351 protein-coding genes, 2 tRNA genes, 1 other RNA gene, 1 pseudogene and 1 riboswitch are annotated in these 383,327 nt (G+C 64.1%); of the genes and pseudogenes, 180 read left to right on the top strand and 175 right to left on the bottom strand.

The window, feature by feature from the left end; all coding sequences use genetic code 11:
* Positions 1–240: 240 nt before the first annotated feature.
* Entirely contained in the window at positions 241–1,440 is a 1,200-nt protein-coding gene (gene tyrS, locus AACY13_RS16605) for a tyrosine--tRNA ligase (protein ID WP_339462682.1), read from the bottom strand.
* Between the two features lie 213 nt (positions 1,441–1,653).
* Between tyrS and AACY13_RS16600 the strand changes: the two genes are divergently transcribed.
* Both AACY13_RS16600 and AACY13_RS16595 read left to right on the top strand, forming a co-directional pair.
* Positions 1,654–3,069 (top strand): peptidoglycan DD-metalloendopeptidase family protein, encoded by a 1,416-nt coding sequence (locus AACY13_RS16600; RefSeq protein ID WP_339462681.1) that lies wholly within the window; start codon positions 1,654–1,656, stop codon positions 3,067–3,069.
* Positions 3,070–3,074: 5 nt separating this feature from the next.
* Positions 3,075–4,166 (top strand): anhydro-N-acetylmuramic acid kinase, encoded by a 1,092-nt coding sequence (locus AACY13_RS16595; protein WP_339462680.1) that lies wholly within the window; start codon positions 3,075–3,077, stop codon positions 4,164–4,166.
* A 58-nt stretch (positions 4,167–4,224) separates the two neighbouring features.
* On the opposite strand, the gene erpA is transcribed toward AACY13_RS16595, so the two are convergent.
* From erpA to argC, 4 genes are all read right to left on the bottom strand, one after another.
* Positions 4,225–4,575 carry an iron-sulfur cluster insertion protein ErpA gene (gene erpA, locus AACY13_RS16590; protein ID WP_325503296.1) on the bottom strand — a complete coding sequence of 117 codons (351 nt, stop codon included), beginning with the start codon at positions 4,573–4,575 and terminating at the stop codon, positions 4,225–4,227.
* A 76-nt stretch (positions 4,576–4,651) separates the two neighbouring features.
* Positions 4,652–5,062, bottom strand: coding sequence for a bactofilin family protein (locus tag AACY13_RS16585; protein ID WP_339462679.1), 411 nt, complete (start codon positions 5,060–5,062; stop codon positions 4,652–4,654).
* Positions 5,063–5,071: 9 nt separating this feature from the next.
* The gene (locus AACY13_RS16580; protein WP_339462678.1) at positions 5,072–5,803 is read right to left on the bottom strand and encodes a DUF6776 family protein; all 732 of its coding nucleotides are present in this window, start codon (positions 5,801–5,803) and stop codon (positions 5,072–5,074) included.
* Positions 5,803–6,837, bottom strand: a complete 1,035-nt coding sequence (argC, locus tag AACY13_RS16575) for an N-acetyl-gamma-glutamyl-phosphate reductase (RefSeq protein ID WP_339462677.1) — start codon at positions 6,835–6,837, stop codon at positions 5,803–5,805. The genes AACY13_RS16580 and argC overlap by 1 nt, the downstream gene beginning before the upstream one ends.
* A 296-nt stretch (positions 6,838–7,133) precedes the next feature.
* On the opposite strand from argC, the gene hemJ reads away from it, so the two are divergent.
* The 3 genes from hemJ to AACY13_RS16560 all read left to right on the top strand — a co-directional run bounded on the left by hemJ (position 7,134) and on the right by AACY13_RS16560 (position 9,724).
* A complete protein-coding gene (gene hemJ / locus AACY13_RS16570) occupies positions 7,134–7,562 on the top strand; it encodes a protoporphyrinogen oxidase HemJ (protein WP_339462676.1) in 429 nt (142 codons plus the stop codon).
* 68 nt (positions 7,563–7,630) lie between these two features.
* A complete protein-coding gene (locus AACY13_RS16565) occupies positions 7,631–8,593 on the top strand; it encodes an NAD(P)H-dependent flavin oxidoreductase (protein WP_339462675.1) in 963 nt (320 codons plus the stop codon).
* Positions 8,594–8,773: 180 nt separating this feature from the next.
* Entirely contained in the window at positions 8,774–9,724 is a 951-nt protein-coding gene (locus AACY13_RS16560; RefSeq protein WP_339462674.1) for a DUF805 domain-containing protein, read from the top strand.
* 116 nt (positions 9,725–9,840) lie between these two features.
* Here the strand turns inward: AACY13_RS16560 and AACY13_RS16555 are convergent, their stop codons facing one another.
* Complete coding sequence (locus AACY13_RS16555; RefSeq protein WP_339462673.1) at positions 9,841–11,322, bottom strand: AAA family ATPase; 1,482 nt, start codon at positions 11,320–11,322, stop codon at positions 9,841–9,843.
* A gap of 79 nt (positions 11,323–11,401) precedes the next feature.
* Between AACY13_RS16555 and AACY13_RS16550 the strand changes: the two genes are divergently transcribed.
* The 3 genes from AACY13_RS16550 to coq7 all read left to right on the top strand — a co-directional run bounded on the left by AACY13_RS16550 (position 11,402) and on the right by coq7 (position 13,265).
* Positions 11,402–11,740, top strand: coding sequence for a histidine triad nucleotide-binding protein (locus AACY13_RS16550; protein ID WP_339462672.1), 339 nt, complete (start codon positions 11,402–11,404; stop codon positions 11,738–11,740).
* Positions 11,740–12,552, top strand: coding sequence for a formylglycine-generating enzyme family protein (locus tag AACY13_RS16545; RefSeq protein WP_339462671.1), 813 nt, complete (start codon positions 11,740–11,742; stop codon positions 12,550–12,552). The genes AACY13_RS16550 and AACY13_RS16545 overlap by 1 nt, the downstream gene beginning before the upstream one ends.
* Before the next feature lie 65 nt (positions 12,553–12,617).
* On the top strand, positions 12,618–13,265 hold the full coding sequence (gene coq7, locus AACY13_RS16540; RefSeq protein ID WP_339462670.1) for a 2-polyprenyl-3-methyl-6-methoxy-1,4-benzoquinone monooxygenase: 648 nt from the start codon (positions 12,618–12,620) through the stop codon (positions 13,263–13,265).
* A 71-nt stretch (positions 13,266–13,336) separates the two neighbouring features.
* On the opposite strand, the gene AACY13_RS16535 is transcribed toward coq7, so the two are convergent.
* The gene (locus AACY13_RS16535) at positions 13,337–13,762 is read right to left on the bottom strand and encodes an OsmC family protein (protein ID WP_339462669.1); all 426 of its coding nucleotides are present in this window, start codon (positions 13,760–13,762) and stop codon (positions 13,337–13,339) included.
* 234 nt (positions 13,763–13,996) lie between these two features.
* Here AACY13_RS16535 and crp point away from each other — a divergent pair, with 234 nt between their 5' ends.
* A complete protein-coding gene (crp, locus tag AACY13_RS16530; protein ID WP_136664372.1) occupies positions 13,997–14,641 on the top strand; it encodes a cAMP-activated global transcriptional regulator CRP in 645 nt (214 codons plus the stop codon).
* A gap of 131 nt (positions 14,642–14,772) precedes the next feature.
* Here the strand turns inward: crp and trpC are convergent, their stop codons facing one another.
* The 6 genes from trpC to rpe all read right to left on the bottom strand — a co-directional run bounded on the left by trpC (position 14,773) and on the right by rpe (position 20,383).
* Positions 14,773–15,609: an indole-3-glycerol phosphate synthase TrpC gene (trpC, locus tag AACY13_RS16525; protein WP_339462668.1), complete on the bottom strand. Its 837-nt coding sequence runs from the start codon at positions 15,607–15,609 to the stop codon at positions 14,773–14,775.
* Entirely contained in the window at positions 15,606–16,652 is a 1,047-nt protein-coding gene (gene trpD / locus AACY13_RS16520) for an anthranilate phosphoribosyltransferase (RefSeq protein WP_339462667.1), read from the bottom strand. The genes trpC and trpD overlap by 4 nt, the downstream gene beginning before the upstream one ends.
* Positions 16,649–17,245: an aminodeoxychorismate/anthranilate synthase component II gene (locus tag AACY13_RS16515; RefSeq protein WP_339462666.1), complete on the bottom strand. Its 597-nt coding sequence runs from the start codon at positions 17,243–17,245 to the stop codon at positions 16,649–16,651. Before AACY13_RS16515 ends, trpD begins: the two co-directional genes overlap by 4 nt.
* Positions 17,246–17,256: 11 nt before the next feature.
* Positions 17,257–18,750, bottom strand: a complete 1,494-nt coding sequence (gene trpE / locus AACY13_RS16510; protein ID WP_339462665.1) for an anthranilate synthase component I — start codon at positions 18,748–18,750, stop codon at positions 17,257–17,259.
* Between the two features lie 248 nt (positions 18,751–18,998).
* Positions 18,999–19,712 (bottom strand): phosphoglycolate phosphatase, encoded by a 714-nt coding sequence (locus tag AACY13_RS16505; RefSeq protein ID WP_445262585.1) that lies wholly within the window; start codon positions 19,710–19,712, stop codon positions 18,999–19,001.
* Positions 19,709–20,383, bottom strand: a complete 675-nt coding sequence (gene rpe / locus AACY13_RS16500; RefSeq protein ID WP_339462664.1) for a ribulose-phosphate 3-epimerase — start codon at positions 20,381–20,383, stop codon at positions 19,709–19,711. Before rpe ends, AACY13_RS16505 begins: the two co-directional genes overlap by 4 nt.
* A 317-nt stretch (positions 20,384–20,700) precedes the next feature.
* Here rpe and AACY13_RS16495 point away from each other — a divergent pair, with 317 nt between their 5' ends.
* Positions 20,701–21,699, top strand: a complete 999-nt coding sequence (locus tag AACY13_RS16495; RefSeq protein WP_339462663.1) for an alpha/beta hydrolase family protein — start codon at positions 20,701–20,703, stop codon at positions 21,697–21,699.
* A 94-nt stretch (positions 21,700–21,793) separates the two neighbouring features.
* Here the strand turns inward: AACY13_RS16495 and AACY13_RS16490 are convergent, their stop codons facing one another.
* Genes AACY13_RS16490 through AACY13_RS16480 form a run of 3 tightly spaced genes read right to left on the bottom strand, consistent with a single transcriptional unit; the run spans position 21,794 to position 24,250 of the window.
* Positions 21,794–22,555, bottom strand: a complete 762-nt coding sequence (locus AACY13_RS16490; RefSeq protein WP_339462662.1) for a DnaJ domain-containing protein — start codon at positions 22,553–22,555, stop codon at positions 21,794–21,796.
* A 1-nt stretch (position 22,556) separates the two neighbouring features.
* Positions 22,557–23,228 carry an N-acetylmuramate alpha-1-phosphate uridylyltransferase MurU gene (gene murU / locus AACY13_RS16485; protein ID WP_339462661.1) on the bottom strand — a complete coding sequence of 224 codons (672 nt, stop codon included), beginning with the start codon at positions 23,226–23,228 and terminating at the stop codon, positions 22,557–22,559.
* A complete protein-coding gene (locus AACY13_RS16480) occupies positions 23,225–24,250 on the bottom strand; it encodes an aminoglycoside phosphotransferase family protein (RefSeq protein ID WP_339462660.1) in 1,026 nt (341 codons plus the stop codon). The genes murU and AACY13_RS16480 overlap by 4 nt, the downstream gene beginning before the upstream one ends.
* Before the next feature lie 126 nt (positions 24,251–24,376).
* Between AACY13_RS16480 and AACY13_RS16475 the strand changes: the two genes are divergently transcribed.
* The 12 genes from AACY13_RS16475 to AACY13_RS16420 all read left to right on the top strand — a co-directional run bounded on the left by AACY13_RS16475 (position 24,377) and on the right by AACY13_RS16420 (position 39,175).
* On the top strand, positions 24,377–27,130 hold the full coding sequence (locus tag AACY13_RS16475; protein WP_339462659.1) for an LPS-assembly protein LptD: 2,754 nt from the start codon (positions 24,377–24,379) through the stop codon (positions 27,128–27,130).
* A 4-nt stretch (positions 27,131–27,134) separates the two neighbouring features.
* Positions 27,135–28,403 (top strand): peptidylprolyl isomerase, encoded by a 1,269-nt coding sequence (locus AACY13_RS16470; protein ID WP_445262587.1) that lies wholly within the window; start codon positions 27,135–27,137, stop codon positions 28,401–28,403.
* A gap of 138 nt (positions 28,404–28,541) precedes the next feature.
* Positions 28,542–29,534 (top strand): 4-hydroxythreonine-4-phosphate dehydrogenase PdxA, encoded by a 993-nt coding sequence (gene pdxA / locus AACY13_RS16465; protein ID WP_339462657.1) that lies wholly within the window; start codon positions 28,542–28,544, stop codon positions 29,532–29,534.
* A gap of 97 nt (positions 29,535–29,631) precedes the next feature.
* Entirely contained in the window at positions 29,632–30,435 is an 804-nt protein-coding gene (rsmA, locus tag AACY13_RS16460; RefSeq protein WP_339462656.1) for a 16S rRNA (adenine(1518)-N(6)/adenine(1519)-N(6))-dimethyltransferase RsmA, read from the top strand.
* Positions 30,436–30,475: 40 nt separating this feature from the next.
* Positions 30,476–30,856, top strand: a complete 381-nt coding sequence (apaG, locus tag AACY13_RS16455) for a Co2+/Mg2+ efflux protein ApaG (RefSeq protein ID WP_339462655.1) — start codon at positions 30,476–30,478, stop codon at positions 30,854–30,856.
* A complete protein-coding gene (locus AACY13_RS16450; protein WP_339462654.1) occupies positions 30,856–31,677 on the top strand; it encodes a symmetrical bis(5'-nucleosyl)-tetraphosphatase in 822 nt (273 codons plus the stop codon). The genes apaG and AACY13_RS16450 overlap by 1 nt, the downstream gene beginning before the upstream one ends.
* Positions 31,674–32,003: a thiosulfate sulfurtransferase GlpE gene (gene glpE / locus AACY13_RS16445; protein WP_339462653.1), complete on the top strand. Its 330-nt coding sequence runs from the start codon at positions 31,674–31,676 to the stop codon at positions 32,001–32,003. The genes AACY13_RS16450 and glpE overlap by 4 nt, the downstream gene beginning before the upstream one ends.
* 353 nt (positions 32,004–32,356) lie before the next feature.
* Positions 32,357–34,279: a PrkA family serine protein kinase gene (locus tag AACY13_RS16440; RefSeq protein ID WP_339462652.1), complete on the top strand. Its 1,923-nt coding sequence runs from the start codon at positions 32,357–32,359 to the stop codon at positions 34,277–34,279.
* Positions 34,280–34,381: 102 nt separating this feature from the next.
* Positions 34,382–35,653 (top strand): YeaH/YhbH family protein, encoded by a 1,272-nt coding sequence (locus AACY13_RS16435; protein WP_339462651.1) that lies wholly within the window; start codon positions 34,382–34,384, stop codon positions 35,651–35,653.
* A 10-nt stretch (positions 35,654–35,663) separates the two neighbouring features.
* On the top strand, positions 35,664–37,229 hold the full coding sequence (locus AACY13_RS16430) for a SpoVR family protein (RefSeq protein WP_339462650.1): 1,566 nt from the start codon (positions 35,664–35,666) through the stop codon (positions 37,227–37,229).
* A 61-nt stretch (positions 37,230–37,290) separates the two neighbouring features.
* The gene (locus tag AACY13_RS16425) at positions 37,291–37,803 is read left to right on the top strand and encodes a hypothetical protein (protein WP_339462649.1); all 513 of its coding nucleotides are present in this window, start codon (positions 37,291–37,293) and stop codon (positions 37,801–37,803) included.
* A gap of 142 nt (positions 37,804–37,945) precedes the next feature.
* Entirely contained in the window at positions 37,946–39,175 is a 1,230-nt protein-coding gene (locus AACY13_RS16420; RefSeq protein ID WP_339462648.1) for a multifunctional CCA addition/repair protein, read from the top strand.
* Between the two features lie 17 nt (positions 39,176–39,192).
* Here the strand turns inward: AACY13_RS16420 and folK are convergent, their stop codons facing one another.
* Positions 39,193–39,729, bottom strand: a complete 537-nt coding sequence (gene folK, locus AACY13_RS16415) for a 2-amino-4-hydroxy-6-hydroxymethyldihydropteridine diphosphokinase (protein ID WP_339462647.1) — start codon at positions 39,727–39,729, stop codon at positions 39,193–39,195.
* The gene (folB, locus tag AACY13_RS16410) at positions 39,720–40,076 is read right to left on the bottom strand and encodes a dihydroneopterin aldolase (protein WP_339462646.1); all 357 of its coding nucleotides are present in this window, start codon (positions 40,074–40,076) and stop codon (positions 39,720–39,722) included. The genes folK and folB overlap by 10 nt, the downstream gene beginning before the upstream one ends.
* 74 nt (positions 40,077–40,150) lie before the next feature.
* Between folB and plsY the strand changes: the two genes are divergently transcribed.
* Positions 40,151–40,720: a glycerol-3-phosphate 1-O-acyltransferase PlsY gene (plsY, locus tag AACY13_RS16405; protein ID WP_339462645.1), complete on the top strand. Its 570-nt coding sequence runs from the start codon at positions 40,151–40,153 to the stop codon at positions 40,718–40,720.
* Between the two features lie 15 nt (positions 40,721–40,735).
* On the opposite strand, the gene tsaD is transcribed toward plsY, so the two are convergent.
* The gene (gene tsaD / locus AACY13_RS16400; protein WP_339462644.1) at positions 40,736–41,761 is read right to left on the bottom strand and encodes a tRNA (adenosine(37)-N6)-threonylcarbamoyltransferase complex transferase subunit TsaD; all 1,026 of its coding nucleotides are present in this window, start codon (positions 41,759–41,761) and stop codon (positions 40,736–40,738) included.
* 206 nt (positions 41,762–41,967) lie between these two features.
* Here tsaD and rpsU point away from each other — a divergent pair, with 206 nt between their 5' ends.
* From rpsU to AACY13_RS16345, 11 genes are all read left to right on the top strand, one after another.
* Entirely contained in the window at positions 41,968–42,183 is a 216-nt protein-coding gene (rpsU, locus tag AACY13_RS16395; RefSeq protein WP_003296736.1) for a 30S ribosomal protein S21, read from the top strand.
* Between the two features lie 165 nt (positions 42,184–42,348).
* Complete coding sequence (gene dnaG, locus AACY13_RS16390) at positions 42,349–44,334, top strand: DNA primase (RefSeq protein WP_339462643.1); 1,986 nt, start codon at positions 42,349–42,351, stop codon at positions 44,332–44,334.
* A 67-nt stretch (positions 44,335–44,401) separates the two neighbouring features.
* Positions 44,402–46,249, top strand: a complete 1,848-nt coding sequence (gene rpoD / locus AACY13_RS16385; RefSeq protein WP_339462642.1) for an RNA polymerase sigma factor RpoD — start codon at positions 44,402–44,404, stop codon at positions 46,247–46,249.
* A gap of 108 nt (positions 46,250–46,357) precedes the next feature.
* On the top strand, positions 46,358–50,101 hold the full coding sequence (locus AACY13_RS16380) for an EAL domain-containing protein (RefSeq protein ID WP_339462641.1): 3,744 nt from the start codon (positions 46,358–46,360) through the stop codon (positions 50,099–50,101).
* Between the two features lie 14 nt (positions 50,102–50,115).
* A tRNA-Ile gene (locus AACY13_RS16375) sits at positions 50,116–50,192 on the top strand.
* Between the two features lie 316 nt (positions 50,193–50,508).
* The gene (locus AACY13_RS16370) at positions 50,509–52,851 is read left to right on the top strand and encodes a tetratricopeptide repeat protein (protein ID WP_339462640.1); all 2,343 of its coding nucleotides are present in this window, start codon (positions 50,509–50,511) and stop codon (positions 52,849–52,851) included.
* Between the two features lie 734 nt (positions 52,852–53,585).
* Complete coding sequence (locus tag AACY13_RS16365) at positions 53,586–55,955, top strand: arylsulfatase (protein WP_339462639.1); 2,370 nt, start codon at positions 53,586–53,588, stop codon at positions 55,953–55,955.
* Positions 55,956–55,958: 3 nt separating this feature from the next.
* Positions 55,959–56,057 (top strand) — tRNA-OTHER (locus tag AACY13_RS16360).
* Positions 56,058–56,239: 182 nt separating this feature from the next.
* Positions 56,240–56,458 (top strand): hypothetical protein, encoded by a 219-nt coding sequence (locus AACY13_RS16355; protein WP_339462638.1) that lies wholly within the window; start codon positions 56,240–56,242, stop codon positions 56,456–56,458.
* A 232-nt stretch (positions 56,459–56,690) separates the two neighbouring features.
* Entirely contained in the window at positions 56,691–57,695 is a 1,005-nt protein-coding gene (locus AACY13_RS16350; RefSeq protein WP_339462637.1) for a sodium:calcium antiporter, read from the top strand.
* A gap of 90 nt (positions 57,696–57,785) precedes the next feature.
* Positions 57,786–58,532: a glutaredoxin family protein gene (locus AACY13_RS16345; protein ID WP_339462636.1), complete on the top strand. Its 747-nt coding sequence runs from the start codon at positions 57,786–57,788 to the stop codon at positions 58,530–58,532.
* A gap of 80 nt (positions 58,533–58,612) precedes the next feature.
* Here the strand turns inward: AACY13_RS16345 and AACY13_RS16340 are convergent, their stop codons facing one another.
* Positions 58,613–60,499, bottom strand: coding sequence for an acetyl-CoA hydrolase/transferase C-terminal domain-containing protein (locus AACY13_RS16340; RefSeq protein ID WP_339462635.1), 1,887 nt, complete (start codon positions 60,497–60,499; stop codon positions 58,613–58,615).
* A gap of 437 nt (positions 60,500–60,936) precedes the next feature.
* Between AACY13_RS16340 and AACY13_RS16335 the strand changes: the two genes are divergently transcribed.
* Positions 60,937–62,838: an SLC13 family permease gene (locus AACY13_RS16335; RefSeq protein ID WP_339462634.1), complete on the top strand. Its 1,902-nt coding sequence runs from the start codon at positions 60,937–60,939 to the stop codon at positions 62,836–62,838.
* A 152-nt stretch (positions 62,839–62,990) separates the two neighbouring features.
* Here AACY13_RS16335 and AACY13_RS16330 read toward each other — a convergent pair whose 3' ends face one another.
* Positions 62,991–63,227: a TolC family protein gene (locus AACY13_RS16330; RefSeq protein WP_339462693.1), complete on the bottom strand. Its 237-nt coding sequence runs from the start codon at positions 63,225–63,227 to the stop codon at positions 62,991–62,993.
* Positions 63,228–63,435: 208 nt separating this feature from the next.
* A complete protein-coding gene (gene soxR, locus AACY13_RS16325) occupies positions 63,436–63,903 on the bottom strand; it encodes a redox-sensitive transcriptional activator SoxR (protein ID WP_339462633.1) in 468 nt (155 codons plus the stop codon).
* Positions 63,904–63,990: 87 nt separating this feature from the next.
* Between soxR and AACY13_RS16320 the strand changes: the two genes are divergently transcribed.
* From AACY13_RS16320 to AACY13_RS16305, 4 genes and pseudogenes are all read left to right on the top strand, one after another.
* Positions 63,991–64,437 (top strand): RidA family protein, encoded by a 447-nt coding sequence (locus AACY13_RS16320; protein WP_339462632.1) that lies wholly within the window; start codon positions 63,991–63,993, stop codon positions 64,435–64,437.
* A complete protein-coding gene (locus AACY13_RS16315; RefSeq protein WP_339462631.1) occupies positions 64,434–65,654 on the top strand; it encodes an MFS transporter in 1,221 nt (406 codons plus the stop codon). The genes AACY13_RS16320 and AACY13_RS16315 overlap by 4 nt, the downstream gene beginning before the upstream one ends.
* Positions 65,655–66,162: 508 nt before the next feature.
* Positions 66,163–66,618 (top strand): annotated as a pseudogene (locus AACY13_RS16310) (nuclease-related domain-containing protein); the annotation flags it as partial.
* Positions 66,619–66,782: 164 nt separating this feature from the next.
* A complete protein-coding gene (locus AACY13_RS16305) occupies positions 66,783–69,431 on the top strand; it encodes an STAND family AAA ATPase (RefSeq protein WP_339462630.1) in 2,649 nt (882 codons plus the stop codon).
* A gap of 451 nt (positions 69,432–69,882) precedes the next feature.
* Here AACY13_RS16305 and AACY13_RS16300 read toward each other — a convergent pair whose 3' ends face one another.
* Complete coding sequence (locus tag AACY13_RS16300) at positions 69,883–70,968, bottom strand: GGDEF domain-containing protein (RefSeq protein ID WP_339462629.1); 1,086 nt, start codon at positions 70,966–70,968, stop codon at positions 69,883–69,885.
* A gap of 219 nt (positions 70,969–71,187) precedes the next feature.
* Between AACY13_RS16300 and AACY13_RS16295 the strand changes: the two genes are divergently transcribed.
* The 3 genes from AACY13_RS16295 to AACY13_RS16285 all read left to right on the top strand — a co-directional run bounded on the left by AACY13_RS16295 (position 71,188) and on the right by AACY13_RS16285 (position 76,236).
* The gene (locus AACY13_RS16295) at positions 71,188–72,645 is read left to right on the top strand and encodes a sigma-54 interaction domain-containing protein (RefSeq protein WP_339462628.1); all 1,458 of its coding nucleotides are present in this window, start codon (positions 71,188–71,190) and stop codon (positions 72,643–72,645) included.
* 413 nt (positions 72,646–73,058) lie between these two features.
* Complete coding sequence (locus AACY13_RS16290) at positions 73,059–74,444, top strand: GntP family permease (RefSeq protein ID WP_339462627.1); 1,386 nt, start codon at positions 73,059–73,061, stop codon at positions 74,442–74,444.
* A 232-nt stretch (positions 74,445–74,676) separates the two neighbouring features.
* Entirely contained in the window at positions 74,677–76,236 is a 1,560-nt protein-coding gene (locus AACY13_RS16285; protein ID WP_339462626.1) for an acyl CoA:acetate/3-ketoacid CoA transferase, read from the top strand.
* A 96-nt stretch (positions 76,237–76,332) separates the two neighbouring features.
* On the opposite strand, the gene speB is transcribed toward AACY13_RS16285, so the two are convergent.
* Positions 76,333–77,301: an agmatinase gene (gene speB / locus AACY13_RS16280; RefSeq protein WP_339462625.1), complete on the bottom strand. Its 969-nt coding sequence runs from the start codon at positions 77,299–77,301 to the stop codon at positions 76,333–76,335.
* 10 nt (positions 77,302–77,311) lie between these two features.
* Positions 77,312–78,391, bottom strand: coding sequence for a polyamine ABC transporter substrate-binding protein (locus AACY13_RS16275; RefSeq protein ID WP_339462624.1), 1,080 nt, complete (start codon positions 78,389–78,391; stop codon positions 77,312–77,314).
* Between the two features lie 176 nt (positions 78,392–78,567).
* On the opposite strand from AACY13_RS16275, the gene AACY13_RS16270 reads away from it, so the two are divergent.
* Positions 78,568–79,497: an ion channel gene (locus AACY13_RS16270; protein WP_339462623.1), complete on the top strand. Its 930-nt coding sequence runs from the start codon at positions 78,568–78,570 to the stop codon at positions 79,495–79,497.
* Here AACY13_RS16270 and AACY13_RS16265 read toward each other — a convergent pair.
* Positions 79,494–80,327, bottom strand: coding sequence for an AraC family transcriptional regulator (locus AACY13_RS16265; RefSeq protein WP_339462622.1), 834 nt, complete (start codon positions 80,325–80,327; stop codon positions 79,494–79,496). The two genes, AACY13_RS16270 and AACY13_RS16265, sit on opposite strands and share 4 nt — an antisense overlap.
* A 210-nt stretch (positions 80,328–80,537) precedes the next feature.
* Here AACY13_RS16265 and AACY13_RS16260 point away from each other — a divergent pair, with 210 nt between their 5' ends.
* Positions 80,538–81,434 (top strand): LysR family transcriptional regulator, encoded by an 897-nt coding sequence (locus AACY13_RS16260; protein ID WP_339462621.1) that lies wholly within the window; start codon positions 80,538–80,540, stop codon positions 81,432–81,434.
* Between the two features lie 79 nt (positions 81,435–81,513).
* Complete coding sequence (locus tag AACY13_RS16255) at positions 81,514–82,068, top strand: NADPH-dependent FMN reductase (protein WP_339462620.1); 555 nt, start codon at positions 81,514–81,516, stop codon at positions 82,066–82,068.
* Between the two features lie 11 nt (positions 82,069–82,079).
* Here the strand turns inward: AACY13_RS16255 and AACY13_RS16250 are convergent, their stop codons facing one another.
* The 3 genes from AACY13_RS16250 to AACY13_RS16240 form a co-directional block, all read right to left on the bottom strand.
* On the bottom strand, positions 82,080–82,271 hold the full coding sequence (locus tag AACY13_RS16250; RefSeq protein WP_339462619.1) for a hypothetical protein: 192 nt from the start codon (positions 82,269–82,271) through the stop codon (positions 82,080–82,082).
* A gap of 204 nt (positions 82,272–82,475) precedes the next feature.
* The gene (locus AACY13_RS16245) at positions 82,476–84,413 is read right to left on the bottom strand and encodes a M48 family metallopeptidase (protein WP_339462618.1); all 1,938 of its coding nucleotides are present in this window, start codon (positions 84,411–84,413) and stop codon (positions 82,476–82,478) included.
* A 48-nt stretch (positions 84,414–84,461) separates the two neighbouring features.
* A complete protein-coding gene (locus AACY13_RS16240; RefSeq protein WP_339462617.1) occupies positions 84,462–85,058 on the bottom strand; it encodes a LemA family protein in 597 nt (198 codons plus the stop codon).
* Between the two features lie 238 nt (positions 85,059–85,296).
* Here AACY13_RS16240 and AACY13_RS16235 point away from each other — a divergent pair, with 238 nt between their 5' ends.
* The 4 genes from AACY13_RS16235 to AACY13_RS16220 all read left to right on the top strand — a co-directional run bounded on the left by AACY13_RS16235 (position 85,297) and on the right by AACY13_RS16220 (position 88,337).
* On the top strand, positions 85,297–85,887 hold the full coding sequence (locus AACY13_RS16235; RefSeq protein ID WP_339462616.1) for a TetR/AcrR family transcriptional regulator: 591 nt from the start codon (positions 85,297–85,299) through the stop codon (positions 85,885–85,887).
* On the top strand, positions 85,884–86,765 hold the full coding sequence (locus tag AACY13_RS16230; protein ID WP_339462615.1) for an alpha/beta hydrolase family protein: 882 nt from the start codon (positions 85,884–85,886) through the stop codon (positions 86,763–86,765). Before AACY13_RS16235 ends, AACY13_RS16230 begins: the two co-directional genes overlap by 4 nt.
* A gap of 71 nt (positions 86,766–86,836) precedes the next feature.
* Complete coding sequence (locus tag AACY13_RS16225) at positions 86,837–87,244, top strand: PaaI family thioesterase (RefSeq protein WP_339462614.1); 408 nt, start codon at positions 86,837–86,839, stop codon at positions 87,242–87,244.
* 436 nt (positions 87,245–87,680) lie between these two features.
* A complete protein-coding gene (locus AACY13_RS16220; RefSeq protein ID WP_339462613.1) occupies positions 87,681–88,337 on the top strand; it encodes an endonuclease I family protein in 657 nt (218 codons plus the stop codon).
* A gap of 4 nt (positions 88,338–88,341) precedes the next feature.
* Here AACY13_RS16220 and hutC read toward each other — a convergent pair whose 3' ends face one another.
* The 6 genes from hutC to hutI all read right to left on the bottom strand — a co-directional run bounded on the left by hutC (position 88,342) and on the right by hutI (position 96,006).
* The gene (hutC, locus tag AACY13_RS16215; RefSeq protein WP_339462612.1) at positions 88,342–89,055 is read right to left on the bottom strand and encodes a histidine utilization repressor; all 714 of its coding nucleotides are present in this window, start codon (positions 89,053–89,055) and stop codon (positions 88,342–88,344) included.
* Between the two features lie 90 nt (positions 89,056–89,145).
* Complete coding sequence (locus tag AACY13_RS16210) at positions 89,146–90,486, bottom strand: Na+/H+ antiporter family protein (protein WP_339462611.1); 1,341 nt, start codon at positions 90,484–90,486, stop codon at positions 89,146–89,148.
* Positions 90,487–90,580: 94 nt separating this feature from the next.
* Positions 90,581–92,116: a histidine ammonia-lyase gene (gene hutH / locus AACY13_RS16205; protein ID WP_339462610.1), complete on the bottom strand. Its 1,536-nt coding sequence runs from the start codon at positions 92,114–92,116 to the stop codon at positions 90,581–90,583.
* Positions 92,113–93,795, bottom strand: a complete 1,683-nt coding sequence (hutU, locus tag AACY13_RS16200) for a urocanate hydratase (protein ID WP_339462609.1) — start codon at positions 93,793–93,795, stop codon at positions 92,113–92,115. Before hutU ends, hutH begins: the two co-directional genes overlap by 4 nt.
* A gap of 32 nt (positions 93,796–93,827) precedes the next feature.
* Positions 93,828–94,781 (bottom strand): formimidoylglutamase, encoded by a 954-nt coding sequence (gene hutG / locus AACY13_RS16195; protein WP_339462608.1) that lies wholly within the window; start codon positions 94,779–94,781, stop codon positions 93,828–93,830.
* Entirely contained in the window at positions 94,771–96,006 is a 1,236-nt protein-coding gene (gene hutI, locus AACY13_RS16190; protein WP_339462607.1) for an imidazolonepropionase, read from the bottom strand. Before hutI ends, hutG begins: the two co-directional genes overlap by 11 nt.
* Positions 96,007–96,274: 268 nt before the next feature.
* Here hutI and AACY13_RS16185 point away from each other — a divergent pair, with 268 nt between their 5' ends.
* The gene (locus AACY13_RS16185) at positions 96,275–96,871 is read left to right on the top strand and encodes a HutD/Ves family protein (protein ID WP_339462606.1); all 597 of its coding nucleotides are present in this window, start codon (positions 96,275–96,277) and stop codon (positions 96,869–96,871) included.
* Positions 96,872–97,027: 156 nt separating this feature from the next.
* On the opposite strand, the gene AACY13_RS16180 is transcribed toward AACY13_RS16185, so the two are convergent.
* The 10 genes from AACY13_RS16180 to bioB all read right to left on the bottom strand — a co-directional run bounded on the left by AACY13_RS16180 (position 97,028) and on the right by bioB (position 109,013).
* Entirely contained in the window at positions 97,028–98,806 is a 1,779-nt protein-coding gene (locus AACY13_RS16180) for an acyl-CoA dehydrogenase C-terminal domain-containing protein (RefSeq protein ID WP_339462605.1), read from the bottom strand.
* Between the two features lie 183 nt (positions 98,807–98,989).
* Positions 98,990–100,786, bottom strand: coding sequence for an acyl-CoA dehydrogenase C-terminal domain-containing protein (locus tag AACY13_RS16175; protein ID WP_339462604.1), 1,797 nt, complete (start codon positions 100,784–100,786; stop codon positions 98,990–98,992).
* A 337-nt stretch (positions 100,787–101,123) separates the two neighbouring features.
* A complete protein-coding gene (locus tag AACY13_RS16170; protein ID WP_339462603.1) occupies positions 101,124–102,929 on the bottom strand; it encodes a phenylacyl-CoA dehydrogenase in 1,806 nt (601 codons plus the stop codon).
* A 166-nt stretch (positions 102,930–103,095) separates the two neighbouring features.
* Positions 103,096–103,851 carry a putative metalloprotease CJM1_0395 family protein gene (locus AACY13_RS16165; RefSeq protein WP_339462602.1) on the bottom strand — a complete coding sequence of 252 codons (756 nt, stop codon included), beginning with the start codon at positions 103,849–103,851 and terminating at the stop codon, positions 103,096–103,098.
* A 63-nt stretch (positions 103,852–103,914) separates the two neighbouring features.
* A complete protein-coding gene (locus AACY13_RS16160) occupies positions 103,915–104,214 on the bottom strand; it encodes a hypothetical protein (protein ID WP_339462601.1) in 300 nt (99 codons plus the stop codon).
* A gap of 96 nt (positions 104,215–104,310) precedes the next feature.
* On the bottom strand, positions 104,311–105,000 hold the full coding sequence (gene bioD, locus AACY13_RS16155; RefSeq protein ID WP_339462600.1) for a dethiobiotin synthase: 690 nt from the start codon (positions 104,998–105,000) through the stop codon (positions 104,311–104,313).
* Between the two features lie 79 nt (positions 105,001–105,079).
* Positions 105,080–105,889: a malonyl-ACP O-methyltransferase BioC gene (gene bioC, locus AACY13_RS16150; RefSeq protein ID WP_339462599.1), complete on the bottom strand. Its 810-nt coding sequence runs from the start codon at positions 105,887–105,889 to the stop codon at positions 105,080–105,082.
* Between the two features lie 77 nt (positions 105,890–105,966).
* Entirely contained in the window at positions 105,967–106,698 is a 732-nt protein-coding gene (locus AACY13_RS16145) for an alpha/beta fold hydrolase (RefSeq protein ID WP_339462598.1), read from the bottom strand.
* Positions 106,691–107,872, bottom strand: coding sequence for an 8-amino-7-oxononanoate synthase (gene bioF, locus AACY13_RS16140; protein WP_339462597.1), 1,182 nt, complete (start codon positions 107,870–107,872; stop codon positions 106,691–106,693). Before bioF ends, AACY13_RS16145 begins: the two co-directional genes overlap by 8 nt.
* 82 nt (positions 107,873–107,954) lie before the next feature.
* On the bottom strand, positions 107,955–109,013 hold the full coding sequence (gene bioB, locus AACY13_RS16135) for a biotin synthase BioB (protein WP_339462596.1): 1,059 nt from the start codon (positions 109,011–109,013) through the stop codon (positions 107,955–107,957).
* 80 nt (positions 109,014–109,093) lie between these two features.
* Between bioB and AACY13_RS16130 the strand changes: the two genes are divergently transcribed.
* The 3 genes from AACY13_RS16130 to rarD all read left to right on the top strand — a co-directional run bounded on the left by AACY13_RS16130 (position 109,094) and on the right by rarD (position 112,000).
* Complete coding sequence (locus AACY13_RS16130) at positions 109,094–109,828, top strand: ComF family protein (protein WP_339462595.1); 735 nt, start codon at positions 109,094–109,096, stop codon at positions 109,826–109,828.
* Positions 109,829–109,943: 115 nt separating this feature from the next.
* Positions 109,944–110,918, top strand: coding sequence for a serine/threonine protein kinase (locus AACY13_RS16125; protein WP_339462594.1), 975 nt, complete (start codon positions 109,944–109,946; stop codon positions 110,916–110,918).
* Positions 110,919–111,106: 188 nt separating this feature from the next.
* Positions 111,107–112,000, top strand: a complete 894-nt coding sequence (rarD, locus tag AACY13_RS16120; protein WP_339462593.1) for an EamA family transporter RarD — start codon at positions 111,107–111,109, stop codon at positions 111,998–112,000.
* Positions 112,001–112,386: 386 nt separating this feature from the next.
* Here the strand turns inward: rarD and AACY13_RS16115 are convergent, their stop codons facing one another.
* Together AACY13_RS16115 and AACY13_RS16110 are read right to left on the bottom strand one after the other, a co-directional pair.
* Positions 112,387–112,905, bottom strand: coding sequence for a glycine cleavage system protein R (locus AACY13_RS16115; RefSeq protein WP_339462592.1), 519 nt, complete (start codon positions 112,903–112,905; stop codon positions 112,387–112,389).
* Between the two features lie 25 nt (positions 112,906–112,930).
* Complete coding sequence (locus AACY13_RS16110; RefSeq protein WP_339462591.1) at positions 112,931–113,377, bottom strand: GNAT family N-acetyltransferase; 447 nt, start codon at positions 113,375–113,377, stop codon at positions 112,931–112,933.
* Positions 113,378–113,673: 296 nt separating this feature from the next.
* On the opposite strand from AACY13_RS16110, the gene AACY13_RS16105 reads away from it, so the two are divergent.
* The 3 genes from AACY13_RS16105 to AACY13_RS16095 all read left to right on the top strand — a co-directional run bounded on the left by AACY13_RS16105 (position 113,674) and on the right by AACY13_RS16095 (position 118,722).
* Positions 113,674–115,851: a malate synthase G gene (locus AACY13_RS16105; RefSeq protein ID WP_339462590.1), complete on the top strand. Its 2,178-nt coding sequence runs from the start codon at positions 113,674–113,676 to the stop codon at positions 115,849–115,851.
* Positions 115,852–116,089: 238 nt separating this feature from the next.
* The gene (locus AACY13_RS16100; protein ID WP_339462589.1) at positions 116,090–118,021 is read left to right on the top strand and encodes a putative nucleotidyltransferase substrate binding domain-containing protein; all 1,932 of its coding nucleotides are present in this window, start codon (positions 116,090–116,092) and stop codon (positions 118,019–118,021) included.
* Positions 118,018–118,722 carry a 3'-5' exonuclease gene (locus tag AACY13_RS16095; protein WP_339462588.1) on the top strand — a complete coding sequence of 235 codons (705 nt, stop codon included), beginning with the start codon at positions 118,018–118,020 and terminating at the stop codon, positions 118,720–118,722. Before AACY13_RS16100 ends, AACY13_RS16095 begins: the two co-directional genes overlap by 4 nt.
* A gap of 270 nt (positions 118,723–118,992) precedes the next feature.
* Here the strand turns inward: AACY13_RS16095 and trhP are convergent, their stop codons facing one another.
* The 4 genes from trhP to AACY13_RS16075 all read right to left on the bottom strand — a co-directional run bounded on the left by trhP (position 118,993) and on the right by AACY13_RS16075 (position 123,129).
* Positions 118,993–120,324, bottom strand: a complete 1,332-nt coding sequence (gene trhP / locus AACY13_RS16090) for a prephenate-dependent tRNA uridine(34) hydroxylase TrhP (protein WP_339462587.1) — start codon at positions 120,322–120,324, stop codon at positions 118,993–118,995.
* A gap of 182 nt (positions 120,325–120,506) precedes the next feature.
* On the bottom strand, positions 120,507–121,013 hold the full coding sequence (locus AACY13_RS16085) for a hypothetical protein (RefSeq protein WP_339462586.1): 507 nt from the start codon (positions 121,011–121,013) through the stop codon (positions 120,507–120,509).
* Between the two features lie 82 nt (positions 121,014–121,095).
* Complete coding sequence (locus AACY13_RS16080; protein WP_339462585.1) at positions 121,096–122,865, bottom strand: sodium:solute symporter family protein; 1,770 nt, start codon at positions 122,863–122,865, stop codon at positions 121,096–121,098.
* Positions 122,866–122,868: 3 nt separating this feature from the next.
* Entirely contained in the window at positions 122,869–123,129 is a 261-nt protein-coding gene (locus AACY13_RS16075) for a DUF4212 domain-containing protein (RefSeq protein WP_339462584.1), read from the bottom strand.
* 258 nt (positions 123,130–123,387) lie between these two features.
* On the opposite strand from AACY13_RS16075, the gene AACY13_RS16070 reads away from it, so the two are divergent.
* Positions 123,388–125,514, top strand: coding sequence for a TonB-dependent siderophore receptor (locus tag AACY13_RS16070; RefSeq protein WP_339462583.1), 2,127 nt, complete (start codon positions 123,388–123,390; stop codon positions 125,512–125,514).
* Positions 125,515–125,748: 234 nt separating this feature from the next.
* Positions 125,749–128,856, top strand: a complete 3,108-nt coding sequence (gene pulA, locus AACY13_RS16065; protein ID WP_339462582.1) for a pullulanase-type alpha-1,6-glucosidase — start codon at positions 125,749–125,751, stop codon at positions 128,854–128,856.
* Positions 128,857–129,063: 207 nt separating this feature from the next.
* Here the strand turns inward: pulA and AACY13_RS16060 are convergent, their stop codons facing one another.
* Together AACY13_RS16060 and creD are read right to left on the bottom strand one after the other, a co-directional pair.
* Positions 129,064–129,369, bottom strand: coding sequence for a hypothetical protein (locus AACY13_RS16060; protein ID WP_339462581.1), 306 nt, complete (start codon positions 129,367–129,369; stop codon positions 129,064–129,066).
* A gap of 56 nt (positions 129,370–129,425) precedes the next feature.
* Positions 129,426–130,784: a cell envelope integrity protein CreD gene (creD, locus tag AACY13_RS16055; RefSeq protein WP_339462580.1), complete on the bottom strand. Its 1,359-nt coding sequence runs from the start codon at positions 130,782–130,784 to the stop codon at positions 129,426–129,428.
* A gap of 185 nt (positions 130,785–130,969) precedes the next feature.
* Between creD and AACY13_RS16050 the strand changes: the two genes are divergently transcribed.
* Positions 130,970–131,410: a DUF2628 domain-containing protein gene (locus AACY13_RS16050; RefSeq protein ID WP_339462579.1), complete on the top strand. Its 441-nt coding sequence runs from the start codon at positions 130,970–130,972 to the stop codon at positions 131,408–131,410.
* Positions 131,411–131,498: 88 nt separating this feature from the next.
* Positions 131,499–132,176, top strand: coding sequence for a transcriptional regulator BetI (betI, locus tag AACY13_RS16045; protein WP_339462578.1), 678 nt, complete (start codon positions 131,499–131,501; stop codon positions 132,174–132,176).
* Here betI and AACY13_RS16040 read toward each other — a convergent pair.
* Together AACY13_RS16040 and AACY13_RS16035 are read right to left on the bottom strand one after the other, a co-directional pair.
* Positions 132,086–132,460 carry a hypothetical protein gene (locus AACY13_RS16040; RefSeq protein WP_339462577.1) on the bottom strand — a complete coding sequence of 125 codons (375 nt, stop codon included), beginning with the start codon at positions 132,458–132,460 and terminating at the stop codon, positions 132,086–132,088. The genes betI and AACY13_RS16040 overlap by 91 nt on opposite strands.
* Entirely contained in the window at positions 132,432–132,614 is a 183-nt protein-coding gene (locus AACY13_RS16035; protein WP_339462576.1) for a hypothetical protein, read from the bottom strand. The genes AACY13_RS16040 and AACY13_RS16035 overlap by 29 nt, the downstream gene beginning before the upstream one ends.
* Positions 132,615–132,920: 306 nt before the next feature.
* On the opposite strand from AACY13_RS16035, the gene betB reads away from it, so the two are divergent.
* The 4 genes from betB to AACY13_RS16015 all read left to right on the top strand — a co-directional run bounded on the left by betB (position 132,921) and on the right by AACY13_RS16015 (position 138,965).
* Positions 132,921–134,393 (top strand): betaine-aldehyde dehydrogenase, encoded by a 1,473-nt coding sequence (gene betB, locus AACY13_RS16030; RefSeq protein WP_339462575.1) that lies wholly within the window; start codon positions 132,921–132,923, stop codon positions 134,391–134,393.
* A 97-nt stretch (positions 134,394–134,490) separates the two neighbouring features.
* On the top strand, positions 134,491–136,179 hold the full coding sequence (gene betA, locus AACY13_RS16025; protein WP_339462574.1) for a choline dehydrogenase: 1,689 nt from the start codon (positions 134,491–134,493) through the stop codon (positions 136,177–136,179).
* A 122-nt stretch (positions 136,180–136,301) separates the two neighbouring features.
* On the top strand, positions 136,302–137,681 hold the full coding sequence (gene dbpA / locus AACY13_RS16020) for an ATP-dependent RNA helicase DbpA (protein WP_339462573.1): 1,380 nt from the start codon (positions 136,302–136,304) through the stop codon (positions 137,679–137,681).
* Positions 137,682–137,729: 48 nt separating this feature from the next.
* The gene (locus tag AACY13_RS16015) at positions 137,730–138,965 is read left to right on the top strand and encodes a diguanylate cyclase domain-containing protein (protein ID WP_339462572.1); all 1,236 of its coding nucleotides are present in this window, start codon (positions 137,730–137,732) and stop codon (positions 138,963–138,965) included.
* A 194-nt stretch (positions 138,966–139,159) separates the two neighbouring features.
* Here the strand turns inward: AACY13_RS16015 and AACY13_RS16010 are convergent, their stop codons facing one another.
* On the bottom strand, positions 139,160–139,309 hold the full coding sequence (locus AACY13_RS16010) for a DUF3096 domain-containing protein (RefSeq protein ID WP_325503544.1): 150 nt from the start codon (positions 139,307–139,309) through the stop codon (positions 139,160–139,162).
* 203 nt (positions 139,310–139,512) lie between these two features.
* On the opposite strand from AACY13_RS16010, the gene AACY13_RS16005 reads away from it, so the two are divergent.
* Positions 139,513–140,697 carry an NAD(P)/FAD-dependent oxidoreductase gene (locus AACY13_RS16005; RefSeq protein ID WP_339462571.1) on the top strand — a complete coding sequence of 395 codons (1,185 nt, stop codon included), beginning with the start codon at positions 139,513–139,515 and terminating at the stop codon, positions 140,695–140,697.
* Positions 140,698–140,886: 189 nt separating this feature from the next.
* Complete coding sequence (locus AACY13_RS16000; protein ID WP_339462570.1) at positions 140,887–141,918, top strand: hypothetical protein; 1,032 nt, start codon at positions 140,887–140,889, stop codon at positions 141,916–141,918.
* 10 nt (positions 141,919–141,928) lie between these two features.
* On the opposite strand, the gene AACY13_RS15995 is transcribed toward AACY13_RS16000, so the two are convergent.
* The 5 genes from AACY13_RS15995 to AACY13_RS15975 form a co-directional block, all read right to left on the bottom strand.
* Positions 141,929–142,792 (bottom strand): type 1 glutamine amidotransferase domain-containing protein, encoded by an 864-nt coding sequence (locus AACY13_RS15995; protein WP_339462569.1) that lies wholly within the window; start codon positions 142,790–142,792, stop codon positions 141,929–141,931.
* 131 nt (positions 142,793–142,923) lie between these two features.
* On the bottom strand, positions 142,924–143,697 hold the full coding sequence (locus AACY13_RS15990; protein ID WP_339462568.1) for a substrate-binding periplasmic protein: 774 nt from the start codon (positions 143,695–143,697) through the stop codon (positions 142,924–142,926).
* Positions 143,698–143,768: 71 nt separating this feature from the next.
* Positions 143,769–144,416, bottom strand: coding sequence for a protocatechuate 3,4-dioxygenase (locus tag AACY13_RS15985; protein WP_339462567.1), 648 nt, complete (start codon positions 144,414–144,416; stop codon positions 143,769–143,771).
* Between the two features lie 130 nt (positions 144,417–144,546).
* On the bottom strand, positions 144,547–145,314 hold the full coding sequence (locus AACY13_RS15980) for an aspartate/glutamate racemase family protein (protein WP_339462566.1): 768 nt from the start codon (positions 145,312–145,314) through the stop codon (positions 144,547–144,549).
* A gap of 8 nt (positions 145,315–145,322) precedes the next feature.
* Complete coding sequence (locus tag AACY13_RS15975; RefSeq protein WP_339462565.1) at positions 145,323–146,012, bottom strand: GntR family transcriptional regulator; 690 nt, start codon at positions 146,010–146,012, stop codon at positions 145,323–145,325.
* 141 nt (positions 146,013–146,153) lie between these two features.
* Between AACY13_RS15975 and AACY13_RS15970 the strand changes: the two genes are divergently transcribed.
* The 7 genes from AACY13_RS15970 to AACY13_RS15940 all read left to right on the top strand — a co-directional run bounded on the left by AACY13_RS15970 (position 146,154) and on the right by AACY13_RS15940 (position 153,556).
* Positions 146,154–147,242 carry an ABC transporter ATP-binding protein gene (locus tag AACY13_RS15970; RefSeq protein WP_339462564.1) on the top strand — a complete coding sequence of 363 codons (1,089 nt, stop codon included), beginning with the start codon at positions 146,154–146,156 and terminating at the stop codon, positions 147,240–147,242.
* A 1-nt stretch (position 147,243) separates the two neighbouring features.
* Positions 147,244–148,158, top strand: coding sequence for an ABC transporter permease (locus tag AACY13_RS15965; protein ID WP_339462563.1), 915 nt, complete (start codon positions 147,244–147,246; stop codon positions 148,156–148,158).
* Positions 148,158–148,949, top strand: coding sequence for an ABC transporter permease (locus AACY13_RS15960; protein WP_339462562.1), 792 nt, complete (start codon positions 148,158–148,160; stop codon positions 148,947–148,949). The genes AACY13_RS15965 and AACY13_RS15960 overlap by 1 nt, the downstream gene beginning before the upstream one ends.
* Before the next feature lie 50 nt (positions 148,950–148,999).
* Positions 149,000–150,052 (top strand): extracellular solute-binding protein, encoded by a 1,053-nt coding sequence (locus AACY13_RS15955; RefSeq protein WP_339462561.1) that lies wholly within the window; start codon positions 149,000–149,002, stop codon positions 150,050–150,052.
* Between the two features lie 129 nt (positions 150,053–150,181).
* Positions 150,182–151,378 carry an amidohydrolase family protein gene (locus tag AACY13_RS15950; RefSeq protein ID WP_339462560.1) on the top strand — a complete coding sequence of 399 codons (1,197 nt, stop codon included), beginning with the start codon at positions 150,182–150,184 and terminating at the stop codon, positions 151,376–151,378.
* Positions 151,375–152,877, top strand: a complete 1,503-nt coding sequence (locus AACY13_RS15945; RefSeq protein ID WP_339462559.1) for an amidohydrolase family protein — start codon at positions 151,375–151,377, stop codon at positions 152,875–152,877. Before AACY13_RS15950 ends, AACY13_RS15945 begins: the two co-directional genes overlap by 4 nt.
* A gap of 13 nt (positions 152,878–152,890) precedes the next feature.
* Positions 152,891–153,556 carry a flavin reductase family protein gene (locus AACY13_RS15940; RefSeq protein WP_339462558.1) on the top strand — a complete coding sequence of 222 codons (666 nt, stop codon included), beginning with the start codon at positions 152,891–152,893 and terminating at the stop codon, positions 153,554–153,556.
* A 43-nt stretch (positions 153,557–153,599) separates the two neighbouring features.
* On the opposite strand, the gene ald is transcribed toward AACY13_RS15940, so the two are convergent.
* The 3 genes from ald to AACY13_RS15925 form a co-directional block, all read right to left on the bottom strand.
* On the bottom strand, positions 153,600–154,721 hold the full coding sequence (gene ald / locus AACY13_RS15935) for an alanine dehydrogenase (RefSeq protein ID WP_339462557.1): 1,122 nt from the start codon (positions 154,719–154,721) through the stop codon (positions 153,600–153,602).
* A gap of 246 nt (positions 154,722–154,967) precedes the next feature.
* Complete coding sequence (locus AACY13_RS15930) at positions 154,968–155,720, bottom strand: slipin family protein (RefSeq protein ID WP_339462556.1); 753 nt, start codon at positions 155,718–155,720, stop codon at positions 154,968–154,970.
* 2 nt (positions 155,721–155,722) lie between these two features.
* Complete coding sequence (locus AACY13_RS15925) at positions 155,723–157,105, bottom strand: NfeD family protein (RefSeq protein WP_445262584.1); 1,383 nt, start codon at positions 157,103–157,105, stop codon at positions 155,723–155,725.
* A gap of 178 nt (positions 157,106–157,283) precedes the next feature.
* Between AACY13_RS15925 and yccS the strand changes: the two genes are divergently transcribed.
* The 3 genes from yccS to AACY13_RS15910 all read left to right on the top strand — a co-directional run bounded on the left by yccS (position 157,284) and on the right by AACY13_RS15910 (position 160,489).
* The gene (yccS, locus tag AACY13_RS15920; RefSeq protein ID WP_339462555.1) at positions 157,284–159,458 is read left to right on the top strand and encodes a YccS family putative transporter; all 2,175 of its coding nucleotides are present in this window, start codon (positions 157,284–157,286) and stop codon (positions 159,456–159,458) included.
* A gap of 91 nt (positions 159,459–159,549) precedes the next feature.
* The gene (locus AACY13_RS15915; protein ID WP_339462554.1) at positions 159,550–160,041 is read left to right on the top strand and encodes a GreA/GreB family elongation factor; all 492 of its coding nucleotides are present in this window, start codon (positions 159,550–159,552) and stop codon (positions 160,039–160,041) included.
* Positions 160,042–160,255: 214 nt separating this feature from the next.
* Positions 160,256–160,489, top strand: coding sequence for a DUF2789 domain-containing protein (locus AACY13_RS15910; RefSeq protein ID WP_339462553.1), 234 nt, complete (start codon positions 160,256–160,258; stop codon positions 160,487–160,489).
* A gap of 160 nt (positions 160,490–160,649) precedes the next feature.
* Here AACY13_RS15910 and AACY13_RS15905 read toward each other — a convergent pair whose 3' ends face one another.
* The 4 genes from AACY13_RS15905 to AACY13_RS15890 all read right to left on the bottom strand — a co-directional run bounded on the left by AACY13_RS15905 (position 160,650) and on the right by AACY13_RS15890 (position 163,336).
* A complete protein-coding gene (locus tag AACY13_RS15905) occupies positions 160,650–161,141 on the bottom strand; it encodes a M48 family metallopeptidase (protein WP_339462552.1) in 492 nt (163 codons plus the stop codon).
* Positions 161,142–161,211: 70 nt separating this feature from the next.
* Positions 161,212–161,658, bottom strand: coding sequence for a hypothetical protein (locus AACY13_RS15900; RefSeq protein ID WP_339462551.1), 447 nt, complete (start codon positions 161,656–161,658; stop codon positions 161,212–161,214).
* A gap of 90 nt (positions 161,659–161,748) precedes the next feature.
* Entirely contained in the window at positions 161,749–162,846 is a 1,098-nt protein-coding gene (locus AACY13_RS15895) for a PQQ-dependent sugar dehydrogenase (RefSeq protein ID WP_339462550.1), read from the bottom strand.
* A 13-nt stretch (positions 162,847–162,859) separates the two neighbouring features.
* Positions 162,860–163,336, bottom strand: a complete 477-nt coding sequence (locus AACY13_RS15890; protein ID WP_339462549.1) for a hypothetical protein — start codon at positions 163,334–163,336, stop codon at positions 162,860–162,862.
* Positions 163,337–163,746: 410 nt separating this feature from the next.
* On the opposite strand from AACY13_RS15890, the gene AACY13_RS15885 reads away from it, so the two are divergent.
* On the top strand, positions 163,747–164,430 hold the full coding sequence (locus AACY13_RS15885) for a polysaccharide lyase family 7 protein (RefSeq protein ID WP_339462548.1): 684 nt from the start codon (positions 163,747–163,749) through the stop codon (positions 164,428–164,430).
* Between the two features lie 118 nt (positions 164,431–164,548).
* Here AACY13_RS15885 and fba read toward each other — a convergent pair whose 3' ends face one another.
* The 5 genes from fba to tkt form a co-directional block, all read right to left on the bottom strand.
* Positions 164,549–165,613: a class II fructose-bisphosphate aldolase gene (gene fba, locus AACY13_RS15880; protein WP_339462547.1), complete on the bottom strand. Its 1,065-nt coding sequence runs from the start codon at positions 165,611–165,613 to the stop codon at positions 164,549–164,551.
* Positions 165,614–165,723: 110 nt separating this feature from the next.
* Positions 165,724–166,044 (bottom strand): MliC family protein, encoded by a 321-nt coding sequence (locus AACY13_RS15875; protein ID WP_339462546.1) that lies wholly within the window; start codon positions 166,042–166,044, stop codon positions 165,724–165,726.
* A 25-nt stretch (positions 166,045–166,069) separates the two neighbouring features.
* The gene (locus AACY13_RS15870) at positions 166,070–167,233 is read right to left on the bottom strand and encodes a phosphoglycerate kinase (protein WP_339462545.1); all 1,164 of its coding nucleotides are present in this window, start codon (positions 167,231–167,233) and stop codon (positions 166,070–166,072) included.
* A 4-nt stretch (positions 167,234–167,237) separates the two neighbouring features.
* On the bottom strand, positions 167,238–168,305 hold the full coding sequence (epd, locus tag AACY13_RS15865; protein WP_339462544.1) for an erythrose-4-phosphate dehydrogenase: 1,068 nt from the start codon (positions 168,303–168,305) through the stop codon (positions 167,238–167,240).
* A 66-nt stretch (positions 168,306–168,371) separates the two neighbouring features.
* Entirely contained in the window at positions 168,372–170,372 is a 2,001-nt protein-coding gene (gene tkt / locus AACY13_RS15860) for a transketolase (RefSeq protein WP_339462543.1), read from the bottom strand.
* 197 nt (positions 170,373–170,569) lie between these two features.
* Between tkt and AACY13_RS15855 the strand changes: the two genes are divergently transcribed.
* The 3 genes from AACY13_RS15855 to ligB all read left to right on the top strand — a co-directional run bounded on the left by AACY13_RS15855 (position 170,570) and on the right by ligB (position 174,566).
* Positions 170,570–171,586, top strand: coding sequence for an ArsR/SmtB family transcription factor (locus AACY13_RS15855; RefSeq protein ID WP_339462542.1), 1,017 nt, complete (start codon positions 170,570–170,572; stop codon positions 171,584–171,586).
* A 12-nt stretch (positions 171,587–171,598) separates the two neighbouring features.
* Positions 171,599–172,789 (top strand): methionine adenosyltransferase, encoded by a 1,191-nt coding sequence (gene metK, locus AACY13_RS15850; RefSeq protein ID WP_339462541.1) that lies wholly within the window; start codon positions 171,599–171,601, stop codon positions 172,787–172,789.
* A gap of 118 nt (positions 172,790–172,907) precedes the next feature.
* The gene (gene ligB, locus AACY13_RS15845; RefSeq protein WP_339462540.1) at positions 172,908–174,566 is read left to right on the top strand and encodes an NAD-dependent DNA ligase LigB; all 1,659 of its coding nucleotides are present in this window, start codon (positions 172,908–172,910) and stop codon (positions 174,564–174,566) included.
* Between the two features lie 7 nt (positions 174,567–174,573).
* Here the strand turns inward: ligB and AACY13_RS15840 are convergent, their stop codons facing one another.
* The 5 genes from AACY13_RS15840 to AACY13_RS15820 all read right to left on the bottom strand — a co-directional run bounded on the left by AACY13_RS15840 (position 174,574) and on the right by AACY13_RS15820 (position 178,911).
* Positions 174,574–175,023, bottom strand: a complete 450-nt coding sequence (locus AACY13_RS15840; RefSeq protein WP_339462539.1) for a c-type cytochrome — start codon at positions 175,021–175,023, stop codon at positions 174,574–174,576.
* Between the two features lie 123 nt (positions 175,024–175,146).
* Complete coding sequence (locus AACY13_RS15835; RefSeq protein WP_339462538.1) at positions 175,147–175,533, bottom strand: MAPEG family protein; 387 nt, start codon at positions 175,531–175,533, stop codon at positions 175,147–175,149.
* A gap of 97 nt (positions 175,534–175,630) precedes the next feature.
* Positions 175,631–176,914 (bottom strand): Zn-dependent hydrolase, encoded by a 1,284-nt coding sequence (locus tag AACY13_RS15830; RefSeq protein ID WP_339462537.1) that lies wholly within the window; start codon positions 176,912–176,914, stop codon positions 175,631–175,633.
* Positions 176,915–176,967: 53 nt separating this feature from the next.
* Complete coding sequence (locus AACY13_RS15825) at positions 176,968–178,458, bottom strand: NCS1 family nucleobase:cation symporter-1 (protein WP_339462536.1); 1,491 nt, start codon at positions 178,456–178,458, stop codon at positions 176,968–176,970.
* A gap of 228 nt (positions 178,459–178,686) precedes the next feature.
* Positions 178,687–178,911, bottom strand: coding sequence for a hypothetical protein (locus AACY13_RS15820; RefSeq protein ID WP_339462535.1), 225 nt, complete (start codon positions 178,909–178,911; stop codon positions 178,687–178,689).
* A 184-nt stretch (positions 178,912–179,095) separates the two neighbouring features.
* Here AACY13_RS15820 and hydA point away from each other — a divergent pair, with 184 nt between their 5' ends.
* From hydA to preA, 3 genes are all read left to right on the top strand, one after another.
* Positions 179,096–180,535, top strand: a complete 1,440-nt coding sequence (gene hydA, locus AACY13_RS15815; RefSeq protein WP_339462534.1) for a dihydropyrimidinase — start codon at positions 179,096–179,098, stop codon at positions 180,533–180,535.
* A 216-nt stretch (positions 180,536–180,751) separates the two neighbouring features.
* Positions 180,752–182,119, top strand: coding sequence for an NAD(P)-dependent oxidoreductase (locus tag AACY13_RS15810; protein ID WP_339462533.1), 1,368 nt, complete (start codon positions 180,752–180,754; stop codon positions 182,117–182,119).
* On the top strand, positions 182,120–183,394 hold the full coding sequence (gene preA / locus AACY13_RS15805) for an NAD-dependent dihydropyrimidine dehydrogenase subunit PreA (protein ID WP_339462532.1): 1,275 nt from the start codon (positions 182,120–182,122) through the stop codon (positions 183,392–183,394). It begins immediately after the preceding gene.
* An 89-nt stretch (positions 183,395–183,483) separates the two neighbouring features.
* Here the strand turns inward: preA and AACY13_RS15800 are convergent, their stop codons facing one another.
* Entirely contained in the window at positions 183,484–184,104 is a 621-nt protein-coding gene (locus AACY13_RS15800) for a TetR/AcrR family transcriptional regulator (RefSeq protein WP_339462531.1), read from the bottom strand.
* A 140-nt stretch (positions 184,105–184,244) separates the two neighbouring features.
* Positions 184,245–184,395: riboswitch (S-adenosyl-L-homocysteine riboswitch) on the top strand.
* Between the two features lie 23 nt (positions 184,396–184,418).
* Between AACY13_RS15800 and ahcY the strand changes: the two genes are divergently transcribed.
* The 4 genes from ahcY (at position 184,419) to AACY13_RS15780 (ending at position 190,473) form a co-directional block, all read left to right on the top strand.
* On the top strand, positions 184,419–185,825 hold the full coding sequence (ahcY, locus tag AACY13_RS15795; RefSeq protein ID WP_339462530.1) for an adenosylhomocysteinase: 1,407 nt from the start codon (positions 184,419–184,421) through the stop codon (positions 185,823–185,825).
* Between the two features lie 99 nt (positions 185,826–185,924).
* The gene (metF, locus tag AACY13_RS15790) at positions 185,925–186,770 is read left to right on the top strand and encodes a methylenetetrahydrofolate reductase [NAD(P)H] (protein WP_339462529.1); all 846 of its coding nucleotides are present in this window, start codon (positions 185,925–185,927) and stop codon (positions 186,768–186,770) included.
* Positions 186,771–186,982: 212 nt separating this feature from the next.
* Positions 186,983–188,356, top strand: coding sequence for a nucleotide 5'-monophosphate nucleosidase PpnN (gene ppnN, locus AACY13_RS15785; protein WP_339462528.1), 1,374 nt, complete (start codon positions 186,983–186,985; stop codon positions 188,354–188,356).
* A gap of 236 nt (positions 188,357–188,592) precedes the next feature.
* Positions 188,593–190,473 (top strand): DEAD/DEAH box helicase, encoded by a 1,881-nt coding sequence (locus AACY13_RS15780; RefSeq protein WP_339462527.1) that lies wholly within the window; start codon positions 188,593–188,595, stop codon positions 190,471–190,473.
* Between the two features lie 114 nt (positions 190,474–190,587).
* Here AACY13_RS15780 and AACY13_RS15775 read toward each other — a convergent pair whose 3' ends face one another.
* The gene (locus AACY13_RS15775) at positions 190,588–191,166 is read right to left on the bottom strand and encodes a YceI family protein (RefSeq protein WP_339462526.1); all 579 of its coding nucleotides are present in this window, start codon (positions 191,164–191,166) and stop codon (positions 190,588–190,590) included.
* A gap of 71 nt (positions 191,167–191,237) precedes the next feature.
* The gene (locus AACY13_RS15770) at positions 191,238–191,783 is read right to left on the bottom strand and encodes a cytochrome b (RefSeq protein ID WP_339462525.1); all 546 of its coding nucleotides are present in this window, start codon (positions 191,781–191,783) and stop codon (positions 191,238–191,240) included.
* A gap of 308 nt (positions 191,784–192,091) precedes the next feature.
* Between AACY13_RS15770 and AACY13_RS15765 the strand changes: the two genes are divergently transcribed.
* Together AACY13_RS15765 and AACY13_RS15760 are read left to right on the top strand one after the other, a co-directional pair.
* Positions 192,092–193,498: an adenosylmethionine--8-amino-7-oxononanoate transaminase gene (locus AACY13_RS15765; protein WP_339462524.1), complete on the top strand. Its 1,407-nt coding sequence runs from the start codon at positions 192,092–192,094 to the stop codon at positions 193,496–193,498.
* Positions 193,499–193,650: 152 nt separating this feature from the next.
* On the top strand, positions 193,651–194,370 hold the full coding sequence (locus tag AACY13_RS15760) for a 16S rRNA (uracil(1498)-N(3))-methyltransferase (protein ID WP_339462523.1): 720 nt from the start codon (positions 193,651–193,653) through the stop codon (positions 194,368–194,370).
* Between the two features lie 85 nt (positions 194,371–194,455).
* Here AACY13_RS15760 and AACY13_RS15755 read toward each other — a convergent pair whose 3' ends face one another.
* From AACY13_RS15755 to pilG, 8 genes are all read right to left on the bottom strand, one after another.
* Positions 194,456–194,926 (bottom strand): chemotaxis protein CheW, encoded by a 471-nt coding sequence (locus AACY13_RS15755; protein ID WP_339462522.1) that lies wholly within the window; start codon positions 194,924–194,926, stop codon positions 194,456–194,458.
* Positions 194,927–194,957: 31 nt separating this feature from the next.
* Positions 194,958–195,977 (bottom strand): chemotaxis protein CheB, encoded by a 1,020-nt coding sequence (locus AACY13_RS15750; RefSeq protein WP_339462521.1) that lies wholly within the window; start codon positions 195,975–195,977, stop codon positions 194,958–194,960.
* On the bottom strand, positions 195,974–203,293 hold the full coding sequence (locus AACY13_RS15745; RefSeq protein ID WP_339462520.1) for an Hpt domain-containing protein: 7,320 nt from the start codon (positions 203,291–203,293) through the stop codon (positions 195,974–195,976). Before AACY13_RS15745 ends, AACY13_RS15750 begins: the two co-directional genes overlap by 4 nt.
* Positions 203,294–203,467: 174 nt before the next feature.
* Complete coding sequence (locus AACY13_RS15740) at positions 203,468–204,325, bottom strand: protein-glutamate O-methyltransferase (RefSeq protein ID WP_339462519.1); 858 nt, start codon at positions 204,323–204,325, stop codon at positions 203,468–203,470.
* A 68-nt stretch (positions 204,326–204,393) separates the two neighbouring features.
* Entirely contained in the window at positions 204,394–206,439 is a 2,046-nt protein-coding gene (locus AACY13_RS15735; RefSeq protein WP_339462518.1) for a methyl-accepting chemotaxis protein, read from the bottom strand.
* Between the two features lie 84 nt (positions 206,440–206,523).
* Positions 206,524–207,060, bottom strand: coding sequence for a chemotaxis protein CheW (locus AACY13_RS15730; protein ID WP_325503629.1), 537 nt, complete (start codon positions 207,058–207,060; stop codon positions 206,524–206,526).
* 45 nt (positions 207,061–207,105) lie between these two features.
* Positions 207,106–207,471, bottom strand: coding sequence for a twitching motility response regulator PilH (pilH, locus tag AACY13_RS15725; protein WP_296131446.1), 366 nt, complete (start codon positions 207,469–207,471; stop codon positions 207,106–207,108).
* Positions 207,472–207,519: 48 nt separating this feature from the next.
* On the bottom strand, positions 207,520–207,927 hold the full coding sequence (gene pilG / locus AACY13_RS15720) for a twitching motility response regulator PilG (RefSeq protein WP_090446514.1): 408 nt from the start codon (positions 207,925–207,927) through the stop codon (positions 207,520–207,522).
* A gap of 228 nt (positions 207,928–208,155) precedes the next feature.
* On the opposite strand from pilG, the gene gshB reads away from it, so the two are divergent.
* From gshB to AACY13_RS15685, 7 genes are all read left to right on the top strand, one after another.
* Positions 208,156–209,118, top strand: a complete 963-nt coding sequence (gshB, locus tag AACY13_RS15715) for a glutathione synthase (RefSeq protein WP_339462517.1) — start codon at positions 208,156–208,158, stop codon at positions 209,116–209,118.
* 85 nt (positions 209,119–209,203) lie between these two features.
* Entirely contained in the window at positions 209,204–210,100 is an 897-nt protein-coding gene (locus AACY13_RS15710; RefSeq protein ID WP_325503637.1) for an energy transducer TonB, read from the top strand.
* Positions 210,101–210,328: 228 nt separating this feature from the next.
* On the top strand, positions 210,329–210,898 hold the full coding sequence (locus tag AACY13_RS15705; RefSeq protein ID WP_339462516.1) for a YqgE/AlgH family protein: 570 nt from the start codon (positions 210,329–210,331) through the stop codon (positions 210,896–210,898).
* Positions 210,898–211,335: a Holliday junction resolvase RuvX gene (gene ruvX, locus AACY13_RS15700; RefSeq protein WP_339462515.1), complete on the top strand. Its 438-nt coding sequence runs from the start codon at positions 210,898–210,900 to the stop codon at positions 211,333–211,335. Before AACY13_RS15705 ends, ruvX begins: the two co-directional genes overlap by 1 nt.
* A gap of 31 nt (positions 211,336–211,366) precedes the next feature.
* The gene (gene pyrR / locus AACY13_RS15695; RefSeq protein WP_339462513.1) at positions 211,367–211,873 is read left to right on the top strand and encodes a bifunctional pyr operon transcriptional regulator/uracil phosphoribosyltransferase PyrR; all 507 of its coding nucleotides are present in this window, start codon (positions 211,367–211,369) and stop codon (positions 211,871–211,873) included.
* 11 nt (positions 211,874–211,884) lie between these two features.
* Complete coding sequence (locus tag AACY13_RS15690; protein WP_339462691.1) at positions 211,885–212,889, top strand: aspartate carbamoyltransferase catalytic subunit; 1,005 nt, start codon at positions 211,885–211,887, stop codon at positions 212,887–212,889.
* Positions 212,889–214,160: a dihydroorotase gene (locus tag AACY13_RS15685; RefSeq protein WP_339462512.1), complete on the top strand. Its 1,272-nt coding sequence runs from the start codon at positions 212,889–212,891 to the stop codon at positions 214,158–214,160. The genes AACY13_RS15690 and AACY13_RS15685 overlap by 1 nt, the downstream gene beginning before the upstream one ends.
* Before the next feature lie 278 nt (positions 214,161–214,438).
* On the opposite strand, the gene AACY13_RS15680 is transcribed toward AACY13_RS15685, so the two are convergent.
* The 3 genes from AACY13_RS15680 to AACY13_RS15670 form a co-directional block, all read right to left on the bottom strand.
* The gene (locus AACY13_RS15680) at positions 214,439–214,840 is read right to left on the bottom strand and encodes a TM2 domain-containing protein (RefSeq protein ID WP_339462511.1); all 402 of its coding nucleotides are present in this window, start codon (positions 214,838–214,840) and stop codon (positions 214,439–214,441) included.
* Between the two features lie 102 nt (positions 214,841–214,942).
* A complete protein-coding gene (locus AACY13_RS15675) occupies positions 214,943–216,088 on the bottom strand; it encodes a PilT/PilU family type 4a pilus ATPase (RefSeq protein ID WP_339462510.1) in 1,146 nt (381 codons plus the stop codon).
* A 111-nt stretch (positions 216,089–216,199) separates the two neighbouring features.
* Complete coding sequence (locus tag AACY13_RS15670; RefSeq protein WP_339462509.1) at positions 216,200–217,234, bottom strand: type IV pilus twitching motility protein PilT; 1,035 nt, start codon at positions 217,232–217,234, stop codon at positions 216,200–216,202.
* Between the two features lie 54 nt (positions 217,235–217,288).
* On the opposite strand from AACY13_RS15670, the gene AACY13_RS15665 reads away from it, so the two are divergent.
* The 11 genes from AACY13_RS15665 to AACY13_RS15615 all read left to right on the top strand — a co-directional run bounded on the left by AACY13_RS15665 (position 217,289) and on the right by AACY13_RS15615 (position 226,389).
* Positions 217,289–217,975 carry a YggS family pyridoxal phosphate-dependent enzyme gene (locus tag AACY13_RS15665; protein ID WP_339462508.1) on the top strand — a complete coding sequence of 229 codons (687 nt, stop codon included), beginning with the start codon at positions 217,289–217,291 and terminating at the stop codon, positions 217,973–217,975.
* 35 nt (positions 217,976–218,010) lie between these two features.
* Complete coding sequence (gene proC / locus AACY13_RS15660) at positions 218,011–218,829, top strand: pyrroline-5-carboxylate reductase (RefSeq protein WP_339462507.1); 819 nt, start codon at positions 218,011–218,013, stop codon at positions 218,827–218,829.
* A gap of 9 nt (positions 218,830–218,838) precedes the next feature.
* A complete protein-coding gene (locus AACY13_RS15655) occupies positions 218,839–219,429 on the top strand; it encodes a YggT family protein (RefSeq protein ID WP_339462506.1) in 591 nt (196 codons plus the stop codon).
* On the top strand, positions 219,429–219,725 hold the full coding sequence (locus tag AACY13_RS15650) for a DUF167 family protein (protein ID WP_339462505.1): 297 nt from the start codon (positions 219,429–219,431) through the stop codon (positions 219,723–219,725). The genes AACY13_RS15655 and AACY13_RS15650 overlap by 1 nt, the downstream gene beginning before the upstream one ends.
* A gap of 207 nt (positions 219,726–219,932) precedes the next feature.
* Positions 219,933–221,915, top strand: coding sequence for a dynamin-like GTPase family protein (locus AACY13_RS15645; RefSeq protein WP_339462504.1), 1,983 nt, complete (start codon positions 219,933–219,935; stop codon positions 221,913–221,915).
* Positions 221,916–222,007: 92 nt separating this feature from the next.
* Positions 222,008–223,147 carry a homoserine O-succinyltransferase MetX gene (metX, locus tag AACY13_RS15640; protein ID WP_339462503.1) on the top strand — a complete coding sequence of 380 codons (1,140 nt, stop codon included), beginning with the start codon at positions 222,008–222,010 and terminating at the stop codon, positions 223,145–223,147.
* A gap of 2 nt (positions 223,148–223,149) precedes the next feature.
* Complete coding sequence (metW, locus tag AACY13_RS15635; protein WP_339462502.1) at positions 223,150–223,770, top strand: methionine biosynthesis protein MetW; 621 nt, start codon at positions 223,150–223,152, stop codon at positions 223,768–223,770.
* Positions 223,771–223,812: 42 nt separating this feature from the next.
* The gene (locus AACY13_RS15630) at positions 223,813–224,232 is read left to right on the top strand and encodes a DUF4426 domain-containing protein (RefSeq protein WP_339462501.1); all 420 of its coding nucleotides are present in this window, start codon (positions 223,813–223,815) and stop codon (positions 224,230–224,232) included.
* Positions 224,229–224,825: an RdgB/HAM1 family non-canonical purine NTP pyrophosphatase gene (rdgB, locus tag AACY13_RS15625; protein WP_339462500.1), complete on the top strand. Its 597-nt coding sequence runs from the start codon at positions 224,229–224,231 to the stop codon at positions 224,823–224,825. The genes AACY13_RS15630 and rdgB overlap by 4 nt, the downstream gene beginning before the upstream one ends.
* Entirely contained in the window at positions 224,822–226,033 is a 1,212-nt protein-coding gene (gene hemW / locus AACY13_RS15620) for a radical SAM family heme chaperone HemW (protein WP_445262583.1), read from the top strand. The genes rdgB and hemW overlap by 4 nt, the downstream gene beginning before the upstream one ends.
* A gap of 32 nt (positions 226,034–226,065) precedes the next feature.
* Entirely contained in the window at positions 226,066–226,389 is a 324-nt protein-coding gene (locus tag AACY13_RS15615; protein WP_339462499.1) for a DUF3392 domain-containing protein, read from the top strand.
* A 213-nt stretch (positions 226,390–226,602) separates the two neighbouring features.
* Here the strand turns inward: AACY13_RS15615 and AACY13_RS15610 are convergent, their stop codons facing one another.
* The 5 genes from AACY13_RS15610 to AACY13_RS15590 all read right to left on the bottom strand — a co-directional run bounded on the left by AACY13_RS15610 (position 226,603) and on the right by AACY13_RS15590 (position 230,769).
* A complete protein-coding gene (locus tag AACY13_RS15610) occupies positions 226,603–227,931 on the bottom strand; it encodes a DUF1329 domain-containing protein (RefSeq protein WP_445262582.1) in 1,329 nt (442 codons plus the stop codon).
* A gap of 187 nt (positions 227,932–228,118) precedes the next feature.
* Positions 228,119–228,790, bottom strand: coding sequence for a tRNA (guanosine(46)-N7)-methyltransferase TrmB (gene trmB / locus AACY13_RS15605; RefSeq protein WP_339462688.1), 672 nt, complete (start codon positions 228,788–228,790; stop codon positions 228,119–228,121).
* 441 nt (positions 228,791–229,231) lie between these two features.
* Positions 229,232–230,026 carry a thiazole synthase gene (locus AACY13_RS15600; RefSeq protein WP_339462498.1) on the bottom strand — a complete coding sequence of 265 codons (795 nt, stop codon included), beginning with the start codon at positions 230,024–230,026 and terminating at the stop codon, positions 229,232–229,234.
* 52 nt (positions 230,027–230,078) lie between these two features.
* A complete protein-coding gene (thiS, locus tag AACY13_RS15595) occupies positions 230,079–230,279 on the bottom strand; it encodes a sulfur carrier protein ThiS (protein WP_339462497.1) in 201 nt (66 codons plus the stop codon).
* Positions 230,280–230,382: 103 nt separating this feature from the next.
* On the bottom strand, positions 230,383–230,769 hold the full coding sequence (locus AACY13_RS15590; RefSeq protein WP_339462496.1) for a DUF423 domain-containing protein: 387 nt from the start codon (positions 230,767–230,769) through the stop codon (positions 230,383–230,385).
* Positions 230,770–230,836: 67 nt separating this feature from the next.
* Between AACY13_RS15590 and mtgA the strand changes: the two genes are divergently transcribed.
* Positions 230,837–231,586 (top strand): monofunctional biosynthetic peptidoglycan transglycosylase, encoded by a 750-nt coding sequence (gene mtgA, locus AACY13_RS15585; RefSeq protein WP_339462495.1) that lies wholly within the window; start codon positions 230,837–230,839, stop codon positions 231,584–231,586.
* On the opposite strand, the gene AACY13_RS15580 is transcribed toward mtgA, so the two are convergent.
* From AACY13_RS15580 to AACY13_RS15540, 9 genes are all read right to left on the bottom strand, one after another.
* The gene (locus AACY13_RS15580; protein ID WP_339462494.1) at positions 231,583–232,194 is read right to left on the bottom strand and encodes a hypothetical protein; all 612 of its coding nucleotides are present in this window, start codon (positions 232,192–232,194) and stop codon (positions 231,583–231,585) included. The genes mtgA and AACY13_RS15580 overlap by 4 nt on opposite strands.
* 209 nt (positions 232,195–232,403) lie before the next feature.
* Positions 232,404–233,258, bottom strand: coding sequence for an RNA polymerase sigma factor RpoH (rpoH, locus tag AACY13_RS15575; protein WP_339462493.1), 855 nt, complete (start codon positions 233,256–233,258; stop codon positions 232,404–232,406).
* Between the two features lie 108 nt (positions 233,259–233,366).
* The gene (ftsX, locus tag AACY13_RS15570) at positions 233,367–234,383 is read right to left on the bottom strand and encodes a permease-like cell division protein FtsX (protein WP_339462492.1); all 1,017 of its coding nucleotides are present in this window, start codon (positions 234,381–234,383) and stop codon (positions 233,367–233,369) included.
* Positions 234,380–235,048, bottom strand: coding sequence for a cell division ATP-binding protein FtsE (gene ftsE / locus AACY13_RS15565; protein WP_339462491.1), 669 nt, complete (start codon positions 235,046–235,048; stop codon positions 234,380–234,382). Before ftsE ends, ftsX begins: the two co-directional genes overlap by 4 nt.
* 2 nt (positions 235,049–235,050) lie before the next feature.
* On the bottom strand, positions 235,051–236,436 hold the full coding sequence (gene ftsY, locus AACY13_RS15560; protein WP_339462490.1) for a signal recognition particle-docking protein FtsY: 1,386 nt from the start codon (positions 236,434–236,436) through the stop codon (positions 235,051–235,053).
* A 337-nt stretch (positions 236,437–236,773) separates the two neighbouring features.
* Positions 236,774–238,012 (bottom strand): 3-(3-hydroxy-phenyl)propionate transporter MhpT, encoded by a 1,239-nt coding sequence (gene mhpT, locus AACY13_RS15555; protein ID WP_339462489.1) that lies wholly within the window; start codon positions 238,010–238,012, stop codon positions 236,774–236,776.
* Between the two features lie 92 nt (positions 238,013–238,104).
* Positions 238,105–239,190: a polyamine ABC transporter substrate-binding protein gene (locus AACY13_RS15550; protein ID WP_445262586.1), complete on the bottom strand. Its 1,086-nt coding sequence runs from the start codon at positions 239,188–239,190 to the stop codon at positions 238,105–238,107.
* 32 nt (positions 239,191–239,222) lie between these two features.
* Positions 239,223–239,969: a TorF family putative porin gene (locus AACY13_RS15545; RefSeq protein ID WP_339462487.1), complete on the bottom strand. Its 747-nt coding sequence runs from the start codon at positions 239,967–239,969 to the stop codon at positions 239,223–239,225.
* A 121-nt stretch (positions 239,970–240,090) separates the two neighbouring features.
* On the bottom strand, positions 240,091–241,857 hold the full coding sequence (locus AACY13_RS15540; RefSeq protein ID WP_339462486.1) for an amidohydrolase: 1,767 nt from the start codon (positions 241,855–241,857) through the stop codon (positions 240,091–240,093).
* Between the two features lie 107 nt (positions 241,858–241,964).
* Here AACY13_RS15540 and AACY13_RS15535 point away from each other — a divergent pair, with 107 nt between their 5' ends.
* The 5 genes from AACY13_RS15535 (at position 241,965) to AACY13_RS15515 (ending at position 247,532) form a co-directional block, all read left to right on the top strand.
* Positions 241,965–242,912: a LysR family transcriptional regulator gene (locus tag AACY13_RS15535; protein WP_339462485.1), complete on the top strand. Its 948-nt coding sequence runs from the start codon at positions 241,965–241,967 to the stop codon at positions 242,910–242,912.
* 168 nt (positions 242,913–243,080) lie between these two features.
* Positions 243,081–244,436, top strand: a complete 1,356-nt coding sequence (locus tag AACY13_RS15530; protein ID WP_339462484.1) for a M16 family metallopeptidase — start codon at positions 243,081–243,083, stop codon at positions 244,434–244,436.
* Positions 244,429–245,913, top strand: a complete 1,485-nt coding sequence (locus AACY13_RS15525; protein ID WP_339462483.1) for a M16 family metallopeptidase — start codon at positions 244,429–244,431, stop codon at positions 245,911–245,913. Before AACY13_RS15530 ends, AACY13_RS15525 begins: the two co-directional genes overlap by 8 nt.
* A complete protein-coding gene (gene rsmD / locus AACY13_RS15520; RefSeq protein WP_339462482.1) occupies positions 245,913–246,515 on the top strand; it encodes a 16S rRNA (guanine(966)-N(2))-methyltransferase RsmD in 603 nt (200 codons plus the stop codon). The genes AACY13_RS15525 and rsmD overlap by 1 nt, the downstream gene beginning before the upstream one ends.
* Positions 246,516–246,536: 21 nt before the next feature.
* On the top strand, positions 246,537–247,532 hold the full coding sequence (locus AACY13_RS15515) for a hydrolase (RefSeq protein WP_339462481.1): 996 nt from the start codon (positions 246,537–246,539) through the stop codon (positions 247,530–247,532).
* Positions 247,533–247,602: 70 nt separating this feature from the next.
* Here the strand turns inward: AACY13_RS15515 and AACY13_RS15510 are convergent, their stop codons facing one another.
* Entirely contained in the window at positions 247,603–248,259 is a 657-nt protein-coding gene (locus AACY13_RS15510) for a TetR/AcrR family transcriptional regulator (RefSeq protein WP_339462480.1), read from the bottom strand.
* 237 nt (positions 248,260–248,496) lie between these two features.
* Between AACY13_RS15510 and AACY13_RS15505 the strand changes: the two genes are divergently transcribed.
* The 6 genes from AACY13_RS15505 to ggt all read left to right on the top strand — a co-directional run bounded on the left by AACY13_RS15505 (position 248,497) and on the right by ggt (position 254,964).
* A complete protein-coding gene (locus AACY13_RS15505) occupies positions 248,497–249,939 on the top strand; it encodes a coniferyl aldehyde dehydrogenase (protein WP_339462479.1) in 1,443 nt (480 codons plus the stop codon).
* A 54-nt stretch (positions 249,940–249,993) separates the two neighbouring features.
* The gene (locus AACY13_RS15500) at positions 249,994–250,539 is read left to right on the top strand and encodes a twin-arginine translocation pathway signal protein (protein WP_339462478.1); all 546 of its coding nucleotides are present in this window, start codon (positions 249,994–249,996) and stop codon (positions 250,537–250,539) included.
* Positions 250,540–250,692: 153 nt separating this feature from the next.
* Positions 250,693–252,288 carry a GMC family oxidoreductase gene (locus AACY13_RS15495; RefSeq protein ID WP_339462477.1) on the top strand — a complete coding sequence of 532 codons (1,596 nt, stop codon included), beginning with the start codon at positions 250,693–250,695 and terminating at the stop codon, positions 252,286–252,288.
* Between the two features lie 122 nt (positions 252,289–252,410).
* The gene (gene coaD / locus AACY13_RS15490) at positions 252,411–252,890 is read left to right on the top strand and encodes a pantetheine-phosphate adenylyltransferase (RefSeq protein WP_339462476.1); all 480 of its coding nucleotides are present in this window, start codon (positions 252,411–252,413) and stop codon (positions 252,888–252,890) included.
* 113 nt (positions 252,891–253,003) lie between these two features.
* Entirely contained in the window at positions 253,004–253,255 is a 252-nt protein-coding gene (locus tag AACY13_RS15485; protein ID WP_090250215.1) for a YfhL family 4Fe-4S dicluster ferredoxin, read from the top strand.
* Positions 253,252–254,964, top strand: coding sequence for a gamma-glutamyltransferase (ggt, locus tag AACY13_RS15480; protein ID WP_339462475.1), 1,713 nt, complete (start codon positions 253,252–253,254; stop codon positions 254,962–254,964). Before AACY13_RS15485 ends, ggt begins: the two co-directional genes overlap by 4 nt.
* Positions 254,965–254,976: 12 nt before the next feature.
* On the opposite strand, the gene AACY13_RS15475 is transcribed toward ggt, so the two are convergent.
* The 5 genes from AACY13_RS15475 to AACY13_RS15455 all read right to left on the bottom strand — a co-directional run bounded on the left by AACY13_RS15475 (position 254,977) and on the right by AACY13_RS15455 (position 259,834).
* Positions 254,977–256,830 carry a Na/Pi cotransporter family protein gene (locus AACY13_RS15475; protein ID WP_339462474.1) on the bottom strand — a complete coding sequence of 618 codons (1,854 nt, stop codon included), beginning with the start codon at positions 256,828–256,830 and terminating at the stop codon, positions 254,977–254,979.
* Positions 256,831–256,850: 20 nt separating this feature from the next.
* Entirely contained in the window at positions 256,851–257,183 is a 333-nt protein-coding gene (locus tag AACY13_RS15470) for a multidrug transporter (protein ID WP_339462473.1), read from the bottom strand.
* Between the two features lie 76 nt (positions 257,184–257,259).
* Complete coding sequence (locus tag AACY13_RS15465) at positions 257,260–257,838, bottom strand: lysophospholipid acyltransferase family protein (RefSeq protein WP_339462687.1); 579 nt, start codon at positions 257,836–257,838, stop codon at positions 257,260–257,262.
* 284 nt (positions 257,839–258,122) lie between these two features.
* On the bottom strand, positions 258,123–258,935 hold the full coding sequence (gene mutM, locus AACY13_RS15460) for a bifunctional DNA-formamidopyrimidine glycosylase/DNA-(apurinic or apyrimidinic site) lyase (RefSeq protein ID WP_339462472.1): 813 nt from the start codon (positions 258,933–258,935) through the stop codon (positions 258,123–258,125).
* A gap of 86 nt (positions 258,936–259,021) precedes the next feature.
* Positions 259,022–259,834, bottom strand: coding sequence for an HDOD domain-containing protein (locus tag AACY13_RS15455; RefSeq protein ID WP_339462686.1), 813 nt, complete (start codon positions 259,832–259,834; stop codon positions 259,022–259,024).
* Between the two features lie 244 nt (positions 259,835–260,078).
* Between AACY13_RS15455 and AACY13_RS15450 the strand changes: the two genes are divergently transcribed.
* From AACY13_RS15450 to ilvD, 6 genes are all read left to right on the top strand, one after another.
* Positions 260,079–261,275 carry a class I SAM-dependent rRNA methyltransferase gene (locus tag AACY13_RS15450; RefSeq protein WP_339462471.1) on the top strand — a complete coding sequence of 399 codons (1,197 nt, stop codon included), beginning with the start codon at positions 260,079–260,081 and terminating at the stop codon, positions 261,273–261,275.
* 461 nt (positions 261,276–261,736) lie between these two features.
* Positions 261,737–262,852: an ABC transporter ATP-binding protein gene (locus AACY13_RS15445; RefSeq protein WP_339462470.1), complete on the top strand. Its 1,116-nt coding sequence runs from the start codon at positions 261,737–261,739 to the stop codon at positions 262,850–262,852.
* A gap of 30 nt (positions 262,853–262,882) precedes the next feature.
* The gene (locus tag AACY13_RS15440) at positions 262,883–263,956 is read left to right on the top strand and encodes an ABC transporter substrate-binding protein (protein WP_339462469.1); all 1,074 of its coding nucleotides are present in this window, start codon (positions 262,883–262,885) and stop codon (positions 263,954–263,956) included.
* Between the two features lie 221 nt (positions 263,957–264,177).
* On the top strand, positions 264,178–265,410 hold the full coding sequence (locus tag AACY13_RS15435) for an ABC transporter permease (protein WP_339462468.1): 1,233 nt from the start codon (positions 264,178–264,180) through the stop codon (positions 265,408–265,410).
* Between the two features lie 9 nt (positions 265,411–265,419).
* Positions 265,420–266,277 (top strand): ABC transporter permease, encoded by an 858-nt coding sequence (locus tag AACY13_RS15430; RefSeq protein WP_339462467.1) that lies wholly within the window; start codon positions 265,420–265,422, stop codon positions 266,275–266,277.
* Positions 266,278–266,513: 236 nt separating this feature from the next.
* Positions 266,514–268,361, top strand: a complete 1,848-nt coding sequence (gene ilvD, locus AACY13_RS15425; protein ID WP_339462466.1) for a dihydroxy-acid dehydratase — start codon at positions 266,514–266,516, stop codon at positions 268,359–268,361.
* Positions 268,362–268,462: 101 nt separating this feature from the next.
* Here the strand turns inward: ilvD and AACY13_RS15420 are convergent, their stop codons facing one another.
* Complete coding sequence (locus AACY13_RS15420; protein ID WP_339462465.1) at positions 268,463–269,110, bottom strand: YitT family protein; 648 nt, start codon at positions 269,108–269,110, stop codon at positions 268,463–268,465.
* 182 nt (positions 269,111–269,292) lie between these two features.
* Positions 269,293–269,817: a dihydrofolate reductase gene (locus tag AACY13_RS15415; RefSeq protein ID WP_339462464.1), complete on the bottom strand. Its 525-nt coding sequence runs from the start codon at positions 269,815–269,817 to the stop codon at positions 269,293–269,295.
* 153 nt (positions 269,818–269,970) lie between these two features.
* Here AACY13_RS15415 and AACY13_RS15410 point away from each other — a divergent pair, with 153 nt between their 5' ends.
* The 3 genes from AACY13_RS15410 to AACY13_RS15400 all read left to right on the top strand — a co-directional run bounded on the left by AACY13_RS15410 (position 269,971) and on the right by AACY13_RS15400 (position 274,083).
* Complete coding sequence (locus AACY13_RS15410) at positions 269,971–271,116, top strand: glycerophosphodiester phosphodiesterase (RefSeq protein WP_339462463.1); 1,146 nt, start codon at positions 269,971–269,973, stop codon at positions 271,114–271,116.
* Between the two features lie 60 nt (positions 271,117–271,176).
* Entirely contained in the window at positions 271,177–272,577 is a 1,401-nt protein-coding gene (locus AACY13_RS15405; RefSeq protein ID WP_339462462.1) for a DUF2868 domain-containing protein, read from the top strand.
* Positions 272,578–272,706: 129 nt separating this feature from the next.
* Positions 272,707–274,083, top strand: coding sequence for a GTPase/DUF3482 domain-containing protein (locus AACY13_RS15400; protein WP_339462461.1), 1,377 nt, complete (start codon positions 272,707–272,709; stop codon positions 274,081–274,083).
* 68 nt (positions 274,084–274,151) lie between these two features.
* Here the strand turns inward: AACY13_RS15400 and AACY13_RS15395 are convergent, their stop codons facing one another.
* The 4 genes from AACY13_RS15395 to AACY13_RS15380 all read right to left on the bottom strand — a co-directional run bounded on the left by AACY13_RS15395 (position 274,152) and on the right by AACY13_RS15380 (position 277,765).
* The gene (locus AACY13_RS15395; protein WP_339462460.1) at positions 274,152–275,219 is read right to left on the bottom strand and encodes a transporter substrate-binding domain-containing protein; all 1,068 of its coding nucleotides are present in this window, start codon (positions 275,217–275,219) and stop codon (positions 274,152–274,154) included.
* Between the two features lie 158 nt (positions 275,220–275,377).
* Positions 275,378–276,172 carry a thymidylate synthase gene (locus AACY13_RS15390; RefSeq protein WP_339462459.1) on the bottom strand — a complete coding sequence of 265 codons (795 nt, stop codon included), beginning with the start codon at positions 276,170–276,172 and terminating at the stop codon, positions 275,378–275,380.
* Positions 276,169–276,972 (bottom strand): prolipoprotein diacylglyceryl transferase, encoded by an 804-nt coding sequence (gene lgt / locus AACY13_RS15385; RefSeq protein ID WP_339462458.1) that lies wholly within the window; start codon positions 276,970–276,972, stop codon positions 276,169–276,171. Before lgt ends, AACY13_RS15390 begins: the two co-directional genes overlap by 4 nt.
* Positions 276,973–276,982: 10 nt before the next feature.
* The gene (locus AACY13_RS15380; RefSeq protein WP_339462457.1) at positions 276,983–277,765 is read right to left on the bottom strand and encodes a sulfite exporter TauE/SafE family protein; all 783 of its coding nucleotides are present in this window, start codon (positions 277,763–277,765) and stop codon (positions 276,983–276,985) included.
* Positions 277,766–277,886: 121 nt separating this feature from the next.
* On the opposite strand from AACY13_RS15380, the gene AACY13_RS15375 reads away from it, so the two are divergent.
* Both AACY13_RS15375 and AACY13_RS15370 read left to right on the top strand, forming a co-directional pair.
* Complete coding sequence (locus tag AACY13_RS15375; RefSeq protein WP_339462456.1) at positions 277,887–278,255, top strand: hypothetical protein; 369 nt, start codon at positions 277,887–277,889, stop codon at positions 278,253–278,255.
* A gap of 3 nt (positions 278,256–278,258) precedes the next feature.
* Complete coding sequence (locus AACY13_RS15370) at positions 278,259–279,011, top strand: NRDE family protein (protein ID WP_339462455.1); 753 nt, start codon at positions 278,259–278,261, stop codon at positions 279,009–279,011.
* A gap of 183 nt (positions 279,012–279,194) precedes the next feature.
* On the opposite strand, the gene ptsP is transcribed toward AACY13_RS15370, so the two are convergent.
* Positions 279,195–281,474: a phosphoenolpyruvate--protein phosphotransferase gene (gene ptsP / locus AACY13_RS15365; protein ID WP_339462454.1), complete on the bottom strand. Its 2,280-nt coding sequence runs from the start codon at positions 281,472–281,474 to the stop codon at positions 279,195–279,197.
* A 19-nt stretch (positions 281,475–281,493) separates the two neighbouring features.
* On the bottom strand, positions 281,494–281,973 hold the full coding sequence (locus AACY13_RS15360) for an RNA pyrophosphohydrolase (protein WP_325503768.1): 480 nt from the start codon (positions 281,971–281,973) through the stop codon (positions 281,494–281,496).
* Between the two features lie 167 nt (positions 281,974–282,140).
* Between AACY13_RS15360 and AACY13_RS15355 the strand changes: the two genes are divergently transcribed.
* Positions 282,141–282,794, top strand: coding sequence for an HAD family hydrolase (locus AACY13_RS15355; RefSeq protein WP_339462453.1), 654 nt, complete (start codon positions 282,141–282,143; stop codon positions 282,792–282,794).
* 59 nt (positions 282,795–282,853) lie between these two features.
* On the opposite strand, the gene AACY13_RS15350 is transcribed toward AACY13_RS15355, so the two are convergent.
* Both AACY13_RS15350 and ilvA read right to left on the bottom strand, forming a co-directional pair.
* Positions 282,854–283,294 carry a DUF2269 family protein gene (locus tag AACY13_RS15350; protein ID WP_339462452.1) on the bottom strand — a complete coding sequence of 147 codons (441 nt, stop codon included), beginning with the start codon at positions 283,292–283,294 and terminating at the stop codon, positions 282,854–282,856.
* Between the two features lie 161 nt (positions 283,295–283,455).
* Positions 283,456–285,036 carry a threonine ammonia-lyase, biosynthetic gene (gene ilvA / locus AACY13_RS15345; RefSeq protein ID WP_339462451.1) on the bottom strand — a complete coding sequence of 527 codons (1,581 nt, stop codon included), beginning with the start codon at positions 285,034–285,036 and terminating at the stop codon, positions 283,456–283,458.
* A gap of 202 nt (positions 285,037–285,238) precedes the next feature.
* Between ilvA and rpiA the strand changes: the two genes are divergently transcribed.
* Both rpiA and AACY13_RS15335 read left to right on the top strand, forming a co-directional pair.
* Positions 285,239–285,913, top strand: coding sequence for a ribose-5-phosphate isomerase RpiA (gene rpiA / locus AACY13_RS15340; RefSeq protein ID WP_339462450.1), 675 nt, complete (start codon positions 285,239–285,241; stop codon positions 285,911–285,913).
* A 143-nt stretch (positions 285,914–286,056) separates the two neighbouring features.
* Positions 286,057–287,841: a GspE/PulE family protein gene (locus AACY13_RS15335; RefSeq protein ID WP_339462449.1), complete on the top strand. Its 1,785-nt coding sequence runs from the start codon at positions 286,057–286,059 to the stop codon at positions 287,839–287,841.
* Positions 287,842–287,975: 134 nt separating this feature from the next.
* Here AACY13_RS15335 and AACY13_RS15330 read toward each other — a convergent pair whose 3' ends face one another.
* The gene (locus tag AACY13_RS15330; protein ID WP_339462448.1) at positions 287,976–288,686 is read right to left on the bottom strand and encodes a murein L,D-transpeptidase catalytic domain family protein; all 711 of its coding nucleotides are present in this window, start codon (positions 288,684–288,686) and stop codon (positions 287,976–287,978) included.
* Positions 288,687–288,818: 132 nt separating this feature from the next.
* Here AACY13_RS15330 and AACY13_RS15325 point away from each other — a divergent pair, with 132 nt between their 5' ends.
* The 5 genes from AACY13_RS15325 (at position 288,819) to AACY13_RS15305 (ending at position 292,935) form a co-directional block, all read left to right on the top strand.
* Complete coding sequence (locus AACY13_RS15325; RefSeq protein ID WP_339462447.1) at positions 288,819–290,414, top strand: L,D-transpeptidase family protein; 1,596 nt, start codon at positions 288,819–288,821, stop codon at positions 290,412–290,414.
* A 144-nt stretch (positions 290,415–290,558) separates the two neighbouring features.
* Entirely contained in the window at positions 290,559–291,482 is a 924-nt protein-coding gene (locus AACY13_RS15320; protein ID WP_339462446.1) for an SPFH domain-containing protein, read from the top strand.
* Positions 291,483–291,485: 3 nt separating this feature from the next.
* Positions 291,486–291,935 (top strand): NfeD family protein, encoded by a 450-nt coding sequence (locus AACY13_RS15315; protein WP_339462445.1) that lies wholly within the window; start codon positions 291,486–291,488, stop codon positions 291,933–291,935.
* On the top strand, positions 291,932–292,555 hold the full coding sequence (locus AACY13_RS15310; protein ID WP_339462444.1) for a GNAT family N-acetyltransferase: 624 nt from the start codon (positions 291,932–291,934) through the stop codon (positions 292,553–292,555). Before AACY13_RS15315 ends, AACY13_RS15310 begins: the two co-directional genes overlap by 4 nt.
* An 80-nt stretch (positions 292,556–292,635) precedes the next feature.
* Positions 292,636–292,935 carry a DUF2388 domain-containing protein gene (locus AACY13_RS15305; RefSeq protein WP_339462443.1) on the top strand — a complete coding sequence of 100 codons (300 nt, stop codon included), beginning with the start codon at positions 292,636–292,638 and terminating at the stop codon, positions 292,933–292,935.
* A gap of 159 nt (positions 292,936–293,094) precedes the next feature.
* Here AACY13_RS15305 and gcvH read toward each other — a convergent pair whose 3' ends face one another.
* The 8 genes from gcvH to AACY13_RS15265 form a co-directional block, all read right to left on the bottom strand.
* Entirely contained in the window at positions 293,095–293,484 is a 390-nt protein-coding gene (gene gcvH, locus AACY13_RS15300) for a glycine cleavage system protein GcvH (protein WP_339462442.1), read from the bottom strand.
* 320 nt (positions 293,485–293,804) lie between these two features.
* Complete coding sequence (gcvT, locus tag AACY13_RS15295) at positions 293,805–294,887, bottom strand: glycine cleavage system aminomethyltransferase GcvT (protein ID WP_339462441.1); 1,083 nt, start codon at positions 294,885–294,887, stop codon at positions 293,805–293,807.
* Between the two features lie 225 nt (positions 294,888–295,112).
* On the bottom strand, positions 295,113–296,729 hold the full coding sequence (locus AACY13_RS15290; protein ID WP_339462440.1) for an ABC transporter permease: 1,617 nt from the start codon (positions 296,727–296,729) through the stop codon (positions 295,113–295,115).
* A gap of 151 nt (positions 296,730–296,880) precedes the next feature.
* Positions 296,881–297,882: an extracellular solute-binding protein gene (locus AACY13_RS15285; protein ID WP_339462439.1), complete on the bottom strand. Its 1,002-nt coding sequence runs from the start codon at positions 297,880–297,882 to the stop codon at positions 296,881–296,883.
* 223 nt (positions 297,883–298,105) lie between these two features.
* Positions 298,106–299,323, bottom strand: a complete 1,218-nt coding sequence (locus AACY13_RS15280; protein ID WP_339462438.1) for a 2-octaprenyl-3-methyl-6-methoxy-1,4-benzoquinol hydroxylase — start codon at positions 299,321–299,323, stop codon at positions 298,106–298,108.
* Between the two features lie 29 nt (positions 299,324–299,352).
* A complete protein-coding gene (gene ubiH, locus AACY13_RS15275) occupies positions 299,353–300,537 on the bottom strand; it encodes a 2-octaprenyl-6-methoxyphenyl hydroxylase (RefSeq protein ID WP_339462437.1) in 1,185 nt (394 codons plus the stop codon).
* 3 nt (positions 300,538–300,540) lie between these two features.
* Complete coding sequence (gene pepP / locus AACY13_RS15270) at positions 300,541–301,875, bottom strand: Xaa-Pro aminopeptidase (RefSeq protein ID WP_339462436.1); 1,335 nt, start codon at positions 301,873–301,875, stop codon at positions 300,541–300,543.
* A 49-nt stretch (positions 301,876–301,924) separates the two neighbouring features.
* Entirely contained in the window at positions 301,925–302,479 is a 555-nt protein-coding gene (locus AACY13_RS15265; RefSeq protein WP_339462435.1) for a YecA/YgfB family protein, read from the bottom strand.
* Positions 302,480–302,894: 415 nt separating this feature from the next.
* Between AACY13_RS15265 and AACY13_RS15260 the strand changes: the two genes are divergently transcribed.
* The 6 genes from AACY13_RS15260 to AACY13_RS15235 all read left to right on the top strand — a co-directional run bounded on the left by AACY13_RS15260 (position 302,895) and on the right by AACY13_RS15235 (position 306,181).
* Complete coding sequence (locus AACY13_RS15260; RefSeq protein WP_339462434.1) at positions 302,895–304,022, top strand: DNA cytosine methyltransferase; 1,128 nt, start codon at positions 302,895–302,897, stop codon at positions 304,020–304,022.
* Complete coding sequence (locus AACY13_RS15255) at positions 304,019–304,750, top strand: GIY-YIG nuclease family protein (protein WP_339462433.1); 732 nt, start codon at positions 304,019–304,021, stop codon at positions 304,748–304,750. Before AACY13_RS15260 ends, AACY13_RS15255 begins: the two co-directional genes overlap by 4 nt.
* Before the next feature lie 55 nt (positions 304,751–304,805).
* On the top strand, positions 304,806–305,012 hold the full coding sequence (locus tag AACY13_RS15250; protein WP_325503817.1) for a TIGR02449 family protein: 207 nt from the start codon (positions 304,806–304,808) through the stop codon (positions 305,010–305,012).
* Complete coding sequence (locus AACY13_RS15245; RefSeq protein ID WP_339462432.1) at positions 305,012–305,326, top strand: cell division protein ZapA; 315 nt, start codon at positions 305,012–305,014, stop codon at positions 305,324–305,326. The genes AACY13_RS15250 and AACY13_RS15245 overlap by 1 nt, the downstream gene beginning before the upstream one ends.
* Before the next feature lie 30 nt (positions 305,327–305,356).
* Positions 305,357–305,535: non-coding RNA, 6S RNA (gene ssrS / locus AACY13_RS15240), on the top strand.
* Positions 305,536–305,584: 49 nt separating this feature from the next.
* On the top strand, positions 305,585–306,181 hold the full coding sequence (locus tag AACY13_RS15235; RefSeq protein WP_339462431.1) for a 5-formyltetrahydrofolate cyclo-ligase: 597 nt from the start codon (positions 305,585–305,587) through the stop codon (positions 306,179–306,181).
* A 40-nt stretch (positions 306,182–306,221) separates the two neighbouring features.
* Here AACY13_RS15235 and AACY13_RS15230 read toward each other — a convergent pair whose 3' ends face one another.
* Positions 306,222–306,356, bottom strand: a complete 135-nt coding sequence (locus tag AACY13_RS15230; protein ID WP_339462430.1) for a hypothetical protein — start codon at positions 306,354–306,356, stop codon at positions 306,222–306,224.
* Positions 306,357–306,535: 179 nt separating this feature from the next.
* Between AACY13_RS15230 and AACY13_RS15225 the strand changes: the two genes are divergently transcribed.
* Positions 306,536–306,985: an EVE domain-containing protein gene (locus AACY13_RS15225; protein ID WP_339462429.1), complete on the top strand. Its 450-nt coding sequence runs from the start codon at positions 306,536–306,538 to the stop codon at positions 306,983–306,985.
* Positions 306,986–307,029: 44 nt separating this feature from the next.
* Entirely contained in the window at positions 307,030–308,883 is a 1,854-nt protein-coding gene (locus tag AACY13_RS15220) for a sensor domain-containing diguanylate cyclase (RefSeq protein ID WP_339462428.1), read from the top strand.
* Here the strand turns inward: AACY13_RS15220 and AACY13_RS15215 are convergent.
* Positions 308,873–309,283, bottom strand: coding sequence for a flagellar basal body-associated protein FliL (locus tag AACY13_RS15215; protein WP_339462427.1), 411 nt, complete (start codon positions 309,281–309,283; stop codon positions 308,873–308,875). The genes AACY13_RS15220 and AACY13_RS15215 overlap by 11 nt on opposite strands.
* A gap of 232 nt (positions 309,284–309,515) precedes the next feature.
* On the opposite strand from AACY13_RS15215, the gene AACY13_RS15210 reads away from it, so the two are divergent.
* Positions 309,516–310,493, top strand: coding sequence for an NADPH:quinone oxidoreductase family protein (locus AACY13_RS15210; RefSeq protein ID WP_339462426.1), 978 nt, complete (start codon positions 309,516–309,518; stop codon positions 310,491–310,493).
* Between the two features lie 105 nt (positions 310,494–310,598).
* Here AACY13_RS15210 and AACY13_RS15205 read toward each other — a convergent pair whose 3' ends face one another.
* From AACY13_RS15205 to AACY13_RS15185, 5 genes are all read right to left on the bottom strand, one after another.
* Complete coding sequence (locus AACY13_RS15205) at positions 310,599–311,567, bottom strand: CDP-6-deoxy-delta-3,4-glucoseen reductase (protein ID WP_339462425.1); 969 nt, start codon at positions 311,565–311,567, stop codon at positions 310,599–310,601.
* A complete protein-coding gene (gene ubiD / locus AACY13_RS15200) occupies positions 311,567–313,033 on the bottom strand; it encodes a 4-hydroxy-3-polyprenylbenzoate decarboxylase (protein ID WP_339462424.1) in 1,467 nt (488 codons plus the stop codon). The genes AACY13_RS15205 and ubiD overlap by 1 nt, the downstream gene beginning before the upstream one ends.
* A 131-nt stretch (positions 313,034–313,164) precedes the next feature.
* Positions 313,165–314,424: a transcription termination factor Rho gene (rho, locus tag AACY13_RS15195; protein ID WP_339462423.1), complete on the bottom strand. Its 1,260-nt coding sequence runs from the start codon at positions 314,422–314,424 to the stop codon at positions 313,165–313,167.
* 415 nt (positions 314,425–314,839) lie between these two features.
* Positions 314,840–315,166, bottom strand: a complete 327-nt coding sequence (gene trxA / locus AACY13_RS15190) for a thioredoxin TrxA (RefSeq protein WP_079203790.1) — start codon at positions 315,164–315,166, stop codon at positions 314,840–314,842.
* 117 nt (positions 315,167–315,283) lie between these two features.
* Positions 315,284–315,991, bottom strand: coding sequence for a FadR/GntR family transcriptional regulator (locus AACY13_RS15185; RefSeq protein ID WP_339462422.1), 708 nt, complete (start codon positions 315,989–315,991; stop codon positions 315,284–315,286).
* Positions 315,992–316,274: 283 nt separating this feature from the next.
* Between AACY13_RS15185 and AACY13_RS15180 the strand changes: the two genes are divergently transcribed.
* The 5 genes from AACY13_RS15180 (at position 316,275) to ppx (ending at position 320,825) form a co-directional block, all read left to right on the top strand.
* Positions 316,275–317,060, top strand: a complete 786-nt coding sequence (locus tag AACY13_RS15180) for a transporter substrate-binding domain-containing protein (RefSeq protein ID WP_339462421.1) — start codon at positions 316,275–316,277, stop codon at positions 317,058–317,060.
* Positions 317,061–317,084: 24 nt separating this feature from the next.
* On the top strand, positions 317,085–317,750 hold the full coding sequence (locus tag AACY13_RS15175) for an amino acid ABC transporter permease (protein ID WP_339462420.1): 666 nt from the start codon (positions 317,085–317,087) through the stop codon (positions 317,748–317,750).
* The gene (locus AACY13_RS15170; RefSeq protein ID WP_339462685.1) at positions 317,747–318,397 is read left to right on the top strand and encodes an amino acid ABC transporter permease; all 651 of its coding nucleotides are present in this window, start codon (positions 317,747–317,749) and stop codon (positions 318,395–318,397) included. The genes AACY13_RS15175 and AACY13_RS15170 overlap by 4 nt, the downstream gene beginning before the upstream one ends.
* Positions 318,384–319,115 (top strand): amino acid ABC transporter ATP-binding protein, encoded by a 732-nt coding sequence (locus tag AACY13_RS15165; protein WP_339462419.1) that lies wholly within the window; start codon positions 318,384–318,386, stop codon positions 319,113–319,115. The genes AACY13_RS15170 and AACY13_RS15165 overlap by 14 nt, the downstream gene beginning before the upstream one ends.
* A gap of 207 nt (positions 319,116–319,322) precedes the next feature.
* A complete protein-coding gene (gene ppx / locus AACY13_RS15160; protein WP_339462418.1) occupies positions 319,323–320,825 on the top strand; it encodes an exopolyphosphatase in 1,503 nt (500 codons plus the stop codon).
* 145 nt (positions 320,826–320,970) lie between these two features.
* Here the strand turns inward: ppx and ppk1 are convergent, their stop codons facing one another.
* The 3 genes from ppk1 to AACY13_RS15145 form a co-directional block, all read right to left on the bottom strand.
* On the bottom strand, positions 320,971–323,193 hold the full coding sequence (gene ppk1, locus AACY13_RS15155) for a polyphosphate kinase 1 (protein ID WP_339462417.1): 2,223 nt from the start codon (positions 323,191–323,193) through the stop codon (positions 320,971–320,973).
* A 19-nt stretch (positions 323,194–323,212) separates the two neighbouring features.
* Entirely contained in the window at positions 323,213–324,226 is a 1,014-nt protein-coding gene (gene hemB, locus AACY13_RS15150) for a porphobilinogen synthase (RefSeq protein ID WP_339462416.1), read from the bottom strand.
* A 250-nt stretch (positions 324,227–324,476) separates the two neighbouring features.
* Positions 324,477–325,712: a sterol desaturase family protein gene (locus AACY13_RS15145; protein WP_339462415.1), complete on the bottom strand. Its 1,236-nt coding sequence runs from the start codon at positions 325,710–325,712 to the stop codon at positions 324,477–324,479.
* Positions 325,713–325,868: 156 nt separating this feature from the next.
* Here AACY13_RS15145 and elbB point away from each other — a divergent pair, with 156 nt between their 5' ends.
* Positions 325,869–326,531: an isoprenoid biosynthesis glyoxalase ElbB gene (gene elbB, locus AACY13_RS15140; RefSeq protein ID WP_339462414.1), complete on the top strand. Its 663-nt coding sequence runs from the start codon at positions 325,869–325,871 to the stop codon at positions 326,529–326,531.
* A 237-nt stretch (positions 326,532–326,768) separates the two neighbouring features.
* On the top strand, positions 326,769–327,239 hold the full coding sequence (locus AACY13_RS15135) for a thioesterase family protein (RefSeq protein WP_339462413.1): 471 nt from the start codon (positions 326,769–326,771) through the stop codon (positions 327,237–327,239).
* A 3-nt stretch (positions 327,240–327,242) separates the two neighbouring features.
* Here AACY13_RS15135 and AACY13_RS15130 read toward each other — a convergent pair whose 3' ends face one another.
* The 5 genes from AACY13_RS15130 to AACY13_RS15110 all read right to left on the bottom strand — a co-directional run bounded on the left by AACY13_RS15130 (position 327,243) and on the right by AACY13_RS15110 (position 331,708).
* A complete protein-coding gene (locus tag AACY13_RS15130; protein ID WP_339462412.1) occupies positions 327,243–327,704 on the bottom strand; it encodes a YaiI/YqxD family protein in 462 nt (153 codons plus the stop codon).
* Between the two features lie 30 nt (positions 327,705–327,734).
* Positions 327,735–328,364, bottom strand: a complete 630-nt coding sequence (gene rhtB / locus AACY13_RS15125; RefSeq protein ID WP_339462411.1) for a homoserine/homoserine lactone efflux protein — start codon at positions 328,362–328,364, stop codon at positions 327,735–327,737.
* Positions 328,365–328,443: 79 nt separating this feature from the next.
* Positions 328,444–329,208: a TerC family protein gene (locus AACY13_RS15120; protein WP_339462684.1), complete on the bottom strand. Its 765-nt coding sequence runs from the start codon at positions 329,206–329,208 to the stop codon at positions 328,444–328,446.
* Between the two features lie 5 nt (positions 329,209–329,213).
* Positions 329,214–329,801 carry a mechanosensitive ion channel family protein gene (locus AACY13_RS15115; protein WP_339462410.1) on the bottom strand — a complete coding sequence of 196 codons (588 nt, stop codon included), beginning with the start codon at positions 329,799–329,801 and terminating at the stop codon, positions 329,214–329,216.
* Positions 329,798–331,708: an ATP-binding cassette domain-containing protein gene (locus AACY13_RS15110; RefSeq protein WP_339462409.1), complete on the bottom strand. Its 1,911-nt coding sequence runs from the start codon at positions 331,706–331,708 to the stop codon at positions 329,798–329,800. The genes AACY13_RS15115 and AACY13_RS15110 overlap by 4 nt, the downstream gene beginning before the upstream one ends.
* Before the next feature lie 50 nt (positions 331,709–331,758).
* On the opposite strand from AACY13_RS15110, the gene AACY13_RS15105 reads away from it, so the two are divergent.
* Entirely contained in the window at positions 331,759–332,214 is a 456-nt protein-coding gene (locus AACY13_RS15105) for a TIGR02444 family protein (protein ID WP_339462408.1), read from the top strand.
* A 1-nt stretch (position 332,215) separates the two neighbouring features.
* On the opposite strand, the gene AACY13_RS15100 is transcribed toward AACY13_RS15105, so the two are convergent.
* Entirely contained in the window at positions 332,216–333,223 is a 1,008-nt protein-coding gene (locus tag AACY13_RS15100; protein ID WP_339462407.1) for an AlgP family protein, read from the bottom strand.
* 117 nt (positions 333,224–333,340) lie between these two features.
* On the opposite strand from AACY13_RS15100, the gene AACY13_RS15095 reads away from it, so the two are divergent.
* Complete coding sequence (locus AACY13_RS15095; protein WP_445262581.1) at positions 333,341–333,985, top strand: FKBP-type peptidyl-prolyl cis-trans isomerase; 645 nt, start codon at positions 333,341–333,343, stop codon at positions 333,983–333,985.
* A gap of 74 nt (positions 333,986–334,059) precedes the next feature.
* Here the strand turns inward: AACY13_RS15095 and rsd are convergent, their stop codons facing one another.
* The 7 genes from rsd to AACY13_RS15060 form a co-directional block, all read right to left on the bottom strand.
* Positions 334,060–334,533, bottom strand: coding sequence for a sigma D regulator (gene rsd, locus AACY13_RS15090; RefSeq protein ID WP_339462405.1), 474 nt, complete (start codon positions 334,531–334,533; stop codon positions 334,060–334,062).
* Positions 334,534–334,964: 431 nt separating this feature from the next.
* Positions 334,965–336,185: a heme biosynthesis HemY N-terminal domain-containing protein gene (locus AACY13_RS15085; protein WP_339462404.1), complete on the bottom strand. Its 1,221-nt coding sequence runs from the start codon at positions 336,183–336,185 to the stop codon at positions 334,965–334,967.
* Positions 336,182–337,357, bottom strand: a complete 1,176-nt coding sequence (locus AACY13_RS15080) for a uroporphyrinogen-III C-methyltransferase (RefSeq protein WP_339462403.1) — start codon at positions 337,355–337,357, stop codon at positions 336,182–336,184. Before AACY13_RS15080 ends, AACY13_RS15085 begins: the two co-directional genes overlap by 4 nt.
* 16 nt (positions 337,358–337,373) lie before the next feature.
* Positions 337,374–338,135, bottom strand: a complete 762-nt coding sequence (locus AACY13_RS15075; protein ID WP_339462402.1) for a uroporphyrinogen-III synthase — start codon at positions 338,133–338,135, stop codon at positions 337,374–337,376.
* Positions 338,132–339,070 (bottom strand): hydroxymethylbilane synthase, encoded by a 939-nt coding sequence (gene hemC / locus AACY13_RS15070; RefSeq protein ID WP_339462401.1) that lies wholly within the window; start codon positions 339,068–339,070, stop codon positions 338,132–338,134. The genes AACY13_RS15075 and hemC overlap by 4 nt, the downstream gene beginning before the upstream one ends.
* A 92-nt stretch (positions 339,071–339,162) precedes the next feature.
* Complete coding sequence (locus AACY13_RS15065; RefSeq protein ID WP_339462400.1) at positions 339,163–339,909, bottom strand: LytR/AlgR family response regulator transcription factor; 747 nt, start codon at positions 339,907–339,909, stop codon at positions 339,163–339,165.
* Positions 339,906–340,982, bottom strand: coding sequence for a sensor histidine kinase (locus AACY13_RS15060; protein ID WP_339462399.1), 1,077 nt, complete (start codon positions 340,980–340,982; stop codon positions 339,906–339,908). Before AACY13_RS15060 ends, AACY13_RS15065 begins: the two co-directional genes overlap by 4 nt.
* Positions 340,983–341,254: 272 nt before the next feature.
* On the opposite strand from AACY13_RS15060, the gene argH reads away from it, so the two are divergent.
* The 5 genes from argH to AACY13_RS15035 all read left to right on the top strand — a co-directional run bounded on the left by argH (position 341,255) and on the right by AACY13_RS15035 (position 347,328).
* Positions 341,255–342,649, top strand: a complete 1,395-nt coding sequence (gene argH / locus AACY13_RS15055) for an argininosuccinate lyase (protein ID WP_339462398.1) — start codon at positions 341,255–341,257, stop codon at positions 342,647–342,649.
* Between the two features lie 66 nt (positions 342,650–342,715).
* Positions 342,716–343,522 (top strand): substrate-binding periplasmic protein, encoded by an 807-nt coding sequence (locus AACY13_RS15050; protein ID WP_339462397.1) that lies wholly within the window; start codon positions 342,716–342,718, stop codon positions 343,520–343,522.
* Positions 343,500–343,808 carry a hypothetical protein gene (locus tag AACY13_RS15045; protein ID WP_339462396.1) on the top strand — a complete coding sequence of 103 codons (309 nt, stop codon included), beginning with the start codon at positions 343,500–343,502 and terminating at the stop codon, positions 343,806–343,808. The genes AACY13_RS15050 and AACY13_RS15045 overlap by 23 nt, the downstream gene beginning before the upstream one ends.
* 246 nt (positions 343,809–344,054) lie before the next feature.
* The gene (locus tag AACY13_RS15040; protein ID WP_339462395.1) at positions 344,055–344,300 is read left to right on the top strand and encodes a TIGR02647 family protein; all 246 of its coding nucleotides are present in this window, start codon (positions 344,055–344,057) and stop codon (positions 344,298–344,300) included.
* Positions 344,301–344,409: 109 nt separating this feature from the next.
* Complete coding sequence (locus AACY13_RS15035) at positions 344,410–347,328, top strand: class I adenylate cyclase (protein ID WP_339462394.1); 2,919 nt, start codon at positions 344,410–344,412, stop codon at positions 347,326–347,328.
* Positions 347,329–347,441: 113 nt separating this feature from the next.
* Here AACY13_RS15035 and AACY13_RS15030 read toward each other — a convergent pair whose 3' ends face one another.
* From AACY13_RS15030 to AACY13_RS15010, 5 genes are all read right to left on the bottom strand, one after another.
* A complete protein-coding gene (locus AACY13_RS15030) occupies positions 347,442–347,717 on the bottom strand; it encodes a hypothetical protein (RefSeq protein ID WP_339462393.1) in 276 nt (91 codons plus the stop codon).
* 70 nt (positions 347,718–347,787) lie between these two features.
* Entirely contained in the window at positions 347,788–348,195 is a 408-nt protein-coding gene (gene rnk, locus AACY13_RS15025) for a nucleoside diphosphate kinase regulator (RefSeq protein WP_339462392.1), read from the bottom strand.
* Positions 348,196–348,368: 173 nt separating this feature from the next.
* Positions 348,369–348,581 carry a DUF1289 domain-containing protein gene (locus AACY13_RS15020; protein WP_339462391.1) on the bottom strand — a complete coding sequence of 71 codons (213 nt, stop codon included), beginning with the start codon at positions 348,579–348,581 and terminating at the stop codon, positions 348,369–348,371.
* On the bottom strand, positions 348,562–348,894 hold the full coding sequence (gene cyaY / locus AACY13_RS15015; RefSeq protein WP_339462390.1) for an iron donor protein CyaY: 333 nt from the start codon (positions 348,892–348,894) through the stop codon (positions 348,562–348,564). The genes AACY13_RS15020 and cyaY overlap by 20 nt, the downstream gene beginning before the upstream one ends.
* Before the next feature lie 165 nt (positions 348,895–349,059).
* Positions 349,060–350,094: an AraC family transcriptional regulator gene (locus tag AACY13_RS15010; RefSeq protein WP_339462389.1), complete on the bottom strand. Its 1,035-nt coding sequence runs from the start codon at positions 350,092–350,094 to the stop codon at positions 349,060–349,062.
* Between the two features lie 148 nt (positions 350,095–350,242).
* Between AACY13_RS15010 and lptM the strand changes: the two genes are divergently transcribed.
* The 6 genes from lptM to AACY13_RS14980 all read left to right on the top strand — a co-directional run bounded on the left by lptM (position 350,243) and on the right by AACY13_RS14980 (position 354,970).
* Positions 350,243–350,368, top strand: coding sequence for an LPS translocon maturation chaperone LptM (lptM, locus tag AACY13_RS15005; protein WP_325503902.1), 126 nt, complete (start codon positions 350,243–350,245; stop codon positions 350,366–350,368).
* Positions 350,369–350,378: 10 nt separating this feature from the next.
* The gene (gene lysA / locus AACY13_RS15000; RefSeq protein ID WP_339462388.1) at positions 350,379–351,632 is read left to right on the top strand and encodes a diaminopimelate decarboxylase; all 1,254 of its coding nucleotides are present in this window, start codon (positions 350,379–350,381) and stop codon (positions 351,630–351,632) included.
* A gap of 10 nt (positions 351,633–351,642) precedes the next feature.
* Positions 351,643–352,473, top strand: coding sequence for a diaminopimelate epimerase (dapF, locus tag AACY13_RS14995; protein ID WP_339462387.1), 831 nt, complete (start codon positions 351,643–351,645; stop codon positions 352,471–352,473).
* Positions 352,470–353,165, top strand: a complete 696-nt coding sequence (locus AACY13_RS14990) for a DUF484 family protein (protein ID WP_339462386.1) — start codon at positions 352,470–352,472, stop codon at positions 353,163–353,165. Before dapF ends, AACY13_RS14990 begins: the two co-directional genes overlap by 4 nt.
* A 216-nt stretch (positions 353,166–353,381) precedes the next feature.
* Complete coding sequence (xerC, locus tag AACY13_RS14985; protein ID WP_339462385.1) at positions 353,382–354,278, top strand: tyrosine recombinase XerC; 897 nt, start codon at positions 353,382–353,384, stop codon at positions 354,276–354,278.
* Positions 354,275–354,970: an HAD family hydrolase gene (locus AACY13_RS14980; protein WP_339462384.1), complete on the top strand. Its 696-nt coding sequence runs from the start codon at positions 354,275–354,277 to the stop codon at positions 354,968–354,970. The genes xerC and AACY13_RS14980 overlap by 4 nt, the downstream gene beginning before the upstream one ends.
* Positions 354,971–355,230: 260 nt before the next feature.
* On the opposite strand, the gene sutA is transcribed toward AACY13_RS14980, so the two are convergent.
* From sutA to glnK, 4 genes are all read right to left on the bottom strand, one after another.
* Positions 355,231–355,560: a transcriptional regulator SutA gene (gene sutA, locus AACY13_RS14975; RefSeq protein ID WP_339462383.1), complete on the bottom strand. Its 330-nt coding sequence runs from the start codon at positions 355,558–355,560 to the stop codon at positions 355,231–355,233.
* A 258-nt stretch (positions 355,561–355,818) separates the two neighbouring features.
* Positions 355,819–357,069, bottom strand: a complete 1,251-nt coding sequence (locus AACY13_RS14970; protein WP_339462382.1) for an ammonium transporter — start codon at positions 357,067–357,069, stop codon at positions 355,819–355,821.
* Between the two features lie 78 nt (positions 357,070–357,147).
* Positions 357,148–358,461 carry an ammonium transporter gene (locus AACY13_RS14965; protein ID WP_339462381.1) on the bottom strand — a complete coding sequence of 438 codons (1,314 nt, stop codon included), beginning with the start codon at positions 358,459–358,461 and terminating at the stop codon, positions 357,148–357,150.
* A 37-nt stretch (positions 358,462–358,498) separates the two neighbouring features.
* Positions 358,499–358,837 carry a P-II family nitrogen regulator gene (gene glnK, locus AACY13_RS14960; protein WP_003096476.1) on the bottom strand — a complete coding sequence of 113 codons (339 nt, stop codon included), beginning with the start codon at positions 358,835–358,837 and terminating at the stop codon, positions 358,499–358,501.
* Between the two features lie 429 nt (positions 358,838–359,266).
* On the opposite strand from glnK, the gene AACY13_RS14955 reads away from it, so the two are divergent.
* Together AACY13_RS14955 and AACY13_RS14950 are read left to right on the top strand one after the other, a co-directional pair.
* Positions 359,267–359,545 carry an accessory factor UbiK family protein gene (locus tag AACY13_RS14955; protein ID WP_339462380.1) on the top strand — a complete coding sequence of 93 codons (279 nt, stop codon included), beginning with the start codon at positions 359,267–359,269 and terminating at the stop codon, positions 359,543–359,545.
* Positions 359,546–359,584: 39 nt separating this feature from the next.
* Complete coding sequence (locus AACY13_RS14950; RefSeq protein ID WP_339462379.1) at positions 359,585–361,084, top strand: YifB family Mg chelatase-like AAA ATPase; 1,500 nt, start codon at positions 359,585–359,587, stop codon at positions 361,082–361,084.
* Between the two features lie 328 nt (positions 361,085–361,412).
* Here AACY13_RS14950 and AACY13_RS14945 read toward each other — a convergent pair whose 3' ends face one another.
* Entirely contained in the window at positions 361,413–362,201 is a 789-nt protein-coding gene (locus tag AACY13_RS14945; RefSeq protein WP_339462378.1) for a gamma-glutamyl-gamma-aminobutyrate hydrolase family protein, read from the bottom strand.
* 341 nt (positions 362,202–362,542) lie between these two features.
* Positions 362,543–363,472, bottom strand: coding sequence for a LysR substrate-binding domain-containing protein (locus tag AACY13_RS14940; RefSeq protein ID WP_339462377.1), 930 nt, complete (start codon positions 363,470–363,472; stop codon positions 362,543–362,545).
* Between the two features lie 138 nt (positions 363,473–363,610).
* Here AACY13_RS14940 and AACY13_RS14935 point away from each other — a divergent pair, with 138 nt between their 5' ends.
* Positions 363,611–365,002, top strand: coding sequence for a NorM family multidrug efflux MATE transporter (locus AACY13_RS14935; RefSeq protein WP_339462376.1), 1,392 nt, complete (start codon positions 363,611–363,613; stop codon positions 365,000–365,002).
* On the opposite strand, the gene AACY13_RS14930 is transcribed toward AACY13_RS14935, so the two are convergent.
* From AACY13_RS14930 to AACY13_RS14910, 5 genes are all read right to left on the bottom strand, one after another.
* Positions 364,971–365,903, bottom strand: a complete 933-nt coding sequence (locus tag AACY13_RS14930) for an SdiA-regulated domain-containing protein (RefSeq protein ID WP_339462375.1) — start codon at positions 365,901–365,903, stop codon at positions 364,971–364,973. The genes AACY13_RS14935 and AACY13_RS14930 overlap by 32 nt on opposite strands.
* Before the next feature lie 88 nt (positions 365,904–365,991).
* On the bottom strand, positions 365,992–366,339 hold the full coding sequence (locus AACY13_RS14925) for a NirD/YgiW/YdeI family stress tolerance protein (protein ID WP_339462374.1): 348 nt from the start codon (positions 366,337–366,339) through the stop codon (positions 365,992–365,994).
* An 85-nt stretch (positions 366,340–366,424) separates the two neighbouring features.
* The gene (locus AACY13_RS14920; protein WP_445262580.1) at positions 366,425–367,354 is read right to left on the bottom strand and encodes an SdiA-regulated domain-containing protein; all 930 of its coding nucleotides are present in this window, start codon (positions 367,352–367,354) and stop codon (positions 366,425–366,427) included.
* A 103-nt stretch (positions 367,355–367,457) separates the two neighbouring features.
* The gene (locus AACY13_RS14915) at positions 367,458–368,123 is read right to left on the bottom strand and encodes a fumarylacetoacetate hydrolase family protein (protein ID WP_339462373.1); all 666 of its coding nucleotides are present in this window, start codon (positions 368,121–368,123) and stop codon (positions 367,458–367,460) included.
* A 258-nt stretch (positions 368,124–368,381) separates the two neighbouring features.
* Positions 368,382–369,776, bottom strand: a complete 1,395-nt coding sequence (locus AACY13_RS14910; RefSeq protein WP_339462372.1) for an FAD-binding oxidoreductase — start codon at positions 369,774–369,776, stop codon at positions 368,382–368,384.
* A 187-nt stretch (positions 369,777–369,963) separates the two neighbouring features.
* Here AACY13_RS14910 and serA point away from each other — a divergent pair, with 187 nt between their 5' ends.
* Positions 369,964–371,193, top strand: a complete 1,230-nt coding sequence (gene serA, locus AACY13_RS14905; protein WP_339462371.1) for a phosphoglycerate dehydrogenase — start codon at positions 369,964–369,966, stop codon at positions 371,191–371,193.
* Positions 371,194–371,407: 214 nt separating this feature from the next.
* Here the strand turns inward: serA and AACY13_RS14900 are convergent, their stop codons facing one another.
* Complete coding sequence (locus AACY13_RS14900) at positions 371,408–371,905, bottom strand: DUF523 domain-containing protein (protein ID WP_339462370.1); 498 nt, start codon at positions 371,903–371,905, stop codon at positions 371,408–371,410.
* A gap of 234 nt (positions 371,906–372,139) precedes the next feature.
* On the opposite strand from AACY13_RS14900, the gene AACY13_RS14895 reads away from it, so the two are divergent.
* The gene (locus tag AACY13_RS14895; protein ID WP_339462369.1) at positions 372,140–372,700 is read left to right on the top strand and encodes a DUF6160 family protein; all 561 of its coding nucleotides are present in this window, start codon (positions 372,140–372,142) and stop codon (positions 372,698–372,700) included.
* 181 nt (positions 372,701–372,881) lie between these two features.
* On the opposite strand, the gene AACY13_RS14890 is transcribed toward AACY13_RS14895, so the two are convergent.
* The gene (locus tag AACY13_RS14890; protein WP_339462368.1) at positions 372,882–373,514 is read right to left on the bottom strand and encodes a 2OG-Fe(II) oxygenase; all 633 of its coding nucleotides are present in this window, start codon (positions 373,512–373,514) and stop codon (positions 372,882–372,884) included.
* 123 nt (positions 373,515–373,637) lie between these two features.
* Between AACY13_RS14890 and AACY13_RS14885 the strand changes: the two genes are divergently transcribed.
* The gene (locus AACY13_RS14885; protein ID WP_339462367.1) at positions 373,638–374,405 is read left to right on the top strand and encodes a DUF2059 domain-containing protein; all 768 of its coding nucleotides are present in this window, start codon (positions 373,638–373,640) and stop codon (positions 374,403–374,405) included.
* A gap of 152 nt (positions 374,406–374,557) precedes the next feature.
* Here AACY13_RS14885 and AACY13_RS14880 read toward each other — a convergent pair whose 3' ends face one another.
* Positions 374,558–375,490 carry an alpha/beta hydrolase gene (locus AACY13_RS14880; protein ID WP_339462366.1) on the bottom strand — a complete coding sequence of 311 codons (933 nt, stop codon included), beginning with the start codon at positions 375,488–375,490 and terminating at the stop codon, positions 374,558–374,560.
* 120 nt (positions 375,491–375,610) lie between these two features.
* Between AACY13_RS14880 and AACY13_RS14875 the strand changes: the two genes are divergently transcribed.
* Complete coding sequence (locus AACY13_RS14875; RefSeq protein ID WP_339462365.1) at positions 375,611–376,177, top strand: DUF6436 domain-containing protein; 567 nt, start codon at positions 375,611–375,613, stop codon at positions 376,175–376,177.
* A 199-nt stretch (positions 376,178–376,376) separates the two neighbouring features.
* Here AACY13_RS14875 and AACY13_RS14870 read toward each other — a convergent pair whose 3' ends face one another.
* Positions 376,377–377,456 (bottom strand): AraC family transcriptional regulator, encoded by a 1,080-nt coding sequence (locus AACY13_RS14870; protein ID WP_339462364.1) that lies wholly within the window; start codon positions 377,454–377,456, stop codon positions 376,377–376,379.
* Between the two features lie 117 nt (positions 377,457–377,573).
* Here AACY13_RS14870 and AACY13_RS14865 point away from each other — a divergent pair, with 117 nt between their 5' ends.
* The 3 genes from AACY13_RS14865 to AACY13_RS14855 all read left to right on the top strand — a co-directional run bounded on the left by AACY13_RS14865 (position 377,574) and on the right by AACY13_RS14855 (position 380,392).
* Positions 377,574–379,958, top strand: a complete 2,385-nt coding sequence (locus AACY13_RS14865; RefSeq protein ID WP_339462363.1) for a penicillin acylase family protein — start codon at positions 377,574–377,576, stop codon at positions 379,956–379,958.
* A gap of 125 nt (positions 379,959–380,083) precedes the next feature.
* The gene (locus AACY13_RS14860; RefSeq protein ID WP_339462362.1) at positions 380,084–380,245 is read left to right on the top strand and encodes a hypothetical protein; all 162 of its coding nucleotides are present in this window, start codon (positions 380,084–380,086) and stop codon (positions 380,243–380,245) included.
* A gap of 15 nt (positions 380,246–380,260) precedes the next feature.
* Entirely contained in the window at positions 380,261–380,392 is a 132-nt protein-coding gene (locus AACY13_RS14855) for a hypothetical protein (protein ID WP_339462361.1), read from the top strand.
* Positions 380,393–380,415: 23 nt separating this feature from the next.
* Here AACY13_RS14855 and AACY13_RS14850 read toward each other — a convergent pair whose 3' ends face one another.
* The gene (locus tag AACY13_RS14850; protein ID WP_339462360.1) at positions 380,416–381,381 is read right to left on the bottom strand and encodes an integron integrase; all 966 of its coding nucleotides are present in this window, start codon (positions 381,379–381,381) and stop codon (positions 380,416–380,418) included.
* A 151-nt stretch (positions 381,382–381,532) separates the two neighbouring features.
* Between AACY13_RS14850 and AACY13_RS14845 the strand changes: the two genes are divergently transcribed.
* From AACY13_RS14845 to AACY13_RS14835, 3 genes are all read left to right on the top strand, one after another.
* Positions 381,533–382,264, top strand: coding sequence for a hypothetical protein (locus AACY13_RS14845; protein ID WP_339462359.1), 732 nt, complete (start codon positions 381,533–381,535; stop codon positions 382,262–382,264).
* Positions 382,265–382,348: 84 nt separating this feature from the next.
* Complete coding sequence (locus tag AACY13_RS14840; RefSeq protein ID WP_339462358.1) at positions 382,349–382,696, top strand: hypothetical protein; 348 nt, start codon at positions 382,349–382,351, stop codon at positions 382,694–382,696.
* Between the two features lie 90 nt (positions 382,697–382,786).
* On the top strand, positions 382,787–383,071 hold the full coding sequence (locus tag AACY13_RS14835) for an excalibur calcium-binding domain-containing protein (RefSeq protein WP_339462357.1): 285 nt from the start codon (positions 382,787–382,789) through the stop codon (positions 383,069–383,071).
* Positions 383,072–383,327: the final 256 nt, after the last annotated feature.

Genomic DNA, 383,327 nt, shown 5'->3' with positions numbered 1-383,327 from the left:
CAGCGTTTCAAACCGCTGTCAACCACCTCTTCAACCGCCGCCGATCGACCTGATCGAAGCCACCAACAGGATCAAACCACCACCCTGCCAGCCCGGCGCATTCTACACAGCTTTCGCTGCTTTGCAATCTCTCTTTTAAAGCTAACTTATTGTTTTAGAATAAGTTTTCCGAGAGATCTACGCCGGAAGAGGTGCGCATTATAGGGGCATTCGGAGCCAGGTCAAGGCTTATCAGATGCATTACTCCGATTTCAACGTAATACGCGCAAAAGCCTTCTTCCCGGCCTGACAGACATGGGTTGCACCCAGCCGACATATAAAGGAACGATCCACCACCCCACCATCGACACGCACACCACCCGACCCCAGCAGATCGCGCGCCATAGCGGCATTCTTCACCAGCCCGGCCTTATTGAGCAGCGCGGCTATGGGCATATCCTCAGCCGCAACCACTTCAATCTCCGGCAGATCCTCCGGCAGCTCACCTTCCTTCATACGGTTACCTGCCAAGCGATGAGCATTGGCCGCGGCCTCACCGCCATGGAAACGCGCCACTATCTCCTCCGCCAACTTGATCTTGATATCTCGCGGATTGGCCCCCTGCTCGACATCGCGCTTGAACTGCTCGATCTCATCCATGCTGCGGAAGCTGAGCAGTTCGAAATAGCGCCACATCAACACATCGGGAATAGACACCAGCTTGCCGTACATCACGCCAGGTGCCTCCTGGATACCGACGTAGTTGCCCAGCGACTTGGACATCTTCTTCACGCCATCCAGCCCTTCGAGCAACGGCATGGTGACAATGCACTGAGACGGCTGACCGTAGGAACGCTGCAGCTCGCGCCCCATCAACAGGTTGAATTTCTGATCGGTTCCGCCGAGCTCGACGTCGGCCCACAGCGCCACGGAGTCATAGCCCTGAATCAGCGGATAGAGGAATTCATGGATAGCAATTGGCTGATTGGTCGAATAGCGTTTGCTGAAGTCATCGCGCTCGAGCATGCGCGCAACCGTGTACTGCGAAGTCAAGCGAATGAAATCAGCAGGCCCCATCTTGTCCATCCAGGTGGAGTTAAAGGCCACCTCGGTTTTCGCCGGATCGAGGATCTTGAACACCTGCGCCTTGTAGGTCTCGGCATTCTCCAGCACCTGCTCGCGAGTCAGGGGCGGACGAGTCGCGCTCTTGCCACTGGGGTCACCGATCATCCCGGTAAAATCGCCGATCAGGAAGATCACCTGATGCCCCAGCTCCTGGAACTGCCGCAGCTTATTAATAAGGACGGTATGCCCCAGGTGCAAATCAGGAGCCGTCGGATCAAAGCCTGCCTTGATACGCAGCGGCTGACCACGCTTGAGCTTCTCAACCAGTTCGGCCTCAACCAGAACCTCTTCCGCACCGCGCTTGATCAGCGCCAACTGCTCTTCAACCGACTTCATGACAGGACTCACGACCACTCAAAAACAAAAGGGAACCAACCATACAAGATCGCAGACAAATCACAAGTTCTGCCCGCCGAGCACACAGCTTAAGCGCACTCAGCGACAACCGGGGTTGCCTAGCACACGATTTGGTTATATTTTATACAGTTACTGCATATTCATCATTTTCTTTATCTATTTCTTCTCATTTTTTAAAGTCAAAAGCCACCTATGACCCATACGACCAAAGCCCCTCCGCTTTACCCCAAGAGCCATATCCTGGCCGCCAGCGGTGTCGCCGCACTGCTCAGTCTGGCCCTGCTGGTGTTCCCCTCCCGCGAAGTAGAAGCCCAAAAAACCTTTATCAATCTGGAGCTGGAGACCGGCTCCGAGTTCAGCGAACAGTCGGACGACGCCCAATCCAGCGACAGTTTGTCTTCCAAGCAGAACGAATCCCCCTTCAACACAGCAGACACAGCCCCCCAACAGACCGAAACGGCACAGGAACAGCCACAGCAGATCGAGCCTGTTGCCGAGACAGATCCACTGCAGCGCAGCATCCAGGTCAGCCAGGGCGATACTCTGTCCACCATTTTTGCCAAGGTAGGCCTGCCTGCAACCGCCGTGCACCAGGTACTGAGCAGCAGCAAAGAGGCCAAGCAGTTCACCCGCCTGAAAGTAGGCCAGCAACTGGACTTTCAGCTGGATGCCGAAGGGCAGCTTGAGCGCCTTAACAGCAAGCTCAGCGACCTGGAAAGCATCGCCCTAGCGAAAACCGAGAAGGGTTACAGCTTCGAGCGCGAACTGGTCAAACCCGAGGTTCAGAGCACCTACGCACACGGTGTCATCCGCAGCTCCCTATTCCTCTCGGCCAAGCGCGCGGGCCTGTCCCACGCCCTGACCATGGAACTGGCCAACGTCTTCGGCTATGACATCGACTTTGCGATGGATATTCGCGAAGGCGACGAATTCGAGCTGATCTACGAAGAAAAAGTGGTCAACGACAAGCGGGTCGGCACCGGCGATATCCTGTCCGCCCGTTTTACCAATCGCGGCAAGACCTATACCGCCGTGCGCTATACCAGCAAGCAGGGCACTACCAGCTACTACAGCGCCAATGGCGAGAGCATGCGCAAGGCCTTTATCCGCACACCGGTGGACTTCGCCCGCATCAGCTCGCGCTTCTCCACTGGCCGTCGCCACCCCGTGCTGAACAAGATCCGCGCACACAAGGGGGTCGACTACGCAGCGCCACGCGGCACGCCGATCAAGGCCGCAGGCGATGGCCGGATCACCCTGGCAGGCCGTCATGGCGGCTATGGCAATGCCGTGATCATTCAGCACGGCCAACGCTACCGCACCCTCTATGCGCACATGCAAGGCTTCGCCAAAGGCATTCGCAACGGTTCGAACGTCAAGCAGGGGCAGATCATTGGCTATATCGGCACGACCGGACTGTCTACCGGGCCGCACCTGCACTATGAGTTCCAGATCAATGGCGTTCATGTCGACCCGCTGAGCCAGAAACTGCCGATGGCCGACCCCATTGCCAGCAGCGAGAAGGCTCGCTTTATGCAGCAGAGCAAACCCTTGATGGCCCAGATGGACAAGGAAAAATCCACAGTGCTCGCCCTCAACCAACGCTGAACACAATGCCCCTCTACCTTGGTGTGATGTCCGGAACCAGCCTGGACGGCCTGGACATAGCCCTGATCCGACAAGACCGCAGCACCACGCTGCTCGGCACCCGCTATCTGCCGATGCCGACAGCGCTGCGCAACGAACTGCTGGCCCTGTGCAGCCCTGGGCCCGACGAGCTGGCACGAGCTGCCCTCGCCGAGCAGCAGTGGGCGCGACTCGCCGCACAAGGCATCGCCGACCTGCTGCAACAGCATGAGCTCGCACCGCAAGCCATACGGGCGATCGGCAGCCACGGCCAGACCGTTCGCCACGAACCTACCCGGGGCTTCACCATTCAGATAAGCAATGCGGCCCTGCTGGCCGAGCTGACGGGTATCTGTGTGGTCAGCGACTTCCGCCGCCGCGATCTGGCTGCCGGCGGTCAAGGCGCACCGCTGGTACCGGCTTTCCATGAGGCTCTGTTCACTCGCGCGCAGAGCCGTCGGGCAATTCTCAATATCGGCGGCTTCAGCAACCTGAGCCTGCTCGAGACCGATAAGCCGCTCCACGGTTTCGATTGTGGCCCAGGCAATGCGCTGCTGGATGCCTGGATTCAACGCCACAAGGGCGCAGACTACGACCAGGACGGCCAGTGGGCGGCAACCGGCCAGGTACAGGCGGCGTTATTGCAAGCCCTGCTCGGCGATGATTTTTTCCAGACCCGGGGCCCCAAAAGCACCGGCCGCGAGCTATTCAATCTGGCCTGGCTGGACCTGCACCTGGCCCCCCTTCCCCGCTACGCCCCCGAAGATGTCCAGGCGACCCTGCTCGAACTGACCGCCAAAAGCATTGTCGCGGCGCTACAAGCCGCCCAGGAGCACACCGACGAGCTACTGGTATGCGGTGGCGGTGCACGCAACCTGACCCTGATGCAGCGCTTGTCCGCCCTGCTACCGGAGAGTCGCGTCAGCAGCACCGACGCCCACGGCGTACCCGCAGACTGGGTGGAAGCCATGGCCTTTGCCTGGCTGGCGCATTGCTGCCTGGAAGGCATCCCGGCCAACCGCCCCAGCGTCACGGGCGCGCAAGGCCTGCGCATTCTCGGTGCCATCTACCCCGCCTGAACGCAGAAACAACAACGCCGTGCACAGGGCACGGCGTTGTAATAAAACCCAATCCCGATCAGATCGAAAACGAGGACCCACAACCGCAGGTGGTGGCGGCATTCGGGTTCTTGATCACGAAACGCGAGCCTTCCAGACCTTCCTGATAATCGACTTCGGCACCGGCCAGGTACTGGAAGCTCATCGGATCAACCACCAGGCTCACGCCTTCGCGCTCGACTATGGTGTCGTCCTCGGCCACTTCCTCATCGAAGGTAAAACCGTACTGGAACCCAGAACAGCCGCCCCCCGTGACGAATACGCGCAATTTCAGGCGCGGATTGCCTTCTTCATCGACCAGGTTCTTCACCTTGTTCGCCGCGCCCTGAGTGAATACCAAGGCCGTAGGGGTGAAGGTTTCGACGCTCATGCTGAATAACTCCCGGCGCTAAGCGCCATACTGCGTTGTGGCTGGCATTATCCGCTTACCTGAGAAAAGCGGTCAACTATTCTACCAAATCGAGGTTTTCCGGTAACTCCAGCGGTCGCACCTCGTCGCGCAAGTGACAGAGCCGCCCTTCGATCTGCGCGCCCATGGCCATTTCCATCAGTCCGTAATACAGATTACCGCGCACTCGAGCTCGAGCGCCCAGCTCCAGATGGGTGCTGGCATGGACATCGCCGATCACCTCGCCGTCGATCAGTACATGGGGGGCGCGGACCTCGCCTTCAACCTGCCCCTGCACACTGACCCGCACCATGCCTTCGCTGGCCAGCAGGTTGCCACTGACCTTGCCATCGACCTGCACCGCGCCCTGAAACCGCAGGTTACCCTGCAGCTCGGCCCCCACGGCAATCAGGCTGGTCTTGCCGTTAAAGCGCTGCAGATCGGTCTTGCTCTTGTCTTTATTCCACATCAGGAAGAATCACTCCTCTTCGCCCCATTTGAATGTACGCAGCAGCGGCTTCTCACCCTGCACCTCGGCCGCCACCTTGACCTCACGCGGAACAAAACCATCGGGCAGTCTCAGCTCGGCAAAACGGCCCGCCTCGGGAATCGCCTGAAAGTGCTTGAACGCGAAAGGGATCGCCTGGCCGGGTAAAGCATCGACCAGGCCCTCGGTCAAGGTGGCCAGCTCGAGAGCAACCTCTTTACCTGCACGCTGCCCTGCCACGGTGACCCGCAGCTTCCCCTCTAGAGGCTTGTCGCTTTTGCCTACCCGACTCAGCAGTATCTTGTAGCGGAAAAGCCCGGGGCTGTCCGTGGCCTGCACCTCAAAGGTCCTGATGCGCAGCCCTTCGCGACGAGTGGCAGGGGCGAGGACGCCTTTATAGAAGGCCAGGTCCTGCTGCTGCTTGTAGATCTGCTCTTCCAGCAGTTTGATGGTCAGGCGGCTCTGCTCGTTGGCCTGCTGGGCAACCTTTTCCCCGCTGCTGATGACAGTCAGGCGCTGACGCAGCGCCTCCAGCTCCTGCTCCTGCTCGAGCACCTGCGCCTGCAAGGGCTGCTGGCCGTCGACCAGCCCCTGGGTCGTCCGCGCCTGCCACCAGCTACCGCCATAGAACGCCAGCGGCACGGCCAGCAGCAACAGCCACCAGGCCAGACGCGCACGCCTGGCCCGCGCCGGATTGCTGGGGCGGACCTCCCACCCCGCCATCAGGGCAACATGGCCGCATGGGACAGACCGAGGCGCTCATCCACGCCGAAGAGAATGTTCATATTCTGTACTGCCTGTCCCGAAGCCCCCTTGACCAGGTTATCGATCACCGACAGCACCACCACCAGATCGCCGTCCTGGGGACGGTGCACGGCAATCCGGCAGACGTTGGCACCGCGCACACTGCGGGTTTCCGGATGGCTGCCGGCCGGCATCACATCGACGAAGGGCTCGTCGGCATAACGCTGCTCATACAGGGCCTGCAGATCCACCGAGCGATCCACCACAGCGGCATAGAGGGTGGCATGGATACCGCGGATCATCGGCGTCAGGTGCGGCACAAAGGTCAAGCCCACGTCGCCGCCGGCGGCGCGGCGCAGGCCCTGGCGAATCTCCGGCAGATGGCGATGGCCCTTGACGCCGTAGGCCTTCATGCTTTCCCCCGCCTCGCTGAACAGCGAAGCCACGCTGGCACCACGTCCGGCACCACTGACCCCGGATTTGCAGTCGGCAATCAGGCTCGATGCATCGGCCAGACCGGCTTCCAGCAGCGGGATCAAGCCCAGCTGCGCAGCGGTCGGGTAGCAACCGGGCACGGCGATCAGGCGCGCCTGCTTGATCGCTTCGCGGTTGACTTCCGGCAGGCCGTATACCGCTTCCGGCAGCAGGTCCGGCGCGCCATGGGGCTGGCCATACCAGCGGGCCCACTCCTCGGCATCCTGCAGGCGGAAGTCGGCGGACAGGTCGATCACCTTGGTGCCCGCCGCCAGCAGCTCACCCGCCAGAGCATGGGCAACGCCATGGGGGGTGGCGAAGAACACCACATCACACGCCCCCAGGGTCGCCACGTCCGGCACGCTGAAGGCCAGGCCGTCGTAATGACCGCGCAGGTTCGGGTACATCTCATCGACGCGCATGCCTGCCTCGGAGCGCGAGGTAATCACCTGCACCTGTGCCTGCGGATGTTGCGCCAGCAGACGCAACAGCTCGACCCCGGTATAACCCGTGCCGCCGACGATTCCGACCTTGATCATCACTTGCCCCTCGCAAAACGTCATTGGAAAGCTGCCGATGATAAGGCCGCTTCGGCCAGGGGCCAACACTTGGCAGCCTGTCGAGCTTAACGCTGTTCTACTGCGGAGAAGGCGGACTTGGCCATTTTTGTCGATCACCCTCGTTAAATAGCGCGTTATTCGCCTCGCGCGCTCGACAAAACCGACTCAATCCGACTTCCCCTCGCTACGAACGGTAAAGCCCAACAGGCTGCCAGGATGACGGATAGTGCAGTGAGCACTACTATCGGGGCACTTTATTTCCCCAGGATCGGACAATGCTCTATCTGTGGCTCAAAGCCCTGCACATTATCGCCATGGTCTGCTGGTTCGCCGGGCTGTTCTACCTGCCACGGCTGTTCGTCTACCACGCCATGAGCGAAGACCCTGCCAGCCGCGAACGCTTCTGCATCATGGAGCGCAAGCTGTACCGCGGCATCATGTGGCCCTCGATGATCGCCACCATCGGCCTGGGCCTGTGGCTGCTCAGTCTCAATTCCGCGTACTACTTCAGCCAGAGCTGGATGCACGCCAAGCTCAGCCTGGTGCTCGTGCTAGTGGCTTATCAACTGATGTGCGGTGCCCAGCTCAAGGCCTTCGCCCGCGGCGAGAACCGCCGCAGCCATGTGTTCTACCGCTGGTTCAACGAAGCCCCGGTCCTGGCACTGCTGGCCATCGTTATCCTGGTGGTGGTCAAGCCCTTCTGACGGCCTGTCGCGCTCTGCACGCAGCGCGACTTTCGCCCCAACCACTACCCTGCCCAGAGGAAACGCCCATGTCCCTACCTGCCCTGCTCGAACAACGTCTGCGCCTGCCAGTGGTCGCCGCGCCGATGTTTCTGGTATCCAACCCGCAACTGGTGCTCGCCTGTTGCCGCGGCGGCATAGTCGGCAGCTTCCCAGCCCTCAACCAGCATGAAAGCAGCGGCTTCAAGGCCTGGCTGGAAGAGATCGAGGTTGGCCTGGATGCGCAGTGCGCGCCCTATGCGGTCAACCTGATCGTGCATGGCAGCAATCCTCGGCTGCAAGCGGACCTGGCCATCTGCGTCGAACACCGCGTGCCTATCGTCATCACCAGTCTGGGTGCGGCGAAAGAGGTGGTGGATGCGGTGCACAGCTATGGCGGCCTGGTGTTTCACGATGTCACCACCCGCCGCCATGCCGAAAAAGCCGCAGCCGCCGGGGTCGACGGCCTGATCGCCGTGGCCGCCGGCGCAGGCGGACATGCCGGCACCTGGAGCCCCTTCGCTCTGATCGCCGAAATCCGCCAGTTCTTCGACAAGACCCTGCTGCTGGCCGGCTGCCTCAACCGGGGCCACGAGGTACTCGCCGCGCAACTGCTGGGGGTGGATCTGGCCTACCTTGGTACCCGGTTGATCGCCACCCAGGAAAATGCCGCCTCGCCGGCCTACAAGCAGATGGTTCTCGACGCCCAGGCCGCTGACATCATCCATACCCCGGCCGTCTCCGGGGTGCCGGCAAGCTTTATGCGCCAAAGCCTGGAACTGGCCGGCTACGATCTCAAGCAGCTGCAGAACAAGGGCGAACTCAACTACGGCGAGAAGCTGAAACCGGTAGACGAGGAAGCCAAGGCCTGGAAAACCGTGTGGTCCGCCGGCCAGGGCGTTGGCGCGATCGGCGATCTGCCGAGCGTCGAAACCCTGATCGCGCGCCTGGACAGCGAATACCGCGCGGCCTGCGAGCAGGCTCAGCAACTGCAGCGGCGCTGGCCGCGATAAGGCCGCTGCGCCAACGGTGCCCATGGCAGAGACTCGCCGCCCCTGCCGGCCAATGGCCGGTTTGGCGGCGCGGACAGAGTGTGATGGATGCCCACATTTGCAGCTCAGGCAGCTTGTTCACTGGCCTGCAGGCCAGCTAGTCTGTAGCGACCCCTCCCAGGCACCGACAAGGAAGCCGATATGAATCAAGCCCGTTTCAAGATTGTCTTCAGCGGCGAGCTGATGCCTGACGTGGCCCTGGAAACCGCCAAGGACAACCTGACGCGTCTGTTCAAAAGCGACGGCGCACGCATCAATGCGCTCTTTAGCGGCAGCGCCATCGAGATCAAACGCAACCTGAGCGAAAGCGAGGCCGATCAGTATCTCAGCGCCTTGCAGCGCGCCGGTGCCAAGGTGCGCAAGGAACAGGACCTGGCGGCCGGCCTGAGCCTGGTGGACAGCGATGACCACCCGCACGCCAGCAGCACGCCAGCGGCCATACCCACGACCGAGATGACCTGCCCCAAATGCGGCCACCAGCAGGCCAAGTCGGCCGAATGCAGTGCCTGCGGCATCATCATCGAGAAATTTATCGCCCGCCAGGCCATGTTCGGCGACAGCGCAGCGGCCGATACCGGCCCCGCCACGACGCCCTATGCCACACCCAAGGCCACAGTTGCCGAAAGCCTGCCGGAGTTCGGCGAGCTGAAGGTGTTTACCACCGACGGGCGAATCGGTCGCCTGCGCTACCTGGCCTGGTCGATGGGCCTACTGCTCGCCTGCATGCCCGTGTTCGCCGTGGCGGCAGGCTTCTTCGCCGTGTCGGAGATTCTTGGCGGCCTGCTGATCGCCCTGGCGGGTATCGCCGTGATGGTGGCCGGCATCATGTTTGGGGTGCAGCGTCTGCACGATATCGGCTGGTCCGGCTGGCTGCTGCTGTTGAGCCTGGTGCCAGTGGTGGGCGGGGTGTTCTCCCTGCTGCTGTTTATCATCCCCGGCAGCACCGAGGCCAACCGCTTCGGCCCACCGCCACCGCCCAACAGCACCGCGGTCAAGGTTCTGGCAGCACTCTGGCTGGGCGTTATCCTGCTCAGCATCATTGCCGCCATCGCCGTACCGGCCTATATGGGCTTCGCCGGCGCAGAGCTTTAAATCGCCTGCAGGATGGGGCCGTAACGGCCCCATCGCACAACCAGCCCGCCACGCAGCGGGCAGCCTATCCGCCACGACAGCGCCCCCCCCTCTAGCACAACGGCTGCCACGGCCGGTTAACCGGCACTCACCGTACGGCCATCCGCCCAGGCGCGCAGGGCCGCGAGATCCTCGGCCATGATCACCGACAGGGGCGCGGTACCCTGGATAGCGTGCAGCAGCGATGCCTGATCGACCGCCTGCTGCTGCGCCTGCGCGGCATACAGGGCACTGACCACCACCTGCTCGATCTCCGCCCCGGAAAACCCGGCACTGGCCTGCGCCAGTAGCGCCAGGTCGAAATCGTTCGGTTCCAGCTCCCGGCGCGCCAGGTGAATGCGGAAGATCTCGGCACGCACCGCGGCATCGGGCAGGTCGACGAAGAACAGCTCGTCGAAACGGCCCTTGCGCACCAGCTCGGGCGGCAGCCGCGCGATCACGTTGGCCGTGGCCACCATAAACACCGGAGCCTTGCGCTCGGCCATCCAGGTCAGCAGGGTACCAAGCACCCGCTGGCTGACGCCGCCGTCGTGATCGCCGCTGGCCAGGCCCTTCTCGATCTCGTCGATCCACAGCACACAGGGGGCCATCTGCTCGGCCAGTTTGAGGGCGTCCCGCAGGTTGCGCTCGGTCTCGCCGAAGAACTTGTTGTACAGGCAAGCGAAGTCCAGGCGCAGCAACGGCAGCCCCCAGAGTCCGGCCACGGCCTTGGCCGCCAGGCTCTTGCCGCCGCCCTGCACGCCGACCAGCAGTACCCCCTTGGGCAGATCGGTGCCCTTGCCCTCGAGGAAGATGCCTTGCCGCTCGGCCAGCCAGCGCTTGAGATTGCCCAGCCCGCCCACCTCGGCAAAGCGCGCGGTGTCGTACTCGAAGCTCAGCACGCCCTCCAGGTCGAGCAACTGGAACTTGGTCTTGTTCAGTTCGGGAATATCTTCCTGGGTGATCGCACCGTCGTCGCAGATCACATTGCGCGCCAGGGCGCGGGCCTCGGCATGACTGAGGCCACGCAGGTTCTTCACCACCTGCTGCAGGGTACGGTTATCGGTACGCACCCGGGCATTGCGATTACGCGCACTCCAGGCGCTGGCCTCATCACGGACAATCGCCAGCAACTCGTCTTCGCTGGGCAGCGCCAGGCTGAAGCGCGCCGCATAGCGCTGCACCTCGGGCGGCAGCTTGCAGGCATGGGAGACCAGCACCAGGGTCGGACCGCCGGGGGGCTCGCGCATGGCGACCTCCTTGAGCAGGCGCACCAGCCTGGGGTTGTCCTCCAGGAAGGGATGCAGGTCGCACAGCACATAGAGGGTCGGCTGCGAATCCGCCTTGATCAGGCGCAGCGCCGCCTCCGGCTCCAGGGTCGCGGCGTCGGTCTGGCTGTCGCCGACAAGGCCGAGGCGCTGCAGGCCCTCGGTCACCGACCAGACCTGCAGCGCCAGGCCGCGGCGCAGTGCCAGGCCGGTGAGGGTTTGCAGTACTCGCGGCTCGTCCCAGGACTCGATCAGGATCAGCCGGGCCTTGGAATCGAGCACCAGGCCCAGATCATGGATATCGTTCTTCACACACACTCCTTGTTCACTGGTCGAGCGGCACAGGGCCCCGCTAAACTCAGAGTTCTTTCAACAGGCCAGGAGACTGTCCATGGACTGTCTGTTCTGCAGAATCGTCGCCGGGGAAATCCCCGCGCGCAAGTTTTATGAAGATGACCAGGTGATTGCCTTCCACGATATCGGCCCACAGGCACCGGTGCATTTTCTGGTCATCCCGAAAAAACATATCAGCACCCTCAACCACCTGACCGAAGACGACAAGGCCCTGGCCGGGCATATCCTCTTTACCGCCCAGCGCCTAGCCAAAGAGCAGGGCTGCGAGGAAGGCTTCCGCGTGGTGATGAACTGCAATGATCTGGGCGGGCAGACCGTACACCACATCCATATGCACGTGCTTGGCCAGCGCCAGATGACCTGGCCGCCGGGCTGATGCGTCTGCTCCTGAGCCTGCTGCTCTGCGCGGGCCTGACCGCAGGGGCGCAGGCGCAGCCCGCCAACAACCCGTTCAGCGATCCGCTGCCAGGTGGTGCACAGGGCCCAGAGCTGGTCGTGGTACCGGCCGGACGCTTTTTCCTGGGCGACCGCAGCGGCCGCGGCAACCATAACGAGCATCCGCCGCAGCAGATCGAGATCAAACGCCCCTTCGCCATCGGTCGTTATGAGATCAGCTTCGCCGATTGGCAGTTGTATGCCGAGGCCAGCGGCACGCCCATGCCGGACAATGAGGGCTGGGGCCTGTCGGCGCAGCGGCCGGTGATCAATGTGTCCTGGCACCAGGCGCGGGCCTACGGCCAGTGGCTATCCAAAGCCAGCGGCCAGCGTTACCGCCTGCCCAACGAGGCCGAATGGGAGTACGCCGCCCGCGCCGGTAGCCAGAATTCCTACTGGTGGGGCGAAGAGCTCGATAGCCCGGAAACCCGGCCACGGGCGCATTGCCGCGGCTGCGCCACCTCGCGCCTGATCCACAACAAGACTGAACGCATCGGTCAGTTCCCGGCCAATGCCTTCGGCCTGCATGACAGCGCCGGCAATGTCTGGGAATGGACCGCCTCGCGCTTTGCCAGCCCTTTCGACGGCAGCGAACTGCAGACCGCCGGCCTGCTCGACAATAGCCCGCGGGTGGTTCGCGGCGGTGCCTGGAACAGCGGCCCCAGCTACTTGCGCAGCAGCCAGCGGGATATGAAGCAGCCGCAGCACAAGAACTACGCTCTGGGTTTTCGCATCCTCCGCGAGCTGCCCTGATCTTGATCAAGCCCCAGGCGGATGATTGGAGTAAACTGCCCGGGTTTTCAGCGCCGGAGGTCCCCATGGCCAACGAACGTCATTTCTCACCCGTCGATCGCCTGCTGCTGCAGGCCGATGCCGCCCTGCGCACCCTGCTGCCGTTCAGCGGCCAGCCCGGCCGACCATCGCCGGCCATCGTCCAGCCCGAAACCGAACTGGATGAACCGCAGGCCCAGCATGTCGCCGGCCTGATGCGCATCAACCACACCGGCGAGGTCTGCGCCCAGGCGCTGTACCAGGGCCAGGCCCTGACTGCCAAGTTGCCCCAGGTGCGCAAGGCCATGGAGCATGCCGCCGACGAGGAAGTCGATCACCTGGCCTGGTGCGAGCAGCGCATCCGCCAGCTCGGCAGCCAGCCGAGCATTCTCAACCCGCTGTTCTACGGTTTGTCTTTTGGCGTGGGCGCGGCCGCCGGCCTGATCAGCGACAAGGTCAGCCTGGGGTTTGTCGCCGCCACCGAAGACCAGGTGGTCAAACACCTCGATGAACACCTGCTGCAGATCCCCGAGGAGGACCTGAAATCGCGCGCCATCCTCGAACAGATGCGCACGGACGAGCAGCAGCACGCCACCAGCGCCTTGGAAGCCGGCGGCCTGCGCTTCCCGGCACCGGTGAAGTTCGGCATGAGCCTGCTGGCCAAGGTGATGACCAAAAGCACCTATCGACTCTGATCCAGCCAAGATCTGCGGTCAAAAAGAAGGGCCCCCATGGGGGCCCTTCTTTTTGACTGAATCGCGCCGGGTTACTCGCCCAGTTCGACTATCTCGTAATCGTGACTGATCTCGACGCCGGCACGGCCAAGCATGATCGAGGCCGAACAGTACTTCTCCGCCGACAGCTCCACCGCGCGCTTGACCTGAGCGTCTTTCAAACCGCGCCCCTTGACCACGAAATGCAGGTGGATCTTGGTGAACACCTTGGGCTCCTCGGTGGCACGTTCGGCCTCCAGAAAGGCCTCACAGCTCTCCACCGCCTGGCGGGACTTCTTCAGGATACTGACCACATCGAAGTTGCTGCAGCCACCCAGACCGATCAGCAGCATCTCCATTGGGCGCACACCCAGATTGCGGCCGCCGCTCTCCGGCGGGCCATCCATCACCACCGCATGGCCACTGCCCGACTCGCCGATAAACAGGGCTTCACCGGCCCACTGAATGCGCGCTTTCATTACTCAGGCTCCGCTGTTAAAAAGGGAGGCAGCTTAGCACAGCACTTTTAACAACCCGATACCGGCAAGGGGCCGTAGAGTTCCCGGCCAGATGTTAGCTACGTCGCAAAACGAGCCCTACGCGGACAAGCTCTGTTAAGCTGACGCCGGTTTACTGGCACACTTGAATGGATAACTAAAAAAAAAATTGCCTGTAAGACAAAGGCTTACCTTATAAAAATTCGGGACTCGGGCATGGTTGCAATTACCCTTACACCAAAAATAAAGAACCTCGACAAACTCCTCGCACACTGCCACCGCCGCCGCTACACGGCGAAAAGCACCATCATCTATGCCGGCGATCGTTGCGAAACCCTGTTCTTTATCGTCAAGGGCTCGGTCACCATCCTGATCGAGGACGACGATGGCCGTGAGATGATCATCGCCTACCTCAATTCGGGGGATTTCTTCGGCGAGATGGGCCTGTTCGAAAAGGACGGCACCGAGAAGGAACGCAGCGCCTGGGTACGGGCCAAGACCGAATGCGAAGTGGCGGAGCTGAGCTACGCCAAGTTCCGCGAGCTGACCCAGCAGGACCCGGACATCCTCTACGCCCTCGGCAGCCAGATGGCCGAACGCCTGCGCAACACCACGCGCAAGGTCGGCGATCTGGCCTTCCTCGATGTCACCGGCCGCGTCGCCCGTACCCTGCTCGACCTGTGCAAGCAGCCGGATGCCATGACCCACCCCGACGGCATGCAGATCAAGATCACCCGCCAGGAAATCGGCCGCATCGTCGGCTGCTCGCGCGAGATGGTCGGCCGCGTACTCAAGGCCCTGGAAGAACAGGGCCTGGTCAACGTCAAGGGCAAGACCATGGTGGTGTTCGGCACCCGCTGAATTCGCCAGACATAAAAATGGCGGGAGCCCTTTTTAACGTCGCGCAGCGACGGCCTGAAGGGTGGCTAGCAGGGATGCCAGCCAATAAAAAGCCGACGCATGCGTCGGCTTTTTTATGCTGCGTGCCCGGCTCAGTCCACATCAAGCGAACTGATCGCCCGCTTGCGCTCGGGAAAGAACAAACGTTCGAGCTCCGCCCCCGGATTATCGGCACGCATAAAGGCTTCGCCGACCAGAAAGGCATACACCTCGCTGATTTCCATCAGCTCGACGTCTGCGCGGTTGAGGATGCCGCTCTCGGTCACCACCAGACGGTCCCGGGGAATCCGCGGCAGTAGATCCAGGGTGGTTTCCAGGTCCAATTCGAAGGTGTGCAGGTTGCGGTTGTTGATCCCTAGCAGCGGCGTGTCCAGGGTCTTCAGCGCCCGCTCCAGCTCATCGCCATCATGCACTTCCACCAGCACGTCGAGATCGAAGGCCTTGGCGGTCGCCGCCAGCTCGGCCATCTGCCCGTCATCCAGGGCAGAGACGATCAGCAGCACGCAGTCGGCCCCCAGGGCGCGGGCTTCGACGATCTGGTAGGGATCGATCATAAAGTCCTTGCGGATCACCGGCAGGTTGCAGGCGCTACGCGCCTCCTGCAGGTAGTGATCGGCACCCTGGAAGAAATCCACATCGGTCAGCACCGACAGGCAGGTGGCTCCACCGGCGGCATAACTCTGGGCGATCTCGGCCGGCACGAAGTGCTCGCGCAGCACGCCCTTGCTCGGCGAGGCCTTCTTGATCTCGGCGATCACCGCCGGCTGCTTACGCTTGGCCTGCGCCAGCAGGGCGTTGGCAAAGCCGCGCGGGGCATCGGCGGCGCGCGCCCGCTGTTCGACCTCGGCCAGGCTGACGATGGCGCGGCGCTCGGCGACTTCCTCGGCCTTGCGCGCCAGGATCTTTTCCAGAACTGTGGGAAGGCTCACCCTGCATTCTCCTGCTTGTAAACGGCGGTAAAGGACACCAGCTCCTGCAGTTTTTCCCAGGCCAGGCCAGTATGCAGGGCGTCATGGGCGCGCTGCACGCCCTCCTTGAGGGTAGCAGCCAGATCGGCGGCGTAGATCGCCGCACCGGCATTCAGGGCGATCAGATCCGCAGCCTTCTGCCCCTGCTCGGTCTTGCGCTTGGTCAGGGCATCGCGGATCAGCGCCAGGGACTCGGCGGCATCCTCCACGGTCAGGCCGATCAGGCTCTGGCTCTTGATGCCGAAGTCCTCCGGCTGAATGCTGTACTCGCTGACCAGGCCATCCTTGAGCTCGGCGACAAAGGTCGGCGCGGCCAGGCTGATCTCGTCCAGACCGTCCTGGGCGTGCACCACCAACACATGCTCGCTGCCCAGGCGCTGCAGCACCTCGGCCAGCGGCCGGCACAGCGCCTTGCTGAACACGCCGAGCACCTGATGCTTGACCCCGGCCGGGTTGGTCATGGGGCCGAGCATATTGAAGATGGTGCGCAGACCCAGCTCGCGGCGCGGGCCGATGGCGTATTTCATCGCGCCATGGTGGGCCGGGGCGAACATAAACCCGACGCCGACGGATTCGACGCAGCGCGCCACCTGCTCGGGTGCCAGGTTGAGGTAGACCCCGGCGGCCTCCAGCAGATCGGCACTGCCACTCTTGCCCGACACCGCGCGATTGCCGTGCTTGGCCACCTGGCCACCGGCGGCGGCGACGACGAAGGCCGCGGCGGTGGAGACGTTGAAGATATTCATGCCGTCGCCACCGGTGCCGCAGGTGTCGACCAGGTGAGCGGCGTCAATCTGCACCGGCGCGGCCAGCTCGCGCATCAGCTGCGCGGCCCCGACAATTTCGTCGATGGTCTCGCTTTTCATGCGCAGGCCCATCAGAAAGGCACCGATCTGCGCGTCTGTGCACTGGCCGGTCATGATTTCGCGCATCACGTCCTGCATCTCGGCGGTATTCAGATCCAGCTGGCTGACCACCCGGTTCAGGGCTTCCTTGATATTCATTGGCGCACGCCTCCTTGTTGCTTGAGGAAGTTGGCAAACAGTTCATGACCCTGCTCGGTGAGGATCGACTCGGGATGGAACTGCACGCCCTCGATATGCAGGGTCTTGTGGCGCAGGCCCATGATCTCGTCCACTTCGCCGTTTTCCAGCTGAGTCCAGGCGGTGACTTCCAGGCAGTCCGGCAGGGTTTCGCGCTTGACCACCAGGGAATGATAGCGGGTCACGATGAGCGGGTTGTTGAGGCCGGCAAACATGCCCAGGTCCTGGTGGAACACCGGGCTGGTCTTGCCGTGCATCACCTGACGGGCGCGCACCACGTCGCCGCCAAAGGCCTGGCCGATGCTCTGGTGGCCCAGGCACACGCCGAGGATCGGCAGCTTGCCGGCGAAATGGCGGATGGCCTCGATGGACACCCCCGCCTCGCTCGGCGTGCAGGGTCCGGGGGAGACCACGATACGTTCGGGCTGCAGCGCCTCGATCTCGGCAATCGACAATTCATCGTTGCGGATCACCTGGACATCGGCACCCAGTTCACCCAGGTACTGCACCACGTTGTAGGTAAAGGAGTCGTAGTTATCGATCATTAAAAGCATGGTGGGACTCCTCAGCGCTGAATCTGGTCGGGGACGGTTTGTTCGGCCAGGGCCACGGCGCGGAACATGGCGCGGCGCTTGTTCAGCGTTTCCTCCCACTCCAGGGCCGGCACCGAGTCGGCGACGATGCCGGCACCGGCCTGCACATGCAGCTCACCATCCTTGATCACCGCGGTGCGGATGGCGATGGCGGTGTCCATATTGCCGTTCCAGGCCAGATAACCCACCGCACCGCCATAGACGCCACGCTTGACCGGCTCCAGCTCATCGATGATTTCCATGGCGCGAATCTTCGGCGCACCGGACAGGGTGCCGGCCGGCAGAATGGCGCGCAGGGCGTCCATGGCGGTCAGGCCTTCTTTGAGCTGGCCGGTGACGTTGGAGACGATATGCATGACGTTGGAATAGCGTTCGATCACCATCTTCTCGGTGAGCTTGACGCTGCCGGTACTGGCGACACGGCCGACATCGTTGCGCCCCAGGTCGATCAGCATCAGGTGCTCGGCGACTTCCTTGGCGTCCGACAGCAGGTCCTCTTCCAGGGCCAGGTCGGCCTCCTCGGTGGTGCCGCGCGGGCGGGTGCCGGCAATTGGCCGCACCGTGACCAGGCCGTCCTCCAGACGCACCAGCACCTCCGGCGAGCTGCCGACTACATGGAAGTCGCCGAAGTTGAAGAAGTACATATAGGGCGTCGGGTTGATGCAACGCAGCGCGCGGTACAGGTCGATGGGTGCGGCCTTGAACGGGATCGACATACGCTGGGAAATCACCACCTGCATGCAGTCGCCGGCGAGGATGTACTCCTTGATCGCCTTGACCGCATTTTCGTAGTCATCGCGTTTAAAGCTGGAAATGAAATCCGGTTCGGCACCCGCTGGCGCGGCCAGGTCCACACCCAGGCGCGGGGTAATTGGCTGGCGCAGCTTGTGCAGAATCTCCTGCAGGCGCGCCTGGCCCTGTTCCAGCGCGTCGGCCTGGGCGGGGTCGGCGAGGACGATGGCGTGCATCTTGCCCGCCAGGTTGTCGAACACCACCACCGCATCGGACACCATCAACAGGATATCCGGCGTGCCCAGGGCATCGGGGTTCACCCCCTTGGCCAGCTTTGGCTCGACGTAGCGCACGCTGTCGTAACCGAAGTAACCCACCAGGCCGCCGTTGAAACGCGGCAGACCAGGCAGGGTCGGCACCTTGTAGCGCGCCTGGAACTGCTCGACAAAGGCCAGCGGATCGATGCACTGATGGCGCTCGACCTCAACGCCGTCGACGCTGATCAGCACTTCATGGCCATAGGCACGCAGCACGGTGCGAGCTGGCAGGCCGATGATGGAGTAACGCCCCCATTTCTCGCCGCCCTGCACGGACTCCAGCAGGTAGGTGTTGGCCTCGTCGGCCAGTTTCAGGTAGATGGACAGCGGGGTGTCGAAATCCACCAGGGTTTCGCAGGCAACAGGAATGCGGTTATAGCCGGCAGCGGCTAAACGCAGGAATTCTTCGCGGGTCATGATCAGCCTCGTGGCTTGAGGTTTAAACGGTCGTGTGCAAACGCGCCGACTATGCGGCCAAGATCAGGTCAGAGGCGCCAGCGCCAACGGGCCAGGGCCTTGATGATTTTCATACCGGTTCTTGCGGACCAGCGCGTGCAGGTAACCACCACGGAGCTCTCTTAGGCGGGAGTAAGGTCCGGCCACACTAGCGCAGGCCAGAAGCCGAATCAACCCGGTGAGCCCCGCAAAGCAGGGCTCTGCGCCAATCAGCCACCGGCCACAACCGGCAGGGCGGCGGCCGGCAACAACTCGCGCAGGTTATCCAGCACCCGCGCCGGGTTTTCCTCGGCAATCGGCCGACCATGGTTGTAGCCATAATTCAGCGCCACGCAGGCCACGCCGGCGGCCCGGGCAGCCAGCACATCGTTGCGCGAGTCGCCGATAAACAGCGCCTGTCCGGCCTCGATTCGCGCCAGTTGCAGCACATGGCGCAGCGCCGCCGGGTCGGGCTTCTGTTGCGGCAGGGTGTCGCCGCCGATAATCCAGCGGAAATAACCACCCAGGCCTTTTTCATCCAGCAACGGCGCGACAAAGCGCTCCGGCTTGTTGGTGACGATGGCCAGCTCGACCTGCTGCTCGCGCAGCCAGTCGAGGGCTTCGCGCACCCCTGGGTAAACCTGGGTCAGCGTGTGACTGGCGGCGTAGTACTGCATAAACAGCTCCAGCGCCTGCTCGCCCCGGGCTTCATCTATATGTTCATGCTGCAGACCGCCGGCCAGGGCACGGCGCACCAGCACCCGTGCGCCATTGCCGACCCAGTCGCGTACCTGCTCAATGCCCGCAGCCGGCAGACCGAGCAGCACCAGGGTCTGGTCGACGGCCGCGGCCAGATCCGGCACCGAGTCCACCAGGGTGCCGTCCAGGTCGAACATCACCAGGCGTGGCAGCTCGCCCTGGAACAGCTCGCGCAGCATGCTCACCCGCGAACCTGGGCCAGCTCGGCGCGCATGGCGTCGATCACGGCCTTGTAGTCCGGCTGACCGAAGATCGCCGAGCCCGCGACAAAGGTGTCGGCACCGGCGGCGGCGATTTCGCGAATGTTCTGCACATTGACCCCACCGTCGATCTCCAGGCGGATCTCGCGGCCGGAAGCGTCGATCAGGGCGCGAGCCTCTTTGAGTTTTTCCAGGGTGTGGGGGATAAATTTCTGTCCGCCGAAACCCGGGTTGACGCTCATCAGCAGGATCATGTCGACCTTGTCCATGACGTGCTTGAGCACCTCCAACGGCGTGGCCGGGTTGAATACCAGGCCGGCCTTGGCCCCGCCCGCCTTGATCAGCTGCAGGGAACGGTCGATATGCTCGCTGGCTTCCGGGTGGAAGGTGATGTAGCTGGCACCGGCCTCGATAAAGTCGCCGATGATGCGGTCCACCGGCTTGACCATCAGGTGCGCGTCGATGGGCGCGGTGATGCCGTACTTGCGCAGCGCCGCGCAGACCATCGGGCCGATGGTCAGATTGGGTACATAGTGGTTGTCCATCACATCGAAGTGGACGATGTCGGCACCCGCGGCGAGCACCTTGTCCACTTCCTCGCCCAGGCGGGCGAAATCGGCGGAGAGGATCGACGGGGCGATGGCGAAGGGTTGCATGGCGCACCTCGGTGGCGTTCACGAAAGTGGCGCATTGTACCCGAGGGCATTCTCAGTCGTCGCTGGGACGATGGTCGGCTGCCGATACGCAATGGCTGCGACAGGCCGATATCGCCGACGATGCTCAGCTGGAAACTGCGGCTCGCACATTTACCACCTGATGGCGAGCGATGACAGCGTGCAGCAATGTGCAAACACCCTCAGCGCCCCTGCGCCATACCTTACTCCAGTCTTCGCCGGCCAAGACCCGCGCACACCTGACAAAGGCACGCCCAGGCATTAGGCTCTGCTGGCCCAGCCTTATCGAGGAATGCCCGATGCCCCGCCTGATCCCCAGCCTGACGGCCACCTCGACCCTGCTGCTGACGCTGCTGAGCACACCGCTGCTGGCCCAGCAGGCCGCCCCGAGCGAGGCCGGTGGCGAGAGCCCCAATCAGGCAACCGAGGCGCTGCAGCGCCCGCCGCTGGCCGAACGCAGCGAGCTCGAGGCCAGGGCCCTCGAACAGCGCCTGCAGGCCAAGGAGCAGCAGCACCTGCAGGCGGCGGATGAGCGATTTCTCGCGCTCTGGCTGCCGGCCAATGTCGGCGAGCCCAGCGGCGTGGTGATCCTGCTGCCGGGGGACGATGGCAACGCCGATAGCGCCCAGAGTGTCGGCCCGCTGCGGCGCAAACTGCCCGATGCTGGCTGGCACAGCCTGAGCCTGAGCCTGCCGGATCCCAACAGCGACATGCCTGCGCCGCGCAGCGCCGAACTGGTCGCCGAGCCTGCGCCGGTCAGCGTCGATACCGCGCAGGACGAGACACCGGACAGCGCGCCAGCCAGCGCCGAAGAGCCCGCTCCGACCCCAGCGGCAGACGCCCCGCCCACGGCGCAAGAGCAGCAAAAAGCCCACACCGAACGAGTGCTGGCACGGATCGAGTCGGCCATCGCCTTTGCCACCGAACAGCAGGCCAGAAGCATCGTTTTGCTCGGCCATGGCAGCGGTGCCTACTGGGCCGCCCGCTACCTGGCCGAGCGCCAGCCGGCCGAAGTGCGCAATCTGCTGGTGGTGGCCGCCAACGTGCCCGCCGGCTATAGCCCGCCGCTGGATGAGCTGATCCCGCAACTGCAACTGGCCACCGGCGACTTCTACTACAAGGACCAACTGCTCGACCGCCAGGCCGCCAGCCGGCGCATGCAGGCGAGCAAGCGGCAGAAGCACCCGAGCTATATCCAGATCGCGATGAAGGCCCTGCCCGGCAACCGCGAGACGGAACAGGAGCAGTTGTACCGCCGCATAAAGGGCTGGCTGACGCTGAATATCCAGGCGAAGTGAAGAAGCGTCAAAGGGCACCGAAAAACGCGAAATTGCCACCCACGTCGTATACGGATAAACCCTGACGCAATCCGGGGTGGCGCAAGGCAGCCGGTTAGCGAAAGCCCTGGCGCTGGCGAATCAGGTCATAGGCCTGATGCAGTTCACGGGTGCGCTCGGTGGCTTCGCGCACCCGCTCCAGGGTTGCGCCGCTGCCGGCCAGCTTGTCCGGGTGATGGCGGCTCAACAGGCGGCGATAGGCTTTCTTGATCTGCGCCGGCTCCGCATCGACCGCCACCCCCAGCAGGGTCAGAGCCTGCTGGTAGCCGCTGCCGAGCGTCGACGCCAACGGCCCCTGGCGCGGCGCATAGGCATCACTCAGCGCCTGCTGGGTGGTCGCGGGCACGTCCAGCCATTTGCCCCAGAGCAGAATCAACTCGCGCTCGGCCTGACTGACCCGCCCATCGACCCAGGCCATACGCCAGCAGGCACGCAATACCGCATCGCTGTGCGCGCGCTGACGCCGTAGCGGCGCACGCAGGTTATCGCGACCGGTCTTGCCCCGGGCAAAGGCGGCAATGGCACGGCGTTGCGCCTCGATATCCAACCCCAGGCGCTGCATCTCCGAACGGGTTTGCTGGATATGCACCTGCAACACCCGGCCATCGCACTTGGCCAGGCGGCCAAGGAGAATAAACAGCAGCTCATCATCGCGCGGCGCGGCCTTGCCGCCGAGGCGTTCGCGCAGTGCCGCCCAGTTGCTCAGGCGCATGCGCCGGTCCAGTACCTGGCCGAGCAAACCGCCAAGCAGAGCGCCGGGGATACTGGCTATCGCCAAGCCCGTGACGGCTCCCAGAACGGTGACCGGCCAGAGCATCTCAGCGCCTCGCCGCGAGCAGCTGTTCGACTTCGGCCAGGCGCTCATGGGTGCCAACATCCACCCAGCAGCCGGCAAAGCGCTCGCCACTGACCTGCCCACGCCCCATGGCTTCACGCAGCAGCGGTGCCAACTTGAAGGCACCGGCCTGACAACCGCGAAACAAGGCAGGCGACAGTACCGCGATACCGCTGTAGGTCAGGCTGGGCTGCTCCGGCTGTGCGTCCCGCACCAGGCCATCGCACAGGCAGAAATCACCCGCCTGGTGGTGCCCCGGGTTATCCACCAGCACCAGATGGGCCAGGCCGGCCAGCGGGCGGCGCAGCTCGGCGAAGGGGTAGTCGGTGAAGATATCGCCATTGACCAGCACAAAGGGCTGATCGCCCAACAGCGGCAGGGCCTGAAAAATACCGCCGCCGGTTTCCAGCGGCTCGCCCTCGGCCGAGTAGGCAATACTCAAGCCGAAACGCGCGCCGTCGCCCAGGTGGTCCTCGATCTGCTGGCCGAGCCAGGCATGGTTGATCACCACCTCGGTAAAGCCCGCCGCGGCCAGGCCACGCAGGTGGTACTCGATCAGCGGTACGCCGGCCGCCCGCACCAGGGGTTTCGGCGTATGCAGGGTCAGCGGGCGCAGGCGTTCGCCCTTGCCGGCCGCCAGGATCATCGCCTTCATGCAGGCACCTGGGCCTGGCGCGGCAGACTGGCCAGCAACTCACCCAGTTCGGCCAGCTCCGGCCGCCGCGCCAGCACCGCTTCTATATAGGTAAAGAAACGCGGCACATCGCCCAGGTATCGGGGTTTGCCGTCGCGGTGGCAGATGCGCGCAAAGATCCCGATCACCTTGAGATGGCGCTGCACCCCCATCAGGTCGCTGGCCCGCAGAAAGTCCGCAAACGCCCCCTGCACCGGAATACCGGCGGCCCGCGCCTGCTGCCAGTAGCCCTCCAGCCAGCCACTGACCCGTGCTTCGGGCCAGCTCAGGAAGGCATCCTTGAACAGACTGGTGACGTCATAGGTCACCGGGCCGTAGACCGCATCCTGGAAATCCAGCACTCCCGGATTGGGCTCGCTGAACATCAGGTTGCGCGGCATATAGTCGCGATGCACCAACACCTTGGGTTGAGCCAGGGCGCTGTCGATCAGTAGCTGGCTGACGCGCTGCCAGGCCGCCTGTTGCGACGCGTCGAGCTCGATGCCCAGATGACGCTGCACGTACCACTCGGGAAACAGCTGCAGTTCGCGACGCAGCAGGGCCTCGTCATAGCTCGGCAAGCCGCGATCCAACGGCAACTGCTGCAGGGCCAGCAGCGCCTGCAGGGCATCGGCGAACAGGCGATCGGCATTCTCCGCGGTGATCACATCGAGGTAGGTCTGCCGGCCAAGATCATTAAGCAGGAGGAAGCCATGCTCCAGGTCGGCGGCGAGAATCTGCGGCACATTGAGGCCCGCCTCCGCCAGCAAAGCGGCGATGCTGACGAAGGGCGCGCAGTTTTCCTGCGGCGGCGGCGCATCCATCACGATCAGGCTGCGCTCGCCGCCCTGCCAGCGAAAATAACGCCGAAAGCTGGCGTCGCTGCTGGCAGACGTCAGCGTGGCGGTGGGTACAGCGCCCCAGTCGTTTGCCGCGAACAGCGCAGCCAGTTGTGCTTCGAGCCAGTTTTCCAGGTGTTTCAGGCGTACATCTTGATCAGGCATTGCAAGGGTCTCCGACGGCGCTAGCCGTTGCGCGGGTCATGCTTTATTATCCAGCATCTTTTCAAGCCCATCGAGAGGCGTGCGGCCTCAGGGCCAATGGCGCGCAGGAAGCCCGGAAAAAATAAGATGGCAGTAAAATACCCCGCGTTTCGTAAAAAATTCCCCCTACTGGTCACTGGCAGCCTTCTGGCACTGCAACCCGTAGCCGTTCCCTTCGCATTCGCCGCCGAGCAGTATGACTGCCAGGTTTCCGCCTCTGGCGGCTGGGCATGCGCCCCGAAAGCCAGTACGGCGGCCTTGCCGGCACGGCCAGCGCCACGTGAAGCTGTGGCCGGTGCCGCTGCTGACGCACGCAGCGAAAAAGTCGCGCAAACGACGCTGGTCACCGAAAGCCGCGGTAAGGGCCTTGCCTCACGCAGTGCCGACTATAGCCACCTTGACTGGGTGCCGCGAGAAAACCTCAGCGCGGCGCAGCTGGCAGAAGCCGGCCCGTACTGCGCCGGTGCCTATGTCGAGCCGCTGCGGCCCGGCATGGACGACACCACGCCGATGAGCGAAGCGCCGTTGTTCGTCTCGGCCAAGGCTTCGCGCTATGAACAGGAAGAGCAAATCGCCACCCTGGCCGGCGATGTGGTGTTGCGCCAGGCCGGTATGCAGATCGAAGCCGACGAAGCCAACCTGCGTCAGGCCGAAAACCGCGGCGAGCTGATCGGCAATGTGCGTATGCGCGATCAGGGCATGCTGGTGGTTGGCGACCGCGCCGAGCTGCAACTGGACAACGGCGAAGCCAAGGTCGACAACGCCGAGTATGTGCTGCACAAGAGCCATACCCGCGGTAGCGCGCTCTACGCCAAGCGTGAAGAAAGCGCAGTCATCCGCCTGAAAGACGGTACCTACACCAGCTGCGAACCGGGCAGCAATGCCTGGCACCTCAAGGGCAACAACATCACCCTGAACCCGGCCACCGGTTTCGGCACCGCGACCAACGTGACCCTGCGGGTAAAGAACATTCCGGTGTTCTACACCCCCTATATCTACTTCCCGATCGACGATCGCCGCCAGTCCGGCTTCCTGCCGCCGAGCCTCAGCAGCTCCAGCGACAATGGCCTGAGCCTGCAGACCCCGTATTACTTCAACCTGGCACCGAACTACGATGCCACGCTCTACCCAACCTATATGACCGATCGCGGCCTGTTGATGGAAGGCGAGTTCCGCTACCTGACCAAGAGCAGCGAAGGTCAGTTCGGCGCAGCCTACCTCGACGACAGCAACGACGATCGCAAGCTGCAGTCCGAGTATGAAGACCAGCGCTGGATGTACAGCTGGCAGCACAAGACCGGCCTGGACTCGCGCCTGCTGGCCGAAGTCGACTACACCGACATCAGCGACCCCTATTACTTCCAGGACCTGGGCAGCGACCTCGGCATCGGCTCCACCAGCTATGTCGACCAGCGCGGCACCCTGACCTATCGCGGCAACGGCTACACGGCGCGGCTCAATGCCCACGCCTATGAGCTGGCCAATATCACCGACGTCACGCCCTATAACCGTCTGCCGCAGCTGACCCTGGACGGCAAGCTGCCCTTCGAGCCGGCCGGCCTGAACTTCACCTATGGCACCGAGTATGTGCGCTTCGACCGCAGCCTGCGCTCGGGCAACTTTATCAATGAAGACGGTGTGACCGAGCAGCCCTGGTACGACACCCGCCTGCGCGGCCTGGCACGCGCCAATGGCGAGCGCCTGCATCTGGAGCCAGCGGTCAGCCTGCCGCTGAACTGGAGCTGGGGTTTCCTTACACCCAAGGTCAAGTACCTGCACACCAACTATGACCTGAGCCTGGACAGCCAGGGCAAGAGCACCTTGCTGGCCGAACAGAGCTACAAGAGCAGTCAGTCTCGTGGCGTCGCCATGTTCAGCCTGGACAGCGGCCTGTACTTCGACCGCGACACCCAGTGGTTCGGCAAGAACTACCGCCAGACCCTGGAGCCGCGCCTGTTCTATCTCAATGTTCCCGAGGAAGACCAGACCGATATCCCGGTGTTCGACACCAGCGAAAGCACCTTCAACTACGCCTCGCTGTTCCGCGAAAATCGTTTCTCCGGCAAGGACCGTATCGGCGACGAGAACAAACTGTCGCTGGGCGTGACCAATCGCTGGATCGAAAGCAACGGCTTCGAACGGCAGCGCTTCAGCATCGGCCAGGCCTTCTACTTCGAAGACCGCAAGGTGCAGATGCCCGGCATCGACTACCGCACCCGTCCGGACGCGCAAGCCTCGCAGTCGCCTTATGCGCTGCAGTATATGTATCGTTTCAACCGCGACTGGCGCCTGAGCTCGGACTTCAACTGGGACCCGGACACCCACAGCACCCGCTCGGGCAGCGCGATGTTCCACTACCAGCCCGAAGACAACCCGAACAAGGTGGTCAACGCCGGCTATCGCTACAAGAACGACACCATCCGCTATGACCGCGATAGCGGTACCTGGACCAACAATCCGGACTACGGCACGCCGGGCTCCGTGAACTACATCAAGGACTACTACAAGATCAGCCAGCACGACTTCTCGGTGATCTGGCCGATCGTGCCGCAGTGGAGCGTGATTTCCCGCTGGCAGTATGACTACGGCCGCGACCGTACCCTGGAAGCCTTCGCCGGCTTCGAGTACGACAGCTGCTGCTGGAAACTGCGCCTGATCAACCGTTACTGGATCGACTACGACGAAGTCAGCCTGAATCCCTCGCTCAACGACGAGCCGGATCGTGGCATCTTCCTGCAAATCGTACTCAAGGGTCTGGGCGGTGTAGTGGGTAATAAGGTCGAGACTTTCCTCGACGAAGGCATTCAAGGTTATCGTGAACGTGAAGACAAAGCTTTCTGATTGCATGCGCCCGCTGCTGTTGGGCGCGCTGTTTCTGGGTGCTGCGGTGCAAGCCGAAGTACAACCGCTCAACCGCGTGGTGGCGATTGTCGACAACGACGTGGTGATGCAGAGCCAACTCGACACCCGTCTGCGCGAGGTGCAAAAAACCATCGCCCAACGCGGCGCGGCCCTGCCGCCCGAGCACGTGCTCAGCCAGCAGGTGCTGGAACGCCTGATCATCGAGAATATCCAGCTGCAGATCGGCGAGCGCTCCGGCATTCGCATCACCGATGAGGAGCTGAATCAGGCCATTGGCACCATTGCCCAGCGCAACGGCATGAGCCTCGATCAGTTCCGCGCGGCCCTGACCTCCGACGGCCTGTCCTATGCCGACGCCCGCGATCAGGTACGCCGCGAGATGATCATCAGCCGCGTGCGCCAGCGCCGCGTCGCCGAACGCATCCAGGTGACCGACCAGGAGGTGCAGAACTTCCTCGCCTCGGACCTGGGCAAGATGCAGCTTTCGGAAGAGTTCCGCCTGGCCAACATCCTGATTCCGGTCAGCGAGGGGGCGTCCTCCCAGGATATCCAGGCGGCCGAACGCCAGGCCCGCGAGCTGTACCAGCAACTGCAGCAAGGGGCCGACTTCGCCCAGCTGGCCATTGCCCGCTCGGCCAGCGAAACCGCACTGGAAGGCGGCGAAATGGGCTGGCGCAAGGCCGGCCAATTGCCGCCGCCGTTCGACACCATGCTGACCAGCCTGTCGGTGGGCGAGGTCACCGAACCGATGCGCACCCCGGGCGGTTTTATCCTGCTCAAGGTGCTGGACAAGCGCGGCGGCGACAGCCAGGTACGCGACGAAGTCAATGTTCGGCATATCCTGATCAAGCCCAGCGAGATCCGCAGCGAAGCCGAAACCAAACGCCTGATCGAGCGCCTGTATCAGCGCATCCTCGCCGGCGAAGACTTCAGCGAACTGGCGAAGAGCTTCTCCGAAGATCCGGGCTCGGCCCTCAACGGCGGCGTGCTTAACTGGATCGACCCCAACGCCCTGGTTCCCGAGTTCCGCGAGGTGATGAACAGCACCCCGGCGGGCGAGCTGTCCAAGCCGTTCCAGAGCCCCTTCGGCTGGCACGTGCTGGAAGTCATGGGCCGCCGCGCCACCGACACCAGCGAACAGTACCGCGAGCAGCAGGCGCTGAACCTGCTGCGCAACCGCAAGTACGACGAAGAGCTGCAGGTCTGGCTGCGGCAGATCCGCGACGAAGCCTATGTCGAGAGCAAGCTCTAACAGGCCAGCTCCCAGACGAACCAGCCCGACTCGGCGCAATCCGCGAGTCGGGCTTTTTTTCGTCCCTTTATAGCGCGCCGGCGCTACCATCATGCATCGCTCCAACCCCGCCGACGGATTACCCGCGAGAGCCAACCGATGACCACTCCCCGCCTTTTCGCATTGACTCCCGGCGAGCCCGCCGGCATTGGCCCCGACCTGTGCCTGCTGCTGGCCCGCACTGCACAGCCGCACGCGCTGATCGCCATTGCCAACCGCGCCCTGCTGGCCGAACGCGCCCAGCAGCTGGGCCTGCGGCTTGAGTTGCTGGACGTCGGACCCGGCAACTGGCCGCAACGACCAGCCCCCGCCGGCAGCCTGTATGTCTGGGATACTCCGCTGGGCGCACCAGTGCAGACCGGGCAACTGAACCAGGGCAACGCCGCCTATGTGCTGGAAACCCTGACCCGCGCCGGGCAAGGCTGCCTCGACGGGCACTTCGCCGGGATGATCACCGCCCCGGTGCACAAGGGCGTGATCAACCAGGCCGGGATTGCCTTCTCCGGCCATACCGAGTTTCTCGCCGAACTGACGCAAACCGAGCAGGTGGTGATGATGCTCGCCACCCACGGCCTGCGCGTGGCCCTGGTGACCACCCATCTGCCTCTGCGCCAGGTAGCCGATGCCATCACCCCCGAGCGCCTGGCCCGGGTCACGCGGATTCTCGACCATGACCTGCGCACGAAATTCGGCATCCCCCGGCCGCGCATCCTGGTCTGCGGCCTCAACCCCCATGCCGGCGAAGGCGGCCACCTGGGTCGCGAGGAAATCGAGATCATCGAACCGACCCTCGAACAGCTTCGCGGCGAAGGCATCGAGCTGATCGGCCCGCTGCCGGCCGACACCCTGTTCACCCCCAAGCATCTGGAACACTGCGATGCGGTGCTGGCCATGTACCACGACCAGGGCCTGCCTGTACTCAAGTACAAGGGCTTCGGCGCGGCGGTCAATGTCACCCTGGGGCTGCCGATTATCCGCACCTCGGTGGATCACGGCACCGCCCTGGACCTGGCCGGCAGCGGTCGGATCGACAGCGGCAGCCTGCAGGTGGCCCTGGAAACCGCCTACCAGATGGCTGCCAGCCGCGCCTGAGGATTGGCGGCGCTACGGCTTGCGCTGCCAATGCTGTTAAACTGCCGCTCTTTGTTTGCGCTTTAAGCTTGCAGCTTGAGGCCTGGAGCTGCCCTCGATGTCCGAATACCAACACCGCGCGCGCAAGCGCTTTGGCCAGAACTTCCTGCACGACGCCGGGGTGATCCACCGCATCCTGCGCGCCATCCATGCCCGCGAAGGCGAGCATATGCTGGAAATCGGCCCGGGCCAGGGCGCACTGACCGAGGGCCTGCTCGATAGCGGCGCACAGCTCGACGTGATCGAACTGGACCGCGACCTGATCCCGATCCTGCAGCATCAGTTCGGCAACAACCCGCGCTTTCGCCTGAACCAGGGCGACGCACTCAAATTCGACTTCAACCAGTTGCAGGCCGCACCGCGCAGCCTGCGGGTGGTGGGCAACCTGCCATACAACATCTCCACGCCACTGATCTTCCACCTGCTGAGCAATGCCGCACTGATCCGCGACATGCACTTTATGCTGCAGAAGGAAGTGGTCGAACGCCTGGCCGCCACCCCAGGTGGTGGCGACTGGGGCCGTCTGTCGATCATGGTGCAGTACCACTGCCGCGTGGAGCACCTGTTCAACGTCGGCCCCGGGGCCTTCAACCCGCCGCCCAAGGTCGACTCGGCAATCGTCCGCCTGGTGCCACACGAGGTGCTGCCGCACCCGGCCAAGGATCATCACCTGCTCGAACGTGTGGTGCGCGAAGCCTTCAACCAGCGGCGCAAGACCCTGCGCAACACCCTCAAGGCCCTGCTGCCAGCCAGCGCCATCGAAGCCGCCGAAGTAGACGGCAGCCTGCGCCCCGAACAACTGGACCTGGCCGCCTTTGTCCGCCTGGCGGACCAGCTGGCCGACCAGCCCAGCGCCAGCTGATGGTAGCTAGACTGATCTGTAGCCTATTGAGTTATTGCCCATGAGCGATCCCCGTTATCAGGTCGACGTCAGCGTCGTCACCCGCTACCTGCCGGAGCAGTCGCAGCCGGAACAGAACCGCTTTGCCTTCGCCTACACGGTGACGGTGAGCAACAACGGCCAGGTGCCGGCCAAGCTGCTTTCGCGCCACTGGATCATCACCAACGGTGACGGCCGCGTGCAGGAAGTGCGCGGTGCCGGCGTGGTCGGCCAACAACCGTTGATCGAGCCGGGCCAGAGCCATACCTACAGCAGCGGCACGGTGATGAGCAGCCGCGTCGGCACCATGCAGGGCAGCTACCAGATGCTCGCAGAGGACGGCAAACGCTTCGACGCCGCCATCGCGCCCTTCCGCCTGGCGGTACCGGGCTCGCTGCACTAATGGCGACCTACGCCGTAGGCGACCTGCAAGGCTGCCTGAAACCCCTGCAATGCCTGCTTGAGCGCGTGTCCTTTGATCCAGCGCAGGACAAACTGTGGCTGGTCGGCGACCTGGTCAACCGCGGGCCGCAGTCCCTGGAAACCCTGCGTTTTCTCTATGGGATACGCGACGCCCTGACCTGCGTGCTGGGCAACCACGACCTGCACCTGCTGGCCGTGGCACACAATATCGAGCGCCTGAAAAAGGGCGACACCCTGCGCGAGATCATCGAGGCTCCGGATGCCGCCGACCTGCTCGACTGGCTGCGCCGACAGAAGCTGCTGCATTACGACGCCGAGCGCGATACCGTTCTGGTACATGCCGGCATTCCACCGCAATGGTCACTGCACAAGGCCCTCCGGCGCGCGGCCGAGGTCGAGGACGCGTTGCGCGACGATGCCCGCCTGCCGCTGTTTCTCGACGGCATGTATGGCAACGAGCCGGCCAAGTGGGATGGCGACCTGCACGGCGTGACTCGCCTGCGCGTAATCACCAATTACTTCACCCGCATGCGCTTCTGTACAGCCGACGGTACCCTGGACCTGAAGAGCAAGGAAGGCGTCGGCAGCGCGCCACCAGGCTACGCCCCCTGGTTCAGCCACAAGCAGCGCAAGACCCGCGGCCAGAAGATCATTTTCGGCCACTGGGCGGCCCTCGAGGGCCAGTGCCATGAGCCGGGGCTGTTTGCCCTCGACACCGGCTGCGTCTGGGGCGGCCAGATGAGCCTGCTAAATATCGACAGTGGCGAATACCATCGCTGCGCCTGTAAGGAGCCCGCATGAGCGAATTCAAACGCATCCCGCCAGAACAAGCCCAGGCCCTGCGCCAGCAAGGCGCAGTGGTGGTGGATATCCGCGACCCGCAGAGCTTTGCCAGCGGCCACATCAGCGGTTCGCTGCACCTGGACAACCACTCGCTGCACGATTTTATCGCCAAGGCCGATCTCGACGCGCCGCTGATCGTCGCCTGCTACCACGGCAACTCCAGCCAGAGCGCCGCTGCCTATCTAGTGGGCCAGGGCTTTAGCGAGGTCTACAGCCTGGATGGCGGTTTCGAACTGTGGCGCGCCACGTTCCCCGCGGACACCGCCCAGAGCAGCGCGGAATAATTTTCATAGTCCGCCACCCCTGGCGGCCACCCGGCGGGCCGTCGCTGCGCGACGTTAAAAATGGCTCCCGGGCATTTTTTCCGCGGCCCGGCAGGCCGCGTCCGCTCTGGCCTGCCGGGCATCCCGACCAACGGTAATATCCTGTTATCGTTAAGCGCGCCTTTATCTCGCCGAATCCGAACTATCCTTTAGCTCAGGCCATCCAAAAAAAGGTAGCGCCGGCCAACCGGCACCCGGGCCATCGGTAGACTCTTAGCTGTACTGGGGGACTCTTCTCGGCTGACTCCTCAGCCGATCACTGGCCCCGCACGACCGATATAGCACCGGATTCCAGCATCGAGCGAGGTGACGTCATGAGCATTTTCAGCCACTTCCAGCAACGTTTCGAAGCGACTCGGCAGGAGGAACTCACCCTCCAGGAGTACCTCGAACTGTGCAAGCAGGATCGCAGCGCCTATGCCTCGGCAGCCGAACGCCTGCTGCTGGCCATCGGTGAGCCTGAACTGCTCGATACCTCGACCGACCCACGGCTTTCCAGGATCTTCTCCAACAAGGTGATCCGCCGTTACCCGGCCTTTGCCGACTTCCATGGCATGGAGGAGTGCATCGACCAGATCGTCTCCTACTTCCGCCATGCCGCCCAGGGCCTGGAAGAGAAGAAGCAGATTCTCTACCTGCTCGGCCCGGTCGGCGGCGGCAAGTCCTCCCTGGCGGAAAAGCTCAAGCACCTGATGGAGAAGGTGCCCTTCTATGCGATCAAGGACTCGCCCGTGTTCGAGTCGCCCCTGGGCCTGTTCAGCGATGCCGAAGATGGTGCCATCCTCGAAGAGGAGTACGGCATCTCGCGGCGCTACCTGAGCAGCATCATGTCGCCCTGGGCGACCAAGCGCCTGCAGGAGTTCGGCGGCGATATCAGCCATTTCCGCGTGGTCAAGCTGTTCCCCTCGATCCTCAACCAGATCGCCGTGGCCAAGACCGAGCCAGGAGACGAGAACAACCAGGACATCTCCTCGCTGGTGGGCAAGGTGGATATCCGCAAGCTGGAGGAATTCCCGCAGAACGATGCCGACGCCTACAGCTATTCGGGGGCGCTGTGCCGGGCCAACCAGGGCCTGATGGAGTTCGTCGAGATGTTCAAGGCACCGATCAAGGTGCTGCACCCGCTGCTGACCGCCACTCAGGAAGGCAACTACAACAGCACCGAAGGCCTCGGTGCGATCCCCTACAACGGCATTCTCCTGGCCCACTCCAACGAGTCGGAGTGGCACAGCTTCCGCAACAACAAGAACAACGAAGCCTTTATCGACCGTATCTATATCGTCAAGGTGCCCTACTGCCTGCGCGTCACCGACGAGATCAAGATCTACGACAAACTGCTGGCCAACAGCTCCCTGTCCAAGGCCCACTGCGCCCCGGACACCCTGAAGATGCTCGCCCAGTTCTCGGTGCTGAGCCGCCTCAAGGAGCCGGAAAACTCCAACGTCTACTCGAAGATGCGCGTCTACGACGGCGAAAACCTCAAGGACACCGATCCCAAGGCCAAGTCGATTCAGGAGTACCGCGACACCGCAGGCGTGGATGAAGGCATGAACGGTCTGTCGACCCGCTTCGCCTTCAAGATCCTCTCCAAGGTGTTCAACTTCGATCCCCACGAGATCGCCGCCAACCCGGTGCACCTGCTCTATGTGCTGGAGCAGCAGATCGAACAGGAGCAGTTCCCGGCGGAAACCCGCGAGCGCTACCTGCGTTTTATCAAGGAATACCTGGCCCCGCGCTATATCGAATTTATCGGCAAGGAAATCCAGACCGCCTACCTGGAGTCCTACAGCGAATACGGGCAGAACATCTTCGACCGCTACGTGCTGTACGCCGACTTCTGGATCCAGGACCAGGAATACCGCGACCCGGAAACCGGCGAAATTCTCAATCGCGTGGCCCTCAACGAGGAGCTGGAGAAAATCGAGAAACCGGCCGGCATCAGCAACCCGAAGGACTTCCGCAACGAGATCGTCAACTTCGTACTGCGCGCCCGGGCCAACAACAACGGCAAGAACCCGACCTGGCTCAGCTACGAGAAGCTGCGCGTGGTGATCGAGAAGAAAATGTTCTCCAACACCGAGGACCTGCTGCCGGTCATCAGTTTCAATGCCAAAGCGAGCAAGGAGGATCAACAGAAACACAACGACTTCGTCACTCGCATGGTCGAGCGCGGCTACACCGACAAGCAGGTACGCCTGCTGTCCGAATGGTATCTGCGGGTTCGTAAATCGCAGTAAGGCAGCCATAAGCAGCAAGCTTTAAGCTGCAAGCAGGAGGTTCGGGAGTGGACCGCTCTTGCAGCTTGTGGCTTGTGGCTTGCATCTCCCCGGAGGGGCCCCATGAGCCATGTGATCGACCGACGTCTGAATGGCAAGAACAAGAGCACGGTGAACCGCCAGCGCTTCCTGCGGCGTTACCGTGACCATATCAAGAAGGCCGTGGAGGAGGCCGTCAGCCGCCGCTCCATCACCGACATGGAACACGGCGAACAGATCAGCATTCCCGGTCGCGATATCGACGAGCCGGTATTGCACCACGGCCGCGGTGGCCGTCAGACCACCGTGCACCCCGGCAACCGCGAATTCACCACCGGCGAACGCATCCCCCGCCCGCAGGGCGGGGGCGGCGGCCAGGGCGCAGGCAAGGCGAGCAACTCCGGCGAAGGCATGGACGAGTTCGTCTTTCAGATCACCCAGGAGGAATTCCTCGACTTTATGTTCGAGGACCTGGAGCTGCCCAACCTGGTCAAGCGCCACCTGACCGGCAGCGACACCTTCAAGCATGTGCGCGCCGGCATCAGCAACGAGGGCAACCCTTCGCGGATCAATATCGTCCGCACCCTGCGCTCGGCCCACGCCCGGCGCATCGCCCTGTCCGGCAGCAGCCGGGCCAGACTGAAAACCGCAGAAAGCGAACTGCTGCGTCTGCGCCTGGAACAGCCGGACAACTTCGGCGATATCCAGGCACTCGAAGAAGAAATCGTCAAGCTGCGCGCGCGCATCAAGCGGGTGCCCTTCCTCGACACCTTCGACCTCAAGTACAACCTGCTGGTCAAACAGCCCAACCCCAGCTCCAAGGCGGTGATGTTCTGCCTGATGGACGTCTCCGGCTCCATGACCCAGTCGACCAAGGACATCGCCAAGCGCTTCTTTATCCTCCTGTACCTGTTCCTCAAGCGTAACTACGACAAGATCGACGTGGTGTTTATCCGCCATCACACCAGCGCCAAGGAAGTCGATGAGGAGGAGTTCTTCTACTCCCGCGAGACCGGCGGTACCATCGTCTCCAGCGCCCTCAAGCTGATGCAGGAGATCATGGCCGCGCGCTACCCGATCAACGAGTGGAATATCTACGCCGCCCAGGCGTCGGATGGCGACAACTGGAATGACGACTCGCCGGTGTGCCGCGATATATTGATCAAACAGATCATGCCGTTCGTGCAGTACTTCACCTACGTCGAGATCACCCCGCGCGAACACCAGGCGCTGTGGTACGAGTACGAACAGGTGGCCGAGAGCTTTGCCGATACCTTTGCCCAACAGCAGCTGGTGTCGGCCGGCGACATCTACCCGGTGTTCCGCGAACTGTTCCAGCGCCGAATGACGACCTGAGGGCCGTGCCATGACCGCAACCGAGAAGAAACGCCAGCCGCTGTCCACCGGCTCGGAGTGGACCTTCGAACTGGTGCGCGCCTACGACCGCGAAATCGGCCGTATCGCCGAGCGCTATGCCCTGGACACCTACCCCAACCAGATAGAGGTGATCACTGCCGAGCAGATGATGGACGCCTACGCCTCGGTGGGCATGCCCCTGGGCTATCACCACTGGTCCTATGGCAAGCACTTCCTCGCCACCGAGAAGGGTTACAAGCGCGGGCAGATGGGCCTGGCCTACGAGATCGTGATCAACTCCGACCCGTGCATCGCCTACCTGATGGAAGAAAACACCATGTGCATGCAGGCGCTGGTGATCGCCCATGCCTGCTACGGCCACAACAGCTTCTTCAAGGGCAACTACCTGTTCCGCACCTGGACCGACGCCAGCTCGATCATCGATTACCTGGTGTTCGCCAAGCAGTACATCATGCAGTGTGAGGAGCGCCACGGCATCGACGCGGTGGAAGACCTGCTCGACTCCTGCCACGCCCTGATGAATTATGGCGTCGACCGCTACAAGCGCCCCTACCCGATTTCCGCCGAGGAAGAGCGGCGGCGCATGAAGGACCGCGAGGAGCACCTGCAAAAACAGATCAACGACCTCTGGCGCACCATCCCCAAGAGCGCCAGCAAGGGCGGCGAACAGGACAGCAAGCGCTTCCCCCCGGAGCCCCAGGAAAACATCCTGTACTTCCTCGAAAAACATGCGCCGCTGCTCGAGCCCTGGCAGCGCGAGGTGATCCGCATCGTGCGCAAGATCGCCCAGTACTTCTACCCGCAGCGCCAGACCCAGGTGATGAACGAGGGCTGGGCCTGCTTCTGGCACTACACCCTGATGAACGACCTGTACGACGAGGGTCTGGTCACCGACGGCTTTATGATGGAGTTCCTCCAGTCGCACACCAGCGTGATCTACCAGCCGCCCTTCGACAGCCCCTACTACAGCGGCATCAACCCCTACACCCTGGGCTTCGCCATGTACCGCGACATCCGTCGCATCTGCGAAACGCCCACCGAGGAAGACCGCCGCTGGTTCCCCGATATCGCCGGCAGCGACTGGCTAAGCACCCTCAAGTTCGCCATGAAGAGCTTCAAGGACGAGAGTTTTATCCTGCAGTACCTGTCGCCCAAGGTGATCCGCGAGCTCAAGCTGTTCAGCGTGCTGGACGACGACCAGAAGGACGAGCTGTATGTCCCGGCGATTCACGACGAGCCCGGCTACCAGCAGATTCGTGAGACCCTGGCCGCGCAGTACAACCTGGGCAACCGCGAACCCAATGTGCAGATCTGGAGCATCGACCGCCGCGGCGACCGCTCCCTGACCCTGCGCCATCAGCAACACGACCGCAAACCCCTGGGCAACTCCACCGACGAAGTACTCAAACACCTGCACCGCCTGTGGGGCTTCGATATCCATCTGCAGATCATGCAGGACGACAAACTGATCAACACCCAGCACGTGCCGCCGAAGAACGAAGCGGAACACGAAGGCGATTACCCACGTCTGGACCTGGTCATTCCGCCCATTTGATCGGTTGCGCCCCATGCTCACGCCGCCCAGCATGGACGCTAGGCTTTTGGGGAATGTCCTTATGCGTCTGTTTATCGTTCTACTGCTGTGCCTGGCCCTGGCCACCTGCAGCAGCCAGCCGCCCCGCGTCCAGGTGATCAGCCCGGCCAGCCCCGAGCTGGCACAAAGCCGCAGCTTCGAGCTGATCGCCGCCGAACAGGCGGTCAACGGCCCACTGCCCTTCGCCGACCGTTACCGCCAGCTCGATCAGCTGCTGCGCGAAGGCCTCACCCGGCGCGGCTATCACGCCAGCCCGCAGGCGCAGATCCGGGTCTATTACTGGCTGTCGGTGCAGGACAGCCCCCTGGACTTCCACGTCGAGACCGCTCCACCGACACCACTCGGCCCCTACCAGGCGCTTCATCGCCTACGCGACAGCACCGGCACCCTGCGTATCCGCCTGACCACCCCGGAGCAGCACATACTCTGGGAGGGCCTGAGCAGCACCGGTCTCAGCCCGCAACGGGACAGCGCCGAACTGCTCGAGCGGGCCACCCAGGCGCTGCTGCAGCAGATCCCCCAGGCCGCGCCGTAACCCAGAGCACGCGCGACTCTCTACGCGCAGCGGTAGCCCGGATGCAGTCAGGGGCGGCCTGCCACCTACTTCCCGGATTGCATCCGGGCTACCCTTCGCCACCGGCCAGCCGCTATCCTCCGCACTTAGCGGAGGAACCATGATGCAGATATACAAAGTCGGCGGTGCGGTACGTGACCGCCTGTTGGGCCGCGAGGTCAGCGAGATCGACTGGGTGGTGGTGGGTGCCAGCGCCGAGCAGATGCTGGAGCTGGGCTATCGTCCGGTGGGCGCGGATTTCCCGGTCTTTCTGCATCCGCAGTCCGGCGAGGAATACGCCCTGGCCCGCACCGAGCGCAAGAGCGGCCGCGGCTATGGCGGCTTTACCTTCTTCGCCAGCCCGGAGGTCACCCTCGAGGAAGACCTGATCCGCCGCGACCTGACCGTCAACGCCATGGCCGAGGACGGCCAGGGCCGCCTGATCGACCCCTATGGCGGTCAGCGCGACCTAGAGGCCAGGGTGCTGCGCCACGTGTCCCCGGCCTTTGCCGAGGACCCGTTGCGCGTGCTGCGCGTCGCCCGCTTCGCCGCCCGCTATGCGCCCCTGAGTTTTACGGTCGCGACAGAAACCCTGGCGCTGATGCGCGAACTGAGCGAATCCGGTGAGCTGAGCGCACTGACACCCGAACGCAGCTGGAAGGAAATCTCCCGCGCCCTGCTGGAGCCGCGCCCGGATGTATTTATCCAGGTGCTGCGCGACTGTGGGGCACTGCAGGAACTGCTGCCGGAAGTCGACGCGCTGTTCGGCGTTCCGCAGCCGGCCGCCCATCACCCCGAAATCGACACCGGCGCGCATGTGCTCAGCGTGCTGCGCCAATGCGCCGAACACCGGCAGCCGCTGACCGTGCGCTGGGCCTGCCTGCTCCACGATGTCGGCAAGGGCCTGACGCCCGAGGCCGAGTGGCCGCGGCATATCGCCCATGAATACAAGGGGCTCAAGCTGATCCGCGCGATCAACCAGCGCTGCAAGGCTCCCAAGGATTGCCAGGAACTGGCCCTGCAGGTCGGCGAGTTCCATACCCACGGCCATCGCGCCCTCGAGCTGAAGGCCTCGACCCTGCTCCAGCTGCTGCAGAGCTTCGACGTATTTCGCCGCCCGCAGCGCTTCGAGGAGTTTATCGCCGCCTGCGAGATGGACGCCCGCGGCCGCCTGGGCCTGGAACAACGCGACTACCCCCAGGCCGACTACCTGCGCGGGGCCATGCATGCGGCCCGCGCGGTGGCGGTGCAACCCCTGCTGGCGCAAGGGTTCCAGGGTGCGGAACTGGGTGAGGCACTCAATCGCCAACGCCTGCAGGCGCTCAAGGCCTACAAGGCAGACGCCACACCTTAAACGAGCCGTCCCGCCTGCTAGGTGACGGGGTGGGCCTGAAGCAACGCCGCCGGGGTCAACTCGGCGTCACGCCACTGGAACGCCACCGGCTGCAACTGCTGGTCGATCTGCGCTGCCTGCCACAGCTCGGCGAAGCTGCGCTGCTCGCCCGGGTGCAAACGCTCCGGCACCAACAGCGAAAGCGGCCAGAGTACGAAGGCATTCCTGAGGATTTCCGCCCGCGGCAGGACCAGGCCATCGAAATTACCAACCAGATCGCCATACAGCAGCACATCGATATCCAGCGGCAAGCCCTTGCGTTCCGGCGCATAGCGGCCGTTGTCGGCCTCGATAAACTTCAGCCGGCGGTCCAGCTCGCCCAGCGGCAGGTCGCTGTAGCCGGCCACCACCAGATTGAAGAAGGGCCCACTCTTGATACCCACCGCCTGACTTTCGAAAACCGGCGAGCAGCGCATCTGGCCAAGCAGCGCCGACAAGGCCTCGAGCCCCGCGCGCAAGTGCACTTCGCGCTCGACATTGCTGCCCAGGCCCAGCAGAACTGGCGTTAGCGACATCCGCGCTCGATCTCCACACCGACCCCACCGCTGGCTGCCGGCACCGCACCGGGCTTGGTCAGCTTGATCCGCAGCCAGGGAATCTGGAACTCCGCCATCAACAGCTCGGCCAGACGCTCGGCGAAGGTTTCCACCAGGATAAATTGCGACTCGCCGGCAAAAGCCTGCACCCGCGCGGCCACGGCCGCATAGTCCAGCGCCTTGTCCAGCTCGTCGCCGGCCGCCGCCGGGCGATTATCCCAACCCAGATACAGGTCCAGGCACAAACACTGGCGAATGGTGCGCTCCCAATCGTAGGCACCAATCACCGTATCGACTTCCAGCCCCTCGATAAAAACTGTGTCCAAGCACGCTCTCCGCGGCACGACAATACTGGCGCACCTAGTTAGAATCGGGGCTCCCTTGCCCCGGAATGGATACCATGTTTTGGCTGTTGGCGCTCCTCGCCTACCTGCTCGGCTCGCTGTCCTTCGCCATACTGCTCAGCCACCTGGCCGGCGGGCCAGACCCGCGCGCCAGTGGTTCGGGCAACCCCGGTGCCACCAATATGTTGCGGGTGGCGGGCAAACGCCTGGCCATCCTCACCCTGCTCGGCGACCTGCTCAAGGGCCTGCTGCCCGTGCTGATCGCCGCCCTGCTCGGTTTCGGCCTGCACCAGCAGGCCTGGATAGGTCTGGCAGCCATCATCGGCCACCTCTACCCGGTGTATTTCCGCTTCCGCGGCGGCAAGGGTGTCGCCACCGCCGCCGGCATGCTGCTGGGACTCTACCCGCCCGCTGCGCTGCTGGCCATCTGCGCCTGGCTGCTGACCTTCTTCATGACGCGCACGAGCTCGCTGGCGGCGTTAATAGCTACGCCCCTGACCCTGCCTCTGCTGGCCTGGCAACAACCGGCGGCACTGGTGCCGGTGAGCGTACTCACCGGCCTGATCGTCTGGCGGCACCGGAGCAATTTACGCGATCTGTTCGCCGGCCGTGAGCGGCATTTTTAACCAGCCCGGCTCATGCTAAAGCGCCGGCAACTGTTCCATCGGCCAGCGCGCCTGCACCTTGATGCTCAGATCCTCATGCTGCCCGGCCAGCAGCCGCTGGCAGCCGGCATAAGCGATCATCGCGCCATTGTCGGTGCAGAAGGCCGGACGGGCGTAGAACACCTCCCCCCTCAGGTCGCCGAGCATGCTTTCCAGCGACAGGCGCAGCGCCTTGTTGGCGCTTACGCCGCCGGCGATCACCAGGTTGCGCAAGCCGGTTTGCTTGAGGGCGCGCTTGCATTTGATGGTCAGGGTGTCGACCACCGCTTGCTGAAAGGCCAGGGCGACATCGCAACGGGTCTGCTCGCCATCGTCACCCGCGGCGCGGCACTGCTGCCAGGTATTCAGGGTAAAGGTCTTGAGGCCGCTGAAGCTGAACTCCAGTCCCGGCCGGTCGGTCATCGGCCGCGGGAACTTGAAACGCCCAGGTGTGCCGTTTTCCGCCAGCCGCGCGATTTCCGGCCCGCCCGGATACTGCAAACCCATCAACTTGGCGGTCTTGTCGAAGGCCTCGCCGGCGGCGTCATCCAGAGACTCGCCGAGCAACTGGTACTGGCCGATGCCATCGACCCGCACCAGCTGGGTATGGCCACCAGAGACCAATAAAGCGACGAACGGAAAAGCTGGCGGGTTTTCCTCCAGCATAGGGGCCAGCAGGTGGCCTTCCATATGGTGTACACCCAAGGCTGGAATGCCCCAGGCAAAAGCCAGGGCCTGGGCACAGGAAGCGCCCACCAGTAGCGCACCAACCAGGCCGGGGCCGGCGGTGTAGGCAATCGCATCGATATCGGACTTGCTCTTGCCGGCTTCGCTCAACACCTGGCGGATCAGCGGCAGCATGCGTTTGACGTGATCGCGCGAGGCCAGCTCGGGGACCACTCCGCCATACACCCGGTGCAGGTCGATCTGGCTGAACAGGGCATCGGCCAGCAGGCCGCGCGCGCTGTCATAGAGCGCGACACCAGTCTCGTCGCAGGAGGTTTCCAATCCCAGTACCAGCATGGGCAACGCCTTGATCTCGAGGGGCTAAACAGCAGAAGGCGCGCATAATAATAGGCCGCGAGGCGAGCCGACCAGCGCTTTTCGATCAGAGGCTTTGCATTCCGCGCGATGAGACGGTAACATCCGCAACCCTTAAAAACCTACGTTCTCCAGCGCCATCTGCCAGGAGTAACGTTACCCCCGGTAATAAAGAAGGTAAGCCCTGGATGCCAGCCGTCAAAGTTAAAGAGAACGAACCCTTCGACGTAGCTCTGCGTCGTTTCAAGCGCTCCTGCGAAAAAGCCGGTGTTCTGGCTGAAGTTCGCAGCCGTGAATTCTACGAAAAGCCGACTTCCGAGCGTAAGCGCAAAGCAGCAGCCGCTGTTAAGCGTCACGCCAAGAAAGTGCAGCGCGAACAGCGCCGCAGCGTTCGCCTGTACTAATCGCCGCGGCTTTCGTCCGCACGATTAGCTACAAGCAGCGCCTGACACCCGGCCTCGGCCGGGTTTCGCTTTTAGACTCCGCGCCACCTTCGGGTGACGATCGGAGTCTTTTAGTTTCCGCCCATACCTGTCGCGCACCCCTGCATGGCAGTACCCTGAGCACCTATGGCCGGCCTGATCCCACAGTCTTTTATCGATGACCTGCTCAACCGCACCGATATCGTCGACGTGGTCAGCTCGCGCATCCAGCTGAAAAAGGCCGGCAAGAACTACACCGCCTGCTGCCCCTTCCACAAAGAAAAGACCCCCTCGTTCAGCGTCAGCCCGGACAAACAGTTCTATTACTGCTTTGGCTGCGGGGCCGGCGGCAACGCCCTGGGCTTTGTCATGGACCACGACCAACTGGACTTCCCCCAGGCGATCGAGGACCTGGCCAAGCGCGCCGGTATGGAAGTGCCCCGCGAGGAAGGCGGACGCAACAACAAACCGCGCCAGCCCACCGACTCGCCGCTTTACCCACTGCTGAGCGCCGCCGCCGAGTTCTACAAGCAGGCCCTGAAAAGCCACCCGCAACGCAAGGCCGCCATCGACTACCTCAAGGGTCGCGGCCTGTCCGGCGAGATCGCCCGCGACTTCGCCATGGGCTTCGCCCCGCCCGGCTGGGACAACCTGCACAAGCACCTGGCCAGCGACAGCCTGCAACAGAAGGCCATGATCGACGCCGGCCTGCTGGTGGAAAATGCCGAGAGCGGCAAGCGCTACGACCGCTTCCGCGACCGCATCATGTTCCCCATCCGCGACAGCCGCGGCCGGGTGATCGCCTTCGGCGGCCGGGTGCTGGGCGATGAAAAACCGAAGTACCTGAATTCCCCGGAAACCCCGGTATTCCACAAGGGCCAGGAACTCTACGGCCTCTATGAGGCGCGCAAGCACAACCGCGACCTCGACGAGATCATGGTGGTCGAAGGCTATATGGACGTCATCGCCCTGGCCCAGCAAGGCCTGCGCAACGCCGTCGCCACCCTCGGCACCGCCACCAGCGAAGAACACCTCAAGCGCCTGTTCCGCGTGGTACCCAGCGTATTGTTCTGCTTCGACGGCGACGCCGCCGGGCGCAACGCCGCCTGGCGCGCCCTCGAAGCGACCCTGTCGAGCCTGCAGGACGGCCGCCGCGCGCGCTTCCTGTTTCTGCCCGACGGCGAAGACCCGGACACCCTGGTGCGCAGCGAAGGCACCGACGCCTTCCGCGCGCGCATCAACCAGCACGCCCAGCCGCTGGCCGATTACTTCTTCCAGCAACTCAGCGAAGAGGCCGACCCGCGCTCCCTGGAAGGCAAGGCCCACCTGATGACCCTGGCCGCGCCGCTGATCGACAAGATCCCCGGCAACAACCTGCGCGCCCTGATGCGCCAGCGCCTCAGCGAAATCACCGGCCTGACCGGCGAAGCCCCCAGCCAGGCCGCGCCAGCCAGCCGTAGCAGCACACCAGCAAGCACCGCGCCACCCGCGCCCAGCCATTACCCGGACTATGCAGAGATCCCCGACAGCGCCTACTACGATGTCGAACCGAGCCGCAACGAATACGAAAACCCCAGCCCAGCGCCGCAATTCGAACACAACAGCAGCAAGGGCAAAGGCAACTGGAAGAAAGAAGGCGGCAAGTGGAACAAGAAGGGCCAGGGCGAGTTCGCCCCGCGCGCGCCACGCACCGCCGTTAGCGTCGAGTCGCCGCACCTGAGCGCCCTGCGCACCCTGCTGCATCACCCGCAATTGGCGCAGAAGGTTGAGGATGTCAGCCACTTCGCCGCCGAAGACGACACCTATGCGCAACTGCTGGTGGCCCTGCTCGGCGCCTTGCAGAAGAACCCCAAGCTGCGCTCGCTGCAACTGATCGCACGCTGGCACGGCACCGAACAGGGCCGCCTATTGCGGGCCTTGGCAGAAAAGGAATGGCTGATTTCGGCCGACAACCTTGAACAACAGTTTTTCGACACTATAACTAGTCTAGTAGCCCGCCAACGCGAGCGCAGCCTGGAACATTTGCTGCGCAAAGCCCGTCAAAGTGAGCTGAGTGCAGATGAGAAAGACCAGCTGCGCAGCTTGCTGAGCCGTAATGCATCACCGGTAATCCCGAGCCCAACTGGCGCTTAGGGGTATTACTCGGGTATAATCCGCGGCTTGTTTTTTGCCCGCCAAGACCTTCAGTGGATAGGGTGTTATGTCCGGAAAAGCGCAACAGCAGTCTCGTATCAAAGAGTTGATCACCCTTGGTCGTGAGCAGGGTTACCTGACTTACGCGGAGGTCAACGACCACCTGCCGGAGGATATTTCCGACCCGGAACAGGTGGAAGATATCATCCGCATGATCAATGACATGGGGATCAACGTATTCGAGGTTGCGCCAGATAAGGATTCCCTTATGCTGGCCGACGCCGACACCGACGAAGCAGCCGCCGAAGAAGCCGCTGCTGCCCTCGCGGCCGTTGAAACCGATATCGGTCGCACCACCGACCCAGTGCGCATGTATATGCGTGAAATGGGCACGGTGGAATTGCTTACCCGCGAAGGCGAGATCGAAATCGCCAAACGCATCGAGGAAGGCATACGCGAAGTCATGGGGGCAATAGCCCACTTCCCTGGCACTGTCGACAGCATTCTCGGCGAATACACCCGCGTGACCACCGAAGGTGGTCGCCTGGTTGAAGTGCTTAGTGGCTATATCGATCCGGATGACGGCATCGTACCCGCCGAAGCCGCCGCCCCCGTCCCCGCAAAGGACGGCGACGCAGCCGACGACAAGGACGATGAAGAAGACGGCGACGACAGCGACGACGAGGAAGAGGAAGGCGACGGCGGTCCGGACCCTGAAGAGGCCCTGCGCCGCTTCACCGCGATTGGCGACGCTCTCGACCTGGCCAAGAAAGCCCTGAAAAAGCACGGCCGTGGCAGCAAGCAAGGCATTGCCGCGCTGAAAGAAATGGCCGAGCTGTTTATGCCGATCAAGCTCGTGCCTAAGCAATTCGACGCCTTGGTGGTACGAGTACGCGATGCCTTGGTGCGCCTGCGTGCCCAGGAACGCGCCATCATGCAACTCTGCGTACGTGATGCACGTATGCCGCGTGCCGACTTCCTGCGCCTGTTCCCGGGCAATGAAATCGATCCCGAGTGGGCCGCTGGCCTGGCCAAGGGCAAAGCCAAGTACGCCGAAGCCATCGGCAACCTGCAGGCCGATATCCAGCGCTGCCAGCAGAAGCTGTCTGCCCTGGAAGCCGAGTGCGACCTGACTCTGGCCGAAATCAAGGACATCAACCGGCGCATGTCGATCGGCGAGGCCAAGGCCCGCCGCGCGAAGAAGGAAATGGTTGAAGCCAACCTGCGCCTGGTGATCTCGATTGCCAAGAAGTACACCAACCGCGGCCTGCAGTTCCTCGACCTGATTCAGGAAGGCAACATCGGCCTGATGAAGGCGGTGGACAAGTTCGAATACCGTCGTGGTTACAAGTTCTCGACCTACGCCACCTGGTGGATTCGTCAGGCGATTACTCGCTCCATCGCCGACCAGGCGCGCACCATCCGTATCCCGGTGCACATGATCGAGACGATCAACAAGCTCAACCGTATCTCGCGGCAGATGCTGCAGGAGATGGGTCGCGAACCGACCCCGGAAGAGCTGGGCGAGCGCATGGAAATGCCCGAGGACAAGATCCGCAAGGTGTTGAAGATCGCCAAGGAGCCGATCTCCATGGAAACCCCGATCGGCGACGACGAAGATTCGCACCTGGGCGACTTCATCGAGGACTCCACCATGCAATCGCCGATCGACGTGGCGACCGTGGAAAGCCTCAAGGAAGCCACCCGCGAAGTCCTCTCCGGCCTCACCGCAAGGGAAGCCAAGGTACTGCGCATGCGTTTCGGCATCGACATGAACACCGACCACACTCTCGAGGAAGTCGGTAAGCAATTCGATGTCACCCGCGAGCGGATCCGGCAGATCGAAGCCAAGGCGCTGCGCAAGCTGCGCCACCCGACGAGAAGCGAGCACCTACGCTCCTTCCTCGACGAGTAACACACAAAACCCCCGGCCCTGCCGGGGGTTTTGCGTTAGGGCCGCGCTACCAAGCCCCCATTTGCCGGTCTACACTGCTGGGTATCGCCCCTGAAAACGAGCCCGCCCATGCAGCGCGTTGCGGCCACCCTCTTGTTGTGTCTGGCTCTATGGACTGCGCCCGCTACCGGCCTCGAGCTAAGCGCCGAAGAACAGGCCTGGCTCGATGCCCATCCCGAGCTACGCCTGGGCATCGACGGGGCCTGGCCCCCCTTCGAGTTTCGCGACGAGCAGGGCCATTACCAGGGCCTCTCCGCCGATTATGTGCGGCTGATCGAACAGCGCTTGCAGATCAAACTGCAGCCCACTCCGCCCAGCAGCTGGAGCGAGGTCATCAACCAGGCCAAGAGCGGCCAACTGGATATGCTGCCCGGAGTGATGTCGACCCCCGAGCGCCAGCAATACCTGACCTTCACCCGCCCCTACCTCGACTTCCCCATCGTCATCCTGACCCACGAAAAAGGGCCGCAGCCGCGCAACCTGAAGGAACTCGACGGCCTCAAGGTCGCCGTCGTACAGGACTACGCGCCCCATGAACTGCTGCGCCAGCTGCACCCGCACCTCCAGCTCTGGCCGCGTCCCAGCGTCGCCGCCGCACTGCAGGCCCTGGCCACCGGCGAGGCCGACGCCATGGTCGGCGACCTCGCCTCGAGCGCCTGGAACCTGCGCCAGCTCAAGCTCGATGGCCTGTATATCAATGGCGAAACACCCTACCGCTATCAGCTGGCCATGGCGGTACCCAAGGAGCAGGCGATACTCGCCGGCATACTCAACAAGGTCTTCGCCGAATTCACCCCGGAGCAGATGAGCGCCATCCAGAAGCACTGGATCGGCGACCTGGTCGACCGCCGCCCCATCTGGCGCAGACTGCTCCTGTTCGGTCTGCCCGGCCTGCTCGTCGCCCTGCTGATCATTGCCAGCATCCTGCGCATCAACCGCCGCCTGCGCAGCGAGATGCACAACCGCACCATCCTCGAAGCCGAACTGCGCAGCAGCGAACAGCACTACCGCGGCCTGGTCGAAGGCCTCAGTGCGGTGACCTGGGAGATGCGCCAGCGCGATTTCTGCTTCACCTATGTCGCCCCCCAGGCCGCCAAGCTGCTCGGCTACCCGCCGCAGGACTGGTTGCAGCCAGACTTTCTGCAACGCGTGCTGCACCCGGACGATGCCACGCAGACCCTGACCTACTGCCGCAAGCAGACTCTGGCCGGGCGCGACCACAGCATGGACTACCGGATGTTCGCCGCCGACGGACGCGTGGTCTGGATACGCGATATCGTCACCCTGCCCACCGAACAGCTGCCGGGCCAGGAGCCCATTCTGCGCGGGCTGATGATCGACATCACCGAAGCGAAACAGACCGAGCAGGCCCTGGCCCTCTCCGAACAGAAGTTCGCCTCGGTCTTCCACAACTGCCCCGACATCATTGCCCTGATCAATATCGACAGCGGCATGCTGGTCACGGTCAACCACACCTTCGAGCAACAGTTCGGCTTCAGTGCGGCCGAGGCCATCGGCCATACCAGCACCGAACTGGGCCTGTGGACAGAGCCAGGAGCCGGCCCGCGCATCCTGCAGAAACTGCGCGAAGGCAGGGTACACAACATCGAAACGCCGTTTCGTCGCCGCGACGGCAGCCAGTTTATCGGCCTGATCTCGGCCCAGAAAATCGCTATCGAAAACACCGCCAACCTGGTGGTCGTGGTACGCGACATCAGTGAACTGAAAGACACCCAACAGCGCCTGCAACTCTCGGAAACCAAGTTCGCCAAAGCCTTCCATGCCTCCCCCGACGGCCTGCTGATTACCCGTCTGAGCGACGGCAAGATGCTGGACGTCAACGAAGGCTTTAGCCGCATCACCGGTTACAGCGCCGCCGAGGCCGCCGAGCAATCCACCGTCGAGCTCGGCATCTGGGCCAACCCCGAAGACCGCGAACGCATGGTCGCCGAGGTCCGCAAAAAGGGCTTTGTTCGCGAATTCTGCGCCCCCATCCGCACCAAGAATGGCACCCTGCGCACCTGCGAGATGTCGGTACAGCCGATGCCGATCGAAGGCCAAATCTGCATGCTGAGCATCGCCCGCGACATTACCGAGCGGGTGCTGATGCAGGAACGTCTGCAACAGGCCGCCACCGTCTTCGAGAGCACGGCCGAAGGCGTAATGATCACCGACTTGGAGCAGCGCATCACCGCGGTCAACCGCGCCTTCAGCCAGATCACCGGCTACAGCGAAGCCGAGGCCCTCGGCCAGTCGCCGCGCCTGCTCGCCTCGGGCAACCACGACAGTGCGTTCTATGCCGCCATGTGGCACAACCTCAGCGCATCCGGCCACTGGCAGGGCGAAATCTGGAACAAGCGCAAGAATGGCGAGCTCTACCCCGAGTGGCTGACCATCAGCGCGGTACGCGACCCGCAGGACAATATCAGCCACTTTGTCGCCGTCTTCGCCGATATCAGCTCGCTCAAACACGCCCAGGCCAGCCTCGATCACCAGGCCCACCACGACCCACTGACCGGCCTGCCCAACCGCATGCTGTTCGAGGCCCGCCTGCAATCGGCCCTCGAAGACGCGCGCAGCGAAAAGCACCTGGGGGCCATCCTGTTTATCGACCTCGACCGCTTCAAACACATCAACGACAGCCTCGGCCACCCGGTCGGCGACCAACTGCTGAAGAGCATCGCCGAACGCCTGAAAGCCCACCTGCGTGATATCGATACCGTGGCCCGCCTGGGCGGCGACGAATTCATCATCCTGCTGCCCGGCCTGCAACACCTGAGCGACGCCGAACGGGTCGCGCACAAGCTCCTCGAGTGCTTCAACCAGCCCTTCGAGGTCGACGAACAGGAGCTGTTCATCAGCGCCAGCATCGGCATCAGCCGCTACCCGGACGACGGCGACGACGTCGCCACCCTGGTGAAAAATGCCGATGCCGCGATGTACCGCTCCAAGGCCCGCGGGCGCAACCGGGTGGAAATCTATACCCGCGACCTGACCTTCCAGGCCACCGAACGCATGGCCCTGGAACGCGAACTGCGCCGCGCCCTGGAACGCGACGAGCTGCAACTCTACTACCAGCCCAAACTCAGCCTGCTCAGCAACCGCCTGGTCGGTGCCGAAGCCCTGCTGCGCTGGCACCACCCACTGTTCGGCGAAATACCGCCGGACCGTTTTATCCCCCTGGCCGAAGAAACCGGCCTGATCATCAGCCTCGGCGACTGGGTCCTGCAGCAGGCCTGCCAGCAGATGCAGCACTGGCAGCACCAGCACGCAGCCTTCGGCCCCGTCTCTGTCAACCTCACCGGCATTCAGCTGCGCCAGCCCAACCTGCTCGCGCGCATCTCCAGCCTGCTCGAGGAAAACGCCCTGTCGCCCGCCCTGCTGCAACTGGAAATCACCGAAAGCTTTATCATGAATCAGGCCGAAGAGGCCCTAAAGCTGCTCCACCAACTCAAGGACCTCGGCGTACAACTGGCCATCGACGACTTCGGCACCGGCTACTCCTCGCTGAGCTACCTCAAGCGCCTGCCGGTCGACACCCTGAAAATCGACCAGTCCTTCGTCCGCGGCCTGCCCCACGACCCCAACGATGTCGCCATCGCCCGCGCCATCATCGCCTTAGGCCGCAGCATGCAGCTCACCGTAATCGCCGAAGGGGTGGAAACCAAGGCCCAGGAACTATTCCTCGCCGCCGAGGGCTGCGAGCAGATTCAAGGCTTCGTGATCAGCCGCGCCATCCCTGCCGAGGCGTTCGCGCAAAACTTCCTCGAACCGCGCCATTCGGTTGGCGCTGCCGAGAAGGCACCGGTATAATCCGCCGGCTTCTGGGGCCCATAGCTCAGTTGGTTAGAGCAGAGGACTCATAATCCTTTGGTCCACGGTTCGAGTCCGTGTGGGCCCACCATAAAGAACAAAGAGTTAGGCCAGTCTTCGGACTGGCCTTTTTCTTTTCTAGCCATAAAAAATAAATCTGAGCACCGTTTCACTCAACCTAGGTATAGGCCGCCCCCGAACACCTATAGCGCTGGGTCTGCGCAAGTGAAGAAGCTACCTACCGAAATGGGATGGCAGCAATCCTTACTATCGTTGGTTCACTGGCAATAACCAATCAGCCACACAGATCACCGCCAGCAGTTCGGGAAACCATTTGACAGGCGATTGCATGTCGCCAAAGCTGCATGCAACCGTAAAACACGCACGCCAGCACAATGGATGTCTGCATGCAGAAGCGCCAAAAAAATAAAACCTCACGCCCCTCCACGGTCCCCATCCCGTCCTCTGGCTATGCCCACTTTCTCTGGCCGATACTTGCTGGTTTAGCGCTGCTCGCCACGCTGGCGATCTGGGTCCTTCTGCAGCGCAGTACACCGCAGCCCTCGGCACCTACCATCCCGAGCGTATCGGCACCCGCCAAGATCAAACCGGAGACACTTGCTCTGGTCGATGAAAGCCAATGCCAGGGCTGTCACGCCGAACCATTCAAACAATGGCAAGGCTCACATCACCAGCTTGCGATGCAGGAAGCCAACAGCACGACTGTGCTCGGCGACTTCAACGAGGTGAACTTCAAGAGCGACAAGGAAAGTACGCGCTTCTTCAGGCAAGGCGATGAATTCTGGGTCAATACGCCAGGCACCGATGGTCATCCCGCCGACTTCAGAGTGGCCTACGCCTTCGGCGTCGAACCGCTGCAGCAGTACCTGATCGAAACCGGCGGCGGTCACCTGCAAGCGCTCGGTGTCGCCTGGGACACCCAGAAGAACCAGTGGTTTCACCTCTATCCTGGTTTGGGTGTCGACTTCAAAGACCCGCTGCACTGGAGCAAGCCGCAGCAGAACGCCAACTTCATGTGCGTCGAATGCCACACCACCGGTTTCAAGCGTAACTTCGATGCTGCCAGCAATACTTATTCGAGCACCTGGCAGGCCTTGGGCGTTGGCTGCCAAAGCTGTCACGGCCCTGCCTCCGGTCACCTTAAATGGAACGAGCAGCCGGACAACCTGGCCAATGCCGGTTTCCTTATCTCCGCCAAAACCATGGATGCACGTACCGAGGTGGAAACCTGCGCCCGCTGTCATGCCCGCCGAGCGCCCCTGGGCGATGGATTCCGTGATCACATGCGATTAATGGACGATTACTTGCCCAGCACCTTGGCACCATTGCTCTACGAGATCGACGGCAAGATCAATGATGAAGTGTTCGAGTACGGCTCGCTCGTACAAAGCAAGATGTACGCAAAAGGCGTGACTTGCAGTGATTGCCACAACCCACACAGCACTGAGCTGCGCATCGAAGGCAATGGCACCTGCACTCAATGCCACAACCCGGCAGGCAAATCCGGCCGTCCAGGGATCGACGGCAAGGGCCTGCTGGCCAAAGACTATGAATCGCCCGAACATCACAAGCACCCCGCCGACAGCAGCGCTGCGCAATGCACCAGTTGCCATATGCCCGGCAAGCTATACATGGTCAACGATTACCGGCATGACCACAGCTTCAGCATTCCCAACCCGGCACGATCACTCAAGCTGGGGACGCCAGATGCCTGCCTTAGCTGTCACCGGGAAACTGCAAGCGAGAAAGTCGTTGCACAATTTCAGCAGTGGTACGGTAAACCTGCCGCCACACCGCCGCGCTATGACGAGAGTTTGTGGCTAATCCGTCATGGCAAGCCTGGCGCAGCCAAAGCGTTGTTCCAACAGCTGGAGAGTCGTGAGTTACCGGCCATCCGCCGCGCCTCCTTGCTCGCCGAACTGCCGAATTACCCCAGCCAAAAGGCCCTGCAGCTGGCGGTGAGAGACCTTAAACATATCGAGCCACAGGTACGAGAGTCGGCCATTGATGCCATTGCACAGTTGTTGCCACAGCCAATAGACCTGCTAGGTCCAATGCTCGCAGACCCGGTCCTGGCAGTGCGCATTGCCGCCGCCTATGCACTGCTCGGCCTGCCGGCTGATCAACTTGATCGCTACCAATCCAATTGGAGCAAGGCCATTGCCGAATACGAGCAGGTTCAACTGAGCCAGGCCGAGCGGGCTGAGGCCAACTTCAACCTGGCTATGCTCTATCAAGCCGACGGTCGTACGGCACTGGTCGAAACGTATCTACGTACGGCCCTGAAGCGCGATGCCGATTTTTTTCCGGCACTGGTGGCTCTCGCGCAGTGGTTGGAAGACAACTTTCAAAAAGATGAAGCTCGCCAACTCCTCCAGGACGCAGTTCGTGACCATCCGCACTCGGCTCTTCTGCAACATGCGCACGGCCTCGCGCTGGTCCGAGACGGTAACCGACAGCAGGCGTTGTTAGCTCTACGCGAAGCGACACGTCTTGAGCCTGAAAACGGTCAGTTCGGCTATGTGCTGGCAATCGCCCTATACGACAGTGACCAGGCCAAAACGGCGATACAGCAGCTTGAGGAAATATTGGAGCGCCAGCCAGGCAATCGAAATGTACGACTGGCGCTAGTCAACTATTTGCAGCAGGCAGGTCAAGCAGACAAAGCACAGAACCTCCTAGCAGAGTTAGCCGAGCTCAACCCAATGGATCCCTTACTTAAGCAGTGAAGCGCCCTGGCTTTAACAGACACTGATGAGCGCTTCTGGCCGGGAGTTGTCGGTTGCAACAGGCTGCGACCGGCCACTTGCAGTCACTGGCTCTAAGTAGAAGCCTTCAACCTCAAGGCCAAGAGTTTGCTGAGCTTCAGTCGGAAGCCTCAGCTAGGTACAGCAGTGTCAGCGATTACCGAGGTCATCTTGCGCTTCACTTTCAAACTGGCTTGCCCGCCAACAATACCGCATGCGCGCAAAATACTTGCACGAAGTGGTTCTCGGCCGCTGCCTAGTGGCCAGCGCACGCAGGCTAATGTTTTCTTTTAGGCTTGCTTTCAATGCGGGGGAAATCCGCTATGGTTTCTCGAATGGAAGCTGGAGATACACACGATCTACCAGTTTGGTGCGTTTTCTCTAAAAAACCGACACCTATGAATTGCGCATCATCAGTCTCGGAACAATACTCCAGAATGAGATGCATCGCCGCCAGGGGCTCGCGCGACGGCGGATAAAGGTACCAGCCAGGAACACAGTTGCTTTGGGTAAATTTCTTTTTGCACCGCCACAAGATAAGTGCGCGCAAGTAAGGTTTTGCCTGACCTGTTGACGGCCTGGGAAGACAGCGTTAGCCCACTTTCGAGGTGACCGCGCCTCACTGGACAGCAGGGTCATTTGGGCCACCGAAATAACGGAAATTTCAAGATATCCGGAAACGCCAGATAGAAATGACACGGAGAAAGAGGTCACACATGAAAGTACAAGCCGCCGCAACACTTGTAGCTCTCACGATAGCCTGCGTCCTGCCGGCATGGGCACAGGATGTATTGCCGTTTCCGCCAACGCCTTCAGCGAGTGAAGCCGGGCTTACCATGGAAACGTCAACTTATAAAAAGCGAGTTGACCCGCAAAGGCTTCCTGAAGATGCACCCAACATTCTCATTGTTCTTATTGACGACGCTGGGCCTGCCACACCTTCGACCTATGGTGGTGAAATAAGCACCCCAAACTTGAGCCGTATTGCTGAGATGGGGATTTCCTTTAATCGATTTCACTCAACGGCCATGTGTTCTCCAACGCGGGCTGCGCTACTTACCGGGAGAAATCACACCGTAGTTGGCAATGGACAAATTGCTGAAATAGCAAACGATTGGGATGGCTTTAGCGGAACGATTCCCAAGACTTCGGCAACCGTTGCCGAAGTGCTAAAAGCCTACGGATACAACACCAGTGCTTTTGGCAAATGGCATAACACGCCTGCTGAGCAAACCACATCCAAAGGTCCTTTTGATTACTGGCCTACCGGCTATGGTTTTGAATATTTTTATGGTTTTCTGGCTGGTGAAGCATCGCAATACGAACCACGCATGGTTAGAAACACGACCCTGGTAGAGCATCCCGAAACCACGCAAGGCAATGACTACTATCACCTCACGGAAGATATTACCGAAGATGCCATCAAATGGCTGCGGGAACAGGAAGCTTTTGCGCCTGACAAACCCTTCTTTATGTATTGGGCACCGGGTGCTGTGCATGGCCCACACCACGTAGCTAAAGAGTGGGCAGATAAATACAAAGGCAAATTCGACAGTGGCTGGGATGCCTATCGTGAGAGAGCCTTCAAAAGACAGAAAGAAATGGGCTGGGTTCCTCAGGATGCGCAGTTGACACAACGCGACAGCACTATGCCTGGGTGGGAATCCATTCCCGAATCTGAAAGAGCCTTCCAAAGCAGGTTAATGGAAGTGTATGCCGGCTTTACTGAACACACAGATCACAATGTAGGCTTACTGATTGATGAGATAGAACGTCAAGGCAAGCTGGACAACACCATCGTTTTCTATATCTGGGGTGACAATGGCTCATCTGCAGAAGGACAAAATGGAACCATAAGCGAACTGCTCGCACAAAACAGCATTCCAACTACCATCCAACAACATCTTGATGCGCTTGAAGATCTTGGCGGCCTGGACGCTTTAGGCTCGCCTAAAACTGACAACATGTACCATGCTGGTTGGGCATGGGCTGGCTCAACGCCTTATAGGTCAACCAAATTGGTTGCAGCGCATTTTGGCGGCACCCGTCAACCTATGGCCATATCCTGGCCTAAAAAAATCAAGAGCGATAAAACCCCAAGACCCCAGTTCCACCACGTCATAGATATCGTACCTACGATTTATGATGTCTTGGATATCTCCGCGCCTATGGAGGTTAATGGCTTTACGCAAGAGCCCATCAATGGCGTGAGCATGGATTACACATTCGCCGACGCTAAAGCGGAAGGCACTAGAAAGATTCAATTTTTTGACATCATGGGAAGCCGTGGTCTCTATTACGACGGTTGGTTTGCCTCTGCCTTCGGGCTGCGTAATCCATGGGTCCCTGGACTTCCGAAAGGTGCCGGCACCTGGAATCCTGAAGAGGATACTTGGGAACTTTATAATATTAATGAAGACTGGAGTCAGGCCAACGATTTGGCCAAAAAGATGCCTGAGAAACTGGCAGAAATGAAGAACATGTTCCTGGTGGAATCTGCCAAAAACAAAAACCTCCCTATTGGCGGAGGCTTGTGGTCAATTATCTATCATCCCGAAGATGCACCTTCAACCCCTTATACAGAATGGACGTTTACCGGCCGTATAGAGAGAATGCCGGAATTTACAGCACCTAAACTGGGCAAGTTCAACAATGACGTCAGCATGGAAGTCACGATTCCTGAAAACGCCAACGGTGTGCTTTATGCACTTGGCGGCTTTTCTGGTGGGCTGAGCACTTATGTAAAAGATGGCTATCTACACTACGAATACAATCTCTTTGAAATCGACAGAACACAAATCAAGTCAAAAACAAAACTCCCAACAGGTGACGTTAAAATTGACGTTGTGTCCCGATTAACGTCACCGAAACGCGGATCGCCACTTGATGTCACGCTTAAGGTAAACGGCGCGGTAGTGGCAAAAGGTCAGGTGCCAATAACAGCAGCGTTTGCATTTACAGCAAATGAAAGCCTTGATTTTGGTAGCGACTTGGGCTCACCGGTATCGACGGATTATTACGATTTAGCGCCCTTCGCGTTCAATGGCGAGATAGGGGTTACTAAAATCTGGTACCCCAAGGAATAGAGCGGGAAGTACTGCAAAGGCAGGCAGGTCCGCTTTGGTCGCTACGATCCGAGCGGACCCATAATCCTTTGGCCCACGGTTCGAGTCCGTGTGGGCCCACCATAAAGAACAAAGAGTTAGGCCAGTCTTCGGACTGGCCTTTTTCTTTTTCCGGTCAGAAAAGTTTTTTGGGGGACCGTTTCGCCTCCACTATCCATGGGTGACCTCACATCGCCCAGAATGAACGCGAACAGAGCCTGCCCGAACTTCGTCAACTGGCAGCCCACTGCCGAGGCAATCCGCTCTTGCCTCGCATTACTGGCGCAAGCAGCTACGCTCTGGGCCTGAATTTCCGCCTGCTGGCGATCGTCCGTGGCGGCGAACTGAGCGAGGAGGATGCCGCGTCCGACGAGGTGGTGCGGGCCGGCGACCTGCTGCTGGTGCAGGGCCGTGAGGAAGACTTGGACGTGCTGCAGATCGAGCATCTGGAGGACGAAACGCCCTACCTGAGTGTCTTCGACTAAGGCCGGCTGGCGAGGATCGGGGCCACGCTGCACCCGCACGCGCGCGTCGCGCCGACGCAGGGTGGCCGACCCCGAGCTGGGCGAGCATTATCATGTGGAGACACTGTGGCGCAGCGGCGTTGGCGCGCCGGTCTTGCAGCGAGGCGGCGCACGGCCCGCTCGCTCGGCGACACGGCCGATTATTCTTGTCGCAGGAGGGATGATGACGGGGAGCGAACCTTGGTCTCTCGGTTTGAGCATCGCCGCTTTCGTCGCGGCGGCGCTCATCATCGCCGTTGCCGGCGTGCTGCTCACCGCGCGTGCGGAGCGGCTCGCCGTCGTCACCGGCCTTGGCGAGCTTCTCACTGGCGCAGTCCTGATCGGCGCGGTGACCTCGCTCTCCGGGCTGGTCACCTCGATCACCGCGGCGCACGCCGGGTATGCCTCGCTCGCCGTCGCGAACTCGCTGGGCGGCATCGCTGCGCAGACCGCGTTCCTCGCCATCGCGGACATGGCCTATCGCCGCGCCAACCTGGAGCACGCCGCCGCTTCGGAGGCCAACCTGCAGCAGGCCGCAGTGCTGGTCGTGCTGCTTGCCCTGCCGATGGCGGCGATGGCGCGGCCGGAGCTCGCCCTGTTCGGCGTGCACCCGGTGTCGCTGCTGATCGTCGCCGGCTATCTCTTCGGGCTGCGGCTGATCGATGCCGCGCACGAGCGGCCGATGTGGCATCCGCGCATGACCAGCGAGACCGAGCGCGAGAAGAAGAGCAAGGGTGCCGCCCCGCGCGGCAGCACGACCGCGCTGTGGCTCAGTTTCGCCGTACTCGCCGTGCTGGTGGCCGGCGCAGGCTGGACGCTCGCCCGCGCCGCCATCTCGCTTTCGGCGCACGCCGGGATCAGCGAGACGCTGGCGGGCGGGGTCCTGACGGCGATCACCACCTCGCTGCCCGAGCTGGTGGTTGCCATCGCCGCGGTACGCCGCGGCGCACTCGCACTCGCGGTCGGCGACATCCTCGGCGGCAACGCTTTCGATGTGCTGTTCCTCGCCGCGGCGGATGTCGCCTATCGCGACGGCTCGATCTACGCTGCCGTCTCGACGACGGAAGTCTTCTGGGTCGCGCTCGCCATCCTGCTCGTCGGCGTGCTACTCGTTGGCCTGCTGCGGCGGGAAAAGCACGGCATCGCCAACATCGGCTTCGAAAGCGTGCTGGTGCTGGTGCTATACGTCCTCGGCGTCACGGCGCTCGTCACGGCCTGACACGCGGTATCCGGTCGGGAGGAAACTCAGGGCCCCTGCCGTGCGGGGAGGGCGTTTTATCGATGCATGGGAAAGACGGAGGGCAACAGGATGACAGCAACCAGTGACTCCAGAACGGCGACCCTTTACCGCATGGTCATGCCCGATCACCTTTGCCCTTACGGGCTGAAAGCCAAGGACCTGCTGGAACGCGAAGGTTACGAAGTCCGCGACGAGCCGCTCGAATCCCCTGAGGAAACCGAGGCCTTCAAGAAAAAGCACGGCGTCGAGAGCACACCGCAAGTTTTTATCAGCGGCCAGCGAATCGGCGGTTACGAGGCGCTGCGCAAGCACTTGGGGCATAAGCTGAAGGACGCGGACGAGACCAGCTATACCCCCGTCATCGCGCTGTTCTCGCTGGCATTGGCCATAAGCCTGGCGATCTGCTGGCTCGCCTTCGGCACCGTATTCACCCGCGAATTGCTGCCGAAGTTCGTCGCCGCCTCCATGTGCCTGCTGGCGCTGCAGAAACTGCAGGACGTCGAAACCTTTTCGACGATGTTTCTCAACTACGACCTGTTGGCCCGCAGATGGGTGCGCTACGGCTACCTCTATCCATTCGGCGAAGGCGTGGCGGGCGTGCTGATGCTGGCCGCCGTGCTGAACTGGATATCGGTACCCATCGCCCTGTTCATCGGGACAGTCGGGGCCGTGTCGGTGTTCAAGGCCGTCTATATCGACAAGCGCGAATTGAAATGCGCCTGCGTGGGCGGCCACAGCAAGGTGCCGTTGGGCTTAGTGTCGCTGACCGAGAACCTGATGATGATCGCCATGGGTTGCTGGATGATCCTCACCTGAGGCGCAAGGCCGCGCCCCGCTCGGCGCTGCGCCGGCCCTCTAGCACGAGGCCGCCTGGGACGCTTGTCTCGCGGGAATGGCTATGGCACAACGGCTCGGCCTCGACGACTGGAAGCGGTCGCCGCAGCTTCCAGGGCCCCCTTGACCGCGAGCCGGGTCAACCGCTCGGCAGGAGAGCGCGGCTGATCCAGCGCCAGACGCTGCAGACAGGCGCACCGCTGGGGGTCTGGCGTGCCGCTCAGAAGACCGCGCCAGAGCAGGCCGGCCATGGCCCACCGCGATCCAGATTTCGCTTTCAGGATGGCCAGGGCTCCCAACAGCCGTTGCTCGACCTCGGTGAAGTCGGTGCCGAACGGGAAGCGCGCCAAGGTCCCGTCCGCCATCGCGGGTGCCAGCCATGACTGCAGCGCCTGGGGCGTGTTCGATGCATGCGGCCTGGGCACCCGCGCATCCTTGGGCAGCTTGCCCGCCGCCTTCGCCCGCGCCAGCAGCTCGGGCTGGAAGCGGCTATCGGCGATCGAGAGCATGGCCATGATGCACTCGGCGTCCGAGCGGCCGCGCAGATCGGCGATGCCGTACTCGGTCACGATGATGTCGCGGTAATGCCGCGGGATGGTCTCGTGGGGATGATCCCAGACGATGTTCGACGCCACCCTGCCCCGGCTTTCGCGGGTCGCGTTCAAGGTGATGATGGCCCGCGCATCGCGCAGGGCGAACGCCTGGTCGACGAAGTTGAACTGCCCGCCCACGCCACTGACGATCTGGCCTTGCTTCGTCACGTCCGAGACCAGCCCGCCCAAGGCGGTGGCCTTCATCGCCGCGTTCACGAAGCGTGCGTTGCGGCGCGCCTCGCGCTTGCCGGGCTCGTCGCCGTAGAGCTGATTGGTAAAGGACACCGGCATCATCTGGATCAGCCCGCGCTCGCTTTCGGGCATCTCGCGCAGGCTGCGGTAGAAGTCGTGACAGTCGACGAAGAACCCCGCGTGAACCAATGCGCCGTCGACCTTGCGCCGAATCACACCGGCTTTGAGCAACGCCAGAAAGCCCTGCACCAGCATCTCGGTCACACCGTAGAGCCCGACCTCGAAGCGGCCGCCCTGCGCCGCGGCGTGGCCGGGAAAGGGTGCGGCCGCCATGATGGCGCGCAGGCTGTCCGGGTTTGTGTGGCGCAGGATCAGCGACGAGGCCACCGCATCGCCGATCGAGCCGATGCCGATCTGCAGCGTGCCGCCATCCGGCACCAGCCCGGCCACATGCAGGCCGATCGCGTGGTCGGCCGCCGCGAGCGGGCGCTTGGGTACCGAAAACAACTCGAACTGGGTGGCGGGATCGTCCAGCACGCAATCGAGTTCGTCGCGGCTCAATTCGCCGGCACCGGGCATGAAAGGCAGGTGCGGGTTGATCTCGCCGCCAAGAATGAACGCCTGCTCGCCCCGCGCCCGGGCACGCAGCAGATCGACCGTGATGTCGGTATTGCCGGACAGGCTGAACCGCTCGCCGTCGCGCGCCAGCAGCTGCAGGATGACATTGGGCCGCCGGGCCATCAGGACATCCAGCGCATGCGTATAGTTGGCCGGGATATAGCCTTGCTGGGCCGCAGAATTGCCCAGCCAGTTGCCTGCCTGGAAAAAGAATTCCTGCACCTGGATATTGTCGGGCAAGCTGCCGTCCGCCAGCCGCGTCGCGTAGTCCAGCGCTGTGTAGGTGCCGAACAGGCGGTCCAGGGCCGGGCCGAGAAAGCGCGCCTGGAGATCGCTTGTGGGGCGCGGACGTTGCAGCGTCAGCGCGGTGAAGATGTGCAGCCGGATCGAAGGGTCGGCGATGGCCAGGTCGGTCAATGCGTTGACCAGGGTATTGGCCTTGCCCAGCCCGAGCGGCAAGGCCAGCCGGATGTCTCCGCCGGTTTTCTCGACAATGCGCCGCGCGATGGCCTTCGGATCGGACAGCATCAGCAGGTCGCTCGGCATGTCACTCCATCTCCTGCCGCCCGGACCCGGGCGCAGCGTTCGCCATGGTGCCCGGCCGTTTCGTCCAGGCGCGTCACGACCTCAGCATAGCCGCACGCCGCAGTCTTGCACGCAATTGCGCGCAGCAGGAGCTGTCGCGCGACACCACGCCCAAGTGGTCGCACGCTGCGTCGATGCCATCAGGCTCGGCATGCCAGCGGCGTTGCTGGCGTTCGTGCGGCCGGTGCTGTGGCCGCTGTGATCGGTTGCCCTGAGGGCGTTGCACAGCATGCCCAGCGGTGGCGTGGCTGTAGTCCTGGGGAAATGAAATGTGAGAGCCTGATGCAGCTGAACAAGACGATCCGGTTACTCCCAGGGGGGCTATCGCAGGGCGCAGGGTTGCGCGCTGGCAATGCTCCACCCCCTTACTATTCACCACATCGACCGTGCAGGCGTACATGACCAACGATCAATGGGCCATTCTGGCGATACTCGCGGCCACGGTGGCCATGTTCTTATGGGGCCGCTGGCGTCACGACATGGTGGCAATCGGTGCGCTACTCGCCTGCGTCCTGGCGGGACTGATCGCGCCCGCCGAGGCGTTCTCGGGCTTCGGTCATCCGGCGGTGATCACGGTGGCCTGTGTGCTGGTGCTCAGTCACGGTTTGCAGAGTTCGGGGGCGGTCGATGCGCTGACGCGTGCCGTCTTGCCCGCCAACGCAGGGCGTCTGGTGACACTGGCCGCCTTGATGGGGCTGGGTGCCATTCTGTCCGGTTTCATGAACAACGTCGGTGCCATGGCCCTGCTGATGCCAGTGGCCATCCAGGTGGCGCAACGGCTCGATCTCACGCCCGGACAGGTGCTCATGCCGCTGGCCTTCGGCACCATTCTCGGTGGCATGACCACGCTGATCGGCACACCCCCCAACCTCATCGTGTCCGGCTTTCGCGCCGAAGCGGGCATGGGCGGCTTCGGCATGTTCGACTTCACGCCCATCGGTCTGGCCGTTGCAGTGGTCGGTGTGTTGTTCGTTGCACTGGTCGGCTGGCGTCTGGTTCCGGCGCGCAAACAAGCGGGTGTCGAGGGCTTCGAATCCGGTGCCTACATCACCGAGGTCAGGGTCAAGGAAGACAGTAAGGCCGAAGGCATGAGCTTGCGCGAAATAGAGGCCGCGCTGGCTGACATCGATGCGCAGATCATCGGTATCGTGCAGCACGAGGTCCGGCTTATCGCCGCCAATCCGGGGCGACGGGTGCACGCCGGTGACATTCTGATGATCGAGGCAGAGGCCGACTCATTAACCGATGTGCTGTCGACTCTGCAGCTCAAGCTCGAGGAGTCGATCAAACCGGAGGAAGCGGAGCCCCCCGAGGAGCCTGAACAAAACCAGGCCAGCAATGCCGCTGCAACGACAAAGGAGGACAGCAAGGAAAGCGGCAAGAAATCGGCCAAGGATCACGCAGAGCAAGCCGATAGCGAGGTCGATGCACCGGCGAAATCCGGCGATGTGCTGTTGATGGAGCTCGTCGTATTGCCCAGCTCGTCACTAGCCGGCCGCTCCGCCAGCGATATCCTGCTGAGGACGCGATACGGGGTCAATCTGCTGGCGCTATCGCGCGAGGGCCAGCGCTCGATGAAGCGCCTGCGCTCCATCGCCCTGCAGTCCGGCGATCTGCTGTTGATGCAGGGGCCGCCCGAGTCGATTGCCGAGTTCGCCGCAGACAATGGCTGCGTGCCGCTGGCCCAGCGCGAGTTGCGCATCCCCAACAAGCGCAAGCTCTGGCAATCCAGCCTGATCATGCTCCTTGCCATTGGTAGCGCCGCGGCCGGGCTGCTGCCGGCGGCCATCTCCTTTGCCATGGGCGTGCTCGCCTCGATGGCGCTGCGCACGGTCCCGCCGCGCAAGGTGTATGAAACCATCGACTGGCCGGTCATCGTCCTGCTGGCCGCGCTGATCCCGGTGGCCGGTGTCATGCAGACCACCGGCACGGCCGATATCATCGCCCGCTTCCTCATCGAGAACGTCGCCCAGGGCCACGCCATCGTCGGCCTGGTGTTGATCCTGGTGGTGACGATGTTCCTCTCGGACCTGATGAACAACGCCGCCACTGCCGCGGTGATGTGCCCGATTGCACTCGGCACGGCGGCCACGCTGGGGGTAAGCCCGGACTCCTTCCTGATGGCGGTGGCCATTGGTGCCTCATGCGCCTTCCTCACGCCGATCGGCCATCAGAACAACACCCTGATCCTCGGCCCGGGCGGCTTCCGCTTCGGCGACTACTGGAAGCTGGGGCTGCCGCTGGAAATCATCGTGATGGTGGTGGCGGTGCCGCTGCTGCTGATCGTGTGGCCGCTATAAGCAGGCACCCGGCCAGCTGAATGGGCCGGTGAGCCGAATAGACAGGCCAATCGGCTCACCGATCGGCAAGCCCCGCCCGGCATAAACCCTTCTGGCTCCGGCAGCCGCGCAAGCGGTCGCGGCTCAGGCCCCCTGGTCGAGTACGGCGTTATTCATATTTGCCGGGCGGCGGTGAGGCGTCCTTCCAGCCAGGGCACCAGCAGACCGACCTGCGCAGCAGTGCGGTACTGGGTACGCTGACGCTCGGAACGGGTATTGATCAACTGGCGTTCCGCCTCGAACAGTTCGGTTTCGATCGTCAACAGATCCGTGATGTCACGCATGCCGACGATGAACTGCGCCCTGTAGAGCGACTGCACCTCGCGGGCCTGGCTACGTTGGCTATCCAGGACCTTTTCACGCCAGTGCAGCGCTGCGGCGATGGGGCTTGCACCTTGGGGCTAGGGCGCGCCGGCTCAGCCGACGACTTCGCGTACTCAGAGGCGTGAACTACAGAGGGCGGCGGGACAACTGCCAACGCCGGCGTCATCTGCCTACGAGGGGGTAATGCACGCGCCGGTGCAACACCGGCCCGGGCAGTGGCAGGGCCTGACGGAGCTAGTTACGGAAGTGCGGCCCTGGCCCTTCATCGGCCAGGTCGTCCCCCGGGTTGCGTAGCGGACAGGCTTGGAGTGACAAGCAGCCGCAGCCTATGCAACCGTCGAGCTGATCGCGCAGCTGGGTCAGGGCATGAATACGTTCGTCGAGTGACTGCTTCCAGCTTCGTGAAAGGCGTCGCCAATCCCGCACCCCCGGCGTGCGCTCAGAAGGCAACGCCTGCAGCGCCTCGGCAATGTCGGCCAAGGGCACCCCAACCTTCTGTGCCACCTTGATTACCGCAAGCCGCCGCAGTATGGAGCGCGGATAACGGCGCTGATTGCCCGCACTGCGAAATGCCTTGATCAATCCCCTGGATTCGTAGAAATGCAAGGTGGACACCGTCAGACCACTGCGCAGCGCAACCTCGCCAACACCCAGGCTAGGGTCTTTGAGTGTGGCGGAATCCGGCCCCCTGACTCGCTGCATATCGACCTCCGAGAAAGCTCTTGACCTCAAGTTAAGTTGAGATATTAAAGTTCTCGCGGCTTTCTCACAACGACCAAGGAGTGACTCATGCAGCGGCACCAGGCCATCGTTAATCAACTGACCATGCTAAACCCTGCCGGGCTCTATGACCCCTCCGCTAACGGCTATTCACATGTAGTAATGACACCCGGGCCGGGCTGTTTAGTGTTTATTTCAGGACAGGGGGGCGAAGATGCCAACGGTGTTCTCGCGGCTGAATTTGAGGTTCAGCTGCGGCAATCACTGGCTAATCTTGTTACCGCACTGGCGGCGGCTGAAGCAGGGTTGCAAGACATCGCACGGCTGACCATTCTGGTTGTGGACCACAACGAGCAACGCCTGGCGCTGATCAGCCAAACCATCAATGAGGCCTGGGCAGGCCGGCCGACACCCGCCTGTACCCTGATACCGGTGCCCCGCCTGGCGCTGGACGGCATGCTTATCGAAATCGATGCCATCGCAAGTCTTGCCGCGCGAGGGGCGACGCCGACATGACGCAGCTGCGCAGCGAAACCATCAGGGCGAGCGCCGCCGATCGCTACCTATCCACCGGGATACTATTAATGATGGCCGCAGCCACTGGGCTGTGTGCCGGCGCAAACTACTTCAACCAGCCACTGCTGAACTCCATTGCCTTGGCGCTCGGTGTCAGCGAGGGGGTGGCCGCGCTGACCGTAACCCTATCGCAAGTGGCCTACGCCTTCGGCCTGCTGTTTTTAGTGCCTCTGGGCGACAAGCTGGAACAGCGCGGCCTTGCCGTCGGCCTTATGCTAATCGCCGCCCTGGGCCTGCTCATCAGTGGCTACGCGCAGAACTTCAGCATGCTGCTGGTCGGCACTCTGATCACCGGCTTCTTCTCGGTCGCCGCCCAGATTCTGGTGCCCATGGCCGCAAACCTGTCCGACCCGGCGCGCAGTGGCCGAGCAGTCGGGCTGGTCATGAGCGGGCTGCTGGCCGGCATTCTGCTGGCGCGCACAGCTGCAGGCCTGCTCTCGGAGGTGGATGGCTGGAGCACCGTATATCGCCTTACCGCCGTGCTTATGTTGCTGCTGTCCGGTGCGCTCTGGATAGTATTGCCGCGCGCTCGTAACGCTCATCCGGCCAGCTATGCGGACACCCTGCGCTCGCTGCTGCAGTTGCTCGTCGCCCACCCCCGACTGCGCAGCCGGGCGGCGCTCGGCGGCCTGGTATTTGGCTCGGTCAGCGTGCTGTTTTCGACCATGGCACTGCTGCTGTCGGGGCCGGGTTACGGCTTTAGCGACAGCCAGATCGGCCTGCTCGGTCTGCTCGGTATTGCCGGTGTGATAACCGCCAATCTGGCAGGTCGTCTGACCGATAGAGGCCGGGGCCAGATCGTCACTTCCGGCGCACTGGGTCTGCTGCTGCTCGGCTGGCTTGGGCTTTATCTGGGTGGCAGCAACCTGTACGGGTTCCTGCTGGCATTGCTGCTAATGGATGTAGCCCTGCCGGCGGTACACATCAGCAATCAGAGCGTCATCTACAAACTGGCTCCGCAGGCTCGGGCCCGGGTCAACGCGGTGTACATGACCGCTTATTTCACCGGTGCCGCCAGCGGTTCGGCGTTGGGCGCACTGGCCTGGAGTCATGGCGGCTGGGGCGCTACCTGCGCAGTAGGTGCAGTGCTCGGAATGCTGGCGTGGCTGGTACTGCTGCATGACCAGCACCTAGTGCGGCACCAGCCCGCCAACTGAATGCCTGGCTGCCTAACAGGCCGTTGAAAAACTACCTGCGTTGGCAATACTGCGTTAGAAACGGCCTCGGAATGCTCATTTACAGCACGTAAACTCCGCTTCCTCGGCCGTTTTTGCCTTGTCTTGCCTGCCTCGCCTACGTTTTTCAACGGCCTGCTAAAGGGAACAGCGGCCATTATCAAGGTCACGCGGCACCAGCAACCTCGCGGGGAAAAGACAGCGAGCCGAATCGCCAGTGCTATCGGCTCACGCAATGAGCCGCCAAGCCGGCTAATCGGCTCACCGCAAAGCACTTCCTATAACCGCACCCTTCTGGATCTGACCGCAGCTGCGCTGGCAAAACCAGCACATCAGCCGCTAATGGCAGTTAGCAAATAGTCGCTGAACCCTTGAGCCGGCCAAGGCAATTGGCCATTATCCGGGTCAGTGTCCGGTATTGGGAATTCAGACACGCCTGCGCGCTCGGCTCACGGGCACCCCTCAAGCGGCTTTGCTCAAGGAAGAATGCATGGACTACAGCATCATCCTCGGACCCTTCATCGGCACCCTGACCTGGCTGATTCCCGCCATGCTGCTGCTCGGCCTGCTCAAGTCGCCCTGGGCCAAGGGTCATATTGGCGAACTCCTGGTGCGCGTGTTTACCCACTGGCAACTGGATAAGCAGACCTACCGCCGCCTGCACAACGTCACCCTCAACACGCCGGACGGCACCACCCAGATCGACCACGTATTCCTTTCGCCCCATGGCATCTTCGTGCTGGAAACGAAGAACATGAGCGGCTGGATCTTCGGCAGCGAGAAGCAGGCGCAGTGGACGCAGAAGCTCTACAAGCGCACCTTCAAGTTCCAGAACCCGCTACGGCAGAACTACAAGCACCTCAAAGCCCTGGAAGCCACCCTTGGCGTAAACCCGGAGCATCTGCACTCGGTCATTACCTTTGTTGGCGGCAGCACCTTTAAAACAGGTAGGTCAGTAGTTTTGGCGGGGGGAATGTATCCGAAGTGTAGGACAATGCAAAATCCTTGAGTCGCAGGGAATACTGGACATAATGGACTATCTCCTATTACGCAACTATAAATTATAGCCACTAATCACAAGACAATAATTACTTGACAAAAGAGAATGCAATGCACGCCAGGATATATAAATGCTTCATCGCCTCCCCCGGAGACACAGAGATAGAACGCAACATATGCGATGAAGTATTTAACAAAATAAATACAACTATAGGTCAGAAATTAAATTTCCGTATAGAATCCAAAAAATGGGAGACGGACTCCCGCCCAAGTTTTGGCAGCGACGGTCAAGAAGTTATAAATTCACAATTACTGAAAGAATACGATATTTTCATAGGAATAATGTGGGCACGCTTTGGAGCAGAAACGCCTAGAGCAGGATCAGGAACAGAAGAAGAATTTAACCAAGCATTCGAAAAATATAAAGCGTCAGATAATGTTGAAATAATGATGTATTTCAACACATGTGACGCGCCGATCAAAAAAATCGACCCAGAACAACTAATAAAAGTTAATCGATTTAAAGAAAAAATATCTTCGCTTGGCGGACTATACAAGGAATACAACGGCACAAATGATTTCAAGGAAATTCTATACAGGAATTTGCATGATCACTTTCAAGAGCAGTCAGCTTCACATAATCTCGCACAAGCTTCAAGCTCAAAGATCCAGAACACAGAAAACCCTACTCTAATAGCAACCGTAACAAATATATTAGAACACAGACTTAATGAATCACTTAAAATATTTTCAAACCAACCCGCAATCTGGGTCGAGCCCTTTTTAAGCAAAATAGAATCTATAAGTGAAAAATCAACCGAGAATTACAACTCACGGGTGAAAATAGAGACTCTATTATCTTCACCACAGTCCTTAATTATAAAGTCACCCCCACAGTTCGGCCTCAGCAGCCTTGCAAACCACCTAGCCCTAGAGGCTTGGAAAATTGGAAAGACCTGGATAAAACTTGACGCAAAAACAACAAAAAGGGACGACATTACGAAATCTGTTCTAAAGGAACTTAACGCCCTAGGGATATTAACCAAAGAAATTGACTGCATAATTCTCGACTCATGGAAAAATACTGAGGCAGGAGCAAAAAAACTGTTACGGAATCTATGCCACGAGTACAACGATATTCCAATCATCGTCATGCAGACAACTGAAGAATCCCCCTTCCAAAAAGAAGAAAGTAGCGAGAATATAAACAGAGACTTTGGCAGCCTTTATTTATTAGCGTTACCCAGGAGTCAAGTCAGAAAAGTCGTGTATGGTTACAACGATGCAAAATACATTGGAGATGAAAACAAGCTATTAGAGAAAATACTTCGCGAGCTTGACGCTCTAAACATTCACCGGACTCCGCTAAACTGCATCACGCTATTGAAAGTATCAGAATCAAACCTAGATGACAGCCCTGTCAATAGAACCAAAATGATAGAACTCATACTTTTCGCCCTATTCAACTTAGACGAACTCCCAACTTACAAAGCAAAACCTGACTTAAAGGACTGCGAATACGCACTTGGTCGTTTTTGCGAAACACTCATAAAATCACGCAGACAAACTTTTTCCAGAGAAGAGTTTCTTGACAATATCACATCCTTCTGCAAAGAAAAACTTCTCCACTTAGAAGTCTCAGTTGTTTTCGACACCCTATTCAACAATAACATCATCACAAAAATAGGTCATGAATTCTGCTTTCGGGCAACGTACTGGATATACTATTTCGCAGCCAGACGCATGTATGCAAGTAAAGAATTCAGGGACTACATCATAGAAAAAGAAAGCTACGCCTCTTTCCCTGAAATAATTGAATTCTACACAGGCATCGACCGGGATCGTGGAGAACTATTAGAAAAACTAACAAGCGACTTATCATCTGCATGCGATACAGTAGATCAAAAAACCGGCCTCCCCGCAGAACTAAACCCATTAGCGTCTATTGAATGGAGTCCTTCAGCGGAGTCTATAGCTAGTGCAAAAGAATCGATCAATGAAAACATTACAAACTCAAATCTTCCAGACGCCTTGAAAGATGACCACGCCGACAAAAATTATAACCAGCTAAAACCTTACGACCAAAGAATCCAATACATCCTTGAAGAGTACTCCCTAAGCATCCTTATACAAAAGATAAAAGCCAGCTCCCGAGCATTAAGAAACAGCGATTACGTAGATCCAGACACAAAAAGAAAGTTATTAAAACAGATCACCCGCGGGTGGAAACAGGTCTCCCTGATAATATTTACACTAACACCCCTATTAGCATCTCAAGGAAAAGCTGCATTTGAAGGCCAGGGGTTCGTTTTAGAAAAAGGCTTTGGCGATACAACAGAAGAAAAACTAAAAAGAATATTCCTAGCAAACCCTTACAATATTGTAAGACTCTTCTCAGGCGACCTTTATTCAAACAAGATCGCCCCACTACTTTACGACTGCATAGATTCAGAAAAAGACCAGCTAATAAAGCACAATTTGATGCTAATGATCATCAATGAAAGACCTACTAACTGGAAAACCAACATAGAAAACTATATATCATCCATCCCAAAAAACTCATTCTACTTATACAACGTAGTTGAAACGCTTATCAACAGGTATCGATACGACTTTGCATCAACCACCGAACTAAATGAAATCAAACACCTATTAAAATCAGGATATGCAAAACACGAATTTGGTAAAAAACCTAGCCTTGTAGAAATAGGAAAAATATCCAACAGCGTGATACCAAAAAGAGAATTTTCTGAAGAATAAAAACGTTAGGAAAATGGCGTATAGAGGGGAGCAAAGAGGGAGCAAGGGGTCTGTAGAAAAAAGGGGGACTAGAAAAAATAGAAAAAAGGGGACTAGAAAAAAGGGGACAGATTTATTTCCCCTGAGGCTGCTGTCGGCCGAAGTAAAAAGGGAACGCTTTTACTTCTGACGGCTCTCAGCCCCACGCCCGAAAGCCCACCGCTCCCCCAAATCAACCCCGCGAGATTAGCGCAGGACCGATCAGTCCCAAAAAGGGACTGATAGAGCAAGCAATACGCAGCCATCCAGCTCAGTTGCTCGCCACTCTCGGTACCCCAGCTAAAGAGCACGCCTGTCCCGGTATCAACCTGTGTTTGATACTGCGCGCACGGAAACCAGAAGGACTGATAAACCCGCAGGATCAAGTCTTCGGGATAGCCCCACTCCACCTGCAGCCACCCCACCCGCCAAATTATTCGAGGCAGCTCTCGCCCTGTTCATGGTCGCGGCTTACCAGGCGGTCGCGGCCCTGTTGTTTGCCGCGGTACAGGCGGCGGTCGGCGCAGCGGTAGAGTTGGTCGGCGCTGCGGCCGTCGATAGGCCATTCGGCGAGGCCGAAGGTGGCGGACAGGGGGATGTTCTGCCCGGCGTATTGCAGGGGGCCGGTATTGATCTGCTGGCGCAGGGCTTCGACCAGGGGCTCGGCCCCGCGGCGTTCGGTATTGCGCAGCAGCAGGCCGAACTCTTCGCCGCCCAGGCGGCCGAGGCTGTCGGTCACCCGCAGGCGCTTGCCCAGGCTGTTGCAGATCTGCCGCAGGGCCTGGTCGCCGGCATCGTGTCCCCAGCGGTCATTCACCGCCTTGAAGTGGTCGACATCCATGATCACCAGCACCAGCCGGCTCTGACTGCGCTCGGCTTCGCGGATGCTCTGTTCCAGGGCTTGCTGAAAACTGCCGCGGTTGGCCACGCCGGTCAGCGCATCGGTACGCGCCATGCGTTGCAGTTGCCGGTGCGCGGCGGCGCGACGGGTTTCGTAGAGGTGCATAAAGACCATGATCAACAGCCCGCAGAACAGTGCGTTGCCCAGATCGATCAAGCCGCTGCTATCGAGCACCACCTGGTACTTGTACAGGTACAGCAGCGTGGCCAGCACCACGAAGGGCAGGGTCAGCAGGCCGCCCCGCACGCGCCCGAGCAGCAGGTAGGCCAGCACGGGGATGATGTAGACCCAGACGAACGCCGTCTGCGAGGCCTGCGGCATGACCATGATGTACAGCAGAAAACTGAAGGTCGGCAGCAGGTAGAAGTAGATCCAGGGCAACAGATTGCGCACGCCGACAATCCGCCACGCGCCCCAGAACAGCAGCAGGGTCAGGGTCAGTTCGAGGCCGGCAAACAGGTAGTTGCCGCCGAGAAACTGCAGCACGCTGAACAGCCCGAGGGTGATACCGGTGGTGGCGAACACCATGCGCATCAGCGAGTGCTGGCCGATATCCTGCAAAGCGGCCGGACCACGGTCGTCAGACGGCTGATTTCGGGCAGAGGGCTTGAAAAACATGGCTATCCCGCTGGCAAATGGCCGCTAGATACGGCACAGCCCGACTCTAACCAGTTTTGCCGGATGGACCCAGGCTTACGGACTGATGGCGTAAGGCCAGCCTACGAACGGTCGATTTCGCCGGACTAACGGCACCTGCAGCGGCGCAGAGCGCGGCTTGCCGCTGGCCCGCGCACCTGAGCATAATCGGGGCCCTTGCTGTAACGGAACCCCAGGGCCATGGCCATTTCCCGCGACGACCTCGATCAGCACGGCCTGATCGTCGGCGTCTCCCCCGAACGCTTTCGCGCCGTGGCCATGCCCCTGCTGTTCGACCACCTCAACGCCCAGTGCGAGGGCACCATCGCGGTCAACCGCCAGGCGCGCATCGTCTGGATCAACGACAAGTACGCCGAAAAGGTCGGTATCGACGACCCGCGCAGCGTGCTCGGCAAGCAGATCGAAGAGGTGCTGCCGGCGAGCAAGCTGCGCGAGGTGGTGGAGAGCGGCCAGCCGAGCATGCTCGACCTGATGGCCTTCGGCAGCGAGCACTTCGTGGTCACCCGCATTCCCCTGCGCGATGAGGACGGCACCCTGGTCGGTGCGCTGGGCTTTGTCCTGTTCGACCGGGCGCGCCACCTCAAGCCCTTGATGGCCAAGTTCAACCTGCTGCAAAGCCAGCTGCTCGCCACCCAGCACGAGCTGGCCAAGGCCCGTCGTGCGCGCTACACCATCGCCGGTTTTATCGGCGCAAGCAGTGCGGCCAGCGAGGTCAAGCGCCAGGCCCGCCGCGCCGCGCAACTGGACGCCACGGTGCTGCTGCGCGGCGAGACCGGCACCGGCAAGGAGCTGCTGGCCCAGGGCATCCATAACCTGTCGCCGCGGGCCAACGGGCCTTTTGTCGCGGTCAATGTCGCGGCCATCCCGGAAACCCTGGTCGAGGCCGAGCTGTTCGGCACCGCCCCCGGGGCCTTTACCGGCGCGGATCGCAAGGCGCGCATCGGCAAGTTCGAGGTGGCCAACGGCGGCACCCTGTTCCTCGACGAGATCGGCGACCTGCCATTGCCGCTGCAGGCCAAGCTGCTGCGCGTGCTGCAGGAGCAGGAGGTCGAGCCGCTCGGCTCCAACCAGGTCAAGCCACTGAATGTGCGGGTGATCGCGGCGACCCATATCGACCTGGAAGCCAAGGTCGCCGCCGGCCAGTTCCGCGACGACCTCTATTACCGCCTCAATGTCCTGGCCCTGCGCGTGCCGCCGCTGCGCGAGCGCCGCGAGGATATTGCGGCGCTGGTCGAACACCTGCTCGACGACATCGCCAACCGCTCCACCCAGGCCCCGCTGGAAGTGACCGACGCCGCCCTCGCCCTGCTCAGCGCCCAACCCTGGCGCGGCAACGTGCGCGAGTTGCGCAACCTGCTGGAACGCGCTCAGCTGGCCGGCGACGGGCGACTGGATGGCGACGCCCTGCGAGCGCTGCTGGTCGACCCGGTGACGCCACCCGCGCACAGCCCCGCAGAGTTGCCAGCCACCCACGCGCAGCCCCTGGCCGAGCAGTTGGCGCAGGCCGAGCGCCAGGCCCTGGTCGAGGCGCTGCAGGCCACGGCCGGCAACCGCCAACAGGCCGCCGAACGCCTGGGCATTTCCCGCGCCGGCCTGTACGCCAAGCTGGCGCTGCATGGCCTGGGCAAGCACGACTGAGCCAGGCACACCGCCACCCAAAGCAAACGCGACCTTAGGCAGGAGCGGCCTTGGCCGCGATGCTTTTTGAGCCCGCAACAGATCGCGGGCAAGGACTAGGCGTCCCCCCGCTCCTACACCAACAGAAGTCCAGATTTCTGGAATCCAACACGCACCATCATCCAATTTTCTGGACAAATTCCAGAATTCAAGACACGCCATCCGCCCCCTGCAACCCTGCCGCGCCGCCTGGAAATCGCTGCGGGCCTTGAGCCACGGGCTTCTCGGCCATTGCGAGCAAAGTCGTAGAGCGGCCTGGCACAGCTTTCGCTCTAGTCAGCTCAACGCTTGGTCTCGGCTGCCTGGTTTAACGAGCAAGCTATCGGCGTCGCCACAGAGCGATGGCTAAAACAACAACAAAAGGAACCGCCCCCATGGGTACCCTCGGTATTCTGCTTTCCCTGGCTTTGTTGATGTACCTCGCCTACCGCGGCATCAACGTGCTGATCCTCGCTCCGTTGCTGGCCCTGCTGGCGCTGTTGTTTGCCGGCGATATCGCCATGCTGCTGCCCACCTACACCCAGGTGTTTATGAAGGCCATGGGCGGCTACGTGATCCAGTTCTTCCCGCTGTTCCTGCTCGGCGCGCTGTTCGGCAAGCTGATGGACGACTCCGGCTCGGCCCGTGCCATCGCCCACGGCATCGTCGCCAAGGTCGGCAGCGAGCGGGCGATCCTGGCCATCGTGCTGGCGTGCGGCATCCTCACCTACGGCGGCGTGTCGCTGTTCGTGGTGGCCTTCGCGGTGTACCCGATTGGCGCGGCACTGTTCCGCGAGGCGGGTATTCCCAAGCGCCTGATTCCCGGTGCCATCGCCCTCGGCTCGTTCACCTTCACCATGACCGCCCTGCCCGGCACCCCGGCCATCCAGAACGCCATCCCCAACCCCTTCTTCGGCACCGACGCCTTCGCCGCGCCGGGCCTGGGGCTGATCGCCGGGCTGATCATGTTCGGCCTCGGCACCTGGTGGCTCACCGCCCAGGCGCGCAAGCTGCAAGCCGCCGGCGAAGGCTACGGCAGCCACAGCGACGAGCCGGTGGCCGCGGACAACCGCGCGATTCCCGGGTTCTGGCTGGCGCTGCTGCCGATCCTGCTGGTGATCGCCCTGAACTTCCTGATGGCCAAGCAGGTGCTGCCCAGCCTCGACGCCAGCTACCTGGCCAAGCCGGAGTTCGGTGGCCTGCAGGACGCCAAGTCGCTGATCGGTATCTGGTCGATCATCGTCGCCCTGAGCGCGGCCATCCTGCTGCTGGTCGCCCTGCACTGGCAGCGCTGGCTGGACCTGAGAAAAAGCATCAACGACGGGGCCTTCGGCTCCATGCTGCCGATCCTCAACACCGCCGCCGAAGTGGGCTACGGCACGGTGATCGCCTCCCTGGCCGGCTTCGTGGTGATCCGCGACCTGGTGCTCGGGGTGTCCAGCAACCCGCTGATCTCCGAGGCGGTGGCGGTGAATATCCTCGCCGGCATCACCGGCTCGGCCTCGGGCGGCATGTCGATCGCGCTGAAGACCCTCGGCGAGCAGTACCTGACCCTGGCCACCAGCGCCGGTATCAGCCCCGAGCTGCTGCACCGGGTCGCCGCCATGGCCTCCGGCTGCATGGACACCCTGCCGCACAACGGCGCGGTGATCTCGCTGCTGGCGATCTGCAAGCTGACCCACCGCGAGTCGTACAAGTTTATCTTCGTCAACACCGTGGCCTTCCCCATGGTGGCCCTGGCGGTGGTGATTACCCTGGGCACGCTGTTTGGCAGTTTCTGACAGGACACTGCAAAGCTACTGCGCTCGACCATGCTGCGTTGCGCGCAGGCTCGGCAAGCCGCTTGCGGCTAACGTGCTTTAGCTCGACCCGAAGGGCGAGTGAAACGAGTACTGCTCATGTACATCAGTACACTCCGCATCCTTGCCTGAGCGCGCCTTGCCTGGCCATCGCTCGCGACGCTTTGCTGCGCCCTGTACTCAATGTTGTTTAATCGCTTTCGAGTACCCCGCCATGAGCAAGATCATGTCCGCCGCCACCGCCGTGGCGCGCATCGCCGATAACGCCAACCTGGCCACCGGCGGCTTCGTCGGCATCGGTTTCGCCGAGGAAATCGCCATCGCCCTGGAGCAGCGATTTCTCACCGAACAGTCGCCGCGTGACCTGACTCTTGTGTATGCCGCCGGCCAGGGCGACGGCAAGGGTCGCGGCCTCAACCACCTGGCCCACGAGGGCCTGGTGCGCCGGGTGATCGGCGGCCACTGGGGCCTGGTGCCGGGGCTGCAGAAGCTGGCGGTGGACAACCGTATCGAGGCCTACAACCTGCCCCAGGGGGTGATTTCCCAGCTGTTTCGCGATATCGCCGCGGGCAAGCCGGGGCAGCTGTCGCGGGTCGGCCTGGGCACCTTCGTCGACCCGCGCCATGGCGGCGGCAGGCTCAACGCACGGACCACCACCGAGCTGGTGCGGCTGATGCCGATCGACGGCGAGGACTATCTGTTCTACCCCGCCGTGCCGATCCATGTCGGTATCGTCCGCGCCACCAGCAGCGATGCCGACGGCAACCTGAGTTTCGAGCGCGAGGCGCTGACCATCGAGAGCCTGGCCATCGCCATGGCCGCGCACAACAGTGGCGGCCTGGTGATCGCCCAGGTCGAGCGTCTGGTCGAGCGCGGCTCGCTCAATCCGCGCGAGGTGAAGATCCCCGGGATCCTGGTCGACTGCGTGGTGGTGGCCGAGCCGCAGAACCATCAGCAGACCTTCGCCACCGCCTATAACCCGGCCTTCGCCGGTGAGACCCGGGTGCCGGCGGACAGCCTGAAAGCCATGCCCCTGGATGTACGCAAGCTGATCGCCCGCCGTGCGGCGCTGGAGCTGCGCGCCGGCGCGGTGGTCAATCTGGGCATCGGCATGCCCGAAGGCGTGGCGGCGGTGGCCGCCGAGGAAGGGGTGATCGAGCGCCTGACCCTGACCGCCGAGCCCGGCGTGATCGGCGGCATCCCCGCCTCGGGCCTGGACTTCGGCGCGGCGAGCAACCACAGCGCGCTGCTCGACCAGCCCTATCAGTTCGACTTCTACGACGGCGGCGGCCTGGATATCGCCTTTCTCGGCCTGGCTCAGGCCGACGCGGCGGGCAACCTCAACGTGTCCAGATTCGGCTCGCGCCTGGCCGGTGCCGGCGGCTTTATCAATATCAGCCAGAACGCCAAGCAGGTGGTGTTCCTCGGCACCTTCAGCGCCGGCCCGCAGGATATCCGTATCGAGGACGGTCAGTTGCGCATCGTCAAGGACGGCGCGCTGCGCAAGTTTGTCGCCGCGGTGGAGCAGCGCACCTTCGCCGGCCACCAGGCCGCCGAGCGCGGCCAACCGGTGCTCTATATCACCGAACGCTGCGTGTTCCGCCTGAGCCTGGATGGTCTGGAGCTGATCGAAGTGGCTCCCGGCGTGGACATCGAGCGCGACATCCTCGCGCGCATGGACTTTATGCCCCTCGTGCGCCGGCCCAGGTTGATGGATGCGCGGCTGTTTCTGCCAGAGCCCATCGGCCTGAGCGAGCAACTGAATGCTGACTAGACGTAGGGTGGACCACGCTTGACCGGTCCACCATGGGCAGTCGCGCGGCCCCAATGGCGGAAATAAACAGCGATTTCCACCCTACGTATTTCCCGCTCAGCGCTCGCCAAATTTGTGCCGCGCGGCATACAGGCACACCAGCTCCATCGCCACCGCGGCACCGGCCAGGGCGGTGACTTCGGCGTGGTCATAGGGCGGCGAAACTTCCACCACGTCCATGCCCACCAGGTTGATGCCACGCAGGCCGCGGAGAATTTCCAGCGCCTGGTGGGTGGAGAGACCGCCGCAGACCGGGGTGCCGGTGCCGGGTGCGAAGGCCGGGTCGAGACAATCGATATCGAAGGTCAGGTACACCGGGTTATCGCCGACCCGCGCGCGGATCAGCTCGGCGATCTGCTCCGGGCTGCTGCGATGCACCTGACGCGCGTCCAGCACCTGGAAGCCCATGACGTCATCGTTGGTGGTGCGCAGGCCGATTTGCACCGAACGCGCCGGATCGACCAGGCCCTGCTTGGCCGCGTAATAGAACATGGTGCCGTGGTTGATGCCCTGCTCCGCCTCATCGCTATCCGGCCAGGTATCGCTGTGGGCATCGAAATGCACCAGCGACAGCGCGCCATATTTCTGCGCATGGGCCTTGAGTAACGGGTAGCTGATGAAGTGATCGCCACCCAGGGTGAGCATGCCGCAGCCGGCCTGGACGATATGCGCGGCATGCGCCTCGATCACCGCAGGGGTGTTCTGCGGCTGGCTGTGGTCGAAGTTGCAGTCGCCGTAGTCGATCACCGCCAGATGGTCGAAGGGGTCGAACTCCCAGGGGTAATGCCGCTCCCAGGCGCTGGTGATGGAGGCCGCGCGAATCGCCCGTGGGCCGAAGCGGGTGCCGGGGCGGTTGGTGGTGGCGGTGTCGAAGGGCACGCCGCTGACCACCAGGTCGACACCGGCCAGGTCGCGACTGTAACGCCGACGCATAAAGCTGGTGACGCCGGCGTAGGTCGGCTCCGAATAGGTGCCGTAGAGGCTGTCGCGGGTGATGGCCAGGTCGTTGCCGTTAAATGCTTCCATGGTCGTGTCCTCAATACTGGCTGCGGAAGGTGGTCCAGATGCGGGTACGCTGGCGCTGTTGGCGCAGCGGCAGCAGCCGCTCGCTAAACAGCCGCGCACGCACCTCGGCGGGCGGGTAGATATCCGGGTCGCGGGCAATGGCCGCGTCGACCAGCTCGCCGGCGGCGCGGTTGGCATTGGCGAAGAACACGCTGTTGGTCAGCTCGGCGATGGCCTCGGGCCGCAGCATATGGTCGATAAAGGCATGGGCGGCCTCGGGGTGCGGCGCGTCGACGGGAATGGCCAGGGTGTCGAACCAGATCAGCGTGCCTTCCACGGGAATGCGGTAGTTGACCTCGAACGGCTGGCCAGCCTCGCGGGCGTTGTCGGCGGCCATCAGGGCGTCGCCGTTGTAGGTCAGGGCCAGGCAGATCTCGCCCTTGGCCAGGTCGTCGATATGCCGGCCGCTGCCGACATAGCGCAGGTTGGGCTGCAGCCCGGCGAGCAACTGCGCCGCCGCCGCCAGGTCGTCGGGCTCGCTGCTGTAGGGGTCCTTGCCCAGGTAATGCAGGGCGATGCTGATCACCTCCTGCGGCGAGTCGATCACGGCGATGCCGCAGTCCTTGAGCTGGCTGGCGTATTCGGGCTTGAACAGCAGGTCCAGGCTGTCAGTCGGTACGCCTGGCAGGCGTTGCTCGACGGCTTGCCGGTTGTAACCCAGGCCGACGGTGCCCCAGGTGTAAGGCAGCCCGTATTGGTTGCCAGGATCGCTGCTGGCCAGTTTCGCCAGCAGTTCGCCATCCAGGTTGCCCAGGTTGGCGAGCTGACTGCGGTCGATCGGCTGCAGCGCCCCGGCCTGGATGGCGCGGGCCAGGCCGCTGGAGGCCGGAAAGACGACGTCATAGCCGCTGCCGCCGGTAAGCAGCTTGCTGTCCAGGGCCTCGGCGCTGTCGAAGATGTCGTATTTGACCCGGATGCCGGTCTCTTCCTTGAAGCGCTTGAGCGCCTGCTCGGGGATATAGGACGACCAGCTGTAGAGGTTCAGGACCTTGTCCTCGGCCTGCGCGGCGAATACGCAACACAGCAGAAACAGCGAAACGAGCGAGCGCATGGCGAACGACCTCATCGGTTTTTTAGTAGGCCAGGGCATCCTGCGCCGCCGTTTGCTTCGAATAAATATGAAGTAAGGCACGCTGGCATTGTTATCTATCGATGTTTAAGCGGGTGAGCCCGCGCACCGCGCCAGCGCCCGGCTAGTCTTGCTAGGGCACTCTGGGGAGCGGCCAAATGAGCGAGCTGCATATCGACGAAAGCTTCTGGCTCGATGCCGAGCAGGACAAAGATCACGCCGACGGACTCTGCGCCGCCCTGCATCGGCGCGCACAAAGCGGTGCGTCGATGCGCGGCTTTCAGCTCAAGCGCGCGCAGCTCGCCGGCATCGACCTGGTCAACCACGGCCACCGTAACGGCTATGACCTGCGCGACAGCGACCTGTACCGCGCCGACCTGCAGAACGCTCACCTGTTCGCCCTCGACCTGCGCGGCAGCTCGCTGATGAAAGCCGACCTGCGCGGGGCCAACCTGCATTGCTGCGACCTGCGCGACTGCAACCTGCTGGGCACGCAACTGGACGGCGCACGCCTGGACAACGTGATCTGGGATCGGCGGCTACGCCAGGAACGCCAGGCTCACGCCTATCTGCGCCGCGGCGACCATGCCGCCGCCCGGCGCTGCTTCGAGGAAGCCGAGGAAACCTACCGCAACCTGCGCCTGCACCTGGAAAAAGCCGGGCTGTTCGAACAGGCCGGCCTGTTCTTCCACCGCGAGATGGTCACGCGCCGCCAGCAACTGCCGCGCTACTGCGGCAGACGCTTATTGTCCTGGCTGGTCGACCTGTTCAGCGGCTACGGTGAAAAACCGCTCAACGTCGTGCTGTTCTCCATCGGGCTGATCGTTTTCTGCGGCCTGCTGTACTTTCTGGTCGGCGTGCAACATGCCGGACAACCCCTGGGGCTGGCACTGCAGCGCGGCTGGCTGGCCAACCTGGACGACTTCGCCGACTGCCTCTACTTCAGCGTGGTGACCTTCACCACCCTCGGCTACGGCGACATCACCCCCCACGGCCTGGCACGACCGATTGCCGCGTTCGAGGCCTTTACCGGCAGCTTCACCATGGCGCTGTTCGTGGTGGTGTTCGTGAAGAAGATGACCCGCTAGCCTTGCAGCGGCACCCAGATTTCCACCTTGCCGGTTCCCGCCATGGGATCGAAGTCGCCGCTGTAGCGCTCGAACTCAGGCGCATCGGCCCCCTGCAGCCCGGCGCTGGGCAGCCAACGCTGGAAGATGGCGTTAAAGGTCTGGTGAATGCTGGAGATATGTCCGCTATGCAGAAACACCGCGTAGCGATGGGCGGCCAGGCGCTGCTGGGTGAAACCCGCTGGCAGGTCGTCCGTACGATTCACCAGCACCCCGGCGATATATTCGAAACTGCCGTCGTCCTGCGGGTTGCAGCACACACCGAAGGTTTCATAACCCTGCTGCCCCGGCACGCGGCCGATATAGGGCACGAAACGCTGCCACAGCGCGGCGATGCCCTGGGACGTCTCGACCGTGAAACGCTCGCCGAGCCCGGCGATCAGCAGTTCTTCGCTGTCGACGAAACGTGGTTCTGAGAGTGCAAAAGTATTGCTAGCTTGCATGCGCAGGGCCTCCCGCAATTCGATTCCATTCAGATGTCCGTTCGCGCGCAACGCCTCGGGGGTTATCCCGAAATGCTCGCGAAACGCACGGGTAAATGCCTCATGAGAGCCATAACCGACCGCCAGGGCGACCTCGAGAATATCCGGTGCCCCCTGCGCCAGCCGATGCGCCGCGCGGCTCAAACGGCGCGCCTTGACGTAGCGCATCACCGACCACCCCGTGGCACCGGCGAATACCCGTGACAGGCTGAAGCGCGACAGGCCGCAGACACTGGCGAGCCGCTGCAGGTCGAGCGCTTGATCGAGTTCCGTTTCGATCAGCCAAAGGGCTTTGCTGACGGGGTCCATTTCCGCTCCTCAGAAGACATGGCGGCAGTATCGGCAGCCGCTGCGCCCTGCGCTTGATCGTTCTTGCGCGGCCAACCCGACGGCGTTGAGCGCAGACGGCAATGCTGCCACGGCACAGCGCCAAATGCGCTCGGGCTCAGCCCGGCTTGCATTGGAGAAAAATCAAGTGATCTACTCTCGCATCGATAACCTGCAATGTTTGGAGCCCGTATGCTCAGCCAGTTGCGCGACCTCGACCTGCAGTTGCTGCGCCTGTTCGTCACCGTGGTGGAATGCGGCGGTTTCAGCGCCGCCCAGGGCGAGCTGGGCATCGGTCAGTCCACCATCAGCACGCAGATGGCCAAGCTGGAGACGCGCCTGGGCTTTCGCCTGTGCGAGCGCGGCAAGGCCGGCTTTCGCCTGACGCCCAATGGCGAACAGGTGCTGGCCGCCACCCGCCGCCTGTTCGCGGCCATCGACACCTTCAAGGACGAGGCCCGGGGCGTGGCCGACAAACTTCTCGGCGAGCTGCGCATCGGCCTCTCCGAAGGCCTGGCGACTGAGGTGCTGGAGCGGGTGGCCGAGGCTATTGGCCGCTTTCGCGGACGCAACCAGGCGGTGCAGATCGAGTTGCTCACCGCCATGCCCGCCGAGCTGGAGCGCCGCCTGCTGCAGGACCAGCTGCACCTGGCCATCGGCTATTTCTCCGGCAACCAGGCGGCGCTGGAGTGTCGCCCGCTGTTCCGCGAGCGCCAGGTGCTGCATTGCGCCCAGGGCCATCCGCTGTTCGAGGGAGGCGAGCCGAGCCTGCAGGACCTGCAACGGGCCGACCGGGTGCACCACCCCTACCGCCTGGTCCAGACCCGCGAACCCTTGCAGAGCGCCAGCAGTTCGGCGCAGACCGAGCAAGTCGACGGCGCCCTGGCCTTTATCCTCTCCGGCCGCCATATCGGCTACCTGCCCGAGCATATCGCTGCGCCCTGGCTGGCCCGCGGCCGTTTGCGCGCGCTGCAGGCCGAGGCGCTGGGCTTCGAGGTGCAGTTCCACCTGGCCCGGCACCGCGGCCAGCACCCGGGCGATGCCCAGCAGGCCCTGAGCGAGGATCTGCTGGCGGCCTTCGCCACCTGAGCAGCACCCGCGGCGCTGCCGCAGCGGTCATGGCGGTCTATAGTTCTCAGTCTCTTCGCTCACCCCGCAAGGAGTTGTCATGAACAAGACCTACAACATCGCCGTGCTGGTCGGCAGCCTGCGCAAGGCCTCGATCAACCGCAAACTGGCCCAGGCCCTGATCGAACTCGCCCCACCCTCCCTGCAGCTGAAAATCGTCGAGATCGGCGAACTGCCGCTGTACAACGAGGACATCGACCAGGACAACCCGCCCGCCGCCTATGACGACTTCCGCAGCCAGCTGCAGGCGGCCGATGCCCTGCTGTTTGTCACCCCGGAGTACAACCGCTCGGTGCCGGCACCGATGAAGAACGCCATCGACGTCGGCTCGCGGCCCTATGGCAAGAGCGCCTTCAGCGGCAAGCCCGGGGCCGTGCTGAGCGCCTCGCCGGGGGCCATCGGCGGTTTCGCGGCCAACCACCACCTGCGCCAGTCCATGGTCTTCCTCGACGTCCATATGATGCAGCAGCCGGAAGCCTACCTCGGCGGTGCCGGCAGCTTCTTCGAGGAGGACGGCCGGCTCGGTGACGGCATCAAGCCGTTCCTGCAGAAATTTATCGACGCCTATGCCGCCTGGGTGGCGCGGCATCTATAGCCGACCGTGGACTACTGCGCCGGCGGCTGACGCAACTGCCCGGCCAAGCGGTCGATAGCGGCGATGGTCTGGACGATCTCGGCGTGGATATCCGGCGTGCCCAGGCAGGATCGGCCAGGGCTCGCACGGTACTCGCGGCTTTCCGCCTCCAGCTGCAGGCGTGGATCGAACAGCCCTTGGGTCAGGGGTTGGAAGAGGGTCACAGGAGGCTCCTTGCCGGTTACGCGCCGGCGTGACGATTGAGGTCAGGAGGCAGTAGCAAGGGGCACGAGGCCGCGACAGCGTTTCTTATGGCGAGCGGGTCCAGGCGGTGGAATCCTGGTGCGCACGGCGCACCTTAGGGGTGGCCGACGCGCTTAACAGTCCGCCGATTGCCGCGACGGGTCAAGCCACCGGCCGCCGGACGGTCAGCCCTGGTTCAACAGCGGCGGCATCGGGCAGTCGAGGATATCGGCCACCGCGCGCATCAACTCGGCCTCCGCGGCAGTGATCCGGCCGTCGTGCTCGATCCCCCGGGCCATGGCCTTGAGCAGTTGCGGCTTCTGCAGTGGCCACAGCTGACTGAGGCGGCCGAGGGCGGCTTCCAGCGCTCTCAGGTCGCTGCGCTCGGCCGCCAGCAACGGCAGCGGCGCGAACGGCAGCCCGCCACAGGCGTGGGCGAAGGCCGCAGCCGCCGCCGCTGCATCGACCTCGCCGGCACGGGCCAGACACGACAGCAACACCGCAATCTCATCGGCCAGCTCGGCCAGGTGGTAGCGGCCCACCTGGGTGCGCCCGGCCTCGACATTGCGCTCGATAATCCGCAGCAGGCTCCACTCCAGCAGCGCGACCTTGCCATCGGCGCGGATCAGCAGCGCCAGATTGCCCTTGAACGCGGCGAACGCCGCCGTGCCCAGTTGCTTGAGTGCCGGCATGGCCAGGTCCAGCAGAGGCAGGCGCATGCCCGGCTGCAGGCGTTGCAACGGCTCACGCAGGGCCTGCAGCGCCGCCTCGACTTCTGCGGCGATGCGCGGCTGCAACAGCTGCAGCTGGCGTTCGCAGGCGCTGCTGTCGCGGTCCAGCAGCAGGCCGTAGACCAGCGCCTGGGCCGAGCTGCAACTGTGCGCGGCCTGGATCAGCAAGGGATCGAGACGCTGCAGCACGCCCCGGGCCTGGCTCAGGTGGGGGCCTTGCGGATCGCCGATGGCAGCGATTGCCTGCACCGCCGCAGCCGGCGCGAACGCTGCGCCCGCCGGGCTCAGCCCCTGCAAGGCCTCATTCCAGCCCTGGGCGACCGCTACCTGGGCCGGGGTGGCCGTGGAGCCCGCCAGGCTGAGCGCATCAACCTGCGGATAGTGGCCATCCCAGCCCGGGCTGACACGGCGAATCCGCTCGTCCAGGGGCGGATGGGTGGCCAGCAGCCCCTCCAGCGCCTGGCTGACGCCGGCGGCGAAGTACATATGGCTGAATTCGGCGGCATGTCCGGCCCGCAGCTGCGAGCCATACAGATTGCCGCCGATTTTCTTCAGTGCCCCGGCGATGCCGTCCGGGTTGCGGGTGAACTGCACCGCCGAGGCATCGGCGAGAAACTCGCGCTGACGGCTGACCGCGGCCTTGATCAGGTTGCCGAAGAAGGTCCCGGCATAGCCCAGCAGCCACAGGCTCGCGCCGACGGCGAGGACCACCGCCACCGAGTTGTCGCGGCTCGACCTGCGCCGCGAGCGCCCACTGCTGCGCAGCAGGAAGCCGCCGATCAGGCCGAGCAGGAGGATGCCGTGCAGCACGGCCACCAGGCGCGTATTGAGGCGCATATCGCCGTGGAACACATGGCTGAATTCGTGGGCGATCACCCCCTGCAGCTCCTCGCGCGACAGCAGGCTGATGGCCCCGCGGGTAATCCCGATCACCGCATCCTGGGGCGTCAGCCCGGCGGCGAAGGCATTGATCCCGGCATCGTCGAGCACATACACCGGCGGCACCGGGGTGCCCGAGGCGATGGCCATTTCCTCGACCACATTGAGCAGGCGACGCTCCTCGAAGTTCTGCGGGGCCAGGTTGATCAGCCGCCCGCCCAGGCGCTCGGCGATGGCCTGGCCGCCACGGTTCAGCTGCAGGCTCTTGTACAGACTGCCAAGCAGCACCACGGCGATCACCGCCACCGCCACCATGGCCACCAGCGGACCGCTGGGCAGCAGGCTAGCCGAGCCATCGAGCAGGCTGGCGCTGTGGTTCTGCCCGAACAGCTGCCAGATCGCCCCCAGCACCAGGCTGGTCAGGGCAATCAGGCTGACCACCGCCAGCACCATCAGGAGCAGCAGACGGCCGCTGATGCGCCGGGCGCGATCCTGTTGTTCGAAGAAATTCATTGTGCGATCCGTTGACTGAGGAGCACTGCCGCGCGCTCGGCGGAAGCGCTAGAACGCCACCTTGGGCGCGTCCTGAAGCGCCGCGCTATCGGCGAACTCCAGCAGGCTGGCGTCCTGGGCGTGACCGAAGGTGGCCGCCAGCAGCACCGGGGGAAACGCCTGCTTGTAGGTGTTGTAGGCCATCACCGCATCGTTGAAGGCCTGGCGGGCGAAGGCCACCTTGTTCTCGGTGCTGCTCAGCTCTTCGCTGAGCTGCTGCATATTGGCCGAGGCCTTGAGCTCCGGGTAGGCCTCCAGGGTCACATTGAGGCGACCCAGGGCGCTGTTCAGCAAACCTTCCGCGCCCCCCAGCTGCGCCATGCGCTGGGCATTGCCGGGCTGCGCCGCGGCGGCCTTGAGACCGCTGACCGCGTTGTTGCGTGCGGCAATCACCGCTTCCAGGGTGTCGCGCTCGTGGGCCATATAGCCTTTGGCGGTTTCCACCAGGTTGGGGATCAGGTCATGGCGGCGCTTGAGCTGCACCTCGATCTGTGCGAAGCCGTTCTGGAAGCGGTTACGCAGCGCCACCAGCTGGTTGTAGACGCCGATCACATAAAAGATCAGGGCCACCACAACGGCCAGGACAATCAGGGCGGAGACGGACATGGGGGAAATCCTTATCGGCATGTGGGAGATAGACCGATGGTAGCGGAAAACCCGCGGCGCGAATGTCCAGTAGCGCAAACGGCCGCCAGAGCGGGCTGCGCCGGAGCGCCGCGGCAGCCGGCCAACCCGGCGGACAGCCAGGATGCAGGCGCGATCTGAGCCATAGCGACTTATCCAGCAAGCTGATGGGGCGAAAAAAGTCTTGGCAAAGTAGACCGACCGGTCTATATATTCCCCCATGAAAAAGACCTCGACCCGCGACAAACTGATCGCCGCCATGGCCGACGCCCTGCAACGCAAGGGCCTGCACGGCGTTGGCCTGAATGAACTGCTGGCGCAGGCCGGCGCGCCCAAAGGCAGCCTCTACCACCACTTCCCCGGCGGCAAGAGCGAGCTGGCGGTGGCGGCCATCGAACATATCAGCCAGCGCATCGACGGCCTGTTCGCCCAGCTCTTTAGCCAACAGGCCGATCCGCTCAAGGCGCTGCATCACTGGTTGCAAGGGGCACTGCAGCAACTGGAAAACAGCCAGTTCGAACGCGGCTGCCCACTGGCCACCATCGCCCTGGAAAGCGGCCCCGAGGATGTGGAAATCCGCGCCGCCCTGCAGCGCAGCTTCGCCACCGTGCGCCAGGCCTTGAGCCAGCAGTTGCATCAATACGGTTACCCCAGCGAGCAGGCCGACAACCTCGCCGCGCTGTTCGTTGCTCTGTATGAAGGCGGGCTGCTGCAGGCCCGCGTCGCCGGTAGCAGCGAGCCCCTCAAGCGCGCCGCCGACGCCCTGTTCAATCTGACCCGCAGCCAGCACCCGCAAGGAGCCAGCGCATGAACACTCCCAACATTCTCAGCGAGACCCTGGAACTGCCGGCACTGGACGGTTACCCGCTGACCGCCACCCTCTACCACGCCCCCGAGCCCATGGCCCAGCTGCTGATCGCCGGGGCCACCGGTGTGCCCCAGGGCTTCTACCGACGCTTCGCCGAGTATGCCGCGCAGCGCGGCTACAGCACCCTGACCCTGGACTACCGCGGCGTCGGCCAATCGAAGCCGGCCAGCCTGCGCGGCTTCGACATGGACTACCTGGACTGGGCCCACCTCGACCTGGCCGCCGCCGTCGATCAGCACAGCCACCCCCAGCGCCCGCTCTATATGGTCGGCCACTCCTTCGGCGGGCATGCCTTCGGCCTGCTGCCCAACCACGCGCGAGTACAGGGTTTCTATACCTTCGGCACCGGTGCCGGCTGGCATGGCTGGATGCCCAGGGCCGAGCAGATCAGGGTGCTGGCCATGTGGCGGCTGATCGGCCCGCTGATGACCCGTGTTCAGGGCTATCTGGGCTGGAGTCGTCTGGGCATGGGCGAGGACCTGCCCCTGGGCGTGTACCGGCAGTGGAAACGCTGGTGCCGCTACCCGCGCTACTTCTTCGAAGACCCGCAGATGCCCGGCTTGAGCGAGCGCTTCGCCCGGGTCGGCACCCCGATCGTCGCGGCCAACGCCCTCGACGACCTGTGGGCCCCGCCCGCCTCACGCGATGCCTTTATGGCCGCCTACCGCGGCGCGCCCTACCAGGCCCGGACCATCGACTCCCACGCCAGCGGCCTGGGTGCCATCGGTCATATGGGGTACTTCCGCCCGGCCGCGCAGCAGTTGTGGGATGAAACCCTGGACTGGTTCGCCCAGTTACCCAGCCAGCCACGCACGGCCTGAACAGCCCCTGCGGCCTGGCCGGAAACGGCCGGGACGCTGATACGCCGTAGCGCCCGATGGAGCACCACGCGATGACTATGCCCGCCGCCGACTTTGTCCCGCTGTTTCGCAGCAGCCCTTTTCTCGACCTGCTGGGGCCCATCTACAACAAGCCATCCGCGGCCGGCCTGAGCATCGGCCTGCGCGCCGAGGCCAAGCACTGCAACGCCCGCGGCCTGGTGCATGGCGGCGTCCTGAGCAGCCTGGCCGACATCGCCCTGGGCTACAACACGGCGTTCGCCGAAGACCCGCCCACGCCAATGGTCACCGCCAGCCTGAGCATCGATTACGCCGGCGCGGCACGTCTGGGTGACTGGATAGAGATCGAAACCGAGGTACAGAAGGTCGGCAAGCGCCTGGCCTTCGCCAATTGCTACTTTGCCGTGGCCGGCGTACGTATCGCTCGTGCCAGTGCGGTATTCAGCGTGATCACACGATAGGTTCGGCAGGTCGAGAGAGTAGTGCGATTTGGCGAATGCCAGAAAAAATTGCCTGGAGCAATTTTTAACGTCGCGCAGCGATGGCCCGAAGGGTGGCTGCCATGGATGGCAAGCCATAAAAAAGAAAACCCCGCGAGCGCGGGGCTTTTTGCAGACTTGAGTCCCTGACATCCATGATCTGCTGGCCATCCTGGCAGCTTCCAGTGTGTCCCTGTTGGCTAATCTGCGCTTCCTGCGCGACGTCCATGGGCAGCAGATTAGCCCTTGCACCAACGTACCAACAGTGGCGATAGACGGTAGCTTGTGTAAGCCATGACTTACACAAAGCAGAACCAAGCAAACGCTCGGGTTTATTTTGTGACGCAGGCCTTGCTAGACTGAAATTGTCTGACAAAAACAACAGGCCGTTCTAAAAAACGGCCCATGGGGCCACAGTATGCGCGCAGTTATTATTGCCCTCGGTTGCCTGGCAACCACCTTCAGCCTGCCCACCCTGGCCAGCGGCCAAAACCAGATCGCCGATGCCAAGGCCGCCACCCGGATCTTCTGGAACCAGCTCTACAGCCAAGGGGGCACCTCCCTGTACTGCGGCCAAACCTTCGCCGGCGAAAGCGGCCAGCTCAAGGTCAGCCCGATCTACAGCAGCAAGCAACTGAAAAGCGCCCTGCGCTGCATCACCAATCGCCAGTGCAGCATCATGACGCCGACCTACCCCTATATGACCGCCGACCTGCACAACCTCTACCCGGCCCTCAGCCGCGTCGAGCTGGCCCGGCGCAATGCGCAATTCGGCGAGCTGGACGCCAGCGTGCCGAGCAAGTTCGAGGACATTGGCTGCGACATGAAAACCAGCTTCCAGCTGGTGGAGCCGCGCGATGAAGCCAAGGGCAATATCGCCCGGGCGATCTTCTATATGCACATCGAGTACGGCCTGCCCATCGTCGGCCAGCTGCAGATGTACAAGAGCTGGCACCAGATGGACCCGCCGGATGCCGAAGAGCGCGCCCGCAACGACCGCATCGAGTCGCTGCAGGGCACGCGCAACCGCTATATCGACGACCCGGCGCTAGCCGAGCAGCTGACCGGTAACTGAGTACTTAGCGGCGGCGATTGAGGGTCGAGCGCAGCTTGTAGCGGTCGCCCGGATGAATCAGCCGGGCGTAACTGATCAGGTGTTCGTCCGACCAGGTGCGGCGGATCACGCTGAGGCAGGGTGCGGCGCGATCGATCTCCAGCCAGGCGGCCACCTGCTCGTCCACCAGCACCGCCTCCACCACATGCTCGACATCGCTGATCGGGCAGCTGGCCACCAGCACCTCGTTGGGGGTCTGCCGGGCAAAATCGCTCTGCAGGTAATGCGGCACCCAGCGCGGGTTGACGAAGCGGTCCTCCAGCTGGATCGGCACGCCGTTCTCGCGGTGCACCAGGATGCTGTGGAACACCTCGCCGCCCAGGCGCAAACCCAGGCGCAGGGCCACCTCGTCATCCGCCGCCAGGGCCTCGCAGCGGATCACGTCATTGCTGTAGGCATGGCCACGGCCGCGCACTTCCGTGGCGATATTCAGCACTTCATGCAGCGAGGACTCGGCCTTGCGGTCGGTGACGAAGGTGCCCAGCCCCGCCTGGCGCATCAGGTAACCCTTCTGCACCAGGTCACGAATAGCCTTGTTGGCAGTCATCCGGCTAACGGCGAAATCCCGCGCCAACTGCTCTTCGGCCGGGATCTGGTGATTGACCGGATACGCGCCGCTGTGGATGCGCTCCAGCAGAAACTCTTCGATCGCCTTGTAGCGCGGGGTTGTGCTGCTCACTGCGGCTCCTTGGTTGGCACCCGATGCACGGATGATAGCGAGCCCCCGAAGGCGACGCCATGCGCAGCAACGCACAGCGCGCAACGCGCCTCAGAGCAGCATGGCAGCCAACCAACCGGCGGCGATCAGCGGCAGGTTGAAGTGCACAAAGGTCGGGATCACGGTGTCCCGGATATGGTCGTGCTGACCATCGGCATTCAGGCCGGCGGTCGGCCCCAGGGTCGAGTCCGAGGCGGGCGAACCGGCATCGCCGAGAGCCGCGGCGGTGCCTACCAGGGCGATAATCGCCAGCGGCGAAAATCCGAAACTCAGACCCAGGGGCACATAGATGGCGGCGATGATCGGCACCGTGGAAAAGGACGAACCGATGCCCATGGTAATCAGCAGTCCCACCAGCAGCATGATCAATGCGGCCAGGCCACGGTTGTCGCCGATCAGCTCGACCGAACCGCTGACCAGGCTGGGCAGTTCGCCAGTTGCCTTCATCACCGCAGCGAAACCGGCGGCGGCGATCATGATAAAGCCGACCAAGGCCATCAGGCGCATGCCCTGGGTAAACACATCGTCCTGCTCGCCCCAGCGGATCACCCCGCTGACCGAGATCACGGCAAAGCCGACCAGACCACCGAAGACCATGGAGCCGCTCCATAGCTGCACCCCCAGCGCCAGCAACAGGGCCAGGGCGATCAGCCCCAACTGCCGTGGGCTAAGCGGTTCGCTCTTGCTGCTCAGGTGCTCGCCGGCTACCGCCAGCTCCTGATAGACCCGCTTGCGCCGGTAGCTGAAGGCCGCGATAACGAGCCCCAGAACCATACCCAGCGCCGGTATCAGCATGGCCTTGGGGGCCATCTCGCGACTCACCAGCAGACCGCCGTCGGCACCGGCCTGATTGATATTGCCGATCAGGATGTCATTGAGAAAGATAGTGCCGAAGCCGATCGGCAGCGACATATAGGTCACGGTAATGGCGAAGGTAATGGCGCAGGCGGTCAGGCGTCGATCCAGTTGCAGGCGATTCATCACGTGCAGCAAGGGCGGCACCAGGATCGGGATAAAGGCGATATGCACCGGAATGATGGTCTCGGCGGCGAAGCCGGCGAGGATCAGGCTGGCCAACATGCCCCATTTGACCAGCGCCAGCTCGCCGCCCTTGTGCTGGCTGCGACCCAGGTGCTCGACCACCCGTGCCGACAGGCGTTGAGCGATGCCGGTACGCGACAGCGCGACGGCAAAGGCCCCCAGGGTGGCATACGCCAGGGCCACGCCCGCCCCGCCACCCAGGCCATCGTTGAAGGCCTTGATAATCTCGTCAATCGGCATGCCCGCCGTCAACCCGCCGACCACGGCCGCCACCACCAGGGCGAAGACCACGGACACCCGCAGCAGTGACAGGCTGACCATAACCAATACTGCCAATACGATTGAATTCATTGCGACTCCCTTGTTGTTGTTTTTAGTTTTTCTGCGGCAATACCCCGCCATGCCCCGCGCCGAAACGCGGGCCAGGAGGGCTAGCAGGGAACGATCAGGGTAGCGAGGGCAGCATCCCGTTCGGCAGCAGTGGACTCAGCACGCGGCTGGCCAGCAACTCATCGGCCGCGGCGATATCCGGGGCGAAGAAGCGGTCTTCCACGTAGTAGGCCACCTGCTCGCGCAGGGCCTGACGCGCCTGTTCGAGCAGCGGCGAGCTTTTCAGCCCCTCGCGGAAGTCCAGGCCCTGGCAGGCCCCCAGCCATTCGATGGCCAGCACGCCACGGGTGTTGGCGGCCATTTCCCACAGACGCTTACCGGCAGCCGGGGCCATGGACACATGGTCTTCCTGATTGGCCGAGGTCGGCAGGCTGTCGACGCTGTGCGGATGGGCCAGGGCCTTGTTCTCGCTGGCCAAGGCGGCGGCAGTCACCTGGGCGATCATAAAGCCGGAGTTGACCCCGCCATTGGCCACCAGAAACGGCGGCAGCTGCGACATGTGCTTGTCCATCATCAGCGAGGTGCGACGCTCGCTCAGCGCGCCGATTTCGGCGATGGCCAGGGCGATATTGTCGGCGGCCATGGCCACCGGCTCGGCGTGGAAGTTGCCACCGGAAATCACGTCGCCCTCGGCGGCGAACACCAGCGGGTTATCCGACACCGCGTTGGCCTCCACCGCCAGCACCTCGGCGGCCTGACGCAGCTGGGTCAGGCAGGCACCCATGACCTGGGGCTGGCAGCGCAACGAGTAAGGGTCCTGCACCTTGTCGCAAGCCTCATGGGAACGCCCCACTTCACTGCTGTCGCCGAGCAGATGGCGATAGATCGCCGCCGCGTCGATCTGCCCGCGCTGACCACGAGCGGCATGGATGCGCGGATCGAAGGGTGCCCGCGAGCCCAGCGCCGCTTCCACGGTCAGGCCGCCGCAGACGCTGGCCGCGGCAAACAGATCCTCGGCCTCGAACAATCCGCGCAGGGTATAGGCGCTGGACACCTGGGTGCCGTTGAGCAGGGCCAGGCCCTCCTTGGCAGCCAGGGTCATCGGCTGCAGACCGGCGATGGCCAGCGCCTCGGTTGCCGGCAGCCACTGGCCCTTGTGCCGCGCCTGGCTTTCGCCGAGCAGCACCAGCGACATGTGCGCCAGCGGTGCGAGGTCGCCGGATGCACCGACCGAACCCTTGAGCGGAATATGCGGGTAGACCTCGGCGTTGATCAGGGCGATCAGCGCCTCGATGACTTTCAGGCGGATGCCGGAGAAGCCGCGCGCCAGGCTGTTGACCTTGAGCAGCATGATCAAGCGCACCATGGCGTCGTCCAGCGGCGCGCCGATGCCGGCGGCATGCGACAGCACCAGCGAGCGCTGCAGCTTTTCCAGGTCATCGTTGGCGATACGGGTCGAGGCCAGCAGGCCGAAACCGGTGTTGATGCCGTAGGCGGTACGGCCTTCGGCGACGATGGCGTTGACGCAGGCCACACTGGCTTCGATGCCGGCGTGGGCGCTGGCGTCCAGGCGCAGCTGCAGCGGTGCCTGGTAGGCGGCGCGTAGTTGGGCCAGGGTCAATTGGCCGGGGGTCAGGGTAAACAGGCTCATGCGTTGGCTCCTTGGGTCGCGGCGATCATCGGCAGGTCGAGGCCCTGCTCTTCGGCGCAGTCGATAGCAATCTCATAACCGGCATCGGCGTGACGCATCACTCCGGTGCCCGGGTCGTTGCGCAGCACGCGGCCGAGACGGGCGCGGGCTTCGGGGGTGCCGTCGGCGACGATGACCACCCCGGAATGTTGCGAGTAACCCATGCCGACGCCGCCACCATGGTGCAGCGACACCCAGGTGGCACCGCCCGCGGTATTCAGCAGGGCGTTGAGCAGCGGCCAGTCGGATACCGCGTCGGAGCCGTCCTGCATCGCTTCGGTTTCGCGGTTGGGGCTGGCCACCGAGCCGGAGTCCAGATGGTCGCGGCCGATCACGATAGGTGCCTTCAGCTCGCCGCTGGCGACCATGTCGTTGAAGGCCTGAGCCAGACGCGCGCGGTCCTTCAGGCCGACCCAGCAGATGCGTGCCGGCAGGCCCTGGAAGCTGATGCGCTCGCGGGCCATGTCCAGCCAGTTGTGCAGGTGGGCGTCGTCCGGGATCAACTCCTTGACCTTGGCGTCGGTCTTGTAGATGTCCTCGGGGTCGCCGGACAGCGCCACCCAGCGGAACGGGCCGATGCCCTGGCAGAACAGCGGACGGATATAGGCCGGGACGAAACCGGGGAAGTCGAAGGCGTTGTCCACGCCCTCCTGCAAAGCCATCTGGCGGATATTGTTGCCGTAGTCGAAGGTCGGCACGCCCATCTGCTGGAAGGCCAGCATGGCGCGTACATGCACGGCCATGGACTGCTTGGCGGCCTTGACCACCACGGCTTCCTCGGTCTTGCCGCGGGCCACGTACTCGTCCCAGCTCCAGCCGGCCGGCAGGTAGCCGTGGCGAGGGTCGTGGGCGCTGGTCTGGTCGGTAACCATGTCCGGGCGCACGCCGCGCTTGACCAGCTCCGGGAGGATCTCGGCGGCGTTGCCACACAGGGCGATGGACACCGCCTTGCCTTCGCTGCAGTACTTGTCGATACGCGCCAGGGCGTCGTCCAGGTCCGTAGCCTGCTCGTCGACATAGCGGGTCTTCAGGCGGAAGTCGATACGCGACTGCTGGCACTCGATATTCAGCGAGCAGGCACCGGCCAGGGTCGCCGCCAGTGGCTGCGCACCGCCCATGCCGCCCAGGCCTGCGGTTAGTACCCACTTGCCCTTGAGGCTGCCGCCGTAATGCTGGCGACCGGCCTCGACGAAGGTTTCATAGGTGCCCTGAACGATGCCCTGGCTGCCGATATAAATCCAGCTGCCGGCGGTCATCTGGCCGTACATGGCCAGGCCCTTGGCATCCAGCTCGTTGAAGTGCTCCCAGGTGGCCCAATGCGGCACCAGGTTGGAGTTGGCCAGCAGCACCCGCGGCGCGTCCTTGTGGGTCTCGAACACGCCCACCGGCTTGCCGGACTGGATCAGCAGGGTCTGGTTGTCTTCCAGGCGGGTCAGCACCTCGACGATCTTGTCGTAGCACTCCCAGTTGCGCGCGGCGCGGCCGATGCCGCCGTACACCACCAGCTCCTTGGGGTTCTCGGCCACTTCCGGGTCGAGGTTGTTCATCAGCATGCGCAGCGGCGCTTCGGTCAGCCAGCTCTTGGCGGTCAGCGTGGTGCCACGGGCGGCGCGGATTTCGGTGTCACGGAAGAGGCTCATAGCAGGCTCCTTGTTCTTGTTAAGGTTCGGGCTCAGTGAGCCAGGGTCAGTAGATGAATCAGGCGCGCCGCGACCTTGGCGGTGCGGCTGTCGATGTCCTGTTCGGGGTTGAGTTCGGCCAGATCCATCAGGCGCAGCTTGCCGCTGTCGCGCACGGTTTCCAGCAGCGGTTCGAGCAGCGCCAGCGGCACGCCACGGGCAGCCGGGGCGCTGACGCCAGGAGCCTCGCAGGCCGGCAGCACGTCGATATCGATGGTCAGGTAGATGGCATCGCAACCGGCGATAAAGGCCGATAGCTCGGCGCTAATGGCCGCCAGGCTGCCTTCGCGGATCTCGCGATCCTCGCGTACCAGCACATTCAGCTCGGCGGCGCGCTGGAACAAGGCGCGGGTATTGCTGGCGCGGCTGACGCCCAGGCAGGCATAGGCGAAGGGCCAGCCGCGTGCGGCGCACTGCTCGGCAATCTGCGCGAACGGCGTGCCGGAGGAACGGGCGTGAGCCGGGTCGCGCAGGTCGAAGTGCGCGTCGAAATTGATAATGCCGATACGCGGGGCGGCCATCCGTGGAGCAGCACCGGCCATATGCTCGGCGATGCCCTGCCAGCTGCCGAAAGCCACCTCATGGCCGCCACCCAGCACGATGGGCAGATGCCCGGCATCCAGCAGCGCGCAGACGTTATGGCCGAGGCGCGCCTGGGCACCTTCCAGGTCGCCATCGGCGCACAGCACATCGCCGGCGTCATAGGCCGCCCCCTGGCGATGCCAGGCCAGGTTGGCCAGGGCCTTGCGCATGGCCAGCGGCCCATTTACCGCGCCGACGCGGCCATGGTTACGGCGCACCCCTTCATCGCTGGCGAAACCGAGCAGGGCCACACCGGGCTGGCTGTCCGCGCTCAGCGCCTGGATGCGCTGGTGCCAGCGCGGGCTATCGGCTTCCGGGTCGACGCGGCCTTGCCAGAGATCCATGGAATTGCGATCAGCGTGCATGGGTGTTGACCTCTTTACTGTAGCTAATGGTGCCGTTGAAGATGCGCTGACGCAGCCGCCCCGGCTGTACCGCATAGGCCAGCTCGGCGGGTTGCTGCACATTCCACAGGCACAGGTCGGCGGCGGCCCCAACCTCGATCCGCCCGAGATCCGGGCGGCCGAGGGCGCGAGCGGCGTGGGCGGTCATACCGGCCAGGGCTTCGCGCGGGGTCAACCGGAACAGGGTGCAGGCCTGGTTAAGGGTCAGGGTCGGAAAGCAGATCGGCGAGGTGCCGGGGTTGGCATCGCTGGCCAGGGCCATCGGCACGTCGTACTGACGCAATAGCGCGATGGGCGGCAACTGGGTTTCGCGCAGGGTATAAAAGGCCCCCGGCAACAGGGTGGCCACGGTGCCAGCGGCCGCCATGGCTTGCACGCCGGCCTCGTCGAGAAACTCGATATGGTCGGCCGAGAGGCCCCGATAACGCGCGGCCAAAGCGCTGGCACCCTGGTTGGACAACTGCTCGGCGTGCACCTTGATCGCCAGACCGTGGCGTTGCGCGGCCTGGAATACCAACTCGCACTGCGCCGGGCTAAAGGCAATGTTTTCACAGAACACATCCACCGCATCGGCCAGGCCCTCGGCAACGGCCGCCGGGATCATCTCGTTGCACACCAGGGCGATATAGCCGTCGCTGTCGCCGGCGTACTCTGGCGGCAGGGCGTGGGCCCCGAGCAGGGTGGTGGTGATGCGCAGCGGCAGCAACTCGCCGAGGCGGCGGGCGACGCGCAGCATCTTCAATTCATCTTCGACAGTCAGGCCGTAACCGGATTTGATTTCCAGGGTGGTCACGCCGTCGTCCAGCAGCGCCTGCAAACGCGGCAGGCTCTGCGCCAGCAGCTCGTCCTCGCTGGCCGCACGGGTGGCGCGCACGGTGCTGAGGATGCCGCCGCCGGCCTTGGCGATCTCGGCGTAGCTGACACCTTCGAGGCGCTGTTCGAATTCACCGGCGCGGTTGCCGGCGTACACCAGATGGCTGTGGCAATCCACCAGGCCCGGCGTCATTACCCCGCCGCGCCCGACTTCGACCGCACCCTCGGCCAACGCCTCGGAAAACGCGCGGGTCGGCCACAAGCCCGCCACCTTGCCATCCGCCACCAGCAGATTGATCGGCTCGGCCAGCGTGGTCAGGCCATCGAAGAGGCAGAGCTCGCGCCAAAGCAGGCGCGGGGCGGACGAGGACATGGGACTCTCCTTGAGCGAACTTGTATATACAATAGATTTTGACCCACCGGCCGTCAACCCCACTCGTCAGCCAATGCGTGCTCTCGCGTCGCCCAACGGGCATAGCATCAACCAAGAAACTCCATTTAAATCATCGAGATAGATAGCAAAAGAGGGTCGGCATAACAGCCTGACGGCAGACGAACGGCAGCGTCCGGCCCGGCCGGGAGCTGTCCTGCGGCAAGCGCATAATGTATATACATATAAACCGTCAGCATGAGCGCCCGCCGTGAGCATCCGTATTATCGACAGCCGTACCGCCCGCCAACTGCCCTGGAAGAATGGCCAAGGCGTTACCCTGGAACTGGCCATCGCCCCGCCTGATGCGGATCTAAGCAGCTTTGAGTGGCGTATCAGCAGCGCGCGGGTGGCGAGTGCCGGCCCCTTCTCCCATTACCCCGGCATCGACCGCAGCCTGGGCTTGCTTAGCGGTGCAGGCCTGCGTCTGAGTCTGCCCGAGCAGATCAACCTCGATCTGGACCGGCATAACCCAGTGCTAAGCTTTGCCGGCGAGCTGGATGTGCAGGCCGAGCTGCTTGATGGCCCGGTGCAGGACTTCAATCTGATGAGCCGCCGCGGGCGCTGGCGGCACCGCCTGGAGTATCAGCGTCTGCAGGGTGAGCGCTGGCTCGACTGCAGCGATGCGCTGTTTATCTACTGCATCGCCGGCTCGCCGCTGGACTGCCTGCTGCCCTGCGGCAACCGGGTGCAATTAGGTAACGGCCAGGGGCTGTTGCTGGAGCGCCCCGGTGAGCGTTGCCGACTCGGCAGCAGCGGCGACAGTGTTCAGCTGTTTCTGGCCTGGTTGGAGCGGGTGCGGGGATAAATTTGCAGGGTGAGTTGTGCACACCTGGAGCCCTGGTGCGCGCGGCGCACCCTACAACGGCAGGTCTGCACACACTCAAGCGCCGAGGGACTGACGGACAATCAACATAAAAAAGCCCCGGCTGTTTAGGCCGGGGCTTTTTTACTGCAGGGACCGCTAGAACTGCGCGGCGTCCAGCAAGTACAGGCTCTCGCTACCGGCCTTGACCGAAGCGGTCAGCGAGTGGATACGCGGCAGCAGGCGGGCGAAGTAGAAACGCGCGGTGCCCAGCTTGCTCACGTAGAACTCGTCCTGATCCTGCTTGGCCAGCGCGGTGCGCGCCATCAGGGCCCACATATAGGCGTAGGCGGTGTAGCCGAACACCTGCAGGTACTCGACCGAGGCGGCACCCACTTCGTTGGGGTTGGCCTTGGCCCGCTCCAGCAGATCGGCGGTCATCAGCTCCAGGTTGGCGATGGCCCCTTTCAGCGGCTCGATAAACTCGGCCAGGCTGCTGTCGGCGGAATCGGTAAAGGCCTTGATCTCTTCGGCGAAGTGCTTGTAGAACGCACCGCCGCTGCCGACCACTTTACGCCCGACCAAGTCGAGGGCCTGGATACCGTTGGTGCCTTCGTAGATCTGGGTGATGCGGCAGTCGCGGATCAGCTGCTCCTGGCCCCATTCACGGATATAACCGTGGCCGCCGAAGATCTGCTGGCCGTGGGTAGTGGTTTCCAGGGCCATATCGGTGAGGAAGGCTTTGGCCACCGGCGTCAGCAGGGCCACCAGCTCTTCCGCGCGCTTGCGGGTTGCAGCGTCCTCGCTGTATTTGGCGGTGTCGAGTTGCATGGCCACGTAGCTGGAGAAGGCACGGCCGCCTTCGTTCAGCGCTTTCATGGTCAGCAGCATGCGGCGCACGTCGGGGTGCACGATGATCGGGTCGGCAGCTTTGTCTTTAGCCACCGGGCCGGTCGGCGCGCGACTCTGAATACGGTCGCGGGCGTACTCCACGGCGTTCTGGTAGCTGCGCTCGCCCAGGGACAGGCCCTGAATACCGACGCCCAGACGCTCGTAGTTCATCATGGTGAACATGGCGGCGAGGCCCTTGTTCGGCGCATCGACGATCCAGCCGGTGGCACCGTCGAAGTTCATCACGCAGGTGGCCGAGGCCTTGATGCCCATCTTGTGTTCGATCGAGCCGCAGGACAGGCTGTTGTGCTCGCCCAGGGAACCGTCGGTGCCCACCATAAACTTCGGCACCAGGAACAGCGAGATGCCTTTCGGGCCCGCTGGGGCGTCCGGCAGCTTGGCCAGTACCAGGTGGATGATGTTCTCGGTCAGGTCGTGCTCACCGCCGGTGATAAAGATCTTGGTACCGGAAATCTTGAAGCTGCCATCGACCTGGGGCTCGGCCTTGGTGCGGATAATGCCCAGGTCGGTGCCGGCATGCGGCTCGGTCAGGCACATGGAACCGGCCCAGACGCCCGAGTACATGTTCGGCAGGTATTTCTCTTTCAGCTCTTCGCTGGCATGGGCGTTGATCGACAGGCAGGCACCAGCGGTCAGCATCGGGTACAGGCCGAACGACAGGTTGGCCGAGTTGACCATCTCCTCGACCTGAGCCGAGATCGCCTTGGGCATGCCCATGCCGCCGAATACCGGGTCGCCGCCGACGCCCACCCAGCCGCCTTCGGCGTAGGTCTTGTAGGCAGCCGGGAAGCCGGCCGGGGTTTTCACCGCACCGCCTTCCCAGGAGCAGCCTTCTTCGTCGCCGCTGCGGTTCAGCGGGGCGATTACGCCACCGGTGACCTTACCGGCTTCTTCGAGAATGGCTGCAGCGGTGTCTTCGTCGACCACTTCGGCCAGGGCCGGCAACTGGGCCCACAGCTTGGAAACTTCAAACACTTCGTTGAGCACGAAGCGCATATCGCGCAGGGGAGCTTTGTAGTCAGCCATGGGGCAAATCCTCGGACGAAGCAGCAGATGTAAAGATGTGCACGGAGTCTAACCGAACAACTTTTTAGACACATAGCGTCGCGTTATGACCAAAAGGTCACCATGCGTTTGTTAGGCCGGCCAACCCCTATATAACGGCAAAACCCGCCGGATGGCGGGCTTTGGCAGGGCGATAACCGCTGGTCAGAGGGCGAAATGTTCGGCCGGCAGCGCCATCATGCAGGCACTGCCCGCCTCGGCCGCGGCCAGGTGGGCGGCGGTGCGCGGCAGCAGGCGTTTGAAGTAGAAGGCACAAGTCGCCAGCTTGGCTTGGTAGAAGGCCGCATCGCCCTTGCCCGCCGCCAGCTTTTCCTGAGCTACCAGGGCCATGCGCAACCAGAAATAGGCCAGGGCGACGTAGCCGGAGTACATCAGGTAATCCATCGAGGCCGCACCGACTTCATCGGGGTTCTTCATCGCCGCCAGGCCGATCTTCTGGGTCAGCTCGCCCCACTGCTGGTTGAGCGTCGCCAGCTGGGCGACATGATCCTTGAGCTGCGGATGCTCGGCCTGGGCCTCACAGAACTTGTGCACGATCTTGGTAAAACCGCGCAGCAGCTTGCCCTGGCTGCCGAGCACCTTGCGCCCTAGCAGGTCGAGGGCCTGGATGCCATTGGTGCCTTCATAGATAGGTGCGATGCGGCAGTCGCGCACCAGCTGCTCCATACCCCACTCGCGGATAAAACCATGGCCGCCGAACACCTGCATGCCGTGGTTGGTCACCTCCAGACCGGTCTCGGTCATAAAGGCCTTGCAGATCGGCGTGAGGAAGGCCAGCAGGTTCTCGGCCTCCTCGCGTTGCGCGGCGCTGTCGCCACGGTGCGCCTGGTCGATCAGCTGCGCGGTGAAATAGGCCAGGGCGCGGTTGCCTTCGTTGAAGGCCTTCATGGTCAGCAGCATGCGCCGCACATCGGGGTGGACGATGATCGGGTCGGCAGGTTTATCCGGTGCCTTGGGCCCGCTCAGCGCGCGCATCTGCAGGCGTTCAGTGGCATATTTGATCGCCCCCTGGAAGCTCGCTTCCCCCAGACACAGGCCCTGCATGCCGGTGCCCAGGCGGGCGTGGTTCATCATGGTGAACATGCAGTTGAGGCCCTTGTTGGCCTCGCCGATCAGGTAGCCGGTGGCGCTGTCGAAGTTGATCACGCAGGTGGCGGAAGCCTTGATGCCCATCTTGTGTTCGATCGAGCCGCAACTGACGCCATTGCGTGCACCGGCTTCGCCCTGCGCATCCGGGAGGAACTTGGGCACGATAAACAACGAGATGCCCCTGGTGCCAGCGGGGGCGTCGGGCAGCTTGGCCAGCACCAGATGGACGATGTTCTCGCTCATGTCGTGCTCGCCGGCGGAGATAAAGATCTTGCTGCCGCTGAGCGCATAACTGCCGTCGGCCTGGGGCACGGCGCGGGTCTTGATCAGGCCCAGGTCGGTGCCGCAATGAGCTTCAGTCAGGCACATGGTGCCGGTCCAACTGCCTTCGGTGAGCTTGCTCAGGTAGGTCTGCTTCTGCGCCTCAGTGCCGTGGGCGTGGATCGCCGACATCGCGCCATGGGTCAGGCCCGGGTACATGCCCCAGGAGGTGTTGCTGGCACCGACCATCTCGCTGATCAACAAACCGAGGGAGTGCGGCAGGCCCTGACCGCCGTAAGCCGGATCGGCGGCCAGACCGTTCCAGCCACCTTCGACGTACTGGGCAAAGGCTTCCTTAAAGCCGCGAGGAGTACTCACTTCACCGTTATCGAACTGGCACTCCTCCTCGTCGCCGGAGCGGTTCAGCGGGGCCAGCACCTGCTCGCAGAACTTGGCACCCTCTTCGAGAATCGCCGCGACCATATCCGGACTGGCATCGCTGGCCCCCAGGGCCGCGTAGCTGCCGTGAAAGTCGAAGACATCGTCGATCAGAAAGCGCATATCGCGCAGCGGGGCCTTGTACTCGGGCATGGTCGTTCTCCGTCAGCTGGCGCGCAGGGCGCGGATTAAGACCCCAAGCTTCGGCCGGACCCGGCCACATCACAACGACTGTGGATACGCTGAATGCGCCGTCATAACCGCCCCAACCAGCAACCGCCCATAAGAAAATTGCCTGGAGCAGCTTTTTAACGTCGCCCAGCGACGGCCCGAAGGGTGGCCGCCAGGGATGGCGGACATAAAGAAACTGTCTGGAGCAGTTTCTAACGTCGCGTAGCGACGGCCCGAAGGGTGCCGCCAGGGATGGCGGACATAAAAAAACCGCCACCCCAAGGGGCAGCGGTTTTTTTGACCTGGAAAGGACGGAGGCTTAGTAGCCCAGAGCGAAATGCTCTTCGTCCATTTCCATCAGGTTGTTGGCACCGGACAGCATGGCCTCTACGTGGCTACGGGTACGCGGCAGGATGCGCGCGAAGTAGAAACGAGCGGTCTGCAGCTTGGCCTTGTAGAAGGCTTCATCTTCAGTGCCGGCAGCGATCTTCTCGGCCGCCAGGCGCGCCATGTCAGCCCAGAAGTAGGCCAGGCAGACGTAACCGGAATACATCAGGTAGTCCACCGAAGCGGCACCGACTTCTTCGCGGTCTTTCATCGCGGCCATGCCCACTTTCATGGTCAGGTCGCCCCACTCCTTGTTCAGCTTGGCCAGAGGCTCGACGAACGCTTTGACCGCGTCGTTGCCTTCGTTGGCCTGGCAGAACTTGTGCACGATCTTGGTGAAGCCTTTCAGTGCTTCGCCTTGAGTCTGCAGCACTTTACGGCCCAGCAGGTCGAGAGCCTGGATGCCGGTGGTGCCTTCGTACAGCATGGAAATACGGCTGTCGCGAACGTTCTGCTCCATGCCCCACTCGGCGATAAAGCCGTGGCCGCCATAGATCTGTACGCCGTGGTTGGCGGCTTCGAAGCCGACTTCGGTCATGAACGCCTTGGCGATTGGAGTGAGGAAAGCCAGCAGTGCGTCGGCTTGCTTCTTCTCGGCTTCGTCCTGGCTGTACTTGACGATATCAACCTGCTTGGCGGTGAAGTACACCATCGCGCGGTTGCCTTCGGCGAAGGCCTTCATGGTCAGCAGCATGCGACGCACGTCCGGGTGGACGATGATCGGGTCGGCGGCTTTATCCGGCGCTTTCGGGCCAGTCAGGGAGCGCATCTGCAGACGCTCGCGAGCGTACTTCAGGCCACCCTGGAAACCGATTTCGGCGTGAGCCAGACCTTGCAGAGCAGTACCCAGACGAGCCGTGTTCATAAAGGTGAACATGCAGTTCAGGCCTTTGTTGGCTGGGCCGATCAGGTAACCGGTCGCGCCGTCGAAGTTCATCACGCAGGTCGCGTTACCGTGGATACCCATCTTGTGCTCGAGCGAGCCACAGGAAACGGCGTTACGCGCGCCGACGGTACCGTCAGCGCTGACCGAGAACTTCGGCACGATAAACAGCGAAATGCCTTTGGTGCCTTCCGGCGCGTCGGGCAGGCGGGCCAGGACGATGTGGACGATGTTATCGGCCATGTCGTGCTCACCAGCGGAGATAAAGATCTTGGTACCGGAAACCTTGTACGAGCCATCAGCCTGAGGCTCGGCCTTGGTGCGCAGCATGCCCAGATCGGTGCCGCAATGCGGTTCGGTCAGGCACATGGTGCCGGTCCACTCACCGGATACCAACTTGGTCAGGTAGGTGTGCTTCTGGTCGTCAGTACCGTGCTCGGCGATGGTGTTCATCGCGCCGTGCGAAAGGCCTGGGTACATGCCCCACGACCAGTTGGAGGAGCCAACCATTTCGCTCAGCACCAGACCCAGCGACTCGGGCAGGCCTTGGCCGCCGTGGTCGACATCGTGGGCCAGGCTCGGCCAGCCACCTTCGACGTACTGCTGGTAGGCCTCTTTGAAGCCGGTAGGGGTTTTCACGCCTTCCGCGGACCAGGTGCAACCTTCGGTGTCACCTACACGGTTCAGCGGCGACAGCACCTGCTCACAGAACTTGGCACCTTCCTCAAGGATGGCGCTGACCATGTCCGGAGTAGCGTCCTGGCAGCCAGGCAGGCTCTGATAATGCGCTTCGTAGCCGAGCAGTTCGTCGCGTACGAAACGGATATCGCGCAAGGGGGCCTTGTAATCAGGCATAGCGGTTAACCTCTGCGGTGGATTCTTGATGTGTAGGTGACCGGATATTCGGTCGTTTTCGGGAGCAATCCCGGCGCTCGCATGCCCCTTGGCAATCGAGCGAATCAAACAAGCGTTTGAAACATACGTTTATGCCTATTTAATGTCAAGCATCCCCGCCCTGCAATTATGCAAGCAGGTCTATCGCCGGGGTCGCCTCGCCCAGGCCACCCAGCTGCCGGTAAAGATCAAGACTAGGCGGCGGTAGCCGTTCCTGCCGCGCCGATTCGGCGGATGCTTCCCGGCTCGTCGCCTCCTCGGCCGCCTCTTCGGGCTCGGTGCCGGACTCGCTAGGCTGTTGCGTCTCGGCGCGGCGCTGTTCGGCCAGCTCGACACGGGCCTGGGTCATCTGCGCCTGGGCCTGGGAAGCCACGCGCAGGTCCTGGGCGGAAGGCTCCGCCGGAGCCAGGGCCGCGCGCAGAACGATTTCCATCTTGCGCAAAGTAGCTGCGGGGTCGTTCGGCACTGCCCCCACATCGATGCTGACTTCGCCGCCCACCGCATAGCGTTTGCCATCCGGACCACGGCTGAAGGTGTAGGTCGGCGCACTGGCGTAGCTTCCACCCACGGCCGAGTGGGCCTGCTCATGGGCGCGCACCTCCTGGTCGCGGCTGGCCAGCTTGGCGATCTTCAGTTGTTCGAGGCGCTGCTGGCGTGGGCTGCTGGCGTCTTCGCCGGCTGTTTTAGCACTGCCGGCCGCCGGCTCGGCCTCCTCGCGGGACGCTGCCGACTGCTGCTCGGCCAGGGCTGGGGATGCGCTTAGCGGGGCCTGGGCGGCACGCCTGCTATCGGTAGAGGTATCGGCGGAACCCACGGGCGCAACGGGGCGGGCCGGCAGTAGCGCTGCAGGCGCGATATAGGACGATGCGCCGCCAATCTGCATGTATGACTCCTCACCTCATGCACCGACCAACAGGATTGCCTTGGGCGGGTCGAGGCAAGTGGCTCAGGCGCTGGTATCGATCAGGGTGCCCAGCACTTCATCGGCCGTCTTCACCAGCTTGGCTCCGGCGGCCGCCTCGTTCTGCCCCTGGCGCAGCGCCACCAGGCTTTCAGCCAGATCGGGGCGCGACTGTTCGGCCGAACTGGGCGCAGGATTGACCTGATTGGCCGGCGGAGTGGAACTTGGTTGCAGCGGCGGCGTGGCGGCATTGCTGGCGATATCGGCCGCGGCCTGGTCGACCCGACGCTGGCCCGACTGAAGGGTACTGATCCCTGAATTGAAGGCGTTCCCAGAAATTTCCATGCCCTGACTCCTGCTGTCGCAACACTCTGACGCTTTGCATTGAAGCAGATGCGGCGGAAAAAACGTACAAGCAAAAGGCTATGGCCGCCGGTTCGCTTATAGCTTGAGGCCCAGAATACTCAGGTCCAGATAGTCGCAAACCGCAGCCGGCGTGGCCTGCTCCAGGCGCGGCACATAACCCAGGCAGGGTGCCGGCAGGCGCTCGGCCAGGGTGGCCAGATTGTCCTCCAGGCGCGAGGTGTGCGGGTCGACCAGGTTGGCCACCCAACCGGCCAACGGCAGGCCGTCACGCAGGATCGCCTCGGCGGTGAGCAGCGCCTGGTTGATGCAGCCTAAGCGTACGCCGACGACCAGAATCACCGGCAGCTTCAAGGCCAGCGCCAGGTCCGACAGCGCCGCCTGCCCGGCCAGCGGCACGCGCCAGCCGCCCGCACCTTCGACCAGGGTAAAGTCCGCACGCTTGTCCAGAATCGCCTGCACCGGCCCTTGCAGCGCGACAACATCCAGCAATACACCGGCTTCGCGGGCGGCCAGGTGCGGAGCAATCGCCGGCTCGAAGGCCAGTGGATTGACCTCCTCGTAGCGTAGCGCCAGGGTGCATTCGCCAAGCAGCGCCAGGGCGTCGTCATTGCGCAGACCGTCCGCCGTGCGCACACAACCGGAAGCCACCGGCTTGGCCGCGGCCGTGGACAACCCGGCCAGCCGCGCGGCATGCAGCAGGCCGGCGGCGATGGTGGTCTTGCCGATTTCCGTATCGGTGCCGGTGACGAAAAAAGCAGCGCTCATAGCAACTCCATCGCGACAGGTTTTGCCGGCTCTTTAGCCAGGATCGGGGTATCGGTGCCGGTAACAAAGAAGGCTGCACTCATCTGGAAGCTTCCTTACGCAATACGCCGTAGACCACCTGATAGGTCGCCGGCAGCCCCTGTGGCTGGCGGAAGCGTTCATAGGCATCGAGCAGCGCCAGCATGCGCGCCCGCCCGGTCAGACCGCCCGGCCGGCCGGGGTTGAGGTTATGTGCACCCAAAGCTTTCAGTTCATGGGTCAGGCTGCGCAGGTCCGGGTAGTACAAGGTTTCCGGGGCTACCTGCAGGCTCAGCCGCGTCAGGCCGCTGCCGGCGCACAGGCGCTGATAATCCTCGAAGCGGCGAAAGCGATTGACGTGAACAAAGCCATCCACCGCCTGCCAGCTGTCACGCAGCTCCTGCAGGGTGCCGACACACAGACTGCTAAAGGCCAGCACGCCGCCAGGGCGCAGCACGCGCTCGGATTCGCTCAGCACGGCGGAAAAATCTGCACACCACTGCAAGGCCAGGCTAGAAAACAGCAGGTCGCAGGATGCATCGCGCAGCGGCAGGCGCTCGGCATCGCCGGCAATAAACTGTTGCGCGCCGCCCAGTGGCCGGGCGTGGCGCAGCATGCCTTCGGCGATATCCAGGGCCACGCCCTGGCTGGCCGGAAAACGTTCGCCCAGGGCGCGGCTGAAATGGCCGGTGCCGCAGCCCAGATCCAGCCAACGCTCAGGCGTAATGGCAGCGGGCAACCGGGCCAGCAACTGCTGGCCGACACTGCGCTGCAAGGCGGCCACGCTGTCGTAGCTGTCGGCGGCACGGGAGAACGAGGCGGCTACCTGGCGTTTGTCCGGCAGGCCGCCTGCCTGGAAGGCTTCACTCATCGGCAAGCCTCGACGTAGGGTGCGCCGTGCGCACCATAGATCCAGCACGCTTGGTGCGCACGGCGCACCCTACAACATCAGTCATCGCCGGCCTCGTGCAGAAAGACCTGGATCGCCGCCGCCACTTCATGGGGGCGCTCCAGAACGAAGGCATGGCTGGCGTGATCAATCAGGCCGATCTCGACATCCGGCAACAGCGCCAGCAGCGCCTGCGCGGCGCTCGCGGGGACCAGGGCATCCTGAGCGGCGAATAGATGCAGCTGCGGGCCGACAAAGGCCTGCAACGCGGCCCGCGTATCCAGAGCTGCCAGCAGATCCAGGCCGGCCAGCAGCGCGGCGGATTGCGGCTGCGGAGCCGCGCCCAGCAGCTGCCGCGACAGGCCGCGAGCATCCGTCGCGCCCTGGGCGCAGAGCAGGGCAAAACGCTTCAGGGTCATGGCGGCATCGGCTGCGCAACCCTGGCGAAACGCCGCAAAGGTGTCCCCCGCCATGGCCGCCGGCCAATCCGACTCGGCGACAAAGCGCAGATTGCTGGCCAGTGTCAGCAGACCGCTGCAGCGTTCGCCCCGGCGCGCCGCCAGTTCGGCCGCGAGCATACCGCCCAAAGACCAGCCGCCGAGCCAGGCGTCCTGCGCCAGATTGGCGTCCAGCTCCTCCAGCCAGTCGGCCGGGTCGCTTGAATCCAGCGGCGGCAGGGGTTCGATCTGCACATGCAGGCGCGGATCGAGGCCGCGCAAGGCTTCGGCCAGCGGTTCCAGGGGCGCGCTGCCGAGTCCCCAGCCGGGCAGCAGAATCAGCCGATCACGCATGGCCGGCATCCTCAGCCGTCAGCAGCGGCCAGCACTCGGCCAGGGCTTCGAGCAGCAGTTCCAGCTGCGCCAGGCTATGGGCGGCGGACAGGGTCACCCGCAAGCGCGCACTGCCGGCCGGCACGGTCGGCGGACGGATCGCGGTGACCAGCAGGCCGCGCTCGCGCAGCAGCTGCGACAGCTGCAGGGCTCGGCCGCTGTCGCCGATCAGGATCGGCTGGATCGGCGTGGCACTGCCCATCAACTCAAGGCCGATGGCCTGGGCACCTTGGCGAAAGCGCTTGATCAGAGCGTTCAGGTGCTCGCGCCGCCAATGCTCGCTGCGCAGCAACTCCAGGCTTTTCAACGTGGCGCAGGCCAAGGCCGGTGGCTGACTGGTGGTGTAGATATAGGGCCGGGCGAACTGCACCAACGTCTCGATCAGCTCCTCGCTGCCAGCGACAAAGGCCCCGGCGGTACCGAAGGCCTTGCCCAGGGTGCCGACCAGCACCTGCACATCGTCGACGCCCAGGCCGAAGTGCTCGACGATGCCGCCGCCGCTGGCACCGAGCGGGCCGAAACCGTGGGCGTCGTCGACCATCACCCAGGCATTGGCGCGGCGCGCTTCGGCGCACAGTGTCGGCAGGTCGGCCAGGTCGCCGTCCATGCTGAATACGCCGTCGGTCACCACCAGGGTATTGCCCATGCCCTTGCGCAGACGGTTGGCCAGGCTCACGGCGTCATTGTGCAGATAGCGGGAAAAGCGCGCGCCGGACAGCAGGCCCGCATCCAGCAACGAGGCATGGTTAAGGCGATCTTCCAGCACCGTATCGCCTTGCCCAACCAGTGCGGTGACCGCACCTAGATTGGCCATATAGCCGGTGGAAAACAGCAGCGCCCGCGGCCGACCGGTGAATTCGGCGAGCGCTTCTTCCAGCTGGTGATGCGGCGTGCTGTGGCCGATCACCAGATGCGAGGCACCGCCACCGACACCCCATTTCTGCGCGCCGGCGCGCCAGGCTTCGATCACCTGCGGATGATTGGCCAGACCGAGGTAGTCGTTGGAGCAAAACGCCAGCAGCTCACGGCCATCGACCTGTACCACTGGGCCCTGCGGGCTTTCCAGCAATGGACGCTGGCGATAGAGCTGGGCGGCGCGGCGCTCGGCAAGGCGAGTGGATAGATCGAAAGACATATGCATACCTGTAGGAGCCAGCTTGCTGGCGATCAGCGGCAAACGAGATCGCCAGCAAGCTGGCTCCTACATAAACAGCGGTTTATGCCGAGGCGGCGTTATAGAACAGCTTGGAATCGCGCTGCTCGACCAGCGCCTGCTCGATGGCGGCCTGGTGCACTTCGTCGGCATGCTCATGGCGCTCTTCCGGCTTGATGCCGAGGCGGGCGAACAACTGCATGTCCTTGCCGGCCTGGGGGTTGGCGGTGGTCAGCAGTTTTTCGCCGTAGAAGATCGAGTTGGCACCGGCGAAGAAGGCCAGGGCCTGCATCTGCTCGTTCATCGCCTCGCGCCCGGCGGACAGGCGCACGTGGGACTGCGGCATCATGATCCGCGCCACGGCGAGCATGCGGATAAAGTCGAAGGGGTCGACATCCTGCTCGTCGGCCAGCGGCGTGCCCTGCACTTTCACCAGCATATTGATCGGCACACTCTCCGGATGCTCCGGCAGGTTGGCCAGCTGGATCAGCAGACCGGCGCGGTCGTCCAGCGACTCGCCCATGCCGAGGATGCCGCCGGAGCAGATCTTCATCCCCGAGTCGCGGACATAGGCCAGGGTTTCCAGGCGCTCGCCGTAGGTGCGGGTGGTGATGATATTGCCGTAGAACTCCGGCGAGGTATCCAGGTTGTGGTTGTAGTAGTCCAGACCGGCAGCGGCCAGGGCGGCAGTCTGTTCCTTGTCGAGTTTGCCCAGGGTCATGCAGGTTTCCAGGCCCAGGGCCTTGACGCCCTCGACCATCTTCAGCACATAGGGCATGTCCTTGGCCGAGGGGTGCTTCCAGGCCGCGCCCATGCAGAAGCGGGTGGAACCGATGGCCTTGGCCTCGGCGGCCGCTTCCAGCACCTTCTGCACTTCCAGCAGTTTTTCCTTTTCCAGACCGGTGTTGTAGTGGCCGGATTGCGGGCAGTACTTGCAGTCTTCCGGACAGGCACCGGTCTTGATCGACAGCAGGGTCGAGACCTGCACGCGGTTCTGGTCGAAGTGCGCGCGGTGCACGGTCTGCGCCTGGAACAGCAGGTCGTTGAAGGGTTGCTCGAAGAGCGCCTTGACCTCGGTGAGGGTCCAGTCGTGACGCAGGTTGGCGGCGGTGGTTGCGCTCATCGGTAATTCCTTATTGTTGGCTGCGCCCTGCTAGATTCAGCAGACGCGACACGGATGTTCGGCATAGTTATGGAAGGCTTATGCGCTGTCAACCCAGCAAGAGCAACCAGGTTTACAATTGGTTAAAAAACAAACAGCACTGCCTGCTCTGCGACGAAGCCGCAGACGGCGCGCTGGCCATCTGCACCAGCTGCGAAGCCGAGCTGCCCTGGCTGGGCGGGCATTGCCAGGTCTGCGCCCTGCCGCTGCCCAGTCACGGCCTGGTGTGCGGTGCCTGCCTGAAGAAGCCGCCGAGCTTCAGCAGGGTCGAAGTGCCCTGGCGCTATGCCTTTCCCATCGACAGCCTGATCACCCGGTTCAAGCATCAGGCCAGGTGGCCATTGGGACGTCTGCTCGGTGAGCTTTTGTCACAGCATTTGCTGCACGCCTTCGATGAGGGGCTGCCGCGCCCCGACCTGTTGCTGCCCGTGCCCCTGGCCAGCCGCCGGCAACGCCAGCGCGGCTTTAACCAGGCGACGATGCTCGGCCAATGGCTGAGCACCTCCCTGCAACTGCCCTGGCAGGACGCCTGGCTGCAACGAATTATCGATACGCCGGCGCAGCAGCAACTGGATGCCGCCACACGCAAACGCAACCTGCGCAAGGCCTTTGCCCTGGCACCGGGCAGCGCAATCAGCGGCCTGCAGATAGCCTTGGTCGATGACGTGCTGACCACCGGCGCAACGGCCGAGAGCCTGGCGCGCCTGTTAAACAAGGCCGGCGCGGCGCGGGTCGATGTGTATTGCCTGGCGCGCACGCCGAAGCCAGGGGACTAACACCCGATTCGCGGTGATGGGTATCGCTGCGCTCGACCACATCCTGCGGCGCGCCCAAACACCGCCCGCCCCTATAGAAGCGTTACACTCTGCGGCCAACTGTCCGGAGTCGCCCATGTCCCATCCATTTGCCGCACTCACACCCGACCTGGTGCTGGATGCCGTGGAGAGCATCGGCTACCTCAGCGACGCCCGCGTGCTGGCGCTCAACAGTTACGAGAACCGCGTCTATCAAGTCGGCATCGAGGACGAGACGCCGCTGATCGCCAAGTTCTACCGCCCGGATCGCTGGACCGACGCGGCGATTCGCGAGGAGCACAGTTTCACCTTCGAGCTGGCCGAGTGCGAAGTGCCGGTAGTCGCGCCCCTGGTGCGCGATGGCGAAACCCTGTTCGAGCACGCCGGCTTTCGCTTCGCCCTGTTCCCGCGGCGCGGCGGCCGTGCGCCGGAGCCGGGCAACCTCGACCAACTGTATCGCCTCGGCCAGCTGCTCGGCCGCTTGCATGCAGTCGGCTCGCTGCGCCCCTTCGCCCATCGCGAAGCCTTGCAGGTGAGCAACTTCGGCCACGCCTCCCTGACCACCCTGCTGGACGGCAATTTTATTCCGCGCAGCCTGCTGCCGGCCTACGAGTCGGTGGCCCGCGATCTGCTCAAGCGCCTGGATGCGCTGTTCGCCGCCAACCCGGTAAAAGCCATCCGCCTGCATGGCGACTGCCACCCCGGCAACCTGCTGTGCCGCGACGACACCTTCCATATGGTCGACCTCGACGACTGCCGCATGGGCCCCGCCGTGCAGGACCTGTGGATGATGCTGGCCGGCGAGCGCCATGAGCGCCTCGGCCAATTGTCCGAGCTGATGGACGGCTACCAGGAGTTTCACGACTTCAACCCCCGCGAACTGCCACTGATCGAAGGCCTGCGCAGCCTGCGCCTGATGCATTACAGCGCCTGGCTGGCGCGGCGCTGGGACGATCCGGCGTTCCCCATCAGCTTTCCCTGGTTCGGCAGCGAACGCTACTGGGGCGAGCAGATCCTGATCCTGCGCGAGCAGCTGGCGGCCCTGGATGAAGAGCCGCTGCGGCTGTTTTAAGGGCCAATTGCGTAGGCCTTATGTTTCCCATGTAGGAGCGACCACTACAGTTAGCCGTTGTGCCGTAACGTCTTTGTTACAGCCAAGCGGCCTCTGGCACTGAAGAAAATCCTGCCCACCCAGACAAGCCCGCGCCGCGCCGACTAGAATCCCAGGTCTTTAGTTAGCAGCCTAAGCAAGGACCCTGCATGGCCACCGCCAACCCGCGCCGCGGGTATATTCTCGGCCTGACCGCCTACATCATCTGGGGCCTGTTCCCACTCTATTTCAAAGCCATTCAGGGCGTGCCGGCGCTGGAGATCATCGTCCATCGCGCGCTCTGGTCGGCGCTGTTCGGCGCGCTGCTGCTGCTGGCATGGAAGCATCCCGGCTGGCTGCGCGAACTGCGGAGCAACCCCAGACGCTTCGCCGTGCTGGCCCTGAGCGGTGTGCTGATCGCCAGCAACTGGCTGGTATACGTGTGGGCGGTGAACAACGAGCGCATGCTCGAAGCCAGCCTGGGCTACTACATCAACCCGCTGGTCAATGTGCTGCTGGGCATGCTGATCCTCGGCGAGCGCCTGCGCCGCTTGCAATGGCTGGCGGTAGGCCTGGCCGCCCTCGGCGTGGCACAGCAGGTGTGGCAACTGGGCAGCCTGCCCTGGGTGTCCCTGGTACTGGCACTGACCTTCGGTTTCTACGGGCTGATCCGCAAACAGGCACCGGTCGCCGCCCTGCCCGGCCTGGTGGTGGAAACCTGGCTGCTGTTGCCGCTGGCGCTTGGCTGGTTGCTGCTGAACCCGGCGGCGATGAGCACCCAGGCCGACTTCTGGGGCACCCCGGAGGCTCTCTGGCTGATCGCCGCCGGGCCGATCACCCTGGTGCCGCTGGTGTGTTTCAACGCCGCCGCCCGCCATCTGCCCTACACCACCCTGGGCTTTCTGCAGTACCTCGCGCCGACCCTGGTACTGCTGCAGGCGATCTTCCTGTTCGACGAGCACTTCGCCCCCAGTACCCTGCTGGCCTTTATCTGCATCTGGGCCGGCCTGGCGCTCTACAGCCTGGATGCCTGGCTCAGCCTGCGTAAACGTCAGGCGGTCTAAAAACGGCTGAATGCTGCATGGCGGTATCAGGGGCATGGGTAGGGTGCGCCGTGCGCACCAACTCTGGGTCGAACTTCAACTTCAGCGGCGGATTCCTGGTGCGCACGGCGCCCCCTAAGAAGCCCGGCCCCCTTAGCGGCGCTGGCCAAGGGCAACAGGGAATCGACTAAAAAACAACCAGCTCCACGCAGCGGGCGCAACGCCTGGCCTGCAGCCAGTTGCCCCCGGCTTATCCACAGAAGCATCCCCGGCCTTTGTGCACAACCAGCGGCTAAGTGCTTAAAAAATAAGCACTTAGCAAAAAGCCCCGGGACACTAGGTCGTGCCCCGGGGCTCCTCATGCTACCCACAGAGTTATCCACACGGAGCGTGGATAAACCCCAGCGCTACTCCTCGGCCTGCAGCTTTAGCTCCACCATCAGGTCATCGGCCAGGGTTTCCAGGTGCGCCTGCAGCTGCTCCAGGCTCAGGCTCTGCGGTACCGCCAGCAAGGCCTGGGCCTGGAACAGCAGCTCACCGCTCATGGGCGCAGGAACCACTTCGGTCTGCAGGCTTTCCAGGTTGACCCCATGGCTGCTGAGCAGACGGGTGATATCGCGCACGATTCCCGGGCGATCGTTGCCCACCAGCTCCAGGCGCAGCGATCGCCAGGTGCTCGGCGGTGCGCTGCCGCCGGCCACGACCAGCACGCGAATACCCTCGCTCTGCAGGGCCTCGAGGGCGTCGACCAATGCCGAATGCGAGCCCAGCGGTACATCGACCCGCAGGATCCCGGCGAACTGCCCGGCCATACGCGACATGCGGCTCTCCAGCCAGTTGCCACCATGTGCGCCTATGCACTGGGCGATGCGTTCGACCAGGCCAGGCTGGTCCTGGGCGATTACCGTCAATACCAGATGATCCATATTCAACTCCTTGTTCGCTGGCCGCTCAGGGCAGCCCCAGCCAGTAGGTATAAAACACCTCATCGCGCACATAACCGAGACGCTCGTAGAGGGCCTGTCCTGGCAGATTGCTCTTTGCCGTCTCCAACTGCAAACCGCAGGCACCGCTGACCTCGGCATGCGCCCGGGCGGCATTCATCAGCGCCTCGCCGATGCCCTGGCGACGCGCCGCCTCGCTCACATAAAGATCGCTCAACAACCAGGCCGGTTCCAGCGCCAGGGAGGAGTAAAACGGGTAGAGCTGGACGAAGCCGCAGGCCACGCCCTGGTCATCGCGGGCCAGCAGAAGGGTCGAGTCGCTACGGCGCAGGCGGGCGGCGAGAAAGTCCCGTACCGTCGCCAGGGGCTTGTCCACCTGATAGAAAGTCAGATAGCCGGCAAACAGCGCGGCCAGTTCGTCGAGATCGGCCGCAGTGGCCGCCTGTATGGGCATGGGTCAGCACTCCAGGGAAGGGCCACAGCAGTATAGCCAGAGCCCCCCGAGGCTGGAGCCGAACGCATCAGACAATAAGTTGTGTACTGCTTTTTAACTTATATGAAACAATAATTAAAATTTACCGCGACAATTCACCGCATGTAGTGACCGCAAAGCACTTCTTGGTCGCCGAGCGACGCGCACCCACTGATTTTCCCCGGATCTTGATGTAGTATGCCGCGCCTCGGACTACATGACTTATTTCCCATGTCCGACGCGGCTATTGAGTAGAGCTGAGCAGAGTGAGGCAAGTGATGACTGAACGCGTTCAAGTAGGCAGCCTGCAGGTTGCCAAAGTGCTGTTCGACTTCGTGAATAACGAAGCCATCCCCGGTACCGGCATCGCTGCCGAGAAATTCTGGGCGGGTGCCGAGACGGTCATCAATGACCTGGCCCCGAAAAACCGCGCCCTGCTCGCCAAGCGCGACCAGCTCCAGGCGCAGATCGACGCCTGGCACCAGGCGCGTCAAGGCCAGGCCCACGATCCGGTCGCCTACAAGGCCTTCCTTGCCGAAATCGGCTACCTGCTGCCGGAACCGGCCGACTTCCAGGCCACCACCCAGAACGTCGACGACGAGATCGCCCGCCTGGCCGGCCCGCAGCTGGTCGTGCCGGTGATGAACGCGCGCTTTGCTCTCAACGCCTCTAACGCCCGCTGGGGCTCGCTGTACGATGCCCTGTACGGCACCGACGTGATCAGCGAAGAAGGCGGTGCCGAGAAGGGCCGCGGCTATAACAAGGTCCGTGGTGACAAGGTCATCGCCTTCGCCCGCGCCTTCCTCGACGAAGCCGCGCCGCTGGCTGCCGGCTCCCACGTCGACTCCACCGCTTACCGCATCGAAGCCGGCAAGCTGGTCGTCGGCCTCAAGGGCGGCAGCAACAGCGGCCTGCGTGACGACGCGCAACTGGTCGGTTTCCAGGGCGACGCCGCCGCTCCGATCGCCGTGCTGCTCAAGCACAACGGCCTGCATTTCGAAATTCAGATCGACGCCAGCACCCCGGTCGGCCAGACCGACGCTGCCGGCGTTAAAGACGTGCTGATGGAAGCCGCGCTGACCACCATCATGGACTGCGAAGACTCGGTCGCCGCCGTCGATGCCGACGACAAGGTGGTGGTCTACAAGAACTGGCTGGGCCTGATGAAAGGCGACCTGGCCGAAGAAGTGGCCAAGGGCGGCAGCACCTTTACCCGCACCATGAACCCGGACCGGGTCTACACCCAGGTCGACGGCGGCGAGCTGACCCTGCACGGGCGCAGCCTGCTGTTTATCCGCAACGTCGGCCACCTGATGAGCAACCCGGCGATTCTCGATGCCCAGGGCAACGAAATCCCCGAAGGCATCCAGGACGCGCTGTTCACCAGCCTGATCGCCATCCATAACCTGAATGGCAACACCAGCCGCAAGAACACCCGCACCGGCTCGGTCTACATCGTCAAGCCGAAGATGCACGGCCCGGAAGAAGTCGCATTCACCAGCGAAATATTCGGTCGCGTCGAAGACGTCCTCGGACTGACTCGCAACACCCTGAAAGTCGGCATCATGGACGAGGAGCGCCGCACTACCGTCAACCTCAAGGCGTGCATCAAGGCCGCCAGCGAGCGCGTGGTGTTTATCAACACCGGCTTCCTCGACCGTACCGGTGACGAAATCCACACCTCCATGGAAGCCGGTGCCGTCGTGCGCAAGGCCGCCATGAAGGCCGAGAAGTGGATCGCTGCCTACGAGAACTGGAACGTCGACATCGGCCTGGCCACCGGCCTGCAAGGCCGTGCGCAGATCGGTAAAGGCATGTGGGCTATGCCCGACCTGATGGCCGGCATGCTCGAGCAGAAGATCGCTCACCCACTGGCCGGTGCCAACACCGCCTGGGTACCGTCGCCGACCGCCGCCGCGCTGCATGCGTTGCACTACCACAAGGTCGACGTGTTCGCCCGTCAGGCCGAACTGGCCACACGTGAGCGCGCCTCCATCGACGATATCCTCAGCATTCCGTTGGCGCAGAACACCAACTGGACGCCTGAGGAAGTGCAGAACGAACTGGACAACAATGCCCAGGGCATCCTCGGTTACGTGGTGCGCTGGATCGACCAGGGCGTTGGCTGCTCCAAGGTGCCGGATATCAATGACGTCGGCCTGATGGAAGACCGCGCCACCCTGCGCATCTCCAGCCAGCTGCTGGCCAACTGGTTGCGCCACGGCATCGCCACTGAGGAGCAGATCGTCGCCAGCCTCAAGCGTATGGCCCCGGTGGTTGACCGTCAGAACGCCAGCGACCCGCTGTACCGTCCGCTGGCACCGAACTTCGACAGCAACATCGCCTTCCAGGCCGCTCTGGAACTGGTGGTCGAAGGTGCCAAGCAGCCGAACGGCTACACCGAGCCGGTACTGCACCGCCGCCGCCGCGAGTTCAAGGCCGCCAACGGCCTGTAACCCGCAGCTGCTGCACCAAAAAAACCGCCCTTCGGGGCGGTTTTTTTATGGTGATACCCCCGTAGCAAATGGCCGCAAGGCGTAGGGTGCGCTGTGCGCACCAACTCCGGCGGCAAATGGCTGGTGCGCACGGCGCACCCTACGAAATCGTGCTGCACGCGCGTCTAGACTTATGTCCAATGGACCAGGTGACAGAAGCGGCCGATTATCTCCATACAGCCAACTCCCGAGACCGCCCATGAGCACAGCGGACGCATTCGCCCAGGCAGGCAAGACGGCGGTGCTGCAGAACATCCACGGCACCATGGAGTTCCTGCAGAAGTTCCCGCCGTTCAACCAGATGGATACGGCCCACCTGGCCTATCTGGTGGAAAACTGCCAGCTGCGTTTCTACGGCTCCGGCGAAACCATCATCAAGCCGGACGACGGCCCGGTCGAACACTTTTATATCGTCAAGCAGGGCCGCGTGCACGGCGAGCGACCACATTCGGCACGGCGCGGCACCGAGACTACCTTCGAGATTACCAGCGGCGAATGCTTCCCCCTGGCCGCGCTGATCGGCGAGCGCGCCACCCGCACCGAGCACCTGGCCGCCGAAGACACCTTCTGCCTGCTGCTGGGCAAAGCCGCGTTTATCAAGCTGTTCGCCCTGTCCAACCCACTGCGCGACTTCGCCCTGCGTGGGGTCAGCAGCCTGCTCGACCAGGTCAACCAGCAGGTGCAGATGCGTGCGGTGGAAACCCTCGGCGCGCAGTATTCCCTGGACACCCGCCTGGGCGTGCTGGCGATGCGCAACCCGATCAGCTGCGCGCCGGATATGCCGCTGCGCGATGCGGTCAAGCTGATGCACGAACAGCAGGTCGGCAGCATCGTCATAGTCGATCCGGCCCTCAAACCCCTGGGCATCTTCACCCTGCGCGACCTGCGCCGGGTGGTAGCCGACGGCGTCGATCTGACCCAGCCCATCGACCGCCTGATGACCCAGTCACCCTTCCACCTGCCGCCGGATGCCAGCGCCTTCGATGCAGCGATGGCCATGACCGAGCGGCATATCGCCCACGTCTGCCTGGTCGAGCATAACCAGCTGTGCGGAGTGATTTCCGAGCGCGACCTGTTCAGCCTGCAGCGCGTCGATCTGGTCCATCTGGCGCGCACCATTCGCCACGCCGGGCGGGTCGAGACCCTGGCGGCGCTGCGCAGCGATGTGCGCCAACTGGTCGATAGCATGCTCGCCCACGGTGCCAGCTCGACCCAGATCACCCAACTGATCACTCTGCTCAACGACCACACCGTGTGCCGGGTCATCGAACTGACTTTGGAAGACCTCGGCGATCCTGGCGTGCCCTTCACCTGGCTGGTGTTCGGCAGCGAAGGACGCAGCGAACAAACCCTGCACACCGATCAGGACAACGGCATCCTGTTCGAAGCCGCAGACGCCAGCGAGGCCGCAGCCATTCGCGCGCGCCTGCTGCCCCTGGCTCACGAGATCAACCTGCGCCTGGCGCAGTGCGACTTCAGCCTGTGCAAGGGCAATATCATGGCCGGCAACCCCGAGCTGTGCCTGTCGCGCCAGGAATGGACCAGGCGCTTCAGCAACTTTGTGCTGGAAGCCACCCCGGAAAATCTGCTGGCTTCGAGCATCTACTTCGACCTGCGCGCGGTCTGGGGTGAGCCCCAGGGCTGCGAGCAACTGCGCCAGGGTCTGCTCCAGCAGGTGGCCGGCAATATCCTGTTCCAGCGCATGATGGCCGAGAACGCCCTGCGCCAGCGCCCGCCGGTCGGCATGTTTCGCGACTTCGTGGTGGCCCGCAAAGGGGCCGAAAAAGACACCCTGGACCTCAAGGTGCAGGGCCTCACGCCCTTTGTCGACGGTGCCCGCCTGCTGGCCCTGGCCCATGGCGTGGAGGCCTGCAACACCCTGGAACGCCTGCGCGCGCTAAGCAGCCAAGGCGTGATCGAGGCCCAGGACGGCGCGGCCTACGAAGAGGCCTACCACTATATCCAGCAGGCGCGCATGCAGCAGCATCAGCTGCAGGCGCGCAATGACCAGCCCTACTCCAACCGCGTCGATCCGGATCACCTCAATCATCTGGACCGGCGTATCCTGCGTGAATCCTTCCGCCAGGCGCAGCGCCTGCAAAGCAGCTTGGCGCTGAGGTATCAGCTATGAGCAAATTCACCTGGTTTACCGGGCGTGGCCCGGCCCTGACCCACAGCCAACTGGAACGCCTGCGCCTGCTCAGCGAACCAACCGAGTTCGATGAGCGCAGCCTGCGCCAGCAGCGTTTCGTCGTTCTCGACCTGGAAACCAGCGGCCTGAACATGCGCCGCGACCAGGTGCTGTCGATCGGCGCGGTGGTGATCGAAAACGGGGCCATCGACCTTAGCCGGCAGTTCGAGTGCACCCTGCAGCGCGAAGGCCATCGGGCCAGCGCCAGCACCCTGATCCATGGCATCGCCCCCAGCGAAATTGCCAACGGCGTCGAGCCGGTCGAGGCCCTGCTGAACTTTATGGAGTTTGTCGGCGACAGCCCGCTGCTGGCCTTCCACGCAGAATTCGACCAGCGCATGCTGGCCCGCGCCCTCAAGCAGAGCCTGGGCTATCGCCTGCGCCACGCCTTCTTCGATGTCGCCGAGATCGCCCCACTGGTCTGCCCCCAGGCCAAGCTGAACCACGCCGGGCTGGACGACTGGACCCGGCATTTCGGCCTGCAGGTGCAACAACGCCACCACGCCAGCGCCGACGCCCTGGCCACCGCCGAACTGGCCCTGATCCTGTTCAGCAAGGCCCGCCAGCAGGACCTCGACAACCTGCCGGCGCTGCTACAGCAACTCAACAGCCGCCGCCGCCAGCTCGCGCACTCGATGTAAACGGCACTGTCCCAATGATGGGTTGAATAGCGGGATTCAGACCTGAGTCCGTCCAGCAGAGGCGGCAACCAATATTGGTGCGCACGGCGCACCCTACGACCCCCAAGCCTTCTCGCACTCAGTGGCAATAGCCGAAGCAACAGGCTATTAAAGCCCTACCCTCGCTGGAACGGGCCCTACCTATCCCGTAGGGTGCGCCGCGCGCACCAACCTTCTTCGGGCACGCACCACAGGCAAAAAACCACTCTCACCCTCTCAGCCGCGCACGGCCTACAGATCGCGCATCAACAGGCCGTATTCCAGCGACACATCCGCCGGCACCGGTAGGTACAGCACATGGCCGTCGCCGGGGGCTACGGTTACGGCCTGGCCCTGACGATTTTCCAGCTGTTTGAGGGGAAAGCGCAGGTTGCCCTGGGGCGTCATCAGTTCCAGGCCATCGCCGACGGCGAAGCGGTTCTTCACCCGCACTTCGGCCAGTTCGCCACGGCGCTCGCCGGTCAACTCGCCGACAAACTGCTGCTGTTCGGAGACCGAGCTGCCGCGCTCGTAATTCTGATACTCGTCGTGCACATGGCGGCGCAGAAAACCCTCGGTGTAGCCACGGTGGGCCAGGGATTCCAGGGTGCTCATCAGGCTCTGGTCGAACGGCCTGCCGGCCACGGCATCATCGATGGCCTTGCGGTACACCTGGGCGGTGCGCGCCACATAGTAGTGGGACTTGGTCCGGCCCTCGATCTTCAGCGAGTGCACACCCATGCGTACCAGGCGCTCGACGTGCTGCACCGCGCGCAGGTCCTTGGAATTCATGATGTAGGTGCCGTGCTCGTCCTCGTAGGCGGCCATCTGCTCGCCGGGGCGGCTGGCATCTTCCAGCAGAAACACCTGATCGGTGGGCGCGCCCACGCCCAGGGTCGGCTCGGCGATCTGCACGATCTCGCCCAGCTCGTTCTCGCGAGCCGCCTCGGCCTGGTACTGCCAGCGGCAGGCGTTGGTGCAGCTGCCCTGGTTGGGGTCGCGTTTGTTGATATAGCCCGACAGCAGGCAGCGCCCGGAATAGGCCATGCACAGCGCGCCGTGGACGAACACCTCCAGCTCCATGCCCGGCACCTCGTGGCGGATCTCGGCGATCTCCTCCAGCGACAGCTCCCGGGACAGGATCACCCGGGAGAGCCCCTGCCGCTGCCAGAATTTGACGCTGGCCCAGTTCACCGCGTTGGCCTGCACCGACAGGTGAATCGGCATCTGCGGGAAGTGTTCGCGCACCAGCATGATCAGCCCGGGGTCGGACATGATCAGCGCATCCGGGCCCATCAGCACCACGGGCAGCAGGTCGCGCAGAAAGGTCTTCAGTTTGGCGTTATGCGGCGCGATATTGACCACCACATAGAACTGCTTGCCCTGGGCGTGGGCCTCGCGGATGCCCGCTTCCAGATTGGCGTGATCGAACTCGTTGTTGCGCACCCGCAGGCTGTAGCGCGGCTGCCCGGCATACACCGCATCCGCGCCGTAGGCGAAGGCGTAACGCATGTTCTTCAGGGTGCCGGCGGGTGACAGCAGTTCAGGGTGGCTATAGGTGGAGGTGGCGGGGGAGGTGGCCATAAACCGCGGGCTCGGAAATCCAGGGGGATGGGATTCTAGAGAGCCGGCCGGCCAGCCGCATTGATCTGGGTCTATGCCAGCGCCTGCGACGCCAAATCGAGGCAGGCGGCATAAGGCATAGGCTGTTACTGCAAAAGCCCTGAACCCGAACCGCGAATCAGGGACCTATCTCAATCCATTGGCTACTGGCAGACCTGCAGGTAGAGCTCATCATCCTTGGCAATGCGCTTCAGCTGATCCAGCAGTGGCTTTTTCTCTGCGTCCAGGGGCAGCAGTTCCGTCGTGGCGCAATTAAGCAGATGGGGCTGATGGCTGACGCGATCGACATGCTGCTTTTCAAAGCGGTACAGGTTAAAGGCTACGACATCACGACCCGCAGCATCCTGACGCAGCAGACTCTTGCTATCGAGTACGGTAAAGGCGGTGGTCATCGGCCAGTAGAATGTCCAGGGCCGCCAGAACACCTCGCCGGTTTCACTGGCCACCAGCACCGACTCCGCCGGCTGCCTCTGCAGTTGGTGGTCGAACCAGGAGTACTCGTAGTAAATCTGGTAGCTGAGCATGCCCAAACCGCCAAACGCGGGGATGATCCACTTGGGCAAGCGGTTGCCCGTCAGTTTGCGCAGCAGCATGGCAATGCCAGCCGCCCCCAGCCCCGACACCACGATGGCAAGTATTGTCCACAGCATTGACTCACTCCCGAAATAGAACGGGCCTCCCAAGGAGGCCCGCTGGTAAGACCCTGATCAAAGATGATCGGGGGGATTATGCTTAGTGGCTCAACGCGCCACCAGCACCTTTGGGAGTACGCACGCTTTCTACCAGGTCCTGAATCTCCTGCGGCGGAGCGGTAGTGACCATCGCCACGGCATAGGCTACTCCGAAGTTGATCACAGCACCCACGGTACCGATGGACAGCGGCGAGATGCCGAACATCCAGTTATCCGGGGTGTTGGCGAAGGTCGCCGTGCCAGGGATGAAGAACCAACCCAGGTACAGGAAGATGTAGACGACGGTGAACACCAGGCCGACCAGCATGCCGGCAATAGCGCCCTTGTCGTTTACCCGCTTGGAGAAGATGCCCATCATCAACGCAGGGAACAGCGTGGCCGCGGCTATACCGAAGGCCAGCGCCACCACCTGCGCCGCAAAGCCAGGCGGATTGAGCCCCAGCCAGGTGGCCAACAGGATGGCAACCGCCATGGAGATCCGCGCAGCGCGCATTTCCCCCTTCTCGCTGATCTTGGGATTGATCATGTTCTTGATCAGGTCATGACTCACGGCCGAGGAAATGGCCAGCAACAGACCAGCAGCCGTCGACAACGCCGCGGCAATTGCACCTGCTGCGATCAGACCGATAACCCAGCTCGGCAGGTTGGCAATTTCCGGGTTGGCCAGTACCAGAATATCGTTGTTAACGGTCAACTCGTTGCCCTGCCAGCCGCGAGTTTCAGCGGTCGGGGTGAAGGCCGGGGCAGCATCGTTGTACAGCTGAATGCGACCGTCAGCATTCTTGTCTTCCCACTTGATCAGACCGGTGGTTTCCCAGGTCTTGACCCACTCCGGACGCTCTTCATACGCCAGCGCTGGAGCTTCGGCACCCTGCGGATAAACAGTGGTCAGCAGGTTCAGACGCGCCATGGACGCCACAGCCGGCGCGGTGAGGTAGAGCAGGGAGATAAACACCAGGGTCCAGCCAGCCGACCAACGGGCGTCGGCGACTTTCGGCACGGTGAAGAAGCGAATGATCACGTGCGGCAGGCCGGCCGTACCAATCATCAGCGACAGGGTAAAGAGCACCATGTTCAGCTTGTTGCTGACATCGGCGGTGTAGTCGGTAAAGCCCAGATCCGCGACGACTTCATTGAGTTTCTGCAGCAGCGGCATACCCGACTCGGCATGCTCGCTGAACATGCCGAACATCGGAATCGGATTGCCCGTCAGTTGCAGGGAGATGAATACCGCAGGGATGGTGTAGGCGATGATCAGTACTACGTACTGGGCAACCTGGGTGTAGGTAATGCCCTTCATCCCACCGAACACCGCGTAGCAGAACACCACGCCGGCAGCGATCCAGATACCGGTGGAGTTGCTCACTTCGAGGAAGCGCGAGAACGCCACGCCGGCACCGGCCATCTGACCGATCACATAGGTGACGCAGATGATGATCAGGCAGACCACTGCAGCCAGGCGTGCACCGTTGCTGTAGAAGCGATCACCGATAAAGTCCGGCACGGTGAACTTGCCGAACTTGCGCAGGTACGGTGCCAGCAGCATGGCCAGCAGCACATAGCCGCCGGTCCAGCCCATCAGGAAAGTTGAGTTGGCATAACCGCCGGCGGCGATCAGGCCTGCCATGGAAATAAAAGACGCCGCGGACATCCAGTCGGCTGCCGTGGCCATGCCGTTGGTGACGGGGTGAACACCACCGCCGGCGACATAGAACTCCTTGGTCGAGCCGGCGCGTGCCCAGACAGCGATGCCGAAGTAGAGCGCGAAGGAGGCCCCCACAAACAGCATATTGATTACAAACTGGCTCATGGGTTATTCCTCGACACCGAATTGTTTATCGAGTTTGTTCATTTTCCAGGCGTAGAAGAAAATGATCACGACAAAGGTGATGATCGACCCTTGCTGGGCGAACCAGAATCCAAGGTCGGTACCGCCGACAGAAATGCCTGCCAGCATGGGTCGAAGAAGTATGGCGAAGCCGTAAGACACCAGGGCCCAGACAATCAGGCTCCAGGTAATCAGCCGAACATTCGCCTTCCAGTACGCTGCAGCGTTAGCTTGATCAGAAGTCATAAACTCCTCCGGTTATTGTTATTCTCATGCACCCTCAAGCTAGCAGCAGGCCAGCGTGGTCGACAGCTAGACATTGGTATTAGCCGCCTGATACCGCCTACACCGGTGCTTGCACTGCGCTCTGAATCCGCCGCCCCGCACCCGAATGCTCGCCATTCCAGCAGCCTCGCCCAACTCCCATTTGATAATGGTTATCTATATCACTACCATGCACGACTTTATCCGTTAGCCTCCCAATCACTACTCAAGGACCACGAAATGCGGTGCCTAGCCGTACCTCTGTTCGCCATCCCGGCCCTCGCCTGTCAGTTCAGCCTGGCCGCCCAGAACGCCCCACAGACACCGCTGACCCTGGAGGGCATGCAGATCATCGCCCCCTCCGAGCAAGCCGATGGCCCCGTGGATGGCTACCGCGCCACCCGCTCGATCAGCGCGACCCGCACCGACACGCCGCTGCGCGAGATTGCCCAGTCGATCAGCGTGGTCCCCGCGCAAGTGCTGCAGGACATCGGCGCAACACGCCTGGAAGACGCCCTCGACTACGCCGGTGGCGTGGAGCGCGGCAACAACTTCGGCGGCCAGGGGCTGACCGAGTTTCTTATCCGCGGCTTCAGCAGCCAGGAGTTCTACCGCAACGGTTTTGCGGTCAATCGCGGCTACCCGAACATGCCGGACGCCAACAGCATCGAACGTATCGAGGTGCTGCGCGGCCCGGCCGCCATGCTCTATGGCCGCGGCGATCCCGGTGGCACCTTCAACATCGTCAGCAAGCAGCCCCAGGCGCAACGGCGCACGGTGCTGGGCAGCCAGATCAACAGCGAGGGGCTGCACCGCGGCACCCTGGACACCACCGGCGCGCTGGATGAGAGCGCGACATTCACCTACCGCCTGAATCTGCTGGCCGAAGGCAATGACAGCTTCCGCGACCATGTCGAGGGCGAACGCTACAACGTCGCGCCCGTGCTGCGCTGGCAGCTCAGCGACGTCACCGCGATCACGCTCGAAGGCGACTATCTGCACAACCGTCACCCCCTCGATCGCGGCGTCACCCGCTACGCCAATCAGCAAGGCAAGCTGCCGCGCGAGCGCTTTCTCGGCGAGGAGTCCGCCGGCAAGCTGAGCAACGAGAACGCCACCACCCAGTTACGCATCGAACACCTGCTCGATGACAACTGGACCCTGCGCGGCGGCGTGCAATACCTCGACGGTAAAATCCACGGCGGTGCCGTGGAAAACAACGGCCTGGCCGCCGACGGCCGCAGCGTGGGGCGCAACTACAGCCAGCGCTGGCTGAACTGGAACGATGTCAACGCCCAGGCCAATGCCGAAGGTCACTTCAATACCGGCGGTTTCGCCCACACCCTGCTGCTGGGCGTGGAATACGACAAGTTCAACTACAACTCGCTGATCCAGCGTTCCGCTGGCGGCGTCGGCGACTTCCCCCTCGACCTCTACGACCCGGCCTACGGCCAGCCGCTGCCGGCACTGAGCCGCACCACCACGCACGACAGCGAGCGGCTCGAATCCTACGCGTTTTACCTGCAGGATCAGATCGAGCTGACCGAGCGTCTGAAGCTCCAGCTGGGTGCGCGCCTGGAGCGCTTCGAGCAGAGCTACGTGAACAAGCTGTCCGCCGCCGGCGACTGGGATCAGGCGCACAACGCGGTCTCGCCGCGCTTCGGCCTGATCTACGACCTCAGCGACGAACTGGCGGTGTTCGCCAATACCTCGCGTTCGTTCAAACCCAATCGCGGAGCCGATCGCCTCGGGGATGCCTTCGATCCGGAGCAAGGCGTCGCCCATGAGGTCGGCATCAAGTACGACCTGGCCGAGCGCAACCTGAGCCTCACCGCCGCGCTGTTCCATATCACCAAGGAAAACGTGCTGACCAGCGACCCGCTGGACAGCACCCGCAGCATCGCCGCCGGCGAAGTACGCAGCCGCGGCTTCGACATCAGCCTGGCCGGCAACATCACCCCGCAATGGCGAGTGATCGGCGGCTATGCCTATGTCGATGCCGAGGTGACCGAGAGCAGCAGCGCGACCATGCCGGTCGGCACCCGTCTGGGCAACGTGCCACGGCACAGCTTCAACCTGCTGGATACCTACGAGTTCGATGCCGGCCCGCTGAGCGGTCTCGGTCTGGGCATCGGCATGAAATACGTCGGCGCACGCCAGGGTGCTAGCACTAACACCGCCTTCGACATGGACGCCTACAGCGTGGTCGACCTGCTTGCCTACTACCCGCTGAGCGAGAAGGTGCGGCTCAACCTCAACCTCAACAACCTGTTCGATGAAGAGTACGAGGAGCGCGCCTGGGGCAACATCTGGGCCTATCCGGGCGCGCCACGCACACTGCAGGCCGGCATCTCGATCAGCCTGTAACCACCGCCTGGGCATGCCTGGCGCGGGCACTTAGCGGGTCACTCGAAAGCCCGGTGGATGGCGGCCGCCATCCACCGCTACGGCAGCTTCACGGCCCTTCTCCCGCCCAGGCAAAACGCCATTAAGCCCCTCTCCTTCCCCGCCCTACGCCCCCGGAAATGGCCACGCAGAGGATGTGCCGCGGCACTTGCCGCGCGCAGCATCGCCTGACAGCAAAAAACTCAGGACGACGCCATGCACAGAATCGGATTGCCGCGCTATCTGCTCAGCCTGCTGCTCGGAGGTCTGGCCAGCACGGCCGCTGCCGAGCCGCTCGACCCCGGCCCCGACGAGGCCCTGCTGTATTACCAGCGCAGCGACAACGCCTACGCCGGCTGGGGCCTGCACCTGTGGAACACCCCGCAGTGCGCCGGCGTACGCGACGGCACCAGTTGGGAGCAGCCCCTGGCAGCGGCCGGCGTCGACCCCGCATACGGGGCCTGGTATCGCATCCCGCTGACCACCGATGCCGACTGCCTGAACCTGATCATGCACAAGGGCGACGACAAGGACCTGGGCGGCGACCTGGTCTGGCGCTTCGACGAGCTGGGCCGGCGGGCGTTCAGCCTGAGCGGCAGCGCGCAGCTGTCCGCCACCCCCATAGGCGGCGCCCCCCTGGCCATAGACGGTGCCCGCGCGCACTGGCTCGATCCGCACACCCTGGTGCTGCACGGCGGCAGCGCGGCGGCGCGGCTGGAGCTGCGTTACGCGCCGCAGGCGGATATCCGCATCGACGCCGAGCAGCGCAGCGTCAGCGGTGGCCAGGCCATCGCCCTGCGCCCCGGCAGCCTCAGCGCGGCGCTCCAGGCCAGGTTTCCACACCTGGCCGAGCAGCCCGCCTACCGCCTGGAGGCCGGGGCCAGGACCCTGCGCAGCGCCCTGAAGAGTCAGCTGCTGCTGCTCGCCTATGACCAGGACGAGCGCCTGATCAGCGCTACCCAGGTGCAGACACCCGGCGTGCTGGATAGCCTCTATGCCTACTCCGGCCCGCTCGGGGCCGAAGTCTCCGGCCACGATGTGCGCTTTCGCCTGTGGGCCCCGACCGCCCAGCGGGTACGCCTGCACGCCTTCGGCCGGGACAAACGGCTGCTCCCCGGTTTCCCCAGGGAGATGCGCGAGCGCCACGGCGTATGGACCTACAACGGCCCGAAAACCCTGGACCGCCAGTACTACCAGTACGAGGTCAGCGTTTATCACCCGGTCAGTGGCCGCATCGAGACCAGCCTGACCAGCGACCCCTATGCCCTCAGCCTGTCGCGCAACAGCCAGTACGCCCAGGTGGTCGACCTGGATGCCGCCGACCTCAAGCCCGCTGGCTGGGATGCGCTACTACCGCCACGCGCGGCCAAGCCTGAGGAACGGGTGATCTACGAAACCCATGTACGCGACTTCAGCGCCGCCGACAGCGCCCTGCCCGCCGCCCAGCGCGGCACCTACCTGGCCTTCAGTCAGGTGCAGAGCCGTGGCGTGCAGCACCTGCTCGAGCTGCGCCAGGCCGGGCTGACCGACGTGCAACTGCTGCCGGTGTTCGATATCGCCACGGTCGACGAAGACCCGACCCAGCGCGTCGACCTGGACGAGCCCTTCGCCAAGCTCTGCGCGCTATCCGCCAGTGCCCGGCGCAACTGGGCGGGCTACTGCAGTTCGGGAACCATCCGCGAGGTGCTGCAGGGCTTCGACCCGGCCGGCTCCGAAGCCCAGGCCCTGTACGCCGACCTGCGCGCCCTGGACGCCTTCAACTGGGGCTACGACCCCTTCCACTTCACGGTGCCGGAAGGCAGCTACGCCAGCGACGCCGAGGGCGTGCGACGCATCCGCGAGTTCCGCCATATGGTTCAGGCCCTGGCCCATCTCGGCCTGAATACGGTGATGGACGTGGTCTACAACCACACCCATGCCTCGGGCCTGGGCGAGCAGTCGGTGCTCGACAAGCTGGTCCCCGGCTACTACCACAGACGCGACCCGGTGAGCGGCGCGGTGGAGCGGTCCACCTGCTGCGACAACACCGCCTCCGAACACGTCATGATGGAAAAGCTGATGGTCGACTCGCTGCAGGTCTGGGCACGCGACTACAAGATCGGCGGCTTCCGCTTCGACCTGATGGGCCACCATATGCGCGGCAATCTGCTCAAGGCCTACCAGGCGGTGCGCAAGATCGACCGCAACACCTACTTCTACGGCGAAGGCTGGAATTTCGGCGAGGTGGCCAACGACGCCCGCGGTGTCAACGCCACCCAGGCGAATATGGCCGGCAGCGGCATCGGCACCTTCAACGACCGCCAGCGCGATGCCGTGCGCGGCGGCGGGCCTTTCGATGGCGGCGACAGCCTGCGGCGCAACCAGGGTTTCGCCAATGGCCTGTACGTGCGGCCCAACGAGCTCAATAGCGGCAGCGCCGCCGAGAAAGCCGAGCTGCTGAAATTGGCTGATCTGATCCGCGTCGGCATCGCCGGCGGGCTGCGCGACTATGCCTTCGAAAGTGCCGACGGTAGCCGCAAACGCGGCGGCGAGATCGACTACAACGGCCAGCCAGCCGCCTATACCCGCGACCCGCAGGAGACCGTCAACTACGTCTCCAAGCACGACAACCAGACCCTCTGGGACATCAACCAGTACAAGCTGGCCACCTCCCTGAGCAGCGCCGAACGGGTGCGCCTGCAGCTGCTCGGCCTGGCCGTACCCTTGCTGAGCCAGGGCGTGCCGTTCATTCACATGGGCTCGGAGATCCTCCGCTCCAAGTCCATGGAGCGCGACAGCTACGACTCCGGCGACTGGTTCAATGCGCTGGACTTCGGCTACCAGGACAATAACTGGAACAAGGGCTTGCCGCGCCAGGACAAGGACGGCGACAACTGGCCGCTGATCCGCCAGATCATCGCCGACCCCAACGCCAAACCGAGCAGCGCCGACATCCTCGCGGCCAAACGCCAGTTCCTCGAGCTGTTACAGATTCGCAGCAGCAGTCCGCTGTTCCAGCTCGCCAGCGCCAGGGAGATCGATACACGTCTGCGCTTCCACAATACCGGACCACAGCAGTTGCCCGGCGTGATCGCCTTCAGCCTGGACGACAGCCCGCAGGCCGGCCGCGATCTCGACCCCGAGCATCAGGCGCTGATGGTCGTCCTCAACGCCAGCCCCGAGCCGGTCAGCCTGCCCGCCGCCCTGCCCGGCTTCAGCCTGCACCCCGTGCTGCGCAACTCCAGCGATGGGCGCAACCGCGAGGCCAGGGTGGCGGACGGGCAGTTCCAGGTGCCCGGGCTGACCGTGGCGGTGTTCGTCCAGCCGCAGCAGAAGCGGCGCTAAGCGCTGGCTCGGCATTGTTGCGGCGACGCTTCGTAGGGGGCGGTGCGCGCGGCCTAGGCGGTCCCGCGACACCCTACGGTTTCGACCGCGTAGGGCGGGTGCAACCCGCCGGGTTTCTCATCGCCCCGCGCGGCGGAAACAACGCCGCGATCATCCGCGCCAGCTGGTGCCCCACCTGCGCATCCTCGCGCAACCCGACATGCCCGCTCATCGCCCGTACCACAGGCGAAAAAAACCGGCGGCCAGCAGCAAGCCGACCTGCCCAAGCGCCACGCACAGGCTGAGAAAGGACAGCACATGGCGGTTTTGCGCCGCATCGGCCAACCCGGTCAGGCTCTCCCAGAAAGCCTCCGGCAGCAGCGTCAGGCTCAACTGCGCCAGGGGCTGGCCGGTCAGCTGCAGGCCCTTGATCAGGTCGAACTGGGCGCAGAACATCAGGCCCAGCAGCACCATAAAGGCCACCGCCAGCCCCAGGGCGAAACAGGCCGAGAACTGCATCAGTAAACGCATCATGTTCAACTCCCACAGAGGTAAAAAAGCGGCGCAGGCCGGACCTGCGCCGCTGTCCGTCAAAGGTCGCCGGCCGAGCTGGCAAGCGGCAGGCGGCCGACGCCGTACCAGTCGAGTTTGCGGGTCAGCACCATCACCCCGGCGAGCACGCCGAACACCAGCACCGAGCCCATCAGTAGGGCGTAGTCCTCGGCCCCGAGCAGGCCGAACAACATGGCGTAGAGCAGCGCCAGCAAGGCACCGAATCCCGCGCCACGTAGCGCGCTGTGCAGTACGTAGCTGACGTAGAAGCCAATCAGCACGACGCAGGCGCTTGCCGAAATCAGGTAAGCCAAGGCGAAACTCAGGTGCTCGGAAAGGGATAACAACAGCAGGTAGAACAGCGCCAGCGACATGCCCACCAGGGCGTATTGCACCGGGTGCACGGCCATGCGCTTAAGCACCTCGAAGAGGAAGAACACGGCGAAGGTCAGGCCGATAAACAGCAGCGCATATTTGATCGCCCGCTCGGTCTTCAGGTACTGGTCCACCGGGTCGACAAAGCTCACCCCGAAGTGGCGCGCGGTCAGCGCATTGCAGCTGTTGTCACCCACACAATCGGCCAATGCCTCTTCCAGGTTGGTGGCGAAGAAGCTGGTCTGCCACTGCGCCTTGAAGCCCTTGCCTGTCACCTCACGGCTGCTCGGCAGGTACTCGCCGACAAAGCTCGGGTGCGGCCAATCGGAACTCAGCTCAACTCGGCTATCACGCCCCACCGGGGTAATGCTCAGCTGCTCGGTGCCCTGCAGCTTGAGGTCGAAGGCGAACTCCAGGATTTGTCCGCCCTGGGTATCGAGCTGCGGCAGCGGTGCATGCACACCCGCACCGAAACGCTCCTCGGCGCTGCCGGGGGCAAAGCTCAGCGTCATGCCGTTGAAGCGCAGCTGCAGGTCATTGCTGATGCCGCGGATATCGCTGATGCCGACCGACAGGAACGGCCGCTCGAACCGGTACAGGCCCAGCTCATCGCCCAGCCCCAGGCGCGCCGGCAGCTTGAATGCGCCACTGATCTGGTTGTCGCTGCGGTACAGCAGCGCCTTGTAGATACCGCGCGAGCGCTCCTCGGTGGCAACCTGGCCATTGAGCACAAAACGCTCCGGCAGGAAGTACAGGCGGCCACGGCGCTTCTGCTCTTCCAGATAACGCTCGCCGGTCTTGGCGTGGGTTTTCCACTGGTTCCACACCTTGGTGTAGGGCAGCACCAGGATCGGCCCGGTGAGCTGCTGGCGGTAGCTGGAGCTGCGCGCGATGTCCTGCAGCACCTCGGCGCGCTGATACTGCCGCTCGCCCACCAGCCCGCCGATCATCGACAGCGGAACCAGCAACAACATAATCAGCAGGGCGATAGCGCCCAGCTTGAAACCCAGGATGCGATTCATCAGACAACTCTCCGCTACGGTTTAGGTAGGCAGAGTCTGGGCGGCGCAGGTGGTGGCTTTATGCAGCGGGGATGGAGACTCGGTGAAGATCCCGTGTCCCGGGGCCACATGGACAGCCGGGGAGATAATGGGTAGCGTCGTCGGCCCACGGAGCCGCTCACCTCAACTACATGGAAGTCACCCGCATGCCCCCACACAACCCCTACGCCACGCCCAACGCCGCCAGCGGCACCCTGGAAGAAGGCGTCAGCGACGAGGCGATCGACGCCCTGGCCGTCTCCGCCACCTGGAAGGCACGCTTCAAGGCCATCCACCATGCCGGCGGGGTCAAACTCGACAAGCTCAAGCAACTGGAGCCCAAGGAACGGCGCAAGGCCTTCGGCTTCAACGTCTACGGGTTCTTCTTCGGGCCGATCTACTACGCCATCAAGGGCATGTGGAAGAAGGGCCTCAGCCTGTTTCTGGCCTGCGCCGTGGTGGTGATAGGGCTGGGCATCGGTCTCGACTATTTTGGCTACGGCAAGATCGCCAACGCCCTCGGCTACGGCATCAGCGCGGTCTTCGCGGTGCGGGCCAACCTCGATTTCTACAAGAAGAAGGTGCTGGGCGACAACGGCTGGTGGTGAGCGCCAGGCCGTGTTTAATTGATCGATCAATAAAGATCAGCCTAGACTGCGCCCACCCGGGGGACGCCCCTAATCGACGGAGACACAGATGCCCAAGGTCGGAATGCAACCGATCCGCCGCTCACAATTGATCGCGGCCACCCTCGAAGCGGTCGACCAGGTTGGCATGGGCGATGCCAGCATCGCCTATATCGCGCGGATTGCCGGGGTGTCCAACGGCATCATCAGCCACTATTTCAAGGACAAGAACGGCCTGCTCGAGGCCACCATGCGCTACCTGATGTCCAGCCTCAACAGCGGGGTGCGCGAACGCCGTGCGGCGCTTACCGATGACAGCCCACGCGCCCATCTGCGCGGCATTATCGAAGGCAACTTCGACGACAGCCAGGTCAGCGGCCCGGCGATAAAGACCTGGCTGGCCTTCTGGGCCGCCAGCATGCACCAGCCGGCCTTGCGCCGCTTGCAGCGGATCAACGACCGCCGCCTCGACTCCAACCTGTGCTGCCAGTTCCGCCGCGTACTGCCACTCGCCGACGCGCGCGCCGCCGCCCGCGGCCTGTGCTCGCTGATCGACGGCCTATGGTTGCGCGGGGCCCTGACCGGCGACGCCTTCGACACGGCCCGCGACCTGCAGGTGGCCTACGAATACGTCGATTTGCAGCTGGCCAAGGCCGATCAGTATGCCAGCCAGCAGAACAGCGCGACGCCCAACCCGGCGAGCAGCCAGAACGGCATCCGCATGAGCAGGACGCCGAGCGGTAGGTAGAACCATTCGACCACCCACTCGACGCCCCGCACAGCTCTGCTCTCCCCCTCGGGCGCACGCGCGCCGACCCCGGCGGCCCATATCATACGGCGGACAAAGCAGTAGAAACTGCGCTCGCTGACCGCATGAAGCCCCATCCAATCATCGAGCGCCCCGATCATCGCCCTGAACACGCCCTTGAGAAACAGCACGGGCAACGCCAGATAGGCGCACAGCACGGTAACCATGAGCACGAACCTCAGGTATTCCCGCCAATCATCGAGGAGCTGAAAGTAGGCTGCCATGGCTCGCCAGCGAACCGACCAGCACCGCTGACAGGAAAATCAGATAACCCAGTGTCCAGCGATACTCCCGACGCTGCCACGCCAGCTTGAACGGCAGCAGCACAAACAGTTCACGATGTTCTCTGACATCGCGGTAAAGCTCCTGAATCAGCATCTTGCTTCCTTAGCAACCAAGCTTTAGCGAAGTCCGCGCCCCCTTCACCGGGTGCCTCATGACCGGACGCACGATAACCGGCGGATCGAAAAGCGCCAGCCAAGGTTGCTCCGCAGCCCCCATCGACACCCACCCCTCCGGGGTGTCCAGCCGCTTGCCATGTCGCGGCTAGATCGGCTCTTGTCGTCTTTATTGATTGAACGTTCAATAAAAATATTCTAGCCTGTCCGACATCTATTTTTACCCTCGACGGCTCATCGCCCCTGCGGATTCCCGGTCGTGGACAACTGGACTGGAGGACTGACCATGGCCCGATTCGACGAACAGAAGCTCTATATTGGCGGCCGCTACGTAGCAGCCAGCAGCGGCGGCACTTTCGAGTCGATCAATCCGGCCACCGGCGAAGTCCTGGCCAACCTGCAGCGCGCCAGCCAGGCCGATGTCGAGCTGGCCGTGGCCAGCGCCGCCGCCGGGCAGAAGGTCTGGGCGGCGATGACCGCCATGCAGCGCTCGCGCATCCTGCGCAAGGCGGTGGACATCCTCCGTGAGCGCAACGATGAGCTCGCCGCGCTGGAAACCCTCGACACCGGCAAGCCGCTGTCGGAGACCCGCTATGTCGACATCGTCACCGGGGCCGACGTGCTGGAGTACTACGCCGGCCTGATCCCCGCCATCGAGGGCGAACAGATCCCGCTGCGCGACACCAGCTTCGTCTATACCCGCCGCGAGCCCCTGGGCGTGGTCGCCGGTATCGGCGCGTGGAACTACCCGATCCAGATCGCCCTGTGGAAGTCCGCCCCGGCCCTGGCCGCCGGCAACGCGATGATCTTCAAGCCCAGCGAAGTCACCTCGCTGACCACCTTGAAGCTGGCCGAGATCTACACCGAGGCCGGCCTGCCCGATGGCGTGTTCAACGTCCTCACCGGCAGCGGCAGCGAAGTCGGCCAGTGGCTGACCGAACACCCCGGCATCGAGAAAATCTCCTTTACCGGCGGCACCGCCACCGGCAAGAAGGTCATGGCCAGCGCCTCCAGCTCCAGCCTCAAGGAAGTGACCATGGAGCTGGGCGGCAAGTCGCCGCTGATCGTCTTCGAAGACGCCGACCTCGACCGCGCCGCCGATATCGCGGTAATGGCCAACTTCTACAGCTCGGGCCAGGTCTGCACCAACGGCACCCGGGTGTTCGTGCCGCGCATGCTGCAGGCACGCTTCGAGGCCAAGGTGCTCGAGCGGGTCAAGCGCATCCGCCTGGGCAACCCCGAGGACGAGGCCACCAACTTCGGCCCGCTGGTAAGCGCAGCGCAAATGGACAGCGTGCTCGGCTATATCGCCAAGGGCCGCGCGGAAGGCGCGCGCCTGCTGATCGGCGGCAACCGCGTGACCGAGGGCGAGTACGCCAAGGGGGCCTATGTCGCCCCGACCGTCTTCACCGACTGCACGGATCAGATGACCATCGCCCGCGAAGAGATCTTCGGCCCGGTGATGAGCATCCTGGTCTACGACAGCGAAGAGGAAGTGATCCGCCGCGCCAACGACACCGACTACGGCCTGGCGGCCGGCGTGGTGACCCGCGACCTGGCCCGTGCGCACCGGGTCATCCACCAGCTGGAGGCCGGCATCTGCTGGATCAACACCTGGGGCGAGTCGCCGGCGGAGATGCCGGTGGGCGGCTACAAGCAGTCCGGCGTCGGCCGCGAAAACGGCCTGACCACCCTGGCACACTACACCCGGATCAAATCGGTACAGGTCGAACTGGGCGGCTACGCCTCGGTGTTCTGAGATGTGGGAGGGGCTTTAGCCGCGACGCTTTTCGCGGCTAAAGCCCCTCCCACGGATTGCTCGCTGCCCCTATTCAGGCCCGCTACAGGTAATGCACATGACCCAAGAATTCGATTACATCATCATCGGTGCCGGCTCGGCCGGTAACGTACTGGCCACCCGCCTGACCGAGGACGCGGGCGTCAGCGTGCTGCTGCTGGAAGCCGGCGGCCCGGACTACCGCCTGGATTTTCGTACCCAGATGCCCGCCGCCCTGGCCTTCCCCCTGCAGGGCCGGCGCTACAACTGGGCCTACGAGACCGATCCGGAGCCACACATGGCCAACCGCCGCATGGAGTGCGGCCGCGGCAAGGGCCTGGGTGGCTCGTCGCTGATCAACGGCATGTGCTATATCCGCGGCAACGCCATGGACTATGACGGCTGGGCCCAGGAAAAGGGCCTGGAAGACTGGAGCTACCTGGACTGCCTGCCGTATTTCCGCAAGGCGGAAACCCGCGACATCGGGGCCAACGCCTACCACGGCGGCGACGGCCCGGTGTCGGTCACCACGCCGAAGAACGGCAACAACCCGCTGTTCCACGCCATGGTCGAGGCCGGCGTGCAGGCCGGCTACCCGCGTACCGACGACCTCAACGGTTACCAGCAGGAAGGCTTCGGCCCCATGGACCGTACCGTCACCCCTCAGGGGCGACGCGCCAGCACCGCCCGCGGCTACCTCGATCAGGCCAAGGGCCGGCCCAACCTGACCATCGTCACCCACGCCCTCACCGACCGCATCCTGTTCAGCGGCAAGCGCGCCATCGGCGTGGCCTACCTGCAGGGCGACGGCGATACTCCGGTGATCGTCAACGCCCGCCGTGAAGTGCTGCTGTGCAGCGGTGCGATCGCCTCGCCGCAGATTCTCCAGCGCTCCGGCGTCGGCCCGGCCGCCCTGCTGCGCGAGCTGGATATCCCGCTGGTGCACGAACTGCCCGGCGTCGGCCAGAACCTGCAGGACCATCTGGAGCTTTACCTGCAGTACGCCTGCAAGCAGCCGGTGTCGCTCTACCCGGCCCTGCAATGGTGGAACCAGCCGGCCATCGGGGCCAACTGGCTGTTTCGCGGCAAGGGCCTGGGGGCCAGCAACCAGTTCGAGGCCGGCGGTTTTATCCGCACCCGCGCCGAATTCGAATGGCCGAATATCCAGTACCACTTCCTGCCGGTGGCGATCAATTACAACGGCAGCAACGCGGTCAAGGAACACGGTTTCCAGGCCCACATGGGCTCCATGCGTTCGCCCAGCCGCGGTCGCGTCCAGGTGAAATCCAAGGATCCGCGCCAGCACCCGAGCATCCTGTTCAACTATATGAGCCATGCCCAGGACTGGCAGGAGTTCCGCGACGGCATCCGCATCACCCGCGAGATCATGGCGCAGTCGGCACTCGATCCGTTCCGCGGCCGCGAACTCAGCCCGGGCAAGGAGGTGCAGAGCGACGCCGAGCTGGACACCTTTATCCGCGAGCATGCGGAAACCGCCTTCCACCCCTCCTGCTCGTGCAAGATGGGCGAGGACGACATGGCTGTGGTCGACGGCCAGGGCCGGGTGCACGGTGTGGAGGGGCTGCGGGTGGTCGACGCGTCGATCATGCCGCTGATCACCACCGGCAACCTGAACGCGCCGACCATCATGATGGCCGAGAAGATCGCCGACAAAATCCGCGGCCGCGCGCCCCTGCCGCGTAGCACCGCGCCCTACTACGTAGCCGGCAGCGCGCCGGTACGCGGCACGGCGCAACGCGCGGGCTAGGCCGAAAACAGGGGGTGCGCCATGCGCCCCCACGGCAACCGGCCAGCCCCCGGTCGCAGCAACGCCTGCCTGGGCCGCGCGCCTGCTACACTGCGCGCCATTTTGCTTATCAGGCCTGTACCGTGACCAACACCGCGTTTTCCTCTCTGCCGCTTTCCGCCGCCATGCTGGCCAATCTCGAGTCCCTCGGCTACACGGAGATGACCCCGATCCAGGCCCAGAGCCTGCCGGTGATGCTCAAGGGCATGGACCTGATCGCCCAGGCCAAGACCGGCAGCGGCAAGACCGCGGCCTTCGGTATCGGCCTGCTCAATCCGCTCAATCCGCGCTACTTCGGCTGCCAGGCCCTGGTCATCTGCCCGACCCGTGAGCTGGCCGACCAGGTGGCCAAGGAGCTGCGCCGCCTGGCCCGCTCGGCTGACAACATCAAGATTCTTACCCTGTGTGGCGGCGTGCCCTTCGGCCCGCAGATCGGCTCCCTGGAGCATGGCGCGCAGATCATCGTCGGCACCCCGGGGCGCATCCAGCAGCACCTGGCCAAGGGCACGCTGAAGCTCGACGGCCTCAACACCCTGGTACTCGACGAAGCCGATCGCATGCTCGACATGGGCTTCTACGACAGCATCGCCGAGATCATCGGCCAGACCCCGACTCGCCGCCAGACCCTGTTGTTCTCCGCCACCTACCCGAGCGGCATCAAGCAGCTCTCGGCAAGCTTTATGCGCGACCCGCAGCAGGTCAAGGCCGAGGCCATGCACGACGACAGCCAGATCGAGCAGCGCTTCTACGAGATCGCCCCGGAAGAGCGCATGGACGCGGTGGTCAAGCTGCTCAACTGCTACCGCCCGCAGTCCTGCGTGGCCTTCTGCTTTACCAAGCAGCAGTGCCAGGAAGTGGTCGACCACCTGACCGCCAAAGGCATCTCCGCCGCCGCGCTGAACGGCGACCTGGAACAGCGCGACCGTGACCAGGTGCTGGCGATGTTTGCCAATCGCAGCCTGTCGGTACTGGTGGCCACCGATGTGGCCGCCCGCGGCCTGGACATCGACGCCCTGGACATGGTGATCAACGTCGAACTGGCGCGCGACTCGGAAATCCATATCCACCGGGTCGGCCGTACCGGTCGTGCCGGCGAAAAGGGCCTGGCCATGAGCCTGGTGGCCCCAGCCGAAGGCCATCGCGCCCAGGCCATCGAAACCCTGCAAAGGGCACCGCTCAACTGGCATCCGCTGAGCAGCCTCAAGGCCAAGGGCGGCGCGCCATTACAGCCACCCATGATCACCCTGTGCATCGGTGCCGGGCGCAAGGACAAGCTGCGCCCCGGCGATATCCTCGGTGCCCTGACTGGCGAGGCCGGTATCCCCGGCGCGCAGGTCGGCAAGATCGCCATCTTCGACTTCCAGGCCTACGTGGCCGTTGAGCGCGTCGTGGCCATGCAGGCGCTCAAGTGCCTCAGTGAAGGCAAGATCAAGGGCCGCTCGCTGCGCATTCGCACCCTATAGTTCAGACGCAACGGCCGCCCCAGCGCGGCCCGCATAGAGGAGCAGCCCGTGCGCAATATTCTGGTGGTCGAAGACAGCCCCCTGGTGCTGAAGATCCTCGAGCACCTGTTCCGCAAGGAAAGCGGCCTGCAGCCGATCTTCTGCGCCAGCCTGGACGAAGCCCGGGTGATGCTGGAAACCTCGGCCGAGCTGTTCTTCGCGGCCATCGTCGACCTCAACCTGCCGGACGCCCCCGACGGCGAGATCGTCGACCTGGTGATGGGCTACCACCTGCCCTGCATCGTCCTCAGCGGCAGCTACAACGAGCAGCGCCGCGACCAGATGCTGCTCAAGGGCGTGGTCGACTATGTGCTCAAGGAAAGCCAGCACTCCTACGAATACGCCTTCCGCCTGCTGCACCGCCTGGAAAGCAACAGCCAGGTAAAGATCCTGATTGCCGAGGACAGCGAGGCCACCCGCCACTACATCCGCAACGTGCTGACCCCGCACCGCTACCAGATCATCGACGCCTGCGACGGCGACCAGGCCCTGCGCATCCTGCGTGAACAACCGGATATCGACCTGCTGCTGGTCGACCACAGCATGCCGGGCATCAGCGGCTTCGAGCTGGTCAAGCTGCTGCGGCAGAAGATGAAGCGCCATGAGCTGATCATTCTCGGCCTCTCGGCTGACGCCAAAGGCTCGCTCAGCGCCATGTTTATCAAGCACGGTGCCGACGACTTCCTGCGCAAACCCTTCTGCCCGGAAGAGCTCAACTGCCGGGTAATGTCGACCCTGGAGCGCCGCGACCTGCTGCTGGCCCTGCGCCAGGCCGCACAGTTCGATGCCCTCACCGGGCTGAACAACCGCCGCGCCTTCTACGAGCACGGCCAGCAGCTGTTCGCCCAGGCCAGAAGCGGCGGGCGCGACCTCAGCGTGGCGATGATCGACCTGGATCACTTCAAGCGGATCAACGACGAACACGGCCATGCCAGCGGCGATGCGGCGCTGATCGCCTTCGCCCGGGCCTTCTCTGCCACCTTCCCCGACGCCCTGCTCGGCCGCCTGGGCGGCGAGGAGTTCGCCATGCTCAGCCAGCAGGACGATGCCGCCCTGAGCGCCACCCTGGATCAGCTGCGCAGCCAGTGTGCCAGCCTGAAATACGCCACAGGCGCACCGCCGCTGTCCTTTAGCGCCGGGATCTTCCAGGGCGCGCCGGACGACCTGGAAAGCGCCCTGCACCAGGCCGACATGCGCCTGTACCAGGCCAAAAAGGCCGGGCGCGGGCGCAACTGCTGGCAGTAGCCGGTTACCGGCCGCTAAAAACGACAAAGCCCAACCAGGCATACCACTGCCTGTTGGGCTTCGCTACGCGCAACGCCAACCTACAATTTATCGCCTCACCACACGCAATGAGGACATAGCCTTCAATAAAGCAGTTCTATCGTCCGAACCTTTTCAATGCCGTAGCGGCAACGCAGGTGGTTTCTCAACAGACCCTAGAGGGTCAGATTCAGGTTGCCGCCGAAAATACCCACCAGGCCGATCATGATCAGGTAGATGGCCACGATATAGTTCAACAGCCGCGGCATGACCAGGATCAGGATGCCGGCAATCAGAGAAATCAGAGGCGTCAGTGCAAGCGTCATCGGGGCATTCCCTTTAGTTCGAATGAGAGGCCGGTACGAGCCGGCACTGCAGTAGACAGCAACCGGCGACGACTGTTCGCCAGCGCAACGCCGCCCGCCGACTCCGCACGGCTGGCCGCCGCACCGACACCCGCCTCCTTCAGGTAAGATGCGCGCTGTCTGGCGGCCCCCGAGGCGGCCTGTGGTGTTCAGAGGAAAACGCTGTGCTTGCTACGCAGGTTGTGATTATCGGTGCCGGCGCGGCCGGTTTGATGTGCGCGCTGACCGCCGCCGGGCGCGGCCGCCGGGTGCTGCTGCTGGATCACGCCAACAAGGCCGGCAAGAAGATCCTGATGTCCGGCGGCGGGCGCTGCAACTTCACCAATATGTACTGCGAGCCGAGCAACTTTCTTTCGCACAACCCGCACTTCTGCAAATCCGCCCTGGCCCGTTATACCCAGTGGGACTTTATCGCCCTGGTGGCCAAGCACGGCGTGGCGTACCACGAGAAAAAACTCGGCCAGCTGTTCTGCGACCACAAGGCCAGCGACATTCTCGACATGCTGCTCAGCGAATGTACCGAGGCCGGCGTCGAGCTGCGCCTGGACACCTCGGTGGTCGAGATCGGCAAACTGGATAGCGGCTATCAGCTGCAGACCAGCGCCGGTGCGGTGCGCTGCGAGTCCCTGGTGATCGCCACCGGCGGCCTGTCGATCCCGACCCTGGGCGCGACCGGCTTCGGCTATCAGGTGGCCAAACAGTTCGGCCACCAGTTGCTGCCGACCCGCGCCGGCCTGGTGCCCTTCAGCATCACCGACCCGCAGCTCAAGGCGCTTTGCACTGAGCTGTCCGGCACCTCGGTGGAGGACTGCCTGGTCAGCTGCAACGGCCAGAGCTTCCGCGAGAATATCCTGTTCACCCACCGCGGCCTGTCCGGCCCTGCGATCCTGCAGATCTCCTCCTTCTGGCAACCGGGCGACACTCTGCATATCGACCTGCTGCCGCATATCGACCTGCCCGAGTGGCTGACCGAGCAGCAGCGCCAGCGGCCCAATAGCGAGCTGAAGACCCTGCTGGCCGAGCTGTTCACCAAGAAGATGGCCGGGTTGTTGACCGACGGCTGGTTCGTCAACAAGCCGATCAAGCAGTACAGCCCTGGCGAACTCGGGGCGATTGCCGAACAGCTGTCCGACTGGCAGCTGGTACCGGCCGGCACCGAGGGTTACCGCACCGCCGAGGTGACCCTGGGCGGCGTCGACACCCGCGAGGTGTCGTCCAAGACCATGGAGTCGCTGAAAGCCCCGGGGCTGTATTTCGTCGGCGAAGTACTGGACGTCACTGGCCACCTGGGCGGCTTCAACTTCCAGTGGGCCTGGGCCTCGGGCTATGCGGCGGCGCAATACGTCTAGCAGGCCGCAGCCAGAGCGCTAGCGCCGAACGAATCCAGGCCTATCCCCGCGCCCAGCGTCAGACGAAGCGTTGTCCACCGCCCGGCAGTTCCGCCTGGCTCCGCGCTGCGCCAGCTATGCTATATGGCATAGCGCCAGCGATGATCGGGGGCATGCGCGGGTATACGGCATTCGAGCGGAGGGCAAACCATGGTCAAGGCTGCTGTATTGCTGCGCCTGCTGATTGTCTGCCTGCTCGGCCTGCTCAGTGCCACCAGCCAAGCCGACTGGCCAGGCCCCCGCGAGGGGCCGGCAGTCATACCGGGCAAACGCGTGGTGTTCCTCGCGGCCGACTTTCGCAACGGCGGCGTGGTCGGGGTGTACCGCAGCGTCGAGCGGGCGGCCAAGCTGGTCAGTTGGCAGGTGCAGGCCCTGGATGGGCGCGGCGAGGCCAGCGAGTGGCGGCGTATCGCCGAGCGGGCGCTGGAGATGGAACCCGACGCCGTGGTGCTCGGAGGCTTCGGCGTGTGGGCCCTGGGCGAAGAACTGCCGGCGCTGTTCCGCCAACGCAATATCCCTCTGGTCGGCTGGCACTCCGGGGATAAGCCGGGGCCCGGCGAATGGCTGTTCAGCAATGTCACCAGCGACCCGCAGGTGGTCGCCGACCTCGCCGCCGAACTGGTCATCCACGAGGGCGCGGCTGGGGTGGTGATCTTCACCGACAGCCAGTTCGCGATTGCCCGGGCCAAGACCGAGCGCATGGCCAAGCGCATCCGCGAGTGCCCGGACTGCCGCCTGCTGAGCATCGAAGACCTGCCGATCGCGGCAGCGTCGGCGCAAATCGCCGAGCGGGTCAAGCAACTGCAGCAGCGTTTCGGCTCGGCCTGGACCCATAGCCTGGCGATCAACGACGTGTACTTCGATCATATCCATGTGCCCCTGGCGCGCCTCGGGCGCAAGGACATCCGCCATGTCGCGGCCGGCGACGGCTCGGCCAAGGCCCTGGGGCGCATCAACTCCGGCTTGTCCCAGCAGATCGCCAGCATTGCCGAGCCGCTCGGCGTCCAGGGCTGGCAGGTGCTCGACGAATTGAACCGGGCCTTGGCCGGCCAGCCGCACAGCGGCTACGTCGCCCGCCCGTTGGTGGTGACCTTCGAGGTACTGCGCGAGGCCAAGGACCTCAGTGTCGGCCTGGACACCTCCCACGAGGCCGGTTACCTGCTGCTGTGGCAGCCGCACTAAGGCCGCTGCGCTACTGTGCGAGCATCTCGACAAAGCCCTGGGCAAACGCGTGCACATCCCCCGGCCAGCGCGCCGACAGGTAGTTGCCATCGCGCACCACCCAGGCCGGGCGGCTGTCGCGCTGGCTGTCGCGGTGCAGGCCGCTGGTCTTGCGCAGGTAGTCCGGCGCACCCTTCGGCACATCGAGAAAATCCGCCGGACTGGCCAGGGCGCGACCGACCTCGGCCTGCACGCTCATGTAGCCGGCCGGCTCGCCCGCTGCTTCGCGATAGGTGCGGTAGTAGTTGGGGTCCCAGAAGCGGCCATAGAAGCGGGTCAGGTTCCAGGCGCTGCGCTCCATGGCCCAGGTCAGCCCGGTGGTCTTGCGTCCATAAAGCGCGGAACGGCCGTCCGCCCCGGGGCTGCGGGCGGCCAGCAGGACGCCGTGGCAGATCGCCGCGACCGGCTTGGCGCTGGCCAGGAAGGCCCCGACAAAGGCTTGCAGGCTAGGGTCTTCCAGATAGGCGCGCATGCCCCGCGCCCAATGCCCGCCGGGTAGCAGCAGGCCGTCGAAGTCGTCGAGGCGCAGTTGCGCATAACTCAAGGGCTGGCGGAACCCGTTATCGTCCAGCATGCGGGCATAGGCCTGGCGGGCATCGCGGCGGGCCCGCAGGAGCAGACCCAGCAGTTTGAAGCGGCGCAGCCCGGGCAGCCAGCCCCAGGGATCCAGCCCCTCGCCGGCAAGCATCAGCGGATCACCTGCTGCCGCCCGGCCGCCAGGGGTGGCAAAGCACACCCGATAACCGGCCGCGCGCAACACCTGCCAGCTGATGGCAACCTCCGTGGGATCGAAATCACGCTCGGGCAAGGCAATCAGCACGGTTTTGGCGAACATGGCGCAACTTCTTCGACAAGGGGAGAGGCGAGCTTAGCCGCTGACACCGCAAGCGACGAGTGGCCGCGCAAGCCAAGGCAGCGACCTCAGGAGTCTGTAGCCGCCGCACCCGGAGAAAACGGCAACCGCCCCTAGGGCTCGACCCTGCCCGGCAGCGGTTCGCCGGGCAGCCATTTATGGTAGATGGCGGCAAAACTGCCGTCGGCCTTCATCCCGTCCAGCTCGCGTTGCCAGCGCGTGACCAGGGCCTCGTCGGTCTGCATCGAGAAGGCGATATAGCTGTCGCTGTCCATCAGGGTAAACAGCAACTGCACTTCATCCGTACGGATATCGCCCTGGGCCAGCAAGGCGCTGAGGCTGAGGTTGTCCAGCACCATCAGCTTGACCCGGCCACGCTTGAGCATGCTCACCACCTGGCTCGGCCCGGTGACCGGGGTCAGGTTGCTGAAGCCCTCGGCCCGCAAGCGCTGATGGCTGTACCAGTCACGCGGTACGGCGATCTCGCCGAACTCGCGGGCCTGCTCCAGGCGCTCGATGCTCAGGCCGGCGCTGCGCAGGGCATAGAAGCCGGTGACATTGCGCGTCAGGGGGCCGACCCATTTGAACAGCCGTTCGCGCTCCGGGGTGCGCATGGCCACGAACAACCCGGTATTGGGCCGGGTCAGCGCCAGCTGGTAACCGCGAGCCCAGGGTACCAGGCTGATCGGCGCATTCTGCCCGGTGCGCTGCATGATCGCGCGCACCACCTCGGTGGCCAGGCCGGTGGGGCGGCCATTCAGGCTGAAATTGATCGGCGGGTACTCTTCCGTGTACAGGTGCAAGGGCTGGGGCTGGGCCGGCAGCTGCAGGGGTAGACAGCAAACCAGCAGCAGGCAGAGCCATTCGCGAAACCTGACTGCAGTCACGGGAAATGCCTCATGGCAGGGGGTTGTCCTTTCAGCGTAGTCGGCCTGGCCTGCAAGCACCATGGGCGCTATCAGGAGGCCGGTGTCAGCCCCAGGACGATATCGAAACGCGCCACTTGCTCGGGCTGGCGCGCGCCCGCAACCGGGACAAAGGGAACCACCAGCAGCTCGCGCAGGGCCGGCTCGCGGATGGCGTTGAGCAGGCCGTCGCGCGGGTTGCGCGGCTCGCCACGGATATAGCACTGAGTGGCAAAGCGCGGCTGCCCCGGCAGGGTCACGGCGAAGTGGATATGCGGCGTGCGCCCCGGATAGGCCACCGGGCGAATGGTGCGAAAGCGGTAACGGCCATCGCCGCCGGTGGTGAAGCGACCATAGCCCTGGAAATTACTGTCACGCCGCGCCCTGTCGCCGCCACGGCTGTGCAGGTAGATGCCGCGGGCATCGACCTGCCAGATCTCCACCAGTGCGCCCTCGAGCGGCGCGCCGCGGCCATCGAGAATCTTCCCGTGCAGCTGCACGCGAATTCCCTCGGCCAGCTCGGCATGGCCCTCGACCTGCAACAGATCGTTGTCGCGGTCCAGCGGTAACTGATCCGGGTAGAAGGGCCCCAGGGTCTGTGCCGGGGTCAGCAGGCGCTGGGCCAAAGCCAGCGATGGGCTGGCCAGCAGCACGCCGCCGCTGACGGCGAGCAGGATGCGCCGACGATTGATATCCAGCATGCTCCACTCCCTACATGGCTGCCCTGCCGACCAGTGTAGTACGCCATGCATTGCGCACCGGCATGCGCGGCCGAGGACATGAAGCCCAGCGGCCCTCGAGGTTGTTGCGCGGAACGCGACAGCCGAGCACTCAGCCGGAGAAACGAGGCTCCGCAGGGCCGCTGCGGGGCCAGGCGAAACCCTGCAAAAAACCCGAATAGGGTTTGGCCAGCGGATAATCCAGATCGCCCCGCTTGCTAGTACTCAACTTGAGTTCGCCGAGCAACTCCACCAGTTTCAACCCGGCACCCACACCGTCGATCACCGGTACACCCAGTGCACCACTGAGCGACTCGGCCAGGTGGCTCATACCGGCGCAACCGAGGACGATAGCGCCAGACTGGTCGTGCTCCAAGGCTTCCTCACAGGCCTTGTGCATCAGATGCTGCAGGCCTTGGGGTTGCCCATCCAGAGCAAGCACCGGGATGTCCACGGCATGGATGCCCCGGCAGTACTGAGTAAACCCATAGCGCTCGACAAGATGGCGGGCAATGATCTTGGTGCGGTCCAGGGTCGTCACGATGCTGAACCCGGTGGCGACCCAGGTCGCCAGGTGCATGGCAGCCTCGGCGATGCCGATCACCGGATGCCGGGAGATTTCCCGCGCAGCCAGCAGACCGGGGTCGCCAAAACACGCGATCACATGCCCTTCGGCACCATCGCGCTCGCCGTCGCGGATGGCCTGGAGCAACCCAGGCAAGCAGAGCGCCTCGTCGTAGTGGCATTCGATGGAGGCCGGCCCCGCGCTGCTGGTCACGGCCAACAGCTGGTTACCTGGACGCAGCAGGGGTCGAGCGGTCTCAGCCAGGCGGGCGGTCATGGCAACGCTGGTGTTCGGGTTGATAAGTTGGATTTTCATCGCTGCGCTCAGGCTCCGATCAGGTGCTTCAGCGGGTGGTAGCTGGCTTTGAGCTTGCCGGCCGACTCGAGGATGGCGGTCTCGATGGCGATCAGGTGGAAGCAGGTCAGCTCGATGGCGGCATTCTGGTTGCCCGCCTCAATGAACTCGATCAGACGCAAGTGCTCGTCGTCGCGGCAAGCGTCATGCCGCTCGTCGTCCAGTGCAGCGGCGTAAAGCGAGGCACGGGAGATAAGCTTGCGGAACCAATCCAGCAGCACCGGGTTGTTGAGTGCCTCGGCCAGCTTGATGTGGAACTCGCCGAGCAGGTGGATCAACCGCTCATGGTCATGACCGAGCCGCGCCTCTTCCTCCAGCAGCAGATGCTCGCGCAGGCTCGGCATGGCCGAACCGCCACGCCGCCGACAGAGCTCGGTGACCATACCGATCTCGATCAGCCGACGCGCCTCGAACAACGCGCGGATTTCCTCGTCGCTGGGCAACGATACCCAAGCCCCCTTGTTGGTTTCGGTGGAGACCAGGCCATCGGCCTCCAGTTGCTTTAGCGCCGCCCGCACCGAGGTGCGACTGACGTTGAACAGCTCCGCCAGGGATGCCTCTCCTAGTTTCATTCCGGGCCGCAGCGAGCGCTTGCTGATGGCCTGATAAACCCCCTGGTAGACGCGATCAACCGTGGTTTCCAGCTTCTTGTCTGCCATGTATGACTCCGTAATTCAGTTCACAACCTGGATAGCGGCGGAAACGAGCCGCCGGAAAACCCGGTTGCGTTGCCAGCATAATCCTAGTATTTCTATATTGCATTCAATTTTTGCATACAAAAACAACAGGAGTGCACCAAAATGAACCACACATCTTCCATCGAGGTGCAACACGTCAGCAAGCGCTACATCGACGACCCCGCCGTGGCACCCGCGCTCGACGACGTCTCGGTGAGCATCCGTCACAACGAGTTCTTCACCCTCCTCGGCCCCTCGGGCTGCGGCAAGACCACCCTGCTCAGATCCATCGCCGGGTTCGAGCAGGTCAGCTCCGGCAGCATCCATATTGGCGGCCATCGGGTGGACGAGCTGCCGCCTTACAAACGCCGGGTCAACACCGTGTTCCAGAACTACGCGCTGTTCCCGCATATGAGCGTGACCGAGAATATCGCCTTCGGCCTGGAGATGCAGGGGCTGGAGCGTTCGGCCATTCCTGCCCGGGTGAAGGAGATGCTGGCCCTGGTACAGATGGAGCACCTCGCCCGTCGCCGCCCCGCGGAGCTTTCCGGCGGCCAGCAGCAGCGCGTAGCGCTGGCCCGCGCCCTGGCACCCAAGCCCGATGTACTGCTACTGGACGAGCCGCTCTCGGCGCTGGATCTGAAGCTACGCAAGGAGATGCAGGTTGAGCTCAAACGGGTGCAGCAGGAGGCGGGCATCACCTTTATCTTCGTCACCCACGACCAGGAAGAGGCGCTAGCCCTGTCCGACCGCATAGCGGTGATGTCCAGCGGCAGGATTCTGCAGATCGGCACGCCCAACGAAATCTACGAACGCCCGCAACACCGCTTCGTCGCGCACTTCATCGGCGACATCAACTTCCTCCCCGGCAACCTGCGCCGTTGCGCGCAGAACGGCGGCCTGTTCCAGCCGGAGGGCATGCCCGTGGAAATCCCCTGCAACCCCGCGACCGCACTGGAGAGCGGCGCGGTGCAACTGGCCTTCCGCCCGGAGCGCTCAAAGCTGGTGGAGCCATCCCAGCCACACCATCTACAGGGCGTTGTCGAAACCGTGTTGTATGTTGGCACAGCCACCCTCTACCAATGCCGTCTGAGTAACAACGCCACGGTGATGCTGCGGGAAAACAATGAGGGCAGTGCCAGCGCCCGTACCGTGGGTTCCAGCGTCGCGGTGCACCTGCCGCCCCACGCCTGCCTGTTGATGGAGGCCTGAGATGAGCGTCAGCGCCACCGCCCCCAGCCTCAACCGGTTGTTGCTGCTCACACCGGTACTGCTCACCCTGCTCGGCCTGATCGTTGTTCCCCTGAGCATCATGGGCTATATCAGCCTGCTGCCGCGCAACCTCCATGGCGGCGTAGACTGGAGTGCCGACTTGCAGTGGCACAGCTATATCCAACTGCTCTTCCAGGAGGACTTCGACGGTAACCAGGCGCTCAACTGGGTCTATGCCCAGGCACTGTTACGCTCGGCGCTGCAGGCTGGCGGCACCACTCTGCTGTGCTTCCTCTTCGGTTTCCCCGTAGCGCTGTGGATGAGCAGCCTCAGCGAGCGCTCACGCAACCTCATGGTGCTGCTGATCACCATTCCCTTCTGGACCAACCTACTGATCCGCAACTACGCCTGGCTGATCATCCTGCGCGAGCATGGCTGGCTGGCGCAGAGCCTCAACGCCCTGTTCCCCCAGGCTGGCGGCATCACCCTGCTGTACAACGACTTCGCCGTGGTGGTCGGACTGATCTACAGCTTTCTGCCATTTATGATCCTGCCGCTCTACGCCACTCTGGAGAAGCTCGACTGGCGCCTGGTGGAAGCCGCCTACGACCTTGGTGCCAACCGCTGGAAGGCTTTACGCCGGGTGATCCTGCCACTGTCCATGCCGGGCGTGGTGGCCGGTTCGCTGTTGGTATTCGTGCCGAGCCTGGGAGCCTTTATCACCCCGGCGATCCTCGGCGGCGGCAAGACGCTGATGATCGGCAACCTGATCCAGCAGCAGTTCGGCACCGCACGCAACTGGCCGCTGGGCAGTTCGCTGTCTTTCCTCCTGCTGGGTCTGATGCTGCTTGCCCTGATGCTCTACGCCCTCTACAGCCGCAAGGCCGCCAAAGCCGTCCTCCAGGGAGCACGCTGATGATCGCTAACCACCTGAAGAAGCTACCGCTTACCCGCGAAACCAGCCTGCTGGTTCTGGCCTACCTGTACCTGCCGATCCTGGTGCTGATCGCCTATAGCTTCAACGCCAACCGTACCGCCACCGTCTGGACCGAGTTCTCCTTCGCCTGGTACGGCCGTATTCTGGACAACCCCTCGATCCAGGCCGCAGCGCTGAACTCGGTGATCGTCGCCAGCATCGCCACCGTCTGCGCTACCGCTATCGCCCTGCTCGCGGCGCTGGCCACCTACCGACCGTTCTACGGACAAAAGATGGTGGAAGGCGGTATCAACCTGCCACTTATCCTGCCGGAAATCGTCACTGCGGTGGCCACCCTGCTGCTGTTCATGGCTCTCGGTATCAAGCTCGGCCTGCTGACGGTGATCATCGCCCACATCGGCTTCTGCATCCCCTTCGCCTACCTGCCTATCCGCGCACGCCTGAACGACCTGGACAAGAGCCTGCTGGAGGCGGCCAACGACCTCTACGCCAACCCCTTCCAGACCTTTCACCGGGTCACCCTGCCGCTGCTGTTTCCGGCGGTGCTATCTGGCGCGGTGCTGGCGTTCGTGGTCAGCCTGGACGACTTCATCATGACCTTCTTCGTCGCCGGTCCCGGCTCGACCACGCTGCCGGTCTACATCTTCTCGGCCATCAAGGCTGGAGTGACGCCCGAGATCAACGCCATCTCGACCCTGATGCTGGTGATCTCGATCGTGCTGGTGGTGCTTTCCTACTGGCTCGGCCAGCGCGGCAAGCCCGCCACCTGAACCCTCGTTGCACTGCTGCCCAACCCTGTTCGTCAATCCGGAGAAAAACAATGAAGCTGCAAGCATTGCGTCATGCCGTTGCCGGTTTTGCCCTGAGTTGCCTTGCCACATCCTTCGCCCAGGCCGAGGAACCCAAGAAGCTGTTCTTCTACAACTGGACCGACTACTACCCGGTGGAACTGCTGGCCAAGTTCGAACAGGAGACCGGCATCAAGGTCACCATGGATGGCTACGACAGCAACGAAACGCTGCTGGCCAAGCTGCAGGCCGGTGGTGCCGCCTACGATGTGATAGTGCCGTCGCACTCGATCATGCGCACCCTGATCGAACAGGGACTGCTGCAGGCAATCGACGCGGCCAGCCTGCCGAACTTCGTGCATGTAAAGGAAGCCTTTCGCGACCCCGAGTTCGATCCGGGTCGCCAGTACTCCGCGCCCTACCTCTGGGGTACCACTGGTTTCTCCTATGACAGCGCGCGGGTGCCGGGCGGCCAACTTGACGACTCCTGGAAGGAGTTCTTCGAACCGCGTCCAGAGCTGCAGGGCCAGGTCGCCGCACTGGATACCCCGAGCAGCCTGATCAATGCCGCCAGCCACTACCTGGGCATGGATGAGTGCAGCGAGAACCCACAGGACGCCAAGCGCATTCTCGAACTGCTGCAGAAGCAGAAGCCCTTCCTGAAGATGTACAGCTCCGACAACACGGTGGACCGCATGGCCTCCGGCGAGATCATCATGATGCAGAACTGGAACGGCTCCACTGCCCGCGCCACCCTGCAAAAGAGCAGCATCAAATACGTCTACCCGCGCGAAGGCATCTCCATGTTCCAGGACAACTTCGCCGTACCCAAGAGCGCACCACACCCGGGCAACGCCAAGCGCTTCATCGACTGGATGATGAAGCCGGAGAATGCCGCCGCCGTATCGAACAGCATCGCCTACGCCAACGGCATCGACAGCGACGCGCTACTCGACAAGAAGTGGCGCGTGATGGACGCCATCAATATGCCGGACGCCTATGCCGAACGTCTGCGACCGGAGAAAGAGTGCAGCAACCAGGCCCGCGAGCTGCAGGACCGCATCTGGTCCAGGCTCAAGGGCTGACTGTAGGCGCGCATTCATTCACCAAGGATCGTGCAGCGATCCTTGGTGCGAGCCTTACTCATCAAGAGCCTGTTCACGAGCAGAGCTCGCACCTACGAACATTTCCTTGTCACTGCCCCCGAGGTTCCCATGAACGACAGCTACTGGCTGCGTAATGCCCGCCCCTACGGCGGCGCGGCCGAAGACTTCCTGATCGACGCAGGCACCTTTGCCGAACGCCGTCCGGCCAGCGATGCACCGCTCGCTGCCAGCGACATCGACGGTGCCGGCCAGCTGATGACCTGTGCCCTGGTGGAAAGCCACATCCACCTGGACAAGACCCTCTGGGGCCAGCCCTGGCACCCAAACAGCGCAGGGCCGACACTCAAGGACTACATCGCCAACGAGCGCCGCGTGCTACGCGAAGTCACCGCCCCCATCGCCGAGCGCGCCGGGGCCCTGCTGGAGCACTGCATCGCCCGCGGCTCGCTCGCCATGCGCTGCCACGTAGACATCGACCCAGAGTTCGGCCTGCGCCACGTGGAAGCGATGCTGGCCCTGCAAGGGCGCTACCGCGACCTGATTGACCTGGAGCTGGTGGTATTCCCGCAGACCGGCCTGGTCAGCCGCCCCGGCACTGCCGAACTGATGCGCCAGGCCTTGCAGATGGGCGTGGAGAATGTCGGCGGACTCGATCCCTGCGGCATCGACAACGATCCCATCGCTCAGCTCGACATCATCTTCGGACTCGCCGCCGAGTTCGATCGCGGGGTCGACATTCACCTGCACGACAAGGGCGAGCTGGGCCTCTGGCAGATCGCCCGCATTACCGACTACGCCGAGCGCTTCAACCGCCAGGGCCGGGTGATGATCAGCCACGCCTACTGCCTGGGCATGGCCCCCTGGAGCCAGGTCAGGCCGCTAGCCGAACGCCTGGCCGAACTCGGCATCTCACTGATGAGCTCGGCACCGGCCGACTGCCCGGTGCCGCCCTTCCTCACCCTGCACAAGACCGGCGTCAACCTCTGCCTCGGCTCTGACGGCATTCGCGACGCCTGGTCTCCCATGGGCAATGGCGACATGCTGGAGCGCGCCATGCTGCTGGCCTTCCGCTTCGACCTAAACAAGGACGAAGAGCTGACCACCGCCTTCGACGCCGCCAGCCTGCATGGTGCCCGCGCCCTGGGACTGCACAGCCATGGCCTGACCCTCGGCAGCCCCGCCGACTTCCTCCTGCTCGACGCCGAGAGCCTGGGGGAAGCCGTGGTGGCGCGCCCCAGCCGCCAGGTCTACCGCGCCGGCCAGTTGGTCGCCGAGCATGGCCGCCTGCTGGAGAGCCGCCTGTGAGCACGCCGCGCCGCACCGGCCTCAAGGCCAGCTGCGTGGTCGGCTTCGACGGCCGCCGCCACGTACTCTGGCGCGATGCCGAGGTGGTGATCGAAGGTGAGCGAATCCTCTTCGTCGGCCGTGGCTTCCCCGGCCCGGTCGAGCAGTGGATCGACTACGGCAACGCCCTCATCAGTCCCGGCCTGATCGACCTCGACGCCCTTGGCGACCTCGACTCCACGGTGCTCACCTTTGACAATGGTGACGAGCGCAGCATGGGCCGTATGTGGTCGGAGGAATACCTGACGAGCGGGCCACGGGAGAGCTACAGCTTCGACGAAGAGATCTTCAAGTACCGCTACGCCTTCACCCAGCTGATTCGCAACGGCATCACCACGGCGATGCCGATCACCTCGATGTACTACCGCGCATGGGCGGAAACCTACGACGAGTTCGCCGCCGTCGTCGGGGTGGCCGCCGAGCTGGGCCTGCGCACCTACCTCGGCCCCTGCTACATGAGCGGAATGCACTACCTCAGCGCCGAGGGCATGCTGGCCGAGCACTGGGATGAAGCCCTGGGCCTGGCCGGCCTCACCGCCGCCGAGCGTTTCTTCCGCGACTTCGACGGTGCCCACGGTGGCCTGATCCGCGGTGCCCTGCTGCCCGACCGCATCCAGACCTGCACCCCGGCGCTGCTGCGACGCACCGCAGCCCTCGCCCACGAACTGGCCGCCCCGGTGCGCCTGCACTGCTGCCAGGGCCAGGACGAAGTGGCGCGGGTAAAACAGTTGCGCGGCCTGGCACCACTGGCTTGGCTGGAGCAGCTTAAACTGCTCGGCCCGCACACCGTGCTGCCCCACGGTATCCACATCGAAGGCGACGACGACCTCGTACGCCTGGCCGACAGCGGTACCAGCCTGGTGCATTGTCCGGTGGTATTCGCCCGCGACGGCGAGGCCCTTGATTCCTTCGGCCGCTACCGCACCCGCGGTGTCAACCTCGCCCTCGGCACCGACACCTGGCCGGCGGACCTCTTGGACAACATGCGCCAGGGCCTGAATATCGCCCGCATCAAGGAAGACGGAACTGCACAGACCTGCGCCCTCGACCTCTACAACGCCGCTACTCTGGGAGGGGCACAGGCACTGGGGCGCAACGATCTCGGTCGCCTCGCCCCCGGCGCGCGCGCCGATATCGCCGTGTTCGGCCTTGACGGCCTGCACCTTGGCCCGCTGTTCGACCCGCTGAAGAACCTTATCCTCGCCGGCCGCGGCGACGATTGCGTAGACAGCTGGATCGACGGTCGCCGTGTGATGGAAAACGGCCAAGTGCAGGGCGTGGACTATCCCGCCATCCAGCAGCAGGCCCAGAGGCAGTTCCATAAGCTGATGCAAAGCCACGCCGACCGGGCTCACTGCCAGCCCGATTGGCGCGGCCTGTTCAAGCCAGCAATTCCCTTCGCCGATGCCTGGAGTGAATCACGCCCACTCTGCATCCTCGCCACCGCACCCGACCGATAAAGAGTACATCGCCATGCTGAGTTTCGACTTTGCCCAACTGGGCCCACGCGAGAAATACAAGATACTGATCGGCAGCGTGGTGCCCCGCCCCATTGCCCTGGTCACCACGGTGGATGCCGAAGGCCGCGCCAATGCCGCGCCTTTCAGCTTCTTCAACGCACTCTGCGCCGACCCGCCGATCCTCGCGCTGGGAGTCGAGCACCACGCTGACCTCAACCCGAAGGACACCACACGTAACATTCTGCTGAACCAGGAATTTACCGTAAACATCGTCTCGGACGCCCTGGTGGAAGCCATGAACGTCTGCGCCGTGCCCTTCGATCCAGGTTTCGATGAGTTGCTTGCAGCCGGTCTGACCGCCATCCCGGGCAGCCGCGTCGCCTGCCCGCGCATCCAGGAAGCACCGGTCGCCCTGGAGTGTCGACGGATGATGGGCTTATCCATTGGCCAGTCGCGAGAAATCATCTTCGGCGAAGTGCTGATGGCCCACGTGCGCGACGATCTGATCGATCCACAGACCCTCTACATCGACCAACTTGGCCTGGATGCCGTCGGCCGCATGGGCGGTCATGGTTATGCACGGACGCGGGACTACTTCGACCTGCCGACACGCTCATTGCAGGCGTGGCGGGAACAGCCGGGCGGCGGAGAGCGCATCTGGCCGGTATCCGACCTGTAGGACGGCGCGCCGCCGACATTGCAGGTATCCCGGGCACAGCCTGCTAGAGGTGCCCCAGCACCCCGCTCGCCGGCTGGTAGGCCAGACCATGGGCTTCGGCCACGCTGGCGCAGGTGATCGCGCCGCGGGCCACATTCAGCCCCGCCAGCAGGTGCGGGTCGTCCTCCAGGGCGCGGCGTGGGCCCTTCTCGGCCAGGGCGATAACGAACGGCAGGGTGGCGTTGTTCAGCGCCAGGGTCGAGGTGCGCGCCACCGCGCCGGGCATATTGGCCACGCAGTAGTGCACCACTTCGTCGACCACATAGGTGGGGTCGGCATGGGTGGTGGCGCGGGACGTCTCGGCGCAACCGCCCTGGTCGATGGCCACGTCCACCAGCACCGCACCGGGTTGCATCTGCCGGATCATCTCGGCGCTGATCAGCTTGGGCGCGGCGGCCCCGGGGATCAGTACGCCGCCGATCACCAGGTCGGCGGCCAGCACCTGCTCGCGCAGCGCCGCACGGGTCGAATAGAGGGTGGTGATGCGGTTGCCGTACTGGGCATCCAGGCGACGCAAGGCATCGACGTTCTTGTCCAGCACCCTGACGTCGGCACCCAGGCCGACGGCCATGGCCAGGGCATGACTGCCGACCACCCCGCCGCCGAGTATCACCACCTTGCCCGGGGCCACCCCGGGGACCCCGCCGAGCAGCACGCCGCGGCCGCCACGGGCCTTTTCCAGGCAACCGGCACCGGCCTGGATCGACATGCGCCCAGCCACCTCGGACATCGGGGCCAGCAGCGGCAGGCGACCATGGCCGTCGGTCACCGTCTCGTAGGCGATGCACAGGGCCCCGCTGGCCATCAGCTCCTCGGTCTGCGCCCGATCCGGGGCCAGGTGCAGGTAGGTGAACAGGCAGTGTTCGGGCCGCAGCCGGGCGCGCTCGACCGCCAGGGGTTCCTTGACCTTGACGATCAGTCCGGCATCGCCGAAGACCTCGGCGGCATCCCGGGCGATCTGCGCGCCGGCCTGCTGGTAGTCGCCATCGCTGAAGCCGATGGCCGCCCCGGCCTGGGTCTCGACCCAGAGCTGATGGCCGAGGGCGACCAATTCGGCCACCGATTGCGGGGTCAGACCGACGCGGTATTCGTGATTCTTGATTTCCTTGGGTACGGCGATGCGCATAACCACCTCCAGCAAACGAACCTATCTGGAAGTCTAGAAAACCTGCGGGGCAAACCGACCTGAATTGGCCACGGCTTTCAGGGAATTCAACTGAAAGCCGCCGCTTCGCGGCAGTCCGGAGGCGGTTACGCTGGCGCGCACCCTGTGCGCCCGATCCCCAGATATAGAAGATTGCCGCGAGTCCGTGATCAGCACCGGTGCGCACGGCGCACCCTACCCGCTGCATGCAGCACCTATCGGATCAGCCTACTTCTTCGCCTCGGCAATGCCCTGCAGCAGTTCGATCGGCAGCGGAAAGACGATGGTCGAGCTCTTGTCGCCGGCGATATTGCTCAGGGTCTGCATATAGCGCAGCTGCATGGCCCCGGACTGGCGGCCGAGCATCTCGGCGGCCTGCATCAGTTTTTCCGAGGCCTGCAGCTCGCCCTCGGCATGGATCACCTTGGCCCGCCGCTCGCGTTCGGCCTCGGCCTGCTTGGCGATGGCGCGGATCATCGACTCGTCCAGATCGACATGCTTGATCTCGACATTGGCCACCTTGATGCCCCAGGCGTCGGTCTGGATGTCCAACACCTGCTGGATATCGACATTCAGGCGTTCGCGCTCGGCCAGCATCTCGTCCAGCTCATGCTTGCCGAGCACCGCGCGCAGGGTGGTCTGGGCCAGCTGGCTGGTGGCGCTGTGATAGTCCTCGACCTGGATAATTGCCTTCTGGGGGTCGAGCACGCGGAAGTAGACCACCGCATTGACCTTGACCGAGACGTTGTCGCGGGAAATCACGTCCTGGGTCGGCACGTCCAGCACGATGGTGCGCAGATCCACCCGCACCATTTGCTGGATGCCGGGGATAACGATGACCAGACCCGGGCCCTTGACCTTCCAGAAGCGCCCGAGCTGGAACACCACGCCGCGCTCGTACTCGCGCAGGATGCGGAACGCCGAAACCACCAAGGCCAACAGAAGGACCAGCAGCGGTAGAAAACCCAATTCGTAACCCATGACTATTCTCCTTGTCGCGGCTGCCGATCAGCCGCGATCACGTCCAGTCGTACGCCCTTGCGCGCCTGTACCTGCACCTGCTGCCCGGGCACCAGCGGCGTGTCGCTCTGTACCTGCCAGCGCTCGCCCTGCAGCAGCACCCAGCCGCCGCAGGGGTCGTCCGCCTGCACCGCCAGGATCGCGGCGCGGCTGCCCAGCAGCGGCTGGTCGCCGCTGACCTGCAAGCGCCCACGGGCACGCAGGGCCATGCCGACGATCAGCACGATCAACAGGGCGCTGCTCAGTGCCAGGCTGACGATCAGCGCCAGGGGAATGCCGAAGCCCGGCACATCGGTGTCGATCAGGATCAACGCACCGAAGACGAAGGCCACCACCCCGCCGATGCCCAGAATGCCGAAGCTGGGTAGGAAAGCCTCCGCCGCCATAAAGCCGATACCGAGCAGAATCAGCGCGGCCCCGGCATAGTTCACCGGCAGCAACTGCAGGGCATAGAGGCCGAGAATCAGGCTGATGCCGCCCAGCACGCCGCCGACCCCGCTACCCGGATTGGAGAATTCGAAGATCAGCCCGTAGATGCCGATCATCATCAGGATCAGCGCCACGCTGGGGTTGGTGATCACCGCCAGCAGGCGGGTGCGCCAGTCCGGCTCGAGACTGATCAGCGGGGCACCGATGGTTTCCAGGCGCACGTCCATATTGGCCGCCTTGAAGCTCTTGCCCTGCAGCTGACGCAGCAGATCGGCCAGGTCGCTGGCCAGGTAGTCGACCACCTTGCGCTGCAGCGCCTCCTCGGCGGACAGGCTGCTCGCCTGGCGCACCGCCTGCTCGGCCCATTCGACATTGCGCCCGCGCAGTTGCGCCAGGCCGCGGATATAGGCCGAGGCATCGTTGATCTGCTTGGCGCTCATGGCGTCCGCCGGGCTCTCCTGCTGGCCCTCCTCGTCCGGTTTTTTCTCCTCCTTGCCAGCGGGTTTGCCGCTCGGCGCACCGGGCATGCCGATGGCCACCGGGGTGGCCGCGCCCAGGTTGGTACCCGGGGCCATGGCGGCGATATGGCTGGCATAGAGGATATAGGTCCCGGCACTGGCGGCCCGGGCACCGCTGGGGGCGACATAGGTGGCCACCGGTACCGGGCTGGCGAGGATCGCCTTGATAATCGCGCGCATGGAAGTATCCAGGCCACCTGGGGTGTCCATGTTCAGCACCACCAGCTGCGCGCCCAGCTCCTGGCCGCGGGCCAGGCCACGCACCACATAGTCGGCGCTGGCCGGTCCGATGGCCCCATCGACCCGCAACTCCAGCACCGGAGCCGGAGCCGCCAGCCCAGCGCCCGGCCCCAGCACCCAGGCCAGGACCAGCACGCAACAGCATAGAACCCGTTTCACGAAGCGCTCCCGGCAGCCGGAATGATCAAGGTCCACAGGCTGCGATCCGGCTACCTGTTTAGAGGATAGACCATGGTACCTGGCGACCGAATTTACCCGACAGCGTCAGCGGGGGCTGCCGCCACCGCGCGGAGTCCGTTAGGCTGCTCGCTATTCCCGCTGCACAAGACCCCAGCTCATGCCGTCCAGCCCCCTCAGCCATTCCCTGCGCCGCCTCTGGGCGCTGGACAAGTTCAGCTACAGCCTGCGGGTCTTTATCGCCCTCAGCGGCGCGCTGCTGCTGTGCTGGGCGCAAGGCTGGATGCATGCCCTGATCCCTCTGTTTCTCGGGGTCATCGCCAGTGCCCTGGCCGAGACCGACGACAGCTGGCAGGGTCGCCTGGTGGCCCTGCTGGTGACCCTGGGCTGTTTCAGCGCCGCGGCCTATGCGGTGGAGTGGCTGTTTCCCCACCCCTGGCTGTTCGTCAGCGCCCTGGCCCTGGCCAGCTTCGCCCTGACCATGTTCGGAGCCCTGGGCGAACGCTACGCCACCCTGGGTTCGGCCACACTGATCCTGGCGGTGTACAGCATGATCGGCGTGGAGCAGCGTGGCGGCAGCGCCGGGCTCTGGCTGGAACCCCTGCTGCTGGTGGCGGGCGCGGCCTGGTACGGCCTGCTGTCGGTGCTGTGGAACGCGCTATTCGCCCACCAGCCGGTGCAGCACAGCCTGGCCCGGCTGTTTCGCGAGCTGGGCCTGTACCTCAAGCTCAAGGCCGCGCTGTTCGAGCCCCTGCGCCAACTGGATGTGGAGGAACGTCGGCTGGCCCTAGCCAAGCAGAACGGCCGGGTCGTCGCCGCGCTCAACGCCTGCAAGGAGGTGATCCTGCACCGGGTCGGCAATGGCCGCCCCGGGCCCAAGGTCGGCCGCTACCTCAAGCTGTATTTCCTCGCCCAGGACCTGCACGAGCGCGCCAGTTCCTCGCACTACCCCTACAACGAACTGGCCGAAGCCTTCTTCCACAGCGATGTGCTGTTCCGCTGCCAGCGCCTGCTGCGGCTGCACGGCCAGGCCTGCCAGCGCCTGGCCCAGGCCATCGAGCTGCGCCAACCGTTCGAGTACCGCGAGCTGTGCGGCCAGGCCCTCGACGACCTGCACAACTCCCTGGAACACCTGCGGGTGCAGAGCAACCCGGCCTGGCGGCACCTGCTGCGCTCCCTCGCGGCCCTGGCCGGTAACCTGCGCAGCCTCGATGAGCTGCTGAGCAACGCGAGCAGCCCCGATGCCCTGGCCGAGGAGCAGGACAGCAGCCTGCTCGACCGCGAGCCGCAATCGCTCAAGGACGTCTGGGAGCGCCTGCGCCTGCAGCTGACGCCGACCTCGCTGCTGTTCCGCCATGCCCTGCGTCTGTCCTGCGCGCTGACCGTCGGCTACGGCCTGCTGCACTGGATCCACCCGACCCAGGGCTACTGGATTCTGCTGACCACCCTGTTCGTCTGCCAGCCGAACTACGGCGCGACCCGGCTCAAGCTGGTGCAACGTATCGGCGGTACGGTGCTCGGCTTGCTACTTGGCTGGGCGTTGTTCGACCTGTTTCCCAACCCGCTGGTGCAGGCGTTCTTCGCGGTGGTGGCCGGGGTGGCCTTCTTCGCCCTGCGCAGCAGCCGTTACACCCTGGCCACCGCAGCCATCACCCTGCTGGTGCTGTTCTGCTTCAACCAGGTGGGCGACAGCTACGGCCTGTTTATCCCGCGCCTGGTGGATACCCTACTGGGCAGCCTGATCGCCGGCCTGGCGGTATTCCTGATTCTGCCGGACTGGCAGGGCCGCCGCCTCAACCGCCTGTTGGCCAATACCCTGAGCTGCAACAGCCGCTACCTGCAGCAGATCATCGCCCAGTACGCCAGCGGCAAGCGCGACGACCTGGCCTATCGCCTGGCGCGGCGCAACGCGCACAACGCCGATGCGACCCTGTCGACCACCCTGGGCAATATGCTGATGGAGCCCGGGCACTTCCGTAAGGAGGCGGATATCGGCTTCCGCTTTCTGGTGCTGTCGCACACCCTCCTGAGCTATCTCTCCGGGCTCGGCGCGCACCGCGGCGAAACCCGCCTGGAGGGCAGCGACAATCCGCTGCGGCTCGGGGCCGACCACCTGGCGGCCAGCCTCGATGAGATCGCCCAGTGCCTGAATGAAGGACGCCCGGTGGCGATTCACAGCGATGCGGAAGAACAGCTGGCCAGTCGCCTGGAGCAGCCCGACGACAGCCTGGACGACCAGCAGCGCCTGGTGCAGACCCAGCTGGCACTGATCTGCCGCCAGCTCGGGCCGCTGCGCACCCTGGCCGCCCACCTGCGCAAGGGCGCGCAAGCCTGAGGTCAGACCCGCCATCCGACCCGGGCATCGCGCCCCCCGAGGGGGCGGTTTTCCGCTAATCTCGCCCCTTCCCCCAGCCTCAGCCAAGAACATGCCGACCCTAAACAAAGCGCAGCTGCTGCATCAGGTCATCGCCCATCTCGAAACCGCCCTGAGCCAGGCGCAGCAGGCGGCCCAGACCGCCTACGAGACGGCCACCGACGAAGAGAACATCGCCGAGAACAAATACGACACCCTGGGCCTGGAGGCCTCCTACCTGGCCACCGGCCAGGCCCGCCGCGCGCAGGCCATCCGCCACACCCTGAGCACCTGGAAGCAGCTGGTCCTGCGCCCCTTCGACGAACGCCTGGGCGTGCAGCTCGGCGCACTGGTCTGGCTGGCCGACGAGGACGACAAGCGCCAGTGCCTGTTCCTCGGCCCGGACGGCGCGGCGATGAAACTGCAACAGGACGGCCACAGCGTGCAGGTCATCGGCCCCCAGGCTCCCCTGGGCCGCGCCCTGCTCGGCAAGGGCTGCGGCGACCAGATTGCCCTGCATATCGCCAGCGGCGTGCAACTGTTCGAGCTTCTGTCGGTCGACTGACAGGTCGTTGAAAAATGTAGGCGAGGCAGCCGAGACAAGGCAAAAACAGGCGAAAAAGCGCAGTTTACGTGCTGTAAATGAGCATTTTGAGCCTGTTTTTAACGCCCCTATCTTTTCAAGAAGAGGGCAACGCAGGTAGTTTTTCAATGACCTGCTAAAGGTGTTATCACTTAAGGCTCAGGGAACCATCCCCGTCCTATCCAGGGAGACCAGCATGCAAGCGCCCACCCACAGCCTTTCCTCACTGTTCAAGCAACTCGGCCTGGCCGACGACCCGGACTCCATCGATCGCTTTATCAAGCAGCACTCGCCGCTGAGCCAAGGCTGCCAGCTGGCCGACGCCCCCTTCTGGGACAAGGCCCAGGCGGATTTTCTGCGCGAGGAAATCCTTGAGGACGCCGACTGGGCCGAGGTGGTCGACCAGCTCAACCTGCTGCTGCGCGACTAAGCGGGCCGCTCACCGGCAGCACCGGCTGCCGGGTAGCCTTACCCTAGGGTGCGCTGTGCGCACCTGGGGCCCGCAGATGAGCGTTGTGCACCAATAACCCTTAGCCTGGGCGGTGCGCACGGCGCACCCTACGAAGCGCCGAATTATCGACACCGCGCCCCTAGGACAGCTCGCGCCAGGTCAGGTAGACCCGCAGGTCGAATTCCAGCTGGTGGTAGCCCGGCAGCATGTATTCGCACAGTTTGTAGAAGGCCTTGTTGTGTTCGGCCTCCTTCAGGTGCGCCAGTTCGTGCACCACGATCATCTGCAGAAATTCCGGTGCGGCGTCCTTGAACAGGGCGGCGACGCGGATTTCCTTCTTCGCCTTGAGCTTGCCGCCCTGCACCCGCGAGATCGCCGTATGCAGGCCCAGCGCCCGGTGGGTCAGGTCGAGGCGGTTGTCGTAGAGCACCTTGTCGATGGCCGGCGCATTGCGCAGGTGCTCCTGCTTGAGACCCTGGATATAGGCATACAGGGCCTTGTCGCTCTGGATGCCATGCTTGCCGCCGTAGGAACGTGCCAGGTAATCGCCCAGGCGCTGCTCGGCGATCAGCTGGCGGATCTTGTCCTGGAGTTCGACGGGGTAGCCTTGCAGGTATTTCAGCGGTGACATGGGCACGATAGCGACGGAAAAGCGATGGGCGCGCAGTGTAACCAAGGCATTGCGGGGCGCAAAGACGCCTTCACATGCGTTCGTGCGGCCCAAGCGGGGTGTGCGCCGCTTGCCGCAGCCGCTGGAAATGACCGCTCGCCAGCAGCGAGAACAGATTCACCAGGGTCATAAACACGCCGATCCCCAGCAATGCCAGGCGAGCCAGGTCCTGCAGGCAGAACAGCAACAGCACCGCGCACAGTAGCCCCTGCAGCCAGCGCCAGCGTGCGAACAGCCGCGGGTACTCGCCCACCACCAGCAGGCAACTGACCAGCGGTGCCAGAAAGATCCCGACCACCAACAGATGCGCACCCTCGAGGGCGATCCGGCCGCCCAGCAGCAGGATCGCCAGACAGCCCAGCGCCAGCAGGGCATAAAGCAGATTGAGGCCCAGGTACAGGCCATAGCCCGGCGGATTGACGCGGCGGCTGGTGCCCAGGCTGGCGGCCGGGGCCGCGTAGGGATTGCGTTCGTCCATGGGAGGGTTCCTTGCTCAGTCCGGCGCGATTGTCCCGGCAGCAGCCGTCGTAGTTCAAGCAGCGCCCTGCAGCAGGGTGCCAAGAGCCGCCTACTCGGCCGGCAGCACCCGCAACACGCGGCCCTGGGCATTGTCGGTGAGCAGGTAAAGCGCACCGTCGGGGCCGCTGCGGACATCGCGAATCCGCTCATCCAGCTCTTCGAACAGGACCTCCTGGCCCGCCAGCTGGCCCTGCACCATGCGCATGCGCCGCACGCTGCGCTCGGCCAGGGTGGAGGCGAACAGATCGCCCTGCCACTGCGCAAACAGCGCACCGCGGTACAGGGTCAGGCCGGAGGGGGCCACCGAAGGCGTCCAGTGCAGCAGCGGCTGCCGCAGGCCGGGCAGTTCGGTGTAGGGCGAAATCTGCGCACCGGTGTAATCCACCCCATAGGTGATCAGCGGCCAGCCATAGTTGTGCCCGGGCTCGATCAGGTTCAGTTCGTCGCCGCCGCGGGGGCCGTGCTCGTGGCTGTAGAGGCGCTGCAAGCGGACATCGTAGTAGATGCCCTGAACATTGCGGTGGCCCAGGCTGTAGATCTCCGGGGCGGCCCCGGCCTGCCCGACCAGGGGGTTGTCCGCCGGCACGCTGCCGTCGCGGTGCAACCGCACGATCTTGCCCAGGTGGTTGGCCGGGTTCTGCGCCTGCTCGCGCCAGTCGAAACCGTCGCCCAGGGCCAGCACCAGGGTCTGGTCCGGGAGAAAGACCATGCGCCCGCCATAGTGTGCCGCACCGGCCTTGGCCGGCAGGGCGCTAAACAGCACTTCGACGTCCAGTAGCTGGCCATCCACCAGGCGGCCACGGGCCAGGCGGGTATTGTTGGCCTCCTCGGTGCCATAGGCGTAGCTCAGGTAGAGCCATTGATTGCGGGCGAAATCGGGATCGAGCAGCACTTCCATCAGGCCCGCCTGGGCGGCCACGAAGGCCTCGGGCACGCCGACGACCGGTTCGGGATCGAGGCTGCCATCCTTGTCGATAATCCGCAGGCGACCGACGCGCTCGGTCACCAGCATCCGCCCGTCCGGCAGAAAGGCCAGGGACCAGGGATGCTCGAGGCCGGCGGTGACGGTCTCGATGCGGTAATCCTGGGCCAGCGCCAGCGTGCTGGTGGCCAGGCTGCCAAGCAGCATCAGGGTGGTTCTCAACATGGGTGGGGCCTTGTCATAGGGAGGCGGAAGGCGTCGGTTGCACTCGATAGCGCCCCCGCCGGCAGAGCAGGCCGAACAGCAGCGCACCGGCACTGCCGCAGGCCATCAGCCCCAGGGTGCCGAACAGACTGCGGTCGGCGGCGATCAGCGTCGGCATCGGTGCCAGTGCATTGGCCAGCGCCAGTGCCGTCCAGATCGCCGCGGCACCGGCCAGGACGAAGATCACCCAGCGCAGGGACGGCAGGCGACGCGCGCTCCACAGCGCCAGCGGCAGGGCGCAGGCGAAGCCGAAGGTGGCCAGCAGGACGAAGGTCGGCCCGAAACCGAACAGATCCAGGCAGGTGCTAGCCAGGCGCACGTCCAGCGGCATGGGCGCGCCGAGGGCCTGCAGGGCGGCAAGGTTGCTCTGGGTCTGGAAGATCGAAGCGAGCAAGGTAGTCAGCAACACGGCAAGAACGAAGGCGAGCAACAGACGTGGCTTGCTGGACATGGGTGGAGGTTTCCCGGGACGACAGTACAGGGAGTATGGCGCAGCCCGTCGGCCGCCATGGCCCTGGGTGTTTTACAGGGTTTTACCTGGCTCCCCTGCGCCCTGCTTGCAGGGGGCTGCAGCGGTTCGCGGCCACGACCGGCGGCAGCTGCACCGACGGGGTTTGACCGCGGACCGGCCACCACGACAGACGAATTATTGACGTCAAACATGCGACGAACGGCTGTCATCCATTTTGAACTTCTGCCGCTATACAGATGCCGCGAAGGCAGTCCCGCCTCCCGACAAGGGCAACCCCTGCCCCCCTTCAAGTTCGCGCGTGCCACCCGCTGAAACGCCAAGCAAGGCCTTACCGACTCCTGGATGAGATGTGCCCCGACTGAAGTCCCTGCCTTTCAGGAGCATCGAGCATGATCGACCTCGCCATGTGGAATCTGAGCGTTCCGGTCGGCGTTCCCGCCACCACCATCGAAACCCCGGTGCTGGCCGGCGGTTACCAGGATCACTATTTCCAGTCCAAGAACGGCGCGATCTTCTTCTGGGCCCCGGTCAACGGCAGCACCACCGAGAACGCTAAGTACCCCCGTAGCGAGCTGCGCGAAACTTACCCCGACGGCAGCCTGCACAACTGGACCTACCCCAGCGCAGACCACTTCCTGCGCGCCGCGCTGAGCGTCAGCCAGGTGCCCTCCACCGGCAAACTGGTGATTGGCCAGATCCATGCCTACAAGAGCGCCATGCCGCTGCTCAAGCTGGAGTACCAGTACAAGGCTTACGCCGTCAGCGGCAATATCGTCGCCAAGGTACGCCTCGCGCCCGAAGCACCGATCCAGGTCATCACCCTGGCCAGCGGCATCGCGCTGGACCAGCGCTTTACCTACGTCCTGCACCTGACGCCGAAGGGGAGCCTGACGATCAACCTCAACGAGACCAAGTGGAGCACCCGCCTCGACTCGGCCTGGGCGAGTAAACCGCTGTATTTCAAGGCGGGGGTCTACCCCCAGGACAACAGCGGCTATGAAACCGAAGCCGGCGCGGCGCGCTTCGACAAACTGGGCATCGAGCATCGGCCCTTGCTCAGCACCGCGCCCTGAGGTGCGCACCTTGCGCATAAAAAACGCCGCGCCCCCTGGAGGAGACGCGGCGTTCTTTTCAGCCAACGGCATGATCCGGCGCTGCGCACCCGTCAGGCGCGCAGCGCCGGCGCGGGTATCAGTTGACCTTGGCGGCCAGCTCACCCTTGGCGTAGCGCTGGAACATGGCTTCCAGGTTCATCGGTTTGATCTTCGAGGCGTTGCCGGCGGTGCCGAAGGCTTCGTAGCGGGCGATGCAGATGTCGCGCATGGCGGTGACGGTGGCCCCGAAGAACTTGCGCGGGTCGAACTCGCTCGGGTTGCTCGCCATCAGGCGACGCATGGCACCGGTGGAGGCCAGGCGCAGGTCGGTGTCGATATTGACCTTGCGCACGCCGTACTTGATGCCTTCAACGATTTCCTCGACCGGCACGCCGTAGGTTTCCTTGATGTCGCCACCGTACTGGTTGATGATCGCCAGCCACTCCTGCGGCACCGAAGAAGAACCGTGCATCACCAGGTGGGTATTGGGGATACGTGCGTGGATCGCCTTGATGCGGTCGATGGCGAGGATGTCGCCGGTAGGTGGCTTGGTGAACTTGTACGCGCCGTGGCTGGTGCCAATGGCAATCGCCAGGGCATCGACCTGAGTCTGCTTAACGAAATCAGCAGCTTCTTCCGGGTCGGTGAGCATCTGGCTGTGATCGAGCACGCCTTCCGCGCCGACGCCGTCTTCTTCGCCGGCCATACCGGTTTCCAGGCTGCCCAGGCAACCCAGCTCACCTTCCACCGAAACACCGCAGGCGTGGGCGAAGGCCACAGTCTGCTGGGTGACGCGCACGTTGTAGTCGTAATCGGCCGGGGTCTTGCCGTCTTCTTTCAGCGAGCCGTCCATCATCACCGAGCTGAAGCCCAGCTGGATCGAGCGCTGGCACACGTCGGGGCTGGTGCCGTGGTCCTGGTGCATGCACACCGGGATATGCGGGAATTCTTCGATGGCAGCCAGGATCAGGTGGCGCAGGAAGGGCGCACCGGCGTATTTACGGGCACCGGCGGACGCCTGGACGATCACCGGGGAATCGGTCTTGTCGGCCGCTTCCATGATCGCGCGCATCTGCTCGAGGTTGTTGACGTTGAAGGCCGGCACGCCGTAGCCAAATTCGGCGGCGTGGTCGAGCATCTGGCGCATGCTGATAAGTGCCATGGTGTTCTTTCTCCCGGTGGGGCTCGTTAATCGTGCAAGCCTGCCGCAGGGGCAAGCGCTATTCAAGTCATTCAGACCGGGGGTGACCCCGGCCTGCATTCAATTAGTCGCTAGGGTGCCTTGCAGCCCCGGTCGATCAGGTCATCCTTGGCCGTCCAATAGACCAGCCCCTCTTCACCCTTGGTGTGAAAGGACAATAGGCCGTCGCTGTACAGCGCACCCGAGCCAGATGGTTCCTGGATCAGGCGATAGGCGATATCGCCGCCGCCCAGGCGCACATCGACAGATTCGCGGCTGCCATCGGCGAAGCGCCACAACACTTCGGTCTGGTTGTCGCAGACCCAGCGTGTCCAGTTGTCCGACGGCGCTGGCTGGCTGGCACATGCGCCCAGCAGGCTGAGCAACGCCAGTAGAGTGGTCCTTTTCAGCATTGCGGTTGCTCCCTGATCAGGCTGCTCACGCCTTGGCGCGCTGCTCCAATACTTCAACTGCTGGCAAGACCTTGCCCTCGACGAACTCGAGGAAGGCACCGCCACCGGTGGAGATATAGGAAATCTTGTCGCCCACGCCGTATTTGTCGATGGCCGCCAGGGTGTCGCCACCGCCGGCAATGGAGAACGCCGGGCTTTCGGCGATGGCCTGGGCCAGCACCTGGGTACCGTTGCCGAACTGGTCGAACTCGAATACACCGACCGGGCCGTTCCAGAGGATGGTCTTCGACGACTTCAGCAGCTCGGCGAATTGCGCGGCGGTCTGTGGGCCGATGTCCAGGATCATGTCGTCCTCACTCACATCGGCCACCAGCTTGACGGTGGCTTCGGCGTCTTCGGCGAAGGCTTTGGCGACGACCACATCGACCGGCAACGGCACGCTGACCTTGGCCGCGATGGCCTTGGCGGTGTCGACCAGATCGGCTTCGTACAGCGACTTGCCGACCGGGAAACCGGCGGCAGCGAGGAAGGTGTTGGCGATACCGCCGCCGACGATCAGCTGGTCGCAGATCTGGCTCAGGCTATTGAGCACATCGAGCTTGGTCGACACCTTGGAGCCGGCAACGATAGCGGCCATCGGTTTGGCCGGGTTACCCAGGGCCTTGCCCAGGGCGTCCAGCTCGGCGGCCAGCAAGGGGCCTGCGCAGGCGACCTTGGCGAACTTGGCCACGCCGTGGGTCGAACCCTCGGCGCGGTGGGCGGTGCCGAAGGCGTCCATAACGAACACGTCGCACAGCGCGGCGTATTGCCGGGCCAGCTCGTCGGCGTTCTTTTTCTCACCCTTGTTGAAGCGCACGTTCTCGAACAATACGATCTCGCCGGCCTTGAGTTCGACGCCACCGAGGTAATCCGCAACCAGTGGCACGTCGCGACCCAGGGCCTTGCTCAGGTAGTCGGCCACCGGCTTGAGGCTGTTCTCTGCGCTGAATTCGCCTTCGCTCGGGCGACCCAGGTGCGAGCAGATCATCACCGCCGCGCCCTTTTCCAGCGCCAGCTTGATGGTCGGCAGGGAGGCGAGGATGCGCGCGTCGCTCTTCACCACGCCGTCTTTTACCGGCACGTTGAGGTCTTCGCGGATCAGCACGCGCTTACCGGCGAGGTCGAGGTCGGTCATCTTCAAAACGGTCATTAAATCAGTCCTTCACGGGGGCTGGTTGAATAGAAGTAGTGGATACGGCCAGAAAGTGTTCGGCGACATCGAGCATACGGTTGGCAAAGCCCCATTCGTTGTCGAACCAGGCCAGCAGGTTGACCAGCCGCGGCCCGGAGACCCGGGTCTGGCTGCCGTCGACAATCGCCGAATGCGGGTCGTGGTTGAAGTCGCAACTGGCGTGGGGCAGCTCGGTGTAGGCCAACAGGCCTTGCAACGGGCCGCTTTCGGCGGCCTGACGCAACACCGCGTTGATCTCGGCCGCCGAGGTGTCGCGGGCGGTCTGCAGGGTGATATCCAGGCAGGACACGTTGACCGTCGGCACCCGAATGGCTTTGGCCTGAATCCGCCCGCTTAGTTCCGGCAGCAGGCGTTCGATACCACGAGCCAGACCAGTGGACACCGGAATCACCGACTGGAAGGCCGAGCGCGTACGGCGCAGATCCTCATGGTGATAGGCGTCGATCACCGGCTGATCGTTCATCGCCGAGTGGATCGTGGTGATGGAGACGTACTCCAGGCCTACCGCCTCGTTGAGCAACTTGAGCAGCGGCACCCCGCAGTTGGTGGTGCAGGAGGCATTCGACACCAGCCGTTCGTTGCCGGTCAGGCACGCCTGATTGACCCCGAACACCACCGTGGCGTCGATATCCGCCTCGCTGGCCATCGGCTGCGACAGCAGCAGCCGCGGCGCACCAGCATCGATAAAACGCTGGGCATCGGCACGGCTGGTGTATTGCCCGGAGCACTCCAGCAGCAGATCAATATCCAGCGCCGCCCAGTCGATGGCTTCGGGCGTGGCCTGGCGCAGCACTTTAACGCAGTCGCCATTGATATGCAGGCAATCGCCGTCGACCTTCACCTCGCCGGGAAAACGTCCGTGGGTGGAGTCGAAACGGGTCAGGTATTCGATGCTGGCCTGGTCGGCCAGGTCGTTCAACGCGACGATTTCCAGGCGCGCTCCGTTACCGCGCTCATGCAGCGCACGCAGCACGCAGCGGCCAATACGGCCATAGCCGTTGAGGGCAATTCGGAAGGGACGATTGGACATGGCGATCTCGATGGGGAACCGGAGGATGGGTTAGCCGCAAGGCGGCATCACCCATCATTCGCCGGATCAGGCGTCCAACAGCTCGGCGGCGGTTTCCAGGATGTTCTCGACGGTAAAGCCGAAGTGCTCGAACAGCGCCGGGGCCGGGGCCGACTCGCCGAAGCTGGTCATGCCGATGACCCGACCTTCCAGGCCGACGTACTTGTACCAGAAGTCGGCATGGGCGGCCTCGATGGCAATCCGCGCGCTCACCTGCAGCGGCAATACCGCCTGCTTGTAGCCGGCGTCCTGCTGGTCGAACAGGCTGGTCGACGGCATCGACACCACGCGCACCTGGCGACCTTGCGCGCTCAGCTGCTCGTATGCGGCGACTGCCAGACCAACTTCCGAACCGGTGGCGATCAGAATCAGCTCCGGCTCGCCGGCGCAGTCCTTCAATACATAGCCGCCGCGGGCGACATCGGCCAACTGCTGGGCGGAGCGCATCTGGTGGGTCAGGTTCTGCCGGCTGAAGATCAGCGCGCTGGGGCCATCATTGCGCTCGATCGCGCACTTCCAAGCCACCGCCGACTCCACCGCGTCGCACGGACGCCAGGTATTCAGGTTCGGTGTGCAGCGCAGGCTGGCCAACTGCTCGATCGGCTGGTGGGTCGGGCCGTCTTCGCCGAGGCCGATGGAGTCGTGGGTGTAGACGAACAGCACGCGTTTCTTGATCAGCGCCGCCATGCGCACGGCGTTGCAGGCGTATTCCATAAACACCAGGAAGGTCGCGCCGTAGGGCACGAAACCACCATGCAGGGCCACGCCGTTCATAATCGCGCTCATGCCGAACTCGCGCACGCCGTAGAACATATAGTTGCCGGAGGCGTCTTCGGCCGACACGCCCTTGCAGCCCTTCCACAGGGTCAGGTTGGAGCCGGCCAGGTCCGCCGAGCCACCGAGGAACTCCGGCAGCAGCGGGCCGAAGGCGTTCAGCGCGTTCTGGCTAGCCTTGCGGCTGGCGATGGTTTCGCCCTTCTCGGCGACTTCCTGAATATAGGCGGCGGCCTTCTCGGCGAAATCGGCCGGCAGCTCGCCGGCGATGCGCCGCTTGAACTCGCTGGCCAGTTCCGGATAAGCGGCGGCGTAGGCAGCGAAACGCTGATCCCACTCGGCTTCGGCAGCGGCACCAGCGGCCTTGGCGTCCCACTCGGCGTAGATATCGGCCGGGATTTCGAAGGGACCGTGGTTCCAGCCCAGGGTGGCACGGGTCAGGGCGATTTCGTCATTGCCCAGCGGCGCGCCGTGGCAGTCTTCCTTGCCCTGCTTGTTCGGCGAGCCGAAGCCGATGGTGGTCTTGCAGCAGATCAGGGTCGGCTGGTCGCTGGTCTTGCGCGCGGTGTCGATGGCGATCTTGAGTTCTTCGGCGTCGTGGCCGTCGACATTGCGGATCACCTGCCAGCCGTAGGCCTCGAAGCGCTTCGGCGTGTCGTCGGTGAACCAGCCCTCGACTTCGCCGTCGATGGAGATGCCGTTGTCGTCGTAGAACGCCACCAGCTTGCCCAGGCCCAAAGTGCCGGCCAGGGAGCTGACTTCATGGCTGATGCCTTCCATCATGCAGCCGTCGCCGAGGAAGGCGTAGGTGAAGTGGTCGACGATATTGTGGCCGTCACGGTTGAACTGCGCACCCAGCACCTTCTCGGCCAGGGCGAAGCCCACGGCGTTGGCCAGGCCCTGGCCGAGCGGGCCGGTGGTGGTCTCTACGCCCGGGGTGTAGCCGTATTCCGGGTGACCCGGGGTGCGGCTGTGCAGCTGGCGGAATTGCTTGAGGTCTTCGATACCCAGGTCGTAACCGGTCAGGTGCAGCAGCGAGTAGATCAGCATCGAACCGTGGCCGTTGGACATGACGAAGCGGTCGCGGTCGGCGAAGCTGGGGTTGCTCGGGTTGTGCTTGAGGTAGTCGCGCCACAGCACTTCGGCGATATCCGCCATGCCCATCGGGGCACCGGGGTGGCCGCTGTTGGCTTTCTGCACGGCATCCATGCTTAGGGCACGAATGGCATTGGCTCGCTCACGACGGCTGGGCATCACTGAATCTCCTACGGGCTGCTTGGGCAACTGGGGGTCGAAAAAGGCGGCCATTTTCGCCCAGCGAGGCCCACCGGGGCAATGACAGATAGTCGCAGAGCCAAGGTTTTCTGGCCTTTGGCCCAGCAATACCAATATCAAAACTTTTTGATATTGGTATTGCTGGATGAAAAATGACCGACTAGACTGCCCAGCCTATGAATATGCGCGCCCCCCTTCCGGCCTTCGAACCCGTCGACGCCCTCGCTGCCCTGTGCAAGGCCGGTGGCGATCCGTTGCGCCTGAATGTGCTGCGTGCCCTGAGCAACGACTCCTTCGGCGTGCTGGAACTGGCGCAGATCTTTGCCATCGGCCAGTCCGGCATCAGTCATCACCTCAAGGTGCTGGCCCAGGCCGGCCTGGTGGCCACGCGCCGCGAAGGCAATGCGATTTTCTACCGGCGCGCCCTGACCCATAACGAACAGCTCGGCGGCAGCCTGCACGCGGCCCTGCTCGAGGAAGTGGACCGCCTGCCCCTGCCCGCCGAGGTGCGCGGCCGGATTGCCGAGGTACACAGCCAGCGCGCCGCCGCCAGCCAGGACTTCTTCGCCCGCAGCGCGGCCAGTTTCCAGGCCCAGCAGGACCTGATCGCCGGCCTGCCGCAATACCGCGACAGCCTGCTCAGCCTGCTCGACTCGCTGAACTTTGCAGCAACCGCCACGGCCCTGGAAATCGGTCCCGGCGACGGCGGTTTTCTACCCGAGCTGGCCAGCCGCTTCAGCCGCGTCACCGCCCTGGACAACAGCCCGGCGATGCTCGAGCTGACCCGTATGCGCTGCGAACAGGACAGCCTGAGCAATGTCGAGCTGCACCTGGCCGACGCCCTGAGCGACGACTACCCGGCCGCCGACTGCCTGGTACTGAATATGGTCCTGCACCATTTCGCCGCCCCGGCCGAGGCGCTGAAGCAGCTGGCCAGGCGGGTCAAACCGGGCGGCAGCCTGCTGATCACCGATTTATGCAGCCACAACCAGAGCTGGGCCAAGCAGGCCTGCGGCGATCTGTGGCTGGGCTTCGAACAGGACGACCTGGCCCGCTGGGCCACGGCCTCCGGTCTCACGCCGAGCGAGAGCCTGTATGTCGGCCTGCGCAACGGCTTCCAGATTCAGGTACGGCACTTTGCCAAGCCCCATGAAAACAGCGGCCTGCGGGCCACCGTCAGCGCCACACAATAGGAAAACCGATCGATGAGCGAATACTCCCTCTTTACCTCCGAGTCCGTCTCCGAAGGCCATCCGGACAAGATTGCCGACCAGATCTCCGATGCGGTGCTGGACGCCATCATCGCCCAGGACAAGCACGCCCGCGTGGCCTGCGAAACCCTGGTAAAAACCGGTGTGGCCATCGTCGCCGGTGAAGTCACCACCAGCGCCTGGGTCGACCTGGAAGACCTGGTGCGTAAGGTTATCTGCGATATCGGCTACACCAGCTCCGATGTCGGCTTCGACGGCAACACCTGCGGCATCATCAACATCATCGGCAAGCAGTCCCCGGACATCAACCAGGGCGTCGACCGCGCCAAGCCGGAAGACCAGGGCGCAGGCGACCAGGGCCTGATGTTCGGCTACGCCAGCAACGAGACCGACGTGCTGATGCCCGCACCGATCTGTTTCAGCCACCGCCTGGTCGAGCGCCAGGCCGAGGCGCGCAAGTCCGGCCTGCTGCCGTGGCTGCGCCCGGATGCCAAGAGCCAGGTCACCTGCCGCTACGAGAACGGCCAGGTGGTCGGCATCGACGCCGTGGTGCTGTCCACCCAGCACAACCCGGAAGTGAAATACGCCGACCTGCGCGAAGGCGTGATGGAGCTGATCGTCAAGCACGTGCTGCCAGCCGAGCTGCTGCACAAGGACACCCAGTTCCATATCAACCCGACCGGCCAGTTCATCATCGGCGGCCCGGTGGGCGACTGCGGCCTGACCGGGCGCAAGATCATCGTCGACAGCTACGGCGGCATGGCGCGCCACGGCGGCGGCGCGTTCTCCGGCAAGGACCCGTCCAAGGTCGACCGTTCGGCGGCCTACGCCGGTCGTTACGTGGCCAAGAACATCGTCGCGGCCGGTTTGGCCGAACGCTGCGAAATCCAGGTGTCCTACGCCATCGGCGTGGCCCAGCCGACCTCGATCTCGATCAACACCTTCGGCACCCACAAGATCGCCGAAGACAAGATCATCACGCTGGTGCGCGAGGTGTTCGACCTGCGCCCCTATGCCATCACCAAGATGCTCGACCTGCTGCACCCGATGTACCAGGAAACCGCGGCCTACGGCCATTTCGGCCGCACCCCGGAGCAGAAGACGGTCGGCGACGACAGCTTCACCACCTTCACCTGGGAAAAGACCGACAAGGTCGCCGACCTGCGCGCCGCCGCCGGCCTGTAACCTGCAACGCGCTAGCAAAGCCCCGCCTTGTGCGGGGCTTTTTATTGCACGCAATTACGCCTGCCACCTCAAAAGCCGCTAGGCTCAACTGGCCATCTGCCGAGCAAGGACGCTCATGATGAAAGCATTGATCGCCGGACTGCTGTTCAGCAGCAGCGCATGGGCCGCCTGCCCCGACTGGCCAGCGCAACGCGCTGCCGACGAGCTCGACGCCCTCGCCCGGCAGCTCGCAGCCTGGGACGACGCCTACCATCGCCAGGGCCAGGCCCTGATCGCCGACGAGCTCTATGACCAGGCCAGCGCCAACCTGCAGCACTGGCGCGACTGCTTCCCCGGTTCAGGCCCGGGCGCTCACGACCCACTCGCCACCAGCAGCGGCCGCCATCCCCACCCGACCGCTCATACCGGCCTGCGCAAACTGGCCGATAGCGCCGCGGCGGCGGCCTGGATCGGCAGCCGCGAGGACCTGTGGATTCAGCCCAAGGTCGACGGCGTTGCCGTCAGCCTGGTCTATCGCCACGGCCAGCTGCAGCAACTGATCAGCCGCGGTGATGGCCGCAGCGGCCAGGACTGGAGCGTCCACGCCCGCCACCTGCCGGCGATTCCTGCGCACTTGCCCAAGCCGCTCAATCTGGTGCTGCAAGGCGAGTTGTACTGGCGTCTGGCGGCGCATATCCAGCGCCAGTCCGGCGGCCTCGGCGCGCGCAGCAAGGTCGCCGGGCTGATGAACAGACAGACGCTGACTGCCGAGGAAGCCGCCGGCATCGGCCTGTTTGTCTGGGACTGGCCCGATGGCCCGGCACTGATACCCCAGCGCCTGCAGCAGTTGGCCGAGCTTGGCTTTGCCGACAGCCGGCAGTTCAGCCAGCCGATCCGCAACCTCGAACAAGCCGCCCACTGGCGCGAACGCTGGTACAGCAGCGCCCTGCCCTTCGCCACCGATGGCGTGGTGCTGCGTCAGGGCCAACGCCCGGCGGCCGCGCGCTGGCAAGCCGAACCGCCGCACTGGGCCGTGGCCTGGAAATACCCGGTCAGCCAGGCCTTGGCCGTGGTCCAGGCGGTGAATTTTCGCATCGGCCGCAGCGGGCGCATCACCCCGGTGCTGCGGCTACAACCGGTCAGGCTGGATGACCGACGCATCGAATATGTCAGCGCCGGCTCGCTGCAGCGCTGGCAGACCCTGGATATCCGCCCCGGCGATCAGGTGGCGATCCGCCTCTCCGGCCTGACCATCCCCACGCTGGACAGCGTGCTCTGGCGCACCCGGCAACGCGCCGAGCTGAACGTACCCGATGCCACGGCTTATCACGCCTTGAGCTGCTGGCGCGCCACCCCGGCCTGCGCCAGCCAGTTCCGCGCGCGCCTGGCCTGGCTCAGCGGCAAGCAGGGCCTGGCCTTGCCGGGCGTCGGCCCCGGCACCTGGGACAAACTGCTGCGCGCGCAGCGGCTCGACGGCCTGCTCGACTGGCTGCACCTCTCCAGCGAACAACTCAAGAGCATTCCAGGCCTGGGCCCGCGCAGCTCGGCCGCCCTGCAACAGAGTTTCCGCCTGGCCCGCGAACGCCCCATGCAGGACTGGCTGCGCGCCCTCGGCCTGCCCGGCCATGTACTGCCGGACGCCGACTGGGACAGCCTGGCACAGCGCAGCCTGGCCGACTGGCAACGCCAACCCGGCATCGGCCCACGGCGGGCGACGCAATTGCGGGCCTTCTTTCAACATCCGGAAGTGCAGGCCCTACGCGCTCAACTGCGCGCCGCGCAGATAGCGGGGTTCTGAGCAGCTGTCAGAAGGCGCGAAACTCTTCGTGACAGGCCTTGCAGCTGTCCTCGACCCGCTGCATTGGCGCAGCCAGCGTTTCGGGGGTCAAGGGGTGCGCGGCGGTGGCGGCAACCAGCGCCGCGGTGCTGGCTTCCATCGCCCGGGCCAGCTCCTGAAACCGCGCCTGGCGCTGCCAGACTTCATCCCTGGCGCGGCTTTCATCGCCCTCTTCGCGCACCTGGGGGAAGTGCTGCCAGGGCGTACGGGTCAGTTGATCGAGCTCGACAGCCCCTTCGACAAAGGCCTGCTCCTTGAAGGCAATCCGCCCGCGCAGCATGCCACCGAGGTCTTCGCTGACCTTGAGCATCTGCTTGAAGATGGTCTGGCGCTGGCCTTGCGGCGAATTGGGGTCGACGCCGCCGCAGCCACTTACGGCTAGCGCCAGCACAACGAGGGACAGGGTTTTAAACTTCATAACACCTTCAGAGCCAACAACCGGATGGATAACGGGCGACAGTATCGCCACCCGCTACCCAGCGGCCAAGCGTGGTGTTTTGCCGCAGATAACAAAACCTGTGCGGACTCTGGCACGCAGGCGTTATGCGGAGACCACAAACAGGCTGACGATCAGCGCCATACCGGCGAACCACAGCAGCGAACGGATCGGCCCCCAATCGGCCAGGTAGCAGAGGAAATACAGCACCCGACTGACCACGAAGGCCATCGCCAATTGATCCAGCAGCCCCTGCTCGGCCCCACCGGCCAGGTGGGCGATGATCACCGCCGCGGCGAACGCCGGGGTGACCTCGAAACCGTTGAGCTGGGCATTGTTGGCACGCTTGCGCCAGCCTTCCAGGCCGGAGAGGAAGGCGCGCGGGTCGCTGTTGGCGCGCGGCCCGTAGCCGGCACCGAGGAACTTGGCGCTGGCGGTGGCCAGATAGGGCAGGACGATGGCGATCAGCACGCACCAGTAGGCGAGGGTCATGGAAGCTCCGCAGTTGGGTAATGGAGTGCGCAGCTTGTCCACAGCGCGAACGGCCGTCCATGGCCAGCGCCGCCCAAGTCGACGGCGTTTCGGCCAATCAGGCCGCCTGTTTGCCCTCAGCCAGCGCCACGGAGGCGGCAAGCATGGCGCGCAACAGCACCGCGCAACCGGCGGCAAGGTCGGTCGGCGCGGCATTCTCGATCTCGTTGTGGCTGATACCGCCCTCGCAGGGCACGAAGATCATCCCCGCCGGGCCCAGCTCGGCGAGGAAGATCGCGTCGTGGCCGGCACCGCTGACGATGTCCATATGCGACAGGCCTAGGCCCTGAGCCGCGCTGCGCACCGCCGCGACGCAGCGCTCGGCGAAGTACAGCGGCGGAAAATCGGCGGTGGGGGTCAGTTCGAAGGACAGGCCGTGCTTGGCAGAGGTCGCCTCGATCACCCCGCGCACCTCCTCGATCATCGAGTCCAGACGCGCCGGCTCCAGGTGACGGAAATCCAGGGTCATGCGCACCTCGCCGGGAATCACATTGCGCGAGCCGGGATAGGCCTGCAAACAACCGACCGTGCCGCAGGCATGCGGCTGGTGCTCCAGGGCCACCCGGTTGACCGCCGCGACCACTGCAGCGGCACCGACCAGGGCGTCCTTGCGCAGGTGCATGGGCGTCGGCCCGGCATGGGCCTCGACGCCCTTGAGCGTCAGATCGAACCACTTCTGCCCCAGCGCGCCGAGCACCACGCCGATGGTCTTGCCCTGGTCCTCGAGAATCGGCCCCTGCTCGATATGCGCCTCGAAATAGGCCCCCACCGCATGACCGCTCACCGCGCGAGTACCGGCATAGCCGATGGCGTTCAGTGCCTCGCCCACCGTGACGTCCTCGGCGTCACGCTTGGCCAAGGTCTCGGCCAGGGTGAATTTCTCGGCGAACACCCCGGAGCCCATCATGCACGGGGCGAAGCGCGAGCCCTCTTCGTTGGTCCACACCACCACCTCCAGCGGTGCTTCTGTCTCCACGCCTAAATCATTCAGGGTACGTAACACTTCGACCCCGGCCAGCACGCCGAAGCAGCCGTCGAACTTGCCGCCGGTGGGCTGGGTGTCGATATGGCTGCCGGTCATCACCGGTGGCAGCGCGGCGTTGCGCCCGGGGCGGCGAGCAAAGATATTGCCGACGCCATCGACCGTGACGGTGCAGCCGGCCTCCTCGCACCAGCGCACAAACAGGTCCCGGGCCTGGCGGTCGAGATCGGTCAGGGCCAGGCGACAGACCCCGCCCTTGGCGGTGGCACCGAGCTGGGCCAGCTCCATCAGCGACTGCCACAGGCGCTCGCCGTTGATATGCGACTGACTGGACTGGAGGACGGATTGAGCTGTGTTCATGGAGTTCTCCTCAGGCAAGGACGAAGGGCGGGCACCGCAGCGCCCGCGCGGCTTCACAGGGTCGGTTTGGCGGCAACCACCGGGGTCGGGCTACGCAGGCTGCACAGACCGAAGTAGATCAGGCCCCCAAGGAAGGAGCCGGTAAACCAGCCGTAGTCGTAGAACCAGCTGAAGGCGCTGCTGCCGAGCGACAGCAGGGTCAACGCCACGGGCACGGCGAAGGCGACGAAGCCGATCCAGTTCCACGCCGGATAGACGTCGTCGCGGTACAGGCCGGCCAGGTCGAGACGCTGTTTCTTGATCAGGAAGTAGTCCACCACCATGATCCCGGCGATCGGTCCGAGCAGGCTGGAATAGCCCAGCAACCAGTTGGAGTAGACGCTCTCCAGGCTCAGGTCGGAGACCAGCAGGCCGAGCTTCTTCAGCAACTCGTGGCCCATCAGCCCCAGACCGATCAGCCCGGTAAGGATCACCGCCTTGGTCCGGTTGATCAGCTTGGGCGCGATGTTCTGGAAGTCGTTGGTCGGCGAGACGATATTCGCCGCGGTGTTGGTCGACAGCGTGGCGACGATGATCAGCGCCATGGCCAAAGCGACCCAACCCGGGCTCTGGATATGGCCGATCAGGCTGACCGGGTCGGACACCGTCTCACCGACCAGCGAAGCGGACGCCGCGGTCATCACCACGCCGAGGGCGGCGAACAGGAACATGGTCAGCGGCAGGCCAATCACCTGGCCGATGATCTGGTCCTTCTGACTTTTCGCGTAGCGACTGAAATCCGGAATATTCAGCGACAGGGTGGCCCAGAAGCCGACCATGGCGGTCAGGCCGGCAAGAAAGTAGCCGGTGACGCTGGCACCCTCGGGGCGCTTGGCCGGCTGCGCCAGCAACTCGCTCATCGACACATTGGGCAGCGCCCACACCAGCAGTCCGGCACCGACCAGCACCAGCAGCGGTGCCGAGAGGGTTTCCAGCCACTTGATCGACTCGGCACCGCGCAGCACCACCCACAAGTTGAGGGTCCAGAAGATCATGAAACCGATCACCTCGCCGGTGCCGCCCAGGCTCTTCCAGCCTTCGAAAATCGAGCCGAGCAGCAGGTGGATGGCCAGGCCGCCGAACATGGTCTGGATGCCGAACCAGCCGCAGGCCACCACCGCGCGGATCAGGCAGGGCACATTGGAGCCGATCACCCCGAACGAGGAGCGCAACAACACCGGAAAGGGAATGCCGTACTTGGTGCCGGGGAAGGCGTTCAGCGTCAGCGGCACCAGCACCACGATATTGGCCAGCAAAATCGCCAGCAGCGCTTCGCCCACCGACAGGCCGAAGTAGGCGGTGAGCACGCCACCCAGGGTGTAGGTCGGCACACAGATCGACATGCCGACCCACAGCGCGGTGATATGCCATTTGTTCCAGGTGCGTTCGTGCACCTGGGTCGGGGCGATGTCGTGGTTATAGCGCGGACTGTCGAGTACGTCGGGGCCGGCGGCCAGTTCGTACAAGCCATCGCGTTCGGTCACTTGCGATCTGTTCTGTTGCATGGGCCTCTCCAGTCATTGTTCTGATTATTCGCTCATCGGGATCAGCGCTCGCCGCACAGCTGTTGCACTGCTCGGCGACCGCCGGCGATGGCCGGAGTACTTTTCCATCTCAGGGCCGGCCAGCTCGGTAGCGACGGCTATCAATAAGCGTGCCGGGAACCTGTTCAACTCATTTATCACGCACGATAAAAACGGCTAATCACTTGTTTTATATGCCCTTTATTAAAGCTAGTGGGTTCTCATCAGCTGCCCTGCGAGACAGCGCTCAACGTCACGATCAAGCCTGTCTACCAAGTCAGGATTCAAAGTGGTGCAGGCCACTATTTTTTCTACCGCCAGCGCCTGCTCGTCGCCTGGCTCAAGCGCCTGATTTTGCATAGGAAATCTTGACCATATTTGGTTCTTGTCAAGTGCGTCAAAATGGTGAGCGAGCGCACCATTTTGCAGATCCATACTTTTTTATGTTTATTTTCAATAAGTTATAAATACAAACTGACGACAAAAAATATTCTTGATCAATCCACAAGCAGCGACTAGATTCAATTCCTGTCAGGAGTGACAGGAATACACACCACTCGCCTGGCAGGCCATAACACCAAGAACCGGCACGCACCGGTCAGCCTGAGAGGAACTCGCTATGTCGCTGTTGATCCGTGGTGCCACCCTGGTCACCCATGAAGAAAGCTACCGCGCCGACCTGCTCTGCGTGGGCGGCCTGATCCAGGCCATCGGCGATAACCTCGACGCCCCGGCCGGCTGCCAGGTGCTCGACGGCAGCGGCCAGTACCTGATGCCCGGCGGCATCGACCCGCACACCCACATGCAGCTGCCCTTCATGGGCACGGTGGCCAGCGAGGACTTCTTCAGCGGCACCGCCGCGGGCCTGGCCGGCGGCACCACCTCGATCATCGACTTCGTCATCCCCAACCCGCAGCAATCGCTGCTGGAAGCCTTCCACACCTGGCGCGGCTGGGCGGAGAAATCCGCCTCCGACTATGGCTTCCATGTCGCCATCACCTGGTGGAGCGAGCAGGTCGCCGCCGAGATGGGCGAGCTGGTGGAAAAATTCGGGGTCAACAGCTTCAAGCACTTCATGGCCTACAAGAACGCCATCATGGCCGCCGACGACACCCTGGTGGCCAGCTTCGAGCGCTGCCTGCAACTGGGCGCGGTGCCCACGGTGCACGCGGAGAACGGCGAGCTGGTCTATCACCTGCAGAACAAGCTGCTCGCCCAGGGCCTGACCGGGCCGGAGGCGCATCCGCTGTCGAGGCCTTCGCAAGTCGAAGGTGAGGCGGCCAGCCGCGCCATTCGCATCGCCGAAACTCTGGGCACGCCGCTGTACCTGGTGCACGTCTCGACCCAGGAAGCCCTGGACGAGATCACCTACGCCCGCGCCAAAGGCCAGCCGGTGTACGGCGAGGTGCTGGCCGGCCACCTGCTGCTGGATGACAGCGTCTACCGCGATCCGGACTGGCAGACCGCCGCCGGCTACGTGATGAGCCCGCCGTTCCGCCCGCGCGGGCACCAGGACGCCCTCTGGCGCGGCCTGCAGTCGGGCAATCTGCACACCACCGCCACCGACCACTGCTGCTTCTGCGCCGAGCAGAAAGCCGCCGGCCGCGACGACTTCAGCAAGATCCCCAACGGCACCGCCGGCATCGAAGACCGCATGGCCGTGCTCTGGGACGAAGGGGTGGGCAGCGGCAAGCTGTCGATCAATGACTTCGTCGCCCTGACCAGCACCAACACGGCGAAGATCTTCAACCTGTTCCCGCGCAAGGGCGCGCTGCGCGTCGGTGCCGATGCCGACCTGGTGCTCTGGGACCCACAGGGCACGCGGACCATCTCGGCCAAGACGCACCACCAGCAGGTCGACTTCAACATCTTCGAGGGCAAGACCGTGCGCGGCGTACCCAGCCACACCATCAGTCAGGGCAAGCTGGTCTGGGCCGATGGCGAACTGCGCGCCGAGCGCGGTGCCGGCCGCTATATCGAGCGCCCGGCCTACCCGGCGGTGTTCGACCTGCTGAACAAGCGCGCCGAGCACAACCGGCCCACCGCCGTCGAGCGCTAAGCCAGGAGCACAGAAGACCCCGTAGGAGCGGACTTGTCCGCGAAAGATGTTGAGCCGCAGAGATTCTTCGCGGGCAAGCGGCACGCCGCCCGGCCCATCCTACAAAGCGCGGCTGCTGGCAATACCCATTCCGCCACACCGGCCCGCAGAGGCCGGACGGCCGCATATGCGCTGTTAACTGCCGAATAAAAACCACAAGACCGTGAGGCAATTACCGTGATAGACATCCTCAGCCACCTGCCGCGCCCGCATGCCGGTGCGGCCGAACTGGCCGATCGCTTCGTCGATCTGGCCCCGCCGCTCACCGCCCGCCAGGCCGCCCTGGAAAGCGCACGCTGCCTGTATTGCTACGACGCGCCCTGCGTCAACGCCTGCCCCAGCGAGATCGACATCCCCTCGTTTATCCGCAATATCAGCCACGAAAACGTCCAGGGCGCGGCGCAGACCATCCTCTCGGCGAATATCCTCGGCGGCAGCTGCGCCCGGGTCTGCCCCACCGAGGTGCTCTGCCAGCAAGCCTGTGTGCGCAACAACGCTCAGGAGTGTGCACCGGTACTGATCGGCCTGTTGCAGCGCCACGCCATCGACAACGCGCAATTCAGCGAGCACCCGTTCCAGCGTGCGCCGGCCAGCGGCAAGCGCATCGCCGTGGTCGGTGCCGGCCCCGCCGGACTGTCCTGCGCCCATCGCCTGGCCATGCACGGCCACGAGGTGGTGATCTTCGAGGCGCGCGAGAAAAGCGGCGGGCTCAACGAATACGGCATCGCCAAGTACAAGCTGGTGGACGACTTCGCCCAGCGCGAGGTGGCGTTTCTCCTGCAGATCGGCGGCATCGAGATCCGCCACGGCCAACGTCTGGGCGACGACCTCAGCCTGAGCGAACTGCACCAGCAGTTCGATTCGGTGTTCCTCGCCATCGGCCTGGCCGCCAGCAAACGCCTGGGCCTGGCCGACGAAGACGCGCCGGGCCTGCTCGCCGCCACCGACTACATCCGCGAACTGCGCCAGAGCGACGACCTGACCCAGCTACCGCTGGCCGAACGCTGCATCGTCCTCGGTGCCGGTAACACCGCCATCGACATGGCGGTGCAGATGAGCAAGCTCGGTGCCCGCGACGTCAATCTGGTCTACCGCCGCGGTTTCGACGAGATGGGAGCCACCGGCCACGAGCAGGACATCGCCAAGGCCAACCAGGTGCGCCTGCTGACCTGGGCGCAGCCCGAGCAAGTGCTGCTCGACGACCAGGGCCGGGTGCGCGGCATGCGCTTCGCCCGCACCCAGCTGATCGATAGGCGCCTGCAGAGCACCGGAGAACACTTCGAGCTGGCCGCCGACGCCATCTTCAAGGCGATCGGCCAGGCTTTCGACAGCAGCGCCCTGGGCGACCCGCTGGCCCAGGAACTCAAGCGCGAGGGCGAACGCATCTGGGTCGACGCGAGCCTGCAAACCAGTGTGCCCGGCATCTATGCCGGCGGCGACTGCACCGCCCTGGGCCAGGACCTCACCGTGCAGGCCGTGCAGCACGGCAAGCTGGCCGCCGAGGCCATCCACTCTCATCTGCTGCTCAATGTGGAGGCCGCATAAATGGCCGATCTATCCATCGAATTCGCTGGTATCAAGGCACCCAATCCCTTCTGGCTGGCCAGTGCGCCGCCGACCGACAAGGCCTACAACGTGGTCCGCGCCTTCGAGGCCGGCTGGGGCGGGGTGGTCTGGAAAACCCTCGGCGAAGACCCTGCGGCGGTCAACGTGTCGTCGCGCTACTCTGCGCACTTCGGGCCGAACCGCCAGGTGCAGGGCTTCAACAATATCGAGTTGATCACCGACCGCTCGCTGGAAATCAACCTGCGCGAAATCACCCAGGTGAAGAAGGACTGGCCGGACCGCGCAATGATCGTCTCCTTGATGGTGCCCTGCGTCGAGGAATCCTGGAAAGCCATACTGCCGCTGGTGGAGGCCACCGGCTGCGACGGCATCGAGCTGAACTTCGGCTGTCCCCACGGCATGCCCGAACGTGGCATGGGCGCGGCGGTTGGCCAGGTGCCGGAATACGTCGAGATGGTCACCCGCTGGTGCAAGACCTACAGCTCGCTGCCGGTGATCGTCAAACTCACGCCGAACATCACCGACGTGCGCCTGTCCGCCCGCGCCGCCCATCGCGGCGGGGCCGACGCGGTGTCGCTGATCAACACCATCAACTCGATCACCAGCGTCGACCTGGAGCGCATGGTCGCCAACCCCATAGTCGGCAGCCAGAGCACCCACGGCGGTTACTGCGGCTCGGCGGTCAAACCTATCGCTCTGAACATGGTCGCCGAGATCGCCCGCGATCCCGAGACCCGTGGCCTGCCTATCTGCGGCATCGGCGGCATCGGCAACTGGCGCGACGCCGCCGAGTTCGTCGCGCTCGGCTGCGGCGCGGTACAGGTGTGCACGGCGGCCATGCTGCACGGCTTTCGCATCGTCGAGGAAATGAAGGACGGCCTGTCGCGCTGGATGGACAGCCAGGGCTATACCAGCCTCGCGGACTTCTCCGGCAAGGCAGTGGGCAACACCACCGACTGGAAGTACCTGGACATCAACTATCAGGTGATCGCCAAGATCGACCAGGACGCCTGCATCGGCTGTGGGCGCTGCCATATCGCCTGCGAAGACACCTCGCACCAGGCCATTGCCAGCCTCAAACAGGCCGACGGCACCCACAAGTACGAGGTGATCGACGACGAGTGCGTGGGCTGCAACCTGTGCCAGATCACCTGCCCGGTGGCGGACTGCATCGAGATGGTGCCCCAGGACACCGGCAAGCCCTTCCTCGACTGGAACCACGATCCGCGCAATCCGTATCGCGTGGCGTCCTAGCCCGGCAATTCGCCGGAACCTATCGCGGGCAAGCCCGCTCCTACAACAACTCTGCACCTGTAGGAGCGGGCTTGCCCGCGATCAGGCTTTCAGGGCTCCAACCCAATCCCACGCAATATCACGCTGGTCACGGTCTGCACCGCCCGCTCGAACTGCAGCTCGGACAGCGCCTGGTGGTCGTTGAGGATCGCCACCTGGTGGCTGAAGTCGGCGTAGTGCTGGGTCGAGGCCCAGATCATATACAGCAGCGCCGAGGGCTCCACTGCGAGGATGCGCTGGTCGTCGACCCACTGGCGGATCTTCGCCTCCTTCATCTTGGCCCAGCTGTAGAGGCTGTCGTCGAGGCTCGCGCCGAGCATCGGTGCACCGTGGATGATTTCGTCGGCCCAGACCTTGGAGCCATGCGGGCGGCTGCGCGAGTGATTCATCTTGGCGCGGATATAGGTGCTGAGCACCACCCGCGGATCGTCGTACATCTCGAAACACAGGGCGTCCTGCTTCCACACCTCGAGCAGGTCGAGCAACACCGCGCGGTAGAGGTCGTCCTTGGTGCTGAAGTAGTAGTGCAGATTGGAGCGCGGCAGCTCGACTTCTTCGGCGATATCGCCCATGGACGTGCCGCCATAGCCCTTTTCGGCGAACACCTTCTCGGCGGACAGGAGGATTTTCTCGACGTTGCGTCGGCGAATCTCGATTTTGTGATTGGCCATGGCGGGTCCGTGACGGGGCGATGCCGCAAGGCTACCACCAGCGCCCGCACGGGGCGACGGAAAGCCTTTGGCTTAAGCGCCGGCATGGCTATAATCACCCCCGTTTCACTCGACCGGCACCGCCCGGTCGCTCCCGCCACCTGTCCGAGGGGCGCTGCAGCAAGCGGTAAATCTGTTTTGAATCCCCAAGCCCAGCATTCCAGCGATGCAATCAGGCGGATTCAAATCAGACTTCCGCCTGTCAGGCTCGGATGGGGCGTTAACCATACGCATCAACGGCGCCCATTCGACACAAACGAATGGAGAACTCATTTATGAGCGCTGTACTGACGCCTGCCGGTTTCACTGACTTCAAGGTCGCCGACATTTCCCTGGCCGCCTGGGGCCGCCGCGAAACCATCATCGCCGAATCCGAAATGCCCGCGCTGATGGGCCTGCGCCGCAAATATGCCGGCGAGCAGCCGCTGAAAGGCGCGAAGATCATCGGCTGCATCCATATGACCATTCAGACCGCCGTGCTGATCGAAACCCTGACCGCCCTGGGTGCCGAAGTACGCTGGTCCAGCTGCAATATCTTCTCGACTCAGGACCAAGCCGCTGCCGCCATCGCCGCCGCCGGCATCCCGGTATTCGCCTGGAAGGGCGAGACCGAAGAAGAGTACGAGTGGTGCATCGAGCAGACCATCCTCAAGGATGGCCAGCCGTGGGACGCCAACATGATCCTCGACGACGGCGGCGACCTGACCGAGATCCTGCACAAGAAATACCCACAGATGCTCGAGCGCATCCACGGCGTCACCGAAGAAACCACCACTGGCGTGCACCGCCTGCTGGACATGCTGGCCAAGGGCGAGCTGAAGATCCCGGCGATCAACGTCAACGACTCGGTGACCAAGAGCAAGAACGACAACAAGTACGGCTGCCGTCACAGCCTGAGCGATGCGATCAAGCGCGGCACCGACCACCTGCTGTCCGGCAAGCAGGCGCTGGTGATCGGCTACGGCGACGTGGGCAAGGGCTCGGCGCAGTCGCTGCGCCAGGAAGGCATGATCGTCAAGGTGTCCGAAGTCGACCCGATCTGCGCCATGCAGGCCTGCATGGACGGCTACGAGCTGGTTTCGCCCTACAAGGACGGCATCAACGACGGTAGTGAAGCCAGCGTCGATGGCGCACTGCTGGGCAAGATCGACCTGATCGTGACCACCACCGGTAACGTCAACGTCTGCGACGCCAATATGCTCAAGGCCCTGAAGAAGCGCGCCGTGGTGTGCAACATCGGTCACTTCGACAACGAAATCGACACCGCTTTCATGCGCAAGAACTGGGCATGGGAAGAAGTGAAGCCGCAGGTGCACAAGATCCACCGCACCGGCCTGAACCTTGACCCGCTCAACGACGACTACCTGATCCTGCTGGCCGAAGGCCGTCTGGTTAACCTGGGCAACGCCACCGGCCACCCGAGCCGGATCATGGACGGCTCGTTCGCCAACCAGGTGCTGGCGCAGATCTTCCTGTTCGGCCAGAAGTTCGCCGACCTGCTGCCCGCGCAGCAGGCCGAGCGCCTGACCGTGGAAGTGCTGCCGAAGAAGCTCGACGAAGAAGTGGCCCTGGAAATGGTCAAGGGCTTCGGCGGCGTGGTCACCCAGCTGACCAAGACCCAGGCCGACTATATCGGCGTAACCGTGGAAGGCCCGTTCAAGCCGCACGCTTACCGCTATTAATGCGCAGGGTGGATAAGCCTATGGCTTATCCACCGCCGACTTCCTGCACGGTGGCTGGAAAAACGCCATCCACCCTGCGTCTCCAAGGCTAGAAACCCTATGAGCCAAGAACGCCGTTACAGCTTCGAGTTCTTCCCCACCAAGACCGAAGCCGGGCATGAAAAACTGATGAATGTGGCGCGCCAGCTGGCGACCCACAAGCCGGATTTCTTCTCCTGCACCTACGGTGCCGGTGGTTCCACCCGTGATCGCACGCTCAACACCGTGCTGCAGCTGAACAACGATGTCGGTGTGAGCACTGCGCCGCACCTGTCCTGCGTCGGCGACTCCAAGGCCGAGCTGCGCGAGCTGCTCAACCTGTACCAGAACGCCGGGATCACCCGCATCGTCGCCCTGCGCGGTGACCTGCCATCCGGCATGGGCATGGCCAGCGGCGAGCTGCGCTACGCCAACGAGCTGGTCAGCTTTATCCGTGAAGAAACCGGCGATCACTTCCATATCGAAATCGCCGCCTACCCGGAGATGCATCCACAGGCGCGCAACTTCGAGGACGATATCGCCAATTTCGTGCGCAAGGCCAAGGCCGGTGCCAGCAGCGCCATCACCCAGTACTTCTTCAACGCCGACAGCTACTTCTACTTCGTCGAGCGCGTGCGCAGGCTGGGTGTGGATATCCCGGTGGTGCCGGGCATCATGCCGATCACCAACTACAGCAAGCTGGCACGTTTCTCCGATGCCTGCGGTGCCGAGATTCCACGCTGGGTGCGCAAGCAGCTGGAAGCCTATGGCGACGACAGCGACAGCATCCGTGCCTACGGCGAGCAGGTGGTCAGCGAGATGTGCGAACGCCTGCTGCAGGGCGGCGCGCCGGGGCTGCACTTCTACAGCATGAACCTCGCGGAACCGAGCCTGGCGATCTGGAACAACCTCAAGCTGCCACGCTGAGCGGCGCTGTCGTCGCTACCCCGGCCCGGGGTAGCGGCACTTCTTCGCCCCTCAGGGTCACAGACCGCCGAGCGTCGAGACTAAACTGCCGCGACGAACCCGCCTTGGTCTCTGGCAATGGACTAAGCATCTGCCGGCCAGACAAACCGGGCCTATCATCCGAGCAAGCGCTTAGCCATGTATGGCGAGCAACACAACCATGGAGCGCCGCAATGGCCACACGTAAAACCACCAACGCCACCGTGACCCCCAAGGGCAGCCTGGAAACCCTCTCCCAGCGCGAAGTGCAGCAACTGCGCGAGACCGGCTCCGGCAGCGTCTATGCGCTATTTCGCCAGTGCGCCCTGGCGATCCTCAATACCGGTTCGCACAGCGATAACGCCAAGACCATCCTGGAAGCCTACCCGGACTTCGAAATCTGCATTCACCAGCAGGATCGCGGCATTCGCCTGGAACTGATCAACGCACCGGCCGACGCCTTCGTCGATGGCGAGATGATCGCCAGCACCCGCGAAATGCTGTTCAGCGCCCTGCGCGATATCGTCTACACCCAGAGTGAGCTGGAGAACCAGCGGGTGGACTTCAGCAGCTCCCAGGGCATCACCGACTACGTGTTCCATCTGCTGCGCAACGCCCGCACCCTGCGCGCCGGGGTGGAGCCGAAGATGGTGGTGTGCTGGGGCGGCCACTCGATCAGCACCGAAGAGTACAAATACACCAAGGTGGTCGGCCATGAACTGGGTCTGCGCGGCCTGGATATCTGCACCGGCTGCGGCCCAGGGGTAATGAAGGGGCCGATGAAGGGGGCCACCATCTCCCATGCCAAGCAGCGCAATATCGGCGGGCGCTACCTGGGCCTGACCGAGCCGGGCATCATCGCCGCCGAAGCGCCCAACCCGATCGTCAACGAACTGGTGATCCTGCCGGATATCGAGAAGCGCCTGGAGGCCTTTGTCCGCGTCGGCCACGGCATCATCATCTTCCCCGGCGGCGCGGGCACCGCGGAAGAGCTGCTGTATCTCCTCGGCATCCTGATGCACCCGGACAACCGCGACGTGCCCTTCCCGCTGCTGCTGACCGGCCCCAAAAGCGCCGCGCCCTACCTCCAGCAACTGCACGACTTTGTCGGGGCCACTCTGGGCGAGCAAGCCCAGCAGCGCTGCAAGATCATTCTCAACGACCCCAGCCAGGTGGCGCGGGAGATGGCCGCGGGCATCAAGGCGGTCACCCAGTTCCGCCGCGAACACAACGACGCCTTCCACTTCAACTGGCTGCTGAAGATCGACGAGAGCTTCCAGCACCCCTTCGAGCCGACCCACGAAAACATGGCCGGCCTCAAGCTGACCCGCCAGCAGCCGGTGCATGAGCTGGCAGCCCAGCTGCGCCGGGCGTTCTCCGGGATTGTCGCGGGCAACGTCAAGGATCAGGGCATCCGCCGCATTGAAAAGCACGGTCCCTACGAGATCAGCGGCGATGCGGATATCCTCCAGCCCCTGGGTCAGTTGCTGCAGGCCTTCGTCGACCAGCACCGCATGAAGCTGCCGGGCAACAGCGCCTATGTGCCCTGCTACCGCGTGGCGGGCTGAGCAGCGGCCGGCCCGCGCGGGCCGGCCAACAAGCCTCAGGCAGGCCCGCGACCGCCGAGCAGGCGGAAACTCGCACAGACAGACGGCTCTGTTATACTCGGGCCTTCCCGCCAGGCTTGCGCCCGGATGCTAGCCCCCAGAGGCCAGCAGTACCGGACGGGATTGCGCCCCCCAAGCGCGATTCAAGCCAGGCAATACACCCCATAGGGCAACGCCCTCACTAGACAGGATTACACATGTCCTTTGCCTCCCTCGGTCTCTCCGAGGCATTAGTCCGTGCGGTCGAATCCGCCGGCTACACCCAACCCACTCCGGTGCAACAGCGGGCCATCCCCGCCGTGTTGCAAGGCCGCGACCTGATGGTTGCCGCCCAGACGGGTACAGGTAAAACAGGCGGTTTCGCCCTGCCGATCCTCGAGCGGCTGTTCCCCAACGGCCATCCGGATCGCGAACAGCGTCACGGCCCGAAACAACCCCGCGTGCTGGTATTGACCCCAACCCGCGAACTGGCCGCCCAGGTGCATGAGAGCTTCAAGGTCTATGCCCGCGACCTGAAATTCGTCAGCACCTGCATCTTCGGCGGCGTCGGCATGAACCCTCAGGTGCAGGCCATGGCCAAGGGCGTCGACGTCCTGGTCGCCTGCCCCGGCCGCCTGCTCGACCTGGTCGGTCAGCGCGCCGTGGACCTGTCCCACGTGGAAATCCTGGTACTGGACGAAGCCGACCGCATGCTCGACATGGGCTTCGTGCATGACGTCAAGAAGGTTCTCGCCAAGCTGCCGGCGAAGCGCCAGAACCTGCTGTTCTCGGCGACCTTCTCCAAGGACATCACCGACCTGGCCGGCAAGCTGCTGCACAACCCCGAGCGCATCGAAGTGACGCCGCCGAACACCACGGTCGAGCGTATCGAACAGCGCGTATTCCGCGTCCAGGCCAGCCACAAGCGCGCCCTGCTCGCCCACCTGATCACCGCCGGGGCCTGGGAACAGATCCTGGTGTTCACCCGGACCAAGCACGGTGCCAACCGCCTGGCCGAGTACCTCGACAAACACAACCTGCCGGCCGTGGCCATCCACGGCAACAAGAGCCAGAACGCCCGCACCAAGGCCCTGGCCGACTTCAAGGCCGGCAAGATGCGCATCCTGGTGGCCACCGATATCGCCGCCCGCGGCCTGGATATCGACCAGCTGCCCCACGTGGTCAACTTCGAACTGCCGAACATCGAGGAAGACTACGTGCACCGTATCGGCCGTACCGGCCGGGCAGGGCGTAGCGGCGAAGCCATCTCGCTGGTTGCGCCGGACGAAGAGAAGCTGCTCAAGGGCATCGAACGGATGACCAAGCAGAAGATCGGCGACGGCGACCTGCTGGGCTTCGACGCCAGCACCGTCGAGGCCGAGCGCCCGGAAGTGCGCGAGCCGCAGAAGCCACGCCAGCCGCGCGGGGCCAAGCCGGCCGGCGAACGCCACGGCGGCGGCCGCAAGGACAAGGGCAAGGACAGCGGCAAGGAACACAGCAGCCGTGCCGCCAAGCCCCAGGGCGGCCGCAGCCAACAACCACGCGGCTCGGCTCGCGCCGCCGCGCCCGCGGTGCCTGCGTTACCTCCGGACCGCGCGCCGGACGAGTTCCGCGACGATGAAATCGATAATTTCGGCAACCGTGTCGACTATGTAAGCCCGCACCAGAACAAGCAGCAGAACCGTGGCCGTCGGCCCGGTGCGCCTGCAGCGGCCAGCGGTCCGAGCGCCAGCAATGGCGTCGGCCAGGGCGCGCGCCCGGCCAAGCCGCCACGTAGCAATGGTGCCGGTGCCGGCGCTGCCGGCGGCCAGGGTCGTCGTCAGGGTGCAGGTGCTCAGGGCGGCCAAGGCGGTCAGGGCCGTAATGGCTCCGGCCGTGCGCGGCCGCCGCGCGACACCCGCACCACCTCGCTGAATCGCGACGAACTGCCGCGCCAGGAAGCGGCGGTGAAGAACCCGCGGGACAAGCAACCGGTGATTGTGCACAAGGGCTCGCGCCTGGATCGCCTGCCCACCCCGGAGCAACTCGACGAACTGGCGAGTGCACGTCCACGGGGCGAGAAACCGGCCCTGCTGACGCGCAACCGCGAAGAGTCGTAGTCGGCTAGTCGCACACGAAAACGCCGCCCAATGGGGCGGCGTTTTTATTGGTGCAGAATTCGATAGCCAGGCCTGCAGCGGCGATGGGTTACGCCGCTGCGCGGCTAACCCATCCTACTGGCGTACGCCTTCGACCGAGATGATCAGCTCGACGCTTTCCGACGCCGGGCCCAGGTCCTTGGTGATGCCGAAGTCCTTCAGCTGCAGGGTGGTGCTGCCTTCGAAACCGGCACGGTAACCGCCCCATGGGTCGCTGCCCTGGCCGATAAACTTGGCCGCGATCACCACCGGCTTGGTCACGCCATTGAGGGTCAGGTTGCCGGTGATATCGGCCGCGCCTTCGCCGGTGCTCTTGACTGCGGTCGACTCGAAGGTCGCGCTCGGGTGCTTGCCGACACTGAGGAAGTCATCGCTGCGGATATGCTTGTCGCGCTCGGCATGGTTGGTGTCGACGCTGGCGGTATTCAGGGTCACGCTGACTTTGCTCGCTTCCGGGTTCTTTTCGTCGAAGCTGAAGCTGCCGTCGAAGTCCTTGAAGGTGCCGTACAGCCAGCTGTAGCCCAGGTGGCTGATCTTGAAATTGACGAAGGCGTGCTGGCCTTGCTTGTCGATGGCGTAATCGGCCGCCATGGCCTGGCCTGCGCCGATCAGCGCGGTACCGAGGGCCAGGGCTGCGAGGGTTTTCTTCAACATGGGCATACTCCTTGTGAGGTTGTATAAGCGCCGGCGTGGACCATTCCGCGCAGGCTTAAGTGGGGCCGGGGTCAGCGGCCGAACATGCGCACCAGGGTGCGGTCACGGTCGATAACGTGGTGCTTCAGGGCCGCCAGGGCATGGATACCGGCGAAGATCACCAGGGCCCAGGCCAGGTACTCGTGCACCAGCCCGGCCACATCCTCCTGATTCGGGATAGCGGTCAGGGTGGCCGGCACCGAGAACAGGCCGAACACCTCGATGGGGCGGCCATCGGCGGTGGATATCAGGTAACCGGACAGCATCAGCAGCAACAGGCCCAGGTACAGGAAGCCATGGCCCAGCGTGCTGGCCAGGCGAGTCATCCGCCCGTGGTTCGCTAAAGCCGCAGGTGGCGGGCTCAGCCAGCGCCACAGCAGGCGCACCAGCATCACGGCAAACAGCACCAGGCCAATGCTCTTGTGCAGATCCGGCGCGGTCTTGTACCAGCCGCTGTAGTAGTCCAGCCCGACCATCCAGTAACCCAGACCGAACAGGCCGAACACGACCACCGCCACCAGCCAGTGCATCAGGATGCTGACCAGACCGTAGTGAGAAGGGGAATTACGCCATTGCATCAAGAACTGTCCGTGAAATGAGATGGGTGAAGCCTGAGTCGGGCAAGATTAGCAACAAAGCTATCGATTAAAAGCGGAAATTTTCACTTTGAAATATCGGGAAATACGATGTTTCTGACCTGAATTTTATCCCGACAAAATTAGTGCACTCGACCCGCAGGAAGTTCAGGCCAGGCCTACCGGCGGCCTGCCAGAGCGGATAAGCGGTGCCGCCGCGCTCGCGAGCCGGCCACCTGTGGCGTACATGGGTCTGGAGGCATCTGATAGGCTTGGCGCAGACGATTGAGAACCGGGGGATAAGTAGCACGATGAGCCTGAACGACCAGTGGATGCAGCGTGACCTGAAGGTGCTCTGGCACCCCTGCACGCAAATGAAGGACCACGAGCAATTGCCCCTGGTGCCGATCAAACGCGGCGAAGGGGTGTGGCTCGAGGACTTCGACGGCAAACGCTACCTCGACGCGGTCAGCTCCTGGTGGGTCAACGTGTTCGGCCACGCCAACCCGCGCATCAATCAGCGCATCAAGGACCAGGTCGACCAGCTGGAACACGTGATCCTCGCCGGTTTCAGCCATCAACCGGTGATCGAGCTGTCCGAGCGCCTGGTCAAGCTGACCCCGGCCGGCCTGGACCGGGTGTTCTATGCCGACAACGGCTCGTCCTGCATCGAAGTCGCGCTGAAGATGAGCTTTCACTACTGGCTGAACGTCGGCCAGCCAGCGAAAAAACGCTTCGTCACCCTGACCAACAGCTACCACGGCGAAACCATCGCGGCCATGTCGGTGGGCGATGTGGCGCTGTTTACCGACACCTACAAAGCCTTGCTGCTGGACACCATTAAAGTGCCCAGCCCGGACTGCTACCACCGCCCGGAAGGCGTGAGCTGGGAAGCCCATTCGCGCCTCATGTTCGGCCATATGGAGCAGACCCTGGCCGAGCACGGCCATGAGATCGCGGCGGTGATAGTCGAACCGCTGATCCAGGGTGCCGGCGGCATGCGCATGTACCACCCGATCTACCTCAAGCTGCTGCGCGAGGCCTGCGACCGCTATGGCGTGCACCTGATCCACGACGAGATCGCCGTCGGCTTCGGCCGCACCGGGACGATGTTCGCCTGCGAGCAAGCCGGCATCCGCCCGGACTTCCTCTGCCTGTCCAAGGCCCTGACCGGCGGCTACCTGCCACTGGCCGCCTGCCTGACCACCAACGAGGTGTACCAGGCGTTCTACGACGACTACAACACCCTGCGCGCCTTTCTCCACTCGCACAGCTACACCGGCAATCCGCTGGCCTGCGCCGCGGCCCTGGCGACCCTGGACATCTTCGAGCAGGACAACGTGATCGAGGCCAACAAGGCCCTGTCGGCCCGTATGGCCAGCGCCACCGCACACCTGGTCGACCACCCGCATGTCGCCGAAGTGCGTCAGACCGGCATGGCCCTGGCCATCGAGATGGTCCAGGACAAGGCGAGCAAGACCGCCTACCCCTGGCAGGAACGCCGCGGCCTCAAGGTATTCCAGCACGCCCTGCAACGCGGCGCGCTGCTGCGCCCACTGGGCAGCGTGGTGTACTTCCTGCCGCCCTATGTGATCAGCGAAGAGCAGATCGATTTCCTCGCCGAGGTGGCCAGCGAAGGCATCGATATCGCCACCCGCACCTCGGTCAGCGTGGCCCAGGGCAATACCCAGTATCCGGACTTTCGCGACCCGGGCTAAGAACGCCAGCAGGATGTTGGGTGGATGACGCGTTACCCATCCACCGCTGCGGTCGCCAGGTGGATGAAAAGAACGTCATCCACCCTACGGAAGCGGTGCGCACGGCGCACCCTACGGCTAGAATTTGCGCCTTTGCTCCAGGTCCGCCCCCTATGCGCCTATCCCGTTTCTTTATCGATGCCCCCCTGTCCCTCGGCCAGCATGAGCTGCCGGAGGCCCAGGCCCACTATATCGGCCGCGTGCTGCGGCATGCCGCCGGCGATGCGGTGCAGCTGTTCGACGGCAGCGGCCAGGAATACCTGGGCGAGCTGATCGAGGTGGGCAAGAAGAGCGTGCGGGTCGAACTGCGCGAAACCCTGGCCGGCATGGCCGAGTCGCCCCTGAGCATTCACCTGGGCCAGGGCCTGTCCCGCGGTGAGCGCATGGACTGGGCGATCCAGAAGGCCACGGAACTGGGGGCCAGCCAGATCAGCCCGATTGTCAGCGCACGCTGCGAGGTGCGCCTCAAGGACGAGCGCGCCGACAAGCGCATGGCCCACTGGCGGCAGATCGCGATCAGCGCCTGCGAGCAGTGCGGCCGCTCGTTACTGCCGCAGATCAACCCGCCAGCCACCCTGGAGCAATGGCTCGAGCAGGTCGAGGCCGACCTCAAGCTGGTGCTGCACCCGGTGGCCGAACCCTGGGCCAGCCATCCGCAACCCGCCTCCCTGGCCATGCTGATCGGCCCCGAGGGCGGCCTGAGCGAAGACGAAGTGCAACAGGCCATGGCCCGCGGCTTCCACGCCGCCCGCCTGGGCCCACGGGTGCTGCGCACCGAAACCGCGCCGGTGGTGGCGCTCAGTGTGGCGCAGCAGCTGTGGGGGGATTTGTAGAGGGGGCCGTTCGGTCGGAGCCGGCGACTTGCCGGTGCGCACGGCCTAGGCGGCCCCGCGTCACCCTACGGGTTTGCCTTGCTGCTTAGATCAGGCCGGCGTCCGCCAGCTTCTGCTCCAGAGCAATCAGGTCGGGCACTTTCAGCACCGCGTCGCCCAGGCTGACCGCATCCAGTTCCAGCGGTGCCAGCGGTACATTAGCCCGGGCCAGTTCGGGGCCGAACTTGATCGACCGAGGAATCCCCTGCACCAACAGGGCAATAAATTTCACTGTCGGTCGGCCACCCAGGGCGTTGATCACCGCGACTCGGGCTCCCGAGCCGAGCTGCGCCTGGCCGCCGGAGGCCGCTTCGAAGGACAGCAGGGGCAAGCGCAGGTCGCGCCAGGCGATCTGCCCGAGAAACCACTCCGGCATGCCCTCGCTGACCTGAGGCGCACGGTAGGCAATCAGCTCGGCCACCGCCACGTTGGGTAGCAGCAGAATACGGTCGGCCAACGGCATCAACAGACCGGTCAGGCTGCTGACGCTATTTTCGCTGACTACGGTTTGGCTCATAAGAATATCCTGTACAGGGCGCTGCCCCGGATTAACGGCACTGCTCGGCCAGGTGGTTGACCAAGGCTTCGGCCAGCTCACGCGGATCGCCGCTGAGGCTGCTGTAGCCGGCTTCGCGCAGACTGTCCGGCATGCTCGGGCAGGCGCAACTGTCGCTGCGCTGGGTCCAGATCAGGCCACCCTGGCGGCGCACATAGGCCGCGGCGGCACTGCCATCGCTGCCCATGCCGCTAAAGGCGATCACGCCGCTGAGCGCGCCAAAATGCTGGGCCAGGTTGAGCATCATCTGGTCGATTGACGGACTGTAAGGTTCCGGCCAGCCGCGCGTGGATATCTGCATCTGGCCGTCGTCGCTGAAGCCCAGCTCATGGCTGATCGGCACCACCACCACTTCGCCGCAGCGCACCGCGTCGCCGTGCCGGGCCGGATTGACGTGCCACTGGCTGTGCCGGCCAACCGCCTGCGGCAGAGCCGCTTCGAAGCTGGCGTCGATATGCTGGGCATAGACAAAGCCCACCGGCAAACCGCCCGGCAAGGCATCGAGGAACGCCTTCACCGCCGCCGGCCCGCCCATGGAGGCCGCCAGCAACCACACCTGCCGGGCCGGCTCGCCGGCCACCAGCGGGGTATCGGCCAGGACCGCCGGAAGATCCAGGCGCGACGGCCGCTGAGCTTCGGCCAGCAGGGCCTCGAGACTGGGCCCGACCGCCGCGGAGGGGTCACCGATCAGCTTCTTCAGCTTGCCGAACAGACGCCGCTCCCAGCGCGGGTAATTCTCCGAATGGCGCTCGGGTGCATGGCCTTCGCCAAACAACACCGGGGCCGAGGCGTTCTCCATCAGGCTGTCAACCAGCGGCAGATCGTCCGACTGGGCCAGATCCACCAGCCACAGGTCGGTCTCGCAGGCCCCCAGCATGCCTTCGTCCAGGCGCGCCGGGTCGCTGTTCATCACCACCTGATAACCGCTACCGGTCAAGGCCTGCTGCAGCACATGGCGCTGCAGGGAGGTGTCGGCGATGACCGCAATACGTGCTGCAGTTTTCTCAGTCATGTGCGCTTGACCAGTTGCTGAATGGTTTCGAGCAGCAAGGACTCTTGATAAGGCTTGCCGAGGTACTCGTTGACACCGATGCCCATGGCCCGCTCGCGGTGTTTCTCACCGGTACGCGAGGTGATCATGATGATCGGCAGATCCTTCAGGCCCTCGTCGTGGCGCACCAGGGTCGCCACCTCGAAACCGTCCATGCGCGGCATTTCGATGTCCAGCAGCATGATGTCGGGTCGCCGCTCCTGCAGCTGGGAGATGGCATCCACCCCGTCCTTGGCGGTCATCACGTTCATCCCGTTGCGCTCGAGCAGACGGCTGGTGACCTTGCGTACGGTGACCGAGTCGTCGACCACCATCACCAGGGTTGGCCGATCCGCCTCGATCTCGGCGGCGGTCGCCGACTGCTTAAGCAGGCGCGGCTGCAGCTGGTTGAGCAGATGCGCATGCAGCACCCGGATGGTCGCCAGCAGATCGAGAATCACCACCACCCGACCGTCGCCGAGGATGGTCGCACCCGAGATCCCGTGCACTCCGGCGAACTGCGGGCCGAGGCTCTTCACCACGATTTCCCGCGAGCCGGCCAGGGAGTCGACCTGTACCGCCACCGCGTGCTCCTTGGAACGCACCAGGATCACCGGCAGCGGCAGGCTCTGGCCGACCAGCTTGGGTTGCTGGCCGTTGTTCAGCAGGTCGCCCAGGTAGCGCAGCTCGTAGGCCTGACCGGCGTACTCGAAACGCGGCGCGTCGGGGGCGTAGTAGGCCTCCAGTTCGTACGGCGAGACCCGCACGATACCTTCGATGGTGTTCAACGGAATGGCGTAGAGGTCTTCGCCGGACAGCACCATCAGCGCGCGGTTGACCGATACGGTAAAGGGCAGGCGAATGGTGAAGGTGGTGCCCGTGCCGGGCAGCGACTCGATACTCATCGAACCGCCGAGCTGCTTGACCTCGGAGTGCACCACGTCCATGCCGACGCCGCGCCCGGAGATCTGCGTGACCTTCTCGGCGGTGGAGAAACCAGCCTCGAGGATAAACTGCAGGATCTCGTAGTCGCTCAGGTCGGAGTCTGCATCCATCAGGCCGCGTTCGATGGCCTTGCGCTTGACCGCCTCCAGGCGGATACCACCACCGTCGTCGGCCAGGGTCAGGACGATATCGCCGCCCTCGCGGCCGAGGTTCAGGCGGATGCTGCCCTGCTCCGGTTTGCCGGCGGCGCGGCGCACTTCGCCGCTCTCGATACCGTGGTCGACGGCGTTGCGCAGCATATGCTCCAGCGGCGCGACGATGCGTTCCAGTACGGTACGGTCCATCTCGCCCTCGGCATTGCCGACGACGAATTCCACCTGCTTGCCCAGCTCGCCGGAAATCTGCCGCACGATACGGCGCAGGCGCGGCACCAGACGGTCGAAAGGCACCATGCGCGTACGCATCAGGCCTTCCTGCAGCTCGGAGTTGACCCGCGCCTGTTGCAACAACAGGGTTTCCGCATCGCGGTTACGCGCGGCAAGGGTTTCCTTGAGGTCGAGCAAGTCGGAAGCCGACTCGAACAGGGCCCTTGAGAGCTGCTGCAACTGCGAGTGACGGTCCATTTCCAGGGGGTCGAAATCCTCATAGCCGACACGCTCGGCTTCGGCCTGAATACGGCTGAGAATCTGCGCCTGGGTTTCGGTGTCGAGGCGGCGCAGCTGGTCGCGCACGCGGTCGATGGTGGCTTCCATCTCGCTCAGGGTGAAACCGAAGTCGCTGACCTGCTGCTCGACCCGACCGCGGAAGATCGAGGTTTCGCCGGCCAGGTTGACCAGGCCTTCGAGCAGCTCGGCCGGCACCTTGACCAGCTCCTGCGGCGCGCGGCGCGAGGCGGCTTCCTGGGCGGCTTCCTCGGCGCGACGGACGAACGGCAGCACCTTGGCCACCAGCTCCTCGGCCGGCATGCTGCTGGCCGCGACAATCGGCGAGCTCAGCGTCGGCACCCGCGGCGCAGCCGCGGGCGCACTGCTGGCCGCCGGATCGGGGTTCGCCGCATCGCCGGCGAGGCTGTCGCTCAGGCGCTGACGCAGGCCATCGAGTTCCAGCTGCAGGCCTTCGAAGCCGGACTGCAGGTCGACGAACAGGCTCTGCGGCCAGGGCGCGCCCTGCTGCTGCGCTTCGGTCAAATGCTGTTCGAGGTTGTGGGTCAGGTCGCCCAGGCGTTTCTGCCCGGCCAGCCGGGCCCCGCCCTTGAGGGTGTGGAGAATGCGCAGCAGGTCGTCGATGGCCGCCCCGTTGTCACGGTCGGCCTCCCAGCGGCCAATGGCGACCTCCATGGACTCCAGCAGGTCGTCGCCTTCTTCCAGGAAGATATCGAGGATATCCGACTCGGTGTCGTCATCCTGGGCGGCCTCGGCCGCCTTGAGCTGCACCGCCGACGGCATGCTCAGCTGCTCGTCGGGGTTGGCCCGAAAACGCTTGATGGTGGCGATCAGTGCCTGACCATCGGCCAGCGGACGCTTGTCGCGCACCGCTTCGAGCATTTCCGCCAGGCTGTCATGGCAGCTCTGCAGCAGGCCGAACAGCCCCGAGCTGGCGCGCAGCCGGCCATCGCCCAGCCCCTCGTAGAGGAACTCCAGTTCATGGGCCAGGTCGCCGATCTCGCGGATTTCCGCCATCCGCGCCCCACCCTTGAGGGTGTGCAGGTCGCGCTGCAGGGACTCCAGCTCCAAGCTGTTATCGGTGTCGTCCATCCAGCGCAGCAAGGCCGCGCCGGCGCTGTCGATAATGTCGAAACCTTCCTCGAGGAAGATTTCCACCAGTTCGGGATCGCGCTCATCGACCAGCGCCAGCGGCTCTACGGCCTGGGGCGCAGGTGGATCGATCGACTCGGGCTCGGGCTCGGGCTCGGGCTCGGCAGGAGTGTCAGCCAGCTCCGCTTCGGGCTCAGGCTCAGGCTCAGGCTCAGGCTGAAGATCCGCCAGCAGCGCCGACTCATCGAGCGGTGCGTCAAAATCCACCAGGGGCAGATCATCGTCCGTGTCCGCCGACATATCGTCCGCTGCCGTTTCGGCTTCGGCTTCGGCTTCGGCTTCGGCTTCGGCTTCGGCTTCGGCTTCGGCTTCGGAATCAGTCTCAGGCGCAGCCGGGATAACCGGTAAGCTCTGCCCACCGCTCTGACGGAAGGCACGGATGCTCTCGATCAGTTCGAGCGGTTGCTGCATCGGGGCCCGGTTCTGCAACTGCTCAAGCAGGCGCGCCAGGCAATCGTGGCTCTGTTGCAACAGACCGCCCAGCTCGCTGGAAAAGCTGTAGCGGCGGTCCACCAGCCCTTCGTAGAGGGACTCCAGTTCGTGGGCGAGATCGCCAATCGGGCGGATCTCGGCCATCCGCGCGCCGCCCTTGAGGGTATGCAGATCCCGTTGCAGGGAGGACAGCGCGGCCTTGTTGTCCGGGTCGACCAGCCAGCGTTCCAGGGCCTGACCGGCACTCTCGAGGATATCGACGGCCTCCTCGAGGAAGATCTCCACCATCTCCTCGTCCAGGGCAGCATAGACATTGCCTTCGCTCGCCATCGGCGGTGCCGTCTCGACAGCGTCCGTCTCCGCCAAGGCCGCTACGCTTTCCAGCGGCTCAGGCTCGGCGTCGAGGTCGGCATCGGCAGGCTGGGCCAGCTCCAGGGCGGCGGTGGCCGCATCCAGTTCGACGATCTCGATACCCGAGCCATCGTTGGACAGCAACGCCAGGGTACGAGGGTCCAGCGCCTCGTCGATCAGGCCGCGCACGGCCGCCACGGCTTGCGGCTGAGTGCTGACCTGCAGGCCGGCGGCGACCTGGTCCATCATGCCGATCAGCACTTCATGGGCCTGCTCGGCCACATTGAAGAAGCGCTCGCTGACCGCCAGACGGCCCTCTTCCACCGCGCCATAGAGGTCGAGCAGGGCTTCGCAGAGCTCATCGATCTGCGGCAGCTCGGCCATTTCCGCACCGCGCCCCAGGGTCGTCAGTTCATCCAGCAGGGCGCTGAGTTCCTGGCGCTCGGAGGGGTGGGCGCGCCAGCGGCGCAGCAGATCCTCGGCATCCAGCAGGATATCCATGCCTTCGGCGAGGAAGATGCTGATCATCTGCGGGTCGCGCTTTTCGCCCTGCTCGCCCTGGCGGTTGGCAACCGCGTTCTCCAGGCGTTCGTCGTGCAGCTTCTGCACCCGTTCGAGAAACCCTGCCGCCCCCGGCAATACCGCCAGGGGCCGGCTTTCCAGCTGTTCCAAGCCCTGGCGGAAGAGTTTTTCCGCGCTGCCGAGCAGCTCAGCTTCCGCCAGGTCCATGGGGATCAGATTGCTTTTGAATTCCTTGACCAGTTTTTCCAACGGCGAGGCGATTTCCGCCACCGGCACTATCCCGGCCATGGACGCGCTGCCCTTGAGGGTATGCAGGGCGCGCTGCAGATCATCGGTCACCGGTTGCGGCAGTTCCTGCGCGCAGTCGGCGAGGAAGCCCACCAGGGTATCGAGGTGCATCTCCGCTTCATTGCGGAAGATCTCCAGCAACTGCGGATCGAGGGGCTCGCCATCGAGTCCTTCCACCTCGGCATCCATGACTTCGGCAGCTACGACTTCGCCCTCGGGCTCGGCTACCTGCGCAACCGGGGCGTCAGTTTTTGGGAGGCTCTGCCCCTTGGCCAGGGCATGGGCGGTGGCCGCCAGCAGGTCGACATCGTCGCGCTGACGCTGGGCCTTGTTGGCGAACTCATCGACCAGGGCCGGCATCAGGGCCACCACATCGGCGATCACCTGCTGCACCTCGGCACCCGGCTTGATGCTGCGGTCGAGCACACGGTTGAGCAGGTTCTCGATCGCCCAGCCCAGTTCGCCGATCACCAGCGCCCGGACCATGCGCCCGCTGCCCTTGAGGGTGTGGAAGGCACGACGGATCTCCGCCAGGGCGTCCTTGTTCTCGCTATCGGCGCACCACTGCGGGAAGTACTCGGCGATGGTTTCCAGCACCTCGCCGACTTCCTCGATAAAGACCTCCATCAACTCTTCGTCGACAGGTTCTTCATCGGCCGGTGGCGGCAGCAGACTCGGCGGCACATCGTGGGCGGGCGGATTGATCGCCTGCACCGGCGCGGCCATCACGTCGGCCATCGACAGGGCCGGCTCGGCCTCGGACGGCGACGGTTCGACCTCGAGCGGCGCACTCGGCAGTTCGACTTCGGGCAGTTCCAGGCTGGCCAGTTCGGCTTCGTCCCACTCGGCCGGATTGTCCTCGAGGTCGAACTCCAGGGGTTCCAGATGCAGCTCGTCGGCGCTGACCGGCTGGCCGGGCTCATCCTGCAATTCGAGCAGCGGCAGCGCCTCGAATTCTGCCGTGGCGCTGAAGTCGAGCAGCTCCGGCGCGTCCTCGGCGGCCGGCAGCTCGTCCCCGTTTGGCTCCAGGCTGCTCGACTCCAGTTCGGCAAAGGCCGCGCTGAAGTCGTCCTCAAGCTCCAGGCTCAAGCCCTGGTCGGGCTCCTGCGGCAATTCGAGCGGCTGTTCCTCGAACGAGATCAACTCGGGCTCGGCTTCCGGCTCGGGCTCATCCGCCAGTACGTCCATCTCGTCCAGCGGGTCGGCCAAGGGGGCAAAGCCCTCCACCGGCGCTTCGACCCGATCGAGGATCGACGGCTTTTCCTTCAGGGGATAGCCGAGGCTTTCCAGGCTTTCCTCGGCCACGTCGAGAATCAGGTCACCCTGGGTGGCATGGTCTTCGGCCAGACGCTCGAGGTAGTACTCGACGCTGGTGATGGCATCGGCCAGGGTATCCAGGTTCTGCCAGTTGGGCACGGCCTTGCGCGCCAGCAGCTGTTCCTGGATATAGCGATTGCAGGCATTGAGCAGGTCGGCGGCGCGCTGCAGCGGAATCATCGCCAGGCCGCCGCGCACCTGCGTCAACAGCTCAGGCACGCGGGCCAGATGTTCGTGGTTCCACTGCGAGGCGATAAATTCGATGATTGCGTCTTTGGCCTGTTCCAGGCCGTTGCGCGCTTCTTTAATAACCAGCTGGTGAATCTGCGCCACGTCGGTGGTCGGCAGATGGCTCTCTTCGCGGCCGCCTTCCTGGGCTGGACCGACCATGCCGGCCAGGGTCGCTTCGACATACAGCAGGGCACCGGCGACATCCATCAACACCGCATCGCTCGGCTCGCCCTGGCCCTTGGCCAGGCCGTTGACCACATCCAGCTGGTCGACGATCACCTTGCGCGGCTGAGCGAAGCCCAGCACCGCCAGGGTATCGGCGATCTGCTTGAGCGGCGCGGCCAGGCTGTCGAGGTCGGTGACGTTGGAGCGATCGCTGCGCACGAACAGGTCGAGGCTGTCCTTGACCCGCACCAGCTCCTCGCACAGGGCGGCGACCACCGAACGCATGGCATCGCGATCGGGACCGGCCAGACGGGCACGTTCTTCGTCGACCACGTCGTTGTCGGGCAGGGCGTCGTCGAGACGGTACTGGTCCTTCAGCCCACGCACGCGCGGCGACTGGGCCGAGGACTTGGCCACATAGAACAGCAGGTTCTTGCTCAGCTCGTCGGGGGCGGACTGGTTGAGGCCATCGGCCCCCTGCTCGAGCAGGCGCTTGAGCTCCTTGTCGACCTGGCGCAGCAGGGTACGCACCGAGGTGCCGTTGGCCACGCTGCCATTGGCCAGGCCTTCGACCAGACCGGAGGCGATCTGCCACAACGGGCCAAGCGGCGAGTCCTTGCAGAGGTTTTCCAGACGGGCGAAGACCCGCGCCATATAGCCCAGATTGGTCGGCAGGTCCTGGTTGCGGATCACCCCGACCAGCGCCATCTGCAGCATCTGCCGCAGCTTGCGCAGCAGCACCGGCAACTCGGCGGTACGCAGCTGATCGATCGATTCATGGGACAGCGCCGGGGTGCGCCCGGACATATCGGGGGAGAACAGGCTGGTTTCCGAGAGCAGTTTCTCGCCACGGGCGGCACGCAGGTCGTTGAGCAGCGGCAACACCACCATCGGCAGGTCGCGGCGCGCGGTCTGAATGCGGTCGAGGTACACCGGCAGCTGCAGGATCGCCTGCATCAGCACCTCCAGGGCTTCGCCCTGGTTGGTCACCCGGCCGTCGATCAGGGCCTGGGTCAGCTGCTCCATTTCCTCGGCGAGCAGGGCCGCGCCGAAAAACTCGACCATCTGCAGGGTGCCCAGCACCTGGTGCACATAGGTCTGGCAGAAACGCATGCGCGTAGCGTCCTGGGGGTTCTCGACGAACGCCTCCAGGGCCTGTCGCGCCTGTTTCAGGGTTTCCGCGATCTCGCCCTTGACCCATTCCAGGGCGACATAATCGTGCCGATCACCCATAGCCACTCCACTCATATACTTGGCTCTGCCTTATCAAACTGCTGAAAAACTACCTGCGTTGCCATTGCCGCGTTAAAAACAGGCTCGGACTGCTCATTTACAGCGCGTAAATTCCGCGTCCTCGCCTGTTTTTGCCTTGCACTGGCTGCCTCGCCTACGTTTTTCAACAGCCTGTTATCCCTTGCGGGTAAACGCCAGCACTCGCTCGTCGGCCACCGGGATCAACTCCGGATGCTGCCAACCCGCTATCTCGCCCACTCCCACCACCAGCAGACCACCCGGTGCCAGGCGCTCGGCCAGGCGGTTGAGGATCTCGCGGCGACGCCAGCGACGAAAATAGATCAACAAGTTCTGACAAAAAATAACGTCCATGCCGGACATCGGCGCTTTCGCCAACTCCAGCACATTGAGCCTGGCGCAACACACTCGCGCAGCCAGGCTCGGTAACACTTTGAAGCGACCATCGGCCTGGACCAGGAAATAACGCTGACACAGGTCGGCATCCATTTGTTCCAGACGCCGCGCGCCATACTGGCCATCGCGCGCCTTGCTCAGGGCGTTGAGACTGATATCGGTACCGGTGACGCCAAAGCACTCGGGCCTGTCGCTGTCGCGCAGCACCTCGGCCGCACTGATCGCCATCGAATACGGCTCCTCGCCGCTGGAACAGCCCACGCTCCACATTTCCCAGGGTTTGCTCAAACCTTGCTGCAGACGCTCGGCCAGATAGCGCTCAAGCACCTCGAACGAGGGACGGTGACGAAAGAAGCGGGTTTCCTGCACGGTCAAGCGATCCAGCAGGGTCGACCATTCAACCGCGCCCCTGGGACCATCGGTCACCTGGCGGTAGTAGCTGGCGTAATCACTCACGCCCAGCTCACGCATCCGCGCGGTCAGATTGGTCTGCAGAAACGCCCGTCGCTGCTCGTTGAGCACGACTCCGGTACGCTCCTCAAGCAACTGCTGCCAGTCACGAAACTCCGTGGCGGACATGTCTACCAGCTGTTGCAAGGCCCAGACGCCTGACTGCATGTCGTGCCCCTCGCTGACGGCCATGGGCGGCGTGCCGCGACCCTTTCAGGCCGCCGCACAACGCCTGCTTAGGCCTGTTCTCCGCCCGGCAGGGTAAAGCCGGACACCGACTTGCGCATCTCGCTGGCCATCTTGGCCAGGTTACCAATGCTCTTGGCGGTAGCCGTGGTACCGGACGAGGTCTGCGAGGTGATCTCCTGGATCACGTTCATGGTGTTGGAAATATGGCCAGCCGACGAGGCCTGCTGGCGGGCGGCGTTGGAGATGTTCTGGATCAGGGCCGCGAGGGTCTTGGATACCTTCTCGATCTCTTCCAGTGCCACCCCGGCGTCCTGCGCCAGACGAGCACCGCGCACCACTTCGGAAGTCGTCTGCTCCATGGAGATAACGGCTTCGTTGGTGTCGGTCTGAATCGTCTTAACCAGCGCCTCGATCTGCTTGGTCGCCGCCGAGGAACGTTCCGCCAGGCGTTGGACTTCGTCCGCTACCACGGCGAAGCCTCGGCCCGCGTCACCGGCCATGGAGGCCTGGATCGCAGCGTTCAGTGCGAGGATGTTGGTCTGGTCAGCAATGTCGTTAATCAGGCTAACGATGTCACCGATCTCCTGGGACGATTCACCGAGGCGTTTGATCCGCTTCGAGGTGTCCTGGATCTGTTCACGGATGTTATCCATGCCGGTGATGGTGTTGTGCACCACTTCGTTGCCCTTGTTGGCGATGGCTACGGAACGTTCCGCTACCGCGGAGGACTCCGAGGCGTTCGCCGATACCTGGTCAATCGACACGGCCATTTCATTGATTGCCGCAGAAGCACCGGCAATTTCCTGGGCCTGGTGCTCGGAAGCCTCGGCCAGGTGCATCGCCGTGGCTTGGGTTTCCTGGGCCGCACCGGCTACCTGAACGGCGGTCAGGTTGATCGTGGCTACCAGGTCACGCAGCTGGTCGATGGAGTAGTTGATGGAGTCGGCGATGGCACCGGTAAAGTCTTCGGTTACCGTCGCGGCCACGGTCAGGTCACCGTCGGCGAGGTCGGCGATTTCGTCGAGCAGACGCAGAATCGCGGTCTGGTTACGTTCGTTCTTCTCCGCGGTCTCGCCCAGGCGGCGGTTGGTTTCGCGCACCATCACCAGACCGATGAGGATGATCGAGCCCAGGGCCAGGGCACCCAGCACATAACCGACCAGGGTATTCAGCGCCCGGCCGGCGGCCAGGTCATCGAAGCCGGCGGCCAGCTCAGAGGCCTGGTCCAGCAGGGTCTGCGAGACGGTAAAGATGACGTTGGCCGACTCGCGCACCTGGAACAGCTCAGGCGAGGTTTCGAGAATCTCGTCCACCGAACCGGAAACGAACTCGAACAGCTCGGAGATCTCCGCCAGACGCTCGAGGGCTTCGGCGTCGCTCACCTGGCTGATTTCCATGGCGGCGTTGCCTTCCAGCATGGCGTTGAGTACCCGACCGAACAGACTGGCGTCGCGACCGAACATGTCGGCGGCTTGCACCGAGTCCTGGTCACCGGCCAGTACCTTGTTAACCGAACCGAGGATACGTTCGGCCAACAGCGACTGACGCTGGGCCACCGATACCTGGGCAGCCGGCGCACCGCTTTCCAGCAGGATGTCGACCACTTCCTCGTACTCGACCTGCAGCTGCGGAATGGTTTCCGCCAGGGTGGCAGCTACCTGGTGCAGCGACAGTACGGTCTGTTCGTTGGCGAGAATGGCGTCGGTGTTCTGCCGCAGCGTGTCCCAGTCCTTCTGCACCGCGGTCATCTGCGGCTGCAGGGACTCGGGTGCCGGTGGCAGGCCACTTTCCTCGCTGCCGTCGGTCAGATAGCCCCAACGGGTCTGGAAGTCGTTACGGGCATCGCGCAGCAAGGCGAAGGCCTCGGACGTACCGGCAGCCGCTTCCGTGGAGTTTTTCGCAATACGCTGGGACAGAACCCGCAGCTCACCGGAGTGACCGATGTATTCGGTGTCGTAGTTGGACTGGGTGTTGATATAGGCGAAGTTGGCAAACAACAACACGATGGAAACGATCAGGACAATAAACAGCCCTGCGATCAACGTGCTGCTACGCGCACCCGCTAACAAATTACCTGCGTTTAGTTTTTTCATTTACTGGCCCCCGCCTGGACCGACCGCACTACGGTTCCCATGTAACGCCAAAAGGCCGGCAATGCCGACCCCACCGATAAACTGTTAATACGCCACGTCGAGAAAACCCGGGTTCTGGGCCAGCGCGTGTGGGCTGAACACCAACCAGGGCTGTTCACGTTGGAAGACTCCATGAATAAAGGGAGAGATGGATGCCTCCAGCGGCGGCAGCCGCTCGGAGAAGGTATCCACTGGAAAATGCTGCATGCCGAACACTTCGTCGACCGTGAGGCCGGCGAAGACATCCTGATGATCGACCACCAGTACCCGCCGTTTCTTGCGCAGCGGTGACAGCTCATGGCCGAAGAAGCCACAGAGGTCCATGACCGGCAACAGACGACCACGCACGTTGGCCACGCCCTTGACCCAGCTTTTCACGCCGGGCAACAGGGTATGACGCGGCTCGTGCAGCACTTCGCCGACTTCGCCCATGGGCGCGACGAAGAACCGCTCGCCCATGCGAAAACCGATACCGCTCCAGGTCTGCACCAGCGCCTGCTGCGAAGGCAGCCCGGCCGCCAGCGCGCGACAGAGCTGGTCGATATCGAGAAGGGTTTGGAAGGGTGTTTGCGCGTCCGACATGCCTGTTGCGGCCTTATTTTTTTTAATTGCGGACTGACACGGCGTTTAGCCGGCCAATACCGCATTCAGGGTTTTCACCAGGGTGTCTTCGTCGACCGGCTTGGTCAGGTAATCCTTCGCGCCCTGACGCTTGCCCCAGACCTTGTCGGTCTCCTGGTCCTTGGTGGTGACGATGATCACCGGAATATGGCTGGTCTCGGCATCCTTGGTCAGCTGGCGGGTCGCCTGGAAGCCATTGAGGCCCGGCATGACGATATCCATCAGCACCGCGTCCGGCTTCTCCTGGCGAGCAAGCGCCACGCCGTCCGCCCCGTTTTCCGCCTTGAGTACCTGATGCCCATGCTTTTCCAGCATGGCGGTCAGCTTGTACATCTCAGTCGGCGAGTCATCAACAATCAGAATTCGAGCCATGGTGTTTCCCAATACTTTAATAGGCGTCCGGGGCGATGCCGGCGGACGTCAGGAGGCTTGCTCCACCGGGATAAAGTCCGGCACGTGGGCCTTGATCGCACCGAGCAGCTCTTCTTTGCTGAAGGGCTTGGTCAGGTACTGATCGGAGCCGACGATGCGGCCTTTGGCCTTATCGAACAGGCCGTCCTTGGAGGACAGCATGATCACCGGGGTGGATTTGAAAGCGCTGTTGTTCTTGATCAAGGCACAGGTCTGATAGCCATCGAGCCGCGGCATCATAATGTCGACAAAAATGATATTCGGATGGGTATCGGCGATCTTTGCCAAGGCATCGAAGCCATCAACTGCGGTAATTACCTCGCAGCCCACCTTTTTCAGCAGGGTTTCCGCGGTACGACGAATCGTTTTCGAATCGTCGATCACCATCACCCTCAAACCCTCGGAATGCTGTTCCATGATTGCCCTACCATCGCCTCGGTGAGTCGTTATTTTGCGTTATATCAGTGCGCCTGAGGCCCTGTCACCGACGGGCTACAACCCAATCGTCGGGCCTTTTTAGCACACTCTCCTGATGCAATCTATAAGCCGCTCGGGGCCAAGGTTTTTTCCTTGACCACCCGACTTGTCAGCGCCACCCTGACGCCACATCACGTTATTCGCTGCCATTTTACGGAGAACACTGCCATGAGCGTCCGCCTCGGCATAGTCATGGACCCCATCAGCCAGATCGCCTTCAAGAAGGACAGTTCGCTGGCCATGCTGCTGGCTGCCCAAGCGCGCGGCTGGTCGCTCTTCTATATGGAGCAGAAGGATCTTTACCAGAAAAAAGGTGAAGCGCGCGCCCGCCTTGCGCAGCTTAGTGTATTCAACGATCCGCAACGCTGGTTCGAGCTGGGCGCGGAGCAGGATCTGCCCCTCGCCGAGCTCGATGTGATCCTGATGCGCAAGGACCCGCCCTTCGACAACGAGTTCGTTTACTCGACCTACTTGCTGGAACAGGCCGAACAGGCTGGCGTATTGGTGGTCAACCGCCCACAGAGCCTGCGCGACTGCAATGAAAAATACTTTGCCACCCAGTTTCCCCAATACACACCGCCGACCCTGGTCAGTCGCCGTGCCGACATTCTGCGCGAGTTTGCCCAGGAGCACCGTGACATCATTCTCAAACCCCTCGATGGCATGGGCGGTTCGATGATCTTTCGCCACCGCGAAGGCGATCCCAACCTCTCGGTGATCCTCGAGGCCCTGACCAACCATGGCCAGCAGCAGATCATGGCCCAGGGTTATCTGCCGGGCATCAAGGATGGCGACAAGCGCATCCTGATGATCGACGGCGAACCGGTGCCCTACTGCCTGGCGCGCATCCCGGCCGCCGGCGAAACCCGCGGCAATCTGGCCGCTGGCGGTCGCGGCGAAGCCCGCCCGTTAAGCGAGCGCGATCGCGAAATCGCCGCGGCGGTGGGCCCGACCCTGCGCGAGAAAGGCCTGCTGTTCGTCGGCCTGGACGTAATCGGCGAACACCTGACTGAGATCAACGTCACCAGTCCGACCTGCATCCGCGAGATAGACGCGGCCTACGACACGCGCATTGGCGAGCGCCTGATGGACGCCATCGAAGACAAGTTGCAGGCCAAGGCGAAAGCTTGAAGCAAGTAGCAGCTTCGAGCTTGTCGCTTGCAGCTGGCGGCCCCAAACCGTCAGACTGCGCGCAACCTCAGCAGACCCGAACGCGATGAACGCAGCAGCCCACCCACCTGAACTCTCCAGCGCCGGCGTACGCCCGGCGGACCGGCTGGGCTTCACCCTGTTTCTCGCCGCCGCCCTGCATGCAGCGCTGATCCTCGGCCTGGGCTTCACCCTCAGTGAACCCAACCAGATCAGCAAGACCCTGGAAATCACCCTGTCGACTTTCAAGAGCGAGGAAAAGCCCAAGGAGGCCGACTTCCTCGCCCAGGACAATCAACAGGGCAGCGGCACCCTGGAACACAAGGCAGCGCCCAAGACCACCGAGCAGGCGCTGTTCCAGGATACCGAAGTCAAGCGCGTCACCCCGCCCGCAGCCCCCCAGCAGCCTGCCGTACGCCAGCAGGCACCGAAAGCCGCAGTCGCCACCCGCGCCCCGCAACAGCAGAAGACCCCGGTCAAGCGCGAGGAAGTCAAACCGACGCCGCAGACCCGCCCAGCCCCGGTATTCGACAGCGCGCAATTGTCCTCGGAAATCGCCAGCCTGGAAGCCGAGCTGGCCATGGAAGTCCAGCAGTACGCCAAACGGCCGAAGATCCACCGCCTCAACGCCGCCTCGACCATGCGCGACAAGGGGGCCTGGTACAAGGATGAATGGCGCAAGAAGGTCGAGCGTATCGGCAACCTCAACTACCCGGACGAAGCACGTCGCCAGGGCATCTACGGCAACCTGCGCCTGCTGGTGTCGATCAACCGCGACGGCACCCTGTACGAGGTACTGGTGCTGGAATCCTCGGGCCAGCGCCTGCTCGACCAGGCCGCCCAGCGCATCGTGCGCCTGGCCGCGCCCTTCGCCCCCTTCACCGGCGACCTGGCCGATGTCGACCGCCTGGAAATCATTCGTACCTGGCGCTTCGAGCGTGGCGACCGCCTCTCCAGCAACTGAGGCAGCACGCCCGGCTTTTTATGGCCTGTCATCCCTGGCGACCACCCTTCGGGCCGTCGCTGCGCAAGGTTAAGAATGACTCCCGGCCATTTTTTATGGTCTGCCATCCCTGGCGACCACCCTTCGGGTCGTCGCTGTGCGACGTTAAAAATGGCTCCCGGCCATTTTTTCTTGCCGCTTAAAAGCGTGGCGCTTGAAGCGACTGCCGCGAAGCCTGAAACTAACGCCATGAAAGACTCCAGCCCGAGCTACCTCAAGCATCACCTCCTGATCGCCATGCCGCACATGGCCGATCCGCATTTCGCCCAGACCGTCACCTACCTGATCGACCACAACGAACACGGTGCCATGGGTCTGATCATCAACAAGCCCAACGGCCTCAACCTGGCCGACGTGCTTGAGCAGCTGCGCCCGGACGAAGAGCCGCCGGCCCTCTGCCAGAGTCTGCCGATCTTTTCCGGCGGCCCGGTACAGAGCGACCGCGGCTTCGTCCTGCACCCCTGCGGCCCGCAGTTCCAGGCCACCCTGGACCTAGGCGAGCTGGGCCTGTCCACCTCCCAGGACGTGCTGTTCGCCATTGCCGACGGCAGCGGACCGGCCAAATACCTGATCACCCTCGGCTATGCCGGCTGGGAAGCCGGACAGCTGGAAGCCGAACTGGCCGACAACGCCTGGCTGACCTGCCCGGCAGACAACGCCATCCTCTTCGACCTGCCCTTCGACCAGCGCCTGAATGCCGCCGCCGCACGCCTGGGCATCAACCTCAGCCTGCTGACTTCGCAAGCCGGTCACGCCTGATGAGCGAGGCAAAACCGCTGCGCCTGCTCCTGGGCTTCGACTACGGCAGCAAGCAGATCGGCGTCGCCGTGGGCCAGGTGATCACCGGCCAGGCCCGCGAGCTGTGCATCCTCAAGGCGCAAAACGGCGTGCCGGACTGGCAGAAGGTCGAGACCCTGATCAAGGAATGGCAACCGGACGCCATAGTGGTCGGCCTGCCGCTGAACATGGATGGCACAAAAAGCGAGATGAGCGAACGCGCGGAAAAATTCGCCCGCCGCCTCAACGGCCGTTTCAACCTGCCCGTGCACACCCACGACGAACGTCTGACCACCTTTGAGGCCAAGGGCCAGCGCCTGCAACAAGGCCAGAACAGCGGTTACCGCGAGCGCCCCGTCGACGCCCTGGCCGCGGCCTTACTGCTGCAAGGCTGGCTGGAAGAAAATTGCCTGGGCTGACGCCTACTTAGTTTGCACCTGGAGTGTTGCCATGAGCCTACCCGACCCGACCGAACTGCTACCGCAGATGGCCGCCGCCCTGACCAGCCACCTGAACAAGCGGAAGATCAGCGAACCACGCTTTATCGGCATCCGCACCGGCGGCGTCTGGGTCGCCCAGGCACTGCTCGAAACCCTGGGCCGCCAGGACGCGCTGGGCATTCTCGATGTGTCCTTCTACCGCGACGATTTCACCCAGAATGGCCTGCACCCGCAGGTACAGCCCTCCGAGCTGCCGTTCGAGATCGAAGGCCAGCACCTGGTGCTGATCGACGACGTGCTGATGAGTGGGCGCACCATCCGCGCCGCGCTCAATGAGCTGTTCGACTACGGTCGCCCGGCCAGCGTGACCCTGGTCAGCCTGCTCGACCTCGACGCCCGCGAGCTGCCGATCCGCCCGGACGTGGTCGGCGCGACCCTGTCGCTGGCCGACGATCAGCGGGTAAAATTGTCCGGCCCCACGCCCCTGACCCTAGAACTCCAGACGCTGGCCAACTGAGAATGATCGCGATGACTCCCATGGATGCCAAGCGCCCGCTGCAGCTCAATGACCAAGGTCAGCTGCGCCACTTCCTCTCCCTCGACGGCCTGCCGCGCGAGCTGCTGACGGAAATCCTCGACACCGCCGACTCCTTCCTCGAAGTCGGTGCCAGGGCGGTGAAGAAGGTCCCGCTGCTGCGCGGCAAGACCGTATGCAACGTATTCTTCGAGAATTCCACACGCACCCGCACCACCTTCGAGCTGGCGGCTCAGCGCCTGTCCGCCGACGTGATCACCCTAAACGTCTCCACCAGCTCCACCAGCAAGGGCGAGACTCTGTTCGACACCCTGCGCAACCTGGAAGCCATGGCCGCCGACATCTTCGTGGTGCGCCATGCCGACTCCGGCGCGGCGCACTTTATCGCCGAACACGTCTGCCCGAATCTGGCGATCATCAACGGCGGCGACGGCCGTCACGCCCACCCGACCCAGGGCATGCTCGACATGCTGACCATCCGCCGGCACAAGGGCGGCTTCGAGAACCTTTCGGTGGCGATCGTCGGCGATATCCTGCACTCGCGGGTGGCGCGCTCGAATATGCTCGCACTGAAGACCCTGGGCTGCCCGGATATCCGTGTGATCGCGCCCAAGACCCTGCTGCCGGTCGGCATCGAGCAGTACGGCGTGACCGTCTACAGCGACATGGCCGCCGGCCTCAAGGATGTCGACGTGGTGATCATGCTGCGCCTGCAGCGTGAGCGCATGAGCGGCGGCCTGCTGCCCAGCGAAGGCGAGTTCTACCGCCTGTTCGGCCTCACCGAACAGCGCCTGGCCCTGGCCAAACCGGATGCCCTGGTGATGCACCCGGGGCCGATCAACCGCGGCGTGGAGATCGAATCGGCGGTGGCCGACGGCCCGCAGTCGGTGATTCTCAACCAGGTCACCTACGGCATCGCCGTGCGCATGGCGGTGCTGTCCATGGCCATGAGCGGGCAGAACGCCCAACGCCAACTCGACGCCGAGGAGCAGAACTGATGCGTATCGCGATCCTCGGGGCCCGTGTCATCGACCCCAGCAGCGGTTTCGATCGGCTGGCCGATCTCTATGTCGAAGGCGGCAAGATTGTCGCCATCGGCCAGGCTCCGGCCAGCTTCGTCGCCGAACAGAGCATCGACGCCCAGGGCCTGGTGGCCACACCCGGTCTGGTCGACCTCAACGTCGCCCTGCGCGAGCCGGGCTATAGCCGCAAGGGCAGCATCGCCACGGAAACCCTGGCGGCAGCGGCCGGCGGGATCACCAGCCTGTGCTGCCCGCCGTTTACCAAGCCGGTACTGGACACCCCGGCCGTGGCCGAACTGATTCTCGACCGCGCCCGCGAAGCCGGACATACCAAGGTGTTCCCCATCGGCGCACTGAGCAAGGGCCTGGCAGGCGAGCAGCTTGCAGAGCTCGTTGCACTGCGCGACGCCGGTTGCGTGGCCTTCGGCAACGGCCTGGACAGTTTTCGCAATAACCGCAGCCTGCGCCGCGCCCTGGAGTACGCCGCCACCTTCGACCTGACGGTGATCTTCCACTCCCAGGACCATGACCTGGCCGAAGGCGGTCTGGCCCACGAAGGGGCCACGGCCAGCTTCCTCGGCCTGCCGGGCATCCCGGAAAGTGCCGAAACCGTGGCCCTGGCCCGCGACCTGCTGCTGGTCGAGCAGACCGGGGTGCGCGCCCACTTCAGCCAGCTGACCAGCGCCCGCGGTGCCCAGCTGATCGCCGAAGCCCAGGCCCGCGGCCTGCCGGTGACGGCGGATGTCGCCCTGTATCAGCTGATCCTCACCGACGAGGCGCTGATCGATTTTTCCAGCCTCTATCACGTACAACCGCCGCTGCGCACCCACGCCGATCGCGACGGCCTGCGTGCCGCAGTGAAAAGCGGGGTGATCGCGGCCATCTCCAGCCACCATCAGCCCCATGAGCGCGACGCCAAGCTGGCCCCCTTCGGTGCCACCGAGCCGGGCATCAGCAGCGCGCAACTGCTGCTGCCGCTGGCCATGAGCCTGGTGCAGGACGGCCTGCTCGACCTGCCCAGCCTGCTCGCCCGCCTGAGCAGCGGTCCGGCCGCAGCCTTGCGCCTGCCGGCCGGCCGCCTGGCCGTGGACGGCCCCGCCGACCTGCTGCTGTTCGACCCGCAGGCCTCGACCCTGGCCGGCGAAAGCTGGTATTCGAAAGGAGCCAACTGCCCCTTTATCGGCCACTGCCTGCCGGGGGCGGTGCGCTACACCCTGGTGGACGGGCACGTCAGCTACAAAGCCTGAGAACCTGCTTACGATCTGCTGCGCGTCGGCCCTGCGGCGTTAAAAACAGGCTCGGCAAGCCGCTGCGGCTAACGCGCTTTAGCGCGGCCCGAAGGGCGAGTGAAACGAGTAATGCTCATGTACAACAGTACACTCCGCTTCCTCGCCTGTTTTGACCAGCCGGAGGCTGTTACTAACGTAGCGCCTTGCATGACTCTAGCTCGCAAGATCCTAAACAGGTTCTAGGACCAGCCAGAAACAAAAGCCCGCCTATTGGCGGGCTTTTTCGTGCCTGAGATTCAGGCGCGTTCGGCGTTTTTGAGCGACACCTGGGTATTCAGCGTCCAGAAGTCATACAGCACACCGAGCAGGAACAGCCCCCCGGTAAACAGGTAGATGATCCCGGTGATCCACTTGCCCTGGTACATCCGGTGCACACCGAAAATGCCGAGGAAGGTCAGCAGAATCCAGGCGACGTTGTAGTCGGTATCGCCGGCGGTAAAACGCAGGTCGGCCTCGCGATCCATCGCCGGAATCAGGAACAGATCGACGATCCAGCCGATAAACAGCAGGCCGAAGGTAAAGAACCAGATGGTCCCGGTCACCGGTTTGCCGTAATAGAAACGGTGCGCACCGAGAAAACCGAATATCCAGAGCAGATAGCCGATGAGCTTGCTGTGGGTATCTTGTCTTGGACTCAAACCGAACTCCTGAACTGCAGGGCAGTAGTAATTGAAACCGGCAAAGCGCACAGGGTTTGCCGGCTACGGGAAGGTCTACGCTATACGGGGCAGCGCGCTGTCTCAACGAAAACGCTTGCCCGGATCCTCTTCGCTGACTTCCAGCGACAGACCCTGGGACATGCTGCTCAGGTGATCGCCGTCGGCTTCCGAGCCCAGCTTGATCATCAGGCGCAGGTCGTTGGCCGAGTCGGCATACAGCAGCGCATCTTCGTAGGTGATCTCGCCCTGGCTGTAGAGGTTGTACAGCGCCTGGTCGAAGGTCTGCATGCCCTGCTCGGTGGAGCGCTTCATAAGCGCCTTGAGCTCATGCACATCGCCCTTGCGGATCAGGTCGGCGGCCAGCGGGGTATTGATCAGCACCTCGATCACCGCACGGCGGCCCTTGCCGTCCGGGGTCGGGATCAGTTGCTGGGCGACGATGGCCTTGAGGTTGAGCGACAGGTCCATCCACACCTGATTCTGCCGGTCGGCCGGGAAGAAGTTGATAATCCGGTCCAGCGCCTGGTTGGCGTTGTTGGCGTGCAGGGTGGCCAGGCACAGGTGACCGGTTTCGGCGAAGGCCACGGCATGGTCCATGGTCTCGCGGGTACGCACCTCACCGATCAGAATCACGTCCGGTGCCTGGCGCAGGGTGTTCTTCAGCGCCACCTCGAAGGACTCGGTGTCGATGCCCACTTCCCGCTGCGTGACGATACAGCTCTGGTGCTGGTGGATATATTCGATCGGGTCTTCGATGGAGATGATATGACCGCTGCTGTTCTTGTTGCGGTAGCCGATCATCGCCGCCAGGGAGGTCGACTTACCGGTACCGGTAGCACCGACAAACAACACCAGGCCGCGCTTGGTCAGCGCCAGCTTCTTCAGCACTTCCGGCAGCTTGAGCTCGTCGAGGGTCGGGATATTGGTCTCGATCCGGCGCAGCACCATGCCGGCCAGATTGCGCTGGTAGAAGGCACTGACACGGAAACGGCCGATGCCGCGGGCGCTGATGGCGAAGTTGCACTCATGGTTTTCGGCGAAGTCGCGGCGCTGCGCCTCGTTCATCACCGAATGTACGGTCTCGCGGGTCTGCTCCGGCGACATGGGCATCTTGGTAATCGGCATGATCTTGCCGTTGACCTTCATCGACGGCGGCACGCCGGCGGTGATAAACAGGTCGGAGCCGCCCTTTTCCACCATCAGGCGCAGCAGTTTTTCGAATTCCATGCGTTGTCTCGCCCATCTGCATCACGCGTTTTGGCCAAGACCAGCAGGTGGCGCGTGTGACTCGCCGCTGGCCTGAACCCGGCGACCCAGGGCCGCGCGGGTATCGTCTGGTTAGAAGTTTTCCGGGGTTTTGGATTTTTCCCGCGCGCTTTCGCGACTGACAATACCCTTGGCCACCAGCCCCTTGAGGCAGGAGTCGAGGGTCTGCATGCCCAGCGAACCGCCGGTCTGGATCGCTGAATACATCTGCGCCACCTTGTCCTCGCGGATCAGGTTACGGATCGCCGGGGTGCCGATCATGATCTCGTGGGCCGCTACCCGGCCACCGCCGATTTTCTTCAGCAGGGTCTGCGAGATAACCGACTGCAGGGACTCGGAAAGCATGGAGCGGACCATGGATTTCTCTTCGGCGGGGAACACGTCGACCACCCGGTCGATGGTCTTGGCCGCCGAGGTGGTGTGCAGGGTGCCGAATACCAGGTGGCCGGTTTCTGCGGCGGTCAGCGCCAGGCGAATGGTTTCCAGGTCGCGCATCTCGCCGACCAGGATGATGTCCGGGTCTTCGCGCAGGGCCGAGCGCAGGGCTTCGGAGAAGCCCAGGGTGTCGCGGTGCACCTCGCGCTGGTTGATCAGGCACTTCTTCGACTCGTGGACGAATTCGATCGGGTCTTCCACGGTAAGAATGTGGTGGTACTTGTTGCTGTTGATGTAGTCCAGCATCGCCGCCAGGGTGGTCGACTTGCCCGAACCGGTCGGCCCGGTCACCAGCACCAGGCCACGGGGCACATCGGAAATCTTGCGGAAGATCTCGCCCATGCCGAGGTCTTCCATGCTCAGCACTTTCGACGGAATCGTCCGGAACACAGCGCCGGAACCGCGGTTCTGATTGAAGGCGTTGACCCGGAAGCGTGCCACGCCCGGCACCTCGAAGGAGAAGTCGGTCTCGAGGAACTCCTCGAAATCCTTGCGCTGCTTGTCGTTCATGATGTCGTAGATCAGCGCATGCACCTGTTTATGGTCCAGGGCAGGCAAATTGATCCGACGCACATCGCCGTCGACTCGAATCATCGGCGGCAGACCAGCGGAGAGATGCAGGTCCGATGCACCTTGCTTGGCGCTGAAGGCAAGCAACTCAGTGATATCCATGGGACTCCCTAATGGCGGTAGAATGCCGCGAAACCCAGGCGGCGGGCGCAAGTAATGTCCACGATAGCAGAGAATATTGCAAAGGTCGGAGTGCGCATCCGTGAGGCGGCGCAAGCCTCGCAGCGAGATTGTGCAACGGTTGGCCTACTCGCAGTGAGTAAAACCAAACCGGCGGCGGCGATTCGCCAGGCGTTTGCCGCCGGCGTGCGGGATTTTGGCGAAAACTACCTGCAGGAAGCCCTGGAAAAACAGCGCGAACTCGGCGACCTGCCCTTGATCTGGCACTTTATCGGCCCCATTCAATCGAACAAGACCAAGGCCATTGCCGAGCACTTCGCCTGGGTTCATTCGGTGGATCGCCTGAAGATCGCCCAACGCCTGTCCGATCAGCGTCCGGCGCATCTGCCGGCGCTGAATATCTGCCTGCAGGTGAATGTCAGCGGTGAGCCCAGCAAGTCCGGCTGCAACCCGGATGAACTGCCGGCCCTGGCACAGGCAGTTACACAACTGCCCAACATCCGCCTGCGTGGATTGATGACAATCCCCGAGCCGACCGACGATCTGGCCTGCCAGCATGCCGCCTTCGCCCGCCTGCGCGAGCTGCAGGACGGCCTGGGGCTGAGCCTCGACAGCCTGTCCATGGGCATGAGCCATGACCTGGAGGCGGCCATCGCCGAGGGCGCGACCTGGGTGCGCATCGGCACCGCCCTGTTCGGAGCCCGCGAGTACAGCCATAACTGATCGAATTTGCCAGCAGACTTATTAAGGAAGCCCCTATGACTACTCCCCGCATTGCCTTTATCGGTGCCGGCAATATGGCCGCCAGCCTTATCGGCGGCCTGCGCGCCCAGGGCATCGACGCCAGCGCCATCAAGGCCAGCGACCGCGGAGCCGAACAGCGCGCGAAGATCGCCGCGGAGCACGGCATCGAACTGTTCGCCGACAACGCCCAGGCTGCGGCCGGGGCCGATATCATCGTGCTGGCGGTCAAACCCCAGGTGATGAAGGCGGTGTGCCAGGATCTGGCCCCGCACTTGGGCGAAGGCCAAGTGCTGGTGTCGATTGCCGCCGGTATCAGCTGCGCCAGCCTGGAAAGCTGGCTCGGCCCGCGCGCCATCGTACGCTGCATGCCCAACACCCCGGCGCTGTTGCGCCAGGGGGTCAGCGGCCTGTACGCCAACGGCCATGTCTCCGCCAGCCAGCGGCAGCAGGCCGAGCAACTGCTCAGCGCCGTCGGCCTGGCCCTGTGGCTGGATCGGGAAGAACTGATCGACGCCGTCACCGCGGTATCCGGCAGCGGCCCGGCCTATTTCTTCCTGCTGATGGAGGCCATGACCGCCGCCGGGGAAAAACTCGGCCTGCCCCGCGACACCGCCGCCCAGCTGACCCTGCACACGGCCCTGGGGGCCGCGCGCATGGCGGTGGCCAGCGATGTCGACGCCGGCGAACTGCGCCGCCGCGTAACCTCCCCCGCCGGCACCACCGAGGCGGCAATCAAGACCTTCCAGGCCGACGGCTTCGAAGCCCTGGTCGAGAAAGCCCTCAACGCCGCCGCCAACCGCTCGGCGGAACTGGCTGAGCAACTGGGTCAATAAGGAACCAACATGATCGGACTCAACACCGCCGCGGTTTATATCCTGCAAACCATCGGCAGCCTCTACCTGCTGGTGGTTCTGCTGCGCTTTATCCTGCAACTGGTGCGGGCCAACTTCTACAACCCCGTATGCCAGTTTATCGTGCGCGCCACCCAACCCCTGCTGCGCCCCCTGCGCCGGCTGATCCCCAGCTTTGCCGGTCTCGACCTGGCTTCCCTGGTGCTGGCGATCCTGGTGCAGCTGGTGCTGATGGCGCTGACCCTGCTGCTGCTCGGCTACGAGCTGAACAACCCGCTGCAATTGCTGGTCTGGTCGATCATTGGCGTGACGGCGCTGTTCCTCAAGGTGTTCTTCTTCGCCCTGATCATCAGCGTGATCCTCTCCTGGGTAGCTCCCGGCACCCACAATCCAGCGGCCGAGCTAATCAACCAGATCTGCGAACCGCTGCTCGCGCCGGTCCGCCGCATCCTGCCGAGCCTGGGCGGCCTGGACCTGTCGCCGATCGTGGCCTTTCTGCTGCTCAACCTGATCGACATGCTGGTGATCCGCAACCTGGCGATCATGACCGGCATGTACAAGGGCCTCAGCCTGGCGATCTGATGAGTCATTACCACTGGGATGGCGAGGACCTGATTCTCGACTGCCACCTGCAGCCCAAAGCGAGCAAGGACGAGTTCGCCGGGCTGCACGGCGAGCGGATCAAGATTCGCCTGACCGCGCCGCCCGTCGATGGCAAGGCCAACGCCAGGCTGCTGGCCTTTCTCGCCGAAGCCTTTGCTGTCGGCAAAAGTCAGGTCAGCTTGGAAAGCGGCCAGCAAAGCCGCCAGAAGCGGGTGCGAATCAGGCAGCCGCGGCACTTTCCGGCCGTACTCGGGGTGACCGTCGAGGCATCCTGACCGACCCTAAGTCTAGAGTTGTACGACGGGCGATTGACGCCATTCGTATGAACAGCATAATGCCAGATAGCCAGCCCGCCGAAATCGCCCCCTACCGCAGACCGGCACAACGACTCGCGGCACTGGCATGGTGCAGCAGATATCCAGCCCCCGCGGGCTTCCCGCCGGGCCAACCCTTGTGGACGGATCAAGCAGAGGAAAGCCCGGATGAGCATGGAACGTCTCAGTCAGCAGGTCGATGCCTACGTCGCCTGGAAGCGCGAGCTGATGCGCGAGATCACCCGCTATCGCAGCTGGCTGGTGACCAACCGGCTCAACTCCGAAACCGTGGAAGCCAAGCTCGAACGCGCGCTCAAGCTGCTGCGCACCGACCATATCACCCTGGCCTTCGTCGGCGAGTTTTCCCGCGGCAAGACCGAGCTGATCAACAGCCTGTTCTTCTCCCAGTACGGCCAGCGCATGCTGCCCTCGCAAGCCGGGCGCACCACCATGTGCCCCACCGAGCTGTTCTTCGACCCGCGCTCGGAGCGTTCCTATATCCGCCTGCTGCCGATCGAGACGCGCATCGCCGAGGCCAGCATCGCCCAGTTCAAACGCATCCCGCGGCACTGGGTGAATATCCCCTTGGACCTCAGCGACCCGGACAATATGGTCCAGGCCTTTATCCAGGTGGCCAAGACCAAACCCATGCCGGTCGAACAGGCCATCGCCCTGGGCTTCCATCCGGACATGCTGGAAAGCACCAGCAAGCCCGGCGAGGTGCTGGTACCGGCCTGGCGCCACGCCCTGGTCAACCTCGATCACCCGCTGCTGCGCCAGGGCCTGCGCATCCTCGACACCCCCGGGCTGAACGCCCTGGGCAGCGAGCCGGAGCTGACCCTGTCGATGCTGCCCAGCGCCCAGGCGATCATCTTTATGCTGTCCGCCGACACCGGCGTCACCGCCAGCGACATGGCGGTCTGGCAGCAACATATCCGCCAGCTCGACGACGACACCCAAACCTGCCTGTTCGCCGTACTGAACAAGATCGACATGCTCTGGGACGACCTGGCCGGCGAGGCCTTCGTGCAGAATGCGATTCGCCAGATCCAGACCGGCACGGCCCGGCAACTGGGCATTAAGGTCGACGAAGTGCTGCCGCTGTCGGCCAAGCAGGCGATGCTCGCCAAGGTGCGCAAGGACCCAGAACTGCTGGCCCGCAGCCAGATGGTCAACCTGGAGAAGCTACTCTGCGACCGCATCATTGCGCAGAAGGAGCGCCTGCTCGAGGGCCGTGTGGTCAACCAGGTGCTGGCTATGCTGCAGAACAGCGAGCATGTCCTCAAGCTGCGCCTGGACAAGGTCAACGAGCAGCAGGCCCTGCTCGACAACCACCAGCAGGACAACGGCCAGCTGCTGTTCGAACTGACCGCCAAGACCAAGCAAGAGCACAGCCTGCACCACCGCCGCCTGCTCGGCCTGAAAACCAACCAGCGCCTGCTCAAGCGCCAGGGCGAGCTGCTGCGTAGCGCCGCCCGCGGCGAGCGCCTGGATGAGCACCTGAACAAGGTGCGCCGCAACCTCACCGGCAGCTGGACCACCCTGGGCATCAACCAGGCCATCCTGCACTTCTTCCGCAGCGTGGAGCAGGACCTGCACAACCTGGCCCAGGAAGCCGAGATGGCCAACAAGATGGTCGCCGCCATCTACCGCCGGCACAACGAAGACAACCCGCTGCACGGGGTCGACGCCCCGCAGTTCAATATCGGCCGCTACCAGCGCGAGCTCAGGCTGCAACAGGCCAAGGCCGATCAGTTCCGCCTGCACCTGAAAACCCTGCTCACCGAGCAGCGCAGCCTGAGCAAACGCTTCTTCGCCACCCTGGTGCAGGAAGTCATCGGCCTGCATCAGCGCCTGCGCCTGGAGGCCGAGCAATGGGCCAGCGATGCGCTGATGCCGTTGCTGCAACACAGCCTGGAGCACAAGCAACTGCTGGAAACCCATATGCTGCGGCTCAAGGCCCTGGCCCAGCAAACCCAGCAGGCACGCCAGCGCGGCCAGCAACTGGGGCGCTACGCTGCCGAGCTTGAGCAGCAACTGGCCCAGGCCGGCGATATGCTGCGCATCCTGCGCCGTCCGGCCCCGGTACAACGCCAGGGCAAGGTCGTCACCCTGCCGGGAGCCGCGCGCCCGCACAGCGTCGGCGAATAGCCAGACAGCCCTCCGCTTCGCCGCCCCGTGCGCTTGCCGCCCGCGGCGGCGCTCTTTAGACTGCGGCTCTTCTTTGATTACGAGCAGGGTCGATGTCGACTGCCTTCCCCCAAGACTCTGTTGGCCTGGTGACGCCCCAGCTGGCGCATTTCGCCGAACCCCTGGCGCTGGCCTGTGGGCGCAGCCTGGCCGACTACCAACTGATCTATGAAACCTATGGCCAGCTGAATGCCACGGCGAGCAACGCCGTGCTGATCTGCCACGCCCTCTCCGGTCACCATCATGCCGCCGGCTACCACCGCGCAGATGAACGCAAGCCCGGCTGGTGGGACAGTTGCATCGGCCCCGGCAAACCGATCGACACCAGCAAATTCTTTGTGGTCAGCCTCAACAACCTCGGCGGCTGCAACGGCTCCACCGGCCCCAGCAGCCTCAACCCCGCCACCGGCAAGCCGTTCGGCGCGGACTTCCCGGTGATGACCGTGGAAGACTGGGTGCACAGCCAGGCGCGCCTGGCCGACGCCCTGGGTATCGCACAATGGGCCGCGGTGATCGGCGGCAGCCTCGGCGGCATGCAGGCCATGCAGTGGGCGATCAGCTACCCCGAGCGCATCCGCCACTGCCTGGCCATCGCCTCCGCGCCCAAGCTGTCGGCGCAGAACATCGCCTTCAACGAGGTGGCGCGCCAGGCCATCCTCACCGATCCGGACTTCCATGGCGGACATTTCCAGGAGCAGGGGGTGATCCCCAAGCGCGGCCTGATGCTGGCGCGCATGGTCGGCCATATCACCTACCTGTCCGACGACGCCATGGGCGAGAAATTCGGCCGCGGACTGAAGAGCGAGAAGCTCAACTACGACTTCCACAGCGTCGAGTTCCAGGTGGAAAGCTACCTGCGCTACCAGGGCGAGGAGTTCTCCGGGCGCTTCGACGCCAACACCTACCTGCTGATGACCAAGGCGCTGGATTACTTCGACCCGGCGGCGGCCTTTGACGGCGATCTGGCCAAGACCCTGGCGCACGTCAGCGCCGACTTCTGCGTGATGTCCTTTACCACCGACTGGCGCTTCTCGCCGGTGCGCTCGCGGGAAATCGTCAACGCCCTGACCGCCGCGCGGAAGAACGTCTGTTACCTGGAGATCGACGCGCCCCAGGGTCACGACGCCTTCCTGATCCCCATCCCGCGCTATCTGCAGGCCTTCGACAGCTATATGAAACGGATCAAGGTGTAGCCATGCGAGCGGATCTAGACATCATTCAGGAATGGATTCCCGCCGGCAGCCGGGTCCTCGACCTGGGCTGCGGCAATGGCGAACTACTGGCCTGGCTGACCGAGCACAAGCGGGTTTCCGGCTACGGCCTGGAAATCGATGCGGACAATATCGCCCAGTGCGTCAGCAAGGGCGTCAACGTGATCGAGCAGAACCTCGACAAGGGCCTGGGCAACTTCGCCAGCAACAGCTTCGACGTGGTGGTCATGACCCAGTCGCTGCAAGCCCTGCATTACCCGGACAAGGTGCTGGCGGAGATGCTGCGCATCGGCAAGACCTGCATCATCACCTTCCCCAACTTCGCCCACTGGCGCTGCCGCTGGTACCTGGCGAGCAAGGGCCGCATGCCGGTCTCGGACTTCCTGCCGTACACCTGGTACAACACGCCGAATATCCACTTCTGCACCTTCGAGGACTTCGAAAACCTCTGCCATGACCAGGGAGCCAGCGTGATGGACCGACTGGCGGTCGACCGCGACCATCGGCACGGCTGGGCCAGTCGGATCTGGCCTAATCTATTAGGTGAGATCGGTATCTACCGGATCAGCGGCCCCGATGCTCTGGCCGCGCCGCTCGCCCAGTAGGCCGGTCGTCGCCAGCGCGTCACTTATTTCAGGAGCACCCTTATGAACCGCCTTGCCCTCTTCCTTATCGCCCTGTGTCTGAGCCTGCCGGCCCTGGCCGAACGCAAGCAGAGTTACGGCGACCTGGACGTACACTACATCGCCTTCAACTCGGGCTTTCTGCAACCGGAGGTCGCCGCCGCCGCGGGCCTGGTGCGCAGCAAGACCCAGGGCGTGGTGAATATTTCCGTGCTCAAGGCCGGCACCGCCAGCAACGCCAGCGTCAGCGGCGAGGTCAAGGACCTGGTCGGGCGCAGCCACCCGCTGAACTTCAAGCAGGTCACCGAGGGCGAGGCCATCTATTACCTGGCCCAGTTCCCCTTCAGCCAGCGCGAAATGCTGCGCTTTACCATCAATGTCATCGCCGCCGACGGCGTGACGCACAGCTTCGACTTCAACCAGGAATTCTTCCCAGACGAATGATCCACTTCAACGAGCTCGTACTCGCCAGTCATAACGCCGGCAAACTCAAGGAACTCCAGGCCATGCTCGGCAGCAGCGTACGCGTGCGCTCGGTCGGCGAGTTCTCCAGGGTCGAACCGGAAGAAACCGGCCTGTCCTTTGTCGAGAACGCCATCCTCAAGGCGCGCAACGCCGCCCGGGTGTCCGGCCTGCCGGCGCTGGCCGACGACTCCGGCCTGGCGGTGGACTTTCTCGGCGGCGCGCCGGGCATCTACTCGGCGCGCTACGCAGACGGCCAGGGCGATGCGGCCAACAACGCCAAGCTGCTCGAGGTGCTGAAGGATGTGCCGGATGCCGAGCGCGGCGCGCAGTTCGTCTGCTGCCTGGCCCTGGTGCGGCATGCCGACGACCCGCTACCGATCGTCTGCGAGGGCCTCTGGCACGGGCGCATCCTGCACGCTGCCCAAGGCGTGGACGGCTTCGGCTATGACCCGCTGTTCTGGGTGCCCGAGCGCGATTGCTCCAGCGCCGAACTGGCGGCGGCCGAGAAAAACCAGATCAGCCACCGCGCCCGCGCCATGGCCCTGCTTAAGCAGAGACTGGGCCTGGCATGAGACCAGCCCCCTCACCCCGATCGCGGGTCGCCCCGGCCCCTCTTCCAGAGGGCGAGGGAAGCAAAAGCAGCTTTCAGCTCCCCCCTCTGGCGCTCTATATCCACATCCCCTGGTGCGTGAAGAAGTGCCCCTACTGCGACTTCAACTCCCACGCCGCCGGGCCGACGCTGCCGGAAGAGGAATACGTCGACGCCCTGCTGGCGGATCTGGATGCCGATCTGGCGCGGGTCCATAACCGCCCGCTGAGTTCGATCTTCTTCGGCGGCGGCACCCCCAGCCTGTTTTCGGCCAGGGCCCTGGGTCGCCTGCTCGAAGGCGTCGAGCGGCGAGTGGAGTTTGCACCTGATATCGAGATCACCCTGGAAGCCAACCCCGGCACCTTCGAACAGGCCAAGTTCAAGGATTACCGCAGCCTGGGCATCAACCGCCTGTCGATCGGCGTGCAGAGTTTCCAGCCGCCCAAGCTGATCGCCCTGGGGCGCATCCACGATGGCGCTGAAGCCGTGCGCGCGGCGGATATGGCCCGCGCCGCCGGCTTCGACAACTTCAACCTGGACCTGATGCATGGTCTGCCGGAGCAGTCCATCGAGGACGCCCTGAGCGACCTGCGCACCGCCATCGCCCAAGGGCCGACACACCTGTCCTGGTACCAGCTGACGGTGGAGCCCAACACGGTGTTCTGGAGCCAGCCGCCGGTGATGCCGGAGGACGATATCCTCTGGGATATCCAGGAAGCCGGCCAGGCCCTGCTGGCCGCCGAGGGCTACGGGCAGTACGAAGTCTCCGCCTACGCCCAGGCAGGCAAAGCGGCGCGGCACAACCTCAACTACTGGACCTTTGGCGACTTTCTCGGCATCGGTGCCGGTGCCCACGCCAAGCTCAGCCACCCGGACGGCCGCATCAGCCGCAGCTGGAAGACCCGCCTGCCCAAGGACTACCTGGACAGCAGCAAAGGCTTTAGCGCCGGCGAGCGGCCCCTGGGCGCGGACGAACTGCCCTTCGAGTTTCTGATGAATGTGCTGCGGCTCACGGACGGCGTCGCCAGCGAGCTATTCACTCAGCGCACCGGCCTGCCCCTCGCCCAGCTCGCCGCCGCACGGCGCGAGGCCGAGCAGCGCGGCCTGTTGCACGCCGACCCGACACGCCTGAGCGCCACCCGCGAAGGTCAGCTGTTTCTCAACGACCTGCTGCAACACTTTCTGCCCTGAAAGGCTTACTGCCCTACGACTAAGGAAACCGGATGGACCTGCTACTCGACCTGATCGTCACCCTCTCGCGCTGGAGCCGCAGCCACCTCTACGATATCTCCCTGGCGATCATGGCCACCCTGCTGGTGCTGTTCGGCCCCGGCATCAACGCCTGGGTGCAGCGCTCCACCGCCAGCATGAACTTTATCCTGCGCACCCTGATCTTCGTCCTGCTCTGCGCCGTGGGCTACGGCCTGGTAATCGTCTTCGTCACGCCGATGCTGGGCAAGGGCCTGGGCCACTTCAACAACTTCACCCTGGCCCCGGTGCTGATTCTGGTGTTCTTCGTCATCGGCATCCTCGCCGACCGCAACTAGCGGCCAGCCAACAAGCCCGCGCCGGCACTCGGTCAAACGGCCTGATCGCTGGAGTAGGCACCCAGGCCGGAGTCCTGCACAGCATCGACATCACTCCGATAAAAATGCGCGAAAGGCATCTCTAGCGCCGCGCCGCTGCCCGAAAGGTGGCGGCCATGGATGGCAAGGCATAAAAAAACCGCCCCGAAGGGCGGCCTCTTGGCATGACTGAACTCAGTTGCCTTCGCGGCGCAGGGCCTGCGGGGTGAAGTCGCGAGGACTGAGCTGGGCCTTGAAGTTGTACATGGGCTCGTTGTTGTCCAGGCCGTCGACGAAGTAGCGCTTGCCCTTGAAGTCGTAGATGGTTTCCAGGGTGCTGCCGAACATCGGCACGTCGTAATAACTGATCGGGTGGCTTTCCTGCAACCCGATCAGCTCGCCAGCCTTGTCGTACAGATCGACCGTCAGCACCTGCCAGCTGTCCTCGTCGATATAGAAGCGACGCTTGGCGTAGGGGTGACTGAAGCCCTTGCGCAGATCGGCCTCCACCACCCAGACGCGGTGCAGCTCGTAGCGCAGCAACTGTGGGTTGACGGTATCGCGCTGCAGGATGCTGTCGTAAGGGATGCCCTGCTGGTGCACCGCATAGCTGTTGTAGGGCACCAGCATTTCCTGCTTGCCGAGCAGCTGCCACTCGTAACGGTCCGGCGCGCCGTTGTAGACATCCACCTGATCGGCGGTGGCCAGGCCATTGGTATCCGGCTGCAGGGTGTCGTAGGCCAGCATCGGCAGACGCCGCACGCGCCGCTCGCCACGGCTGAAGCGCCAGGCCTTGCGGATCGCCAGCACCTGGTCGAGGGTTTCCTGCACCACCAGCGCCGAGCCCGAGAGCTTGGACGGGGCGACCACCTTGTACTTGTAATAGAACAGGGTGTTGTCCAGGTCCTGCGGGGTGACGCCCTCGCGACCGTAGAGGAAGTAGATGTCGCGCTCCAGCTTGAGCAGGTTATAGGAGCCGTTGGCCAGCACCGCCGCCTGGTTGGTGACGAAGCCGATCTGCTCGCCGCGGTAACGCATGATGTGGTTCCAGATGGCTTCCTGGCCGGTTTGCGGCAGCGGGAAGGGGACACCGGCCGCCACCCCATCGACGCCATTGCCGCCGGAAATCAGCTCCGCGCTCTGCGCATTGAAGCGCGTGGCGTCATAGATGCGTTGCGGGGCGGCCGCGCTACGGCGAGTAGGGAAAACCCGCAAAAAGTAATCCGGGTTCTTCTCCAGCAACGCCTGCAAGCCCGCCGGCAGCTGCGCCTGATGCTGCGCCAGATTCTGGCTGTTGACCTGATACAGCACGGCGTCCTGGGCATAGGGGTCGGGGTGGTGCATGCCGGCCCGGTAGTTGGCCGGCGGTTGCGCCAGGCCGCCCTCCCAGCTGGGGATGGTACCGGCGGCATTACCCGCGCGCTCGCCCCCGAGGGGGGTCAGATCCTGGCCGAGACGGCCAGGCTGGGCCTGCACCTGCAGGGCAAAGGCCGTCAGCAGTAGACACGATAAAACTTTCAACACAGCGATCTCCTCGCAACCTGGCCGAAGCAGGGCTGCTGTTCTTATGCCCCGACCGTAGCGGGCGGGTTGATTGACCGTCTTGGTGAGGAGCCATCCTGGCGGGAGGCGGCTGGGCCGCTCTTGTGCGGTCATCCCTGTGCTTGTTCTTATCCGGAGGACGCGCCAGCCATGCGGCGGCGCTGCTAGGTCAGGCGTTGCGCTGGAATTTCAGGTCCCAGACGCCGTGGCCGAGACGCTCGCCGCGGCGCTCGAACTTGGTGGTCGGGCGCTCCGGCGGACGCGGGACATACTGACCATCCTCGGCCAGGTTCTGATAACCGGGTGCCGCATTCATCACCTCCAGCATGTATTCGGCGTAGGGCTGCCAGTCGGTGGCCATATGCAGCACACCGCCGACCTTGAGCTTCTGCCGCACCAGTTCGGCGAACTCGGCCTGAACGATACGGCGCTTGTGGTGGCGCGACTTGTGCCAGGGGTCGGGGAAGAATAGCAACACCCGGTCGAGGCTGGCGTCGGCCACACAGTGGCGCAGCACCTCCAGGGCATCGCAGCTATAGACGCGCATATTGCTCAGGTTCTGGGTCATCAGGCCGTTGAGCAGGGCACCGACGCCCGGACGGTGCACCTCGACGCCGATAAAGTCCTGCTCGGGCGCTGCGGCGGCCATTTCCAGGGTCGAGTGACCCATGCCGAAGCCGATTTCGAAGGTGCGCGGCGCACTGCGACCGAACACCTGATCGAAATCGCGCAGACCGTCTTCCAGCTGCAGGCCGAACTTCGGCCAGCCCTGATCGAGACCACGTTGCTGGCCTTCGGTCATGCGCCCGGCGCGCATCACGAAACTCTTGATGGTACGCAGGTTACGCGGGGCGGCGCCCTCGCCTGCTTGCTGGATCTCGTCGCTCATAAGGTTCTCTGCCGCCTGTCTGGAATCTCGCCGCACCCATTCGGGGCCGCGCAAAGGGCGCGCAGTTTACCCCGAGTGACGCGGCCTGCCGAGCCCGTTCTGTCGCGTATGAATCAGGGTCTATGCAAAGTCTCGCGAGCTAGAGTCATGCAAGGCGCTACGTTAGTAACAGCCTCCGGCTGGTCAAAGCGGCGAGGGAGCGGAGTTTACGAGCTGTAAATGAGCATAACTCGCTGCGCTCGCCCTGCGGGCCGTCCTGCGGACGTTCAGTGACAAGTCACTGTCCGAGCCTGTTTGACTCGCTTTGCTCGCCCTTCGGGCCAGCCTTCGGCTGTTACTCCCGCTCGTCGTAGCAACGCAGCAGGGCCGACGCGCAGCAGACTTTGAACAGGCTCAGTTGATCAGGCCATCCAGCGGCGAAGAGGCGCTGGCGTACAGCTTCTTCGGCATGCGCCCGGCCAGGTAGGCCATGCGCCCGGCGATGATCGCGTGCTTCATCGCCTCGCCCATCAGAATCGGGTTCTGCGCGTGGGCAATCGCGCTGTTCATCAGCACCGCCTCGCAGCCCAGCTCCATGGCGATGGTGGCGTCCGACGCGGTGCCGACGCCGGCATCCACCAGCACCGGCACAGTCGCCTCTTCGAGGATGATGCGCAGGTTGTAGGGGTTGCAGATGCCCAGACCGGTGCCGATCAGGCCGGCCAGGGGCATCACCGCGATGCAGCCCATGGCCGCCAGTTCACGGGCGATGATCGGGTCGTCGCTGGTGTAGACCATCACGTCGAAACCGTCCTTGACCAGCACTTCGGCTGCCTTGAGGGTTTCGATCACGTTGGGGAACAGGGTCTTCTGGTCGGCCAGCACTTCCAGCTTGACCAGCTTGTGGCCGTCGAGCAGCTCGCGGGCCAGACGGCAGGTGCGCACAGCCTCGACCGCGTCGTAGCAGCCGGCGGTGTTGGGCAGGATGGTGTAGCGCTCGGGGCTGATCACATCCAGCAGGTTCGGCTCGTCCGGATTCTGCCCGATATTGGTACGGCGCACCGCCACGGTGACGATCTCGGCACCCGAGGCCTCGATGGCCAGGCGGGTCTCCTCGAGGTCCTTGTACTTGCCGGTGCCGACCAGCAGACGCGACTGATAGGTGCGGCCGGCCAGGGTAAAGGGCTTGTCGCTGCGAACGTGGCTCATCGGGTATTCCTCTTGGCGTGGACGGTAGCGGGAGAAGACGAGCTGTGGGTCGTCAACCGCCGCCAATGGCATGCACCACTTCAACCCGGTCGCCTTCGCTCAGGGCGGTGCTGGCGTGCTGGCTGCGCGGCACTATGTCCAGATTGAGTTCGACCGCCACGCGGCGTCCAGCCAGATCGAGACGCTCGATCAGCCCGGCGATGGTGGCACCGTCGGGCAATTCGAATGCTTCACCGTTTAACTGAATATGCATGACGGCAGGGTCACAACTGGGGAAAGGGTCGGCATTCTAGCCTGATCGCGGGGCGTGGACCAAGGCTAAAGGCTGCCGTTCGTCCTGCTTTCTGACTCACGAGTCAGGCGCTTTTACCCACCCCCATCCTCCAGGCCGCCAGGCCCAGGCACAGCCAGCCGGCGAGGAACGCCAGGCCGCCGAAAGGGGTCACCATGCCCAGCGCGCTCACTCCGCTGAGGGTCAGCAGGTACAGGCTGCCGGAGAACAGGACAATGCCCAGGGCGAACAGCGCAGCGGCGCAGTTGACCAGCCGCCCCGGCCGCTGTAGCGCCAGCAGGCCCACGCCGAACAGGGCCAGGGCATGGATCAGCTGGTAGTGGGTGCCGGTCTGGAACACCGCCAGGTAGTCGACCGTCAGCCGGCCCTTGAGGCCGTGAGCGGCAAAAGCCCCGAGGGCCACGCCGGTAAATCCGGCGAAAGCGGCCAGCAACAGGCAAAGACGCGCCATGTATCACTCCAGGAACAGCGGATGGGCTGGCTATAATGGCCCGCTCATTCGTTCCGGCCAAGCCCGCATGTTTCGATCCATTGCCCGTCGCCTGCTCAAACTCCTGCTCTGGCTGATTATCGGCTCGGTATTGCTGGTGCTGCTGTTTCGCTGGGTGCCGCCACCGGGCACCGCGCTGATGGTCGAACGCAAGATCGAGTCCTGGAGCGGCGGCCAGCCCATCGACCTGCAACGCAGCTGGCGGCCCTGGCGCGAGCTGCCAGACCATCTGAAGATGGCGGTGATCGCCGCCGAGGACCAGAAATTCGCCGAGCACTGGGGCTTCGATATCGCGGCGATCCAGGCGGCCCTGGCGCACAACCAGCAGGGCGGCTCGCTGCGCGGGGCCAGCACCCTTAGCCAGCAGGTGGCCAAGAACCTGTTTCTCTGGTCGGGCCGCAGCTGGCTGCGCAAGGGCCTGGAGGTCTGGTTCACCGGGCTGATCGAGCTGCTCTGGCCCAAGCAGCGGATTCTCGAGGTGTACCTCAACAGTGTCGAGTGGGGCGGTGGCATCTTCGGGGCCGAAGCGGCGGCGCAGCATCACTTCAAGACCGGCGCATCCTACCTGTCGCGCCAGCAGACCAGCCTGCTGGCCGCCGTACTGCCCAACCCGCGGGCCTGGAGCGCCAGCCGCCCGAGCGCCCAGGTCGGCCGCCGCGCCGCCTGGATTCGCCAGCAGATGTGGCAACTGGGCGGCAGCCATTACCTCAACCGCATGCAACCGCAACGCCCGGGCTGGTGGCCCAGGGAACTACCGGAGTGGCTGGAGGGCGGCTAAGGCTGTTGAAGCAAACGCCGCGGCACGGCATAGAGAAAATACAACTCGTCGTCCTGCAGGTGCGCAGTCATGCCCAGTTCGGGATAGACCCAGGCCTGACCCTCGGCCAGTTCCAGGGTCAGGCGCGGCTGACCGAGGCTGGCCGCCAGGCGCGCGCTGGCCAGCGGGGCCGGCGGCAACAGGGTCAGCGCAACGATCGGGCGATTGGCCAACGACACCAGCAGCTGACTGCCCAGTGGCTGCTCCTTATCCGTCGGCTTTAACCCGGCGGCGGCCAGCAGGCTCGCGCGCTCGGCCTTGTCCAGACCGACTTCCGCCTCCAGCGACCAATTGCCGTCCGCATCCTGCAATTCGCCGCGATACAGCAGGCGTGCACCGTCCAGATTGGGCTGCAGCCAGAGCTCGCCATCCAGGGCATCACCCAGGTGCACCAGGCTCAGGCGATCATCGGCCAGGGGCGCGAGCACCTGCTCCTGCCACTCGACCAGCCAGGGCAAAGGCTGCGCGGCCGGCTGCGGACGCATCAGCCACGCGCCCCAGGCAAAGAACAGGGCGGCAACCACGGCAAAGATCAGCCAGTGCTGCGGGCGTATGGGTGGCAATTTCATCGAGTTTTTCCTTGACCATAAAAATCGCCGGAAGCGATTTTTAACATCGCATAGCGACGGCCCGCAGGGTGGCCGCCAGGAATGGTAGGCATAAAAAACTGCCCGGAGCAGTTTTTAACGTCGCGTAGCGACGGCCCGAAGGGTGGCCGCCAGGGATGGTAGACCATAAAAAAGCCGCACCTGGGTGCGGCTTCTGACAGTAGCGCGATTTACGCCGCGATCGAGCCCTTGAGCTTGTTCATGGCGTTCTTCTCCAGCTGGCGGATGCGCTCGGCGGAGACGTTGTACTTGGCCGCCAAGTCATGCAGGGTGGCCTTCTCCTCGGCCAGCCAGCGCTGGTAGAGGATGTCGCGGCTGCGCTCATCCAGACCTTCCAGGGCTTCGTGCAGATTGGCATTGGAGCTGTCGCTCCAGTCCGAGTCCTCCAGCTGACGGGCCGGGTCGTAGCGGTGGTCTTCCAGGTAATGCGCCGGCGACTGGAAGGCGCTGTCGTCATCGGCCTCGGCGGCCGGATCGAAGGCCATATCGTGGCCGGTCAGACGGCTTTCCATCTCGCGCACTTCACGCGGCTCGACCCCTAGGCTTTCGGCCACGGCGTGCACTTCGTCATTGTTCAGCCAGGCCAGACGCTTCTTCTGGCTGCGCAGGTTGAAGAACAGCTTGCGCTGCGCCTTGGTGGTGGCGACCTTGACGATGCGCCAGTTGCGCAGGATGAATTCGTGGATCTCGGCACGGATCCAGTGCACGGCAAAGGACACCAGGCGCACACCCATTTCAGGGTTGAAGCGCTTGACCGCCTTCATCAGGCCGACATTACCTTCCTGAATCAGGTCGGCCTGGGCCAGGCCATAACCGGAGTAGCTGCGGGCGATATGCACGACGAAACGCAGGTGAGCCAGGACCATCTGCCGGGCGGCTTCCAGATCCTGCTTGTAGAAGAGGCTTTCCGCCAGTTCGCGTTCCTGCTCAGGGGTCAGCAGCGGAATGCCGTTGACCGCATGCACGTATGCCTCCAGGTTGGCACCCGGAACCAGAGCATGAACAGGTTGCAAAGAAGTGGACATTTGGATCCTCCGACTTACGAATCGAACGCAGTGTAGCACCGAGCTGTATGACTAGAAACGTATCTACAAGTTCCGTTACAGATAGTCAACATCAATAAAAACAATAACTTACCTAGGGGCCAATTCATTTAGGTGACGAGCGACCGCCAACCAGGCACCAATATAGCCCAACAGTACCGCCCCGAGCAGCAGGGATAGACCATCGGCTAACGGCACCCCGTCCAGGGCGAAATCGCTGCCATAGAGCCCCGCCAGGCGCACCACGGCATCGTCCAGCCAGCCCAGGCCATAGGCCAGCAGCAGCCAGGCCAGTAAGCCGGCCCCGAACCCATAAAGGGTACCCATATAGAGGAAGGGCCGGCGCACATAACTGTCGGTACCGCCCACCAGCTTGATCACCTCGATCTCGGTGCGGCGGTTCTCGATATGCAGGCGAATGGTATTGCCGATCACCAGCAGCAGCGCCAGCACCAGCAACAGGGTCAGGCCGAAGACGAAACGTTCACCGAGTTTGAGCATGGCACTCAGGCGCTCGACCCAGAGCAGATCGAGCTGCGCCTGCTGCACCTTGGGCAGTTCGGCCAGGCGCAGGCGCAGGGCTTCGAGGGCAACCTTGTCGACTTCCTGCGGGGTCACCACCACTACGCCGGGCAGCGGATTATCCGGCAGCTCCTTGAGCGCTTCGCCGAGGCCAGACTGCTGCTGGAACTCGTCCAGGGCCCGTTCTCGGCTGATCCACTCGGCCTCGCTGACATCCGCCATGGCGGCGATCTGCTCGCGCAGCGCCTGACCTTCGGCGTCGCTGGCATCGAGCTGGAGAAACAGGGAAATCTGCGCGGCGCGTTGCCAGGAACCGCCCAGACGCTCGACGTTGTCCAGCAGCAGGGCCAGACCCATGGGCAGGCTCAGGGCCACGGCCATCACCAGGCAGGTGAAGAAGCTGCCGATGGGCTGCTTGCCCAGGCGGCGCAGGCTGTCGACCAGGCTGGCGCGGTGGCTTTCCAGCCAGGCATTGACCTGGCTGCGCAGGTCCGGGCCGTCGTCCGGGGTCGGTGCGTCGGCCTTCTTCGGCGCGGCACCGACGCGTTGCGCCGGCTGCGGCGGCGGCATGCGGGTTGCGCTCATACGGCCTCCCCGTCGCCGATCAGGCGACCACGTTGCAGGGTCAGCATGCGGTGACGCATGCGCGCGATCAGGGCCAGGTCGTGACTGGCGATCAGCACGCTGGTACCCAGCCGGTTGATGTCTTCAAACACCCCCATGATTTCCGCGGCCAGGCGCGGATCGAGGTTGCCGGTCGGTTCGTCCGCCAGCAGCAGGGCCGGCTGGTGCACCACGGCGCGGGCGATGCCGACGCGCTGCTGCTGACCGGTGGACAGGTCGCCGGGGAACTGCTCGGCCTTGTCCGACAGCGACACCCGCTCCAGGGCACTGCCGACGCGCTTGCCGATTTCGCCCTTGGACAGGCCGAGAATCTGCAGCGGCAGGGCGACGTTGTCGAACACGCTGCGGTCGAACAGCAGTTGGTGGTTCTGGAACACCACGCCGATCTGCCGGCGCAGGTAGGGAATCTGTGCATTGGTGATCTGCGCCAGGTCCTGGCCGGCCAGCAGCAGCTTGCCGCTGGTCGGGCGCTCCATGGCCAGCAACAGGCGCAGCAGGGTGCTCTTGCCGGCCCCGGAGTGCCCGGTGACGAAGAGGAACTCGCCACGGCGCACGCGGAAACTCAGCTCGTGCAGACCGATATGCCCGTTGGGGTAGCGTTTACCGACCTGTTCGAAACGAATCATCCCTATTTCTCCGCAAACAGCGCCTGGACAAAGGCCTCGGCCTCGAAGGTGCGCAGGTCGTCGATCCCCTCGCCCACCCCGATATAGCGAATCGGCAGGGCGAACTGCTTGGCCAGGGCGAAGATCACCCCGCCCTTGGCGGTGCCGTCCAGCTTGGTCAAGGCCAGACCGGTGAGGTTGACGGTCTGGTTGAACTGCTTGGCCTGGTTGATGGCGTTCTGCCCGGTGCCGGCGTCCAGCACCAGCAGCACCTCGTGAGGCGCGCTGTCGTCGAGCTTGCCGATCACCCGGCGGACCTTCTTCAGTTCTTCCATCAGGTTGTCTTTGGTGTGCAGACGCCCTGCAGTATCGGCAATCAGCACGTCCATGCCACGGGACTTGGCCGCCTGCACCGCATCGAAGATCACCGACGCCGAATCGGCCCCGGTGTGCTGGGCGATCACTGCAATCTTGTTGCGCTCGCCCCACACCTGCAGCTGCTCGACGGCGGCGGCGCGGAAGGTATCGCCGGCGGCCAGCATGACCTTCTTGCCGTCCTGCTGGAGTTTTTTCGCCAGCTTGCCGATGGTGGTGGTCTTGCCCGCACCATTCACCCCGACGACCAGAATCACATAGGGCTGCTTACCGGTATCGATCTGCAGCGGCTGCTCGACCGGCCTGAGCAGCGCGGTCAGCTCTTCCTGCAGGGCCTTGTACAGCGCGCCGCTGTCGGCCAGCTCCTTGCGCGCCACGCGGCGGGTGAGGTTCTGCACGATGGCGGTGGTGGCCTCGACGCCGACGTCGGCGGTGAGCAGACGGGTTTCGATATCTTCCAGCAGTTCATCGTCGATGGCTTTCTTGCCGAGAAACAGGCTGGCCATGCCCTCGCCCAGGCTGGCGCTGGTCTTCGACAACCCCTGCTTGAGGCGGGCGAACCAGCCGCCCTGGTTATCGCCCGGTTTATTCTGCTCGACCTGCACCTCAGCCACCGGGGCCTCCGGCACGAGCGGCGCAACCGGCTCGGGCTCCGGGGCATGGATGACGGGATGCAGCACTTCGCTGCCGGCATTGATGCGGAACCGCGAAGGCCGTGGTGCCTGCACCGGCTCCGCCGCAGACACGGACGGCGCAGCCCCTGCGGGCTCTGCCGGCGGCGTGACCGGAGCAACCGGCTCGACCAGCGGTGCTGCGGTCTCTTCAGCTTGCGGCAGCGTTGGCTCTGGCACTTGCGACTCTGGGGCAGGCGTCGCTTCAGCCGGCTCAGGTGCCGGGCTGCTGGCGGGTTCCTGGGGCTTCTTGCGCAACCAGCCAAACAGGTCTTTTTTCTCCGCGACTTTCTCGGCGGATGGCGGCACAACGGGCGTGGTGCCGGGTGCTGGGGTCTTCTTGTCGTCGTTGGAACCAAACATGGAGGACGGCTATCTCAAAGGTGCGGCGCGCCAGTGGGCGGGTCTGAAACTTGAACTGTGCAGCAAAATATAAAGCCGAAGGAGGCGCACAGTAAAACTCAGACCGGATACCAGACGTGGTCGCCGGTAAGGTCGGGCAACCCCTGATCACTGCTGAGCGGGAGTTCCCAAGGACCGTGCGTGCGGCTAGACCGCACAGGGCTCAAGCCCACATCAAGCCAGTCCTACTGGCTGACAACACACGGGAATTGCGCGCGACTCTACCACTATCAGCCGCCGGGGAGCAGGTCTATCTGTCGCTTGCGGTCGAGATCGGCGCGAGCGCTACGGGGCGCGGTCACGCCCCGGCACTGGCGCTTGTGCATGCCCCGGCGCTATCGGCGGCGCGGCGCTGGCCACGCATCAGTGTCAGGGCCATCCCTGCCGATAGCAGCAGGCCGGGGGCAGCGGCAAACAGCACGGCACTGCCGCCCATCCCCAGCGCCAGAATCTGCCCCGCCACCAGAGGCCCCGCCATCGAGCCCAGACGCCCCACCGCGACGGTCGCCCCGACCCCCGTGGCACGGATGTCCGCCGGATACAGCATGGGGGCCAGGGCATACAGCACCAGTTGCCCACCAATGGCGCAGAACCCGGCGGCAGCCCCCGCCAGCAACAGCAGCTCGAAGCGCTGCAGCAGAGCGAGCGCCGCCAGGGCGACCAGCAGGCCCAGATAGGTGCTGAGCACCACCAGCACGGGACTGGCGCGGTCCATCAAGCGGCCCGTCAGGATCGACCCGGCCGCGCCGCCGAGATTGAACAGTATCTGCACGTAGCCCGCCTGAACCTGGTCGTAACCCAGGGCAACCAGCAATGACGGCAACCAGTTCAGCAGCATGTAGAGCACCGCCAGGGTAAAGAAGCTGCTCACCCAGATCAGCAGCGTCGCCGTAGCCCGACCCTCGACGAACAGACCGCCGAGCGCCGAATCGCGCCCACTGGCGCTGTCGCGGCGAACCAGCGGAGCCCCGCGCAGGAACCTGGCCAACAGCCCGGCGACCAGTATGGGCGCGAGCCCTCCCATGTAAAAAATCAGCCGCCAGTCTTCCCCTACACCCAGCACGCCCATCAGGGCGGCGGCCGCGCCGCCCAGGGGCACGCCGCAGTAGGTCAGGCTGACCACGGTGCTCTTCAGGCCGGCACTGGCCACCTCCGATGACAGGGCAATCAGAATCGGCAAGGCGGCCCCCAGGCCAAGACCGGTGGCCAGGCGCGCCAACAGCAGGGTGGAATAGCTACCGGCATGAGCGGTCAGCAACGAGAAGATCCCGAACAGCAGCACCGCTGCAATCAGCACCTCCTTGCGCCCCAGCCGATCCGCCAGCCAGCCGCCAAACAGCGCACCCGGCAACAGGCCGATCAAGCCGGCACTGAAGAACCAGCCGAGCTGGGCCGCGCTAAGGCCAAACTCCAGGGCGATATGGGGGGCCGCAATGCCGGCGGCCTGCAGATCGAAACCCTCGATCAGCGCGACGATAAAACAGAGGGCAATGGTCAGCGCCGGACTTGCCGGCGATGCCGCCTTGCGAACGAGCATAGGGACCTCGAATGTCGGGGGAGTTGCCGGGCTGGCGCAGCAACCCGGCGCTAGCAGGCTGCTACAAGCCACCTGCGCTGTTCAACGGCCTGCTAGCGGCCGGACTTGAGCTTGTTCCAGGAGCGGGTGATCCAGCGCATGACTTCAGGCGGTAGCTCCGAGGAGACATACAGCCGTTGCTGGACGGCGGCGGAAGGATAGACCGAGGGGTTCTGCCGCACGTCCTCATCCATCAGCGCGTCCGCCTGGGTATTGGGGTTGGCGTAACCGACATACTCGCTGACGTCGGCGATCACCTGCGGCTGCAACAGGTAGTCGATAAAGGCATGGGCCTGCTCGACGTTCTTCGCGTCACTCGGAATGGCCAACATGTCGAACCAGAGGTTGCCGCCCTCACGGGGCACCACGTACGCCAGCTCGATGCCGTTGCCCGCCTCCTCGGCGCGGCTGATGGCCTGGAACACATCCCCCGAATAGCCGAAGGCGATGCAGATATTGCCGTTGGCCAGGTCGGAGATGTAGCGCGATGAATGGAAGTAGGTGATATACGGGCGCAAGGCCTGCAGCTTGCGCTCGGCATCCTTGTAGTCCTTGATCCGCGTACTGTCGGGCGCAAGCCCCATGTAGTTGAGCATGGCCGGATAGAGTTCGTCGGCCGAGTCCATAAAGGACACCCCGCAGGCCTTCAGCTTCGCCAGGTTCTCCGGTTCGAACAGCACATCCCACGACTCGATCCGCTCGATGCCCAACACCTCGCGGACCTTCGCCACGTTGTAGCCAATACCGTTGGTGCCCCACAAATAGGGCACGGCGTACTGGTTGCCCGGGTCATTGGCCTGCAGGCGCTCGAGCAACTGCGGGTCGAGGTTGTTCCAGTGCGGCAGCCGGCTCTTGTCCAGTTTCTGGAATACCCCGGCCTTGATCTGCCGACTGAGGAAGTGGTTGCTCGGCACCACCACGTCATAGCCACTATTGCCGGCCAGCAGCTTGCCTTCCAGGGTTTCGTTGGAGTCGAACACGTCATACACCGGCTTGATGCCGCTGGCCTGCTGGAACTCGGCGAGGGTGTCCTCGGCGATATAGTCGCTCCAGTTGTAGATATTCACCACGGCCTGGGCCGAGGCCTGGCCGGCCAGCACCAGCAGACCGACTGCGGTGAGCAGAGCAGGGGATTTCATGATGTTCATGCGTCTGTCCTTGCGTGCGGGTATCAGAAGGTCTGGCTGGCACTGAAGACCAGGGTGGCGCTGCACAGATCGTCGTAACCGCTGAAACTCAGGCACTCATCCTTCGACAGGTCGGTATCGACATAGCTCAGGCCCCAGGTCACGCCGAGCATGTCCCGCTGCAGGCCGACGCTCCAGTTGTTGTACTCCTCCTCGCCGTGGCTCCAGTCCTTGTTGAAGAACACCTTGTCCTTGTAGTCGACGTTCTCGAACTTCAGCTCCAGGCCGATATCCAGCGGCAACAGGGTGCGGTAACCGGCGTACAGGCTGGCGCTGCTCTCGTCGGTATCGTCCGAGTGCTTGCCGCCGATAAAGAAGCCGTAGGCATCCAGGGTCAGGTAGATATCTGCACCGTTGAACTGGCTCTCGCCCGGATAGGTATAGCGGTTGTAATAGGCGTCCAGGCTGATGTCGTCGCTGATCTGCCAGTAGTAGCCGGCGTAGTAGTCGACCTCCTGACGGGTGCCGTAATCGTCGCCCCGTTCCCAGTCGTAGCCAAACTCGACATTGCTGGTCCAGACCCCGGCATACAGACCGCTGGCATGGGTCAACAGCGCATCCAGCTGAAACGCCGGATCGCCCAGGGTTTGCGAAATGCCGCTGGAGCGGTAATCGCTGAGCACTTGCGGGGTGATCGCCAAGGAGAACTGCTCGCTCAGCTCGATGGCTTGCGCCGTGTTCAAGGCGAGCAGGCTGAGGCCTGCCAGGGTTATGGCTTTGACTGCGTGCATGGGGATTTCCTTATTGTTATAGGGTGACGCTATGGGCTGACGCTTAAGGCTGCGCCCGGCCCCGGCCGCAACAGGGAGCAGCTACGGCAAGGCGAGGCAGGCAAGGTTGCTCGGCGATGGGTTATTGCACCTGCGCGACCGCCTTTCCTGGTTCGGCGCGGTACACCGTCTTGCCGGCGAAGACGGTCTGCAGCACCTGGGTGTCGAACAGTTCCTCGTCGCTGACCTGGAACACATCGCGATCCAGCACGATCAGATCGGCCTGCTTGCCCGGTGCCAGGGAGCCGATCCGGTCGTCCAGACGCAGGGCCTTGGCGGCGTTGAGGGTGTAGGCCTGGAACATGGTCTGCCGGTCGATGCTTTCCTTGGCGTTGAGCACCCCGAGCGGACCCTGGCGGGTGCTGGCCTGGGCGATGGCGTTCCACGGATTGGGGCTGGACACCGGCCAGTCGCTGGCCCCGGCGATGGTCGCACCGGCCTGGTGCAGCGAACGCGCCGGGTAGTGGTACTGGTAGGCCGCAGCGCTGACGTAGGGCTTGACCAGCTCTTCCGTGTAGCTCTCGGCGGTGGCCCAGAGCAATTGCATGGAGGCGATCACACCCAGCTGCCCGAAACGCGGAAACTCCTTGGGATTGACCATCTGCAAGTGGCTGATGCTGTGCGGTACCGGCGTCGGTTTGAGCTGGCGCGCCTGCTCGAAGCCGTTCAGCGCTTCACGCACCGCCCGGTCGCCCACCGCATGCACATGGACGATCCAGTCGCGCTGCTCGGCCGCCGTCACCAGCTTGCCGAAGCCGGCCGGGTCGATCAGCAGTTCGCCGCGCTTGAGGCTGTTCTTGAACGGGTCGAGTACCGCGGCGGTCTGCCCGGGAAATTCCATCACCCCATCGGCGAAGATCTTGATCCCGGGGAAGCTCAGGTTGGGCACGCCCTGGAACTGCCGCATGACCTTGTCCAGCACCTGCAGGTCGGCCGGCTGGCTTTGCGGGTGGGTCACCAGCAGCGCGGCGACGTGGGCGCTCAGCTCGCCCTTCTCGGCCAGCGCGCGGTACAGCGGCAGCACGCCGACATCCTGCTCGGAGGGGCGCAGTTCGAACAGGCTGTCGCCGTCACCAGCATTGGCCGCCGCATCCATCCAGGCGGTAACGCCGACCTGGTTGTTGATCTTCACCGCCTCACGAGCGGCGTCGAGCATGTCGGCTTCACTGGGGGCGGGATACTGGCTGCGCACCCGGTCCCAGCCGTTTTCCGCTAGATAGCCGGTGGGGTTGAAGTCGCCATCGTGAGCGATAAAGCCGCGTTCCTTGTCCGACAGGCCGCGCACCAGCTCGGCATCGATCTGCAGGCGCTTGAGCATGGCCTGGTTGGCCCAGCCGGTGTGGCCGTCGATGCCGTCCAGCACCAGCGGCTGCTTGAGCCAGCGACCCTGGTTGAAGATAGCGCCCAGCCCGGCGCTCTGTTCCCAGTAAGCCGAACTGACCCCGGAAATCACGATCAGGTCGCCCATGCGCGCGGTGCCGGCCTGGTCCTGTTCGAGGATCCAGCGCTCCAGCTCGTCCAACGCCAGCACCTCGTCATACAGATTGGCCCGCAGGCTGGCCATGGCCCCCATAATCGGGTGACTGTGGGTGTCGATCATGCCCGGCATCAGCACCTTGCCGGCCAGGTCGATCAACTGCGTATCGGCATCGGCGAGGGCTTTTACCTCGGCGTCACTGCCGACCTTGAGGATCTTGCCGTTGGCCACCGCCACCGCCTGGGCCAGGGGTTGGCCGGGTTCGGCGGTAAACACCTTGCCGTTGAACAGCAGCAGATCCGCGGCGGCCATAGCTTCCATCGAGGAAAAAGCCAGCACCCCGGCCAATACGCCTGGAATTAATCGTTGCATCGCAGCAGCCTCTGGTTTTTATTGGTATGGCCAGGAGACTAGCGGCGAACAGACAGCGACAGAACACCGCTACCGAGCAAAACATTTTTGCCATATAGGAAACAATCATGGACAAGCTCAGTGCCCTGAGCATGTTTGTCGCCACCGCCGAGCACGGCAGTTTCAGCCGGGCGGCCGAACAACTGGGCAAGACGCCGTCGGCCCTGACCAAGGCGGTCAGCCACCTGGAAGCAGAACTGGGCGCGCAACTGTTCGAGCGCAGCACCCGGCGCACCGCGCTGACCGAGGCCGGCCGACTCTATCTGGAGACGGCCCGCCAGGTACTGCAGCGCCTGCATGACGCCGGCGAGGAGATCGGCCAGCTCAAGCACGGCCTGCACGGCCACCTCAGGCTGACCGCGCCACTGGCCTTTGGCCGAGCGTTTCTCGACGACGCCTGCGCCGGTTTTCTCGCCGAACACCCACAGATCTGCCTGCGGGTGGACCTGTGCGACGCCTTCGTCGACCTGGCCGAGGGCGGTTATGACCTGGCCTTGCGCGAGGGCCGCAGCGACCAGCCAGGGCTGATCGCCAAAGCGCTGGGGCGCAACCAGATCGTGCTGTGCGCCAGCCCGGCCTACCTGGCGGCCAACCCGACACCGGTCACGCCGGCAACCTTCGACCGCCACCAGTGGCTGATCTACCATCACCCGGCGCTGGATCAGCATTACCGGTGGATATCGCTCAACGGCGTGCGCCTGCGCTCCCCCGTGCCGCGGGCGCGCCTGGAGAGCGACAACTACGACCTGTTGCTGGCCAACTGCCTGAGGGGGGCGGGCCTGCACGCCTGCCCGCTGTGGAGCGTCAAACCCTACCTGGAGACTGGCCAGTTGCAGCGGGTGATGGCCGACTACGACTTCGACCCGGATGCCTTCGGCCCGCTGATCCTCGCCGTCTACCCCAGCCATCGCCGGGCCACGCGCAAGGTCCAGGCCCTTATCGACTACCTGGCGGCGTTCTGCGCCCGGTGCGGCTTCGGCCTGGAAACCAGCCCCGAACGACAGATTTCGCAATAGATGCGCGCCCCGAAGCAAGGAACGACGCCACGCCCGAGCAGTCTCACGGTTCTGTTAATAGTCGCTTGCCGCTAGAATCCCTCGACAACGCCATGCCCAGGCTTCTCCTGCAGCTTGTCAGCGGCATCCCCGGCGACGCACGCAGCCCATCACGGTGACCCCATTCCCATGCATATGACCGTTCTACGCGCCGCAACCCTGTTGCTCGCCACCGTCGGCCTGCCGTTGCTGGCCACGGCCGCAGAACCCCAGCCGACCCATGAGTTCAGCCTGGACAACGGCCTCAAGGTCATCGTCCGCGAGGATCACCGCGCCCCGGTGGTGGTCTCCCAGCTCTGGTACAAGGTCGGCTCCAGCTACGAGACGCCGGGGCAGACCGGTCTGTCCCACGCCCTCGAGCACATGATGTTCAAGGGCAGCCGCAAGCTCGGCCCCGGCGAGGCATCGCGCATCCTGCGCGAACTGGGGGCCGAGGAAAACGCCTTCACCAGCGACGACTACACCGCCTACTACCAGGTGCTGGCCCGCGACCGCCTGGCCGTGGCCCTGGAGCTTGAGGCCGACCGCCTGGCCAGCCTCAAGCTGCCCGCCGAGGAATTCGCCCGAGAGATCGAGGTGATCAAGGAGGAGCGCCGCCTGCGCACCGACGACAAGCCCGGCTCCCAGGCCTACGAGCGCTTCAAGGCCATGGCCTACCCCGCCAGCGGCTACCACACCCCGACCATCGGCTGGATGGCCGACCTCGAGCGCATGACGGTGGAGGAACTGCGCGCCTGGTATGAAGCCTGGTACGCGCCGAACAACGCCACCCTGGTGGTGGTCGGCGACGTCAGCGCCAGCGAGGTCAAGGTGCTGGCAGAACGCTATTTCGGTGACATTCCCCAGCGTGCCGTACCGCCGGCGAAAGCCCCGCGCGAACTGGCCGCCCCCGGCGAACGGCAGATCACCTTGTACCTGAAAACCCAGCTGCCGAGTCTGATGATGGGCTTTAACGTGCCCGGCCTGGCCACCGCCGAACAGCCGCGCCAGGTGCACGCTCTGCGCCTGATCGCCGCCCTGCTCGACGGCGGTTACAGCGCCCGCCTGGCGACCCGCCTGGAACGTGGCGAAGAGCTGGTTTCTGGCGCATCGGCCTGGTACAACGGCTACCCGCGCGGCGACAGCCTGTTCGTGCTCTCGGCCACGCCCAATGTGCAAACCGGCAAGACCCTGGAGCAGGCCGAAGCCGGCCTGTGGCGCGAGCTGCAGGACCTGCAGCAGAACCCTCCGAGCACCGAGGAGCTGGCGCGGGTGCGCGCCCAGGTCATCGCCGGGCTGGTCTACGAGCGCGACTCGATCACCAGCCAGGCCACCGCCATCGGCCAGCTGGAAACCGTCGGCCTGTCGTGGACGCTGATCGACCAGGAACTGACCGAACTGGAGGCCGTGACCCCGGCCGATATCCAGAGCGCGGCGCAAACCTTCTTTACCCGCGACCGCTTGAGCGTCGCCCATGTGCTACCCGAGGAGAAGGACGATGAGTGAGCGCAATGGCCTGCGCTACGGCCTGCTCGGCCTGGCGCTACTGATTCTGCTGGGCCTGCTGGCCCTGGTGAGCAACCGCCCCGAACCCCTGACTGACAGCCCGGCCACCCCCGCGGGGCAGCCCGTCATCGAGTCCCTGGCCGAGCTAAACGGCGACGCGCCGAGTCACCGTGACCTGAATATCCAGACCTGGCAAACCGCCGAAGGCACCCGGGTGCTGTTCGTCGAAGCCCGCGAGCTGCCGATGTTCGACCTGCAACTGACCTTCGCCGCCGGCAGCAGCCAGGACCAGGGCGTACCCGGCCTGGCCATGCTGACCAACGCCATGCTCAACGAAGGCGTACCGGGCAAGGACGTCGGGGCCATCGCCGCCGGCTTCGAAAGCCTGGGGGCCGACTTCGGCAACGGCGCGTTTCGCGACATGGCCATCGCCAGCCTGCGCAGCCTCAGTGCGGCGGAACAGCGCGAGCCGGCGCTACAGCTGTTCAACCAGGTGATCGGCCAGCCGACCTTTCCGGAGGACGCCCTGGCGCGGATCAAGAACCAGCTGCTGGCTGGCTTCGAATACCAGAAGCAGAACCCCGGCAAGCTGGCCAGCCTGGCGTTGTTCGAGCGCCTGTACGGCAGCCACCCCTACGCCCACCCCAGCGACGGCACCGCCGCATCGATCCCGGCCATCAGCCGCGAGCAGCTGCAGGCCTTCCACGCCAGGGCCTACAGTGCCGGCAACGCGGTACTGGCCCTGGTCGGCGACCTGTCCCGAGCGGAAGCCGAAGCCATCGCCGGCGCGGTCTCCGCAGCCCTGCCGCAAGGCCCGGCGCTGCCGCGCATCGCCCAGCCGGAGACGCCCGAGGCCGGCCTGCAACATATCGAGTTCCCGTCGAACCAGACCCACCTGATGATTGCCCAGCTGGGCATCGACCGCCGCGACCCGGATTACGCCGCGCTCTATCTGGGCAACCAGATCTTCGGTGGCGGCGGTTTCGGCACTCGCCTGATGAGCGAAGTGCGCGAAAAACGCGGCCTGACCTACGGCGTGTATTCCGGGTTCAGTGCCATGCAGGCCCGCGGTCCCTTTATGATCAACCTGCAGACCCGCGCCGAACTCAGCGACGGCACCCTGCAGTTGGTCAAGGGCATGCTCGACGAGTTTATCGGCAGCGGCCCGACCGAAGACGAACTGCACAACGCCAAGCGCGAACTGGCCGGCAGCTTCCCGCTGTCCACCGCGAGCAACGCCGCCATCGTCGGCCAGCTCGGCTCCATCGGTTTCTATGACCTGCCGCTGAGTTACCTGGAAGACTTTATGCGCGACGTACAGGCCCTGAGCGCCGAACAGGTCAAGGCCGCCATGGCCAGACACCTCGACCCCGAGGCTCTGGTGATCGTCACTGCCGGGCCGACGGTCGAGCAGAAGGAACTGCCGCCACCCAGCGACAAACCCCTCGAACCACCTTCCGCCATACCGGAGCACTGATGAGCAAGCGACCCAAGCCGCACAACGGCGCACCCGCCCATGGTGGCGATGGCCAGCTGCGCATCATCGGCGGGCAATGGCGCTCGCGCCAGTTCAACTTCCCCATGGCGGCGGGGCTGCGGCCGACGCCGAACCGGGTGCGCGAAACCCTGTTCAACTGGCTCGCGCCCTATGTCGAAGGAGCCAAGGTGCTCGACCTGTTCGCCGGCAGCGGCGCGCTGTATCTCGAGGCGCTGTCGCGCGGGGCCGGCAGCGCCCTGGCCCTGGACCTCAATCCGGCGGCCATCGCCAGCCTGCGCGGCCATTTGCAGACGCTGAACTGCGCCAACGGCCTGCTGCAGCAGGTCGACGCCCTGGCCTACCTGCAGAGCCAGCCGGCCACAACCTTCGACCTGGTGTTTCTCGACCCACCGTTCAGCCAGAATCTGCTGCTGCCAGCCTGCACCCTGCTGGAGCAGAATGGCTGGCTGGCGGCCGACGCCTGGGTCTATACCGAAAGCGAGAACTCGCCCTCCAGCCTCGGCATGCCCGGCAACTGGCGTTTGCACCGCGAGCAGAAGGCCGGCCAGGTGTATTACGCGCTGTGGCAGCGCACGGCGTAACGGCCAAGCAGGGTTGCAAACATGAGCACCGCCTTCAAACCCGCCTGGTGGCTGCCCGGCCCCCATCTGCAGACGCTGTGGAACCCCATGTGCCGCCAGCCGGCGCAGCTTGAACGCACGCGCGAACGGCTGTGGCTGGAGGATGGCGACTTTCTCGATCTGGACTGGCACGGCCCGCATCGGGCCGGTGCGCCGCTGGTACTGGTGCTGCATGGCCTGACCGGCTCGTCCAGCTCGCTCTATGTGCTGGGCCTGCAGCAGGCGCTGGCGACCCAGGGCTGGGCCAGCGTAGCGCTTAACTGGCGCGGCTGTTCGGGTGAGCCCAACCTGCTGGCCCGCGGCTACCACTCCGGGGCCAGCGAGGACCTGGCGGAAACCGTGCGTCACCTGCGCGCCCAGCGGCCGATGGCCCCGCTCTATGCAGTCGGCTATTCCCTGGGCGGCAATGTGCTGCTCAAGTACCTCGGCGAAAGTGGTGCAGACAGCCAGTTGCAGGGGGCCGCGGCGGTGTCGGTACCCTTTCGTCTGGATCAATGCGCCGACCGTATCGGCCTGGGCTTTTCCCGGGTCTACCAGAGCCACTTTATGCGCGAGATGGTGGCCTACGTGAAGGACAAGCAGCGCCTGTTTGCCCACCAGGGCATGAGCGACCGCCTATCCACCCTGGAGAAACTCGGTCCCCTGGACAATATGCGCACCTTCTGGGATTTCGACGGCCGCATCACCGCGCCGCTGCACGGCTACACCGATGCCCAGGACTATTACCGGCGCGCCTCCAGTCGCTACTTCCTCGGCCGGATCACCACGCCCACCCTGCTGATCCAGGCCGCCGACGACCCCTTCGTGTTCGCCCACAGCCTGCCGGAAGCCGATGAGCTGTCGCCCAGCACCGAATTCGAACTGCACGCCCACGGCGGCCATGTCGGCTTTGTCGAAGGTACGCTGCGCCGTCCGGGTTACTACCTGGAGCGGCGAATACCGCAGTGGCTGGCCGCGCAGGCCGCGAAGCCACTGTAGGGTGGGTTAGCCGCGCCGCCTCCAGAGCAATCGTGGCCAGCGCCGCTGACCCCGCCCTGCCCATTGCGCCTCAGATCACCTGTTCCAGCGGCACATGCAGCTTGGCGTACAACGCCTCCACCGCCTCCCGCGCTGGCGGGGCGATATAGCCGCCTTCCAGGGCCAGCACCTGATAGATGCCACGGCGCAGCATTTCCTCGCTGAGGTCGCCGGGCGCGCTGCGGGTGGTGCAGAGAAAACGCACCCAGGACGTCATGATGATCCAGCTGTTGAGGGTCAGCGCCTCGATCTGCGCCGCACTCATCAGCAGAATGCCGGCCTCGACAAAGCCCCGGTAGACCTCCTGGGCCTGCGCCAGGCAGCGCTGGGCGAACAGCCGGTAGCGCTCGGCCAGTACCGCGTCGCTGTCGAGCAGATGCTCCAGATCGCGATGGAGAAAGCGGTAGTGCCACATCGCCGCGAGCAGCGCCTCCAGGTAGAAGGTCTTGTCCGCCACGGTCAGCGCCCGCGCCTCGGGACGCCGCAGAAAGGTATCCACCTGGCCTTCGTAGAGGGCAAACAGCTCGGCGATGATCGCCTGCTTGTTACGGAAGTGGTAGTACAGGTTACCCGGCGAAATACCCAGATGCGCGGCGATATGGTTGGTGGTGACATTGCGCTCGCCCTGGGCGTTGAACAGCTCCAGGCTAGCCTGAATGATACGTTCGCGGGTTTTCGGGGCGGCCATGGCAGAGATCTCGACTGGAAAAAAGCCCGGCAAAGGTACAGGCAGAAACGCCAGAAGTGTTACCGGAAAAACCCTTGGCGACATGCGCTAACTTTTCGTTGGGCTGCGCCCGTCGGCTGACCGCGCCATGCTATTTGACAGATTAGAGCAATTGCTCTAAAAATCCAGCACACCTTTTCTGCAGCGGCCTCAGCTCACCTGACGCACTGCATTGTTGGAATGCCGAGGAGCAACACCATGGTCGCCGACATGGCTTATCTAGAAAAAAGTCTGCAACACAGCCAACAGCAGCTCAGTCAGCTGGAGAGCAGCTTTGCCCGCCAGCGCCAGGCGTTCAAGGCCAACCCCATGCCTTCGGCCGAGCAACGCATGCAGTGGCTGAAAGCCCTTACCCAGATGCTCACCGACGCCCAAGAGCCGCTGATCCAGGCGATCTCCCAGGACTTCAGCAACCGCAGTGCCGACGAAACCCTGCTCGCCGAGCTGATGCCCAGCCTGCATGGCATCCACTACGCCAGCAAACGCATCAAGAAGTGGATGAAGCCCTCGCGGCGCAGCGTCGGCCTGCAATTTATGCCGGCCTCGGCCAAGGTCATCTACCAGCCGCTGGGCGTGGTCGGGGTGATAGTGCCCTGGAACTACCCGCTGTTTCTCGCCATCGGCCCGCTGGTCGGCGCGCTGGCGGCCGGCAACCGGGTGATGATCAAGATGAGCGAGTCGACCCCGGCCACCTCGCAACTGGTCAAGGACCTGCTGGCCAAGGTCTTCCCCGAAGACCTGGTGACCGTGGTGCTGGGCGAGGCGGAAGTGGGCATGGCCTTCTCCAAACTGCCCTTCGACCACCTGCTGTTCACCGGTGCCACCAGCATAGGCCGGCACGTGATGCGCGCCGCCGCCGACAACCTGACCCCGGTCACCCTGGAGCTGGGCGGCAAGTCGCCTGCCATCGTCTCGGCCAGCGTGCCGCTCAGTGATGCCGCCGAGCGTATCGCCTTCGGCAAGACCATGAACGCCGGCCAGACCTGCGTCGCCCCGGACTATGTACTGGTGCCCAAGGACCGCGTGGCGGGCTTTGTCGAGGCCTACCGCAATGCGGTGCAGAGCTTCTATCCAACGCTGGCGGACAACCCGGACTACACCGCGATCATCAACGAGCGTCAGCAACAGCGCCTCAACGGCTACCTGCAGGATGCCGAGAGCAAGGGCGCAACCATTATCCCGCTGTACCCCGAGGCCCAGGGCCGGCGCATGCCCCAGGCCGTGCTGCTGAACGTGACGGACGAGATGAAGGTGATGCAGGACGAGATCTTCGGCCCGCTGCTGCCGATCATCCCCTACGACAAGCTGGAAGACGCCTTCGCCTTTATCAACCAGCGTGATCGCCCTCTGGCGCTGTACTTCTTCGGCTACGACAAGGGCGAGCAGCAGCGCGTGCTGCATGAAACCCACTCAGGCGGCGTATGCCTCAACGACACCCTGCTGCACGTGGCCCAGGACGATATGCCATTCGGCGGCGTCGGCCCGTCCGGCATGGGCCATTACCACGGCCATGAAGGCTTTCTGACCTTCAGCAAGGCCAAGGGCGTGTTTATCAAGCAGCGCTTCAACGCCGCCAAGCTGATCTACCCACCTTATGGCAAGTCGATCCAGAAGCTGATCTACAAGCTGTTCGTTCGCTAACCCCATCCCGCCCTGGCATGCCGGGGCAATGGCCTGAATTGGTGATAACAATAAATGCACAACACCACGCTTGAAGCGCCAAACCTGAGCCGGCGCAGCCTGCTCAAGGTCGGCCTGATGGGCTCGGCCTTTCTCGCCACCGCCGGGCTCACCGCCAGCCTCAGCGGCTGCTCGGCCAGCAGCCCAAAAACCGGCTTTGCCGTGCTGCGCGAGTCCGACCTGCCCTTCCTGCAGGCGTTGATCCCGGTCATGCTCGCAGGCGCGGTACAGCCTGCGCAGATGCCCGCGGCCGTCAGCGCCACACTCGAAAACCTGGACTACAGCCTTAACCACCTGTCGCCGGAAATGCTCAAACTCACGGTGCAGCTGTTCGATGTCCTGGCCCTGCCCATCACCCGCGGCCCGCTGACCGGGGTCTGGGGCAGCTGGCAAAACGCATCGGCCGCCGACGTAGGCAACTTCCTCGAGCGCTGGCAGAACAGCTCCATCGGCCTGCTGAAGATGGGCCATGCCTCACTGCTGCAACTGGTGATGATGAGCTGGTACAGCCGAACGGAGTCCTGGGCCCACTGCGGCTACCCCGGGCCACCAACAGTCTGACTGCTGGCTGCGCGTCGGCCGGGGCAAGGACCGCCATGCGTAGGGTGCGCCGCGCGCACCGACTGAGCGTATTTCTGGTGCGCACGGCGCACCCTACGAGCACAACCCATTTCCCAGCCGCCAAGCCGGCCAGAACAAGAAAGAGAGCCCGCAATGCCCGTACCCGACATGTTCAAGCAAGGCCTGGCCAACGGCTGGAAAACCTACGACGGCTCGCGCCTGGACAGCGACCTGACCCTGGAAGCCGACGTGGCCATCGTCGGCAGCGGCGCGGGTGGCGGTACCACCGCGGAAATCCTCAGCGCCGCCGGTTTCAAGGTGCTGCTGATCGAGGAAGGCCCGCTGAAGACCAGCGACGACTTCAAGATGCTCGAGGACCAGGCCTACGCCAGCCTCTATCAGGAAGGCATCGGCCGCATGAGCAAGGACGGCGCGATCACCATCATGCAGGGCCGCGCCGTCGGCGGTACCACGCTGATCAACTGGACCTCGAGCTTCCGCACCCCCGCGCCAACCTTGGAGCACTGGGCCAAGGAACACGGCGTCAAAGGCCACAGCCCCGAGGACATGGCCCCCTGGTTCGAACAGATGGAACAGCGCCTGGGCGTCGCCCCCTGGGCCGTACCGCCAAATGCCAACAACGAAGTCATTCGCAGCGGCTGCGACAAGCTCGGCTACGAATGGCAGGTGATCCCGCGCAACGTGCGCGGTTGCTGGAACCTCGGCTATTGCGGCATGGGCTGCCCGACCAACGCCAAGCAGTCGATGCTGGTCACCACCATTCCGGCGACCCTGGAAAAAGGCGGCGAGCTGCTCTACCTGGCCCGCGCCGACAAGCTGCTGATCGAGGGCGACCGGGTCACGGGGATCGAATGCCTCGGCATGGACGAGCGCAGTGTCGCCCCCAATGGCCGCAAGATCCGGGTCAAGGCCAAACACTACGTACTGGCCGGCGGCGGCATCAACACCCCGGGGATTCTCCTGCGTTCGGGCGCGCCGGACCCGCATCAGCGCACCGGCAAACGCACCTACCTGCATCTGGTGAACTTCTCCGCCGCGCTGTTCGAGCAGGTGATCAACCCCTTCTACGGCGCGCCGCAATCCATCTACTCCGACCACTTCCAGTGGGACGACGGCACCGCCGGCCGGCTCTCCTACAAGCTGGAAGTGCCGCCGCTGCAACCGGCCCTGACCTCCACCCTGCTCGGCCGCTTCGGCATCGACAACGCCATGCGCATGGAACAGCTGCCCAATACCAACGTGATGCTGGCCCTGCTGCGCGACGGCTTTCACCCGGACAGCGCCGAGGGCCGGGTGGAACTGCGCGGCGATGGCAGCCCGGTACTCGACTACCAGATGACCGATTACAGCTGGGACGGCGTGCGCCGCGCCTTCCACAGCATGGCCGAGATCCAGTTCGCCGCCGGGGCCAAGGCGGTGCTGCCGCTGCACGCCGACGCCGGCTATGTGAAGACCCTGGGCGAGGCCAGGCAGCTGATCGACGCATTGCCCATGGAGATCTACCGCACCCGCCTGGGCAGCGCCCATGTGATGGGCGGCTGCGCCATGGGCGAAGACCCGCAGCAGGCGGTGACCGACAGCCTCGGCCGCCATCACCAACTGGGCAATCTGTCGATCCACGACGGCTCGCTGTTCCCCACCAGCATCGGTGCCAACCCGCAGCTGTCGATCTACGGCCTGACCGCCAAACTCGCGACAAAACTCGCCGAGCGCCTCAAGCACGCCTGATGCCAGGGTATTCACGGGCCATTCTGCGCCCGTGAATCAGCTGGATAAGCCGCGGCCGACTTGGCCGCGGGGAAGCGCTGCGCTACCATCCGACTCCCCAACGGACCCGCCAGGATGTCACGATGAATCGAGTGTTATACCCAGGCACCTTCGACCCCATCACCAAGGGGCATGGCGACCTGGTCGAGCGCGCCGCACGGCTGTTCGACAGCGTGATCATTGCGGTAGCGGCCAGCCCGAAGAAGAACCCGCTGTTCAGCCTGGAGCAGCGCGTCGAGTTGGCCCGGGAAGTCACCCAGCACCTGCCCAACGTCGAAGTGGTGGGCTTCTCCACCCTGCTCGCGCACTTCGCCAAGGAACAGGGGGCGAATGTGTTTCTGCGCGGCCTGCGCGCGGTGTCCGACTTCGAATACGAATTCCAACTGGCCAATATGAACCGCCAGCTGGCCCCCGACGTGGAAAGCCTGTTCCTCACCCCGTCGGAAAAGTACTCCTTTATCTCCTCGACCCTGGTGCGCGAGATCGCGGCCCTGGGCGGCGATATCTCCAACTTCGTGCACCCGGCCGTGGCCGCCGCGCTGAACGAGCGCTTCAAGCGCTGAGCCATTACCGCATGGCCGCGTGCATGCGCGGCCCCGATGCGGCACAATTTGCGTCATAGTCTTTCTGTACGCATCTAGGCTGCGCCCCAGGGTGCAGCAGGAGTGGTAAGTTCATGTCCCTGATCATCACCGACGACTGCATCAACTGCGACGTCTGCGAACCCGAGTGCCCCAACGCCGCGATTTCCCAGGGCGAGGAAATCTACGAGATCGACCCCAACCTGTGCACCGAGTGCGTCGGCCACTACGATGAGCCCCAGTGCCAGCAAGTCTGTCCGGTCGATTGCATTCCCCTCGACGAGAACAATGTCGAGAGCAAGGATGAGCTGATGCAGAAATACCTGATCATCACCGGTAAAGCATGAAGACCGGCCGCCTGATCCGCGGCCACCTTCCCTGGCGCGCCCTGTTCGGTGCGCTTGCCTTACTCTGCGCCCTTGAACTGCATGCGGCCGAACAACCCGGCCGCGCCGCCATCGCCACGGCCCACCCCGCCGCCACCGTCGCCGGCCAGGAAACCCTGGCCCAGGGCGGCAATGCCTTCGATGCCGCGGTGGCCATCAGCGCCGCTCTGGCGGTGGTCGAACCTTACGGCTCGGGGCTGGGCGGTGGTGGTTTCTTCCTCCTGCGCGAAGCCGGCGAATCGCCCCGCTACCGCTTTATCGATGCCCGCGAACGTGCGCCCCTGGCCGCCCATGCCGATCTCTACAAGGTCGACGGCGAAGTACAGAAACAGCTGTCGCTGAATGGCCCGTTGGCAGCCGCGATTCCCGGCCTGCCTGCCGCACTGGTAGAGCTGGCTGAACGCTTCGGCCGCCTGCCGCTGCGCGACTCGCTGGCCCCGGCCATTCGCCTGGCGCGCAGCGGCGTCAGCGTCGACCGGGTCTACCGCGAACGGGCCGGCTGGCGGCTGGCGGCCCTGCGCGACGACGCCGAAAGCGCACGAATCTTTCTCGACCAGGGCGAGATCCCCAAAGAACTGGCCCTGCTGCGCCAGCCCGATCTGGCCCGCACCCTGGAACGCCTGGGCAGCGAGGGGCATGCCGGCTTCTATCAGGGCGAACTGGCCGCGCGCCTGGTCAAGGGCGTGCGCGCCGCCGGCGGCATCTGGACCCTGGAGGATCTGGCGCAATACCGTACCGTCGAACGCACGCCGCTACGCGTCAGCCTGCAGGATAAACGCGAGCTGATTAGCGCACCGCCGCCATCCGCCGGCGGCCTAGCCCTGGGCCAGAGCCTGCTGATGTTGCAGCAGCTACCCTGGCAACAGGCCGGCTCGGCACAGCGCACTCATCTGGTGGTCGAAGCCCTGCGCCGCGCCTACCGCGACCGCGGCCTGCTGGGCGACCCGGACTTTGTCGCCAACCCGCTGGAGCGCCTGCTGGCACCAGCCTACCTGAAGCACCTGGGTGCGAGCATCCGCAGCGACCGGGCCACCTCCAGCGACAGCCTGCCGGCGGCAGGGAGCTTTCAGGAAGGCGACCACACCACCCACTTCTCGGTGCTGGACGCCAAGGGCAACGCGGTGGCTGCCACCCTGTCGATCAACCTGCCGTTCGGGGCCGCCTTTACCGTCCCCGGCACCGGAATATTGCTCAACGACGAGATGGACGACTTCGCCGCCGACGTGCAGGGGGCCAATGCCTACGGCCTGGCCGGCAGTCATGCCAATGCCATCGCTGCCGGCAAGCGGCCACTGTCGAGCATGAGCCCGACCTTTATCGAAAGCCCCGGCGAATTCGCCAGCTTTGGCACCCCCGGCGGCAGCCGGATTCCCAGCATGGTGCTGCTGGCGGTCCTGCAATACCTGGATCACCAGCCCATCGAGCGCTGGCCCAGCGTCGGCCGCTACCACCACCAGTTCCGCCCCGACCTGATCGAACATGAACCGGACACCTTCAGCGCGGCCGAAATCGCCACCCTGCAGGCCCTGGGCCATCGGCTGAAGTCGACCGAGAGGAAATACGGCAATCAGCAGGTGCTGTTCTGGGAGAAGACCACAGGGCAGGTGCAGGCCGCCAGCGACCCGCGGGGTATCGGCAGCAGCGCCGTGATGGCCCCGATAAAGCCGTAACCTTCGACTCGATCAACTTAACTGGATCAGCGGCCCATCCTCGGCCAGCATCTGTCGCAGTGGGCGGAACAGTTCGTTGCCATCGCCCTGGCCGAGCATCAGCACATTGCGCAGGCTCTGGGTGATGCGGCTGGCATAGCCCAGGTCATTCATCAGCGAACTGGCCTGCTGACCATTGAGCCGACGCTCGCGCACCTCGGCGAACAGGCGCTGGCGAAAGCGGCTATCGAACGCGGCAGCCTGCTGGTCGAGCAGGTCGAGACGCTCGCTCCAGGCCTGCTCGGGCAACTCCATATGCCCCAACTCGCGCACCTCATGCAGCACGCCGAGCAGATGCCGGCGCAACTCGACATAGGCCTGACGAGCCGCCCCTTCGTCCTCGCGCAGGTAGCGCCCCAAGTTCTTCTGCAGGTGCTTGGCATCCTTGACCGCATCCACCAGTTGCAGGGCGGCCAACTGGCAGCTGACCCAGAAGTGCTGGTGGGCCTCATCAAGCGTGACCTCCAGACGCCCCATAAACCCCAGCAGGTCGCCGTACCCCCCCTTGATATGCCGCTGGTACAGCCGTTCGGCATCTAACGCACGGGGTTCCGGCCGGGCATTCAGCAGGTCGTCGTCCGGGCGCTCACGAGCGAGCTGGTCCACCGGCAGATAGAGTGCATGGCAGATCACCTCCAGGCTCAGACGCCCCAGGTGCTGCAGCTCCTGCACCACCGCACTGGCGGCGCTATCGGCGCTGGCCAGGGCATTTTCATCCAGATAGCGAGCGCGGCTGATCTGTTCCTCGGGCTGGGCGATCTCGGTGATCAGCACGGGGGGTTCGACCGGTTCTGGCAGCCAGCGCTGCAGCAGGCCGGCCAGCCAGCCCTGCCAGGGCCAGAACAGCGCCACCCCCATGGCATTGAACAGGCTGTGAAACAGCGCCAGCTGGATCAGGGCGTTGTCGCCCAGGCCCAGGGGCGCGGTCAGGGCCTGCACCAACGCCGCCAGCGGGACCAGCAGCACCAGCGCCAGGGCTCCGGTGGTCAGGTTGAACAGCACATGGGCCAGGGCCAGCCGCTGCCCGGCGCGCGCGCCGCCCAGTGCGCCAATCACCGCCGTGACCGTGCTGCCCAGGTTGGACCCTATGGCAATCGCCAGGCCCTGCTCCAGCGCCAACTGGCCACCCGCCAGGGCGGTCAGGGTCAGCATCAGGGTGGCATGGCTGGACTGCAGCACAACGGTCACCAGTAAACCGCCCCCGGCGAACAGCAGGGCACCGGCGATACCCGGCAGCTGGTACTGCAGGGGATCGAAATCGCCAGCCACCGCGGAAAAACCGGCCTTCATCTGATCGATACCGAGGAACAGGAAGGCCACCCCCATCACCACGCGACCGATGGCCTGGCCGCGGGGCCCGGTAAAACTGCCCAGCACCCCGAACACCAGCAGGGGCAAGGCCAGGGGACCCAGGCTGATATTCTGCCCGGCCAGGGCCAGCAGCCAGATACCGCTGGTGGTACCCAGGTTGGCCCCGAAGAGGATGGCGATGCCGGCAGCCAGCTGAATCAGCCCGGTACTGATAAAGGCGATGGTCAGCAGCGACACCAGCGAACTGGACTGCACCAGCATGGTCGCCGTCACGCCGAACATCAGGCTTTTGAAGGGGGTGGCGGTGCTCAGCGCCAGCAGGCGTTCGAGCTGGCCGCCGGCCAGCTGGCGCAGGCCGTCTTCCAGGCATTGCATGCCGAACAGGAAGAGCGCCAGGCCGGCACACAACGCCAGCCAGCCGTCACTGAACCAGAAACTCAGTGCCAGCAGGGCAAACACCAGGATCCAGGCCACGGACCGCCAGCGTTGTAGGCGCTCGCGACCGCTAGCGGGCATCTAACGCCCCATCAGGCAGGTCACTGACGCTTGTTGTAACCGTCGCCCGTGCAGCCCAGGCAGCGCACGAAGGCGGCCTTGCCGGGCTCGACCACCAGCGCCTTGCCGGCCGCGCCGATACCGCCACCGGTGGCGGCGAACGGCAGGGCCACCACGAACACCCCGGCACCGATCACCGTCGCCGCGATCAGCAGGGGCCGGGCGATCAGCAGGTCACCCACCATCGAGAAGGCTCCCGGGGCCTCCACGGTATACAGCGGGTCGCCGCTGGAATTCTGCTGGGCATGCACCGGCAGGGCCAGCAAGCCAGTGGTCAGCGCCAGGGCAGCAGCGGTTGAGCGAAACAGTTTCATGGGGCGATCCTTCAGCTATTAGGAGGCGGTGCGATTAACTATAACAGCGCTCTGCCAATTGTCAGCGTGACCGACATCAATCGCCATAAAAGCCGTACTCGGGTTTTTTCGGGATAAAGGGCCGATAAAACCCGAGAATTTCCCCGAGATCGGCCGCTTCATCGCCGCTGGGCCAGAAGGTCGGGCCGATCACCACCCGCCGGCTCCGATAATCCAGCGCCCCCAGCACGATGGGCACCCCAGCCCCCAGGGCGATGTGATAGAAGCCCATCTTCCAGCGCTCGACCTTTTTGCGCGTGCCTTCCGGCGACAACACCAGAATAAACTGCGGGTGCTCGCCGAAGGCCTGCACGGCCTGCTCCACGGTATTGCCCTGCTGGCCGCGATGGATGGCGATACCGCCCCAGCGGCGCAGCAGGCCGCCGAACGGCCAGCGAAAGATCGTGTGCTTGCCGAACCAGCGGGCGTTCAGGCGCAGAACGAACTTCAGGGCGATAAAGATCACGAAGTCCCAGTTGGAGGTGTGATGCGCACCGATGACCACGAAACGGTCGAGTTTCGGCAGCTCGCCGTCGATACGCCAGCCCATGAGTTTCAGTACGCTGCGCCCAAGCCACTCGGCCAGGGGATTGCGCGGCAGGTAGTTACCGGACATCTCGACCTCGGTATTTCTTATCATCAAATCAACGCGCTTTGACGATCTCGCGAGCTAGAGACAGACAAGGCGCTACGTTAGTAACAGCCTCTGGCTGGTCAAAACAGGCGAGGAAGCGGACTGGGCTCGCACGCGAGTTTACTGGTGTAAATGAGCATTACTCGTTTCACTCGCCCTTCGGGTCGCGCTAAAACGCGTTAGCCGCAAGCGGCTTGCCGAGACGCCGCGTCCCGGCCAGTTTTTAACGCAGTATGGCCGACGCGCAGCAGATCGTTGACGGAAGCTTAGCGTTGGCAGCGTGGGCAATAGACACTGGCCCGCTGGCCCAGCTTGATCTCGCGCAGGGTGCTGCCGCAGAGCTTGCAGAACTCGCCGCCACGGCCGTAGACGAACAGCTCCTGCTGAAAGTAGCCGGGCTGGCCGTCGCCGCCGACGAAATCGCGCAGGGTGGTGCCGCCGCGCTCGATGGCGTGGGCGAGGATGCGCTTGATCTCATCCGCCAGCTTCAAATAGCGCGCCCGCGAGATCGAACCCGCCTCGCGCCGCGGATCGATGCCGGCGGCGAACAGGGCCTCGGTCGCATAGATATTGCCGACCCCGACCACCACCGCGTTGTCCATGATAAAGGGCTTGACCGCCATGCTGCGGCCGCGCGATTGCTGGAACAGACGTTCGCCGTCGAACAGCTCGGTCAGAGGTTCCGGGCCGAGCTTGCTGAGCAGCACGTGCCCCAGGGGATCGGCGCTCCAGAGCAGGGCCCCGAAGCGCCGCGGATCGGTGTAGCGCAGCGCCAGCCCGGATTCCAGCTCGATATCCACGTGTTCGTGCTTGGCCGCCGGTAACCCGCACTCGACCAGACGCAGGCTGCCGGACATGCCCAGATGACTGATCAAGCTGCCGGTCTCGGCCTTGATCAGCAGGTACTTGGCGCGCCGCTCGACGCACTCGATACGCTGCCCGGACAACTGGACATCCAGGTTTTCCGGGATCGGCCAGCGCAAGCGCCGTTCGCGCACGATCACCCGGCTGACGCGCTGCCCTTCGAGGTAGGGAGCGATGCCGCGGCGGGTGGTTTCGACTTCGGGGAGTTCGGGCATAGGGGGATCAATCGAGACGAACGGGAGGCGGCCCTACCTTAGCAGGAATGCCCAGGAGCGACGAGCCGGTCACGGATAAGCCCGCCTCAGGTCGCCCCCAGCTCACGAATGCTTTCGCGCAGGTTCTCGAAGTCGTACCCGGACAGGCCGACATACTCCAGCACCAACTGCTCGATGCTCTGCCATTCATGATCTTCGGCCTGATTGCCCAGCACCCGGTGACTCTCGCAGATGTGCTCGGCCATCTTGAGGATCGCCAGCAGGGTCTTTAGCGGGGCATCGCGGGCGGCGTCCTCGGTAAAGATCGCCAGGGCGTTGTGATGACTGGCAATCGCCTCGCACAGGTGCAACGGCAGATTCCACGACTTGGCGGTGAAGTAACCGACCACCGCATGGTTGGTGTTGAGCAGGCGGTTCTCGGTGTCCACCACCCGGCGCTCGCCCGTGGCGCTGGCATAGGCCTCCTCCAGCACCCTCATATAACTGGGAAAGCGCTTGACCATCAGCGGGATGCCGCAGTTATGGAACAGCCCCAGGGTGTAGGCTTCGTCCGGCGAATGGTAGCCGATGCGCTTGGCCAGGGTCAGACAGGTCATGGCCACGTCCTGGGCGGAGTCCCAGAAGCGGTTGAGGGTGACGATGGTTTCGTCGGTCAGTTCGCCCCTGATCGACTGGGCGTTGATCAGATTGATCACCGTGTCGCAGCCGAGCAGGTTGACCGCCTGCTGGATCGAGGCGATGCGGTTGGTCAGGCCGAAATGCGGCGAATTGACGATTTTCAGCAGGGCCCCGGACAGCCCCGGGTCCTGGCTGATCAGCCGGGCGATGCTGCGCAGGTCCGGCGACGGCATAAACTGCTCCATCTGCAGATCGACCATGATCTGCGGCTGCGGCGGCACGCTGATGCCCTGGAGAAATTTCCTAAGCTGTTCGGGGGAGAGCTCGTGAGCCATGCGGACGGCAACCGGAATAAGAGGTGCGTCGCAGTCTAGCCAAAGCCAGCGGCGTTCCACAGCCAACTTTCGCCTGCTGGTGGAAAAAGCCGCGAAGGCCAGGGGCTGTTGCCGCTTCATTCGCACGATGAAACGGCTACAGCCCCTATGAACCCGCTATAATTTCGCTCTTTTTTCGGAGCCCTACCCCATGTCCCTGCCCAGCCTGCGCCTGAAAGCAAACGCCGACCGACGCCTGCGCGCCGGCCATCTGTGGGTCTACAGCAATGAGATCGACGTTGCCGCCACCCCCCTCAGCGGCTTTGCTGCGGGCGATCAGGCCATTCTCGAGGCCGCCGGCGGCAAACCCCTGGGGGTTGTCGCGCTGAGCCCGAACAACCTGATCTGCGCCCGCCTGCTGTCGCGCGACGTCAAGCATGTGCTGGACAAGTCCCTGCTGGTGCACCGCATCAACGTCGCCCTGAGCCTGCGCGAGCGCCTGTTCGACAAGCCCTGCTACCGCCTGGTGTACGGCGACTCCGACCTGCTGCCGGGCCTGGTGGTGGACCGTTTCTTCGACATCCTGGTGGTGCAGCTGGCGTCCGCGGCCATGGAGCGGCACAAGGACGAGGTGCTCGCCGCCCTGATCCAGGTGTGCAAGCCTAGCGGCATCCTGCTCAAGAACGACTCCGCCGCCCGCGATGCCGAAGGTCTGGCGCGTTATGTCGAGACCCCGTTTGGCGTGGTGCCGGAGTGGGTCGCCCTGGAAGAGAACGGCGTGAAGTTTGAAGCGCCGGTGATCGAAGGGCAGAAGACCGGCTGGTTCTACGACCACCGCATGAACCGCGCGCGCCTGGCCCCCTATGTCAAAGGCAAGCGCGTGCTCGACCTGTTCAGCTATATCGGCGGCTGGGGCGTACAGGCGGCGGCCTTCGGGGCCAGCGACGTGATGTGCGTCGACGCTTCCGGTTTCGCCCTCGACGGCGTCGAGCGCAACGCCGCGCTGAACGGCCTGACCGATCAGGTCGCCTGCGTCGAGGGCGATGTGTTCGAGGCGCTCAAGCAGCTCAAGGCCTCGGAAGAGCGCTTCGACGTGATCGTTGCCGACCCACCGGCCTTTATCAAACGCAAGAAAGACCTGAAGAACGGCGAAGGGGCCTACCGCCGCCTCAACGAACAGGCCATGCGCCTGCTCAACAAGGACGGCATCCTGATCAGCGCCAGCTGCTCCATGCACCTGCCGGAAGACGACCTGCAGAACATCCTGCTGACCAGCGCGCGCCATCTGGACCGCAATATCCAGCTGCTCGAGCGCGGAGCCCAGGGCCCGGATCACCCGGTGCACCCGGCCATCAATGAGACCCGCTATATCAAGAGTATGACCGTGCGCCTGCTGCCCAACAGCTAAGGTCGCGCTGCCGTGTCGCCGCACCGAAACGCCCACGGCAGTGCAGCGCTGCACCCGCCGAGTGCGTTTCGGCGGGTATTCCCTTCCCCCTGTGCTGTTACCACTTCTCCCACCCCGCTAGCGCAAACCCCAAGCTGAACTAGGCTTAGAAACACGCGCCGCGCAGCCGTGCACTGTTATGGCCGGCTGGCGTGCTTATTGCTTTTGGTTATTTCCATAACAACTGCTCGTCACCACAAGTGAACGAGACGGTTGACTGAAGCAGTCAGGTAAACGCCACATCAGGCCGTTGAAAAATGTAGCGAGCGCAGGCCAGGCAAGGCGCAATTAGGTGAAGACGCGGAGTGTGCTGTAGCACATGAGCAGTCTGAGCATAATTGCAACGCCGCATAGCCAAGCGCAGTAGTTTTTCAACAGCCTGATCGCGGGACGCCTGTTTTGATGGGACGCTGGGGAGGAATATGGCTGAGCAAGCTGGGGACAAACCGTTCCTGCAATTCACCAATGTAAAGAAGACCTACGACCACAAGACACTGGTGGTCAAGGATTTCAACCTGGACGTGGCCAAGGGCGAATTTATCACCCTGCTCGGCCCCTCCGGCTCCGGCAAGACCACCTGCCTGATGATGCTCGCCGGCTTCGAGGACGTGACCAGCGGCGAGATCCTGATCAACGGCCGCTCGGTCACCAGTATCGCGCCCTACGCGCGCAATATCGGCATGGTGTTCCAGCAGTACGCCCTGTTTCCCCATATGACCCTGCGCGAAAACCTCGCCTACCCGCTGAAAATCCGCAAAAGGCCCAAGGACGAGATCAAGGCCAAGGTCGACGAGTACCTGTCCCTGGTCGAGTTGCTGGAGTTCGGCAACCGCTTTCCCGGGCAGCTGTCCGGCGGCCAGCGCCAGCGCGTGGCCCTGGCCCGCGCGCTGATCTTCGCCCCGGACATCATCCTGATGGACGAACCCCTGGGTGCACTGGACAAGAAGCTGCGCGAGCAGATGCAGTTCGAGATCAAGCGCCTGCACGAACAGCTCGGTTTCACCGTGATCTACGTCACCCACGACCAGACCGAAGCCCTGACCATGAGCGACCGCATCGCCGTGTTCGACAGCGGCATCGTCCAGCAATGCGCCGCGCCCCACGTGCTCTACGAGCGCCCGGCCAACCTGTTCGTCGCCGACTTTATCGGCGAGAGCAACAAGCTCAAGGGCGTGATCGAATCGGTCGAGGCCGAGACCGTGCACGTCCGCCTGGACGACGGTGCCCTGGTCAGTAGCCTGAAGGCCAACTGCGTGGAAGTCGGGCTGCCGACCACCGTGTCGATCCGTCCGGAAAAACTCACCTTCACCGACCGCCTCGGCAGCGCCGGCAACCAGGTGATGGCGCGCTTCGTCACCCGCCACTATGTCGGCGAATACATTCGCTACCACTTCGAAACCCGCGACGGCACCGAGCTGGTGGTGAAGAACCTGAACGACAGCAGCGCCCCGCGACTCAGCGCCAAGGATGAAGTCGCCCTGGCCTGGCTGCCGCAAGACAGCCAGGCGCTGGACCGCCCCACCGCGACTACGCTTTAACCCCACAACTAAAAGCAATGGAGCACAGCAATGGCTAGATCACTGACTACCCGCTTTTCCACATTCGCTTTGGCTGCAGCGTTAGGCACGGCCAGCTTCGCCGCCAGCGCCGAGGACAGCCTGACCGTGGTGTCCTGGGGGGGCGCCTATGGCGCGGCACAGAAGAAGCATGTCATCGACCCTTACCAGAAAGACACCGGCACCAAGGTGCTGTTCGAGGATTACTCTGGCGGCGTGGCCGAGATCAAGGCCCAGGTCGAGTCCGGCAATATCCAGTGGGACGTGGTCGACTTCGAGGTGATCGACCTTGAACGCGCCTGCTCCGAAGGCCTGCTCGAAAGCCTGGACCACAGCGTCCTGCCGGCGGGCATCGACGACACCCCAGCTGCAGAAGACTTCATCCCCGAAGCCCTGGCCAGCGAATGCGCGGTCGGCAATATCGTCTGGTCGGTGGTCTTCGCCTACAACGAGAAGACCATCGGTGGTACCCAGGCGGCGAGCATCGGCGACTTCTTCGACACCAAGAAAATCCCCGGCAAGCGCGCCCTGCGCAAGCGTCCCCAGGTCAATATGGAATGGGCCCTGCTGGCCGACGGCGTAGCGCCCAAGGACGTCTACGAAGTGCTGTCCACTCCGGAAGGCCAGCAACGCGCCTTCGACAAGCTGGCCACCATCAAGGACGACCTGGTCTGGTTCGACTCCTGGTCCCAGGCCCCGCAACTGCTCAATGACGGCGGTGCGGTGCTGGTGCAATCGGCCAACGGCCGCTTCTACGACGCCATCCGCCAGGAGAACAAACCCTTCGTGATCGTCTGGGACGGCCACGTCTACGACCTCGACGCCTGGGCCATCGTCAAGGGCTCACCGAAGAAGGACCTGGCCATGCAGTTCATCAGCTACGCCACCGGTTCCAAGCCGCTGGCCGGCATGCCGGATGTGGCCTACGGCCCGACCCGCAAGTCGTCCATGCCACTGGCCGACCAGAGCGCCGCCCCGCACCTGCCTACCGCCCACCTGGACAAAGGCCTCCAGGCCGGCTCCGAGTTCTGGGCCGACTACGGCGAGTCGCTCGGTGAGAAATTCAACGAGTGGCTGTTGAAGTAACCCGTAATAAGACTGTGTGAAAACGTAGCGAGCGAAGGTTAGGCAAGGCAAAAACAGGCGAGGAAGCGGAGTTTACTGGTTGTAAATGAGCATGCCGAGCCTGTTTTTAACGCTGGATAACCAAGCGCAGTAGTTTTCACACAGTCTGAATAACCCCTCTCCCTTTGGGAGAGGGGTTGGGGTGAGGGTCTCGGCCTCACCAAGATTAGCGGAGTCACACCTTGTCCTCTCTGACCACCACCGAAGCCGGCCAAGCCGCCAGCGCCCGCAGCAAGAAACGCCTCACCGCCTTTCTGTTCGTGGTGCCGTTGCTGGCCTTTATCCTGCTGACCTTCGTTGCGCCCATCGGCAGCATGCTCTGGCGCAGCGTGCATCACCCGGCCGTGGCCGAACTGATCCCGCTGACCCTGGTGGAGTTGCAACGCTGGGACGGCAAAGCAGTACCCGATGACGCCACTCTGAACGTATTTGTTCAGGAGCTGCATGGCCTGGCCAAGGAGCGCCTGTCCGGCAAACTGTCCGAGGAGCTCAACCGCGCCTATACCGGCATGTCCAGCGTGGTCAAATCCAGCGCCCGCAAGGTCGGCCGACTCAAGCCCGAACAGCTTGAGAGTCAAGGCGTCGAGACCTTACTCAAGGCCCATCGCAACTGGAGTAAAACCGAGGTCTGGTATGCCATCCAGCGCGCGGGCTCGGTCTACACCTACGACTATTACCTGACCGCCCTGGACCTGGAAATGCACCCGGAACAGGGCATCCAGGTGCGCGAAGACACGCAAATCTACCTGCAGCTGTTCGGCAAGACCCTGAATATGGCGCTGGTCATCACCCTGTTCTGCGCCCTGCTCGGCTACCCGCTGGCCTACTACCTGGCCGGCCTGCCGGAAAACCGCGCCAACCTGCTGCTGGTATTGGTGCTACTACCGTTCTGGACCTCGCTGCTGGTGCGCACCACCGCCTGGATCGCCCTGCTGCAGACCAACGGCGTGATCAACTCCTTCCTGCTCAGCAGCGGCCTGATCGGCGAGCCGCTCGAGATGCTCTACACCTCGTTCGCCACCGTCATCGCCATGACCCATATCCTCCTGCCATTTATGATCCTGCCGCTGTACAGCGTGATGCGCGGCATCGACCACAGCTACCTGCGCGCCGCCATGTCGCTCGGGGCCAAACCGATTCCGGCCTTCGCCCGCATCTATTTCCCCATGACCCTGCCGGGTCTGAGTGCCGGCGCGCTGCTGGTGTTCATCATTTCCGTGGGCTACTACATCACCCCGGCACTGGTCGGTGGCACCGATGGGCAGATGATCAGCAACATCATCGCCTTCCATATGCAGCGCTCGAACAACTGGGAGCTGGCCGCCGCGCTGGGCTCCCTGCTGCTCGGCCTGATTCTCCTGCTGTACTGGCTGTACGATCGTTTCGTCGGTGCCAGCAATATCAAGCTGGGCTGAGGGGCAGACATGAGCAAGATTCCCGCGTACTTCGGCTTCTGGCACCACCTCGGCGCCTGGCTGCTGAAAACCAGTTCCTGGCTGGTGCTGCTGTTCCTGATCATGCCGATCCTGGTGATCATCCCGCTGTCGTTCAACGTCGAGCCGTTCTTCAGCTTTACCGAAGGCATGCTGACCCTGCAGCCGGAGGCCTATTCGCTGCGCTGGTACCGGGAGATCTTCAACGACCCGAAATGGATCCTGGCGATCCAGAACAGCTTTATCATCGGTATCTTCGCCACCCTGCTCGCCACCGTACTGGGCACCTGCGCCGCGGTCGGCCTGGCCCGCGACGACATGCCCTACCGGCGCTTTATCACCGCCCTGCTGCTGTCGCCGATGATCGTGCCGCTGATCATCACCGCCGCGGGGATGTTCTTCTTCTATTCCAACCTCGGCCTGGCCGGCAGCTACCTGGGGGTGATCCTGGCCCACGCCGCCCTGGGCACGCCCTTCGTGATCATCACCGTGACCGCGACCCTGACCGGCTTCGACTATTCCCTGGCGCGCGCGGCACTGAACCTGGGGGCCACACCGTTGCGGGTGTTCTTCGACATCATCATGCCGCTGATCCGTCCCGGGGTGATTTCCGGCGCGCTGTTCGCCTTTATCACCTCCTTCGACGAGGTGGTGGTGATCCTGTTTATGGCCGGCCCGCAACAGCGCACCATCCCGCGGCAGATGTTCTCGGGCCTGCGCGAGCAGATCAACCCGAGCATCCTGGCCATCGCCACGCTGCTGATCCTGGTGTCCATCGCCCTGCTGGTGACCCTCGAACTGCTGCGTCGGCGCGCCGAGCGCCTGCGCGGCGTCGAACTGATCGAATAACCGCCGCGCCCTTTGAACGCGCCAGCGCCTGGGATTAGAATCCCAGGTCTCCTGCCCCATCGGCGGATTTCGAGCCCGGACGGGCCAGCGCTAACCCCGCGCCAGGCACCGCCCCGCCCAGCACATGGTCACTTCCATTTGCCTTGGGCCTGAACCCGGCTCACCATACGCCACAGCCCGACGCCGGGAATGCCTGTGCGCCCGTGACCTGATAAGCCTTTGCAGGATTGACCGCCATGCCCGATTACCGCTCGAAAACCTCCACCCACGGCCGCAACATGGCCGGTGCTCGCGCCCTGTGGCGCGCCACCGGGATGAAGGACGAAGACTTCAAGAAGCCGATCATCGCCATCGCCAACTCCTTCACCCAGTTCGTGCCCGGCCACGTGCACCTGAAGGACATGGGCCAGCTGGTCGCCCGCGAGATCGAAAAGCACGGCGGCGTGGCCAAGGAATTCAACACCATCGCGGTCGACGACGGCATCGCCATGGGTCACGACGGCATGCTCTATTCACTGCCGAGCCGCGAGATCATCGCCGACTCCGTGGAATACATGGTCAACGCCCACTGCGCCGACGCCATCGTCTGCATCAGTAACTGCGACAAGATCACCCCCGGCATGTTGCTGGCCAGTCTGCGCCTGAACATCCCGGTGATCTTCGTTTCCGGCGGACCGATGGAAGCCGGTAAAACCAAGCTGGCCAGCCACGGCCTGGACCTGGTCGACGCCATGGTCATCGCCGCCGACGACAGCGCCAGCGACGAGAAAGTCGCCGAGTACGAGCGCAGCGCCTGTCCGACCTGTGGCAGCTGCTCCGGCATGTTCACCGCCAACTCGATGAACTGCCTGATGGAAGCCCTCGGCCTGGCCCTGCCCGGCAACGGTTCGACTCTGGCCACCCACAGCGACCGCGAGCAGCTGTTCCTGCAGGCCGGACGCACCGCCGTCGAGCTGTGCAAACGCTATTACCAGGACGGCGACGAGTCGGCCCTGCCGCGCAACATCGCCAGCTTCAAGGCGTTCGAAAACGCCATGACCCTGGACATCGCCATGGGCGGCTCGACCAACACCATCCTGCACCTGCTGGCGGCGGCCCAGGAAGGCGAAGTCGATTTCGACCTGCGCGATATCGATCGCCTGTCGCGCAAGGTGCCGCAGCTGTGCAAGGTCGCGCCGAACATCCAGAAATACCATATGGAAGACGTGCACCGCGCCGGCGGTATCTTCTCCATTCTCGGCTCCCTGGCCCGCGGCGGCCTGCTGCACACCGACCTGCCGACCGTGCACAGCGCGACCATGAGCGATGCCATCGCCAAATGGGACATCACCCAGACCGACGATGAAGCCGTGCACACCTTCTTCCGCGCCGGCCCGGCCGGCATTCCGACCCAGACCGCATTCAGCCAGAGCACCCGCTGGGACACGGTGGATGATGATCGGGAGAACGGCTGCATCCGCAGCGTCGAGCACGCTTATTCTCAGGAAGGTGGGCTCGCTGTGCTCTACGGCAATATCGCCGTCGACGGCTGCGTGGTGAAAACCGCCGGTGTCGATGAGTCCATCCATATCTTCGAAGGCAACGCGAAGATCTTCGAAAGCCAGGACAGCGCGGTACGCGGCATCCTCAATGACGAAGTGCAGGCCGGCGATATCGTCATCATCCGCTACGAAGGCCCGAAAGGCGGCCCGGGCATGCAGGAAATGCTCTACCCGACCTCGTACCTGAAGTCCAAGGGTCTGGGCAAAGCCTGCGCCTTGCTCACCGACGGCCGCTTCTCCGGCGGCACCTCGGGCCTGTCGATCGGTCACGCTTCGCCGGAAGCCGCCGCCGGCGGTGCCATCGGCCTGGTGCGCGAAGGCGACAAGATCCTGATCAATATCCACGAGCGCTCGATCAACCTGCTGGTCAGCGACGAAGAAATCGCCCATCGCCGCCACGAACAGGACAAGAAGGGCTGGAAGCCGGTGGAACAACGTCCACGCAAGGTCACCACTGCGCTCAAGGCCTACGCCCTGCTCGCCACCAGCGCCGACAAGGGTGCGGTGCGCGACAAGGCGCTGCTGGAAAAACTGGTGCCGTAAAAACCACCACGCTGTAACCATAAGCCCGGCCTAGTGCCGGGCTTTTGCGTTTTCGTAGGGTGCGCCGCGTGTTCAGCCGGGCACGATCTAACGCGGCACCTTCAACTCACACCCATATAGCGCCCGGCGCGATGGTTGATCGCCAGCACCATATTCAGCGCCAGCGCGCCGAGGATCGACAGCGCCACCTTGTCCAGCGGCACCACCATGACCGCACCCAGCACGATCAGCACATCGATGCCCATCTGCACCTTGCCGGCGCGCAGACCGAAGCGTTCCTGCAGGTACAGCGCGAGGATATTCACCCCACCCAGGCTGGCGCGGTGGCGGAATAGCATCAGCAGGCCAAGGCCCATGGCGAAGCCACCGAACAGCGCGGCATAAACGACATTGAGCTGGGCGAAGCCAAGCCAGTGCGGGGTCAGCTCGGCAAACAGCGAGACCAGGCCCACGGCGCAGAAGGTGCGCAGGGTAAAGGGCCAGCCCATGCGCCAGATGGCCAGGGCATAGAACGGCAGGTTGAGGGCAAAGAACACCAGACCGAACGGCCAGCCGAGCAGGTATTTCAGCAGAAAGGCCAGGCCCACGGTGCCGCCGGTCAGCAGACCCGCCTGGCTGTAGAAGGTGATTCCCAGAGCCACCATGGCCGTGCCCAGCAGCAGCGCCAGGCCGTCCTCCCAGAGCGGGTGACGAATAAAGATCGCGGCAATACGATCCGGCTCGGCGTGATCGACGTCGGCATCATGCATGGGGGGACAACCTGTAGACGAGGAGCGGAAATAAGCAGGGTAGCGGCCAACACAAAAATCGTCTGGAATGATTTTTAACGTCGAGCAGCGACGGCCCGCAGGGTGACCGCCAGGGTGACAGGCCTGAAAACCTCCGCCTTGGCGTACGTCAAGGCGGTGCTGGAAAGCTCAGTCCGAACGGACTATTTGCGATCCCACACCTCAAACACATAACCCGGGGTTTCCAGCCCAGGCGCATGTTCGATGGCGGAAGACGGATGCCACTCGGCCTCGTTCACCTCGGGGAACCAGGCATCGCCCTGAGGGCTGATGCCGACACGGGTCAGGTACAGGCGCTCGGCCCGAGCCAGGCCCAGTTCGTAGAGCTGCGCACCGCCGATCAGCATCAGCTCTTCGGCATCTTCCTCGCGGGCCCAGGCCTCGGCGCGTTCAAGCGCCGCGTCGAGGCTGGTGAAGACTTCCGCGCCCTCAAGCTGCAGATCCGGCTGACGGCTGACCACCAGGTTGAGCCGGCCCGGCAAGGGCCGACCGAGGGAGTCCCAGGTCTTGCGGCCCATGATGATCGGCTTGCCCAGGGTCAGCGCCTTGAAGTGTTTGAGGTCCGCCGGCAGGTGCCAGGGCAGTTGATTATCGCGGCCGATCACGCGGTTTTCCGCGAGGGCGGCGATCAGGCAGAGAGGCAGAGTATTTTTCATGACGGCGAGCATAGCAGAGGGGCGAGGCCAGTCGCAGCCCACCTTTGGCACTGCCAACCGACGCACAAACTGCAGCGCGTTTATCCGCTTGTTGCCAGGCCGTCGTCGAACCGTCACCGTTGCCCAGGCAGGCTTGCACTTCCCCCCGCGCAAGGAGACGCCGCCATGTTCCTCACCCTCCGCACCCTGTTCTGCGCCAGCTTGCTGGCCCCACTGCTGGCCATTGCCGCCCCGGCCCAGGCCGACGGCGTACAGGCCGCCATCTACTGGGCCCGGCAGCAGCCGCAAACCCAAAACGGCAAGCCCAGGGGCGACGCCAAGCCGCTGATCATCGCTCACCGCGGTGCCAGCGGTTATGTCCCCGAACACACCCTGGCCGCCTATGCCCTGGCGATCCTGCAAGGTGCCGATTACATCGAGCCGGACCTGGTGATAAGCCAGGACGGCCAACTGGTCGCCCGCCACGACAACGAGCTGGGCCTGACCACCGATATCGCCCAGCACCCCGAATTCGCCGAGCGGCGGCGCACCCAGAGCGTCGACGGGGTCAGCCTCAGCGGCTGGTTCAGTGAGGACTTCACCCTCGCCGAACTGAAGACCCTGCGCGCCATCGAGCGCATCCCGCAGATTCGCCCGGGCAACGCCCGCCTGGACGGCAGCTTCGCCATCCCGACCCTGCAGGAAATCATCGACCTGGTAAAAACCCTGCAACTGAGCCAGCAACGGGTGATCGGCCTGTACCCGGAAACCAAGCACCCGACCCATTTCCAGCAGCTCGGCCTGGGCCTGGAGCAACCGCTGGTCAGGCTGCTGAAGAAGAACGGCTACAACAGCGCCCAGGCCCCGGTGTATATCCAGTCATTCGAGGTCGAGAACCTCAAGACCCTGCGTCGCATGACGCCGCTGCGCCTGGTGCAACTGCTGTGGGTCGAGGGCCAGCCCTATGACCAGCAGGTGCTGGGCAGCGAGCTGAGTTACGCGCAGATGGCCACGCCCGCCGGCCTCGCCGCCATTGCCCGCTATGCCGCCGGCATCGGCCCGGAGAAGGGCCAGGTCATCCCCCGCGATGCCAATGGCAATCTGACTAGTGCCACGAACCTGGTACGCGACGCCCATGCCGCCGGACTCAAGGTGCACCCTTATACCTTCCGCGCGGAAAACAGCTTTCTGCCGAGCGAACTGCGCAACGGCGACGACCCGCAGACCCGCGGCGACCTCGAAGCGGAACTCCAGCGCTTTCTCGATGCAGGGATCGACGGCCTGTTTATCGACCAGCCGGACATCGCCGTACGCCTGCGCGCAAAACCCTGAAGCAGAGCGGATTTAGCCCAACACGGCGGCAGCGGTTATGCTCAACCCCTGACCCGACCGATGAGACGCCGTGTGACAGCCGCCTCCGCCACCAACACCCTGCACCGCCTCTGGCTCAGCGAGACCATTCGCCTGCGCGAGGCGCACGCCGGTCCGCTGGAAGACGGCGAGGCCAACCGCCGCGCCCAGGCCCAGGGCGGCACGCTCGGCGAACGCATCCAGACCCGCGCCTGGCTGCTCGGCGAACGCGACGGCCAGGTGCAAGCCCTGCAGCATTGGCTGCAGGGCGCACACCTGGCCGGGCTGCTGCTACTGCTGTTTGCCGTTATCGGCGGCAGCGCCCTGGCCGTGGCCGCACTGGGCGATGGCCAGCGGCCGGTCAACGTGTTCTGGGCCTTGGGCAGCCTGCTCGGCCTGCACCTGCTGCTGCTGCTCGGCTGGGGCCTGGGCCTGCTGCTGAGCCGCGACGGCGCAGGCACACTCGGGCGGCTGTGGTTGTGGCTGAGCGAGAAGCTCGCCCGCGATGCCCAGGCCGCCCAGCTGGCACCCGCCCTGCTGCTGGTGCTGCAACGCCAGCGTCTCGGCCGCTGGGGGCTGGGTGTGCTGGTGCATGGTTTCTGGCTGCTGACCCTGCTCACTGCCCTGCTGACCCTGCTTGGTCTGCTGACGACCCGCCGCTATGGCTTTATCTGGGAAAGCACCCTGCTCGGCGCGGACGCCTTCGTCGCCATCACCAACGCCCTCAGCGTGCTGCCCCGGGCATTGGGCTTCAGCGCGCCGACGGTAGCCATGATCCACGCCAGCACCAGCGACCTGTACAACAGCGAACTGGTGCGCCAGAGCTGGGCCGTCTGGCTGGTCGCCGCCGTGCTGATCTACGGCGTACTGCCGCGCCTGCTGCTGTTGCTGTTCTGCCTGTGGCGCTGGCGGCGTGGCTGCGCCGCCCTCGCGCTGGACATCCACCTGCCCGGTTACAGCCTGCTGCGCGAGCGCCTGCAACCGGGCAGCGAACGCCTGGGCGTGTGCGACGCCGCGCCACTGCAGCTGCATCAGCCCCAGGCTGGCAGCAGCGCGCAGAGCAGCCAGGGCGCGCTGCTGCTGGCAATCGAACTGGATCCGCAGCGCAGCTGGCCACCGGCCCTGCCCAAAGGCATCGGCGATGCCGGGGTGATCGACAGCCGTGAGCAGCGCAAGCAGCTGCTCGACCAGCTCAGCCGCTTTCCCCCGGCACGCCTGCTGATCGCCTGCGACCCACGCCGCTCGCCGGACCGCGGCAGCCTGGGACTGCTCGGCGAACTGGCGCGCACGGCCAGCGCCACCCGTATCTGGCTGCTGCCTCCGCCGCCGGGCGAAGCACTGGACAGCGCCCGCCTGGGCGACTGGCACCGCGCGCTGGATCAGCTGCAGCTCAGTTATAGCGACAGCGCGCCGCTTAACTGGCTGGAGCATGGCCATGACTGACATCTATCGCCTGGTGACGCGGATGCAACCCAAGACAAATCGCCCACGGGGTAGGGTGGATGACGCCTTTTTCATCCACCCTCGTTGTGGGTGGATGGGTACAGCGTCATCCACCCTACGGAGCCTAGGATGAGTCAGGCGCTGAAACTCGCCTTGGTCGGCCATACCAATGCCGGCAAGACCTCGCTGCTGCGCACCCTGACCCGCGACATCGGCTTCGGCGAAGTGTCCCACCGCCCCAGCACCACCCGCCATGTCGAGGGCGCACGGCTGTCGGTGGATGGCAGCGCGCTGCTGGAGCTGTACGACACCCCCGGCCTGGAAGACGCCATCGCCCTGTTCGACTACCTGGAGCGCCTCGACCGCCCCGGCGAACGCCTGGACGGCCCGCAGCGACTGGCGCGCTTTCTCGATGGCAGCGAGGCGCGCCAGCGCTTCGAACAGGAAGCCAAGGTGCTGCGCCAGCTGCTGGTCTCGGACGCCGGCCTCTACGTGATCGACGCCCGCGAGCCGGTGCTGGCCAAATACCGCGACGAACTGGCCGTGCTGGCCATGTGCGGCAAACCGCTGCTGCCGGTGCTCAACTTCGTCGCCAGCAGCAACCACCGCGAGCACGACTGGCGCGACGCCCTGGCCCGCCTCGGCCTGCATGCCCTGGTGTGTTTCGACAGCGTCGCGCCGCCGCTGGATGGCGAGCGCCGCCTGTACGAGAGCCTCGCCCTGCTGCAGGAAAAGGCCCGCCCGCAACTGCAACGGCTGATCGACGACCACCAGGCGCAGCGCCAGCTGCGCAAGAGCAGCGGCGCGCGCCTGATCGCCGAACTGCTGATGGACTGCGCCGCCTGCCGCCGCAGCGTCGCCGCCCAGGCCACCCTGGAACAGGGCGCGGTCCGCGACCTGCATCAGGCCATCCGCCAACGCGAACAGCGCTGCGTGGACGCCCTGCTGCGCCTGTATGCCTTCCGTCAGGAGGATGCCCAGGCCGGCGACCTGCCCTTGCTCTACGGGCGCTGGGGCGACGACCTGTTCAACCCGGAAACCCTCAAGCAGCTCGGGGTCAAGGTCGGTGGCGGTATGGCCGCTGGCGCGGCCACCGGCGTGGGCATCGATCTGCTGGTCGGTGGTGTCACCCTCGGGGCCGCCGCCGCCCTGGGCGCGTTGATCGGCGGTGGCGCGCAGACCCTGCGCGGCTACGGCAGCCGCCTGAAAGGCAAGCTCAAGGGCCAGCGCGAGCTGACCGTGGACGACGCCGTGCTGCGCCTGCTCGCCCTGCGCCAACAGTTGCTGCTGCAAGCGCTGGAAGCCCGCGGCCATGCCGCGGTCGAGGCCATCACGCTGACAACGCCGCAGGACGCCAGCTGGCGCGAGGGCAAGCTGCCGGACGCCCTGCACAAGGCTCGCGCCCATCCCGAATGGTCATCGCTCAACCCCGGCGCACGGCTGGAAGACGGCGAGCGCCAGGCGCAGATCGACGCACTGAGCGTCACGCTGACAGCACCGTTATAGGGTGCAACAGCGGTCCGCACATTCGGGCCTGCCCACGATCATCGCCCTGACAGCGGAACCTTGGAGGCTCAGGGCCTGCCCAGGTAAAGCTCCAGCACCTTGCCCCAGTCGTCGCCGCCGGTGACGCGCAGCACCTCCTGGCTGATCCGTTCGCGGTAGGGGCTGCCGTCGGCCAGGGCGAAGGCGTAGGACTGCTCCTCGAAGGTGCCGGGCAGCAGGCGCAGACCGCCGCCGCCCAGCTCGCCGTTGCGGTACTGCATGATAGGCAGGTCGTAGACCACCGCATCGACCTCGCCCAGCTGTACCGCACGCATGGCCTCGAGCAGGTTGGGGTAGTCGCTGCGGCGAATCCGCTGGCTGTCCAGATAGCGCGCGCTGATGGTCTTGTCGATGCTCGCCACATGGGCGCGGCGCAGGTCGTCGACGCCCTGGATGCCGCCCTTCAGGTTGCCCACGGTGAGCGCGCTGGTCACTGCCGCGGTGAAGATCGAAACCATGACCAACCCGGCGAACATCCATACCAGGGCGATCAGCCGCCCGCCCAGGGTCACCGGGGCCTTGTCGCCGTAGCCGACGGTGGTCATGGTCACCGCCGCCCACCAGAAGCTGGAGCCCAGGCCTTGCGCCGGGGAACCGCCGAACTGCGGCTGGTTGTGCCGCCGCTCGAACAGCCAGAGCAGCCCACCGACCAGCAACATCAGGACCGCCAGGCCGAGGATCAGGCTGACGAACTGCCAGGACAGCAGGCCCTTGACCGCGGTCCAGCCGCTCCCCTCGCCGCCGTGCGGCACGCCGATGGCCAGGCCGTTGCGGTAGAACGGATGGGTGAAGTCGAAACGCGATTCACGCTCGGCGGTCATGGTCAGCGCGCCGACCACCGCATCCAGCTGGCCGCCCTCCAGGCTCGGCAGCAGGCGATCGAACGGCATCGGCAGCAGCTCGTAGCGATAACCCGCTTGCTCGGCGACGGCCTGCCACAGGTCGATGCTGATGCCGCGCCAGCTGCCGTCCGGCTCCTGGATGACAAAGGGCGGCACTTCGTTGATACCCACCCGCAAGACCGGCGCGTTCGACTCCTGCGCCGCGGCAGGCAACCCCAGCAGACACAACAGCAGGCTGATCAGAATCCTCGGCACAAGCACACTCTCCCCTATCGGCAAAACGCCAGGGTAACAAATACCGCCGCCGCCCTGGCCGCGAAACCCAGGACTACGAGGCGCGCAAGCGGCTCGATGCCCTGTGCGAGCGGCCGCGGCGGGACAAGATCGCCTGCGCGGCCGCCTGGAGCAGGCTGTTAGACGGCGACTGGCGCAGGGATATGCGGATGGGCCTGATAGCCGACCAGTTCGAAGTCCTCGAACTTGAAGGCGAAGATATCCTTCACCTCGGGGTTGAGCTTCATGGTCGGCAGCGGCAGCGGCTCGCGGGCAAGCTGCAGGTTGGCCTGCTCGATATGGTTGACGTACAGGTGGCAGTCGCCGCCGGTCCAGATGAAGTCGCCGGGCTGCAGGCCGCAGACCTGAGCGACCATCAGGGTCAGCAGGGCGTAGCTGGCGATATTGAAGGGCACCCCGAGGAAGATGTCCGCCGAGCGCTGGTACAGCTGGCAACTGAGCTTGCCGTCAGCCACATAGAACTGGAACAGCGCGTGACATGGCGGCAGGGCCATCTGCTCGACCAGCGCCGGATTCCAGGCGGAGACGATCAGGCGGCGCGAGTCCGGGTTCTTTCTGATCATCTCGATCAGCTTGCTGATCTGGTCGATCGACTCGCCATTGGGCGTCGGCCAGTTGCGCCACTGATAGCCGTACACCGGGCCGAGGTCGCCGTTTTCGTCGGCCCACTCGTCCCAGATGCGCACGCCGTTGTCCTTCAGGTACTTGATATTGGTGTCGCCCTGGAGGAACCACAGCAGCTCGTGGATGATGGATTTCAGGTGGCACTTCTTGGTGGTCACCAGCGGGAAGCCGTCGGCCAGATTGAAGCGCATCTGGTGGGCGAACAGGCTGTAGGTGCCGGTGCCGGTGCGGTCGCTCTTGAAGGTGCCGGTGTCGCGCACCAGGCGCATCAGCTCGAGGTACTGTTTCATCGGCCGGCCTCCTGTGCAGCCTGGCGTTTATAGGCATAGGCGATCATCCCCAGGCCACCGAGCACCATCGGTACGCAGAGCACCTGGCCCATGGTCAGCCAGCCGCCGGCCAGATAGCCGAGCTGGGCATCCGGCACGCGGACGAACTCGACGATAAAGCGGAAGATGCCGTAGCACAGGGCAAACATGCCCGACACCGCCATGGTCGGCCTGGGCCCCCGCGAGTAGAACCAGAGGATGGCGAACAGCGCCACGCCTTCCAGGGCGAACTGATAGAGCTGCGAGGGATGCCGCGCCAGTTGCTCAGGATCGGTGGGGAAGACCATGGCCCAGGGCACATCAGTGGCCTTGCCCCAGAGTTCGGCATTGATAAAGTTGCCGATGCGCCCGGCACCCAGGCCGATCGGCACCAGCGGGGCGATAAAGTCCATCAGCTGGAAGAAGCTCTTGTTGTTGCGCAGGCCGAACCACCAGGTCGCCAGCATCACCCCGATCAGGCCGCCGTGGAAGGACATGCCGCCCTCCCAGATGCGCAGCATCTTCACCGGCTCGGCGATATAGGCGGCCAGGTCGTAGAACAGCACATAGCCCAGACGGCCGCCGAGGATTACGCCCATGGCCACCCAGAACACCAGGTCGGAGAGTTTTTCCTTGCTCCAGCTCGGCTCGAAGGCGTTGACCCGGCGCGAGGCCAGCCACCAGGCACCGCCGATGCCGACCAGGTACATCAGGCCATACCAATGGATTTTCAGCGGGCCGAGGGCCAGCGCCACCGGGTCGATCTGCGGGTAAGGCAGCATCAAAAACTCCTTAGATCAGGAAATTCACGCCCACTACCAAGAGCAGCAGGGCGAACAGACGCTTGAGCAGGCGCGGCGACAGCTTGTGTGCCAGGCGCGCGCCAAAGCGGGCAAAAAACATGCTGGTAATGGCAATCCCGGCCATGGCCGGCAGGTAGACGAAACCCAGGCTCCAGTCTGGCAGGCCGGGTGCATCCCAGCCCAGCCAGATAAAGGACAGGGCACCTGCCAGGGCAATCGGCAGACCGCAGGCCGAGGACGTTGCCACCGCCTGCTGCATCGACACGCTGCGCCAAGTCAGGAAGGGTACGGTCAGCGAACCGCCACCGATGCCGAAAATCGCCGAAGCCCAGCCGATCACCGCACCGGCCAGGGTCAGCCCTGGCTTGCCTGGGACCACGCGGCTGGCCTTGGGTTTCAGCTCCAGGGCCATTTGCAGGGCGATAACGATAGCGAACACGCCGATGATCTTCTGCAGCATCTCGCCCTGGATCGCGGAAGCAGTAGCCGCCCCAAGGGCCGCGCCGAGCAGGATACCCAGGGTCATCCAGACGAAGATCGGCCAGCGCACCGCGCCCTTGCGCTGATGCTCCAGCACCGAATTGATCGAGGTGAAGATAATGGTCGCCAGAGATGTGCCCACGGCCAGATGGGTCAGTACTGCCGGCTCGAAGCCCTGAGCGGCGAAGCTGAACACCAGCACCGGCACGATGATGATGCCGCCCCCTACCCCGAACAGCCCGGCCAGCACTCCGGCGGCCGCACCCAGCAGCAAATACAGCAGCAGTTCCATCGACACCCCCGCAAATGATGCGGCATGGTAACGGATGCACAGGTCCGGACTCTACTTCGGGCGATGGATGTATGCCCGAGCTTTGCGTAAAGTGCCAGGATCGCCCTCGGAACAGACCGCCGTGAGCCCGATCCTGTACCTGAAGCTGAGTTGTAACCAGATGCACCTGAGCCTGCTGCCAAATGGCCGCGAGCTGCGCCTGCAGGCCGATCCGCCATTCAGCAACCAACGCCTGCTGGTGGCGGACTTTAGCGCGGCGCAACAGTTGCTCCGACGCGGGCTCGCGGAGCTGCTGCCCAAGCGCTTTCTGCGCCTGAGCCTGCCGCCACAGCTATTGATCCAGCCACTGGAATACCTGGAAGGCGGCCTGGCGCAGGTCGAGGAGCGCATTCTGCTGGAGCTCGGCCTGGGCGGCGGCGCACGCAAGGTGCGCCTGCACCTGGGTGCCGAGCTGGACAGTGCCGGCGTCCTGGAAAAATTAAGGGGCTAGCCCATGTGCCTGATCGCTCTGGCCTGGCGGCCCGGCCATGCCCATCCCCTACTGGTAGCCGCCAACCGCGACGAGTTCTATGCTCGCCCGAGCCAGCCATTGACCGAATGGCCCGATCTACCCGGCGTGTTTGCCGGACGCGACCTGCAGGCCGGTGGTACCTGGCTGGGCATCGGCCCAGGCGGGCGTTTCGCCGCCCTGACCAATATCCGCGACCCCGCCCAGGGCCAGGGCCAGGGCCTGCGCTCGCGCGGCGAGCTGCCGGTGGCCTTTCTCGGCGGCAGTCTGAACGCAGAAGACTTTCTCCAGCAGCTGCGCGAGCAGCGCCGGCACTACAGCGGCTTCAATCTATTGCTCGGCGATCACCGGCAGCTCTGGCACTTCAACTCCCGGACGGGGCGCGCCAACGCGCTGGCGGAAGGCCTACACGGCCTGTCGAATGCCGACCTGGATACGCCCTGGCCCAAGCTGCAGCGGGCGAAAAACGCGCTGCGCCAGTGCCTCGACGCGCCGCAGCCGCAGGCCCTGCTTGCCCTGCTGGGTGACCCGACGCAGGCGGCCGACGAACACTTGCCGCAGACCGGTATCGGCCTGACCGGCGAACGTCTGCTGTCCAGCGTGTTTATCGCCAGCACGACTTACGGTACCCGTGCCAGCAGCGCCCTGATCGTACATGCCGACGGCAGCCGTCAGTTGATCGAGCGCAGCTTCGGGCCGGGCGGCCGTTATCTGGGCGAGGTCGTCGTCGAGGCCTGAGTCAGAGCTTGTGAAAATATCGAACGCCGTCGCGAGGCTGTCTCCAGGCGTTCGCGGCAAGGCGCACTGCGTGAGAAATGGGGGAGTTTAGTGAGCTAAATGACCCCATTTTTCACATAGCGCAACGTCAGCAGCGGGGGTTTGGAGGCGGCCGCAGTAGGCGAGAGTTTTTTTCACAAGCTCTCAGGCCTGGATATCCGAGGCCGGATTGATCATGCGGCCCAGGCCGAGGTTGCGCAGGGCCAGCTGCAGGGTGCTGTGGATCACCTGAGGGCTGTCGATGGTCAGCACCTGGGCCAGCAGCTCCTTGGCCTTGCCGAGGCTGATCTGGCGCAGCAACCATTTCACCTTGGGCAGGTTGGTGGCGTTCATCGACAGGCCATCGAAACCCATGGCCATCAGCAGTACGGCGGCGGCCGGATCGCCGGCCATCTCGCCGCAGATGCTCACCGGCTTGCCTTCGGCATGGGCCCCTTCGACCACCTTGCACAGGGCCTGCAGTACGGCCGGATGGAGGAAATCGTAGAGGTCGGCGACCCGTGGGTTGTTGCGGTCCACCGCCAGCAGATACTGGGTCAGATCGTTGGAGCCAACCGAGAGGAAGTCGACCTGGCGCGCCAGCTCGCGGGTCTGGTAGACCGCGGCGGGGATCTCGATCATCACCCCGATCGGCGGCAGCGGTACATCGGTGCCTTCGTCGCGCACCTCGCCCCAGGCGCGGTGAATCAGGTGCAGGGCCTCTTCCAGCTCCTGGGTGCCGGAGATCATCGGCAGCAGGATACGCAGGTTGTCCAGGCCCTCGCTGGCCTTGAGCATGGCGCGGGTCTGCACCAGGAAGATTTCCGGGTGGTCGAGGGTGACGCGGATGCCGCGCCAGCCGAGGAAGGGGTTCTCTTCCTTGATCGGGAAGTAACTCAGCGCCTTGTCGCCGCCGATATCCAGGCTGCGCATGGTCACCGGCAGCGGGTGGAAGGCCGCCAGCTGCTCGCGGTAGATGGCCAGCTGTTCCTTCTCGCTGGGGAAGCGCTCCTTGATCATGAACGGCACTTCGGTGCGGTACAGGCCGACACCCTCGGCACCACGCTCCTGGGCGCGTTTCACATCGGCGAGCAGGCCGGTGTTGACCCACAGCGGCATGCGATGGCCGTCCAGGGTCTCGCAGGGCAGGCCGCTGAGGGCGGTCAGGCCCTGGGTCAGCTGGCGCTCCTCTTCGACCACCTCGGCATACTGCTTGCGCAGCACTTCGCTGGGGTTGGTAAAGACCTCGCCGTGATAGCCATCGACGATCAACTGGATGCCGTCGATCTTCGAATAGGGCAGGTCGACCGCGCCCATCACCGTGGGAATGCCCATGGCCCGGGCGAAGATCGCCACGTGAGAGTTGCCCGAACCCTGGACCGAGACCAGGCCGACCAGCTTACCTTCCGGCACCTCGCCGAGCATCGCCGGCGACAGTTCTTCGCTGACCAGGATGCAGTTGTCCGGGTACACCAGGGTCTGCTGACGGGCCTGTTGCAGGTAGGCCAGCAGACGCCGGCCGAGATCCTTGACGTCGCTGGCGCGCTCGCGCAGGTAGGCATCGTCCATCAGTTCGAAGCGGTTGACGTGCTCGGTCACCACCTGGCGCAAGGCCCCCTGGGCCCACTGACCGGTGCGGATGATCTTGACCACCTCGTTACCCAGGGCGGCGTCTTCCAGCATCATCAGGTAGACATCGAACAGGGCGCGCTCTTCCGGGCGCAACTGGGTGGCCATCTTCGCCGAAAGCGCACGCATGTCCGAGCGAACGCCTTCCAGGGCGGTATTGAACAGCTGCAATTCGGCGGCAATGTCGTCGACGCTCTTGTCCGGTACCACTTCCAGGTCGGCCGGCGGCAACACCACCACTGCCGTGCCCACGGCCGCACCGGGCGAGCCCGGCACGCCGACGAACTTGGCTTCCTGGATACCCTTGCCCTGCTTGCCCAGGCCGCGGATCGAGCCGGTCGCCTCGGCGTGGGCGATAACCCCGGCGAGCTGCGCGCTCATGGTGACCAGGAAGGCCTCTTCGCCCTCGTCGAACTTGCGCTGCTCCTTTTGCTGGATGACCAGCACGCCCATCACCTTGCGGTGGTGGATGATTGGCGAACCGAGAAAGGAGGCGTAGCGCTCCTCGCCGGTTTCGGCGAAGTAGCGGTAACGCGGGTGTTCGGAGGCGTGTTCGAGGTTGAGCGGCTCCTCACGGGTGCCGACCAGGCCGACCAGGCCCTCGTTGGGGGCCATGCTGACCTTGCCGATGGCCTTCTTGTTCAGACCCTCGGTGGCCATCAGGACGAAACGGTTGGTTTCCGGGTCGAGCAGATAGACCGAGCAGACCTGGCTGCCCATGGCCTCGCGCACCCGCTGCACGATAATCCCCAGCGCCGCCTTGAGGTCCTTGGCGGCGTTGACTTCCTGGACGATCTTGCGCAGCGTATTGAGCATGGCTCGGCTCTAATCAGTGTCAGTCCCGCGCCAATAGGCGCGGAGCGAGTTCCTTGAGGGCGCGACGGTAGACTTCGCGCTTGAATGTGACCACCTGGCCCAGCGGGTACCAGTAACTGACCCAGCGCCAGCCGTCGAACTCCGGCTTGCCGGTCAGGTCCATGCGCACCCGCTGCTCATCCGAGGTCAGGCGCAGCAGGAACCACTTCTGTTTCTGGCCGATACACAGCGGCTGGCTATGGGTACGCACCAGACGCTGAGGCAGACGATAACGCAACCAGCCCCGGGTGCAGGCGAGAATTTTCACATCCTGCTGCTCCAGGCCCACTTCTTCGTTCAATTCGCGATAAAGCGCTTCTTCAGGCGACTCATGGTCATTGATCCCGCCTTGCGGGAACTGCCAGGCGTCCTGGTTTATCCGACGCGCCCAAAGCACCTGGCCGACATCGTTGGTCAGAATGATGCCGACGTTGGGGCGAAAACCATCAGGATCGATCACGGCGCACAACCTCGTAAACGCATGTTCCGGCATTGTTCCACAAAGGTCGCGGCAGCGGCAACGCGGTGACCCGCGCCGGACGGCCCGCAGCCAACGGCGACGATTGGGCATGCCTCATAAAAATCGGTATTCTGGCCGCCCCACAAGGTTTGCAAAAAAGGTGTCCCGTGCGTTTGGCTTTATTCGATCTCGACAACACCCTGCTCGGCGGTGACAGCGACCATGCCTGGGGCGACTACCTGTGCGAGCGCGGCATCCTCGACGGCATCGCCTACAAGGCTCGCAACGACCAGTTTTACCAGGACTACCTGGCCGGTCGCCTGGACATCCGCGACTACCTGAATTTCAGCCTGGCGATCCTCGGCCGCAGCGAAATGGCCCAGCTCGAGCAATGGCACCGCGAATTCATGCGCGACTGTGTCGAGCCGATCATCCTGGCCAAGGGCGAAGCCCTGCTCGAGGAACACCGCGCCGCCGGCGACAAGCTGCTGATCATCACCGCCACCAACCGCTTCGTCACCGCGCCGATTGCCGCGCGCCTGGGCGTCGACACCCTGCTGGCCACCGAGTGCGAAATGCAGGACGGTCGCTACACCGGGCGCACCACCGACGTGCCCTGCTTCAAGGAAGGCAAGGTCACCCGCCTCAACCGCTGGCTGGCGGAAAGCGGTTTCAGCCTGGCCGACAGCTGCTTCTACAGCGACTCGATGAACGACCTGCCCCTGCTGGAGCGGGTCACCCGCCCCGTGGCGGTCGACCCCGACCCGAGCCTGCGCGCAGAAGCCGAGAAGCGCGGTTGGCCGGTTATTTCGCTGCGCTAAATCCGCCGCTACGAAAAACGCCGCCTGATTAGGCGGCGTTTTTGTTCAGCCAGGGATTATCAAACCGGCTTTGCGCCCATCAACCCCATGATCACCAGCAACAGCAGCACCAGCAGCCCGGCATAGACCGCGCACAAGCGCAGCAGATTCGCCGGCGCAGGGCTGTCGCCCAATGCCTGCCAGGCCGCCAGACGACCATTGAGCAGCAGGCCGACCAGCACCAGCACGCCGAACAGCACACTGCTGGCCAGCAACCAGGTCAGCCCCAGCGGGAAGCCCGCCAGATTGACCAGCCACCAGCCGCTGACCGGCAGGCTCAGGGCCAGCAGGCCGAGCACCGGCAGGCTGATCAGGCGGGTGCGTTTGAGCTTGCGCTGCAGCACCGCCGCATCGCCAACCCGCGCCGCCTTCCACAGCATAAAGACATGGGCCAGCACGCCCAGCAGCAGCAGAATGCCCGGGGCACTGTGGGCGATTTTCAGCAATTGGTAATGTTCCATCGATTCAGCTCCTGCCATTTAGAGCCTGTTCAACGTCTCGCGAGCTAGGGCTATGCAAGGCAAAAACAGGCGAGGAAGCGGAGTGTACGAGCTGTACATGAGCATTCCGAACCTGTTTTTAACGCAGCAGAGCCGACGCGCAGCAGACTTTGAATAGGTTCTTAGCCCAAAAAGAGTGTGTAGGCCGGGTTCTCGCTCTCATCCCAGTAGGGATAACCGATCGCCTCCAGGGCCGCCGGCACCAGATGGCGCTGGTCGTGGGGCACCTGCAGCCCGGCCACTACCCGACCATCGGCCGCGCCGTGGTTGCGGTAGTGGAACATGGAGATATTCCAGCGCCCGCCGAGCTTCTGCAGGAAGTTGAACAGTGCCCCCGGCCGCTCGGGAAACTCGAAGCGGAATACGCACTCATCCGGCACCGCCGCGGCATGCCCACCGACCATATGACGTATATGCAGCTTGGCCAGTTCGTTGTCGGTCAGGTCCTGCACCGGGAAACCCTGGCTGCGCAGGCTTTCCACCAGGGCCGCGCGGGGGTCGGTTTCCGGGTGGGTCTGCACGCCGACGAAGATGTGCGCTTCCTTGTCGGTGTGGTAGCGGTAGTTGAATTCGGTGATCTGGCGTTTGCCGATGGCCTCGCAGAAGGCCTTGAAGCTACCCGGCTGCTCGGGGATGGTCACGGCGATGATCGCCTCGCGCTTCTCGCCCAGCTCGGCGCGCTCGGCGACATGGCGCAGGCGGTCGAAGTTGACGTTGGCACCCGAGTCGATACCCACCAGCACCCGGCCGCTGCAACCTTCGCGTTCCACGTAGCGCTTGATCCCGGCCACGCTCAGGGCTCCGGCCGGCTCGGTGATCGAGCGGGTGTCGTCGTAGATGTCCTTGATCGCCGCGCAGATCTCGTCGGTGCTGACGGTGATCACCTCGTCGACATAGTCCTTGCAGATATCGAAGGTGTGCTGGCCGATCTGCGCGACGGCCACACCATCGGCGAACAGCCCAACGCTGGGCAGCACCACCCGCTCGCCGGCCGCCATGGCGGCCTGCAGGCAGTTGGAATCGTCCGGCTCGACGCCGATGATCCTGATCTCGGGGCGCAGGTACTTCACATAGGCGGCGATCCCGGCGATCAGGCCGCCGCCGCCCACCGGCACGAAGATCGCGTCCAGCTGGCCGGGGTGCTGACGGAGTATCTCCATGGCCACGGTGCCTTGCCCTGCGATGGTGTGCGGGTCGTCATAGGGGTGGACATAGATGTAGCCCTTCTCGTCCACCAGCTTCAGCGAATAGGCCAGCGCCTCGGGGAAGCTGTCACCGTGTAGCACCACCTTGCCGCCACGCGAGCGCACGCCGTGAACCTTGATCTCCGGGGTGGTCTTGGGCATCACGATGGTGGCCTTGACCCCCAGCACCTTGGCCGCCAGGGCCAGGCCCTGGGCATGGTTGCCGGCCGAGGCGGTAACCACGCCACGGGCCTGCTCCTCGGCCGACAGCTGCGCCAGCTTGTTGTAGGCACCGCGAATCTTGAACGAGTACACCGGCTGCAGGTCTTCGCGCTTGAGCAAAATCTGGTTGCCCAGGCGCTCGGACAGCTGGGGGGCGGCTTGCAGCGGGGTTTCCACCGCCACGTCATAGACGCGCGAGGTGAGGATCTTCTTGACGTACTGTTCGAGCATGGCGAGATCGCAGGCAGCTTTTCGGGGAGTCCGCGAGTCTACCCCAGGGTCGCGCCGCGCGACCATACAAGCAGACCACGTGAGAGCTACTGCACTCGGTGATGCGGCGTTAAAAACAGGCTCGGACAGTGGCTGTTACTAACGTAGCTCCTTGCCTGACCTTCGCTCGCTACGCTCTCACGCGGCCCGACGGGCAGGGTTTTAACGTCGCAAGGCCCAGCCGCGCTATAATTCGCGCCTTACCTCACTCTCACGCCAGGCCCCCATGATGAACCAGGATCAACTCAAGCAAGCCGTTGCCCAGGCGGCCGTCGACTTTATTCTCCCCAAACTCGACGCCAAGAGTGTGATCGGGGTCGGCACCGGGTCCACCGCCAACTGCTTTATCGACGCCCTGGCCAAGCACAAGATGGAGTTCGACGGCGCAGTCGCCAGCTCCGAGGCCACCGCGGCACGGCTCAAGGGCCACGGCATTCCGGTGTATGAGCTGAACACGGTCAGCGACCTGGAGTTCTATGTCGACGGGGCCGACGAGAGCGATGAGCACCTCAACCTGATCAAGGGCGGCGGCGCGGCCCTGACCCGCGAGAAGATAGTCGCGGCGGTGGCCCAGACCTTTATCTGCATCGCCGACGCCAGCAAGCTGGTACCGGTACTGGGGGCCTTCCCGCTGCCGGTTGAGGTGATCCCAATGGCGCGCAGCCATGTCGCCCGCCAGCTGGTCAAGCTCGGCGGCGACCCGGTGTACCGCGAAGGCGTGGTGACCGACAACGGCAATATCATCCTCGACGTCTTCAATCTGTCGATCATCAACCCGGCAGAGCTGGAAGCCCAGATCAACGCCATAGTCGGCGTGGTCACCAACGGCCTGTTCGCCGCGCGGCCGGCCGACCTGCTGTTGCTCGGCACCAGCGAAGGCGTCAAGACACTCAAGCGCGCCTAAGCGCTTGTTCAAGGCAACGCGGCCGGGCCCGCAAGCACACAGTCGGGCCCGGCCAAGCGTGCAAAACGGCATGGAGTAGGCAGACAAGCCGCCACCCAGCGGTCAAGCTGCAGGCTTTGCCGTTCGAACTACCAGGGAGCCCTATGTCCGCATTCGCCTCGTCCACCCAGGACCGTCCGCTGGACCTCAGTGACCTGCTGCGCGAACTGGTGGCCCGGGGGCGGGTGGCCCAGGACAGTGCCGAGCAGTGCCTGGCCATCCGCCGCAGCTCGTCGAACGCCCAGCAACACCCCCTGGAGTTTCTCGCCGCGCAGCAGGTCGACGACCTCAGCCGCCCGGGCAAGAAACTCGACCTGGAGACGCTCACCGTCTGGCTGGCGGAGTTCGCCGGGCAACCTTACCTGCGCATCGACCCGCTGAAGATCGACGTGGCCGCCATCACCCCGCTGATGTCCTACGCCTTCGCCCAACGGCACAAGATCCTCGCCGTGGCGGTGGACAGCGACAGCGTGACCATCGCCAGCGCGCAACCCCTGGTGCACAGCTGGGAAGCCAACCTGACCCACGTGCTCAAGCGCCCGATCCAGCGGGTGGTGGCCAACCCGGCGGATATCCAGCGCCTGACCCTGGAGTTCTATCGCCTGGCCAAATCGGTCAGCGGTGCTACCGCCAACGACATGAAGGTCAGCGGCGTGGGCAACTTCGAGCAGCTGCTCAACCTCGGGGCCCAGGATCAGGAGCCGGACGCCAACGATGCGCATATCGTCAATATCGTCGACTGGCTGTTCCAGTACGCCTTCCAGCAGCGCGCCAGCGATATCCATATCGAACCGCGCCGCGAGCAGGGCAGCGTGCGTTTTCGCATCGACGGCGTGCTGCACACCGTCTATCAATTCCCGCCGCAGGTGACCATGGCGGTGGTCAGCCGCCTGAAGAGCCTGGGCCGGATGAACGTCGCGGAAAAGCGCAAACCCCAGGACGGCCGGGTCAAGACCAAGACCCCGGAAGGCGGCGAGGTGGAACTGCGCCTGTCGACCCTGCCCACCGCTTTCGGCGAGAAGATGGTGATGCGCATCTTCGACCCCGAGGTGCTGCTGAAAAGCTTCGACCAGCTGGGTTTCTCCCCCGACGACCTGAAGCGCTGGTTGAGCATGACCGGACAGCCCAACGGCATCATCCTGGTCACCGGCCCCACCGGCTCGGGCAAGACCACCACGCTGTACACCACGCTCAAGCAGCTGGCCACCGACGAGGTCAACGTCTGCACCATCGAAGACCCGATCGAGATGATCGAGGGGGCCTTCAACCAGATGCAGGTGCAGAGCAATATCGACCTGACCTTCGCCAGCGGCGTACGCGCGCTGATGCGCCAGGACCCGGACATCATCATGGTCGGCGAGATCCGCGACCTGGAAACCGCCGAGATGGCGATCCAGGCCGCGCTGACCGGGCACCTGGTGCTGTCCACCCTGCACACCAACGATGCACCCAGCGCCATCACCCGCCTGCTCGAACTGGGCGTGCCGCACTACCTGCTCAAGGCCACCCTGCTCGGGGTCATGGCCCAGCGCCTGGTACGCACCCTGTGCCCGCACTGCAAGGCCCCCCATACCCTCAACGAAGACGACTGGCAGAGCCTGACCAAGCCCTGGAACGCACCGCTGCCGACTCAGGCGTGCCGTGCCGTGGGCTGCCTGGAATGCCGCGATACCGGTTACCGTGGTCGCGCCGGGGTCTACGAGATCATGCTGATCAACGACGCCATGAAGCCGCTGATCAGCGCCGACACCGACCTGATCGCCCTGCGCCGCCATGCGTTCAAGGAAGGCATGCGCAGCCTGCGCCTGTCCGGCGCGCAAAAAGTCGCCGCCGGCCTGACCACCATCGAGGAAGTGCTGCGGGTTACTCCGCAGAGCGAGCAGAAATAGCCTTCATGATCTGCTGCGCGTCGGCCCTACTGCGTTGAAAACAGGCTCGGAATGCTCATTTACACCAGTAAACTCCGCTTCCTCGCCTGTTTTCGCCTTGTATGGCTCTAGCTCGCGAGATCATGAGCAGGCTCTCAGCCTTCGCCGACGCGACTCAGCAACGCCGCCACCCGCTGCGGCTTGCACTCCAGGTAGGCCGAGCCCTGTAGCCAGCGCTGGTCGGAGTGCCAGGCGAAGAGGAACTGCCCGCCTTTGAGCTGATCGACCACCATCCGCGCCACTTCCTGGCGCACCGCCGGGCAGCCCAGGCTGCGCCCGATGCGCCCCTGGCTGCGCACCAGCCGCGGGCTGACATAGTCCGCGCCGTGGATAACGATGGCGCGCTCGCGGGCCAGGTCGTTGAGGCCGGGCTCCAGGCCATCCATGCGCAAGGAATAGCCGTGCTTGCCCCGGTAGCTCTCGGCGGTGCGGAACAGCCCCAGGCTGGTCTGGTGGCTGCCCAGGGTATTGGAGAAGCGATCGGCGAAGTTTTCCCCCGACTGCCGGCCGTGGGCGACGAAGTCACGCAACAGCAAGCGCTTGCGCTGCAGATCGAAGATCCACAGACGTCGCTCGGTGGAAGGTTGCGAATAATCGATCACCGCCAGACGCCGCGCCGGCGCGGCCCCATGGTTGACCGCACAGTGCATGGCCGCCAAAGCATGCTGCAGAGCCTGCTGATTGAGGCCGGGAGCGATCCGCGCCAGCTCCCGGGCCAGTCCATCCGCCTGAGCAGCCGTGGCCGCCAGCGGTACGCCCAGCAGCCACAGGCCGGCCAGACACGAGCGAGCAATACGTCCCAACATGTGCGCAAACACCTCTAAAGCACGAATCCAGGACGTCCTGTCAGCAGATCCCGTTCGACCCGCCCCTGCCGCTCGTGGTACACCGCATCTATAGAGAGGTGTCACGCAAACCAAGGATCGGAGCCAGCTTAATTGTTCAATAAATGCACATCTTACCTGAGCGCTGCCCTGCTCACCCTGCCACTGGTCGTCAACGCAGTGGAGCAGCCGGCCAGCGCCGGCAGCGAGCCACGCCCGATGCTAGAGGGGCTGCTGGATACCTGCGGGCCCCTCCCGACAAGCCTAGACGAGAATGCGCGCCGGCTCCTCGCGGACTTCTACGCCCAGCGTGAGCACAGTCCCGCCTGGCGCGATGAGGCGCAGCTGCAACAGCTGCGCGCACAGATCGAACAACTGGCGGACGACGGCCTGCACCCCGGGGAATACCCGCTAGCCAACAGCCTGATGGACGCCGCCCAAGCCGAGCACCCCGACTGCGCCGACCTGCTGACCAGTCACAGCTACCTCCAGGCGCTGCTCCATCTACGCCGCGGCCGCCTGCTGCAGCAGCGCTTCGAGCCCCTCTGGCGGGCCACCGACTGGCCCACCTCCGACCCGCAACTGGCCGCCCTGTCGCTGGCCCTGCTGCATTTGCACAACCCGGCCCAGGCCTTCGCCAGCGCGCGCCCAGGCACGCCGCAGTATCAGCGCCTGCGCAGCGCCTACGCCGAGCAGCGCCAGCAACCGCTGGGCCACTGGGCGACACTGCCCGCAGGACCACTGCTCAAGCCCGAGCGCAGCGACGCCCGGGTGCCGGCCCTGCGTGCCCGACTGATCGCAGGAGGCTATTTGGGTGCCCTGACGGACGATCCCGGCACACGCTTCGACGCGACGACGGTCGCCGCCCTGCAAGCCTTTCAGGCCGCCCACGGTCTGCAGGACGATGGCATCCTCGGCGCGGCCAGCCTGGCCGAACTGAACCTCAGCGCGCAAAGCCGCCGTGACCAGCTGCGCGCCAACCTGGAGCGCCTGCGCTGGCTGGCCGACGACATGAATAGCGCCGAGGTGCTGATCAACGTGGCCAGCGCCGAGTTGCAGGTCATACGCCAGGGCCAGCCGCTCTGGCGCAGCCGCATCCAGGTCGGACGCGCAGAACGGCAGACGCCGCTGCTCGCCTCGCGTATCGCGCGGCTGACGCTCAACCCGACCTGGACCGTGCCACCGACCATCCTGCGCGAGGACAAGCTGCCAGCGATTCGCGAAGACCTGGCCTACCTGGAACGCCAGGAGTTGAGCGTTCTCGACCGTCACGGCAATGCTCTCGATCCGCATCTGGTGGACTGGGACAACCCCGGAGTCATCCTGCTGCGCCAGGCCGCCGGCCGTCGCAACCCCCTGGGCCGCGTGGCCCTGCGCTTCGCCAACCCCTTCTCGGTCTACCTGCACGACACGCCCAGCCAGCACTTGTTTGCCAAGGCCCCGCGGCCCTTCAGTTCCGGTTGCGTGCGGGTCGAAGCCGTGGACACCCTGCTCGCCTGGCTGCTGCCTGCCGAGGAACTGACCACGGTGCAGACCCGCATCGCCAGCGGTAAAACCCAGGAGTACCGTCTGCAGCAACCCGCCCCGCTGCTGGTCGCCTACTGGACGGCCGAGGCGTTGGACAACGGCACGCTGCGCTATGCGCCCGACATTTATGGTTTTGATGCCCGACTAATCGCGGCGCTGCCCAGCGCCCTAGAGGTCAACTGAAAGCCGCCGCCACAACACAAAATGGCGAACGGCAGCACAGCTGTGGCCGGCTAACAGACGCGGTAACGCTTATGCCCCCCTCCGTGCGCCGACAACTGTGCTTAGATGTTCGAATAATTAAATCAATCGATGGAGTTGCAGTTTATGGAAATCGGCAGTGTGATTTTTCTCTTCGTCGGCCTCGCGGTCGCCGTCGTATTTATGGGCTTCAAAGTAGTGCCCCAAGGTTCGCAATGGACGGTGGAGCGCTTCGGCCGCTACACCAACACCCTGACCCCGGGCCTGAACATCATCGTGCCGGTGATGGACCGCATCGGTCACAAGCTCAGCGTGATGGAAACGGTGCTGGATATTCCGCCCCAGGAAGTGATCACCTCTGACAACGCCACCGTGCAGATCGACGCCGTGTGCTTCTTCCAGGTGATCAACGCCGCCCAGGCCGCCTACGAGGTGAACAACCTCACCCATGCGATCCGCAACCTGCTGCAGACCAATATCCGTACCGTGCTCGGCTCCATGGAGCTGGACGCCATGCTCAGCCAGCGCGATGCGATCAACGAGAAACTGCTGCGCACCGTGGATGAAGCGACCGCGCCCTGGGGCATCAAGATCACCCGCATCGAGATCAAGGACATCAGCCCGCCCGCCGACCTGATGGCGGCCATGTCCGGGCAGATGAAGGCCGAGCGCATCAAGCGCGCGCAAATCCTCGAAGCCGAAGGCCTGCGCGCCGCCGCCATCCTCACCGCCGAAGGCAAGAAGCAGGCGCAGATTCTCGAGGCCGAAGGCCAGCGTCAGGCCGCCTTCCTCGAAGCCGAAGCCCGCGAGCGCGCCGCCGGGGCCGAAGCCGAAGCCACCCGGGTGGTGTCCGACGCCATCGCCAGCGGCAACGTGCAGGCAATCAACTACTTCGTCGCGCAGAAATACATCGACGCCCTCGGCCACCTGGCCAGCGCCAACAACAGCAAGGTCATCCTGATGCCGCTGGAAGCCAGCCAGGTGATAGGCGCGGTGGGCGGTATCGGCGAAATCGTCAAGGCCACCTTCGGCGGCGAGAAGAAGGGTTAAGCCATGTGGGACAGCCTGCAACACCTGTCGTACTGGAACTGGCTGGCGGTCGGCACCCTGCTGCTGATCCTCGAGGTCTTCGGCGCGGGCGGCTACCTGCTGTGGATCGGCCTGGCCGCCGCCAGCGTCGGCGTGCTGACCTTCCTCCTCCCCGAACTGCCCTGGGCCCTGCAGTTCATCCTGTTCGGGGTGCTCTCGGTGCTGACCGCGGTGCTCTGGTGGCGACGCCAGCGCAGCGCGGCCAAGCCCTCCGATCAGCCGGGGCTGAACCGCCGCGGCAGCGAATTGCTCGACCGCCAGTTCGTCCTCCACGAGGCCATCCATGAAGGCCGCGGCAAGGTCAAGGCGGGCGACTCGCTGTGGCTGGTCAGCGGCCCGGATCTGCCGGCCGGCACCAGGGTGCGGGTGACCGGCCAGGACGGTGTGATCCTCAAGGTCGAAGCCTGCCAATGAGCCCGCTGCAACTCGCGCCGCTGCCCGCGGCGCAGGATGCAGAGGCGCTGACCCTGCTCGACCAGGCCTTTGCCTGCGACCCGACGCTGGCCTGGTACCTGTTCGACCAACGCCCCGGCTACGCGGCCAGGCGGCGTGCCTACCTGGCCGGTTACCAGGCCTTTCATCGCGCCAACCGGCTGCCGATCCTGGCCGCCTGGCAGGACCGCCAGCTGCTCGGCCTGAGCTACTTCAGCCCTGCCGGGCATCAGCCCAGCGCCGCCAGCCTGGAGCGCTTCGCCGAGGTGATCCGCAGCCAGTGCGGGGCCGACTGCCTGACCCGCCTGGACCTGCTGCTGGAGGCATTCGACCAGCATGCCCCGGCCGAGAGCGGGCGCATCGAGTTCATTGCGGTGGCCACGGGGCATCAGGGCATGGGGCTGGGCAGCGCCCTGTTAAGCCACAGTCTGGCGCAACTGCGCGCCAGCGGCGGCCCGGGCATCGCCCTGGAAACCGGTGCGCCACGCAACCTGGCGCTGTATCGACGGCACGGCTTCCGGCTGATCGCCCGCCGGCAATTCCCCGGATTACTGCAGCACTATCTGGAACACCACGCGGCGACGCCGGACAGCGCCAGCTGACGCCATAACCGCTCACCCGGAACCGCGGGCGCGCGATGCGATCCCAATTCAGGTAGACCCTGCATTATGGAGATACCGCTATGCGTTCGATCAATCTGCCCCTGCTCGCGCTGCTGTGCCTGAGCAGCACTCAGGCACTCGCCGTGGACTGGGGTGACGTGCTCTCGTCCGGAGCCACCACCGCCTCGACCTACCTGACCGTCAAAGACAAGAAAATGATCGTTCCGCTGCGCGACGATGCCAGCAGCTTCGTCGCCAGCGACGGACAGATTCGCGGCCCCTACCTGCAAGCCCTGCTGCTGCAGCTACGCGAAAGCGACCCGCAGCTGCAGGCCAGCGATATGGAGCTGGCCCGGGCCGTGCTGGCCAGCGAGCTCTAGCAGGTTGTTGAAAAACTACCTGCGTTGGCAATACTGCGTTAAAAGCGGCCTCGGAATGCTCATGTACAGCTCGTACACTCCGCTTCCTCGGCCGCTTTTGCCTTGTCTTGCCTGCCTCGCCTACGTTTTTCAACAGCCTGCTAGCTGGACTCAGGCTACTCAGGCGTCGCTGTCGGCGGCGGCCTGGTAGGCGGCGGCGTCGAGCAGTTTGTCCAGCTCGCTGGCGTCGCTCGGCTTGAGCTTGAAGAACCAGCTGCCGTACGGATCGCTGTTGACGCTCTCCGGGCTGTCGGCCAGACCGTCGTTGATCGCGATCACTTCGCCGGAAATCGGCGCGTAGATGTCCGAGGCGGCCTTGACCGACTCCACCACCCCGGCTTCCTGACCGGCATTCAGCGTTTTGCCAACTTCCGGCAGCTCGATAAACACCACATCGCCCAGGGCCTCCTGGGCATGATCGGAAATGCCCACGGTCACACTGCCATCGGTTTCCAGGCGCGCCCACTCGTGGCTGGCGGCGTAACGCAGATCGGCGGGGATATTGCTCATGTGTCGTTCCTCATCAGACATGACGGCGACCGCGCCGTCATGGAAATTTAGCAGGCCTTGGCCATAGCGAAAGAAAGTCTTTAACTCGTAACGAGCGCACTCGCAGCAAGGGGCTAGCGGTGCTTCCCAGATCCATTGGGCTGCCGGCTGATGCAGAACTCACGCCAGCCTGGTGTTCAGAATTTGTTTCAGGATCTCGCGAGCTAGAGCGAGACAAGGCAAAAACAGCCGAGGAAGCGGAGTTTACTGGTTGTAAATGAGCATTCCGAGGCTGTTTTTAACGCAGTATCGCCGACGCGCAGCAGATCCGTGGCGAGGACTCAGATCAGGGCCTTGCCGTTACGCACAAAGGTCGGCCTGACCACCCGCACCGGGTACCACTTGCCGCGGATCTCCACCTCGGCCCGCTCGCTGGTCGCCGCCGGGACGCGGGCCAGGGCGATGGATTTACCCAGGGTCGGGGAAAAGCTGCCGCTGGTGATCTCGCCGTCGCCCACACCCTCGACCCGCACCACCTGGTGAGCACGCAGTACACCGCGCTCCTCCAGCACCAGGCCGACCAGCTTGGAGGCGACGCCTTCGGCCTTCTGCTTCTGCAACGCCGTACGCCCGACAAAGCCGCGGCTGGCCGGCTCCCAGGCGATGGTCCAGGCCATATTGGCGGCCAGCGGGGTGACGCTTTCGTCCATGTCCTGGCCGTACAGGTTCATCCCGGCTTCCAGGCGCAAAGTGTCGCGCGCGCCGAGGCCGATCGGGGAAATCCCGGCACCGACCAGGTCATTGAGGAAGGCCACCACTTCGCTGGCCGGCAGCATGATTTCCAGACCGTCTTCGCCGGTGTAACCGGTGCGGGCGATAAACCACTCGCCATCGGGCTGGCCCTCGAAGGGCTTGAGGCTCTGGATCAGATTGGCGCGGGACTGGCTGACCAGCTCGGCGGTCTTGTTGCGCGCCTGCGGCCCCTGGATCGCCAGCATGGCCAGCTCGGCGCGCTCGTGCAGTTCGACGGCGTAGTTGACGCTCTGCAGGCGCATCCAGGCCAGGTCCTTGTCGCGGGTCGAGGCATTCACTACCACGCGGTAACCAAAGTCGGTCAGATAGACGATCAGGTCGTCCACCACCCCGCCCTGCTCGTTGAGCATGCCGCTGTAGAGCGCCTTGCCGATGCTCTGCAGACGATCGATATCGTTGGCCAGCAGGTGCTGCAGATAGGCCTTGGCCTGCGGCCCCCGGACATCCACCACGGTCATGTGCGACACGTCGAAAACTCCGCAATCGCGGCGCACCTGATGGTGTTCCTCGACTTGCGAGCCATAGTGCAGCGGCATGTCCCAGCCGCCGAAATCGACCATCTTGGCACCCAAGGCGAGGTGCAGGTCGTAGAGAGGTGTGCGCTGTCCCATAAGTGTCTCCTTGCGGGCTGGGCAGTGCGGCGGCAACCCGGCTGAACCCAAAGAATCGGGTACTGGCACGGGCTATCGAGATGATGGGCCGCTGCGAATGGCGCGCATTGTAGCCGCAAGACCGCGGCGGGTCATCTTGGCCGTAGGGCGTACTCGCCAAGCACTACGCCACCTGGGCTGCAGCCTACTGCTCGCTGCGCCAATACGCGCTTAGCGCCCCGCCGGTTAGCCAACCCGCCGCGCCGAACGGCGGATCAGCAGAATCACCGGCAACAATCCGACCAGTACCAGGGTCAGGGCCGGCAGCGCGGCACGCGCCCATTCGCCCTCGCTGGTCATCTCGAATACCCGCACCGACAGGGTGTCCCAGCCGAAGGGGCGCATCAGCAGGGTCGCCGGCATTTCCTTGAGCACATCGACGAACACCAGCAGCGCCGCCGACAAGGCACCCGGCAGCAGCAGCGGCAGGTAAACCCGGAAGAACAGGCCGATGCCGCCGACCCCCAGGCTGCGCGAGGCCTCCGGTAGCGACTGGCGCACCCGCGCCAGGCTGTTCTCCAGCGGACCGAAAGCCACCGCCATAAAGCGCACCAGGTAGGCCAGCAGCAGCGCCGACAGGCTGCCGAGCAGGATCGGCTTGCCGGCCCCGCCCAGCCAGGCGGACAGCGGAATCACCAGCTCGCGGTCGAGGTAACTGAAGGCCAGCATGATCGCCACCGCGAGCATCGAGCCGGGCAGGGCATAACCGACATTGGCCAGGCCGACCGTCCCGCGCATCAGCCGGGTCGGGGCCAGACGCAAAGCGAAGGCCAGCAGCAGCGCCATGCTGACGGTGATCAGCGCCGCCATGCCGCCCAGGTACAGGGTGTGCAGGATCAGCGCCGTGTAACGCTCATCCAGATCGAAGCGGCCGCGCTGCCAGAACCAGACGATCAGCTGCAGCACGGGGATGACGAAACCGCAGGCGAACACCAGGCCGCACCAGGCGCTCGCCGCCAGTGCCTGACCGCCCTTGAGGTGGTAGAGCGCCTTGCCCCGCGGCCGTTCGTTGACCGGGCGCACCGCACCACGGGCGCGGCGCTCGCCATAGAGCACCAGCATCACCGCGAGCAGCAGCAGGCTGGCCAGCTGGGTGGCGCTGGTCAGGCTGTAGAAGCTGTACCAGGTCTTGTAGATGGCCGTGGTAAAGGTGTCGAAATTGAACACCGAAACCGCACCGAAATCGGCCAGAGTTTCCATGATCGCCAGGGCCAGGCCGGCACCGATGGCCGGGCGCGCCATCGGCAGGGCCACCCGCCAGAACGCCCGCCAGGGGCTTAGCCCGAGCACCCGCGCCGCCTCCATCAGGCCCTTGCCTTGAGCCAGAAAAGCGTTGCGCGCCAGCAGATAGACATAGGGGTAGAACACCAGCACCAGGACGATGATCACCCCGCCGGTAGAGCGTACCCGCGGCAGGCGCAAATCGGGCCCGAACCAGTCGCGCAGCAGGGTCTGCAGCGGCCCGGCAAAATCCAGCAGGCCGACGAAGACAAAGGCCAGCACATAGGCGGGAATGGCGAAGGGCAGCATCAGCGCCCAGTCCAGCCAGCGCCGGCCGGGGAACTCGCAGAGGCTGGTCAGCCAGGCCAGGCTGACGCCCAGCACGGTCACCCCCACACCCACCCCGAACACCAGCACCAGGGTATTGCCGATCAGCCGCGGCAGCTGGGTCTGCCACAGGTGCGCCCAGATCTGCCGGTCGATCTCGTGCCAGCTGAACAGCAATACACTCAGGGGTAGCAGCACCAGCAGGGCGGCGGCAAAGGCGATGGGGTACCAGCGACGCTGGGCAGGAAGGGCCACGCACTCTCCTCAAGACGGAAAACACAACGCCCCGGACTGGGCCGGGGCGTGGAGTATAACGGCGTAGGTGGGTTGAGGCGCGTAGCGGTGATACCCATCGCGCCGGTATGCGATGGGTATCGCTGCGCTCAACCCATCCAACGCGGGCCGATCAGTTCCAGCCGGCGCGATCCATCAGCATGGTCGCTTCGGCCTGGCGCTTGCCGGCCACTTCCAGCGGGATGGCGTCGGCCTTGAAGCTGCCCCAGGCGGCCACTTCTGCGGAAGGCGCGATCTGCGGGTTGGCCGGGAACTCCTGGTTGAGACCGGCGAACAGGCCCTGGGCCTCTTCGGTGGTCATCCACTCCAGCAGCTGCTGCGCGGCCTCGGCGTGCGGGGCATGCAGGGTGACGGCGGCACCGGACAGGTTGACGTGCACGCCACGGTCGGCCTGGTTCGGCCAGAACAGCTTGGCTTTCAGGTCCGGCTGCTGCTTGTGCAGACGGCCGAAGTAGTAGGTGTTGACGATACCGACGTCGCACTGACCGGCATCGACCGCCTGGATCAGCGCGGTATCGTCCGCGAATACGTCGGTGGCCAGGTTGCCGACCCAGCCCTTGATGATCGCCTCGGCCTTGTCGGCACCGTGGGTCTCGATCAGGGTGGCGGTCAACGACTGGTTATAGACCTTCTTGCTGGTACGCAGGCACAGGCGGCCTTCCCAGTTCTTGTCGGCCAGGGCCTCGTAGGTGGTCAGCTCGCCCGCCTTGACCCGCTCGGGGGAGTAGACGATGGTCCGCGCGCGCAGCGACAGGCCGGTCCAGCTGCCGGTGCTGGAGCGGTACTGGGCCGGGATATTGGCCTGGATGACCTTGGAGTCCAGCGGCTTGAGCACGCCTTCCTGCTCGGCCTGCCAGAGGTTGCCGGCGTCCACGGTGATCAGCATATCGGCCGGGGTATTGGCACCCTCGGCCTTCAGGCGCGCCAGCAGCGGCGCTTCCTTGTCGGTGATGAATTTGACCTTGACCCCGGTTTTCTCGGTGTAGGCATCGAAGACCGGCTTGATCAGCTCGTCGATACGCGCGGAGTACACCACCACTTCATCGGCGGCCTGCACAGCGCCAGCCAGCGCGGTGAGGGTAAGAGCGGCGAACAACGATTTGCTGACCTGCATGGAGATTGCCTCTTGCTAAGGACGGGTTGAGGGTCCAAATACTAGTGAATAGCATTTAGTTTCTCAACCATTGTTCGCTTCGCAAGATCAATCCGCCATGATCCAGATCAAGCCCGACGCAAAAGCCGGGCGCGGCGCGGCACCGAGCCGGTGCCGTCGGGGAGGATCGTGATGTTGCAGGGCGTGCCGCCCAGGGGAAGAGACCTGGCCGCGCTGGCCGGCCTCAGACCCGTGCCAGTTCCGGCAGGTCGCCGGCCAGGCCCAGGGCCTGACGCACGAACAGCGCCTTGGCCTCGGGCAGGTCGTCGACCCAGTTGAGCCCGGCATTGCGCAGCCAGCGCACCGGCAACGGATCGGCCTGGAACAGCCGTTCGAAGCCTTCCATGGCCGCCATCATCGCCAGGTTGTGCGGCATGCGCCGGCGTTCGTAGCGGCTGAGCACCTTCACATCGCTCAGGCGCTCGCCGCGCTGTGCGGCATGCTGCAGTACCTCGGCCAGCACCGCGACATCGAGAAAGCCCAGGTTGACGCCCTGACCGGCCAGCGGATGAATGCTGTGGGCCGCATCGCCGACCAGGACCAGGCCTTCCTCCACATAGCGTTTGGCGTGGCGTTGGCGCAGCGGGATACACAGGCGAGGGTCGGCGTGCAGCACCTCGCCCAGGCGATGCTCGAAGGCAAAGCCCAGGGCGCGGCGGAAATCGGCCTCGTCCAGCGCCATCAGGCGCTCGGCTTCGCTCGGCGTAACCGACCAGACGATCGAGCACCAGTGCTCGCCCGCCGGACCTGCCAGCGGCAGAAAGGCCAGCGGCCCGTCATCGGTAAAGCGCTGCCAGGCCGTGGCCTGGTGCGGCTTGCTGCAGCGCACGCTGGTGACGATGGCGTGGTGCAGGTAATCCCACTCGCGAGTGGCGCAACCGGCCAGGCGACGCACCGCCGAGTTGGCCCCGTCGGCGGCGATCAGCAGCGGCGCACGCAGTTCGCGGCCGTCATTCAGGCTCAGCAACCAGCCATCGCCGGAGCGGCGCAGCTGCTCCAGGCGGGCACCCGGCAGCAGGCCAATCGGGCTGTCGTGCAGGCGCTCGAGCAGGGCATCCTGCACCACCCGGTTCTCGACGATATGGCCGAGCGCCTCGGCATGCACGCTGGCCGCGCTGAAATGGATCTGCCCGGTGCCGGAGCCGTCCCACACCTGCATCTCGGCATAGGGACAGGCGCGTCGCGCGGCGATGCCGGGCCACACACCGAGACGGTCGAGAATACGCTGGCTGGCCACCGACAAGGCGCTGACCCGTGGCTCGAAGGCGGCCTGCGCAGCGAAGGGTTTGACGCTCAGCGGGCCGCCGTCGATCAGCAGAATCTCCAGCCCCTGCTCCTGCAGGACCAGCGCCAGGGCGCTGCCCACCATTCCAGCACCAACGATAATCAGATCCGCGTGCATCATGCTTCCTTAAGAGTGGGGCGGCGGCCTTACTGCGGCCGGGTGCCCAGGCCCATGGCCTGGCGGGCGAACCAGCGTTTCGCCGGGGGTAGCAGATCCAGGCCGAGCAGGCCGAGGTTGCGCCCGGCCGTCAGCAGCGGCTGGCCGGTGCTGAACAGCCGGGTGACCTGATCGGAAAAGCCCACGGTCAGCTGCTGGTCCAGCTGCTGGCTGCTCAGATAACGTTGCAGGGTGGCCAGATCACCCAGTGGCACGCTGCTGGCCAGCAGGGTTTCGGCCAGCACCAGGGTGTCGCGCAGGGACAGGTTGTAACCCTGGCCGGCAATCGGATGCAGGCTGTGCGCGGCATTGCCGAGCACCACCAGATGCTGACGCACCTGCTCCTTGGCCGCCGTCAGGGCCAGCGGGTAGAGATGGCGCGCGCCGACCTGGCGCAGACTGCCCAGGCGATAGCCGAAGGCCTGCTGCAACTCGGCGAGAAACGCCGCATCGTTTAGCGCCGACAGGCGTTCGGCTTCCAGGGTGGCGCGGGTCCAAACCAGGGCGCAGCGGTTATCCGCCAGCGGCAGCATGGCCATCGGCCCTTCTTCGGTAAAGCGCTCGAAGGCCAGGCCGTTGTGCGCCTCCTGCGGGCTGACGTTGGCGATCAGCGCGCTTTGTCCATAAGGCGTGCTGCTGACGGCGATACCCAGCTGCTCACGCAAGCCGGAGCGGCCGCCTTCGGCGAGAATCGCCAGGCTGCACTCAAGCGCGCTGCCGTCATCCAGGGTCAGCCGATAGCCATCGGCCAGGGCCTGCATGCGTGTGACCTGGGCCGGGCTGCGCCAGCTCACCACCTGCGGGTCCAGGGCCTGCCACAGGCATTCGCCGAGCCAGGCGTTTTCCACCACATAGCCCAGCGCCGGCACGCCTTCTTCCTCGGCACTCAGGCGCGCGGCGGCAAAGCGGCCACGGTCGGAAACATGAATCTGCTTGATCGGCTCGGCGCGCTGGCTGATCTGCTGCCACAGGCCGAGGCGTTGATAGATCTGCTGCGAGCCAAACGACAGCGCGGTGGAACGCGCGTCGTAACTGGGCTGATAACCGCTGCCCGGGGTGAACGGCTCGATCAGGCAAATCTGCCAGCCACGCTGTTTAGCTTCGGCCTGCAGGGCCACGGCCAGACTGGCCCCCACCAGGCCGCCGCCGATAATCGCGATATCCACCCGTTGCATAATCTAGGCGGCCACGGTGCGGGCGGCAGCCATCAGCGCTTCGATCTCGGCCACGGTTTTCGGCACGCCGGTGGTGAGGACCTCGCAGCCGGTCTTGGTCACCACCACGTCATCTTCGATACGCACGCCAATGCCGCGCCATTTCTTCGCCACGTCCTGATTGTCCACGGCGATATAGATGCCCGGCTCCACGGTCATGGCCATGCCGACCTCCAGCACGCGCCATTCGCCGCCGACCTTGTACTCGCCGACATCGTGCACATCCATGCCCAGCCAGTGGCCGGCACGGTGCATATAGAAAGGCTTGTAGGCCTCGCTGGCGATCAGTTCTTCGACCTCGCCCGCAAGCAGGCCCAGCTCCACCAGCCCGGCGGTGATCACCCGTACGGTGGCTTCGTGGGCTTCGTTCCAGTGCTTGCCCGGGGCGATATGCTTGAAGGCTTCCTCGTTGGCCTTGAGCACCAGCTCGTAGATGGCCTTCTGTTCCGGGGAAAACCTGCCATTGACCGGAAAGCAGCGGGTGATATCGCTGGCGTAGCAGTCGATCTCGCAACCGGCGTCGATCAGTACCAGGTCGCCGTCCTTCAACGGCGCGTCGTTCTCGCGGTAATGCAGGATGCAGGCGTTCTTGCCGGCGGCGACGATGCTGCCATAGGCCGGCATCTTCGCCCCGCCCTTACGGAACTCGTAATCCAGCTCGGCTTCCAGGTGATACTCGAACAACCCGGCACGGCTAGCCTGCATGGCGCGCACATGGGCGCGGCTGGAGATCTCCGCGGCTTCCTTCATCACCTTGATTTCCGCCGCCGACTTGTACAAACGCAGGTCGTGGAGCAGATGCTCGAGGGTGACGAACTCGTTGGGCGGCGTAGCGCCCTGACGTGCCTTGGAGCGGATCACGTTGATCCACTCCATCAGCTGGCGGTCGAACTCGTGGTGGGTGCCCATGGAGGAATAGACCCGGTCACGGCCCTCGATCAGCCCCGGCAGGATGTCGTCGATATCGCCGATGGGGAAGGCATCGTCCGCGCCATACTGGCTGATCGCGCCGTCCTGGCCGGCGCGCAGGCCGTCCCACATTTCCCGCAGCGGGTCGCGCTCGCGGCAGAACAGCACGTACTCGCCATGCTCGCGGCCGGGAATCAGCGCGATGACCGCCTCCGGCTCGGGAAAGCCGGAGAGGTACTGAAAGTCGCTGTCCTGGCGGTAGATGTGTTCGACATCGCGGTTGCGGATATACACCGGCGCGGCTGGCAGGATGGCGATGCTGTTGGGTTCCATCTGCGCCATCAGCGCCTTGCGCCGACGGGCGTATTCAGACTTGGGGATGCTGATCATAGGCAGATAGGGTCCACTTCCAGTTACATGAAAATCAGTGACGGGCGAATCAATGCAGCGACGGTTTGACCGCCGCAGCCTCGGGCTTGGCGCACTCGCTGAACAGCAGCAGGGGCGCAACGCGCAGGTATTCCATCACTTCCATGTAATCGCTCTCGCCGTCCTCGGACTCTTCCAGGGCGTTCTGCACCTGGGCAATGGCCGACAGGTCCTGCAGCACCTCCATGGCCTCTGCGCTCAGGGCCTTGTCGCGCACGGTCAGGCCGAAGCCGCCGAGAAAACCCTGACACCATTGTCCCAGCGCCACGGCGCGTTCGCCAAGCGGCGCATCGTCGCTGGGCAACAGCAGGACCACGGTGACATCGTTGCTCGACAGCTCGTTCTTGACCATTTCCTGCAGGCCGATCAGCGCCTGGCGCACGCTGTCCTCGGCGGCGCTACCGAGCAGCTCGGCGGCATCGATCAGCCAGGGCTCGATATCGAAACCGGCACCGGCGCAACTGCGTCCGAGCAACAGGCCGTGCAACTCGGCCGGGGAAACGGAATGACCACTGCTGGCGAGCAGGGCGGCGAAGGCGGCGTACGGAGAATTCGAAGTAGGCATAGATAACTAGGCGCAAAGCTGCGCAATCACTAGAATGGAGGCCTTGTATCCTAGGGGCTGTTGATGTTTCAGCACAAGCCGCGTTGCTGCGCAAAATCTCGCCAGGCTAGGCGGGGGACGCCGGTAATGGTTATTCCCTTGCCCAGTCCCCCAACACCGCATGGCGAGATTTTCCGCGCAACCCGCAGGGCCGGGCCTGTTTTTGCGCGATGCTGCGTTTCTCGACACTCATTTGGAACAACCAAACTTCGCGTCTCGTGCCTTGCCTCGCGCAAAAACAGGCTCCGGCGCGGTCGTGATGAAACGTCAACAGCCCCTGGCACCAGCAAGCGCGCCAAGACCATTCAAGGTGCTCGACGGATTCGCCCCAGCCCACCGCGCCCCGCCCCCAGTCTGTGCACAAGGTAAGCGTCACATGCCGTTTTTCTATGAATTCTTTGCCGGTGGCGGCATGGCCCGCGCAGGCCTTGGCGAAGCATGGAGCTGCAGCTTCGCCAACGACTTTTCCGCCAAGAAGGCCGAGTCCTATGTCGCCAACTGGGGCGGCGAGCACCTGCGGGTCGACGATATCAATGCCCTGAGCGGCCGCGACCTGCCCGGCCACGCCGCCCTGGCCTGGGCCTCCTTTCCCTGCCAGGACCTGTCCCTGGCGGGCAACGGTGCAGGCTTGCGCGGCCAGCGTTCGGGCTCGTTCTGGGGCTTTATGCGGCTGATCCGCGAGCTGGCGCAGGACGGGCGCAAGCCGGGCATGATCGTCATCGAGAATGTCTACGGCACCCTGACCTCCCACGAAGGCAAGGATTTCGAAGCCATTGCCGCGGCCATCGCCGCTGCGGGCTATGTGTTCGGCGCACTGGTGATCGATGCGGTGCAGTTCGTGCCGCAATCGCGGCCACGGCTGTTTATCCTCTGCGTCGACCAGGCCCTGCAGCTCCCCGCCGAACTGATCGGCCAGCGCCCCTCGCCGGCCTGGCACCCGGAAAAGCTGATCGCCTGTCACAACAACCTGGCAAAAAAGATCCAGGACCAGTGGCGCTGGTGGAAACTGGCCGAACCGGCCACGCCCATGCACACCCTGGACGACATCATCGAGGCCGAACCCAGCGGCGTCAGCTGGCACAGCGAGGCGCAGACGCAAAGGCTGCTGACGCTGATGAGCCCGCTCAACCGGCAGAAGGTGCTAGCCGCCCAGCAGCTCGGCAGGCTGCAGGTAGGCACCATCTACAAACGCACGCGCAATAACCTGCAGCGCGCCGAAGTGCGCTTCGACGGCATCGCCGGCTGCCTGCGCACCCCTTCCGGCGGCTCCAGCCGGCAGACCATCATGATCGTGCATGGCCAGTCGATTCGCTCACGGCTGATCTCCCCCCGCGAGGCCGCGCGGCTGATGGGCCTGGCGGACAGCTATCGCCTGCCCGCCAACTACAATGACGCCTACCACCTGCTCGGGGATGGCGTCGTGGTGACGGTGGTCGCGCACCTCAACCAACACCTGCTGCTGCCCCTGCAACGCGCCCAGCAACAGCTCCGGGAGGCCCTGTGAGCCTGCACGAACAACTGCTCCTGGCAACCGCCGACGCCCCCGCGGCCTCCATCGCCACCAGCGAACTGCCCCTGGAGACCCGGGAGCTGCGCCGTCTGCTGGACGACTTTCTCAACCAGGAAGTGAGCAACCCGCTGACCCAGGGGCGGATCAAGCTCGGCAACTACAAGTGGGGGGTGTACGCCTTCTATGATTACGACGACGAGCCCATCTATGTCGGCCAGACCAAAGAGTCGATCCGCACGCGCATCAAGCGGCACCTGACCAACCAGCGCACCGATGCGGTGGCCATGAGCGTGCTCGACCCGTTCGAGGTCTATAAGATAGTCGTCTACCCCATGCCGCAGCTGGAGTCATGCGCCGCCGGCGATGCCCAGGCCAAGGCCCAGCTCGATGCCCTGGAACACCTGATCTACAGCCAGGCGATCGGCACCTCGAAGTTCCGCGCCATTCTCAATGAAAAGGAACCGCCCAGCCCGAGAGTCGACATCAGCGCACCCGAGAGCTACAGCGGCATCATCGTCTCGGCCGCCGTGCGCAATATCCGCGAACACCCCGACATCCGCATTGCCCGCCGCACCCAGACACTCTCGCGGCTGGCGCTGATCATCAGCCAGCGTCGCGTACAGAAAGGTCTGCGCAAGGTTTTACATGTGCAGGCATTACGGCTTGAATGGTTGGCTAGAAAACGCTTCGACAGCGCCTCCGATACTGTCGAAGACGACTGAAAGACGTTATTTTTCGATTGCCAGCCCCGCTCATATACCCACGAGTAGAGAATCCATGGAAGATGCCGACCTGCACGCCCTTACGACCAAGCTGGACTTGCTGATCCAGCGTGTCGAGCAGCTCAAGGCCCACAACCGCGCTCTCCTGGCAAATGAAAAGGCTTGGCGCGAGGAACGCGCCCATCTTATTGAAAAGAACGAAATGGCCCGGCATAAGGTCGAATCCATGATTTCGCGCCTGAAAGCCCTGGAGCAGGATTAATGACTCAGTCGAATACGCTTACCGTCCAGATCCTGGACAAAGAATATTGCATCGCCTGCCCGAGCGATGAACGCAGCAATCTGGAGAACGCCGCACGTTATCTGGACGGCAAGATGCGTGAGATTCGCTCGAGCGGCAAAGTCATCGGAGCCGACCGCGTCGCGGTCATGGCCGCCCTGAATATCACCCACGACCTGCTACACAAACAGCAACACCTCGACCAGCAGGCCAGCGCCAACAGCGAACAGGTACGCAGCCTGCTCAGCCGAGTCGATCACGCCCTCGAAAGCGACGCGGATGAACACGGCAGCTGATTCGCCGGCGGTTTCGGGTATACTGGCCACCGCTCCCTGGAGTGTGCGCCAGTTGGTGATGTCCCTGAGCCGATACGCACAAACCCGGAGGTTGCATGTTGAGGCCGGTGTGCATGTCCGCCTGACGGAAAGCCTTAACGCCTCCTGCACCCTCCACCTTGAACTTTCGGGTTCAAGGGCTAAGCCGACAGCGGCACGTCGGGGAGTCACTCTTTCCAGCCCGTTGCCCACTCGCGGCAACGGTCAGCGCCAGCAGCCATGATCGAATCCAACTCTCTCAGCCGTGCGCAACTGCGTCGCCAGTTGCGCCAGCAACGGCGCGCCCTCGGCGGCCTGGCTCAACGCCAGGCCGCCCGCGGTCTGCACCGACAACTGGCGCAGCACCCGCTGTTCCGCCGCGCCAGGCATATCGCCCTGTACCTGCCCAATGACGGCGAAATCGACCCCCGTCCCCTGCTGCGCGCCGCCCAGCGTCGCGGCAAGACGACCTACCTGCCGGTACTCAGCCCCTGGCCGCAGAGCAAGATGGTGTTTCAACGCATCGATGCGCGCGAGCCGCTGCGGGCCAATCGCTTCGGCATTGCCGAACCGCGGCGCAACCGCGCGCGGCAACGCAAGATCTGGGCGCTGGATCTGATTCTGCTGCCTTTGGTCGGTTTCGATCGCCACGGCGGACGCCTGGGCATGGGCGGCGGCTTCTATGACCGCAGCCTGGCCTACCGGAAAATGCGCAAAAATTGGCACAAACCGACGCTGCTCGGTCTGGCTCACGAATGTCAGCAGGTAGATCGGCTGACGATGGCCAGCTGGGATGTGCCGCTGCAAGCGACGGTGACGGACAAGACCTGGTACTGATTGCTGCGGGGTGCCGCACTCCCTGCGGCGCTTGGCTGACTCAACCGGCCGCGTGCTGGCCGACTGGCGCGTCCGGCTGGCGCTCCCATAGACTCTGGGTATAGCCCGTGGTGACCACACCCAGGCTGAACAGAATCACCAATACCCACAACACATCTGGTTTACGTTTTTTCATGGAATGCCTCCCCCTTGAAGGCATGACCCACGGTGGACCCGTGGCGATTATTCTTATTGATCCCGCGACGGCCCGGCAGCCACTAGCCGCCAGGCCGATACAGACAGCGCCTGAGCACGGCCCCTGGTCGCGCCGACCAGGTCTGCCCGCTTAAGGACTGGCGAACAGGAGCAAAGTTCATGCCTTACTGGTTAATGAAGTCAGAACCCGACGAACTCTCGATCCATGACCTGCAGCGCCTGGGGCAAACCCGCTGGGATGGGGTGCGCAACTACCAGGCGCGCAACTTTATGCGCAGCATGCAGCCGGGCGAGCTGTTCTTCTTCTATCACTCCAGCTGCCCGCAGCCGGGTATCGCCGGCATCGCCCGGATTGCCTCGGCGCACTACCCCGACCCCACGGCGCTAGAGCCCGAGAGTCACTACTTCGATGCCAAGGCCAGCGCCACCAAGAACCCCTGGAGCGCCCTCGACGTGGCCTTTGTCGAGGCCTTTCGGCAGGTCATCCCGCTGACGCAGCTGAAAGCGCAAAGCGCCCTGCTGGAACTGCCGCTGGTGCACAAAGGCAGCCGTTTGTCGGTGATGCCCGTCAGCAGCCAGGAGTGGGCGGCGATCCTGGCTATGCGCTGAAATAGCACTGTGCTATTAGGTAGAGGAACCTTTTGGGGCTCTCTATGTTGCAGCGCTCTCGCTCCCCCTGGCCAGCCCACCTCGCGCTCGCAGTTCTACTGCTGACGCTGTGCCTGGCCAGCCTGCTGATCTGGCAACAACTGCTGAGCGCGCAACAGCAGCGTATTGCCGAGCGCGTGAGCTATCAGGCCTACAGCCTGGCCCGTCAGCTGGAAGCCAGCCTGATCTACCAGGTCGACGATCTGCAGCGCCTGGCGCAAGCGTGGAACCACCGCGGGCGCATCCCCCGGGACGAATGGACCCTCGACAGCCAGTTCTCCCTCAAGCACTTCAAGGGCTACCAGGCTATCCAGTGGCTGGGCAACGACCTCGTTATGCGCTGGATCGAGCCGCTACAGGGTAACGAGGCCGCCCAGCAGTTCCGTCTGACCCCGGCTCACCCCAACTTCAACCTGGCGATGCAGGCCAAGGCCAGTGGCGAACCGCGCTTTTCCAACAGCTTCGCCCTGGTCCAGGGTGGCCGCGGCTTTATCCTCTACACCCCGCTATTTATCGCCAGCCCCCAGCAGCAACCGGTCTTCGACGGTTTCCTGCAGGGTGTGTTTCGCGTCGAGCAATTGATGGACGAACTGCTCAGCGGCCTCGACGATGGCGACTTCAGCGCCTCCCTGCTGGAAACCGGGCAACCCATCTACCAGCGCACCCGCGGCCCCGCGGTCGAGGCCCTGCAGCAGGTCGTGGCGCTGCAGCTGCTCAACAACAGCAACTTCGCCCTGCGCCTCAAGCCCAGCGAGCGCCTGGTCCAACAACTCAGCACGCCACTGCCCGAGTTCATCCTCGGGGCCAGCCTGATTATCAGCCTGCTGCTGGTCGCCGCCCTCGCCCTGGCCCTGGAGAACGCCCGCCGCGCCCACGCCCTGAACAACGGCAACCGCCAGCTGAACGAGCAGGTCAGCCAGCGCGAACTGATCGAACAGGTGCTGCGCGACAGCCGCGAACGCCTGCAACTGGTACTCGACCTGACCGACGCCAGTCGCGACGGCCTGTTTATCATCGACCCGCAGAGCCGCGACATCCTGCATATGAACCAGGCCATGTACAGCAGCCTGGGCTATAGCGCCGAGGCCTTCAGCCATCTGCTCAAGGAAGACCCCGAGCAACTGCTGCCGGACTTCCACCAGTGGCTGGACGGCGTGCGCCAGGCGCAGCAGGACAAGCTGTCACAGATATTCCAGCAGCAGATGCGCCGCCGCGACGGCAGCCTGCAGGCCGCCGAAATCAGCGCCCAACTGATGGTTATCAATGGCCATGAATACCTGATCGGGGTCTCCCGCGACAACAACGAACGCCTGCAGATCGAAGCGCAGCTGCAGCGCCTGTCGCAGCAGGACGGCCTGACCGGCCTGTACAACCGGCGCTACTTCGATAACCGCCTGGCCAGCGAGTGGCGCCGCATGCGCCGACATAACGCTGCCCTGACCCTGCTGATGCTGGATATCGACTATTTCAAGGCCTATAACGACCAGCTCGGCCACCTGGCCGGCGACGATATCCTGCAGCAGGTCGCCGAACTGCTGCAATGCTGCATGCAGCGCGAAGACGACTGCGCCTGCCGCTATGGCGGAGAGGAATTCGCCATCATCCTGGCCAACGCCGACCTGCACAGCGGGGCCCAGGTCGCCGCGCGGGTGCATCAGCAGCTGGCCGAACTGAATATTCCTCACCCGGGCAGCCCGTTCGGCCGGATAACCCTGAGCATTGGCCTGGCCTGCATCGAGCCGAGCCAGGACAACCAGCCCTATATGCTGATCGCCCAGAGCGACCAGGCGCTCTACCGGGCCAAACACCAGGGCCGCAACTGCACCTGCGAATGGCAGCTGGCGCGGACTACTGAATGATCAGGTTATTGAACAGCAGGTCCTCCACCAGCGGCTTGCCCTCCTCCTCGTTGAGCACATCCTGCACCTGCTTGAGCGCCTGCTGACGCAGCAGCTCCTTGGCGTCGGCCGCCGCCATGCTGGCGTCGGTCTGCTGGGAAAACAGCATCACCAGCTGATTGCGGATCAGTGGGTCGTGGTGCTTGACCGCGGCCTCGGCCTCGACACTGGAGACCCGCAGGGAAATATCCGCCTTGAAGAACTTGAGCTTCGGCCCCGTACCGAAATTGCCCACCAGGGCCGGGAACAGGGAAACATAGGCCACCACAGGGGCCGCCCCCTCCTTGGCTTTTTCATCCTCCTCGGCCTGCGCCAACAGCGGCAGGGACAGAGCCATCAGCAATGCGATCCAGACTTTCACGGTGTAATCCTCAAGAATTCAGGCCCCGACGGCCGGTACGGCTAGCAGGTCACTAGGGTCTGTCCCGCTGCATCGCGAGGCGAATGCAACGCAGACAGGCTCCAGCATAGCCACAGCGGCGGCCAGGCCCAAGCCCTATGCTTATGCAAGGCCATCAGGAGCGGGCATGCTCGTTGACCGCGACCCGCGCCACCCTACACTGCAACCCCATCAACCCTAGAGGAAGCGCCCGATGAAAGCCGTGCTGTGCAAAGCCTTCGGCCCCGCCGAAACCCTGGTACTGGAAGAAATCGCCAGCCCCGAAGCGAAGAAGAACGAAGTGCTCCTGCACGTGCATGCGGCCGGGGTGAACTTCCCCGACACCCTGATCATCGAGGGCAAATACCAATTCAAGCCACCCTTCCCCTTCTCCCCCGGCGGCGAAGCTGCGGGCGTGGTGGCGGCGGTGGGCGAGAAGGTCAGCCACCTGAAAGTCGGCGACCGGGTCATGGCCCTGACCGGCTGGGGCAGCTTTGCCGAAGAAGTGGCCGTGCCCGGCTATAACGTCATGCCGATCCCGGCCAGCATGGACTTTGCCAGCGCTGCCGCCTTCGGCATGACCTACGGCACCTCGATGCACGCGCTCAAGCAGCGCGCCAACCTGCAGCCGGGCGAAACCCTGCTGGTGCTCGGCGCATCCGGCGGCGTCGGCCTGGCGGCAGTGGAGATCGGCAAGGCCATGGGGGCCAAGGTAATTGCCGCGGCGAGCAGCGCCGAGAAGCTGGAAGTGGCCAGGGCCGCCGGTGCCGACGAGCTGATCAACTACAGCGACAGCAACCTCAAGGACGAGGTCAAGCGCCTGACCGGTGGCCAGGGCGCGGACGTGATCTACGACCCGGTGGGGGGCGACCTGTTCGATGCGGCCATCCGCAGCATCGCCTGGAACGGCCGCCTGCTGGTGGTGGGCTTCGCCAGCGGGCGCATTCCCGAGCTGCCGGTCAACCTCGCCCTGCTCAAGGGCGCGGCGGTGGTCGGGGTATTCTGGGGCTCCTTCGCCCAGCGCCAGCCCCAGGACAACGCGGCCAACTTCCAGCAGCTGTTCGCCTGGCACGCCGAAGGCAAGCTCAAGCCGCTGGTGTCGCAGACCTTCCCGCTGGAAAAAGCCGGAGAAGCCATCGACACCCTGGGTCAGCGCAAGGCCGTGGGCAAGGTGGTAGTGCAGGTGCGGTAAATACAGGGTGGATGACGCCTTATTCATCCACCACTCACGCCCAGATTGGTGGATCGGTGAAGCGTGATCCACCCTACGAAGCCGCCCCAGAGCGGCTTCTTTCATTCACCCGCGCGGCGCGTAGGCAAACACGTCGGCGCGCATCTGGTGGGCGTCCATGCCGGCATCGACCAGGGCATCCAGGGTGGCATAGACCATGGCCGGCGAACCGCTGGCATACAGATGCAGGGCCTTGAGGTCGGCGAAGTCTTCGCGCACGGCTTCGTGCAGCAGGCCGCAGCGGCCCTGCCAGCCACATTGGTCGCTGACCACCTGATGCAGGAACAGATTGGGCAGTTGCCGCCACTGCGCCCAGTGCTCCAGCGCGTAGAAGTCTTCCGGCCGGCGCGCCCCCCAGTACAGATGCACCGGGTGGGCGAAGCCGGCGGCGCGACAGTGCTCGATCAGGCTGTGCATCTGCGCCATGCCGGTACCGGCCGCGATCAGCACCAGCGGGCCATCCGGCAGCTCGGCCAGGTGGGTATCGCCGAATGGCATCTTCACCCGCGCCAGGCCCCGGCTGCGCAGCTGGGCGATCAGCTTCGCGGTGGACTCGTCACGGGCCAGGATATGCAGCTCCAGCTCCCGGCCACAATGGGGGGCCGAAGCCAGGGAGAAGGCGGCGTAATCCTCATCCTCGCGCTGCAGCAGCAGGTACTGGCCGGCGTGGTAGCGCGGCACCTTTCCGGCCGGAGCGCTAAGACGCAGGCGGAACACGTCGCCGCCCACCTCATCGCACGCGACAACCCGACAGGCCAGCTCGCGCACCGGCAGCTCGCCGGGGGCCAGCACACCGTCCCAGTGCAGCACACAGTCTTCCAGGGGTTCGGCCAGGCAGGTGAACAGCTCGCCATGGTCCAGCGCGCTCGCGCCCTGCTGCACCCGCCCCTCCACCAGCAGCGCCGCACAGATATGGCAGTTGCCATTGCGACAGCTCTGCGGGCAGTCGTAGCCCAGACGTCGCGCGGCATCCAGGATGCGCTCGCCGGCCCGTACTTCAAGTACAGCACCCGAAGGATTCAGGGTGACTTTCATCAATCGATTCCCAACTCAGACCAGAGCGCATCGACGCGCTGCTTGACCGTCTCATCCTGAACGATAGCCCGGCCCCACTCACGCGTGGTCTCGCCCGGCCATTTATGGGTGGCGTCCAGGCCCATCTTCGAACCCAGACCGGACACCGGCGAGGCGAAGTCGAGGTAGTCGATCGGCGTGTTGTCGATCAGCACCGTGTCGCGCTTGGGGTCCATGCGCGTGGTAATCGCCCAGATCACGTCGTTCCAGTCCCGTGCATTGATGTCGTCGTCGGTGACTATGACGAACTTGGTGTACATGAACTGTCGCAAAAACGACCAGACACCGAGCATTACGCGCTTGGCGTGGCCGGGGTACTGCTTCTTGATGGTCACCACCGCCAGGCGGTAGGAGCAGCCCTCGGGCGGCAGGTAGAAGTCGGTGATTTCCGGGAACTGCTTCTGCAGGATCGGCACGAACACTTCATTGAGCGCCACCCCGAGGATCGCCGGTTCATCCGGCGGGCGACCGGTGTAGGTGCTGTGGTAGATCGGCTTTTGCCGGCGGGTGATGCGCTCCACGGTAAACACCGGGAAGCGGTCCACCTCGTTGTAGTAACCGGTGTGGTCGCCGTAGGGGCCTTCATCGGCCAACTCGCCGGGATGGATCACTCCCTCGAGGACGATTTCGGCGCTGGCCGGCACCTGCAGATCACTGCCGCGAGCCTTGATCAGCTCGGTGCGATGGCCGCGCAGCAGGCCGGCGAAAGCATATTCGGACAGGCTGTCCGGCACCGGGGTGACCGCACCGAGAATGGTCGCAGGATCCGCACCGAGGGCGACGCACACCGGGTAGGGGCGATCCGGGTACTTCTGGCACCACTCGCGGTAGTCCAGCGCACCACCACGGTGGCTGAGCCAGCGCATGATCAGCTTGTTGCGGCCGATCACCTGCTGGCGATAGATACCGAGGTTCTGCCGTTCCTTGTTCGGCCCCTTGGTGATGGTCAGCCCCCAGGTGATCAGCGGGCCAACATCGCCGGGCCAGCAGGTCTGCACCGGCAGCTTGCCGAGGTCGACGTCGTCGCCCTCCTCGATCACTTCCTGGCAGGGCGCGTCCTTCAGCACCTTGGGTGCCATGGCCAGCACTTTGCGGAAGATCGGCAGCTTGGACCAGGCGTCTTTCAGCCCTTTCGGCGGCTCGGGCTCTTTGAGGAAGGCCAGCAGTTTGCCGATCTCGCGCAGCTCGCTGACTTCTTCCGCGCCCATGCCCAGGGCTACCCGCTTGGGCGTGCCGAACAGGTTGCCGAGCACCGGCATGTCGAAGCCCGTGGGGTTCTCGAACAGCAACGCCGGCCCGCCGCGACGCAATGTGCGGTCACAGACCTCGGTCATTTCCAGCACAGGGGAAACCGGCGTCTGGATGCGCTTGAGTTCGCCGCGCTGTTCCAGCCCACGGATAAAGTCGCGCAGGTCGCGATACTGCATGCAGATGCCTCATTTCGGGCCGAGCAATAGGGGCGCAAAGTTTAGCGCCGAACTGGGTTATTCAGAAGAATGGAGCAACGCCCAGATGCACAAAAGCCGGGCTTACCCGGCTTTTGTGAGGCTCGCGTGGCTTACTTGCGGCGCATCGACTGGAAGAACTCTTCGTTGGTCTTGGTCGCTTTCAGCTTGTCGATAAGGAACTCGATGGCAGCGATTTCGTCCATCGGGTGCAGCAGCTTGCGCAGAATCCACATGCGCTGCAGCTCGTCTTCGGCGGTCAGCAACTCTTCGCGGCGGGTGCCGGAGCGGTTGATGTTGATCGCGGGGAATACGCGCTTCTCGGCGATACGACGGTCCAGGGGCAGTTCCATGTTGCCGGTGCCCTTGAATTCCTCGTAGATCACTTCGTCCATCTTCGAGCCGGTTTCCACCAGCGCGGTGGCGATGATGGTCAGCGAACCACCTTCCTCGATGTTACGCGCCGCGCCGAAGAAGCGTTTCGGCTTCTCCAGGGCGTGGGCGTCGACACCACCGGTGAGGACCTTGCCGGAGCTCGGGATCACGGTGTTGTAGGCGCGCGCCAGGCGGGTGATGGAGTCGAGCAGAATGACCACGTCCTTCTTGTGCTCGACCAGGCGCTTGGCCTTCTCGATCACCATTTCGGCGACCTGCACGTGGCGGGTCGGCGGTTCGTCGAAGGTCGAGGCGACCACTTCACCGCGCACGGTGCGCTGCATTTCGGTCACTTCTTCCGGACGCTCGTCGATCAGCAGGACGATCAGGTGCACTTCCGGGTTGTTGCGCGTGATGTTGGCCGCGATGTTCTGCAGCATGATGGTCTTGCCGGCTTTCGGCGGTGCCACGATCAGGCCGCGCTGGCCTTTGCCGATGGGGGCGCAGAGGTCGATGATGCGGCCGGTGATGTCTTCGGTGGAGCCGTTACCGGCTTCCATGACCAGACGCTTGGTGGGGAACAGCGGCGTCAGGTTTTCGAACAGAATCTTGTTCTTGGCGTTCTCCGGGCGATCGTAATTGATCGTATCGACCTTGAGCAGCGCGAAGTAACGCTCGCCCTCTTTCGGCGGGCGGATCTTGCCGACGATGGTGTCGCCGGTACGCAGGTTGAAGCGGCGGATCTGGCTCGGCGAGACGTAGATGTCGTCGGGGCCGGCGAGGTACGAGGCATCCGCGGAGCGGAGGAAGCCGAAACCGTCCTGGAGAATCTCCAGCACGCCATCACCGGAGATTTCCTCACCGCTTTTAGCGTGTTTTTTCAACAGCGAGAAAATCACGTCCTGCTTGCGCGAACGAGCCATGTTTTCCAGGCCCATCTGTTCGGCGAGTTCCAGCAGTTCGGTGATCGGCTTTTGCTTGAGTTCGGTCAGATTCATAGGAATGACGTAATCATGAAGGAGGGGAAATAAGCTATTCAGCTTGGGAGGCCGCGCCGCTAAAAGGCGATTGGATCGCCAGCGTGCTTCGAAGGTATTCGCGTAGGAATCCGTCGGCGACGGCTTGCAGGGGGCTGCATAGGAAATGCAGCGAGGCCGAATGTAACACCGGCTTTAGCGGCACGTCCAGCCCTTAAATGAAAGTCTCGCAGCGACGCCATCCGATGCCCTTCGCCCTCCGGGAGAAGGTGGCGCGCAGCGCCGGATGAGGGAAGCGGGCATGCCCGCCAGGCAGAAAAAATGGCTGGGAGCCATTTTTAACGTCGCGTAGCGACGGCCCGAAGGGTGGCTGCCATGGATGGCAGTCCATAAAAAAGCCCCGCTATTTACGGGGCTTATTCAACAGCACAGTCGCTTAGATATTGCTGTCGAGGAATGCGGCCAGTTGCGACTTGGACAGCGCACCAACCTTGGTCGCTTCGACGTTGCCGTTCTTGAACAGCATCAGGGTTGGAATGCCACGCACGCCGTACTTGGGCGGGGTGTCCTGGTTTTCGTCGATGTTCAGCTTGCAGACTTTCAGCTTGCCCTGGTAGGTCTGGGCAATCTCGTCGAGCACCGGCGCGATCATCTTGCACGGGCCGCACCACTCAGCCCAGTAGTCGACCAGCACCGGACCCTCGGCCTGGATGACATCCTGGTCGAAACTGGCGTCGCTGACATTGGTGATGAATTCGCTCATGGAAAGTCTCCGTGTTCGGAAGCAAAAGATGGTCGACATCATAGCCCGGCTTTCCCGACACAGGAAGGCGGACACCATTGAGCCTATCTATGGGCCCACAAAGAATTTACCCGAACGCTAGTCGCCGAGAGTGACAAAAGCGATGCCGGTGCGCAAGGCAGCCGCGCGAATATGCTGCTGCATGGCCTTCTGCGCCGGGCCCGAGGCGTGCCGCCCCAGGGCCTTGAGGATCTTGCGGTGTTCCTGCCAGGTCTCCATCGCCCGCTCCGGGCGGATAAACGGCAGCTTCTGGCTTTCCAGAAAAATATCCGCGCTGGAGGTGACGATGCCGCACATGGCCTGGTTGCCGCTGGCCAGCAGGATGCGCCGGTGAAAATCGAAATCCAGGCGTGAGGCGCGGTCGAAATCACCAGCGCGCAGGGCCAGACGCATCTGCTCGACATTGTCCTGCAGCGCATCCAGTTCCTCGGCGGTCAGGGTCGCCGCCGCCAGGCCGCAGGCGAATCCCTCCAGAGCGAAGCGCAGCTGGAAGGTGTCGCTCGCCGACACCTGTTCGGCGAACGGCCAGGCGAAGCCCGTCGGGGCCGCGGCCTGGGCGGATGTGGCCTGGACGAACACGCCCTTGCCCGGCTGCACGCTGATCATGCCCAGGGCACTCAAGGACGACAGGGCTTCGCGTAGGGAGGTGCGACTGACCCCCAGGCGCTCGGCCAGATCGCGCTGCGACGGCAGGGCATCGCCCGGGCGATAGTCCTCGTCGGCGATCAGCTGGCGGATCGCCTGCAGGGCGTACTCGGGGACGGCACGAGGAGCGGAAGCATGCATGACTGTTCAGGCCGGTCGGTCCAGTAAAGGTGCTCTTTGTACGGCCAGAGCGGCCGCCAGGCAAGCGCTGCGCCGTTTTGAAGCCCGGCTCGCGGCCCCGCACCCAAATGGCGCAGCACCCTGACTGACCGACCAGTCAACTTTATAACTGTTCATACCAGTAAGACCTTGTTTTACAAAAGCAATATAGCTAAGTGCATGAATCAAATGGAATTGGCATGAGCAATGCACTCGGGTAGCCAGCGAAATCAATCGAATTTCACTCGTCCACCGGGAGCATGCCATGCACAAGATTCAGCGCCACCTACTCAACCTGCTCGTCGCCGGCCTGGCCCTGAGCCTGCCCAGCGCCTTCGCCGACAGCCTCAGCGACATCGCCGAGCGCGGCGTGCTTAAAGTCGCCGTCCCCCAGGACTTTCCGCCCTTCGGCTCGATCGGCCCGGACATGCAGCCGCGCGGCCTGGATATCGACACCGCGCAACTGCTGGCCGACCAGTTGGCGGTGAAGCTCGAGCTGACCCCGGTCAACAGCACCAACCGCATCCCCTTCCTCACCACCGGCAAGGTCGACCTGGTGATCTCCAGCCTGGGCAAGAACCCCGAGCGCGAAGCCGTGATCGACTTCTCCAGCGCCTACGCGCCCTTCTACCTCGGCGTATTCGGCCCGGCAGACGCGGCCGTGAGCAGCCTCGACGACCTGGCGGGCAAGACCATCAGCGTGACCCGCGGCGCGGTGGAGGATATCGAGCTGAGCAAAGTGGCTCCCAAGGGCGCGACCCTCAAGCGCTTCGAGGACAACAACTCGACCATCGCCGCCTACCTCTCCGGCCAGGTCGACCTGATCGCCAGCGGCAACCTGGTGATGTCGACCATCGCCGAGCGCAATCCCCAGCGGGCGCCGCTGATGAAGCTCACCCTCAAGGACTCGCCTGCCTATATCGGCATGAACAAGAACGAGGCGGCGCTGCTGGCCAAGGTCAACGCGATCATCGCCAGCGCCAAGGTCGACGGCAGCCTCAATGCGCTCAGCGAGAAGTGGCTGAAGCAGCCGCTGCCGGCCGGCCTGTAAAGGCGCAGAGACAGGAGGCGCGCGATGGCGTACCAGTTCGATTTCATTCCGGTGTTGGACAACGCCGACCTGTTGCTGCAAGGCGCATTCTTCACCCTGAGCCTGACCGCCGCCGGCACCCTGCTCGGGGTCGGCCTGGGCATCATCGGTGCGGTGCTGCGCGCCTGGCGGATCAAACCGTTCAACCAGCTGTTCGGCCTGTATGTCGAACTGATCCGCAACACCCCGTTTATCGTCCAGCTGTTCTTCATCTTCTTCGGCCTGCCGGCCCTGGGCGTGCGGATGAGCGAGTGGGAGGCGGCGGTGCTGGCGATGGTGATCAACCTGGGGGCCTACTCCACCGAAATCATCCGCGCCGGCATCCAGGCCATCCCCGTCGGCCAACTGGAAGCGGCCGCAGCCCTGGCCATGAACCGCTTCGAGAGCTTCCGTTACGTGGTCCTGCGCCCGGCCCTGGCCAAGGTCTGGCCGGCGCTGTCGAGCCAGATCATCATCGTCATGCTCGGCTCGGCGGTGTGCTCGCAGATCTCCACCGAGGAGCTGTCGTTCGCCGCCAACTTTATCCAGTCGCGCAACTTCCGCGCCTTCGAAACCTACCTGGTGACCACCCTGCTGTACCTGGCCATGGCGATCCTGATCCGCCAGCTGCTGGCCTGGATCGGTCGCCGCTTCGTCGTCGGAGGTCGCTGATGGACTTCACCTTCTGGGACATTTTGCGCAACCTGCTGGTCGGCCTGCAGTGGACCCTGCTGCTGTCGCTGGTGGCCTTCGCCTGCGGCGGCGTGGCCGGCCTGCTGCTTCTGCTGGCGCGGATTTCACCGCTGCAACCCCTACGAGTTCTGGCGCGCGGCTATATCGAGCTGTTCCAGGGCACGCCGCTGCTGATGCAGCTGTTTATGGTGTTCTTCGGCATCGCCCTGCTCGGCGTCGACGTGTCGCCCTGGCTGGCCGCCGCCTGCGCCCTGACCCTGTTCACCAGCGCCTTTCTCGCCGAGATCTGGCGCGGTTGCGTCGAGTCGATCGGCCGCGGCCAGTGGGAGGCCGCCGAAAGCCTGGCCATGAGCCGCCTCGAAGTGCTGCGCCACGTGGTGCTGCCGCAGGCGCTGCGCATCGCCATCGCCCCCACCGTGGGCTTCTCGGTGCAGGTGGTGAAAGGCACCGCGGTGACCTCGATCATCGGCTTCACCGAGCTGACCAAGACCGGCGGCATGCTGGCCAACGCCACCTTCGAGCCCTTTATGGTCTACGGCCTGGTGGCGCTCGGCTACTTCCTGCTCTGCTACCCCCTGTCGCTTGCCGCATACCGCCTGGAAAGGAGGCTGAATGTCACTGCTTAACGTCACCGCCCTGCACAAGTACTACGGCGACAACCACGTGCTCAAGGGCATCGATCTGACAGTCGAGGAAGGCGAAGTGGTCGCCATCATCGGCCGCAGCGGCTCGGGCAAGAGCACCCTGCTACGCACCCTCAACGGCCTGGAATCGATCAACGACGGGGTGATCGAGGTCGACGGCGACTATATCGACGCCGCCCGCGCCGACCTGCGCAGCCTGCGGCAGAAGGTCGGCATGGTGTTTCAGCAGTTCAATCTGTTCCCCCACCTCAGCGTCGGCGAGAACATCATGCTGGCCCCGCAGGTGGTGAAAAAGCTGGCGCGCGACGAGGCCGCGCAACTGGCGCGGCAGATGCTCGAGCGGGTCGGCCTCGGCGAGAAGTTCGACGCCTACCCCGAGCGTCTGTCCGGCGGTCAGCAGCAGCGGGTGGCGATCGCCCGCGCCCTGGCCATGTCACCGCGGGTGCTGCTGTGCGACGAGATCACCTCGGCGCTCGACCCGGAGCTGGTCAACGAGGTGCTGGCGGTGGTCAAGCAACTGGCCAGCGAGGGCATGACTCTGATCATGGTCACCCACGAGATGCGCTTCGCCCGCGAGGTCGGCGACAAGCTGGTATTCATGCACCAGGGCAAGGTGCATGAGGTCGGCGCGCCCAAAGCGCTGTTCGCCGAACCGCAGACCGCGGAGCTGCGCCAGTTTATCGGCTCGGTCAACCTCTAGGCCCGACCTTTTACTCGCCAAAGGACGTGCTCAAGCCAAGGGTGATGCGCCCCGCGACCAACGGCCGACCCGCGCGCTGGACCGCCGCTCGCGGCGGGGCGTCCATGCTTTCCAGGAACGCGCGCGGGGACTGCGACATCAGTATGCGTTGGCGAGGCCGGATGATCGTGGCAGGATGGCCGGGTTCCGCATCGAGATGTCTCCGCCATGCCGCATACCCCTGCCGAGTCCTTTCCCTTGATTGCAGCCATCGACCTGGGCTCCAACAGCTTCCACATGGTGCTGGCCAAAGCCGACCATGGCGAGATCCGCATCCTCGAGCGCCTCGGCGACAAGGTGCAGCTGGCCGCCGGTATCGACGAGGCCCGCCTGCTCAACGAGGAAGCCATGCAGCGCGGCCTCGACTGCCTGCGCCGCTTCGCCCAGCTGACCAGCAGCCTGCCGGAAGGCGCGGTGCGCATCGTCGGCACCAATGCCCTGCGCGAGGCGCGCAACCGCGATGTATTTATCCAGCGCGCCGAGGCCATTCTCGGCCACCCGGTGGAAGTCATCTCCGGGCGCGAAGAAGCTCGCCTGATCTACCTCGGCGTGTCCCACAGCATCGCCGACACCCCGGGCAAACGCCTGGTCGCCGATATCGGCGGCGGCAGCACCGAATTCGTCATCGGCCAGCGCTTCGAGCCGCTGCTGCGCGAAAGCCTGCAGATGGGGTGCGTCAGCTTTACCCAGCGTTTCTTCAAGGACGGCAAGATCACCCCGGCGCGTTACGCCCAGGCCTATACCGCAGCGCGCCTGGAAATCATGGGCATCGAGCACGGCCTGCGCCGCCTCGGCTGGGAAGATGCGGTGGGGGCCTCGGGCACCATCAAGGCCATCGGCCTGACCATCCAGGCCGCCGGCCTCGGCACCGGCGAGGTCAATGCCGAAGGTCTGGCCTGGCTCAAGCGCAAGGTGTTCAAGCTGGGCGAGGCGGACAAGCTCGACCTCGACGGGATCAAGCCAGATCGCCGCGGCATCTTCCCCGCCGGCCTGGCGATTCTCGAGGCCATCTTCGACGCCTGCGATATCCAGCGCATGAGCCATTCCGAAGGGGCGCTGCGCGAAGGCGTGCTCTACGACCTGCTCGGCCGTCATCAGCATGAAGACGTGCGCGAGCGCACCCTGGGCTCGCTGATGGAGCGTTACCACGTCGACCTGGAACAGGCCGCACGGGTCGAAAGCAAGGCGCTCTCGGCCCTCGACAAGGTGGCGGGCGACTGGGCCCTGAACGACGACTGGCACCGCGAGCTGCTCAGCTGGGCGGCCAAGGTGCACGAGGTGGGCCTGGATATCGCCCACTACCAGTACCACAAGCACGGAGCCTACCTGGTCGAGCACTCCGACCTGTCCGGCTTCTCGCGCCAGGACCAGCAGATGCTGGCACTGCTGGTGCGTGGCCATCGACGCAATATTCCCAAGGACAAGTTCGCCGCCTTCGGCGAGGAAGGCATCAAGCTGATGCGCCTGTGCGTGCTGCTACGCTTCGCCATCCTGTTCCACCATATCCGTGGCAGCCAGGAAATGCCCGAAGTGCAGCTCAAGGCCAGTCAGCAGCGCCTGGAAATCGCCTTTCCGCAGGACTGGCTGGCCGCCAACCCGCTGACCCAGGCGGACTTCACCCAGGAAGCGGAATGGCTCAAGCGCATCGGTATCGAACTCAGCGTGCGCTGACGCTCACACCCCTCTGCCGCCCTTCCGCGGCCCTCCCCCGGAAACGGCAGAGGGTTGCCAGCAGTCTTTCTTATGGCCAGCCATCCATGGCGGCCACCCTACGGGCCGTCGCTACGCGACGTTAAAAATAACGCCCAGCCATTTTTTAGCGGGCGCTGACCAGCGGCACCGTCAGCTTGTCCAGCAGCCCGGCCTGGGCGCTGCGCGGGTTCTGATTGCCCGTCGGGCTGCTGCGCAGGTAGCGACCGTCCGACTGCAACACCCAGCTGTGGGTGTTGTCGGTCAGATAGACCTCCAGCTCCTTCTTCACTCGCAGAATCAGCTTCTTGCCTTCCACCGGGAAGCAGGTCTCGACCCGCTTGTCGAGGTTGCGCTCCATCCAGTCGGCGCTGGACAGGTAGATCTTCTCCTCGCCGCCGTTAAGGAAGTAGAACACCCGGGTGTGCTCGAGGAAGCGGCCGATGATCGAGCGCACCTGGATATTGTGCGACACCCCGGCGATGCCCGGGCGCAGGCAGCACATGCCGCGCACCACCAGGTCGATCTTGACCCCGGTCTGGCTGGCTTTGTACAGCGCGCGGATGATCTTCGGATCGGTCAGCGAGTTGAACTTGGCGATGATATGCGCCGGCTTGCCCTCGGCCGCCAACGCGGTCTCGCGGGCGATCATATCGAGCAGGGTCTTCTTCAGGGTGAAGGGCGCATGCAGCAGCTTCTTCATGCGCAGGGTCTTGCCCATGCCGATCAGCTGGCTGAACAGTTTGGAGACGTCCTCGCACAGCGCCACGTCGGCGGTGAGCAGGCTGTAGTCGGTGTACAGCCTGGCGTTGCCGGCGTGGTAGTTGCCGGTGCCGAGGTGCGCGTAGCGGACGATATCGCCACTCTCGCGGCGCAGGATCAACATCATCTTGGCGTGGGTCTTGTAGCCCACCACGCCATAGATCACCACCGCACCGGCCGCCTGCAGGCGGCTGGCCAGGGCCAGGTTGGACTCCTCGTCGAAACGCGCGCGCAGCTCGATCACCGCGGTGACCTCCTTGCCGTTGCGCGCCGCCTCGACCAGGGCGTCGACGATTTCCGAGTTGGCCCCGCTGCGGTACAGGGTCTGCTTGATCGCCAGCACATGGGGGTCTTTCGCCGCCTGACGCAGCAGGTCGACCACCGGGGTGAAGGACTCGAACGGATGCAGCAGGAGGATGTCCTGCTTGCTGACCACACTGAAGATGTTCTCGGCGTTCTGCAGCAGCTTGGGGATCACCGGGGTAAACGGCGTGTACTGCAGTTCCGGATGACTTTCCAGGCCGGTGATGCTGAACAGCCGGGTCAGGTTAACCGGACCGTTGACCCGGTACAGCTCGCTCTCGCTCAGGTTGAACTGCTTGAGCAGGTAATCGAGCAGCGGCCGCGGGCAGGTGTCGACCACCTCCAGGCGCACCGCATCGCCGTAGCGGCGACTGAACAGCTCGCCGCGCAGGGCGCGGGCCAAGTCTTCGACGTCCTCGGTGTCCACCGACAGGTCGGCGTTGCGGGTCAGGCGGAACTGGTAGCAGCCCTTGACCTTCATGCCCTGGAACAGGTCGTCGGCATGGGCGTGGATCATCGAGGAGAGGAACACGTAGTTGTCGCCGGGACCGCCGACGTCTTCCGGGACCTTGATGATCCGCGGCAACAGACGCGGGGCCGGAATAATCGCCAGCCCCGAATCGCGACCGAAGGCGTCGATACCTTCCAGCTCGACGATAAAGTTCAGGCTCTTGTTCACCAGCAAGGGGAACGGGTGGGTCGGGTCGAGACCGATGGGGGTGATGATCGGCGCGATCTCGTCGCGGAAGTAGCGGCGCACCCAGGCCTTGAGCTTGGTGTTCCAGAAACGTCGGCGGATAAAGTTGATGTTGTGCTTGGCCAGCGCCGGAAACAGGGTGTCGTTGAGGATGGCGTACTGGCGCTCCACCTGCTCATGCGCCAGCTCGGCCACCCGAGCCAACGCCTGGTGCGGCTGCAGGCCGTCGGGCCCGGCCTGTTCGCGGGCGAAGTTGATCTGCTTCTTCAGGCCGGCAACGCGAATCTCGAAAAACTCGTCGAGGTTGCTGGAGAAAATCAGCAGGAACTTCAGCCGTTCCAGCAGCGGATAGGACTCATCCAGCGCCTGCTCCAGCACGCGGATATTGAACTTCAGCTGGGACAATTCGCGGTGAATATACAGGCTGCTGTCGTCCAGGTTCGGAATCACCGCCGGGGCCGGCGCTGCGGGTGCCGGTGCGGGCACCGGGGCCACGCTTTCGACCGGCGGGGCCTCCACGGCCACGGCCTCGTCGACGACCGGCTGGGCGTCCTGCAGTTCGCTGTTACTGAGTCCTTCGGTGTTCATCGCAAATGTCCCGGGGGCGTCATTGCCCCTGTTTGAGCAGTTCTGCCGCACGTACGGCGAAATAAGTCAGGATGCCATCGGCACCCGCGCGTTTGAAGGCGGTCAGCGATTCGAGGATCACCGCCTCGCCCAGCCAGCCGTTCTGGATGGCGGCCATATGCATGGCGTACTCGCCACTGACCTGATAGACAAAGGTCGGCACCTTGAATTCCGCCTTGACCCGCCAGAGGATGTCCAGATAGGGCATGCCCGGCTTGACCATGACCATGTCCGCACCTTCGGCCAGATCGGCAGCCACCTCATGCAGCGCCTCGTCGCCGTTGGCCGGGTCCATCTGGTAGCTGGCCTTGTTGGCCTTGCCCAGGTTGGCGGCCGAGCCCACCGCATCGCGGAACGGGCCGTAGTAGGCGCTGGCGTACTTGGCCGAGTAGGCCATGATCCGCACGTTGCCGTGATCGGCCAGCTCCAGAGCCTCGCGAATCGCCTGCACGCGGCCGTCCATCATGTCTGACGGGGCGACCACCTGGGCACCGGCCGCGGCATGGGACAGGGCCTGTTTGACCAGGGCATCGACGGTGATGTCGTTCTGCACATAGCCGTCGTCGTCGAGAATGCCGTCCTGGCCATGGGTGGTGAACGGGTCGAGGGCCACGTCGCTGATCACTCCCAGCTCGGGGAATCTGGCGCGCAGGGCACGAATCGCACGCTGGGCGATACCGTCCGGATTCCAGGCCTCCTCAGCCAATAGCGATTTCTTCTCCAGCGGCGTCACCGGGAACAGCGCCAGGGCGGGAATGCCCAGGGCCACCCAGCGCTCCGCTTCCTGCAGCAGCAGGTCGATGGACAGACGCTCGACGCCGGGCATCGAGGCAATGGCCTCGCGGCGGTTTTCGCCGTCGAGGACGAATACCGGCAGGATCAGGTCATCGACGCTCAAACGGTTCTCGCGCACCAGCCGCCGGGAAAACTCATCGCGGCGATTACGGCGCAGGCGGGTGGCGGGGAACAGACGATTGGCGGGGGTAAAGCTCACGGCAGACTCCAGAGCCCGGGTCGACGGGCGAGTGTGACAGTTATAAGCGGTCATTATGACCAAAGTATGACGGCACACGACAGCGCTGCGACCGCTTGCCGCAAGCGGATCCAGAATAGCGGGGGAAAAATCCGCGGCATAGCGCGGCACGCCTCGGGCAGCGCCTTTATTTCAGCCGCCCCCGCGGACCGCCACGGCTGTGCCGCCGACAGGGTAGCCGCGCGCTACGCCGCCTTCTGAGACGCCGGATTCAGGCCGCTACCGCGCGCGCTTCACCTGACGTGCGGGACAATGTCACCAGGCTGAGCAGGCTGTAACCCAGCAGCAGCGGCCAGACTAGCGATTGCGCCGGCAGCAGCCCGAGTTGCAGGGCCAGCCAGACCGCCGGCAGATTGAACGCCAGGCGCAACAGCTCCAGACGCCTGGCCGTCGGGCGGTTTTCCAGCCAGGCACCTATCACGTACAGGCCGCCGGCCATCCAGGCCAGCCCCAGCAGCAGTGCCGCCGTGCTCAGCTCGGCAGCCAGCGCCAGCAGACCGGTACCGGCGAGCACATAGAGACTGAACTGGGCGGCGGCGTAAGCTTGCTGGCCGCGGCTCAGCGGTACTTCGAATTTGACGAACTGGCTGAGATCGGGCTTTACCTGCGGGTACCTGGCCGCCACATCGGCCGGCCTCCAGCCGGTGGGCATAAACCAGATGCGCAACCTGTCCCACCAGGACTCGGCGCGCAGCGCATCGCGCCACAGGGCCACATAGAACTGCGCATTGGCCCACAGCGGGTTCCAGCTGGCCAGCGGCGTGGTCACGCCGAAGATCACCGGCTCGGCGTCCAGCTCCTCCTGAAAGGTGTCGAACAACCTGTCCCAGAAAATGAACACGCCGCCGTAATTGCGATCCATATACATAGCATTCTGCGCATGGTGCACCCGGTGGTTGGACGGCGAGACAAACAGCCACTCGAACCAGCCCAGCTTGGGAATATGCCGGGTATGCACCCAGAACTGGTAGAGCAGGTTGAGCGCCGCCACCGTCAGAAACACCAGCGGCGGCACCCCGATCAGGGCCATGGGCAGATAGAAGATCCAGCCGAAGATAAAGCCGGTGCTGGTCTGGCGCAGGGCGGTGGAGAGGTTGTAATCCTCGCTCTGGTGATGCACCGAATGGGCCGCCCACAGCACATTGCGCTCATGCCCCAGGCGGTGGTTCCAGTAGTAGCAGAAGTCGTAGAAGACGAAGGCCAGCAGCCAGACCCAGAGTGGTTCGGCGGACAGTTCGAACAGCGCCAGCTGCTGCCAGGCCAGGGTGTAGACGAACAGACCGACGACCCGGGTCAGCAGACCCGCGGTGGTCGACAGGACACCGGCGCTGAGGCTGTTGATGGCGTCGGCCAGACGGTAACTGCTGACCCCGCGCCAGCGATCGGCCAGCAGTTCCAGGGCGATCAGCACAAAGAAAAAAGGTACGGCGTAGAGGATGTAATTCATAGTGTCGCCAGAGCGTTGTACGGCTAGGATTGCTAAGAGAATTCTAGCCGTTGGCCCCCAGTGCCCTCGCGGCGCACCATGCCAAACTGGGGGGCATATGGCGACAGACAAGAACAGGATTCAATCCGGTACGGCTCGGCATTTCAGGAGTATTTGATGAACAAAAAAGTCGCGGTGATTCTTTCCGGCTGTGGTGTCTACGACGGCGCGGAAATCCATGAAAGCGTGATCACCCTGCTGCGTCTCGACCAGCGCGGTGCCCAGGTGCAGTGCTATGCCCCCAACGTGCCGCAACTGCATGTGGTCGATCATTACAGCGGCGACGAGATGAACGAGACGCGCAACGTACTGGTGGAGTCGGCGCGCATCGCCCGCGGCCAGATCAAGGACGTCAAGGAACTGCATGTCGGCGATTTCGACGCGCTGATCATGCCCGGCGGCTTCGGCGTGGCGAAGAACCTCTCCGACTTCGCCATCAGCGGCGCAGGCTGCACGGTGCAGGCCGACGTACTGAGCGCCGCTCAGGCCTTCGTCAAGGCCGGCAAGCCAGTCGGCCTGATCTGCATCGCGCCGGCCCTGGCGGCGAAGATCTTCGGCAGCGGGGTGATCTGCACCATCGGCAACGACCACGACACCGCCGCGGCCATGACCCAGATGGGCGCGGTCCACCATGAGTGCGAAGTCAGCGAAATCGTCGAAGACCATCAGCGCAAACTGGTCAGCACCCCGGCCTATATGCTCGCCCAGTCGATCAGCGAGGCGGCCTCGGGGATCAACAAGCTGGTCGACCGGGTACTGGAGTTGGCCCACCACGACTAGTGTCGTGACACAGGTCATTTGTCATGGGGCCCCATGCGCCGTTAGCCATGGCGTGTAGGAGCGGCTGGGCGGCACTCCGCCATGCCGGCGATTCGCACGCATGGCGTGCTCCTACATGTTTGCGACATTTGAACCCTAGTCCGTTCCTGCCAATCGGCGCGGCACACCGGCCGCGCCTCTGGTCAAACCGGACGGCATGCGGCAGTTTGCTCTGACACTCGCCCAGGCTCAGCCCCCATGACTCACCCACCCAGCGTGCTCGATGCCGAACTGCAGCAGGCAGTCAGCGGCTTTTTCCAACGGATTCCGTTCAACCGGATGCTCGGCATCGAACTCGACGAGCTGAGCCTGGAACGGGTAACCATGCACCTGCCGATGAAACCGGAGCTGATCGGCAACTTCGTCCACGGCATCCTGCATGGCGGGGTGATCTCCTCGCTGCTGGATGTGGCCGGCGGGGCCATGGCCCTGATCGGCGCGTTCGACAAGCACCAGCACCTGGCAAGCAGCGAACGCATGACGCGCCTGTCCAAGCTCGGCACCATCGACCTGCGCATCGACTACCTGCGCCCCGGACGCGGCCAGCGCTTTACCGCCACGGCGGTGCTGCTGCGCTCGGGCAACAAGGTGGCAGTGGTACGCAGCGAATTGCACAGCGACGACGGCACCCTGGTGGCGGTGGGTACCGGCACCTATCTATGCGGCTAGGCGTTAGCCGCCGGCCTGGCGCTGCAAGCGGGTCAGAATGCGATCCAGGGCATTGGCAAAGGCCTGCTTGTCGCGTTCGCCATAAGGGGGCTGGCCGCCACCGACCTGGCCCTGCTCGCGCAGCTCGGTAAACAGATTACGCACCGCCAGCTTGTCGCCCATATTGCGCTCATCGAACTCGCGGCCGCGCGGGTCGAGGGCGGCCACGCCTTTCTTCACCAGGCGGTCGGCCAGCGGCACATCGCTGCAGATCACCAGTTCGCCGGGCAGGGCGTGCTCGACCAGGTAGTCGTCGGCGGCGTCCGGGCCGCTGGGCACCACAATCAGCCGCACACAGCTATAGGCCGGCTTGACCTGGGCCTGACCGGCCACCAGCAGCACCTCGAAACGACGCTTGAGAGCGAACTTGACCAACTGATCCTTGGCCGCCCTGGGGCAAGCGTCGGCATCTATCCACACGCGCATGGTTGCTGCCCCCTTGGCTGGCTCAGCGTCTCAGACCGGCGCGCGCCGCACCGTGGCCAACAACGCGGCGGCACCGACGAACAGGGCACCGAAGGTGCGGTTCATGATGCGCTGCTGCCGCGGCGAACGCAGCGCCCGCAGCAGCCGCGCCGCCAGGCCGGTGTAGCCGGCCATGACGATCAGGTCGACGCAGATCATGGTCACGCCCATCACCAGGTACTGGCTCAGCAGCGGGGCCTGCGGGTTGAGAAACTGCGGCAGCACCGCGAGCATGAAGACGATGGCCTTGGGGTTGCTGAAGTTGACCAGAAAGCCGCGCAGCACCAGGGTCAGCGGCCGGCCGATGGGGCGCTCGGCGGGTGCCGCCATGTCGCTGGGCAGCGCCTGCCACTGCCGGTAGCCGAGATACACCAGATAGACCACGCCAAACCACTTGATCAGGCTGAAGGCCAGCTCCGAAGCCGCCAGAATCGCCCCGACGCCGGCGGCGACGATAACGATCTGCAGGGCCAGGCCCAGTTGCAGACCCAGGGCGTTCCAGTAGCCGCGCAGAAAGCCGTACTGCAATCCCGCAGACATCGAGGCAATCGCCCCGGCCCCCGGCGACAGGCTGATGATCCAACAGGCGACGAAGAACGCGAGCCAGGTTTCCAGTGCCATGGCGATACCTCAAACAGATCGATAAAAAAGGGGCAGGCCTTAGCCTACCCCTTGTCGTTGACTGCGCCCAGCAGGACGTTCAGTCCGGCGAACCCTTGCGCAAGTGCACCGGCTCCATCTCTTCCTTGCGCGCCCGGGCGCGGGCCGTACGCATACGGATATTGATGGCTTCCACCGCCAGCGAGAAGGCCATGGCGAAGTACACGTAACCCTTGGGCACATGCACGTCGAAGGCTTCGGCGATCAGCACCGTGCCGACCACGATCAGGAACGACAGGGCGAGCATCTTCAGGCTCGGGTGTTTGTCGATGAAATCGCTGATGGTGCCCGCCGAAAGCATCATCACGATCACCGAGATGACGATGGCCGCGACCATCACCGGCACGTTGTCCACCAGCCCGACCGCGGTGATCACCGAGTCGAGGGAGAAGACGATATCGATGATGGCGATCTGCACGATGATGCCCATAAAGCCGTAGGCCTTGCCGCCGGCAGCCTGCCCCTCTTCCTCGCCCTCCAAGCTGTGGTAGATCTCCGCGGTGCTCTTGAACAGCAGGAACAGACCGCCGAAGAACAGAATCAGGTCGCGCCCGGAGAAACCTTCACCGAAGACGTGGAACAGGTCGTTGGTCAGGCGCATCACCCAGCTGATCGACAGCAGCAGCAGGATCCGCGTGCCCATCGCCAGGGCCAGCCCGAAGAAGCGTGCCTTGGGCTGCTGATGCTTGGGCAGACGGCTGACCAGGATCGAGATAAAGATGATGTTGTCGATGCCGAGGACGATTTCCAGGGCAGTCAGGGTCAGAAAAGCGACCCAGAGTTCGGGGTTGGCCAGCCATTCCATCATGGTTAAATCTCGAGTTTGCGCGCGACGGGGAGTTCGCCATTGCGCCAGCGGCGCACGGCTTTCTGGAAGAACAAACTATTGGGCACCTGCACCCAGCACCCCGGGGCATCGCCGCTGAGGTCTTCGAGGGTGGTGTAGAACAGATTGATCGACAGCACCCGGCCTATGACCCCGGGCTTGTCGGCACTTTCGATCACTTCCACGCAGTCGCCGATGCGAAACGGCGTCAGGGTCACGATCAGCAGCGCGCAGAACAGGTTGGATAGCACACTCCAGATGGCGAAGAAGGCCACCGCCGCCACCGCGACAAAGCCGGTCAGCGCCGTCCACAGTACCTGGGCGGAGACGCCCAGGCGCTCCAGCACCAGCATAAAGGCGCTGCCCATGATCAACCAGCGCAGCGCACCGCGCAGGGGCCACAGGACCTCCAGCGGCAACTGCGGGTAGCGCCCGGCCAGACGGTTCAAGCCGCGCGCCAGCAGGCGCTGGAGCAACCAGGCGAGCAACAGGATCAGCAGCACCTGAGCGCCGCGGATCAAGGGTTCGCTGTAGGCGAGCAGCCATTCGCCAGCGGGCCATTCGAGGTTCAACTGGCGGCCTCCAACTCTGCCTGCAAGGCCTCGAGGGTTTCCAGGGCCAGCATCCAGCGCTCTTCCAGATCGGCCTCGCGGCTTTTCAGCCTGGCCTGCTCGGCCAGGGCATCGCGCAGCTCGTCCTTGCGCGCCGCTTCATAGATGGCACTGTCGCCCAGACGCTGCTCCACGGCCGCGAGCTGGCCATGCAACTGCCCCAACTCCTTTTCCAGCTTGTCGGCTTCGCGCTTGTGCGGGGCCAACTGCTGACGCAGCGCCGCCGCGACCTGGCGCTGGGCGCGCTTGTCGGTCCTGTCCAGGTTGCTCTCGGCGTTGCTCGGCGCGGCCTGACGCACGCGGTAATCCACCAGCCAGCGGGCGTAGTCTTCCAGGTCGCCGTCGAACGGCTGCACCCGCCCATCGGCCACCAGGAGGAACTCGTCGGTGGTGCTCTTGAGCAGGTGGCGATCGTGGGATACCACCACCACCGCGCCGCTGAACTCCTGCAGGGCCATGGTCAGGGCCAGGCGCATTTCCAAGTCGAGGTGGTTGGTCGGCTCATCCAGCAACAGCAGGTTGGGCTTGCCCCAGGCGATCAGGGCCAGGGCCAGACGGGCTTTTTCGCCACCAGAGAAATTCAGCACCGGCTCGTCGCAGCGCGGACCGCGGAAGTCGAAGCCGCCGAGGAAATCGCGCAGGGTCTGCTCGCGCTCGGTGGGGGCCAGGCGCTGGAAGTGCAGCAAGGGGCTGGCCTTGTCGTCCAGGGCATCGAGCTGATGCTGGGCGAAGTAGCCCACCACCAGGTTCTCGCCACGCTGCAAGCGGCCGCTGATGGGCTGCAGCTCAGCCGCGAGGTTCTTGATCAGGGTCGATTTACCGGCACCGTTGGGGCCGAGCAGGCCCAGGCGTGCGCCAGGGGTGAGCTGCAGCTTGACCTGCTCCAGCACCACCTTGTCGCCGTAACCGAGACGGCCTTCGCTCAGGTCCAGCAGCGGGCTGGATATCTTGTCGGCTTCGCGGAAGCTGAAATCGAACGGCGAGTCGACATGCGCAGCCGACAGCTCCTCCATGCGCTCCAGGGCCTTGATCCGGCTCTGCGCCTGCCGGGCCTTGGTCGCCTGGGCCTTGAAGCGGGCGATGTACTTTTCCATATGGGCGCGTTGCGCCTGCTGCTTCTCGTAGGCCTGCTGCTGCTGAGCCAGACGCTCGGCACGGGTGCGTTCGAAGGCCGAATAGCCGCCGCGATAGAGGGTCAGCTTGCGCTGTTCGACATGGGCGACGTGGTCGACCACCGCATCGAGAAAATCACGGTCGTGGGAAATCAGCAGCAGGGTGCCGGGGTAGCTCTGCAACCAACCTTCCAGCCAGAGGATCGCATCCAGATCCAGGTGGTTGGTCGGCTCGTCGAGCAACAACAGATCGGACGGGCACATCAGCGCCTGGGCCAGGTTCAGGCGCATGCGCCAGCCACCGGAGAAGTCGCCGACGCGGCGGTCCATCTGCGCGCTGTCGAAACCCAGACCGGCGAGCAGCTTGCGCGCGCGGGCATCGGCCGAGTAGCCATCGAGGTTGTCCAGCTCGGTGTGCAGGCGGGCGATGGCCGCGCCATCGTGGGCGGCCTCGGCCACCGCCAGCTCGGCCTGTACCTTGCGCAACTGCAGATCGCCGTCGAGCACATAGTCCACCGCCTGGCGCTCGACCGCGTCGATCTCCTGGCGCATATGGGCAATGCGCCAGTCGGCGGGGATCAGGCAGTCGCCCGCGTCCGCGCTGAGTTCGCCGCGTAGCAGAGCAAACAGACTGGATTTGCCGGCACCATTGGCACCGATCAGGCCGGCTTTATGGCCGGGGTGCAGGGTCATCTCGGCGTCTTCTAGCAGACGCTGAGGGCCACGCTGTAAAGTGAGGTTCTGGAGTCGAATCATAATGGCGGCGGAGTCTACCAGAGTCGCCTAACAGTTACGCGGAAAGCACCATGTACCCTGACCTGTGGCCATTTGCCGAAGAGCTCTACCAACGTCCCGGCGTCGAAGCCGCCTGCCTGCAGTTGCAGGCCCAGGGCGCGGATGTCTGCCTGCTGCTCTGCGCACTCTGGTGCGAGGCGCGCAGGGTGCCCTGCACGGCGCAACGCATCACGGCATTACACAGCATCGCCCAGCCCTGGCAAGCGCAGGTGGTGACGCCGTTGCGGCAGTTGCGCCAGGGTTGGCGCAGCGCCGCACAGGTCGACCCGAGCCTGGCGCGCTTGCGCGAAGAGGTCAAAGCGCTCGAACTGCAAGCCGAGCGCGAACTGCTGCAGCGCCTGGCCCTGCACAGCCGCGACTGGCCCAGTGCAGAGGCCGCGCAACCGGGCTGCTGGCTGGAGCAGCTCACTCCCGCCGCCGAGCCCGCCGCGCTGCAGGTGCTGCGCGACGCGGCGGACCGCCCCTGACTTAGGACGCGCTTGGCGCGGTGCTGGTGTTGTCGCTGCTGGTTGCCGCGGTGGGAGCGACGGGGGCGACAGCGGGTTTGGCAGGCGCAGCCGGCTTTTTCACCGCCGGTTTGGCTGCAGGTTTGGTAGCCGGTTTACTGGCTGCCTTGGTCGCAGGAGCCTTGCTCGCGGCCGGCTGGGCGGCGGCTTTTACCGCAGGCTTAGCCGCCGGTTTGGCTGCCGGTTTGGCACTCGCGCTAGCAGCAGGCTGCTTCGCCGTGGTGCTGGCCGCAGCCTTGGCTGGGGCCTTGGCCACAGGCTTGGCCGCTGCCCGAGCCGGAGCCTTGGCCGCAGGTTTGGCCGCTGCCCGAGTCGGAGCCTTGGCCGCAGGTTTGGCCGCTGCCCGAGCCGGAGCCTTGGCCGCAGGTTTTGCCACAGCCCGAGTCGGAGCCTTGGCCGCAGGTTTTGCTGCAGCCCGAGTCGGAGCCTTAGTCGCAGGTTTTGCTGCAGCTTTGGTCGCTGGGGCCGGCTTGGCAGCGACCTTGCTCGCGGCAGGCTTGGCCGGGGCCTTGGCCACCGCCGGTTTGGCCACCGGGGCGACCCTCGCGGCCTTGGCCGCACGTGTGTCCAGCGCCTTGCTCACGGCCTCCTTGACCTTGCCCACGCCCTGGGCCAGCCTCAGGCTTTCCTGGGCATCACGCTTGAGCTCGGCAATATAGCTGCGGGTTTCGGTTTGACGCGCCTTGAGCGCATCCAGCAGCTCTTCGAGTTCGGTCACTGCGTCCTTGGCTTTGGCCTGGGCCTTGGACTTGCCGGCTACGGCGGCATCCTGCAGCTTGCTGCGCGCCTTGTGCAGTTTTTCCTGGGCTTTGCCGCGCTGCTTCTCCAGCTTGGCGAGCAGCTTCTCGGCCTCGATCAAGGCCCGACTGCAGGCATCTTCCAGATGTTCGAGCAGGCTGCTGGACAGCTGCTGAAGCAAATGCAGCGGGGTACTGACCGACTTTTTCTTTGCGTTCTTTGTAGCCGACATAACGCGCCTCCTGGCGAGTGAAGATGCCACTCATACTAGCCCTCCTCGCGGCTGCGTCGCTACCTCGCCCACCGAGCTAGCAGGCATAATCAGCGCAACCTTGCTCGGAGAATGTCCATGCCGCGAATTTCGCTGCTACTGCTGTGCCTGCTCGCGCCCCTCGCGCAGGCGCAGGAAGACTCACAAGACCTGGCCTACAGCCTGGGCGTGCGTCTGGGCGAACGACTGCGCGAGGAAGTCCCGCAGCTGCACCTGCAAGCCCTGCTCGACGGCCTGCGCCAGGCCTATCGCAACGAGCCCCTGGCCCTGGATGGCGAACGCATCGACAGCCTGCTCGCCGCCCATGAAGCCCAGCTGGCCGACGTCCCGGCGCTGCGCGACAGGGCCATGGCGGCGGAGCGGCGCTTCCTCGCCAAGGAAAAAGCCAAGGCCGGGGTGCGGGAGCTGGACAAGGGTGTGCTGGTACAGGAGCTGCGCCCAGGTAAAGGGGCAAAACCCCAGGCCGAAAGCCGCGTGCAGGTGCGCTACAGCGGTCAACTGGCGGACGGTAGTCAGTTTGACGAGAGTCGGACACCCCAGTGGTTTAGCCTGCCCAGCGTGATTGCCGGCTGGCGCAGTGCCCTACAGGAGATGCCGGTCGGGGCCCATTGGCGGCTGGTTATTCCATCCGCCGAGGCCTACGGCGCAGAAGGCGCGGGGGATCTGATCCCGCCGTACTCGCCCCTGGTGTTCGAACTGGAGCTGCTCAACACCCGGGACTAGGAGCCCGGCCACGCAGGCGGACCGCTCCAGCCTGGCTTGAGCGAGGCAAAGTCCAACCTACCGATGCAGACATATCAGATAACGGGCGCGGCCTGCTCTTGATGGGCATTGTGCAGGACTTCGATCAGGCAGTCCTCCAGCTCGAAGCGCTCATGCAGCAACTGCCCGAGGTGCCCCAGCTCATCGATCAGCGACCCCGAATCATGGCAGTCGCCATTGTCGCAACGGTCGTTGAAGGCCAATGCCACTTCGGTGATCACTTCGATACGCGGGTAAATCTGCTTGGCCAGTTCCAGACCACGCTGATCGCCGAATGCCTTGGCTTCGTTGGTCAGCTGTTCGTAGACCTCGAAGTGGCCGGCCGACACGTAGTCGACGAGGATTTCGCAGAATTTCTGCAGCGTCTCGGCGTTGGCACTCGGCGCTTGCGGCGAACTGTTGATGGCCGCATAGGCGTCCACCAACTCTTTACGTTCTTGCAGCCAGCGGTCGATCAGCAGGTGAACTCCACCCCAACGTTCCTGGGCGTTCTGACAACTCTCGAGCATGATGACCTCACTTCCCTATTGCTATTAGTGTTGTTCGCCTGGTCGAGACATTTTTCTGTCGATTGGCCCAGGGGCTTGGGAAGAAAACCGTGGAACGGCAACTTTCCGGCGGTACCTGCGAGCCAGATTATGCCCGCCCGCCTGAGCCTTCAAGACAGCCCTGGAGAAAATTTCATACAAGCGTTTAACTCGTCCCCAGTCGCGCGCGCACGACGCAAGCGGCCTGTAAAAGCTCAGGGCAACCGACCCCAGCTCCACGCCTGACCTACTGGTGTGCGCCCGCTTGTAAGCATCATGCGCGCATCCATGCGCACCATCCAGCTCTCGAAGACAACCGGATGACTGCACCCTCGAACAGCCGGCACCACTGTAAAGCATTCCCCCGCAACAGGGCCGATAACCTTATTCGCTCTGCCGCGGAACAGCCCGGCTTAGCCGGCCAGGCGACGGTCCAGCAGGCCCAGGCCGTCCTGAAACAGGCGGTTGCTCGCCTCGACCTCACCCAGCTGGGCCAGCAGACGGGCCAGCTCGGCGCAGGTTTCCGGGTGCCGCTCGAAGGTCAGGCTGCTCTCGAGATAGCCGCGCGCCTTGCCCCATAGCTGATTGTGCGCGCACAGGCGGCCCAAGGTCAGCAACAGCCCGGCATCCTGTGGGTGAGCCTGCAACAGGCCTTCGGCCACCTGCAGCTGACGGGCGGCATCGCGTCCATGCAGCAAGCCGTAGAGGCGCACCAGATGACTGTCGTACTGACGTTTCAGGGCGGCCTGGAGCAAGGCTTCGGCATCCGCCTCGGCACCCAGATGACGCAGCTGCTCGACATAGGCCGCGAGCATATCCGCCTCCTGGCGCTGCGCCGTGGACAGTTGCTGCCAGACCTTGGCCAGCGCCTCCAGCCGCTCTTCGTGGCTGTCCTCGGTCGCCTGGCCGATACTCGCCAGGCGACCGCGCCAGGCCTGCCGCTCCAGCTCGCTCAGGGTGGCGTCGCCGAGCAGCCGCTGCTTGCGCAGTTCCGGCAACAGCCCCAGCAGGCCCGACCAGTCCTGCTGCTGCAGATACAGCTGTTGCAAGCGCAGCAGCACCTGATGCTGCTGCGGATAGCGCTCGCGCATGGCCTCCAGGGTGTCCCGGGCAGCCTCGGCCTGGCCCCGTGCCAGTTGCAGCTCGGCGTGGGTCAGGGCCACCGCCAGCTCGGCCTTGGGCTGACGCTCGAGCGCGCGCTCCAGCAGCGCATCGCTGTCCTCATGCTGGCCCAGTTGCTGCGCCGCCCGCGCCGCGCCGAGGTAATACATCAGGGGCTGCGGCGCACTCTCGGCGGCGCGGCGCAAATGGCGCAGGGCGCGCGTCCAATGGCCCTCGGCCAGATCGACAAAGCCCAGCTCGGCGGCCAGGCGCGTCCGCCGGCGATGATGCAGACCCGACCAGGGATTGACCAGGCCGGCCGAGGTCAGGGCGAACCGCAGCAACAGGCGCAGCCCGTGCAGCAGCAACCAGAGCACCAGCAGCAGACCGACGAAGGCCCACAGGCTGGACTCGAAACGAAAGCCCTTGTAGGCCAGCAGCACATAACCCTGATGCTGCGCGATGGCCAGGCCCAGCAGCGTCAGGCCGACTATCGCCGCCAGTATCAGGAGAAGCAGATAGAGGCGTTTCATGGGCGCGGCTCCTGCTCGGCCGACTCGACTTCGACTTCGACTTCGACTTCGACTTCGACCGCACTGTCGGCCTCGAACTGGGCACGGGCCGACTGCTTGCTGGCGATATAGGCCTGGATCGCATTGAGGCTGGCGCTCAGGTCAGGCACCTTGACCTCGATAGGCCGCTCCAGCAACTCGTCGATCCGCGCCGCCAGCGCACGGCTGTCCGGATTTTCCGCATTGAAGTGGCTGGCCAGCACATCCCGGGCCTGGCGCAGGGCCTGCCGGTAGACCGCGGTATGGCCATGCAGAGCGGCCCACTGCGCCTGCTCGAAGCTCATGCTCAGGGCCAGGCGCACCTGCGACAGCGCCTGCCCGGCCAGCAGAGGGCGAATATTCTGATCGGCACTGAAATCCAGACGCACGTACTGCGCCAGGGTTTCCAGCCCGCGCACCCACCAGCTCTGCGGCTCGCCCGCGGCGGCCAGCTCGCTCAGCGCGCCCCCTTCACCATCGCCGACAAAGCTTGGCGGCAGGGCCTCGAGCTGCGCGGCCTGATCGCGCAGTGCGCCAAGCTGCAGAAACAACCCGGTACGATCCGGGTCGAAGCTGCCACGCAGCGCCTCCAGGCTCTTCGCCAACTGCTCGCGAGCGGCGAAGGCCGCCGGGTCATCCTGGCTGTGCAGAATCTCGTCGGCCCCCTCGACCAGCGCCAGGGCGCTGTTGATGTCCTGCAGCGCCGACAGGCGCAGGCTGGCCAGGCGCAGCAGATGCTCGGCTTCGGCCAGTCGCCAGTCCTGGCGACTGGCCCCCAGCAGGCTTTCCAGGCGCTGGTTGAGCAGCTGCTGGTCGCCCTGCAACTGACTCAGCAGGCGGCGCTGGCCGTCCAGCTCGGCCGGCGGCGGCAATTGCTGCAAGCGACTGTCCAGGGCCCGGGTCTTGGCCACCAGGCCATCGGTCTGCTCGCGGGTCTGTTGCAGCTGGCCCAGTTGCTGCTGGTCACGCAGGTCCAGCGCGCGCACCTGCCAGACGCTCCATCCGCCCACCGCCACACCGGCGGCCCCCACCAACAAGGCCACGGCAGCCAGGGCGTTGCCGCGGGATGTCGGCTTGGCCGGCGGCACCGGCTTGGCGGCAGACGCGTCCACAGCGGTTGGTTCCTGTTCGTTCGGGGTAGTCGCTTCGCTCACGTATCCATCCTTTGCATCAGAGGTCGGGGGCAGGTTGCGCCTGCAACGCCGCCAGCAAGGCCGCGGCATTCGCGCCGCGACAGTCCACAACAAATTGCGCACCGGCCGCACGGGCCATGTCGGCCACCCGTGGGCTGGGTACAAACAAGGGTAGACGAGCCAGTCGTGGCCAGTCGTGGCCGGCCAGCTCGTGCAAATGGGTAAAACCCTGCCCGCTGCTGACCACCAGGCCATTCAGTCGTTCGGCGGCGATGCGCTGGGGCAGCGTCGCCGGCGGGTACTCCGGCAATAGCCGGCGGTACAGTGACAGATAGTCAACCCGCGCGCCTTGGCCGCGCAAGCAGTCGGCGAGTAACTCTCGGCCACCCTCGCCCCGCAGGATCAACACCTGCGGGGCAACGGCCGCAGTCAGCGCCTGCTGCAGCTGCGGCAGGGCGAGCAGGGCCTCGCTGTCGTCGCCCTGCTCGGGGTAATACACGCGCAGGCCATGCTCACGCAGAATCCGCGCCGTGGCGGCACCGACACTGAACCAGGGCTGCTCGGCCTGATAGCGATCAAGCAGGGCCAGGGCCAGCCGCGCCGCCGGTTTGCTCACCACGATCACCGCGCAGTAGCGCTGTAGCTCGAGCAGGACGGCACGCTGCTCGACGCTTTCCGTCAGGGCCTCGATGCGCAGCAGCGGCAGGCTGCTGCTATAGATGCCGCGGGCCGCCAGGGTCGCCGCCAGTTCCGCCGATTCCTCGGCCGGCCGGGTCAGCAACAGCCGCCAGGCGTTCACTCGTCAGCGGCCTCGCCATACACGGCCTGCAGAATAGCCGCCGCGCCCTGGGCCAGCAGCGCCTCGGCCACCTGCACGCCCAGCTGCTCGGCCTGCGCCGCCGGCGCACGGTTTTCCGCCCGCAGCAGCAAACCGCCATCCGGCTGGCCGACCAGGCCACGCAACCACAGCTGCTCGCCTTCCAGCACCGCGTAGCAGGCGATCGGCACCTGACAGCCGCCATTCAGATGTTTGTTCAAGGCACGCTCGGCGCTGACCCGCAACGCGGTATCGCGGTGATGCAAAGGGGCGAGCAGGGCCTGGATTTCGCTATCGGCGCTGCGGCATTCGATACCCACCGCGCCCTGGCCACCGGCCGGCAGACTGTCCTCGGCGCTGATCGAGGAGCGGATGCGCGCTTCGAAACCGAGGCGAATCAGGCCCGCGGCGGCGAGGATGATGGCGTCGTACTCGCCGGCATCCAGCTTGGCCAGGCGGGTGTTGACGTTGCCACGCAGGAACTGGATTTTCAGGTCCGGCCGACGCGCCAGCAGCTGGGCCTGGCGGCGCAGGCTGGAAGTGCCGACCACGCTGCCGGGCGGCAGTGCATCGAGGCTGGCAAAGGTGTTGGAGACAAAGGCGTCGCGCGGGTCCTCGCGTTCGCAGATGCAGTACAGACCCAGGCCTTCGGGGAAGTCCATGGGCACATCCTTCATCGAATGCACGGCGATATCGGCCTGGCCTTCGAGCAGGGCGGTTTCCAGTTCCTTGACGAACAAGCCCTTGCCGCCGATTTTCGCCAGCGGCGCATCGAGCAGCTTGTCGCCGCGACTGACCATGGGTACCAGGCTGACGATCAGGCCGGGATGGGCCTGTTCCAGGCGCGCCTTGACATGCTCGGCCTGCCAAAGGGCCAGGGCGCTTTTACGGGTGGCGATACGAATTTCGCGGGACATGGGCAATTCCAGAAAACGGATTGCCGGGAATAATAACAGGCTGGCTCACATCAGGCCTGCGACCCGGAGTCATCCGGGTTGCCCGCTCAGCCTCAGAGGTGATGCATCAGCTTGCGTACCCCGGCCACATGCCGGCGACTGACGATCAGCGCCTCCTCGCCCAGACCCTTGAGGTACAGCTGGAAGTGCCCCAGGGGCGTGCGCTGCAGGCGTTCGATACGCTCGCGGGCGACCAGGGCGTTGCGGTGGATGCGCACGAAGCGCTCGCCGAATTCGTCTTCCAGGGCTTTCAGCGGTTCATCCAGCAGCACCTCGCCGCCGACGTGGCGCAGGGTCACGTACTTGTGGTCGGCGATAAAGTAGATCACCTGATCCAGGGGAATCAGCTCGATACCCTTGCGGGTGCGCGCGCTGATATGACTGCGCGGCCCGCCGCCACTCTCGCCGGCGGGCCGGGTCAGGGCCGCCAGCTGCACGCGGTTGGGGCGCTCGGCTTTCTTCAGCGCCTCGCTGAGGCTTTCCGCGCGCACCGGTTTGACCAGATAACCCACCGCGCTGACCTTGAACGCCTCCAGGGCAAATTCGTCATGGGCGGTACAGAAGATCACCGCCGGCGGCGCTTCGCGTTCGCAGAGCCGGGCCGCCACCTGCAGGCCATCCAACCCCGGCATGCGAATATCCAGCAGCACTACGTCGGGCTTCAGGCTATCGATCAGGCTCAGCGCCTCTTCGCCGTTGCTGGCCGAGGGTTCAAGCACACGGTAACCCTCGAGTTCGCCCACCATTCGGCTCAGGCGCTCACGGGCCAGGGGTTCGTCATCGACAATCAGGACATTCATAATGCACTGGCTTCCTGCAGGGGTCTCGCACAAGGATAGCGTAGACAAGTGAAGTGGCGGCCGTCACGGCGCTCTACGCTGAGACTGGCCCGCGGTCCGAAAAGTGCCACCAGCCGCGCATCAATATTATTCAGCGCCTGCTGGGTCCCTCGAGAAACCTGCGGCGCATCCGGTTGTTCGTAGGGGTTGCTCACGCACAGCTGGAAGACGCCCTCCTGATAGCTCGCGTCGACGCGCACCAGCCCTCCCTCGATGCGCGGCTGTATGCCGTAGATCAGGGCGTTCTCCAGCAAGGGCTGCAAGGTCAGCTGTGGAATGGGCAAATCCTCCGGTACGTCGACTATCTCCCACTGCAACTGTAGCCGCTCGCCAAGACGATAGCGCTCGATCGACAAATATCGCTGCGCCAGCTCCAGCTCCTCACACCAGGGCACCAGGCTGCCGGGCTTGGCCAGGCTGGCGCGGAACAGGTCGGACAGGTCCAGCACCGCCTGCTCGGCCTTGTGCGGATCGACTACCACCAGGCTGGCGATGCTGTTCAGGCTGTTGAACAGGAAGTGCGGACGGATGCGCGCCTGCAACGACTCGATGCGCGCGCGCAACTCGGCCTGTTCCTGCCGGCGCCATTGGCTCTGCAGATAGAAATAGCGTAGCAGCAACGCCGACATGATCAGGCTGATCAGCGCATGGCGCAGGTACAGGTTGACCTCGCCGGTGCGCGGCAACGGCCCGCCCAGCTGGTAGTACTCGGCCACCGCGGTACAGATCAGGGTCAGACCGACCACGATGGCGCAGCACAGCACACCGGCCACGGCCACGCGCATGCGCGCCATTAACGGCCGCAACCGACAGAGCAGGGCGGCCGAGAGCAGCACGTTCCATTGCACGAACAGCGAAGTCAGGGCCAGCCGCACCCAGTCGAAACCGGGCAGCATGGGCTCCGAGAGCACCAGCACCAGCACCAGCAGCTCGGCCAGCAGGACCATGCTCAACAGCGCATCGGGCTGACACAGCTCGGGTACGAAGAAATCATCGAGGGGTGTCGCGGTGGGCGTGGGTATTGTTGTTTTCATCGGCGCAGTTTCCGCGTAGCCCGGCCCAGCGGCAAGATAGACAGCCCCGGCCGGGCAAAATAAAGCGCCGAGATGCGTCGCCGCCGCTCAAACTGTGACGCAGGCAGCAGAGCCCGGGCGCGGACCGGCCGACGAAGCCGCGCGGCGACGGCTTGCATATTCGGCATGCCTCTCGTGGCATGCTCGTTAGCCCTGTTATTATCCGCACAATTTTCCGCCTTGCTGGCTGCAAGGCAGCCAGCGCGCTTTAGCGCACCAGCCGAGTGAAGCCCATGAGCACTGAAAAAACCAATCAATCCTGGGGCGGCCGCTTCAGCGAACCCGTTGACGCCTTCGTCGCCCGCTTTACCGCCTCGGTCGAATTCGACAAGCGCCTGTATCGCCACGACATCATGGGTTCGATCGCCCACGCGACCATGCTGGCCAAGGTCGGCGTGCTGAGTGACGCCGAGCGCGACAGCATCATTGACGGCCTGACCCAGATCCAGGGCGAAATCGAGGCCGGCCAGTTCGACTGGCGCGTCGACCTGGAAGACGTGCACATGAACATCGAGGCGCGCCTTACCGATCGCATCGGCGTCACCGGCAAGAAGCTGCACACCGGCCGTTCGCGCAACGACCAGGTGGCCACCGATATCCGCCTGTGGCTGCGCGACGAGATCGACCTGATCCTCAGCGAAATCACCCGCCTGCAGCAGGGTCTGCTGGAGCAGGCCGAACGCGAAGCGGCGACCATCATGCCCGGCTTCACCCACCTGCAGACCGCCCAGCCGGTGACCTTCGGCCACCATCTGCTGGCCTGGTTCGAGATGCTCAGCCGCGACTATGAACGCCTGGTCGATTGCCGCAAGCGCACCAACCGCATGCCACTCGGCAGCGCCGCGCTGGCCGGCACCACCTACCCGATTCAGCGCGAAGTTACCGCTCAGTTGCTGGGCTTCGACGCCGTGGGCGGCAACTCCCTGGACGGGGTGTCGGATCGCGATTTCGCCATCGAATTCTGCGCCGCCGCCGCCATCGCCATGATGCACCTGTCGCGCTTCTCCGAAGAGCTGGTGCTGTGGACCAGCGCGCAGTTCCAGTTTATCGACCTGCCCGACCGCTTCTGCACCGGCAGCTCGATCATGCCGCAGAAGAAGAACCCCGACGTGCCCGAGCTGGTGCGCGGCAAGACCGGCCGGGTATTCGGTGCCCTGACCGGCCTGCTGACCCTGATGAAGGGCCAGCCGCTGGCTTACAACAAGGACAACCAGGAAGACAAGGAACCGTTGTTCGACGCTGCCGACACCCTGCGCGACTCGCTGCGCGCGTTCGCCGACATGATCCCGGCGATCAAGCCCAAGCACGCGATCATGCGCGAGGCGGCGCTGCGCGGTTTCTCCACCGCCACCGACCTTGCCGACTACCTGGTGCGCAAGGGCCTGCCGTTCCGCGACTGCCACGAGATCGTCGGCCACGCGGTGAAATACGGCGTCGACAACGGCAAGGACCTGGCCGAGATGAGCCTGGACGAACTGCGCCAGTTCAGCGACCAGATCGAGCAGGACGTGTTCGCCGTGCTGACCCTGGAAGGCTCGGTGAATGCCCGCGATCACATCGGCGGTACCGCGCCGAACCAGGTACGCGCCGCGGCGCAGCGCGGTCGCGAACTGCTGGCCAGCCGCTAGCCCACTGCGTAAACGGGGCCGGTCTATGCAACCAGCCCCATTCCCCGCACTCAACCAAGAGTTGCCATGCCCGCCATCGTGCTTCTGTTCTGCCTGCTGTTGCTCAGCGGCGCGACCCAGGCCGCCAGCAACTGCTCGCACGCTTACCGTGTGGGCATCTCGCAGATCGGCTACAGCTACTACCTGCTGGACGACGGCACGCCGGCGGGCTCATCCTTCGATTTCTACCAGGAGCTGGGGCAACGCAGCGGCTGCACCTTCCAGCTCCGGCCACTGCCGCGCATGCGCGCCTGGCATGAGGCCGACCTGCAGCATCTGGATATCGTCTCGCCGACCATCCGCACCGCCGAGCGCGATCGACAGGGTGTGTTCGTCGAATACTTCAAGAACCGCAACGATATCCTGATCGACCGCAGGCACACTGCCGGGATCGACTCGCTGGCCCAGTTGCTGGCCGACCCGAGCATCAAGATCGGCCTGATCCGCGGCCACTCCAGCGGCCCCTACTTCGACCAACGCCTGGCACCACTCTATGCCCAGCAGCGCATCCAGCTGTCGCCCACCGCGCACAATCTGTTCCTCAAGCTGCAGGCTGGGCGCATTCAGGCCACGGTGATGACCGCCGGGGTCTACCAGAAGGAGCTGGATGATCTGGCCCTGGGCGAGCAACTGCGGATTATTCAGGTGCCGGAATCGGATGCTTTCGGCGTCGGCCTGTACCTCTCGCGGCGTACCCTGGACCAAGCCAGCATCGACTGGCTGCTCCAGCATGTGCAGGCCATGATTGCCGACGGCACGCTGCGCAGGCTGCTCAGCAAGCAGCACGGCAAAGCCCTGACCGAGCGTTTCTATGAACAGGCACCCATCCCCTAATCTGGAGAACCCCGTGCACGAAGATGACGACAGCGAAGAACGCTTCGCCGAAGCGACCCTGATCCAGGCGGTGGAAAACCAGCTGGAAGCCGGCGAGCCGGCTTTTGTCCAGGCGGTGCTGAACAAGCTGCTGCTGGTGGGCTATGAGCGCGAGGAAATCCTCCAGCTGATGGCCCTGGTCCTGGCCGACGAAATCGACGCCATGCTGCGCGACGACCGCCCCTTCGACGCCGCCCGCTACGAGCAGGGCCTGCGCGCTCTGCCGGAACTGCCCGGCCAGGATTAGCACAACCCTCTGCCGCGATTTTTAACGTCGCGAAGCGACGGCCCGCAGGGTGGCGGCCATGGATGGCCCACCAGAAAAATTTTTAACCCGCGCCATGCGACTTCTGGCAGCATCGAGTGGCGGCAGATTAGGCCGGGCTTCACTACACTGCCTGGACTGGGTGCAGCAGCTTCACCGAATGCCGCACACCGCTTCCGCCGTCGGCCACCGGGCCACGGCTCACCAAAACAAGAAGCAGGAGTACTTATGGCCTTTACCCCCGAGTTGCTTGCCGAACTGGAAATTCTCGCGCTGTTCAATCTGGGCAACACCCAGGAGGGCATCAAGGTTCACCACACGGCCACCCCCGCTGCCATCGCCGCGGCCAAACGTCTGCACGATAAAGGCCTGATCAGCCAGGCCGACGGCGGTTACCTGACCAGCCTGGGCCTGGATGCCGCCGAACACACCCAGGTCCTGCTGACCATCCTCAACGTACCGGAAGTGGTCTGACCCATCACCGCCTGCGCCGCCCCGCAACGCCTGGAGCGGGTTTCGACGCAGGCCGCCACACCGACCAGCGGCCTCATACCCTTGGCCTACCGTCCCGCAGAGCCCGAGCATGAGCCGCACCCAGGAAATTCGCCCGGATATTGACGAAGGCATCGACCGCAAGGTCCTAAGCCAACTGCGCGCGCGCTTCCTCAAACTCAACCAGGGCCGATTGCAGCGCGCCATGCAGGCCCTGTCGACGCGCCAGCAGCTGGTGCTCAAGCTGCTGCCGCTGCTGTTTCACGTCAACCACCCGCTGCTGCCCGGCTATGTCTCCGGGCTGACGCCGGCCGGCCTTAGCGGTTTCGAGCCGAGCGACGAACTGCTCGGCGAGGTCCAGCGCCTGACGCGCTCCTTCGCCTACAAGCCCTACCGCGGCAAGCAAACGCTACCGATCCACGGCCTGTTTCTGATGGGCAGCCTGGGCACCGTGGCCCAGGCCGAGAACAGCGACATGGACCTGTGGCTGTGCCACGCCAACGATCTCAGCACCCTGCAGCTCGACGAGCTGCACAAGAAGTGCGCCCTGCTCGAAGTCTGGGCCGCGAGCCAGGGGGCCGAGGCACATTTCTTCCTGATCGACCCGGTGCGCTTCACCCAGGGCGACCGCGCGGCCAAGCTGACCTCGGACGACTGCGGCACCACCCAGCACTACCTGCTGCTCGACGAGTTCTACCGCACCGCGATCTGGCTCGGCGGGCGCACCCCGCTGTGGTGGCTGGTGCCGGTCTACGAGGAGGCGCGTTACCAGCACTACATCGACACCCTGCTCTCGAAGCGCTTTATCCGCGCCGAGGAGGTGCTCGACCTCGGCCACCTGGCGCGCATCCCCCCCGATGAATTTATCGGTGCCGGCATGTGGCAACTGTTCAAGGGCATCGAGTCGCCCTACAAGTCGGTGCTCAAGCTACTGCTCACCGAGGTCTATGCCAGCGAGCACCCGAAGGTCCAGTGCCTGTCGTTGCGCTTCAAGCAGGCGGTGTTCGCCAACCAGCTGGATCTCGACGAACTCGACCCCTATATCGTGGTGTACCGGCGGCTGGAGGAATACCTCAAGGCCCGCGGCGAGCACGAACGCCTGGAGCTGATCCGCCGCTGCCTGTACCTGAAAGTGGACAAGAAACTCAGCCGCCCGCCACGCACTCCGCGCAAAAGCTGGCAGCGGCAGCTGCTCGAGCGCCTGACCCGCGACTGGAACTGGGACGGCCGCCAACTGGCCCTGCTCGACAGCCGCAGCCAGTGGAAGGTGCGCCAGGTCGGTGCCGAGCGGCGCATGCTGGTCAACGAACTGACCTACAGCTATCGCTTTCTCTCCGCCTTCGCCCGCAGCGAGCAGGCCGGCAGCTCGCTCAACAGCCGCGACCTCGGCGTACTCGGCCGCCGCCTGTATGCGGCCTTCGAACGCAAGGCCGGCAAGGTCGAATTCATCAACCCCGGGATCGCCCCGGACCTGGCCGAAGACACCCTGACCCTGGCCCAGAGCCCCAGCCCGGACGCGCCCAACGAAAGCCAGTGGGCCCTCTATAACGGCAGCGTCAACGCCCAGGAACTGGAGAACTTCTCGCCGCTCAAGCGTACCCGCGAACTGATCGAGCTGCTGGCCTGGTGTCAGCGCAACGGCGTGATCGACAGCAGTACACGGCTGTCGCTGCACCCGGGCAGCAGCGACCTGAACGAGTTCGAACTGTCCAACCTGCTGGCCAGCCTGCAGCAAGTGGTGCCCCTGCCCCTGCCGGCGGTCGACGAAAGCGCCCTGCTCAGCGCCAGCGTACCCAGCGAAGTGCTGCTGCTGGTGAACGTCGGCATCGACCCGCTCAAGCACTTCAGCCAGTTGAATGTGCACATGACCAGCGAGCGCACCGACGCCCTGGGCTATTCCGGGGTGCGCGAGAACCTGATTCTGACCATCGATCAGGTCAGCCTGAACAGCTGGAACGAACTGCTGGTCAACCGCTACGACGGCCCCCACGCGCTGCTCGACTGCCTGCGCGACTTTCTCAACAGCCTGCCGGCCGGGGGCAAGCCACCGAACCTGCGGGTGCGCTGCTTCTGCCGCAATCGCGCCAACACCATCGCCGAGCGGGTCGAGGAACTGTTCCGCGATGCCCTGGGCAACTTCGGCAGCGCGCAACGCAAGCGCTACCTGCTGCAGATCAAGCAGCACTATCACCTGCTCGAATTGACCCCGGGCCAGGTACGCCACACCGCCCTGAGAGACCGGCCCGCGCTGATTGAGCACCTGGGCAGCAAACAACCGCACTACAGCGAACTGCACCTCGATCGCAGCGCCCTGGAAGGCGACGACCTGGCCCTGATCCTGCCGTTCGGCCGGCCGAACTGCATCCAGGTGTTCTACCGGATCCACGAAACCAGCGGCCTGGCCGAACTCAGCGTGCTGGACGAACACAATGGGCTGTGGTGCCAGCAGCTGCCCTTCCGTGACGAACAGAGCCTGCTAACGCCCCTGCAACGCTTTCTGCAGTCGGTGCTGTACCGGCGCAATGCCCTGCTACCGCTGGACAATCTGCAGGACGCTGCACACCTGGATATCCTCTACTACCGGGTCGAGCCGGATGCACCGCACCGCGCCCAGCGTCTGGAACGCCGCCCCGCGCCGCAGACACCGATCAGCCACCCCTTCTATGACGTGCAGGCGATTGTCGAACCGGCCGACGGCAAGAATTCCTCGGGCGCGACTCTTAACCTCGTGCAGCGGCGACCCGCAGAGACGGCAGGCCATACGCGCTCCCACGTCACCCTGTACTGCAACCACCGCGAGTTTTCCGAACTGGAGTACGCCGGCGACCTGTTCGCCGCCGTGGCCCAGCACATTCTCTCCCAGCGTTCGGGCGGGGCCCGCTACCCCTGCTATATCACCGACCTGGATCTCTCCGCGGTGCTGGCCGAAGGGCATATGCAGACGGTGCATTACCTGCGCTACAAGACGCGCCTGGAAGAGGCACTGAACAACGCCCTGCAGAAAGCCTGAGCACGGTGCGGCAAGCCGCTAGCGCATCGGTGCCTGTGGGTTTTGCAGCGCGTAGAGGTAGCAGTCCGCCAGGCTGTGATTGGCCGCTACATCGGCATAGCTGGCGCTGAAGGTCACGGCCAGCCCCAGGTGCTGATACAGCCAGTCACCCCGGGTGGTATCTGCGGCACCAGATCGCTGTCGTTGACCAGGCGGAAGGTCGGCACCTGCAAGGCGTTGTAGTGGGCAGCAAAATCCGGCGCTTGCCAGACGAACTCCCGGGGCCGCCGCGGGCGGTCCTGGGCTTGCCACTGGTCGTACTGCGCGTAAGCCGCGGCGACCAGCTGGGCGCATTGCAGCGCCCGGGTCAGGGCGAATCCCTGGGGAAAATACAGGGGCAGACTGGACATGGGGCCTCCTTGCCGGGCGGAACACACCATGCAGCCTAGCCCAAACACCCCCGCCGGCTAGCCGAACGGCTCAACGGTTGTATTCGCCCGCGGCCTCCGGCTGATACTCAACCGCCAGCAGGGTCAGCTTGAGCACCTTGCCGGTGGGGGCAGTCCAGTCGATATGCTGGCCCACGGACAAGCCCAGCAGGGCACTGCCAACCGGCGCGAGGATCGAGACCGTGCCTTCACCGCCAGTGTCCTGGGGGTAGACCAGCTTCAGGTGATAGTCCTTGCCGCTGCTTTCCTCGCGGCAATGCACCTGCGAATTCATGGTCACCACCCCCGCCGGCACCTCGTCGTGACCGACCACTTCGGCGCGGTCCAACTCGGCCTGCAAGGCCACGGCACCGGGGCCAAAGTCGTCCAGGCTGTCGAGCAGATGCTCCAGACGCTGCAAATCCAGACGGGTAATGGTGATCGAGGGTGCGCTGGTCATGGTGCGGGTAAATCTCCTTGGTCAAACCGCCGGGCAGCAGCGTGCAAACACGCTGCCGAATTCCAGGCGGCCTTTGCCGATTGCGGAAAAAGCAAAACCCCATCACGGGGATGGGGTTTTGCAAGGGTGGTCCCGACCGTATCACAGCCACTTAAATAAACAAGACCGCCTGGTCAGGGGACGCCGGGGCGCTGCTGCAAGCGCGCCTCGGCAGCGGCGCAGATGGCACGTCGGCGCGCGGGGTCGGCCTGGCCCCATTCGAGAATCTCCGCCAGCGTGCGGCCGCAGCCCAGACAGATATCCCGCTCGTCCAGGCAGCACTGGCGGCGGCAGGGCGAGGCGACCGGCGGGCTTGCGCCGGGACTGTCAGAGCTCTTCGAACTCAAGGTCGGCACCGGATTGCTCCAGGGTGATGCGTACCAGCATCTCGCCCAGCTGCTCGTCGCTGCTGTCGCAGATCCAGCGCTCGCTGGCCGGATCGTAATCGAAATGGAAACCGCCGGAGCGCGCCGCCAGCCACAGTTGGCGCAACGGCTCCTGGCGGCTGAAGATCAGCTGGGTACCGTTCTCGAAGCGTACGGTCAGCACGCCGGCGGAGTTTTCCAGATCCAGATCCAGGTCGCTTTCATCGAAAATATCTTCCACTGCCTGCTGGGTGGCATCGACCAGATCGTGGAAGCGGGCTTCGGTCAAACTCATTGCGACTTACCTCAGAAAATTCAGCGACTGCACGGAATAGGCGTTATCAACGCGCCAGCCGGGAACCCACAAGGCAGGCGCAAGCGGCAAAGTGTACATGAGCATTGCCCCGATCAGGCCACCGCGCAAGACGCTGCACGGCATCCGCCAACGCACTCGCTTTTATCACGGCAGCTGGCGGCGGTACTCGCCGGGGCTTTGCCCGGTCCAGCGGCGGAAGGCTCGGGCCAGCGAACCCGGCTCGCTGAAACCGACCAGAAAGGCGATTTCCGCCAGCTCCAGCGCCGGGTCGCGCAGGTAGCGCAACACCAGCTGCTGACGCGTCTCGTCGACCAGCCGGTTGAAGGACAGGCCGGCCTCGCGCAAACGCCGCTGCAGAGTGCGCGGGCTGATGGCCAGGCGCGCGGCGATCAGGCCCAGCTCGGCACCGGCCTCGGGTAACTGCCTGATCAGCTCCAGGCGCGCACGGTCGAGCACGCTATGGCCCTGCTGGATCTCGCCAAGCAGGCGCTCGGCATAGGCATCGAGCATCAGCCGCACCTGGGCGTCGGCCTGGCCGAGCGGCGCGCTCAGCAGGCGCTTGGGAAAGACCAGGGCGTTGTCGGCCTGCCCGAACAGCACCGGGCAGCGAAAGATGCGCAGGTGTTCGCCGGTATCGGCCGGTGCCGGGTGCTGGAAGCGCACTTCGCTGGGTGGGATATCCAGGCCGCTGATCCAGTGACCGAAGGTCACCCAGGCGGCCAGGGTTTCTTCGCTGAGCTGACGCTGCTGTTGCGCCAGCAACGGCTGCCAGCTGTGCGCCACCTGGGGTTCGCGGCCTTCCCGGGGCGGCTCGTCAGTCAGCTCGACCCGGCCCAGATTGCCCACCAGGGCGGCATAGCGGGCCTGACGATGGAGGGCATCGGCCAGGGTCGCGCAGCTCATGACCAGGTAGCCGAGCACCCCGTAATAGCCGGGACGCACCGCCTCGCCCAGGTGCAGGCCGAGGCAGTCGTCGCCGCTCAGTCGCACCCCCAGGCCGAGCAGTTCCAGGTAGGTACTGGCGGCGATGCGCTGGTCGCGCTGGGCGAGCAGCTGCGGACTCAGTTGCGCCCGTTCGAGCAGGGCGGCGCTGGCCACGCCATGCCGCTCCAGGTAGTCGAGCAGCCCCTGCAGATAGGCCACTGAAACCGAGCTAGCAAGCGCTACGGGGTTGTCCATGCAGACTCCTGATCACTGGCCATGCGCCCAAAGCTATCCGCCACGATACAAGCAAAGCCCCCGCCAGACGGGAATCCTGGCGCATAGGCAAGGGTCCGGGGGGTCGGTATACTCCTGCGCAATCATGCTTTATTACAAGGATTCCACCATGAAGCGGTTGTTTACTGCCCTTATTGCCTTGGTCGCCGTCACCACGCTGCTCGCCGGCTGCGGTCAGAAAGGCCCGCTGTTCCTCCCTGAAGAAAGCCAGCCCGCCCCTGCGCAGACCGAATAAGGACAGCACCATGAACGCCTTCAACTACCGCGACGGCGCGCTGTTCGCGGAAGGTGTGGCCTTGTCCGCCATCGCCCAACGCTTCGGTACGCCGACCTACGTCTACTCCCGCGCCCATATCGAGGCGCAATACCACGCCTATGCCGATGCCCTGGCCGGCATGCCCCATCTGGTCTGTTTTGCGGTCAAGGCCAACTCCAACCTCGGCGTGCTGAATGTGCTGGCGCGTCTCGGCGCGGGCTTCGATATCGTCTCCCGTGGCGAGCTGGAGCGGGTACTGGCCGCCGGTGGCGAGGCGAGCAAGATCGTCTTCTCCGGCGTCGGCAAGAGCCGCGACGATATGCGCCGCGCCCTGGAAGTGGGCGTGCACTGCTTCAACGTCGAGTCCACCGAAGAGCTGGAACGCCTGCAGCTGGTGGCCGCCGAACTGGGCAAGACCGCGGCGATTTCCCTGCGAGTCAACCCGGACGTGGATGCCGGCACCCACCCCTATATTTCCACGGGGCTGAAGGAGAACAAGTTCGGCATCGATATCGAGCAGGCCGAGGCGGTCTACGCCCGCGCCGCCGGATTGGCGAACCTGCAGATCGTCGGCGTCGATTGCCATATCGGCTCGCAGCTGACCACCCTGCCGCCCTTCCTCGATGCCCTGGATCGCCTGCTGACGCTGGTCGATCGCCTGGCCGCCCGCGGCATCCGCATTCAACACCTGGACCTGGGCGGCGGCCTCGGCGTGCAGTACCGCGACGAGCAGCCGCCGCTGGCCGGCGACTATATCAAGGCGGTGCGTGAGCGCATTGCCGGCCGCGACCTGGCCCTGGTGTTCGAGCCGGGCCGCTCTATCGTGGCCAACGCCGGCGTGCTGCTGACCCGGGTCGAGTACCTCAAGCACACCGAGCACAAGGACTTCGCCATCGTCGATGCGGCGATGAACGACCTGATTCGTCCGGCCCTGTACCAGGCCTGGATGGACGTGCAGGCGGTGCAGCCGCGCGACGGCAGCAGCCGCAACTACGACATCGTCGGGCCGATCTGCGAGACCGGCGACTTCCTCGCCAAGGACCGCGACCTGGTCCTGGCCGAAGGCGACCTGCTGGCCGTGCGTTCGGCCGGTGCCTATGGCTTTGTCATGAGCTCCAACTACAACACCCGCGGCCGCGCCGCCGAGGTGATGGTAGAGGGTGATCAGGCCTTCGAGGTGCGTCGCCGTGAGACGCTCAGCGAGCTGTTTGCCGGCGAAAGCTGCCTGCCGCCCGCCAGCTAAGGACAAGCTCATGTTATTGCGCTTTACCAAGATGCACGGCCTGGGCAACGACTTTATGGTCCTCGACCTGGTCAGCCAGCACGCACATATCCAGCCGAAGAACGCCAAGCAGTGGGGCGACCGCCATACCGGCGTGGGCTTCGATCAGCTGCTGATCGTCGAACCGCCGAGCAACCCGGACGTCGACTTCCGCTACCGCATCTTCAATGCCGACGGCTCGGAAGTGGAGCAGTGCGGCAATGGCGCGCGCTGCTTCGCCCGCTTCGTGCTGGACAAGCGCCTGACGGTAAAGCGGCAGATGCGCGTGGAAACCAAGGGCGGCATCATCGAGCTGGACGTGCGCAACGACGGCCAGATCAGCGTCAATATGGGCGCACCGCGCCTGGTGCCTGCCGATATCCCGTTCCAGGCCGAGCAGCAGGCGCTGAGCTACAGCGTAGCCGTCGACGGTCAGACTGTAGAACTGGCCGCCGTGTCCATGGGCAACCCCCATGCGGTGCTGCGCATCGACAGCGTCGACAGCGCGCCGGTGCACAGCCTGGGCGCGAAACTCGAACACCACCCGCGCTTTCCGCAGCGGGTCAATGTCGGTTTCCTCCAGGTTATCGACCGTCAACGCGCCAAGCTGCGCGTCTGGGAGCGCGGGGCCGGGGAAACCCAGGCCTGCGGTACCGGTGCCTGCGCCGCGGCCGTGGCGGCCATCAGCCAGGGCTGGATGGATTCGCCGGTGCAGATCGAACTGCCGGGGGGCAAGCTGTCCATCGAGTGGGCAGGCCCCGGTCAGCCCGTTATGATGACCGGACCCGCGGTACGTGTGTACGAAGGACAGGTTCGCCTATGACCGACAAGCAGGATTCGCCCAAACCACTGGATTCGGAAACAGTCGCCGCCTACCTGCGCCTGCATCCGGAATTCTTTATCGACCACGACGAGCTGATCCCCGAGCTGCGCATTCCGCACCAGCGCGGCGACACCGTGTCGCTGGTCGAGCGCCAGGTCAAACTGCTGCGCGAGCGCAATATCGAGATGCGCCATCGCCTCTCGCAACTGATGGACGTGGCCCGCGACAACGACCGCCTGTTCGACAAGACTCGCCGCCTGGTGCTCGACCTGCTCGACGCCAGCAGCCTGGAAGAAGTGGTCAGCTGTGTCGAAGACAGCCTGCGCAGCGAATTCCAGGTGCCCTTCGTCAGCCTGATCCTGTTCAGCGACGCCGCCCTGCCCGTGGGTCGCTCGGTCAGCAGTGCCGAAGCACACCAGGCCATCGGCGGCCTGCTGGCCGGCGGCAAGACCATCTGCGGCGTGCTGCGCGAACACGAGCTGAGCTTCCTGTTCGGCGCGGAAGGTGCCCAGGTCGGCTCCGCCGCGGTGGTGGCGCTGTCCTATCAGGGCCTGCACGGCGTACTGGCGATCGGCAGCAGCGACCCGCAGCACTACAAGAGCTCCCTGGGCACCCTGTTCCTCGGCTATATCGCCGAAGTGCTGGCCCGCGTCGTACCGGGTTTCGCCACGCCGCTGCGTTCGGTGAGATAGCCGTACGCCAATGGCAAGATGTAGCAGGTCGTTGAAAACCATAGGCGAGGCAGCCGAGCCTGTTTTTAACGACGGATCGGCAACGCAGGTAATTTTTCAACAGCCTGGTAGGGTGGATGACGCCTTTTTCATCCACCAGCGACCCGGTGGAAAACGCTTCGCGGTTTTCCACCCTACGAGTTACCGCGCCTGGCCCCGCGCCCGCAGGGAGCTTCCATGCAAGACCAATTGGACGCCTACCTCGAACACCTGCGCAGTGAGCGTCAGCTCTCGGTGCATACCCTCGATGGCTATAGCCGCGACCTGAGCAAGCTGCTGGCCTACTGCGAACGCGAGCAGTTGACCGCCTGGTCGGCACTGGACACCCAACGCCTGCGCCGTCTGGTTGCCCGCCTCAACCTCGAGGGCCAGTCCAGCCGCAGCCTGGCGCGCCTGCTCTCGGCCACGCGCGGCCTGTACCGCTACCTGATTCGCGAAGGCCACTGCCTGAGCGACCCGGCCAGCGGCCTGAGCCCGCCCAAGGGCGAGCGTCGCCTGCCGAGAACCCTGGATACCGACCGCGCCGCGCAACTGCTCGACGGCGCGCTGGAAGACGACTTTATCGCCCTCCGCGATCAGGCCATGCTCGAGCTGTTCTACTCCTCGGGCCTGCGTCTGTCGGAGCTGGTCAGCCTGAACCTCGACGGCCTCGATCTGCCCGCCGGCCTGGTGCGGGTGCTCGGCAAGGGCAACAAGACCCGCGAACTGCCCATCGGCCGTATGGCGCGCCAGGCCATGGAGCAGTGGCTGCCAATGCGCGCCCTGGCCAGGCCGGCCGATGGCGCGGTGTTTATCAGCCAGCAGGGCCGGCGAATCGGCCCGCGCGCGGTGCAATTACGGGTGCGCCAGGCCGGCGTGCGCGAGCTCGGTCAGCACCTGCATCCGCATATGCTGCGCCACAGCTTCGCCAGCCATATGCTGGAGTCGTCCCAGGACCTGCGCGCGGTGCAGGAACTGCTCGGCCACGCCGATATCGCCACCACCCAGGTTTACACCCACCTGGATTTCCAGCACCTGGCCACGGTCTATGACAAGGCCCACCCCCGAGCCAAACGCAAAGGCAGCACAGAATGAGCATCCAGCTGATTACCTTCGACCTCGACGACACCCTGTGGGATGTCACTCCGGTGATGCAGGACGCCGAAGCGGCGCTGCGCAACTGGCTGACCCTGCACGCTCCACGCCTCGGCGCGGTGCCGGTGGAGCATCTGTGGGCGATTCGCGCCGGCCTGCTGCAGGCCGAGCCCATGCTCAAGCACCGCCTCAGCGAGCTGCGCCGGCGCATTCTGTTCCAGGCCCTGGAGAACGCCGGCTATGCCCACGGAGAGGCGCAGACCCTGGCCGAGGCGGGCTTCCAGGTGTTTCTCGCGGCGCGCCATCAGGTCGAGCTGTTCGCCGAAGTACACCCGACCCTGGAAATCCTGGCCAATCACTTCCAACTCGGGGTGATCACCAACGGCAATGCCGACGTGCGCCGCCTGGGCCTGGCCGATTACTTCCAGTTCGCCCTGTGCGCCGAGGAGCTGGGGGTCGGTAAACCCGACCCGAAACCCTTCCAGGAAGCCCTCAGACGCGCCGGCATCAAGGCCGAGCATGCGGTACATATCGGCGACCACCCCAGCGACGATATCGCCGGGGCCCAGGCCGCCGGACTGCGGGCCATCTGGTTCAACCCCCAGGGCATCGCCTGGGAGGCCGACAACACCCCGGACGGGCAGATTAGCAGCCTGGCCGAGCTGCCTGCGCTGCTGCATAGCTGGGCGTAAGCCGATAAAACCGCGCCCACAAGCCCTACGTCGCGCAGCGACGGCCCGTAGAGGGTGACACTGCTTGCAGGAGCCCCTAGGAGAGGGGGTGCCGCGTGCACCAAGAGTCGACGGCTAGAGCTGGTGCGCACAGCGCACCCTACGAAATCAGATCCCTCCACACTTAGGTGTTGGCACCTGAACGCAGCAGCGGACGGGGAAAAGCCACAAAAAAACCCGCAGGCTTATGGCCTGCGGGCTTTTTGCGCTACGCCAACCGCTTAGATAGGGCGGCTGCCATACTTGCTATCGGGCTTCTTGGGCGGGTCGGAGACGACATTCGGCTCGACTTCCTGCACCTTGCCGCCGCGGGAGAGAAACTCTTCCATGGCGCGGGCCAGGGCATCGCGTTCTTTCTGCTTGGCTTCGATGCTGGGCAGTTCTTCGACGTCAACGGCAGCCTTGACCTTCTTGCTTTTGCTGGCGGGTACGACTTCGTCATCACCGTTGTCATCATCGCTGCTGTCGCCATCGTCGGCGGCGGCCAGTTCCTCGCCATCGTCCTCGTCAGCGCCTTCCAGTTCGTCGTGTTCCAGATCTTCGTCGCTCATGTTCCAACCTCATGACTTGCGAAAAGCAGAGTAGTTATAGCCCAGCTGCGTCAGCTTTCTAACGTCGCCGGAAAAAAATCCTGTGGCCTTACCCAGGTTGAGCGCCACGCATCGGCGATCTGCGCTCAACGGCGCGCATTCTAGGGTCTGTTGCCGGTGCATCACAACAGCATCGTGCGCAAACGCCGGCAGCCTCCCGACAGCCCGCAGAAAAAACAAAGGGCGCCATAAAGGCGCCCTCGTCGAAACTCCGGACAATCAGTTCTTGGTGAACTCCGGATAGGCTTCCATACCGCATTCGGCGATGTCCACGCCTTCGTATTCTTCTTCTTCCGTTACCCGCAGGCCGATCACCAGTTTGATGATGGACCAGACGATCAGGCTGGCGATAAACACCCAGGCGAAGATCGCACCGATACCCAGCAGCTGTGCGCCCAGGCTGGAGTCGCTGTTGGTCAGGCAGACGGCCAGCAGGCCCCAGACACCGGCCACACCGTGCACCGAGATGGCACCGACCGGATCGTCGATCTTCAGCTTGTCCAGGCCCAGAATCGAGAACACCACCAGCACGCCACCCACGCCGCCGATCAGGGTCGCCTGCAGGGCGCTCGGGGTCAGGGGTTCGGCGGTGATGGCGACCAGGCCGGCCAGGGCACCGTTGAGGGCCATGGTCAGGTCGGATTTGCCGAACAGGATGCGCGCCACGATCATCGCGGCGATCAGGCCGCCGGCAGCGGCCATGTTGGTGTTAACGAACACCTGGGCCACGGCGTTGGCGTCTTCGATGGTGCTCATCTTCAGCTGCGAGCCGCCGTTGAAGCCGAACCAGCCCATCCACAGAATGAAAGTACCCAGGGCCGCCATCGGCAGGTTGGCACCCGGAATGGCGTTGACCTGGCCATTGGCCCCGTACTTGCCTTTACGTGCACCGAGCAGCAGCACGCCAGCCAGAGCAGCGGTCGCACCGGCCATATGCACCACGCCGGAACCGGCGAAGTCGAGGAAGCCGGCTTCGTTGAGGAAGCCCGAGCCCCACTTCCAGAAACCCTGTACCGGGTAAATGAAACCGGTCATGACCACGGCGAAGGCGAGGAAAGCCCACAGCTTCATGCGCTCGGCCACGGCACCGGAGACGATCGACATACAGGTAGCGGCGAACACCACCTGGAAGAAGAAGTCGGAACGGGCCGAGTAGTAGGGCGCGTCGTCACCGCCGGCAAGCACCGACTCGACGCTGTTCTCGTCGCCGATCAGGAAGCCCAGACTTGGCAGGATGCCGCCTTCCGGGCTGGAGTACATGATGTGATAGCCGATCACCAGGTACATGACACTGGCCACTGCGTACAGGGCGATGTTCTTGGTGAGAATCTCGGTGGTGTTCTTGGCTCGCACCAACCCGGACTCGAGCATGGCAAAACCCGCTGCCATCCACATCACCAGGGCGCCGCAAACCAAAAAGTAGAAGGTGTCAAAACCGTACTGCAGTGCAGTCAATGCTGTGTTGTCCATGGTTCACCTCTTGCCGTTGCGCTTTATAGCGCTATTCGGTTAAGGCGTCCGGGTTGGCTCCGGACGCGCTCCGTGTGCTTACAGGTTGTAGCCACGCTCGTTATGCAGGGCGAGATCGAGGCCGATGGTCTCTTCCTCGTCGCTGACACGCAGGCCCATTACTAGGTCGATCACTTTCAGGATCACGAAGGTCACCAGCGCGGTGTACACCACCGTGAAGGCCACCCCCTGGAACTGCACCCACAACTGCGCAGGAATGTTCTCCACTTCGCCAAAGCCCCCCAGCGCCGGTGCGGCGAACGCCCCGGTGAGGATGGCCCCGACGATACCGCCCACGGCATGCACGCCGAAAACGTCCAGAGAGTCGTCATAGCCCAGCTTGCGTTTCAGGCTGGTGGCACAGAAGAAGCAGATCACCCCGCTGGCCAAGCCGATCGCCAGGGCCCCCATGGGACCGGCCGTACCGGATGCCGGGGTGATGGCCACCAGGCCCGCCACCGCACCCGAGGCGATGCCCAGCACACTGGGTTTGCGATGGGTGATCCACTCGGCGAACATCCAGCTCAGCGCCGCGGTAGCGGTGGCGATCTGGGTCACCAGCATGGCCATGCCGGCGCTGCCGTTGGCCGCCAGGGCCGAGCCGGCGTTGAAACCGAACCAGCCAACCCAGAGCATGCTTGCGCCGATCAGGGTGTAGCCGAGGTTGTGCGGCGGCATGGCGGTAGTCGGGAAGCCCTTGCGCTTGCCCAGCACCAGACAGGCCACCAGCCCGGCAATACCGGCGTTGATATGCACCACGGTGCCGCCGGCGAAGTCCAGCACGCCCCAGTCCCACATCAGTGCGCCGTCGCCGCCCCAGACCATATGCGCGATGGGCGCATAGACCAGGGTGAACCACAGCGCCATGAAGATCAGCATGGCCGAGAACTTCATGCGCTCGGCAAAGGCTCCGACGATCAGGGCGGGGGTGATGATGGCGAAGGTCATCTGGAAGGTGATAAACACCGATTCCGGCACCGTGGCCACCAGGCTGTCCAGGGTCAAACCACTGAGGAAGGCTTTGGAGAAACCGCCGACAAAGGAGTTGAGGTTGACCACACCCTGCTCCATGCCGGTGCTGTCAAATGCCAGGCTGTAGCCGTAAACGACCCACAGGATGCTGATCAAACCGGTCACGGCAAAGCACTGCATCAACACCGACAGCACGTTCTTGGAACGCACCATGCCGGCATAGAACAGCGCCAGACCGGGAATGGTCATAAACAGCACCAGCACAGTGGCCACCAGCATCCAGGCGGTGTCGCCGCTGCTCAGGCTTGCCTCTTCGGCCATGGCAAAGCCAGGAACGAGAGACAAAAGGGCTCCTAGCCCTGCGATTGTTCGCAGAGTCATGGTTTAACTCCTGGGGCGTGTGGGGTTCGAAGGGCGCTTAGATCGCGTCGGTATCGGTTTCGCCGGTACGGATGCGAATCGCCTGTTCCAGGTTTACAACGAAAATCTTGCCGTCACCGATCTTGCCGGTGTTGGCGGCCTTGGTAATGGCCTCGATCACACGATCGAGCTGATCATCGGCGATGGCCACGTCGATTTTCACCTTCGGCAAAAAATCGACCACGTATTCGGCACCGCGGTACAACTCGGTATGGCCTTTCTGCCGACCGAAGCCTTTGACTTCGGTGACAGTGATGCCCTGCACGCCGATCTCCGACAGTGACTCACGGACGTCGTCCAGCTTGAACGGCTTGATGATGGCAGTGACTAGCTTCATGAAACTTTCTCCCGTGTAAGGTGGACTTGCCCCAGGAATTACGAACCCGACTCAAGTCTAAGCGCAGTGTCTGGCTTTTGTAATGCATCGCGGCCCTAAGCCAGCGGCACCGATACTCACCAACAGCTCCCGGCGAAGCACTTCCCCGCCCCGCCTGACGCACCGGAACTGCATCGGTGCATGCGTCGCCAGAGACAAAGCAGAAAGCCTGCCAACTCCAATAAAAACTACTTATTTCATGCAGTTAGCTACTAAACAGGGGATTATCCCTGACGTTTAGGGGTAACCAGCGCACAACAATGGTGCGGCACCCTGCCGCCGCACGCGCGAAAAGCGTGCAGCGCGCCAGCCAAGTGCACCGGCCGCGCCCAGGCAAGCCGCCCGGGACTGCGTGCTACACTGGCGACCATCTGTTACCGGAATCTCGCCATGCTGCCACCCAAAGCCCTGCTCGACGCCCTTAGCCAACACGCCTCTCGCCTGTTCAGTGGCGACAGCCCGCTGCCACGCAGCGAATTCGAAACCCAGTTCAAGCTGTTGCTGCAAAGCGGCTTCAGCAAGCTCGACCTGGTCAGCCGCGACGAATTCGACAGCCAGATGGTGGTCCTGGCGCGTACCCGCGCCCGCCTGGAAGCCCTGGAAGCCAAGGTCGCCGAGATGGAAGCGCGCGGGGCAGACGCCACAGAAGCCGCCACCACCAACGAGTAACGCCCACAGCGGATGCACCAGCCGATCAAGGAGTGATCGATGTCCCTGGCCATAGTCCACAGCCGCGCCCAAGTCGGCGTCGAAGCCCCGGCGGTGACGGTCGAAGCCCATCTGGCCAACGGCCTGCCCTCCCTGGCCCTGGTCGGTCTGCCGGAAACGGCGGTCAAGGAAAGCAAGGACCGGGTGCGCAGCGCCATCCTCAACTGCGCCTTCGAGTTCCCGCCTAGACGCATCACCCTGAATCTGGCCCCGGCCGACCTGCCCAAGGACGGTGGGCGTTTCGACCTGGCGATTGCCTTAGGGATTCTCGCCGCCAGCGGCCAGGTACCGGCCGCCGCCCTGGAGCGGCTCGAATGCCTGGGCGAGCTGGCATTGTCCGGGGCGATTCGCCCCGTACAGGGCGTGCTGCCCGCCGCCCTGGCTGCCCGCGCCGCCGGGCGCACCTTAATGGTGCCCAAGGCCAACGCCGAAGAAGCCAGCCTGGCCTCGGGGCTGGAAGTGATTGCCGTGGAGCATCTGCTGGAAGTCGCCGCCCACCTCAATGGTCAGACGCCCATCGCGCCCTATCAGGCCCAGGGCCTGCTGCGCCAGCTGCAGCCCTACCCGGACCTCGCCGAAGTGCAGGGCCAGGTCGCGGCCAAGCGCGCCCTGCTGGTGGCCGCGGCCGGCTCGCACAACCTGCTGTTCAGCGGCCCACCGGGGACCGGCAAGACCCTGCTGGCCAGCCGCCTGCCCGGCCTGTTGCCGCCGCTGGACGAACGGGAAGCACTGGAAGTGGCCGCCATCCACTCGGTGGCCAGCCACACGCCATTGACCGCCTGGCCCCAGCGGCCTTTTCGCACGCCCCATCACAGTGCATCCGGGCCGGCCCTGGTAGGCGGCGGCAGTCGGCCGCAACCGGGGGAAATCACCCTGGCCCATCAGGGCGTCCTGTTTTTGGACGAGCTTCCGGAATTCGATCGCAAGGTTCTGGAAGTCTTGCGCGAACCCCTGGAAAGCGGGCATATCGTCATCGCTCGGGCCCGCGACAAGGTGCGCTTCCCGGCGCGCTTCCAACTGGTGGCGGCGATGAACCCCTGCCCCTGCGGCCATCTGGGCGACCCTTCCGGACGCTGTCGCTGCTCGGCCGAACAGATCCAGCGCTACCGCAGCAAGCTCTCCGGCCCACTGCTCGACCGCATCGACCTGCACCTGAGCGTACCCCGGGAAACCACCCGCCTGGAAACCAGCAGCAACCACGGCCCCAGCAGCACCGAACTGGCCGCCCTGGTGGTGCGCGCACGCCAGCAGCAACTGGCGCGCCAGGGCTGTGCCAACGCCCACCTGGACCTGGCCGGCGTGCAGCAACACTGCAGCCTGGATGGCGAGGATCGCCACTGGCTGGAAAACGCCTGCGAACGCCTGGGCCTGAGCCTGCGCGCCGCACACCGGGTGATGAAGGTGGCGCGCACCCTGGCCGATCTGGACGGCGCGCCCCGCATCGGCCGCCCTCACCTGGCCGAGGCCCTGCAATATCGCCCCAGCAACAACGGTGCCTGAAGCGCCCCCATAAAGAAGGCTATGTCCCAATTACCTGTTGCAAGCAGCTTTCGTAGGGTGGGTTAGCCGCATAGAGTGATTGCCAAGCATCACGTCACTCGGCATGCGGCGTAACCCACCGCCGGCACCATGCGCTCCATTGGCTGGTGGGTTACGCGCCGCGCCACTATCGTGGGTGGGATCTTCGGGCGGTGTTTGCGTCGCTAACCACCCTACGAATCAGGACTCCCACGACATCATTTTGCGGCCCACAGCCTTCAACACGTACCGGGTACATAGCCAAAAACAAGCCCCGCATTTGCGGGGCTTGTTTTTGTCAGCTCAAAGCTTACTGGTCGCGCCGTGCGGCCTGCTCACGGCAGGCGTCGCCAAAGGCCTGGAAGATCTTCACCGAGTGCGGGTTCTGCGCCGCCTGCCACTCCGGGTGCCATTGCACGGCCAGGGTGAACTGCGCGGCGTCCGGCAGGTGGATGGCTTCGATCAGACCATCCTCGGCATGGGCCAGGGCTTCGATACCAGCGCCCAGGCGATCCACGGCCTGACCGTGGAGGGAGTTGACCGGGAACTCGGCATGCCCCATCAGCTCGGCAAACCAGCTGCCCGGCAGCGCACGCACGCTGTGGCGGTCGGCATACTGTTCGGCGACCGAGGTGCTGGGGTCTTCGCGGTGATCGCTGATGCCCGGCACTTCGTAGGCCTTCTGGTGGATGCTGCCGCCCAGGGCCACGTTGATTTCCTGCATGCCGCGGCAGACGCCGAGCAATGGCAGGCCACGGGCCAGGGCGGCGCGAATCAGGGGAATATCGAAGAGATCACGATCCTGGTCCTGGCCTTTGCTCGGGGTCAGGTTTTCCTGGCCGTAGAGCGCCGGGTCGATATTGCTGCCGGCACCGGTCAGGTAGACCCCATCGACCATCGACAGGTACTGCTCGATGTCATCGGTACCGCAGCAGCTGGGGGCCAGCAGCGGCACACAGCCAGACAGTTCGACCAGGGGGGCTATGTATTTGTGGGTCATGACTTGATAGGCATGCCCCTTGCGCTCTTGAGCGCCCATGGACATCAGGACAACCGGTTTACGCGCGCCTGGGCGCTGTTTCGTATTGTTGTTGGACATACATCACCTTGGGGCAGCCCGGATTGGCTGCCGTTGCTGTGCAGAAGGGCTGACGGCGGTCACACGCCTCCTGTTTTTACGGCTGGTTGCGCCTGTCAAAAGACCTGCTGAAGAGGCCGCAGATGCACTGAAAACGCCCATCCGGCAGTCGCAACCTTGGGGCCAGTCTGCCAAAGCCGTAAAATATGTCAAACAAATAAGCGCAATTTGTTAAGAAATCAGACCGGGAGCAGCGGAGTGTTCAGCCCGAAACAGCCCGCAACTAGTTGTTTTAATGAGGTTTATTTCGACAAGCCAAGAAGCGATAGTCCAATATTTTTTACGCCATGCGCGAAGCCACTCTAACGCTCGCCGCTTCCCACCCGCGCCACCACCGGTAACTGCATCGCCGCCACATCGGCCACCAGGTAATCGCGCAAGCGTCGAAAGCGCTCCTGGCCACGGCGCGCCCTGGGCCATACCAGGTAGTAGCTGCAACCACTGGGCACGGCGCTGGGCCAGGGCAGGCCGAGCCGCCCCTGGGCGACATCCTCGGCGACCATCAGCAGATCGCCGATCGATACGCCATAACCGCGCGCAGCAGCCACCATGCCCAGCTCCAGGGTGTCGAACACCTGGCCGCCCTTGAGCGACACCTGATCGGCCAGGCCCATGGCCTGCAACCACTGCCGCCAGTCGCGCCGGTCCGGGGTGGGATGCAGCAGTTCGGCGGCCTGCAGGCGCGGCAGATCCCAGGGTTGCTCGTTCAAGGCTTCAGGCGCACAGACCGGAATCAGCCACTCGGCGAACAGCTCGGTGCTTTCCCACTCCTCCGGGAAGTCGCCCTGGCTCAGCAGCACGGCGCAATCGAAGGGCTCATGCAGGAAGTCCACCTTGTCCACGTCCATCCAGGCGCTGGTCAGCTGTACTTCACTGGCACTGCTCAGGCGATAGCGCGACAGGCGCGCCAGCAACCAGCGCATGGTCAGGGTCGATGGGGCCTTCAGGCGCAGCACCGTGTCGTCGACGCGCAGGGTATTGCACGCGCGCTCCAGCGCCTCGAAGCCATCACGCAGCCCCGGCAGCAGCATGCGCGCCGTCTCGGTGAGCTGCAGGCTGCGGCCACGGCGCTCGAACAGGCGGCAGACGAAGTGTTCTTCCAGGGTGCGCACATGGCGGCTGACCGCACTCTGGGTGATCGCCAGCTCTTCGGCCGCGCGGGTAAAGGAGCAGTGCCGCGCCGCCGCCTCGAAGGCGCGCAGGGCATAGAGCGGCGGCAGGCGCTGGTTCATGTGCACGAACCATGAGTAATAGTCATGCCTGTCATCGCTATTATCCTTTTGTGCTGTCGCAGTTGGCTCATGAGAATAGGCGCATTCTCTGCCTGCACGGATCACCCGGGCAAGCCTTCTGACTGAGTAGAACTCATCATGCTGCAACCGCTGCGTGGCGAACTGCGCGCCATCCTGAAACTCGCCGGGCCACTGATTGCCGCGCAACTGGCCCATGTGCTGATGGTGTTTACCGACACGGTGATGATGGGCCTGCTCGGCCCCGCGGAGCTGGCCGCCGGCGGCCTGGGCGCAGCCAGCTATTCCTTTATTTCGATCTTCTGTGTCGGGGTGATTGCCTCCGTCGGCAATCTGGTGGCGATCCGTCACGGCGCGCAGGACGCCGCCGGGGTCACCCGGCTGACGCAGAACGGCCTGTGGCTCGGCTGGGGCCTGGCGCTGCTGGCCGGCCTGGCATTGTCGAACCTGGGCCCGGCGCTGCTGTACTTCGGCCAGCAGCCGGAGAATGTCAGCGGCGGCATGCAGTTTCTCTCAACCCTGGTTTTTGCCCTGCCCGGCTATATGAGTTTTATGGCCCTGCGCGGCTTTACCAGCGCCATCGGCCGCCCCGGCCCGGTAATGGCCATCAGCATCGGCGGCGCACTGGCCAACTTCATCCTCAACTATGCCTTGATCAAGGGCTGGTTCGGCTTGCCGCACCTGGGCCTGGCCGGGATCGGCCTGGTTACCGCCGTGGTGATGAATGTCATGGCGCTGCTGCTGGCCTGGCATGTGCTGCACCACAGCGCCTACAGCCCTTACCCATTGTGGCGCGGGCTGCTGCGGCCAGTGTGGGCCCAGCTAAAGGAGCTGCTGCGCCTGGGCCTGCCGATTGGCGGCACCTATGCGGTGGAGGCCGGGCTGTTCGCCTTCGCCGCGCTGAGCATGGGGGCCTTGGGCAGCCAGCAACTGGCGGCGCACCAGATCGCGATCATGTCGGTGTATGTGGCCTTTATGGTGCCGGTGGGGATTTCCTACGCGGTGACCTTCCGTATCGGCCAGCACTTCGGCGCAGGCCGGCTGCACCAGGCACGCCAGGCCGGCCGCCTGGGCATCGGCCTCGGTGCGCTGTGCATGCTCGGTTTCGCCTGTCTGTTCTGGCTCGCGCCGCACTGGGTGGTCGGACTGTTCCTCGACCCCAGCGACAGCGCCTATGCCGAGGTGGTGACCCTGGCCGTGGCCCTGCTGGCGATTGCCGCCTGGTTCGAGCTCTTCGATGGTATCCAGACCATCGCCATGGGCGCGATTCGCGGCCTCAAGGACGCCAAGACCACCTTCTGGGTCGGCCTGGCCTGCTACTGGCTGATCGGCGCGCCGCTGGCCTGGGTGCTGGCATTCCCGCTGGGTTGGGGTGCCCAGGGCGTGTGGTGGGGACTGGCCGGTGGTCTGGCCTGTGCGGCCATCGGCCTGACCCTGGGCTTTGAATGGAAAACCGCGCACCTGCTGCAATCCTCGGTCATCAATCAGCAGCCACTGCCTCAGGCTTCCTGAAGCGATAAAACAGGTTCGGCTCGCTAACCAGGTAGAGCACGCCCTGGTTATCCATGGCGATACCCTCGCCCTGGGGCACGCTGCGCTTAAGCCCGTTGCGCCCGGCGAGCAGCGACAGGCTGCTGATCGGCTTGCCCGCGACATTCAGCTCCAGCACCAGGCGCGATTCATCGGAGAGCGCCAGCAGATGACCGCTGCGCTCGTCGAACTGCAGGCTGGACAGGTCGCGCACGAACAGGCCGGCATCGCGCTGTTGATCATCCAGCACATGCATGGCAAACGGCTGCTGCGGGTCGCGCTGGGGGAAGCCGTGAATTTCATAGATGCGCAGCGGGTCGCGCTCCTTGGCGACAAACAGACGCTGGCCGACCGAATCGTAGGCCAGGCCCTCAAAACCCTTGTTGCCATTGAGCCCCAGGCTCAGCGACAGCTGCTGGGCCTGATCGGCATGCAGTTCGGTGGTGGCATCATCCACCCGCACCTTGATCAGACGCTGCTGGCGCTCGTCGGTGATCACATACAGGCCTTGGCTGATGTACTCGACCGCCTCGGCATCGCCGAAGCCATGCAGGTCGATACGCCGCAGCAGCTCGCCATCGAGCGACAGTTCGATCAGCTGCGGCTTCTGGTTGGTCACGGTAAACAGGCTGTTGCGATCCGGGTCGTAGGTCAGCGCCGAGACATCGTCATCCAGCCCCTCGATCACCCTGGCCTCGATATCCACCTGGTAATCCGACAACAGCATGGCGGCCTGCTGACCTTTAGCCGCCTGTTGCCACTGCTGCACATTGAACCAGGCCCGCTCGAACAGACGGTACTCCTGGGCAAACAGCCCGAGCAGCAGCAATGCCAGCACGGCAAGGCTCAACGACAAGCGTTTCAAGGTGAAATGGTCTCGCATGGCGACTCACTCGCAAAGAGTAACGGGGACACAACGACGCCAGCCCGAAGCAGGGCTCCGGGCTGGCGCAGGTAAAGGCCGGCGTAGCTTAGTTGACCAGTTCGAGGGATTCGACATCGATCTCGCGACTGGTGAGGTCATGATCGACTTCGCCGGTCAGCCTGACCGTCACGCTGTCGGAGACGGCCTGGGCTGGCCAATCCTCGTCGTCGATCTCGACATTGATGGTGCCGCTGGCATCCTTGAACTCATAGAGTTCGTCCTGCAGACGCTTGACGATCTGCCCCTGCAACAGCACCGGGGTGTCGTCGCTGGCTTTCAGCGCCGCCGCCACGCTGGTGACCTGAGCCGTAGCACCGGGGCCAGTGTAGCCGGCCGCCAGGGCGGCGGTGGAGAACAGCGGAGCGAGCAGCAGAACCAAAGTGAAACGCTTCATGGGGTAAGCCTCTAATCGGGTGATGGGACCAGAGTAGGGGGCGTAGCTGAATCCAGGCTTAATCGCCGCTTAAGCCAAGCTTAAATCAATCGTTCTCCGGCCGAGCCACCGCGGGCAGCTTGCTCAGCACATAAAACAGGTTGGGCTCGCCGACGATATAGATATTGCCCGCCGCATCCATGGTCACCCCTTCCGCCTGCTTGATCCCGCGGTGCAGGCCGTTGAAGCCGCCGCTCAGGCTGATAAAACTGACCGGCTCGCCGCGGGCATCCACCTCCAGCAGCAGGCGCGACTCGTCCGACAGCACCAGCGCATGACCGGTGCGGGCGTCATAGCTCAGCGAGGAAATATCGCGCAGGAACAGATGCCCGGTTGGCAGCGGCTGCAATGCCCCCGCAGCGCCATCCTCACCGGGGAAAGGCAGACTGAACAGCCCCAGTGGACTGCGTTCCTTGCCCAGCAGCACGCGCTCGTTGCGCGAGTCCCAGGCAATACCCTCGAAGCCCTTGTTGCCGGCCTTGGCAAAGCCCAGGTCGAAAGACGCTAGATCGGCAAATTCCAGGCTGCGGGTCAAAGCGTCCAGCTTGAAGGTAGTCAGGGTACGCTTGCGCTCATCGATAACCGCCAGGCGACCATCGGCGAGCATTTCCACCCCTTCTGGATTGGAAAACCCATGCAGAGGGATGCGCCGGATCACCTGACCATCCAACGTCAGCTCGATCAACTGTGGGTTCTTGCCCGTCACACTGAACAGGGTATTGCTGGCCGCACTGTAGGTCAGGCCGGACAGCTCATCATCTTCCAGGCCCTGCACCGGCTTGCCCTGCAGCACCGCGCGATAGCCGGGCAGCCAGATGCTCGCCTGCTGTTCGGCAGGGCTCGACTGCTGCTGCTTGAACCAGAAGCGCAGTCGATCATCCCAGTGCAGGTAACCCGCCAACAGGATCACGGCCACCAGCAACAACAACAGCGTCCACCAGCGCGGACGCATCAAGGAGGAAAACCGGCCAGGCATCGCACACGACTCGACAGAACGATGACGATCAGACTAGAGCGCAACGCTTAAGTTTCTATTAGCAGGCACCTCCAGGTGCCCGCACAGCCAGCCCCGGCAGTGGCTAGAGCGCGCGGCTGGCGAAGCGACTGTGGCCGACCAGCTCCAGCACCAGCTCATCGCCCTTGTGCAGCGCGCCGACGCCCACCGGCGTACCGGTGAGGATCACATCGCCCGGCTGCAGACTGAAGTGGCCGCAGATGTGCTGGATCATCGGCAGAATCGGGTTGAGCATGTCGCGGCTATTGCCGTCCTGACGCACCTCACCGTTGATGCTCAGGCGAATGCCGATATCGGAGAGGTCTTCGACTGCATCGCCGGGCACAAAGGGGGCCAGCACACAGGCACCGTCGAAGCTCTTGGCGGTTTCCCAGGGGTAGCCCTTTTCCTTGAGCCTGGTCTGCAGGTCGCGCAGGGTCAGGTCCAGGGCCGGAGCGAAGCCGGAGATGGCGTCGCGCACCTCCTCGGCATTCGGCGTGCGCGACAGCGGCTTGCCGATCAGCACGGCGATCTCCGCCTCGTAATGCACGTCACCACGGCCCTCGACCAGGGTGAAGCCGTCATCCAGCGGTACCACACAGCTGCCGGCCTTGATAAACAGCAACGGCTCGGTGGGCACCGGGTTGTTCAGTTCCTTGGCGTGCTCGGCGTAGTTACGGCCGATGCACACCACCTTGCCCAGGGGAAAATGGATATGGGTGCCATCGATGTACTGATGCTGGTAACTCATGGGCGACTCCTTATGGGAATACCGTGCTCGGCTCTTTGTGGGAGCGTGCGGTGTGTCAGGTGGCGGGCTGCACCCGCCCTAGGATCATGCCGGCTTCAGCGCAGACCGTCGTTGCGACCAAAGATTTAATCAGCTCGCTGAGAGCGTCGCGAGCGAAGGCCAGGCAAGGCGGCGTATCCGGAAAAAAGCGGAGTTGGCTGCTGCCAATGAGCATTTTTTCCGGGTACGCCAACGCAGCATGGTCGAGCGCAGCAGCTATCAGAGCGGGAAAATCTTGCCCGGATTCATGATCCCGTTCGGATCGAACACCGCCTTGATCGCCTTCATATAGCCAATCTCGGCTTCCGAACGGCTGTAGGTCAGGTAATCGCGCTTGGTCATGCCCACGCCGTGCTCGGCGCTGATCGAGCCGTTGTACTTTTGCACGGTCTCGAACACCCACTTGTTGACGGTGGCGCACTTGGCGAAGAACTCGTCCTTGGACAGGTTCTCTGGCTTCAAGATATTCAGGTGCAGGTTGCCGTCGCCAATATGACCGAACCAGACGATTTCGAAGTCCGGGTAATGCTGGCCGACGATCGCGTCGATATCGTGCAGAAACGCCGGCACTTTCGAGACGGTGACCGAGATATCGTTCTTGTACGGCGTCCAATGGCTGATGGTTTCCGAGATGTACTCGCGCAGCTTCCACAGGTTCTGCAGCTGCTGCTCGCTCTGGCTCATTACGCCATCGAGCACCCAACCCTGCTCGACGCAATGCTCGAAGGTGGCCAGGGCCGCCTCGGCGACTTCCTCGGTGGTGGCTTCGAATTCCAGCAGGGCGTAGAACGGGCAATCGGTTTCGAAGGCCGCCGGCACGTCGCCGCGGGCCATGATCTTGGCCAGGGCCTTGTCCGAGAAGAACTCGAAGGCGGTCAGGTCGAGCTTGTTCTGGAAGGCGTGCAGCACCGGCATGATCGAGTCGAAGTCCGGGGTGCCGAGGACCATCGCGGTGAGGTTCTTCGGCGCACGGTCCAGGCGCATGGTCGCCTCGACGACGAAACCCAGGGTGCCTTCGGCACCGATAAACAGCTGGCGCATGTCGTAACCGGTGGCGTTCTTGATCAGGTCCTTGTTCAGCTCCAGCAGCTCGCCGGTACCGGTGACGACCTTGAGGCCGGCCACCCAGTTGCGGGTCATGCCGTAGCGAATCACCTTGATACCGCCGGCATTGGTGCCGATATTGCCGCCGATCTGGCTGGAACCGGCCGAGGCGAAGTCCACCGGGTAGTACAGGCCCTTGTCCTCGGCGAACATCTGCAGCTGCTTGGTCACCACGCCCGGCTGACACACGGCGGTGCGGTCGAATTCGTTGAACTCGAGAATCTGGTTCATATAGTCGAAGGCCACCACCACTTCGCCATTGGCGGCCACGGCACCGGCGGACAGGCCGGTACGGCCACCGGACGGTACCAGCGCGACCTTGTGCCGGTTAGCCCAACGGACAATGGCCTGCACCTGCTCGATGCTCTTGGGGAAGGCAATCGCCAGGGGGGCCGGCGCGAAATGCTTGGTCCAGTCCTTGCCGTAGGCGTTGAGGGAATCGGCATCGGTCAGCACCTTGCCGGGCTCAACCAGGGTCTTCAGCTCATCGATCAGGGCAGCAGTAGTCATCAAGTGAACTCTCAAACAATTCATGGTCGCCCTGAGAACCATTCAGGTCGCAACCGAGCATGGAAAAAGAAGATCATGCTAGCATACGCACCCCGTGAATCGTGCCTCGAGCCGATTCAGCGAGGCCCGCTCGGCGACGTCGCCGATGCATTTCCCTGACACTATTTGTGGGACGACAGGTACTCCGATGAGCAAGACCTCTCTCGACAAGAGCAAGATCAAGTTCCTTCTTCTCGAAGGCGTCCACCAGAATGCAGTGGACACCCTGAAGGCCGCTGGTTACACCAACATCGAGTACCTCAAGGGCGCACTCTCCGACGACGAGCTGAAAGAAAAGATCGCCGACGCGCACTTTATCGGTATCCGTTCGCGCACCCAGCTGACTGCCGAAGTGTTCGACTGCGCGAACAAGCTGGTGGCCGTGGGCTGCTTCTGCATCGGCACCAACCAGGTCGACCTCGACGCCGCCCGCGAGCGCGGTATCGCCGTGTTCAACGCGCCCTACTCGAACACCCGTTCGGTGGCCGAACTGGTATTGGCCCAGGCCATCCTGCTGCTGCGCGGCATCCCCGAGAAGAATGCCTCCTGCCACCGGGGTGGCTGGATCAAATCGGCGGCCAACTCCTTCGAAATCCGCGGCAAGAAGCTGGGTATCGTCGGTTACGGCTCCATCGGCACCCAGCTCTCGGTACTCGCCGAAGCCATGGGCATGCAGGTGTTCTTCTACGACACCGTGACCAAACTGCCGCTGGGCAACGCCACCCAGATCGCCAAGCTGCACGACCTGCTGGGCATGTGCGACATCGTCTCGCTGCACGTACCCGAGCTGCCATCCACCCAGTGGATGATCGGCGAGAAGGAAATCCGCGCGATGAAAAAGGGCGGCATCCTGATCAACGCCGCTCGCGGCACCGTGGTCGAACTGGATCACCTGGCACAGGCGATCAAGGACGAACACCTGATCGGCGCGGCCATCGACGTGTTCCCGGCCGAACCGAAGTCCAACGACGAAGAGTTCGAAAGCCCGCTGCGTGGCCTGGATCGCGTGATCCTGACGCCGCATATCGGTGGTTCGACTGCCGAAGCCCAGGCCAATATCGGCCTGGAAGTGGCCGAGAAGCTGGTCAAGTACAGCGACAACGGTACCTCGGTGTCCTCGGTCAACTTCCCCGAAGTGGCCCTGCCGGCGCACCCGGGCAAGCACCGTCTGCTGCACATCCACGCCAACATCCCGGGCGTGATGAGCGAGATCAACAACGTGTTCGCCGAAAACGGCATCAACATCTCCGGCCAGTTCCTGCAGACCAACGACAAGGTCGGCTACGTGGTAATCGACGTCGACGCCGATTACTCCGATCTGGCGCTGGAGAAGCTGCAGCACGTGAAAGGCACCATCCGTAGCCGCGTACTGTTCTAAGAACCTGGTCACGATCTGCTGCGCGTCGGCCCTGCGGCGTTAAAAACAGGCTCGGAATGCTCATGTACAAAAGTACACTCCGCTTCCTCGCCTGTTTTTTCCTTGCAGGACTCTAGCTCGCGAGATCGTAATCCAGGTTCTAAGCGCTGCCGCGATACGAAAAAGGGAGGCTGCGGCCTCCCTTTTTTATGCTCGCGATTTAAGTGCTCTTACCCTAGATCGGATGCTCCTCCAGCTCACGCAGCGCCGCCTCCGCTGCCGGCAGCTCTTCTTCGCTAAACACCCGCACCCCGGCACGGCGCAAGGCCGCAGCGGTGACCCCTTCACCCGCGACCCTGGTGCCACTGAAACTGCCATCGTAGTTTTCCCGGTTGCCGCACGACGGGCTGCGCGCCTTGAGCAGCGCCATACGGATGCCATATTTCGCCACCAGCGCCAGCGCCTGCTCGGCCCCCTCGACAAAGGCGGCGCTGACATCCTCGCCGTCCAGGGTCAGCACCGGCAAACGCCCATCGAGCACTTGCGCGCCCTGGCCACCGGCAATTTCCGCCGGAGCGCGCGGGGTCGGCAGGCCGCCGGCGACTTCCGGGCACAGCGGCACAATGCGCCCCTCCTGCCGCCAGCGCTCAAGCACAGTAAACGGGCCATGGGCACCGCCGTCGTAGCGCACGGGATGGCCCAACAGGCAGCGGCTTACCAGTATTTTCTGCATCACATCCTCCTCTTGGTACGGTCACGCTAGGTAACACCCAGGCCGTTGCCGCGCCTGCAGCGGCCAACCTAAGGGCCGGGGCTGCGGCCAAACTGCCAAGCCGTTCACGCCGCCGCCCGGGCCTGCGCCGGCCCCCGACCTATCCTTAGGCGGGAAGCCGCGCCGGACAATGGTGCCACAGCTCGCGCGCGACCAGACTGCGTGTCATCACTGTTCCAGCGAGGGATACGCATCATGCCCACCGTCACTTATCGGCTTCTGCTGCCGGCCCTGCTGACCTGCCTGCTGCCACTTGGCCAGGCCCACGGGGAAATGCAGGCCCTGGACAACGCCTCACTGAGCGCCATCGCCGGCCAGGCCGGCATCACCCTGACCCTGGACCTGAAAACCGAGGCGGCGAAAATCAGCTGGGAAGACGACGGCGGCAGCCTGCAGTTGCGCAACCTGCAGATCGACAACGGCTGCGCCGCCCCCGGCGACTGCCCGGTGAGCGTCGCCTATGGCCCCGCCAAGCTCTACTTCAACAGCGCCCTGGTCAACGCCCCGACCCTGCAGGTCGACGTGGTCGGCCAGGGCGGCACGCAGAAGCTGCAACTGGCCCTGCCCGACCTGAAAACCACCAGCGATCAGCTGCTGGCCGACGGTCTGATCACCACGCCGCTGACCATCCGCATGCGTATCGCCGCCGACCTCGGCATCGGCAATGCCGGCGCGCCCGGCTCCAGCACCCTGGGCCGGGTGGAAATCCGCGACCTCAGCAACCTGCAGGGGCATCTGCGCATCTGGGGCCATTGACCGCCCACGCCAACCGTCCTAGGAGCCTGTCGGGCTTGACCGTTCGTAGCGAGGGAAAGTCCGGCTCGAGTCAGTTTTGTTGATCTTTCGAGGCGAATAGCGAGCTATTTAACGAGAAAGAGCAGAAAAATGGCCGAGTCCGGCTTTTCCGCAGTAGAACAGTGTTAAGTCCGACAGGCTCCTAGAACAGGCCATCCCCACGCCGACGGAACCAGCCGGTCAGCGACAGACGCTCACGGGTCGCCGGCAACACCTCATGGGGCATCTGCGCCGAGAGAAACACCAGCAGACTGCCCGCCTGCGGCAGCACATCGAACGTCTCGCCGTCCACCAGATACAGGCGCAGGGCACCGCCCTGCTCGGCCTGCCAGTCCTGATTGAGATAGAGCACCACCGACACCGTACGCCGGTCGTTGTCGCGAAAGCGATCCAGGTGCTTGAGATAGAAGGCCCCCGGCGGATACAGGGCGAAGTGGCTCTCGAAATCCTCCAGTCCCAGGTACAGCCCCTGATTCAGCGCCTGGCGCAGCCCATCCATGATCGTCAGGTATTGGTCGCAGGCCGCGTCCTGGCCGGTTTCCAGCCATTGAATGCGGTCGCCGCGCACACCCTCGCTGACCACCACCAGGGTGCCACGGCCGACACTGGCCGGCACCAGCGCACCGGCGGCAGCGCGCCTATGGCACTCTTCGGCCAGATCGAGAGTCAGAGTAGGGGGTATGAACAGGGGTTGCAGCGACCAGCCGTGCTCGGCCAGGTCATCGATGATGCGTGCCAGGCACGCACTCGGGTTATCGCCAGACAGGGTTGTCAATTATTGCCCCAGGAAATGAGTACCTGCATCTATGCAGGACGGCGATTCTAGCAGGCCGCCGAGCGCGCCTCGACAAGCGCCCGCTGCCCATCGAGAATAGCCGCCTTCACCAACGGAGTTCTTATGCGCGTCACCTCACTGCTGTTGACCCTGCTACTCAGCCTGCCCGCCCTCGCCGACGATTACCTGCAGCTATACCAGGCCGCCGGCTGGCCACAGCAGCGCATGCATTTCAGCGACGCCCTGCAGGCCGCTCAGGAGCGTTATCGCGGCAGCTTGCCGCCGGCGGTGTACCAGGCGCTGGTGAACAACAGCAACCAGCGCTTCGCCGCCCAGGCCATCGACCAGCGCGCCCAGCAGGGCCTGCGCGATAACCTCGACGAGCCCGCCTCCGCGCTGCAGTTCTTCCAGTCGCCCCTGGGACGCAAGATCATCGACGCCGAACTGCTCGCCACCCGCAGCGACCAGCTGGCGCGCTATGCCAATGGCCTGCCGCGCAACGAGGCCAGTGCCACCCGCCGTCTGTTGATCCGTCACCTGGCCCAGGCGCTGCCGGCCAAGGAAGCCGGTGCCGAGGTCAGCCTGGCCCTGGCCGGCGTGGCCGCCGACAGCCTCAGCCAGATGCTCCCCGGCCTGCTCGGTGGCGATAGCGCGCAAGCCCTGCTCAACGGCCAGCGCCAACGCCTGATGGAGCAGATCGGCGCGGACCTCGACAACACCCTGCTACACGTCTACCGCGAGCTGAGCGATCCGGAACTGGAAGAATTCGTCAGCTTTGCCCAGTCGGAAGCGGGCAAGGCCTATTACCAGGCCGCCCTGGCCGCCATTCGCAGCGGCCTGGCGGTTGGCCAGAGCAGCGCCAGCCTGGCCCCGGCACCGCAGGGGATTTGAAGTTGGGTTGAGGAGACGTAGGGCGGACTCAGGAGCACCAGCGAACAGTCCGCCACTCTTCGGCACCGCCAAACCCCAACGGCGTACTGCTTCGCGACGACTGCATGGAGGCAGGAGGTAGAGCGACGCAGGAGGCCAAAGCCGAGTACGCCCTACGCCAGGCGCTCGCTCAGAAAGTCGAAATAACGCTGGCGCAAGGCCGCTGTTTCATTGGCCAGATGGTGGCGCGCCTGGTCCAGGCGCAGGATCTGCGGTGCGGCGAACTTGTCCTGCAACACCTCGAGGTTGTGCTCCCAGGCCACCGTCATATCCGCCTCGCCCTGGATAATCAGCGGGCTGTGGGGGCTGCGCGGGGCCGACTCGATGCGCGGCACCCACTGGCTCAGCGCCCCCACCCAGGCAGTCGGCAGGCAGCGCGGCTGCAGCGGGTCCTGGTGATGGACGAAATCGATAAAGGCGGCATCGCTGGAGTTGACGCTGAAACGCCGGGGAATCTCCCGGACGAAGTGCTTCATCACCCTGTAGCTGAGCTGCGACCAACCCCAGGCCCGCGGCCGGATCAAGGGCGCGAGCAGGATGGTCTGGCCCACCTCGGGACCGGGCTGACCGCTCAGCAGGTAGTCGATCAGAATCGCCCCGCCGGTGCTCTGCCCACAGAGATGCCAGGGTTGCGGCAGCTCGAGGGCGGCCGCCTCGGCCAGCACCGCCTGCAGCACCAGCTGGTACTCGGCAAAGTCGCCGATGCTGGCCCGCGCACCACTGGACAGACCATGCCCGGGCAGGTCGAAGGTCAGCACGGCAAAGCCCATCGCCAGGGCCCAGTCGATCACATGGCGGTACAGCGCACTGTGGTCGTAATAGCCGTGCAGCAGCACCAGGGTGGCGCGCGGCTGCTCGGGCCACCAGGCCTGCAGGGCAATCCGGTAAGCACCCGCCTGGATAGTGCCCAACCGGCTGTGCGCTGCGCCATTGCCGGCGAAACCGTAGAAACTCCGGTAATTCTGCTCGGCCGGGGTGAGCGACGCCGCTGCGGCCAAGGGTCGCAGACTGGCGATCAGGTTATCCGGCTGAAAGGGCTCTGACATGGGGCTTCCGACTATCCGAGGAGTGATTGACAGGGCGACGACGCTGCGTGGTTCGAGCTGTGGATATTCAGCTGTCGCGCCAGCCATGGCAAGCTGCGCACCTGTTTACGAAGACCAACCATGCCCAGAACCTACAAACGCCTGCTCGCCGGCCTGCTGCTTCTGCTCTGGGGCGCGGCCATGCTCGCCGCCTACCAGTGGTACGAGGCGCGCTTTATCCGCAGTTTCAGCGACCAGACGGCGCTGTTCTACGGCGAACGCCTGCGCCTGCCCGCCGAGCTGGCCGGCCCCGGGCCGATCCGCCTGGTGCACTTCTGGGACCCGGCCTGCCCCTGCAACGTCGGCAACCAGCAGCACCTGGCCGAGCTGCTCGAACACTATGGCCCCCTGGGCGTGAGCTTCTATGCCGTGCAGAAGCCCGGCAGCCAAGGTCAGCTGCCTGCCACCCTGAGCGCCCTGCAGGCCCTGCCCGGCCTCGCGGGTAGCGAACAGATCCCGGCCAGCCCGGCGGTGGCGATCTGGGACCGTGACGGCCAGCTCGCCTACTTCGGCCCCTACAGCGAAGGGCTCACCTGCACCTCGAACAACAGCTTTATCGAACCCATACTCGAAGCCCTGGCCGCCAACCGCCCGGTCAGCGCCGGCAACACCCTGGCCGTCGGCTGCTTTTGCCAATGGCAACCCTAGCCAGGTCTCGCCACTGAGTCGCCTGGCTTCGCGGCCAAGGCGCAGTGCCGCCCAGCCGCTCCTACAGGTTTTGCGCCAGACGTGACCTCTGTACGCGAACGGCGTAGGCCACGGTTTTCTGGCGATCTAAATTTTATCGACACCGCAGCACTGCACTAGCAGGCCGTTGAAAACGTAGGCGAGGAAGCCGAGCCTGTTTTTAACGCCGTATCGGCAACGCAGGTAGTTTCTCAACGGCCTGCTGGATCGCCCCTGACTGCTGGCGGTAACCCTGCGGCGTCGTCCCCTGCCAGCGTTTGAACGCCCGGTAGAACGGCGACAACTCGGCAAAGCCGCAGGCCCGCGCCACCTCGCGAATGGCCAGACCGCTGTCGAGCAGGCCCTGGGCGCGCAGGCGGCGGACCTCATCGTGGAGCAGGCGAAAGCTCTGGCGCTGTTCGCCCAGGGCGCGCTGCAGGCCGCCGGCGCTGTAACCCAGGGCCTTGGCGCAGCCCGGCAGGTCGCACAGTTGCACGCCCAGGTTGACCTCCAGCCAGTAGCGCACGCGATTGAGCAGCTGGTTTTCCTCCAGCTCCGCCAGCTCCACTTCGGCCTGCGCCCAGAGCACGGCGAACAGCCGCGGGTTGGCGCTGCGCGACGGTCGGCTCAGCCAGGCGCGGGGAAAGATCAGCGCATCGTGGGGCCGGGCGAAGCGCGGCAGCAGGCCGAACAGCCGCCGGTGCTCGCTCAGCCGGCGCGGCGCGGGATGGCGGAAATCCACGGCGTCCAGGGCGATAGCGCTAGCGCAGACGCTGCCCAGCATCTTCAGCAGCAACAGCGCCAGGCACTCCATCTGCTGGCGCAGCGAGCCGATACCGCGGTAGTTGAGGTCGAAGATCAGCCGCGCCTGCTCGCCGTCCAGCTCCAGGCGCGCGGCGAAACCGCCGGAGAGGATGTGCTGGAAACGCACGAAGCAGTCCAGCGCCTGGCCCAGGTCGCGGCTGGCCAGCAGCAGGTAGCCGACCACGTCCAGCGGCCGCGGCTGCATCACCGCGCCCAGATGCAGGCCGATATCCGGATCGCCCGTGATGGCCGCCAGGTCCTGCCAGAAGCGCGGCGCGCTGTCGTGGTCTTCGCGGGCGTCAAGCAGCGGCGGAGCCAGGGCCACGCCGCGGTAGGCCTGGCGATAGGTGTCGGTGGGGTCGAGGCCGAGTTCGGCCAGGGCCTCGTAGAGCAGCCGGCGCAAGGTTGGGGAATGGGTCAAGGCACTGGCCATGCCGTTATGCGGATCGGCGTCCATCGAGCCTCCAGTTAGTGACCAAAGACTTTCATCATCCATGCATTTGGTCAATGCCAGTCCTGGCGAGCGGCCCGCACAATGGCCGCGCCGCGTCACCACCCAGAATAAGGAAAACCGATGAAGCGCTCCCTGACCGCCCTTGCCCTGCTCGTCGCCGCCAGCGCCGCCGGCGCTTATTGGTACATCGACGGCAAGCAGCCGCAGCGCAGCGGCGAACTGCACCTGAACGACCTGCAGGCCGCGGTCACGGTGGATTACGACGAGCGCGGCGTTCCGCATATCCAGGCCCGGCACGAGGCCGATATGTACCGCGCCCTGGGCTACGTGCACGCCCAGGACCGGCTGTTCCAGATGGAACTCCTGCGCCGCCTGGCCCGCGGCGAACTGGCGGAAATTCTCGGCAGCAAACTGGTCGACACCGACCGCCTGTTCCGCACCCTGGGCATTCGCGAACACGCCGACCGCTACGCCGCGCAGATGGACATGCACACCCCGGCCAGCCAGGCACTGCTGGCCTACCTGGACGGCATCAACCAGTACCAGGCCAGCCGCCCCGCACCGCTGGAGTTTGATGTCTTGGGCATCGCGCCGCGCCCGTTCAGCGTGGCCGATACCATCAGTGTCGCCGGCTATATGGCCTACAGCTTCGCCGCGGCGTTTCGCACCGAACCGGTGCTGACGCATATCCGCGATCAGCTCGGGGCCGACTACCTCAAGGCCTTCGACCTCGACTGGCACCCCCAGGGCGTGGTCGGGCAGAGCCTCGCCGCCGGCGACTGGCAGGACCTCAACGCCATCGCCGAACTGAGCCACGCCGCGCTGCTGAATGCCGGCCTGCCGCAGTTCGAGGGCAGCAACGCCTGGGCGGTGTCCGGCAGCCGCACCGCCAGCGGCAAACCGCTGCTGGCCGGCGACCCGCATATCCGCTTCGCCACGCCCTCGGTGTGGTACGAGGCCAACCTCAGCTACCCCGGATTCAGCCTGTACGGCCATCACCAGGCGCTCAATCCGGTGGCTTCGCTGGGGCATAACCGCGAGTTCGCCTGGAGCCTGACCATGTTCCAGAACGACGACCTCGACCTGATCGCCGAAACAACCAACCCAGACAACCCCAATCAGGTCTGGTACCGCGGCCAGTGGGTCGAGCTGCACAGCCGCGAAGAACAGATCAAGGTCAAGGACGCCGAACCGGTCAGCCTGACCATCCGCCGCTCGCCCCACGGCCCGCTCATCAACAGCGCCCTGGGCGAAACCGTCGGCAGCACGCCGATTGCCATGTGGTGGGCGTTCCTGGAGACCGCGAACCCGATCCTCGACGGCTTCTACCAGCTCAACCGCGCCGCCAGCCTGGAGCAGGCCCGCGCCGCCGTCGAGCATATCGAGGCCCCCGGACTGAACGTGGTGTGGGCTAATGCCAGCGGCGATATCGGCTGGTGGGCGGCGGCGAAACTGCCGCGCCGGCCGGCCGGGGTCAACCCGAGCTTTATCCTCGACGGAGCCAGCGGCGAGGCGCAGAAGGACGGCTACTACCCGTTCAGCGCCAACCCGCAGGAGGAGAACCCGGCGCGCGGCTATATCGTCTCGGCCAACTACCAGCCCGTTTCGCCGACCGGCATGGAGATACCCGGCTATTACAACCTGGCCGACCGCGGCCAACGCCTGGACCAACACCTGAGCGACAGCAGCGTGAAGTGGGACCTGAGCAACAGCCAGGCCCTGCAACTCGACCCCGGCACCGGCTACCCGCAACGCCTGCTCGCGCCGCTGGCCGCCGACCTGCGTGCCGCCGCCGGCGATGCCGAGGAACAGGCCCTGATCGAGCAGCTGCTGAACTGGGATGGCCAGCACACACTCGACGCCACTGCCGCCACCCTGTTCAACCAGCTGGTCTATCAACTGGCGTTTGAGGCCATGGCCGACGAACTGGGGGACGCCTTCTTCGCCAACCTGCTGCAAACCCGAGCGCTCGACAGCGCCCTGCCGCGCCTGACCGCCGCTGCCGACTCACCCTGGTGGGACAACCGCGGCAGCGATGCCGTGGAAACCCGCGCCGATGCCGTCAAGGCCGCCTGGCAGAACTGCCTGGCGCACCTGCGCAACACCCTCGGTAACGACCCGAGCCAATGGGCCTGGGGCAGCACCCACACCCTCACCCACAACCACCCGCTGGGCCAGCGCAAGCCGCTGGATATGCTGTTCAACGTCGGCCCCTTCGCTGCGCCCGGCAGCCGCGAAACCCCGAACAACCTGTCGCAGCCGATCGGCCCCGCGCCCTGGTCGGTGGTCTACGGCCCCTCGACCCGCCGCCTGATCGACCTCGCCGACGCCAGCAGCGCGCTGGGCATCAACCCGGTCGGCCAGAGCGGCGTGCTGTTCGATACCCACTACAAGGACCAGGCCGAGCGCTATATACGTGGCGAGTATGTGCCGATGCACCTGGATGGCGAGGCGATCAAGGTCAATAGCCGCAGCCAACTGGTTCTGCGCCCATTAAAGAGATAAAACGTCTGCTACTGATTCCGCCAATCGCCCTGCGCGCCTGATTGCCGTGCTCGTCGGCTACCGGCCCTGTCACATCAGGTCGGCGCGCCGACCAACAGGCCGTCAGCGCCGCCGCCTTCGCTGGCATGCGCAAGTGGCTGGAGCAACGCTATCCACGCCTGAGCGCTAACACCGAGCACCCGACCACCAGCAGCCAGAGCATCCTGCGGCGCTGGTCGGGGAAGGACCGCCAACTGCCCGCAGGCCGCGAGACCTCGGTGGTATCCGAGGTCAACGGTGCAGCCTAGCAACAGTTTGCCGAAGTGATCCGGCAGAGTTTCAGCAACAGCCTGGTCATCGGCGGCACCAACAAACGCGTGGACATCGATAAACGGGCCAATGCCAGCGGCTTCTATTACCGCCTGCTGCAAAGCCCGAATCACAGCGCCGAGTAAGTTGCCGTCAACCTCCCCACCTGTTACACCCGGTCCAGCGGGCTCAACACCGCCAGCCCGCCACGGTTAAGGACATGGGTGTAGATCATCGTGGTCTTCACATCGGCATGGCCGAGCAACTCCTGTACCGTGCGAATATCCTGACCACTTTCCAGCAGGTGCGTGGCGAAGGAGTGGCGCAGGGTATGTGGCGTGGCCAGCTTAGCAAGCCCCGCAGCCCTGACCGCTCTCTTGAAGGCCCGCTGCAAGCGCTTCTCATCAACATGGTGACGCCGCCGCGCACCGCTGCGCGGATCGACCGACAGCCCCTGCGCCGGAAACATATACTGCCAGGCCCACTCCCAAGGCCCCTTGGGATACTTACGCGCCAACGCATCAGGCAAATACACATCGCCACGCCCGGCCAACAACTCCGCATTGTGCAGTGCCTTCACCAGTTGCAACTGACGCTTCAACGGCTCAAGTAAACGCAACGGCAGAACCGTGACTCGATCCTTCGCCCCCTTGCCATCGCGCACCAGAATCTGTCGACTGGAGAATTCCACATCCTTGACCCGCAAACGCAGCACCTCCATCAAGCGCATTCCCGAGCCATATAACAAACTGGCGATCAACCATAGCTCGCCGTGCAACTGCGCCAATACCGCCTGCACTTCCTCGACACTCAACACCACCGGCAAACGCTGCGGTTTCTTCGCTCTCACCACCTCCCCCAGCCAGGGCAACTCCAGTTTGAGTACCTGTTTATAAAGGAAGAGCAACGCAGCCAGCGCCTGATTCTGCGTCGAAGCTGACACATTGTGCCGCACCGCCAGATCAGACAAAAAAGCTTCCACCTCCGCCGCCCCCATTTCCGACGGATGCCGATACTGGTGAAAACGAATAAATCGCCTGATCCACTCACAATAGACTCGCTCAGTACGAATCGAGTAATGTTTCAAACGAGTCTGTTCACGAACCTGATCGAGCAAACGAGGCTTGCCATCCATGGTGCATAACTCCTTATACGGTCACCCGACCGCTGCATTGCTCAGCCTAGATAGGGTTAGCGAAGGGCACAAGGAAGGTTATCCACCAAATGCAGCAGGCGTTATCACACCATTTGGTGTCTATTTATAGTTATACCTAAAGAGAGAATCGATGCGTCTAATAATCCCCTGCATGCAGTGCCTACAAGAATTTGGTCGGCCATCTGGGGAGTTTGCACGCGTCGAATTTAAAGATGACGGCTGTTATGAAGTCACTTGCTCTTTTGGCCATACAACCGTAACAGTCCTTCAGCAGCAAAAATTTGAAGTTCTATTTGACATTGGCGCTCACGCAATACTGGACGGATATTATCGCGAGGCTGTCTCATCATTTACATCTAGCCTTGAGCGCTTTTACGAATGTGCAATCCGAATTTTTCTTGAAAAATCCACCGAATCTGACGTTTTATTTCAATCCGTTTGGAACTCTGTCTCCAGTCAATCAGAGCGTCAACTTGGTGCCTTCATATTTCTCTGGGCAACTCATTTTAAAGAAGCAGCATCCCTTCTCCCCCAAGGCATGATCACCTTCAGAAATGAAGTTATCCACAAAGGGAAAATTCCATCTAGAGATGAGGCCATAAAATATGGGAACTCTGTCTTGGAAGTCCTCAGGCCAAAATTGAAAGCCCTTCAGAAAAACTTTCCCGATCAAGTTGGAAATTCGGTGTTTCGCCAAATTCGAGGCAGCGCAGAAAAAGCTAGCAACCAAATTCAAGTAGCTACAATGTGTGCTTCCACAATCATAAGCCTCAGCAACGGCGAACCAAGTCACCATGAAAAAAATCTTGAGGAACATCTAATTTCATTGAATGAATCGCGAAAACTGTTTGGCGCAGTTTAGGTATAACAACTGGTTCAAACCGTTCGCTTCGCTCACTGGGACGGGCTAAAGCCCGCCCCTTAACCAAACGTTAGGAACCCTACATTGCTTCTTCAAAATATCGAAATAGCAATCCATTATTCAGCAGAGCTGCTATTGGTTGGTTTGGCGTTATTCATTCTTGTATCAAAAAGCAAAAAAGCAGGAATTTTAATCGGCATCTACGCTATTTATTCATTAGTAATCCAAATTTCATTCAATGGCGCTTTAGGGCTTGGCTTTTTAGCACAAATATTTTTAGAAACGAACTTTGAGTTAGGCAACCCATTACCAGCAACGGGCGCAGTTGTTCTCGGATTAATTGGCGGAATTTCCAAGCTAAGTCTTGCAGGCGGTGTTTATTTCCTAGCCAGAGCATTGAAAATAAACCATTGTGAACGGGCTCCTAACTAGTGGTTCAAACCGTTCGCTTCGCTCACTGGGACGGGCTAAAGCCCGCCCCTTAACCAAACGTTAGAAACATGAGCAGAAATTGGTGAAATCTTGAAGAAGTTAATTATTTACGCACTGATCACATTCGTTGGCTGGAATTACTACCAAAAAAATATTGCTACAACACAAGCAGATATTTCTTCAGAACCTCAGGTATTCCAAGCCCCTGTAACAGCATTACAGCAACCAACAAATAACTTCTCCTGTGATGGCAGGCAACACTGCAGCCAAATGCGCTCAAGAGCAGAAGCTGAGTATTTTGTAAGAAACTGCCCAAACACTAAAATGGACGGAGACCATGACGGGGTGCCTTGTGAAAACGACTCCAGGTTTTAGAGCGCATTCGTGCAACACGCTTCTAACAACTGGTATATGGACTCTCCCCACAAGTAGTGGGCAAAGCTTTTCTTTTGCACCTGTCGTCAGCGCGGTTGCATTCGTATATCCGGCCTGTTGTGGGCTTTACGCCCTGGCCATTCTGTAGTTCGCGCAGCGGGGGCCAAGCGTTCAATCGATCACACAGATCATCATTGTTATCGGCCTTATTCCGCTGCAGGACTCGCCTGTTCCGACAGTGCTGCTGCTCACCACA

Source organism: Pseudomonas sp. EA_105y_Pfl2_R69, assembly GCF_963970915.1.
Classification (GTDB): domain Bacteria; phylum Pseudomonadota; class Gammaproteobacteria; order Pseudomonadales; family Pseudomonadaceae; genus Aquipseudomonas.
This window is presented reverse-complemented; position numbering and strand designations above follow the sequence as displayed.

Excerpts from the sequence above, each read along its gene's own strand:
- AACY13_RS15310 (WP_339462444.1), top strand. The coding sequence starts at position 291,932 with ATGAGCCCGCTGCAACTCGCGCCGCTGCCCGCGGCGCAGGATGCAGAG.
- AACY13_RS15875 (WP_339462546.1), bottom strand. The coding sequence starts at position 166,044 with ATGCTGAAAAGGACCACTCTACTGGCGTTGCTCAGCCTGCTGGGCGCA.
- AACY13_RS16305 (WP_339462630.1), top strand. The coding sequence starts at position 66,783 with ATGCACGCCAGGATATATAAATGCTTCATCGCCTCCCCCGGAGACACA.
- AACY13_RS14955 (WP_339462380.1), top strand. The coding sequence starts at position 359,267 with ATGCTGCCACCCAAAGCCCTGCTCGACGCCCTTAGCCAACACGCCTCT.
- AACY13_RS16100 (WP_339462589.1), top strand. The coding sequence starts at position 116,090 with ATGAGCACAGCGGACGCATTCGCCCAGGCAGGCAAGACGGCGGTGCTG.
- AACY13_RS16560 (WP_339462674.1), top strand. The coding sequence starts at position 8,774 with ATGAATCAAGCCCGTTTCAAGATTGTCTTCAGCGGCGAGCTGATGCCT.
- dnaG (WP_339462643.1), top strand. The coding sequence starts at position 42,349 with ATGGCCGGCCTGATCCCACAGTCTTTTATCGATGACCTGCTCAACCGC.
- AACY13_RS15315 (WP_339462445.1), top strand. The coding sequence starts at position 291,486 with ATGTGGGACAGCCTGCAACACCTGTCGTACTGGAACTGGCTGGCGGTC.
- rpiA (WP_339462450.1), top strand. The coding sequence starts at position 285,239 with ATGAACCAGGATCAACTCAAGCAAGCCGTTGCCCAGGCGGCCGTCGAC.
- argH (WP_339462398.1), top strand. The coding sequence starts at position 341,255 with ATGAGCACTGAAAAAACCAATCAATCCTGGGGCGGCCGCTTCAGCGAA.
- rsmA (WP_339462656.1), top strand. The coding sequence starts at position 29,632 with ATGTCCGAATACCAACACCGCGCGCGCAAGCGCTTTGGCCAGAACTTC.
- AACY13_RS16095 (WP_339462588.1), top strand. The coding sequence starts at position 118,018 with ATGAGCAAATTCACCTGGTTTACCGGGCGTGGCCCGGCCCTGACCCAC.
- AACY13_RS16270 (WP_339462623.1), top strand. The coding sequence starts at position 78,568 with ATGAGCGAGCTGCATATCGACGAAAGCTTCTGGCTCGATGCCGAGCAG.
- tyrS (WP_339462682.1), bottom strand. The coding sequence starts at position 1,440 with ATGAAGTCGGTTGAAGAGCAGTTGGCGCTGATCAAGCGCGGTGCGGAA.
- AACY13_RS15580 (WP_339462494.1), bottom strand. The coding sequence starts at position 232,194 with ATGAAATTGCCACCCATACGCCCGCAGCACTGGCTGATCTTTGCCGTG.
- ftsE (WP_339462491.1), bottom strand. The coding sequence starts at position 235,048 with ATGATTCGTTTCGAACAGGTCGGTAAACGCTACCCCAACGGGCATATC.
- preA (WP_339462532.1), top strand. The coding sequence starts at position 182,120 with ATGGCCGATCTATCCATCGAATTCGCTGGTATCAAGGCACCCAATCCC.
- AACY13_RS15765 (WP_339462524.1), top strand. The coding sequence starts at position 192,092 with ATGAGCCTGAACGACCAGTGGATGCAGCGTGACCTGAAGGTGCTCTGG.
- AACY13_RS16110 (WP_339462591.1), bottom strand. The coding sequence starts at position 113,377 with ATGCCCATACAGGCGGCCACTGCGGCCGATCTCGACGAACTGGCCGCG.
- AACY13_RS16430 (WP_339462650.1), top strand. The coding sequence starts at position 35,664 with ATGACCGCAACCGAGAAGAAACGCCAGCCGCTGTCCACCGGCTCGGAG.
- xerC (WP_339462385.1), top strand. The coding sequence starts at position 353,382 with ATGCAAGACCAATTGGACGCCTACCTCGAACACCTGCGCAGTGAGCGT.
- AACY13_RS15590 (WP_339462496.1), bottom strand. The coding sequence starts at position 230,769 with ATGGCGCGTCTTTGCCTGTTGCTGGCCGCTTTCGCCGGATTTACCGGC.
- AACY13_RS15105 (WP_339462408.1), top strand. The coding sequence starts at position 331,759 with ATGTACCCTGACCTGTGGCCATTTGCCGAAGAGCTCTACCAACGTCCC.
- AACY13_RS15505 (WP_339462479.1), top strand. The coding sequence starts at position 248,497 with ATGGTCGCCGACATGGCTTATCTAGAAAAAAGTCTGCAACACAGCCAA.
- metW (WP_339462502.1), top strand. The coding sequence starts at position 223,150 with ATGCGAGCGGATCTAGACATCATTCAGGAATGGATTCCCGCCGGCAGC.
- AACY13_RS15010 (WP_339462389.1), bottom strand. The coding sequence starts at position 350,094 with ATGGACAACCCCGTAGCGCTTGCTAGCTCGGTTTCAGTGGCCTATCTG.
- ahcY (WP_339462530.1), top strand. The coding sequence starts at position 184,419 with ATGAGCGCTGTACTGACGCCTGCCGGTTTCACTGACTTCAAGGTCGCC.
- AACY13_RS16275 (WP_339462624.1), bottom strand. The coding sequence starts at position 78,391 with ATGCGCTCGCTCGTTTCGCTGTTTCTGCTGTGTTGCGTATTCGCCGCG.
- AACY13_RS16160 (WP_339462601.1), bottom strand. The coding sequence starts at position 104,214 with ATGGAAATTTCTGGGAACGCCTTCAATTCAGGGATCAGTACCCTTCAG.
- AACY13_RS14875 (WP_339462365.1), top strand. The coding sequence starts at position 375,611 with ATGCCCAGAACCTACAAACGCCTGCTCGCCGGCCTGCTGCTTCTGCTC.
- AACY13_RS16480 (WP_339462660.1), bottom strand. The coding sequence starts at position 24,250 with ATGCCTGATCAAGATGTACGCCTGAAACACCTGGAAAACTGGCTCGAA.
- AACY13_RS15825 (WP_339462536.1), bottom strand. The coding sequence starts at position 178,458 with ATGCAACAGAACAGATCGCAAGTGACCGAACGCGATGGCTTGTACGAA.
- AACY13_RS15550 (WP_445262586.1), bottom strand. The coding sequence starts at position 239,190 with ATGAAATCCCCTGCTCTGCTCACCGCAGTCGGTCTGCTGGTGCTGGCC.
- AACY13_RS15820 (WP_339462535.1), bottom strand. The coding sequence starts at position 178,911 with ATGGATCTGCAAAATGGTGCGCTCGCTCACCATTTTGACGCACTTGAC.
- AACY13_RS15180 (WP_339462421.1), top strand. The coding sequence starts at position 316,275 with ATGCACAAGATTCAGCGCCACCTACTCAACCTGCTCGTCGCCGGCCTG.
- AACY13_RS16420 (WP_339462648.1), top strand. The coding sequence starts at position 37,946 with ATGCAGATATACAAAGTCGGCGGTGCGGTACGTGACCGCCTGTTGGGC.
- erpA (WP_325503296.1), bottom strand. The coding sequence starts at position 4,575 with ATGAGCGTCGAAACCTTCACCCCTACGGCCTTGGTATTCACTCAGGGC.
- trpD (WP_339462667.1), bottom strand. The coding sequence starts at position 16,652 with ATGAATATCAAGGAAGCCCTGAACCGGGTGGTCAGCCAGCTGGATCTG.
- plsY (WP_339462645.1), top strand. The coding sequence starts at position 40,151 with ATGTTTTGGCTGTTGGCGCTCCTCGCCTACCTGCTCGGCTCGCTGTCC.
- AACY13_RS16165 (WP_339462602.1), bottom strand. The coding sequence starts at position 103,851 with ATGCAGATTGGCGGCGCATCGTCCTATATCGCGCCTGCAGCGCTACTG.
- ppk1 (WP_339462417.1), bottom strand. The coding sequence starts at position 323,193 with ATGAACACCGAAGGACTCAGTAACAGCGAACTGCAGGACGCCCAGCCG.
- AACY13_RS15235 (WP_339462431.1), top strand. The coding sequence starts at position 305,585 with ATGATCGAATCCAACTCTCTCAGCCGTGCGCAACTGCGTCGCCAGTTG.
- AACY13_RS14945 (WP_339462378.1), bottom strand. The coding sequence starts at position 362,201 with ATGTCCAACAACAATACGAAACAGCGCCCAGGCGCGCGTAAACCGGTT.
- fba (WP_339462547.1), bottom strand. The coding sequence starts at position 165,613 with ATGGCACTTATCAGCATGCGCCAGATGCTCGACCACGCCGCCGAATTT.
- bioB (WP_339462596.1), bottom strand. The coding sequence starts at position 109,013 with ATGAGCGCAACCACCGCCGCCAACCTGCGTCACGACTGGACCCTCACC.
- AACY13_RS15745 (WP_339462520.1), bottom strand. The coding sequence starts at position 203,293 with ATGGGTGATCGGCACGATTATGTCGCCCTGGAATGGGTCAAGGGCGAG.
- AACY13_RS14850 (WP_339462360.1), bottom strand. The coding sequence starts at position 381,381 with ATGGATGGCAAGCCTCGTTTGCTCGATCAGGTTCGTGAACAGACTCGT.
- AACY13_RS15245 (WP_339462432.1), top strand. The coding sequence starts at position 305,012 with ATGACTCAGTCGAATACGCTTACCGTCCAGATCCTGGACAAAGAATAT.
- murU (WP_339462661.1), bottom strand. The coding sequence starts at position 23,228 with ATGAAGGCGATGATCCTGGCGGCCGGCAAGGGCGAACGCCTGCGCCCG.
- AACY13_RS14970 (WP_339462382.1), bottom strand. The coding sequence starts at position 357,069 with ATGGACAACACAGCATTGACTGCACTGCAGTACGGTTTTGACACCTTC.
- gcvT (WP_339462441.1), bottom strand. The coding sequence starts at position 294,887 with ATGGGACAGCGCACACCTCTCTACGACCTGCACCTCGCCTTGGGTGCC.
- AACY13_RS14845 (WP_339462359.1), top strand. The coding sequence starts at position 381,533 with ATGCGTCTAATAATCCCCTGCATGCAGTGCCTACAAGAATTTGGTCGG.
- AACY13_RS16585 (WP_339462679.1), bottom strand. The coding sequence starts at position 5,062 with ATGTGGAATAAAGACAAGAGCAAGACCGATCTGCAGCGCTTTAACGGC.
- AACY13_RS14950 (WP_339462379.1), top strand. The coding sequence starts at position 359,585 with ATGTCCCTGGCCATAGTCCACAGCCGCGCCCAAGTCGGCGTCGAAGCC.
- AACY13_RS15740 (WP_339462519.1), bottom strand. The coding sequence starts at position 204,325 with ATGCAGTCAGGCGTCTGGGCCTTGCAACAGCTGGTAGACATGTCCGCC.
- AACY13_RS16080 (WP_339462585.1), bottom strand. The coding sequence starts at position 122,865 with ATGAGCCAGTTTGTAATCAATATGCTGTTTGTGGGGGCCTCCTTCGCG.
- lysA (WP_339462388.1), top strand. The coding sequence starts at position 350,379 with ATGAACGCCTTCAACTACCGCGACGGCGCGCTGTTCGCGGAAGGTGTG.
- AACY13_RS15960 (WP_339462562.1), top strand. The coding sequence starts at position 148,158 with ATGATCGCTAACCACCTGAAGAAGCTACCGCTTACCCGCGAAACCAGC.
- AACY13_RS15870 (WP_339462545.1), bottom strand. The coding sequence starts at position 167,233 with ATGACCGTTTTGAAGATGACCGACCTCGACCTCGCCGGTAAGCGCGTG.
- AACY13_RS15120 (WP_339462684.1), bottom strand. The coding sequence starts at position 329,208 with ATGGAATGGCTGGCCAACCCCGAACTCTGGGTCGCTTTTCTGACCCTG.
- AACY13_RS15835 (WP_339462538.1), bottom strand. The coding sequence starts at position 175,533 with ATGACCCTCGCCTACTGGTGCGTGCTGATCGCCATCGTCCTGCCCTAT.
- creD (WP_339462580.1), bottom strand. The coding sequence starts at position 130,784 with ATGAATCGCATCCTGGGTTTCAAGCTGGGCGCTATCGCCCTGCTGATT.
- AACY13_RS15405 (WP_339462462.1), top strand. The coding sequence starts at position 271,177 with ATGAGACGCCGTGTGACAGCCGCCTCCGCCACCAACACCCTGCACCGC.
- AACY13_RS15440 (WP_339462469.1), top strand. The coding sequence starts at position 262,883 with ATGGCTAGATCACTGACTACCCGCTTTTCCACATTCGCTTTGGCTGCA.
- pdxA (WP_339462657.1), top strand. The coding sequence starts at position 28,542 with ATGACCACTCCCCGCCTTTTCGCATTGACTCCCGGCGAGCCCGCCGGC.
- AACY13_RS15065 (WP_339462400.1), bottom strand. The coding sequence starts at position 339,909 with ATGAATGTCCTGATTGTCGATGACGAACCCCTGGCCCGTGAGCGCCTG.
- AACY13_RS15965 (WP_339462563.1), top strand. The coding sequence starts at position 147,244 with ATGAGCGTCAGCGCCACCGCCCCCAGCCTCAACCGGTTGTTGCTGCTC.
- hutU (WP_339462609.1), bottom strand. The coding sequence starts at position 93,795 with ATGAGCCTCTTCCGTGACACCGAAATCCGCGCCGCCCGTGGCACCACG.
- trpE (WP_339462665.1), bottom strand. The coding sequence starts at position 18,750 with ATGACCCGCGAAGAATTCCTGCGTTTAGCCGCTGCCGGCTATAACCGC.
- AACY13_RS15390 (WP_339462459.1), bottom strand. The coding sequence starts at position 276,172 with ATGAAACAGTACCTCGAGCTGATGCGCCTGGTGCGCGACACCGGCACC.
- ptsP (WP_339462454.1), bottom strand. The coding sequence starts at position 281,474 with ATGCTCAATACGCTGCGCAAGATCGTCCAGGAAGTCAACGCCGCCAAG.
- AACY13_RS16515 (WP_339462666.1), bottom strand. The coding sequence starts at position 17,245 with ATGCTTTTAATGATCGATAACTACGACTCCTTTACCTACAACGTGGTG.
- AACY13_RS14925 (WP_339462374.1), bottom strand. The coding sequence starts at position 366,339 with ATGAAGCGTTTCACTTTGGTTCTGCTGCTCGCTCCGCTGTTCTCCACC.
- AACY13_RS15890 (WP_339462549.1), bottom strand. The coding sequence starts at position 163,336 with ATGTCCAGCAAGCCACGTCTGTTGCTCGCCTTCGTTCTTGCCGTGTTG.
- AACY13_RS15665 (WP_339462508.1), top strand. The coding sequence starts at position 217,289 with ATGTCCACGATAGCAGAGAATATTGCAAAGGTCGGAGTGCGCATCCGT.
- AACY13_RS15780 (WP_339462527.1), top strand. The coding sequence starts at position 188,593 with ATGTCCTTTGCCTCCCTCGGTCTCTCCGAGGCATTAGTCCGTGCGGTC.
- AACY13_RS15675 (WP_339462510.1), bottom strand. The coding sequence starts at position 216,088 with ATGGAATTCGAAAAACTGCTGCGCCTGATGGTGGAAAAGGGCGGCTCC.
- speB (WP_339462625.1), bottom strand. The coding sequence starts at position 77,301 with ATGGAAGCATTTAACGGCAACGACCTGGCCATCACCCGCGACAGCCTC.
- AACY13_RS15040 (WP_339462395.1), top strand. The coding sequence starts at position 344,055 with ATGGCCTTTACCCCCGAGTTGCTTGCCGAACTGGAAATTCTCGCGCTG.
- folK (WP_339462647.1), bottom strand. The coding sequence starts at position 39,729 with ATGTCGCTAACGCCAGTTCTGCTGGGCCTGGGCAGCAATGTCGAGCGC.
- mhpT (WP_339462489.1), bottom strand. The coding sequence starts at position 238,012 with ATGCTCGTTCGCAAGGCGGCATCGCCGGCAAGTCCGGCGCTGACCATT.
- AACY13_RS16125 (WP_339462594.1), top strand. The coding sequence starts at position 109,944 with ATGTCCCATCCATTTGCCGCACTCACACCCGACCTGGTGCTGGATGCC.
- AACY13_RS15145 (WP_339462415.1), bottom strand. The coding sequence starts at position 325,712 with ATGAATTACATCCTCTACGCCGTACCTTTTTTCTTTGTGCTGATCGCC.
- AACY13_RS15645 (WP_339462504.1), top strand. The coding sequence starts at position 219,933 with ATGAGCATGGAACGTCTCAGTCAGCAGGTCGATGCCTACGTCGCCTGG.
- AACY13_RS15060 (WP_339462399.1), bottom strand. The coding sequence starts at position 340,982 with ATGAAAACAACAATACCCACGCCCACCGCGACACCCCTCGATGATTTC.
- AACY13_RS16145 (WP_339462598.1), bottom strand. The coding sequence starts at position 106,698 with ATGCGTGATCGGCTGATTCTGCTGCCCGGCTGGGGACTCGGCAGCGCG.
- AACY13_RS14920 (WP_445262580.1), bottom strand. The coding sequence starts at position 367,354 with ATGCCTGGCCGGTTTTCCTCCTTGATGCGTCCGCGCTGGTGGACGCTG.
- AACY13_RS15130 (WP_339462412.1), bottom strand. The coding sequence starts at position 327,704 with ATGCGCGTGTGGATAGATGCCGACGCTTGCCCCAGGGCGGCCAAGGAT.
- AACY13_RS15650 (WP_339462505.1), top strand. The coding sequence starts at position 219,429 with ATGAGTCATTACCACTGGGATGGCGAGGACCTGATTCTCGACTGCCAC.
- ppnN (WP_339462528.1), top strand. The coding sequence starts at position 186,983 with ATGGCCACACGTAAAACCACCAACGCCACCGTGACCCCCAAGGGCAGC.
- AACY13_RS15500 (WP_339462478.1), top strand. The coding sequence starts at position 249,994 with ATGCACAACACCACGCTTGAAGCGCCAAACCTGAGCCGGCGCAGCCTG.
- AACY13_RS15110 (WP_339462409.1), bottom strand. The coding sequence starts at position 331,708 with ATGATTCGACTCCAGAACCTCACTTTACAGCGTGGCCCTCAGCGTCTG.
- sutA (WP_339462383.1), bottom strand. The coding sequence starts at position 355,560 with ATGAGCGACGAAGATCTGGAACACGACGAACTGGAAGGCGCTGACGAG.
- hydA (WP_339462534.1), top strand. The coding sequence starts at position 179,096 with ATGTCGCTGTTGATCCGTGGTGCCACCCTGGTCACCCATGAAGAAAGC.
- AACY13_RS15980 (WP_339462566.1), bottom strand. The coding sequence starts at position 145,314 with ATGAAAATCCAACTTATCAACCCGAACACCAGCGTTGCCATGACCGCC.
- AACY13_RS15915 (WP_339462554.1), top strand. The coding sequence starts at position 159,550 with ATGCCGACCCTAAACAAAGCGCAGCTGCTGCATCAGGTCATCGCCCAT.
- AACY13_RS14865 (WP_339462363.1), top strand. The coding sequence starts at position 377,574 with ATGAAGCGCTCCCTGACCGCCCTTGCCCTGCTCGTCGCCGCCAGCGCC.
- metK (WP_339462541.1), top strand. The coding sequence starts at position 171,599 with ATGAGCGAATACTCCCTCTTTACCTCCGAGTCCGTCTCCGAAGGCCAT.
- AACY13_RS14895 (WP_339462369.1), top strand. The coding sequence starts at position 372,140 with ATGCCCACCGTCACTTATCGGCTTCTGCTGCCGGCCCTGCTGACCTGC.
- betB (WP_339462575.1), top strand. The coding sequence starts at position 132,921 with ATGGCCCGATTCGACGAACAGAAGCTCTATATTGGCGGCCGCTACGTA.
- AACY13_RS15510 (WP_339462480.1), bottom strand. The coding sequence starts at position 248,259 with ATGGCCGCCCCGAAAACCCGCGAACGTATCATTCAGGCTAGCCTGGAG.
- rpsU (WP_003296736.1), top strand. The coding sequence starts at position 41,968 with ATGCCAGCCGTCAAAGTTAAAGAGAACGAACCCTTCGACGTAGCTCTG.
- ftsY (WP_339462490.1), bottom strand. The coding sequence starts at position 236,436 with ATGTTTGGTTCCAACGACGACAAGAAGACCCCAGCACCCGGCACCACG.
- AACY13_RS15185 (WP_339462422.1), bottom strand. The coding sequence starts at position 315,991 with ATGCATGCTTCCGCTCCTCGTGCCGTCCCCGAGTACGCCCTGCAGGCG.
- betI (WP_339462578.1), top strand. The coding sequence starts at position 131,499 with ATGCCCAAGGTCGGAATGCAACCGATCCGCCGCTCACAATTGATCGCG.
- AACY13_RS16495 (WP_339462663.1), top strand. The coding sequence starts at position 20,701 with ATGCCCCGCCTGATCCCCAGCCTGACGGCCACCTCGACCCTGCTGCTG.
- yccS (WP_339462555.1), top strand. The coding sequence starts at position 157,284 with ATGCCGTCCAGCCCCCTCAGCCATTCCCTGCGCCGCCTCTGGGCGCTG.
- AACY13_RS16320 (WP_339462632.1), top strand. The coding sequence starts at position 63,991 with ATGCAGCGGCACCAGGCCATCGTTAATCAACTGACCATGCTAAACCCT.
- AACY13_RS16170 (WP_339462603.1), bottom strand. The coding sequence starts at position 102,929 with ATGCCTGATTACAAGGCCCCCTTGCGCGATATCCGTTTCGTACGCGAC.
- AACY13_RS16550 (WP_339462672.1), top strand. The coding sequence starts at position 11,402 with ATGGACTGTCTGTTCTGCAGAATCGTCGCCGGGGAAATCCCCGCGCGC.
- AACY13_RS14885 (WP_339462367.1), top strand. The coding sequence starts at position 373,638 with ATGCGCGTCACCTCACTGCTGTTGACCCTGCTACTCAGCCTGCCCGCC.
- rarD (WP_339462593.1), top strand. The coding sequence starts at position 111,107 with ATGGCCACCGCCAACCCGCGCCGCGGGTATATTCTCGGCCTGACCGCC.
- AACY13_RS16105 (WP_339462590.1), top strand. The coding sequence starts at position 113,674 with ATGACTGAACGCGTTCAAGTAGGCAGCCTGCAGGTTGCCAAAGTGCTG.
- ligB (WP_339462540.1), top strand. The coding sequence starts at position 172,908 with ATGAAAGCATTGATCGCCGGACTGCTGTTCAGCAGCAGCGCATGGGCC.
- AACY13_RS14935 (WP_339462376.1), top strand. The coding sequence starts at position 363,611 with ATGCTGCAACCGCTGCGTGGCGAACTGCGCGCCATCCTGAAACTCGCC.
- AACY13_RS14965 (WP_339462381.1), bottom strand. The coding sequence starts at position 358,461 with ATGACTCTGCGAACAATCGCAGGGCTAGGAGCCCTTTTGTCTCTCGTT.
- AACY13_RS14910 (WP_339462372.1), bottom strand. The coding sequence starts at position 369,776 with ATGACTACTGCTGCCCTGATCGATGAGCTGAAGACCCTGGTTGAGCCC.
- AACY13_RS16225 (WP_339462614.1), top strand. The coding sequence starts at position 86,837 with ATGACTATGCCCGCCGCCGACTTTGTCCCGCTGTTTCGCAGCAGCCCT.
- AACY13_RS16490 (WP_339462662.1), bottom strand. The coding sequence starts at position 22,555 with ATGCTCTGGCCGGTCACCGTTCTGGGAGCCGTCACGGGCTTGGCGATA.
- AACY13_RS15600 (WP_339462498.1), bottom strand. The coding sequence starts at position 230,026 with ATGAGCCACGTTCGCAGCGACAAGCCCTTTACCCTGGCCGGCCGCACC.
- AACY13_RS15710 (WP_325503637.1), top strand. The coding sequence starts at position 209,204 with ATGAACGCAGCAGCCCACCCACCTGAACTCTCCAGCGCCGGCGTACGC.
- bioC (WP_339462599.1), bottom strand. The coding sequence starts at position 105,889 with ATGAGTGAAGCCTTCCAGGCAGGCGGCCTGCCGGACAAACGCCAGGTA.
- gshB (WP_339462517.1), top strand. The coding sequence starts at position 208,156 with ATGAGCGTCCGCCTCGGCATAGTCATGGACCCCATCAGCCAGATCGCC.
- AACY13_RS15975 (WP_339462565.1), bottom strand. The coding sequence starts at position 146,012 with ATGGCAGACAAGAAGCTGGAAACCACGGTTGATCGCGTCTACCAGGGG.
- AACY13_RS16565 (WP_339462675.1), top strand. The coding sequence starts at position 7,631 with ATGTCCCTACCTGCCCTGCTCGAACAACGTCTGCGCCTGCCAGTGGTC.
- AACY13_RS15430 (WP_339462467.1), top strand. The coding sequence starts at position 265,420 with ATGAGCAAGATTCCCGCGTACTTCGGCTTCTGGCACCACCTCGGCGCC.
- AACY13_RS15730 (WP_325503629.1), bottom strand. The coding sequence starts at position 207,060 with ATGTCGGACGCGCAAACACCCTTCCAAACCCTTCTCGATATCGACCAG.
- AACY13_RS15545 (WP_339462487.1), bottom strand. The coding sequence starts at position 239,969 with ATGCACGCAGTCAAAGCCATAACCCTGGCAGGCCTCAGCCTGCTCGCC.
- AACY13_RS15280 (WP_339462438.1), bottom strand. The coding sequence starts at position 299,323 with ATGCACGCGGATCTGATTATCGTTGGTGCTGGAATGGTGGGCAGCGCC.
- coq7 (WP_339462670.1), top strand. The coding sequence starts at position 12,618 with ATGGCCAACGAACGTCATTTCTCACCCGTCGATCGCCTGCTGCTGCAG.
- AACY13_RS16440 (WP_339462652.1), top strand. The coding sequence starts at position 32,357 with ATGAGCATTTTCAGCCACTTCCAGCAACGTTTCGAAGCGACTCGGCAG.
- AACY13_RS15445 (WP_339462470.1), top strand. The coding sequence starts at position 261,737 with ATGGCTGAGCAAGCTGGGGACAAACCGTTCCTGCAATTCACCAATGTA.
- AACY13_RS15530 (WP_339462484.1), top strand. The coding sequence starts at position 243,081 with ATGCATATGACCGTTCTACGCGCCGCAACCCTGTTGCTCGCCACCGTC.
- AACY13_RS15670 (WP_339462509.1), bottom strand. The coding sequence starts at position 217,234 with ATGGATATCACTGAGTTGCTTGCCTTCAGCGCCAAGCAAGGTGCATCG.
- AACY13_RS14900 (WP_339462370.1), bottom strand. The coding sequence starts at position 371,905 with ATGCAGAAAATACTGGTAAGCCGCTGCCTGTTGGGCCATCCCGTGCGC.
- AACY13_RS15895 (WP_339462550.1), bottom strand. The coding sequence starts at position 162,846 with ATGTTGAGAACCACCCTGATGCTGCTTGGCAGCCTGGCCACCAGCACG.
- rsd (WP_339462405.1), bottom strand. The coding sequence starts at position 334,533 with ATGCTCGAGAGTTGTCAGAACGCCCAGGAACGTTGGGGTGGAGTTCAC.
- AACY13_RS16220 (WP_339462613.1), top strand. The coding sequence starts at position 87,681 with ATGCGCGCAGTTATTATTGCCCTCGGTTGCCTGGCAACCACCTTCAGC.
- AACY13_RS15220 (WP_339462428.1), top strand. The coding sequence starts at position 307,030 with ATGTTGCAGCGCTCTCGCTCCCCCTGGCCAGCCCACCTCGCGCTCGCA.
- AACY13_RS14940 (WP_339462377.1), bottom strand. The coding sequence starts at position 363,472 with ATGAACCAGCGCCTGCCGCCGCTCTATGCCCTGCGCGCCTTCGAGGCG.
- pyrR (WP_339462513.1), top strand. The coding sequence starts at position 211,367 with ATGAGCCTACCCGACCCGACCGAACTGCTACCGCAGATGGCCGCCGCC.
- AACY13_RS15690 (WP_339462691.1), top strand. The coding sequence starts at position 211,885 with ATGACTCCCATGGATGCCAAGCGCCCGCTGCAGCTCAATGACCAAGGT.
- pepP (WP_339462436.1), bottom strand. The coding sequence starts at position 301,875 with ATGATCAGCATCCCCAAGTCTGAATACGCCCGTCGGCGCAAGGCGCTG.
- elbB (WP_339462414.1), top strand. The coding sequence starts at position 325,869 with ATGAACAAAAAAGTCGCGGTGATTCTTTCCGGCTGTGGTGTCTACGAC.
- tsaD (WP_339462644.1), bottom strand. The coding sequence starts at position 41,761 with ATGCTGGTACTGGGATTGGAAACCTCCTGCGACGAGACTGGTGTCGCG.
- AACY13_RS15800 (WP_339462531.1), bottom strand. The coding sequence starts at position 184,104 with ATGGCCAATCACAAAATCGAGATTCGCCGACGCAACGTCGAGAAAATC.
- crp (WP_136664372.1), top strand. The coding sequence starts at position 13,997 with ATGGTTGCAATTACCCTTACACCAAAAATAAAGAACCTCGACAAACTC.
- rpoD (WP_339462642.1), top strand. The coding sequence starts at position 44,402 with ATGTCCGGAAAAGCGCAACAGCAGTCTCGTATCAAAGAGTTGATCACC.
- AACY13_RS15855 (WP_339462542.1), top strand. The coding sequence starts at position 170,570 with ATGAATATGCGCGCCCCCCTTCCGGCCTTCGAACCCGTCGACGCCCTC.
- AACY13_RS15410 (WP_339462463.1), top strand. The coding sequence starts at position 269,971 with ATGTTCCTCACCCTCCGCACCCTGTTCTGCGCCAGCTTGCTGGCCCCA.
- AACY13_RS16535 (WP_339462669.1), bottom strand. The coding sequence starts at position 13,762 with ATGAAAGCGCGCATTCAGTGGGCCGGTGAAGCCCTGTTTATCGGCGAG.
- AACY13_RS14930 (WP_339462375.1), bottom strand. The coding sequence starts at position 365,903 with ATGCGAGACCATTTCACCTTGAAACGCTTGTCGTTGAGCCTTGCCGTG.
- AACY13_RS16210 (WP_339462611.1), bottom strand. The coding sequence starts at position 90,486 with ATGAATTCAATCGTATTGGCAGTATTGGTTATGGTCAGCCTGTCACTG.
- AACY13_RS16315 (WP_339462631.1), top strand. The coding sequence starts at position 64,434 with ATGACGCAGCTGCGCAGCGAAACCATCAGGGCGAGCGCCGCCGATCGC.
- AACY13_RS16335 (WP_339462634.1), top strand. The coding sequence starts at position 60,937 with ATGACCAACGATCAATGGGCCATTCTGGCGATACTCGCGGCCACGGTG.
- ubiH (WP_339462437.1), bottom strand. The coding sequence starts at position 300,537 with ATGCAACGGGTGGATATCGCGATTATCGGCGGCGGCCTGGTGGGGGCC.
- hemW (WP_445262583.1), top strand. The coding sequence starts at position 224,822 with ATGAGACCAGCCCCCTCACCCCGATCGCGGGTCGCCCCGGCCCCTCTT.
- argC (WP_339462677.1), bottom strand. The coding sequence starts at position 6,837 with ATGATCAAGGTCGGAATCGTCGGCGGCACGGGTTATACCGGGGTCGAG.
- AACY13_RS15205 (WP_339462425.1), bottom strand. The coding sequence starts at position 311,567 with ATGAAAGTCACCCTGAATCCTTCGGGTGCTGTACTTGAAGTACGGGCC.
- AACY13_RS15400 (WP_339462461.1), top strand. The coding sequence starts at position 272,707 with ATGAGTCAGGCGCTGAAACTCGCCTTGGTCGGCCATACCAATGCCGGC.
- AACY13_RS15685 (WP_339462512.1), top strand. The coding sequence starts at position 212,889 with ATGCGTATCGCGATCCTCGGGGCCCGTGTCATCGACCCCAGCAGCGGT.
- AACY13_RS15085 (WP_339462404.1), bottom strand. The coding sequence starts at position 336,185 with ATGAAACGCCTCTATCTGCTTCTCCTGATACTGGCGGCGATAGTCGGC.
- trxA (WP_079203790.1), bottom strand. The coding sequence starts at position 315,166 with ATGAGCGAATTCATCACCAATGTCAGCGACGCCAGTTTCGACCAGGAT.
- AACY13_RS15350 (WP_339462452.1), bottom strand. The coding sequence starts at position 283,294 with ATGGAACATTACCAATTGCTGAAAATCGCCCACAGTGCCCCGGGCATT.
- AACY13_RS16435 (WP_339462651.1), top strand. The coding sequence starts at position 34,382 with ATGAGCCATGTGATCGACCGACGTCTGAATGGCAAGAACAAGAGCACG.
- AACY13_RS15705 (WP_339462516.1), top strand. The coding sequence starts at position 210,329 with ATGAAAGACTCCAGCCCGAGCTACCTCAAGCATCACCTCCTGATCGCC.
- lgt (WP_339462458.1), bottom strand. The coding sequence starts at position 276,972 with ATGCTGCCTTACCCGCAGATCGACCCGGTGGCGCTGGCCCTCGGCCCG.
- AACY13_RS15750 (WP_339462521.1), bottom strand. The coding sequence starts at position 195,977 with ATGACTGAGAAAACTGCAGCACGTATTGCGGTCATCGCCGACACCTCC.
- AACY13_RS15885 (WP_339462548.1), top strand. The coding sequence starts at position 163,747 with ATGATCGACCTCGCCATGTGGAATCTGAGCGTTCCGGTCGGCGTTCCC.
- AACY13_RS15970 (WP_339462564.1), top strand. The coding sequence starts at position 146,154 with ATGAACCACACATCTTCCATCGAGGTGCAACACGTCAGCAAGCGCTAC.
- AACY13_RS15250 (WP_325503817.1), top strand. The coding sequence starts at position 304,806 with ATGGAAGATGCCGACCTGCACGCCCTTACGACCAAGCTGGACTTGCTG.
- betA (WP_339462574.1), top strand. The coding sequence starts at position 134,491 with ATGACCCAAGAATTCGATTACATCATCATCGGTGCCGGCTCGGCCGGT.
- AACY13_RS15900 (WP_339462551.1), bottom strand. The coding sequence starts at position 161,658 with ATGGACGAACGCAATCCCTACGCGGCCCCGGCCGCCAGCCTGGGCACC.
- soxR (WP_339462633.1), bottom strand. The coding sequence starts at position 63,903 with ATGCAGCGAGTCAGGGGGCCGGATTCCGCCACACTCAAAGACCCTAGC.
- ald (WP_339462557.1), bottom strand. The coding sequence starts at position 154,721 with ATGCGCATCGCCGTACCCAAGGAAATCAAGAATCACGAATACCGCGTC.
- AACY13_RS15905 (WP_339462552.1), bottom strand. The coding sequence starts at position 161,141 with ATGTCACCGCTGAAATACCTGCAAGGCTACCCCGTCGAACTCCAGGAC.
- glpE (WP_339462653.1), top strand. The coding sequence starts at position 31,674 with ATGAGCGAATTCAAACGCATCCCGCCAGAACAAGCCCAGGCCCTGCGC.
- AACY13_RS16580 (WP_339462678.1), bottom strand. The coding sequence starts at position 5,803 with ATGGCGGGGTGGGAGGTCCGCCCCAGCAATCCGGCGCGGGCCAGGCGT.
- AACY13_RS15655 (WP_339462506.1), top strand. The coding sequence starts at position 218,839 with ATGATCGGACTCAACACCGCCGCGGTTTATATCCTGCAAACCATCGGC.
- AACY13_RS15485 (WP_090250215.1), top strand. The coding sequence starts at position 253,004 with ATGTCCCTGATCATCACCGACGACTGCATCAACTGCGACGTCTGCGAA.
- AACY13_RS16115 (WP_339462592.1), bottom strand. The coding sequence starts at position 112,905 with ATGGATCATCTGGTATTGACGGTAATCGCCCAGGACCAGCCTGGCCTG.
- AACY13_RS16295 (WP_339462628.1), top strand. The coding sequence starts at position 71,188 with ATGGCCATTTCCCGCGACGACCTCGATCAGCACGGCCTGATCGTCGGC.
- AACY13_RS15370 (WP_339462455.1), top strand. The coding sequence starts at position 278,259 with ATGTGCCTGATCGCTCTGGCCTGGCGGCCCGGCCATGCCCATCCCCTA.
- AACY13_RS16450 (WP_339462654.1), top strand. The coding sequence starts at position 30,856 with ATGGCGACCTACGCCGTAGGCGACCTGCAAGGCTGCCTGAAACCCCTG.
- AACY13_RS14870 (WP_339462364.1), bottom strand. The coding sequence starts at position 377,456 with ATGGACGCCGATCCGCATAACGGCATGGCCAGTGCCTTGACCCATTCC.
- glnK (WP_003096476.1), bottom strand. The coding sequence starts at position 358,837 with ATGAAGCTAGTCACTGCCATCATCAAGCCGTTCAAGCTGGACGACGTC.
- AACY13_RS16230 (WP_339462615.1), top strand. The coding sequence starts at position 85,884 with ATGAACACTCCCAACATTCTCAGCGAGACCCTGGAACTGCCGGCACTG.
- AACY13_RS14860 (WP_339462362.1), top strand. The coding sequence starts at position 380,084 with ATGCGCAAGTGGCTGGAGCAACGCTATCCACGCCTGAGCGCTAACACC.
- AACY13_RS15735 (WP_339462518.1), bottom strand. The coding sequence starts at position 206,439 with ATGAAAAAACTAAACGCAGGTAATTTGTTAGCGGGTGCGCGTAGCAGC.
- bioD (WP_339462600.1), bottom strand. The coding sequence starts at position 105,000 with ATGAGCGCTGCTTTTTTCGTCACCGGCACCGATACGGAAATCGGCAAG.
- AACY13_RS15535 (WP_339462485.1), top strand. The coding sequence starts at position 241,965 with ATGGACAAGCTCAGTGCCCTGAGCATGTTTGTCGCCACCGCCGAGCAC.
- AACY13_RS15950 (WP_339462560.1), top strand. The coding sequence starts at position 150,182 with ATGAACGACAGCTACTGGCTGCGTAATGCCCGCCCCTACGGCGGCGCG.
- AACY13_RS15225 (WP_339462429.1), top strand. The coding sequence starts at position 306,536 with ATGCCTTACTGGTTAATGAAGTCAGAACCCGACGAACTCTCGATCCAT.
- pulA (WP_339462582.1), top strand. The coding sequence starts at position 125,749 with ATGCACAGAATCGGATTGCCGCGCTATCTGCTCAGCCTGCTGCTCGGA.
- lptM (WP_325503902.1), top strand. The coding sequence starts at position 350,243 with ATGAAGCGGTTGTTTACTGCCCTTATTGCCTTGGTCGCCGTCACCACG.
- AACY13_RS15540 (WP_339462486.1), bottom strand. The coding sequence starts at position 241,857 with ATGCAACGATTAATTCCAGGCGTATTGGCCGGGGTGCTGGCTTTTTCC.
- AACY13_RS16180 (WP_339462605.1), bottom strand. The coding sequence starts at position 98,806 with ATGGCTGACTACAAAGCTCCCCTGCGCGATATGCGCTTCGTGCTCAAC.
- AACY13_RS16255 (WP_339462620.1), top strand. The coding sequence starts at position 81,514 with ATGAACAAGACCTACAACATCGCCGTGCTGGTCGGCAGCCTGCGCAAG.
- rdgB (WP_339462500.1), top strand. The coding sequence starts at position 224,229 with ATGATCCACTTCAACGAGCTCGTACTCGCCAGTCATAACGCCGGCAAA.
- AACY13_RS15630 (WP_339462501.1), top strand. The coding sequence starts at position 223,813 with ATGAACCGCCTTGCCCTCTTCCTTATCGCCCTGTGTCTGAGCCTGCCG.
- AACY13_RS15050 (WP_339462397.1), top strand. The coding sequence starts at position 342,716 with ATGCCCGCCATCGTGCTTCTGTTCTGCCTGCTGTTGCTCAGCGGCGCG.
- AACY13_RS16600 (WP_339462681.1), top strand. The coding sequence starts at position 1,654 with ATGACCCATACGACCAAAGCCCCTCCGCTTTACCCCAAGAGCCATATC.
- AACY13_RS15210 (WP_339462426.1), top strand. The coding sequence starts at position 309,516 with ATGAAAGCCGTGCTGTGCAAAGCCTTCGGCCCCGCCGAAACCCTGGTA.
- metF (WP_339462529.1), top strand. The coding sequence starts at position 185,925 with ATGAGCCAAGAACGCCGTTACAGCTTCGAGTTCTTCCCCACCAAGACC.
- AACY13_RS15470 (WP_339462473.1), bottom strand. The coding sequence starts at position 257,183 with ATGAAACTGTTTCGCTCAACCGCTGCTGCCCTGGCGCTGACCACTGGC.
- AACY13_RS16370 (WP_339462640.1), top strand. The coding sequence starts at position 50,509 with ATGCAGAAGCGCCAAAAAAATAAAACCTCACGCCCCTCCACGGTCCCC.
- mutM (WP_339462472.1), bottom strand. The coding sequence starts at position 258,935 with ATGCCCGAACTCCCCGAAGTCGAAACCACCCGCCGCGGCATCGCTCCC.
- apaG (WP_339462655.1), top strand. The coding sequence starts at position 30,476 with ATGAGCGATCCCCGTTATCAGGTCGACGTCAGCGTCGTCACCCGCTAC.
- AACY13_RS15380 (WP_339462457.1), bottom strand. The coding sequence starts at position 277,765 with ATGGAACTGCTGCTGTATTTGCTGCTGGGTGCGGCCGCCGGAGTGCTG.
- AACY13_RS16175 (WP_339462604.1), bottom strand. The coding sequence starts at position 100,786 with ATGCCCGAGTACAAGGCCCCGCTGCGCGATATGCGCTTTCTGATCGAC.
- AACY13_RS16235 (WP_339462616.1), top strand. The coding sequence starts at position 85,297 with ATGAAAAAGACCTCGACCCGCGACAAACTGATCGCCGCCATGGCCGAC.
- AACY13_RS16290 (WP_339462627.1), top strand. The coding sequence starts at position 73,059 with ATGGGTACCCTCGGTATTCTGCTTTCCCTGGCTTTGTTGATGTACCTC.
- AACY13_RS15175 (WP_339462420.1), top strand. The coding sequence starts at position 317,085 with ATGGCGTACCAGTTCGATTTCATTCCGGTGTTGGACAACGCCGACCTG.
- rhtB (WP_339462411.1), bottom strand. The coding sequence starts at position 328,364 with ATGGCACTGGAAACCTGGCTCGCGTTCTTCGTCGCCTGTTGGATCATC.
- ilvA (WP_339462451.1), bottom strand. The coding sequence starts at position 285,036 with ATGGTCGCGCGGCGCGACCCTGGGGTAGACTCGCGGACTCCCCGAAAA.
- AACY13_RS15450 (WP_339462471.1), top strand. The coding sequence starts at position 260,079 with ATGTCCCTGCCCAGCCTGCGCCTGAAAGCAAACGCCGACCGACGCCTG.
- AACY13_RS16010 (WP_325503544.1), bottom strand. The coding sequence starts at position 139,309 with ATGACGCTTGCACTGACGCCTCTGATTTCTCTGATTGCCGGCATCCTG.
- AACY13_RS15420 (WP_339462465.1), bottom strand. The coding sequence starts at position 269,110 with ATGCATGATGCCGACGTCGATCACGCCGAGCCGGATCGTATTGCCGCG.
- AACY13_RS16070 (WP_339462583.1), top strand. The coding sequence starts at position 123,388 with ATGCGGTGCCTAGCCGTACCTCTGTTCGCCATCCCGGCCCTCGCCTGT.
- AACY13_RS16595 (WP_339462680.1), top strand. The coding sequence starts at position 3,075 with ATGCCCCTCTACCTTGGTGTGATGTCCGGAACCAGCCTGGACGGCCTG.
- proC (WP_339462507.1), top strand. The coding sequence starts at position 218,011 with ATGACTACTCCCCGCATTGCCTTTATCGGTGCCGGCAATATGGCCGCC.
- AACY13_RS15165 (WP_339462419.1), top strand. The coding sequence starts at position 318,384 with ATGTCACTGCTTAACGTCACCGCCCTGCACAAGTACTACGGCGACAAC.
- AACY13_RS16365 (WP_339462639.1), top strand. The coding sequence starts at position 53,586 with ATGAAAGTACAAGCCGCCGCAACACTTGTAGCTCTCACGATAGCCTGC.
- gcvH (WP_339462442.1), bottom strand. The coding sequence starts at position 293,484 with ATGAGCAATATCCCCGCCGATCTGCGTTACGCCGCCAGCCACGAGTGG.
- AACY13_RS15495 (WP_339462477.1), top strand. The coding sequence starts at position 250,693 with ATGCCCGTACCCGACATGTTCAAGCAAGGCCTGGCCAACGGCTGGAAA.
- rpe (WP_339462664.1), bottom strand. The coding sequence starts at position 20,383 with ATGCAACCCTTCGCCATCGCCCCGTCGATCCTCTCCGCCGATTTCGCC.
- AACY13_RS16075 (WP_339462584.1), bottom strand. The coding sequence starts at position 123,129 with ATGACTTCTGATCAAGCTAACGCTGCAGCGTACTGGAAGGCGAATGTT.
- rho (WP_339462423.1), bottom strand. The coding sequence starts at position 314,424 with ATGAATCTGACCGAACTCAAGCAAAAGCCGATCACCGAACTGCTGGAA.
- AACY13_RS16245 (WP_339462618.1), bottom strand. The coding sequence starts at position 84,413 with ATGAATTTCTTCGAACAACAGGATCGCGCCCGGCGCATCAGCGGCCGT.
- AACY13_RS15465 (WP_339462687.1), bottom strand. The coding sequence starts at position 257,838 with ATGTCCGGTAACTACCTGCCGCGCAATCCCCTGGCCGAGTGGCTTGGG.
- AACY13_RS15230 (WP_339462430.1), bottom strand. The coding sequence starts at position 306,356 with ATGAAAAAACGTAAACCAGATGTGTTGTGGGTATTGGTGATTCTGTTC.
- AACY13_RS15335 (WP_339462449.1), top strand. The coding sequence starts at position 286,057 with ATGTCCGCATTCGCCTCGTCCACCCAGGACCGTCCGCTGGACCTCAGT.
- AACY13_RS15305 (WP_339462443.1), top strand. The coding sequence starts at position 292,636 with ATGCGTTCGATCAATCTGCCCCTGCTCGCGCTGCTGTGCCTGAGCAGC.
- AACY13_RS15265 (WP_339462435.1), bottom strand. The coding sequence starts at position 302,479 with ATGCCTACTTCGAATTCTCCGTACGCCGCCTTCGCCGCCCTGCTCGCC.
- ftsX (WP_339462492.1), bottom strand. The coding sequence starts at position 234,383 with ATGAGCGCAACCCGCATGCCGCCGCCGCAGCCGGCGCAACGCGTCGGT.
- cyaY (WP_339462390.1), bottom strand. The coding sequence starts at position 348,894 with ATGAGTTTGACCGAAGCCCGCTTCCACGATCTGGTCGATGCCACCCAG.
- AACY13_RS15415 (WP_339462464.1), bottom strand. The coding sequence starts at position 269,817 with ATGCTCGCCGTCATGAAAAATACTCTGCCTCTCTGCCTGATCGCCGCC.
- serA (WP_339462371.1), top strand. The coding sequence starts at position 369,964 with ATGAGCAAGACCTCTCTCGACAAGAGCAAGATCAAGTTCCTTCTTCTC.
- AACY13_RS15755 (WP_339462522.1), bottom strand. The coding sequence starts at position 194,926 with ATGAGCCAAACCGTAGTCAGCGAAAATAGCGTCAGCAGCCTGACCGGT.
- AACY13_RS15955 (WP_339462561.1), top strand. The coding sequence starts at position 149,000 with ATGAAGCTGCAAGCATTGCGTCATGCCGTTGCCGGTTTTGCCCTGAGT.
- AACY13_RS14990 (WP_339462386.1), top strand. The coding sequence starts at position 352,470 with ATGACCGACAAGCAGGATTCGCCCAAACCACTGGATTCGGAAACAGTC.
- AACY13_RS14915 (WP_339462373.1), bottom strand. The coding sequence starts at position 368,123 with ATGAGTTACCAGCATCAGTACATCGATGGCACCCATATCCATTTTCCC.
- ilvD (WP_339462466.1), top strand. The coding sequence starts at position 266,514 with ATGCCCGATTACCGCTCGAAAACCTCCACCCACGGCCGCAACATGGCC.
- AACY13_RS15320 (WP_339462446.1), top strand. The coding sequence starts at position 290,559 with ATGGAAATCGGCAGTGTGATTTTTCTCTTCGTCGGCCTCGCGGTCGCC.
- AACY13_RS16475 (WP_339462659.1), top strand. The coding sequence starts at position 24,377 with ATGGCAGTAAAATACCCCGCGTTTCGTAAAAAATTCCCCCTACTGGTC.
- AACY13_RS16345 (WP_339462636.1), top strand. The coding sequence starts at position 57,786 with ATGACAGCAACCAGTGACTCCAGAACGGCGACCCTTTACCGCATGGTC.
- AACY13_RS16130 (WP_339462595.1), top strand. The coding sequence starts at position 109,094 with ATGCGCTGTCAACCCAGCAAGAGCAACCAGGTTTACAATTGGTTAAAA.
- AACY13_RS14980 (WP_339462384.1), top strand. The coding sequence starts at position 354,275 with ATGAGCATCCAGCTGATTACCTTCGACCTCGACGACACCCTGTGGGAT.
- AACY13_RS15260 (WP_339462434.1), top strand. The coding sequence starts at position 302,895 with ATGCCGTTTTTCTATGAATTCTTTGCCGGTGGCGGCATGGCCCGCGCA.
- AACY13_RS16260 (WP_339462621.1), top strand. The coding sequence starts at position 80,538 with ATGCTCAGCCAGTTGCGCGACCTCGACCTGCAGTTGCTGCGCCTGTTC.
- AACY13_RS15135 (WP_339462413.1), top strand. The coding sequence starts at position 326,769 with ATGACTCACCCACCCAGCGTGCTCGATGCCGAACTGCAGCAGGCAGTC.
- ruvX (WP_339462515.1), top strand. The coding sequence starts at position 210,898 with ATGAGCGAGGCAAAACCGCTGCGCCTGCTCCTGGGCTTCGACTACGGC.
- AACY13_RS15940 (WP_339462558.1), top strand. The coding sequence starts at position 152,891 with ATGCTGAGTTTCGACTTTGCCCAACTGGGCCCACGCGAGAAATACAAG.
- hemJ (WP_339462676.1), top strand. The coding sequence starts at position 7,134 with ATGCTCTATCTGTGGCTCAAAGCCCTGCACATTATCGCCATGGTCTGC.
- AACY13_RS15830 (WP_339462537.1), bottom strand. The coding sequence starts at position 176,914 with ATGAACACAGCTCAATCCGTCCTCCAGTCCAGTCAGTCGCATATCAAC.
- AACY13_RS15045 (WP_339462396.1), top strand. The coding sequence starts at position 343,500 with ATGAACAGGCACCCATCCCCTAATCTGGAGAACCCCGTGCACGAAGAT.
- AACY13_RS16060 (WP_339462581.1), bottom strand. The coding sequence starts at position 129,369 with ATGATGCGTTTACTGATGCAGTTCTCGGCCTGTTTCGCCCTGGGGCTG.
- tkt (WP_339462543.1), bottom strand. The coding sequence starts at position 170,372 with ATGCCCAGCCGTCGTGAGCGAGCCAATGCCATTCGTGCCCTAAGCATG.
- AACY13_RS14880 (WP_339462366.1), bottom strand. The coding sequence starts at position 375,490 with ATGTCAGAGCCCTTTCAGCCGGATAACCTGATCGCCAGTCTGCGACCC.
- AACY13_RS16340 (WP_339462635.1), bottom strand. The coding sequence starts at position 60,499 with ATGCCGAGCGACCTGCTGATGCTGTCCGATCCGAAGGCCATCGCGCGG.
- AACY13_RS15100 (WP_339462407.1), bottom strand. The coding sequence starts at position 333,223 with ATGTCGGCTACAAAGAACGCAAAGAAAAAGTCGGTCAGTACCCCGCTG.
- AACY13_RS16380 (WP_339462641.1), top strand. The coding sequence starts at position 46,358 with ATGCAGCGCGTTGCGGCCACCCTCTTGTTGTGTCTGGCTCTATGGACT.
- AACY13_RS15770 (WP_339462525.1), bottom strand. The coding sequence starts at position 191,783 with ATGCAATGGCGTAATTCCCCTTCTCACTACGGTCTGGTCAGCATCCTG.
- epd (WP_339462544.1), bottom strand. The coding sequence starts at position 168,305 with ATGTCCAATCGTCCCTTCCGAATTGCCCTCAACGGCTATGGCCGTATT.
- AACY13_RS15525 (WP_339462483.1), top strand. The coding sequence starts at position 244,429 with ATGAGTGAGCGCAATGGCCTGCGCTACGGCCTGCTCGGCCTGGCGCTA.
- AACY13_RS15095 (WP_445262581.1), top strand. The coding sequence starts at position 333,341 with ATGCCGCGAATTTCGCTGCTACTGCTGTGCCTGCTCGCGCCCCTCGCG.
- AACY13_RS15615 (WP_339462499.1), top strand. The coding sequence starts at position 226,066 with ATGGACCTGCTACTCGACCTGATCGTCACCCTCTCGCGCTGGAGCCGC.
- AACY13_RS16085 (WP_339462586.1), bottom strand. The coding sequence starts at position 121,013 with ATGCTGTGGACAATACTTGCCATCGTGGTGTCGGGGCTGGGGGCGGCT.
- AACY13_RS16285 (WP_339462626.1), top strand. The coding sequence starts at position 74,677 with ATGAGCAAGATCATGTCCGCCGCCACCGCCGTGGCGCGCATCGCCGAT.
- ppx (WP_339462418.1), top strand. The coding sequence starts at position 319,323 with ATGCCGCATACCCCTGCCGAGTCCTTTCCCTTGATTGCAGCCATCGAC.
- AACY13_RS15330 (WP_339462448.1), bottom strand. The coding sequence starts at position 288,686 with ATGTTGGGACGTATTGCTCGCTCGTGTCTGGCCGGCCTGTGGCTGCTG.
- AACY13_RS15515 (WP_339462481.1), top strand. The coding sequence starts at position 246,537 with ATGAGCACCGCCTTCAAACCCGCCTGGTGGCTGCCCGGCCCCCATCTG.
- AACY13_RS15995 (WP_339462569.1), bottom strand. The coding sequence starts at position 142,792 with ATGTTCGCCAAAACCGTGCTGATTGCCTTGCCCGAGCGTGATTTCGAT.
- bioF (WP_339462597.1), bottom strand. The coding sequence starts at position 107,872 with ATGTCTTTCGATCTATCCACTCGCCTTGCCGAGCGCCGCGCCGCCCAG.
- pilH (WP_296131446.1), bottom strand. The coding sequence starts at position 207,471 with ATGGCTCGAATTCTGATTGTTGATGACTCGCCGACTGAGATGTACAAG.
- ubiD (WP_339462424.1), bottom strand. The coding sequence starts at position 313,033 with ATGCAGTATCGCGACCTGCGCGACTTTATCCGTGGGCTGGAACAGCGC.
- AACY13_RS15760 (WP_339462523.1), top strand. The coding sequence starts at position 193,651 with ATGCGCCTATCCCGTTTCTTTATCGATGCCCCCCTGTCCCTCGGCCAG.
- hemC (WP_339462401.1), bottom strand. The coding sequence starts at position 339,070 with ATGTCCCGCGAAATTCGTATCGCCACCCGTAAAAGCGCCCTGGCCCTT.
- AACY13_RS15475 (WP_339462474.1), bottom strand. The coding sequence starts at position 256,830 with ATGCCCGCTAGCGGTCGCGAGCGCCTACAACGCTGGCGGTCCGTGGCC.
- AACY13_RS16545 (WP_339462671.1), top strand. The coding sequence starts at position 11,740 with ATGCGTCTGCTCCTGAGCCTGCTGCTCTGCGCGGGCCTGACCGCAGGG.
- rsmD (WP_339462482.1), top strand. The coding sequence starts at position 245,913 with ATGAGCAAGCGACCCAAGCCGCACAACGGCGCACCCGCCCATGGTGGC.
- hutH (WP_339462610.1), bottom strand. The coding sequence starts at position 92,116 with ATGAGCCTGTTTACCCTGACCCCCGGCCAATTGACCCTGGCCCAACTA.
- AACY13_RS16050 (WP_339462579.1), top strand. The coding sequence starts at position 130,970 with ATGCCCCCACACAACCCCTACGCCACGCCCAACGCCGCCAGCGGCACC.
- pilG (WP_090446514.1), bottom strand. The coding sequence starts at position 207,927 with ATGGAACAGCATTCCGAGGGTTTGAGGGTGATGGTGATCGACGATTCG.
- AACY13_RS15285 (WP_339462439.1), bottom strand. The coding sequence starts at position 297,882 with ATGCAGGTCAGCAAATCGTTGTTCGCCGCTCTTACCCTCACCGCGCTG.
- mtgA (WP_339462495.1), top strand. The coding sequence starts at position 230,837 with ATGTTTCGATCCATTGCCCGTCGCCTGCTCAAACTCCTGCTCTGGCTG.
- AACY13_RS15910 (WP_339462553.1), top strand. The coding sequence starts at position 160,256 with ATGCAAGCGCCCACCCACAGCCTTTCCTCACTGTTCAAGCAACTCGGC.
- AACY13_RS16040 (WP_339462577.1), bottom strand. The coding sequence starts at position 132,460 with ATGGCAGCCTACTTTCAGCTCCTCGATGATTGGCGGGAATACCTGAGG.
- AACY13_RS15775 (WP_339462526.1), bottom strand. The coding sequence starts at position 191,166 with ATGTTGAAGAAAACCCTCGCAGCCCTGGCCCTCGGTACCGCGCTGATC.
- thiS (WP_339462497.1), bottom strand. The coding sequence starts at position 230,279 with ATGCATATTCAGTTAAACGGTGAAGCATTCGAATTGCCCGACGGTGCC.
- AACY13_RS15035 (WP_339462394.1), top strand. The coding sequence starts at position 344,410 with ATGAGCCGCACCCAGGAAATTCGCCCGGATATTGACGAAGGCATCGAC.
- AACY13_RS15840 (WP_339462539.1), bottom strand. The coding sequence starts at position 175,023 with ATGAAGTTTAAAACCCTGTCCCTCGTTGTGCTGGCGCTAGCCGTAAGT.
- dapF (WP_339462387.1), top strand. The coding sequence starts at position 351,643 with ATGTTATTGCGCTTTACCAAGATGCACGGCCTGGGCAACGACTTTATG.
- AACY13_RS16425 (WP_339462649.1), top strand. The coding sequence starts at position 37,291 with ATGCGTCTGTTTATCGTTCTACTGCTGTGCCTGGCCCTGGCCACCTGC.
- AACY13_RS16000 (WP_339462570.1), top strand. The coding sequence starts at position 140,887 with ATGGTCAAGGCTGCTGTATTGCTGCGCCTGCTGATTGTCTGCCTGCTC.
- hutI (WP_339462607.1), bottom strand. The coding sequence starts at position 96,006 with ATGTCCTCGTCCGCCCCGCGCCTGCTTTGGCGCGAGCTCTGCCTCTTC.
- AACY13_RS15930 (WP_339462556.1), bottom strand. The coding sequence starts at position 155,720 with ATGGGTTACGAATTGGGTTTTCTACCGCTGCTGGTCCTTCTGTTGGCC.
- trhP (WP_339462587.1), bottom strand. The coding sequence starts at position 120,324 with ATGGCCACCTCCCCCGCCACCTCCACCTATAGCCACCCTGAACTGCTG.
- AACY13_RS16470 (WP_445262587.1), top strand. The coding sequence starts at position 27,135 with ATGCGCCCGCTGCTGTTGGGCGCGCTGTTTCTGGGTGCTGCGGTGCAA.
- AACY13_RS16300 (WP_339462629.1), bottom strand. The coding sequence starts at position 70,968 with ATGTTTTTCAAGCCCTCTGCCCGAAATCAGCCGTCTGACGACCGTGGT.
- ggt (WP_339462475.1), top strand. The coding sequence starts at position 253,252 with ATGAAGACCGGCCGCCTGATCCGCGGCCACCTTCCCTGGCGCGCCCTG.
- AACY13_RS15985 (WP_339462567.1), bottom strand. The coding sequence starts at position 144,416 with ATGCTGGATATCAATCGTCGGCGCATCCTGCTCGCCGTCAGCGGCGGC.
- metX (WP_339462503.1), top strand. The coding sequence starts at position 222,008 with ATGTCGACTGCCTTCCCCCAAGACTCTGTTGGCCTGGTGACGCCCCAG.
- rnk (WP_339462392.1), bottom strand. The coding sequence starts at position 348,195 with ATGACCAGCGCACCCTCGATCACCATTACCCGTCTGGATTTGCAGCGT.
- rpoH (WP_339462493.1), bottom strand. The coding sequence starts at position 233,258 with ATGTCCACTTCTTTGCAACCTGTTCATGCTCTGGTTCCGGGTGCCAAC.
- AACY13_RS16240 (WP_339462617.1), bottom strand. The coding sequence starts at position 85,058 with ATGTCCGTCTCCGCCCTGATTGTCCTGGCCGTTGTGGTGGCCCTGATC.
- AACY13_RS15030 (WP_339462393.1), bottom strand. The coding sequence starts at position 347,717 with ATGTCCAGTCTGCCCCTGTATTTTCCCCAGGGATTCGCCCTGACCCGG.
- AACY13_RS16265 (WP_339462622.1), bottom strand. The coding sequence starts at position 80,327 with ATGGACCCCGTCAGCAAAGCCCTTTGGCTGATCGAAACGGAACTCGAT.
- coaD (WP_339462476.1), top strand. The coding sequence starts at position 252,411 with ATGAATCGAGTGTTATACCCAGGCACCTTCGACCCCATCACCAAGGGG.
- hutG (WP_339462608.1), bottom strand. The coding sequence starts at position 94,781 with ATGCACGCTGATCGCAATTCCATGGATCTCTGGCAAGGCCGCGTCGAC.
- AACY13_RS16035 (WP_339462576.1), bottom strand. The coding sequence starts at position 132,614 with ATGCTGATTCAGGAGCTTTACCGCGATGTCAGAGAACATCGTGAACTG.